Origin of the sequence: Streptococcus mitis (assembly GCF_016658865.1) — a bacterium.
In the GTDB taxonomy this organism is placed as follows: domain Bacteria; phylum Bacillota; class Bacilli; order Lactobacillales; family Streptococcaceae; genus Streptococcus; species Streptococcus mitis_BT.
This window is the reverse complement of record NZ_CP067992.1, coordinates 551029-1012401: the sequence shown is the minus strand read 5'-3', so window position 1 is coordinate 1012401 and position 461373 is coordinate 551029. Positions and strand designations below refer to the sequence as shown.

Genomic DNA, 461373 nt, shown 5'->3' with positions numbered 1-461373 from the left:
TGTCTTGATCGAAAGTGTTACTTATCGCTGGCTTGGTCACTCATCATCTGACCCTGGTAAATATCGCACGCGCGAAGAAGTAGAGTTGTGGAAACAAAAAGACCCAATCGAAAACTTCCGCAAGTACCTCATTGAAAACACTATTGCAAGTGCCGAAGAATTGGAAGAAATCCAAGCTCAAGTCAAGGAAGCAGTAGAAGCTTCTGTTAAATTTGCAGAGGAAAGTCCATTCCCACCGCTTGAATCAGCATTTGAAGATATTTACGCAGACTAAGGAGAAAGAGATAAAATGGAAACAAAAACAATGTCCTTCCGTGACACCATTATCCTTGCTATGTCTGAGGAAATGCGTCGCGATGAAAATGTGTTCTTGATGGGAGAAGACGTCGGCGTCTTCGGAGGAGACTTCGGAACTTCTGTTGGAATGCTTGAAGAATTTGGTCCAGAACGTGTTCGTGACTGTCCGATTTCTGAAGCTGCCATCTCGGGAGCAGCAGCAGGAGCAGCCATGACAGGCCTTCGTCCAATCGTCGATATGACCTTTATGGACTTCTCGGTTATTGCCATGGACAATATCGTCAACCAAGCTGCTAAAACACGCTATATGTTTGGTGGTAAAGGTCAGGTTCCAATGACTGTTCGTTGTGCAGCTGGTAACGGAGTTGGTTCTGCAGCCCAGCACTCACAATCTCTAGAGTCTTGGTTCACTCATATCCCTGGACTTAAGGTTGTGGCTCCAGGTACACCTGCTGACATGAAAGGACTGCTCAAGTCTTCTATCCGTGATAACAACCCAGTTATTATTCTTGAGTACAAGTCAGAATTTAACCAAAAAGGGGAAGTGCCAGTTGATCCAGACTACACGATTCCACTTGGAGTTGGGGAAATCAAACGTGAAGGTACGGATGTAACAGTTGTTACTTATGGAAAAATGCTTCGCCGTGTGGTTCAAGCTGCTGAAGAATTAGCAGAAGAAGGAATTTCTGTTGAAATTGTGGACCCACGTACCCTTGTTCCGCTTGATAAGGACATCATCATTAACTCAGTTAAGAAGACTGGTAAGGTTGTTCTGGTTAACGATGCCCACAAGACAAGTGGCTATATCGGTGAAATTTCAGCTATTATTTCAGAATCGGAAGCATTTGACTATCTAGATGCACCAATCCGCCGTTGTGCAGGAGAAGATGTGCCAATGCCTTATGCACAAAACCTAGAAAATGCAATGATTCCAACAGTTGAAAGCATCAAAGATGCCATCCGTAAAACATATAATAAAGAATAGAATTACATAATATAAGTTATGTAAATTAAATGTTATCTTTCACAAGAAAAGTTGGTTTGATAATAACCGACGAAAGATTTAGTAAGTCTACTAGGTTGACCGCGTAATGGCGGCAACCGTAGCAACTTGAGATACGTGTTGTATCCAAGTTGCTTGTAGAGTTGAACACGGGCTAAAGTCTGTGTGAAAAATATAAACTTTCCTTGAAACTAAAGTTTCTTCGTCAAGTTTCCTATTTTCACTTTGACTTTTGACGCCCTTAGTATCATGTAATTGAATTCGGACGGAGGTCTGCGAAAAAAAGATAGATTTCCTTGTGTTCATCGAACACATCGTCAATCTCCTATTTTTTCATTGCCCTCTGAGTCCTTAATATCTTATATTCGAACACGGGCTAAAAGCTCGGAAAAAAGATAAATCTCCTTGGCTTCATCGAAGCCATCGTCGATTTCCTATTTTTCAGTCGCTTTTAACGCCCTTTGTATCATAAATAGAATTGGAGAGGTCATGGCTGATGACAAGCTAAGAGCGACTCCTGCGGCTAGAAAGTTAGCGGATGATTTAGGGATCAACCTCTACGACATTTCTGGCACAGGTGCAAACGGTCGTGTCCACAAAGAAGACGTGGAAACTTATAAAGACACAAACGTGGTTCGCATTTCGCCACTTGCAAAACGAATTGCCCTCGAACATAACATTGCTTGGCAGGAGATTCAAGGAACCGGTCATCGTGGTAAAATCATGAAGAAGGATGTTTTGGCCTTGCTTCCTGAAAATATCGAAAACGACACCATCAAGTCTCCTGCTCAGATTGAAAAAGTGGAAGAGGTTCCTGATAATATCACTCCTTATGGTGAGATTGAGCGTATTCCAATGACACCAATGCGTAAGGTTATTGCCCAACGCATGGTTGAATCTTACCTAACTGCGCCAACCTTCACCCTCAACTATGAAGTTGATATGACTGAAATGTTGGCTCTTCGTAAGAAGGTTCTTGAGCCAATCATGGAAGCAACTGGGAAGAAGACTACTGTAACAGACCTTCTTTCACTTGCTGTTGTTAAGACTCTTATGAAACACCCTTATATCAACGCTTCATTGACAGAAGATGGCAAGACCATTATCACTCACAACTATGTCAATCTTGCCATGGCAGTTGGGATGGATAATGGATTGATGACACCTGTTGTTTACAATGCTGAGAAGATGAGTCTTTCAGAACTGGTTGTAGCCTTCAAAGATGTTATTGGCCGTACCTTGGATGGTAAATTAGCTCCAAGCGAACTGCAAAATTCAACCTTCACAATCAGTAATTTGGGAATGTTTGGCGTTCAGTCCTTTGGTCCTATCATCAACCAACCAAACTCAGCTATCCTTGGTGTCAGTTCGACAATTGAAAAGCCAGTTGTCGTCAATGGTGAAATTGTGATTCGCCCTATCATGAGCCTAGGATTAACCATTGACCACCGTGTCGTAGATGGTATGGCTGGTGCTAAGTTTATGAAGGACTTGAAAGAGTTGATTGAAAACCCAATCTCAATGTTGATTTAAGAGCAAGAGTATTCATTTTTAAGATATAGATAAAGGAAGGAAGACATGGCCTTAGAAGTAATTATGCCAAAAGCCGGCGTGGATATGACAGAAGGACAAATCGTCCAATGGAATAAAAAAGTCGGAGAATTTGTAAAAGAAGGAGAAATACTTTTAGAAATCATGACTGACAAAGTCAGCATGGAATTGGAAGCCGAAGAAGATGGGTACTTGATTGCTATCCTTAAAGGGGACGGTGAAACAGTCCCTGTAACGGAAGTTATCGGTTACCTTGGCGAAGAAGGTGAAAATATCCCAACAGCTGGAGCCGCAGCGCCAGAAGCTAGCCCAGCACCTGCAGCAAGTGCCTCAAACGATGATGGTAAGAGCGATGATGCTTTTGATATCGTTGTGATTGGTGGAGGTCCTGCTGGTTATGTTGCAGCCATTAAAGCTGCCCAACTCGGCGGTAAGGTTGCCCTCGTTGAGAAATCTGAACTCGGTGGAACCTGCTTGAACCGTGGATGTATTCCAACCAAAACCTACCTTCACAACGCTGAAATCATCGAGAATATCGGTCATGCCGCAAACCGTGGTATCGTCATCGAAAATCCAAACTTCACTGTAGATATGGAAAAACTTTTAGAAACTAAATCTAAAGTTGTTAATACTCTTGTTGGTGGTGTTGCAGGACTTCTTCGTAGCTACGGAGTTACTGTTCATAAGGGAATTGGTACTATCACTAAAGACAAGAATGTCTTGGTAAATGGTTCTGAATTGCTTGAAACCAAGAAAATCATCCTTGCTGGTGGTTCAAAAGTCAGCAAGATCAATGTTCCAGGTATGGAATCTTCACTTGTGATGACCAGTGATGACATTCTTGAAATGAATGAAGTACCAGAAAGCCTTGTTATCATCGGTGGTGGAGTTATCGGTATCGAACTTGGTCAGGCCTTCATGACATTTGGTTCAAAAGTAACTGTTATCGAAATGATGGACCGTATCGTGCCAGCTATGGATGCCGAAGTGTCTAAGAACCTTCGCTTGATCCTTGAGCGTAAAGGAATGACCATCTTGACTGGGACTAAACTGCAAGAAATCATTGAGGAAAATGGTCAACTTCGTATCAAGGTTGAAGGAAAAGACGATATCATCGCAAATAAAGCTCTTCTTTCAATCGGTCGTGTGCCGGATCTTGAAGGTATTGGCGATGTTGAGTTTGAATTGGATCGTGGTCGTATCAAGGTCAACGAATATATGGAAACTTCAGTTCCAGGTATTTACGCACCAGGTGATATCAACGGTACTAAGATGTTGGCTCACGCAGCTTTTCGTATGGGGGAAGTTGCCGCAGAAAATGCCCTTAAAGGAAATCATGCTGTTGCCAAACTGAACTTGACTCCTGCAGCCATCTATACTCTTCCTGAAGTAGCAGCAGTAGGTTTGACCGAAGAACAAGCCCGTGAGAAATACGATGTTGCCATCGGTAAGTTCAACTTTGCTGCTAACGGTCGTGCCATTGCATCAGATGCAGCTCAAGGTTTCGTTAAAGTTATTGCTGATAGGAAATACGGAGAAATCCTTGGTGTTCATATCATCGGTCCTGCAGCTGCAGAATTAATCAACGAAGCATCGAGCATTATCGAAATGGAAATTACTGTTGAAGAAATGCTGAAAACTATCCACGGACACCCAACCTACTCTGAAGTGATGTACGAAGCATTTGCAGATGTTTTTGGAATGGCCATCCATTCACCTAAGAAAAAATAAAAGAAAGATAGATTAGACTGGAAGGTTATTCCAGTCTCTATCGTATAAGAAGGTATCTCATGAAATACATTATTAATCATTCAAACGACACTGCTTTTAATATCGCCTTGGAAGAATATGCCTTTAAACACCTTTTGGATGAGGATCAAATCTTCCTACTTTGGATTAATAAACCATCTATCATTGTTGGTCGTCACCAGAACACTATTGAAGAAATCAACCGTGATTATGTTCGTGAAAATGGCATTGAAGTAGTCCGCCGTATCAGTGGTGGTGGAGCCGTTTATCACGATTTAAATAACCTCAACTATACGATCATTTCAAAAGAAGATGAAAATAAGGCCTTTGACTTCAAGAGCTTCTCAACTCCAGTTATCAATACCTTGGCTCAACTCGGTGTTAAAGCTGAGTTCACAGGCCGTAATGACCTAGAGATTGATGGCAAGAAATTCTGTGGAAATGCCCAAGCCTATATCAATGGCCGTATCATGCACCACGGCTGCTTGCTCTTTGACGTCGATTTGTCGGTCTTAGCCAACGCCCTCAAGGTTTCAAAGGATAAATTTGAATCAAAAGGTGTCAAATCCGTCCGTGCTCGTGTAACCAATATTGTCAATGAATTGCCAGAAAAAATCACAGTTGAAGAATTCCGTGATTTACTCTTGGAATACATGAAAAAAGAGTACCCAGAGATGACTGAATACGTCTTTTCAGAAGAAGAATTGGCTGAAATCAATCGCATCAAGGATACTAAGTTTGGAACTTGGGACTGGAACTACGGTAAATCACCTGAATTTAACGTCCGTCGTGGGACAAAATTCACCAGTGGTAAAGTCGAAGTCTTTGCTAATGTTGTCGAATCAAAAATCCAAGACATCAAGATTTATGGTGACTTCTTTGGTATCGAAGACGTTGCTGCAGTAGAAGATGTTCTTCGTGGGGTGAAATACGAACGCGAAGATGTCCTTAAGGCGCTAGAAACCATTGATATTACACGCTACTTCGCTGGTATCAGCCGTGAAGAAATTGCTGAAGCGGTAGTTGGATAAAAAGAAAAAAGAAGTTGGTTGTATGACCAGCTTCTTTTTTTAAAATCATATATTACATAATTTATTTTATGTATTTTATAGACTATCTAGAGCATTCTTTTGTTCATCATTGACGATATGAGTATAGAGGTCAGTGACTTGTGTACTGGCATGTCCTAGCTGGTGACTGACCAAAACTTGCGATTTAGTGGCATCATAGAGCCTAGTTGCTAGGGTATGTCGTAGTTTATGAGGTGTTACACGCACTTTGAAGTCCTCAGAGTACTTAGCAACCATCTTTTCCACACTGGAAGCATCGATACGATTAGGAACGCCTCTGTAGAGTGTCAAAAAAAGGGCTGTATCTGTTTTTTCTGTCTTATAGCGTTGATTACGAATGGCTAAATAATTCTCTAGATAAGGTTTTGCAAAGGCCGCGACATTGACCGAGTCACGTTTGCCCCCTTTTCGAGTGACATCAATAACCATCATCTTGAGATTGAGGTCTCTTAGATCCAGATTAACAGCTTCAGATAAGCGGACACCAGATGCCAAGAGAAGGGCAATGATGGCCAAATCACGTTCTTTATTTTTATTAAATGATGAAAGAGCTCGATTTGAGAGCTGTTGTGGGTACTCTTGATCGATATAAGTTAGGAAACCTTCTGTTTCATCACCTAGAAAGAGTTTTTGCTTGATGTTTTCAGCTCTTGCAGCAAGAGTTTCTTTCTTTTTCTTTGTTGAAACTTTCTTCATTACATTACGATAGAAATAAGGCTCTCCCTGATCGTTTTCAACTTCCTCAGTCAAATACTTATAAAGACTAGAAAGTGCTGACAAAGTACGATTGATGGTTGTCTGTGAGACACCTTGCTTTGTTGTATTAGCATTCAGTAAAGGACGTTCACGTAGATAAAGGATAAAAGCTTCCATGTCTTTCTTAGACATATTTTCCAAGACAGATAAAGGAATATTAGACATTTTATCGGCGTTTGATATACCAGACTCCAAAACCCAGCTGAAAAATCGATCGTATTCCTTGAGGTATTCGTACAAGGTTGTAAAACTGTAGGGCACAGCCAGCTTAGATTGATAGTATTCCAGAACATACCAGGGCATGATTTGTTTTAGTTTGTCGATTCGTTCCAGTAAAATCTCACGTTTCATGTATTTTCTCCATAATTAAGTCTACAAGTAGTATAGCATAGACGTATATATTTTTCAAGAAAATTATAGTTTTTCGGAAAGATGTTATAGAGGACATAGATGCAAAGAAAACTATATAACCATACGAAAAATTCTTCTTTATACATCATCATACTTGACTAACATATTAGGTATTTTTGTTTCAAGACTCTTGCGGACTTTTCCTTGTATTGCAGTGTCCATTTGGCTGTTAATACTTGTTATTGTTGCTTTAGTATCTCTTGCAATTGTTTTTGACTTTTGGTCAAAACTTTCTTTTATTTGATTTTTAGCGACCTTTGCCAATTGGCATTGAGCCAGTATACGATTTTTTTCCATCATGCGATACATTTGTTTTAGAGCGTATTGGTATTCTTCATCAGTATAGTACTCATTCATTGGTGCTTGCATAATTTCTCCTTAGTTTTTGATATTCTTCATCTAAGATATTTTTTCTTTGTCGAAATTCTTTATCTATTTTTTCTTTTTCTTCTTCCAGTTTTATTTCATTAGTTCTATAAACTTGGTTAGAATGATATCTCAAATTTTCTATGTCTGTAAAGTACTCTCTAACACAATCAGCTGGTGATGAAAACTTTCTTAATACTAGGTACATTTTATCAGCTTCTTCGTTCATGATCTTTTCTAATCTTGCAGAACGTTCCTCTAATTCTAGTGTCTTTTTCTCTAACTTTTTCTTTTGCTGATAGTATTGTTCTTCGAGGTTAAGAATTTCCCTCTCTTTTTGCCTAAAAGCATCCCATTTTACATTTCTGCTTTCCATTGTCTGAACTCCTTAGCAAATTGTGTGTCTGTTGCTACTGTTTTTTCGATGACTTCCTGTAATTGTTTATCTAACTGTTCAAATGCTTGGGCGGAAGCATTCATCTTAGTGACTATCTGATCCGTTTCTGCCTGAAAAGTATCGATAAACTGTGCTTGAGTGATACCTTGGCTAGCAAAAAGAGCTTCAACTTCATAGGGAGCTAAGGCTGTATAGCTTGTAAAATCGATTTTTGACCAAATTTCTTGTAATTCTTGGTTAGCAATCTTGGCTAAGGCGCTCACTCCATCAGCTCCAGTTCTTGCGGCCGTAGCCATTGATGATGATAGGATAGAACCTTGAGCTGCATCTAAGTATATTTCCTCAGAGCTACTAATACCACCTGATGACCATTTTGACTTCAAGTCCTTATAATGAGCCATTCCTCGGAGACTGTTGGCATAAGCTCGATAAACACCACTAATTAAGGGTTTCCCACCTTTACCATCAACAACTTGACCTGTTACTGGATCAAACTCCCAGTCTTCAATTTTATGGCTATTACCATCAAGCCAGTATATGGTATCAGGCATTTTTAAGAAAGACTTATTAAACCATTCGGGGTGATTGAAATCATTGATAACTACTACATTATCAGACTTTCTACGATAATCTATAAACATAGCCTGATTTTTATCAATAAATGCTTTTTCCTCGTTAGAAAGTGATAGATAAGTGAACCAAGCGTTAAAAGTTGTAGTTGGAATATGATATTTAGCTCCTACTTTCAGCATGTAGGAACCTTGTGAATAGCCAGATAGTTGACTGACTTCATATCTAGGATCTTCCATAATTTCTTTTACAAATCGATCTGCTACAAAATATTGAGGAGATAAGGATGTTTCTCTTTCAATAATGGCAGTGGAAACATCAACCTTAGTGCGACTCCCTGGATCAGTTCCTGCAGCAATCACAGCTATACTTTTATAATCCGGTTTGCCGTTGACTATAGGTGCAACCGCCAAACCATCAAAACCAGTTCCTTTGTGAGACTTAGTTGCAACGACACGGAATTCTTGTCCGTCTGAAGTGGTTATAGTGTTGGTTTCTTCAAAATCAGATGAAGAAGGATTCGGATTAGGAGCTTCTGTAACCAAAGGTTTATTATTTCTCTCAGCGTATTCAGAATTGATACTGTACACATTCTTCCCGTGGTTTAATTCATTAAGTTGTTTATCAGTATAATTAAATACCATTACTGCTCCCCTCTTTCTTTGTTAGAGTATGTAACCGTAACTGTATTAGTTGTTATTCCTTTTCTTAGGTTAAGGAAATCTCGCTGTCCATAAGTCATACGACCATTATAATTTTCTTTATCATCTAAGTTATGTGGAATTCCATAGAATATTTTTTCTCCATCTTCAAATAAAATATCAACCTTACAAGACCAGTCGCCAGGAGGGTTCGTATATGTTGGATTGGAAATTTCGATTTCTTCTATCCCTTGATAAGAATTCTTCAAGGCATTTACCAAACTAACTTCATATTCTCTATTTTGACGCTCTTCTTGGGATTTCCCTAACATGCTAAACATAAATATACCTCCTGCTGTGATAGTTGCGAGTAGAAAAACTATGAATAATGGTTTATAGCTTTTTCTTAATCTGTCTTTACTCATTGTTATCTCCACTCCTCTCAGCATATTCAGAATTTACACTATAAACATTTTTTCCGTGATTTAATTCATTAAGTTGTTTATCAGTATAAGTGTATACCATTAATATTCTCCTTCTGAACCATCTGAATAAATAATTTTTGTGAGTTTACTAGTCTTACCCAAGTGACTATTTAAAAATTCACGGTCCTCTTTTTTATTCTCTCTCTAAAGATACATCAGAAATACGTTTATCTTTTTTTGAATAATTAATTTTATATTTTATGCTTCTCTCATTAAAATATAGTTCAACTACGCAAGTCCAACTTCCTGGCGGATTTGTGTAGTTTGCATTAGAAAATCTAATTTCTTCAATACCCTCATAACTATCTTTTAAAGTTTCAACCAAACTAACTTCATACTCTCTATTCCGACGTTCTTCTTGAGATTTCCCTAACATACTAAACATAAAAACACCTCCTGCTGTAATGAATGCAACTAACAAAACGATTAGTAGCCTTTTATGACTTTTTTATTGCTGGAATTGTTCATTTAAGCTTTTCTCCTTTTCTCATTATACTATAACCTAGAATAATTTAATCATTTTTTATAACATATTATAATATTTCTAACAAGAAAAAACCGACCTCATTGCTGAGAATCGGTTTTCTAGTGTATTAATTAAGAAATTCGTTTTCACATAACATAAATTATGTAAAAACTTCTACAATAACAAATCTTTGACTTTCCCAATTTCACTTTTTGGAATAACTAGGTGAATCATATCTCCGAGATACATTCTGGTTGAGCCGTTAACTGTTTGGCTCTTGCCATTATGGACTTGGGTTGTGATGAGGATGTTATGTGGTAAGTTGAGCTCGTGTACTTGTTTTCCAGCGATTTTGTCAGATACAGGAATTTCAATGAGAGTGACTTCTCCTTCATCTGTCGCTTCTTCTGGTAACATTTTTTCCAACATAGCCTCATAGACTGGCGCACCCTTGAGCAGGTCCATAATGATATAGGCAACTAGGGTTACTAAGCCAAGTGGCATGAGGTTGCGAATGTCGCCTACCATCTCGGTTACCAGAATCATGGCAGTTAAGGGAGCTTTAGATATTGCTCCAAAATAGCCACTCATTCCTAGAATAACAAATATAGGGAATTGCTCCTGACTGACAAGTCCAATATTCACACAAATGACACCAACTAGGGCACCAAGTAAGGAACCTAGCGCCAGAATTGGTAGGAAAATTCCTCCTGGAAGGCCACTTCCATAGCTAATCATGCTCCAAACAAAGCGAATTAAAAAGTAAGCTAATAGAATTTGGAAACTAAAATTTTGCTCAGTTAAGGAAAGAACCAGCTGATTTCCACCACCAAGGATTTGTGGCAAGAAAATCCCGACCGGTATGATGAGAATGAAAGCCAGAATTGGATAATAAACTCTATCTAAATGGATTTTTTGACCAAGCCAGTCATAAACTCTACCAACATTGAGTACAGCTTTTTCATAAAGAAAACCAGAAAGTCCTAGAAAAATTCCCATGAGGAGGTAAATCCAATACTGATCCAGGGTCATGAGTGGGATATTATCTGGCATATCCAGTACGGGTGTTAGACCAAATATGAGCAAAGAGACAAAGTTTGCTACGAGACTGGCTGCTAGCGTTGAGACCCAGAAAAATCGGGAAAAATGGTGATAAACTTCTTCTACCACAAAGAGAAGTCCTGCAATCGGAGCATTAAAGGCTGCGGCTAAACCCGCTGCAGCTCCACTAGCAATAAGAGAACGTTCCTCTACTGGACTGGATTTGAGCCATTTAGCAATTCCTTTACCGCCAACCGCTCCGAGTTGAATACTTGGCCCTTCACGCCCCAGCATAAGGCCACTTGCAATAGCCAAAATTCCTAGAATATATTTTTTCCAAAGTACGCCCCACCAGTTGAGGGTCATCAGTCCCTTTAATTCGGCTTCAACTTGAGGAATTCCTGAGCCTTTTATGTCTTTTTCTGATCGAGTTAATTTCGCACTGACCCAACAAACTATTAAATAAAATAGACCAATGATAAAAAGATTGCGCACTAGGTGCGCTTGATCTTGATAAAGTCCTTGTATCAGGTGGAAGCCTTTTTCGATTGAAAAACGAAAGGATCCGACGATGAGTCCTACGACGAGACCAACAATGATACCTCGTCCAACTTGGGATAATATGGTGCTTGAGGCAAAGGCAAATTCTTTCTTGGAACTGAGTGTTTCTGACTGTTCCTCCATAATCATTCCTTCTAACTTAACTTTCTTTTTCTCCTGAAACCAGTGATTTAACGGGTTCAAAGCTGGTTCGATGAATTGGGGTAACTCCTAGTTTTTTCAGTCCTTCCAAGTGTTTAGCTGTTCCATAACCTGCATTAGCAGCAAAATCATAGCCAGGGAACTGCTGATCGTATTCCTTCATTAATTCATCACGTGTCACCTTGGCTACTATAGAAGCCGCTGCAATGGAGAGGGAATTAGCATCACCTTTGATGATGGAAGTTTGTGAAATGGGCAAATCCAGTTTCATGGCATCTATCAAAAGGTGTTCTGGTTGAGGACTGAGCTGAGAGATTGCTTCCTGCATGGCCAGTTTGGTCGCTTCATAGATATTGACTTGGTCTATGACACTATTATCCATTATACCAATTCCGATTGACAAGGCTTGGTCTTGAACTGCTTGATAAATTTCTAGATGTTTCTTTTTAGGAATTTTCTTGCTGTCGTTGAGACCTATAATCTTACAATTTTTAGGTAAGATAACGGCTGCAGCAACTACTGGCCCAGCAAGAGGACCACGACCAACCTCATCAACACCTGCAATTAAGGTCGATCCTTGCTTATAAAGTTCTTTTTCATAGGAAAGCATGGATTCCAAACGCAAATTTTCATCCAATTCAGCCTGAATGGCTTTTTTACGTTTGCTGATTTCTTTTTTAACCCCAGAGCGATTATCCTGCTCGAGTTCTAAAAAAATAGGGTTATTTAAGTCCTTGACTGTTGCAAGGAGTTCTTTGATTTCTTTAATCGTCGCCATCGAGGTCATCCAATGTATCTAAGGTATAGTTACCGAGTTTACCATCGCGGACTTCCTTCACAAAGAGACTGTAAAAACGATCATAGTCATCACGGAAACCGAGAGCGCGGGTCATATCCATAATAATAACAGGCGCTTCTTCTTCAATTTTCATTTGTTTGAAGCGTTCAGCCAGCTTTTCTGGATAATGTTCTTTGAAATAATTGATACCAAAAATAGTCACCTCATCCATAGGAAGCAACTGGTCTTTGATAGCTCCCGTTAAGGCCAACTTAAGCGCAACAGTTTCATCCTCAAACTTAGGCCAGAGAATTCCTGGCGTGTCTAGAATTTCAAGATCTTTATTGGTTTTTAGCCATTGTTGCCCTTTGGTAACCCCTGGTTTGTTGCCGACAACAGCAATCTTCTTGCCTGCCAAACGATTCATGAGAGTTGATTTGCCCGCGTTTGGAATCCCGATAATCATGGTACGCAAGGTTTCAATCTTGATACCACGTTCTTTCTGGCGAGCAATCTTATCAGCCATGAGTTTTTTGGCAGCATCTGTTACGACTTTTACAGTCACTTGCTCTTTGGAGTTGATAGCCAGCGTCTGGATTCCCTGTGATTCAAAATACTGACGCCATTCCTTGGTCATTGCTGGATCAGCCAAGTCCGCCTTGTTTAAAATCAAGAGTTTTGGTTTGTCACCAACAATCTTGGTCAACATAGGATTTTGACTAGATAGAGGTAAGCGTGCATCAACCAAAATAGTCACAAAATCAACAAATTTTAAATTCTCCTGCACTTGTCGACGAGCTTTAGACATGTGACCAGGAAACCATTGAATAGTAGCCATAATATATCTCCTTCGGATTAAAAAGATTGTAAAAACGTTTTCTTTCTTATCCTCTATTCTATCATAAATTATTCTTTTTTGCATAAGCTTTTGTTTGTAATAGCTACTTTTTAAAGGAAGACTGATTTCAAATTCACTTAATTTATATATTAACCTTGTATAAAATTCTATGTCTTATATATTTAGTTTTAGATGAGTATTCGAGATAAAAATGGGACTATGCAATTTGTTAGAATCCCTTCTATCCAGCTTTCCTGTGCTGAGGAGAGATGTTCTGCCTGGAGGCTTTCTTTTAGAAAATCTCGAATTTGTTCTGGTGCGATTTCAAACTCAAAGGCTTTCATTTTATAGAAAAAGTCGAGCAGATGATCTGACAGATATTCAGTTGAAAATGGCACTTCTCCACTTTTTCGATATTCTAATAAGAGTCGAGCAAAGCGGGATTTTTCTTCAGGAAGCTCACGAAAATAGGAATTGAGAAGCCAGGTCTGCTTCTGCTTTCTCTCAATTGGATCCTGACTGGCAATTCGTTGGTCTTTTTCCAGCTCTTTTTGGTATTGTTTGGCCTTGATAGCCCGTTCTGTTCGATTTTTACCAAAAAGTATTTTCTCCCACTTGCGTTCTTCTTGGGTCAAGGTCTCCGTAAAGCCAAAGTAATCTTGATAGGCACGTTCTGCTGGGCCCATGGCTAGAACCAGATTGTCTGCATATTGCTTGGCGATTTTATCCCTCTTCTTGCGCTCTTTCTCTGCCTGGATACGGAGCGCTTGTTCGTAGTCAATTTTCTCCTTGCCTAGCTTGACAAGGTAGAGTTGGTCATCTGGTTTTCCAAGTAAAAAGGGTTTGATACACTTTTCAAGGACTTCTTCCATCCGAGCCTTTTTCTTGGGTTCTGCCTTGGTCCAACTTCCTCCTTGAAAGACTTCTAGGAAGAGCTGATAGTCTCTCTCAGGTGTAAATTGATTGCCACGATTGGGTTTAAAAACACCTTTTTCCCAGAGCCACTTTAGAAGACGCTCGTCAAAGTCACTTTTGTTAACCTTGATTTTTTCCTTTTTCTGGGCTTTTCTGGTCAGATTTTCAACCTTTCTGAGTAGTTTTTCTTCCTCTTCTAGTTGCTGGTCAAGGCTTAATCGATGAAAATGTCTGACGCAGTCGCTACCGATGGGAAAGAGGCGTTGTCCTGTGACACCGTTAAAGAGTTCGTAGGCGTATTTGATGGCATTCCCACAGACACAATTGCTACGGCCAATACCGTTAAAAATCAAGGAAACTTCATTCCATTCCTTGGTAGCTTGTTCCCAAGTATCAGATTTTGAAGCCTGTAAAACCGCATCGTGCAGGGATTTTCTAACTGGAAGTGTCATGATGTCTCCTTTCTAAATTTATACTTTTACAACTTGAACCTCGTCTTTACCGAGTAAAATCAAATATTTCTCAATATTTTCAATCGAATAGGCTCGTGATAAAGCCTCTCCGTATAGGGCTAACTGACCACGATAGCGGTCTATGAGTTGACTTGGTTCATCGTAGCGGTCTGTCTTGTAGTCGAACAGAACAATTCTGTCCTCGTAAAGCAGATAGCCATCAAGGATACCACGGACAACGAAGTCTTCCTTACTCTTTTGGTCTCGTTTGAGCATGGAGAAAGGTTGCTCGCGATAAAGATGGTCGGTATTAGCGAGAATTTCCTGACCGAGCGCTGTGTCAAAGAATGCAAGAATTTTCGAAAGATTAATCTTGTCTTTGACAGCTGGGCTGGTTTGAACTTGTTTGAGAGTTTCTGTCAGGCTAGCAAGCGTTGGTCGCTGACTGAGGTCCATTCTCTGCATCAGTTCGTGGGTAGCACTACCAATCTCAGCTCCTGTTACCTTTTCTTTAGTTGAAAAATCTGGCAAATCAAAGTTGATTTTCTTGTCTACTGACTGTCCTTGATCAGCAATCTCGACACCTTCCATATCCATAACTGGTTCGTAGAATTTCTTGATTTGACTTGGGGTTTGAACACTAGGCAGTTCAATGGCTGCGCGATGAAGAGTATTGTAAACTTCCACCTCTTTCAGCATTTCAAGGGCTTCTTTGATGGTTTCTGACTGACGGTTATCTGCTTGAGAGCTATCTTGGAGAGGACTTTTGTTTTCCAACTCTCCAATAGCTTCTCTAGTCAGCTGATCTTCACCAACAAAACGATAGCTAAAACTGAGATTATCCTTGGCAAATACTTTACTGATAGTCCAAATCCAATCTTGGAAATTCTTGGCTTGAAGTCTAGTGTTGCTGTTTAGTTTTCCATTTTTAGCTTCTGGGTATTCCTTGGATTCCAGCTTTTCACGCGAACCCTTGCCGACAAGATAGAGCTTTTTCTCAGCCCGCGTCATGGCAACATACAGCAGACGCATCTGCTCTGAATAGCTTGCTAGCTGTAATTCCTCTTCGTTCTGCCTATAGGTCAGACTCGGAATGGAGAGTTTGATGGTTTTAGGATAGTGATTTCCGACTGCTCCTGTCTCCATTTTGGCAATATATTTGACACCAAGCCCATTTTTACGACTGAGAATGACTTCTGACATGCTGTCTTGCTTGTTGAAATCTTGATCCATATTGAGGATAAAGACGTAAGGAAACTCCAGTCCTTTACTCTTGTGGATGGTCATGAGCTCTACTGCATCTTTTGGCGGTGCGACAGCCACGCTTGCAAGATCGTGCTGGGCTTCTAAAACTTGGTCAATCATACGAATAAAACGAGACAATCCCTTGAAATTGCTCTTTTCAAATTGATCAGCACGCAGTGCTAGGGCATAGAGATTGGCCTGTCTAGCAGGCCAATTTGGCAAAGCCCCAACATAATCGTAGTAAAAACGGTCGTTATAAATCTTCCAAATCAGGTCATAGAGGGAGTGGGTTTTGGCATACAAACGCCAAGAAGCCAAGATATCCATGAATTGCTTTAGTTTTTCAGCTAACTCTGTATGAATCAAGCCTTTTTGACTACTTGCCAGTTTTTGTGCATTGACTAGTTTCTCATAGAGATTTTCGTGGACTTTATCCTCTGCTTTCTGAAGGGACAAACGTGCTAACTCGTCCTCATCAAAGCCAAACATAGGAGACTTCATAAGGGCAACCAAGGCATAGTCTTGCAGAGGATTGTGAATGACACGAAGGGTGTCTAGCATGACTTGCACTTCTAGAGATTGTAGGTAATTGTTCTGCTCTCCGTCAGTTTTGACAGGAATCCCGTACTCAGACAGGGCGAGAAGAATCTGGTCATTACGACTGCGGCTGGAGGTCAAAAGGGCAATTTCTTTAAAGGTAACACCTTGTTCCTTATGGAGTTTCAGAATCTCCTTGATGACTAAGCGCATTTCGCCTGTTAGTTTCGTTCCTGCTGGGCTTTCTTCTTCCTCACCTGTATCGTCCTTGTCATAGAGGAGAAATTCTGCCTTGTTGTCTGTATTAGGAGTCAGTTTGGTATTGGCAAAGACAAGCTGGTGCATGTTATCATAGTTGATTTCGCCGACCTCTTGGTCCATGAGACGTTCAAAGACATCATTGGTTGCTGACAGCACTTCTGAACTACTACGGAAATTTTCTTTGAGGAGAATGAGCTTGCCCTCTTTTGGATTTTGCGCATAGCGTTGGAACTTCTCATTGAAAATCTGCGGATCTGCCTGACGGAAACGATAGATAGATTGCTTGATATCTCCCACCATAAAGCGATTGTGACCATTAGACAACAATTCCAGCATCCGTTCTTGAATGTGATTGGTATCCTGATACTCATCGACCATGACTTCGTGGAAGCGATCCTGATAAGCCTCACGGACTTGCGGGAATTTCTCTAAAATCTCAATGGTATAATGGCTAATATCAGTGAATTCAAAGGCATTTTCCTGACGTTTACGCTGACGATAAGATTCTACAAAATCACTCATGAAGGCTTGGAAGGTTTTAGCTAGTTCCCATGTGTCTTTATGATAACGTTCTTGATAGTCGAGAATCGTTATCTGGTCTGCTAGTTGTCCTAGTTTAGCAAACTGGGCCTTTCTCTCTTCGTTGTAGGCATCGGCCAGTGGCTTCAAATCAGACTTACGACTAGCATTAGTCAGGGCCCGGCCGTTTTTCTCTTTCGAAATTGCTACAACACGCGCAAGCACTGCTTGATAAGCCTGATTATCGGACTCTTGATTCAAGGAGCCAATTTCATCCAGAATCAACTGAACATTTTCTAAATAAGCAGCCTTTGCAAACTCCTTGGCATCGTTATCCAGATGATAACGGAAAAAGCTTTCCAAATCCCAAAGGGCTTGCTGGATTTGCTCAGTCAGTTTTTCTTTTTCACTGGTAAAATCAGCCTCTTCAAAACCTTTGAGGAAAGATTCACTCAGCCACTTTTGAGGGTTGCTGGTGGATTGGAGGAAGTCATAAATTTTATAGACTTGCTGGCGCAGACCACGTTCATCTTTTCCACGTCCAGCAAAATTTTTCAGCAAATGACTAAAGGTCTCTTTCTGTTTACCTTGGTAATGGGCTTCAAAGACCTCATGAAAGACTTCGTTTTTTAGAAGAAGTTGCTCGCTTTGGTTTTGTAAAATACGGAAATTAGGCGCAATATCAAGTAGATAACCGTGTTTGCCAAGGAATTTTTGTGTGAAGGAATCCATGGTTCCGATGGCAGCGTTGGGTAGGTCTGCCAACTGGCGACCCAAGTGTTGTTTGAGGTCAACATCGCTACTTTCTTGGATTTGTTGGCTTATTTTTTTCTCCAAACGTTCTTTAAGCTCTGTGGCAGCCTTAACGGTAAAGGTTGAGATAAAGAGTTGAGAAATTTCGACACCACGCGCTAACTGATCCAGAATACGCTCGGCCATGACAAAAGTCTTCCCAGAACCAGCCGATGCTGAGACAAGGATATTTTGACCAGAAGTGTAGATGGCTTCGATTTGTTCGGCAGTTTTTTTCTGTTCCTTACTCGAATGCGCTTCTGCTTCTTGCAGTTTTTGAATTTCCTCCTCAGTTAAAAAGGGAATGGGCTTCATCGATTCAACTCCTCTCTTATTTTTTCAAACCAAGCTTGCTTGAGTTTTTCTCCGACCAGACGTTTACCGTCAGCCAAGTCCAACTTTTGTAGGAAACGGGCTTGACCCAAGTGATAATTGGCTTCAAATCCGGTGATGGCTTGGTGTTGCTGGACGTATGGGGCAATACTTCTGCCATTTTCGGTATAAGGATTAATGGCGAACTGGCCTGCTAAAATCTTCTCAGCTGCTTTCTTGTAAAGATGGGCATTGTAGTCCAGTAGGAGCTGGAATTCCTCATCTGTCAGCTGATTAGCCTTGTTTTTGTTGTAAAATTCACCCAAATGACTGCTTTCTTTTTCTAAAAATAGCCCTTGGTATTTCATAGATTTGCTAGCTTCTACTACTGCACCTGCCAGACTTTTAACGGCCATCAAAGATTGGACAGGCTCAGCCATTTCCAAGTACATAGCGCCGAAAAAGTTCTGCTCCCCTTCTCTCTTTAAGGCAGCTAGATAAGTTGGCAACTGGGAATTGAGCCCATTAAAGAAATGAGGAAATTGGAACTGAGTTAGACTAGACTTGTAGTCTACTACCCCTATCGCTCCATCAGCTTTCAAACGGTCAATTCGGTCAACCTTACCTCGTACAAAGACACTGCGACCATTGTCCAATTGAATAAAGGCTTGCTCTTTTCCACCAAAATTTGCTTCTTCTTTGATGGTTTCGATGGCTGGATTGTGTCGGAGAATATGGCCAGTCGTCCGAGCTACATCAAGTAGGACTTCCTTGGTAAACTGGGCTTCCAAACTTTCTTGATATATAGCTTCAAATTCGCGTTCTTGACTGGTTTCTTGGATAGCTTGTTCTAGACGTTTGTCAAAGGAATCTTCGTCAGGTAACTGCAAGGCACGTTCAAAAATACGGTGCAAGAAATTTCCATGACTGCGAGCATCCGGACGCAAACGTAATTCATCCTGCAAGCCTAACACGTAGCGGAGGAAATAACTGTATTGGTTCCGGTAAAACTCGGTCAAACCGGACGTAGATAAGTAAAATTCCTGTTCAGCTGGATAGAGAGCCTGCAAGGTATCCTTGCTCAACTGCTTACTGCTTGGACTGGTTGGGAGGGCTGGATTCTCCAGACCTTGCTGGTCTAGTTTTTTACCCATGACACGCGCCAGAACCTTAATAAATGTCAAATCTTGCTCAGTATCACTCGTCTCGCCCTGCTGGTGATAGGCAACCAGACTCGACAAAAGACTGTGATATGAACCCATGTCTTCCTTAGACAGCCCTTTGTGATTCATCCTCTTCTCTCTTCGACTAAATCCAAAACTCACCAGCTCTTGAAGATAGGCTGACTCCTTGCTTTCACTTTCATTAAAAAGGCTTGGAGCCGACAAGACCAGCTGCTTACGGGCAGAATTGACTAAGGAAAGCATAGTATAGCGATTTTTCTTGAGGTTTTCACTGCTGGCAATCAGCAATTGCGCCCCATCTTCTGTCGCTTGGTTTAGGCTCTGTCTTTCTTCGTCTGTCAAAAGACTGGTGTTTTGCGCAATTTTTGGTAAATTGTCCTGAGTCAGCCCAATGGCATAGACAAAGTCAGCAGTCAGTGGTGCAATCAAATCGTAACTCTGCACCAGAACAGTGTCCACTGTCGCTGGAATGGTACGGTATTGGGACAAACTCATTCCAGAATGGAGCAAGGCCAAGAAATCCTCCAGACTAACCTGTGAACCAGCAAAAACGGTCGCAAATTGTTCTAAAACATGACAGAATGCCTTCCAAACTTCGGCCTGTCTTTCCTGTTCAAGAGCTTCCATAGTAGCTGTCAAATCTTGCAGTTGCTTGGTAACAGCTCCTTCTTTTAGAAAGCTATTCCATTTTTGTAGGAGATTTTCAGCCTTTTGTTTTCGACTGGCAAAGAGGGTTTCAAGAGGTGTTAAAATACGCAGACGAAGAGCATTTAAACGTTCCAGATTAAATTTTCCATGGTGGGATTTGGTAAAGGTTTGCTGAAAGGCTGGCAAGCAATTGATACCAAGATAGCGGATATATTGTTCAAAAGCATCAATATCAGCTTGTCTAAGGTCGGTATACAAACCTGTTCTGAGAAGGTTAATCAAATCCTCCTGACGAAAACGGTAGCGTTTTAAAGCCAAGATAGACTCGACAAACTGTGTCAAGGGATGATGCGCCATGAATTCGCTTCTACCAAGATAGAAAGGAATCTGATACTGGTCAAAAATGGTTTTCAGCGATAATTGATAAGAAGCTACATCCCCCAATAGAATACGAAAATGCTTGTAACTCAGGTCTGAGTTCTCATGTAATTTCTGACGAATGCTACGGGCTACTAGCTCCAACTCCTCCTTTTGTGTCAAACAAGACCAGATTTGTAAGTTTTCACGGTCTTTCTCATCGACATCCAAAGTGAGCTCTGTAAAGTCATAAGAAGACTCTAGCAAACGAGAGGCCTTGTCAAAACTATCCGTTTTCTCATGAGTCTGAGAACGGTCTTGAGCAGGTGTTTGGTATTTAGCAGCTAAATGATGGAGAAACTCCACACTGGCTTGATAGAGATTGCCTTCAGCGAATGGACTGGTATAGGCTTTCTTACTAGCATAGGCTCCAATGACAATCTCAACACCCTTGCCATGAAGTAGGTCCACAATCCGCTCTTCCTCAGCAGAAAAACGGGTAAATCCATCAATGACCAAGGCGATTTGACTAAAATCACTACTTACTTTGTCATTCTCAATAGCCTCAATCAAATGGGACAACTGGCTTCCCTGAGCTAACAGGCCTTGATTGAGATATGCCGTTACTTTCTCAAAAATCAAGAGTAAATCGGCCCTCTTGTCCTCATCCGTCAAACTCTCCAAATCCAAAAAACTCATTTGAGCAGTCGTCATCTCGTGATAAAGATCAATCAACTGCTGGATAAATTGAGGCTCCTGCTTGATAGCTCCATAAACACGTAAGTCCTTGGGATCAAGTTCGACAAGACATTTATAAAAAGCCATCCCAAGACCGATGTCATCAAGACTGGTCTTTGCAGGCAAATCATTCAAAATCAGGTAACGAGCCATCTGCGCAAAGCGCGTGACAGTAATCTCAAAAGAAGCCTGCTGGGACAAGCATTCCAGCACGGCGCGTTCCTTTTCAAAAGAAAGAGAGTTAGGGGCGATATAGAAGACCCGCTTGCCCACAGCAACTAGCTCTTCCGCCTCCCTGGTTAGAATTTCTGTCAAAGAAGTCCGAATATCAGTATAAAGTAATTTCATCTCTGCCTCGTTGCAATTTTCATTACCTTTTATTATACCATGATTAGCCCGAAGATTCCTCCTCCTCTCCTCCAAAATATGCTATAATAATAACAAAAGATAAAGAAGGAAGTCTTATGATTAAACTACTAGTCTTGGATATGGACGGAACCCTCCTCAATGAAGCCAAGGAAATCCCACAAGCCCACATTACTGCTATTCACCAAGCCATTGAAAAAGGTGTCAAACTGGTTCTCTGTACAGGTCGTCCCCTTTTCGGCGTCCTCCCCTACTACAAAAAACTGGGGCTTGACCTCCAGAATGAGTATGTGATTGTTAACAACGGTTGTTCAACTCACCAGACAAGTGACTGGGGACTAGTTGACTGGCAAGAACTTAGTCCAGCAGACATCGAATACCTCTATGACCTAGCTGAAAAAAGTGATGTTCAGTTGACTCTTTTTGATGAGGAGCATTATTTTGTCCTCGGTGGTAAGCCTAATGAAATTGTTCAAAATGATGCCAAGCTGGTCTTTTCAGACCTGACTGAAATTTCACTAGAGGAAGCTACCAGTGGCAAGTATCGCATGTTCCAAGGGATGTTTTTGGGGACAGAGAGCCAAACGGACGATTTTGAGAAGCGTTTTGCTGGGGAACTCTGTCAACGATTTAGTGGAGTTCGTTCGCAACCAGTCATTTATGAAGCCATGCCACTTGGTACGACAAAGGCTACTGCTCTTTCTCGACTAGCAGATATTTTGAAGATTGATTCCTCAGAAATCATGGCCATGGGCGATGCTAATAACGATATTGAAATGCTCCAGTTTGCAGGACTTGGCATTGCAATGGGAAATGCCAGCGATTATGTCAAATCCCTTGCGGATGCCGTTACAGCAAGCAACGAAGAAGACGGTGTTGCGCGTGCCATTGAGAAATATATTTTATAATTAAGAAGCCCAGTTCGTGTCAACTGGGTTTTGATATTTAAGAATTCCTAAAACTTTAGAAACTCTTTAGAAATCCTTGAGCTTTCTTTGATTTCTATGCTTTATACTAAAGTTAACAAAATAAATCAAAAGGAGAGAATCATGAAAACAGTACTTGACATTCATGGATTGTCCAAAAACTTCGACAAACAAGCTATTCTTCAGGATCTTCATCTAACGATAAGAGAGGGAGATATTTATGGACTTATTGGGAAGAACGGAGCTGGGAAAACCACCTTAATCAAAATTATTACGCAACTGCTGTTTGCGGATAAAGGAACTGTTTCCCTCTTTTCTAGTCAATCGGAAAATGAGTGGACCAAGGCTCTATCTCGAGTAGGTTCAGTGATTGAATCACCCGTAGCTCATAATCACTTAACAGCCTATCAAAATCTGAAATATTACTGTATGATTCGTCATATTCCAAATGCTGATCAAGTCATTCGAGAAACGCTGGACTATGTAGGTTTGCCAGATACAGGTAAGAAAGTCTTTCGTGATTTCTCGCTAGGAATGAAACAAAGACTTGGTATCGCCATTGCCCTCCTATCTAAACCAGACTTCCTAATCTTAGATGAACCTATCAATGGTCTCGACCCAATCGGTATCAAAGAATTTCGTCTGATGATTCAACGGCTCAATCAAGAACAAGGGATAACCATTCTCATCTCTAGCCATATCTTGTCAGAACTCTACCTCGTAGCTAATCGTTTTGGTATTTTAGATCAAGGCAAGATTATCCGTGAAATCAGCAAAGCTGAATTTGAAACACTAAGTGAGGATTATATTGTGCTTAAGACAGCCGACCAAGAGAAAGCTTGTCAAGTATTGAAAGAACAAATCCAGCTCCAGTTCAAGGTTGTCAATCCTGAAAACGAAATCCACATCTTTGGTCAGGAACAAGATGTCAAACAGATTCTCAAGGAATTAACCTTGGCAGATGTTGCCATTGACGAGATTTACTATGCCCGTCAAAACCTAGAAGAATACTTCACTCAATTGGTCCAATAGGAGGAAAATCATGATACATACCATTCAAGCAGACTTTTACCGTCTTTTCCGTTCCAAAGGATTCTGGATTACAGAGTTCATTCTCTTTGTACTCATGTTAATGGGGGCTATTTTTGGAGCTACTGGCCATCTAATGGCAATCCAGACAGAAGAGCCAGACATTCCAACCCATGGTTGGGACGGTGTACAAGCCCTGATCAACGCATCTAGTCAAGGTTCAAACCTCGTTTTTCTCTGCATCATCCTAGCCTGCCTCGTTCTTGGAGTTGATTTAATCGGCAAACTCTATAAAAATAATTTAACAGTGGGTGTCTCTCGTACCGAGTTTTTTCTAGCGAAAGCCTTTGTATTGGCTTGTATTGCACTTTTACAAGTCATCATCAGCCTTGTGATTGCCTTTATTCCAGCAACTATCTTAAATGGATTTGGAACTATGCCTGATGGCTTTATTGGCAATCTACTGGTAACCATTTTCCTTCAATTTCTTTGCCTCCTTGCTTGGCTTTCCATTGTTTCCTTCATCCTCTATGTTAGTCATTCTTATCTTGCGGTATTTATTGGTTATTTGGTCAGCTCTATCTCACTTTCTATGCCAATGATCATTTTTCCAAATATCAAAATTTTGCCATATTTATCATTGCAGTTTTTCTATGCTATGACTGCTAATAGTGAATCCATTTTCTATACACTTATAGTTACCTTAGCTGTTATTGTAATCTTTAATCTAAGTGGACTGGCAGTTTTCAAAAAGAAAAGTTTATAAAAAATGACCTCCTCTAGCCTACAGAGGAGGTTTATTTCGTTAAAAATAAATGAAAACCGACAACCACTGGCCATCTGTGCTTAGTTTCATCTCTGTACCGAGAAGATGACATAATTCCTCAGTGATATAAAGGCCTAAACCAGAGGATTCTTCCGTGTCTGATAGATTTTCAGAATAAAAACGATTGCTAAGATTTTCTATTTTTTTGATGGGCTGTTTAACAAGGTTTGCAATCTCTAAGACAAGCTGTTCCCTTTCCTTTCGCAAAGATAGACGCGCTTCTTCCTTGCCATGTTTGAGGATATTTCCAAGCAGATTTTGTAAAATTCGATCCAGTAAGTCTTCATCAGTCATCATTTTCAGACCAGCTTCAACCTTAAAATCAAGTGTGATATTTGCCGCCTGAAAAACATCATAATAAGCCAAAGTCTTTTTGGTGATAAAAGTTGATAGATCTACTTCTTCCAGTTTCGGTTTGACAGCTCCTTCCATCAAACGACGGTATTCTAGGAGAGCCTCCAAACGTTTGGAAACTAAATCAAGATGCTGGGCTACTTTTTGTAAGGTTTCTCCTTTGTTTTCAGGAGACTTTATCAATTGTTGGGTGTAGCCTGAAGCGATAGTCAGAGGCGTCCGAATATCATGGGCGATATTGCTGATGGCCATATCCAGAGTCTGCTTTTCCCTTTTCATCACCAGTCGAGATTGCTCTACTTCCTGAAATAGATTCTCAATCTGCTGGTAGAGATGTAAAAAATGTTTGGAAAAAATGCTGACTCCGACTCTTTTCATACTACCCGTGAGAATTTTATCTTCAATCTGTTGACTCAAGTTTTTAAGTGCTAGATGATAGCGAATCAATGCAACCGATAAAATAATTAGGAGTACCAGTAGGATAAAGATTATCATGTAGGTCATTGCTTGTCTCCTTTTAATCTTACCCCAACTCCCCAGATGGTTTCAATATATTCTTGATTTGGGTCAAGCTGGTTTAATTTTTTACGAAGATTACTCAAATGCGTATTGAGAGTATTATCTCCAGGTAGGTAGCTATCCTCCCAGACCAATTCATAAAGTTCTTCCTTGGTGAAAATTTTCTTAGGGTGTTTAAGGAGAGTTTGGAGAATCAAGCATTCTTTCTTGGCAAGGCGAATGGTTTCCTGACTTTTTTTGATTTCAAAACTTTCTGCATCAAACTGGATATTTTTCAAGTTTTGTGGCATATTTTCAGTTATTACTATTTCCACAGGCTGTTTTTCTGCACTTTGGCGTAGTTGAACAGTAACTCTGGCAAAGACTTCGTCCAAATCAAAAGGCTTGACTATGTAATCATTTGCACCGTCTAAGAGGTATTGACTGATTAACTTCTTATCGCTCAAAGCCGTTAGCATAATGACTGGAATTTGACTTTGTTCCCTGATGGCTTTTAAAACCTGATCCCCATTTTTCCCAGGAAGCATGATATCTAGTAAAACGAGTTCAATCCCACCTTGGTCAAAACGCATGATTCCTTCAGTTCCTGAAAAGGCTTGAATCACCTCATGCTCCTCAGTAAGAAGTGTTCGCAAAATCTCTTGAATGTCACTATTGTCTTCAATAACCAATATCCTAGCCATAAATACCAACCTTTCTGCAACTATTATAGCATGTTTTATTGATAAAGCTTAAACAGAAAAGCTCCTCACATAAAAGCGCGAGAAAGCCTTAGAGGGTTAAAATATAAAATCCACTTACTAGACAACATAGTATCCTTATAGTTGCAAATAAGAAGTTAATCTAGCAGAATGAATCTCTCATTTCTCTCCTACTAGTCCGTAATACGTCGATACATTTCGGGTCTTCTATCTCGAAACAAGCCCCAGTTTAGGCGCTCGCTTGCTCCCTTGTCTAGGTCATAAGTAGCTAACAGAACAGCTTCTTCTTGTCTTTCAGCTTGCTCTAGAATAGCTCCTGTTTCATCCGTCATAAAGGATGAACCGTAGAAGTCAAGACTGGAACTTTGTCCACCATTTTCCTCACTAGGAGTGATTTCTTCTAAACCATAGCGATTGGCAGCAATAACTGGAACAATATTTGCTGCTGCGTGTCCTTGCATGGTACGTTGCCAGTGACCACAACTATCCGTATCCAAAATTGGCTCTGAACCGATAGCTGTAGGATAAAAGAGCAATTCAGCACCATTTAACGCAAGACATCGGGCCGTTTCAGGGAACCATTGATCCCAACAGATACCGATCCCAATCTTGGCATAGCGAGTATCCCAGACCTTGAAACCTGTGTTGCCAGGCGTGAAATAGAATTTTTCTTGATAATAATGATCATCTGGTATGTGGGTCTTTCGGTAGACGCCCAGCACTTCCCCATCAGCATCAATAACGGCAATAGAGTTATACAAGACATTGCCATCTTTTTCATAGAAACTGATTGGTAAAACGACCTTTAGCTCCTTGGCAATGGTTTTAAAATGTTGAATAGCTGTATTGTCTGTCACCGACTGGGCATGCTGGTAGTAGTCATACTGGCGTTCCTGACAGAAATAGGGACGTTCAAACAACTCGGGTAAGAGAATGATTTGCGCGCCTTGTTCTGCAGCCTGACGTACTAAACGCTCTGCGGTTTGGATATTTGTTGCCACATCCTTGGCACATTGCATCTGAATGGCTGCAACTCTTACATTTCTCATCTTTTTCTCCTATTCTGGGATTTGTTGGGTGATACAGTGGATATTGCCACCACCTAAAAGAATATCTCTGGCTGGAATTCCGACAACTTTACGGTCTGGGAAACACTTACTGAGAATATCTAAGGCTACTTGGTCATTGACATCTTGAAACTGGGGAACAAGGACAGCCTTATTGGCGATATAAAAGTTTACGTAGGAAGCTGCTAGTCGTTCACCTGCGTATCGCTCTTCTTCTCCTTCTTCATAGATGTAGCCTGGCAAATCCTCTTTGGTTACAACTTGATGAAGCGCTGGAATTGGAAGTTTATGAATGGTGAAGTGACGACCTTTTGCATCTGTCTCTTGTTCTAAGAGTTCGAGATCTGCTTTTGACATGGCATACTGAGGATCGTTTTGATCATCTGTCCAAGCCAAAACAATCTCTGCAGGACCAACAAAGGCAGCAACATTATCAATGTGTTCATTTGTCTCGTCTTGATAAATACCGTAAGGCAACCAAATGATTTTTTTGGCACCAAGGCTCTCTAGTAAGACCTTTTCAATCTCTTCTTTATTCAGGTGAGGATTTCGACCAGGACTGAGCAAACAACTTTCAGTCACGAGAATGGTTCCTTGACCATCGCTGTGTATCGCGCCACCTTCCAGAACAAAAGGTTTGGCATCATAGACAGGCATTTCCAAGGCCTCAGCAAAACGACTGGCTACTTGGTCATCATCTTCATAGTCTTGGTAGAGACCATCAACAGCACCACCCCAAGCATTGAAAGACCAGTCTACTGCCAACTTTTCCCTTTTATCATTAAGAAGAATAGTCGGACCTGTATCACGGGCCCAGGCATCATTGGTGGGAATGTCTAGATAAATAACGCTATCTCCAAGGTAGTCTTGGGCTTCAGATAGATAGTCTTGCTCCACCAAAAGATAGACTCTTTCCCCTTCTGCTATGGTTTTGATAATCTGGCTAAAAGCTGCTTTAGCAGCTTTTCCTTGAAAAGGCCATGAACCTGGTCGAGTCGGCCATATCATGAGGGTACCATGATGTGATTCGTACTCTGCTGGCATACGATAGCCTAATTTTTTGGGACTGTCCATCATGATAATCTCCCTTTAAAATCTTGATAGCCGAAGGCTTTGACTAAGCTACAGTCACCCTGATCGTCCATGAGATAGAGACTTGGCAATCCAATACCATTAAAGGTGTTATTTTTAACAAATGAGTAAATAGCCATGTCTTCAAAATAAAGTCTATCACCGATTTGGACTGGATTTTCAAAGCTATAATCACCAATCACATCGCCCGTCAGACAAGTATTGGAAGAAAGTCTATAGGTATGGGCTTTTTCCTGTGCCTCAAAGCCATTTATCAAAGGTGGACGATAGGGCATCTCAAGTACATCAGGCATATGGCAGGTCGCAGAGGCGTCTAAAACCAAGATTTCCATACCGTTTTCGACAATATCCAATACTTCAGTCGCTAGATAACCAGCATTGAGCGCAATGGCTTCACCCGGCTCGATATAGACTTCAAGATTGTAAGTTTCTCGGATACGCTTGATTTCTGAAATCAGCAAATTCACATCGTAACCTTCTCTTGTGATGTGGTGTCCGCCCCCCATATTGAGCCATTTGACCTCATGTAAGTAAGAACCGAACTGCGCTTCTACAGCTTTCAAAGTTGTCTCTAAATCATCCGAGCCTTGCTCGCAAAGAGTATGAAAATGAAGTCCATCAACTAGATCTAGTAAATCACTCGGTATCTTGTCTAGGGTAACTCCAAAACGGGAGCCAGGTGCACAAGGATCATAGAGCGCATGATCTCCTTGAGTTGAACACAGAGGGTTGAGGCGCAAACCAACACTGACACCAGCCTCTCGACAACGAGGCCCGTGTTTACGCAACTGTCTCTCTGAGTTAAAGACGATATGGTCCGTTATCTCCAGCAATTCCTCCAAGTCTGCATCCTTGAAAGCAGGCGCAAATACATGGACTTCTCCTGGAAATTCTTCTCTAGCTAGCTTAGTTTCATAGAGTCCACTGGCTGTCGTACCAGATAGATACTTGCTAATCAAGGGATAGGTTTTGTAGAGGGAGTATGCCTTCTGGGCAAGTAAAACCTTGCAACCAGCTTCTTCTTGAACATATTGTAGAATGCGGCAATTAGCTTCTAACTTGGCCAAGTCAATGACATAGGCTGGCGTTGGTACTTGTTCTAACTTCATTAGTCCACCATTTGCGGATTTTCAACCACAACCCATGGCAAACCATACTCATTCAAAGCTTCCATGAATGGATCTGGATCCAACTCTTCAAGGTTATACACTCCAGCTTGTTTCCAAGTACCGTTCATAACTAATTTTGTCCCAATCATGGCTGGAACACCTGTTGTATATGAAATTGCTTGTGAACCAACCTCTGCGTAACATTCCTGATGGTCGCAAACATTATAGATATAGATGGTCTTTTCAACGCCATCTTTTACACCTGTAAAGATACAGCCGATATTGGTTTTACCTACAGTACGTGGGCCAAGGCTAGCAGGATCTGGAAGTAAGGCTTTTAAGAATTGAATTGGAACGATGTCTTGACCATTGAAATCAATAGTATCCGTACGAAGGAGTCCAACATTTTCAAGACATTTCATGTGCGTCAAGTAAGATTGACCAAAAGTCATAAAGAAACGAATCCGTTTGACACCTGGAATATTTTTGGCCAATGATTCGATTTCTTCGTGGTGAAGGAGATACATGTCTTTTTGTCCAACTTGAGGGAAATCGTACTCGCGCTTGATAGACATAGCTTCCACTTCGACCCATTTTCCATCTTCCCAGTAAGAACCTGGTGCTGAAACCTCACGGAGATTGATTTCTGGGTTAAAGTTAGTTGCAAATGGATAACCGTGGTCACCACCATTACAGTCTAAAATGTCGATATAATGGATTTCATCAAAGTAGTGTTTGAGGGCATAGGCTGAAAAGACACTAGTCACACCTGGGTCAAAACCAGAACCAAGTAGAGCGGTTAAGCCTGCCTCTTTGAATTTCTCCTGATAAGCCCATTGCCATGAGTAGTCAAAGTAGGCAGTAAAACCAAGTTCCTTACAACGTTTCTCATAGATAGCACGCCACTCAGGGTCTTCTGTGTCTTCTACTTCGTAGTTGGCTGTATCAATATAGTGAACACCTGTCGCCAAACAAGCGTCCATAATTGTTAAATCTTGATATGGTAAAGCTACGTTCAAAACAGCTTCTGGCTTATAGCTTTCAATCAGGGCAATCACTTCTTCTACCTTGTCAGCATCAAGAGCAGCTGTCTCAATCTTTGTACTTGTTTTGCCTTCCAGTTTAGCCTTCAAGTCATCACATTTTGATTTGGTACGGCTAGCGATCATAATTTCTGTAAATGTTTCGCTATCTTGACAAATCTTTGAAATAGCAACTTGGGCAACGCCCCCACATCCAATAACTAATAAACGACTCATTTTTTTCCTTCCTCTTCTTCTAAAATGTCTTCTACATACTTGGGTAACATAAAAGCTCCCACGTGTAAGTTTGCAGTGTAGTATTCTGTGAAAAGCTGGCGTTTTTTCCAGCCTTCCTTGTCAAAATCTTTGACAGGGTGGTATTTTTTCGATGCAAATCCAAACAACCAATAGCCAGCTGGGCTGGTTGGTATATGGGCCTGATAAACCCGACTAATTGGAAAGGCTTGATTGACCTTGCGGTGCATGCTTCGGCAAGCCGACTCATCCTCGTCAAAGAAGGGACTACCATGCTGGTAAATCATGATGCCGTCATCTTTAAGAGCTCGATAGCTATTACCGTAAAATTCCTTGGTAAATAACCCTTCCGTATGGCCAAAGGGATCTGTCGCATCGTTGATGATAATATCATAGTCATCTTCACAGTTTCGCAAAAAGCGTAGCCCATTTTGGTAGTAAATGGTAACACGAGGATCGTCTAGCCCTGCGGCAAAATCTGGGAAATACTCACGACAGACCTCAACCAACATCTCATCTGGTTCCACAATATCGATTTGCTCCAGTTCAGGATAGAGTGTTAATACTTGGGCAACACCACCGTCACCACCCCCAATAACCAAGACTTTCTTGGGATTTGGGTGGACAGCCATGGGAACGTGGACGGTCATTTCATTGTAGACAAAATCATCCGCATCTGAGAACAAGACGTGCCCATTTAAAATCAAAATCTTTCCAAAAGCTGGTGTATCCAAGACTTCGATATCCTGCCATTCACTTTTACCAGCGTAGAGTTGCTTGGCTGTTCTCAGGGACAATTTGACATCTGGAGTATGAACTTCAGAAAACCATAAATCCATCTAGTTCTCCTTTCTCTTAATGACGTTGATGTGATTGACCTCAGGATCTTCCGTCCCTTGGAGGGAGCAACCACGTTCCTTGGCAAATTGGATATAGTCTACAATTTCACGTGTAATGCGTTCACCAGGAGCCAAGATAGGAATCCCTGGAGGATAGCACATGACAAATTCTCCACAGACCTGTCCAACAGATTCGTCTAAAGACAAACTTTTTCTCTCTGAATAGAAGGCTTCTTGTGGAGACAGCACTAACTCGGGCTGAATATATTCTCCAGCTATCAAGTCCTTCCCATCTCGTGAATAAAGTCTCTTGATATCAGCCAAAGCACCGACTAAGCGCTCGATGTCTTGGATACGATCACCAATCGAAATATAGGCCAAGATATTGCCAATATCACCAAACTCAATCTGAATGTCGTATTCGTCTCGTAGGAGGTCATAAACCTCGATACCTGTTAAGCCAATACCCTGAGTGTAAACTGACAGCTTGGTCACATCAAAATCACAAACCGAAACACCGTCTATTAACTCTTTTGAGTAGGCATAGTAGTCACCTATGGCATTGATTTCACGACGAGCATACTCGGATAGCTCAATGACCTTCTCAAACGACTCTTTACCACGAAGAGCCAAATTGCGACGCGAAATATCTAAACTAGCCATCAACAAGTAAGAGGCGGATGTTGACTGGGTAAGATTGATAATCTGACGTACGTATTCAGGATTCATCTGCTCCCCGATTAAAAGAAGCGAGCTTTGAGTCAAACTCCCACCAGACTTATGCATGGAAACTGCTGCCATATCAGCACCTGCATCCATAGCAGAAATTGGAAGTTTATCAGTAAAATGTAAGTGTGCTCCGTGGGCCTCATCTACTAAAACCATCATGCCAGCTTCATGAGCCATTTCCGTTAAACCTTTAAGGTCTGAACAGATTCCGTAGTAAGTAGGATTGTTAATCAAAATGGCCTTGGCATCTGGATGGTCCTTTATTGCCTGTGCTACTCGGTCATTTTCAAGACCTAAAGCGATACCAATCTTAGGATTTACACTCATCTCTATATAGATGGGAATAGCACCACATAGAACCAGCGCATTGATAGCAGATTTATGGACATTTCGTGGTAAAATAATCTTATCTCCTGCCTTGCAGGTTGACAGAATCATAGTCTGCACCGATGAGGTTGTTCCACCAATCATGAGAAAGGCATGGGCTGCTCCAAAAGCATCCGCAGCCAGTTTCTCGGCATCTCTAATAATCGAAATGGGGTGACCAAGATTATCCAAGGGTTTCATCGAATTAACATCAATGCCAACGCATTTTTCACCTAACAGTTCGACAAGTTCTGGATTTCCTCGTCCGCGTTTGTGACCTGGTACATCAAAGGGAACAATTCTTTTCTTGCGTAACTTCACCAAGGCCTCATAAATTGGGGCTTGGTTTTGATCTAACTCTTTCAAGACATACTCCTTTCCATATTTTTAGAACCTTATGAAAACTAAGGAACTAAAGGTTGACTCATGAAAAAAGAGCAGGTTTTCACCTGCTCTGCAATCTTCCGACGTTTTTATGTTTGTTTCTGTTGAGTATGTCTGTTCCTGATGTTTCCTAACTCTCTAGTAGCAAATATTACGTACTTTATTGATCGTTTCACAAGATGACGTGTGCTTTCACCACACTAAAATTTATGAATTAGGACAAGTGTCCTAACATCAACTTATAAAAGTAGGCTTTTAACCCTATCAATAATGTGGTTTTTCAACCACGCTTCGGCATTCAACCCTGCCTGTCCGTAGGCGTTTTTTACTCGGGTTTATATTTGCTAGAAAACATCATCTCATTTTCTAAGCTTTATTACTATATCATACTTCCAACATTCTGTAAAGTACTTTTTTAAAAAACATCTACTTTTGTTCGGAAATATAATATTTTATATAGATTTTTATAAACTGTATAATATGAAAGCGGATATAAAAAGAACTAGTCCACTAGTTCTTTTAAATGTATCTTAACGAATCTTGTGCTTATTTAATGGTAACAGAAAAACGATAGCCATTTAATTGTATAAATTTCACCAAAACGAATAAAGCAGTTCGTTTATTAGCATTGGCAAAAACATGCTTTTTTCAAGCAATATAAGTAGCTCATTGAGAATAATCGAGCCACTCATTAATCATACTAGCGATTTCTTTGGGTGCTTCAGTATAAACTTCATGGCTAACGTTCTCTAGAAAAATAGTATCAAAATAGTCTGGCAATTCTTTTAAGGCTTCCTCTCTCCATGTAGCTCCATTGGAATAGCAAGGACTGATAAACAAGGTATCTCCCACTTCTCTTTTAAAAGCTTGTATTTTCCTCCGTAGGCTGAGTATCACTTCTATATTTTCATAATTTATAGATAACTCATATCTATTATACTCAGAACTCCAGTGATAGGACTGTCTTACGGCTTTCTCCATATTTTCTGACCAATGATTTGCTTCGGATTTTTCTTTAGAAATAAGAAGATTTAAGTCCGAAATGACTTGAGATTCAATATAGTTTTTAGTTTCCTCTAACTCTGTATCTAAAGGTAAAATCTTATCTAAATCTAGATAGCCACCATCCAAAAGAATCAGTTTTGTCACTTCATAAAATTCCGATGCAAGATAACGCGCCAAATCTCCTCCAAGAGAATGGCCTATCAGACAAATAGATTCTTCCTCTTCTATCGATTTTTTAAACCATGATTTCAATTCTGTCTCATCTCGAAGATGATCTTCATATGGATTTAGAAAATAAACCTGCGAATCTAGTTCTTGAAGAAAATCCTTGCTATGATAGACATTGCTTCCCAAACCGCCAATAAAATATATTTTCATTCTCTACTTAATACTATGCTTATTCATCTTTTGTTCAAAGATAGTTGTGATAATCTGACGCAATTCTTCGCGTTCTTTTTCTGGAATTTCACCACTTGTTTGAGCTGCAGCGTAGAGTTCAGGGTGTTCAATTGAAATGCGTTTAATCGTGCGTGTCATAGCATGCTTTCTGACAAAAAACGGGATTCGCTTAATCAAGTCTTGTGGTACTAGTGCAAGAATCTTCTCAGCAGTTTCCTTATCACTAATCTTAGACGTCGTAAGCCCCTTATTAATCATTTCCTGTTCTTTTTCTGTAAAATCTTTTAATTCCATTCGATAAATCCTCCTATTTTCTCTATGTTAAATTATATACCAATTGTAGCAAGACGACAAATAGTCTGCTTGTAAAATCTTCTCTATACTACTTTCGTATTTTATTTGCAAGGTTTGTCCATAGTTTCGAGCGGTTTGATTTTGAGAATATAAAAAGCCTTAAAAAGGCTTTCTTTATATACTATTCCTCTTTTGGTTTTGAAAAAACTTCTACACGCTGAGCAAGTACTTTAATCTCAACTGGTAGGTTATCCGATTTATCGCCGTCAACATCAGATTCTAGTTCAATGTCTGATGAAATTTTGATATGACGAGCTTTTATATATTCAATGTTGTCATTTTCTACAACATCACCTTTTAATAAGTCAGGGATGATAGATAATTTTGAAAAGATTGAAGCATCTTTTAGAATCAAAATATTGGCATAACCATCTTTGTTCTCTTCAAAAATCTTTTTATCAGCAAAATAATTAGTCAAAAGAACCAAAACGTGGCTGGCCTCACCACTATAATTTCCATTTTCAGTTTCGACATGAATATTGAAGACCTGATCTGTCATAACAGACTTCACGGTATTAAAAGCATAGGCAAGAACACCAAACTTGGTTTTTTCTTCGATTCCAACATTATGAATTGCTTCAGGAAGTGAACCAACACTAAAGATATAACCAAAATAATTATCATTTGCTTTACCGATATCAATCTTATTGGTTAAATCAAAATCGAGTTCATCAATAGCGCCATCGATGTCTTGATTGATCTCCAAAAGTTTTGTAATGAGGTTACCAGTCCCACCAGGTATAATACCCAACTTAGGAACATAGTCCTTTTCGGCAATACCAGAAATAACTTCATTGACGGTACCGTCTCCCCCAAAAACAAGGACAGCATCATAACCTTCTTCTGAAGCTTCTGAAGCGAAGTTAGTCGCATCTAGTGCTTTTTCGGTGATTTTGGTTTCCACATGCTCAAAATAATCTTTGGCTTTATTCTCCAGCTTATTTTTGTAATCCAAAGCCTTCTCCCCACCAGAGGTAGGGTTGATAATTAACATTACTTTTTTCATTAATTTTCTCCTTAATCTTCGTTAGAAATCTTTATATTTCATCATGGACATCCCATTATATAATAAAAAAGCCGAAAAGCGAAATATGATGTACCGGAGATTGAAACTCTTTTATTTTATATCAACCTTATTATTCCATCGCATAACTACATCCTTTAAGGGTTCATCCAAGTAAGAATAGGCCTTTTCGTTTATCCAATCAGGAATACCATAAGCTGCCTCTGCAATGCTACCAGTTATTGCAGCAAGTGTATCACTATCGCCACCAAGTGAGATGGCATTTCTTATCGCATCTTCGAAGTCCCTACTTTCAAGAAAGGCAATAATGGCTTGAGGGACAGTTTCCTGACATGTTTCGTTAAAACGATAGTTAGGACGGATTTCATCTAAAGTTTGAGATAGATTGTAGCCGTATGTCTTCTCTATATAATCCTTAATTCGTCTTTTACATTCTGTGTGATTGTCATTAATTGGTTGCTCGTATTCTCTACAATAACCACCAAAGTAAAAACGACACAGAAAGATAGCATCAACTGTAGCCATAGCGCCTTTTATACCTTCGGGATGATTATGGGTTACCTCTGCAGAAAGACTCGCAAGTCTTCTAGATGATGGCCACGTAGCAGCTCTCGCATAAAAACCACAGTCCATGACCCAAGCACATGGAGAAACACGCATAGCTGATCCATTCCCAAAGCTATTATAAGGCTCACGGTTATCGCTGTTTAGCCATGCATTAAACCGAGCACCGTAATCAGCATTCGGATACATTCTGCCATATTTCTTCATCGCGTCAATGAAGTCGACTTTTTGTCCCCCATTCATAATCGCTTCAGCAACGGCACAGGTCATAACCGTGTCATCTGTAAAAAAGCAGTCTTTCCGAAATAAAGGAAAGTCCTTCGTTTTGAGATTGTTCCATTCGTAAACAGAACCGACAACATCTCCAATAATTGCTCCTAGCATAAGATTCCTCCTTATTCATTTTGGGACTTTCTATTTGGGCTAACTAACATATTTTTTTAGAAAATAATGTCCTGTTGGATTTTAAAAACATCATCTTTTTCAAAATAGGGTTTTACCATTTCTTTCCATCTAGCTTTATGAAAATTGACTGAGTTTAAAGGAGAGAGTCCATAATTTCCCAATGCATAACCATCATTTACTTCAACAACAAGTGTTCTGCCATCGCGAGTAACACCGATATCTAGCCCATAAGCGACTGGAGCATCTTTCCAACATGATATGGCTTCATCAATTACACTTGCATCAAAATGTGCATGATAATCACCTGTATAGGGGCGAACATCTAATACTTGACTATCTAACACAAAACAGCGCCATTCAGCTATGAATTCTACAACCTCACTAATCCATATAGGATAATCGAAAGGTAGACCAATACCTATTAAATCATGTGTTCCATTAACAACTCTTCCAGTAAAGACTTTTGAACCAGCTTTAGGCTTAATAAATTTTCCCCAATTATCAGGTATATTCACAATCTCTCCTAAAATACCTGCATAAATCTTTCGACCATAAAACTCTTTAAGCTCAATAGGATAGTCATAAACCGGAACGTTTAAGCCCATCATTTTTAGTAATGCTCTAGTCTCCGTTATATAATCTACAACTATATCATCACTTGTTAACTGTTTTATTTCTGAAAAAGATTGATATAAAATAACTTCTTCTCCTTGTAAGTAAGCACCTACTTGAGCATTATACTTATTAATTGAAACTTCACTTGGTAGTTTGCTTTGTCTAATATAAACAACCATTTCATCACTCCTATATCACTAGTGTTACACCTGTTTGTAAAAAAATAATAGCATTTTTGCTGTTATTTTTTTGAGTAAATAGCTCCCATAATATCATCGAAATAATCAACGGTATTTAGGAGCAATTCTATAACTTGGGATTTTGTTAAACGCATTCCTCTTCTATCTCTAGCATCTTCTACTAAATCTTCAAGTTTCTCTAGATTTTTATCATCCAAGCTAATCATTATTCTATTTTTATCAGTTGCCATTTACTTCACCTCTAGTTAATTCTATCACAGGTGTAACACTTGTGTCAACTGGATTTTATAATGCATTAGTTTAAAAGTGGAGAGGATTTTTAACACAGTAACTTTAAATCTTTGGTATTAAAAAATTTTCACAGTATTTATATAAATAAAATCTATCTCAAATAAGTTATCAAATCTAGTATAAATTATGAGAGGCTACTCTAATACTTTCCCTCTAAACAAGAAAAAGGCTTACACTCAATGATTTTCTTACCCCCTTCGTTACAACGTTTTGACGCTTTTACTAGCAAAGGTACATACTCACAAGGAACTTTGATTGACTATTGAATCTCTCCCACTTCTTCTTTAACATATCCTTCTACATCTTCAATCTCTACAAACATTGGGTCTAAGTGACACAAGAAATGCCAATCTTCGCTCCCTTTTTTTCTGTAAAAAATCGCTTCACCGTCTTCACTTCCGAAAAAGCTTCTGTCTACTTCATATCCACTGCATTCTAGAAAGTCTTTTGCCTGCCGATAGTTCGCTTCTCTTGCTTCCACATAGGTTTTAACTTCATCGTTGTTAACAACATAGGCATCGATTTTGGAATAGCCTTCAATTACTTTTTCGTTTGGTTCGGATAAATTTGAAATCTCTTTCCAAATAATGTCTACATTTCCCTCAGGATCGAACATAAATTTAGACAAAGGTACAATGTTTCCGTTATAGATAATTTCCAGATAGTCTGGTAGATTTGTAGGATTAAAAAACTCTACTTCAAATCCATCTTCTGTTTCTAAAGTATATCCAGGGATTTGAGCTACAAAAGTTTTCCCCTCTTTTATTGAATCAAACGCGACTATATCTTTAGAATAATCATTTTGGTACAATTCCAATATAACCATCGATAATCTTTCTATTTTCATCATTAGGCTAATGTAAATAAGCACGTCACCTGATCAGTTCAGGCTTTCTGTATCATCTCATCATATTCCCTCCTCATTCTCCGAGTCCTATCCCATGGGCTGAACATCTACTTTTTCTTCGCTGATGCTTCAACTCGTACAAGCAGTGATACCGCCTCAACGGATGCGTCTGTGGGACTCAAAAGGTTCACTGAACCTTTTGAGAATTAACTGCGTTTCACTAACAAACTCACACACTCAACATGATGAGTTTGAGGAAAAAGATCAACCGGCTGTACTTTCTTCAATTCATATCCCAATTCTTGGTAGAGTTTGATATCACGCGCCATGGTTGCGACATTACAGGAGATATAGGCGATGCGATCTGCTCCTGTTTGGCTACTTGCCTTGATAAAGCTTTCGGTTAAGCCCTTGCGTGGAGGATCAACCAAAATAACGGTTGGTTGAATTCCATCTTTGAGCCAATTTTTCATAGCATTTTCAGCTGTGTCACAGACATAGTGGGCGTTTGAAATATTGTTCAGCTGAGCATTCTTCTGGCTATTCTCTACTGCTTCTGGAATCACTTCAACACCGTAGACTTCCTTGACGTGTTTTGCAACAGAGAGGCCAATCGTTCCTATACCGGAATAGGCATCAATGACCACATCATCTTCTCTTAACTCCGCAAAGTCAATGGCTGTTTGATAAAGTTTTTCAGCCATTTCAGTATTGACTTGGTAAAAAGCAGGTCCAGCGATTTGGTAGTCATTTCCCAACATCTGGTCAGTGATAAAGTCTTGTCCATAAATGGTGCGCCATTCCTTACCAAAAATAGCATTAGTGTTCTGGTCATTGATATTTTGCATGACAGACACAATCTCTGGGAACTGCTTGATGAGTTGTTCAATCAATTGCTCCACACGAAAAACTTTGGGACGAGTTGTTACCAAAATAACCATGATTTGCCTTGAATAGTGGCCACGACGCACCACAAGATTCCGAATCAAGCCAGATTGTTCCTTTTCATCATAAGGTTTCAAATCATAACGACGGAGCAAGTCGCGTAGGGCTACTACTACCTCATCAATCACGGAATTTTGGATAAAGAAATCTTCTAGAGGCATGAGGTCATGGGAATTCTTACGGAAAAATCCTGTTTCCAAGATACCATTAACACGACGAACAGGCACCTGTGCCTTGTTGCGGTACTTGACTGGATTTTGCATACCAAGCGTTTCAGTAACCTCTATATCAGCAATTCTAGCAATCTTGTATAGACTGTCCTTGACTTGCTTAGTTTTAAACTTGAGCTGTTCTGGATAAGCAAGGTGACCTAAATCAGCTATTCCTGAACGCAGGTAAGCCAAATCTAGATCTTGATTACGGTGTGGTGATTGGACAAGGTATTCCTCAACCTTCCCAAAACCAATCTTTTTATTGACCTTGAGGACACGCATAAGGATTTTTTCACTCGGTAAAGCATTCTCGACAAAAAAGACCAAACCATCCACCTTGGCAACTCCTGCCCCTTCATGGGTCAAGTCAACAATTTCAACTTCTACAATATCATTTTTCTTTAACATTCTCTTCTCTTTCTATTGGCCGACAAAAAAGACGGCAACGTTACGGTTACCATCTATTATACCATGAAATTTCTTAAGAACCAAAACTCTTGAAGAAGTTGACAATGGCTTGCCAGAGGGAGCTTAAGAAGTTACCACCTTCTTCTAGCGCCTTATCAGCATCAAAGTTAAGGTTGATATTTTTAAAACTGTCACCAGCTTGTGAAACAATACTTTGTTTAAGGTCATTCAGGGTTTTAGTGAAGTCTGCATTGCTGAGGATATCACTTTTTGAGAGATTTAAAGCAAAATTGATGATGATATTGATCTGGTTTCCTGTTATAACCTGATCAAGTTTGTAATTTTTTAAGGTATCTTCAACGATTTTACGGACATCTTCCTCCGTCAGATTTCCCTTGCTTTCTTTAGCTTTGGCGAGTCCTGACTTGATATCAGCGAGGGCAACGTTTAATTTATTAGCATCATAGCCTGTTTTGTCCTTGTTTTCAGCATTGATATCGGACAAAGCCTTCAACTCTTCTTGAGCCAAGTCTTTGTTGGCTTGTGGCACCTTAGCTCCATTAGCTTCTAGAGAATAGTATATCCCGGCTAAGGCACTCTCACCTGTAACTGGAATAGGTGCTGCTACAGTGATTTTGGCGTGCTCCACACCCAAAGTTACGGCCGCATTGCGGTACATATCCTGAGTCACCTTAGTGATGTTTTCTGGTGTTTCAATCTTGACCTCAAGTGGCGACTTGTCACCTAGTTTTTGAATCTTGGCTGATGAATACAACTGTAAACTTGAGTCATTGGCAACATTCATAATCTTAGAATAGACATCAGGTGTCATGGTCTTGAGTTCTTTGGTGTCTGTTGAGGCATTGTAGCCTAGTTTTTTTAGGGTTTGATTTTTTTGATCTTCAGACAATGATGAACCTAGGACATATTCAGGTTGGACATAGGTTTCATCGATGACTTTTTGAACATCTGTTGCTGCTTGGACACTATTCATAGCTGTTACTGCCCACAAGACCGCAGCACTGGTCAGAAAGAGTTTCTTTCTCATAGGGAATTTCCTCCTTTACCTTTCTAGAGTAATATATATATCTTAAAAAAAACTTATAACAAAAACACCTGGTCTAACCAGATGTTGAAAAGAGAGTGAAACATTTGATGATATAAAGGTTGAGTTGCACCTGTCTAGAATAGTAATAGTTTCCTCCATTTACATAGAGTTCGGCTCCATGAAAAATGGAAATGGGGTGAATATAACTATAAGTCTTTCCAGTGGTATTACCCAGCAGGGGAGCTACAGTATCACGAGAGTACTGTTTGGCCAGAGCCAAGGTGTTTTCCTTGCCATTTTGGGCGATAAAATCGATATAGGCAGGTCCAAAATTGTAGGCTTGAACAGCCGTCCAGACATCCACCCCCATCTTCTGGGCCAGATAGAGATTGTCTGTCAGAGTTTGAACGCCTTGCCGAATGCTAGAAGCATTATCATTGATGGTGTTGGTGGAACCACTTGCAGACTCACTAGACTGCATAACATCGCCTTCTTTTCCTTTTGTTTCAGTATAAATCATAGCGAGCACAAGCTCTTCGTTTGCTGGGGTGTCTTTTTCACTCAAGATTTCTCGCACCATGGGTTGATAGGTCATGACTTGCTTGACATCCTGGTGAACGCGGTAAGCTTTATAGCCAGCAAAAAGGAAGACTGCTAGTACAAGCACTCTTCGAATTCGTTTAAACATTATTTACTTTGGATATCCTCGATATTTTTGATTAAGATAGAGTAGGTTCCGTTGTCGTTTTGGATAAACTCAACAGATTCGGCGTCTTGATAGACGTTATTGGGAACGATGAGCTCAATTCCATTTGACAAGGATAGTTTTTGGTTTTCAAATTTTTTAAGCTGGCGACTGGCATCAATTTCATCAAATTGAACAGGCTCTGGTACGGCTTCCTTGACTTGATCAATAAAGCTCAAACGAGCCGTCAGATTATTGTCAAAAAGGTCGTTGGCCAATTTTTCAGGTGACAATTCATTACTTTCTTCTATATTATTGAAAATCGCTGATTTGACCTTGGATTGAAATTGAAAATCATCTGTGTTAAAAGTTTCAGCAATTTTCTGAGCCGTTTTTTCTAGTTCTTTGATAGATTTCTTGGGTGAAATCTTAGGGGAAACGGCAAGAAGATTATCTGAAAAATAGTTCAAAAAAGTCCCGTTGTACTTGATTCGTTTTTCAATCAGGTGATACTTTCGACTTTGAAGATTGACAACCAAGGCTTCGTCAGCTCCTGTTCCAAATCCAGGCAGGTTATTCTGAGTTAGCTTGATTGGATTATCAACTTCTCCTCCGAGGTGGGTCAGGGTTTCCCGCAAGGCAATTCGCAAGAAAGCGAAATGTTCTACACCTTCTTTAGAAAATTGCACAAAAATCAAGTCATTGGTCTTTAGATTTTCAGAAATACTGAACTCTTCTTTCCAGAGATTAGCCAGTGTTACTGATGTCTCCAACAAATCGTCTGTGATGTGATTGAAGAAGGGATTTTCTTCTTCGAAAATCCCAGTCTTGGCTTCATCTGAATACACACGTTCAATTTTTTTACGCAAGTATTCTTCGATTTTTGGAGTAATATTGAGAAACTTATCCGCTAGGAACAGCTCGGTATCATCCGGACTGAACTGATGAATAATAGCTTTCTTAATATAAATGTCCATAAAAGTTTTAGTCCTCGTATAATGGGAAGGCATCTGTTAATTCTTTAACTGCACTTCTCACTTCTTCTAAGACAGCTTCATTTTCTGCATTCTTAAGGGTTTTAATAATAAGTTCAGCCACTTTGCGACTTTCTTCTTCACCAAATCCACGTGCAGTAATGGCTGCTGCTCCGATACGAATACCACTTGTCTTGAATGGTGACAAGCTTTCGTAAGGGATTGAGTTTTTATTTAGGGTAATATTGACTTCATCCAGCAAGTTTTGAGCAACTTTTCCGTTTTCTACAACTTTAGTCACATCCACTAGGAAGAGATGGTTTTCAGTCCCACCAGAAATAATACGGAAATCAGGGTCTTGCAAGAAGACATCTGCCATAGCCTTGCTGTTTTTGATAACATTAGCAGCATATTCCTTGAAGGCTGAATCTAATACTTCTTTGAAAGAAACAGCTTTAGCTGCCACAACATGCTCCAAAGGACCACCCTGAATACCTGGGAAAATAGCTGAATTGATTTTCTTAGCTAAATCTTCATCATTGGTCAAAATCAAACCACCACGAGGTCCACGAAGGGTTTTGTGAGTCGTTGTTGTAGTGATATGAGCGTATGGTACTGGACTTGGGTGAAGACCAGCAGCAACCAAACCAGCGATATGAGCCATATCTACCATGAGCTTAGCTCCAACAGCATCAGCAATTTCACGGAATTTTGAAAAATCGATAATTTGAGAATAAGCTGAAGCACCTGCTACAATCAATTTTGGTTTTACTTCTTGGGCTTGTTTCAAGATAGCATCAAAGTCCAAGAGTTCTGTTTCAGGATCCACACTATAAGACACAAAGTTATAAGTTTGACCTGAGAAACTGACAGGAGCTCCGTGAGTCAAGTGTCCACCAGCTGCCAAATCCATCCCCATAACGGTATCACCTGGCTCAATCAAGGCCATGTAAGCCGCACAGTTGGCTTGGCTTCCTGAGTGTGGTTGGACATTGGCAAATTTTGCACCGAAAATTTCTTTTGCGCGTTCAATAGCAAGAGTCTCTACCACGTCTACCACATCAGTTCCACCATAATAACGGCGGCCCGGGTAGCCTTCGGCATATTTATTCGTCAAGATAGACCCTTGAGCTGCCATAACAGCCTTGGAAACAACGTTTTCCGAAGCAATCAATTCAATGTTGTTTTGTTGGCGTTCCTCTTCTTTGGCAATAGCATTCCAGAGATCAGCATCATAGGCTTTAAAATCATCTTTGTCAAAAATCATAGGTCTTCTCCTTTATAGTGTAACTGGTCCTTTAGTGTAAGAAAATAAACTAAAAGATACGAATAAACCGTTTCTGCACTTTATCACAAGTATAACCAACTTTTTCATAAAATGCATGAGCACCCAGACGATGATCGGCAGAGTTTAAGCGGATAAACTCATAACCACGTCTTTTTGCTTCTTCTTCCAACCCTTGTAATAAGCTTTTACCAATACCTTGACCTTGCGCTTGAGGTGAAACTGCTAAGGCTAAAATATTAAATCCTGCTTTGGAATAAAGGGATTCGTAAACCTCAGCGTGGACATATCCAAGCAAGGCATGACTAGATTCATCCTCATAGCCAAGTAGGAAATGATGGGAATCCTGAGATAGTCTAGCAAATTGACTAGCCGTGTCCTCCATACTAAAAGAATAACCTAAGGCTTCTTGGTTAATTTCACAAATGGATTTCACATCAGTTTCTCTTAAATCTCTTAGCATCTCATTCCTCCTCAAAAGAAATCTCTGGCAACCTAGCAAGAATATCTTCTCGCTTAATGGCCCCTTGGCGTAAGATTTTCACCTTGTCTCCAGACAAGTCCAAAATCGTTGAATCCTGTCCAGTTAGAAAAGCATCGTCTTCCAGACCCAGAACCTCTTGGTCAAAATCCTTCAGAATTTGTTCAAAGGTTACTCCACTTGCCTGACCTGAAATATTGGCAGACGGCCCAATCAAGGGACCTGTCTCTCGAATCAAATCAAGGGTAATAGGATGACTCGGCATCCGAAATCCAACAGTTGCAAGACCAGAATTGACCCAATAGGGAACTCTGTCATTGGCTTTGAGAATAAGGGTCAAGGGACCTGGCAAAAAGGTCTCTACAAGTTTTTGCAGATAAGATGGCTGATTCTTAGAAAAGTTCAAGATGTCCTCTAGAGAGGCGATATTGAGATTGAGTGCCTTATCTCTAGGACGACGTTTGAGCTGGTATACATGATCAACTGCTTTTTCGTCTAGAGCCTTGGCAAAGAGACCGTAAACTGTCTCTGTAGGTAAAACAACTGCCCCACCCTTTTCCAACTCTTGTCTAATCCTGTCCATCATCAATCACGACCATCCTATCTTGACCAAATTGGTCCTTGAGTGTTCGTACTCTTTTTTCAGGAAGATTTTTCCTAAAAAGATCAGGAACACTTTGACCTTGCTTGTATCCAATTTCAAGGTAAATCTTACCACCATCCTTGAGATGGTACTTTGCATCTTCCGCAATTCTACGGTAAATAGCTAGGCCATCCTCGTCTGCAAAGAGAGCTAGATGAGGCTCTGAATACAAAACATTCAAGCCTACCTCTGACTCATCTTCACGAGAGATATAGGGTGGATTGGATACAATTATATCATATTTTTCAGAAATTTCTGCAAAACAATCAGATTTTTTAAAAAATATATTAAGTTTTTGATTTTTAGCATTTTCGCTAGCTAAATCTAAAGCATCTTGGGAAATATCCGCTGCTGTCACTGACCAATCTGCTCTGTTTTTTGCTAAGGCGAGAGCAATAGCTCCACTTCCAGTCCCAATATCTAGGACCTTAAGATTTTCCTCAGAATTTTCAGCCAGGATAAGCTCCACCAACTCCTCTGTTTCTGGACGAGGAATCAATACTCGCTCATCAACTTTTAACTGCATCCCATAAAAATCTGCCTGTCCAATAATGTACTGTGCCGGTTTATGAGCTGCTAACTGTTGGAAAATTCCTTTTACAAATACTTCTTCCTCTTCCGTCACTTCCTGCTGGAGGGCAAAAACAAAGTCCGTAAAAGATAGATTTTTCAGGCTACGATAGACAAAAGAGAGGCTTTCAGCTTCCTCTCCTTGTCTTATCAACTCTTCTTCAAAATCTGAAAATAATTGAGCTAATTTCATTATTTGTTTAATTCTTCTAATTTTTGTGTTTGGTCATAAAGAACCAAGGCATCCACAACTTCGTCCAATTTACCAGATAAAATCGTATCTAGTTTTTGGAGGGTTAAGCCGATACGGTGGTCTGTGACACGGTTTTGTGGGAAGTTATAAGTACGGATTCGTTCTGAACGGTCACCAGTACCGATTGTTGACTTACGCTCAGCGTCTTGTTCATCCTGAGCAATTTGTGCAAAGTGGTCAGCAACACGCGCACGGATGATTTTCATGGCCTTCTCACGGTTTTTCTGCTGGGTACGTTCTTCCTGCATCTCAACCTTGATATTGGTTGGCAAGTGAACGATACGAACGGCAGTCGCAACCTTATTGACGTTCTGTCCACCAGCACCAGAGGCGTGATAGATGTCAACACGAAGGTCTTTTGGATCAATATCGTATTCTACTTCTTCGACTTCGGGCATGACAAGAACTGTGGCAGTTGATGTATGGACACGACCTTGGCTTTCTGTCACAGGAACACGTTGCACACGGTGGGCACCTGATTCGTACTTGAGTTTAGAGTAAACAGATTGACCTGAAACCATGGCAACGACTTCTTTGAAACCACCGACACCATTCATAGAAGCTTCCATAACTTCAAAGCGCCAGCCTTGGGCTTCCGCATACTTTTGATACATGGTTAGCAAATCTCCAGCGAAAAGTGCAGCTTCGTCACCACCAGCCGCTCCACGAATTTCAAGGATGATGTTCTTGTCATCGTTTGGATCCTTTGGAAGGAGCAAGATTTTCAGTTTTTCTTCATATTCTTCTTTTTCAGACTTGGCATCTTTGAGCTCTTGCTTAGCCATTTCTTCCAAGTCCGCATCTCCGCCTGATTCTTTAATCATTTCCTCAGCGTCGACAATATTTTGAAGGACTTGTTTGTATTCGCGGTAGGCTGTTACCGTATCACGAGTTGAAGCCTCTTCTTTGGAAAGATCCATGAAACGCTTGGTGTCAGAGACCACATCTGGGTCACTCAGCAACTCTCCTAATTCTTCATAACGGTCTTCTACAGCTTGTAGTTGATCATAGATGTTCATTTTTCTTCATTCTCCTTATTGATTTCAGGGGCAAAATAATGTTTACGGCAAACTGAGATATAGGTTTCATTACCACCGATCTGAATTTGTTCGCCATCATAGACTGGCACACCATCCTGAGTACGCAACACCATGGTTGCCTTTTTCTTGCAATACTGACAAATGGTCTTGATTTCGTCAATCTTGTCTGCTAAGAGCAAGAGATACTTGGAACCTTCGAATAGTTCATTGCGAAAGTCATTTTTCAAACCAAAAGCCATGACGGGTATATCTAACTCGTCTACAACACGAGCTAGGTCATAAACATGATGACGCTTGAGAAACTGGGCCTCATCAACTAGCACACAGTAAGGTTTTTCAGATAAATCTCGGATATAACCAAAGATATCTGTCGTTTCCTCAATCGCAAGGGCAGGGCGTTTCATACCAATTCGACTCGATACATAGCCAACACCGTCACGCGTATCCAGAGCCGAGGTCATAATGACAACACCTTTTCCTTGCTCCTCATAGTTATAGGCCACCTTGAGAATCTCAATCGTCTTACCAGAGTTCATGGTCCCATAACGATAATACAACTGTGCCATGTTTCTTGCTTCACGTCCATTTCTAAATTTTTGCTACATTCTAGTATATCATAATTTTCTTAAGCTTTAAACGGCAAAATGTGGTAAAATAGAAGAAATCAAAAACTAGTGGAGGAAGCTATTATGCCATTTGTACGCATCGATTTATTTGAAGGACGCACGCTCGAGCAAAAGAAGGCTCTTGCTAAGGAAGTAACGGAAGCTGTTGTCCGTAACACTGGAGCACCTCAATCTGCTGTTCATGTCATCATCAATGACATGCCAGAAGGAACTTACTTCCCTCAAGGTGAAATGCGCACCAAATAAGCTAGCTTAAGCAGAATTGCTTAGGCTTTTTCAATCTCCAAGTAGCATCCATTGAAGAAATAGTCCAAATTTGTTACAATTTGAAAAGACACTTGGAGAATTTTCCAAGAAAAGAGCTATTTATTAAAGGAAACATTATGATTACACGTGAATTTGATACCATCGCTGCTATATCTACTCCACTAGGTGAAGGAGCTATCGGTATTGTCCGCCTGAGCGGAACAGAAAGTTTTGCTATTGCGCAAAAGATTTTTAAAGGGAAAGACTTGAGACAGGTTGCTAGCCACACTCTCAACTACGGTCACATTATTGATCCTCTGACTGGTAAAGTCATGGACGAGGTTATGGTTGGAGCTATGAAGTCTCCAAAGACCTTCACTCGTGAGGATATTATCGAGATTAACACTCACGGTGGGATTGCGGTGACCAATGAGATTCTCCAACTAGCTATCCGTGAAGGAGCTCGATTGGCTGAACCTGGTGAATTTACCAAACGTGCCTTCCTAAATGGACGTGTGGACTTGACTCAGGCTGAGGCGGTGATGGATATCATCCGCGCCAAGACAGACAAGGCCATGAACATTGCGGTCAAACAACTTGATGGTTCCCTTTCTGACCTGATTAATAATACCCGTCAAGAAATCCTCAATACACTTGCCCAAGTTGAGGTCAATATCGACTATCCTGAATATGATGATGTTGAAGAAGCGACTACTGCTGTTGTTCGTGAGAAGACTATGGAGTTTGAGCAATTGCTAACTAATCTCCTTAGAACAGCACGTCGTGGTAAAATCCTTCGTGAAGGAATTTCCACTGCTATCATCGGCCGTCCCAACGTTGGGAAATCAAGCCTTCTCAACAACCTCTTGCGTGAGGACAAGGCTATCGTTACAGATATTGCTGGTACTACTCGAGATGTCATTGAAGAATACGTCAACATCAATGGTGTTCCTCTCAAATTGATTGATACAGCTGGTATCCGTGAAACGGATGATATCGTTGAACAAATTGGAGTTGAGCGTTCAAAAAAAGCACTTAAGGAAGCTGACTTAGTTTTACTAGTGCTAAATGCTAGTGAACCACTGACTGCTCAAGACAGACAACTTCTTGAAATTAGCCAAGATACAAACCTTATTATTCTTCTTAATAAAACTGATCTTCCTGAAGCAATTGAAGCTTCAGAACTCCCTGAAGACGTTATTCGTATCTCAGTCCTTAAAAACCAAAACATCGATAAGATTGAAGAGAGAATCAACAACCTCTTCTTTGAAAATGCTGGTTTGGTTGAGCAAGATGCTACTTACTTGTCAAACGCCCGTCATATTTCCTTGATTGAGAAGGCTGTTGAAAGCCTACAGGCTGTTAATGAAGGGCTGGAACTAGGTATGCCAGTTGACTTGCTTCAAGTTGACTTGACCCGTACTTGGGAAATTCTCGGAGAAATTACTGGAGATGCTGCTCCAGATGAACTCATCACCCAACTCTTTAGCCAATTCTGTTTAGGAAAATAAGAAATCCATGATCGTTCAATCGGTCATGGATTTTATTGTAATTATTAGTAATCTGGTCTTAAGACACCTGTTACAGTTGCCTTAGTTGCTTCGTAGTCGCCATCTACAACAACCTTAATAATGCGTTTGGCATCTTCTTCTGGTGCTGGAACAAGAGGTAGACGAGTTGGTCCAGCTTCAAATCCCATGTAGTTAAGAACGGCCTTGACTGGGGCAGGACTTGGGTAAGAGAAGAGGGCATTAACCTTAGGAATGAACTTACGCTGAATTGCTGCTGCTTTCTTCATATCGCTTTCTTCAATGGCCGTAAACATCTCGTGCATTTCATCCCCATTTGTATGGGAGGCAACAGAAATAACCCCATCCGCACCAAGGTTCATGGCATGGAAAGCATCTCCATCCTCACCTGTATAAATCAAAAACTCCTCTGGCTTATGCTCAATCAAGTAAGCCATATTTGCCAAGCTAGTACATTCTTTGACACCGATGATATTTGGATGGTCAGCCAAACGAAGCATGGTTTCTGGAGTCAATTCGACAACCACACGCCCTGGAATATTATAGATAATAATAGGTAAGTCAGAAGCATCTGCAATAGCTTTAAAGTGCTGATACATCCCTTCTTGAGAAGGTTTGTTGTAGTAAGGAACAATAGCAAGCCCAGCTGCGAAACCACCAAACTCTGCTACTTCTTTGACAAACTCGATAGAGTCACGCGTATCATTGGTACCCACACCCGCAATCAAAGGAACACGCCCATTGACAACTTTCTGTACAGCTGCAAACAGTTCCAACTCTTCATCGTGGGTTAAGGTTGGACTCTCAGCAGTGGTCCCTGCGAGAAGAATTCCATCCGTATGATGCGCCAACAAATGCTCAATCAAGGCTGGAATGGCATCAAAGTTGATGGAACCATCCTCGTGGAAGGGAGTAATAAAGGCTGTGATGATTTTACACTCTTTTAAATCTTGATAAGACATGAGAAACACCTCTCTATTTCAAAGAAGGAGTTCATCTGAACTCCTAAACAATATGACTATTTTAATTCAAATTTCAATTCGGCCGTTGGACGAACCAATCCACGTTCGTGAAGAGTTTCTGCAATCTGAACTGAGTTCCAAGCAGCACCTTTGAGCAGGTTATCTGAAACAACCCACATGTGGATTCCTTTTTCAGCATCCAAGTCTTTACGGATACGACCAACAAAGGTATCACGTGAACCAACTGCATTGATGGCTTGTGGATAGATTTGATGAGCTACATCATCTTCAAGAACAGCACCTGGGAAGGCTGCGATAGCTACTTTCACTTCTTCGATTGGAGCCACTTCTTTTGTTTCGATGTAAACTGACTCAGAGTGAGCTGACAAGACTGGAATACGCACACATGTTGCAGATACTGCAATGCTGTCATCTTCCATAATTTTCTTAGTTTCCTTAGTCATCTTCATCTCTTCGTAAGTGTAATCATTGTCAGTGAAGACATCAATTTGTGGAAGAGCATTGAAGGCAATAGGATAGTGTTTCTTGTCACCACCTGAAGGCAAGATTTCGGCATGTAAATCACGTGGATTCACTCCATCATTCAAGACTTCACGAAGTTCACGTTGTGTCTCAAGAATTGCTCCCATACCAGCACCTGAAACTGCTTGGTAAGTTGAAACAATGATACGGTCCAAGCCCCATTTTTGGCGAACTGGCTCAAGAGCCACCATCATTTGGATTGTTGAACAGTTAGGGCAGGCAATGATACCGTTGTGGGCATCAAGTGCATGAGCATTGACCTCTGGAACAACCAAAGGAACATCTGGATTTTGACGGAAGTAAGATGTATTATCTACTACTACCGCTCCAGCTTTAACTGCGTATGGTGCATATTTAGCTGATGTAGAACCACCTGCTGAAAAGAGAGCAATATCAACTCCTTCAAAAGCTGTTTCAGTCGTTTCTTCAATCGTAATATCTTGATCTTTAAATTTCAAAGTCTTGCCTGCTGAACGTGCAGAAGCAAGTAAACGAATTTTATCGATTGGAAGTGTTGATTCTTCCAACATTTTTATCATCTGAGCTCCGACAGCACCTGTCGCGCCGACTACAGCAACTGTATATCCCATAAATAACCTCTTTCGGAATTTTCTAAAAATTTCTATAATAGATGTATTATACTACTTTTTCCATGAATTGCAAAGCTTTTTCATCATTTTTTGGAAAATAAAAATCCCCAGTCGCTAAACTAGGGACTAAGAGGCATCTTCATGTGATGAGCAGGTTCACACAACTCATCAAGGTCCGCTCCTGCGTTATGACCTCCTTATGCTCAATAGTAGTCCGAAGACTACCTATCGACTCATCGCGTCTATTATATTACTAGAAATAAGTGGTTTTGTCAATAAGAAATTTTTGCAGGATGACTTTTATTATACAAAAGTCAGAATTTTTTCTCTTGAGCATAAGAAAAAACTCTTGTGCTCAAGAGTTTCCCTGTAAATATCATGCTAATTGCCGGGATTGAACCGGCGACCTCATCCTTACCATGGATGCGCTCTGCCAACTGAGCTAAATCAGCTTACTTAAAAAGTATACTATAGTTAGAAAATCTTGTCAAGTTTCCTTAGAAATTTTCCATAAGAAAAAGCCAGGTAAGAGTTACCTAGCTTATTTTCTTCTATTTGCTTAAATCAATTCGACGACCAATTTTACCGATAATAATCGCTCCAATAATTAATGAGGCAAATTCACCAATTCCTGTTGTAAACCAAGTAAGGAAAAATGGTAATTCTGCTACAATATTCAACTCTGCGGCGATGGTAAACATGGAAATTGAAAAGAGGATTGAAAAGAAGAAATGATCTTTTCGAATTAATCCATTAAAGAGGTAGTCTTTGCTGTATTTTGCAAAAAGCCAAACACCTAGACTGAGGAAGACCAAGGTTGATCCACCACCAACAAAGACATCTAGCAATCCAAAGCTAAAGAAATTAGCAATCATACAACCAATAGTAACTCCGATGATGTACTTAGGATTGTAAAAAGCCATAAAGTTCATCATTTCTGAAATACGGAACTGATAAGCACCATAGCTAATAGCATTTAGGGGCGGTGTTACAGTTAAAACGACATAGATAGCAGCAACAATTGCAATGTCTGCTACATCACGAATAGTTAATTTTTTCATTTGTTCTCCTTTGGCGATTACTCGCGTTTAATATGCTTGGTGAAAGAAGCTAAGCACCAAGGGTTGGTTCAATCAACCTTACTAGTATAGCACAATAGCCTGCTTTATGCTATACTAAAAGCATGAAAAAACACATTCAAAGTCTCTTCGAGAATGAGCTCTTAGCCTATCTCTTTTTTGGAATAGCAACTACTCTTGTCTCCATTCTATCTAGATTATTCATTTATCAACTAACTCATAGAGAACTGCTTGCTACTGGACTAGCAAATGTTATCGGTATCCTGTTTGCATTTATTACAAATGATACAATCGTATTTAAACAAGATAGGCAGAATTGGCCAAACCGTTTAGTGAAATTTACTCTGGCACGTCTTTCTACTTTTCTTTTAGACTTGTTTTTAACTTTTCTCTTTGTAACTCAGTTTCCTAATATTATCGGGCAATTTGTAAATTATAATATTAATGAGGTGAATAGTATTGAAACAGTTATTGCACAATTCTTAATAATTATCCTCAATTACATTTTTAGTAAGGTATTTATTTTTAAAAAATAAGAAAAAATTTAAGCATATAGCTTGCAAGAACTTCTTAATTAATATATAATAAAGTGTAAAAATTTTTTGAAAGGAAATTATGAAAATGTTAAAAGATCTTAAAGCATTTTTGCTTCGTGGTAACGTTGTTGACCTTGCTGTCGGTGTAATCATTGCTACTGCTTTTGGTGCAATCGTTACATCACTTGTTAACGATATCATCACTCCACTTATTTTGAATCCAGCCTTGGAAGCTGCGAAAGTACAAAACATCGCTGAGCTTGCTTGGAATGGTGTTACATATGGTAAATTCTTGAGTGCTGTTATCAACTTCCTAGTTATCGGTACTGTTCTCTTCTTCGTTATCAAAGGTATTGAAAAAGCTCAAAGCCTTACTAAGAAAGAAGAAGCTGAAGAAGCTCCAGCTGGTCCAACTGAGTTGGAAGTACTTCAGGAAATCAAAGCTCTTCTTGAGAAAAAATAATCAATTAAAAGGATTTAGCGCAAGGCTAAATCCTTTTTTCTTTACTCTTTAGTTAACTTGCCTGCTTTTTCAAGCATTTTCTTAATAAGATAAGGCATCTTAACATTTTCCCGACCTTTTTTCTCAATCAGTTTTTTCACAAATTCCGGCATTTGTAAATCTTCAGATTCGGCCAAAATATTTTTAGTCTCATCTGAAGGAACTAACTCATCAAAGGTTTCTTCTTCTGGGAGAAATTCCTTAAATTCTTGATGTTCATTGGCTCTGACTGTATTGACCAAGGCATCAATCAAACGAGAATCTGTATTTGGCATTGGTGGACGATGATAGTTCACCCCAAATTCCTGACACAAGTCATAACATTCCACATCGTTGTCAAACAAGACTTCAATGTGCTCACTGATAAAACTAATAGGTACGAAAATATAATGGTCTGGATGTTCTTTCTGCTCTCTAAGATACTCCAAGACATCTGGCTTAATCCATGGAATCCCGATATCACTTTCACTTTGCCAAGTGTTAGTATATTGCTCGGAACTCAAACCCAGCTTTTCAGCGACTAGCTTGCTATTTTCAAAAATTTGGTCGATATAAGGGTCTCCAAAATCCAAGGCAAAAATTGGTACACTATGAGCTGAAAAGATGACTTTAAAGCTATCCTGCTTTACTTCTTCTTTTAAAATCTTATCAATTTCATCTGCCCAATAGTTTAAGAGCGCTTCTTCTTGATACCAGTCCTTGATAACTAAAAATTGAATTTGTTTGCTTTCTAAAAATTTCTCGTATCCCATGACAGAGTAAAAAGAATAATGGGGCTCCAAAATCAGGCAAATACACTGTTCAATGCCGTCTGCTTCCATCTGACCAATCACATCTGGAATAAAAGGTCTGGAAAACTTATTAGCAAAATAAACACTATACTCATTCCCCAACCTAGCTTCTACCAAGGCAACCTCTTCTCGAGTAATTTTTTGCAGAGGCGTCCCTCCAATTAGTACATAATTATCATAGAGAGTTTGAATCTCGTGGTCTTGAGGTCTCACTCCACGACGAATATTTGTGAAAAAATCAGCCACACCTTCAAAGGTAATCTCTTCTGGCGAACCGAAAGTCATCATTAAAATTGCTTTTTTCATAATCGCTTCCTTGTGATATTTTTATCAAGTTTATTTTATCATGAATTCGTTGATAAGTAAACGCCAACATAGCGAATTTCCCTAACTTCAGTCTTTTGTTTTTCTCTCTTTTCTATGATACAATGGAAAAAATGAATTCAAAAGGAGTTTTTTATGACTTATCCCAATCTCTTGGACCGCTTCTTAACCTACGTTAAGGTCAACACGCGCTCTGATGAACACTCTACTACTACTCCAAGTACGCAGAGTCAGGTTGACTTTGCAACCAATGTTCTTATTCCTGAAATGAAACGTGTTGGATTACAAAATGTTTATTATCTACCAAATGGTTTTGCAATTGGAACCTTGCCAGCCAATGATCCATCTTTAACACGTAAGATTGGCTTTATATCTCACATGGATACTGCTGATTTTAATGCCGAAGGAGTCAATCCACAGGTAATTGAAAACTACGATGGTGGTGTGATTGAACTTGGAAATTCTGGTTTCAAACTCGATCCAGCCGACTTCAAGAGTCTTGAAAAATATCCAGGACAAACACTCATCACAACCGATGGAACAACCTTACTAGGAGCTGATGACAAGTCAGGGATTGCTGAAATTATGACTGCTATTGAATATCTGACTGCCCATCCTGAAATCAAACACTGTGAGATTCGTGTTGGTTTTGGTCCAGATGAGGAAATCGGTGTTGGTGCTAATAAATTTGATGCAGAAGATTTTGATGTTGATTTTGCCTATACTGTAGATGGCGGACCTCTCGGAGAACTTCAGTACGAGACTTTCTCAGCAGCTGGGGCTGAATTGCATTTCCAAGGACGCAATGTCCACCCTGGTACCGCCAAAGATCAGATGGTCAATGCCCTTCAGCTAGCAATTGATTTTCATAATCAACTTCCAGAGAATGACCGACCTGAGTTAACAGAAGGTTACCAAGGCTTCTACCACCTAATGGATGTGACAGGTAGTGTCGAAGAGGCGCGTGCAAGCTACATCATTCGTGATTTTGAAAAAGATGCCTTTGAAGCTCGTAAAGCAGCTATGCAGTCTATCACTGATAAGATGAATCAAGAACTTGGTAGCGACCGTGTCACTCTAAACTTGACAGACCAGTACTACAATATGAAAGAAGTCATTGAAAAAGATATGACTCCAATTACCATTGCTAAAGCCGTTATGGAAGATTTAGGTATCACTCCTATAATCGAACCAATCCGTGGAGGGACAGACGGCTCTAAAATTTCCTTTATGGGAATCCCAACTCCAAATATCTTTGCGGGTGGTGAAAACATGCACGGACGTTTTGAATACGTCAGCCTTCAGACTATGGAACGTGCAGTTGATACCATCATTGGTATCGTAGCTTATAAAGACTAAAAAGACGATGTAGCAAAGCTACCTCGTCTTTTTTAGTTATTCAGCAGGTTTTTCTTGATTTCCAGTACTTGTTGTAGATTCTGTTGTTTCCTTTTCTGAAACTGGTTCAGCAGGTTTAGAATCGGTTGTGTTGCTTGGTTTGTTTTCGTCCCTTGCAGTTTCACTGTTAGATTCTGTAGCTACTGATGTTTCAGTTTTGGTACTTGTCTTATCATCATTTGACTCAGCATTTGTCGCTGGACTTGCTTCTTCACTCGCGTTTGATTTTGACTTGATTTCTTGATTCAAGACTAGGATAGCTTTTGTCAATTCAAGTAAAGCGGCTTTATCCTTACTCTTAGCAGAAAGTTGATCTAGTAATGCATCCACCTTATCAAAGTCGGCATCAGAACCCTTATTGTTTTCTAAGTATGCGTGAAGCGACATAAGAATATCGTAGAGTTTTTGATAGAGTACAAGTGTCTGAGGATCTTGCTCTGCATTTTCCTTCTCTTGTTGAAGGGCGCTAGCGATACGAGTCAAGACATCTTTTACCTGGCTGTTTACTTCATCCAAGTCTGCATCAGCCTTGTTTGTGGCAGCTTTGAGATTTTCTACTTCTTCTGCCAAGGATTGTCTGATTCCTTCTTCTTGGATTTGTTCCAAAAGTTGAGTTGCCTTGCTCAAGAGACTTTCTACTTGTTCCTTGCTAACATGATTGACATGCTCTTCAAGCATAAAGTCTCCGTACAATTCTTTCAAGAAGGCATAAATAGCTGTCTTAGCACTTTGGTTATCTACTTTTTCAGTATCTAGAACTGTCTGACTTGATTTAGCAGTAGTTGGTTGAGCTTTCAAAGCTTCTTCCACTTCTTGTTTTGCTTGATAGATACTTGGGAATAATTTGTTCAATTCTGCTGCCTTCAGGAAGGATTGAGATTGATACAAGGTCCAAGTCAACTGAGCCACTTTGTTTCGAAGTTCATCATTTAAACGACCGTCATTTACGTGTTCGTAGAAATACTTGATGTATTCTACAGTTGTAACACCTGTTCGATCATTAAAGTCTTGAAGAGCTTGAAGTTGTGATTCAACCGCTGCTAAACCAGCCTCATCTTTAGCTAACTTAGCTTCTTGGAGTCGAACGAGTAGGTCTTTCTTAGGAAGTCCATAAGTGTCTGTATCCAGTGTGTTGATTTTATCAATCAAGGCCTGATATTTCTTATCTAAAGCACTTGTTTCAACAGGTTTGACACTTTCATCGATATGGATATATTGCTTATCAAAGAGATCAAGTGTTGCAAGATAACCTGCTGTAGAATTAGTTGCCAATTTCTTCATGTTTTCAGTAAACTGACCTAAGGCTAACTCAATCTGTCTTTGTGCAATAGGTTTATCTTTGTAGATGCTTCTGCTTTCAGCTAGAAGTTGATCTACTTTTGCCAAGACTGCCTTCTCATCAAAAGCTCCAGGTTGATAGTTGGATTGGAGAGCTGGAATCTTGTTTTTCAAAGCCACTTCATATCCCTTTGTTTGAACCTTGATGTAGTGATTGTGGTCACCATGAGGAATCACAAAACTACCATTTTCTACCTGTAAGCTATAAGGAGACACACCATCACGTAAGGCAGTGGTATAGAGTTCATTTAGGAAATCAAGTTCTGGATTTCCAGTTTGGAGTGGCAAACGAACATGTTCCTTACGAACAGCATAGGGATGGATATGAGTTGGATCGTAGGCTTGGTCAGGATTTCCAAAGACAAAGAATCCGTTTGAAATTCTAATCGCTTCAAGTGGAACACCGTAGGTCTTAGAAATGTAAGCAATTTTTTCTTCATCGCTAGCATCTCTTGAGAAAGACTCTACCGTTTTAGCAAGAGGTTTTACAGGCTCTGTATCATGATGGGTTTTCAAGTGGTCCTGAGCCGCCTTAATTTGATCTGCTGTCAAATCCTTCTTGAAGAAGTAATGATTGTGGTCGCCGTGACTCATAACAAAGCCTTGCTCATCCTCGCCGATGACACGATTGGCATCAAAACCGTGATCATGGTCTTCATCATGTTTGTGGCCATGATTATCGTTATCGTGTTCATCATCATGGGCTGGGCTAGGTATTACTGTCGTTTTACCTCTCAAATGATCCTGTGCGGCCTTAATTTGGTCAGCTGTCAAATCTTTCTTGAAGAAGTAATGATTATGGTCTCCGTGAGTCATGACAAAGCCTGCCGCATCTTCACTGATGACACGATTGGCATCAAAACCGTGATCATGGTCTTCATCATGTTTGTGGCCATGATTATCGTTATCGTGTTCATCATCATGGGCTGGGCTAGGTGTTACTGTCGCTTTACCTCTCAAATGATCCTGCGCGGCCTTGATTTGTTCTGATGTTAGATCCTTCTTGAAGAAGTAATGATTATGGTCTCCGTGACTCATGACAAAGCCTGCCGCATCTTCACTGATGACGCTATTGGCATCAAAACCGTGATCATGGTCTTCATCATGTTTGTGGCCATGATTATCGTTATCGTGTTCATCATCATGGGCTGGACTCGGTACTGATGGTTTTTTACCTTTCAGATGATCTTGAGCAGCCTTAATTTGGTCTGCTGTCAAATCTTTCTTAAAGAAATAATGATTGTGGTCACCATGGGTCATGATAAAGCCTTGCTCATCCTCACTGATGACACGATTGGCATCAAAACCATGATCATGGTCTTCATCATGATGAGCGTCATGTCCATGTTCTTCATGCTTAGGGGCCTGACTTCCATGGTCACCGTCTTTCTCATGATGATGGTTTTGCTGAGTAGGTTTTTCTGCTGGTTTGCTTGGATTCTCCAATGGTGTTGGTTTCACACTGTCACTAGTTAGAGGAATCATTCTCGCAATCTTTTCTTCTAATGCAGAAAGCTTTGTATAGGGAATGAAATGATAGTGATTTCCATGAGGAATCGCTACACCACTCGGTGTCCTGCTTAAAATCTTAGCAGGATCAAAAGTCAAACCATCCGATTCAGCATATCGTTGAGTACTTGGAAGAGCATAGAGCTGCTGTAATAGACTTTGAAGACTCTCGGCTTTATTACTTGGTATTTCAGCCTGTTGAATAGGCTTGGTAGTTTGACCAGTCCCATTTGTACTTGGACGATAGTCAGTCACACTAGGCTGATTTCTAGTTCCAGAGAGGTAAGCTTGTGCTGCAGCCAATTCACTAGCAGACAAGGAACTCTTTGGAATGTAGTGGTAATGTCCTTCGTGAGGAACGATATAAGCATCACCAGTATCCTCTATAATATCAGATGCATTAAAGATGTAGCCATCATCAGTAGTATAGCGACCTTGAGATTGAGCAAGCGCCACTGCACTATTAGATGTTGGTGCATCGTGAGTATGACCTTGTTTTTGGCGTTCAATTTCGTCCTTCGAACGAACGTTATCCGCATGTGCCACATCCTTAAGGTAAACATAATACTTACCATCCACCTTGATAATGTAACCACCTTTGACTTCGTTAACAATATCAGCGTCTTTAAGTTGATAATTGGCATCTTTCATCAAAAGTTCTTCACTGAAAATCGCATCAAAAGGAACTTTCCCATTATAATAATGGAAATGATCACCGTGTGAAGTCACATAACCTTGATCAGTAATTTTCACAACAATCTGTTCAGCCTGGATATCTTCTTTTTTGCTGACTTGATCTGGTGTTTGTGTCTCTGTTTTTTGAGTGTCTTGTTTCCCATCGACATAAGATACACGATTCGTATCTTTATTCTCTCCTGTCTGATGTTGATTCAATGCATAAATACACAGACTTAAAGAAAGGACGACAGCTGCACCAGCAGCAAGTTTCTTCTTATTTATTTTCATAATCTCCTCATTTCAATTCTTCTGCTAGAACACTCATATTTTCTTCAAGATTTTCTAAATAAGTCTTGTCATTTTGCGGGTCTGCCTCTAAAGGATTTAGAGTTTTAAGACCTACACCTGTTGATTTGACAAGAGTTTCAGCTACTTTTGAAGAAGCGTTACTTTCTGTAAAAATTGTTTTAACCTTATAGGTTTTTACAAATTCCTGAATTTCTGTTAGTTGTCGTGGACTTGGTTCTTGTTCAGGAGAGATGCCTGCAATACCAAGTTGATTAAGTCCAAATCTCTTCGCTAGATAAGAAAAGGCCGTATGTTGTGTTACAAAGGTTTTCTGAGTCGCTTTTTCAAATTTAGGCTGGAATTTCTTAGTCAATTCTTGAGCTTTTTTGATAAAGGCTTGCGCATTTTTCTGGTAAGTTTCTTTGTGTTCACTATCAACCTCTGAAAGTTTATCAGCTATAATTTGGGCTTCTTCGCCAGCTTTTTCAGGATCTAACCAAGTATGAGGGTCATAAAGCGTTTTTTCATCAACACCATCACCCGCTTCCATATCTTCTAATCCTGGAACACGATCTAAGGTCATTCCTTCAGAAGCCTCTAAAACCTTAACTTTGGATTTTTTTAGATTTGGATCTAGACTTCCTGCCCAAGATTCGAGCGTATGCGAATGGTAAACAAAGACATCTGCATCATAGATGGCTGCGATATCATTTGCTGAAGGTTCAAAGGAGTGAATTCCACTACTTGACTGAATCATTCGTACATCATTCAAGTCACCAGATACTTCCCTGACCATGGCATAGATAGGATAAAAACTGGTCACAATTTTCATCCCTTTACCTGACTGGCTTTCCTTTTGGCCACAAGCAGCTAATACCAGAGCCAATACACTGGTCATCAATACTAAAATCGTCCTCTTTTTCACCATAACTCCTTAACTAGTGTTTAACCATTTAATTAACTAGTAAATAGTTTATCTTTATTTAGAAAATATGTCAAGAATTTTTACACAATTTCATAAAAAAGAGAACAGAATCCATATTCTGCTCCCTTTTTATCTCATATAATTGTTGTATAGTTACTTACTCTCCTTTAACAAGACTAATAGCTTTTCAGCTTCTGCCATAATAGTATTGTTGTCCTGAGAACCAAATAACAGGTTATTTTTTAATCCTGTGAGAGTTTCGTTGGCATTGAACTTAAGAATTGGATCCTTAATCTTTTTAAGTAACTCTTCCGCCTCTCTCAGTTTTTCTTCAACCTTTTCAGTTTCAACCTGATGTTCCTCTGGTTCCGATGGTGATTCTTCTAATTCCTCTGGTTCTTTTGGTTTTGGAGATTCTGCTTTCTCATTTTTCGGTTTTTCTTCGCGAGGTTTTTCCTCCTCAATTTTTTCTGTCTGAGGTTTCTCCTCTGTTGGTTTCTCTGTTTGATTGTTAGCAGCTTGACTATTGTGGTTTCTTTGAACATGGTCGCTCGCATTGCCCCAACCACTATCTGAATGCGGACGTTCGTTTGGATGTTCGACATAATACTTCACAGTTTCAAATAGCTCTTCTAAAGTATACCCCTTAGGTGCCTCATAAAGTCCTTCGTCAAACCACTCAAATTTGATGTTATGGTAATGGTCATAATGAGGTATAATCAAACTTCCATTTTTAACTTCCACAGTATGTTGGAGATTGTAAGGCATACGGTCAAGTGGTACCTTCTTAGCTGCTTTTACTCTATTGTAAATCGCTTCTGCTCCCTTAGCCTCAGTATTTCCTGAACTTTGATGATTTGTTGAAGGAGGAGTCAAACCTTTCTCTTTAGCATAAGCTTGACCTGATGCTCTTTCAGCTTCAGACAAACTTTCTTTCTTAATCCAATGACTGTGGCTCATATGCGGAGTTACATAGGCATCCCCCTCATCACTGGTAATATCACGTGGATCAAAGATATAGCCATCTTCTGTTGTATACTTGCCTGCCAACTTGGCTACTTGAATCTCATCATCTGTGTAAGCTATTTGTGCATTTGGTTTTCCTAAACGTTCTGGATGACGAATCGGCGCTAGAAAAGCAAGGATATCATCAACTAACTTGACCTTATCACTTGACTCATCGTTGAGACGTTCCAATAGTCTATCCAAAGCGTCAAAATCAGCTTGGCGCCCTTTATTGGAAATCAAATCTTGATGAACTGTTGCTAGTAAATCATAAACTTTGTTGTAAAATTTTTGATCAGCAGATGCAAGATTGGTTTTCTTAGCTCCTAACTCATGAGACAAACTTTCTTGTTTGGCAAGTTTATCATCAATGGCTGCAACAGTTTCTGCTGAAAGTTCCTTGGCAGAAATATAACGCGAAATTCCATTCTCTTCGAAGACATAACCATCAACCACCTTTCGAATCACCTGTTTTACCAATTTTCCATCAATTGGATTGCTTGGAGTTGGTTTAGGATTTGGTACAGGTTGTGGACTTGGTATTGGGGTAGGCTCTGGAGCAGGAATTGGTTTTGGAAGGCTTGGAGTCGGAATTGGTTTTAATTCTTTACCACCTGCAGTAGTATGATTTCCTTGATAATTTTCAGAAATCATTCTCGCAATCTTCTGCTCTAAATCAGACATTTGAGAATAAGGGATAAAGTGATAATGGTCTCCGTGAGGCACTGCAACACCATTCGTAGTTTTTCTTGTAATCTGCGCCGGATCAAAGACAAGCCCATCTGATTCCACATGTCGTTGGCTGAGTGGCAAGGCATAAAGCTGTTTCAAGAGACTGGATACGTCTTCACTCGGACTAGCTTGATAGCTATTATCCACTTGTGGGCTAACACTTGGAGTCCATCTTCTGGTATTTGTCTCAACATTGCTTTGATTTGTTTGTCCATATGAACTACTATTCGATGCCTCTGATGAGCTACTGTTAGAAGAATTTGTAGACGGACGATAGCCAACTGAGCTTGTTTGACTACCTTTTCCAGATAGGAAGGCTCGAGCAGCAGCTAATTCACTGGCAGACAAGTCACTCTTAGGAATATAATGGAAGTGATTACCATGAGGAACGATATAGGCATCTCCCGTATCTTCTATAATATCAGATGCATTAAAGATATAACCATCATCTGTTGTATAACGACCCTGAGCTCTGGCAGCGACTACCTCTTTATCGCTAGAACCACCTCCGTGATTACTACCGTGTTCCTGCTTCTGACGAGTAATTTCTTCTTTTGAGCGAACATTATCAGCATGTGCTGCATCCTTTAGATAGACATAATACTTACCATCTACCTTAATCACATAGCCACCCTTGATTTCATTGACAATATCTGAATCCTTCAACTGATAATTCGGATCTTTCATCAGCAGTTCTTCACTAATGATAGCATCATAAGGAACCTTGCCATTATAGTAATGATAATGGTCTCCATGAGAAGTCACATAACCTTGATCCGTAATCTTGATAACAATTTGCTCAGCATTAATACCTTCTTTTTTACTAACTTCATCAGGTGTTAAATTCTCTGCCTTTTGACTCGGTTGTTTACCATCAATGTAAGAAACACGGTTATTTTCTTTCACAGTTTGAGCCTGATGCAAACCTAGTTCATAAGCACAGACACTTAAAACAAGTGCAGCCGCAGACCCAGCTAGATATTTCTTATTGATTTTCATTCTTTCCTCTTTTCTTAACTCTATTTGATTCACCACAAATAATGAACCAGTTAATTAACTAGTTAATAGTTTACTCTTTTTAGTACTGCTTGTCAAGAATTTTTCGTATATACATAATAAAAATGAAAGCCTCTTTATCGAGACTCTCATTTTTCATTAGTTTGTTTTTTCCTTATTCACAGGTGAAGGATTACTTCCTTTTAGCAAAGCAAGTAATTTTTCTGCTTCTGCCATGATTCCATTATTATCCATGGTTTGCAGACTCAAGTTATTTCGTAAACCAGCTAGGGTTTCTGTCGCATTGCCTTTCAGACTAGCATCTGTTACTTTAGCAAGTAAAACTTCTGCTTCTTTAAGCTTGGCCTCTACTTTTTCAGTCTCTACTTGAGGAACTTCCGGCTCAGCAGGTGTTTCCTCTACTGGTTCTTCATCCGCTTTGAAGTTCTTATTTGGATCTTCACTATGGTCTTTCTTGCCTAAGACATGGTCGCTGGCATTTCCCCATCCATCATTAGAATGTGGACGTTCATTAGGATGTTCAACATAGTACTTAATCGTCGCAAATAAGTCTTCTAGAGTATAACCATTTGGAGCCTTGTATGAATGATCATCAAACCAAGCAAATTTAATGTTATGGTAATGATCCTTGTGAGGAATGATTAAATTACCATTTTTAACTTCTACTGTATGCTCAACCATGTATGGAAGTCGAACGAGTGGAATTCGTTTCTCACCTTTCACACGATTGTAAATAGCCGCTGCACTATCTCCAGTTGGATTTGCTTGAGCATCTGCGTCTGCTGACGGAGGTAAAATTCCTTTTTCTTTAGTATAAGATTGAGCCGCAGCTTTTTCCTTATCAGAAAGGCTATCTTTTCCAATCCAGTGACTATGGCCCATATGAGGTGTTACATAGGCATCTCCTTCATCACTGATAATATCATGTTCGTCAAAAATGTAACCATCTGACGTCGTATACTTATCAGCTAATTGAGCAATACGAACTTCGTTTTCGGTATATTCAATTTGAGAATTTGGTTTTCCAAGTCGCTCTGGGTGAGTAATTGGTGCTAGGAATGCCAATAAATCATCTACCAATTTTCCTTTATTAGAAGATTCATCATTCAAGCGTTCTGCTAATTTGTCTAAGGCTTGGAAATCAGAAACGCGACCTTTATTTTCAGACAAGGATTTATGAGCCTCGGCCAACAAATTATATGCTTTATCATAAAATTCTTGGTCGCGAGGTGGTACATTTTCTTTTTTAGCAGTTAAAGCGTGTGAAACACTCTCTTGTTTTGATAACTTGCTTTCCAGATTTTTAACAGTGTCAGATGGTAAATCTTTCGCAAAGACATAACGAGAGATGCCCTTTTCTTCGAATACATATCCTTCTCCAACTTTTCGTACCAGCTGACTAACCAAAGAAGAATTTGAGTCTATTTTAGGATTTGGAGTAGGAGCCGGCTTTACAATAGGTTTCAAAGGTTTTAAGGTAAGAGCTGGCAAAACAGGAGATGGAATTAAATTTGGAAGACTTGGATTCGGAATTGGTTTTAATTCTTTGCCACCTGCAGTAGTATGATTTCCTTGATAATTTTCAGAAATCATTCTTGCAATCTTCTGCTCTAAATCAGACATTTGAGAATAAGGGATAAAGTGATAATGGTCTCCGTGAGGCACTGCAACACCATTTGCAGTTTTTCTTGTAATCTGCGCCGGATCAAAGACAAGCCCATCTGATTCCACATGTCGTTGGCTAAGTGGCAAGGCATAAAGTTGTTTCAAGAGACTAGATACATCTTCACTTGGACTTGCTTGATAACTATTATCCACTTGTGGGCTAACACTTGGAGCCCATCTTCTAGTATTTGTCTCAACATTGCTTTGATTTGTTTGTCCATATGAACTACTATTTGATATCGCTGATGAGCTACTGATAGAAGAATTTGTAGACGGACGATACCCAACTGAGCTTGTTTGACTACCTTTACCAGATAAGAAGGCTCGGGCAGCAGCTAATTCACTGGCAGACAAGTCACTCTTAGGAATGTAATGGAAGTGATTGCCATGAGGAACGATATAAGCATCGCCCGTATCTTCGATGATGTCAGATGCATTAAAGATATAACCATCATCTGTTGTATAACGGCCCTGAGCTCTGGCAGCGACTACTGCTTTATCGCTAGAACCACCTCCGTGATTACTACCGTGTTCCTGCTTCTGACGAGTGATTTCTTCTTTTGTTCGAACATTATCAGCATGTGATGCGTCCGTTAGATAGACATAATACTTACCATCTACCTTAATCACATAGCCACCCTTGATTTCATTGACAATATCTGAATCCTTCAACTGATAATTCGGATCCTTCATCAGCAACTCTTCACTGATGATAGCGTCATAAGGAACCTTACCATTGTAATAATGATAGTGGTCCCCATGAGAAGTCACATAACCTTGGTCCGTAATCTTGATGACGATTTGCTCGGCATTAATACCTTCTTTTTTACTGACTTCATCAGGTGTCAAATTCTCTGCCTTTTGACTTGGTTGTTTACCATCGATGTATGAAACACGGTTATTTTCTTTTACAGTTTGGGCTTGATGCAAACCTAGTTCATAAGCACACACACTTAAAACAAGTGCAGCCGCAGACCCAGCTAGATATTTCTTATTGATTTTCATAATCTCCTCATTTCAATTCTTCTGCTAGAACACTCATATTGTCTTCTAGGTTTTCTAAATAAGTCTTGTCATTTTGTGGGTCTGCCTCTAAAGGATTTAGAGTTTTAAGACCTACACCTGTTGATTTGACAAGAGTTTCAGCTACTTTCGAAGAAGCATTACTTTCTGTAAAAATTGTTTTAACATTATAGGTTTTAACAAATTCCTGAATTTCTGTTAGTTGTCGCGGACTTGGTTCTTGTTCAGGAGAGATACCTGCAATACCAAGTTGATTGAGTCCAAATCGCTTCGCTAGATAAGAAAAGGCCGTATGTTGTGTTACAAAAGTCTTCTGACTCGCTTTTTCAAATTTAGGTTGGAATTTCTTAGTCAATTCTTGAGCTTTTTTGATAAAGGCTTGCGCATTTTTCTGGTAAGTTTCTTTATGCTCACTATCCACCTCTGAAAGTTTATCAGCGATAATCTGGGCTTCTTCTCCAGCTTTTTCAGGATCTAGCCATGTGTGAGGATCATAAAGCGTTTTTTCATCAACTCCATCACCTGCTTCCACATCTTCTAGACCAGGGACACGATCCAATGTCATTCCTTCTGAAGCCTCTAAAACCTTAACTTTGGACTTTTTTAGATTGGGATCCAGACTTCCTGCCCAAGATTCGAGCGTATGAGAATGGTAAACAAAGACGTCTGCATCATAGATGGCCGCAATATCATTCGCTGAAGGCTCAAAGGAGTGAATCCCACTACTTGACTGAATCATTCGAACATCATTCAAGTCACCAGATACTTCCTTGACCATAGCGTAGATAGGATAGAAACTGGTCACAATTTTCATCCCTTTCCCTGTCTGGCTTTCCTTTTGACCACAAGCAGCTAAACATAAAAGAAAGACACTTAACAACACTAAAAACAAATTTTGTTTCTTCATAAAAACTCCTTAACTAGTTATTTAACTAGTTAATATTCTACTCCGATTTTTTTTATTGTCAAGCTTTTTATGAACTAGTTAATAAAATTTCTGCTATTAAACTATAAAAAACCGGCTCTATAATATTTGTAGTGGGTAAATCCTCTATAGATATTATGGAGCCTATTTTTGTGTAGAAAAAAAGTCCCATATGACCTATAATGAAAAGCGACAAAACAACTCATTAGAAAGAATCATATGGAACAATTACATTTTATCACAAAACTGCTCGATATCAAAGACCCTAATATCCAATTTATGGATATCATCAATAGGGATACTCACAAAGAAATCATCGCTAAACTGGACTACGACTCTCCATCTTGTCCTGAGTGTGGAAGTCAAATGAAGAAATATGATTTTCAAAAACCGTCTAAGATTCCTTACCTCGAAACGACTGGTATGCCTACTAGAATCCTCCTTAGAAAACGCCGTTTTAAGTGCTATCAGTGCTCGAAAATAGCGGTCGCTGAGACTCCTCTAATAAAGAAAAATCATCAAATCCCTCGTATCATCAACCAAAAAATTGCTCAAAAGCTGATTGAAAAAACTTCTATGACCGATATTGCCCATCAGCTTTCCATTTCAACTTCAACTGTCATTCGAAAGCTCAATGATTTCAACTTTAAGCATGATTTTTCTCGTCTTCCTGAGATTATGTCTTGGGACGAGTATGCCTTCACTAAGGGAAAGATGAGTTTCATTGCGCAAGATTTTGATAATCTCAACATTATCACTGTTCTTGAAGGCAGAACACAAGCTATCATCCGAAATCACTTTCTGCGCTACGATAGAGCCGTTCGTTGTCAGGTGAAAATCATTACTATGGATATGTTTAGCCCCTACTACGATATTTCCAGAAAACTTTTTCCTAACGCTAAAATCGTTCTCGACCGCTTTCACATTGCCCAACATCTCAGCCGTGCTATGAGTCGTGTGCGTGTCCAAATTATGAATCAGTTTGAGCGAAAATCCCATGAATACAAGGCTATCAAGCGTTACTGGAAGCTCATTCAACAGGATAGTCGTAAATTGAGTGATAAACGTTTCTATCGCCCTACTTTTCGCATGCATCTAACCAACAAAGAGATTCTAGATAAGCTTTTGAGCTATTCAGAAGACTTGAAACACCACTACAATCTCTATCAGCTCTTACTTTTTCACTTCCAGAACAAGGAACCTGACAAATTCTTCGGACTTATTGAGGACAATCTAAAGCAGGTTCATCCTCTTTTTCACACTGTCTTTAAAACCTTCCTCAAGGACAAAGAAAAGATTGTCAATGCTCTTCAACTACCTTATTCTAATGCCAAATTAGAAGCGACTAATAATCTCATTAAACTTATCAAACGAAATGCATTTGGTTTTCGGAACTTTGAAAACTTCAAAAAACGGATTTTTATCGCTCTCAATATCAAAAAAGAAAGGACGAAATCCGTCCTTTCTAGATCTTAGCTTTTCTTCAACCCACTACAGTTGACAAAGAGCCAAAAAACCTTGCAACTTAGTTGCAAGGACTTTTCGATTAATCAAAGTTAACGTATTCTTTTTGAAGTTCAAGAACTTCTTCCATTGTTGAACACTCTGTAAGGGCACGGTTAGCGTACTCTTCCATCTTAGCAGTATCCAATTTCTTCATCAAGCTACGTGTACGAAGGACAGATGTTGCTGACATAGAGAACTCATCCAAGCCCATTCCGACAAGAAGTGGAACAGCTTTTTGGTCACCAGCCATCTCACCACACATACCAGCCCATTTACCTTCAGCGTGAGCTGCCTTGATAACGTTGTTGATCAAGCGAAGGATTGATGGGTTATATGGTTGGTAAAGATATGAAACTTGTTCGTTCATACGGTCTGCTGCCATTGAGTATTGGATCAAGTCGTTTGTACCAATTGACATGAAGTCTACTTCTTTTGCAAATTGGTCTGCAAGCATTGCTGCTGCAGGGATTTCAATCATGATACCAACTTGGATGTCATCCGCAACTGCAACACCTTCAGCAAGAAGGTTTGCTTTTTCTTCTTCATAAACTGCTTTGGCTGCACGGAATTCTTTCAAAAGGGCAACCATTGGGAACATGATACGCAATTGACCATGAACAGAAGCACGAAGAAGGGCACGGATTTGTGTACGGAACATTGCATCTCCAGTTTCAGAAATAGAGATACGAAGGGCACGGAATCCAAGGAATGGGTTCATTTCATGTGGCATATCGAAGTAAGGAAGTTCCTTATCTCCACCGATATCCATTGTACGAACAACCACTGGTTTACCATTCATTCCCTCAAGAACAGCCTTGTATGCTTCATACTGCTCATCTTCAGTTGGGAAGTCTTGAGAATCCATGTACAAGAACTCTGTACGGTAAAGTCCAACAGCTTCTGCACCGTTGTTGTTAACACCTTCAACGTCTTTTGGAGTACCGATGTTAGCAGCCAACTCGAAGTGTTTACCGTCAGCAGTCACTGTTTGAGCATCTTTCAAAAGTGCCCATTCAGCTTTTTGTTTAGCATAAGCTTCACCAGCTGCTTTAAATTCTGCCGCTTGTTCATCTGTTGGGTTGATAATCACTTCACCAGTAATTCCGTTAACGGCAAGGATATCACCGTCTTTCACTACTTCAGTGATGTTATTTGTTCCCAATACAGCTGCAATTTCAAGTGTACGTGCCATGATAGCTGAGTGGCTTGTACGTCCACCGATATTTGTTACAAAAGCTTTTACAAAGTTTTTGTCCAATTGAGCTGTATCAGATGGTGTCAAGTCATGGGCAATCACGATTACTTCTTCATTGATAGAAGCTGGGTTTGGCAATTTCTTACCAAGAAGGTTTGCCAATACACGTTTTGTCACGTCGCGGATATCCGCTGCACGTTCTTGCATATATGGGTTGTCTTCCATGCCTTCAAAGATAGTGATGAACATGTCAGTCACTTCTTTAAGACCTGCTTCTGCATTGACTTTCTTAGCACGGATTGTTTCTTTAATCTGACCAATCAATTCTGGGTCAGCAAGAACCATCAAATGAGCGTCAAAAACTTGAGCCGCTTCTTCACCAAGCGTACCTACAGCTTTCTCACGGATAAGAGAAAGCTCGTTTTGAGAAGCTTCAAGAGCTACATCCAAACGAGCCTCTTCTGCGTTTGTATCTTCGACTGAAACAGTCTCGAATGACAAATCCGGTTGAACGAGTAGATATGCTTTTGCAACTGCAACACCGTCAGATGCTGCGATTCCTTTAAGCATTTCTGTCATTTTCCTTATGCCAATCCTTCTTTTTCCATTGTTTCTGAGATTGCAGCGATAGCGTCATCTGCATCTGCACCTTCAGCTGAGATAGTTACGTCAGCACCTTGGCCAACACCAAGACTCATAACACCCATGATTGATTTAAGGTTAACTGATTTACCTTTGTACTCAAGAGTGATATCTGAAGCAAATTTGCTTGCAGTTTGTACCAACAATGTTGCTGGACGTGCGTGAATACCTGTTTCTGCCACTACGTGGAAATCTTTAGAAGCCATAGTTTGACTCTCCTTTTGTTCTTTCTTTTTTGAGTTATATGTGATAACCCTTACAATTTGGTATTATATCATCTTCTAGGATTTTTTTCAAGCATTTTATGGGATTTATTCGATTTCCTTTCAGATAACTTGCTGAAAATCTTCTATTCTAGATAACAAAACACAGGATATAGTTTTCCAAAAAACTACTTGTAGGATTATCATCACTATTTTACAAAGTAAACACTATATATTGTGTTTTGTGAGCTTAAGCATAAAAATAGACCACTATATTTAGTTTTAAATCATTGACAAAAATTTATTTTCTGATATACTAAGAAAGTAATCTATTTTGAAAGAGGAGTTACACAATGGTAACCGTTTATTCTAAAAACAACTGTGTCCAATGTAAGATGACTAAACGTTTCTTGGACAGTAATAATGTCGCTTATCGTGAAATCAATCTTGATGAGCAACCTGAGTACATCGATCAAGTTAAAGAGCTCGGTTTCAGCGCAGCTCCTGTTATCCAAACACCAACTGAAGTCTTTTCAGGTTTCCAACCAGGAAAACTGAAACAATTAGCATAATCTTAGTACATCATCCAGAAGAAACTGCTTCTAGGGCTAACTTAGAAGCCTTTCTTTTGTAATTAGATAAGGGAAATTTTATGGGATTAAAACATCTTGAAGACGTAACTTACTTCCGTCTCAATAACGAAATCAATCGTCCTATCAATGGACAAATCATGCTTCATAAAGATAAGGAAGCCTTGGATGCTTTCTTTAAAGAAAATGTAGTTCCAAACACTATGGTTTTTGATTCAATCAAGAATAAAATCAACTACCTCATTGAACACAACTACATTGAAACAGCCTTTATCAAGAAATACCGTCCAGAATTTTTGGAAGAATTGGCTCAATTTATCAAAGACCAAAACTTCCAATTCAAGTCTTTTATGGCAGCTTATAAATTTTACAATCAATATGCCTTGAAGACTAACGACGGTGAATATTATCTTGAAAGTATGGAAGACCGCGTCTTCTTTAACGCCCTTTATTTCGCTGATGGCAATGAAGCTGTTGCAATCGATATTGCCAATGAAATCATCCACCAACGCTACCAACCTGCTACTCCTTCCTTCTTGAATGCTGGACGTGCTCGCCGTGGGGAATTGGTATCATGTTTCCTGATCCAAGTAACTGATGATATGAACTCTATCGGACGTTCTATCAACTCAGCTCTTCAACTTTCACGTATTGGTGGTGGTGTAGGAATTACCCTCAGCAACCTTCGTGAAGCTGGCGCACCTATTAAAGGCTATGAAGGAGCTGCTTCTGGCGTCGTTCCAGTTATGAAACTTTTCGAAGATAGCTTCTCTTACTCTAACCAATTGGGTCAACGTCAAGGTGCTGGTGTTGTCTACCTCAACGTCTTCCACCCAGATATTATCGCCTTCCTTTCAACTAAGAAAGAAAACGCCGATGAAAAAGTTCGTGTCAAGACCCTTTCACTTGGTGTCGTGGTACCCGATAAATTCTACGAATTAGCACGTAAAAATGAAGAAATGTACCTCTTCAGCCCTTACTCAGTAGAACTTGAATACGGTGTGCCATTTAACTACATCGACATCACTGAAAAATACGATGAGCTAGTCGCAAATCCAAATATCCGCAAGACAAAAATCAAGGCGCGTGATTTGGAAACTGAAATCTCTAAATTGCAACAAGAATCTGGCTACCCTTATGTAGTCAACATTGATACGGCTAACCGTGCAAATCCTGTTGATGGTAAGATTATCATGAGTAACTTGTGTTCTGAGATTCTTCAAGTCCAAGAACCAAGCTTGATCAACGATGCTCAAGAATTCCTTCAAATGGGAACAGACGTTTCATGTAACCTTGGTTCAACCAACGTGGTTAACATGATGACCTCACCTGATTTTGGTCGTTCTATCCGTGCTATGGTTCGTGCCCTTACTTTCGTTACAGATAGTTCGCACATCGTAGCTGTTCCTACTATCGACCATGGAAATAGCCAAGCCCACACCTTTGGTCTCGGTGCCATGGGACTTCACAGCTACCTTGCCCAACAATTGATTGAATATGGATCGCCTGAGTCTGTTGAATTTACAAGCATCTACTTCATGCTCATGAACTACTGGACCTTGGTAGAATCAAACAATATCGCGCGTGAACGTGGTATCACCTTCCACAACTTTGAAAAATCAGACTATGCTAACGGAAGCTACTTTGACAAATATGTGACTGGCGAGTTTGTTCCAAAATCAGACCGTGTTAAAGAACTCTTCAAAGATGTCTTTATCCCAAGTGCTGCTGACTGGGCTGAACTTCGCGACAAGGTTCAAGCAGATGGTCTTTACCACCAAAACCGCCTTGCTGTAGCGCCAAATGGTTCTATCAGTTACATCAACGACGTTTCTGCTTCTATCCACCCGATTACGCAACGTATCGAAGAACGTCAAGAAAAGAAAATCGGTAAAATCTACTATCCTGCTGCTGGCTTGTCAACAGAAACCATTCCTTACTACACTTCTGCCTACGACATGGATATGCGTAAGGTGATTGATGTCTATGCTGCTGCAACTGAGCACGTGGACCAAGGACTTTCACTCACTCTCTTCATGCGTAGTGACATTCCAAAAGGTCTTTACGAATGGAAGAAGGAAAATAAGCAAACGACACGTGACTTGTCTATCCTTCGTAACTATGCCTTTAACAAGGGAATCAAGTCTATCTACTACGTCCGTACCTTTACAGATGATGGTGGAGAAGTCGGTGCTAACCAATGTGAAAGCTGTGTGATTTAATCTTTGCTTGAGAAAACTACTTTTTCTCAGATAAGTGATTCATTCACCCTGCTAAACTAGAATAAGCATCTATACTATGAAATAACAAAAAGTCGGGCTTCCGACTTTTTGTGCGATACTCCTCTAGAATTATGATAAAATAGAAGTAATTGTGAGTTCGCAATACTAAACACAGAAAGAGATTTCAAAATGGAAACTTACTACAAAGCCATTAACTGGAATGCCATCGAAGATGTCATCGACAAATCAACTTGGGAAAAACTGACGGAGCAATTCTGGCTTGATACACGTATTCCCTTGTCAAATGACTTGGATGACTGGAGAAAGCTATCAAATGTAGAAAAAGACTTGGTAGGAAAAGTCTTTGGTGGTTTAACACTTCTCGACACTATGCAATCTGAAACTGGGGTTCAAGCCCTTCGCGCGGACATCCGTACACCCCATGAGGAAGCTGTTTTCAATAACATCCAATTTATGGAATCTGTCCATGCAAAATCTTACTCATCAATCTTCTCTACCTTGAATACTAAGGCTGAGATTGAAGAAATTTTCGAATGGACCAATACCAATCCTTATCTACAAAAGAAGGCTGAAATCGTCAACGAAATCTACCTCAACGGTAGCCCACTTGAAAAGAAAGTTGCCAGTGTCTTCCTCGAAACCTTCCTCTTCTACTCTGGTTTCTTCACTCCCCTCTACTATCTTGGTAACAACAAACTAGCCAACGTCGCTGAAATCATCAAATTGATCATTCGTGATGAGTCTGTTCACGGAACCTACATTGGTTACAAATTCCAACTTGGTTTCAATGAATTGCCTGAAGAAGAGCAAGAAAAACTCAAAGAATGGATGTACGACCTGCTCTATACGCTTTACGAGAATGAAGAAGGTTATACAGAGAGTCTCTATGACGGTGTTGGTTGGACGGAGGAAGTTAAAACCTTCCTTCGCTACAATGCCAATAAAGCTCTCATGAACCTGGGACAAGATCCACTCTTCCCAGATTCAGCTGATGATGTCAACCCAATCGTTATGAACGGTATTTCAACAGGAACTTCCAACCACGACTTCTTCTCTCAAGTCGGAAATGGTTACCTCCTTGGTGAAGTTGAAGCCATGCAAGACGATGATTACAACTACGGTTTGAATTAATTCAATTATCCCAGAACTGATAACAAATATCATGGTTTGTTTAAAACAACCATGATATTTTTGTTTTTGTTTTCTTTTGTTTTTTAAATTGATTGATTGAATACTTTATGATAAAATAGTAATAGAAATAGAGGTGATAACGATGTTAAAGCAGGAAAAACTAGATAATATTCTAGAAACGGTAAATACAAAGGGAACTATTACTGTAAAAGAAATCATGACTCGCTTAGATGTGTCAGATATGACTGCTAGACGCTACTTACAAGAGTTAGCTGACAAGGATTTACTTGTTCGTGTGCATGGAGGAGCTGAAAAAATTCGTACAGGCTCCATTTTAAACAATGAACGTTCCAATATTGAAAAACAAAGCTTACAAATCGCAGAAAAACAAGAAATTAGTCGTTTTGCAGGCCATTTAATAGATGAAGGGGAGACTATTTTTATTGGACCAGGAACAACATTGGAATCTTTTGCTCGTGAACTTCCAATTGATAATATTCGTGTTGTAACAAACAGTTTACCAGTCTTTCTCATCCTAAACGAACGAAAACTAACAGATTTAATTTTAATTGGTGGAAACTATCGATCTATCACTGGAGCCTTTGTAGGAACACTAACCTTGCAAAACTTAGCAAACCTACAATTTTCCAAAGCCTTCGTTAGCTGTAATGGTATCAAGGACAATGCGATTGCGACCTTTAGTGAAGAGGAAGGTGAATCCCAACGCATCGCCCTCAATAATTCCAATAAAAAATACTTACTAGCTGACCATAGTAAGTTCAATAAATTTGATTTCTATACCTTCTACAATATCTCTGATATTGATACCATCGTTTCAGATTCTAAACTGAGCAAAGAAACGTTTGAACAACTTTCAAAACAAACAAAAATTATTCTTTCTAAACCATAAAACTGAGGATTGATAAAATATAAAATGCGTCATATCAAGAAAATAAGAATCTTGATATGACGCATTTTTTGATGAAGATTTTTACAAAGAGTTTCCTAGATTCTTTATGATTGTTGAAACGGCATAAAATCTGAATCAAAGGAGATGTTATCCCGTTCTTCAGGACTGATAAAATTTAAAAAGATAATTTTAAATTCTTCCAGCTCATAGTCTGAATGGCAAATCCATTCTTTACCGGTAGAGACATACCATTTCCCAAGTTTTTTCAGCTCCTCATTAGTCAAACAAGGTATTTGAGAACATTTATCAAAATTGATAATATAAACTTTTTCATAAATAGATTGGATAAAATCTTTGAACATCTTTTGCCTCACTAGAATTCTATATCTAATTACTCATTCTACTACTCAATCACTTGAGTTTCCGCTACTTTCTTGTACCAGTGAGCTGATTTCTTAGGATAACGTTCTTGAGTTTCAAAGTCTACATAGAAGAGACCGTAACGTTTTTCATAACCGTTTGACCATGAGAAGACGTCCATCAATGACCAGATGAAGTATCCTTTGACATTTGCACCATCAGCAATCGCATCAGATAAGACCTCTAAGTGTTGTTTGACATAATCAATACGGCCATCATCATAAACAGTGTTATCAACGAACTCATCTTTATACCCTAGACCATTTTCAGTGATGTAAATCTTCTTGTAGTTAGGATAATCTTTCTTCACACGCATGATTTGGTCGTACAAACCTTGAGGGTAGATAATCCAATCCCAATCCGTACGTGGTACATAATCAGGAGCTACACGACGACCAACACCTTTGATTTGGTATTTAGAGCTTCCTTTCTCACCCTTACCATTATGGATAATTTCAGTTTCTCCATCAAAGGCTTCCATCCAGTCACTCATATAGTAGTTGATGCCTAGGAAATCGTTCAAGTCTTTTGCAGCTTCTAATACTTCGAAATCTTCTTCACGAAGATCTAAGCTAGCACCATTGACTGATAAAATATGGTTGACACCCTCCATCGTTTCAGCTGAATAGCGACCTAGATAAGTTGCATCCAAGATAAATTTATTGTGAATAATATCTTCCAACTCAGCTGCACGAACATCTGCTGGATTTTTAGGATCTAAAGGATACTTGGTTGGCAGTGCATGAACAACACCAATTTCACCTTTATAACCTTTATCTTTATATAACTTGACTGCACGCGCATGAGAAACCATCATATTGTGGTGCGATTGGAAAACTTTGGCAAGGTCGTACTGAATACCTGGAGGGAATTTACCAACCAAGTATTGACCATCACCAATTGGCCCAATTTCATTAAAGGTTGTCCAATAGTTTACTTCTGGGAATTCTTCAAAACAGAAGGCAGCGTAGTCTACAAAATGTTCAATGTTTTCACGGTTTAAGAAGTCTCCATTTGAGTGGAGAGCTTCTGGTGTGTCAAAGTGATGAAGAGTTACAAAGGGCTCAACGTGACGTTTGTGACACTCTGCAAATAGATTATGATAAAACTCAACACCTTTCTGATTTACTTGACCGTAACCGGTTGGGAAAATACGTGACCAGGCAATAGAAATTCGAATACCATTGACACCATACTCTTCTGCTAGCTTGAGGTCAACTGGGTATCGATTGTAAAAATCACTGGCTGGCTCAGCAGTGTACCAGTAGTTATCTTCAAGATATTTATCCCAAGCAACTGGTCCTTTTCCATCAGTATGCGTAGCGCCTTCTGCTTGATAGGCAGCTGTTGCGCCACCGAAAATAAAGTCTTTTGGTAATGATTTTGTCATTTTTTCACCTATTTCTTGATTTAAATAAAGTAAAAGTGAGAGGAGAGGAGTCAGTGAGCCATCCTTCTCCATCTCACTTCTTGTACCGAGTCACCAAATTGTGACATGAGGAGGTAAAAACGATATCTTTTTACCGACGAATTAACAAGGCGATTAGGAAATTCGCCATAGCGATTTCCGTAACGAGAGGAGACTGTTTTATAGTCCCTATCGTTAATCGAATTGTGACATGAGGAGGTAAAAACGATATCTTTTTACCGACGAATTAATAAGGCGATTAGGAAATTCGCCATAGCGATTTCCGTAACGAGAAGAGACTATTTCAGAGTCCCTATCGTTAATCGAATTGTGACATGAGGAGGTAAAAACGATATCTTTTTACCGACGAATTAATAAGGCGATTAGGAAATTCGCCATAGCGATTTCCGTAACGAAAGGAGACTATTTCAGAGTCCCTATCGTTAATCGAATTGAGCTTGTACGAATGCAAGAGCACCTTTTCCATCACGAGTTAATTTGATGTATTGAGCGCCTTCTGTTTTCGCAAGTTTAATACCAAGTTTATCAGTTTCTGCTTTCATGTCTTCAAAGTTTGAAGCAACTTGAGGTGCAAGGATAACTAGATCAAACTCTGGCAACATTTCACGGTGAGCACCATAACCACCTGCTGCTGCTTTCACAGGAACATTGTACTCTGCAGCTGCCTTGTTCAAAGCATTTGCAAGGAGACCACTTGTACCTCCACCAGCACAGAGAACGAGTACATTTGTTTCTTCAGTGATGGTATTTTGTGCTGCTTCTACACCCGCTTTTTCAAGAATAGCATCTGCTTTTGCAGTGTTGAAGTTTGCAGCAACTTTTTCTTTCAATTCATCATTAGATTTACCTGAACGTTCTTCTTCAAGAATTTGTTCATCATAGACCTTAAGGAATGGATAGTAAATGACTACGTCAACCACGATTAGAAGAGCAGCAAGAATGAATGATAGAACTTGGAAGTTAGTACCAAGAACTAGACCTAGTGGAGCTGGGGTTGTCCATGGTAGATTAGCAGTAAATGAATTCATTCCAAGAGTTTCAATAAAGAATTTAAAGATCCATACGTTTGCGATTGGAGCAAAGATAAATGGAATGAAGAAGATTGGGTTCAATACAAGTGGTGCACCAAACAAGATTGGTTCATTTACACCAAAGAATGTTGGAACTACTGAAGCACGTCCGATTGCACGGTTACGTTTTGATTTTGTTAACCACATGAACATGAATGGAACAACCAGTGTCGCACCAGTACCACCCATGGTAACGATAAACATTTGTGTACCAGAAGTAAGAATCTTGTCAGCGTGCATACCTTGTTGGAGAAGGTTCAAGTTGACTTCGGCATTTGCATAGGTAATAGCTGCGATTGCTGGTTCAACGATAGATGGACCATGGATACCAACAAACCAGAAGAAGGCAAAGGCACCAAAGATAATCGTAATACCTAGATAACCATCAGCAGCAGAGAATAATGGTGCGAAGAATTTACCGATTGATTCAGCTACGCTTGCACCAACAAAATGACGAGCTAGTAAATCAAGAGCATAAAGTGAAACAACAGATAGAGTGAATGGAATCACATCTTTAAAGACTTGTGAGATATTTGGTGGAACTTCGTCAGGCATACGAATAGTGACATTGTTCTTAACACAAACCTTATAGATGGCTACAGTAACAAAGGCAGAAAGGAAGGCTGAAAGCAAACCTTTTGTCCCCAAGAATCCAGTAGCTAGACCATTTTCGATAGGATCAGCTGCCAACATCAACAAACCAACAATCGCTGCTAACAATGTTGACATATAGTTGATTTGATTGGTCTTCTCCATGCTACGGTTTACTGAGTCGGTCAATGACTTAGCTGTTGTACCAGCTACCAAGAGAGCCAGAATACCCATAGAATAGCTGTAAGGTTTCATCAGAAAAGCTACAACTTCATCAGACCATTTAAAGCCCCATGAGTTTGGTACAAAGGCAATCAAGATAAAGATACTTGAGAAGAGAATAACAGGCATACCTGCAATGAAACCATCACGAATAGCACGAAGATAGATATTACGAGATAATTTCTCAAAGAAAGGCTTTCCTTTCTCGATAAATGCAATTAATTTATTCATTACTTAACTCCTCTCTTATAGAGTTCGATTAAATGGTGCATCAAATCTTTTAACAAGATGGTTGTCATCAAGTGATCTTGGCCATGCATCATGGTTACACTATACGCTAAGTCCTCACCAGAAGCTTCCTTAGTCAATAGACTTGTTTGCGCGTGGTGAGCCTCTGCAATGCAAGAACCAGCTTCCTCTACAAGAGTATCTGCTTTTACAAAATCACCAGCTTCAGCAGCCTTCAAGGCTTCCAATAGTTTTGAACGAGCGTCTCCAGCATAGGCTACGATTTCAAAACCTAACAATGTTACTTCTTCTCTATTCATGATAGAATTCTCCTTATGTATTTTTAATTAAATTTTTATGACAATAAACGTTGGATATGTAGAACTAGATAAACTCGTTCACTTTTATACAAATCAAGACCCGTATGTTGCGTAATCACATCATAGATCTTGGAACCAATCTCGAACGCTTTTGGATAGGATTGTTTAATATGATCTTCCATATCCAGAAGTGATTGGTTATCATCTCTAGATCTGTCTAAATAATCCAAGAAATAATTCAAATGAATCATAAAGCGATCATAGAAATGGTTATTCTCTTTAGTTCGTTGAATTGCATAGTCCGTTAAAACTTCTTCAACATTCCTGAGAATTTCTTTCCTCTTATCAATCGACTCCACAAGTTCTACTTCATTTTCACCTTCGGCATTAATGAAATGATAAGCAATCCGAATAATCTCGTCCTCAGGAAAATGATCTGCTAGCTTCTGGCGGTAAATTTCAAATGCTTCATTTGCGATTTGAAAAGCGACAGGATACTTAGTGGAAATATCTGGCAGATTACTATCCTTGTACCTTCCTTGTGCTAGAGCTTGGTAAGAACAGTAAATATGATCTGTCAAGGTTACGTAGAGATACTCTTGAATCGGATAATGATATTTCTTTGATAGCTTATCAATGATTTCATAGGTCACTGTGATAAAATCAAGCGGAACATCTTTTAGGAGAGCCATAAAGTTTTCTCTTGACTCTTCGGTCTTCATCCGAAAGATTTTCTCAACCTGATGTTCAGTAATCAAATCTCCCTTCCTCTTCCCAAATGCAATCCCCTTACCAATTACAATCACTTCTTCTCCCTTATCATTCCTGACAAGCGAAACATTATGATTTATTGGATTTAGAATTCGATACATGTCAACCTCCTTTTATATCTTAAAGGTATATGAGTACAAAAAATGACCACAAATGAACTAGAAAATCAGCCGATTTCTAATTCACCTGTGATCATGCCTAATATTACTTAGTAACACTCACCTTGTATTAACTTGTGATTTAAGTATAGCACAAGTAAGTTATTTTGTAAACCTTTACATACAACTTTTTTTAAATTTTTTTAGATTCATGTTCCTAACCTAGGAGGACTTACTTACACGCGTTCTTTCCATGAAGTCGCTGTTGTTTGAAGAACTTTGTTGAGTTCGTCAATGTTTTCAAAACCAGTTGTGCGAAGCCATTCGCGAGCTGCTGCTTCACCATCTTTGATGTATGCTTCAACTGATCCAGCCCATGTAGCACGGCCACAAAGAACTCCGTTAAAGTTTGCACCTGATTCATGAGCAAATACAAGAGTTTCTTGGAAGAGTTTAGCTGATACACCAGCACTCAAGTAGATGTATGGCAAGTTAGTTGCTTCATCTTGGGCTTTGAAGAAGGCTGCTGCTTCTTCACGTGTATAAACTACTTCACCTTCAGCGAAGCCTTCAACATATTTAATGTTAACAGGAACTTCAACTTTCAAGACATCAATGTTAAAGCGTGGGTCTGAGAAGACTTTCATAGCACCGATAACTTTGTGTGGTTTTACTTTCGCATATTCTACAGAACCAGCGTCAGCAATTTTTTCATCGTAAGCTAGGATTTCAAGGAAGAATGGGATATCTTCAGCCACACACTCAGAACCAATACGTTCGATGTAAGCTTGTTTTTCTTGGTTGAGTTCATCTGAGCTATCTACATCATAGTAAAGCAAGAATTTAACTGCATCTGCACCTTCTTCTTTAATACGTTTTGCAGACCAAACATCCAAGCAGTCTGGCAAGCGTTTTGTGCTTGTTGTATCATAACCTGTTTTTTCGTAAGCAAGGAGAAGACCAGCTTTTTCATCAAGAGCTTTTGTTGCTGGAAGTCCATACTCAGGGTCAAGAAGCATAGATGATGCGTATTTAGTCAATTCATCTGCTACCAAAACTTTAAGTTCTTCCATTTGAGCCACAGTTGGTTCTTCTGTTTGGTGTTGAGCCATGAGGCGTTTCAAAGCACCACGTTGGTCAAATGCAAGAGCTGAGATGATTCCATTTTCATCAGAAAGTTTTTCTAAGCGTGCACGTTTTTGTTCTGTTAAAGCCATTTTATACCTCTTTTACTATTAATTGATCATATAGAGCTTGATAGTTGGCCATGTTGACATGACCAGTCATTTTTTCTTGAGCATTGAGCATACCAAGGACATTTGCCTTGATGAGTAATTCTGCATCCGATTCTTTATGAAGAAGTCCTGAAGAAATTCCTGCTACAGTAGAATCTCCAGATCCGACAGGATTTACCACCTGAATTCTAGGAATATCTACCTTATAGAAAGTATCTCCATGTTTGGCAAAGGCACCGTTGGCACCAAGTGAAACGATAATCCATTCAATACCTGCAAACAAAGGTTCTTGAAGAACTTCTTTTAATTCATCCAAATCCTCAGAAACTTCTCTTCCTAGAAGTTGAGACAATTCCTCATTATTTGGTTTGATGACTGTTGGTTTATGTGGTGATTCAAGAACAGCCTGAAGAGCAGCACCAGAGCAGTCCAAGACTACAGGTTTACCAGCTTGATTAGCAAGTTCTACCAAGCTCGCATAGTAATCAATTGGAAGACCAGCTGGGAGACTACCTGAAATAGCGACTACTTCAACTGAATCCAGGAGATTTTTGAAATGTACCAAAAAGTCTTGACCTTCCTGCTCCAATACAACAGGACCTTTTTCAAGAACTTCTGTTTGATTGTCTCCGTGGAGAATAGCGATACAGTTCCGAGTTTCTCCCTGAATTGAGAAGAAATCTTTCTTTACTTGATCATCGATATTTTCAACCAAAAACTCACCAAGTTTGCCACCCACTAAACCAGTAGCAAGAACAGAATCCCCAAATTCTGAAAGTACTCGGGTAACATTGAGTCCCTTACCACCAGCCGTTTTGGTTACATCCACCACACGATTGACAGTATCAATCTTCAACTCATCCAAGGGATAGGAAATATCAATGGATGGGTTCATTGTGACTGTTAAAATCATAGGTCACCTCTTAGTCGTGGTATTCTCCGCGATCCCATTTTTCAAGGAATTCAGTGAAGAAGTTTGCGTCTGTTTGTTGAGCATTGTGACTTTCAACGTGTTCAATTTTCGCAATCAATTTCTTGTTTTCTTCAGATGGTTTGTATTCAGCATGGATGAAAGCTTCGATGATGTCACACATGAGCAATTCACCAGTAATCTTACCACCAAAACCGATAACGTTAGCGTTCAATTGCTCTTTAGCATAAAGAGCTGTTGTCATATCACGAACCAAGGCAGAACGAACACCTGGAACTTTATTTACAGCGTTATTGATACCAACACCAGTACCACAGATACATACCCCAAGATCAGCTTGACCGCTAGTTACGGCTTCACCAACTTTTTTACCAAAGATTGGGTAGTGAGTACGTGTATGGTCATATGTACCAAAGTCAATGACTTCATATCCTTTTGATTTCAAAAATTCTGAAACCGCCATTTTTTCATCTGTTACGATGTGGTCACATCCAATTGCAATTCTCATTAGTTATTCCCTCCGATTAATTATATAAATCTAATATCATTTATCCTTACTCAAGAAAAATCAAGATTAGCTTAGGAAGCGAGCTGCGAGCATAACTGAGGTTAGCTAAAGTGAGCTGACGACAGATTATCTTGATTTTTGAAGAGTATTAGCACATTTTGTTCAACATATCGACCCTGATTTGGTGACGTCCACCATCGTATTTACCGTTAACAAATCCTTTAGCGATATTTTTAGCCAATTCATCACCAACAAGTTGTGCACCCATAGTGATCATACGTGAGTTGTTGTGACCACGAGTCATATAAGCTGAACGTTCGTCAGATACCTCTGCAGCAACCATTCCTTTGATCTTAGTTGCAACCATAAATGGACCAGCCCCATAAGCATCAATCACGATACCAAGGTTTTGTTCTTCTTTGTTTACTTCTGCAGCAACAGCAAGAGTCACATCAACAAAGTCTTGACCATCAGCTGTAACATCCACAACGTGGAAGTTCTCTTTTTCCAAGAAGTCTTTCACAACTTCTTTCAATCTCAAACCTGCAGCATCTGCACCGATAACAATAGACATATTGTATACTCCTTTTTATTTTTCTAGGCTAGTAAAACCTTTTATAGTTAGCAGTTTACCTACAAAAAGTTTTCTAGCAGTTTATTGACAAATTGGATTGAATGAGATGAATGACACCTTATTCAAGTTTAGGAAACCAGTTTCCTAGAAATAATCTTTCTCCACAAAAGAGAATATAACAAGCGATTATTTGTTTGTTACAAACATCATTTGTTGCTTACAAACATAATATACTCCTATTTCCTAAAAAAGTCAACAGTTAGTGTTTGTTTTTGTGTTTTTTTAACTAAAAAATTTCGATATCAAAACCAATTTGATCCACTTGACCAGGTTCTAGGAGACGAACATTCTTCTTATCTTCTAGGTGATCTCCTTCTTCAAGGGATGTTGACAAGCCGGACCATGGTTCAAAAGCAATGAAAGGTCCTTTATTCAAAGTTGACCAGATAATGAGGTTTGGAAACTCTGTAAAGTGTACTTTCAATCCCTTATCATGTTTACGAGAACGAAGGGCAATTGTTCTAGATTCCAATTCATCTAAGGTGACTGCATCTGTACTGAAAAGATCATAGCTGAGGTCTAATTCTTTTTGACCCTCTAGCCATGGACTTCTATCTTGAAAATCCAGCATACCCGTTTCTGGGAAAGGACGTGGAACAGAGCAAGTCTCTTCTTTCTCAAACTCTAAATAGTAATCTTCATAGACCTCGTCATCCAGTAGAGGACAATTAAAGCCTGGATGTCCACCAATAAAGTAAGGCATGACCTTACTAGTTTCTTTGTTGAAAATCTTGTATTGAGTCCGTACTGTCTTTCCAGTAAGGATATAAGTGATTTCTAGGCGGAAATGATAAGGGTAGTTCTGATAGCTATTCTCATCGTCTTCAATTGCAAAAGTTACACTATTATCTGTCTGTTCAACTAATTCAAATTCTTTCTTGCGAACTAAACCATGACGAGGAATCTTTCCTTTACTTTCTTGTCCCCTCTCATCTATATAAAGGGCTGTATCCTCTCTCAATGAACCACAAATGGGGAAGAGAACAGGAGCTTGTCCGCTCCAATAAGTAGCATCCCCTTGCCACAAATACTCCAGTCCCTCAGCATCTTTTATAGAAGAAAGAGCTCCACCAAAACTGTTAAATTGAACTCTTAATTGTTCTGATTTTAATTCAATTACCATTATTTTCTCCGATTTCTTGATAGTTTATAAAAAACTAGGCTGTCACTCCTAATGGTATGACAACCTAGTTTCAACAATTTACATTTTATAGGAGCGCATTATTTTGCTTTTGCTGCGTACTCTTCGTTACGTTTGATCATTTGTTTTCTGTACCATGCAAAGATACCGATATAGAATACAAGGAAGGCTACAGCACCAAGGATTGCTTTGATATCACCAGTTGTAGTGTTACCAATTGTCCAACCAAGAAGTTTTTCGATTGGTCCTTCAAGGGTTGAGTGAGTGATCAATTGAGTTTGGCTCACACCTTCTGGGAAGGCACCTACACCTTTAGCAAGTTCTGTTGCAAATGGTGCGATAAGTGTACCTGAAAGAAGGAAGAGTGGCAACAAGAGTGTTCCGAAGATAATCATACGGAGCAATTTACCACGTGTTACAACCAAGAGAGCTGGAGTAACACCCATAGCGATGATACCTGCAAGTGGCAAGATACCATTTCCGACGTTTGAAAGAAGTACTGCTTCAATCAACATAATTGGTGCAAGTACGTTTGCACAAGCCCAGATTTCAGCACGACCAGCGATGAATGGCCAGTCTAGACCGATGTTAAACTTACGTCCTTCCAAACGTTTAGTAGCAACGTTTGTAATACCTTGTGAAAGTGGTTCTACGGCAGCAATGAACCATGAACCGATAAGTGAGAAGAGTTCCAAAGCTACACCGGCTGTCAAACCAAGAGACAACCAACCTTTGATAACTTCTTGCCAGTTTGCTGCATCTTTAAGTCCTTCAACTGGATGTGGAGTTCCCATCAAACCGATAACGATACCAAGGATGAAACCGATGAAGAATTTAGATCCCCAGAAACCGATTTTTTTGTTCAATTTAGCAGCATCAAAGTCATATTTATCAAGACCTGGGAAGAATTTTTCAAAAATTTTATCCAAAACCATGATAACTGGGTTCATCATGTAGTTCATGTGAGTTGAAGTCATTGGAGATGAACTTGGTGCATTAAGAAGATCGTCAAATGTTGGTTTCATCAAGTCAGAGTTGATGATTTTAAGAACTCCTACAAGGACAACTGCTGCAGTCGCGATGAAGAGTGAAACTCCTTGGCTAACTCCATTGTTGTCTGCATACCATTTAATCAAAAGACCTGTGATAGACAAGTGCCAGATATCAAAGATATCGACGTCAAGTGTGTCAGTTTTCTTCATAGCAAGCATCACTACGTTGACAATCAACATGATGAGCAAGAAGTAAAGTGTCCAAGCAGATCCCCAAGTGATTGTAGCAAGTGGTGCCCAACCAACGTCGGTGATGTTCAATTGAATACCAGTGTTTTCAACGAATTTTGCAAGTGATGCTGAGAAAGCACCATTTAGCATACCGATGATAGCACCGATACCAGTAAGGGCGATGGCAAGTTTGATACCACCTTCAAGCGCTTTGGAGAATTTCACTCCAAAAAGTAGAGCCAATACTGTCAAAATGATCAGCATGATGATCGGTCCACCCATATCCAAGATAGGTTTGAACAGCTTATTGGCTAGTTCGATAATGACATCCATAATAGTTCCTCCCTTTTTATAGTTATATGAATGTTAACAAATTAAAATTAGCTTAATCCGTGTTCTTTGATAGCTGCTTCAATATTGTCAAATACTGGAGCACTCATTGCTGGGATACGGAATAAGATTGGTCCAGCTTCGATAACTGGAATACCTGGGTCAAAACCAAGATCTGTCGCAGCAATTGGTGTGAAGATGTCATAACCTTTGATAAGGTCTTCATTAACGTCTTTGACCATTACCGCATCACAGTGAACATCGAAACCGCGGTTTGAAAGTTCTTCTTCAAGAGCACTTTTAATTTGGTGGCTTGAGTTAACACCTGCACCGCAGGCAGCAAGAATTTTAATCATATGGATTTCCTCCGATTTAATATTTTTAATAGACAAGATTAAGCAATTGCTTCAGCAATATAAGCATAGAGGGCTTCTGGTTCAGAAATTTTTGATAGGTCTTCAAGATGACCATTTCCAGTAAAGAAGTCCATCAACTGAGCAAGAATGTTCGTTTGACTTGAACTTGAGTTATTAATGATAAAGAAGAGCAAGGATACTTCTACTTCCTTATCTGGCGCAATCATATTGTGGAAAGTCACTGGTTTTTCTAATCGAACGACCACAACTTTTTCGGCAAGATTATGAACAATATCTGTGTGAGGAATAGCCACATTCGGCAAATCCTTACCCAAAAATTCCATATCTAAGCCAGTTGGAAATGACTTTTCACGCGTGATCAGGGCTTCACGATAGGTCGGAGTCACGATTTCTCGTTCTTCCAATAAAGTTGCGACCTGATCAAAGAGATGTTCTTGATTATCCGCTTCTAAGCAAAACACAAGGTTTTTGTCAAAGAAATGATCTAATCCCATAAGGTTTTCCCTTCTTTCCATTAACTTTATGCTATAAGTATAACACTATATGAAATCGTTGTCAATATTTTTTGTTGTTTTTTGTCCTTTTTTTGATTATTTTGTTTATTTTTTATCTTTATAAGCAAAACAAACATTTAAAACAAACATTTAAAACGATTTTTAATGACTTAAACAAAAAAACAGGATACCAATCCTGCTTTAATAATTATTTTTGAATTGTCCAACTCTCTTCAATCATGGGAAGTAGATTTTTTAATGTTTCTGGAGTCCCTTCTAAAGCAACATATCTGAACTTACCATCACTAGATTTAAAAATCCATGTAATGATGTATTTTCCAGACTTAGAAATTGCGTTAACTACATAGGCTTCATAACCTCCAATAGTTGACTTAGAACCCCATACTTTAGTGAATTCTGGATTACTTTCTTTTGAAGTAAAAATACCATCAGAAATACGAACTGTTTCAATTTTTTGAAATTCATTATCAGAAATACCAAATTGTTCTGCTTTAAAAGTATTCAAGGTGACAATATTGACATCCGTACCGTCTGAATATTGAATATCATTGCCTCCCTGTACTTCATTGAACTTAATCCAAGACTTTGGTACTTTAACGAACCCATACTCATCAGAACCAATCACTTGACTTTCTTCTGAATTCTGTGTACTACTAAGAGTGTTTGAATTAGTTGAATCTTGACTAGTTGAAGAGCTAGTTGTTTTACTTGAATTTCCTTGAGTTTGAGCTTGATTTGAACATGCCACTAACGTGACACTTGTAAGCAAAATAGATGCTAAAAGTAAAATTTTTTTCATAATAACCTCCATATGTTACTCTACCATAAATGGAGTTAATTTACAATTTTTAATAAAAACAAATAAAGTATAAGAATTTTTTCCAATTTTAGTTCAAACATTGGATTTGATAATATAGAATATACTCTTGATTATGAAAACTGACTAAGTCGTATCGAGTATCTATTTATCCAATTATTGAATTCTATAATAACATTGAATCACTTTCCGAATATCCTTTTTCAACAAATATTTTAATATTCATTGTATTTGCTTGACTCAATCGTATATTCTTACTAAAAGTTAATAAATATAAATATATTGTCGTAAAAAACATAACAATTAAATTACCATATACATAAATATAAATAAGTAAAGAACTGGCAATAACCACATTTATAATTAGGAGAAGCCAATTTTTTAATTTAAAATTACTAAACTTTTCAACTACATGGTAATGACGAGAATTTTCTAATATAAAAATTTTATTAATCATCAGTTTTTGCTTATAAGAATAGCCCAAGCGAAATAATACTGATAATATAACAGGTAATGCAGAAAAGATAAAATACGTAAAGCTATGAGATAAAACAAGATTAAATTTATTAAAGCCAATAAATTCTATTAAAAGAATGAAAAAAATCACTATCATTATCGGTAGCATGAAAAATCTACCTAATTTTATATTTTTTGTTATATCTTCTCGCTTATCCTCAGATTGCTTTTTTATCTTATAAAATAAATCAAAATCAATCTTATAAATTTTATAAAAATAACCAAAACAAGTCGTAGATTCACAATCCAGTAACCCGTAACCATTATTTATTTCAATTAATAAATATCGAGTAAAACCATATAACTTTTCAGTTTTAATTTGTTTTTCTTCTAATACTTTCATCATAAGTTAAAGAAATCGCCCCTTCTTTACTAACAATTATAGATCCAAGCGGTAAAATAGAATCATTATTCTAATTCATTTTCTGCCCCAGTTCTTTATCAATTTTATTTAAAATTTTCCTAGTCATAATAACTTTTAGTATTCCATATAACCTCCGTATTTTACTCTACCATAAATGGAGTTAAGTTACAATTTTTAACTAAAAATATAAAACTCTTGAATGTATTTCAAGAGTTTTATATAGAATCATTATTCTTCATCCATACTCAAGACGCTAAGGAAGGCTTCTTGCGGAACTTCTACTGATCCGATAGCTTTCATACGTTTCTTACCAGCTTTTTGTTTTTCAAGGAGTTTACGTTTACGAGAAACGTCTCCACCATAACACTTAGCAAGTACGTTCTTACGAAGAGCCTTGATATCAGTACGAGCCACAATCTTGTGTCCAATTGCTGCTTGAATCGGAACTTCAAATTGTTGACGAGGGATGATTTTCTTGAGCTTATCAACGATGAGTTTCCCACGTTCGTAGGCAAAGTCCTTGTGAACGATAAAGCTGAGGGCATCCACCTTGTCTCCATTGAGAAGGATATCCATTTTCACCAGCTTAGATGGGCGATACTCTGACAATTCGTAGTCAAAGCTTGCATAACCACGTGTCGAAGATTTAAGTTTATCAAAGAAGTCAAAGACGATTTCAGCAAGTGGAATTTGATAGATGACATTAACACGATTATCATCGATATAGTCCATAGTCACAAAGTCCCCACGCTTGCGCTGAGCCAATTCCATTACTGCTCCGACGAACTCCTGTGGTACCATAATCTGCGCCTTAACATAAGGCTCTTCAATGGTCGCAATCTTGGTTGGGTCTGGGAACTCAGACGGGTTTGACACATCCATTGATTCACCGTCAGTCAAATTAACCTTATAGATAACAGACGGCGCTGTCATGATGAGGTCAATGTTAAACTCACGCTCTAAACGCTCTTGGATAACATCCATATGGAGAAGTCCAAGGAAACCACAACGGAAACCAAATCCAAGTGCCTGAGATGTTTCTGGTTCAAACTGAAGACTAGCATCATTCAGTTGCAATTTTTCAAGCGCTTCACGTAGATCATTGTACTTGTTTGACTCGATTGGATAGAGACCCGCAAAGACCATAGGATTCATCTGCTTGTAACCATGTAAGGGCTCTGCAGCAGGATTGGTTGCCAAGGTAACGGTATCACCCACACGAGTGTCCTGAACCGTCTTAATAGAAGCCGCAATATAACCAACGTCACCAGTCGCAAGGAAATCACGACCAACTGCTTTTGGTGTGAAAATACCGACTTCCGTAACATCAAAGGTCTTGCCATTGCTCATGAGCTGAATCTTATCGCCAGGTTTGACCACTCCATCCATAACGCGAACTTGGAGAATAACCCCGCGGTAAGCATCGTAAACAGAGTCAAAAATCAAGGCTTTAAGCGGCGCCGTCACATCACCCGTTGGTGCTGGCACTTTTTCTACGATTTGCTCAAGAATTTCTTCGATACCAATACCAGCTTTAGCTGATGCTAAGACTGCTTCGCTAGCATCCAAACCAATGACGTCCTCAATTTCTGTACGCACGCGCTCTGGATCTGCAGCTGGCAGGTCAATTTTGTTAATGACTGGCATGATTTCCAAATCATTGTCCAAGGCTAGATAAACATTGGCAAGAGTTTGAGCCTCAATTCCTTGGGCAGCATCGACCACCAAAATAGCACCCTCACAGGCAGCTAGCGAACGTGAAACTTCATAGGTAAAATCCACGTGCCCCGGCGTGTCAATTAAGTGGAAAATATAAGTTTCCCCATCTTTTGCAGTATAATTGAGCTCGATAGCATTGAGTTTAATAGTAATCCCACGTTCCCGCTCTAGATCCATGCTATCCAAAAGCTGGGCCTGCATTTCACGGCTTGAAACTGTCTCTGTCTTTTCCAAAATGCGGTCTGCTAGAGTCGACTTACCGTGGTCAATATGGGCAATAATAGAGAAGTTACGGATCTTCTCCTGTCGTTGTTTCAATTCTTCTAAATTCATGATTCTCTTCCTTTCAGGGTATCTATTTATTATAAATTGTTTTTGATATTTTGACAAGACCATACCCTGCTAGGAGTACTAATCTTCAGCGACAAAGCCGTCATTTTCGATAAAGTGGTGTTCTGTCATTCCTTGGTCTGTAAAAACAATTCCATGAAGGACACCACCATAAACAGCTCCTCCGTCCATCCCAATCTTACCATCTTCTGTCGTCCAAAGCTCAGCTGTACCTCGTTCTTGCTTCAGTAAACCATAAACTGGTGTATGTCCGAAAACAATGGTTTTTCCAGTATGATTTTCGGCTTCGTGGAATGGTTTTCTAAGCCAGACTTTCTTGTAATCTGTTGTTTCATGCCAGTCATCCAAGGTCAAATCAATACCTGCATGAACAAAGATATACTTATCTGTCTCTACCACAAATGGCATTTGACGAATAAATTCGACCAAATCTGCCGCTTCAGTAGCGACACGCTTGGCATCCTCCACTCCATCAACTGGTGCATTCAAGGGACGACCTAGGATAGAGTTAATGGTTGTATCTCCACCATTACGACGATAGTGGTCATAACTTTCTTCTGGGTCATCGAGCCAAGTCAAAAACATATACTCGTGATTTCCTGACAAACAGATCGCCCCTTGATTGTCCACTAAGTCCTTAACCATCTCTAGAACACGGCGACTATCCTCACCACGGTCAATCAAATCACCTAGAAAGAGCAACTGGGTCTGACCATCCCATGTTTTGAGAAGGTCTTCTAGCATCCCAGCTTTTCCGTGAACGTCTCCAATTACATAATAGTCTGTCATCTTATTTCTCCCTGTTTCTCAACAATTCTCTAGCTTGCGTCAGGGCTGCTTCCGTCACATCATCACCAGCCAACATCTTGGCAACTTCCTCCACTCGCTCTTCAACCGTCAAGAGACGAACAGTCGAAACCGTTGAATGCTCATTGCTAATCTTCTCAATAAAGAACTGATAATCCGCAATCGCAATCACTTGTGGTAAATGGGAAATAGCAAGAACCTGACCATGCTGACCAATCTTGTGAATCTTCTGCGCGATGGCCTGAGCTACACGACCTGAAACTCCCGTATCCACCTCATCAAAGACAATGCTGGTCTTACCTTCTTTACGAGAAAAGGCAGATTTAATAGCTAGCATGAGACGAGATAATTCCCCACCAGACGCAACCTTGACCAAGGGTTTAAAGTCTTCGCCAGGATTGGTTGAAATGTAAAACTCGACCGTTTCATTGCCCTCACGACTGAATTTGCCCTTGCTAAAACGAACCTGAAACTGGGCTTTTTCCATATAAAGGTCTTGAAGTTCTTGTTTAATCTCAGCTTCGAGCTGCTGGGCCAAATCATGACGAGCAGAGGCAAGCTGACCTGCCAAATCGACAAGATTAACTTCCAACTTCTTAAGCTCTGCTTCCATGTCCTCAGAAGAAAGGTTATTGCCTGTCAAGAGATTGTATTCTTCTGTAATTTTAGCAAAATAAAGCAAGACATCATCAACAGTCTCACCATACTTACGGGTAATAGTATGAAGGAGGTCCAAACGATTCTCGACCTGCATGAGACGATTGCCATCAAAATCAAGGTCCTCAATAATAGCTTCCAAACGCTTGCTAATGTCTTCTAAGACATAGTATGTCTCAGACAAAGAGCTTGAAATTTCACGGTATTCAGGGTCGTACTCTTCAACACTTTCCATGTCATTCATGGCTGAACGAACATTGGCCAGACTTGAAAAGTCTTCATTGTCCAACATACTGTACGCATTGGTCAGCGTATCCGCAATATTTTTATGATTAAGAAGTTTATCACGCTCTTGGTTGAGAGACAGGTCTTCTCCAGCCTGCAAGTTTGCCGCCTCAATCTCTGCCATTTGAAATTCCAACATTTCAATACGTGCCTTGTGTTCCTGTTGGTTTTTCTTGACTTCCAGAACCTGCTTACGCATTTTTCGATAGGCATCAAAACTCGTTTGATAGGTTTCTTTCAAGGCCCAAAAGCCTGTATCACCAAATTCATCCAACATTTGAATATGCAGTTGGGGACGCATTAACTCCTCTTGGTCATGCTGACCATGAATATCTACCAGATGTTGCCCAATAGCGCGCAAAACAGACAGATTAACCATCTGACCATTGACACGGCTGATACTACGACCATTTTGCAGAATTTCCCGACGGATGATAATCTCATCCCCCATTTCCAAACCTTGCTCATCAAAAATTTCCTGTAAAAGGCGACTATTCTCAACTGAGAAAAGCCCCTCAATCTCTGCCTTTGGCGCACCATGACGAATAACATCTGTCGTAGCACGAGCTCCCAACATCATATTCATGGCATCAATGATAATCGACTTCCCTGCACCCGTTTCACCAGTCAGGACAGTCATTCCCTTTTCAAAATTGAGGGAAATAGCCTCAATAATGGCAAAGTTTTTTATCGAAATTTCAAGTAACATATAGACCTACCAATTTTTTACTTGTTCAAAGATTTCCTCAGCTAGATTTTCACTTCTGGCAATGACTAAAATCGAACTATCATCAGCCAAACAGCTAAAAATCTTGTCCGCAAAAGTCTCGATTAACTGAGCTTTTACAAAAGCAGTATTTCCTGGGATGACTTGGAGATTAATCATCTTATCCATCAATTCAGCCGATTCGATATTGTCTTCAGCCAGTTGCAAACTTTTTACGATTGATTTTGGCAATTCATAGACATAGGTGTTGTCTCTCAAAGGAATTTTGACAATGCCTAACTCTTTGATATCTCGTGATACTGTTGCTTGAGTGGCAGTGATTCCTGCCTCTTTCAAATGTTCTACGATTTCTTCTTGCGTACCGATTTGATAATCTGTCACAAATCGTCTAATTTTTTCAAGTCTCTCTTTTTTATTCATTTTTAAATTGACTATGCGCCCTCTCTACTACTTCTGCAATCTCAGCAAGAACCTGATTGCTTGCTGACTCTTCTTTTTTCAAATACGCTAAAAACTCAATATTTCCATGACCACCTTGGATGGGAGAAAAATCCAAACCAAGGACTGAAAAACCTTCCTCTACTGCCATAGCTGTGACAGATTCAAGGACATTCTGATGAACCTTAGCATCTCGAATAATTCCATTTTTCCCGATTTGCTCACGTCCTGCTTCAAACTGGGGCTTAACCAAAGCCACAACCTGACCCTGATTAGCCAACACACGGTGCAAGGCCGGCAAAATAAGACTTAGGGAAATGAAACTCACATCAATACTGGCAAAGCTCGGTTCCTGCTCGAAATCAGTCTTTTCAGCATAGCGGAAATTGAATTGCTCCATACTGACAACCCGCGGGTCTTGGCGTAATTTCCAAGCCAACTGATTGGTACCGACATCAACTGCAAAAACAAGTTCAGCACCATTCTGCAACATAACATCGGTAAAGCCACCAGTAGAAGCACCGATATCAATTGTGGTCGCTCCATCAACTGACAAATCAAAGACCTGCAAGGCCTTTTCCAGTTTTAAACCACCACGGCTGACATACTTGAGTTTCTCCCCCTTGAGTTTTAGCTCGGTGTCGTCTGGAATTTTCTCTCCTGGTTTATCAAACCGTTCTCCATTAAGGACTGCTACGACTAGACCAGCCATGACGCCGCGCTTGGCTTGTTCTCTCGTTTCAAACAAGCCCTGTTTATAAGCTAGTACATCCACTCTTTCCTTAGCCATTGATTCTCAAACTTTCTACTACTTTTACAATCGATTCTGTTTCAAAGGAAACCTGCTGGGCAATTTCTTCTAATTTGGCATTAGCTTGATCCAGAGTTTGGTTACAAAAGGCAATAGCTTCTTCCAAGCCCAACAAAGCAGGATAGGTTGATTTTTCAGCCTGCAAATCCTTTTGTGGTGTCTTGCCGATTTCCTCAAAACTAGCGGTCACATCCAGTACATCGTCTCGAACTTGAAAAGCAAGTCCAATCAATTCCCCAATAGTTTTCAGTTTTGCCTGCATTTCAGGTTCCAATTCGGCTATGATGGCTGCTGCTTGGAAGGGATAGGCTAGTAATTTTCCAGTCTTATTGGCATGAATGGTCTGGAGTTCTTCCAAAGACAAATGCTGGTGTTCGCCTTCCATGTCCAAAACCTGCCCTGCTACCATACCCAGACTTCCTGAAGCAAGAGATAAATTGGCAATCAAGTCCACCTTGATCTGACTTGGCAAATCTGCCTGCGCTATCAAGGCATAAGGATCTAGGAATAAAGCATCTCCAGCCAAAATGGCCATAGCTTCACCGAATTTCTTGTGATTGGTCAAGCGTCCCCGACGGTAATCATCATCATCCATAGCTGGAAGATCATCGTGAATCAAACTACCTGTATGAATCATTTCCAAGGCCGCGGCCACCTGCGCGTGAGCAGGTTTGATGGCAATATGCAAGGCTTCCAAAACTTCTAACAAGAGAAAAGGCCGAATACGCTTGCCACCAGCATGAATAGAATAGAGAACAGACTCTCGCAAACTAGAGGAAAACTGCTGGTCGCCATAAAAATCTTCCAAGGCTGACTCGACAAGAGCTAATTTTTCTTGCTTTCTCATTCAAAATCACTCTCTGTTCCGTCTTCTTGCATGACCTTGACCAAGGTCTTTTCAGCCTTGTCCAGCGTCGCTTGGAGCTCTTTTGACAAGACCATACCCTTTTGAAAGGCCGCAATCGCATCTTCGAGAGCAATTTCACCATTTTCCAAACTTTGGACAATAGTCTCTAGTTCTGTAAGATTTTCCTCAAATTTCTTTTGTTTTGACATCTTTAACCTCTAATTCTACTTGACCATCTCGCATCAAAAGCGTCACTTGGTCTTTTTTCTTCAAACTCTCAACTGAATCGATAACGGACTCTTCTTTTTTGACAATAGCATAGCCACGCGCCACAATTCGACTGGTATCCAACATCAGTAAGGCTTCTGAAAGTCTCTTGACCTCAGCAACTTTGGCATCATAAACCAGCGCCATTTGGCTACGGAGAAGCTTGTCCAACTGACCTAGGCGGTCTTGATAGCGTTGGATTTTGGTCACAGGTGATAATTGCACCAGTTGATGTGTCCTTGCTTGGACTAGCTGTTTGTTATCAGAAATCTGTGTTCGCAAACTTTGTTTTAAGCGCAGTTGTAGTTGATCCAAGCGTTGCAAATAACCATCATACAAGCGCTCTGGTTGTCTAAAGATAACAGACTGACTGCATTTTTTCAAAGCTTCTTGTTTCTTCGATAGAACATTTCGGACTGCTGTTGCCATCCGTTTTTCTTGATTTTGCAAATGAGCTAATAGATCCAACTTGGTCACTGGTGTTGCTAGTTCAGCTGCTGCTGTTGGCGTCGCAGCCCGTCTATCTGCGACAAAATCTGCCAAGGTCACATCTGTCTCATGCCCCACACTAGAGATAACTGGCAAACGAGATTCAAAAATAGCTCGTACCACAATTTCTTCGTTAAAGGCCCAGAGATCCTCGATAGAACCACCACCACGACCAATAATGAGCAAATCCAAATCGTCCCGTTGATTGGCACGCGCAATATTTCGAGCAATTTCTTCTGCCGCTCCATCACCTTGAACCTTGGTCGGATAGAGAAGAATGTCCACACCTGGAAAGCGCCTGCTGACGGTCGTAATAATATCTCGAATAACGGCTCCACTGCGACTGGTCACTACACCAATTCTCTTAGAAAATTGAGGCAGAGGTTGCTTGAACCTCTCTTGAAACAGGCCTTCTTCCGTCAATTTTTTCTTAAGTTGTTCAAACTGAATCGCAAGCGCCCCAACCCCATCAGGCACAGCTTTTTCAATAATGATGGAGTAGCTACCACTCGGTTCGTAGACCTGTACACGCCCAATCACATTGATCTTCATCCCTTCTTCAAGGTCAAAGCCTAATTTCTGATAAATCCCAGACCAAATAGTCGCTTGAATGACTGCATGGTCATCCTTTAGTGAGAAATATTGGTGAGTAGGTCGTTTACGAAAGTTGGAAACTTGACCAGTTAAATAGACCCGTTCCAAGTAAGGGTCTTTATCGAATTTCATTTTCAGATACTTGGTCAAAGTTGTTACCGATAAATACTTTTCCATCTCCACCTACTACTCATTTCCTTGCTCTTTCATGGGTATTATTATACCAAAAATATGCCTAAAAATCTCCATTTATGTACCATTATGAGGGAAAAATAGAAAAAGGAGGCAAGGCCTCCACATCTGATTATTTGCTGTTTCGAGCTTCCTCCAAAATCTTTTCGATCTTGGTGGTCAACAGATCAATAGCAACTGTATTGCTAACCCCTTCAGGAATGACGATATCCGCATAACGCTTAGTCGGCTCGATAAACTGATGGTACATTGGTTTAACCACGCCTAAGTACTGGTCAATAACGCTATCAAGGCTACGGCCACGCTCCTCCATATCACGCTTGATACGACGAATAATGCGCACATCATCATCCGTATCCACAAAAATCTTGATATCCATCAAATCGCGCAGACGCTTGTCCTCCAAGACCAAAATCCCCTCAACGATAAAGACATCTTGAGGCTCCTGACGATAAGTCTTGCTACTCCGTGTATGCTCTGTATAGTCATAAGTCGGAATGTCCACCGGACGCCCTGCCAACAATTCCTTAATCTGCTCGATCATCAAGTCTGTATCAAAGGCAAAAGGATGGTCGTAGTTGGTTTTGACACGCTCTTCAAAGGTCAAATGAGACTGATCCTTGTAGTATGAATCGTGCTCAATCATGGAAATCTTTTCATCAGGAAAATGCGATAAAATGGCTCTTGAAACACTGGTTTTTCCTCCACCAGAACCACCTGTCACTCCGATAATGATTGGTCTATTTTGCATGCTATCCTCCGTTTTTTTATCCGTGGTCTATTCTATCACATTTTTTGCAAAATTTATAGTCTGATTTGGATAGTCTATGGGAAACAACATTCCCTACACCCCAGTTAGACTAGCTAAAAACCTTTCTTGGCTTGTAGAGATTATCCCGTTTTTCTAGAATGGCTAGCAATGTATCGCCTTCAAAGGCAGCCAGTTCTTTGTCTGTTTGGTCTAGCTCGATAAAGCGACCAAAGCGCACTTCTGTAGCCTCTTCTGGACTTAGGAAAACTTTGACGAGGTCCCCTGTCCCAATCTCCAAAGGATGGAGAAAGTCCAGCTGACCCGCCTCCACTTTTGCAGCAATTTCTTCCAAGGTAAGAGCATCCTCCAGTTGCAAACCTGCAGCACTAGTCCGTGTTAAATGTGACATATGAGCAGCGTAACCAAGCTTCTCTCCCAAGTCAACTGACAAGGTACGGATATAAGTCCCCTTGCTACATTTCACACGAAAAGTGAATCGTGCAAGATGACCCTCATAAGAAATCGGACTTGTCCGTTCAAATTGATAAATGGTCACCTGACGTTCTGGACGCTCCACTTCCTGACCAGCACGCGCATACTCATAGAGCTTGCGACCATTAACCTTAACCGCAGAGTACATAGGCGGAATCTGGGTAATGGGCCCAGTCAGACTCGCAATCGCTTCATCGACAATGGTTTCATCCAAGGGCGACAAAACAGGTGTCTCTGCAACTACTTCCCCACTAGCATCCTCGGTCGTCGTGGAATAGCCCAGAGTGATTTCCCCCTCATAGACCTTGCCCTCGTCCTGCATAAATTCGACCATGCGGGTCGCCTTGCCAACTGCAATGGGCAAAACACCCACCACATCCGGATCCAAGGTCCCACCATGACCAATCTTCTTGGTTCCCAAAATATTACGCAGCTTAAATACTGCATCATGCGAGGTCATCCCCGCTTCTTTTTTTAAGTTGATAATACCGTTCATATGTTACTCTCTTATTCCTCTGCTCCTAAATATTTCTTCGCTTCCTGAACATAAAAGAGTTCTGGATTTTCATGGGAGATACTTTCAAACAAACTACGGGCACGTTCTTCATCTCCTTTTAGCTGGGCATTGAGAGTGCCATAATAAGAAAACATGATTCGAGCTAGCTTACTTTCTGGTTCAGTAGTGTCAAAGTAGTCGTTTGCTTCTTTATTGAATACAATATCTTTTATTGCTTGGGCTTGAGCAACAAGTTTAGCTTTGCCTCCTTTAAGATCTGGTGCCTTGGACAATTGTTCCTCAAAGAAAGCAATATCTTGCGCATCTTGAAGATGAATGGAAACTTTTAATAGTTCAAAGTTTGATATTAAAAACACATGGTTTCTGAATCTCTTCCAAATTTTCTTCAAATCATATTCGGACATGTTTTCCTTAGCTGATTGAAAATCTCCTTTTAGATAAGCCACTTGACCTTGGATAAATTGGTAATACTCACGATATGTTGCTCTAAAGGGCTTAATAGATTTTTCTGATTGAACTCTGAACATGTCTACATAGAGCTTAAGATTAATAGAATCGTTTAACACTAAATCAATAACTTTTCTAGATACAAATCTTAAATAAAATACAAAGCCGAGAACTAAAAAGACAATAACTAATAATATGAATCCCAATATTTCCAAATTGCTTTGAAATACTAAGCATACTGCCATCACATCCAAAACAAGTCCAATAATTGAGCAAATTAGAATAGTCCTATCAAGTTGTAGAAGAGTGTTTTCTGTCGCCCTACTTACTATTTTTTTAATTAATTTCATATATTACTCTCATTTCACTGATTCTAAATATTTTTTCGCTTCCTGAACATAAAAGAGTTCTGGATTTTCATGAGCGATACTTTCAAACAAACTACGGGCACGAGCTTCATCTCCTTTTAGCTGGGCATTGAGAGCGCCGTAATAAGAAAACATGATTCGAGCTAGCTTACTTTCTGGTTCAGTAATGTCAAAGTAGTCGTTTGATATTTTATTGCAATAGATATCAACAATAGCCTTTAAACTCAAAATTTCTTCCTGATATTTTAAAATTTGCGATTGAACATTACTTGTTAGTTCTTCAATTTCTACCATTAATTCTTGCAATTCTAAACAATCATTCAAATGAAGCAAGTTTAGGATGCTATAATACTTGATATGAAACACATAGTACAGATTTTTAGATTTTTTTAGATTACTAATTTTTATTTTATTCAGCAATTCTAAACTATCTTGGAAGTGTCCTCTATAAAAGGATACTCTTGCATTTGCCAAATATTTTGGAAGAATCTGAACATTTCTATTTAAAGAATTTGCATCAGCTCTAGCAACTATATCCTGATACTTTGTTAAATTGATATCCTCAAATAAAATTTCAATTAAAGCCCTATCTAGTAATAATTTAGATAGAAGAATAAACAATATAAGAAGGACAAGAAATACTGTTAATACCTTTGTGTAAGTGGTCGATGAATGGTTAAAAATATAAACATAAAACATTACTGTTGAAAACACTAAAAAATACAGCAAATATTTAAATATAATTTTAAGAAAAATTAATTCTATTTTATCAGCTGACCATGTTCTAATAATTTCTATAGCTCTTTTCATATAAATCTCTGTTCCTAAGGGAATTCTACTCCTCCTTCAAGGCTTCAAATTTAGCTTTCATGGTTGGATTTTTTCGAGTCAATTTTTTGACCGAAACATCTTCCAATTTATTGTTTGCGAGGCGAAGTTGGTTTTCGGATGTGGTTAGGAACTTCTTGACCTCTTCCATGCGTTTGATGGCCTTGTCGATTTCATCGATAGCTTTACCAAAATTAGTCGAAGCAGAGTTATAGTTCTTAGCAAAGGCCAGCTTAAAGGCATCTAAGTCTTCCTCAAAATGCGTAATATCAATATTTTGCTCCCGAACCAAGGCCAACTCTTGCTTGTATTTCAAAGAATTAAGAGCTGCATTACGTAAGAGACCAATCAACTGGATAAAGAACTGAGGGCGAACCACATACATCTTTTCATACTCGTGGCTGACGTCAACAATCCCTGTATTAAAGTAGTCATTATCAACCTCAAGCATGGTCACCAAAACAGCATATTCGCAGTTCTTTTCACGACGGTCCTTGTCCAATTCCTTGTAGAAATCTGCGTTCTTGTGCTTCTTCTCAGTCCCGTCCGCTTCATTTTTCATCTCAAACATGATGGAAATGATTTCCACTCCATTTTCATCACTCTCACGGAAGATAAAGTCCCCCTTAGACCCACGCGCAGAGACCTTGTTATCCTTCTCAAAGTAGGCATTTGGAAAGGCAAAACTGCGGACCTTGTTAAACTCACTTTCCGCATACTGTTCCAGACTTTCACCGATTGCCTTGGTAGATTGTTGTGCCTTAAAATTCTTGTAAAACTCGACTTGTTCACTGGCTGCTTTAAGCTGGGCTTCGTAATTTTGCTTAACAGAAGCCAAAGATAACTCATTTTCCTTTTCTTGCAAGAGGAGCTGATTTTTGACCTGATCCCGTTCTTTTTCAAGGTCAGAAAGGGTCTTTTGCAGTTGATTTTCATGCTCCAAACGCAAGGTAGCCAATTGGTTTTCCAATGCCTGCACTTCCTTGTCCTTTGCTAATAAAGCCTGATGGCTTGTCTGTTCAACCTCTTTCTTGGCCAATTCTTTTTCTGTATTAAAGTTTTGGATTTGGCTCTGCAATTGCGCAATTTCTTGGTCTTTTTGAGCCAGTTTAGACTGTTGTTCATTCATGGCCTTTTGCTCAGCCAAAGCCAGTTCCTGCTTCATGCGATCGTGTAGTTCCTTATCAAACTCAGCCGTTCTCACTTGGGATAAAAGTTCGGCATACTGACTTTCATTTACTGTAAAGACTTCCCCACAGTTGGGGCATTTGATTTCGTTCATATCGTTCCTCTTTCTAGACTTCTGTAACCATTATATCATGCCTGAGGGAAAATCAAAAACAGTGAGTCGAAACCCACTGTTTATCTTCTTTTTTCTTTAAATTTTTTCCAAGGCCAAGCGTAAATCTTCAATCAAATCCTCTACATTTTCAAGACCGATAGACAAGCGGATTTGGTTTGGTGTGACTCCTGCTGCTTCCAGGTCTTTTTCTGACAACTGACCATGTGTTGTAGTCGCTGGATGAACAACAAGAGACTTGGCATCCGCTACGTTTGCAAGGTCAGAAAAGATTTCCAAATTATCGATTACCTTGCGTGCTTCTGCCTCCCCACCTTTAACATGGAAGGTAAAGATTGACCCCACACCTTTTGGCAAATATTTCTCAGCCAAGGCATGATAAGGACTATCTGCAAGTTTTGGATAGTTGACTTTTTCTACCTTAGGATGATTGACAAGGAAATCAACAATTTTCTCTGCATTTTGCACGTGACGTTCCACACGAAGTGAAAGGGTTTCAAGTCCTTGAAGTAACAAGAATGCATTAAATGGGGACAAGGCTGCACCTGTATCACGGAGCAATTGGACACGGACGGCAATAATAAAGGCTGCTGCACCCACATCACGAGTATAGCTCAAATTGTGGTAGCTTGGGTCTTCCTCAACAAATTGAGGGAATTTTCCTGAGGCTGCCCAGTCAAAACGACCACTGTCAACAATCACTCCTCCAATAGTCGTACCATGTCCACCGATAAACTTAGTCGCAGAGTGAATGGCAATATCTACACCGTGAGAAAAGACATTAATCAAGTAAGGTGTGGCAAAGGTATTGTCCGACACTAGTGGAATCTGGTGTTTATGCGCAATCTCAGCCAATTTCTCCAAGTCAGGAATGTTAATCAAAGGATTCCCCAAGGTTTCAATCAAGACAAGCTTGGTATTGTCATTGATAGCCGCTTCCACTTCCTCCAAATTATCCACATCGACAAAGGTTGTTGTGATCCCATAACGAGGAAGGGTTTCTTTCAAGAGATTGAAAGTCCCGCCGTAGATAGTTGATGCTGCCACTACATGGTCACCAGCGTGGGCAAGCGCCAAAATCGTATAAGTCACTGCGGCCATACCTGAAGCTGTTGCAAGAGCTCCAACACCACCTTCAAGTGCAGCAATTCTTTCTTCAAAGGCAGCTGTTGTAGGGTTGGTGATACGAGTATAGATATTACCTGGCTTTCTCAAGGCAAACAAATCGGCACCTTCCTGCGTGTCATCAAAAACAAAAGATGTTGTCTGATAAATTGGCACTGCACGAGACTTGGTAGCTGGATCCACAACTTGACCAGCATGTAGTTGCAAAGTTTCAAATTTAAAATCACGAGTCATAAAACGACCTCCAAATAGTTTGATTAAGGATATTGTAGCACCTTAAGGTATAGTTTACAAATATCAGTTTTCTATATTTTGATATAAGAAATAGCTATTACCCTATTTTAAAAACGAAAAAGCACGACTTAATCGTGCTCATTTTCTTAATCTACGTAAGTATCTTCATTTTTATTGAGGAAGGCATATGGAAGACCCATCAAGAGGCCTCCTCCGATAAAGTTTCCAATGAAGGTTACACCCCAGTGACGAAGCATATTTCCAACACCAAAGTTAGCAATTGAATCCGCAGCAACACTGAATTTCACAATCGCGAAAGAAGCAAAGTTCGCAGCGATGTGCTCGTTTGTTAAGAATACAAACATGTAAATTGCTGATAAAACGAGCCAAAGTTTGGCACCACCATCTTTGACCAAAACAAATGAAAGAATCGCAATATTTACGAAAATATTTGCCAAAATCGCCTCAAGCAAGATTAATTCATTTGAACGGCCTAACTTCATCTCAACAACCCCTGAGATGAAACTATCGTGTGTCAGATGTGCATAAGCTGCTGAGTGGGCAAAGCCCCAACCTGCTATCAAGGCTCCGATAAGGTTGAACAAGGTACAGTATAGTAAAATCTCTGCTGTTTTTCTCCAAGAGATTTTTTTCAAGAAACTACCAGCAGTCAAGAACATCATGTTTGATGTTACCAACTCGGCATTCAAGAAAACAATGTAGGCCAAGCCCCAAGCAAAGACAAATGGGAATAGGAATCGTCCACTACCTGGTGCGATTTTATTAATCAAGTCAGCTCCAACTGCACCAGCAGCTGTACTGAAGGTTAAAAAAGCACCTGCAAACATAGAACGAATCGCATACTTAAATTTGCTTTGGCTATAAAGACTTTCTTTCTTCTTACAAGCAAATTCAATCTTTGAGATAAATTCTGAAGAAACCATAATAAACTCCTAAAACTTTTATTTGTGATAATTATATCACAAACTTTAGAATTAAGGAAACGTTTTCTGTATTTTATAAAAGTTTATTTTACAAAAATATTAAAAGAATCAATGAAACTTAATCTTCACTGATTCTTTTAGAACTAATAAAATTGTTTATATGGTTGATTGAAGGCTGTTAAAATTTCGTCAGATGTTTGTGAATAATCTTTTGTTTCTTTCAAATCACCCTTTACAATGATCCGCTCAGTAGCTGCTGCATCCTCACAAGTTACTAAAGTAATTTCATCAACACCAGTTCGGTCATCAATTTCATCTACTCTATCTGGTGTAACTCGTTTCACTTCACTAATTTCATAGGTATACACTTTATTCTTATCTGTCAAGTGAATTTTCATCCCTTTTTTCGCACGATCTAGTGGAGAAAAAAGCATCTGACTAGCATTATCACCTGTGAAAATATGATGGCTAGCTAATGAATAATTCCCTTTACCCATTTCTTGGTCACGCTTCATGGTACCCGCACCGTATAAAAGATTGACATTTGCAATCCCCTTAAAGATAGGTAAATTAATTTCAAGCTCAGGTATTGCAATTCCTCCGATAACAGGTAATTTTTGATTATCCCATTGAGAGGCTAAAACAGCTTCAGAGGAAATGGCTTTTACTGAATCAAAATCAAAATTTCCCTCTGTATCCTGATTTTCTTCTATTTTTTCTTTTGATACTTGACTAACTTGGTATTTATTACTATTCCAAGCAATAAATGCATCACGAATCTTTGCATTAAAAATTAAAGCAATAGAGATCAGTATGAGAAATACAGCCAAGATATTTGTCAGCAGATTTTTTCGTTTGATTTTCTTATTATTCTTTTTATGAGACATTATGCTTCACCTTCTGTTTCGTTTTCTGCCCCAACTTCTTCTTTTTCTGCCGCTGCAACCGTCGTAAAGGTTACAATTTTAGCATCTTGGTCCAGGCGCATCACTTTAACTCCCATAGTTGAGCGACCTGTTTGTGAAATATTGGCAACGTTAGTTCGAATCATGACACCAGTATCAGTGATAATCATCAAATCTTCATCGCCTGTAACGGTCATAAGACCAGCAAGAGAACCATTCTTTTCAGTAATTTTAGCAGTTTGCATCCCTTTACCACCACGACCTTTTGTTGGATATTCAGTCGCAACGGTGCGCTTACCATATCCTTTTTCAGTGATGATAAGAACCTCGTCCTGGTCTGTAATCACACTAGCACCAACAACTGTGTCTCCGTCACGGAGATTGACACCTTTCACACCAGTGGCGATACGACTCATGCCACGAACGGCTGATTGATTAAAGCGAACTGCATAACCAAACTTGGTACCAATGATAATATCCGTGTCCTCTTCTGTCAGCAAGACATTAATCAATTCATCTTCATCCTTGAGATTTAAAGCCTTGAGTCCATTCTGACGAATGTTAGCGAATTCCTTAACGCTGGTTCTCTTCACAATACCATGACGAGTTGTGAAGAAGAGATAAGCATCATCACTGCGTTCAGATTCAACATTGATGATGGTCTGAATACTTTCACCTTCATCTAATTTCAAAAGATTGACGATTGGCAAGCCCTTAGCTGTACGGCCATACTCAGGAATTTCATAGCCTTTCAGGCGATAGACACGTCCTTTATTTGTAAAGAAGAGTAGGTGATCATGGGTGCTAGTTGACACTAACTCACGAACAAAATCATCATCCTTAACACCTGTACCTTGGACACCACGACCTCCTCGTTTTTGAGCAGTAAACTCAGCTTGGTCCAGACGTTTGATGTAGCCTTTGTTAGACAGTGTAATCAAGACATCCGATTCTTCAATCAAATCCTCATCTTCGAGACTTAAGACTTCACCGACCATCAATTCCGTACGACGTTGGTCTCCAAACTTACGCTTGACTTCGTCTAATTCATCTTTAATGATTTGAGAAACACGTTCCGGCTTAGCAAGAATATCTGCCAAATCCGCAATCAGAGCCAAGAGGTCATCATACTCAGACTGAATCTTATCACGTTCCAAGCCTGTCAAACGACGGAGACGCATATCAAGAATGGCTTGACTTTGACGTTCAGAAAGCTTAAACTTACTCATCAACTCAGCTTGTGCTTCCGCATCTGTTTCACTAGCACGGATGATACGAATCACTTCATCGATATGGTCTAGTGCTATTAAGAGACCTTCTAAAATATGAGCACGCGCTTCTGCTTTTTCCTTATCAAAACGAGTACGACGAACAACCACTTCTTTTTGGTGTTCGATATAAGCATCCAAAATCTGACGAAGAGACAAAATCTTCGGCACCCCATTTTGGATAGCAAGCATATTGAAACCAAAGTTGGTTTGCATCTGGGTCATCTTGAAGAGGTTATTGAGGATAACATTTGCGGATGCATCTCGTTTGACCTCGATTACGAAACGAACTCCTTCACGGTTAGATTCATCACGTACCGCCGTAATACCTTCGATTCGTTTTTCCTGAACCAAGCGAACAATATGTTCATGAACCTTGGTTTTATTGACCATGTAAGGAAATTCTGTTACAACGATGCGCTCACGGCCAGTCTTAGTTTCTTCAATTTCAGTACGAGAACGGAGAACAATCGAACCTTTACCTGTTTCATAAGCCTTATGAATACCTGATTTCCCCATAACAAGGGCTCCAGTTGGAAAATCTGGCCCAGGCAAGACTTCCATCAAGTCCTTAGTAGTCACTTCAGGATTGTCCATTACCAACTTCACAGCATCAATAGTTTCACCCAAGTTATGAGGGGGAATATTGGTTGCCATCCCAACGGCAATACCAGTAGCTCCATTAACCAAAAGGTTTGGAAAACGTGCTGGCAAGACCAAGGGTTCACGTTCATTGGCATCATAGTTATCGACGAAATCAACTGTGTTTTTATTGATGTCACGAAGCATTTCCAGAGCAATTTTGCTCATACGTGCCTCAGTATAACGCTGGGCGGCAGCACCGTCTCCATCCATAGAACCAAAGTTTCCGTGGCCATCTACAAGCATGTAACGATAGCTCCACCATTGAGCCATACGGACCATAGCTTCATAGATCGAGGAATCCCCGTGTGGGTGATATTTACCCATGACATCCCCTGTAATACGAGCAGATTTTTTATGAGGTTTGTCTGGAGTAACACCCAATTCATTCATTCCGTAGAGAATCCGACGGTGAACAGGTTTCAAGCCATCTCGAACATCAGGAAGAGCCCGCGCTACGATAACACTCATGGCGTAGTCGATAAAGCTCGTCTTCATCTCCTTTGTCAGATTGACATTCACTAAATTTCTATCCTGCATTAATAAATGCCTCATTTCACTATTAGTATAAAATATATTATACCATAATGTCCGCCATATTTCAGGTATCTAAAACCACTAAAACGTTTACATCAAGAACTGCAAAGCATATCCGTGACAAAGCTTTTTAAAAGTGATAGAATTGAAATAACTGGGGAAATCCCTGAATAAAATTAAGGAGATGTTTAGAATAATGACTTCAACTAAACAACACAAAAAAGTTATCCTTGTCGGTGATGGTGCTGTAGGTTCTTCTTACGCTTTTGCACTTGTTAACCAAGGAATTGCACAAGAGCTTGGAATTATCGAAATTCCACAATTGCATGAAAAAGCTGTTGGTGACGCGCTTGACCTTAGTCACGCCCTTGCTTTCACTTCACCTAAAAAAATCTATGCAGCTCAATACTCTGACTGTGCAGACGCTGACCTTGTTGTAATCACTGCAGGTGCGCCTCAAAAACCAGGTGAAACTCGTCTTGACCTTGTAGGTAAAAACCTTGCTATCAACAAATCAATCGTAACTCAAGTTGTTGAATCAGGTTTCAAAGGTATCTTCCTTGTTGCTGCTAACCCAGTTGACGTCTTGACTTACTCAACTTGGAAATTCTCTGGATTCCCTAAAGAACGCGTTATCGGTTCAGGAACTTCACTTGACTCAGCTCGTTTCCGTCAAGCACTTGCTGAAAAATTGGATGTTGATGCTCGTTCAGTGCACGCCTACATCATGGGTGAACACGGTGACTCTGAGTTCGCTGTTTGGTCACACGCTAACATCGCTGGTGTAAACCTTGAAGAATTCCTTAAAGACACTCAAAATGTTCAAGAAGCTGAATTGATTGAATTGTTCGAAGGTGTTCGTGATGCAGCCTACACAATCATCAATAAAAAAGGTGCAACATACTACGGTATCGCAGTAGCTCTTGCTCGTATTACTAAAGCAATCCTTGACGATGAAAACGCAGTACTTCCACTTTCAGTATTCCAAGAAGGTCAATACGGAGTTAAAAACGTCTTTATCGGTCAACCAGCTGTTGTTGGTGCACATGGTATTGTTCGTCCAGTAAATATCCCATTGAACGACGCAGAAACTCAAAAAATGCAAGCATCTGCTAAAGAATTACAAGCTATCATTGACGAAGCATGGAAAAACCCAGAATTCCAAGAAGCTTCTAAAAACTAATTGTAACTAGGTTCTCATTAAATGAGAACTCCATACCGAAGACAAACATTATTCTAGTGTTTGTCTTTTTTATTTCTCCAGATCTCCTATCCTTAAAAAATTTGAAACCTCTACAAAATACTTTTCAATGCAAAAAAATTTCCCGCCCTGTTTTCCGTGGTTTTTCCGATTTAAGTCAATCTTAACTTCCATATAAACTTAGCTTGATTATCAAAACTTTGTGAGTATATTTGTGGTTATTGGATACGATTCAGTCATAGATGAAGGAAAATCAATAACTTGTCCAATATGACTAAGAAAATGTTCTTGCGGAACGAGTTCATCTAGCGTGTAAAAGACAACCTGATTGCGGTTATTGTCTGGATTTTCTTTATGAAACATAGGAAACATCTCACAACTTTTCTGACATCTATTATACGACTTTAGAAAAAATGCCCTTAGAAACTTTTAATCTAAGGGCTTTGTTTTCAGTCTGAGTTTCTTATAAAATGAGAACTTTTCTTTTTATTGTTATAAAATCTAAGATTGTACTTTTAAAAATATTACTTATCTCACTTCTTATGTACTGTATTGTAAATTCGAATACAAACACAACATCACAAAATAGATAAAATAACCTGTAGCTGTTATAATAAAAAATAATCAGATACAGGTTTAAAAAATATATTCTTACAATCTCTCAAATAGTTCTTGCATTTGAACATCGTCTGGAACCAGTTTTAAGTAAGCTTGCGCATTGACTTTTGCTTCTTCAAAATAACCCAATTCACGCAAGAGATAGATATAGTGTTCCAGAAACTCTGGATTGTCCTTTAAATCTCCTGCTAATTCTTGGTAATGCTCATAGGCAGTATCTAAATCGTCCAATTCTTGATAAGAACGAGCAATCATCCACTTGGTCAAAAGATTCTCTGGCTCATCATTTTGCAAGTCTAGAATGTCCTCATAACGTTCCTGTTCTAGATAAATAGTAGCTAGACGGAGTAAGATTTCTTCCGTATCTTCAGCGTCTGCTTTAGCAGTAAGGAGGTAGTTTTCTGCACCACTGGCATCATGCAATTCATAAGAGAATTGTGAAGCAGCTAGCAAGAGGCGAGTTTCAAAGGGATTTTTCTCTAAGCCTTGCTTAGCGATACGCAGGGCTTCTTGAACTTGATGTTCCTTATGTAAGGCCTGACTGTAACCATACTCATAGCCTTCAAAATCAGGTGAAATGGTATCAAGTTGCTTAAAGTATAGAACAGCTTTTTGATATTCTTCTTGATCAAAGTAAAGACTGGCCAACTCAAAAGCTGTTAGGTCATCGTATTCTAACTCCAGGGCTTTTTCTAAAAACTCTGTAGCTGTTTCAAATTTCCCCAACTGGGCATAGGCAAAGCCAATTCGTTGATAGGTAGAAATGCCCGTTTGCTCATAAATAGTACGATTATCTAACTGGGCATAGCCTTGAATAGCTTCTTGGTAATTTTCCAACTCACTATCCAACTCTGCTAATCCCAATATCAAGAGAGGATCTTCCGAGTAAGTTAAGGCCTCCAATAATTTCTCACGCGCCACATCTGTCAAACCTTCCAGCTGGTAAAGGTCTGCTTTAAGTGCCAAAGCTGAAACATACCAGTCACTGTCAGCTTGGATTTCCTCAAGGTACGCAAATGCTTCCTCGATTTGACCATCCTCACTAGCAATAGCTGCTAGATTAAGATGAACCTCTGGAAAATTTTCTACAATTTTCAGGTAAATTTCCTTGGCCTGAGGATAAAAACCAATCCCTTCAAGATAAGTTGCCAACTCATACAGAAGGTCACTTGGATCATTTTCTAAAGCTTTGACGAAATAGTGCTCAGCCTTGGTTAAATCTTGCTCTTCCAAAGCCTGTAACATCTGTTGACTATTGTTCACTCTTGATTTCCTCTCCCTCTACTTCATATAGGCCACTGACTACCTTGTACCATTCGAAAATGGCTGAAATGACAACTTTAGCAGAAGCATAAACCGGAATACCGAGTAAAACTCCCCAGATACCAAACATGGAGCCTGAAGTTAACAAAACAAAGAGAACATTAATAGGGTGGATGTTTAATTGACTTCCCAAAATCAATGGAGAGACAAAACGGCCTTCAATAGTTTGTTCTACTATAAAGACAATCACTACTTTCAAAAGCATGACTGGACCAGCAATCAAGCCCAATACTAGGGCAGGAAGCATGGCTAGGAAACTACCAAGATAAGGAACCAGATTTAGAATACCAGCAGTAACACCCAGCGTAACCGCATAGCGTAGACCAATAATCTTGAAGAAGATGATAAACATTACTGCTACAATAATAGCTACTGTCACTTGCCCTCGAACATAGTTAGACAACTGTTGATTCACATCTGATAAAACTTGTCCAACAGGTTCTTTCAATTTCGTTGGCATGAATTGGGTCAAATAGTGACGCAGGCCTTTCCCATCACGTAATAGATAAAAGAGCATGAAAGGAACGATAATCAAGGCAACAATCACTTGAGAAGCACCGCTAATAAAGGCGCTCACCCAGTTGACTGCCTGAGAAGAAACCTTGCTTGCCCAAACTGTAGCCTGACTAGAGAAGTTTGTTAAAACTTGTTCTAACTGAGGTCTAAAATCATCTGGTAAACGCTTGGTGACCAAATCATTAACAACTCTGTCTGCATCTTCGAGGTAGACTGGAACATTCCTTGCAAAACTTAAAACTTGACGTTGCAGATTTGGAATGGCGACTGCCAAGCCCCAAATGATAAAGAGAGCGATGATGACAAAGACAATACTGATTGCGATGACACGATTAATCTTATGCTTCTCCATCCAATCAACAATAGGATTTAATAAATAATATAGCAAACCAGATAGAATGACTGGCAACATCACAACTGCCAAAAAGTCTAGAACCGGTGAAAATAGAAAACTAATCTTGCTTAAAATAAAAAGATTCAGTCCCAATAATAAGGTTACCAAAAATACCGTAATTGCCTTGTTATCCAAAAACCATTTGAAAAACCAAGATAGGCTAAACTGTTTCTCTTTTTGCTCCATAAATACTTCCTTTCTATTATTCTCTCATTATACCATTTTTAAATCAAAATAACTGTTTTTTAAAGTGCTTACATTCCATTGAATTGCACCGCATAGCATATTATAAATTCATTTTGTGATATAATAGTCTTATCTTTTATATAGAGGTAAAGTTATGAAAGAAACTGTTTATTTTGGAACATACACACGTCGTACTTCCCAAGGGATTTACAAAACGGACTTTGATACAGAAACTGGTCAACTTGCAAATCTAAAACTTTTTGCTCCTGAACCAAGTCCAACCTATCTTGCTTTTGATCAGCACCAACATTTATACACCGTTGGTAGTCAAGACAATAAGGGAGGAATCGCTGCCTATCAAACTGACGGTACCTTATTAAATCATGTCGTGGAAGAGGGAGCACCCCACTGTTATGTTGCCGTTGATGAAAAGCGTGATTTGGTGTACGCAGCAAACTACCACAAGGGACAGGTCCTTGTTTATAAACGTCAGGAAGATGGTCGTCTTCTACTTAGTGATGTGGATCAACACAGTGGCCAAGGTCCACATGAAAATCAAGCTTCTCCACATGTTCACTATACAGATTTAACACCTGACCACTATCTAGTGACTTGCGACTTGGGAACTGACCAAGTCATCACTTATGATCTTGATCAAGAAGGAAAATTATCTAAACTCTATACCTACCATAGCCAGCCAGGAGCAGGCTCACGCCATATCATTTTCCATAACCACTATAAAATCGCTTATCTCATTTGTGAACTTAATAGTACTATCGAGGTTCTAATCTACGATGGTGTTGGTGAATTTGAACGTATGCAAGTCATTTCAACTCTACCAGACGGTTATGAAGGCTTTAATGGAACTGCTGCTATTCGTCTCTCTAAAGACGGTAAATATCTCTACGCTTCTAACCGTGGTCATGATTCTATCGCAGTATATACAATCCTTGCGGACGGTAGTTTAGAGTTGTTAGAAATCGTTCCGACTCATGGTCAGACTCCACGTGATTTTGATTTGACACCGGATCAAGAATTTGTCATTGCTATCCATCAAGACTCTGACAATGCAACCGTCTTTAAACGCAATCCTGAAACTGGTCGTCTAGCAGAACTTTCTAATGACTTCCATGTCCCAGAAGCGGTCTGCATCAGATTTGCTAATTAAGACAATTATAACCACACTTCTAACAAGTTCTACACACCATAGACAAACATTATTTTAGTGTTTGTCTTTTTTATATCTACAAATTACTCCCAAAAAAAAGATGGAATCTTTCTCAAAACAATTTTTCCATGAAAAGTAAAAATATTTCACAGCCATCATTTATTTGTCTCACACCTAACGGAGCTAGACGGACTAATAGTGACATAATGAAAAAGAACCTTGCAAAGCAAGATTCTTTTAGTGTCTGACTTAAATAATTGTTCTTCTGGGAACTAAATCGAATTAAGCTTCGATTTCTGTAACCATACCTGAACCAACAGTACGTCCACCCTCACGGATAGAGAATGTAGTACCTTGTTCTACGGCGATTGGGTGGATCAACTCAACGTCGATAGTCACGTTATCACCAGGCATTACCATTTCAGTACCTGCTGGAAGTTCGATTGAACCTGTAACGTCAGTAGTACGGAAGTAGAATTGTGGACGGTAGTTGTTGAAGAATGGAGTGTGACGTCCACCTTCTTCTTTAGTAAGGATGTAAACTTCACCTTTGAATTTAGTGTGTGGGTTGATTGAACCTGGTTTAGCGATAACTTGTCCACGTTCGATTTCGTCACGTTGAACACCACGAAGAAGGACACCTACGTTATCTCCGGCAAGACCTTCGTCAAGTTGTTTACGGAACATTTCAACACCAGTAACAACTGCTTTTTGAGTTTCTTCTTTGATACCAACGATTTCGATTTCGTCGTTGACTTTAACGATACCACGGTCGATACGTCCTGAAGCAACTGTACCACGTCCAGTGATTGAGAATACGTCTTCGACTGGAAGAAGCAATGGTTTGTCAGTGTCACGTTCTGGTTCTGGGATGTACTCATCAACTGTGTTCATCAATTCCATAACGATGTCTTCGTATTTAGTGTCACCTTCAAGGGCTTTAAGAGCTGAACCTTGGATAACTGGAAGATCGTCACCTGGGAAGTCGTATTCTGACAATAGGTCACGGATTTCCATTTCAACCAATTCAAGCAATTCTTCGTCGTCAACCAAGTCAACTTTGTTCATGAAGACGATAAGGTGTTTAACACCAACCTGACGTGAAAGAAGGATGTGCTCACGAGTTTGTGGCATTGGTCCGTCAGTTGAAGCTACTACAAGGATAGCTCCGTCCATTTGAGCGGCACCAGTGATCATGTTTTTAACGTAGTCCGCGTGTCCTGGAGCGTCGATGTGAGCGTAGTGACGTTTTTCAGTTTCGTACTCAACGTGCGCAGTGTTGATAGTGATACCGCGTTCGCGTTCTTCTGGAGCAGCATCGATAGACGCATAGTCTTTAGGTTGGTTAACTGATGAAGGCAAGCGACGTGCCAAAACAGTTGTGATAGCTGCAGTTAGGGTAGTTTTACCGTGGTCAACGTGTCCGATAGTACCAATGTTAACGTGTGGTTTACTACGATCGTATTTTTCTTTTGCCATTTGAGTAAAAGCCTCCAATAAAATATATTTTATAGATAGACAGTAGGCAATACAGTCTAACTTTCCTTACTATTTTATCAAATTTCAGCTAAATTGCAAGTGTTTTACAAAGTTTTTGTGAATTATTCTTAATCTACTAATCTAAACGGCACTTCCACTCCTATCACTTGCCTAAATAAAAAGAAAAATCAGGAATTTCCTGACTTTTACTTGGCTAATTCTCTTTCTCGTTCTTTCATTATTTTGTGATTTTCATACAAGCGAGATAAGAACTTAGAAATTTCTTTCAAGATAGAATAGGTTGGTACAGCGACAATCATACCAATGACACCATAGATATTACTTGATAACAAAAGTAATACTAAAATCGTAATTGGATGAACCTTCATTACCCCACCAACGATTCGAGGGTAGAGAATATTTCCATCCACTTGTTGAATAATTAGCATATAAACAACTGCAATCAGCATTCTATGAGGATCAGTAAAGACATTAGCGATAATCATTGGAATCAAGCCAATACTTGGTCCCACATAAGGAATGAGATTGGCTAATCCTGAAAAGATGGCGAAGACCAAAGCATATTTTAAACCAATAATACTATATCCAATAAAGGCCAAACACCCAATAATAATCGCATCAATTGCAACTCCACTAATATAGCGAGCAATTGTCGCATTCAAATTCTTTAATAGGCCTGCAATATGTAGCTTATCTCTCTTTAAAACAGTACGTTCAAGCATCGGCAAGAACTTGTTACCGTCTAACAAAAAATAAATTAAGAACACAGGGGTCATGATAATAATCAAAACAGTACTAAAGAGCGCAGATAAGACACTTCCAACACTATTCGTCACACTATTTAAGATATTTTGTAGAATATCTACATAGGATAGATTTAATTGTTGAATTGTCGCTTGAATATCTAAATTTTGAAAGGCTGGATAAGTAGATAAATCCACAATCAAATCTTGCAAACGACTATAAATTGTCTGACTTGTTGCTATCAAACTGGTCAACTGATTAATCAAAATCGGTAAAAGATAGACTACCCCAATAACTAGCCCCCAGACCAAGGTACACAAGGTTAGTAAAATACCAATGATACGGTTAATTTTGAAATACTTTTGTAAAAAATTTACAATAGGATTGGTCAAATAATATAAAAAACCACCTAAAAGAAAGGGAATCATTATAGTGTTTGCAACGCTTACAAAAGGTGTAATAATCGCTCCCATCTGTCTCCATAAATAGAAGATGATGGTTAATAGTAAAATCTCACTGGTCCAAAAAAATAATTTATTCTTACGAAACATGAAGTACCTCCATTCATCTATTTTACCACACTTTCAAAAAAGCTTCTTTCTTCTATCATGAAACTGGGAATATTTTTTTCTTTATGATAGAATAAACTTACTATGAAAAAAATATTTTTAACTCTTTTAAGCCTTTCCGTTATTGGCTCAGCATCTACTGTTGCTGCTCAAGATTTTAATATTGCTGCCAAACATGCAATTGCTGTTGAGGCAAATACTGGTAAAATTCTCTATGAGAAAGATGCAACCCAGCCAGTTGAAATTGCTTCAATCACAAAGTTAATTACTGTTTATCTTGTCTATGAAGCCTTGGAAAACGGCAGTATTACACTATCAACTCCGGTAGATATTTCTGATTATCCTTACAAATTAACGACAAATTCTGAAGCGAGTAACGTTCCTATGGAAGCTCGTAATTATACCGTCGAACAACTACTTGAGGCAACCCTGGTATCTAGCGCCAACAGTGCGGCTATTGCGCTAGCTGAGAAAATTGCAGGCTCAGAAAAAGATTTCGTCGATATGATGCGGGCAAAACTCTTGGAATGGGGAATTTCGGATGCAACTGTTGTCAATACGACGGGGCTTAACAATGAGAGTCTAGGTGACAACATTTACCCAGGCTCTAAAAAAGATGAGGAAAATAAGCTCAGTGCTTATGATGTCGCTATCGTTGCTCGCAACCTCATCAAAAAATACCCACAAGTCTTAGAAATCACGAAAAAACCTTCTTCTACTTTTGCTGGAATGACAATCACTTCTACCAATTACATGTTAGAGGGTATGCCTGCTTATCGCGGTGGTTTTGATGGATTAAAAACAGGGACCACAGATAAGGCTGGAGAGTCTTTTGTTGGTACTACTGTCGAAAAAGGCATGAGGGTTATCACAGTTGTTTTGAATGCGGATCATCAAGACAATAATCCTTACGCTCGCTTCACAGCTACATCTTCACTAATAGATTATATCTCTTCTACATTCACACTTCGCAAAATCGTTCAGAAAGGTGATGCCTATCAAGATAGCAAAGTCCCTGTACAAGACGGAAAAGAAGATACAGTCACTGCTGTTGCCAAAGATGATATCTCTCTAATTGAACGCATTGGGAATCAATCTTCTCAATCTGTTCAATTCACACCTGATTCTAAAGCAATCCTAGCACCACTTGAAGCTGGAACAATGGTTGGCCATTTAACTTATGAAGACAATGATTTGATTGGTCAAGGTTACATCACTACAGAACGTCCTAGTTTTGAAATGGTAGCAGAAAAGAAAGTTGAAAAAGCCTTCTTCTTAAAAGTTTGGTGGAATCAGTTTATCCGCTTTATCAACGAGAAGCTATGATATAATAAACTTCTTAAAGCTAAAAAATAAATATTATGTTTAAAGAAAAAGAAGGGGAATCTGTATAATACAGAACTCCCTTCTTTTTTTAAACTTAATTTATTGATAGCAAAAATCCCCTAAATCTTAGATTAATACTATCTAAAATCTAGGGGATTGATTGTATAAATACTATTTTAAAATCTTGATTCTAGTTCATTTCTTTAAAGGCTGCTTCTGCATCCTCGTTGCTGATGACACCAAATTGAATCTTTCCAATCTTTCCTTGACTATCAATCAGGTATTCTGTAGGAATGCTTCGAATTTGATAAGCTTGGAAGGTGGTTCCTTTTGTGTCATAAAGTACTGGGATATCTTTATATCCTTGATCTTGGAACCATTGTGGAAATTGCTCGACAGTTTTTTCACCTTGAATTCCTGGTGCAATGACACTAAGAATTTCGAAATCACGATCTTGTTTCGCAGCTAATTCCATCAACTCTGGCATACTTTTCTTACATGGGCCACACCATGAAGCCCAAAACTTCAAGTAGACTTTTTTTCCCTTAAAATCAGATAACTTGACTTCTTTGCCATCCATTGATTGCAATGTAAAGTCTGGGGCCTCTTTCCCAACAGCAATTTGTTGTACAGTCGTTTGTTGGTGTTGTTTTGGGGATTGTTCTGGTGCTTGAGTCTTTTTAGTCTCTTCCTCGCCACAGGCCATCAATACTACTAATGACAAGAGGCTTAAGCCAGCAAACATTACTTTTTTCATCTTTTTCTCCTTTATTCAAAAATACCAGCTAGAACATTTACTTGTCCTAATAGTAACAAAATTCCCATTAAAATAATGAGGAAACCACCAATTTTCTTTAGTAGCATCATATGACGCTTGATTTTACTAAAATAAGGCATCACTACGCCTGAAGCTAAGGCCAAGACCAAGAAAGGAATGGCCATCCCAAGAGTGTAAATCAAGGTATAAATCGCTCCTTGCCAAGCGCCATTGCCTCCAGAAGCCGCAAGTGCTAAAACAGAACTTAAAACTGGACCAATACAAGGCGTCCAACCAAAGCTGAAGGTAATACCAAGTAAAAAAGCTGACCAATAACGATTAGAATCTGATTTTTTAAAGGTAAAGCTTTTTTGAACCTCTAATTTCTTAAAATGAAAAATTTCCATCTGGTGTAAACCTAAAATGATAATAATCGTTCCCATGGTATAGCGAAACCAATTGGCATAGAGAATATTACCAAAGTAACCCGCACCAAATCCTAAGATAAAGAAAATGAGAGAAATACCTGCAATAAAGCACAGCGTTCGAATCAAGCCTGACCAAGCGACTTTTCTTCCAAACAGAGAGAAGCTTTTTGCACTTTCCTGATCATCCAATAAAATTCCAGTATAAACAGGTAACAGAGGAAAAATGCAAGGGGAAAAGAAGGACAAGATCCCTGCTAAAAAAACGGAGATTGAAAATACTATCGTTTCCAATAAAAAACCAACTTTCTTAATAATTCTAATCCTATTTTACTATAATCAATTTCATTTGTATGATTTCTGCTACGCAATTTGAATTATGCTATCTTTTTTTATCTTTTATATCAATAGACGATTCTAATTTTTCATCAGTTTTACCCTTAAGAAAACATAAAAAATGAACTTGGTAACTCAAGTTCATTTTTTTCTTATAGTCTATTTCCGACATTAATACGGTTAATGGCACGTTGCAGTGCAATCTTCGCACGACGTTCTTGGTCAATCAAGTGTTTGTCTTGTGCTTCTTCAATTTCACGCTCTGCTCGAAGCTTGGCACGTTCTGCACGACTAACGTCGATATCACGAGCACGTTCTGCAGAGTCAGCAACAATTGTGACAACGCCATTGGCAACTTCGATAACACCTCCGTTTACTGCAATCCAGTTCACGTGATTTTCATCATCTACACGTTTAACCTTAACCTCATCAACTGCTAAGACTGCAATCATATTTTCATGTCGTGGCAAGATTCCCATCTCACCATCCAGAGTTCGAACTGATACAAAGCTGGCATGGTGATCATAGACGAGACCATCTGGTGTCACGATCTGGACAGTTAACTGAGCCATAGATCACCTCTTAAAATCCCATTTTTTCAGCTTTTGCAATCACATCTTCGATAGAACCTACACCACGGAAGGCATCTTCTGGTAACTGGTCATGTTTACCATCAAGGATTTCCTTAAAGCCACGTACAGTTTCAGCAACTGGAACATAAGAACCAGGCTGACCAGTAAATTGTTCCGCAACGTTGAAATTTTGTGACAAGAAGAACTGGATACGACGGGCACGAGCAACCAAGGTCTTTTCTTCATCAGAAAGTTCATCCATACCAAGGATAGCAATGATATCTTGCAATTCATGGTAACGTTGAAGGACACGTTTTACTTCAGCAGCAACTGCATAGTGCTCTTCTCCAACGATTTCAGGTGCCAAGGCACGTGAGCTTGAAGCAAGTGGGTCAACGGCTGGGTAGATACCCAATTGTACCAACTTACGTTCCAAGTTGGTTGTTGAATCCAAGTGAGCGAAGGCTGTTGCTGGCGCTGGGTCAGTATAGTCATCCGCTGGCACATAGATAGCCTGGATAGAGGTTACAGAACCCTTCTTAGTTGATGTGATACGTTCTTGCAATTGCCCCATTTCTGTAGCAAGTGTTGGTTGGTAACCAACGGCTGATGGCATACGACCCAAAAGGGCAGATACTTCTGAACCAGCCTGAGTGAAACGGAAGATATTATCGATAAAGAGAAGCACGTCTTGGCCTTCTACATCACGGAAGTATTCAGCAATTGTCAAACCAGTAAGAGCAACACGCATACGTGCTCCTGGTGGCTCATTCATCTGACCAAATACCATGGCCGTTTTCTCGATAACGCCTGATTCTTTCATTTCCCAGTAAAGGTCATTACCCTCACGAGTACGTTCCCCAACACCAGTAAATACTGAAATACCACCGTGTTCTTGGGCAATGTTGTGAATCAATTCTTGGATTAAGACGGTTTTACCAACTCCGGCACCACCGAAAAGTCCAACCTTACCACCTTTAAGGTAAGGGGCAAGAAGGTCGATAACCTTAATCCCTGTTTCAAGGATTTCAGAAGAGGTAGACAACTCATCAAAAGTTGGAGCTTTTTTATGAATTGGCTGACGCTCTGCATCTTCTGTAAAAGGAGCTTCCAAATCAATGGTATCTCCCAAAACATTGAAGACACGTCCCAAAGTTTCTTTACCTACTGGTACAGAGATTGGACGACCTGTGTCCAATACTTCCATTCCACGAGTCAAACCATCTGTTGATTCCATGGCGATAGTACGGACCATACCATCTCCCAACTCCAAGGCTACTTCAAGGACGATTTTTGTTTTTCTTTCGTCATTTTTGTAGACGACAAGTGCATTGTTAATCTCAGGAAGTTTTTCCCCTGCTGCAAACAAGACGTCTACAACGGGACCGATAACCTGAGCAATTTTACCTGAACTCATCTCCTTCTCCTATTCTATATAAGATACTGTCGGTCCCTAGCTTAACTAGGTCCTAAGTTCATTTTCATACGAGCTGGACTAGTGCCTATTCTAAGGCACTAGCTCCTGCTACGATTTCTGTAATTTCTTGTGTAATCGCCGCCTGTCTGGCACGGTTATACTGAATTGTCAAATCATTAATGACTTTCTTAGCATTATCTGTCGCTGTTTGCATGGCTGTCATACCAGCAGCATTTTCAGCTGTCTTAGCATCGATAATAGCACCATAAATCATACTTTCTGCAAACTGAGGCAACAACTGCTCCAAAATTTCTTCACGGCTAGTTTCCAATTCAAAGGTCAAGCTGTAATTGTCATCTGCTTCATTTGGATCCAAGTCAACAATTGGAAGCATTTGTTCCACACGCATTTGACTGGTTAGCGTATTGACATGATGGTTATAGCAGACATAGAGTTCATCAAAAAGTTCATTTTGGTACATTTCAACAGTTTTTGAAATAATCTTACGAACTTCATCAAAGCTTGGTTGATCTGCCAAGCCACGTAGTTCATAAAGTGGTTGAATACCACGAGCTTTAAAGAAATCAGCTCCCATTCCACCAATACAGATCATTTCAAAACCTTTACCGTCTGGATGGTATTCTTCTTTCAGCTCCATAACGGCTTTCAGAATAGAGGAATTATAACCTCCAACCAAACCGCGGTCTGAAGTAATGACGATATAGCCTGTCTTCTTAACTGGACGGCTAATCAACATCGGATTGGTTGAACTACCAGCTCCATTACCATGAAGAATATCCGTCAAAAGTTTACGAACTTTCTGAGCATAAACTTGGAAGTTGCGAGCAGCTTCTTCAGAACGACCTAGCTTAGCAGCTGATACCATCTGCATGGCATTAGTGATTTGACTCGTATTTTTTGTTGAGGCGATTTTTGTTTTAATATCATTTAGAGATACTGCCATCTGACACCTCTATTCTTATTGGAAGCTGGTTTGATTGAGAAACTCTGTAATCGCAGCATCCAAGACTGCTTCTTCTGGCAAGTCTTTTGTATCACGAATGGTTTCCAAAATCTCTGGATGTTGAGCATCAAAGAAGACATGGAACTCTTCCTCGAAACGAACAATATCATCTACAGGAACGGTATCCAAGAAACCATGTGTCAAAGCATAGAGAATGGTTACTTGTTTCTCAACAGGTAATGGTTTATGAACAGGTTGTTTCAAGACCTCAACTGTACGACGTCCACGGTTCAACTTAGCCTGTGTTGCTGCATCCAAGTCAGAACCAAATTTAGTGAAGGCTTCCAACTCACGGTATGAAGCAAGGTCGATACGAAGTGTACCAGCAACCTTCTTCATGGCTTTAATTTGTGCAGAACCACCTACACGAGATACAGATGAACCCGCGTCAATGGCTGGACGAATACCCGCATTGAAGAGACCATCACCAAGGAAGATTTGTCCATCAGTGATTGAAATCACGTTGGTTGCGATATAGGCAGAGATATCTCCTGCTTGTGTCTCGATAAACGGTAGGGCTGTAATCGATCCACCACCAAGCTCATCAGAAACTTTAGCTGAACGCTCAAGCAAACGGCTGTGAAGGTAGAAAACATCCCCTGGGAAGGCTTCACGACCTGGAGGACGACGAAGCAAGAGAGACAGTTCACGATAAGCTACCGCTTGTTTTGAAAGATCATCATAAACGATCAAAACATGCTTACCTTGGTACATAAATTCTTCCGCCATGGCAACCCCAGCATAAGGAGCTAGGAAGAGCAATGGAGATGGTTGTGAAGCAGAGGCTGTCACAACGATTGTGTAGTCCAAGGCACCGTACTGACGTAGTGTTTCTACTTGTGTACGAACTGTTGATTCTTTTTGTCCAATCGCTACATAGATACAGATCATATCTTGACCTTTTTGGTTCAAGATTGTATCAATCGCAATAGTTGTTTTCCCTGTCTGACGGTCACCGATAATCAACTCACGTTGACCACGACCAATCGGTACAAGGGCGTCAATAGCTTTCAAACCAGTTTGCAATGGTTCTGATACAGACTTACGTTGCATAACACCAGGAGCTGGTGCTTCTACTGGACGAGTTTTGTCAGTGTGGATTTCTCCAAGGCCGTCAACTGGACGACCAAGTGGGTCCACAACACGACCAATCAGACTTTCACCTACTGGGACTTCCATGATTTTACCTGTACGGCGGATTGTATCGCCTTCACGGATATCAGTAAAGTCACCTAGGATGATAATACCGACGTCTGTTGACTCCAAGTTTTGAGCCATACCATAAGAGCCGTTTTCAAAAATCAACAACTCTCCACTCATGGCATTTTCAAGGCCGTGAGCACGCGCGATACCATCCCCGATATAGGTTACAACACCTGTTTCAGTCACATCAAAATTGGGTTTGAAATTTTCAATTTGTTGCTTAATTAAAGCGCTGATTTCTTGTGCGTTAATTGCCAAAAGAACACCACTTTCTATTTCAAATTTTCTTTAACAACTTTAAGTTGTTGTTTAATACTCACATCAATTGTCTTGTGATTGGCAAAAATGACAAAACCACCAATAAGACTTTCATCGATTTGTTCTTTTACACTCCTTACTTTAAGAGACATTTTTTTCTCAATCAAAGGGAGCAAGCGACTCTTCTGTTCATCAGTTAAAGGATGAGCTGACGTAATCGTCACTTCAAATCGATTTGTTTCTTTTTCAAGTCGGTTCAAGCAATCTACAAGAATATCATAAAAAAGATTTGCTCTGTGATTGTAGATAAGAACCTGAATAAAGTTTTGCAATAAAGTCGACACTGAATCTTGGAAGAACGCAATCGTTTTTTCCTTGTCAGACTCGTCTACTGCCACTTTTTTTAAAAAAGAAGGTAAGCCTGTTTCTTCAGCAACTTGCTTGATTTGAGCTAAGTCTGAAAAGATACGGTCTTCTTCTCCTTTTTCTAAAACCAATTGGACAAAAGGCATGCTGTATTTTTCAATTACCTTTACTGTTTTCTTGTCCATTAAGCTTCTCCTAACTGATCGATATACTGATCAATGAGTTCTTTATGGGCATGACCGTCAAGGTTTTGTGAGATGATTTTACCAGCCAAGCTGATTGTCAAATCTGCTACCTCACCCTTAACGCTTTGTAAAGCTTCAGCTTTATTTTGAGCAATTTCTTGGTTCGCTTTTTCTTTCAAGCGTCCTGCTTCTAGCTTAGCATCTGCTAAAATACTAGCTTTGCTTTTCTCAGCTGTTTCTTTCGCATTCTCAATGATTGTCTTAGCTTCTTTACGGCTACCAGCCAATTCATCTTCGCGTTTCTGAGCCAATACTTCTGCTTTTTGACGTGCTTGTTCAGCTCCGTCAATATCTGCTGCAATTTTTTCTGCTCTTTGTTCGAAAATACTAGTCAAATTTGACCAAGCGTATTTCTTAACCAAGACTAGCAAGAGAATAAAGGAACCAGCGATTAGTATAAAATCACCAAGTAATTCACCTACTGTTACATTCATAAACTACTCCTTTCTATTCTTCATCATTAATTTTATTTCCTAGGTACATTGAAGATAACAATGTAAATACATATGCTTGTACACAAGAAATAAAAACAGAAAATGCAGTCCAGATTAGATTTGTTCCAAAAGCAATAGGATACCAATAGAAGGCCTGATGAGAAAGTAGGACTAACATACTTGCCATCACTTCCCCTGCAAAGATATTACCAAAGACCCGCAATGCAAGTGAAAGGAGATTGGTAACTTCTTCCAAGAGATTCATTGGTGTCATAAAACCTGGTGTTACAAATGCTTTTAAATACTTTTTGATTCCACGACGACGAATTCCTTCTACGTGGGTCATTAAGATAATTGTAAAAGACAAGACCAAGTCAAATGACAAATTTGCTGTTGGTGAGGTCCAAAGATTTACACCATCTGTAGTCTGAATTCTAGCCATTAAGCCAATATTATTTGCAATGGCCATAAATAGGAATAAACAGAAATAAAAGAGAGAATAATCCTTTATCATTGGACCAAGGTTTGATTTTGTAAATCCAACAACAAAATCAAATAAATACTCTAATACATTTTGTTTTCCTGTGGGTCTCAAAGTCATATTTCGAGTTGCCCAATAAATAAAGCCAAAAATAAGTGCTACAGTCAACAAAGTCAAAACTACTATGGTTAAATTAAAGGTAACAGGACCAATATTGATGGTTGGATTAATACTTTCTTCCATCTAAAATCCTCCCTTTTTCAATTTATACTTCTTTTATTTGATGATAAATGAAAAGACAAGAGTAACGAAGAAAGTACCTTCAATAAAGGCAACCCCTAGGATCATCAAACTACGTAGTTCTGAGATGATATCTGGTTGGCGAGCAACTGATTTCAACAAACCGTTCATCAACATACCTTCACCAAGAGATACACCCATACAGGCAAGACATAGACCGAAAAATGTTAAATTCATGACGAATTCTCCTTTTAATTAAAATTTACTTACTTAGTTTAGTCCTAAAAATTGGATTTGTCAACTTTTTACTTACGTTGAAAGCGTTTAATGAAAATTATTTACAATTTTACTATTTTTAAGTCTATTATATAGAAAATTTTGGAAAAAACTTGTAATAAATGCGTCCATTATCTGAGTCTTTCTGAAAAATAATGAAAAAATCCGAGATGAAATCTCGGATGGAAATTAATATATTTTCTCTAACCTAATGCTCTTTTAGTAAGAAGAATTAAAGGGAAAGCAACTAGAAAGCTTTCGTATCCTACATTTTTATTAAGCACGCACTGTGACGCTGGTTCCATCTTCCTTATAAAGATTGATGAGACCTTCTTTGAGAGCTCGAACCATGTCTCCAGCTTGAACAGGTTGTGGAACCTTGATAGTCAAGAGTTCCATTGGATTAGGAGCACGGTCGATTTTATTGCCTTTGGCATCATGTAAATCTTCGATATACGTTTCAAAATGACGGAAACCTGGGCCATAAAACTCAACTTGGTCTCCTTCATTAATGACGTTCCGTTGACGAATGGTTGCTGTTTGCGTCGCATCATCATAAGCAACCACTTCAGCGACAAACTTATACTCAGGAATTTTACGACGAGCACCAAACAACTGCTCATTTTCAGATGGTGTACCGTAGTAGAAACCTGTTGCTAATTCACGCTGGGCAACCTTCCACATCTCATCAATCAAGTCTTGCTTGATAGCTTCAAACTTCTCTGGACTCTCTAGATAAGCATCAACAGCCGCCTTATAACAGTTAGTTACTGTTGAAACATAGTGAATAGACTTCATGCGTCCTTCGATTTTTAGACTGTCCACACCATTTTCAATCATATCTGGGATATGGTCAATCATGGACATGTCAACAGCTGACATAGAAAATTCTTCAGGAATCTCACCTTTCAAGCTCTTGCGTTCTTTCCCAAATGGCATATCGTAAAGGTCGTACTTCCAACGGCAAGACTGAGAGCAACCACCACGGTTAGCATCACGCATACTCATGTGATTTGAAAGCGTACAGCGACCTGAGTAGGAAATACACATAGCTCCATGAACAAAGGCTTCAATCTCAACGTCTGTACGTTTGCGAATTTCTGCCAATTCTTCCATTGAAACCTCACGCGCCAAAACGACACGAGTTAAGCCTAGTTCTTTCCAGAACTCAAGAGTTTCATAGTTAGTGGCACTTGCTTGGGTAGAGAGGTGGATTTCAAGACCTGGTGCTTCTGTTGCTGCAATCATAATCAAGGCTGGGTCAGATACGATAACTGCTGCAATCCCGATATCACGCAGTTTACGGAACCACTCACCAGCACCAGCTTCATTTCCTTCGTGCATAACCATATTGGCAGCTACATAGACCTTAGCTCCATACTTAGCCGCAAACTGCACGCCTTCTTCCATCTGTTCAAAGGTAAAGTTTCCTGCACGGCTACGAAGACCATAGGCCTGACCACCGATAAAGACAGCATCTGCTCCATACTGAACAGCTACCTTTAGCTTCTCTAAAGTCCCAGCAGGTGATAAAACCTCAGGACGTTTTAATGTTTTTGTCATGTTTTCTCCTATTTGCAATATAAAAGTTTGACGTTTTTCCTTCTCATTTTATAGTAAATAATCCATAAAATCAAGCCTAGACAGATTGTTTTGACAATTCTAATCTTTTAAGAAAGTAAAAAAACTAGCCTTTCTATACTAGTTATTTTCAAGGTAAAATTCAAAACGTTCGCCGACATACTGACTTTTCACGTATTCAAAAGCTGTCCCATCTTCCAGGTAGGAAACCTGGGTTAATCCAAGAATAGCATGTCCTCTTTCAACTTCCAAATAGTGAGCAATCTTTTCTTTAGCAAGGCGAGCATAAATAGTCTGTTGTGATTTACCGATACGGTAGCCGTGTTTTTGCAGGGTTTGGAAGAAATGACTGGTGATTTCTTCTTTTTTAAAATCCTTAATGAATTTTTCAGGAATAGAAGCAACTTCATAAACCAGAGGAACTTTGTCGGCATAGCGAACCCGCTCCATTCGGATAATATTCTCCGTTGGAGAAATTCCTAGCTTAGCAACTTCCTGCTCATTGGGAATAGTTTTTCTGTAGGAAATAAGCTGGCTAGAGGGGACTTTGCCTTGGGACTTAACAATTTCAGTAAAACTGGTTGTCCCTCGCATCTTTTCTTGTACCCGAGTACTGGAAACAAAGGTGCCACTTCCTACGCGGCGCTCTAAGACACCTTCTTCAACTAATAGAGATACAGCTTGGCGGAGGGTCATGCGACTGACCTCAAACTGCTCTGCTAAATCTCGTTCACTAGGAAGCCTCTCCCCAATAGCCCAACGGTGATCGTCAATATCCTTTTTAATCTGATCATGGATTTTCATATAAGCAGGTAGCATATTTTTCACTTCATTTCTATCTTTTCTCTATTGTACCCTAATAAACAAGAAAAAGTCAAACTTCGCCTTGTTTAGTTGGTAATTCGCCCTTATTTGTGATAGAATATTGAAAAAAGATATTTCTTTTGAGAAAGGAAAAAGATGAGCAACATTTCAACTGATTTGCAAGATGTAGAAAAAATCATCGTATTGGACTATGGTAGCCAATACAACCAGCTGATTTCACGCCGTATCCGTGAGATTGGCGTTTTTTCAGAACTAAAGAGCCATAAAATTTCAGCTGCTGAAGTTCGTGAAATCAATCCTGTAGGAATTATCCTATCAGGTGGTCCAAACTCTGTATACGAAGATGGTTCATTCGATATTGACCCAGAAATCTTCGAACTCGGAATTCCTATTTTGGGAATTTGTTACGGTATGCAGTTATTGACCCATAAACTTGGAGGAAAAGTTGTTCCTGCAGGTGACGCTGGGAATCGTGAATACGGTCAATCCACTCTTACTCACACACCATCAGCTCTTTTTGAATCAACACCTGATGAACAGACTGTTCTGATGAGCCATGGTGATGCGGTTACTGAGATTCCTTCTGACTTTGTTCGTACAGGTACATCAGCTGACTGCCCATACGCAGCCATCGAAAATCCAGATAAACACATTTACGGTATCCAGTTCCACCCAGAAGTTCGTCATTCTGTATACGGAAATGATATCCTTCGTAATTTTGCTCTTAACATTTGTAAGGCTAAAGGCGATTGGTCAATGGATAATTTCATTGATATGCAGATCCAAAAAATTCGTGAAACCGTCGGTGATAAACGTGTCCTTCTTGGTTTATCAGGTGGAGTTGACTCATCTGTCGTTGGGGTTCTTCTTCAAAAAGCGATCGGCGATCAATTGATCTGTATCTTCGTAGACCACGGTCTTCTTCGTAAAGGTGAAGCTGATCAAGTTATGGACATGCTCGGTGGTAAGTTTGGTTTGAATATCGTCAAAGCAGACGCTGCTAAACGTTTCCTTGACAAACTTGCTGGCGTTTCTGACCCAGAACAAAAACGTAAAATCATCGGTAATGAATTTGTGTATGTATTTGATGACGAGGCAAGTAAGCTCAAAGATGTGAAATTCCTTGCTCAAGGTACCTTATATACAGACGTTATCGAGTCTGGTACAGATACAGCTCAAACTATCAAGTCACACCACAACGTGGGTGGTCTTCCAGAAGACATGCAGTTTGAATTGATTGAACCACTCAACACTCTCTATAAAGACGAAGTTCGTGCCCTTGGTACAGAGCTTGGTATGCCAGACCATATCGTATGGCGCCAACCATTCCCAGGACCAGGACTTGCTATCCGTGTTATGGGTGAAATCACTGAAGAAAAGCTAGAAACAGTTCGTGAGTCAGACGCTATTCTTCGTGAGGAAATTGCTAAAGCAGGTCTTGACCGCGATATCTGGCAATACTTCACAGTTAATACAGGTGTTCGTTCAGTTGGTGTTATGGGTGATGGTCGTACTTATGATTACACAATCGCCATTCGTGCTATCACTTCTATCGATGGTATGACAGCTGACTTTGCAAAGATTCCTTGGGATGTCCTTCAAAAGATTTCTGTACGTATCGTAAACGAAGTAGACCATGTTAACCGTATCGTCTACGATATTACAAGTAAACCACCTGCAACTGTTGAGTGGGAATAGAGTTTTCTATAATAAAAATAATACCGCTGGATCATGAACTTCAGTGGTATTATTTTTTATGATCTCAATATTAGGAAAATTTTTCAACCTCTACTCCTCTTTTTAAATCCCTGAAACCATGCTATAATATAGTAAGTATAGCTCCAATAACCTGATTATAAAAGTCAGCGATAAAGATTTCTTACATCATCCGTAAGTATTATTCTACTCTGATTCATATTATAATGAAAGTAACAAAAAATGGAGGTGTTTCACATGGACACAATTTTACGAGTAGAATCATTAAAAAAGTATTATGGGAAAGGTCCCAATATTACCAAAGCCTTGGATAGCATATCTTTTCAAGTTGTAAAAGGTGAGTTCTTAGGAATTATGGGGAGTAGCGGTTCTGGGAAAACAACTCTTCTTAACTGTCTCGCTACTATTATCAAGCCAACTGATGGCTCTATTCAAATGCAAGGAAAAGATTTAAGTCAGTTAAAAGGGAACCATTTGGCTGATTATCGTGGCAAGGAAATTGGCTATCTCTTCCAGAATTTTGAGCTTTTGGACAATCTGACTGCCAAAGAGAATATTTTACTTCCCTTATCTTTGCACAAGGTCGATGCTAATGAAAGCAAGGTTCGGTTAGAATTGCTTTCCCAGTATCTGGATATTTCTGAACTTCTAAATAAGTTCCCATCTCAATTATCAGGTGGTCAACGGCAAAGGGTAGCTGCTGCGCGCGCCTTAATTTTAGACCCTAAGATTGTATTTGCGGACGAGCCCACAGGGGCTTTGGATTCAAAAAATGCGACCATTTTGATGCAAAAATTATCCGAAATGAATCAAGTGGAAGAAACCACCATTCTCATGGTGACTCACGATTCCGTAGCAGCTAGCTTTTGCAACCGCATCTTGTTTATCCAAGATGGAAAACTATTCCATGAAATCCGTCGCGATTATCCAAGAGAAAGTCAAGAAGACTTCTACCACAGAATACTAAAGGTCATGGCTGCACTAGCTGGAGGTGATGGTAATGTTTTCTAAATTAGTCTCAAGAAATAGCAAGAGAGATCGAAAAAATAACGGCTTGTATTTCAGTTCTATGGTTCTGTCTATTATCTCCTTTTACATCATCCTTTCTTTGTCTCATCAAGATGTGATGCACTTTCTAAAACAAATAGAAAGTGACGCTGTAAATAAACTCTTTAGCATGATTCCCATTCTTTATGTAGCAACGCTCTTTATTCTCTTTTTTCTAGTCTACTTCTCAAGCAGTATGCAGATAGAAAGGAGAAAACATGAATTTGGTGTCTATCTCACACTGGGCATGCGAAGAAGCAAACTCTTCTTACTGCTCCTACTCGAGGATTTGAGAAACAGTGTCCTTGCCCTTGGAATAGGCCTTCCTATTTCCATCTTAATTTCAGAATTGATTAGCCTAATAACCGCTAAAATTGTGGGACTAGGGATTATTGAACATCAATTTTCTCTATCTACCACAGCTCTACTCTATACAGTCATCGGCTTCCTAGCCGTAAAATTAGCTGTTTTTGTCCTTTTAAGTACAAAGACTGCCAATATGGAAATCGGAAACCTGCTCGCCTATTCTCCTTCTGGGATGAAGAAACTACTCCCCAAGGGGGTGTACCTTCTTGCTTCTGTCCTCGGAATTTTGCTTCTAGGAACAGCCTATTACATGGGTATGAGTGGACAAGCTTGGGAAAATGTCATAACAATGGGCATCACCGTTCTCTTAGGAACTCTGGGAACTATCCTACTCTTCTTTGGTATGCGTTTATTTATAGACTTTTTGGTCAAGCTTGGAAACAATAGAAAACTTCATGCCTATAATTTTAGACAGATTCAGGAATTAGTTATCCAACGCTCAACTATACTGGCTGTCTGCTCCCTCTTAATTTTCTCTGCCTTGTGCCTCTTTGGAGCAGGTGTGGCCATTGCAAGCGGCAATCCAGGCAATCAAACCCACGTATTGGATTATACATTTAGAGATAGCAAGCAGGAAACAGATGAAAATCTTGATGTAAATGCAGTTAAAAAAGAGCTTGAAGCTGCCGGACTAGTATCACAGTTTTCAAAGATTCTGCAAATTAAAGTAGGCCAAACTAAAGAACACGAATCCGTGTCCTTTGAAGAGGTCATCAAGGAGTTGAAAAATCAAAAAGACAACAAGAACAAGGAAGTTTTGCTTCATAAATTTAAACAGTCTACTAATTTCCACCTCATACCAGTTTCCGAATACAATGAACTTAAAAAGGCTGCCAATCTTCCCCCTCTAGAACTAACTAATAAGGAAGCATATTTGTATATGGGGAAAGATTTTCTGCCAGATGAAAGTCTCGTCAACTCTGTCCTAAAGACAAAACCTCAAATCAAAGTCATGGGAAATGATGTAAAATTGATTGGCGAGGTGGAGTCTTTGCCAATCGTAACGGATCATGAGATAACCCTCTCTGTCGCTCTCATAGTTCCAGATGAGATTTTTATGAGCTATACAGACGGTCGCTATTCGAACTATGTTAGCGGTATCTTGGCTCCTGAGCTAGTCAAGGAAAAAGGCTTGATGAGAGCTATCTCAGATACCAATGAAAAGCTAAATCAAACCTCTCTTGGCTATGAAAGCTATATACAAAATATGGGAAGACAATTGTTTTACATTATCTCTGCCAGCTATGTCACCATCTATCTGTCTATCATCTTCCTTGTTGTCGCAAATACAATTATCGGCGTTCAGTTTTTGATGGGACAAAGACAATCCTATAGACGATACCAGACCTTAATCCATCTTGGTGCCAACTACGAAACTCTTTGTAAATCGTCAGAAAAGCAAGTCAACTGGTATTTCGGTCTACCAATAGCCCTTGCACTTATCAGTAGTAGCTTCGGAGTGAGCTCCCTCCTCATAGGAATAGTGCCCACTAGCGCAAGAATGGTTATGGGGCATAGATTTATCACAGCCATGCTGATCGTACTGCTGTTAGCTGGCTTTGAAGTCATCTATATCAGAATTGTAAAGAAAAATAGCAACAAGTACTTATTGTCATTAATGGAACCCAAAAGAGATGAATAAGGTAGAATAAGGTAGAATAAAATAGGAAAAGGAGGAACCGATATGAAGCATATTCTGGTTATTGAAGATGAAGCCTTGATTCGAGATGAAATTGTCATCTTGTTAGAGAAAGCGGGTTATCAAGTTGATAAGTTGACTGACTTCAAAGATACAAGCCAGCAAGTGCTGCAATACGATACAGATCTAATCATACTGGATTTGAATTTGCCAGGAGAAACAGGTTTTCAAATTTGTAAAAATCTCAAGTCAAAACGCTCTGTCCCTATATTGGTTCTCACTTCCCGTGAACAATTAAAAGATGAAATCTACGCCCTGAAATTAGGGGCAGATGAGTATCTAACAAAGCCTTTCAAGAAAGAAAGATTTTTGGCACGTATAGAAAATATCTTGAAACGCTATGAAGGCAGACAAAATCTACTTGAAAAAGATAATTTTCTGCTGGATAGACAGACCTATACCCTTTATATCAATGGACACTCGATTTTACTCCCCCAAAATCAAGGGAAATTATTAGAAACTTTATTAGTGGCAACTGATTCTGTCGTCACAAAAGAAGAACTAAGCATGAAACTGTGGAATACAACTGAGTTCATCGATGAAAATGCCCTTCAAGTAAATATTGCAAGACTCAAAAAGGTGATGAAACAGGCTGGTATTGCACTTCAAGTCAAGTCCGTCAGAGGCATCGGTTACAAATTGGAAGAGGAAAGGGAATATGAAACAGAATCCTAAATATTTGGCTACCTATCTGCCTTGGTTACTTGTTCTCTTAGCATTTGATCTATTCACAGCTGTCCTGCTTTGGCTTTCAGACGTGAGAAAGTTTCAAGCCCTCATCATTCTCTATCTTTTAGCTACTGTCCTGCTCTTTTTCATCCTATCATTCCTACTGATAAGAAAAGAAAGAAAAAAATCCGCTGCCTATAAAGCCTTCATAGCCAATCCCAAGGTCGATACTGAGCTGGAATTATTGCGTTTATCAAGTGCCTCAGAGAAAGAAAGCATCGAAGAAATCGCAAATGCGCTTTACCAAAGGCAAGCGGAAATAGGAAAGCTCAACTCATTACTAGCCGAATACGAGGACTATGTTGAAAAATGGGCTCATGAAATCAAACTCCCTCTATCGCTTCTTTCCCTCCTTTTAGACAATCAAAGTGACCAGTTGCCAAAGGATACAACTTTTAAGTTGGACTATGTGAAAAATCAAATCCAAGGAAATGTATCACAGATACTATTCTATTACAGGGTGAAAAGTGAAAAAAATGATTTTCTATTTGAAGACCTTGACCTCCAAGAGTGTATCCAAGATCTTTTGGAAAACTTTGATCCCTTGCTCAAAGAAAAGAAATTTACGATTCAGCTAGAGAACATACAAGGAATCTGCTACACCGATCAACGCAGTTTTGAATTTATCCTCTCTCAAATACTCGCCAACGCCCTTAAATATAGCTCTGACAAGCCCGAACTCAGTATTTCTATGTCAAAAGATAAGGGGCGCACAAGTCTGATTATTAGGGATAATGGTTGCGGAGTTAAAGCTTGTGACCTTCCTCATATCTTTGAAAAAGGCTTTACAGGTGATTCAGGTGATACAAGGAAAAAATCAACAGGTATGGGGCTCTATCTAGTCAAACAATTAGCAGATGCTTTAAAAATCGAAATCACAGTAAAATCCGAATGGACGCAAGGATTTGAAATCTCTCTTTCTATTTAGTCAATTTTTCGATTAAGAAAATTGCCTAATCATAGAAAGCACATATGCTATATCAAAAAGGAAAGCACTTCTGCTTTCCTTTTTTATTTGCGTTTCTTCTTCGCTTTCTTCATTTTGTTAGCCATGCGTTTCATTGACTGTTTCATAGCAAATTCACCGATTTTACCTTTTAGTCCACCACCAAACATCTGGCTCATATCTGGCATTCCCGCTCCTCCTAGAGTTGATAAGTCAGGCATACCACCTTGTCCCATCATTCCTTCAAGGGCAGACATATCCATTCCTCCCATATTTGGCATATTTTTAGGAAGATTGTTTGGATTGATTCCCATCTGCTTCATCATCTTGTTCATATCTCCAGACATAACACCTTGCATGAGCTGTTTAGCCTGGTTAAAGTCTTTGATGAATTTATTGACTTCGACAAAGGTATTTCCAGAACCTGCAGCGATACGACGGCGACGGCTTGGATTTAGCAAATCTGGATTTTCACGTTCTTCAGGTGTCATTGAAGATACGATGGCACGTTTACGAGCAATCTGACGCTCATCTACCTTCATGTTTTGAAGAGCTGGATTGTTGGCCATACCTGGAATCATCTTGAGCAAGTCTTCCATCGGCCCCATGTTTTGCACCTGATCTAATTGATCGATGAAATCATTGAAATCAAAGGTGTTTTCACGCATCTTCTCAGCCATTTCAAGGGCTTTTTGCTCATCGTATTCTTGAGAAGCTTTCTCAATCAGAGTAAGCATATCCCCCATGCCAAGGATACGGCTTGACATACGGTCTGGGTGGAAGGTTTCAATGTCCGTAATCTTTTCACCTGTACCAGTGAACTTGATTGGTTTTCCAGTAATGTGACGAACAGATAGAGCCGCACCACCACGAGTATCCCCATCAATCTTAGTAAGGATCACCCCAGTCACTTCCAACTGAGCATTGAACTCACGCGCAACATTTGCCGCTTCCTGACCAATCATGGCATCAACGACAAGCAAGATTTCATTTGGTTGAGCCAAGGCTTTCACGTCACGAAGCTCATTCATCAAAAGCTCATCAATCTGCAAACGACCTGCCGTATCAATCAAGACATAGTCGTTGTGATTGGTTTGGGCTTGTTCCAAACCTTGACGTACAATCTCAACAGCTGGAACCTCTGTCCCAAGTGCAAAAACAGGCACATCAATTTGTTGCCCCAAGGTCTTAAGCTGGTCAATGGCAGCAGGACGATAAATATCCGCGGCAATCATCAAAGGACGAGCATTTTCTTCTTTCTTGAGTTTGTTGGCCAATTTACCAGCAAAGGTTGTTTTACCAGCCCCCTGCAAACCAACCATCATGATGATTGTAGGAATTTTAGGTGACTTGATAATCTCCGCCGTATCAGAACCTAAAACGGCTGTCAGTTCCTCATCAACGATTTTAATAATTTGTTGCGCAGGATTAAGGGTATCAATGACCTCATGCCCAACTGCACGCTCACGAACTTTCTTGATAAAGTCCTTTACAACAGGCAAGGCAACGTCGGCCTCAAGCAAGGCCAAGCGAATTTCTTTGGTTGCCTCTTGGACATCAGATTCAGAGATTTTTCCTTTTTTACGTAGATTTTTAAAGACGTTCTGTAAACGTTCTGTTAAACTTTCAAATGCCATTTTTCTTCCTCTTATTCTCTATTATCAATGCTTGTTAAAATTTCTATCTGCTCCTTCAGAAAGTCATCCTTGGGATAGCGCTCCAAAATCTGGTCAAAAATCTGACTGCGGACAATGTAGTCCGAGTACATGTGCAATTTCATCTCATAATCTTCCAGAATCTTTTCTGTCCGCTTGATATTATCATAAACAGCCTGACGACTGACACCAAATTCCTCGGCAATTTCAGCAAGGCTATAATCATCAGCGTAGTAGAGCTCGATATAATTCATTTGCTTGTCTGTCAAAAGCGCCGCATAAAATTCAAAGAGCGCATTCATACGGTTGGTTTTTTCGATTTCCATAACCTTTATTATACCAAAAAATCTATTATACTTCTACATTAGAAGTCATTCTAATAAAGATAGAAAAATAATGGTAAGTTCTAAAAGCAACTTCCACATAACTTTTCAACGTAGAATTTTTTTCGATTTAGGTTCGCTTTCTTTTGAGGGTCAAGCGGCTTTTTCCCCGTGTTTTTTCAGATCCAAGCCAATCTCAACTTCCAGTTGCCACTCATGAATCCAACTTACTTGCCTAGAACTTAGTGAGTATATTTGTGGCTATTGTCTGCGACCATAATACGAATCCCTTCAATGAAAATCTCAGTTTAGTCAACAAAGAAAAGCCCTTAGAAACTTGTAGTCTATAGGCTTTGTCTTAAATCTGAAACCAACGTGGATAACGTTGGTCTTTTACTTTTACCCAATCACACTTCCGTTTGGTACAGCTGGATCAACTGTAAGAAGGGTTAATTGTCCATCATGTTCAGCTGAGAGAATCATCCCTTGGCTGACATATTTTTTCATCATTTTACGTGGTTTGAGGTTGGCAACAATTTGGACTTTCTTGCCGACCAATTCTTGTTCATTTGGATAGTATTTTGCAATTCCTGAGAGGATTTGACGGTCTTCTCCATCACCAGCATCTAGGCGGAATTGAAGCAACTTATCAGAACCTTCCACTTTGGAAACTTCTTTGACTTCGGCGACACGAATTTCAACCTTGTCAAAGTCTTCAAACTTGATTTCATCCTTGTTAAGTTTGAGCTCAACTTCATCCGGATTCCATTCTTTTTCGACTGCTGGTTTATTTCCTTCCATTTGTTCTTTGATATAGGCGATTTCTTCTTCCATATCCAGACGTGGGAAGATTGGTGTTCCTTTAGCAACTACTGTTACACCCTCAGGGAAAGCAGCCAAGCTCAAGTTTTCTAGGCTAGAAACTTCTGAAAGACCAAGTTGTGCCAATACTGCACGACTGGTTTCCATCATAAACGGCTCAATCATGTGAGCTACAACACGAAGGCTGGCTGCCAAGTGGCTCATAACACTTGCCAATTGGTCACGAAGAGCTTCATCCTTAGCCAAGACCCATGGAGCTGTCTCGTCGATGTATTTATTAGTACGAGAGATCAGAGTCCATACTGCTTCAAGGGCACGTGGGTAGTCAACTGCTTCCATGTGTGTATGGTAATCAGCGATTGATTCGGCAGCTACTTGAGCAAGAGCATGGTCAAATTCAGTCACACCTTCTACATAGGCAGGAATTTGTCCATCAAAGTACTTGTTAATCATAGAAACCGTACGATTGAGGAGGTTTCCAAGGTCGTTGGCCAATTCATAGTTGATACGTCCAACATAATCTTCAGGAGTAAAGGTTCCGTCTGAACCAACTGGAAGGCTACGCATGAGGTAGTAACGAAGTGGATCTAGTCCATAGCGCTCTACCAACATTTCAGGATAGACCACATTCCCTTTAGATTTAGACATTTTGCCGTCTTTCATGACAAACCAACCATGGGCAATCAAACGATCTGGCAATTTGATATCCAACATCATAAGAAGGATTGGCCAGTAGATTGAGTGGAAACGAAGGATGTCTTTTCCTACCATGTGGAAGACAGTTCCATTCCAGAACTTGTCAAAGTTACCATGTTCGTCTTGACCGTATCCAAGCGCTGTCGCATAGTTCAAAAGGGCATCAATCCAAACGTATACAACGTGTTTTGGATTAGATGGTACTGGAACACCCCAGGTAAAGGTTGTACGAGAAACCGCCAAATCTTCCAAACCAGGCTCGATGAAGTTGCGAAGCATTTCATTCAGACGACCATCTGGAGTGATAAATTCAGGATGAGCTTTGAAAAATTCGACTAAGCGGTCTTGGTACTTGCTGAGGCGAAGGAAGTATGATTCTTCAGATACCCATTCCACTTCGTGACCTGATGGAGCAATACCGCCCGTCACATTTCCAGCTTCGTCACGGAAAACTTCCGCAAGCTGGCTTTCTGTAAAGAATTCCTCATCTGATACTGAATACCAGCCCGAGTATTCACCCAAGTAGATGTCATCTTGAGCAAGCAAGCGTTCAAAGACCTGCGCCACTACTTTTTCATGGTAGTCATCAGTTGTACGGATAAATTTATCATAGGAGATATCGAGTAATTGCCAGAGTTCTTTAACTCCAACTGCCATCCCATCAACATAAGCTTGAGGTGTGATGCCAGCTTCTTCAGCTTTTTGCTGGATTTTCTGACCATGCTCGTCAAGACCTGTCAGATAAAAGACATCGTAGCCCATGAGGCGTTTGTAGCGAGCTAGGACATCACAGGCGATGGTTGTGTAGGCAGAACCGATATGAAGTTTACCAGATGGATAGTAAATCGGCGTTGTAATATAAAAATTCTTTTCAGACATAATTTTTCCTTTCCAGGCAAATGAAACCTGTTTTTCTAACACTTCATTATATCACATTTTTAATAAATTTCGATAGGGAAATCCATACAAAAACAAGATAGACAAATGTCCATCTTGTTGATCTTATTCATAACGAAGGGCTTCGATTGGATCAAGCTTCGATGCCTTGTTGGCTGGCAAGACCCCAAAAATCATACCCACGCTAGCCGAAACCGCAAGACTAAATAGGGCAACTGGGATTGATACTCCTACTTCTATACCAGCTATCAATCCTTGCAAGAGTAGACCAGCTATAGCGGTTAATCCTGTCGCAATTGTCAAACCAATGACTCCGCCTAGCAAGGTCAAAATCATGGATTCAATCAAAAACTGAATTAAAATATTAGCACGTGTTGCACCCAAAGCCTTACGGAGGCCAATCTCACGCGTACGCTCCGTCACCGAAACAAGCATAATGTTCATAACACCAGTCCCTCCAACAAAGAGAGAAATTCCTGCGATGGCACTAATAATCGTAGTTATAAATCCAAAAAGTTGTTGTACTTCTTGGAAGGCTGCAGTCGCATCTGCCACCTGATACTCTCCTTGTTGAAGACTAGCAATTTCAGTCATTTTTCTAGCTAATTCTGGTCCTACAGTTGGTGTCAAACTGGTATCATTAACTCGGAAAACAATATCAGAAATTTCATCCATATTGAAGTTATTGGCAAGAGAAATATTAGTCGTAATGGGAAGTCCACCAATACCAAATGTCTTGACAGCCTTGGCCTCATCGCTAGTATAAACACCAATAACACGATAGCTAAAGCCACCAACATCTATAATCTTGTTAACAGCTTCTTGAGCAGATCCAAACAGACTGTTAGCAAGTTCCTGGTCTAGCAAAATGACACTGGCCACATCTTTATAATCCTGAGCTATAAGACTACGACCTGCAACAATTTCATTTTCAACCGCATTCATATAAGTAATATTTCCACCTGTCAAGCTAGCGCGCTCAACCTTTTTATCTTTATAAGATAGGGTGGTATTTGTCGAGTTGGTTACATAGTAACTATCTACACCCTTAAGTTTGGCCGCCTCCTTAACCCAAGCTTCTTGCGGTTTTGGCGGTTCAACATGGACTTCCTCTTCTTTACCAGAGACTGTCAAAGCTGATTGCTTTTGGGTAAAAGAACCATCTTTGCTTTTGATAGGCGAGAAAAAGACATGGATATTCTTCTGTGACTTGGTCATATTTTTATTGATCTGACGAGACATGGAATCTCCCAGAGCCATAATCACAACAACAGATGAAACACCAATGATAATTCCAATCATAGTGAGAAAAGAGCGCATCTTGTGAGCCATGATAGATGAAAAGGCAAATTTCAGATTCTGCATCTTAGTTTTCCTCCTTTTCTAATCGAGCACTATCAGATGAAATAACTCCATCTCGAATGACAATCTGGCGTTTAGCATAAGCAGCGATTTCAGGCTCATGCGTTACCATGATAATGGTTTTTCCTTCTTTGTTCAAGTCAACCAAAAGTTGCATAATTTGGTTCCCTGTTTTGGTATCCAAGGCTCCTGTCGGTTCGTCAGCTAGGATGATAGAAGGATTATTTACCAAGGCACGCGCAATAGCTACACGTTGCTTTTGACCACCAGATAATTCTGAAGGCAAATGGTGACTGCGTTCTGTCAATTCAACCTTATCTAAATATTCCTCGGCCAACTTACGGCGTTTTGAAGCCGAAACTCCTGCATAAATCAAGGGCAATTCTACGTTTTGCAAAGCATTGAGTTTAGATAGAAGAAAGAACTGCTGAAAGACAAATCCGATTTGTTGGTTGCGGACCTTGGCTAGTTGTTTTTCACCCAGTCCAGCTACTTCTTGGCCTTCAAGATAATATTCTCCACTAGTTGGTGTATCCAACATGCCAATCGTATTCATGAGAGTGGACTTACCAGAACCAGATGGTCCCATGATGGCAACAAACTCACCCTCATTCACTTCTAGGTTGATATTTTTGAGAACCTGCAATTCTTGATCACCGTTACGGTAGCTTCTGCAGATATTTTTTAGACTAATTAGTTTCTTCATCAGCCTTCACCTCTTTTCCTTCCTCTAGAGAAGACGTTGGGTTACTGATGACCTTGACTCCATTTGTCAGACCTGAAGTGATTTCTTGGTTGTCTGCATCAGCATTACCCAAACCAACTTCTACTTTCTTGGCCTTTTTCTGCTCGTCAAGCACCCAGACATAGTTCTTATCATTTTCAGTCACAACACTTGTTAGAGGAACCAAAATGGCTTTACTCTTATTCTTGACCTCAATACTTACTGAGAATCCTTGTTTCAAATCACCAATTTCACTTGTAACATCGATGGTATATGGATATTTAGAACCAGAATTACCACCTGCTGCGGCAGCTGCTGCACTTGCTGCTTCGCCATTGTTTTTAGGGTAGTCAGAGATATAGCTAATCTTACCTGTCCAGCTCTTATCTTGGTAAACTTTAGAAGTAAAGGTTACTTCTTGACCGACAGATAAGTTGGCAAGGTTGTATTCAGATAGTTCACCCTTAACTTGCAAGTTTTCATTGCTTACGACATGAACTACCACTTGGCTTGCTCCTGTTGGAGATTTGGAAACGTTACGATTGACTTCGACCACAGTTCCCTCTAAGGTACTGAGAACCGTCATTGCATCCAACTGACTTTGAGCCTTACTTAATTGTGCTTCTGCATCTGCACGAGCATCACGAGCATCACCTAGTTGCGCATCAATAGATGACACTGCATTTCCTGAGACTGGAGCTAGAGTTTGCCCTGCAGCTCCTTCACCTCCTGCTGGCGCTGGTAACTGTGGAGCTGGAGCTGAAGCAGCTTCATTTCGCGCTTGATTGAGTTCATTGATATGTCGGTCTGCCTTAGCTACTGCTCGACTAGCTGAATCATAGGCCGCCTGTGCTTCTGAACTACTGTACTTGACTAAAGCCTGCCCTTCGCTGACCTTATCACCCACAGAAACAAGGATTTCATCTAAATCTCCCTTACTAGCATCAAAATAAACATATTGTTCATTTTTTGCTGTGACTGTCCCTGATAATAAAACAGAGGATGCCACGCTTCCTTCCTTGGCAACAACAAGATGAGTAGGCTCATCTTTTACAGCAGTCTGAGATGGTTGTCTAAAGAGCAAAATCCCCCCAGCACCTAATACAACTACACTGGCAGCACCGATTGCTGCATACAATTGCCACTTTTTAGCTTTACGATTCTTCTTCATAATGAAACTCCTTTTTGATTTAAAGTCCTTAACAATATTATATAAAAATTAGCAAATATAAACAATAACCGTTCAGAACGAAATAATGACATTTCGGGATTCAATTATTGTTCGGAATTTATTTTTATCGTTATTGTACTAGTTATATAGTACACTTTATTTCCCCTTTTTGCAAGCCTTTTCTTTAATTTTTTTTTGAACGTAGCAGATTTTTGCAATCACATCAAAAAAAAGATAGAATATGACTATCAAAAAATGACACTCTACTATTTAAAGGAGTACAAAGGAGTTTTCAATGAGAGAATATGATATCATTGCTATCGGTGGAGGTAGCGGAGGAATTGCTACCATGAATCGTGCTGGTGAACATGGAGCCAAAGCGGCCGTTATTGAGGAAAAGAAACTAGGTGGAACCTGCGTCAACGTAGGTTGTGTTCCTAAAAAAATCATGTGGTACGGAGCACAAATCGCTGAAACTTTCCATCAATTTGGAGAAGACTACGGTTTTAAAACTACTGACCTTAACTTTGACTTTGCAACCCTACGTCGCAATCGTGAAGCCTACATCGATCGCGCTCGTTCTTCTTATGATGGCAGTTTTAAACGCAACGGTGTAGACTTGATTAAAGGCCATGCTGAATTTGTAGATTCTCATACTGTCAGTGTAAATGGTGAACTCATTCGTGCTAAACATATCGTAATTGCTACTGGTGCTCATCCAAGCATTCCAAATATTCCTGGTGCAGAGCTAGGTGGCTCTTCTGATGATGTATTTGCTTGGGAAGAACTTCCAGAGTCAGTTGCTATTCTAGGTGCTGGTTATATTGCCGTTGAATTGGCTGGCGTACTCCACACTTTTGGTGTCAAGACAGATCTCTTTGTTCGTCGCGATCGTCCTTTACGTGGTTTTGATTCTTACATCGTTGAAGGTTTAGTCAAGGAAATGGAAAGAACAAACTTACCACTTCATACTCACAAAGTCCCTGCCAAGTTAGAAAAAACTGCTGAAGGCATTACCATTCATTTCGAAGATGGTACTAGTCACACAGCTAGCCAAGTTATCTGGGCTACAGGTCGCCGTCCAAACGTTAAGGGCTTGCAACTTGAAAAAGCTGGAGTCACTCTAAACGAACGTGGCTTTATCCAAGTGGATGAATACCAAAATACTGTTGTTGAGGGAATCTACGCTCTAGGTGATGTAACGGGTGAGAAAGAATTGACTCCAGTTGCTATCAAGGCTGGACGTACCCTATCTGAACGCCTCTTTAACGACAAAATAACTGCAAAAATGGACTACTCGACTATTCCAACTGTTGTCTTTTCACACCCTGCTATCGGAACTGTTGGGTTAACAGAAGAACAAGCTATTAAAGAATACGGTCAAGACCAAATCAAGGTTTACAAATCAAGCTTTACTTCTATGTACTCTGCTTGCACTTGCAACCGTCAAGAAACACGTTTCAAATTGATCACAGCTGGTTCAGAAGAAAAAGTTGTCGGACTTCATGGAATTGGTTACGGCGTTGATGAAATGATTCAAGGATTTGCCGTTGCTATCAAAATGGGAGCAACCAAGGCTGACTTTGATGCAACCGTAGCGATTCACCCAACTGCATCTGAAGAATTTGTAACCATGCGTTAATCTAAACACAAGAAGTTGATACAAATGTGTCTGCTTCTTTTTTGATGATTTACGAATCGATGAAAACAACTTACCCAGTCAGCAAATCGGCTGTTACAGTATTTGTTACCTTGTTCTTAAAAATCGGTTGACAATATTTCTCCTACGAGTATAATTGTTACTATACATTAGAAAAGAGGTTAACTATTTTGAAAACAGCTCACGTTTATGCTATCCCTGCTATTGGGGCTGCTCTTATTGCGGTATTGGCACAAATCAGTCTTCCGATTGGACCCGTCCCCTTCACTCTACAAAACTTTGCAATCGGCTTGATTGCTACTGTCTTTAGACCCAGAGAGGCTGTACTTTCTGTTGGACTTTATCTTCTTCTAGGTGCTATCGGTCTTCCTGTCTTTGCAGGAGGTGGAGCTGGATTTCATGCTTTGATTGGTCCTACTGCAGGCTATCTTTGGTTTTATCTTGTTTATTCTGGACTTACCTCTTCTCTAACTAACAGTGATAGTGGTTTTGTCAGAATTTTTCTAGCAAATCTCTTGGGAGATACACTTGTTTTTGTTGGTGGGATCATTGGATTACATTTCCTAGCTGGAATGCCATTTGAAAAAGCTCTTGTTGTGGGGGTATTTCCCTTTATCATCCCAGATCTTGGTAAAATTATTGCTATTAGTTTTATTAGCCGTCCATTACTTCAACGCCTTAAAAATCAGGCTTACTTTGCTAACTAAAAAAGGATATCGAGTTGTCATGACTCAGTATCCTTTTCTTTCATTTTGAAAACTTATACTCTTCGAAAATCAAATTCAAACCACGTCAGCTTCGCCTTGCCGTACTCAAGTACTGCCTACGGCTAGCTTCCTAGTTTGCTCTTTGATTTTCATTGAGTATTAGTTGCCTTTAAAGGCATCCACCATGGTTTGAAATTCTTCATTGGAGAGGGTAATTCCCTTGCCCATTTTAGTATGATCTGGACTCCAAGCACGAATATCAAACTTTGCAGGGGCACCATTAAAGCTCACACGGTTGATTTCCTTGGTCCAACCTTTTTCGTTTTCAGAAAGAGTCAACAAGTGCTCTTCGATTTCAAATGTAAATTCTGCCATTTTCTTCTCCTTTTTTTAGCTTTCATTAGTTTATTCGTAAAATCTTGTAGATTTAAGGAAAATTTTATATAATATTGATATAAAAGAAGGGAGGCCAATATGAGACATAAATTTCAGCAAGTTCTAAATAAAATACATGACTTTTTAAATGGACATGACCAACCTGACCAAACTGAAACCAACTCCCTGACTGCTACTATTGAAGAGGCTATCCAGAAACAAACCGCTGTTCACCTTATCTTGTCAGAGACAAGTTTTACAGGTGACATCATCAAATACGATCAACAGCGCCAGCAAGTTATCGTGAAAAATTTTGCCAAAAATGTGACCCGTATTATCCGCATAAGCGATATTCAACGCCTACGATTTGTCCCTTCAACCGTCCAAACAGCCCAAAAAAATAGATTTAAGAAAGAGTGAGATGTAGTTGCTTCATCCCACTCTTTTTTCTTAGCGAACTTGTTCAAAATGTAAATGAACCGCGATATGATCTCCATAACCACTTCTTTCCAAGTCACGTTGTAAACGATAGGAAATGTAGTGTTCTGCAATGGTAATGTAACCTGCACCCAGTAAACGATGTTCAACCAAAGACTGAATCATGCTGATAGTCGCACGTTCAACCTTGGCTTCCTCCAAGTCCAAAACCACTTTCTTAGTGACTTGTGCAAGGTTTTGACGCAAATCGTCTGTCAATACATAGACAGTCTGAGCTGCCTTTAAGATAGCTTGGTAAATCTTATCTGGATTAAATTCGGCAATTTCTCCATCACGTTTGATTACTTGCATAGGTTTCTCCTTTATTCTTTGTTTTCTTTGATTTCTGCCAGCATTTTTTCTTCTTCTGCTGTCAGTTGATAATGTTCAAGCAAATCCGGTCTGCGCTCGTAGGTTTTCTTTAAACTCTCATACAATCGCCACTGACGAATCTTTTCATGGTGCCCGCTCATAAGTACATCTGGAACAAGCATACCTCGATAATCATAGGGACGTGTGTACTGAGGATATTCAAGAAGGCCAGAAGAAAAACTATCATCTTGGTGGCTAGATTCCTTGCCAATCACTTCTGGAATCAGGCGAACCGTCGCATCAATCATGGTCATAGCCGCCAATTCTCCTCCAGTAAGGACATAATCCCCCAAGGAAATCTCATCTGTCACCAAGGTCTTAATGCGCTCATCATAGCCCTCATAGTGACCACAGATAAAAATCAGTTCCTCTTCTTTGGCCAAATCCTCAGCATAAGCCTGATCAAACTGCTTTCCAGCTGGATCGAGGAGAATGACGCGCGGATTTTTCTTTTCAATAGCATCAAAGGCATCGAAAATGGGTTGCGCGCGGAGCAACATCCCCTGACCGCCTCCATATGGCTCATCATCAACGTGACGGGCTTTTTCAGCATTTTCTCGAAAATTATGATACTGGATATCCAAGAGCCCCTTTTCTCGAGCCTTTCCAACGATTGAGTGCTCTAGCGGAGAAAACATCTCTGGAAAAAGGGTTAAAATATCAATCTTCATCGTCTAACCCTTCTAAGATTTCCACATCGACGCGGTTATTTGGAATATCAACATTGAGAATCACTGGTGGGATATAAGGCAAGAGCAAATCACGCTTGCCTTTTCGCTTGACCACCCAGACATCGTTAGCACCTGGTTGCAGGATTTCTTTGATGGTTCCAATCAAGTTATCACCCTCATAGACTTCCAAACCGATAATCTCGTGATAGTAGAATTCACCATCGTCTAGGTCATTCAAATCTTCCTCAGCAACCTTGAGACTGTATCCCTTGTACTTTTCGATAGCGTTGATATGGTACATATCTTTGAATTTAATAATGTCAAAGTTCTTCTGTTTACGGTGGCTAGCGATGGTCACTGTTTGAACAAACTGATCTTTTTCATCAAACAAAGCCAGCTCAGTACCTTTTTTAAACCGTTCTTCTGCAAAATCCGTCACAGACAAGACTCGCATCTCCCCCTGCAACCCCTGCGTATTGACGATTTTCCCAACATTAAAGTAGTTCATCTTGTCTCCTGTACTCTATTTCTTTCCATCTTATTCGGACAATTCTCGAATAATAGTCACAATTTTTTCTGATTCTGACCATTGTAAATAATGGTGATTCCCTCCTAAAATGAGTTTAGTATTGGAAGTCCAATATTCTGATTCTCTGTACTCTTTTTCTCTATAAGCCTGACAAAAAATAAACACAGGGATATGAGCTTCTACAAATACATTCTCAAAATCTTCCTCAGTAATCTCTCCAGATATCTGAAATCCTGGATCTTGATTTTCCAACTCTGAACCTTTTTCTTGCATTATTTCCCAGATTTCTTTATTAATTTCAGGGCTAAATGTGGCTTGAGTTAAGTTCTTAAAATAAAGTTCAGGACCACACTCCTCAATCAGCCTCATCTGCTCTTCCATTTCTGGATAAGGATCTTCTGAAAAATCAGCAAACATGACTTTTTTAGTTGTCGGTTCCATTGCTAGTAAAGCCTGACACTTAATTGGTTTGTTGAGCAATTTGCAAGCTAAAATTCCACTCAAACTATGTACACAAAGTATATATTCAGAAATCGCCAATTCTTCAAGTACTTCATAAACTGCATCTGCAAGATTATCCAGATTTTTTCCAGCTTGGTCATGAATCGGACTCCTACCTGTGTTCGGAAAATCAATAGTCAAATAACCAATTGTAGGAGGAAGTTTTTCAAGTATAAGTGAAAAATTTTCATAACTTGGTAGCAAACCTGCACCACTTAAACAAACTAGCATTTTCTTTTGCTTTTGATAAGTAACAGAGAGACTACCAATTTCTGTAGATACTTCAATCCTCTTCATAAAGAAACCCACTCGTTCTATATAATGAATTATTAAAAATCCTTATCCTTTATTTTAACACGTTCCAAGGATTTTCTCAAGTTGGATAGATCCTATCTTATGGGCCTACTACTTCTTCAAAGAATTCACCAATTATCTGATTAAACTCTTCAGGATGGTCATTCATAGGTTGGTGTTTGCTATCTGAAATCGTTACTTGACGCGCATTGGGATTTAAGGCAATGATCCCATCGTAGATCATTTTTAGGTGTTTTGGAAAATCATTTTCTCCTCTTACTAAAAGCATGGGAGGATTTCCTTGATAACCTTCTATCTCATGGACAGCCAAAAAACCTGTGATTCCAAGGTTCAAAAAAACATCTCTCCCAGTTTCTATAATGGCCGCCTTGACTAATTCTCTTGTGATAGGATTATCTGTACACATTTTTGAGTTCTTACCTGCAATCATCTTCCAAGGAATCGTTTTGTACATAAGGGAACTATATTTTATGCGATTTTTCTCTTTATCTGATAGGTAACGATGCTGTCCCCAACTATCTACCATGACCAAGGCTAGAACTCGATTTGGATGACGATAGGTGTACTCTTGAAGTGGATTCCCTCCCCAAGAATGACCAACCAATATCACCTTATCTAGCTGGAAATAGGACAAAATAGCATCTACATCTTGAACAGCGCCTTCCAAGTCAGGTAAACCAACTTTCATAGGTGATTCACCCTGTCCTCTAACATTGACAAAGTAGAGGTCAAATCCTTCAAAGGCATCATACTGGTGGGCCCACATCTGACTACGGCCACAAGCTCCATGATAAAAAATAATGTGGCCTTTACTTGCGTTTCCAGGACGATGATAAACAACCAAGTCACAATCTAAGACTGGTATAATGTGACGTACTAAAGTCTCAGGTTTTCTGTTATAAAAAGCAATAGCTTCAGCTATATCATTTTGCTTCATTATTACACTCTCTCCTCTTTATCCTAGTGTCATTCGTTTTATCTATTTTATCATGCTATATTAAAATCATCGTTTTCTAAACTTAAGTCCATTAAAAATTTTGAATTTTCTGTATCATTTAGATTAAGAAAAAGACTGCTCAGCAATCTTTACTTTTTTCTCATCAGATTCATGCCTAAAATTCCAGCAATAATCAAAGTTGCTCCGATTACATGGTAGCTATAAATTGGTTCGTGGAGGATAAGAGCTCCGGCTAGAATGGTCAAAACTGTTCCAAGATTACCAAAGACACTGACGGTTGATGCTCCAAGTCGAACAATAGCATAGATAGAGAGACTACCAGTAACGATAGAGGCTAAAATTCCCAAATAAAGAATGGAAAACAGATAAGGAAGCTGTCCGAGAGGTGCAACGTAGGCTAATATGTTGCCATCTAGATAGTGCGAGGTCAGACTCAACGTATTAAAGGTGACGAAGCCAACAAATATCACAACAGCTGTCATATCCATGGCCCGATAGCGATCTCCTTTAGCCTTGCTGAGGATATTGTTTAGTGCATTGGCGAGAACAGATCCCAACATCAAGAGAAAGCCAAAACTAGCAGTCTCAGTACCAAAGTTAGCTCCTTTACTAAGGAAGATGAAAACTACTCCTGCTACGGATAAAAATAAAAAGAACTTTTGAAGCAAGCTTGTCTTTTCCTTGAGAAAAGCCGATGCTAAAAGGAGAGTAAAAATCGGGACAAGAGCCTGTAAAATTCCAGCTTCAGAAGACGATATATACTGTAAAGCAAAGGATTGAAAAATAAAAAAGAAAAGCGGATAGAAAAGGCTCATAGGAAGAATAGAAAGAATATCTTTTCTACTTAAACTCACTTTAATAAGTTTTGTTTGATTAAGAACGACCATTACTAAAGCTGCAATTGTATAGCGATGCGCTAAGTTTGTGAGAGGACTGGCATAGCCTAAAGCAATCTTAGTAAATAAAAAAGAAAAACCAATGATTGCTGAAAAGGATAAGGCAGCTATGTATGCTTTTGTTTTCTCGTTCATAGATTGTTACTCCCTTTAAAAGTAGCTATTCTCAAGATTAATTGACTATAATTCTTTGAGACTGTCTTTCCATTGTAGCATAGTAAAATGCTAGATGCTATTTCTAGGATTAGTATTTTATGCATTCTATTACTCTTTCAAGCTGATAAATTCTCTCTCATTGCCTATAAAGGAGGCAGCTATGCTGACCTGCTTTTCTCGTTCTTGTCTCACAAGTTCTAGCTTGTCTACCTCTTGGAGATTCCTTACTTTGATAGCATAATCCACCATTTTCCTTGCTTTCTCTATACAAGCTAGCGTAGGCTAGGAGAAACCTTTCATATCAGTAAAAAGAGGTTATTCCGAGTTCTCTTGGAAGTTCTCCAAAAAACCTTCCAAATCACGTTCATGTTGGTACTTAATGGCTGCAGTTTTGTCTTTCTCAAAGATGCTTTTAGTGAGATCAATATGATTAATAGCTGCGATTGCGACGGTGTAGTGAATGATATCAGCCAGTTCTTTTGCTAGTTCCTCATTAGAATCCTGAACGCCCTCTTTTCGACCAGAGCGCCCATTCAAAACTTCAGCTACTTCTCCGACTTCCTCCACAAGTTTGATAAAAAGACCTTCCTCAGTCCGAGACTGCTGGTAATGTTCGAGTAAGTAGTCTTGTAATTGTCTAAACGTTAAATCTTTCATATCCTACTCCTTGCAAAAAAAGCGAGACATTCGTCCCGCCCTTCTTACTTTTCGTCAATAACGATTCTTACTTTTTTGTCTTCAGTTGGGACAGAGTAGACAATCGTTCTTATCGCAGAAATAGTGCGACCCTTACGACCGATTACACGACCCACATCGCTTTGATCAAGATCCAAATGATATTCCAAGAATTCTGGTGTATCTTCAATCTTGATAGTTAAGGCATCTGGTTGTGAAATCAAGGGTTTCACAATCGCAATAATGAGATTTTCAATCGTATCCATCTGTCAACCTACTTTAAACTTATTTTGAGAATTTAGAATCGTGGAATTTCTTCAATACACCTTCTTTTGAAAGGATGTTGCGAACTGTATCTGAAGGTTGAGCTCCATCAGCCAACCATGCAAGAACGCGGTCTTCTTTCAAAGTTACTTGGTTTTCAGCAACAAGTGGGTTGTAAGTTCCAACTGTTTCGATGAAACGTCCGTCACGTGGTGAACGTGAATCTGCTACGTTGATACGGTAGAAAGGTTTTTTCTTAGAACCCATACGAGTCAAACGGATTTTAACTGCCATTTTTAAAGTCTCTTTTCTTATTTTTTATTTCGGTGAAATAGCTGAGCTATTTAGCACATGTTCTATTATAGCAGATTTCTAACAGGTGTCAAGAAAAAAACTTGACAGACTATAAAATTTTTAAAGCTTTTAGAAATTTATTAGAATAGAAAATAAAAGTTTGAAAGAGAATATCATGAATACTATTTTAGAAACATTTTATAAAGAACACCAAGTCAAGACCTTCATATCGCCTGAACAAGATTTGGATACTTGGCTTCTAAATCCTAAGCCCGTTCCCAAACGAAATATCAAGGATTTTAAGAACGATATCTACTAAAGTTGTTTGACTAGCGAGGGCTTTTATTAAAAATTTTTTCAAATAATTGCCACTTTGGCACATAAATTCTTGCTTTTCAAATTTAAGTGTGATATATTTATAACATGAAATTTCAGTGTTATATATTTATAACACAAAAAAGGAGTCTATCATGAAAAAAAGTCAAAAAATGCGTGGCCTCATTGCAATGATTGCCGTAGCTCTCTTTATTGATTTTATTGTTTTATTTGGTTCTAATCTTAGTTGGGGACCCAAGTTAGTTATTGCTGGTATTTCAGTGTTTGGTCAGATTGTAGCTATTTGGGGCTGGCTACATATGAAACCATGGCCTCATAAGAGTCAGAAAAGTAAGGGAAAGACTATTTTTGATTTGTCTGCTAAGCTTTACACGATACTTTTTTTGGCAGCAAGCATTTTTTATACAGTAGGGATTTGGGTTGCGACCCCAAGCATAAGTTCTGGTATTAAAGAATGGATTTTGGGAATTGGCCTCGTTATTGAAGTGATTGTATTTGGTTTTTTCTGTTTGAAAAATGTCAAGGAAACTCCGGACGAACGCTTTTATGCTAATTTAGCAAAGGCAGCTAGCTTGATGTTTGTTTTTATACTAGGCGCACTGATGATTCTAGCAGTTATCATTGGGTATATGGGGTCTCTCACTATTTACATGGGCCAGATCTTTATTAGCATAGCTGCCTTGATTTGCATCTTTGCGGTTGTCTATCTTATCTTGGAACGGAGAGGATAAGCATGGCCAAAGAAAGCAAGATTATTACTAATCTTAAATCTGTTCGTGAGTCTACAGGCATGACCCAGCAGGAGTTAGCCGACCTCATCGGCATGCGACGCGAGACAATTCTGCACTTGGAAAATAACCGTTACAATCCTTCTCTGGAAATGGCCCTTAAAATTGCTCAAGTTTTTAATCTGAAAGTAGAAGACCTCTTTGAACTCAGACAGAAAGAGGAAGCATAATTCTTTTCAAGACCTAGTATTAAGTTCATTGATTAATTAGGAATTGAAGCCAAAAGAAAAAATCCTTTGAAAATGTGCCCTTTTAAAATATAGTAATTCTTTCGAATTAACGTTTACTAATTGTGATGCTTTACGAGCTTTCTTAAGATCTGGTTCCCTAAATACTTTGAGTACACTTATGACATTGATGCCCCTAAGCAAGCGACTTTCTGATTAGCTTCCTCTTAAACTGTCTTGTCACTAATATTTGAAATCCCCTTCTTTTTAGGGTACAATGGTAGAAATGAATTTTTGAGAGGATCAGAATGAAAAAACTAGCAACCCTTCTTTTACTATCTACTGTAGCTCTAGCTGGATGTAGCAGCATCCAACGTAGTCTGCGTGGTGATGATTATGTGGATTCAAGTCTTGCTGCTGAAGAAAGCTCTAAAGCAGCTGCTCAATCTGCCAAGGACTTAAACGATGCTTTAACAAATGAGAGTGCTAATTTCCCTCAACTTTCTAAGGAAGTTGCTGAAGATGAAGCCGAAGTGATTCTCCACACAAGTCAAGGAGATATCCGTATCAAACTCTTCCCTAAACTCGCTCCTCTAGCGGTTGAAAACTTCCTCACTCATGCCAAAGAAGGCTACTATAACGGCATTACCTTCCACCGTGTCATCGATGGCTTCATGGTTCAAACTGGAGATCCAAAAGGGGACGGTACAGGTGGTCAGTCTATCTGGCATGACAAGGATAAGACAAAAGACAAGGGAACTGGTTTCAAGAACGAGATCACTCCTTATCTCTATAACATCCGTGGGGCTCTTGCTATGGCAAATACTGGTCAACCAAACACCAATGGTAGCCAGTTCTTCATCAACCAAAATTCTACAGATACCTCTGCTAAACTCCCTACAAGCAAGTATCCAAAGAAAATCATCGAAACCTACAAAGAAGGTGGTAATCCTAGTCTAGATGGTAAACACCCAGTCTTTGGCCAAGTGATAGACGGTATGGATGTTGTAGATAAGATTGCTAAAGCCGAAAAAGATGAAAAAGACAAGCCAACGACTGCTATTACTATCGATAGCATCGAAGTGGTGAAAGACTACGATTTTAAATCTTAAAAATCTAAAAAATACAGTACCCACATTCGGTACTGTATTTCTTTTATCCTTATTATTAAGTTAGCTTGTTAAAATCCCAGATTTGGTCCATCCAACCTTCATAAAAGTCTGGTTCGTGGCAGACCATAAGGATAGATCCCTTATATTCTTTGAGAGCACGTTTGAGTTCGTCCTTAGCATCCACATCCAAGTGGTTGGTCGGCTCGTCCAGCACTAACACATTGTTTTCACGATTCATCAAGAGACAGAAACGAACCTTGGCTTGTTCCCCACCTGACAAGACCTGAATTTGACTTTCAATATGTTTGGTTGTCAAACCGCAACGAGCAAGGGCTGCACGGACTTCTGCTTGGTTAAGTGCAGGAAAGGCATTCCAGACAGCTTCAAGTGGGGTTTGGCGATTGCCCCCTTCTACTTCCTGCTCAAAATAGCCAAGTTCTAGGTAGTCACCGCGTTCGACTTCCCCAGCAATTGGCGGAATAATACCCAAGAGAGACTTCAAGAGAGTTGTTTTCCCGATACCATTTGCTCCGATAATGGCAACCTTCTGATTGCGTTCAAAGGTAAGATTTAAAGGCTTAGTCAGAGGACGATCATAACCAATCTGCAAGTCCTTGGCTTGGAAGATAAAGCGTCCAGGCGTACGAGCTGGTTTGAAATCAAAGGATGGTTTTGGTTTCTCACTTTGGAGTTCGATAATATCCATCTTGTCGAGTTTCTTCTGACGAGACATGGCCATATTTCTTGTTGCAACACGCGCTTTGTTACGAGCGACAAAGTCCTTGAGGTCTGCAATCTCTTTCTGCTGACGTTCGTAGGCAGCCTCCAACTGAGATTTCTTCATGGCATAGACTTCTTGGAACTGGTAGTAGTCACCAGAGTAACGCGTCAGCTGTTGATTTTCCACATGATAGACGATATTAATAACGTCATTTAGGAATGGAATATCATGAGAAATAAGGACAAAGGCATTTTCATAGTTTTGGAGATAGCGCTTGAGCCAATCAATATGCTCAGCATCCAAGTAGTTGGTCGGCTCGTCCAACAGCAAGATATCAGGCTTTTCAAGGAGAAGTTTTGCCAAAAGCACCTTGGTTCTTTGTCCACCTGACAAAGAGGTTACATCTGTATCCATTCCAAAGTCCATGACACCAAGGGCACGCGCTACTTCGTCAATCTTAGCATCCAAGGTATAGAAATCACGACTCTCCAAACGGTCTTGGAGTTCGCCAACTTCTTCCATGAGAGCATCAATATCCGCTCCGTCTTCAGCCATTTCCATATAAAGGTCATTGATACGGGCTTCAGCTTTGAATAGCTCATCAAAGGCTGTACGGAGAACATCACGAACAGACTGACCTTCTTCTAAGACTGAGTGCTGATCCAAGTAACCAGCAGTCACATATTTGGACCACTCCACCTTTCCTTCATCTGGTAACATCTTACCAGTTACAATGCTCATAAAGGTTGATTTTCCTTCACCATTGGCACCGACCAGACCGATATGTTCTCCCTTGAGGAGACGGAAAGACACATCTTCAAAAATTGCACGGTCACCAAAACCGTGACTCAGGTTTTTAACTTCTAAAATACTCATTTTAATTCCTTATCTTGTTTTTATGTAATTGTTTATAGAGGAGCCAAGCCAAATAGCCACCCAAGGTATTAGTCCACAAATCATCAATCTCAAAGACGCGATTGAAATCAAAGAAAAAGTCCAAGACTAACTGCGTACACTCGATTCCAAGACTTACTAGAAAACTGAAAAGAAGAACCCTTTTTGTTTTCCTTAAATTTGGAAAGAGATAGATAAGTTGAAAAACCAAAGGAAAAAGCAAGAAGACATTTAAAATGTTCTGCAAAAAGATCCAAAGGACTTGTCCCAAACTGGTCACTTCACCCAGATTCCAAAGGGAGTTTAAGGGAGTTAAAAGAAAAACCAGGCGTCCAAAAGTTTGAATACCTGGAGTTTCCACTCCTGTAGGAAGTTGAGGCTGGGGAGTAAAACAAAAACAGACAATGCAAAGACTGTAAACAGCCACTCCCAATCTTAAGATTAATTCTCTTTTTTTAGTCATTTTATGGATTTACTGCTGCGACTGCTTTCTGGCGGTCACGTTTCATTGTATTAGAACGCAATTGTCCACAAGCTGCATCAATATCAGTACCGTGCTCTTGACGAACCACACAGTTGACCCCTTTTTTCTTAAGCGTATCATAGAAGGCTAGGACGCGCTCTTTAGGACTACGGCTATATTGGTCATGCTCACTAACTGGGTTATAAGGAATCAAGTTTACATAAGACAATTTCTTGATGTTCTTGAGCAATTCAGCCAATTCTAAGGCTTGTTCTACACCGTCATTGACTTCGTTGAGCATGATATACTCAAAGGTCACACGACGATTAGTTGTCTCAATGTAGTACTCAATAGCCGCAAAGAGTTTTTCAATCGGAAAGGCACGGTTAATCTTCATGATGCTTGAGCGCAATTCATTGTTAGGTGCGTGAAGGGAAACTGCAAGATTGACCTGAACTCCTTCATTAGCAAAGTCACGAATTTTATGGGCCAAACCTGAGGTTGAAACCGTGATGTGACGAGCACCGATGGCCATTCCTTTATCATCATTGATAGTACGAACGAAATTCAAGACATTATTGTAATTATCAAATGGTTCACCAATTCCCATGACAACAATATGGCTGACGCGTTCGTCCTGACCACGCTCATCAAAGTATTTCTGAACCAGCATGATTTGCGCTACGATTTCACCGTTATTAAGGTCACGTTGTTTCTTGATCAAACCAGAGGCACAGAAGGTACAACCGATATTACAGCCGACCTGAGTGGTTACACAGACTGACAAACCATAGTGCTGTCTCATCAATACTGTCTCAATTAACATACCATCTGGCAATTCAAAAAGATATTTAACTGTCCCATCAGCAGACTCTTGAACGATACGTTGTTTCAAGGGATTGACCACAAACTGGTCATTAAGCTTAGCAATCAAATCCTTGGAAAGGTTGGTCATCTCTTCAAATGACTGGACACGTTTACGGTAGAGCCATTCCCAGATTTGATCTGCACGGAATTTCTTTTCTCCTTGCTCCAAAACCCATTCCTGCATGGTTTGACGTGTTAAACTATAAATTGACGGTTTCATTTCTTCTCCTTATTCTCTACTCACTTCTGACGAATGACAAAATGACGTTGCCCCTTGTCCTCTTTCTGAGAATGCTGGTCTTTCTGACGACGTCTATTTTTCTTATCTGCATTCGGTTTTCGTTTTGTTTGAGCCGGTTTTTTTCCTTTTCTAGAAGGCTGTTCTTCTTCCTTCTTACGCATTTTCTTGTCAAATGATGCTCGCTTAGGGGCTTCATTTTCTAAGACAAAATAGGCACAACCATAACTACAATACTCTAAAAGATAGTCTTGTAAACGACTGATTTTTTCAAGTTTTTCTTCTGTTCGTTCATCCTTATAAAAACCTCGTAGGCGAAGCTGTTCGTTGCTCCAGTCTCCCACGATATAATCAAACTTGGTTAAGACTTCTGAAAAACGCTGATTAAAAGTCGTCACATCAAAGGCTTCCTTGATATTTTCCACCAAGGAAAAAGCTATCCCTTCCGTTTCAACCTTGTCCCCGTGTAAATGAAACTCAGGGCCAGGAAACTTGTTATAGTTGTATAATTCAGGTGCAATTTCTTTTCGCATAGATATCCTTTTTCCACGATTACTTAATACTTTATTCTACCATAATTTCTAGCAGTTAGCACGTTTCTCATAAAAATGAAAAAAGTCTGACGATTTTGTCAGACCAAAATAATATAACCTTAAAAAGAGAAGAACAATTCTTCCCTCCAACTATCATTATTTAGCTGCTGCGTACAATTCATCTACTTTGTTCCAGTTAATCACTGAGAAGAAAGCTTTGATGTAGTCAGGACGCACGTTGCGATATTTCACGTAGTAAGCATGTTCCCAAACGTCCAAGCCCAAGATTGGTTTTTTACCTTCTGAGATTGGTGTGTCTTGGTTTGCTGTTGAAGTCACTTCAAGTTTACCTTCTTTGTTGACAACCAACCATGCCCATCCAGAACCGAAACGAGTTGTTGCTGCTGCAGTGAAGGCTGCTTGGAATTCTTCAAATGAACCAAATGTTGCATCGATTGCTGCTGCAAGTTCTGCTGAAGGAGCTGTTTTCTCAGGAGTCATCAATTCCCAGAAAAGAGCGTGGTTCAAGTGTCCACCACCATTGTTGATAAGTGCTTGACGGATATCAGCTGGGATAGATTCTACATCAGCAAGCAAGGCTTCAAGGTCTTCACCGATTTCAGGATGTTTTTCAAGAGCTGCATTGGCATTGTTGACATAAGTTTGATGGTGTTTGTCATGGTGCAAGTGCATTGTTTCCGCATCGATGTATGGTTCCAAAGCGTCGTATGCATATGGAAGATCTGGTAAGATAATAGCCATCTGTAATACCTCTTTTTCTTTCTATATGAAAATGATAACGCAAACATTCACTTTTTTCAAGTTTTTTGCTTATAGATAAGGAAATCACTGAAATACTTTCTAATAATACTCTTCGAAAATCTCTTCAAACCGAGTCAACGTCGCCTTGCCGTAGATATATGGTTACTGACTTCGTCAGTTCTATCCACAACCTCAAAACAGTGTTTTGAGCTGACTTCGTCAGTTCTATCCACAACCTCAAAACAGTGTTTTGAGCTGACTTCGTCAGTTCTATCCACAACCTCAAAACAGTGTTTTGAGCTGACTTCGTCAGTTCTATCCACAACCTCAAAACAGTGTTTTGAGCTGACTTCGTCAGTTCTATCCACAACCTCAAAACAGTGTTTTGAGCTGACTTCGTCAGTCTTATCTACAACCTCAAAGCGGTGCTTTGAGCAACCTGCGGCTAGCTTCCTAGTTTGCTCTTTGATTTTCATTGAGTATAAAATAAGTAAATCACTAAGAAACCCACGACAAGATAATTTTGACGCGGGTTGTAGTTTCAAAAATAGTATCAATTTACCTGACTAGCAATCTGTAAGAGTGCCTTTTCAAAAAGGAAACCTTTTTCATAAAGACCTGTCTTAATCTGATAGTCTGTCTCAATCAAATAAGAAATAGCTTGCTTTAAAAAGCTCAAGGAAAGTCCTCGCGAATCCCTTAGCGCAAACTTGATTTGATAGGGATTAGGATTGCGTCCCAGAAAACTTCCTAGACTACTTGCAATCTGCGATTCTGTTTGCCCAGACTCCGACAAAATTTTCACCTGAGTAAAAGTCCGAAATTGTCCTAGCATGACTGCAATCAACTTGATTTCATCTTCACCCTGCAAGGTCAAGTCTCTAACTAAATCGCGCGCCTGGTCCATCTTTTTAGTCAGAATAAACTGAGTTAAATCAAAAATATTGTCCTGTAAGGTCTTGGGAATAGCGTTGACAATATCCTCTTCCTCGATAACAGAATCTTCCTTATAGGACTGTAAAAAGAGAAGATTTTTCTGGATTTCATTAAATTGAAAACCCGACTTGATGAGGAGATTTTCAAAAGAATGATTGGCAAACTGCAAACCTTGTTTCTGACTCCATTTTTGGAAATACTGGCGCAATTCTTGTTCTTTGGCTTCTACTGCATCAAAAACCTTGGCATCACGCTTCAGTAATTTAATCAATCGTCTTTTGCTATCCAGTTTTCCTTCCGCAAAGATTATCAACTTGGTTGTTGGGGAAGGATTGTCAAGGTATTCCTCAAACGACTTGAGTTCATCATCTGTCAAAAATCGTTTTTTAGCAGTCGTGATATCAACAAAATGGTCTAATATCACGATTTTTTCATCCGCAAAGAAAGGAAGACTGACCAACTCCAGTTCCACATCCTTGTAAACTACTTCTTTCATATCAAAGTAGGCAAAGTTGAGGTCGGCAGAATCATAACCAATCTGTTTCAATACTTGACACTTCATAACTTCAAACTGACCCTGATCCGTCCCTGTAAAAAGGCTCAAGCTCGGTAAATTTGATAAAGTCAACTTCTGACTTTCTTCAATGGCTAGCATCTTCTCTCCTTTCTTCTAACTTTTTAGTTCATTTAATCAATATAGCGCAATTTCCCACGGAAATCTTCTAGGCTTTCGTACCCTTTTTCCTCCATAATTGCTTTTAGTTCATTGGTAATGCGGTCAAAAGCACCGAAACCTTCTTTATGAAGGGTGGTTCCCACCTGCACCATGCTTGCTCCACAGAGAATGTGTTCAAAGGCATCACGACCAGTCAACACGCCACCTGTTCCGATAATTTGGATTTGAGGATTGAGACGTTGGTAGAAGGCATGAACATTGGCTAGAGCAGTCGGTTTGATGTACTCTCCCCCAATTCCACCGAAACCATTTTTAGGACGAATAACGACAGACTCATCTTCTATATAAAGTCCGTTTCCGATAGAGTTAACACAGTTGACAAACTTGAGCGGATACTTGTTGAAAATAGCTGCCGCTTGGTCAAAGTGAACAATGTCAAAATATGGTGGCAATTTAATTCCTAGAGGTTTGGTGAAATAGGCAAATACCTCTGCCAAAATCCGGTCTGTTGTCTCAAAATCATAGGCAATCTGAGGTTTACCTGGAACATTTGGACAGGAGAGGTTTAGCTCAGTCAGACCACGAAAATCACTCTCTTGGACCTTTTTCAAGATAGTATGGGTTTCCTCTGGAGACATACCGACTAGAGATAAGAAGAAAGTTCGGTTCGGCTCTTTTTCCTGCAGATCCAAGAGGTAGTCCAAATAATAGTCTAAGCCCTTATTCGGCAAACCCATAGAGTTGATGGAGCCAAGCGGAACATCTTGATAGCGTGGCTCAGGATTTCCCTGACGGAAGTCCAAGGTCGCTGTCTTTGTGACAAAAGTTCCTGCCGCTGAGTTTTTAACACCCTCTAACTCCGCTATCGTCATACAAGCCACACCTGCTGCATTCATCAAACAATTGTCAAACTCAAAACCAGCAATTTGTGTTTTCGTTGATACCATGATTCTGATCCTCCAGATTCCTTTTATTGCTAATATTATACCACATTTTCAGATTTTCACTTTAAGAAAGTTATTTATAAGAAAAACGTTCGTTTTTTATCCACTTTCAAAAAATTCCAATTTCAAACAACCCCAAAAATCAAATTGAAAGAATTTTTAGAAAATTTTTGTTTTTCCCTTTACAGTTAAAAAAAATTCTGCTATAATGACACACATAATTAAATTAGAATTTAAGGAGAACGATATGACATCTGCTAAAGAATATATCCAAAGCGTGTTTGAAACTGTAAAAGCTCGTAACGGGCACGAGGCTGAATTCCTCCAAGCTGTTGAAGAATTTTTTAACACTTTGGAACCTGTATTTGAAAAACACCCTGAGTACATTGAAGAAAATATCTTGGCACGCATTACTGAGCCAGAGCGCGTGATTTCTTTCCGTGTTCCTTGGGTTGACCGTGATGGAAACATTCAAGTTAACCGCGGCTACCGTGTTCAATTCAACTCAGCTGTTGGACCATACAAAGGCGGACTTCGTTTCCACCCAACTGTTAACCAAGGGATCTTGAAATTCCTCGGATTTGAACAAATCTTTAAAAACGTCTTGACTGGACTTCCTATCGGTGGAGGTAAAGGGGGATCAGACTTCGATCCTAAAGGTAAAACAGATGCTGAAGTGATGCGCTTCTGCCAAAGCTTCATGACTGAATTGCAAAAACACATCGGACCATCACTAGACGTACCTGCTGGTGATATCGGTGTTGGTGGACGTGAAATCGGTTATCTTTACGGTCAATACAAACGCCTTAACCAATTTGATGCTGGTGTCTTGACTGGTAAACCTCTTGGATTTGGTGGTAGCTTGATTCGTCCAGAAGCAACTGGTTACGGTTTGGTTTACTATACTGAAGAAATGCTCAAAGCTAACGGTAACAGCTTTGCTGGTAAGAAAGTGGTTATTTCAGGTTCTGGTAACGTTGCTCAATACGCTCTTCAAAAAGCAACTGAACTCGGTGCAACTGTTATCTCTGTATCTGACTCAAACGGCTATGTCATCGATGAAAATGGTATCGACTTCGATCTTTTGGTTGATGTTAAAGAAAAACGTCGCGCTCGTTTGACTGAGTATGCAGCTGAGAAAGCAACTGCTACTTATCATGAAGGTTCTGTATGGACTTACGCTGGAAACTACGATATCGCTCTTCCATGTGCTACTCAAAACGAAATCAACGGTGAAGCTGCTAAACGCTTGGTTGGTCAAGGAGTTATCTGTGTCTCTGAAGGTGCCAACATGCCAAGCGACCTTGATGCCATCAAAGTTTACAAAGAAAATGGTATCTTCTACGGACCTGCCAAAGCTGCCAACGCTGGTGGTGTAGCCGTTTCAGCCCTTGAAATGAGCCAAAATAGTCTTCGCCTCTCATGGACTCGTGAAGAAGTTGATGGCCGTCTCAAAGACATCATGACAAACATCTTCAACACAGCTAAAACAACTTCAGAAACATACGGTCTTGATAAAGACTACCTTGCAGGAGCAAACATTGCTGCCTTTGAAAATGTAGCAAACGCTATGATTGCACAAGGTATTGTTTAAGATTCATTTGCTTAATCCTCAATCGCTACGATTGGGGATTTTTATGTTGAATCCAAAAAACTCACCATTAACAGTGAGTTTTAACATCAGAATTTATTTTACTTTCATTAGAGCAGATGACAAACATTCAACAATCTCATCAACTGCTTCATCTATGTTTATAGTTCCTTCATCATTCAACATCATGGGAATAAGATAAGAAAAACTCAATGCTAAGATGTAACGAACAATTCTTTCATTTGACCAATTTAGAATAAGTCCTTTTTCTTTAAATTGATTTAAAACAGGGCTAATTGGTTCTATTATAGATTGAACAATAATATTTCCTAACTGGATAGAAAGATTTTTATCAATAAAAGAACGCCCCAAGAGAATTTTAACATGCATTTGATTCTCCTGAATGAAAAAGAGCCTATCTCGAACAATACTTTTTAAAAAGAAGGGAAAAGTTTCTTGATCTACTGTGAATTTTTTTTCTGAGAAATCCGCAATTACTTCTGGAATAACCTGTTCTAGAAAAGTAGATAAAATGGCTTCTAAAATACCTTCCTTTGTTTTAAAGTAACTAAAAACAGTTCCTTCTGACACTCCAGCTCGTTCGGCAATAAGGCTGGACGTTGTATTCTCAAATCCAATTTCTGAGAATAATTTTAAGCTTGATAATAATACTCGACGTTGTTTCAAGCTCAAGTTGCTAACTTCTAACGTCTGAGCATACTTTTGTTCTAAACTTTCCATCGCTAGCACCTCTCTTCTACTCTCTTACTTTTACGACTTTTTTGCCTCGACTGTGTCCCATTTTCAGACTACGATAGGCTTCTCTAACTGACTTTAGAGAAAAGTCATACACTTGATCAATTTTCAGCTGAATCTTCCCGTCTGAGACCATTTCAGCTAAAGTGCTAAAATCATCATATGTGGAATGTCTCGGACCAGTAAACTGAGCACCTTTTATCATAACATAGGGTGAAGGTACTAATGTCCCAATAGCTGTCCCCTTCAAGCCTAAACTAAAAGCCAATCTAACATAATCAGGTCCATAACAATCCAAAAATTTTGTAATAGGCGTTGGACTAGCTGATAGAAGAGCCTTCTTGATATTCTCTTCGTAACTTACTGGTATAGCACCTAAAGACTTCAGATACTCTGCATTTTTCTTACTTGCTATTCCAATCACTGTCGCCCCCTTAGCAACTGCATACTGTACTGCAATACTTCCAATACCTCCTGCTGCAGCTGAAATAACAACAGTATCTCTTGAATTTAAACCGATTCTTCTAAAAGCCCCACCCACAGTTAGAGCAGCTACTCCCATAGTAGCTGCGTGAGTCATGTCGATCATCTCTGGTTTCAATACAATTTCTGATTCATTGATACAAATTTCTGTTGCTAAAGCTCCCCTCTTAGTTCCCAAACCAGGATCGCTAATCATTGTTCCAAACACCTTATCTCCTACTGAAAACCTAGTTACTTCATTTCCAACTTCTGTAATAACTCCAGAAAAATCTCTCCCCACACCTCTTGGAAATAAAGATGATTTAGATTCAAACCAACGACTTGGTTTCCTTAATTTCGTTATAAAAGATAGAAATCGAAGGGGTTTCGCTCCCTCAAAAGTTTTATAATCAATAGGATTTAAACCAACAGCATGAACTTCTACTCTCACCTGATTTACATCCAAGGCTGTAGAGTCTATCTTCAGCAAATCCAAGACCTCTTCGTTACCGAAACGACTGTACTCTATTGCTTCAACAACCATTTTCTTTACTCCTTAATTTCACAAAAATTGAGTGAACACTCATTTTTATAAATTATACTCTTAATTTGTAAGAAAATCAATATTATCGTTTGATAACGATTTATGACATGATACAAATATCCATCATTTCGATTTACCAATATGATTCTTTCAATCTAACTCTCCTCACTTTTAAAGATTCCTTTCCCTTTTTTCCCCCTTGGCACATAAAAAGAAAAACCGCTACTCCTAAGAATAGCGGTTTAATCATGTTCTTAAGCTACTAAAGATAAATTTATGGTATACTAGTGATAATAAATAGTTATCGGTAGGAGAGAGAAAATTTATGAGAGAAAGTTATTCTATAGAACTAGTTAATAAAGGCGATGATGATGATTTTTTAAAAGCATTAAAAATCTATGATAATGTTACTCCAGTTACTATTAAGACTGACCCAAATGACTTTATTTATTGGGTTGACAATCCTATCGAAGAGTTTAGAATAAATATTTTTAAAATATACTGTAATGAAAAACTTATTGGGATGACAATGACTAGTTTTCTTAGTCGCACAAAAACAATGATATTAGAATATATTGCAGTCGAAAAATCATATCGAAAAAATGTCGTATATCTTTCTTGTCTAAATCTGCTCGGACAATATTTCAGTAATGAAAAAAATTACTCCATTAATTACTGGGTCACTGATATCAACAATGATAAGAATGGACAAGGAACTGATTCTGAAAGCAAAATGTTTCAAATAATCCTAGATCTTGAAGGATATAAAAAAATTGATGCCCCGTTTAAAACACCCAGCTTAGGTATGACTGATATACCAGGATTTGAGGCGTACATTATGATTAAATCAACAGATAATATCAAATCACTTTCTAAAACAATATACGGAGGCATAATAAAGTCGATATTCTTTGACTATTACTTCCAATGGTATCAGAAACTATTATCCAAAAATGACTTTTCAGAATATCAAAATGAATTAAGATCAACTTATAAAAAATTAGAAAAAAGTATCGATACAATTTCTGACCCCATCCAGATTTTAGATGAGGGTTATAAAGTCTTTAAGGAAACAACTGGACCTACTCCAATAACTAAATCAAATAATTTGAGTTATATATTAAATGGAATATATATATATTTGGTGACAGCTGTTATATCTTTATCTTTAGGAGTAATATTAAGTCTAATTACTGTACATTTTGCTTTTAGCAATATAACTGATAAAGGTGAAATAATTGCTTCTATCATTGCTGGTACAATGGCAATTCCAGTAATAGGCAGCATTTTCACTAACTTAAATAAGAAAAAATAATAATAATAAACAACTAGCATTTAAACTTTAGTGCTAGTTGTTTTACATCTTATAATGATGTTAGCAGAATGTTTTTTAAAATAATGGATTTTATTTAAAAATTTATCTAGAAATGTAAATTTACTCGCAAAGTTTTCAGAATTGAAAAATCTTAGAGCTAGCGAACTCAAGATATGAAAACCAGCAATTTCGATAATTTCAAAATTGTTTAGCTTCAAAAGGGAAATAATATAATCGAAGGAGAAAATATATATAACATGATTGGAGTCAATGTAATGTGTTGAAACAATTGACATAGGTTTATCATAATAATCAGTGAAAAGATATTCGAAAGAACTACTATTTTCAAATTCTAGAATTAAATCTCCATCTTCCTTAAGCCATTTTTGAAAATTTTCTATAACTTTATAAGAATTGCAATAATTAATTACACTGCCAACACAAATAATAGAGTCAAAATTATTTGTCTGAAAAAGATTAGAGGATTCTAAGTTTCCAATAACTGCATCTTCTATATCTTTAACCTTTTCCTCAGAAATATCCAAGTGTATCATTGGCGATGTGATACCATAAGTATTTCCACCTGAACCTGCATTTAAAATATTTTCAGTATAGTGTTGTTTTTGCAAAAATGAGATAATAGAGTTTTGACTGTATTTATACCAATTATTTATTTCCCATATTTGATCATGTTTATTGTAAAACTCTCTGACTACATCAGGATTAACTTTATCCATTCTCTATTCAATTCTCCTACCGATAACTATTTATTATCACTATACAAAGCACCCAAATAGGTTTATAATAGCATGATTATTGATAAAGGAGATTTTTATGGATTATAAACTTATTTCTACTTACTTAGATTATTGCAAAACTCATAAGCGTTTGAGTTCACACACGATTCGCGCTTATAAGAATGATCTTATGCAATTTTATAACTCAGACTATGATAATGTCGAATCCTATATAGAACAATTGACACAATCTAACATAAAAACGAATACATTAAGAAGAAAAATTGCTTGTATGAAGGTGTTTTATAACTATCTAAAATACCAAAACATAATTGAAGAGAATCCCTTCAATCAATTCCGCTTTCAATTTAGAACTGAAAAAGTATTGCCTAAAACGATTCCGTATGACATTCTGAAAAGCATTTTTATATATTTAGAACAGAAAGTAATTGTATCTAAAACTGACTATCAAAAACAACACGCTGAAAGAAATCTACTAATTATTTCACTTTTACTTTCAACAGGCATAAGAATTTCTGAACTTTGCCACATTCATCTCAAAGACATTAATCTTTCCAATAAGACACTCCATATTATAGGAAAGGGTAAGAAAGAACGTATCTTATTTTTAGGAGATCAAAAAACATTCAATTTATTAGAAACATATATAAATAAAACAAAAAATGAACCCAATGATTTCTTGTTCCCAGGGAAACATTCTCCTAAACCATTGTCAGAGCAAAGTGTACGTTTAATTTTAAAGAGAATCGTTGAACAAAATAGCTTATCTAAAACTATTACACCACATATGTTTAGACATAGCTTTGCGACAATGCTTCTAGATAGTGATGTAGATATTCGATATATTCAACAAATTCTTGGACATAGTTCTATATCAATCACACAAATCTATACTCACGTATCTCATTCAAAACAAAAAGAAATACTTAGTTCTTTTAATCCCGTATCAGTAATTCATTCTGAAATCGAGTAAGAGACATTTCGAAAGTCTACAGTTCACTTCATCTTAAATTAATTTTTGTAGTTCGACTTTAATTAATAGATTTTATACTCAGCAAAAGCAAAAGCATACAACACTTCACTTTGAACCAACATTTATACTATATTCCGTATTAAGGACTCCATAATTGTTTTTCTAAAATACATCTTTCAAATATCCTTAAATATAATAAAAAGAGATGGGTAAAATCTCAATTCCTGAAGAAACTGGAGTAATCTTCCCACAAGAAAACGCATAATATCAAGCTTTCAACACCTGATACTATGCGTTTTTCTGATTTTAAAGACTTTTTAAATCCTAAATAGACTATATTTTAACACTCAAGATCTAACAACCATTTCGATTAGTTAAATCTCTCAATCTTTCTTCTCCAGATTTAAGCATCTCTTTCTCTACCTGACTCCACTCCCCAAAGAGTAACTCTTGAAGAACGGTTGCTGCTGAAGTTGTATTTTCTTTTGAATCATATACACAACTTCTATCTCGTTGATAAATTTGAATTCTTTCAAAGATAGCTAGTTCTTCCAATTGTCGTGTATTATCAACTAGATGATTTACAATGAAATCATGATATTCTTTTGGAGTCGCGCGTGCTTGATTTGGATTGATAGCGTATAGTTCTTCGTATCGGATAAGGGTACTCAGATAGGACAGCTTAGGCTTTGTCGCAATCAATGCTAATTGTACTTCATATCCCTTATTTTTCAATAGTTGTGCTGTTTTCTTTGGAACATCAATTGTTCGTAAGGTTCCCTCTATCAAAAGATTGTATCCCAAATGACTCAATTCTCTTACTAAAGACTCCACCATTTTTCCCGCAAAATCTTTGGTGTATTTTACACTATCTTTGCCATATTCTTGCTGCAGTTCTAAATAGTGTGGATGCTGAGAACGAAAACTATCACCATCTATGATAACAATATTTCCTTGAAATTCTTTCTGTTTAATACGATGAATTGTAGTCTTGCCAGCACCACTTTGCCCTCCAAGCAAAATCGCTATAGGTTGCTTACTGGACTTTTTTCCTCTTGTCAGAGAACGAAGATTCCGTGCCAAAGCATGTTTGAATTCACTATCGGTATAATCTTGGATTTCCATTAGGCTACCATCCGTTTTTCAGATATCTCTAACATACGTTCAATTCCATCCAAATAACCGATATATCTCTCTATTTCATCAAAAGTTTCTACCAAATAGATATTCGTATGAATCAAGTCAGATAGATCATCACTCATTAAAATCCAAGGATTAGATTCATCATCAATGCTAATTCCCTGACTATCTTGATATCGATAGAGTCGAGATAAAAGATTAGCACCTCTTTCTTTCACAATTTCAATTTTTAAAGTCAATTCATAATCTTCAACAGGATTGAGCATTTTATCTTCTCCTACAATATCGACATAAGATACATTAAACTTCTGACAAATGATGTCTATTAATTCGGTAGAAACTGAACTCGTTCCATTTTCATATCGACTCAGACTATTACGTGAAATACCTACAATCCGTGCAAATTCGGGTTGGGTTAAGTCATGTGTTTTACGTAAGGATTTTATGTTCTTTCCAATCATAGCAAACTCCTTTCACTTGATAAGACCATTATAACATTTAGAAAAAAGAAATGCACCATTTTTGGTGCATTTATCGATAGATGCTACTCACATTTCAAATTTTTAGAAATAAATAAAATGGCAAAATTAAAACAATAAGAATTTTAATAATGCTAGATTCTATAAAATAACATTTAAAGGTTATATTCTCCTAAATAACCAGCAATCTTTAACATAGCTTTTTGTAACTTGATATCATCATTACCGTCAATTAAAAGACTCTTATAAAATGTATCTTTATATGTTTCAAAATCTAATTATTACGGGCTTTAATATATACTTAATTTCCTTCACTTCTCCAATATTTGTATGCCTCGCCTGCAACAATTGACTGAAGCAACTTAAATAAATTCTCATCTTGGAATAATTTAACGAAAACTTCATTAGCCGAATTAGAGAGTTCAACAACCCGATCTTCAAATTCTTTTGGAAATAGGGAGTTTTTAAACATCGGAAAATCATTCCCTTTTGCCAAAGAACGCTGTTTTTCTGTTGGATTATTAACCACGTGATTAACAAGCATCTCAAGTATAACACGGTCGTCTTCAGTAAATGTATCTGGGAATTGACTATTAATTTTTTCAATTATTGCAGTTAAGCTATCATTCTCTTCAGGAGCCTTTACAGTTGGATTAATTTTTTCTTGTTGTTTATACTGAGACTGTTCACTAGATGATAAGTCTATAGAACCAAAACCGTCCTGTGTCAACTTGTAATATTCCATACGAATCTTATCTTCGATGTCAACATAATCTACCCCAGGAATTGGTAAAAGATTTATCAAATAAGTAACAAAAATACTCTCTTCCAATAAATCTTTGTCAAAAAGTCTTATAAGTTGGGAAATATAATTGTATTTTTCTTTAAAACCTCTAAGGAGAGTTCTAAATTCATACTGAACTGTATCATCCAGTTCTTTATATCTTTCAATTATCGGTCTAAAGACCGCCGAAAGACGTCCAAGCAATTTTGCATCTTGCTCTATGCTAGCTTTACTATAAAGACCAGAAACTTTAAGAACGTCTTCATCAGTATAAATTTTGTACTTACGAATTTTTTCTTTAGCATCATAAAGCATATTGGGATCAATAGCCTTATCAAGACTGGAAACTTCATAAAATGGCTGAAATGCTTTTTGAATCTCTTCTGCAGTATTTTTAAAATCCAATATAAATGTATCTGATTTATTAGTTGTCGTTCGATTAAGGCGAGATAATGTCTGAACAGCTTTAACCCCACGAAGTTTCTTATCTACAAACATCGTATGTAACAATGGTTCATCAAAACCTGTTTGATATTTTTCAGCCACAATTAAAATATTAAAGTCTGTCCCATGAAAGACTTCTTTTAATTGATTTTCCTTTACATGAGAACCGTCTTTAAGAATGTTTAATCCAACTTCATTGTAGTGATCATCTCCATCGATAACATCACCTGAAAAAGCTACGAGAACTCCTATATCACGATATCCCTTTTCATCAATATATCGCTTAAATTCATTTAAGTAGCGAACTGCAGCCAAACGAGAACTCGTTACAACCATTGCTTTCCCTCTACCACCTATACTATGACGTGTCTTTTCTCTAAACGTCTCAATCATAATCTCAGTTTTCTGAGCAATATTATATGGGTGGAGGTCAGCATAACGAGTGATAATTCGCTTGGCAGTTGAAGGTGGAAGTTTTGGATCATCCTCAACCAACTTAGCTATCTGGTATGCTGTATGGTATGTCATGTAATTTTTTAAGACATCTAAAATAAAGCCTTCCTCGATAGCTTGTCTCATTGAATAAACATGAAATGGTACAAAACTACCGTCAGCTTGCTGAGTTCCAAACATTTCCATTGTTTTCACTTTAGGGGTCGCTGTAAAAGCATAGAATGAGATATTTTCATGACGTCCCTGTCCAAGCAAAATAGTATTTAACTCATCTTCCTCGTCACGTGCTTTTGAAGCTTCTTCCTCATCAAACTCTTCCCACTCTTTTAAAGCATCCTCTGTGTCCGATAAAGCTCTTCTCAATTTTTGAGCTGCTGTCCCTGTCTGTGAAGAATGTGCTTCATCCACAATGACAGCAAAACGTTTACCTTGTGTTGAATCAACCTCTTGATAAATAACTGGGAATTTTTGCAGGGTGGTTATTATGATTTGGCGACCATCATTTATTGCTTTCAACAAGTCCTTAGAAGATTTGTTTTCTCCAATAGTTTCAACTAGACCTGTTGTAGCATCAAATGAAGTAATAGTATCTTGCAACTGCCTATCTAGTACTGTTCTGTCTGTAACAATTATAACTGAGTTAAACAAGGGTTGATTCTGATCATTGTGAATTCTCTGCAAGTGATAAGCTAACCAGGCAATTGAATTAGATTTCCCAGAACCTGCTGAGTGCTGAATCAAATAATGATTTCCAGAACCGTTCTGTTGAGTGTCTTCTACTAACTTTTTAACAACATCTAACTGGTGATATCTAGGGAAAATCAACGTTTTCTTCTCAACCTGTTTTCCAGATGAATTCTTTTCAATCTTAACTTCTAGATTCATAAATCTCTGAATGATATCTAAGAGAGCATCTTTTTGTAAAACATTCTGCCAAAGATAGGCTGTTATATAATCATCATCACGTTCAGGATTCCCAGCACCACCAACATTACCAGCACCATTCGAACCTTGATTGAAGGGTAGAAAATAAGTCTTGTCTCCAGCTAGTTTCGTAGTCATCCATACCTCATGAGTATCAACTGCAAAGTACACAAGAAAACGGCGATTAAATTGGAAAACCAGTTCTTTTGGATCTCTATCAAACATAAACTGTTTTTTTGCATGTTCTACAGACTGATTCTTAAACTGATTTTTCAGTTCAAGAGCTACTAGAGGTATACCATTTATAGACAAGACGATATCAATCGTATTTTTGTTATGAGGGCTATAAGCAAACTGACGTGTAATCGTAGTTTTATTTGCTTGATAGGCAAGACAAAGTTCATCATTTAAACTAGAAGACGGTTTAAATTGTATTACTTTAAATTTACATCCTCTATCCTTTATACCATTACGTAGTACATGTAAAATCCCATGGTTATTAACTTCTTGTTCAAATCTCTTGAAAAAAGAACTTTCAGGATTTACTCCAACTACCTTTTTGTAACGTTCCCACATTTTACTCTGTGTTTCCTGAATATAGGATAAAAGAGCATCTAAGTCGAGACCTTTTGTCGCATCATAGTTTGAGTCTTGAAACTTAGTTTTTATCCACCCACCGTCTTGCGAACTTAACCAAGTTTCGATATCTTGCTCAAAGCGTTTTTCATTATCTTCCATATTATTCCTTATCTTCTTCATCGTTTTCCGATGAACTTTCTTGCTCATCATTTCCTAACACGCCTATCTGAGGAATAGTTGTATTTTGCATTATTTTTGATATACGTTCAACATGAGAATTAGCAATCTCGGCCATAGCAGGTGCAATGGTTTTAGAAATATCAATTCTAGGAATAGTTATACTCTTCATTGCCTTTGCTATTGTTTCTCCTAACAGAATTGCATTGTGGGCCTGTATTGTCTTTGTGTAAGCTTCAACCGCTTTTTGAAATTGTTTCGACATTTCAAGAAGTCCTTGTAGTGCAACAGTTGAACCCTTTGTATTTTGGTAAAATTTCCTTTCAAGTAGCTCATCTTGAATTTTGTGAAATTTATTAGCATAGGTCCGAACTTCATTTTTACAGAACTTCCAATCATTAAAGCTCATTTCTTTATGGTGAGCGACCTTATTTCGGACATTTCTAATCTTCGTTATGACTTCTTCATCAATATCATGCTTAGGTAGTAAGGGCTTTATATTCACTTCCCACAGACTTCGAAATTCTATCTTTTCAGCTATCTTTGAGAATTTTTCGTATAGATTGCTATCTTTGCTAATACCACAAAATTCATAAGATTTACCAACTAACAGCCAATCTTTCGCAAACAAGAGTTTTTCTAGTTGACTCAAATCCAAATCTTCAACATAGGCATTTAAGGTTTGTTTTTTGCGTCCAGCGGTCGCATCTGTCACATCATAGAAATGGTAAATGAAGTAAAAAATCTTTCTTAAGTTGGTTTCATAGTCAAGAAGAGTCGAGTAGCATTTTTTCGCATAGTAAGCTGATAAATCAGCAGAGTAATGAGTTACTTCAAAATGTTGACTCAAGACTCCACTTATCCTTGCTCTAAACTTATCATAGAAACACGTCTTCCTCCAGTGAATATCAACTGTTGCTTTTAGTCGACAATGAAGGATATTATCTGATTTTCTGATGATTGTTTTAAATTGTAGCGGGTTATCCTCTGGGAAATAGTAAGTAAGCGTATTGGTTTTCTCTAACCGATTGATGTCATGAACCCTTTCAAAGGATTTCCAAAACAGCTGGCGTAAGTCTCCGTCTTGGATTTTTGGTTTTAACAATAGTTCAAAATCAACTTTCATAGACTTCCACCTGCTTTTTCCCTGTCACATATTCATAAATTATTGATTTTTTATAATACTCATATTCGGATATAAGATTTTCTTTTTCTATAATTAAAGTATCAATTTGAGACATCTTTTGATCAAGATAGTTTACAATTTTAGATTGCTCAGATAATGAAATTGGAAAAGAAATAGGTAATGATAATATAAAATCAGGATTAGCCCTTGGCATTTTCACTCCATAAGACGCCCCTCTTACTGGTTGTAAAATCTGTTCAGAAATTAATTTGTACATGAATAGTTTACGCTTAATTTTAATATCATTAAACACCAATAATTCACCTGTCCCATGTCCATCAAAATCAGCTAAAGCTACCTTAGCAAGGTAGGGACGTAATTTGCTAAACACAATATCACCTTGTTTTATAACTTGTTGTCTTCCGTTTTCGACTTCAGTCAATAAATCGATATATCCTGGTTTATATGAAACCATTTTTTCTAAAGCTAAAAAATTCTGGCCTCTCTCATAAGACGTTTTTTCATTTCTTAACTTTGATATATTTTTAATTTTTGCAACTTCCCATCCCTCAGGAATTTCATCAATCCAATCAATCTCGGTAGAAACCATTTTTACATCTTTATTAATACCATTAGTAACAATTTCCGAAATTAAAGACTGTTTGTATGATTTTAACTCTGCAATCGTTTGTTTCGTATCTGTAATAATATCATCAATTAGAGCGGTCTTTTCATCAAGAAATTTTGCAATTCTTTGTTGTTCGGAAATAGGAGGGATTGGGAGCTGAATTCTTTTTCCTCTTTCCCAGTTAGTTGACCATAAATCAGCAACAATACCAGTTCCCCAACGATAAAACTCTTCTGCAAAACCATAGTTTTTCAGAAGATAACCTACAAACTTACCATTAAGTTTTTCCCCTCTTGGTATCATAACAAGGTTGATTAAACTAACCGAACCATCAAACTCTGAAACTCCTGAAGACATTTTTCTATCCGAACGAGAATTTACTACAAAATCACCTTTTTTTACTAATTTTCGATTTGAATGGTCATCTGATTTTGCTGCACTTTCTAACTGAGGCACAATTCCATGTTTAGTAACTGATAGCGGAGAAAAATCAAAATCTGAAACTTTCATATTGCGTTGGGAAAAAACTTTTGAGATAGTCGAAACCTCCCAGTGCTCAGGAATCTCACCTATCCATTCTACACCGCTGTCCTTCAACTTTCTCATCCCAATTCCTCCACGCCGTTACTACTCAGAGCTTCAAAATTCTTCACAATTTTCTCCTCCAGTGCTTTGATACGCTTTGCGATAACCTCAGAACTTTCTGGCGCTTGATATTTGTAAAACAAACGTGTAAATGGAATCTCAAAACCAATCTTTGTTTTACTTTTATCAACCCAACCGTCTGGATTGAAAGGCAGTACCTCTCTATTGATGTAAGTATCAATATCTTCTGTCAGAGGAATATCCTCAGTATCACGCTTGCTAGTATCAGGTTCTGGTTTCCCATTTTTCTTTCTGATAATATTGCCACTTTCATCATATAGAGGTGTTTCAACAACAACTTTTTGATAACCAAAAAAATCATTATTAAATACTTTAGACTCTACTACCGAATCTTCTTCAGTATAAATTTTATTAGCAAATTCACCATAAGCCTCTACAATTAGTTCTCGACGTTGCTTATCAATATCAACCTTCTTATCACCAATATTTTTACGACGCTTAACAAACGCTTTACTTGCATCTAATAACTGCACTTTACCTTGTCGTTCTTTACTTTTATTTTTAGTGATAATCCAAATATAGGTAGAAATTCCTGTATTATAAAACAAATCAGTCGGTAGTTGAATAATAGCTTCCAGCCAGTCATTCATAATAACATGTCTACGAATTTCTGATTCTCCACCTCCTGCATTTCCAGAAAATAGAGCTGAACCATTATGGATAATCGCCATACGACCTGAATCTTTTAATTTAGCAATGCCATTTAGTTGGAAAAGAAGTTGACCATCTGAAATCTTAGGTAAACCGACCCCAAAACGGCCTTGTTCTCCTAAGTCTGCCTCTGCCTTGACAGCACTCTGATCTTTCTTCCAATCGATACCAAATGGTGGGTTTGAAATCAAATAATCAAAAGTATAACCTGAAAAAGCATCTTTTGAGAGAGTTGATCCTAAGGCCATATTATCTGGATTTCCTCCACGAATCATCGTGTCTGCTTTTGCAATAGCATAGGTTTCTGGGTTTAACTCTTGACCAAATGTTGTTACATCTGCATTAGCATCTAACGCTTTAATTCGCTCCATCATAGCTGAAAGCATTTGAGAGGTTCCCATTGTCTGATCGTAAATAGTTCTTACAATAGCTTTATCTGATGTTTTTTCATCAATCAAGAGGATATCTGTCATGAGATAAATAATATCTCGACTAGTAAAGTGTGCTCCAGCACCTTCTCCATAACTTTCTGAAAAACGACGAACGAGTTCCTCAAAAATGTAGCCCATGTCTGTTGAAGTGACTGTATCCGCACCCAGGTAGGCCTTTTGACTATTAAATTCTTGAATCACTGAATAAAGAGCATCATTATTCTGCATTTTAGTGATTTCCTTATCGAATTCAAAGTTCTCTAAAATATCTTGTACGTTTTCTGAGAAACCATTAATAAATGACCTAAAGTTTTCTTCAATATTCTCAGCATCAGACAGGAGTGTATCAAAAGTAAAGTTGCTAGTATTATAGAAACTATAGCCTGAAGCATCCGTTAATTTTCGGTTTTTAATCTGTTCAACTTTGATAGTTTTTACATTCTCCACAGTTTCCAAAACAGCTCTTCGTGTAGGAAGCAATGTATCATGAAGTCTTTTAATGACTGTCATAGGTAGTATTACCTTACCATACTCATGTGGTTTATATAGACCACGTAGAATATCAGCTGTGCCCCAAATGAGAGCAGCCTTTTTTTGAATATTATTTGTAGTTTGCTTTTGATGTTCATTTTCCGTTTTAATGTTCGACATTATTCTACTCCCACTTAAATAAATTATTAAAAAACTTGTAATCGCTTTTATTATATCATATTTTATGTAACATTAAAAATTTAAAAAAGCCACTAATGATAGTGACTTAGATGGGATATATTCTTTTTATTTCTCACTAAATTAATCTAATAATTCTAATATCCTTTCAAAAGGGATATATTCTCTAATTATTTTACAACGAGTTGATGCGTTATTGTGATTAGAAATTTCTCCTATTACTTCTTCTATAAGTTTTGAATCTACACCCAATGTTTCAGCTAACCATAGTAATGTTTCAGGTCTTCCAAAATGATTATACATTTTCTTTGAACTATTACTAGGTTCATGCGCAAAGTTATCTTTTCCTTTTGTCGGATAATGAAGAGCCCATACAGTTAGGTGCTCTCGTTGACATGACCACCATTTGCCATTTATTTGTCCAAAATCATTATCATATTTATTTGACAAGGGTGTATCAATCGGTAACATACTTATTTTTCTTGCAAATTCTAAAACATCCATATCTTGAGTTTCATTATGCATAAAAATTTCCTCACCATTTCTTTCTAAATCAATTTTAAGATTTATAAAATAAAAAGATAATCCCACATATATTATAAAAAAATAAATACATTTTTTCAAACCATTAACATTATATTATTTATAAAAAACTATATATGAATAACTTTCATAAATATTAAAGTAAAGTTATCGTCTATTGAACAAAAAATTTCAATCTAAATAAATTCAATAATTACCTTTAAAATCTGTAGGCGTTTGATCATATCCATTCATTCTTTCTATTCATAAAAATGAGATTTTTATCGTTTAACTTACGTTACCAACATTTTGAACACCGATAAGAAATGTCTATTCCATATCAATAAATTGGTCAAAATTCATACCATAATAACTATTTATAAATAATACTTCCTGATACCAAGTACATTAGTTATTTATTGCAAATTTAAAGAAATAGAATTATAGTTTTGTAAAGTTAAAGGAATCATATAAATATTCGATCCACCTTCAGAAAAAGCTCCTTGGAAATAAATTTCTACTTCTGATTTATTTTTTAGCGCTTCGTTTACAATTTTCTTATTGTAATCATTTAAATGATTCTTATTAAATTTAAACTTTAACTTTTTATCATTGTTCAACGTATTTGAATCAAGAGAGCTAAAAAAAACGTATACTAAACCAGGTTTTTGGATTGACTCCCAAAACTTAGCCTTACCATAAAAAATATGAAATTCATTAAACGGCAAATCTTTAGAAATCATATAAAAAAGATTATTTAAGGTACTTCTACAATGTGTATTCTTTATTCTTTTAACATTCTGCTCTCTATTATTCCGTTTATTTACATATGCTTGGAACTCTTCTTCCGTTTTGAAAGATTCAAGTGAAAGGTTTTGATTTAATTGAAAATTAAAATCAAGTTTAATTTCAGAATCATTGTTAAAATTTATATCGTTATAAATTGAAATCATAGAATCTAGTAACGAAATTCTATTTTGCTTGTTTTTTGTTAAAGTCGAATGATTGTTAGCAGACTTTACAAAAATAGCTTTAGGCATCTTTTCAGACACATTCTCAGTGTTAGATGTTGTTTTTTTACCATGACTTTGAACTGTATTTCCTAAAGTAATAATTTTCTTGTCTTGTATACATTTATAAGCATAAGTCCTATCACTGTCTACTCTACTCTGCTTTTCAGATTGATTTACTTCTTTACAGCCAGCTATATGTGGAAAATTATGATTACTAATATAAAAATATGGTCCCATTTTTGAATTTTTGTCATTCCATACAGAACAACTTAGTGGGACACCACAATTCGGATCACAACACTTAAATTGGTTATACAAGTGATTAGGATACTTATTTTGAAATAATCTAACATTAGTTTTTACTAATATGTATCCTTCGATTAAAGTACTCTCCGCTCTTTCAACCATAATTTATACCTTTGTCTTTCTATATATTCATTATACCACTTTAATTATTAAAAACCCCACCAAGAAAATTCCTAGTGGGGTTTTAGTGGGGAACAGTTTAGTTCTCCATTTTTTAAAATCGCTTTATGATATCAGAAAGACCATTAAATTGGGCTTCCGCAATCAAATTGCGATACTCTATTATTTAAGAGTAACTGAAGCTCCAGCTTCTTCCAATTTAGCTTTGATTTCTTCAGCTTCTGCAGTTGCAACGCCTTCTTTAACAAGTGCTGGTGCACCGTCAACAAGTTCTTTAGCTTCTTTAAGACCAAGACCTGTGATTTCACGTACAACTTTGATAACGCCAACTTTTTTGTCGCCTGCAGATGTCAATTCAACGTCGAATGAATCTTTAGCAGCACCAGCGTCAGCAGCACCAGCTGCAGCAACAGCTACAGGAGCAGCTGCAGTTACACCAAATTCTTCTTCGATAGCTTTTACAAGGTCGTTCAATTCAAGGATTGAAGCTTCTTTAATTTCAGCAATAATGTTTTCAATGTTCAATGCCATTGTTATTTCCTCCAAATATGTTTTAAATTTATAATAGGTTTTCGTAGCTAGGCTACGCTGCGTAGCTTAAGATTAAGCTGCGTCTTCTTTGTTGTCTGCAACCGCTTTGACTGCAAGAGCAACGTTGCGCACTGGCGCTTGAAGTACAGAAAGGAGCATAGAAAGAAGTCCTTCGCGGTTTGGAAGAGTTGCAAGAGCAAGAATCTCTTCTTTAGATGCGACAGCGCCTTCGATTGCACCACCTTTGATTTCAAGTGCTTCAGCGTTTTTAGAAAAGTCGTTCAAGATTTTCGCTGGTGCGATAACATCTTCGTTAGAAAATGCTACTGCAGATGGTCCAACAAATACAGATGCAAGATCTTCAAGACCAGCTTTTTCAGCTGCACGACGCAAGATTGAGTTTTTAATAACTTTATACTCAACTTCGCTTCCACGAAGCTCACGACGAAGAACTGTATCTTGCTCAACTGTCAAACCACGAGCGTCTACAACGACGATAGATGCAGCAGCTTTCATTTTTTCAGCTACTACGTCAACTAGTTCCGCTTTTTTAGCAATAATTGCTTCACTCATTAGTGTGTTCACCTCCGTTATTATTTTGCTTGGGGAATTTTTCCAAAAGAAAAACGCGCCCAAACCTAGACACGAAAGTACAATACGCTTCTTTTTACATGATACGTTTTGTCCTCGGTAGGATATTTATGAGTCGAGCTCCCCTACTGTCTTAGGCAGTTTTTTCAAACCGTATATAAGTATAGCATAGTCAAAAAAAGAATGCAAGATTTTTGCAAACTTTTTTTAAAATTTTTTCGTGATTTTTCTTCTAAAGTTCTACTGTCAGAACTTGACCTTGCTTAACAACCTGTTCTCCAGCGATATAAACATCATCAACATCACTGGATTTAACAGCATAGACGAGATGAGAAAGCATATTTTCCTGAGGTTGGAGATGAATTTTCCCTTGTGGTTGAATAACGAGAAAATCTGCCTGTTTACCTACTTCCAGACTTCCTATCTGATTTTCCATTCCTAGGACCTTAGCCCCTTCGATTGTTAGTGCCTTGAGGGCTGTTTCGATCGGGAATTGGCTGGCATCCCCACTCTTCATTTTCTGTAGGAGAGTGGCGGTCCGCCCTTCCTCAAACATATCTAGATTGTTATTGGAAGCAACCGAGTCAGTCGCAATTCCTACTGCCACTCCTGCTTTTTGCAGTTGAATGATAGGAGCAATCCCTGATGCCAATTTGAGGTTACTGATAGGATTGTGAGCGATAGCCACTTGAGAAGTTGCCAAACGTTCAATTTCTCTCTCGTTTAATTCGACCCCGTGAGCAAAGACAGATGGATGATCTAAGTAACCCAGTTCTTCTAAAAAGGCTAGAGGACGTTTGCCGTATCGTTTCAGGATAATTCCTGACTCCTCCTTGGTCTCCGCAACATGGATATGGATAGGAATATTCAGCTCTTTTGCCATATCTAAGCTTTCTGCCAGCAAGTCTCTACTACAGCTGTAGGGAGAATGTGGGGCTACCATAACCTTGAAATTTGGATTTTTATAGCCAATAATTTCCTCAATGATTGCTCGAGTTCTGCTTATAGTCTCAGCAGTTGTCTCTGCCTCTGAAGAAAAAAGGGTCGGTGAGAAATAACAACGCATCTTGGAACCTTTCACTGCCTGATAAATCCGTTCAATATCCACACCATTGGGATTATACATATCATTAAAAGTTGTTGTTCCTGACTGGAGCATCTCTATCAGAGCTTCTTTAACCGCCTTGGTAGTTATGTCGGGAGTAAATCCTGCTTCTGCAGGCCAGATATAGTCATTGAGCCATTCATGGAGATTACTATCATCTCGGATTCCTCTCAATCCTGTCATAGCAGAGTGGGTATGGCAATTGACCAATCCAGGCATGATCCAGGCTCCCTGATAGTCTATAATCTGCTCAGCTTGCTCTAAAATCTCTGACTCCTCTTGGCCGACATAGACGATTTGAGAGTCCTTAACGGCTAAGATACCATCCAAATAAATATGGAAATCTTGGTCACAAGTCACAATATTTACATGCTGATAGACTTTCATTGTTTTCTCCTTCTAAGACCCTGATTTTTTCTAGCTATTGTAACAAAAAAGTCACCCGAAGGCAACTTTTTTTGTCCATAAGATTTCAAAATAGAAAGGATTATTCAGAGCTAAAATCTGAAGCTTTTTGCATTTGGTAATACTTGCCCTTTCTAGCCATGAGGTCATGATGGTTACCATGCTCAACAATATCACCATCTACCAAGACAAGAATCAAATCCGCATCCTGAATGGTTGACAAGCGGTGGGCAATGATAAAACTTGTGCGCCCCTTCATGAGTTTGGTAAAGGCATCCTGAACCAGTACTTCTGTCCGTGTATCGATGGAGGAAGTCGCCTCGTCTAAGATAAGAATCTTAGGGATAGCTAGAAAGACTCGGGCGATAGTCAAGAGTTGGGCTTGGCCGACAGAGAGAGATTCTCCTGCATTTTCCAACTTAGTATCGTATCCCTGCGGCAACTGTTGGATGAAAAAATCTGCATTGGCTGCTTTGGCAGCAGCAATCACCTGCTCCCGACTGGCTTCAGGATTTCCAAAGGCAATATTGTCATGAATAGTTCCTTGCTTGAGCCAGGTTTCTTGGAGCACCATCCCAAACTGCTGTCTCAATGACGCTCGGGTATAGTTGTAAATGGAATGACCATCTAACAATATATCTCCCGAGTTAATAGGATAAAAACGCATGAGGAGATTGATAAGAGTTGATTTTCCGGCACCTGTCGGACCAACGATGGCTACCTTGCTACCAGCTGGGATATCGATAGACAAGTCCTTAATCAAGACCTTCTCAGGATGATAGCCAAAAGAAACATGTTTAAAGGAAATAGCCCCCTTGACTTGGTCACTGGTCATGACTTCCTTACCTGTTTCAGCCACCTCAGGACTCTCTAAGACAGCATAGACACGTTCTGCACAAGCGAGAGCACTTTGCAATTCGGCTAGAACTGAAGAAATATCGTTAAAGGGCTTGGTGTACTGTTGGACATAGTTCAAAAAAGTCACTAAACGCCCAATGGTCAGTGTGGATCCCATCATGATACGATAAGCTCCTACTCCAGCTAGAAGGGCATAAATGAGCGAATTTACAAATCGAGTCGAAGGATTGACCGTTGAAGAATAAAAGATGGCTGACTGAGAATAGTCTGCGTAGTTATCATTAGCCTCATGCAATCTTTGGATAAACTCTTCCTGAGCATTGAAGGACTGGATAATGGTCTGTTGGCTAAGCGATTCTTCAATCAACTGGGTCTGAATCCCTCTTGTCTCCGTTTGCTTTTGGAAGAGATGATAGGATCTCTTGGCAATAAAGTGTGAAATTACCATGGATAGTGGCGTCAACAGCAAGACCAAGAGGGTCATGAGGAGATGAATTTGGAGCATGGCTAGAATGCTGACTAAAATCATCAAGACACCAATGAAAAATTGGTTAAAAATCATAGTCAAGCCAGCTGCCAACTGTTCGATGTCTGTGGTCACACGACTGACCATCTCTCCACTTCCTTGTCGATCCACAAAAGCAATTGGTAACCGATGGAGCTTATGGATGATTTGCTCTCGCAAGTCTCTGGTATAAGAGAAGATTAGGCGATTATAGAGAAGAGGATTGACCCACTGTACAAGGGTATTTCCTATGACCACCAAGATCATTTGGAGAAAAATCTGCCAAAAAACTGGTGAAGAACCAGCCACCAGGACTTGGTCAATGACCTGCCCAATCAAGATAGGAAGATAAATTGATAAGCCAACCTGGGCAATAGTTCCTAGAAAGACTAGGAAAAGGAGGAAGGGATGGCTTGCTAAATCTTTTGCCAAACGTTTGAGCGTCTGGTTTGCAGTTTGTTGTCTCATACTAGTCCTCCTTACCATGTTGGGATGCATTGATTTCGCGATAAACTTGACTGGATTTCATCAAGTCCTCGTGCTTGCCGATAGCTAGGAGCTCCCCTTTTTCCAAGAGGAGAATCTGGTCAGCCATCTGTAGTGTCGAAGTCCGTTGAGAAATCAAAATTAAGCTTGTATTTGGCAAATTTTCTCGAATAGCTTTCAAGAGCCTAGACTCGGTAATGGTGTCGAGGGCCGAAGTCGCATCATCTAGGATGAGAAATGGAGCTTGGCGCAAGACTGCTCGAGCGATCGACAGTCTTTGTTTTTGACCGCCCGAGAAATTTCGTCCTCCTGCCTCAACTATGGCATCCAAGAGTCCTTCCTTTTCACTGACAAAATCCTTGGCTTGCCCGATTTCCAAGGCCTGCCAAAGTTCTTGATCCGTTACTTCTTGATTGAAACCTAGAGTCAGGTTGGAACGAATGGTTCCTTTAAAAAGTTCGACCTTTTGGGGCACATAGGAAATCCAAGACCGCCACTGCTCAAGATTAAGAGGACTACGTCCATTTCTATAAAGGTCAATGCTCCCCTTGTCTGCTGGGTAAAGTCCAAGTAAGACTTGCACCAAGCTTGATTTACCAGAACCCGTCCCCCCAATGATACCAAGGATTTGCCCTTGCTTCATATCAAAAGAAATGCCTCTCAGAGAAGGCTGGGCCGCATCTGGATAGGTAAAGATCAGTTCTTGGACTTGTAAAACCTCCTCGCTGGTAGCTTGCTTTTGTTCTAACTCTGAATGGATATCCTCTGGAGATTCTGCAAAGACTTCCTCGATTCGCTTGGCTGAAATATAGGACTGGTTGAGGGAATTTATCAGCATGGCGAGCTTGACCAATTCCACTAAAATCTGCAAGAGGTAGTTGATAAGGGCAATCAGGGCACCTTGACTGAGTAAACTTCCTTGAATAGAAATATAGCCCTGCCAGATGATGACGAGGAGAGTTCCATTAACAATCAGATAAGTCAGAGGGGTTAATAAACTAGACCAGAAACCCGTCTTTTCTTGCAGTCTCGCATAGACTTGGTTAAGGGTTTGAAAAATCTGTAACTCTCGTTTTTCTTGTCCAAAAGCACGAATGACCCGCATCCCTTGTAATTGCTGACGTGTTTCCTGAACTAGTTGGTCCGTTTTCTTTCTCAGACTACTGTAGAGAGGATTGACCAATCGAGATAGGCCTACAATAACAATGGTCAGAATGACAACCATAACCAAGAACCAGAAAGTCAGCTCAGACGAGATGCGATAGGCCATAAAAATTGCCCCAAAAACAATAATAGGCGCTCGCAAAAAGAGACGCAGGAATTGATTGATACCAGTCTGAATCTGATAGGTGTCCGAAGTCAAGCGAGTCACTAAGCTTGAAGTTGTCAGACGGTCTCTGCTGTTCTTGGGTAAGGAAAGAATATGACGATAAAGGTCGTCTGTCAGTTCTTTGGCAAAACCAACCGCAGCCTTAGCTGAGTAAAACTGGGCTACCAAGGCCACTAAAACGCCAATCACGGCAAAGATAAGGAGCAGGCCAATCTGCATCCAGAGGTGTCCTTGATCTCTCTGGGGCAAGGATTGGTCAACAATCCCTGCAATCACCATGGGAACAAGAAGCTCAAACACAGCTTCTAATAGCTTGAACAAGGGTGCTAAAATCGATTCCTTAATGTAGGGTTTAAAGTAAGATAGTAAGTGTTTCATAAATCCCTTCTATTTTCTAAAATGAAGAAAGTGGGAAGCCCCCACCCTCTCAATTTTATTTGTTTAAGTATGGCAATAGATAGCCATATCCTGCTTCGTCCATCTCATCCTTGGCCACAAAGCGTAAGGAAGCAGAATTGATACAGTAACGGAGGCCACCTAACTCCCGCGGTCCATCTGTGAACACATGACCCAAGTGAGCATTTCCTGACCGAGAACGAACTTCGATTCGCTCCATTCCATGGCTCAGGTCTTTATAGTAGTGAATCAACTCTTTGGAAATCGGACTGCTAAAACTTGGCCAACCACAACCTGAGGCAAACTTATCCTTGGCAAAAAAGAGTGGCTCACCTGTCGTAATATCTACATAAATGCCCTCTTCAAAGGTTTGGTCATAGGCATTACTAAATGGAGCCTCTGTAGCAGCTTCTTGGGTGACACGGTAAGACTCAGCTGACAAACTTTCTTTCAACACTTCTTGACTAGGCTTTTCATAATTTGAGGCGTCAATCAATGGCTTCTCAGCATCGGTCACATCGATATGACAGTAACCGGAAGGATTTTTCTTGAGATAGTCTTGGTGGTAGTCTTCAGCTAAAATGTAGTGGCGAAGTTTCTCCACTTCTACTGCAATCTTTCGACCCAGCATACGCTCCTGCTCCTGCACCACCGTGTAGATAGCTGGTAGGTCTGCTTCATCTTGATAATAAATCCCTGTCCGATATTGGCGACCACGGTCATTCCCTTGCTGGTTAGTAGACAATGGATCAATGACACGGAAATAATAAAGTAAAATCTCTCTGAGTGATACTGTCTTCTCATCATAAATCACTTGAACCGTCTCTGCATGGTCTGTTTCCTTGATTAGTTGATAATTGGTTGTTTCAACTTGCCCATTAGCGTAGCCAACACTAGTTGCTAACACTCCAGAAATTCGTGAAAAATACTCCTCTAGGCCCCAAAAACAACCACCTGCTAGATAAATTTCTGCCATCTTTATTTCTCCTTTATCAAGTCTTTAACTCGAATTCTTTTCAAAAAAAGGATAGGAAGCCCTCTGGTCAAGAGTTTCCCCATCCTATCTTCTATTCTTTATTTTGCTTCTACACGGACACCTTGGGTATCAACTTTCAAATCATGTAGTTTGCCTTTGAAGGGTTGCTTTTCCAATTCTGCCTTAATCGCCGACATCTTGTCATGAGAAGCCAAGACCATAACTGTCGGCCCGGCACCCGAAAGATAGGTTGCATAGGCACCATTTTCTTTGGCTACTTGCTTAATCGTCGCAAATTCTCTCACCAAGTCCTGACGGTAACGTTCGTGGAAGAGGTCTCCCTCGATTGCTTGCCCAGCTGTCACCATGTCTCCTGCCAACAAGGCAGCAACCGCCACATTGGCGATAGAACTAGCAGCAACAGCTTCCTTATAGGACAATTTCTTAGGTAAGACACCACGGCTGTCGCGAGTGCGTAATTCATAGTTAGGAATGTAAGCTAGAAAATCACACTCTGGGAAGTCAGCCACGATAGCTGAAACTTGTCCATCAACAGAGCTTGCAATAACGAGATTACCATAAATGGCTGGAGCCACATTGTCTGGATGCCCTTCAATCTTGGTCGCCAACTGCAACTTTTCATGGTCAGATAAGTTGAGCTTTCCTAATTGGTTGGCTAGTTCAATCCCAGCAACAATAACCGAGCTTGAAGAACCCAGACCACGCGCCAAAGGAACATCACTAGTCATTTTCAAACGTCTTGGTTGCAAGTCTGGTACAATTTGCAAAGCGATTTTGAGCAAGAGATTACGCTCATCATGAGGAATCCATTTGCCAATTTGGTGTTCAATCAACCACTCATCTCGTTCTTCGCAGACCTCAATTTGAAGATACTTGGTTACAGCTACACCGACCGAGTCAAATCCTGGCCCGATATTGGCACTGGTTGCAGGTACAATAATCTTCATCTTATTCTCCTAGCACCTTGAAGGTATTCAAGAGGTCGAATTCTGAAACCTTCTTCAATTCAGCTGAAACATTCTCAAGTTGGGCTTTATTAATCTTATGAGTGATAATCACAACACGCGCCTTATCCCCTTCTTTTCCATCTTGGAGGATTTGCTTGAAGGAAATATCTTGAGCGTTGAAGATTTCAGCCAATTTCAAGACCTGACCTTTTGAGTCTGGAGCCAAGATTGAGAAGTAGTAGTTTGCTTTAACATCCTCAGGATTTGCCAAGACCAAGTCACGGCTATATTCGTTGAAGTCTTTGCCAATGGTTCCATCATTCAAGCGACGAACGATACGGACAATATCCGCCACAACACTTGTTGCAGTTGGTTTTTGACCCGCACCTGGTCCATAGTACATAGACTCGCCGATACCGATAGATTCTACAAAAACAGCGTTCATTACGCCATTCACACTGGCAAGTGGATGCGCTTTAGGAAGAAAGGTTGGAGTCACTTCTGCAGCAATTCCTGAAGGAGTTTCCTCAATAGAACCAACCAATTTCACTACATAGCCAAGTTCTTGAGCTACAGCTACGTCTTCTGGTGTGATATTGCGGATTCCCTTGTGGGCTACATCGTCAAAGGCAACCTTCATACCAAAGGCAAATTGGCTCAAAATCACCATCTTGTAAGCTGCATCAATCCCATCTACGTCATTTGTCGGGTCACTTTCTGCAAAACCAAGTCTTTGAGCTTCCGCAAGAGCATCATCGTAAGACCATCCTTCTTCCACCATCTTGGTCATCATGAAGTTAGAAGTTCCGTTGACTACTCCAAGTACGCGCGTGATTTTATCAGAAGCCAATGAATTTGCTAAAGTACGAAGAATTGGAATCCCACCAGCTACTGCTGCTTCGTAGTAAAGTGCTACCTTGTTAGCTTTAGCGATTTCTAACAACTCTGCGCCATGGACAGCCAAAAGATCCTTATTAGCAGTAACAACGTGTTTCCCAGCTTCCAAGGCACGAGTGATAAAGGTTTTAGCTGGTTCGATACGTCCCATCAATTCCACTACGATTGTAATGTCTTGATCTAACAAAATATCATCCACATTGGTTACAAAGTTAAAGTCATTCCCTGCTGCAAGCAAGCGATTCTTTTCATCTTCATCCTTGACCAATACCTTAGAAACTTCAATATCTGAATGTGCTGATTGATTGATTTTTTCTCCATTTTCCTTTAGGAGGAAAGGCACGCCACTTGCAACGGTACCAAATCCTAGTAAAGCAATTTTAACTGTCATGTTTGTCTCCTCGAAATTTTCTAATATAGCTATTATAACAGAATTTTGTGAAAATTCCTATTATAGTAATTCACTATTTCAATCTAGAAAAGAAAAAACGAATCCCATGATTCGTCTTTCTTGATAGATGAAAATTGATTTTTAAAATTATGAACCAATCTTTTGCAAATTAAGCACTGCATCGTGATTCATCAAGACTTGACCATACTCTTGCAAAACTGAGCGACTGATGTCACTATCGTCCGCAAACTCGCGCATACGAGCCAAAAGCCATGCTGGATATGGACTTGGATGATTTTCAATATCCACTAAAATGGTCAAATAATAGCGCTCGTTCATCTTGTAGAGTTCAGAAGTTTCCATCTCAAAAGTCACTGTCTTGGCAAAAGCAACCAAGTCAGCCAACTTAGCAAAAGAAAGGATGTAGTAGATGTAAGGCTCTTTCTTGTTTTCAGCTTCTTGTTCAGCCTGTTCCTGCTCTTCTTCCTTGGCTTCAACTTGCTCTAAAGATTGAATGGCTTCAATATCATCCTTGGTTTTGTCTGCGATGCTTTTTTCTAAGGTTTTAATAAACTCATCTGGCGACATTTGAGCCAATTCTTCCATATCTGGCAAATCCGATAAGTCTTCAAAATCTAGATTTTGGTCAATCTTTGACTTGGTCACAAAGACATCGACCTTATCAGGTTTTGGAGTCACACGGAAGCTCAACATACCTGTATCCAAAAAGCTCTCAGGCATCTCTAACTCATCCAAGATGGCATAAAAGAACTCTTCTGTTTTTTCTTGAGGAACGAGAAAGTCAGCAATCTCCATGCCACGATCCATCAAATCCTCTAAAGACATCGTGATTTTCAAAGTTGTATCACTAATTTGTTTCATTTTCATTGCTAGTAACCTCATACTTTCAGTTCTATCTATTATACTAGATTTTTACGATTTTATCAAAAGAATAAAGCGAGAATGTGATATAATACTAGAGACCATTTTACAATACAAGAAAGAAAGTACAATGAAAAATATAAAAGTTAATGCACTGGCTAGCTTACTAGTCAATGTTCTCAATATCGTTTTTCCACTGATAACCAATCCTTATCTAACGCGGATTCTCAGCAAATCCAACTACGGTTATTTCAATACCGCCAATACCTGGGCTAGCTTTGTCATTCCACTAGCTGCCTTTGGAATATACAACTACGGAATTCGAGCTATCAGTAAGGTCAAGGACGACAAAGATAAGATTAATTATGTCTTCTCCAAGTTATTCTATATATCTGTAATTACTTCTGTCCTTACAACAAGTATCTATTTTTTGTTTATTTACCTAGATAATAGTATTGAAAATTTAAAAGAGCTCTACTACATACTTGGTGTCCAGGCTCTCTTCCAATTCCTTTATATCGAGTGGATGAACGAGGCTTATGAAAACTATGCCTTCATCCTTTACAAGACATTGATTATTCGGATTGCCATGCTGGTTGCTATCTTTACCTTTGTAAAAACTCCAGATGATATCGTACCTTATGCAATTATTATGAGTGCAACAACTATCCTCAACTACCTGCTCAGTTTTCTTTGGATCAAGAGAGAAGTTTCCTTTGTTAGAATCGGTCTTGTCGAATTAGTCAAAGCATCTAAACCGCTATTGACCATGTTGCTTCTAGCTAATGCCAATATGCTCTACACCTTACTCGATAGAATGTTTATCACCAAAGGTCCTGATGAAAACTATATTTCTTATTATACTATTGCTTCCAGCATCGTTATGTTGATTGCCAGTGTCTTGAGTGGAGCTATCAACGTCAGTATTCCACGTCTCGGCTACTATCTCGGTAAGAAAGACTACGAATCTTATAAAAATCTTCTGAACCAAGGAGCTGCCCTCTTTTACTTCCTTATCATTCCAACCAGTATTGGAATGATGGTGTTGGGAAACTACGCGGCAGTTATCTACTCTTCTGAAAAATACCTTGAAGCAGGTATTGTGACTAGTGTCTTCGCCTTTCGTACCATCATCTGGGCTATTGAATTGATTCTCGGTAAACAGATCATCTTCATCAATGACCACGAAAATCGTTTAACAGCCTTTTACTTTATTGGTGGCGGAGCTAATATCCTACTCAACAGTCTCTTGTATTTCAATAATATTTTTGCACCAGAGTACTACATTGCTACTACTATTATTGCAGAAACTGTAGTTGTTCTACTGGAAATTTACTTTATCAAAAAACATCAGCTACTTGATTTAAAAGAAATCTTTACTACTTTAACACGCTATACTATTGTATCGCTCGGATTCATTCCAATTTATTTCACTTTTAAGTTTCTTTTCCAAATCAACTCTTATACAGTCAACCTCAATATGATACTCATGGTTCTCTCGACTGTTTCTACTTGTGGAATATATTATCTCTTGACACTATTTATTACCAAAGATAAAACATTCCACTATGCACTCAATCTTGCACTTGCTAGGATTAAAAGAAATTAAAAGAATCCCCTGCTAATAGACTATTCTACTAGCAGGGGATTTTCTCATTATTCCTTTTCTTTCTTATCGGAACTACTTGACTCTATAATTGAGTCCTCTTTTTGTTTTTCTGAATTAGAAGAGTTAATTTCTTTATGATTTTCTTGCTTTTCTGCCTTATTCATATTTTCTGATTTATCAGTTAGAGTAGATGTTTCCTGTTTGTTTGTAGAATGATTTTGCTGCTTATCAACAGTAACTACTTGTTTCCATACACCTTCTTCATTAACTTTATAACCATCAGGTGTAGTAGAATTTTTTAATAAGGAACCATCTGCTTGGAAATAGTACCAATTGCCATCAAGCTGTTTCCAGCCAGTTTGCATTGCTCCTGTTGAATCAAAGTAATATTGATCACCATTAACTTTATGAAGGCCAACCAACATAATACCATCTTCAGGATTTAGATAATACCAGACGCCTTTGTCTTTTATCCAACCAGTTTTCATGGCTCCATTTGATTCAAAGTAACGGTAATGATTATCAAACCATTTCCAGCCAGTCTGCATGGCACCAGATTTGCTAAAGTAATATTGCTTACCATCTACTTGATTGAGTCCAACCAACATAGCGCCTTCCTTAGATTCAAGATAATACCACATATCATGATCTTTTAGCCAACCAGTTTGAAGTGCACCAGATGCAGCGTAATAATGCCAGACATCATTTGACCACTGCCAGCCAACTTGCATGTTACCTGAGGATTTAAAGAAATAGGTTTTTCCATCAATCGCTTTAGAGCCTACGGCCATGATACCTGTTTCCGGATCCAAATAATACCATGATTCTTTATCTTTCAACCAACCAGTTTTCATAGCACCTGAGTTCGTATAGAAGTACCAGCTATTGTCTTGCCACTTCCAGCCAGTCTGCATGGCACCACTAGCATTCAAATAGTAACGAATACCCTTTATATCTTGTCTGCCAGTTAACATGATGCCATCTTTATCCAGATAATACCATGTTTCCTGATCCTTGACCCAGCCAGTTTTCATAGCTCCAGAACTTGCAAAATAGTTCCAGTGACCATCAACAAAGGCCCAGCCAGTTTGCATGACACCTTCTTGATTAAAGTAGTATGTGCTTCCATTGATATTCTTTTTACCGACAGTCTTTAGACCATCCTCATCATAGAAATACCAAGCTGAATCAATCTTTTGCCAAGTTGAAGGCTTACCTGAAATTTGTAGTACGCCACTTTCGCTAAAGAACATCTTCTTACCATTAAAAACTTGGTGTCCTGTCAGCATCTTACCATCTGCCGCAAAAAGGTATTTTTTCCCTCCAATTTCAGAGAGCTCGCTAAATCGTCTAGCACCATTCGACTGGATATAATACCAAGAGTTATCTAGCTTGAACCATCCACCAGTTTGCATTTTACCATTTTTGTTCAGATAGTAATCATTCCCCTTGGCATTTTCTCCCCAGTCGTCATTAAGGTGAAGCCAGCGGCCTGCTTGCATTTGTCCTTTTCCATTAAAGAAGTAAGTGGCTCCGCCAATCTCTTTCCAGCCGATAGCCATTTCCCCGTCAGACAAACGATATTTCCAATAGCCATCTTCTTGATACCATTTTTCGTCAACTACTGGGATATCAGGGAAGGTATTTGAAACATTAGCAAATCCTTTATCGCTAATATCAAAAACAGTAGCGTCTTGAGTTTGGCTAGCAGCACGAAGAACCTGAATATTTTTCTTCTGAAGGTATTCTCTAGTTGAAGCAACATTAATATCTCCACCAGTTGTCTGAATAATCATTTTTGGTGATAAGTTTTCAAGGAAATTAATCGTATTTGAAATTGTCGCATCATAATGGTGGTTCCATTTCATCATATCAACCTTGCCGATAACTGGACCTAACTTATCTTCTGCTCCTTCGGCATTATCCAAATCTCCACCAAGATAGATTCTCTTTCCTGCCACAGTCACTACTGAAACAATGGAGTTGGAGTTATCATCTCGAACTTTTTTCAGATTCCCATCAGCATCATATTCATTCTTATAGTTGTAGAGCTGGATATCCATATCACCTAATTTTATATGGCTATCCTCATCTGAAATATTCTGGATAAGCGTAACTCCTCGTTTTTGAGCTGCTCTCAAAGCATTATCATAATTGAAAAGATTATCCCATAGACCCCACTTTGCTGTGATTCGATCATCTGAATATTTTTTCAAATAAAACTTACCAACCTGATAACGATTGAGTATTTCGTCTGCTCCACCAATATGATCACTATGAACATGAGTTCCTATGATAAAATCTAATTTTTTAACACCTATTTCATCTAGGTGGCGAATCAATCTATCCTCTAATACTTGATAATTTCTCATAGAAATTCCCCAACGACTTGGATAGCGTGGGTCACTCCCATCAGGAAAATCATAGTCTTCTCCCATATCAATCAAAGCATAGTGACCATTGCTTTCCAGAAGGATGGCATCACTCCCTGATTTGGCTTTAGTATTTATGAAATGGATACGATTGCCCGAACCTGCAGAGATAGTATTTGCATCTACTCCTTGCGATAACTGAATCAGCGCTAGAAAGAATACAAGAAAACTATACCCAACTAATTTTATTAACTGTTTATTTTTCATCTTGAAAACCCCTTTATTTTAAAAGATAAGAAACTTATACTAATCAATCCAATAATTTTTATCTCCTCCTGGCACTTGTTGCTCAATGGGTGGCGGACTCATATAGTTTTCTCCAAATTCGTAGACAAGTAATTCATGGTATTTTCTAGGAACCTTGACCACAATGTTTTCATACGGCATATCAATCAAATCATAGAGCCATTCTTTTTTTATACCATCTGGATAATAGGAATCATAGATAGTACAAGTGAGATCTGTTGCTTGATCCACACTATACTTCAAAGCAAGACTCTCTAATTTTTGGTTCCATATCTGTGGGGAAGTTAAACGAAAAATAGCTGACCCCATATAACGAGGGAGATTTTTAAGTCCACCATTCTCAGACTTAATCCCTTTAAAATTCAAAGAAGAAAGACGAATGAAATATTTGTAGAGCTTCATTTTCTTCTGGTCACTTTCTTGCGTTACGACACCATCATATGGAAAGATATCAACGCAGGTTCCCAATACGACCGTTTTATCTATAAGATTAGCATCTCGACGTGTCCTCACATCATAGACTCGCATATAACTGTAAGGATACCCCTTTGTTTCTCTGAATGAAATTAATTTGTAGTAGGGATGATTTTCATTTTTTAAAACCTTATACAGTTTTTCAAACTCATCACGCGCTAAGGAAATATCTGTATCATCATCCCAAGGTATAAATCCTTTATGGCGTACAGCTCCTAGTAATGTTCCAAAATCAATAAAATATTTGATATGATGTTGTTCACAAAGATCATGAAGATACTTCAAAATATCTAATTCTACTTGTTTGATTTCTTCAAGAGTTAAAGTTCTTTCAGACATAGGTTTTATTCTCCTAATTTTGACTATATTTTTAAACGTTTCTTAATCCCAATCCAGTTATTTAGACTTTTTAACAATCTTCCACAATTTAAAACCATGATGAGATACTCTTTGTTCAACTGGCGGCAATTGCATATAATCTCCGTAGTCTGAGGTCAAAATTTCATGATATTTTTTCGGAATAGTAAATTTCTTACCTTCAAATGTTCCAGTAGTAACTTGTTCTAGCCATTCGCGTCTCCACACTGGTTTGTTCATATCCTTGTAGATAAGATAATCCACTTCCTCATAATCTGACACTTTACGTGATTTAGCAAGTTCTTCAATTTGTGCAACGTATTTATTTGTATTTGTGAAATAAAAAATAATAACTGAAATATAGCGTATCAGTGAATTCAGAACACTTTTCGTATTGGTGATACCTTTAAATGTATAGCAACTCAATTGACGTTTCTTTATCAGCTTTGTCATCTTGTTCTTGAAATTGGCATCATTCTCGTAGCCATCTACAGGGAAAATATCTACATAAATCCCCATATTTGAATCAATACGAACATCTTCTTCTAGCAAGTAGGTATGGTTATCCTGCACTTTCATGAAGGGATAGACATAGTTGAGATTATTTTTATAAGACATCACTTCGTAACGTTCATCAGGGTTAGCAATAAGATAGTCTTGCAACTTTTCATAATCTTCTCGTAACATACAGATATCCATGTCATCATCCCAAGGAATAAAACCTTTATGACGAACCGCACCGATAAGACTGCCATAAGCTAGGAAATATTTGACACCAATTTTCTGGCAAGTTTCATGAATGTATTCCATGATTCCTAGTTCCATCTGTTGGATCTCTCTAATATCAGTTACTTCCTGATAACGAATACCTTCATCACGTTTGCAAACAACTAATCCATAACCAATAATCAACCAAAAGATAATATTAATAAAGTTAGTTGAGTACATAATCTGACTTTCAAATAATTGACCGAACAAGATGCCAAAGAAAAGAATCATAATCAACTTTTCAGAGTTCTTTTTAGAAACAATCAAATAAGTCAAAAAGCGCTTAATTATATATCCTAGTAGAAGTAGAAAGGATACTAAACCTAAAATTCCAGAACTAACAAATATCGTTACCAAAATGTTATGGAAATTTCCACCAATAAGAGAATTTTGAATCTCAAATTTACTGAAATATTTTGTGTAATAATCTGGAACATTTCTTACACCATAACCAAAAATTGGTTTCTCACTTCCCATTTTTATAGCATTTTTCCAAATATAAGTTCTGCCACTAGGTGTTGTTTCTATTAGATGAAGTTCACCTGTTTTTTTTATAACTGAAGAATCCGTTTCTGCATAAGATTGTCCTTTATTTAAGTCTAATACAGTCGCTTTCCCCGAGGATATGTAAATAGAGGTTACATAACTCAATCCGATGTTAGCAGCAGAAACAAGTAAAGCAGAAATAATAAAGATTAGAAATCGCTTAGCTAACTTGCCCCCGTTAATAAAGAAACTATAAAACCCAATCATTAACACTAAAGATAATAAAGCTCCTCTACTTTGCATGGTTGCGAAGTAAACTAATTGAATTACATTATTCAGTTTAAGATAGACAGAATATTTACTTCCTTTATGAATCAAATACATAGCCAAAATAATGCTAATGTATGAAAATATCGCACTAGCATTTGGATTAACAATCCCCCACAGACGTCCATTCATAACACCATAGTAATAAGATTGTTCGCCAATCTTAAATAGGATAAGGACTCTACTTACCAATAAACCAAACGCAAAAATTGCTGAAGAAAAAGATACAATTTGAACCGTATAGGCAATCCAGTCAAATAATTTTTTAAGTTGCCCTGATTCTAACATGGTAAATAATAAAATATAGGTCACCATAAAGAGGATCTCTATCACATTTCCAATCAAATGTCCAGAGCGATTAAAAATAGCTGATAACAGATGACTTCCAGCCAATAGACCAAATAAGGACAGAAATTTGCGATCTACTGTGATTTCTTTCCACTTAAACAATAAGGTACAGCAAATATAAAGTACTACAATCGCTGATAATCCCTTGTAGAGGGGATTTGCTATCTTATAAACCAGTGAACTCATACTTAAAATCGAAATAAAAACAAATAGATACGCAATCCATAGTTTTGATTTTTCAAAGTATTCATCCAATTTTGAAAAATTCATTTTCAACTCCTTCTCATGATATTAGTTTTTTAATCCAACAATTTTCTTATATAGCCATGGAGAAATGACAAGTGAGAGGATCGCTACCTTGCGAAAAGTAGTGAAATAAGCATCCTTCCATATTTCACGTCGATGCTGAACAATCCAAGTCCTCAGCTCGGCTTTCTCCTTTTGATACTCTCCACGTGAAGTAAAGATAATTTTATCGTAAACTGTGATGTACGACCAACACTCTCTGTTTATTAATTCATATTTTAAATTAGGGAAGACTTGTGAAACTTGAGCAATTATTTGCTTATAAACTTCTATCGTATCAAATACATACCGATTAACAGATGTTGTCGCACTTCCCTCACGATGATCATAATAATAAATCGGTTTGTCAATAAATACGCTACTACATCTTGTCTTTAGTAACAATTCAGTTAAAAATAGGGCATCTTCAGCCAGGTGATAATTTGTATTAAACTTTTCATCCGCAAGCAGGTCTCTCTTAAACAGTTTTGCGACTGGAAAAAATGACGTTCTGGTAGTCATCAGTAGTTCCTTCATGGTTTCTTCTGTTGACCAGAGTTCTGTTTTTCCAGAATGTAGAGGAAGGTCTGTTACAATGCCATTTTTGATATGGTGTAGAGGAGCAATCACAAAACCTACATGTTCTCCCTCAACTGCACTAGCTAAAGTAGCTAGATAATCATTGGTGACGAAATCATCGCTATCAATAAAAGTTATCCAAGCACCTGTCGCTAGCTGAATTCCAAGATTTCTTGCATTAGAAACACCAGCATTTTCGATATGGTAAACCTTGATATTCTCATACTGATTTGCTAAATCATCACAGATCTTTCCACTAGAATCAGTAGACCCATCATTTATTAGGATTAGTTCAAAATTGGTATAAGTCTGATGAAGAATTGACTCCACACATCGTTCCAAATAGTTTTCTACATTGTAGACTGGAACGATAACGCTTATTTTTTCTCCCATCATGCTCCATATTCTCCCTTGTACTCTCTATAACTCTTATCCATATCAGCGATAACAGCATCATGATGCGGCACCTGCTTATCTGCTGGTGGAGGTGTCATATAATCACCAAAAGCAGTGCTGAGATAGGCATCGTAGCCAACTGGAATGGGCATCTCTGTCTCTTCAAATGGCAAGAAGAGATTATCTTCAAAGGATGCGATTGGGTACTTGTTTCTCATGTAGCCAGGACCGGAGCATAACTCCGTGATTCCATCGCTCTCAGCCAGACTGTACTTGGTCATTTCTTTCTCAGCTTTTTTCCAAATGCGATAACGAAGAGATTTTGGTGTCAAACCGAGTAAAATGCGACTCCCCCATTTCATAAGTGCGCCATGCTTTTCTGGAACAGTTTGCGCACAAAAAAGAGAATAGATCAGGGCCCAACGAACCTGTTTTTTCCGCTCAGCTGGATTTTTAGGATAATAATCCAAAGGCAAAACATCTAAGGCCAAACCATGTGGCAAATCCAAATCTTGCTGGTAAGGTTTAATGCAGGTAGTTTCCTTGTCACGAATAGTAATAAAAAGATTGCGATCGACAAAATCCTTGTTACTCTTTGACAAGAAATAACGCTCATCTGCATAACGAGGCCATAATTCTGCCAATTTTTCATAATCCTTACGGGGCATAAAAAAATCTAGATCATCATCCCAAGGAATGAAACCCTTGTTTCGAAGGGCACCAATAGCACCTCCACCACAAAGATAACAAAGCAAATCATGTTCTTTACAAAATGCGGCGAAATATTCAGCCATTTCCAGACTACGAGCCTGAATCGCTTTCAAATCACTCATGTCTCTCCTCTTCTGTTCAATAACGAGTTATATCGTTTTATTATACCATAAAAAAGCCTTAAAAATCCATCAAACACTAAGAAAAATCAAAGTTCAAACCACTATTTTACTGGTGATTCGAACCTTGATTTTTCCTATATTAGTCTCCTATCTAATTCCAATTGTAGAATATTCATCTCTACACAATCGTATCATAATCTTTTTCTTTCGTCTTCAAAGTCTCAACAACCTTTGTCGAATAAGCTCCTTTCATAGTTGTATCGAGTTGACTAGAAATCATCCCTAGTGCTGTCTTTGTTGCTAGAACTTCTGTTTTGATCTTAAAGTCACCATCTGACATCAAATTATTACGCTCATTCAATTTGATCGGTGAATAGATATGACTGATTAGTAAACGTTCTAGTCCCTTCTGAATCTCAATCATATTATTGTTCACTCCTGAGAAGAAATCATTAATCATTTCATCAAACATAAGCTATCCCTTCTTTTTTTCTTGATCAAGTTTCATCTTTCGACGATGTAAGGTATCTATATCCTCTTCTAATTTTCGTCGTTCTCGTCTATACTCAATCTCTTCTTTTTCAATACTTTGTTCCAAAGCGCGCTGATTTCTTATAAATCCTATAGATACTGCTTGGCTAAAGTCCGAAGCTATTCTGTTTAATCGTGCTCTTTCCTCAGTAGTATCCACGTCCACTTGTCCTAGGTAATGCTGCATCATCTGATACTTTCTTTCCATCATATGCAACAATTGGTTCCGTTTTTGCTGAAGGTTTTCAAATTGTTCTTCTCTTTGTTGGCGAATAGAACGATTGCGTTCATCTAATAAATCTAAATGGTTTTGCTTTGTTCTTAATTCCTGCCAGATTACTTGATTTTCATCCATTCTTTAAAATTCCCTGCTAACTCTTTATCATCTTCCAATTTTTTTTGGACACCATCTGCTATTTGCTTTTCTAAACTTTGAAAATCTTCGGCTAGTTTTTCTGATTTTTTGATTTTTGGATAGAAATAATGATCAAGATCATCTACGATTGTCGTACGAGATACTCCTCCATCAGAATAGGCTGTCGCCACCTCTGTAGGTGATAAAATAAAACCAAAGGGAACGTGATAAGTGCTCGCTACTATTTTCTCTGCTTCTTGGTGAGCTTTATGAACTATGGAGCAAATCTCTTCATGACCAGCATTTGCGACTTCATGCAATCCCGATGAAATCGTTAAGGCCTGTTCGGAGTCTAAAAAGAGTTTCTCACCACTCGTATAACCGCCTGAAGCCAATGCCTCTTTAGCCTTTGCATAGTCATACAAGCCGCTGGAAACCTTATCCAAACCAGATGAATACCGTTTTTCAAACGATGAACGATCATTCTTAATTTTAAGACTACCATCTTCATTAAAAACATAACCGCCCCACAAGTGTTGAGAATATACAAAATCTACCTGTTGTACAGAGTCCACATGATGCATCATCCCTACAACACCGACACTATCCATTCTATTTTTAGGGTAACCTATAGGAACCAAATCTTTATCATCAACATAATTATGAATACGATACTTTATCGCATCCACACGCTGCCGCTGTTCTTTGGTCAAGACCGGATAGATATTCGGGCCTTGGTAGATATAAGCTCCTGAAATACGTGAAATGTCCCTAACATTAGCTAGGGCGTATTGAGCATTCATAGAACCAAGAGAGTGACCATAAACTGAGATTTTAGCGTTTGGATATTCCAACATTATATCATCTAAGATAGATGCCGCCGCCTTCAACTGAGAAGTCACCCCTTCTTCACCTTTCAAAATATTTTGAGCCATGGGAATATCATTTGCAAGCCAATCCACTTCCCATCCTTCATCAAATGGCGCTTTAGAACCTTCGTAAAGAACGGACACTTCAGATTGGTCTGGACTCTCAACTACGTAAACCTTTATTCCTGTCTCGTTTTCTATCACCTGACGGACTGTACCGATGGTTTCTTTCTTTCCTTTATCGTTTATGATTTTCAAGGGATCTGTTTCAGAATAACTTGTATACTCTTCATTAGCAATTTTTTGACGTTCATGATCACTATACTGTCTACTCACTTTTCCCCTCCGTTATCATTTTCTCAAATTTAGCAGAGTTTCCTCCGCCATCATTAACTAACTTTCCGCTACTTCTATCTTTATTAATAGTGAAAAATACATATAATTCTTCGTCATTATTTATATAAATTTTAAATTTGATCCCTCCCATTGGACTATGATGGATGGATTTATCATCAATTTGATAAGACTTTATTTTTCCTTTATTTGTTAAAGAAAATTGGTCCATTTCTTTCAAATCATCTTCTATGATTTTTTTGACTTCCTCACCCTCTACAATTCTCACCATCTCGTCTTGTTCTACTTTTTTCATCACCTTGTATCCTCCTACGCTTAATCCAACAATAACTAATAAACTAGCTAAAACAATTCCTATAATTTTTAATAACCTCATGACATCTCCTTTATGTTATTTTACAAATATATCATGCACTGATTTACTTATAGTATACCATAAATATCGGTCTGGACTCTCAACTACGTAAATCTTTATTCCTGTCTCGTTTTCTATCACCTGACGGACTGTACCGATATCTTCTATCTCTCCTTTATCATTTATGATTTCCATAGACTCTGTTTCAGAATACTTTGTATATTCTTCATTGGCAATTTTTTGACGTTCATGATCACTATACTGTCTACTCACTTTTTCTCTCCGTTATTATTTTTTTAAATTTAGCAGAGCTTCCTCCACCATCATTAACTAACTTTCCGCTACTTCTATCTTTATTAATAGTGAAAAATACATATAATTCTTCGTCATTATTTATATAAATTTTAAATTTGATCCCTCCCATTGGACTATGAAAAATGGAATTAATATCTATATCATAATTCTGGATAATATTTCCTTCTTCAAGTGCCCCTTTATGCCTCAGCTTTAGGTTATCTTCTATGATCTTTTTGACTTCCTCACTCTCTACAATTCTCACCATCTCGTCTTGTTCTACCTTTTTCATCACCTTGTATCCTCCTATACTTAATCCAACGATAACTAATAAACTAGCTAAAACAATTCCTACAATTTTTAATGGTTTCATGACGTCTCCTTTATGTTATTTTACAAATATATCATGCACTGATTTACTTATAGTATGCCGTAAAGATTTGTCTGGACTCTCAACTACATAAACCTTCAATCCTGTCTCGTTTTCGATCACCTGACGGACTGTGCTGATGGAACTTTTTCGAGTTTCTATATAAATATCATTATCAACTTGTAATGTATTATCATATTCTTTTTCAGCAATTAACTTTCGTTCATAGTCGCTATACATAGAATTCATCAGTTTGAGTCTCCCTTTAATTTTTCCAGAGGTGGATTACTCCCACCGCCATTTCTTAATTTACCATCACTATCTTTATGTAAGAAAACACTAACTTTATAACTTGAAGAATCATTTATATACAAATAAACAATTATTCCTCCCATTGGATTATGTTCAAAAGAATCAACTTTATATGATTTAATAATTCCTTTTTCTGTTAGAGCATTCGGATCTATTTGTTTTAAGCGCACTTTAAAAATCTCTTTCGTTTCCTCACTCTCTACAATTCTCACCATCTCATCGTGTTCTACTTTTTTCATCACTTTATATCCTCCTACACTTAATCCAACAATAACTAATAAACTAGCTAAAACGATTCCTATAATTTTTAATAACCTCATGACATCTCCTTTATGTTATTTTACAAATATATCAAGTACTGATTTACTTATAGTATACCATAAAGATTTGTCTGGACTCACAACTACGTAAACCTTCAATCCTGTCTCGTTTTCTATTACCTGACGGACTGTGCCTATGTCTTCTAGCTCTCCTTTATCGTTTTTAATAGTCAGAGGATCACTAGATTCATAGACTGAATACTCCTCATTTGCTATACTTTGTCGCTCATAATCACTGTAGTCTCTACTCATTGTTTCTCCTTTATCAGATTGTGCAATTTCCCCGAGTATCCCCCACTGGAAAAATCCACCTTATTTGTTTGCGAGTTTTTCTCTAGGGTATACCTTACATATAGTTCATTATCTTCATTTACATAAACAGAAAAATTTATTCCCCCCATAGGGTTATGTTGAATAGATTCTGTATCTATTTCATAAGACTGGATTACTCCTTTATTTGTAAAAGCTTTCCCATCTATGTAATTCAAATAATCCTCTATTATTTCTTTGACTTCCTCACTCTCTACAATTCTCACCATCTCATCATGTTCTGCTTGTTTCATCACTTTAAATCCTCCTACGCTTAATCCAACGATAACTAATAAACTAGCTAAAACAATTCCTACAATTTTTAATGGTTTCATGACGTCTCCTTTATGTTATTTTACAAATATATCATGTACTGATTTACTTATAGTATACCGTAAAGATTTGTCTGGACTCTCAACTACATAAACCTTCAACCCTGTCTCGTTTTCAATCACCTGACGAACTGTGCCGATTACATTAGGATTGTTATCAGTTCCAATATCAATTGGATCATCTTTCGTATACTCCGTATATTCTCTAGCAGCAATTTTTTGTCTATCATGTTCCGTATATTTTTGTATCATTTTTTCACCTTTTTTAACAATTCTGCAAGTTGAGCAGAATAGCCGCCACCTGAATATTCAATTTTTCCGGTAGTGCTATCTTTCTCTAATCCATACATCACTCTTAGTTTTTTATCTGAATTTACATATACTTTAAAATCAATACCACCCATGGGATTATGCTTAATTGAGTCGATATCAATTTCATACGATTTTATTGTACCTTCTTTTGTTAAGGTCTCACTATCTAGATATTTAAGTTTATTTTCAACAATCTTTTTGACTTCCTCACTTTTAACAATTCTCGCCATCTCATCGTGTTCTACTTTTTGCATTACTTTATATCCTCCTATGCTTAATCCAACAATAACCAAAAAACTAGCTAAAATGATTCCTACAATTTTTAATGGCTTCATGACATCTCCTTTATGTTATTTTACAAATATATCAAGTGCTGATTTACTTATAGTATACCATAAAGATTTGTCTGAACTCACAACTACGTAAACCTTTATTCCTGTCTCGTTTTCTATCACCTGACGGACTATACCGATGTTTTTCTTTCCTTTATCGTTTTTAATTTTCAAAGGATCTGTTTCAGAATAACTTGTATACTCTTCATTAGCAATTTCTTGACCAGAGAGAATCTCTTGTAAATAGGAAAATAAAAGAGTAGATACAAGCATTTTAGGGTGATAAAATGGGTAACCAAAGGCATGATAGAAGGCGTCGAAGTGACAATCTTCCAAGGTATTCACCACTTTTTCAATAGTAAAGACAAGATGATCTTGTGGTAAGTCAGAATAACTTGTATACTCTTCATTAGCAATTTCTTGACCAGAGAGAATCTCTTGTAAATAGGAAAATAAAAGAGTAGATACAAGCATTTTAGGGTGATAAAATGGGTAACCAAAGGCATGATAGAAGGCGTCGAAGTGACAATCTTCCAAGGTATTCACCACTTTTTCAATAGTAAAGACAAGATGATCTTGTGGTAAGAAAGAACTGATTTCTAGTGGTATAGTTGTTTGATTTGTGTTATAGTGAATAGGCATGGGATAGACTTTCTAAATGGTTTATTAAGCAATTCTATTTTACAAAGACTATCACAACCATGTAAAAAAGCAACGGCAAATCCGTTGCTTTTTTTGGAGATAAGGGACTATTGTCCAAGGATCGTTATTTTATATTTAAAGTATAGTTTTTTTATTTGGAATTTTGTCTTATCTTATCTCATTCCCATTTGAGAAAGTTTAGTTTGATATTTATTTTGGTCTACTAAGAGTGCCTGTCCTCCATAAACATCATAATCATCTACCCAATCACCTAGTTCTGGAACCGTTAATCTCTCAATGCCATTTTGCGCTCCATCTAGGAAGGATAAACCATTTGTCAATAAGAAACTATAGGGAACATTCGTAGAGGTCATCCCAAAGACCTTACCAAGTGCTTCTGATCCAGTAAAAAGTTTAGTTGGATCCTTGAGTTGCTGCAGAACAGCTGTCAGCACTTGCTGTTGTCTCTTAGTACGACCGTAATCACCTTCATCATCATCACGGAAGCGAGCATAATTGAGCAAGGTTGAACCGTTCATCTGCTGTTTTCCAACTTTGATAGTCTGGGTTGGAGACTCTGTTTCTGTAGCATGCAAGTCATCTCCCACCGTAGCTTCGGTTAAAGGTTGACCTTCTAAGGTTGAGAATTTGGCATCAATCGTCACCCCGTCAGGGAAGAGAGTGTCAATAGCGGTTGCAAAGGCCTGAAAATCAACCAAGGCATAGTACTTAATGTCCAAGTCAAAATTATCTTTCAATACTTGGCGAACCATTTCTGCTCCTTTTTGGCCTTCCTGTTCCCCTAGTTCATAGGCTACATTTAACTTGTTATCTGTTTGTTTCTTTCCATTGATAATCTTACTATATCCATCAATATAAACTAAGTTATCACGCATGAAGCTGACCAGCTTAATTTTCTTATCTGAGCCACCAACGTTTAAGACCATAATAGAGTCCGTTCTTGTTTCAGCACTATTTTGGCCAATCCGTCCATCCGTCCCCATAATCAAAATATTAACCCCATCCTTGGTATCTTGACCATGAAAAACTTCTACTTGAGCTGCCTTAGCATTGGCAGGTTTGTTTGGATCCGCATTTGAATAGCCTTTTAGGAACATAAAAATCATGCCAAAACCGACACAGGCCAGAAGAGCAAGCAATCCTGCAAAAATGCGCCCCCAACGAATCTTACGTTTTTTGGACTTAACCTTTGGAAGAGGATGACTTTTCTGATATTTTTTTGCACGACTACGGTTACCGTAGGTTGGAAGAGGAGACTGATTGATTGGTTCCATGAAAGAATCTTCCATATCGTGATTTTCATTATGAATTTCTGGAGAAACTTCACTACCACTAGCCATATTTAACTTACCTTGCAGGTAAGCAAACTCTTTTTTCTCTCGCTCATTGAGGTAATGAATGTTCTTAAAAAGATAGTCATAACGTAACTGCTCGTGATGGCTTAAAGGATTTTCTTTACTCATCTTCTCTCCTTTCCATGGTCTGATATTGGATAAATGGGATAGGCACCCAGAACCTTATACTGGATTCCGATGGCTTCTAATTCTTTTTGGGCAAAGTGGACCAAGTCCTTATCAGCATAGTCCACATCAATAATGAAAAAGTATTCGCCCAGTGCTGTCTTGAGTGGCCGACTTTCAATTTTTGTCAGGTCAATTCCTCTCCAAGCAAAGGTCGACAGAGCCTTATAAAGGGCACCTGGAAGGTTGTCCGGTAAGGTCAAGGCCAAAGTCATTTTCTCAGTTTGTGCTTTCAAGGGAATAGAAGACTTTTCAGCTCCCAAAACCCAGAAACGTGTGAAATTGGCTTCCATTTCTTGAATATCCTCGGCAATCAGTTCCAAGCCATATTCTTCAGCAGAACTTCTTGGTGCAATCGCTGCATAAGGCTGGTCTGGATGTTCAGAAATAAAACGAGCCGCATAAGCTGTACTAGCTGTTACCTCGATTTGGGCCTCTGGATATTGTTCATCGATGAATTTCTTTCCTTGAGCCAAGGCCTGTGGATGTGAAAAAATCTTTTCAATCTTAGTATGACCTGGAACCACCATCAACTGCTGATGAATAGGCTGAACGATTTCTGCTACTGCTTGAATGCGAGCCTGATGAAAAAGGTAGTCCAAGGTTTCATGAACACTACCCTCGATAGAATTTTCAACTGGCACCACAGAATAGTCCACCAAACCTTGCTCATAGGCCTTGATGACATCTGTAATATTGGCAAAGGCCTGCAATTCCTCCTGAGGAAAAGCTGTCTGCACAACATGGTGTGAAAATGATCCCTTGGGACCTAGATAAGCAATTTTCATCTCAGTTCCTCTATAATTTCCTCTGGGCTTAGCTCGGTCACATCCAAAATCCGACTAGCCACTTCCTCATACAAAGCCTGTCTTTCTTGGAAAATAGCTGCTAATTCTTCCTTGCTATTATTTAGAAAAAGCGGGCGCTGATTGTCCTTATCAGCTGATATGCGTTGGTAGAGGGTGTCAAAATCAGCTTTCAGGTAGATATTATCAGAATTTGTCTTTAGTAAGTCACGATTTCGCTGAGAAACGACCACTCCTCCACCAGTTGACACAACTTGGTCTCTTTGTAGTAAATCAGCTAGGACTTCTGATTCTATCTGACGAAAGGCTTCTTCTCCCTTTTCCACGAAAAATTCCGCAATGGACATACCTAAGCGTTTCTCAATCAGGGCATCCATATCAAGGTAATTAGGGTCCAAGCCTCTTGCAATAGTCGATTTGCCAGCTCCCATAAATCCGAGTAATACCTTAGTCATGAATCAAGCTCTCCAAATCATCAAAGAAGCTAGGATAGCTGGTATTGATAGCTTCAGCACGGTCAAGCTCCACTTCTCCATCAGCAACCAAGAGGGCTGCAATGGCTGTCATCATTCCGATACGGTGGTCTCCAAAAGTATTGACTCTAGCACCGTGAAGGGCTGATTTTCCTTTGATAATCATTCCATCTGCTGTAGGTGTGATATCCGCACCCATGCTATTTAAAGCGTCTGCCACAACCTGAATGCGGTCTGTTTCCTTGACCTTGAGCTCCTCAGCATCCTTGATAACTGTTACACCTTGGGCTTGGGTCGCAAGTAGAGCGATAACTGGCAATTCATCAATCAAGCGTGGAATAAAAGCGCCACCAATCTCTGTTCCTTTCAAGTCAGAAGACTCAACAGTCAATGTTGCAGATTTAGCGACTGGGTCAATTTCAGTTATTTCTAGTTTTCCACCCATGGCACGAATGACATCGATGATACCTGTACGCGTTTCGTTAATACCAACATTCTTCAGCACTACACGAGAATTTGGAACAATCAAACCTGCGACCAACCAAAAGGCTGCACTGGAAATATCTCCTGGAACAATTACCTTTTGTCCAGTCAGTTTTTGAGGCCCTTGGACTGTGATTTTCTTACCATCCACACTTAAATGACCACCAAATTGTTGTAACATATCTTCCGTATGATTACGAGTGCACTCTTTTTCGATAATAACAGACTCCCCCTGAGCCTGCAAGGCCGCAAACATCAAGGCTGACTTGACTTGAGCAGAGGCAATCGGCAACTCATAATAAATAGGTCTTAGGTTTTTCGTCCCTTTTAAATGAAGGGGAGGAAGGTCTCGCTCAGTTTGTCCCGAAATACTAACGCCCATTTTTTTCAGCGGAAGGGTCACACGATCCATAGGACGTTTGGAAAGACTATCATCTCCAAACATTTCTACTTCAAAGTCTGCACCAGCAAGAACACCTGAAATCAAGCGAATCGAGGTGCCAGAATTTCCCATATCAAGGGCATTTTGCGGCGCTTTTAAGCCATCCATGCCTACACCTTGAATAGTGATCACATCGTCTTTATCCTCAATAACAACACCAAGGTCACGAAAAACCTGCATAGTTGAGAGCACGTCCTCACCACGCAATATATCATAAACCTTGGTATCACCCTCAGCCAAACTTCCAAAGATAATGGAACGGTGGCTGATAGACTTATCACCTGGAACTCGGATACTGCCATGTAAGTGGCTAATGTTTGTTTTTAGTTTCATACTGGACCTCATACTTGCAATACTTTTACCTATTTTATCATAAAAAGCCAGAAATTCCTTAAAAATTTCTGACTTTATGATAGTTATTTTCTTATTTTAGCAATTCTTTTCATTTTCATTTACCAACTATCTGAAGAACCACCACCATCAAATCCACCGCCACCCCAATCATCTGAAGACCATGATGAACTAGAACTACCAGAATCATATGAATCTGATCTACCATAAGAACTTGACTGTACTCTTTGTGAAGCATAGTAGCTTTTTGTGAGCTCGGAAGTCCAAGAAGCATTCCTCACAAAATCTTTATCGTTTGGATAGAGTTTCCCCTTCCCATTATAAGAGTATTGAGAGCGATTAAGCCTATCTAGGTGCTTTCTTTCAACTTCTGCGTAGTATGCTTCTATAAGTAATGTAGTCCAGGTGTCATTAGGTAGAAAACCTTTTGAGTCTGGATATAGTTTGTTAAAACCTTCATACTGATATTGAGACCTAATTAAACGCTTATTTTTTTTATAGTCAGATTTACGTTCTTCAGTCCACGTATCATTAGGTACAAAGTCAGGAAAATCTGGATACAGCTTACCCTTTCCCTCGTACTCATACTTAGAAAAGCGGCATCTTTTTAAGTACTTGATCCACGTTGCTAAACTTAGTAAAAGAAAGAACAACAGATAGAACAATATCGGAAACGGAATGTAATCGAAGTACTTACTAAAGCCTTCATTATTTTTTAATGATTTTTCATAGCTTTTTGGAAGTCGATTATTTTCCTTCTTGTTTATGATTTCAGCTTTTCTAGACTCCGCTTTAGAAATGCCTACTAGAATTTTGTTAAGGGCATCAGTATATTTCCCTTCTTTCATGTATGGCTTAGAATCATTTAGTAAGGAACTGGCCATAGAGTCAGTAAGCCAAATTGCTGCTTCGTTGGATGTTTCAATACGAAACTTTCTATCCTTTATAGCAATAGCAATTAAAATTCCACTGTTGGAATCTTGTTTCCCAACTTTCCATTTGCGTGCAACCTCATTGGCTACCTCTTCGATGCTGGAACCGTCCAGAGTATCTACAATGTAAATACCTACTTGGGTTTCACTTCCAGCATTCATACTCTCTAACGTTTCTGCAACACTAGTGGTTAAATAACCGTTAGGATCGTAAATACCATTTAAAGGACGATCTGGAACAGCTATATTAGCCGCAACAAGAGGCATAAAAAAGAATAAAGGGGTAATTAAGAGTAAAAGTAACTTTTTCATAGGAGATACCCCACAAGACTAATCAGTTAAATTGACTTTAGGGACCACCTTTGCATCTTTCTCTGCTTCAATTAACTCAGCTCTTTGGAAACCAAACAAACTAGCTATCATATTAGTAGGAAAACGTCTAATGGTCTTATTATATTCTGTTGCAGTATCGTTGTAATCTTTACGAGCAACAAACAAACGATTTTCAGTTCCCTCAAGCTCTGATATTAGAGAAGACACTTGTGTATCAGCTTTTAACTCAGGATAATTTTCTTGAACCACTAGTAATCGAGAAATGGCAGAAGTTAATTCGCTCTCCCCTTCACTTTTGGTTTCTTTATTTCCTGATCCAATCTTAGAACGAGCATCCGCAATCTTTGTAAAGATGTCCTCCTCGTGCTTCATATATCCTTTTACAGAATTTACAACATTTGGAATTAAGTCAGCTCTACGTTGAAGTGCCACTTCAATCTTCGAGTTAGCCTGTTTCACAGATTCATCTTTGCTAACAAGACTATTGTACGAACCTGCCAACACTATAATACTGATGAAGATAATTCCTACAGGAACTCCTATTAGAGCAATTAATTTTTTTGACATATTTTTTCCTATTTTCTATTGTTCATCATTTATCTACTATTTATCGATAATAAAAATTTCATTCTCTTTCATAATTGTTTCTATATTTATTATCTCATCAAAAATTTCTAACTTATCAATTGAAGTAGAAAATAATAGTTAGAAACATTCAAATTCGTTTTGTCCTATAGATATGATTTTCAATAGCCTATTTAATTTGTTTTGTATTTTGTTTATTAGTAAAGACATTCATCCCCACAGTCATTCTTAAACGAACCACGCTAATAACTCTAACTAATACAGTAGTTACCAATAATAATCATACGCTTAAGAAAACACCTATAAATAATGAACAAAATAATTTTCTTATTTTAGCAATTCTGAAACTGGTTCAAAAACAATTTTTTCAATGTCAGAAAGGTAAATTGCCAATTGTTGTTGCTTAGTAAAGAATTCTGACAAGAGGCTGTTCCCCTGAATCTGCTTGCCAAAGCCTTCCATTTTCGCTTGAAAGGAAGCGTCTGGCATTTGACCTGTCTGTGCCAGTCTTTGAATTTCCTCTTGGAAAGCAACATATTCTGTAAAAATTTTGCTTGCCTCAGCATCTGCTGAAATAGCATCTTTAGCTGCTTTGACAGCCTTGTATTCTGGTAATTCGCGTAGACCGCGACTGAGTTCGTTTGCACTATCGTAAATATTTGACATGTTCTTCTCCTTATTTGATGACAACTGTGTAGTCAGTGTTTTCTGTTATGAGATGCTCAGCTCTTTCCAAGTCTTGAGCGTTTTTAAATGAAATTTGTAGAATCCCGTGAATATCCTCACGGTTTTCCTCGTTGATATGAATATTGACCAAGGAAGTTCCTCGTAGCAATTCCAAAATCCTCAGGATGACATCTTCTTCATCGGGAACGTCAACATAGAGGTCGTAAGAACTGTCCACTCCACCACGCTTATGAATTTCCATGGCCTGACGTTGCTCACGCGCTTGGTTGAAAAAGTTCCAAATCTGCTCCTCATTTCCCTTGCTGATAGCCTGACCAACCTCATCTAAACGTTCCTTGAAATCCTCAATTCTCTCTAGGATAGTCTCACGATTGGACAATAGAATAGAAGTCCACATACCTGGCTCGCTTTCTGCAATTCGGGTCATATCTCGAAAACCACCTGCCGCAAAGCGTCTTGCCATCTCATGTTCTTGAGCATAGACCGCGGTCTGTTCCATGAGACTAGAAGCCAGAATATGAGGAAAATGGCTAATCTGAGAAGTTACCCGATCATGCTCCTTGGCATCAATCTCGATAAAGCGAGCATGAAGACCTGAAAGCAAGTCCTTCATTTCCTCAAGCGTGTCCTGACTTGTCAGGCTCGAAGGTGTAAAGATATAATAGGCATTTTCAAAGAGATTGACATCTGCAGAAGCAGCCCCTGTCTTGTGACTACCAGCCATAGGATGGGCTCCTACAAAACGAATCGACTTGCTAGCCAAATAGTTCTCCGCCGTATCCACAATGGCTGACTTGGTTGAACCAGCATCTGAAATAATGACCCCTTCTTTCAAGTCCAAGTTGGCCAATTCCTTAATGAAAGCAATGGTTTGTTTGATTGGCAAGCTGAGAATGATGATATCTGCCAAAGGAGCAAAACTGGCAAAATCATCCGTTGCACGGTCAATCATGCCTTCTTTCAAGGCGATATCTCTCGAAGCTTGACTGCGATTATAACCTAAAATTTCATAATCTGGATGACCGCGTTTGATACCAAGTGCCATCGAGGCTCCAATCAATCCAAGACCTGCGATATAGACTGTTTTTGCCATAGGAACTCCTTAATAGTTCTTTGTATAGTCTCGGTGTTGGGCTACCGCTTCTTTTAGTTCCTCAAGATTATCTGATGAGAATTTTTCAAGGATTTCTTGTGCCAGAATCGTTGCCACAACAGCTTCCATGACCACACCTGCTGCTGGAAGAGCAGTCGGATCACTTCTCTCCACAGTTGCCTTGTAGGGTTCATGGGTTTCGATATCCACACTCATAAGAGGCTTATAAAGAGTAGGAATGGGTTTCATGACACCACGAACAACGATCGGTTGCCCATTAGTCATACCACCTTCAAAACCGCCAAGATTGTTAGTACGACGAGTATAGCCGTCTTCTTTAGACCAGAGAATTTCATCCATAACTTGGCTGCCTTTACGGTAACCAGCTTCAAAGCCAAGACCAAATTCCACCCCTTTAAAGGCATTGATAGAAACAACTGCTTGGGCCAATCGCGCATCCAATTTTCTGTCCCATTGGACATAGGAACCTAGGCCGACTGGAACACCTCCGACGACTGTCTCGACAACTCCACCGATGGTATCACCGTCACGTTTAATTTGGTCAATATAGTCCTTGATTTCCTGTTCTCGTTCTTGGTTGACAATAGAAACTTCAGACTGGGCAGCTCGTTCCTTAATCTCAGAAACTGTGAGATTCTCAGGAACATCGATTTCCTTGCCACCAAAGACAACGACATGGTTGGCAATCTCCATATCCAGCTCAGCCAAGAGGCGTTTGGCTACTGCCCCAACTGCTACCCGCATGGTGGTTTCACGAGCTGATGAGCGTTCCAAGGAATTTCGCAAATCGTCAAAACGGTACTTGATCCCCCCAACTAAATCGGCATGACCGGGACGAGGATGGGTGATTTTTCGTTTGCTTTTAAGGCGGTCTTCAATGTCCTCAGCAGACATGATATCCAGCCATTTCTGATGGTCCTTATTGATGACATCCATGGTAATAGGAGCCCCAGTCGTCTTCCCGTGGCGAACACCCGAAGTGAAGACAACCTGGTCACTCTCAATCTTCATACGGCCACCGCGGCCGTATCCACCCTGACGACGTTTCAAATCCTCATTGATATCCTCAGCTGTCAAAGGAAGTCCAGCTGGAATTCCCTCAATGATAGCTGTCAGACGGGGACCGTGTGATTCTCCTGCAGTTAAATATCTCATACACTCTCCTTATTTTACCAAGTAGTCTTTCATCTCTTCCAGAGAAACTGAGTGAATGGTCGCTGAACCAAGCTCTGGCACCAAGACCAATTTCAAGGTATTGCCACGCGCCTTCTTATCATGAGTCAAAGCCTGATAAAGCTTGTCAACATCCCAGTTTTCATAATCAACAGGCAAGCCAAATTTCTGACACATTTCTGTGATGGACTGTGTAATGCCAGCTGGCATGAGGCCTTTTTCCTCAGCCACCTTGGAAATCTGCACCATGCCCATGGCCACAGCTTCTCCATGCATGACCTTGCCATAACCAGCCGTTGCTTCGATGGCATGACCAATAGTGTGGCCAAAGTTGAGGTAAAGGCGTACACCATTGTCCAACTCATCCTCAACTACCATCTTACGCTTAACCTGGCAAGAATGTTCAATCAAAGTCTCTGCATGTTCCAGAATGCTCTCTACAGAACCATCTAGCTCCGTCAAGAGAGCCCAAAGTACTGGATCCTCAATCAAGCCGTACTTAATAACCTCACCCATTCCTTCAATCAACTCTCTTTTTCCGAGCGTTTCAAGGACAAGCGGGTCAATCAGAACCCCATCTGGTTGGGCAAAGGTCCCCACCATATTTTTAGCAAATGGAGTATTAACACCCGTCTTTCCGCCGATAGAAGAATCCACCTGGGCTGTCAAGCTAGTCGGTATCTGAACAAAATGAATACCCCGCATATAGGTAGAGGCTACAAAGCCAGCCAGGTCCCCAACGACACCGCCACCAAGAGCCACGATTCCATCGCTACGAGTCAACCCCTGCTTAACTAGAAATTCATAGACTTTCTGGACAGTGGTTAAATTCTTTCTTTCTTCCCCTTCTAAAAAGTCAAAAACAGCTACCTGAAAACCAGCATCTTCTAGGCTGAGCTTGACCTTCTCTGCATAAAGAGAAGCTACATGGTTATCTGTCACAATGACTACCTTTTGTGGTTGCCAGAGTTCTCGCAACCATTGACCAGCCTGAGCCAGACAGCCTTTTTCAATCTGAATATCATAAGGATGATGAGGAATATCGATTCTGATTTTCATAGGAGAATCTCCCTTTCTTTATTGGTATTTTTCTGTTAAGGACTGCCAAATTTCTTCTGTCGGCATTTCCCTGCCTGTCCACAGTTGAAAAGCTTCTGCAGCTTGATAGAGCAACATTCCCAGACCATTGACGGCTGAATTACCCTGACTTCTGGCCCATTTTAAAAATGGTGTTTCAAATGGTTGGTAAATGATATCTGCTACTAAGAGAGTTTCTGATAGAACAATGTTTTCAGGAACTGGAGATGATTGACCATCCATGCCCACACTGGTGGCATTGACCAGTAAATCAGACTCAGCAATCCTTGCTTGCAGTTCAGGAACATCTTCTAAAGCATACAAATCCACTTTAAAGCCTGTCTGCTCCTGTAACTTGTCTAGATAAGGTCTTGTTTTTTCCATAGAAACTGAACGAACAAAGACAGAAATCTGACTGACACCATCCAAAATAGCTTGTGCCAAGATAGACTTGGCCGCACCACCTGCACCCAGCAGGGTCATCTTTTTACCTGAAATTGTAAAAGAAGGCAAGCTCTTAAAAAATCCCTTGCCATCTGTATTATATCCAATTAAATTGCCATTTTCATTGACAACCGTATTAACCGCACCAATCAAGCGCGCTTCGTCACTCAGCTCATCCAAATAAGGAATCACTTGCTCCTTATAGGGCATGGATAGGTTGATACCAAACATCTGGTAGCGACGAATATTAGCCACTGTTTCTGCCAAGTCACTCGCTTCAATCTCCCAAGCCACATAAACACCATTGGTAGCTGTCTCCCCAAAGGCCCTATTGTGAATAAAGGGGGAAATCGAATGCTTAATAGGATTGGCAACAACGGCAGCTAAACGTGTATAGCCATCAAGCTTCATCCAAAATCTCCCTGATTTTTTTCATGTTAGCTAAGGAAATCTGCCCTGGGGCACTAGCCTCATCCAGACTGGCAAAAGACCAGCTAGAACCTGTCACATCCGCAGTGATACGAGAAACCTTGCCCACCTTGCCCATAGAAATGGTCACATATTCCTGTTCAGGATTGAGGGTTTTAAAGCCTCGTGTATAGTTCATCAAGTCTAAGACATCCTGCTCCGTATGAGCCATCACCGCAACCTTAACAAGTTTTGGATTTAGGCTCGTCAACTCTGACAAGATTTCCATCATGTTTTCAGGTGTTTCTTGGAAATTATGGTAACTCAAAACGAGATTTGGAAAGTCCAGCATTTCCTCAAAAACATCCTTGTAGCTATAGTACTCAAAATCAATATAGTCTGGTTGATAGAGTTGCGCCACTTCCTTGATTAGATGGATATATTCTTCTGGAGAAAGGTCGATTTCTCCCCCTTCAGAGCGAGTTCGCAATGTAAAAACCAACTCACGGCCTGCGAATTTTTCAAAAATAGCTGGAGCCACCTGCAAAATCGCTTCCTTAGGCAGATAGTCGGCACGCCATTCAATGATGTCGGCATCCAGATACCTTGTGGCATCCAGAGCCTGAGCCTCCTCTAAACTTCTTGGCATTACTGAAACGATTAATTTCATTTACTAACCTTCATACTAATCACCTTGAGGTAATTACTACTTTCATCTTTTTTATTATAGGCGAAATCCGCTGGAAGACCGTATTTATTTAAAATCTGGTAATTTCTTCCTGCAAAGCCTTTATCAATTTGTTCTGTAAATTTCTGGCGGGATACATTGGCAGCATTGGTGCTAGCAATAATAATACCGCCCGGATTTAAAATCTCAAGACTCTGGGATATCAACTTGTGATAATCCTTGGCCACAGAGAACGTTTGTTTTTTGTTCCGAGCAAAGCTAGGCGGATCTAGGACAATCACATCGTAGGTCAGGCATTTGCGTTTGGCATATTTGAAATACTCAAAGACGTCCATGACTATAAAACGATGGTCATCTGTGCTGAGCCCATTTGCCTGAAAATGCGCTTGAGACAATTCTCGTGAACGTTTGGCTAGGTCAACAGAAGTTGTCTGACTTGCTCCTCCCATAGCCGCAGCTACTGAAAAGGCTGCTGTGTAGGAAAACATATTGAGCAAGGATTTGCCCATAGCCAAACCGTCAACCAAGCTACCACGAACCTCGTGCTGGTCTAGGAAAATCCCTGTCATCAAGCCATCATTCATAAAGACTTGATACAGAACACCATTTTCCAGAACAGTGAAAAAGTCAGGTGCTTCTTGACCATAAACATGGGCTGATTCATAGTCCAAACCCTTAAAGCGGATCTTCTCATAGGTCCCTAAGACCTCAGGAAAAACCTGTCTAAAGGCTTCTGATATAGTCTTACGAATCTGATAAACATAAGAGTTATACCAAGAAAAGACAGCATAGTCGCCATAAAGGTCCACTGTCAGACCACCAAAGCCATCTCCCTCTTGGTTAAAGAGACGAAAGGCAGTTGTCAAATCATCTTGATAGTAGGCTTTTCTCTTTTCTTTAGCTTGTCTAAATAGCGTTTCAAAGAAAGCTTGATTGAAGGTCACCTTGTCTTTGCTAACAAACCAGCCCAGGCCCTTATTTTGTTGGGAAAGGTAGGCAGTCCCAAGAAAGGTTCCATCTTGACTATGGACTTCTACTTCCTGATCCTTGAGATTGACATTCTCAAGATCGCTGGCTTCTAGCAAAACCAGACCTTTGGCAAGCTTTTTTTCAACCCGCTTGCTGACTCTTATTCTATTCATAGCTACCATTATATCAAATTTTTAGACAATTCTCAAAAAAGAAACAACCCTTGCTTTTTTACTCTCGTTTTAAAAAATGGTATACTAATACTAATTAAAAATTAGAAATAATTGTGTGAGAGTTACAATAAAAAATGCTCTTCCAAGAACGGAGGAGCATTTCTTTTTATAAAATTTATCAAGCAAGCGACCAACTAGCTCATCTTTTTTCTATTTCTGCCAATATGCGTGACAGGTAGTAATGATAGCCAAAAATAGCAAGAGCAAGCAAGAGGATAAGAACTCCTACTCCCAAGCTGATGGCAAGGATAGGGGAGAGAGACCGAACCAAGAATAAACTTGCTATGACTAAAATCATTAAGATAGCACTATAAATTAAGAGTAAAACTATTGCTACTATACGATTTGAACGATTCACCAGGTCCGTAATGTTACTCCAATTAGTTGATAGATTTTTCACGTCCTTAAAGTAATGGTGGCAAGAAAGGATGACACTGGCAAGGGTCCAGACTACAAGAAGGTAAATCATCGAAAGGATGGGCAAGCCTAAATATAGAGAAAGACCAAGTAAAGTCAGAACTGGTAAAAAGGACTGGACAGCAAATATAATCCAAAATTTCACTTTCACATAACGAGCAAAGTCAAAGGGTAAACTCTTAAGAAAATCAACATTTTCCCTCTCTAAAGACAAGGCAATTGAAGGCAGGCTGGTGATATTATTATTGACAACAGATATAAAAAGAGCTATAAAAAACAAGGGTAACCAGTATGGAGGATGAATGTCCGGAACTATCTGAGAATCTCGGATTTTGGAAATTAGACCGATCATCATGAGATAAGGAAGGAAAGCACTTGTAAAAAGCACTGTAACCACGCCAGTCCCCTGTCCCAAAAGGGTGAGGTGGTAGCGTAAAACCATACGGAAAAAGCCCTTTTTAGTAGTTGAAAGCCCCTCCTTGCTGCGACGTTCTTTCTTGACCTTCTCCTCACTGTTAAGCAGAATCACGTCATAAAAACGAGGAAAAACCTTCTTTTTGCTCAAGTAAAGCAAGAAGAGAGTTAGTCCTATCCAAGCGAACAGACCCAGGATGGCTTCTGTCGAAAAAGGCTCCACTGCTATTTTGTAAAAGAGATGAATAGGATAAAGGAGAAATGGAATGTCTCTAACTTTGTCAACAATACGTCCAGAAGTCGACTGTAGAAAGAAGACAAATATTAAAGGTATGAGAACTCCTATCCCAATCATCACATTCGAAAAAATAGACTGATACTTTCTGAAGACCGTAGTCTGAGCCAAAAAATGTACTGCCACTACCATCACTAAAGTAACAGAGACAAATAATAAGGTCAAGGACAGTAGCATCAAAGGCAAGCCAAGCCAAAGAGAAGGTGCTAGCCTAATGTAGAGGACTAGAAAATAAGCTAGGATTGGTACAATTCCAGGCAGAGCTGGCAAGAGGACAGACAGTCCTTTAGCAATTATAATCTCTGATTCTTTAAAGGCATAAGGCCTATACGATACCAAGTCCTTACTCTCATAAAAGACATTGTAAAAGGCAGTTAAAGAAGTTGAAAAGGCAATCACTAGTAAAATAGCAACCATAAAACTAAAATAAACAGGCATTTCATCAAAAGGAAAATGATTGGCTATATTTATAAACATGATGAGCATCAAGAGACTGGAAAAAATGTAAGAACTTAGGACTCTAGCGGAAACATTTACTTTTTTCCCAGGATTCTTAGCCTGCTTCTTTCGTAGGTTAGCCAGATTAGCTTCTTGAGATGAATAGAGGATATTGACATCAACTAATTTTTTAATGACCTTGAGACGCATCTGAAACCTCCTCTTTTCTACCAGCAAGACTAAGGTATATACTTTCCAAAGACTGGTCTGGATGGTCTTTTCTCAAGTCCTCTACGCTACCACAATAAATCAAATGCCCCTTTTTCAAAATGGCAATCCGATCACAGACTTGCTCGGCTACCTCTAGGACATGAGTTGAAAACAAGACCGTCTTCCCTTTTTGTGCATGTTCCTTCATCATCTGCTTCAAATCAAAGGCAGCCTGGGGATCCAAACCAGTCAAGGGTTCGTCCAAGACCCAAATATCAGGATCAGACAAGAGTGCTCCGATGACAAAGACTTTCTGACGCATTCCGTGAGAAAGTGTTTCAATAACCTGATAGCGATTTTCAGCAAAATCAAAAACGCTCAATAGCCTAGCTAGACTAGCCTCCAAGTCAGAGCTAGTCAGATCATAAGAGGAGGCGATTAATTCCCAAAATTCATTGGCTGTTAAGCGTAAGAATAAGTCAGGCGAGTCTGCTACGTAGCCAATCTTTCGTTTGATAGCCAATCGATTTTCCGATAAATCCTGACCGTCTACCAAAATACGACCACTACTGGGTAAAATGATACTGACTAGGGATTTTATAGTAGTCGATTTTCCAGCCCCATTATGGCCAATCAAGCCCATAATCTCCCCATTTTCAATCTGCAAATTGAGATTGCTCAAGGCCTCTTTATCACCATACAACTTACTAACATTTTGAAATTCAATCATGAGAAATCTCCTCTCTTTATCTATGTAATTTACTATAATTATAGCGCTTTCATTTTAAAAATCAACATTTTATATAAAATAGTCAAAAACTTATTATTCAGTTTTACGCAAACGTTTGAGCTAACCAATACTTTATGATAGAATAAAGAACAAGATTGACAAGTAAGAGGAAACATCATGCAAAATCAAACACTCATGCAATACTTTGAATGGTATCTGCCCCACGACGGTCAGCACTGGACGCATCTAGCTGAAGATGCTCAACACCTAGCCGATCTCGGTATCAGCCATGTCTGGATGCCACCAGCTTTTAAGGCGACCAATGAAAAAGATGTCGGCTATGGGGTCTATGACTTATTCGACTTAGGAGAGTTTAACCAAAAAGGAACTGTCCGCACCAAGTATGGTTTTAAAGAAGACTATCTTCAAGCCATTCAAGCTCTAAAAGCACAGGGAATCCAACCAATGGCCGATGTGGTGCTCAATCACAAGGCTGCGGCCGATCACATGGAAGCCTTTCAAGTTATTGAAGTGGATCCTGTAGACCGTACAGTTGAACTTGGAGAACCCTTCACCATCAATGGCTGGACTAGCTTTACCTTCGATGGTCGCCAAGATACCTACAATGACTTCCACTGGCACTGGTACCACTTCACCGGTACAGACTACGATGCCAAACGCCGCAAGTCTGGCATTTATCTCATCCAAGGGGACAACAAGGGTTGGGCAAATGAGGAATTGGTCGATAATGAAAACGGTAACTATGACTACCTCATGTATGCCGACCTAGATTTTAAACATCCTGAAGTCATCCAAAATATCTATGACTGGGCTGACTGGTTCATGGAAACGACTGGTGTAGCTGGTTTCCGCTTGGATGCCGTCAAACACATTGATTCTTTCTTTATGCGCAATTTCATCCGCGATATGAAGGAAAAATACGGTGAGGATTTCTATGTGTTCGGTGAATTTTGGAACCCCGACAAGGAAGCCAATCTAGACTATCTTGAAAAAACGGAAGAACGCTTTGACCTTGTTGATGTTCGTCTCCACCAAAATCTCTTTGAAGCCAGTCAAGCTGGCGCAAACTATGACCTTCGTGGTATTTTCACAGATAGCTTGGTTGAACTCAAACCTGACAAGGCTGTAACCTTTGTCGACAACCACGATACCCAACGTGGTCAGGCTCTTGAGTCTACTGTTGAAGAATGGTTCAAGCCAGCAGCCTATGCCCTCATTCTATTACGTCAAAATGGACTGCCATGTGTCTTTTACGGAGACTACTATGGGATTTCAGGAAAATACGCTCAAGAAGATTTCAAAGAAGTTCTTGACCGCCTCCTAGCCATCCGAAAAGACTTGGCCTATGGAGAACAAACAGACTACTTTGATGAGGCTAACTGTGTCGGTTGGGTACGTTCAGGTGCTGAAAATCAATCCCCAATCGCAGTCTTAATCTCAAATGACCAAGAAAACAGCAAGTCAATGTTTGTCGGCCAAGAATGGGCTAACCAAACCTTTGTAGATTTACTTGGCAACCACCAAGGTCAAGTTACAATTGATGAAGAAGGTTATGGACAATTCCCAGTCTCAGAAAGATCTGTAAGTGTCTGGGCAGCCAATACAATCTAACATACAATGATAAGCAAGCCAGGTCCAATCGGATTTGGCTTTTTTGTAGTCAAAAAAGACCTACCCAAATGGATAGATCTTTATACTCAATGAAAATCAAAGAGCAAACTAGGAAGCTAGCCGCAGGCTGTACTTGAGTACGGCAAGGTGAAGCTGACGAGGTTTGAAGAGATTTTCGAAGAGTATTGCTTGATTACAATTTACCTGCTACCGCATCCAACAATTCTTGGATTTTAGCTTGGTTGCTTCCTCCTGCCATAGCCATGTCGGGTTTACCACCACCACGTCCATCGACGATTGGTGCCAATTCTTTGACAAGGTTTCCTGCATGAAGGTCTTTTGTCTTGCTTGCTACAAGGACATTGACTTTGTCCCCAATTGCTGCAACTAGAACAAGCAAGTCAGAGTAATCTTTTTGTTTCCAATTGTCCGCAAAAGTACGAAGGGCACCTGCATCTGATACAGACACTTGACTAGCAATGTAACGGTGACCGTTGACTTCCTTAACATCCTTGAAGATGTCGCCTGCGGCTGCAGCTGCTGCTTTTTCTTTCAACTCAGCATTTTCTTTTTGAAGTTGACGAAGTTGTTCTTGAAGTCCTTCTACCTTATGAGGAACTTCTTTAAGTTGAGGTGCTTTAAGGGTTGCTGCGACAGCTTTAAGAGCGTCTTCTTGTTCACGGTAGGCTTCAAAGGCTTCCTTACCAGTCACTGCCAAGATACGACGCGTTCCTGATCCGATTCCTTCTTCTTTGACGATCTTGAAGAGACCAATCTCAGAAGTGTTACCAACGTGGGTACCACCACAAAGCTCGATAGAGTAGTCACCAATAGTAACAACACGGACTTCTTTTCCGTATTTCTCACCAAAGAGGGCCATAGCACCCATTTCCTTGGCAGTGTCAATATCTGTTTCAACTGTCTTCACTTCAAGAGCTTCCCAGATTTTTTCGTTGACTTGCTGTTCAATTGCACCCAATTCTTCAGCAGTCACTGCTTGGAAGTGGGTAAAGTCAAAGCGAAGGAATTCAACTTCGTTAAGAGATCCTGCTTGTGTTGCGTGGTTTCCAAGGATGTTGTGAAGAGCAGCGTGAAGCAAGTGAGTCGCAGTGTGGTTTTTCATAACACGGTGACGACGATTTGTATCAATTGCTAAGGTATATTCTTGATTCAAGGCAAGTGGTGCAAGGACTTCAACAGTGTGAAGGGCTTGTCCATTTGGAGCTTTTTGAACATTTGTCACAGTAGCCACAACCTTACCTGACTCATCCAAGATTTGTCCATGGTCAGCTACCTGTCCACCCATTTCAGCGTAGAATGGCGTTTCCGCAAAGATAAGTGAGGCAGTTCCTTCTGACACAGCTTCTACTTCTGCATTGTCAGCCACGATAGCCACCAATTTAGAAGACAATTGGCTAGCATTGTAGTTGAAGACACTTTCCACTGTGATGTTTTGAAGGGTTTCATTTTGCATACCCATTGAGCCCCCCTTAACAGCTGACGCACGCGCTCGCTCTTGCTGTTCTTTCATGGCTGCTTCAAATCCTTCACGGTCAACAGTCATACCAGCTTCTTCAGCGATTTCTTCAGTCAATTCAAATGGGAATCCATAAGTGTCATAAAGTTTGAATACATCTGAACCAGCAATGACAGATTGACCTTTTTCTTTCAAGTCTGCTACAATGCCTTGGGCAAAGTGTTGACCTGAGTGAAGGGTACGCGCAAATGACTCTTCCTCGCTCTTAACGATTTTTTCGATAAAGTCACGTTTTTCAAGCACTTCTGGGTAGTAGCTTTCCATGATTTTTCCAACAGTTGGAACGAGTTTGTAAAGGAAAGGCTCATTGATACCCAATTTTTGACCATGCATAGAGGCACGACGGAGCAGACGACGAAGGACGTAACCACGACCCTCATTTCCTGGAAGGGCACCATCCCCGATGGCAAATGAAAGTGAACGGATGTGGTCAGCGATGACCTTAAAGCTCATGTTGTCGCCATCTTGGTCATAAACCTTACCAGACAATTTCTCCACTTCACGAATAATAGGCATAAAGAGGTCTGTCTCAAAGTTTGTCTTAGCCCCTTGGATAACGGCCACCAAACGCTCCAAACCAGCGCCCGTATCAATGTTCTTGTGTGGTAATTCCTTGTACTCGCTACGAGGAACAGCAGGGTCTGCGTTAAATTGTGACAAAACGATGTTCCAGATTTCGATGTAACGGTCGTTTTCGATATCTTCTGCAAGGAGACGAAGACCGATATTTTCTGGGTCAAAAGCTTCTCCACGGTCAAAGAAAATTTCTGTATCTGGTCCAGAAGGTCCAGCACCGATTTCCCAGAAGTTGTCCTCGATTGGAATCAAGTGACTTGGATCCACTCCCACTTCAATCCAGCGGTTGTAAGAATCTTTATCATCTGGATAGTAGGTCATGTAAAGTTTTTCAGCTGGGAAGTCAAACCACTCAGGGCTGGTCAAAAGCTCATAAGCCCAAGTGATTGCTTCGTCACGGAAGTAATCTCCGATTGAGAAGTTCCCCAACATTTCAAACATGGTATGGTGACGTGCAGTCTTCCCTACGTTTTCAATGTCGTTGGTACGGATAGCCTTTTGCGCATTGGTAATACGTGGATTTTCAGGAATGATGGTCCCGTCAAAGTATTTCTTAAGGGTTGCTACCCCAGAGTTGATCCACAAAAGTGTTGGATCATTTACAGGAACCAAGCTCACTGATGGTTCTACTGAGTGACCTTTGGTCGCCCAGAAATCAAGCCACATTTGGCGTACTTGTGCACTAGATAGTTGTTTCATATTGTCTCCTTATTTACTTGTTTAATGTGATTGGCTTTCCAGCATTTCCACATAGTCGATGGCAACACAGAGGGAAATGACTAGGTCTGCATAAGCGTCCTCAAGAACCGTTACGGTATAGGTAGAAGTCAGATGGAAGAGTTCCTTCTTAATTTCCGCAATCAGCTGATCGCGATCATCCAGCAATTTGAAATTCAAATCCCAGATATTGCCCTCGATACGAAGACCTAGATTATCAAACTCATACTTATCTCGCCAGAAGGTCAACTTCTTGCGAATGACAAAACTCGAGCCATCCCGAAGCTGAATCTCAAAACGAGGAAGCAAGGTCAAGATTTCTTTACTGATCTGACTGACCTGTTCACCATTAGCATCATAGATGATAAAAGTTTTGGGAATCTTAAAAAATGATCCCTCCACCTGATAGGCAATTTCTCCCCTGTCATCCTTGATAGCAAAGCGCTCGCCTCCAAGACGAAACTTTTGTTTGACAAGAAATGTTTTCATCAACACCTCCAAAAAATCAAAAGACAAGCTCATATCACGAAGGGCGAAAAACCGCGGTACCACCTTCATTCAATGAACTTGTCATTCTCTTGTTCTTATGCAATTGTATGATTGAGTAGCATGACTTCCTAACTTAGATGGCTCGCAGCACCGCCATTTCTCTGGACTAAGACTACTGAAAATCAATTCTCAACTTTCTTATTATAACGTTTTTTTAAGCTTGCGTCAACTGGAAATCATCCTAATGAAATAGTACAAAATAGTAATTTGAACCAAGTAGAAATCTTCCAAAATATGGTTGTTCGTTAAGAACGAAGTAAATCTAGTAATTTGTCATTGATTTTTTGATAATATCCAAAATAGTGATCTTCAATATTAAATGTATCCTGAAGAACAAAACGTAAGGTATCTATTGTTTGGTTCAATTTTTTAGAATTTACTATTTTACCATCGATTTCTGATAGTCCATGTGCAACTTTGTTACGCTCACTATTTAGACCGGTAATAACCTTAAGTGACTTCAATAAGTCAGGAGAGACTTGATAAAAAGTTAGAATATTTTCATAAGATAAAAGGTTTAAGGTTGATTGAGGTGAATAAATTCTTTCCTCTTCATTTTCTATTCCTTTTGCTTTTTTAAATTCTAAATCAATAAAATCTAAAATCTTCTCAAAATCTTTGTATTCTTCATTTAATTTGGGTAATGCCCCATCATATTTGATTAAATCAGGATAATCTTTTTTGATCTTTTCTTCGATGATAAATTCAACATAAGACTTTGATTTGATTAAGACATCTGCTACTTGTCCTCTCTCTTTCAATACTTCTATCATTAAAAAGTAATTAAGGGCTTTCTTCTCAACATCTGTCAATGGATAGTCTTGAATATCTTTTAAAATAGCTTGCGTTTTAAATACTTTTACAAAGTCATTTAATGTAGCTCGTAAAAAAGATAATTTCTTTTTAGAAAGTAAGTTATTGTATTCTTTTTTTGTAACAAGTTCTTCTGCAGCAAGATAATCATAGGAAGCTATCAGATTTCTTAAATGACGTTTGATTAAAGATTGATTAAATTTTTCAGCCTCATCTTTAATAGTACGATCTTCGTAATCCTTTTGGTTATCCTCGTTCTCGTTAAAAAGCTTCTGTTCACCTTCACTTGAAAGTGGCACATACTTTCTATTTGCTGATTTGTTAGGAGTTGCAACCTGGATAGCCTGAGTATTATAATCTTTGATTCGATTGAGGGCAAATAAAGCCGAAATAATCTGAGGCGTTCCTGAAGATAGGTTTAAGATTAATTGATGATCAGTTCCAGAATATTTTTCAACAATCTGTCCCATAACCTCATACATTTTATCAAATAGATAAACCTCATCATTTTTTAGAATTGTTGACTCAATTGTCACATCAGGATGATAATCTTCTATGGAAAAAATAGCTTGCTCAATGAGATCTTTCTTGATCAGCATCTCCTCACTATAAACTAAAACAATCTTCTCCGGTCTATAAGTGCGTGCAATATGTAATAAAGCTGCATCTCGATTATTACTAATCGGATCTGTCGTTCCAACTGCTGAAATTAAAATTTCCAAGATATTCTACCTCTCATTATTTCAGTAATTCTAATAATTCTTTATTAAAATCCTTGTAAAAATTAAAATCCTTTTCAGTAAGTTGATACTGTTCCTTGATTAGCACTTTTAAGGCTTTTAGAACTGGACCTAACTGTTTAAGTTCCTCAGAATCTAGTGAATCCAATTTATGAGCTATCGTATTTCGTGTTTTGTTCATTCTCAAAATCGGTTTGATTTTGTTATGCAATATCCACTCTCTTTTTTCTTGAAGGATCTTGTCATAATCCCAAATCCCGATATAATATTTTACTGAATCGTTCGCGTAATTATCCAGAAATCCTGGATAACGATTTTCGATATAGTCACCTAAGATAAACTCTGTAAGGTTTTTAATTCTAATCAGACCTTCACTAAAATTCCCACGTTCTTTTTGCAAATCAATAGTCAAATAAGCATTTAATACTTTTTTCTGTTCTTCGCTCCATTTTTTCTTTTGGAGGACTTGAGGTACAGCTTGCCTATCTAATGAATCGACAATATCTTGTAACTTTTTGCGACAGTCTTTCAAACCAGGGAGGTCAGGCAATTGATTTGCTATCTCTAAACTTGCTTTGTAATCATATTTCTTAATAAAATCACGTAAAGTTTTTTTCATTAAGCCTTGTTTAAACTTTTCTGAAGTATCTTCAATAGTTCGATCGACAAAGTCCCGCTTATTATCTATATTTGTATCAATTAGTGCATCAATATCTTCTGAATCATCATGCCCAACTCCAGCGTTCGATTTTTTTTCAGGACTTGGAACTTGTACTGCCTTGACATTGATTTCACTTAGTCTATTAAGAACAAACAAAGCTGATTTTATTTGAGGAGTTCCACTTGAAAGATTAAGAATAAATTCGTCGTCTTTTGTATAATACTCTCGTATAATAGCATCAAATTGATCAAACATGGTATCAAAAATATGTACTTCATTGTTTAAAATGATTGGCTCATGGTATACAATTTCTGGGACGTATTGACTATCAATAGAACGAATTACTTTCTCAATATCATCTTTCTTACAAATCAGTTCCTCAGAAAAAACAATAATAATCTTATCCGGACGGTATTTTCTCGCAATATGAACTAAGGCTCCATCGTGAAAATTTCGGATTGGATCGGTATTCCCCACTGCTGAAATCAAAACCTTCATTTAGAAATCTCCTTAATCATAAAGTTTGCCTTGCCCATTTCATAGAAGGATTCATTATTCATTATCAGTTTACGAGTTGCTTGTGTTGTTTTAACACTTTTCATTGGTGCTTTTGTTAATTTCAAGACTCCCTTTTCAACCATCCTAGTGGTTCTGCTATTCCCATAACGTTCTTGTAAAATATCTTTTGCTTTTTCAAAAATTGTTTTTGTCCAAACTCCACTACCAGCACCCAAGTATATAGGATATTGAATATTTGGCTGAATTTTATTTTCAGGAAAATCTGATAAGAAAAAGTTTTTATATTCTTTGTAAAAGGCTTGCGCTCTCTGTCCTAATTCTTCCATTAGGATTCCAGCTTCCTTAGTAGTTGTAGTAATGGTGAAATTGATTTTAGTTGAGGGCGCGATTGCTTCCCTATATAAAGGGAGAGGCTTGGCAAGAGGGGGCTTGGCTTTATGATCCCATTTTTGAACTAAAATAAGACTTTTATTACTAAACGGTTTGCTATCACTAACACGAATAGCATTAAACAAGTCATCATAGTCCTGCCCTTTTTTTGCTCCCCAAGGAATCAAAGATTTGTTTTCCTTTTCATCTTTCACAACATTTTCATTATTCCAGTCAGGATTGGTATTCATCAAAATAGTTCGAATAGCTCCCTTTAATGAACTTCCAGGAATATAGGGATTACCAAAAGGATCTCTAATAAACTTTGATACTTGATTTATTGCGCCTCCTCTTAAATAATTATTATTTGTTTCTAACTCAGTTTCTATAATTCTATAGCCACCAAAGTTACGGTCAGAAATACGGTTATCCTCTAAAAAAGATATCAAGCGATTATTTCTGGCGTTTGGCTTCGTCTCCTGTAAAAAACGCTCAAACTTTTGATCGTATCCTTTCTCCACCATGCGATTATAAAACTTACCCATATCAGGAAAATAAAAGTACCCATTTTCATAGATAAATTCTCGAGAAGTATATTTTTCACCATTCCCAATATGAATAGGGGCCATAGCTAGGAGGCTGAATTGAAAGATTTTATATTCTGTTTTCATCTTTCTCCCTCCATCTTGAAAAATAGTGGTTTAGCATAGTTTAATACTTCATGCGGGAAATCAAGAGGTCTTACATCTACAATCTGTCCTGTAAAGGTTTCAGAGAAAGTAGATCCAGAAGCAAACTTATATAAATCCTGCTTACGGTAATTTTCATTAGTTTCTGTACTAAAAGCAAAACCACTTGATTTACTTATTAAATAGGAACCAGTTTCCATAGCATATTCAAGTTCCTTTTCGACTGGTAGAGAAGTCGTAAAGGTCATGACAGGTCCTTGATGGGCCTTGGTGAGACGATTTTTTAAGCTATCTGGTAAATCTAAAATAGTCAAATCAAATTGTCCATAACCACTGGAACGTTTCCCACCAATTCCTGTATACTGCAAGCTTGTCATGAGTTCATTCAAGAGGTCAGATTCGTTTGCAATCACGTAAAGAGAAGAATCATCTCTAAATCTAACGGTAGACACTTGAAAAAGATTCCCATCTACATGAGGTTGGTTTTTAGTGATAATGTTTGTTACTGCATGTTCTTCGTCTTCAAAAAGCGTTCCTTTTACATAAGAATCAAATTTATCCAAGGGTATAAACTGAAGTTTCTTCGCCATTTTCGCTTGACGTCTTACTTCTTTGACATCCGTTGTTAAGTCAGGCTGATCAAACTTTGGAAATCCTATCGGCTTAGGTAATAATGGACCTGACTGATAAGGAAAGGCATCAGTCAAAACAAAATGATCTTGACCCGCTATTGACACGAATTCCTCCATTTTCCCCATTTTTTTTGCCTCAATAGCCAAGGCAGAAAATAATCGGTCAGCTGCAAAAGTCATTTTAGAACTATCCAGAGTACCTGCTCCAAAGTGAGCAGACTGAAAGTTCATAATATACATCTTATAGGTCATACTAGACCTCCGTAGTTAAAAGTTCATTCAATCTACTAACATCATAGTTTCCGAAAACTGTATTTGCTTTAAGATCCTCAAAAACAACTTTACCATATCCACGAGAACCTGAACCACCTAAATAATCAAGTTCCAACAGTTTTAATCCATCAAGAATCACTTTGAAGTCTTCTTCTACTTGAGCTTGACTCTTGTCTGTCACCTCATAGATCAACTCAAATCCAAAGATACTGTCTCGGATAGCACGTTCAATTTGTCTTGGATTTGCTTCAGCAGTGATACGATCAATAGTATTTTCAAACTTAACCTCAGTATAACCTTTGACAGCTCGTGAATCTAAATCTTTTTTGTTAGTTAGAAAGGCATCTCTAAAGATGAGTCTTCCTACTTTATAGTTTTTGTCTGAACTATTCCCAAAGAGACGACTAATAATTTCCCCATCTTCTCCTGGTTTTTCTGCTAATTTAGTATTATATACTCTTGCCAAAAGGGTACGCATTTTCCCTTTGATACTAGATCCTGGAATAATGGGTAAGTTTGTAATTGGATCTTTAATCACAGGTGAGTCCGTAGCACCAATCGCCGCAAAAGCATTACTTGTCCCAATATGAAGTCCTGTCTCTAGACGGATTTGTGCTGTTACTTTAATTTTTGCAAATGCCATTAATCTTTTCCTCCATAAAATTTAAAATAAGCTACTAGCGCTTCCATATAGCGACAAAAACGTTGGAGACTTTCCCTACTATTAATTTCTTTTAAAATTGGTAAAATCTTACCTTTTTGAACTAAGTCCAGTACCGCCTCTTCACGGCCTGATTGATAGACGAATTGGACCCTCAAATAGGCAATCTTATCCTTTAATTCTTCGTACTCACGGACCTTACTTTCATCAAAGAGGGTACTCGTTAAACTCAATAAGTTTCGTAGTTTACTCATGGATAGAACATCTGAATTTTTATTTTTAAAATTACGCTTATCAGTTACTAAATTTTTAATGGTTTTTTCTGCCTTATCTACGTAATTATCATCTGTTAAAATTGCCATCTATGAATCCTTTCTAATCTCATAAATATATAGAAGTAAAGCTATCTCTGCTTCCTTACGTTCATTATCGCTACCTGTATACCAAGAAAAGAATAAATCTTTAAACTCTTTAAACTCTTCTTTTTTATCCTTAGAAGTTTGATCTTCTAAGCGCGTCAAATAATAGGCTAATCGAGCAATATTCATACGATCGTAGTTGCGAAGGAGCTCAATAAGTCTATATACAAAACTCTTTCCTCGCTCATCTTGAATATTAAAGTAGTAACGAATGCTCTTCAGTTTCCCATTATAGACATTGTCAATAAATTGGTCGAACTTCAAGGTATAATTTCTTTCAGAATCAACATTGCCAAAAGATTGGTCCAACTTCAAGGTATTACCTGCTTTAAAAAGGGAAATACTATCCTTGTCGTTATCCTTTGCTGCTCCTTCTAGCTTACCAGTTTCTTCAGCCATAAGGCTAACTGGAGTTTTATCTGGAAATAGGCCGATTCCTGCTGATAGGGTTAATTTACCATTTGTCCACTTGATAAAGTTTTGTCGGAGACAAATAGTGAACTCAATAATATCCTGCCAGGAACCGATCGCAAATACATCATCTCCACCGGCATAAATAATCGATAGTTTTTTCTCTTTGGCAAACTGGTTGATATAGACCTTAAAGAAGAGACTCATACTTCTAGAGAAGGTCGCTGAACGTGCCAGAGTATTATACTTGCCACTATCTTGGTAAGAGAACCCAGCCATAAAGGCGGCTCCTAGGTCATCCACATCTAGTCGAACGACTGCCAGACGCTTGATTCCTTGTCCAGTTTCACTATCCTGAGATAATTTGGCGTACTCGTAAATCTCATCATACTTGTAATCTCCGACAAAGACATGGGTTGCTTTTAGGATATCTGTACTATAGCTATTCTTTACATAAATACGGTCCCACTCTTCATTGGCAAGGTCGGCTTTTGAAATACCACTAATATAGGCTCCCGGACCTATCGGCAGGCCTTTTTCTTTTGTCACAATATAGTAGTTTTCTTGTATTTCCTTGGCAAAGCGATACATTCCTGCACAGATATGGCAGACCTCTTGATCTTTATACTTGGTAAGCTTTTCGACTGAGTGGCAAATTGCACATTCTTTCTGAGAACTTTTTCCTCCTTGGTTGAGTTCAAGGAGAGTTTTGGCATCATAACGAGAAATTTTCTTTTGAGAAATCATCCGACTGGTTGTTTGATAGACTTTTCGATAGTCAGCCAGTGTCGTTGTCATATCATTGGCAGAAAACGGACTCCAACCAAATGCTACGTACAGACCTGTCTGGAAATGCTCGACCAGAAACTGATTGAATTCTGCTTCAAAGTTAGCCAAGGTTTCTCTAGTTTTTTCGGTGTTTGGAAGGATAAAATAGGCATGCCCTCCACCGACGTAGAGGAGATTAGCCCTTGTAAGCTCTAACTTCTCCAGTAAGCTGTCAGCAATATGTTCCCCCATAAAATCTAGATACAAGGAACGTGCTTTTAGTTGCTTGGCAGCTCCAGCTGTTGCGATATTGTAGATAAAATCCTGAATCCCTGACAGGTCAAAACTTGCTAATAAAAAGGCCTTCTCGCTATAAAAAGCTTCTAAGTCTTGTCCCAGCACTTTCTCATAGTCACGGCAATTCTTGTCTGCTAAATAGTCCTCTACAGCTAGGGCAAAGCCAGCTGTCAGACGACTGTAGGTTGCTAGAGAAATATCCGATAATTCCTTGGTTCTTGTCGAAACAGGCACATAGGAAAGAGTAGCCTCAAGGAGATTCAAAAGGGCATCTATCTCAGATTGGCTAAAGTCCAATCTCTCAAACTCTTTTTCTAAGGTCCCTACTATCAGGTCATAGTCTGACTGGTCAGACGGCTCACTCGTTCCCTTAGCATAGTTTGGTTCCCCGTCAAGCTCTAATAGTCGTGCATCGAGATAACGCTGACTAGGGCTATCTGAAAATACATTGAAGATATCCGATTGTTTGCTTAGGAAATCTTCTTTTCCTCCATGAGTTCTTACTGGCCCTTTTAGTCCTGAAGCAATCTTTGCCGCAGCTGACGTGATATAGACCAAACTATCAGAAGCCAAGTCCGTCGGTAAATCACTAGAAGTCGCCTTGGCTATCTGCTGGGCTATTTTTTCATTATCCGAAAAGCGTCTAAACCATTCGGACCCAATGGTACCTAGGTCTTTCTCATCATACCTGGAACCTTGAATCACCTTGCTGATAGCGTGCAAAAGCGACCCATAAACTAAATCAATCTTTTCTTTCTTCAAGTTCTAAACCTCCCATCCCTAAGCTAGTTTTCATACCGAGACCTGAGTACTCCCCAAATTTTAGAAGCATATTGGCATATGCTTTCAAGGTATTTGGACCTGTAATTTTAAAGGTAAATTTCCCCCTGAAACCAGGGATTTTTTTGCCATGGACTTTAAAATAGCTGGACTCCAATCGATAACTGGTAACCCTACTATGCTTGACCAAGTAGTCCAGGGTTTCCTCTTCGATTTCCTGACGATTCTCGACCAGACGTGCATACTTCATCATCAAACTCTGAAAGATGAGGCGCATGGTCGGAAAGAGTACGTACTCTCCCTGAGAGCGAAATCCTGTCGGAGTTTGAAAATGAATGGTGTAGAGTGACCGATCTTGGTTTTCATTAAAAAACTCAAAGAGTTGCTCCGAACTGAGATCTTGCATGGACACAGACTCTACCATGAGAGTCGGTAAATCATGAAGCTCTACTTTCTTGAGCTCCAATAGAACAGGCAGAATCTGCTTGACAGCCTCATCCGTCAGGAGATGAAGGGACCATAGGGTCTTGTCCTTTTGATGGATGATTTTTAGTGAATAGGGGTTGGTCTCCTGTTCATGTAACCAAGTCACATAGTCTGGTTCTAGCTTTTCCATGAGAAAACCTTGGAATTTTGTCGATAGGTCGCTCGGTGATTGGTCAATCCGCTTAAATGATAGTTCGATGCGTTTCATATGCCTCCTTTATTGATACAATTGCGCTTTTGCTTTCTCATGAGCGCTTTTTTCTTTTACTTTTGGAATCCTTTGCCCTTATGAAACTGTCCCCTCTCGAGGTAGATAGGTAGCTATACGGAGAAGTTGAGAATACTTTTGTCAATATTGTCAATGGACAGTTTCCGACCCCTCTCGAGGTAGATAGGTGTCTATACCGTTACAGGTTTGACATCCCTTACTGCTGCGGTAATAAAGTTTCCGGCCCCTCTCGAGGTAGATAGGGAGCTATACATATTGCGTCTTACATTATGACCCTTTTAGCAATTCTGTTTCCGTCCCCTTTCGAGGTAGATAGATATCTATACGATGGAAACGCTGATTTTGAATACTTCCCATCTATGTTTCCGGCCCCTCTCGAGGTAGGTAGCTATACAGAATTCAAAATAGAGCCAGATGGTTTGATTACAACTAAATAGTTCCCGGCCCCTCGCGAGGTAGATAGGTAGCTATACTGATAACCCTAGCTTTAAAACGGCAACAGGGAAGGTTTCCGGCCTCTCGCGAGGTAAATAGGGTTCTATACCATCAAGACACATCAGTATTGCACATACAATCAGTTTCCGGCCCCTCGCGAGGTAGATAGGTAGCTATACGAGCGTACTCAAAAAATCAACGTGTATACTGGAACTGGTTTCCGGCCCCTACCGAGGTTGATAAGTACCTATACCCGCAAAGAACTAGAACAAGCTGGATTCGGCTGGGTGTTTCCGGCCCCTCTCGAGGTAGATAGGTTCTTATACTTTGAAAAAATTTCAATCAATGCTTTTTACAATCTGTTTCCGGCCCCTCCCGAGGTAGATAGGTATCTATACTATTTCTCAAGGTGTAATCCACATTGAGAACGGGATTTTGTTTCCGGCCCCTTTCGAGATGGATAGGTAATTATACGTACAAAATTTTGTACTTTTTCCTTTACATTTAAGAGTTTTCGGTCCCTCCCGAGGTAAATAGGTTTCTATACCTGAATCTGCAGTTAAGCAGATTAATGATGCGTGGAAAGGGTTTCCGGCCCCTCGCGAGGTAGATAGGTTCTTATACTGTTCAAACTAAGACAATGGAAAAAATTACGACCTTTCCGTCCCCTCTCGAGGTGGATAGGTTCTTATACGACTACATATGACATCTGCAATTCAGGTGATTACACTGTTTCCGGCCCCTCGCGAGGTGATTAGGGTGGTTTACTTACGCAAAACCTGAATTTAATTGGGAACAAATAAGTTTACGTCCCCTCTCGAGGTAGATAGGTTCTTATACTGCTTTCAAGATTATCTCTCAAGTTGTATCATCTGGTTTCCGTCCCCTCTCGAGGTAGATAGGTTCTTATACCCAAGACCATGCTACACAAGTAAAACAAGCAGAGTTTCCGTCCCCTCGCGAGGTAGATAGGTGGCTATACGAGGATTTGAGATGATTCCAAAATTTAGAGCGTGGTTTCCGGCCCCTTGCGGGGTGAATAGGTTGTTCTACAAGAAATATGGCACTTACAGATACACATGTTCTTGGAGCATTTCCGGCCCCTCCCGAGGTAAGAAGATTTCTATACTTTTCAGTACCACGGTATTAAAGGAATGCGGTGGGGATTTCCGGCCCCTCTCGAGGTGGATAGGTTCTTATACAAACCGGCAAATCAATTGCTCACTACATCCAAAACAACAAGGGGTTTCCGTCCCCTCTCGAGGTAGATAGGTTCTTATACTGAAATTTGAAGAACTAACAGAATTGTTGACCAAAGTTTCCGTCCCCTCTCGAGGTAGATAGATAGCTATACGATAAAGGTGAGACTTTCGAACAAGCAATCAGTTATCCAGCATTTCCGGCCCCTCGCGAGGTGATTAGGGTGGTTTACTTACGCAAAACCTGAATTTAATTGGGAACAAATGAGTTTCCGGCCCCTCTCGAGGTAGATAGGTTCTTATACCCAATTTTCTTTATCGGTTTCGTACTTGGATTGATTGCGTTTCCGTCCCCTCTCGAGGTGGATAGGTTCTTTTCTTATACACAAACCAAAAACAATTAAAGCCGGACTCGTTGTAGGGTTTCCGTCCCCTCTCGAGGTGGATAGGTTCTTATACGACTACATATGACATCTGCAATTCAGGTGATTACACTGTTTCCGGCCCCTCGCGAGGTGATTAGGGTGGTTTACTTACGCAAAACCTGAATTTAATTGGGAACAAATAAGTTTACGTCCCCTCTCGAGGTAGATAGGTATCTATACGGATGGTGGTGGGAGGAGTCTGATGGCTCTTATCCGTTTCCGGCCCCTCGCGAGGTAGATAGGTTCTTATACCAAACGACAATGACAATGTTGTTTTTGGGACTTATAAGTTTCCGTCCCCTCTCGAGGTGGATAGGTTCTTATACCGTTCGATCCCTGGATTTGAAGAAAGTGACTCTCCGACTCAGTTTCCGTCCCCTCTCGAGGTAGATAGGTTCTTATACCTGACAAAAAATACCAAGATACCGAGTTAAATAAGTTTCCGGCCCCTCTCGAGGTGGATAGGTTCTTATACTGTTGGAGCTCAAGGAGGAGTTATATTCCCAGTTGACTATAAGTTTCCGTCCCCTCTCGAGGTGGATAGGTTCTTATACCCCATATTTTGTGGTTGGATTTAAAAACAAACACAAGATATAACCTATTTGGAAACTAATTATAGTATACCATAAATTGTAAGAGTTTTCACATCAAAAAAACAAACAATCTGCATCTTCTAGCTCTCTATCATCGGTATTCAAACGAATAGTCTCTTCTCGATTCCCAACATAGACAATAATATTATCAAATTCGCTAGGATCATAAAAATATTCCAATTCTCGAATCAAGACTTGATAACTAGCCTTCTCTAGGTCAACCTCAAAACAAGAGCGTTGGACTCTCATCCCAAATCCTTCTAACAATTTAGCTAATCGTAATCTTCTTTTATTGCTAATAATATCGTAGATTATCAGACAAAAGAGGGATTTCTTTTTAGCAAATTCCTTTTCTTCTCCTGATAAATGATAATATAATCCCATCACTCTTCTCCTGTATAGGCTGTTACATACAAATGACTATCCTGCTGTTCAAAAGCCCGAATCAAGCGCTTAATCTGCTGGTCAGTCGTGTAAAAGAAAGAATAGCGCTTTTTATCCAGCTCGATATACTGATGTATCTCTAGCATCCTCTCTCTCATAGCTAGAAGAAATACTTTCCTTCCCTCATCTTTTAAAATAAAAGTACCATCAGCCTTTGTTTCAAAATGCTCATCTTTTAAACTCTCTTCCAAAATCAATTGCATGATCGTATTGTCTACAATGACTGGTCTCCACTCCTCCATCAAATCGCTCGCAAGACAAGCGTGATGACCATGGCTCTGATGTAGGATACCAAATCCATAACTTAAGCCATTTTTCCGTATCAAACCCAAAAAGCAGGAATAAAGAATGGTGTAACCAAAATTAAGCAAACAGTTGAAACAATCCTCAGCAGGACGCGTTCTACGACCATGAAAACGAAAAGAATCCGGTACTAGTAAGCTCAGATAGTAAAAATAAGATTTCGCAATACGACCTTCATACCCCATTATCTGCGAGATGGACTCTGCCTCCTTTATTTTCTGAAGGGTTAAATGAAAACGTCCAAATTCATCTACTGACAAGATTCCATCTTGATTATAGCTTTTCAACAAGGAAAGTTGATGCTTAACTTTAGCAGATACGATTTCCTTTGAAAGAACTAGACAAAAGTCTTGGCCTAGGCAAGCCCTGACTTGTTTCTCTTGCTTATCAAAGTCTTCTTGACGATAAGAATCTAAACAAGCCAAAAATTTACCCTCGCTAGAAAAATAGTAGACATTAATATTCTCCCTTGCTAAAGCTCTCAATAATTGCGTACTTATTTGAGCCTGACCAAAAATTAAAAGATTGTCGACAAGGTAGATGGATACTTCTCTCTCGATTTCTCGCTGACTATTTTTTATGATGATTTTCTGATTGGATAGACCTAAAAAATAGTCCGATTTTTGTACAAATAAATCACTCATCTATCACTTTCCCTCCTCAAATCATAAAGGATACTAGTCTATCACTTTTCAAAAAATTGTCAACTATTTTTTGTACTTTTTTAAAAGAAAAAACGAACCAGCTTGACTGATTCGTTTTCTTACGTTTATCTCCTACTTCCGATACATTTTAAACTGTAGGAAGAGGTCGCTATATTTTCCTGTCCATTTATGGTCAAATTTCTCATAAACTTCTAGGTGTTTCATGGTTTCAGCATCTGGATAGAAGGCCTTGTCTTCTTTTTTCTCCTCTGGGAGTAATTCCTTAGCTGGTAGGTTTGGTGTTGAATAGCCGACATACTCTGCATTTTTGAGGGCATTTTCGGGTTTCAACATAAAGTTGATAAAGGCATAGGCTGCATCTTGGTTTTTGACTGTTTTGGGAATGACCATATTGTCAAACCAAAGGTTGCTGGCCTCAGTCGGAACCACATAGCGTAGATTTTCATTTTTTTCTAACATTTGGCTGGCTTCACCAGAGAAGGTCACACCGATAGCAGCGTTGTTCTGAATCATGTATCCCTTCATCTCGTCGGCAACGATAGCCTTGATATTTGGAGTCAATTTATAGAGCTTATCCACTGTTTCTCCCAACTGCTGGGTATCCTTGGAGTTGAGGCTGTAACCAAGCGAGTTAAGCCCGAGTCCCAATACCTCACGCGCCCCATCAAAGAGCATGATAGAGTTCTTATACTCTGGTTTCCAAAGGTCATCCCAATGCTCAGGCGCCTCATCTACCATGGTTTCATTGTAGACAATTCCCAAGGTACCCCAGAAGTAAGGGATGGAGAATTTATTGCCTGGGTCAAAGGACTGGTTGAGGAACTCTGGTCCGATATTTTCAAGACCTTCAAGTTTTGAATAATCAAGTGGTACCAAGAGGTCTTCGTCCTTCATCTTGTTAATCATGTATTCACTAGGAATGGCAATATCGTAGGTCGTTCCACCCTGCTTGATCTTGGTGTACATGGCTTCGTTGGAGTCAAAGGTCTCGTACTGGACTTGGATGCCTGTTTCTTCTGTGAACTGAGTCAGGAGTTCAGGATCGATATAGTCACCCCAGTTGTAGATAACCAGTTTTTGACTATCTCGGCTATTGATTTTACTATCGAGATGCGTCGCAATTCCCCACAAGACCAGGATAATCGCTGCAATTCCTGCTAAAAATGAATAGAGTTTTTTCATGCTTGCTCCTCCTTCTCACGTGAGATAAAGTAATAGCCAACAACTAGGATAATACTAAAGAGAAAGACAAGGGCAGACAGGGCATTGATTTCAAGCGAAATCCCTTTACGAGCACGAGAGTAAATTTCGACTGACAGGGTTGAAAAGCCATTTCCCGTTACGAAGAAGGTCACGGCAAAGTCATCTAGCGAATAGGTGAAGGCCATGAAATAACCAGCAATGATAGACGGAGTCAGGTAAGGAAGCATAATTTCCTTGAACATCTGAAATTGACTGGCACCAAGGTCATAGGCCGCATGAATCATATCGCCGTTCATTTCCTTGAGACGTGGCAAGACCATTAATACCACGATAGGAATGGAGAAGGCCACATGACTAGATAGAACGGTCACAAAGCCAAGTGAAAACTTGAGTTGAGTAAAGAGAATCAAGAAGCTGGCACCAATCATAACGTCAGGCGCAACCATGAGGATATTATTGAGTGAAAGAAAGGCTTCTTGGTATTTCTTACGAGACTGGTAAATGTAAATAGCTCCAAAAGTCCCGATAATGGTCGCAATCAAGGCTGACAGGAAGGCCAAGAAAAAGGTCTGAGTCACAATCAACATAAGGCGACCATCGCCAAACATGGTTTTAAAATGGCTCAAGCTAAAGCCTGTAAAGCTATTCATGTCATTGCCTGCATTAAAGGCGTAGCCAATCAAGTAAAAAATCGGCAGGTAGAGGACAAGAAAGACCAGTCCCAGATAAAGGTTGGCAAATTTTTTCATCGTTCTCTCCTTTCCTTGGTCACCCACATGGTGATGAACATGGTCAGAATGAGAATCACACCGATGGTTGAACCCATACCGTAGTTGTCATTGGTTAGGAAATTCTGCTCAATGGCTGTCCCCAAGGTGATAACGCGGTTCCCACCAATCAAACGGGTCAGCATGAAGAGACTCAAGCTTGGGATAAAGACGGATTGAACTCCACTTCGCACGCCGTTCATAGACAGAGGGAAGATGACATGACGGAAAGTCTCCCACTTGGTCGCACCGAGGTCATAGCTGGCATTGATGAGGTTGTTATCCATATCGTCCAAGACATTGAAAATGGGCAAAATCATAAAGGGAAGCTCGATGTAGCTTGCGACAAAAATAAAGGAGAAATCAGTAAAGAGCAACTGTTGCGAACCGATTCCGATAAATTCCAAAAATTGGTTAATAGAGCCATTTTGACCAAAAATTCCGATAAAGGCATAGGCCTTGAGGAGCAAATTGATCCAAGTTGGCAGGATAATAAGCATGAGCCAGAGTTGACGGTGCTTGAGACGGGTCAAAAAGAGGGCTGTTGGATAGCTGATAAGGAGGGTTACAAAGGTCACAATTCCTGCATAGAGTACAGAGTTGAAACTCATTTTTAGATAGGTCAAGTTTTGTGACGCAAAGTAGGATTTGTAATTTTCTAAACTGAACTGGCCTTCGATGTTGAAAAAGGATTGACCGAAAATCAAGACCAAGGGTGCCAATACAAAGAGGGCAATCCAGAGCATGTAGGGCACTACAAAGAGTTTAGAGCTTGTTTTCTTCATCTCTTTCCTCCTCGATTGCATTGATCAGACCTGCTTCTTGCTCTTCAATTTCCACGTATTCTTCGATACGAGCATCGAACTCTTCTTCGGTTTCGTTGAGACGCATGATGTGGATATCTTCTGGCTCAAAGTCCAAACCGATTTCCTCACCCACGATGGCCTTACGAGTCGAGTGGATCATCCATTCATTTCCAAGTTCATCATAGGCGATAATTTCATAGTGCACCCCACGGAAGAGCTGGGTATCGACCTTAACTTGGAGCTTGCCTTCTTCAGGAAGGGTAATGCGCAAGTCCTCTGGACGAATCACGACTTCAACAGGTTCATTTGGCTTCATCCCTCCATCGACCGCTTCGAAGCGTTTGCCGTTAAACTCAACCAAGTAGTCCTCAATCATGGTTCCTGGCAAGATATTTGACTCACCGATAAAGGTGGCAACAAAGTGGTTGATCGGCTCATCGTAGATGTCCACAGGAGTTCCAGACTGGACAATCTCACCATCATTCATAACGAAAATCCAGTCACTCATGGCAAGTGCTTCTTCCTGATCGTGAGTGACAAAAACAAAGGTAATACCCAATCGTTGTTGCAGTTCACGCAGTTCGTACTGCATGTCTGTTCTTAATTTCAAGTCCAACGCTGACAAAGGCTCGTCCAACAAAACCACACGGGGTTGGTTGATGATGGCACGGGCAATAGCCACACGCTGACGTTGTCCTCCAGAAAGTTTACGAATGGAACGTTTTTCATACCCTTCCAACTGAACCATCTTGAGAACTTCCGCTACGCGTTTCTCGATTTCTTTCTTGTCAATCTTGCGCAAGCGGAGCGGAAAAGCAACATTTTCAAACACATTCATATGTGGAAACAAGGCATAGGATTGGAAGACCGTATGGACGTCTCGCTTGTTGGTTGGGATATCATTGATACGGACACCATCCAGTAAAATATCTCCTGTCGTCGCATCCAATAAACCTGCAATGATGTTAAGGATAGTTGATTTCCCTGAACCAGATGCGCCTAAAAGGGTGTAGAATTTCCCTTCTTCCAACTCAAAGTTGATGTCTTTGAGAACCTTGGTGTTGCTGTCTTCAAAAACTTTAGAGACGTTTTTGAATTCAATAATTGGTTTTTTCAATTGTCATTTATTCCTTCTTTTTCATAGATTAACAGATCCGGGCTCTGTCAGGCCGCTACTACCTCGTGTAGGAGATTGAACTGCCTACATTCTTCTGCACTGACGATAGGCTTTCACCCCCTTTCCATGACATAGCAGCAGCTTTTTAGCCAAAGCTTCCTACTTGCTTTCACCTAAAATACGGACTTCTCTCTCAAGAGTAACGCCAGAGTGTTCCTTGACTTTTTCGATAACAGACTCAATCAAGTCCTCGTAGTCTTTAGCCGTTCCGTCTGCGACATTGATCATAAATCCTGCGTGCTTTTCAGATACTTCAACACCACCGATACGATAGCCTTTCAAGCCAGCTTCTGAAATTAATTGACCTGCAAAATGACCTACTGGACGCTTAAAGACCGAACCACAAGATGGATATTCTAAAGGTTGCTTGAGTTCACGTAGATGCGTCAAACGATCCATTTCTTGCTTGATAACCTGATGGCTTCCTGGAGCAAGGGCAAATTTAGCTGACAAGACAACTGCACCAGACTCCTGAATAGCTGAATGGCGGTAACCAAATGACAAGTCCTTGGCAGACAGAGTCTCGATTTCTCCATCCTTGGTCAAGACCTTACAAGACTGCAAGATGTGGGCAATCTCGCCACCATAGGCACCCGCATTCATAAAGACAGCACCACCGACACTCCCAGGAATGCCACAAGCAAACTCAAAGCCAGTTAAACTATGACGGAGGGCAATGCGAGTTGTTTCAATCAAGTTAGCTCCAGCTTCTGCCTCGATGGTATAGCCATCAACGGAAACGTTATTGAGCTTGTCACACAAGATGACAAATCCACGAATCCCACCATCACGAACGATGATGTTGCTGGCATTCCCAAGAACCATCCAAGGGATATTTTCTTGATTGGCAAATTTAACAACGCGAGCCAACTCAAAACGATTTCGTGGAAAAACCAGATAGTCAGCCTCTCCACCTACTTTTGTATAACTATAGCTATGCAAAGGTTCCTTAAAACGGATATCAATCCCTTCTAAGATTTCAAGCATTTTTTCTTTTACTGACATGTCACTCTTCCTTTTTCAAAATTCATTCCATTATACCATTTTTAAGACCATTTGACGACCCTAAAAAAATCTCGTTTGGTTTTTGCATAAGAAAAAGAGGTCTCCCCCTTCTTTCTTATGATTTTTTGCAAAAGATAGCCTTGGTTCCATAGGCGACTAGAACAAGTTCAAGTGCTAGGACAACTTCAACCAAGACAGGATTTGTCAGCCAGCCAACTTGAGCAAGAGATGGTGCCAGGTCAAAGAAGGCATGGAGTCCATAAGCCGCTAGGAGATATGTCCATTTCTTCTGGCGAACAGCTTGGTAAACCCAAACGGTCAACAGCAATTGGAATCCTAGAGCCAAAATCCGTTCAAAACCAAGCAAATAAATCTGCCAGACAGACAGCGACTGAATGGTTTTCAACATATTTTCAGACAGCAATTGCATGACCTGTGGATTCTGAGTTTGAACTGCTGAGAGAACAATGTAGAGATTAATCAAACTAGTAAGGCCCAGGAAAATCAATTCCAAACCACCATGACCTAACCCATAAGCCAAGGCGTCTGCCTTGTCCAAACTTCTCTTTTTCTCCAACCATTTGAAGAAAACAAGACGAGCAGTTTCCTCAAAAAAGGCTGCCATGGCTATGCCATAGATGATATAGACAAGTGGATGATCTTGCAAGAGGGCAATACTACCGTCTTTTTGAGGATGTAAAACCAAGATATGCACCAGTTTTTCTAAAATCTGTGAAGAGACAAAGAAGGCGACAGCCCCCAAGCCCAAAACAGCTAGATTAATCTGGTATTTCTTTTTGGTATACCAAATGCTTCCTAGCAAGAAAGCCAGTAACAGCACCATAGTAATGATAATATGAATGGTCATTTTCTTCTCCTATTCTGCCTTTTCAATATCTTTTTTCATCTCGTCAACATTGAACTTAGCAAACAAGTATTGACGATCTTGGACTGGGAACCGTTGGTCTAATTGGTCAACTGCTCCTACCTCGATGATCCCTTCCTTGATAACAAAGTCCATGACATGTCCACCGAAGGTCAAGTCATCTGAGATGAAGTGGAGATGGTAGCCTGCCACACTGACCCCGTGGAAAATTTCTGGGGTCCAGAAACCAACGATGGTTCCTGCCACATTGTCGCGACTATATTCAGGCTGATGGGTTGCAACCTCAGCAAACTTGGTATCTGGTGTCGACTTGGGAATCATGCGCACATGCATATGCGAAAATTCCCCACGAATCTTGATAGAGCGGAAAAGATTTTCCCCATCATAATAAGACTCGATTCGTTCTTCCAATTCCTTGTCTGTCATCTCAAAGCGCTGGCGGAAAATAACCTCTGCTTGATGCGGTACCACTGCAGCGTAAGGAATAAGGGCATCTGGTGACACTTCTACAATTTCTGGTTGCTCTCCTGAGCCTTTGGCCTGATAAGCCTTGCCATCCAAGACAATCAATTCCCCATCAATAGAATCCAAGGTCCCCAAACCAAGGTCACCATGCTCTAGTAATTCTCCTACTGTCATGGTCCCACCATAAAGGCCAGCCATCAAGGCTCCAAGGGTATTGTATTGAAATAATTTCACTGGTTCCTGCACGTTCTTATCCATTCTCTTTCTTGTCTATTATACTCAATGAAAATCAAAGAGCAAACTAGGAATCGAGCCGCAGGTTGCCCAAAGCACTGCTTTGAGGTTGTAGATAAGACTGACGAAGTCAGCTCAAAACACTGTTTTGAGGTTGTGGATAGAACTGACGAAGTCAGTAACCATATCTACGGCAAGGCGAAGCTGACGTGGTTTGAAGAGATTTTCAAAGAGTATTATTCTATAAATGTTACTCCTAAGTATACCACATTTACCCCTAGATGTGAACGAGAGAAACACTCTAGACATTGCCAAGAAGGAAAAAAAAGGGTACAATGTAACAAAATCAAGGGAGGTCTGGAATGAAGAAACAAAGCAAGTACCAAGAGGTCGTAGCTTATCTGAAAAATAGTATCGAGTCTGGACGTTTTCCGACGGGAAGCCGCCTGCCTTCTATCCGTCAACTAAGCCTTGACTTTCACTGTAGCAAGGATACTGTCCAACGAGCCCTGCTGGAATTACGGCACGAACAATACCTCTATGCTAAGCCCCAGAGTGGCTACTATGTCCTAGAACAAGGGCAACACCAGGACCTAGAAATTGAGGTTACAGACGAACATGCCAGCGCCTACGACGATTTTCGACTCTGTGTCAATGAAACCTTGATTGGCCGAGAAAACTACCTCTTCAACTATTATGACAACCAAGAAGGTTTAGAAGACCTAAGACAGTCCATTCACCAACTCCTCTTTGACCAAGCCCTCTACTGCAAGGCTGACCAACTGGTACTGACTTCTGGAACCCAACAAGCCCTTTTTATCCTCTCTCAAATTTCCTTTCCTAGCCAAGCCAAGGAAATCTTGGTGGAACAGCCGACCTACCATCGAATGAATCGCCTCTTGATTGCTCAGGGCTTGGACTATCAAACGATTGAACGAGGCATTGATGGGATTGACTTGGAGGAGCTGGAAGGCCATTTCAAGACAGGAAAAATTAAGTTTTTCTATACCATTCCTCGATTTCACTATCCTCTGGGACATTCCTATTCTGATCAAGACAAACGAGCTATTCTTGACCTAGCTACCAAGTATGGAGTCTATATCGTAGAGGATGACTATCTGGGAGATTTGGACTCTAAAAAGGGCCAAACCTTCCACTACCTAGATACAGAGGAGAGGGTCATTTACATCAAGTCCTTCTCAACCAGCCTCTTTCCAGCCCTACGGATCACGGCACTCATTCTGCCAAATGCTATCAAGGAAGCCTTTGTGGCCTACAAAAATATCCTAGACTACGACAGCAACCTCATCATGCAAAAGGCTTTATCACTCTATATCGACAGTCAACTGTTTGAGAAAAACCGTCTGGCTCGCTTGGCCAATCAGGAAGCTTACCAGAAGCAAATCGAGAAAAGGTTAACTAAAACACCTTGTCCCCTTCTTCATTTCCCTCTTCACGATGGTTTATTACTAGACTTGCGACAGTATCCTAAAATTGCCAGTCTCAAACACAGTCAACTGGGCTTGGACTTCTTTGAAAAGGCTTACTTGGGTGCTTGCCCTTATCAATTTGCCAAGGTGTCCTTAGACAATCTGGAAAATGTTTTAAACTATTTAAAAGCAGAATTGGAATGACTTCCAACTCTGCTTTTTTCTTATTCTTCAACTTCTGTTAGGCTTGCTGCTTTTTCAAGATAGCTTTGGTAAGTTCCTTCATCCTTGAGTTTTTGGATGACTTTGTCCACCACTTCTTTCAAATCAGCACTATTTTTTCTAAGGGCAACTGCATTGGCTTCGCCGTCCTTCATTTTCAAGCTAACAGTTGCGACAGCTAGGTCTGCATTTTTAGCAGCATAGCTAAGGGCAACAGGCTCATCCATGTGAACAGCATCTACTTTTCCAGCTTGCAATTCATTGACAGCTTCACCCATATTGGTTAGGGAAGTCAATTGAGCTTTTGGCAATTGTTCCTTGACCATTGATTCTGGAACAGTTCCTTTTTGGGCTGCAATATTAGCACTTTCAAGGCTAGTTAAATCCTTGTATTTTTCTACATCGGCCTTACGAACCAAGAAACTAATCTTGTTTTCATAGTAAGGGATTGAAAAATCAAAGACTTCTTTTCTCTCATCAGTAGCGCTAATTCCTGCGACAGCTAGGTCAGCCTTACCAGTTTGAAGACTAGTCAAGACATTATCAAAACTCATGCTTGAAATTTCCAACTTCACCCCAAGTTCATCAGCGATAGCTTGGGCCATATCAATGTCCGCACCAACTATCTGATTTTTCCCGTCAACCAAGGCTTGGAATTCAAAAGGTGCATAATCAGGACTAGTCGCCACAACTAATTTCCCCTTTTGCTTAATGGCCTCAACAGCTGACTGAGAACCATTAGAACCCGACTGGCAAGCCACTAAGAAGAAACTTGCAAGAAAGCTACATAAAACAAATATCCATTTTTTCGATTTCATAAATAAACAACCTCTCTGTTAATTTTGTATAATTATAACGCTATCCAAGTTGCTTGTCAAGTGTTTTTTTGAATTTTTATCTTAAAAATATTTTTTTCATTCAATAAAAGGAGCTATCGGTCGACTTCAAGCTCCTTTTTATACAGATTGAACCTATTTTATAGTTCGACAATCTTACCTGTTTCAAAGTAAACAACCCATTCACAGATATTTTTGGCATAGTCTCCAATGCGTTCCAAGAAGGCAATCACTTGGAAATAATCACGACCTGTAACGATGGCATCAGGATTTTTCTTGATTTCTTCTGTAGCCAAGTCACGAATGCTATCAAAGTAATGGTTGATTTTTTCGTCCATGGCTGCTACTTCATAGGCCTGGTCTACTGACGCATTGAGATAGAGATCAAGGGCTGCTTCGACGAAGTTTTTGACATCGCGACCCATTCTCTTGATTTCTTCTTCAACAGCTGGGATGCGTTGCTCCCCTTTCATACGAATTGCTGCCTTGGCAATAGAAACAGCATGGTCACCCATACGTTCTAAGTCAGATACAGCCTTCAAGACGGTTAGAACTGTACGCAAGTCCTGAGAAACGGGTTGTTGGAGGGCAATCATTTCAAATGATTTCTTCTCCAGTTTCACTTCGTATTCATTTACTTCTGCATCGTCTTCGATAACTTCTTTGGCCAAATCACGGTCATGCGTGACAAAGGCACGCACTGTACGATTGATTTGGGATAGCACTTCCTGTCCCATAGCGTAGAACTGGTTGTGCAATTTCTCTAAATCTTCTTCAAATTGAGAACGTAACATCATTTATCTCCTTATCCAAATTTTCCTGAAATATAATCTTCTGTTTCCTTGTGTTGTGGGTTGAGGAACATCTTCTTGGTATCGTTAAACTCGACCAAATCTCCATCAAGGAAAAATCCTGTCTTGTCAGAGATACGAGAGGCTTGTTGCATAGAACGTGTAACCAAGAGCATGGTGTATTTATCTTTTAGGCCATACAAGGTTTCCTCAATCTTCCCAGCAGAGATAGGGTCCAAGGCTGAAGTCGGTTCATCCAAGAGAATGATTTTAGGACTGGTTGCCAAGACACGGGCAACACAGACACGTTGCTGTTGTCCACCTGAAAGCCCGATAGCTGAATCATGCAGACGGTCCTTGACCTCATCCCAGATAGAAGCACGCTGCAATGCTTTTTCCACTGCTTCATCCAGAACTTGCTTGTCCTTCACTCCATTGATACGAAGCCCATAGACAACATTTTCGTAGATAGACATAGGGAAAGGGTTTGGCTGTTGGAAGACCATACCGATTTCCTTTCGCAATTCAACTGTATCTGTACGTGGGCTGTAGATATTGTGGCCGTTGTAAACCACTGAACCAGTTGTAGTAACCTCTGGATTGAGATCCCCCATGCGGTTAATAGCTTTGAGAAGGGTTGACTTCCCTGATCCAGATGGACCAATCAAGGCTGTAATTTCCTTAGGTTGGAAAGAGAGGGAAACACTATTCAAGGCCTTCTTTTGATTGTAGTAAACGGACAGGTCTGATACCTGCAAAATCGCTTCTGTCATACTGTTTCCTTTCTATCCAAAGTGTCCTGTTACATAGTCATTGGTTGACTGTAGTTTGGCATTTTGGAAAATATTAGACGTCTTATCATACTCAATCAAGTCACCTAAGTAGAAAAATCCTGTATAGTCACTAGCACGCGCAGCCTGCTGCATACTGTGGGTCACGATAATGATGGTAAAGTCCTTCTTCAATTCCAGCATGGTTTCTTCCAGCTGGGCTGTCGCAATCGGATCCAAGGCAGACGCAGGCTCATCCATCAAGAGGATATCTGGTTTAACAGAAATGGCACGAGCGATACAGAGACGTTGCTGCTGACCACCTGATAGGGTCAAGGCTGACTTGTGCAAATCGTCTTTTACCTGGTCCCAAAGGGCAGCTTGACGAAGAGAAGTTTCTACAATTTCATCCAAGACTTGCTTGTCCTTGACTCCTGCACGTTCATGGGCAAAAGTGATATTGCGGTAGATAGACTTGGCAAAAGGATTTGGTCGTTGGAAGACCATTCCAATATGCTTACGCATCTCATAAACATTGATTTCTGGACGGTTAACATCAATCCCTTGATAGAGGATTTGACCTGTGACCTTAGCAATATCAATCGTATCATTCATACGATTGAGACTGCGGAGGTAGGTTGATTTTCCTGATCCAGATGGGCCAATTAAGGCTGTAATTTTATTTTTTTCAAATTGCATATCGATGCCCTTGATGGATTCTTTTTTACCGTAGTAAACATGTAAATCCTTAGTAGAGAGGGCCACTTTCTCTTCAGGAAAGGTGATGATATGCTTTTCATCCCAATTATATTTTGACATGGCTTCTCCTTTAGGCAGCGGTTAATTTCTTATGTAGGTAGCTTCCGAGTTTGCGGGCTCCAAAGTTAAAGATGAGGATAAAGATGAGGAGCACGGCGGCAGAACCTGCTGATACGATAGTTCCATCTGGAATAGTTCCTTCACTATTGACTTTCCAGATGTGAACAGCCAAGGTTTCTGCTTGACGGAAGATAGAGATTGGGCTAGTCACACTGAGAATGTTCCAGTTAGACCAGTCTAGGGCTGGAGCGGATTGTCCTGCTGTATAGATCAGAGCAGCAGCCTCACCAAAGATACGACCAGAGGCCAAGACGACCCCAGTCACAATACCTGGAAGAGCTTCTGGAATGACCACATGGACCACAGTCTCCCAACGAGAAATCCCAAGAGCCAGACCAGCCTCACGTTGCGTATGGTGAACATGTTTCAAGCTGTCTTCAACATTACGAGTCATCTGAGGCAGGTTAAAGACTGTCAAGGCCAAGGCACCTGAAATGATTGAAAATCCATACTCAAACTGAACTACAAAGATTAAGTAACCAAAGAGACCCACAACCACTGATGGCAGTGAAGACAAGATTTCAATACAGGTTCTGACAAAATTGGTTACAGGACCTTTTTTAGCATATTCAGCTAGGAAAATCCCAGCCCCCATAGATAAGGGAACAGAGATTATCAAGGTGATGACCAAAAGGAAGAAGGAATTATAGAGCTGAATTCCAATCCCTCCACCAGCTTGGTAAGAAGATGATTTACCAGTCAAGAAAGACCAAGAGATGTGGGGCAACCCACGAAGCAAGATATAAAGAATCAAGGATGCCAAGATGGCAACGATAATTCCTGCAATCGAGTAGAGGACAGCTGTTGCAATTTTATCTAATTTCTTAGCGTGCATAGTTTTTCTTTCCTCTTTCTTTCGTAATCAATTTAATCACACTGTTGAAGGCCAAACTCATCAAGAGCAAGACTAAGGCCAGTGACCAGAGAACGTTATTGTCAACTGTTCCCATAACGGTATTTCCGATACCCATGGTCAAAACAGAGGTCAAGGTCGCAGCAGGTGTTGTCAATGAAGTTGGAACAACGGCTGAGTTTCCGACCACCATCTGAATGGCCAAGGCTTCACCAAAGGCACGTGCCATCCCAAAGACCACTGCTGTGAAAATCCCTGAACGCGCCGCCTTTAAGGTCACGCGCCAGATGGTTTGCCAACGAGTGGCTCCCATAGCCAAACTAGCTTCGCGGTAGTGACGAGGCACCGCACGCAAGCTATCCGTTGTCATAAAGGTTACCGTCGGTAAAATCATGACAAAGAGAACGAAAATACCTGACAAAATCCCAAAACCAGTTCCACCAAAGACACTGCGGACAAAGGGAACTACGACTTGCAAACCAATAAATCCATACACAACTGAAGGAATCCCAACCAGCAATTCAATGGCTGGTTGCAAGATTCTCGCACCTTTTGGTGAGACTTCGGTCATAAAGACTGCCGCACCAATGGCAAAAGGAGTTGCGATAAGAGCTGACAAGATTGTGACAATAAAGGAACCCAAAATCATAGGAAGGGCACCAAATTGTTTACCTGAAGGATTCCAAGTTTGTCCAAAGAGGAAATCAAAGATATTGACTCCATTGACAAAGAAGGTCGACAAACCTTTTTGGGCTACGAAGATCAAAATCATGGCCACAATAATGACAATCAAAGACAGACAGGCAAAGGTCAAGCCTTTTCCTAGTTTCTCTAGACGAGAGTTCTTTGAGGGAGAAAGTAATTTTTTAGCTAATTCTTCTTGATTCATTAGTGACTCCCTTCTAGTGCTGTTACCGTTCCTACAGCATCTTTTTCAACCTTCATTTCCTTGACAGAAATATAGCCCATTCCCTTAACGATTCCGCTTTGCGCTTCATCAGAGAGGACAAAGTTGAGGAATTCTGCCACCAATTCATTTGGTTGGCCTAGGGTGTACATGTGTTCATAAGACCACAAAGGCCAGTTATTAGTGGTAACATTTTCTGCAATCGGCTCATAGCCGTTCAACTTCATGCGTTTAACCGAGTCATCCACATAGGCAAAGGCTAGGTAAGAAATGGCTCCTGGTGTCTGGGAAACAATATTTTTGACCATCCCATTTGAATCCTGTTCTTGACTCTGAATGGCAGATTGTCCATCCATGATGACACTATCAAAGGTTGCACGCGAACCAGAACTTGCCGCACGGTTGATAATAGAAATGGCTAGGTCTTTCCCCCCAACCTCTTTCCAGTTGGTCACTTGACCTGTGAAGATGCTACGGAGTTGCTCAGTTGTCAGATTTTCAACATCAACTTCCTTGTTTACAATCACCGCCAAGCCCGCTACCGCAACCTTGTGGTCCACTAGAGCAGAAGCGTTGATACCGTCTTTTTCCTCGGCAAATACGTCTGAATTTCCTACATCAACGGCTCCAGATTGAACCTGAGACAGACCTGTACCAGATCCTCCACCTTGAACGTTAACTGTTTTTCCAACGTGCATAGAGCCAAATTCATCTGCTGCTGCTTCGACCAAGGGCTGAAGAGCCGTTGAGCCAACAGCTGTCATGGATTCTCCACGATCAATCCAGCTAGCACATCCCGCCAAAGAACCTGCTAGCAAAAGAGCTGCAAGGGATAGAGCGAGTTTTTTCCTTTTTTTCACTGTTTTTCTCCTTGAAAATAATGGTGAATGCTATGAATTTTTTCAACTATTTATTTATGTTTTTCTTTTGAAAATTGGGAGCCAACTAAAGTTCTTATACTCAATGAAAATCAAAGAGCAAACTAGGAAACTAGCCGCAGGCTGTACTTGAGTACGGCAAGGCGACGTTGACGCGGTTTGAAGAGATTTTCGAAGAGTATTAGCTTGGTTTAACTAGAAATTTGCTTAGTTACCGTTTCCACCAATTTTGACTTAAAATGAAAGACAATTTGAAAAAATCCATACTTCCACTATAACATAGACAAGCTACTTTGACTAGCATTTTCACTTGAATCTGAGACCTTTTGGAAAATAATTTTTCAAAACATTTCCAGTCACCTTAGCAAAGCCCAAACCATTGCCTTGAACCAAAACTTGGTACCAACCATTTGGCATACTTTTCGCCAGCTGAACGGTTTCTCCAGCCACATACTTTACAAACGCTTCTTGGTCAATTTCAACCGACTGCTTGACCTGAATCGGTTTCAAGGCTAGACCAAGAGCAAAACTAGGCTCAAAGCGTTTCTTCTTAAAGGTACCCAGATGCAGGCCATTCCGAGCTATCTTGAGTTTCCCTAAATCTGGCAAAAGTTCTGGCAAGAGATAAAGCTGGTCTCCAAAAGTCTGCAAGATACCCCTTAGATTGACCTTCAAATGTTTTTGGGCAAATTCCTGCCACAAGGCAACTTGTTCTCGGCTGAGATTGCTCTTACTTGCCTTAAATTTAGGAACTGGATTTTCACCTTTAAATTGTAGATGAGCTACAAACTGCCCCTCTCCCTTAAAATGATGAGGATACATCCGAGCCGTTTCTGGCAGGTCAATTCCAGCTACCATTCCATTGATATGCTCTACTGGCAACAAATCAAAATTATACTCTTCCAGCAACCACTTGACAATCTCTTCGTTTTCCTCAGGTGCCCAGGTACAGGTTGAATAAACCAAGCGACCACCTTCAGCTAGCATGGTTACTGCATCTTCCAGAATTTCTCTTTGCAAGCTAGCACATTGACTTGGATAATCTAAGCTCCAATAGTCCATAGCATCTGGCTGCTTACGAAACATTCCTTCCCCAGAGCAAGGAGCATCAAGGACAATGAGGTCAAAATAGCCTTTAAAGACCTTAGCCAAGCGGTCGGCAGATTCATTAGTCACTACGACATTTGTCGCTCCAAAGCGCTCCATGTTTTCTACTAAAATCTTAGCACGTTTGCTTGAAATTTCATTGGAAACAAGGAGACCCTCTCCTGCTAGATAGGTTGCTAGCTGAGTTGATTTACCACCTGGAGCAGCGGCCAAATCCAAGACCTTCATTCCAGGACTGGGTTGGGCTACCTGAGCCACCATTTGAGCAGCAGGTTCTTGCGAATAAACCAAACCAGTAGCATGCTCAGGCGATTTTCCTGAAACCTTCCCATAGTGACCCCAAGGGGTTTGAGGAATGGAATCAGGAAAGGAAGCTGGGGATTCTTTTAAAGGATTGATCCGAAAGGCCGAAACCGCTCCCTCCTCAAAAGAGGCAAGAAAATCTCTTGCCTCATCTCCTAGTATCTTTTCATATTTTTCAACAAATCCTTCTGGAAATTGCATTTAAGTTCTTTTCCTTTCGTAAATATAGGACTGAATTTCCTCCTGCATCTCAAGAGGGACCATCATAACAGGCTGTCTGGTTTGAAAATCAGGAGTTTCACCAGAAAGGGTCACCACCCGATAGCCCAGACCTTCTCCTAAAATACTAGCGGCAGCATAATCCCATGGTTGTAAATAGGTGATATAGGTCAACAAACGCCCTGACAAGATCTTGGCAAAACTAATGGCCGCACTCCCATAGACACGAACACCAAGAACCGCTCGGCTCAAGTCAGCCAAGCCCCATTCATTGGTTTCCAACATACCACTATTTCCTGCAATGAGAAAATCTCCAAGTGGTTTGGCTTTAAAGGGAGCTAGGGGCTGATTATTTCGGCAGACTGGAAACTTACCACCACCGTGATAACAATCCCCCTTGACCACATCATAAATCAGACCAAACTGGCCCTGACCATTTTCAAAATAAGCCATCATAACAGCAAAATCTTCCTGCTGGGCTACAAAGTTATTGGTACCATCAATGGGATCAATGACCCAAACCTTGCCATCTTGAACCGAGGCTCGCAAACAGCTCTCTTCAGCACAAATCTTATCCTCAGGATAACGGGACAAAATCTCACTAACCAAGAGTTCCTGAACTTCCTTGTCCAGCCTGGTCACCAAGTCTGTAGGAGAGGACTTGGTCTCAACCTGCAAGTCTTCCTGCATGTGGTCAAGGATGTACTGGCCTGCTTTCTTAACTAGCTCTTTAGCAAATTCAAATTTACTTTCCAAGAGAAATCTTTCCTTCCCCTTTTTCCTTGGCAGCCTGAACTGCTCGATAAAGTGAATAGCCACTCACTGTTTCAAATTCTCGTCCCAAACGTTTCTCTTCACTCTTGCTTGGCGCAACCAATTTGAATCCCTTATAAGAGTTCAGTAGTTTTCTAGCCTCTACCTTACCTTCATAGGCAGTTTCAACATCATTAAAAAAAGAAAGCACTGAAGCAAGTTCTTCAGTGCTCCACGACAAATCTAGTGGGTAACTATACTGTTTGTTCATTAACTAATACCAGCTCTCATTCTTGCTTCTTTTAGTTCTTGCTTACGGTAACTACGAGGGAGAAAAGCACGAATCTCATCTTCATTAAAACCGATTTGCATGCGTTTAGCATCGATAATAATTGGACGACGCAAAAGACTAGGGTACTGCTCAATCAAATGAAGCAATTCCGATACCGAAATACTTTCTACATCAATATCTAATTTTTGAAAAATTTTTGAACGAGTTGAAATGATGTCATCAGTACCATTTTCGGTCAAGGAAAGGATGTGTTGCAATTCTTTTCTTGTTAAGGGACTGGTCATAATATTGTGTTCCTCAAAGGGAACCTTATGCTTTTCTAACCAGGCCTTCGCCTTACGACATGAAGTACAGCTCGGTGATAGAAATAATGTAATCATGCTTTTCTCTTCTTATCTATACTTTGCTAATTCTATTATACAAAAAAATAAAGCGCTTGACTAGGGATTTTTAGAAAAAAAGCCTATTTTTTCAAGAAAAATAGACTGTTTGCGAACGATTAACCCTTTTTGGATTTGATTAATTCATTCTTGACAATAGTTTCGGATCACATACCTAATTTATTTATGCAAAATAAGAATATCTTTAGTATTATTTCCTATGACTTTTCAGGTACAGAAAACCAAAGAAGCTTTCATAGAGGGCAAAAAAGAGGAGGAAGGCATGGAGGAAAAAGGTCTCTGGCAAAATCAGAATAACTGGATCCTTGGCTGGGTCAAAAAGCCAGGTATCATCTCCCACAAAGAGAATTTGATGGAAAAGAGTAAAAAATTGGTCAAAACCAATCAAAACTCCCCCAAGACCAATCACCAAAGGCAAAACTACTAGAGTCAAAAGCCCCTTACTGAATAAAGATAAAAAGCACTTTTTCACAATCCCTTTGACAAAGAAATAGAAACTTGGCAGTGTCACTAGAGCTACTATCTGAACCAAGTGGAAGAGATTCTTGACCACCGCAAAGTGGTGCAGACCAGCTGCTGACGAACGAAAATCAGGCATCTGCAAGTCCTGACTAAAAGGATTGGTCAGGTAATCCATCAAGATATGAAAGTTGTACTGAATGGTTTCTGGTTTTAGATAAACTCGATCTGTTAAATTCAGCCACTGAATTTCCAGAGGATAAAAAATCCAAGCCAAATAAATGGTCAAAAGGATTGAGAGGGAGAGGAGAAAGAGCATAGAGCCCCAAAAGGTCAGTTTAGTTTTCATCAAAGTTCCACTCCGCAAGGCTAGAAACCACATGAGTCGGTGCGATTGGTAGGTCTGCTACTTCTTCCGCTTTGGTAAAACCTGTCGTCACCAAGAGCGTTGGAATGCCATTGTCAATCCCTGCTCGGATATCTGTTAAGTAGTTGTCCCCAACCATGATTAACTCTTCACGTTCCAAGCCTAAGTGCTCAACTGCCTTGTCCATGATGATGGCATTTGGTTTTCCAATATAAACAGGCTTCACTCGTGTCGCTACTTCAATTAGTGTAATCAGTGAACCAGCACCTGGCAAAAGACCGCGTTCCGTCGGGATGTTGAGGTCAGGATTGGTTCCGATAAAGTGAGCTCCCTTCTGGATAGCCAGAGTTGCTGTGGCAAATTTTTCATAGTCAACTTGCCAATCCAGTCCTACTACCACATAGGCTGGATTTTCCTTGTCTTCCACATAACCAGCCGCCTTGATGGCTTCCTTGAGCCCTGCTTCTCCGATGACATAGACCGTCTTTTCCAGTCCCAAGTCATTCATATAGTCGATCGTTGCCAAAGTCGCTGTGTAGACAGTAGACAGAGGCGTATCAATATTAAAATTCTGAGCCAGCATCTCCTGAACACTCTCTGGAGTGCGGGTTGTATTGTTGGTTACAAAGAGATAGGGAATGTCCCGCTTTTGCAATTCGTGGACAAAAGTCTCTCCTGCTGGAATTCGATCCTTCCCCTTATAAATGGTTCCGTCTAAATCAATTAAATAGCCTTTATATTTCATCTATTTCTCCCTAATCCTTCTTCATTTCTTGCCAAGTGATGATAGCTTGGGCATTGGTAGCCCCGTCACTTGTAATCTCATGTTTGCTTTCCAGTCCAGTCCGTTCAACAGCCGATGTAATCACCCCACCTGGTCGAACTTCCTTGACATACTTGAGGTTGATTTTCTTGGGAATATAGTGGGTCAAAAAATCCGCTCCCATGACCTCAAAAATCCAGTCCAAGTATTTACTGTTATTGACATGACCATTCATATCCAAATCGTAAAAACGGACATGGTAATCCTTGCTGATTGGCTCTTCCAAGGACTCATACTTTGGCCCGCGGATAAGTTTTTTATCAAAATCAGACTGGTAAGGAGCCACAATCTCAGGCTCGACAACATGAACTTTTCGACTGTCTCGATCCATGAGAACAAAGGTCGCCATCATGTGGATGAGTTCCTGACCTGCGTCATCATAGATAGTAAAGCGACGGTAGCAAAAGAGTCTATTGTAGCTCAAGGCTTCCGTTTCGATGGTAATTTCTTCCGCAAAACGAGGCAAACGAACCACCTCAATATCGTATTCTGTGATAATCCAGACCAGATTATGCTCTTCCAAAATGGCTTTATCACTAACTCCCAGTTCAATCGACTGCATCCCTGAAACTTGCAGGGATAGCAAAATCACATCTGGAAGCTTGATATGACCGTTTATATCAGCCATATCAAAAGGAATTTTCATTTTCATTTGATAAGTTAAGCCCATCATCCTACTCCAAAATAAATCGTTCTGCTACAGTGTCTCCTAAAAAGAGACCTCTTTTTGTCATGCGCACGCGGTCACCCTCTATTTGCATGAGACCCTGTTGAACCAAATCTTTAACAATTTCTCCATAAAGTCCCTCAAACGACCGTCCAAATTTTTCCTCAAATCTCACCATGGAGACTCCTGATTTCTTGCGGAGACCTAGGAACATTTCTTCTTCCATTTGCTCCTTTTGACTCAGGTGCTCTTCTGTGATGCGCGCATCGCCTTCCTCAACCGCATTTAGATAATGACGAATGGGACCATGATTTTTATAGCGCACTCCGTTGACATAACCAGATGCCCCAGCACCGATGCCATAGTATTCTGCATTGTCCCAGTACATGAGATTGTGGCGACTTTCAAAACCAGGCTTTGAGAAATTGGAAATCTCATAATGCTCAAAACCAGCTCGCTCCAGCTCTGCAATGATGTACTCAAACATCTCAGCTTCTAGTTCCTCCTTAGGCAGAGGTAATTTCCCTCGTCGCATTCGATTCATAAAGACCGTGTGATTTTCTAAAATCAAGCTATAGAGACTCATGTGGGGAATATCCAGTCCAATGGCCTTAGCCACATTTTCCTTGACCTGATCCATGGTCTGACCAGGCAGTGCATAAATCAAATCAATAGAAATATTGTCAAAACCAGCCAGTTTCAGGCGGTCGATATTTTCATAAATATCTTTCTCCAAATGACTGCGCCCAATCTTTTTCAGCATCTTATCATCAAAGGTCTGCACACCTAGCGAAACACGATTGACAGCCGAGTTTTTCAAAACAGCTATCTTATCCGCATCCAAGTCGCCTGGATTGGCCTCAATGGTCAACTCTTCCAAGGCAGACAAGTCCAAGTTTTTAGTCAAGCCCTTCAATAGCACCTCCAGTTGCGGAGCTGACAGGGCTGTTGGTGTCCCACCACCAATGTAGAGGGTTCGCAACTTTTGAATATCATAAGAACGAAACTCTTCTAACAGATGCTCTAAATAACTATCTACCGGCTGATTCTTGATAAACACCTTTGAAAAGTCACAATAATAACAAATCTGGGTACAAAATGGGATGTGCACATAGGCTGACGTTGGTTTTTTCTGCATAGTAATTATTATACCATAAAGACAGGATACGAGAAAAAAATCACCATCCCCAGATACATAGTCCGTCCAGAGATGGTGATGGTTTATTCTTCTGTTATGTCAATAACAATCTCTTCTGATTCATCAAGAGTTTCGGCCTTTTCTTGCCATTGCTCTTTGAGATTATTGAATCGTTCTTTTGATGCTTCTGTCGCTTGACGAGCACATGATTTGGCTTGAGCAAGTACGCTGTCCACAGTGATTTCTCCTGCCTCAACCTGTTCTTTGGTTTTAAGAACAAAATCTGTAGCCTGCTCCTTGACTTCTGTCAGTTTTTCACAGACCTGCTCCTTGGCATACTCAGGATCTTCTCTCAAATCGTCTAGAAAATCTTGAGCTTGACTGCAAACTTGTTTGCCCTTGTCGCTTGTTAAAAACAAGGCAAGAGCTGCACCTGAAACGGTTCCTAAAAGGATTGAGGATAGTTTACCCATAAGAATTCTCCTTTTTTATTTTTTGAAAAATTTACTTGCTACACGAAGAGCTGATAAACTTGCACCAGTCTTAAGTGTTTTTGAACCAGCTGATGAAGCTTTCTTGCTCAAGACACGCGCATGGTCATTGAGGTCTGAAACAGATAGAGATAAATCTGCAACAGCGCTAAAGAGCGGATCAATCGTTGCCACCTTGACATTAATATCATCTGCCAAGACATTAACCTTAGCCAGTAATTCATTGGTATGATGCAAGGTCACATCCACATCTGAAGTCAAGGTTTTAATCGTCTTCTCTGTTTCATCGATAACACGACCAAGCTTTTGTACAGTGATAATCAGATAGACCAAAAAGACAATCAAAGCTAGTGCGACAAGAATATATGCAACTTCTAACATTTAGTTTTCCTCCTCAGTAAAATAGTAAGGGGCCTTCTTTCGATTTTGATAAAGAATGATAAAAATACCCAGTCCGATAAGAACAACTGAAAGCCATTGAGATACTCGAAGACCAAAGAACATGAGGCTATCTGTCCGCATGCCTTCGATGACCATACGACCGAAACCATACCAAATCAAATAGAAAGCAGTAATGTGACCTCGTCTGAGACTCTTCCATTTTCGTCTGGCAATCAAAATCAAGGCAAAGCCAAGTAGATTCCATAGAGACTCATAAAGGAAGGTCGGTTGACGGTAGCTCCCCTCAATATACATCTGGTCACGAATAAAGCCAGGTAGATAATCCAGATTATCCACTGCTGCACCATAAGCTTCTTGGTTAAAGAAATTACCCCATCGTCCCAGACTTTGAGCAATCATGACGCTAGGCGCCGCAATATCTAGAAAATCCCAAGTATTGATGAGTTTACGATCAGCAAAGATATAGAGGACAATAGCCCCAGTTATCAAACCACCATAAATGGCCAAACCACCATTCCAAATGGCAAAAATCTCTCCCAAGTTCTGACTATAGTAATCAAAACGGAAAATAACATAATAGAGACGAGCTCCTAAAATTGCCAGAGGAAAAGCAATCAAGATAAAATCTAAAATATCGTCTGGTATGATCTTCTTTCTAGGTGCTTCTTTCATGGTCAAATAAACCGCAAGAATCAAGCCTGTCACAATACACAAGGCATACCAACGAATGGCTAGAGGGCCTAGATGAATAGCAATTGGATCAAGCATTAGGCACCTCGTTCTGAGCAATGAGATTTGTCAAACGTTCTTCGAACAAACGAGTCGCATCAAAGCCCATTTCCTTGGCACGATAATTCATGGCAGCTGCCTCAATCACGACAGAGATATTACGACCAGTTTTAACTGGAATGCGGATACGAGGAATGCCTACGCCAGAAATTTCTATTTCCTCGGCATTGTTTCCAAGACGATCAAAAGTCTTATGCGTATCGTAATTTTCCAGGTAAACGGCTAGCTGGACTTGTGAAGAATCCTTGACCGCACTCGCACCGTAGAGACTCATAACATCGATAATCCCAACACCACGAATTTCAATCAAGTGTTTCAAGATTTCAGCTGGTTCACCCCAAAGAGTAATCTCATCCTTGGCAAAGATATCGACACGGTCATCAGCTACCAAGCGGTGACCACGTTTGACAAGCTCTAAACCTGTCTCACTCTTACCGATACCACTATCTCCCTGAATCAAGACACCCATTCCATAAATATCCATCAAGACACCGTGCACACTAGTACGTTCTGCTAAACGTGAATCCAGATAACTAGATAACTCTCCAGATAAACGACTGGTTGCTGTACGACTAGTTAAGATGGCAATCTTACATTCTCTAGCTGCCTTTAGCATCTCCTCCGGAACCACCAAACCACGGGCAACAATAACCGCAGGTGTCTCAGGTAGAAACATTTTTTTCAAGACTTGGTAACGGTTGTGAGAGGACATCGAAACGAGATAGGACCACTCCTTCATTCCCAAGAGTTGGATTCGCTCTGGTGTATAGTAGTCAAAATAGCCTGTCATTTCAAGACCAGGTCGCATAATATCCGCTGTATTGATTTCCTTTTCAAGCAATTCTGGTTCGCCATAGACAATATCTAGTCTAAGCTTTTCAATCACTTCTTTTACTAAAACCGACATCATTTCCTCCTTCAAATGAGTTCTTCTCTCTATTATATCAAATTGTAGAAGGATATTTGAGATTTTTGCAGGCTTTGGAGTATTTATTTATACTCAATGAAAATCAAAGAGCAAACTAGGAAACTAGCCGTAGGCTGTACTTGAGTACGGCAAGGCGACGTTGACGTGGTTTGAATTTGATTTTCGAAGAGTATTAAAAGAAAAAGGACTAGATTTCTCCAGCCTTTCATTTCTAATTAGAATTTTTTACGTTTACGAGCTGCTTCTGATTTACGTTTACGTTTTACAGAAGGTTTTTCATAGAATTCACGTTTGCGTGTTTCTTGAAGAGTACCAGCTTTAGTAACCGCACGTTTGAAACGACGAAGTGCGTCGTCAAGAGATTCATTCTTACGTACTACTGTTTTAGACATTTTTTTCACTCCCTTCAAGTTCAAGATCTATTCTATTTTACACGTAAAAGGAATAATTGTCAAGAAAAAATGCGGTTTAATTTTGATTTTTTCTTCCATTTATACAAGAGTTGAAAGCGTTCAATAGAACATTACTTTTTATTTTTCAAGTAAGCTGAGGGCTTCAGCATCTGCAATGATCGTCACATCAGGGTGATTTTGCAGGCTACTTGCTGGTAGACTCTCAGTCACTGGTCCAAACACTGTTCCGGCAATGGCTTCTGCTTTCGACTCACCGTAAGCAAAGAGAATAATTGACTTGGCATCCAAGATATTTTTAATTCCCATTGAGATGGCTTGGGTTGGAACATCTTCAATCTTTTCAAAGAAGCGAGCATTGGCTTCGATAGTAGACTGGTCAAGTTCGACTAGGTGTGTTTGACTGTCAAATGGAGTACCAGGTTCATTAAAGCCGATATGTCCATTGCGACCGATTCCCAAGATTTGAAGGTCCACTGGATGATCAGCCAAAATTTGGTTGTAGCGTTCAACTTCAGCTTCAGCATTATCCTTAACCCCACGAGGCAAGAAACTTTCTTTAAATGGTTTTTGGTTAAACAAGTTTTCTTGCATGAAGTAACGATAAGACTGTGGGTTGTCGCCATCAAGTCCTACATACTCATCAAGGTTTACACTGGTTAGATTTGAAAAATCAAGGTCACTTTCAACGATTTCCTTGTAAAATTCAAGTGGGCTGCTTCCTGTCGCAAGTCCCAATGTTTGAGCGCCATTGGCTAATTTCTCCTTCAAAATCTCAAAAGCAACTTTTCCACCTTCGATTTGGTTTTCAACTTTAATAACTTTCATCTTTTTATCCTCCGTTTTAATCTATATTTATTATATGGTATAGACCAATTTTTGTCAAGTGAAAACGATTTAATTTCTAAAAAAAGAGCGTCCAAACTTGAAACATGTTATAATGGATAGGATTAGAACTTAGAAAGAATAAAGAGATATATGAATACAGCTGATTTTGATTTCCACTTGCCAGAAGAATTGATTGCCCAAACACCTCTTGAAAAACGAGATGCCTCTAAACTCCTTATCGTCAATCGTGAGACGAGAGAAATGCAGGATAAACACTTCCACTCTATTATTGATATGCTGGAACCTGGTGATGCCCTTGTAATGAACGACACCCGTGTTCTCCCTGCTCGTCTCTATGGTCAAAAAGAGGAGACAGGAGGCCATGTGGAACTTCTCCTCCTAAAAAACACTGCTGGAGATGAGTGGGAAGTGCTGGCTAAACCTGCCAAACGCCTCAAGGTCGGTACTCGCGTCAGCTTTGGTGATGGTCGTCTCAGCGCTGTCGTTACGGAAGAATTGACCCACGGGGGCCGTATTGTCTGCTTTGAATACCAAGGAATTTTCCTAGAAGTCTTGGAAAGTCTGGGAGAAATGCCTCTACCACCTTATATCCATGAAAAACTGGATGACCGTGAACGCTATCAAACCGTCTACGCTAAAGAAAGTGGCTCTGCTGCTGCACCGACTGCTGGATTGCACTTCACCAAAGAACTGCTGACAGAAATCCAAGCTAAAGGTGTTCATCTGGTCTATTTGACTCTCCATGTCGGGCTCGGAACCTTTAGACCTGTTTCTGTGGATAATCTGGACGAACACGAAATGCACTCAGAATTCTATCAACTTTCTGAGGAAGCAGCGGCCACCCTTCGCACTGTTAAGGAAAATGGTGGTCGTGTCATCGCTGTTGGAACCACTTCAATCCGCACACTGGAGACTATCGGTTCCAAATTTGATGGGCAAATCCAAGCAGATTCTGGCTGGACCAATATCTTTATCAAACCTGGATACCAATGGAAGGTTGTAGATGCCTTTTCAACCAACTTCCACCTGCCAAAATCAACTCTGGTCATGTTGGTTTCTGCCTTTACCGGCCGTGAATTAGTCTTAGATGCTTACCACCATGCCATCCAAGAACACTACCGCTTCTTTAGTTTTGGTGATGCCATGTTTATCTATTAATTTCCAAAATCAAAAAACGCATATTATCAGGCATTATCCTTTGGTGCTCTAAGCTTTTCTAATGTAGACAGTCGCAAAAAAGTCTGAAAAGCTCTCAGAATTGCCGTCTCAGCACCAAAAATACGTGAAATTTGCATAATTAAAATAAATTTCAGGGGGAGTTATACAAAAAAACGACGATTTAAATCGTTGTTTTACTGATATAAATATGTAATCTTTTTTTGAAAATACGTCTATTTATTTTTTATTGTTTTTTATTGTAAAGTAGACCCAACCGAATGAACATAAGTTGTAGAAAGCAAATGAAAAAACTGCAAGGATGATAGATCCTGTATCTAAATAACCTCTTTCAAGACCGTTTTTCAACAACAAGCCTGTAGTTTCGACAACGATCAAAAATAAAAATATATAAAAAATTTTCACATTAAGCATATTGTTACCGCCTTCTTTTTATTTGGTTTTATTGTATAATAAAAGTTGAAAAAAATCAAAAATACAAAAGAGTTTCCGTTATGTCTAAGATGTTTAAATGCATGTGTTTGCTAGTTATGTCTGTTTTCTGTATGTCTAGCATTTCCCCGTCGCTTGTTGTTTTTGCTGATGATAGCTTATCGGCAAACTCTAAAGTTGTATCTGGTGAGGCTCAGTTTGAGAATGGCTCATCAGTGCGGTTCGGAGATGCGCAAGTAAATATTTTAAGCGATGAAGTTCTTGAGGTTGTCAATCCAGATGGAAGTGTAGACACTATTGAACGACGTGCTGACGGCGTCTATATCAATGGGGTATTTTATATGGCTTATCAAAAGAATGAAATCGACCTAAATATATCTTTTAGATCATACGATCCTAATGTTTGGAATTACGTCAACACAATATATGGGAATAAACAAGCTAACACATTCGCTAACTTCATGATTGGTTCTGGAATAAGTTATGCGATTGGTAAAATAGCTTCTGTATTAGGGGGTCCATGGGGTACAATAGTTGGTGAAGCATATTTTGGTATACAAGCTTATCAGTCTTACTTGGATTCACAAAGCCCATATCCATACTACATAACAAGTACTTATATCCATGTTGCTCAAAGAAAATAGAAGTTTATCACTGAATACTATAGAAACTCAGACTATACTGGGTATGTAAAAACCGAAACAACCTACGTGAATTTCTAAAATAAAAACCCTGCCTAGATATAAAGGCAGGGTTTATGTTTTAGTTAATTATTCAAGTAATTTGTAAGCATAATACTTGCGAAACTCTATTTGTTCAAGCGGTTCAAAAGTTCTTATTTTTTAGCCTCAAGCTTAGCTCTCCTTTGCTTGATTTCTTCACGTTTTTGGGCAATTTCTGCTTGCACCTCGGGAGTTTCCAAAGTGCCTTGCGACTTGTGAAATTCTACTAGCATATCAACGATTTTTGGGTCTAATTCGTTGACATAATCAGGATTTGACCATTTCGGCACGTTGCTTGAAGGTGCTTGCTTTTTGCCGCCTTTTTTGGGCGTTTTGGCTTGTTGTTCAGCTTTCTGACTATAGTTGACCTCGTGGAATTTTCATATTATGCGTTTTGTAATGAATTAAAAATTCGTTAGTCTGTTCTCAAACTCGGATCTTTCAAACTCTGAACACTGGCATTGATCACTGCTCCGACAATCAAAATCTTAGCGATGAGAATAAACCAAAACATCATAACCACCACGACGATGGAACTGAAGAAACGGACGTCCACGAGGTGATTAACATAGTTGTTGACATAGACTGAAAAAATATTGAGCAGTAATACCAGAGTCAACAAGACAAAGGTACTACCTGGTAATACATTTCGAATTCGTCGCACCTTAACATTGGGCAGGAAATAATAAATCATAACCAAGATGGCAAAAATCAAGGCATAGACCAAGGGGCCTGTCAGGTCTTGCAGATAAGCAAAGAGAGGACTATCCGATTGCCAGTAGCTTTTGATAAGGTTGAGGAGCATGCGACCAAAGACACTCAGAAAGAGAGCTAAAGCAAAGAGAATCTGCAGACCAAAACTGACAAACAAACTCATGAGCTGATGAGAAATCATTCCACGATTTTTAGCTACTCCGTAAGCTTTATTAAAGGCTTTCTGCAAGAAGTTCATGGATTTTGAAAAGGTCCAGAGGGCTGACAAAACCGCAAAACTCAACAAACCCGTTGAAGGTTGGGTCAGCACCTCTGTAATAATCTTTGCGACCACATCATAAACCGTATCTGGCAAGAATTCACTGACAACCTTTAAAAAATTAGAAACTGGAATCTGAAAATAGGGGAGGATATTGACCACCACCAAAAGCAGGGGGAAAATCGAAATCAACCAATAGTAGGCCACTGCGACGCTGGTCAACTCACTATCTGATGCTTGATAATAATGCAAAAAAGCTTTTACTAAAGGCTTGTCTATCAGCTCTTTCCACCACTTCTTCATGTCACACTCCTTCACTTACAATCTTGATTAATTTCTTCTTACCAATTCCATCATATCATAAGGCAGAGTATTGGCAGCTTCCTTCAGAGAATAGTTCTCTAAGTTATTCACATTTTGTCGTAATTTCTTGGCATACTTGGCCGTAATCAATCGTTTTTCTTCATATTCGAAAATCAACTTGCGCTCCAGATAATAGCCTCTCAGCATTTCATCGATATTGTTGGGTTTGACACGGTTGATAACCCGTTCGACAAAAGCACCACTGGTGATAATAGCTGTTTCTCGGAGACGAGAATCCTGCATGAAGCTGATCAAAGAACTCTTATAAACCCCTTTTAGGTTCTCCAAACTTTCGATAATCATCTCTGTATTTTCTAGATAGAGCTCTGCAATTTGGTCATAGTCAAGGGCTCTGAGTTTCTGTGATTCTTCATTTTTCCAACTGCGAAAGGTCTTGCCAAAGGTAAATACTTCGTGAAGGAGAAAACGTAAAATCCGCAAGGAAACAAGGAAATAATAGGTCAACCGTGAAGCAAATTTGCGATTAATACCTTGTTCCATGTTTTTCAAATAACGTTGGTAGACCCGATAAGCACGCTCACTCATCTTGCCTTCTTCATAAGCCTGTTCCAATCCATCACTTTCAATACTGAGGATAAGAAGTTTCAAGGCCTCCCAGTCTTCTTGAGCCCCCTTATTTTCCTGACTCAGGATGAGATTTTCAATACGTCCATGATAATTGTCAATGGCTGCATAGAGAGGGAGCTTATTCCTGGTATCTTCCAACTCTTTCTCCAACTCTAGCGTCACTTCATTCAAAATAGCGATATGCATGAGATAGTCCTTGCTTTCTTCCTGTTCATCAGAAAGATGAGGCAAGACCAAGAGACCTGTTAAAAAGCTGACAAGCGTCACACCTGCGACAAGGAAAAGCAAGAGAGGATACTCCTGCTCTAAATTACTTGGTATCAGAAGAATCGTAGCAATCGACACCGTTCCCTTAACACCTGAGAAGGTCAAGAGAAGCATGTCCTTCATATACTTATTTAGCTTTTTCTTGAGACGTCTAGTCCTATAGGTATAATAGCCATAAATCATGACAAAACGAATAGCAAAGAGGACAAAGGTAAGGGCTATAAGAGATACCAATAAAAGTAAGGGATTATAGATCGGATTGGTCAAGATAGGCTCTGCTATCATTTCCAACTCCATTCCCAAAATCACAAAGACAGAACCGTTGAGCATAAAGGTTACTGTATGCCAGACTGTCTCGGTCACCGTATCCACTTGGGCTTCGAGAAGCGTGATTTTCTTAAAGCGACTTGCCTTTAAAATCCCCGCAACTACAACGGCAATAATCCCAGAAACGTGTACTTCTTCTGCTAGAAAGAAGGTCACTAGAGGCAAACTCAATTCCAGAAGGAGCTCACTAGCTATATCCGTTGCGCGCACACTTAACAAAAAAGTATGGAGGAAACGATTGGTCATGGCTGTTAAAAAGCCAATCAGAAAACCACCTAGAATTGAAAAGATGAGCGAGCTACCCGCTTGCCCAAGTGAAAAGGTTCCTGTTGTCCAAGCGGCCAAGGCAACCTGAAAGGCCACCAAGCCAGAAGCATCATTCAAGAGTCCTTCACCTTTGAGAATATTGGACACGCGCTTAGGAAAGCTAAAGCGCTCCGAAAGAGAGGCAAAGGCCACCAAGTCCGTAGGGCCAAGGGCTGCCCCAACAGCCAAGCAAGCTGCCAAGGGAAGGCTGAGCCAAAGAAGATGAGCCAAGCCACCCAAACTCAGGGTCGAGATGAAAATCACTGGAAATATGAGATAGACAATGATTCGCCAGTGTTTTAAAATAGCCGTAATATCTGCTTCTTCGGACTCTCGGAAAAGCAAGGGCCCGATAACCAGAGCCAAAAACAACTCCGTATTGAGATGAAAGTCAGTATTTGGTAAAAAGAGACCAATCACAATTCCCAAAAGAATTTGAACCAATGGAAGCGGCAAAAAGGGCAGGAGCTTATTGGTTGTACTTGAAACAATCAAGACCAGTAAAAATAGGATGAGGTAAATCAGTAATTCCACGCAATTCCTCCTTAATCTTTTTTACAGCAGGATTCAAAAATCTCCTTCTGCTCTTTGATTTTTTGGTCAATCTTGGAACAATCTTTGTGCTCAATTTTTCTCTGGCACCGTTCCATTTCAAGAGCAACTAATTTTTTCTTGATTTTAAGCATTTTTTTGCTCATACGCGCTTGGTCTAGCACTCCCACCGCTCGTTCGTGGTGAGTTGATTCAACAAAATTCTGGCGCATGGCATCCAGCTTTTCACGTAGGTATTGTTTATCCATGTCTATATCTCTCTAATTTCTCAATCATCACTAAAAATGGTGGGTTGTTGACTTGGTTTAAAGTTCGGTAAATGGCAGCTGTGTACTCTTGTTGGTTCAACTGGCTAACAAAATCCAAGACAGCATCCCTCTCTAGATCGCCTCCTTCATGACCATAGTAGATCATGATAGCAATTCGTCCACCTTTGACAAGCAAATGACACAGCTTTTCTAATGCTTCAATCGTTGTCTGAGGTCGGGTGATGACTGACTTATCAGCTGACGGCAAATAGCCCAGATTAAAAATCCCTGCCTTGGCTTCTGTCACAAACTGGTCCAGTGTCTCGTGCCCTTGTAAAATCAACTGGGCATTTGTCATTCCAGCCTGGTCCAAACGCTCCTGAGTCTTTTCCAAGGCTTGTTCCTGAATATCAAAGGCATAGACTTTCTTGGCTAGCTTGGCTAGAAAAAGCGTGTCATGACCATTTCCCATGGTCGCATCCACTACGATATCACTCTGAGTTACAACCTCAGCCAAAAAATCATGTGCCATCTCAAGTGGTCTTTTCATATCAAAACTCCTGTTTTACAGACTTGCATCCTTGAACACTTCCACGACGTCGCATTTCAGTTTCAATAGCATTTAGCACTTCCCATTTATTGAGGCTCCACATAGGCCCAATCAGCATATCCCTAGGCGCATCTCCTGTGATTCGATGGATGACGATATGCTTGGGAATGATTTCCAGTTGGTCACAGATGACCTTAACATATTCATCCTGACTCATCAACTGTAAACGTCCTTCGTGATAATCTCGTTGCATACGCGTATTGGTCATCAGGTGAAGCAAGTGCAGTTTAATTCCTTGAATATCGTTATCCGTGATACAACGGCGGACATTTTCAATCATCATCTCATGGGTTTCACCAGGCAAGCCATTAATAAGATGGGAAACAATCTCAATCTTGGGATACTTTCTCAAACGCTTGACCGTTTCCACGTACAATTCATAAGAATGGGCACGATTAATCAGGTCAGAGGTTGTTTCATAAGTGGTCTGCAAGCCCAATTCAACCGTCACATGCATGCGTTCCGACAACTCAGCCAAATATTCGATGGTTTCGTCTGGTAAACAGTCTGGGCGCGTTCCAATATTGATTCCTACTACACCTGGCTCATTGATAGCTTGCTCATAGCGCTCTCGGATGACTTCCATCTTTTCATGGGTGTTGGTAAAATTTTGAAAATAAACCAGATACTTCTGAACATCCGGCCACTTACGGTGCATAAAGTCAATTTCCTTATAAAATTGCTCACGAATAGGCGCATCCGGTGCGACAATAGCATCTCCAGAACCTGAAACCGTACAAAAAGTACAGCCTCCATGAGCCACAGTTCCATCACGATTGGGACAGTCAAACCCCGCGTCAATAGGGACTTTAAAGGTCTTTTCTCCAAAGAGTTTTCGATAATAATCATTCAAGGTGTTATAAGATTTCATAACTTTCATTATAACAAAAAACACCCACAATCTCAAAAGCCTGACTTTCCTATAAATTCCTCTGTTTCTCGTTTCCATTAGCGATTTTTTATGATACAATATGGGTATGATTTTAATGAAATTAGCATCTATTTTATTATTGATACTGACCTTAGTAGTCTGCATTATCATAACCAAACTTTTTAGATTAAAAAAACTAGGACGAAACTTTGCGGATTTGGCTTTTCCAGTCTTGGTATTTGAGTATTACTTGATTACAGCTAAAACCTTTACCCATAATTTCCTCCCTAGACTAGGCCTAGCCCTCTCACTCCTAGCTATTATTCTCGTTTTTTTCTTCCTTCTGAAAAAACGCAGTTTTTACTATCCTAAATTCATCAAATTTTTCTGGCGTGCAGGATTTTTAGTAACCCTTGTCATGTATATCGAGATGATTGTTGAATTGTTCTTAATGAAATAATTGAATCCCTAAACATTTTCTAGGGATTTTTGCTTTCTCTACAAAATAAGGTAGATAATAACACTATACAATTTTATACAAAGAAAATCCCTTAGAAACTTATATTCCAAGGGATTTATCTTCTATCTAAGACAAGAGTTTCTCTCCACTCTTTAATGATAACGAAAGTATCAAAATTTCTAGTCTTCTTTTTTACCTTTAGTGGCTACTAATCCTGCACTCAAACAGAGTAGAGCTAAACCTGCTGCTACTGTTGCTTGGCTTGCCGCATTACCTGTATTTGGTAACTGGGCTTTATTAGTTTGATTAGCTTCACTTGGAGCAATTGGTTTTGTTTCTGCTTTTTCTGACACTTGTGGTTTTGTATCTACCGGCTGTACTGGTTTAGTTGCTTCACCAGCCATACCGACTTCTACGATGCGATCCTGAGCCATAACTTTATCATAGCTATCCTTTTCAGTTCGCTTACCATTTTCAACCTCGATTAAGTGAACACGGACTCCTTGTCTTCCTTCTTGGAGGACTCGAGTTTGACCTACTGGAAGTTTATCGTTCTTTTGTTCCTGAACTTTGAAATCGATTGTTTCTTCTTCAATTACAAGTTCTGGTCTGTTAAGCACAAGATTCTTAACTTCGTCTTCTGGAAGAGAGGTGCCTGGTTTCGTTCCAACTTCTAGGATACGATCTTGAGCAACAACTTTATCATAAGTTTCTTTAAGTTGGCGTTTTCCGTTTTCCACTTCGATCAAGCGAACACGGACTCCTTGTTTTCCTTCTTGAAGAACACGGGTTTCACCTAGATACAACTTATCAGACTTACGTTCCTGAACCTTGAAATCAATGGTTTCTTCTTCGACCACAAGTTCTGGTCTGTTAAGCACAAGATTCTTCACTTCATCTTCTGGAAGGGCGGTGCCTGGTTTCGTTCCAACCAAGACGATGCGGTCTGTCGGTGCCTCTACCACTTCATGGAGTTTTTCTTCCTTACTTCCATCAGAATTAATTGCTGTAAAGATACGTTCCTTACCAACTTTTCCTTCTTGTTCTACACGAGTCTCACCTAGATAAAGTGTTGAATCTTTTTTCTCAACTGTCTTGTAGGCCAAATCGTTTTCAACAAATTCAAGTTTTGGAAGTTCTTCTTGTACAGCAGCAACTGTTTTCTCAGAAACTGGTTTTTCCTTGATCAACTGGATACGGTATTCCTTAACTTGTTTTCCACTTTCTGAAACGAGGCGAATAAGTACTGGAAGGCGGTCTTCTCCACTATCTACCACAGTTGAAGCTACTTGATTGTTTTCTTCAACTGCAACTTTTGGCCGTTTACCTTTATAGGTAATTTGATAGTCTTGACGATTTTCAGCGAAATCAGCAAGTTCTTTTCCATCTACAAGAATCTTTGATTGAGTGCTTTCTTGAGGCAATTCGCTTGGTGCAAGGAAAGTCATCTCAATCATCGCAACACCGCTCTTATCTGCTTTACGCTCCATACGCCATCTCATGGCTTTGGCTTTGACAGCTTTAAATGTTACGTTTATTTCATCACCAGCTTCAATGTCTTTATCCGCACGATAAGGAACAGCTTCCCAATTTTCTGGGTTGTTGAATGGATGTCCTGATTCGTAAGCTTGGTAGTTTGAATAGTAGGTTGGCACTTCAAAGTCTGGACCGACATAGCGCTCTAAAACAAGTTTAGAAGGCGCATCCGTACCACTATCTGCAAAGAAGTGAAGTTTGGCTTGCGCAACAGTCCGCTCTACAATCTTACCATTTTCACGGAAGATCACACCTGCTGATACTTCTGGATTAGAAGATGGCGTTTTAGACCAGTTTGTCCAACGACGATTTTCAGAGTGATCTCTATCATTGATATAGTCTACACGGTCATGAGAACTGTCGTCAATATCATTAGTTGCTGAAGCAAAGGCCTGGTTACTGTTTTCATCATAGTTAGGGTTATCTGAAAGAGCCTCACCAAGTTTGTCTGTCACTCGTACAGTGAACTCAGCATTAAGATTGCTACCAAGGACACGACCTCGAACAGTAAATTGACCTGCTTTTGTCAGATTTTCTGCTGGAACTTCTTCCCATTCAACTGTCATGTCTTTTGCTTCGTAACCGTCTTTACCTGTGAAGTAAACTGGAACCTTAGTTGGCAATTCAAGTGGTTGGCCTAGTTGCAACAAGCGAGCTTGTTTAACTGCAGCAACTGGTTTACGAGAAAGTAAGTCTTTATTCTTAGTGAAGTGCAGACGGTATTCTCCTAAGATGTCGCCATTTTCAGCTTTCGCGATAACACGAACTGGCTCACCTTCACGAACACTTGGAACAACAGTCGCTAGACCATTGTTGCTAACACTTGCTGTTACTGCAGGAATTTTTCCATCGACAGACTCAAGGTAGTAGTCAGTCAAATCAGGGTTAAAGGTTGCTAAGTCTTTACCGTCAACTTGGATTCTTGTTTGTCCTTGTTTGGCTGCCGCAACTTGTTTCGCAAAGATTTGTACTTCTGTGATAGAAGTTCCAAGTTTGTTGTCTGCCCTTACCATGCGAATACGAACAGCATAGGTTTCAACTTTATCAAAGCTAAAGTGGTTCATTTCTCCAGCCTTGAGTTGAGCTGGAGCTTTGAGATTGCTTACCTCTTTCCAGTTTGCAGGATCGTTAAAGACATGTTCTTCATTACCTACAAAGCTAGGGTTTTTAGGTGCTGTTGGAACAGTCTTACCAATATAATACTCAATCACATAAGACTTCGGTGCGCCAACTCCATGGTCTTCGTGGAATCCGACACTTAGATTATCAACGGAGCGTTTGCTCAAGATACCTGAATCTCCAAACAGAACACCGACTGAAGCTTCTGGATTACTACGATTCCAGTTTGTCCAACGATTGGCTGGTCGGTCATTAAAGGAAATCAATTTATCGTTGACATTTGAAACAGGGTCGGTTGGATTTGAATCTGAAGCAAAGGCAAGTGGCAATTCTGAACCGGTCCATTGGTCAGAAATGTTTGCACCTTGCTCAGTTTGAGCAGATACGCGAACATGAAGTTTAGTTGTTAATTGAGTACCTTCTAAGCGACCATTAACTGTAAAGACACCTTCCTTAGCGTATTGCTCTGGACGAATCGCATCCCATACAACCTTAGCTGATGAAACGTGACCATTTGAATCATATGTACGAACGCTTTCTGGTAATTGTGGTGCTTCTGCGATTGGAGTTGTCACACTAACTTCTTCAACTGAAACGATGCCTTCTACAGATACTTTAGCACGCGCTTCCAAGTCAATTCCTTCAACTTTACCTAACACTTCAAAGCTTTGATAGTGGTCTAGTTTTTCTTTCGGAATAGCTTGCCAAGTGACTTTGTGAGCTTTAGGGAAACCTTTGTCATACTCAACCGTTACTGTTGACGGAAGAGTAGGTTCTTGGTGTAAATCTGTCACTACATTTACAGGACGGATGGATTGCGCAATCTTCTTCTCAGTATTGGCTTGTATAGTGAGATTGATTTGACCTGTAGCACCCTCATATTCAGCTTTCAGAGTAAGTGCTCCTGGTTTATGCAACTCAAGCATTCCTTTTCGGACTGCAACTTCCCCTTCACCGCTTGTAGAGAAGCTCACCTTATCAGCTGGTAATACAGCTTGCGTTCCATCTTGATAGTGAGCTCGAACCGACAAGTTGACTATTTGGTCTTCTTTGAGACCGTCAGCTTGCTCAACTTGTAAGCTCAAGTGGTCAATTTTCGGTGCTTCTTCAAGGAATTGAATCGCATAGGTTTGAAGAGGGCCACCATCTTTAGGCTGAACAAAGATGCTCGCACGCATGCCGTTTGCTGCGCTTGCTTGAAGAACTGTAACATCAGCATTTTCAGCACTTGCTGTGACTTCTGGCAATTGGGCACCATAAGCAAGAGTGCGGTATTGCATTGGTTGTTGACTAGTAAGCCCTGTTACTGCCTCACCGCCAACAGTAACAGTTGGCACTACAGATGCTGCAGCTTTTCCTTCTTCTACCACAAGGGTTGCATGAATAGTTTCTCCAGCTAACTGACCAGTCATTTGAATACGTGATCCAGCTACTGAAAGTTTGGCTTTATCCGCTTCCGCAATCTCCCAACTATCTACTTCGTACTCTTGTACACTTCCATCGGTTACAAGTATTGACACATATTTATCTACAGTGTTCAAATCTGCTCCTGGAGCAACACGTTTAACTGTTGGTAATTCTTTCGCAATTGCTAGAACCTCGACACGAGCCTCTACCTCACGTCCATTTGCTGTACCTTTAGCAGTCACAACTCCTGCTTGACTAACATCGACTTGAGACCAAGTTACTGGAAGTTTTTCACGACTACCATCGCTGTATACAAAACCTACTGTTTTCGGCATTTTTGGATCTTTACCGATTAATGTACGAACTCTTGCTACTTCTGTCCCCAAAACAGTCTTCTCTTGTCCTTCTTTTTTACCAGTAAAGACAGTTACTTGACTAGATTTCAAGAGATCTGAATGGGCTGTCAGTGTGAATTTACCTGCTTGTTCAGTTGATTTGACAATGGCAACACCTTTACCATTAAATGCTTTACGAATCCAAGAACCATCTGCTTGCGCCTTATAGCGTTCACGGCTGGCTTGTTCCCCGTTATCGACACCGACAAGTTGGCCTTGTCCGTGCAATTGGAAGCGAACCAGATTATTGGCAGTTGGTACTACATTCCCTTGGCTGTCAACAATTTCATAGTAGATATATGTCAAGTCTTTTCCATCTGCTGCAATTGCATGGTCTTCCTTGATAAGACGAACAGCCGCTGGCTTACCAGCAGTCGTAATCTTGTCACGTGCAATTTCTTTACCAGCTTCATCACGAGCAATTGCTTCCAAGGTACCTGGTTGATAAGCAACTTTCCATTCAAGATAAAGTTCATTAGCATTAGCACCTTCTTGGTAAGTGCGTCCATCGCTAGTTTGTTTTTTGTTGAAAGTCTTCAGACCAAGAGATTTTCCATTCAAGAACAATTCTACACTTGCAGCATTAGAATAAGCACGTACAGGGATTTTATTTTCCGCGTCTGCTACATTGTCTATCAACTCTTTGTTTTCCCAGTTCCAGTGAGGAAGAAGGTGAACCATTGGTTTTTTCTTTGCAGAAACCCATTGACTTTGGTAAAGATAAAAGTCGTTTTTTGGAATACCTGCAGTATCTACGATACCAAAGTAAGAGCTTTTAACTGGCGTGTTGTTTTGGTTGTGCCATGGAGTTGGTTCACCGATATAGTCCGTACCTGTCCAAATGAATTGACCAGCATAGCCAGCATTGTCACGGTCAAATGTCCATGAAGCAGTTGCCGTTTTACCCCAACCAACACGGTCATTTCCATAATCTGACTGTTCATAGTTACGCCATGACTGATTACTTTGTACCCACTCACGCTCTGGGTGGAAGTAACTTCCTCTTGTACGCGTTGCTGAAGATGTTTCTGACCCATAAATCAACCAGTTTGGATGCTTAGCTCTAAGGGCTTTGTAATTATCTTCAGAGTAGTTAAATCCAACAGCATCGAGTTCATCAGCAATTTTTTCATGCCCACCACTACCATTACCGAAACGGAACTTATCTGCTCCCATGGTAACGTAACGAGTCTTATCAACATCCTTGATAACTTTGACTAGACGTTTAACAGTCGCTAGAGAATGGGGATCCCCATTTGCTTCACCGATTTCATTTCCGATTGACCACATAAAAACAGCAGGATTATTTTTGTCTCTCTCTACCATAGTACGTAGATCGTAGTCAGACCATTTTTCACCTTTTTTAGCCTCAGGATGGGTAGCATCTTTTTCAAAGAAACGACCATAATCGTATGGTTTCTTACCGCCATACCAAGTATCAAAAGCTTCTTCCTGAACCAACAAACCAAGTTCAGCTGCAATCTGTAAGGTCTGAGGACTTGCTGGGTTGTGAGTCGTACGAATCGAATTCACTCCCATTTCCTTCATCTGTTTCAGTCTACGATACTCAGCCTTGTAGTTTTCTTCTGCTCCAAGCGCTCCGTGGTCATGGTGCAAGGAAACTCCATGGAATTTAATGCGTTCACCATTCAAAGAGAAGCCCTCATTTGGAGTCCAGTTATAATATCGGTAACCAAACAGATCTTTCTTAGCATCAACTAATTGACCGTCCCGGTAAACACGTGTAACTAATTCATACAAGGCCGGTTTGTCATTTAAAACGGTCCAGAGTTTTGGTCTTTCAACTTCTAAAATCGCATCAAGACTAGTTACTTCATGTGCTTTCAAGGTACGGCTCTCTGTACGTACTAGATCTGTCACAGCCTGACCACCACGTTCAACGATTTGATATTCTGCTACAAGTTGATGGTCTTTGTCGTCCGTATTGACAATTTTGCTGGTCACATGAGTTTCAACCTTGCCGTGTTGCTGTTGTTCTAGTTTTGGCGTTAAGATGGTTGTCCCATTTTTCTCAACATGAACTTTATCTGTCACTTGTAAAGTCACATCACGGTAAATACCGCTACCTGAATACCAACGGCTGCTTGGTTGTTTGTTGACTGCATGAACAGCAATTACATTCTCACGTCCATCTTTGTTCAAATAGTTAGTGATATCATATGAAAATTGGTTATAACCATTTGGATAATGACCCACTAACTGACCATTGACATAAACTTGGGAATCCATGTAGACGCCATCAAAAGTAAGGCGAACATTTTTCTTGAGGTCTTTTTCATCTAGTTTGAAAGTCTTGCGATACCAAGCTTCCCCACCGTTAAGCTGTCCACCTTCATTTTGTGCAGGAGATTCATGATCAAAATCGTTAAAGATACTCCAGTCATGCGGTAAATCTAATTTTTTCCACGTAGATACATCTGCATCCGGTTTAATGGCTTCTTTAGAATTCGCATTGAGTTTAAAGTGCCAATTTTGGTTAAAATTCACTTTTCTGTCTTCAATCATTTGATTGACTTCTTCATTTGTCACAGCTTTAACATCTTCCTTGAGCGGTTTTTCTTGACTTGAAGCTTGTGATTCTATCTTTGGAGCTTTTTCCTCTTTTGGAGTTACTGCTTTATCTTCTTTCTTCTCAGATGAAATAGACTCAGTGGCACTAGATTGTTTTTGTGCTGTACTTTCGACTACATTTTTAGTTTCCAAAGCTTGATCAACCTTTTCTTCTACTATAGGATTTTCCTCATTAGGTTTCTCAGCAGTACGAGTAATAGGTGTTTCATCCGCATTAACTACAGATTCTCCAGCTATATTTCCTGCGAATAGAACTGCACAAGTTCCAATCATTACTGAGCAAGCTCCTACAGCAAATTTACGAATGCTATAGACTCTTTTACGATTCCAATGGCTTTTTTCCATAAAATCCTCCTTTTAGTAATCGCTTTCATTTTTATGTAAGCGATTACTTTTAATAGTCTTTTACCCTTATTTTATTAAATAATATAGGAATTTTCAATACTCTAGCATATAAAATAATATTTTTGATTGTTTTTTCTAAAATTTGTAGAAGAATTAAAAATCTGAATGTTGTTTCAAAAGAAAAAATACTTACTAACATCTAAATCTTGAGCACCAAAAAAGTCCCTTTAAAAGGAACTTCTTCTATTTATAATTAAAGATTCCCCCTGCCAACTTATCAGCTAGCTTGGGAAAGAAGGTGTAAAACTTATGGGCTAGGTTCAACAAAACTGGGAGATTGAGTTCTCGTTTATTTTTTCCTATAATCTTGACAATCTTTTTAGCCACTGCATCTGGTTCCAGCAGGAAGCGTTCAACCGACTTGAGATAGCTTCCATCTGGGTCGGCTTGGTCGAAAAATCCTGTACGGATTGGTCCTGGATTGACAGTCGTTACGTAAATACCATAAGGCATCAGTTCGAGGCGTAAGGCATTTGAAAAACCAATAGCCGCAAACTTGGTAGCTGAGTACAGACTGGACTTGCCAGTAGCGATCAAACCTGCCATGCTAACAATATTGATGATATGGCCTTTTCGACTTTCCTTCATTCTTGCCGCAAGGCGACGAGATAGATTCATCAGGGCAAAAGTATTGACCTCGAACATCTGGTGAATATCTTGGTCAGAAATCTGGTCAAATTCCTCCAAAATCCCATAACCAGCGTTATTAATCAAGACATCAATCTTGCCATAGCGGAGATAGAGGTCTGCTAGCAGAGTTTCTAGGGCTGAGTCATCGGTAATATCGATTTCAACCAATTCTGCTTGTAGATGGTTTCCATAGAGTTGGGCTAATTTTTCCTTATTTCTACCAAGCAAGATGAGTTGGTCATCTGGCAGGAGTTTAACCATTTCTTTGGCTAGACCCCCGCTAGCTCCGGTAATAAGAATCGTACGCATACTTATCCTTTCTCAATCTTTTAGATTTCCACTTCTTCCAAGTCTTTGACCACATGCACATTTTCAAAAATTGTAGCCGCATCTTTCTTGAGTTTGCTGATATCTTTTGAGAGGAAACGAGCACTGATATGGTTGAGCAAGAGGCGTTTGGCTCCTGCTTCTACCGCTACTTGTGCAGCTTGCATGTTAGTAGAGTGGCCATGGTTACGAGCAATTTTTTCATCACCCTTGCCATAAGTCGATTCATGGACTAGGACATCGGCATTGACAGCCAGACGCACACTAGCATTGGTTTTTCTCGTATCGCCTAGAATGGTAATAATCTTACCAGGACGTGGCGCTGAGATATAGTCTGCTGCTTTGATTTCAGTACCGTCTTCTAAAACAACATCGTGACCGTTCTTGATTTTTCCAAAAAGTGGGCCAAATGGGACACCAGCAGCCTTGAGTTTTTCAGCATCTAGCGTTCCTTCTAGGTCCTTTTGCATGACACGATAACCAACGCAGAAAATAGTGTGGTCCAGCTCCTCTGCATACACAGTGAATTTATCGGTCTCAAGGATTTTTCCTAGAGAATCTTGGTCAAACTCATGAAAATGAATGCGGTAGGGCAAACGAGAACCTGACACACGAAGACTGGTTAAGACAAAGGACTTGATCCCTTGCGGTCCATAGATTTCCAAATCTGTCTGCTCTTCATTGGCTTGAAAGGCACGGCTAGAAAGGAATCCTGGCAGGCCAAAGATATGGTCTCCATGCAAGTGAGTGATAAAGATTTTGCTGACCTTACGTGGTCGAATTGTGGTTTCCAGAATGCGATTTTGCGTTCCTTCTCCACAGTCAAAGAGCCAAACTTCGTTAATCTCGTCCAAGAGTTTCAGGGCGAGACTTGAAACGTTGCGGGCTTTAGAGGGCTGACCAGCCCCCGTTCCTAAAAATTGAATATCCATTCGATACTTTCTAATTAATCAATATATAACATGGCTGTGCGGTTTTCCGATCGGAAATAGCGCTTGCCAGAAAAAGCAGTAACTTCTTGCAGTAAATCCTCTTGGCTGTAACCTTTGAGACGTTTACGACCATCAGCCAAGCTTTCCAAATCCGTCAAAGTTGTAAGACTCTCTACACTAACAACTTCCTCGTCCCCTACAGCCTTCATGTAAATCTTTCCAGACTTCTCAAAGACTAGCTGATGGGGGAAAATTTGCGCAATCTCAAAAAGCAAGTCTTCTGAAATAATCTCTTTATTTTCAGAGAAAATTCGACCCAGACCCTCACTCTCATAGCAAAAACCAAAGGATTTACCAGATAGGTTAAGACGAATAAAAGGCTTGTTTTCGAGAGTGAAACTTGGCTCCGCATTGTAGAAATTCAGTTCCTGACTGAGTTCTGAAAAATAATCCGTCGCAGCCTCAGGACTCTTTTTCTGGTAGAGTTCTGCAAAGTAAGCATTAACTACGCTGGGCGGAGGGGTGATAATAGCCAACTGCTCCTGCTCTGTCTTTTCAGCTAGAAGCTGATCCAGATAGACCTTGTCCAGACTTGTATAGCCCCCATATTTTAGAGCCAACGCTTTAATATCAGTCATAAAATTCCTCTAACCTCCATTTATTTTTCTCGGAAATGTAGCCTGTAATAACTTCTCCATCATCTTGGTAGTCACGATCTTCCAGAATCGCAACACTTTCTAAATCATGAATCTTGTAGGACTTAGAAAAAGGCACGCGCAAGGTAAATCTCTCAAAAATATCCTTGATTTTCTCTAAAAATAAAGCCTGCAAGTTCTCACGACTATCCTCAGACTTGGCAGAAATGAGTGCATAAGGCGTTTGGGTAGGCGTGAAATCCTCTACCAAATCCGCTTTATTATAAAGGGTCAGGCGAGGAATGTCCTCCATATCCAAATCTTTCATAATAGACAGAACTGTTTTTTCATGCTCTTCGTGGTAAGGGTTGCTGGCATCGATAACATGCACTAGAAGATCAACATGCTTGCTTTCTTCCAAGGTTGACTTGAAGCTGGACACCAACTCGGTCGGCAAATCCTGGATAAAGCCAACGGTATCAGTCAAAGTTACTTGGAGATTGCCTCCCAGATGGATACTCTTAGTCGTCGCATCCAGAGTCGCAAAGAGCTCATCTGCTTCATACTGGGTCTTACTGGTCAAGGTGTTCATAATGGTTGACTTCCCAGCATTGGTATAACCAATCAAACCAATCTTAAAGGTGCTAGACTCCAGACGTTTTTCTCTGACAGTCGCCCGATTTTTCTCAACCACCTTGAGCTGACGCTCGATATCCGTGATTTGATTGCGAACGCTACGACGGTTCAGTTCCAGCTGGCTTTCACCAGGTCCACGGGAACCAATTCCCCCTGCCTGACGACTGAGCATAATTCCCTGACCAACCAAACGAGGCAAGAGGTATTTGAGCTGGGCTAGGTGGACTTGGAGCTTCCCTTCATGGCTTCGAGCTCGCATGGCAAAGATATCCAAAATCAACTGCATACGGTCAATAACCTTGACACCGAGAACTTCTTCTAGATTGACATTTTGCCGTGGAGTCAAGCGGTTGTTGACAATGACAGTGGTAATTTCTTCTGCATCCACCATGAGCGCAATTTCTTCTAACTTTCCAGAGCCAACAAAGGTCTTGGAATCATATTTTTCACGTTTTTGTCTGTAACTATCTACAACGACTGCCCCAGCCGTTTTCGCTAAACTGGCCAATTCTTCCATGGAGAGGTCAAAATTGTCCATGCCCTGCAATTCCACACCAATCAGCAGGACTCGCTCCTCTTTTTTCTCCGTTTCAATCATCTAAAAACTCCTCTATCTGGCTTAAAATGCGGTCTTGCACACCAGCTTCTCCAATCTGATAAAAGGTCACCTGCATGCGATTACGGAACCAGGTCAACTGACGCTTAGCAAAACGACGAGTCGCTTGTTTGAGACTCTCACTGACTTCTTCCAAGGATTGCTCTCCACGGAAATAAGGAAAGAGTTCCTTGTAACCAATTCCTTTAGCCGCTTGTACATTAGGGTAATGTTCAAAGAGCCACTTGGCTTCATCCAAAAGCCCAGCCTCAAACATTAGATCCACGCGGCGGTTAATGCGCTCGTAAAGTTGACTGCGCTCATCATCCAAGCAGATAATCAACGGTTCATATAGACTCTCTTGATTTTCCAAATCCTGACCAAAATGGGCAATTTCCAAGGCACGCATAGCACGACGACGATTAAACTGGGGAATCTCAAGGCCAGCTTGCTCCACCAGATGCGCTAATTCCTCATCTGTATAGGGCTCCAAACTAGCCCGATAGGCCAAAATCTCCTCATGAGGTGTCTCCCCACCTAAATGGTAGCCTTCTAATAAGCTCTGGATATACAGTCCAGTCCCACCAGCAATAATAGCTAGCTTGCCACGACTGTGAATATCCTCAATAGCCATCTTAGCTTCTGAAACAAAATCAAAAGCCGAGTAAGACTCGGTTACCTCTCTAACATCGATTAAATGATGAGGAACAGCTGCCTGCTCTTCTGGACTAGCCTTAGCCGTCCCTATATCCAGACCTCGATAGACTTGCTGGCTATCTCCACTAACCACTTCGCCATTAAAACGCTTTGCAACTTCGATGGCAAGGGCTGTTTTTCCAACTGCAGTCGGTCCAACAATCACAATTATTTTTGTTTTCATCTTTTTTCCTTGAAAAATTCCCATTTTTTCGTTACTATTATTATAACACAAAAAGGTCAGTCAGAAAAATGTGACCTCTTGAAGGGGCTGGCTGATTAAGAAGATAAAGGAGGAAGACTCATGGCTAAAGGATTCGCTAAAGGTCTTGTAACAGGTGTCGCAGGAACTGTCGCTGCAGTTGCAGGTGCAGTATACGCATTTAAAAAGAAAGTGATCGAACCAGAAGAGCAAAAAGCAGCTTTCATCGAAGAAAACCGTAAAAAAGCAGCTCGTCGCCGCGTATCACGTTAAGAAACAAAAGAAGTTGGGATTTATTGTCTCAACTTCTTTTTTCTATTCTTTTAAATAGCTAGGTCAAACTTCAACTGTGGCTTGACAGGGTCATAATCCACCAACTCAAAGTCCTCTGCTTTAATATCAAAAAAATTGGTCTTATCTGGCACATTCAAGACCAAACGTGGTTGGCAGTTTGATGGCTCACGACGGAGCAATTCCTGAGCTTGTTCAAATTGATTGTCATAGATATGGAGATTGTTGATGAAGTAGAAGAACTTCCCAACCTTCCAGCCGAAATGCTTGGCAATCATCATTTGAAGAGCCACGTACTGCATAGCATTGATGTGGTGGGCCACCAACATGTCATTCGAACGCTGGGTCAAGGTCGCATCCAGATAGATTTCTCCATCTACACGGCGGACATCAAACATGGTCTGAAAGGCGCATGGGAGTAGTCCTTCTGTTTCTTCGAAAGCTTGGTAATCCCAGAGCGAAATGATATTGCGACGGTTCCAAGGGTTGACTTCCAACTGCTTGAGAAGCTTATTGATAATGTCGTGTTTCTTAACAACAGCACCATAGCGCTCACCAATGGTTCCCGTATTTCCCACTTCCCAGTCATTCCAGTAGTGAACATTGTACTTGCTATTCAGCACTTCTAGGCTATTAGACTGGTCTTGGTAGATCCAGAGAACTTCTTTGATAGCTGATTTGATTGCAATGGGACGCAAGGTTGTAATGGGGAATTCCCCTTTTGCTAAGTCATACTCTGCAAAGGCACCCGTTACGTACTTAGAGTTGGCAACTGTCCCATCCTTGTACTTGGGACGTGCTTGCTCTGAGAAAACACCTTCCTTTAGAATGCGTTCAATATTCTCTTTAAAAATCGTATCTGCTTTTGTCATTTACTCTCACCTCATTTATTTCCTAACTAGTATAGCATAAAAAAAGAAAGGAGGAAAATCACTCGCTTCTGGAAAGCAATTTTCTCCTTTTTCTATTTTATTGCAATACAAGTGATGCTGCTCCGATAACTCCAGCGTCATTTCCTAGAGTTGCAAGAGCCAATTTAGTTGTTGTGCGTACTTGTGGGAAGGTATTTTCGTCGTAAACTTTTTGAACACCTTGTAGAAGGAATTCTCCTGCAGCTGATACACCACCACCGATGACGATGGTTGATGGGTTTAGGATTGATCCGATGTTAGCACAAGCGATTCCCAAGTAACGTGAGAAGTTACGGTAAACAATCAAAGCAAGGTCGTCTCCTTCTTTTGCGAGATCAAAGACAGTCTTAGCGGTTACTTCTTCTCCATTATCAATCAAGCGTTTCAAGGCTGCATCACCTTCGTATTCATCAGCATAACGACGAGTCAAGTTGACAATCCCTGTTGCTGAAGCAACTGTCTCAAGACAGCCTTTCTTACCGCAAGTACATGCGATTGGTTGGTCAAAGTCAACAGTGATGTGGCCAAGCTCCCCTGCTGCACCAGCAACACCATGAAGCAATTTTCCTTCTGCGACGATACCGCCACCAACACCTGTACCAAGTGTCATAAAGACAACATCTGGTTGGTTATCACCAGCCCCCATCCAACGCTCACCAAGAGCAGCTACGTTGGCATCATTATCGATGAAGAATGGAATGCCCAAGGCTTTTTCAATTTTTTCTTTAATTGGTTGAAGAGTTTTCCAGTTGAGGTTGTAGGCACCGATAACAGTCCCTTTTTCACGGTCAACCACACCTGGTGATCCCATCCCAATTCCTTGGAAGTCCGCTGCTGCCAATCCAAGCAAGTCCAAACGATGCTGAATAGACTCAATCATATCATCTACAATGTGGCTTCCTTCATCCAAAATATTTGTCTTGATAGACCATTTTTCTTGGATTTCTCCCTCTTGAGTTAAAATTGCAAATTTGATAGAAGTTCCACCAAGGTCAATCCCAATAATCTTTTGACTCATCATATTCTCCTTTTTCATTGTGTAGTAATTGAAAATGCTTACAGATATAGTATAACAAAATCGTTAGATTTGTGCAAAGCTTTGCATGAAAAAGTTACATCTAATAATTAATAACTATTTATCCCCTAGTTTTTGAATTGCATAGTTTGCTTCTTCTTTTGTAAATTTTCCAATCCAAGAAGAAGTTAGCCTCTCATAAATTTCTGTCTTTGAGAGATTGTTATATTTTCGGTATTCTCTTGCTGTAATTAAGGCATTTGCTTTGTAATCTGCATTCAAGTGATCGATGGCATACTGCGCTGCTGAACTTGAAAAACCATACCACGTTAATGAGTCATAGAGAGCTTTTTTTGACTTATGAAAAACCGAATTATAGCTTTTCGCTATATTTAAAGCAGCATTGTACTGCTTCCCATCTAGTTTTGGTTGCCGCACACCATCGTATCCTACATAGTGACGGCCACCATCTACCCATTTATCCCTAGCCATTTTACCATCTGATTCAACATAATAACGGCCACCATCTACCCATTTGCCCCTTACCATTTTGCCTTCAGAATCAACATAGTAACGGCCACCATCTACCCATTCATTCTTGGCCATCTTTCCATCTGATTTGAAATAATAATTTCCTACCCATTTATTGCGAGCTTGGCTGCCTTCTGATGGTAGATTAAGTTTTTGAATGGCATAGTCGGCTTCTTCTTTGGTAAATTTTCTAAAATAAGGAGAAGTTAGCCTCTCATAAATTTCTGTCTTTGAGAGATTGTTATATTTTCGGTATTCTCTTGCTGTAATTAAGGCATTTGCTTTGTAATCTGCATTCAAGTGATCGATGGCATACTGCGCTGCTGAACTTGAAAAACCATACCACGTTAATGAGTCATAGAGAGCTTTTTTTGACTTATGAAAAACCGAATTATAGCTTTTCGCTATATTTAAAGCAGCATTGTACTGCTTCCCATCTAGTTTTGGTTGCCGCACACCATCGTATCCTACATAGTGACGGCCACCATCTACCCATTTATCCCTAGCCATTTTACCATCTGATTCAACATAATAACGGCCACCATCTACCCATTCATTCTTGGCCATCTTTCCATCTGATTTGAGGTAATAATTTCCTACCCATTTATTGCGAGCAGAGCTTCCTTCTGCTGTTAGATAATAATAGGATCCATAGTTTTTATCATAAATCCAGTCACTTTTAACCTTTTTTCCATCAGAATCAACATAATAACGACCACCATCTACCCATTCATTTTTAGCTCTCTTCCCATCTGATTTGAGGTAGTAATTTCCTACCCAGCCAGACTGAACTTTAGATTGTGATTTATCCTGTTTAGGAGTTGTCTCTTTAGCTTTTTCAGTCGGTTTTGGTGCCGGCTTTGGCGTGGGCTTTGGTGTGGGTTTTGGTGCCGGTTTTGGCGCAGGTTTTGGTGCTGGCTTCGGCGCGGGTTTTGGTGCTGGCTTCGGCGCGGGTTTTGGTGCCGGCTTCGGCGCAGGTTTTGGTGCCGGCTTCGGCGCAGGTTTTGGTGCTGGCTTCGGCGTAGGTTTTGATGCTGGCTTCAGCGCAGGTTTTGGTGCCGGCTTAAGCGCAGGTTTTGATACTGGCTTCGGCGCGGGTTTTGATACTGGCTTCGGCGCAGGTTTTGGTGCCGGCTTCGGCGCAGGTTTTGGTGCGGGTTTTGGTGCCGGCTTCGGCGCGGGTTTTGGTGCGGGTTTTGGTGCCGGCTTCGGCGCGGGTTTTGGTGCTGGCTTCGGAGCGGGTTTTGGTGCCGGCTTAGGCGCAGATTTTGGTGCCGGCTTAGGCGCGGGTTTTGGTGCCGGCTTAGGCGCGGTTTTTTTATTCTCTTTTACAATCTTACCATTTTTAGACGCATCCTTTTCTTGAGCAGATACTTTCTGAGGCGAGAAAGGCAACACCCCCATTGTATCTGAAAGAGAAACAAGTGCAAAAGTAGTTGCTGCTAAACTTGTAACCAAAATTTTTTTTGATTTTCTCATAAAAATCTCCTTTTCTTATGATTTACACTTATAGTATATCATATCCTTAATCTTTTTTACATTAAAATAATAACTATACAAGCACTAATCTGAAGCTGAGCGAGTAGAAATTGAAGCTTATTTAAACGTAGGACTCAAACCGGCTGAGTTTGCTCATAGACTGGGGAGAAACCAACGGGACATAGCATAGATGCCTTTGTTCACACCTATAAACTCCAACCCCTTTTTGAAATTGGAAAATCCATTCTGTTCTGGGTGGACAGACAATCAGAGAACCTTCTATTTTGAACTTGGCTATAGTCCGCAAAAAAGCTGTTTGAGCTCACTCAAACAGCTTGAAAGATACTCTCTTAATCAGAGGAACAACTTTGTTGTACTTGACTTGTCAATTGGTGTTAAAATAGTTATTCTAAATAATTAGTCACCCAAATGTTGAATTGCATAGTTTGCTTCTTCTTTGGTAAATTTTTTTAAATAATAAGGAGAAGTTAGCCTCTCATAAATTTCTGTCTTTGATAAATGGAGAATCTTTCGGTATTCTCTTGCTGTAGCTAATGCATTCGCCTTATAGTCTGCTTGCAAATGATTGATAGCATATTGTGCAGCGTCACTATTAAAACCTTTATAAATTAACATCTCATAAATTCCTTTTTTTGACAAATGAATCCTATTATAACCTTGTGCTTCCTTTAAAGCTGCTGAGTATGGATTCCCGTCTGCTGGTTTTGGTTGCCAGACACCGTCGTATCCTACATAGTAACGGCCACCATCTACCCATTTGCCCCAAACCATTTCACCATCTGATTTAACATAGTAACGACCGCCATCTACCCATTCATTCTTGGCCATCTTACCGTCTGATTTAAGATAGTAATTTCCTATCCATTTGTTGCGAGCATAGGTGCCTTCTGATGTTAGATAATAATATGAACCATAGTTTTTATCATAAATCCAGTCACTTTTAACTATTTTTCCGTCAGAATCAACATAATAATTACCACCATCTACCCACTCATTTTTGGCCATCTTACCGTTTGAGTTTAGATAGTAATTACCTACCCATTTGTTACGTGCGTAGCTTCCTTCTCCTGTTAGATAATAATATGAACCGTAGTTTTTGTCATAAATCCATTCATTCTTGGCCATCTTTCCATCTGATTTGAGATAATAATTCCCTACCCAAGTATTACGAGCGTAGCTACCTTCTCCTGTTAAATAATAGTATGACCCATAGTTATTGTCATAAAACCATTCATTTTTAGCTCTTTTCCCGTCTGATTTTAGATAGTAATTACCTACCCATGCGTTTCGAGCGTAGCTACCTTCTGCGGTTAGATAATAATATGAGCCATAGTTTTTATCATAAATCCATTCACTCTTAGCCATTTTACCATCTGATTTAAGATAGTAATTGCCTACCCAAGTGTTACGAGCTGAACTTCCTTCTGATGTTAGATAAAAATATGAACTCGATTTCTTATCATAAACCCATTCGTTCTTAGCTCTCTTACCATCTGATTTAAGGTAGTAATTTCCTACCCAGGTGTTACGAGCATAGCTACCTTCTGCTGTTAAATAATAATGTGCAGAGTATTTCTTATCATAAATCCATTCGTTCTTAGCTCTCTTACCATCAGATTTTAGATAGTAATTACCGACCCAGGCATTTTGGACATAATTTCCCGATGCATTTAAATAGAAGTAGGCGTTAACCTTTTTATTAAAAATCCACTTATTAGTAACTTTAGCACCATTTTCATAGTACGAAGACCCTACCCAGCCAGACTGAGCTTTAGATTTTGATTTATCCTGTTTAGGAGTTGTTTCTTTAGCTTTTTCAATCGGTTTTGGTGCCGGCTTCGGCGCGGGTTTTGGTGCTGGCTTCGGCGCAGGTTTTGGCGCGGGTTTTGGTGCCGGTTTTGGTGCCGGTTTCGGCGCGGGTTTTGGTGCTGGCTTCGGCGCAGGTTTTGATGCTGGCTTCGGCGCAGGTTTTGGTGCCGGCTTCGGCGCAGGTTTTGATGCTGGCTTCGGCGCAGGTTTTGGTGCGGGTTTTGGTGCCGGCTTCGGCGCAGGTTTTGGTGCGGGTTTTGTATTCTCTTTTACAATTTTACCATTTTTAGACGCATCCTTTTCTTGAGCAGATACTTTCTGAGATGAGAAAGGCAACATCCCCATTGTATCTGAAAGAGAAACAAGTGCAAAAGTAGTTGCTGCTAAACTTGTAACCAAAATTTTTTTTGATCTTCTCATAAAAATCTCCTTTTCTTATGATTTACACTTATAGTATACCATATCCTTAATCTTTTTTTATATTAAAATAACAACTATTTATGAAAGCCCTATTTTAAAATGAAGTGCAACACAAAAGACATGTTCATCTGATATTACCTATTATCCTATTTTTTAATTTCTTATTTAACCCATTTACCTGAACCATCTACACGATAACCATCTGGTGTACGTTCATTAACAGCCATTTTACCGTTTGATTTAAGATAGTAATTGCCTACCCAAGTGTTACGAGCGTAACTGCCTTCTGATGTCAAGTAGTAATATGATTTGTAGTTACTATCATATATCCACTCACCTTTAGCCATCTTACCATCTGATTTGAGATAATAATTACCTGACCAAGTATTACGAGCGTAACTGCCTTCTGATGTCAAGTAGTAGTATGATTTGTAGCTACTATCGTAGACCCACTCACCTTTAGCCATCTTACCATCTGATTTGAGATAATAATTACCTGACCAAGTGTTACGAGCGTAACTGCCTTCTGATGTCAAGTAGTAGTATGATTTGTAGCTACTATCGTAGACCCACTCACCTTTAGCCATCTTACCATTTGATTTAAGGTAGTAAGCTCCTTGCCATGCATTTTTTGCATAAGAACCATCTGATTTCAAATAATACCAAGCTTGATAAGAAGAGTCATAAATCCATTCGCTCTGTGCCATTTTACCATCCGCTTTCAGATAATAGCTTCCCTGCCAAGCATTTTTCACTGGATTTCCATTTCCATCAAAGTAATACCATGCACCATCCTGCTTAACCCAGCCACTTGTTGTTGCTGAACTTGTATTGTTTTGAGCCGAAGTTGATTGCTTTGCTTTGAAAGCACCTTTTGGAGCATTTTTCAATTCACACGCCACACCATCATGATCACGGTCTAACTTGGCAGAATAACCAGGTTCTCCCTCATGAATATCCGCATATCCATTCGCCCAAGCTTCCTTACAGCTAGAAAAATGAATGTTTTCTTCCGCTAACACAGGCTGTGAAAACAAGGCTAAAACTGGCAAGGTAGCCAGACTCATTTTAAAAAATAGACGTTTGTTCATTTCTTTCTCCCATAATTATGATATCGTTTTCAATATTATTTTATCAAACTTATTTCAGCAATTCAAGAAAACTTCTAGTTATTGCTGCAAACTCTTTTGGTTTGGCTCTATTCAAGACATGAGGACCGTCAGGGATAATCTGGAACTGGGAATTTGGCATCAGTTCTTGAATAGCTTTCATTGAACTGAGATTAGGCTTATCTTGACTACCACAAATTAACAAAGTTGGATAGGGACAATTCTTTGCAATCTCTCTTAAATCAAGTGTTTTTAATTCCTCAGAAACTCCAACCAAAAGCGATTTATCTGCTCCCTGTTTTTCAAATACCCTTTTGGGGAGTAGTTTAAATATCAGCAACTGAATGTAAAAAGGGATATTGCCAGCTAGTTTCAATGGACAGCCTGACAAAACCAAGGCCTGAAGATTTGGCAAATCGTAACTTGACAGCTCTAATGCAAGTGCAGCTCCTAAGGACAAACCGATTAGGACAAAAGGTTCTGTCTCCTCTGACAAGTGCTGATAAATGCGCTCCTTAGCTTCTTGATAGGTAGCAACTCCGGAAGGAAATAACTCTAGGGCTTCAGAAGGATAATCTACAAGCAACTCTTGCACTTCTTTCCAACTATCTGCTGACTGACCTAGGCCATGTAAAAATATTAATTTCATTTAGTTCTCCCTTACTGACAGCTCATACAAGCCCCTGACTGCATTACAGCCATAGATAGCTTCTGCTTGGGCAAAATCTGCCAAGGTCAAGACTTTCTCTTCTATCTGTCCTGTTTCCAGCAAATGCTGACGGTAAATGCCTGGTAAGATTCCAAGTCGGACTGGCGGTGTATAGAGTTTCCCATCGATTTTCAGAACCAAATTTCCGATAGAGGTTTCAAGAAGTTCTCCAGACTTATTGTGGTAAATGATCTCTTGCTCCCCTAGGTTCAAATGCGGTCGGTGAGTCGTTTTGAAGTAGGTAAAGGATTGATTCAAATCCGCTTCTTGCAGACAAAGTTTGGCCTGACAAAAGCTTGTACTGAGGGGTGTCAATACTTGGCGTTCAACTTCTATCTCTCCAGACTTGCTGAGAGAAATACGCAAGCGGTAATCTTGACTAGCAGCACAAGCCTGACACTCTTCCTCTATCTTTTGTCTCAATCCATCTTGATCAAATGGAAAGGCAAAGTAACGACTAGCCTTTTGTAGTCTTTCTAGATGTTGATTTTCAAAGAGCAAGGTTTTCTGGCTGATTTTCCCTGTAGTAATCAGTTGGAAACGAGCTTGTTTACGATAGAGAACAGCTGCCTTTTGATGAACTTCACGGTATTCAGACTCCCAGGTGCTATCCCATGTAATTCCTCCGCCAACTCCATAGATGGCTTTCCCTTGATACAGTTGAATAGTCCGGATAGCAACATTAAAAATCCGGCGTCCATTTGGAAGCAAGAGACCAATCGTTCCACAGTAGACTCCACGCGGTTGTGGCTCCAAGTCCTTGATAATCTCCATAGTCGCAATTTTCGGTGCTCCCGTTATGGAACCGCAAGGAAAGAGAGAACGGAATATTTCTACAAGGTCAACATCCTCTCGCAACCGACTCTTGATGGTCGAAGTCATCTGCCAGACAGTTGAATACTGCTCCACTTGACACAAACGCTCCACATGCTCACTCCCCACCTCAGAAATACGATTCATATCATTGCGCAAGAGGTCCACAATCATCATATTTTCAGAGCGATTTTTAGGATCCTGCTCCAACCAACTAGCCTGTTCAAGATCTTCTTGGTCAGTCACTCCCCGCTGAGTCGTTCCCTTCATTGGTCGTGTTGTCAACTCGCGGTCATTTTGCTCAAAAAAGAGCTCTGGGCTCATGGAAATCACTGCCATCTCGTCATGTTCAACATAAGCATTGTAGCCCGCCTCCTGCTCTACTACCATACGATTGTAGATGGCAAAAGGATTGGCACTTAAGTCTTGCTTGAGTTGGACGGTGTAGTTGACCTGGTAGGTGTCCCCCTGCCGCAAATGATGATGAATCTGGGCAACAGCCTTTTCATAGTCCGCTGCAGACGTTACTTCCTGCCAGTTTGAAGGCAAATCAACCTCATCATAAGTCAGAGGAATAGGGGATGTTTCTACCCTATCATGAACGGTAAAAAATAGCAGGTACTCTGCCAGTAAAGGAGCTTTATGAACTGCTAATTTCTCCTCAAAAGCAGGTGCAGCCTCGTAGCTGACATAGCCCACCACATAGTAGCCCTGCTCTTGGTAGCTTTCCACTTGTGCCAGCAAGTCTGCCACTTCTGCTACATTTCTCGTTTTCAACTCTTTAATCGGCTGGGTAAAGGTGTATCTCTCCCCCAAAGCCCTAAAATCAATTACTGTTTTTCTATGCATATTTCAAGTATAGCATAAAAAGGCAGATCCAGACAAAGCTGATCTACCTTTTTATTATTTTCTTACTATTGATTATGCTTTAGTGAATAAATCACCAGCAAATCCATCTGATTTTTGCAAGAGTTGTTTGTAAACCTTCCATTTAAGATCTACAGTATTCTTGAAATCATTGCCTTGAAGATCTTTTTCGACAGCGGCATCAAATAAGGTCTGAAGTTGTGCGTAAGTTGAAATCTTTTGACCATCGATTTCAATTTCAACAAAACCTCTTTGGGCTTTTTCGTGTACTTCATGATACCATGCTTTCTTCCATGCTTCTAAGCTTTGGAATTTGCCGTTAGAAACTTTATTAATAATAAAGTCATCACCAAGACCTACATTACCAGCAGCTTTAGATTCTTGCTTGTATTTGTTTGATGCATAACCTAAGAATCCGTCTAAATAACCGAAGTATCCCCACATACGGAAGGTATTATGTTTGAATGAGATTGAACCAACCGCACTCTTACTTGTATTACCACCATAAATACCTGTCATCATATTTACTACAGTATAAGCAGAATCAAATCCTTCAGTACGGTAATGACCATTTCCTGGTAATCCATGTTTCGTTGCAAAGTTTCCATCAACCAGTTGATCAATACTTGTCAGCTTCGTATTCTTTTCGTCATCATTCAAATCACGAACTAAATCCCATTGATGTGGCTCACCAACTAAGCCATTGCGATCCGCTTTTTCACGATATTTCTTATCGATCTTCTTGAACCACTTATCATTTGTTCCAGTATTTTTCTTGATTACAGACTCAGCTTCTAAGTAATCAAGCATCATCATGGATTCATTGTAATTCTTCATGTAGTGGTCGATTTTCTCACGACTATTTAACACATTCGGATTATAGTTGTAAATTTGATTTCCATCATTTTGACGTTCGTAAGCCATGTTTAATCCTAAGGCACCATATTCACCATTTGGATTGGAAACTGATGGTGATTGTAACATACCTTGAGCAAAGGCTTCAACATCTGTTCCTTCACGGTGACGCCATGTTCCTAAGTAGGCCATACGGTCATTGATGTGAGTTGTTTCGTGAGTGAATGCAGATGTACCAAAATCACTAATCATGCTAGAGATAATGTAATATACAGCCTCTTGTGGTTGTGGATTTTGGAAGATATAAGCGTATGCACCCATTCCATTGTATCCGTGCCACTTATCAGTCGGACCATAGAATTCACGAATTGGAGCAAAATCGCCTTTCTTCGTATGTCCCATACGGTCAACCCATCCCAAACCTGGTACATCATGGTTATCCCAAATGGCAGATGGTACCATATTCTCACTCTTAAGAAGATTATTTCGTACATTATCAGCAGCAAGTCTTGACCAGAAGTCTAAATAATTAATTTGTTCTTGCGCACGTAAATCAACTTGCTTCTTGAACGCTTCACGTTCTTCTGCCGTATTCTTACCATATTTCTCAAATGAACTAAACGCAATGGTATTATAGGTCGTAATTAAGATCATATGCGCTTTCTTCAGGTTCAGAAGTGGTAGAATATAACGTCCGTGATGTCCATTATTAATTACTTCATACAATTTATGTTTCTTATTCGCAAAATCAGGATTTGATGATTGTTTCTCAACAACATAAGCGTTATCTGCAATGTTGTTCTTGAACCAAGTATTCATATCTGTTTCACTAGTGAATAATTCCATGTTGTACTTCAGGAATTCGTGTAAGTTAGCTTTACCAGTAGCACTTGCAAGAGCTCTGTTAAATGCATCATGTGATTGATCACCTTTTAGGTTATTACCATTTGATGCGAAGCTGATTAATCTATCAAGTACGTTAACGTTCTTACCGTAGAAATCAGGTTTGAAGGTCATCATATTTTTGATATTTAATCCGTCAAATTTAATTCCATAGTATTGGTTTAAGTAAGCCAGAGCTAACATGATTTTAGCTTTGTTATCTTCAACTTTTTTAATCAATGCACGTTTAGCTGCTTCGTCCGTATTTAATTGATGGTCTTCATTTTCAACTAAAGCTTTAACTAAAGCATCAAGATTATCTTTTACTTCTTTGAAGCTTTCTTCCATGTATAACATCTTAGGATTGTTATTAATCTTACGAACTTCATCTGAATCAAGTTCAACAGAAGCTAATTTAGCTTTGATATCGCTGATCAATTGTGTCCTATCTTTAACAACCATATTTGGTGTATAGACAATATCACCCAATCCTTCAATACTATATTCACGAACTTGTTGAACCTTAGATTCTTTTTGTGTAATAGCCTTAATTTCTTTCGTCTTATCAGCATAATGAATCATAATATGGTCAGCATCTGATAAGTCGGTCACAAATTGTCCATCTTTCATACCTGTAACAGATAAAACTTCAGTAGTTAGTAATTTAGAATCTGCAGGAATCTTGTTCCCTTGGTTGACAATCCATTCTTTATTGTAGAATGGTTGAAGTTTTTCGATGTTACGATAAGCAAGTTCGCGAGATACGTCATAATCTTGAGTATCTTTATAAGTATCTGTTTTTGGTTTTACGTTATTAAGTGCATCTTCAACAAGAGGTTTAATTTCAAACTTATCAGCTGTAATTCCGAATGATTCTATTTTTTTATTTGCATCTTCTAGGCTGATTTCTTGGATTCGATTACTACGAGAACCGTTAAATGAGTGAGAACCTTCACTCACATCTTTAACAACGTAGTTTCTTTCAATCCAGTTTTTTGTGTAATATCCACCTTCTGCTTCTAAATCTCTAGAACCGTAGAATTCTTCACCGTTTTTGACTTTCATCATTGAAACTGTGTCAGCAACACGCCCCCATGTCCAGTTTTTACTAATGAAACCACCTACCTCAACAGGGTTCTTCACATCAATAGTTCCTTTAGTAACAGCGTTACGAACAGAAGCGTATTTATCAATACCATTAGGATCAGAACCATTATCTGTTCTAGCAACAAGACCACCAACACGTGCTCTATCTGCAACAATATCAGCATCTACGTATGCATGTTTAATATTACCACGCCAAAGTTCTCCGGCGATACCACCAAGATCCCAACCTTTATTACCGACACCTGTTAGTTTACCGATGAAAGCAACATTTTTAAGAAGTCCACCAGTATCTCCTTTATTTACGATACCAGCAATACCATCTTTACCAAGGATACTACCAGTTACCTTAACATTTTCAACTGTGGCATTTTTAATTACTCTTGATAGTGCGGAAATATTTTCAATCCAAGGCATATTAATATTAACATTACCTAAGTTAATGTTTTTAACTGTACCGCCTTCAACGTTATCGAATAACTGACGAGCCATATTATGAATGGTATATTGTTTACCGTCAACACTTGTTAAAGTTCCGCTAAATTTACCAGGTACATATTGTTTATTCGGAGTTGGTACATTTGCTGCATTCAAATCTGCACCAAGTTTAAAGGTACCACTTGGATTAGCTTTCATAGCCGTTACTAGGTCGTTAAAGCTATAATATACATCACCATCGTGTGCTTTTTGTTTTTCAAAGTAATGAACATACTCTTCGTTCAGTGTGTTGTCAGCATTCCGTTGAACTAAGTCTGGTGCTTTGGCAGTGACCTTATACAGGGTCTTGCCATCAACTGTGACTTCTTCAATTTTGTCAACAGCAAGTCGTGTAACCTTGTTGTCGTGAGCGGTCACTCGTAGATAAAGTGGGGCAACATCAGCTGGTTTTTCTGTAAGCAAACTAGTATCTGTTTCGTTACCATCAGCGTCCACACTCATCAAGCTTGTTTCTTTGATGTTTTTGATTTCAACTTTTTTGAGGTCAATTCTTAGAGGTTCTTCCTTCAGAACTTCTTCCTCATCACCCTCACCACGGTCATAAACCATCTTCGTTTCAAGTTTATAATCCTTGTAGTACTGCAAATCTGTCAGGGTCGTTGTCAAGTCGTCTGGTGAAACATTCAAGGTTTTGACAATCTCATCACCTTTTTTCAGAGTTAAGGTAATAGATTTAATGGCTGCCTTACTTGGATTTTCCAAATTATAACGAATTTGAGATGATCGTTTCAAATCATTAACATCAACAAGTGACAAACTTAAGATTGGTTTTTCAAAGTTTTTAGTTCCTAATTTGACGATACGATCTTGGTCTAACTCCAGAACCTGTTCCACAATTTTAGGTGCTTCTTCAGTTTTTAAACCTTTGAGAGTTTTGTAAGTCTTGGTAACTTTTTTCTGCCCATCTTTTCCTTCTTGGACAGTAACTCTTTCACCCTTTTTCAGTTGGTCATCTTCTTTAAGAACTTCCTTAAATGGAATCTTTTCAAGACTTTCTTCCACCAGAGTTCCTTCAATTGGTTTTGTCCCACGGCTTATTTTTTTAGTGACTGGTTCTTTGACAACAGTAGTTGTTGTATTTAAAACTTGCTCAGTCTCAACACCTTCGAGAGTCTTATAAGTCGTTTTGGTAATTTTACTGCCCTTTTCTCCATCTTGAACTACAGTTTCTTCATCCGTATATTTGGTTGGATCCTCGATAATTTCTGTCTTATAGTCAATCTCAGTAGTAGTTTCTTTCGTAACCGCTCCCTCAGTTACTTTGTACTCAGGTAACTGTTCTTGTATAAGGGCTTGACCTGCTTTACCTTCCTCTTGTGTACCTTTTACTTCTACTTGGGCTTCTGGTAATTTTGGCTGTGTAAGAGCTTGACCTGCTTTGCCTTCCTCTTGGGTACCTTTTGCTTCAACTGGAGCCTCTGGTAGTTCTGGTTGTGTTAGAGCTTGACCTGCTTTGTCTGCCTCTTGGGTTCCTTTTGCTTCAACTGGAGCCTCTGGTAGTTCTGGTTGTGTTAGAGCTTGACCTGCTTTGCCTGCCTCTTTGGTTCCTTTTGCTTCAACTGGAACCTCTGGTAAGGTTGGTTGCGTTAAGGCTTGACCTTCTTTGCCTGCCTCTTGCGTTCCTTTAGCTACCTGATGCGTTGGTTCAGCTTGTGGTACTGGAGTTGGGGCAGGTTGCTCTTCTTTCTTAGTTCCGACTGCAATGACTTGCGAAACAGGATTTTGAACCACTTGGTCTTCGATGACTTCTCTAACTTCTTGACCATTAACCATCGATACTTTGGTTACAATGCGACGCTGACCATTTACTCCAGCTGTGACGATACGAGTCTGTCCTTCTGCTAGATTCGCATCTGGACTTGTGATTGTTTCAAAAGGAATCTCCACCAAGCTCTCTTCCAGTCTTGTCTGATGTTTCTCAGAAACTGGTGTTTCTTGAACTACTTCTGTCTTCTCGATTTCATTTGCACTTTGCTTTTCTACTGGCAACTGAGGCTTCTCAGCTGAAGCTGGTCTTGATGGGTGAAGTTCTGCTTCCTTGAAGTAACCAATATATTCATAGCCATCAATGTGGATAATCCCTTCAGCCAAACCTTCATGTGTAGAAGCCGAAATAGTTTGGTTATAAGAAAGCAATTCTTTATTTTCAAACGCAAATGTGGTGAAAGGAACAAAGTTGCTTGCACCAATCGAACTAATTAATAAGACACCAAGCACCTTACCACGATGTTTTTTAGAGATTAATAAAACAGCCAAAGAAGCCGTAGCCAACCCTATACCAGCCAAGGCTAATTCTTTACTCCCTGTATAAGGAAGTTCTTGGTAGGTACTAGCTTTCTTGCGATAAACTACATAGAGAATATCATCATCTTGAAATTCTGTTGGAACCTCATGATGAATCAGGGCTTTTTCAGACTCGGTCAATTCCTGCTCCGCCAAATAACGATAATGAACGCTATGAGCTCCACCAACTTCATTGGCTTGTACCTTATCTACTGAAAGGGCACTGGCACCAAAAAGGAAGGCCCCGATTGCTACAGGACCTACCCCAACAGTGAGCTTACGAATCGAATATTTGGTGATTTTTTCTAGTTGTTGTTTTGTTTTTCTCATTCTCACGACTTTCTAATAGAATCTTGCGGATAATGCGCACGCGCACCTCCGATTAATTTGGGACGACTTGCAAGAGCCGTTACATGGGCATGCCCAATTTCTCTCAAAAGAGGGCGAATCGGAACTTGAACATGCTTGACATGCATACCAATTGCAGTGTCTCCGATATCCAATCCAGCATGGGCCTTGATAAATTCAACCTCAACTGGATCCTGCATAAACTTGAAGGCCGCCAATTGACCCGAACCTCCTGCATGAAGAGTAGGAAGGACACTGACGATTTCCAGACCAAACTGCTCTGCAACCTGACGTTCAACAACGAGAGCCCGATTGACATGTTCACAACCTTGAACGGCTAGATGAATTCCTTTTTCCTCTAGGATATCTAGAATGGTTTTCACAATGATTTCCCCAATTTCTTTGCTGGATTCCTTGCCAATCTGACCACCTATCACTTCACTAGAAGAAAGGCCCAAAACAAAGATAGATCCTTGCTTCAAATTGGCCTTTTCCAACACATCTTCTACAATCTGGCTTGTTTCTCTTTGAATGTCTTTTTCCTTCATACTTGATACCTCTTTTGTCACTATCTATCATATCGTTTTTTCTTGTTTTTAGCAAGATAGACAACCTAGAAAGCTTGCTCAATTACGCATAAAACTCCCAGAATTAACTGGGAGTTAGCTAGTTTCTATTCTATTTATGTATATTTCAACCGTCGTCCCTTTGTCGGGTGCAGAATCAATCTTCATCTGATAATGTTCTCCAAAATGAAGATTGAGTCGTTGGTCAACATTTTGAAGACCTACTCCTCCACGTTTGAGCTGACTCTGACTACTATCGCCAGCATTTTGAAATCCAACGCCGTCATCCTCAATGCGGATGACTAGTCCTGAATCCTGTTTCTGAACAGAAACCTTAATATGTCCCTGACCTTCCTTTTCCTTAATGCCATGGTAAAGAGCATTCTCTACAAGAGGTTGTAACACCAACTTGGGCAAGACTAGATTATCAAAGGCAGGATTTTCATCAATTCCATATTCCAGTTTATCCCCATAGCGTTGTTTCTGGATAAAAAGATACTGGCGGACATGATTGATTTCGTCAGACAGGCAAATCAAATCTTTACCCTGATTGAGCGCTAGGCGGAAATAAGTCGCCAAGGACTTGGTCACTTGCACCACTCTCTGACTATCCTGAAATTCAGCCATCCAGATGATGGTGTCCAAAGTATTGTAGAGGAAATGGGGGTTAATCTGGCTCGACAAGGCTTGAAGTTCATACTGACGGGTCGTTTCTTCCTGCTTGCGCACATCTGCCATCAGCTGATCAATCTGATCCAACATGGCATTGAACTGACGAGTCACTTCTCTCAACTCATATGCACCAGTTTCCTTGGCACGCAGATTTTGTGTACCAGAAGCAATTTCCAGCATAGTTTCTCTCAAGTCATTCAGAGGAGCAATCCAGCGTTTAAGACTAAACCACACCAAGCAGAGACAGGCAAGAAGAGATGTGAAACTGGCTCCAAGCAAGGTCCACATGAGTTGACTCCGAACCTGGTCTAACTTCTCCAACGAAGACACGCCAAGCACCGTCCAATCAGTTCCAGCAATCTTTTCTTGACTGACATAGGATTGGTGGTCTGGAGTGTAACCCTGCCCTGTCTTAATATAGGGTTTCATGGCCTCCATTTCGCTAGACGAACTATAAACTGTGTGTTGAGGATGATAAACAAATTCATGGTTTTCATTGATGATAAAGGCAAAGCCCTGATGACCCAACTGAAGTTGGTTAAGATAGGCTTCCAGAGTTTCATAAGAAATATCCAAACGAAGTACACCCAGATTGGCTCCCTTTGCATCAACAAGTTCCTGAGTGACAGAAATGACCCACTGACTGTCCGATTTACGAGCTGGGGTCAAAACTGGCATGGCTCCCTGATGAATAGCCTTTTGGTACCAATCCTCAGTCATCATATCTGAGGAGGTTTTCATTTGCACACTATCATCCGTAGAAATGACCTGACCTGATTTGGTGACCAGAACTACCGTTTTCAAGTCTTGGTCTGCCTTTAAGATGGTCAAAAACAGATTTCGGATTCCCTTGACCTTGTCTTGACTGGGATTCTCAGCATAGGCTAGGACATCCGTCTGCTGGGTCAAACTAGTCGAGGTGGTTTCTAATTTTTTGATATAAGACTGGATAAAGTGGCTAGTTTGGCTGATAGTCGTCTGGCTATTGCCTTCAATGGTAGCCTCAATGGCTGATGAACTAGATCGATAGTAGAAAGTCCCAACAACAGCTAGGAGAATGAGAAAAACCAGAAAGATGGAAATAACCATTCTAACTAGAAGAGACGAACGCTTCATCGACCTTCTCCCTTCTTAAACTGACGAGGTGTCACACCCGCAATCTGTTTAAAACGTTGGGTAAAGTAGTTCATATCTTCAAAGCCAACCTTCTCTGCAATCTCGTAAATCTTCAGATCTGTAGTTAAAAGCAAGATTTTGGCTTGTTTAACACGTTCTCTCACCAGATAATCCTGAAAAGGCAGGCCCAACTCTTTCTTAATCAAAGAACTCAGATAAGTCGGGCTAAATCCCAAGTCACTGGCTAAAGATTTTAAACTAAATTGGCTATCAGCTAGATGAGAATGGATTTTCTGGGCCAAGTTTCCTTCAAACTTATCGGTCAGTAAACCTTGTAACTGCTCTTCTTTCTCTTCCTTGTCTAGTTTTTGCTTTATTTTCCCCAACATTTCCTCAATATCCTGACGAGAAAAGGGTTTAAGCAGATAGTCGTCCACACCGAGTTTGACAGCAGACAAGGCATAATCAAAATCATCGTAGCCTGTCAAAAAAACTAGATGAACCTGAGGATAGGTTTCTCGGACCAGACTGGCTAACTGGATACCATTTAGCTGGGGCATGTTGATATCAGTTAAAACAATGTCTGGCACTTGCTTTTGAATCAGCTCCCAAGCCTGCCTTCCATTTTCAGCTTGACCGATGATTTCCATATCGTAGGCTGCTACATTGACCAGCTTGGTCAAGCCTTGTCTTACCAGATACTCATCTTCTACGATTAAGATTGTGTAGGTCATGCTTCTCTCCTTTGTCACTTACTAGTATCAGTATAGCAAAATTCTCCTCTAACTGCTTAGGAAAGACCTCTTAATCTACATAATCTAGTAAATAAGCGTAGCCTTTTTCTTCCATTTGGTCTTTAGGAATAAAGCGGATAGAGAGACTATTAATACAGTAGCGTAAGCCCCCCTTGTCCTGTGGGCCGTCCGTAAAGACATGGCCAAGGTGAGAATCTCCAACTCGGCTCCGCACTTCCATGCGTGTCATATTGTAGGACTTATCTTCCTTGTAGGTGGCAACATCTGGACTGATGGGTTGGGTGAAACTAGGCCAGCCACAACCAGACTCGAACTTATCCTTTGATGAAAAGAGGGGTTCGCCAGTTGCCACATCCACATAGATACCGGATTCGAATTTATCCCAGTAGCGGTTTGAAAAAGCTCGTTCTGTTTGATTTTTTTGGGTAACTGCATACTCCTCAGGTGACAAGGTCTTTTTTAATTCTTCATCACTTGGTTTGGGGTATTTGCTGGCATCGATGACAGGATAGGCCGCCTGATTAACATTGATATGGCAGTAGCCATTTGGATTTTTCTTGAGATAGTCTTGGTGGTAATCCTCAGCCACTACAAAATTCTGCAAGGCCTCCTTTTCAACTGCTAGAGGTTGATCGTATTTCTTAGCAACTTCATCAAAAACTTGGTTAATCACCTCTAAATCCTTGTCATCTGTGTAATAAACACCCGTACGGTATTGGGTCCCCACATCATTTCCTTGTTTATTTTTGCTGGTTGGATTGATAATTCGGAAGTAATGAAGCAGGATTTCTTTGAGAGAAATTTGATTAGCATCATAGGTAATATGGACAGTCTCTGCATGTCCTGTTTGGTTAATCAATTCGTACTTGGTTGTTTCCCCTCTACCATTTGCATAGCCTGATACGGCATCTGTCACACCGGGAACGCGTGAGAAATATTCCTCAACTCCCCAGAAACATCCCCCAGCCAGATAAATTTCGTGCAAGTCTGCATCTTTACTCACTTCTGTTTTTTTCACTGTTTTTCCTCCTTGGCTAACTGCTGCTTTCTCAATTTGCGAGCTATCTGTCTGCCCTGCATTTCGCATCAATAGAAAATAGAAACCGGTTATGGCTAGGAAAAAAATCCCTGCCAAGACAAACAATTTTACTTTATCATTCATGACCTTTCTCTACCCCATTTCTTTCAATGTTTTTAAAATCATATCCTTATCCATAAAACCAGGTTGCGTTTTGACCAGCTTTCCTTCCTTGTCTATAAAGGCTTGAGTTGGGTAAGAACGGACACCATAACTTTCCAAAAGTTTACCTGATGGGTCAATTAGAACTGGGAAGTTTTTATAATCCAAACCCTTGTACCAGTTCTTAAAGTCTGCTTCTGCTTGTTCCCCCTTATGTCCAGGTGACACTACCGTCAAGACCACATAATCATCACCAGCATCTTTAGCAATTTCATCCGTGTCAGGAAGACTAGCTAGACAGATGGAACACCAAGAAGCCCAGAATTTGAGATAGACTTTCTTGCCCTTGTAATCAGACAAGCGGTAGGTCTTGCCATCTACTCCTGTCAGTTCGAAATCAGCAACTGCCTGACCTTTAGTCGCAGTTTGCGAACTAACTTGTTCTGTTTTTGTTTGCTCCTTCATAGTAGCTTCGTCTGACATATTTTTAGCCGAACAGGCTGCCAAACAACAGATTGATCCTACTCCAAGGAGACATGTTTGCCATTTTTTCATTTCTTCTTCCTCTCTATTCAAATAATCTTGTTAAAATAGAAGCATTTCCCAAAAGTACCAAGATTCCCATCACGATGATGAGGAAACCACCCACTTTTTTGAGGGTTCCTAGATAAGGATGGAGTTTTCGGAAATGTTTCAAAACATAGCTGGAGGCTAGAGCTAGAACCAAAAATGGTAGCGCCAAACCCAGCGTATAGATTAACATGAGACCAGCTCCCTGCCAAGCACCTGAGCCACCTGAAGCCGCCAAGGCCAAAACAGAGCCCAGAACTGGCCCTACACAAGGCGTCCAAGCAAAACTAAAGGTCAAGCCCAGTAAAAATGCCTGACTATAGCCCTTACCCTTTTGCCCCTGTCTCTTTAATTGTAACCTTCTTTCCTTGTAAAGCCCTTGAAAATGTAAGACTTCCATCTGGTGCAAGCCCAAAAGAATGATAACCGCACCCGTCACATACTGAAACCAAGAAGCATACAACAAATTGCCTAAAAAACCAGCTCCATAGCCTAGTAAGATAAAGATAAAAGAAATACCCGCTATAAAGGCCAGAGTTCGCAATAAACTAACAAATGAGATTGAAAATTTGCCACTAGAAGCCTGAGCACCATCTTTATCATCCAACAAGACCCCTGCATAAACCGGTAACAAGGGTAAAATACAAGGAGAAAAGAAGGAAAGAATTCCAGCCAGAAAAACACTGATAAAAAAGATTATATTATCCATTGCCTTCCTCCATTCTTTGATTTGATAGGACTATTATAGCCCCAAAACTCCAGAAAAAACAGGGGCAATGATAGGGAAAAATAGGAATTTAATCAGGTTATTTAGAAATCTTACAAAAAAGCCAGACACAGTCTGACTTTGATGGAAACTGAAAAGAAAATTCACTAGTCTTCCCTACTTATCTGATAATAAATAAGGTCCGCAAGATAGCCTTTTCTCTCTACACCATTGGTAATAGTCTTTAGATAGGACATTCCAGCCTTCTCCATGACACGACCTGAAGCTGGGTTGAGACTGGCATAACGTGCCTTGACTTCTTGAAAGCTTGCTTGAGTAAAACAGAAGTCCAAGATAGCTTTCAAGGCCTCTGTCATCATACCATGACCCCAGTATTTCTTGCCTAGAACATAGCCAATTTCACAAGAAGAATCGTTCTCATCTATTGCAACGATGCTGATATCTCCTATCACCTGCTCTGGCTTTTCTTTGAGACAAATGGCCCATTTGTAATAGTTGGGATTTGTATAAGAGGCAACCCAATTACGAATGGAATTTCGAGTCACATCGACATCAGAATGGGGATCCCAAGTGACATAGGTCAGATTCTCAGCGGATGAAGCCCAATTCTGAAACATGGCTTCTGCATCACTTTCCACAAATCTTCGCAAGATTAAACGATCTGTGTGTAATATTTGCGTACCGATTGCTTTCATGACGCTACCTCGCTTTCTGATAGATGATTCTATGTCCAATCTCCATTGAAACTTGTTTTACTTTCTCGTTTCTAGACTCGGGATTCAAGTTCCAGGACCTTCCTCGTTTTCTTATTTCTAGACTCAGTCTGAAAACCTCCACTGGAGGTTATTCTTGCTTCCCAGTTTCTAGGCTCAAGCTAAAAAGGTCCCCCGGACCTTCTTCGCTTTCTTATTTCTAGGCTCAGGGTAAAAACCTCCACTGGAGGTTTTTACTCCCAAAAGTCATCAAATACGGTGATTGGTAGGTGGCGTTTGTGCTGGCCTTTGTGCCACCAGTTTTCAATAGTCATTTGGGCTTCTGGGCTGATTGTTTTGCCTTCCAGGTAGTCATCAATTTCATTGTAAGTGACTCCAAGTGCAACTTCATCAGCTAGGCCTGGTTTGTCTTCTTCTAGGTCTGCTGTTGGGATTTTTTCATAAAGGGCTGGGTCTGCACCAAGTTCCTTCAAAAGTTGCTTTCCTTGTCGTTTATTGAGACGGAAAAGGGGTAAAATATCTGCACCACCGTCGCCAAACTTGGTAAAGAAACCTGTGATATTTTCCGCAGCATGGTCTGTCCCAATGACCGCTCCGCTATGGGCACCAGCAAGGGCATATTGGGCAATCATACGGCAACGTGCCTTGATATTTCCCTTATTGAAGTCTGAAACAGAGCTTCCTGTCGCTTCAACTGCTGCCGTCATAGCGTCGGCTGATTCCTTGATATTAACCACTAAGCTGACATCTGGCTGGATAAAGGCTAGAGCTTTTTGAGCATCTGCTTCATCAGCTTGCACTCCGTATGGCAGGCGGACAGCGATAAATTTGTAGTTATCATCTCCCGTTTCTGCTCGCAGTTCTTCCATAGCTAATTGAGCCAAGCGACCTGCCAAGGTTGAGTCCTGACCTCCAGAAATCCCTAATACAAAGGTTTTTAGGAAGGGATGTTTTTTCAGGTATCTCTTTAAGAAATCAATAGAACGACGGATTTCTTCTTGGGCATCAATCACTGGTTTCACGCCCAGTTCTTGGATAATCGTTTCTTGCAAACTCATTCTTCTTCTCCTTCACCGAGTGCTTCCTTGCGCATCTTGTCAATCAAGTCCATCTTGTCTTGCCATACATCACGCGCCAAATCTACTGGATAGTGCTGAGGATTGAGCACGCGCTTGTACTCATCCCACAACTTGTCAAATTCCTTACGGGCATAAGCCTGAATCTCAGTCAAGCTAGGCAGGTTGTAAATCAATTGCCCGTCCTTGAAAATATCCACCAAGAGAGGAACAGCATCAAAATTACGAACAGTCTTCTTGATGTAGGTATAAGTCGGATGGAACATCTTGATTTCTGTCATGTCGCTCACATCCACACCATCATAGGTGATGTAGTCACCCTCTGACTTACCTTTTTCACGACTAGTAATGCGCCACACCTGCTTCTTACCTGGCGTAGACACTTTTTCCGCATTATTAGACAGCTTGATGGTGTTGCGCATCTGACCATTTTCATCTTCGATGGCCACAATCTTATAAACTGCCCCAAGCGCTGGCTGGTCATAGGCTGTAATCAGCTTAGTTCCCACACCCCAGACATCAATCTTAGCCTTTTGCATCTTGAGGTTGAGGATAGTATTTTCATCTAGGTCATTTGAAGCATAAATCTTAGCCTCTGTAAATCCAGCCTCGTCCAGTTGCTGACGAACTTTCTTGGAAATGTAAGCAATATCCCCAGAGTCAATCCGCACACCCATAAAGTTAATCTGGTCACCCAACTCACGCGCCACCTGAATGGCAGCTGGCACACCGATGCGAAGGGTGTCATAAGTATCCACAAGAAAGACGCAATTTTTATGGGTCGCAGCGTAAGCCTTGAAGGCCTCATAGTCATTACCATAAACCTGTACCAAGGCATGGGCATGGGTCCCCAAGACAGGAATGTCAAAGAGTTTACCAGCACGCACATTGCTGGTTCCATTGGCACCACCAATCACCGCTGCGCGTGTTCCCCAGATAGCCGCATCCATTTCTTGAGCCCGACGTGTCCCAAACTCCATCAAGGGTTCATCTTCGATAACCGAACGAATACGAGCTGCCTTAGTCGCCACCAAGGTCTGGTAGTTGACGATGTTCAAAAGGGCCGTTTCAACCAACTGACATTGGGCTAGAGGGCCTTCCACCTGCACAATCGGTTCATTAGCAAAAACCAAATCCCCTTCTTGGGCAGAACGAACGGTCAACTCCAACTTGAAATTGCGAAGATAGTCCAAGAATTCCCCATGATAGCCAAGCGACTCCAAATAGGCAATATCACTATCTGAAAAACGCAAATCTTCAAGATAGTTCACAATTCTTTCCAAACCAGCAAAAACCGCATAGCCATTCTTAAAAGGCTGTTGGCGGAAATAAACCTCAAAGACCGCCTTTTTATTGTGAATCCCTTGGTCAAAGTAAACCTGCATCATGTTAATCTGGTACAAGTCCGTGTGCAATGTCAAACTATCATCTGGATACATACTTTTCCTACTTCCTTAGCTAGAAATACATGAAAATTTTCAAAAACTTTCATGTATCCCAATAAATTAGTACTATTATATCACATTTTAGCTGGATTGCGAAAAGAGTAACAAGCTATTCTCCACTCTCCAGTTCATCCATATCTTGTTCAAACTTTTTCTGAGCCCATTCACCATAGCTCTTAAGACCAAGATTGCCAATAAAGACCCAGGGAAGGTAAATGATATAAGTAATAGCCCAAGCAGACAGGTATTTAACGTTCAAAGGATTGTGCTGATAAATTTCTATGTTGAATTGATAATTCTGTAACATCAAAAGAGCCGTAATAGCCAAGGTTAGGAAAAAACAACCCAAAATCGTAAAATGAAAACGACTATAGTAGGTCACTCCCAGATAACGGGCACGATTGAAAAAGAAGAAAATTCCTACTATCAGAGTATAGACTAGAAAATTCGGATTAAAAAGAGATGGAGCCAATACAGCCACCAAATAGCTTAGAAGCACCAGCCCAATAAAGAGGGAAAAGGATTCCGCCCCAGCTTTATTGATTAGTTGTTCTTCTCTTTCGTCAAGTAATTGATAATGAATGAATTTAGTTATCATCTTCTTCCTCCCAAAATAGTTGGTCTAGTGTTTTCCCTAAACATCTGCAAATGGACTGGCAGAGCGAGAGACTGGGATTGTATTTTCCCGCCTCTATCAAACCAATAGTCTGACGCGTTACCCCAACAGCCTCTGCCAGTTGACCTTGTGTTAAATCAAGCTCCACACGAGCTAATTTTAATTTTAAATTTTTAGCCACCTGCATCCTCCTTATAGTTTTAATACTCATCTGCTCTTAAAAAATCCAAAACTATTACAAGCTGTCAGCTATTTATTATAACCTCATTAATTAGCACTCCAATATTATCTTCAGCCTAAAATCAGTATGTTGGATTGTTTGAAATAAACTCCCTAGCTTGCTATTTGATTTTTTGTTTAGTATTAGCTTTAGTAGGATCTTTTAAACAAGTTTTAATTGCTTGTATTTCTTGTATTTCTTGTTTAGTTGCTTTCATATCACTATTATATAATGCTTTTGGAAATGAGTCTAGCATAAGACAAAAACGTGTACACTGCAAGAGCAGGGGCATAGCAAGATGACTGATTTTTTTACTAGATTTTAAGTCTGCAAAATAATACTAAACGAAACTAAAATGAATACTCCTTGCTTTTCTTAAGAGTGAAAAAATATAATAAAATGATTGTAGTGATTACCACAAGATACTGACTAATAGACATCGTATTTGAAGCAACAAATACAGGTAAGGAATAAAAAGGAAGAAGTTCAATTGCTTTGATAAACAAATCATTACTAGTGTTCATCATAATCGTATTTAATATATTAGGGATAAATAGTAGTAAAGCTACTAAAATACCAAATACCAAGCCACTTTTCAATTTGTATAAATAGAAAGTGTAAGATAATAGAAAATAAAATAGAACTAACAAAATTGTATTGACTACAATGGCTACTATAAAATCTAATCCTAAATCACCTGGAACACCCAATTTACTTACGATGACTAGTAATACAATGCCATTCAAAGCATAAATAATGGAAACTGAGATGGCATATAGAAAATTGGACAAAACGTAAATCATCCGATTTTTCTGTTGATTATAAAATAAACTTATAGCATTGTGGGAAAAATCCCTACTAATAATTCGGTTAGCATGTATAACAGCCATTAACATACCGAGCATAGCATAAAAATTTGAAATATGCTTAATACCAAGTGATGTCCCTTGACTCTTTAGAATAAAGAATGTAACCAGTATCGGCGGTATAAACGAGATAAACAATCCAAGATATATTACGCCTGATGAATATAAATCTCTTATATTTTCCTTAAGAAAATTTAATTTATTTAATTTCATGCTTATAACCTTCCTTTATTTTGAACGATTTAGATAAATATCTTTAAGCGTCTCTTTTTTAGTTTCAAAATCAACTACTTTAATAGAGTTTTCGTTAAAAAATTTAAAAAGCTCACTACTTTGAATATTCCCAGACATAGTAATTCTCAGTCCCTCTTCCTGAACAATATCCCCAAATTCTTGTTTGGTAATGAAAATGTCTCTATCTGTAGCTGATGAAAAAGCTATCTCAAACAAGCAATTATGACTATCTTTTCCTACTTTTTGAAATGTCAAAAGCCCGTTCTCCAAGAAAAGAACCCTTTCACAAATTTCTTCAATATCTTCTAATTTATGACTCGATATTAAAATTCCCACATTTTCATGTAAAGCTAAGTTTTTTAGAACCGCTAAAACTATTTGTGATGATTCAATATCTAAACCATTAGTCGGTTCATCTAAAATCAATATATCAGGTTCCGTAACGAGAGTTAGAAGCAAAGCTAATTTTTGTTTTGTACCCAAAGAATAGGTCTTTACTTTTTTATTAATAGACTGAGTCAAATCTAACTCTTGAATCAAACTCCCAAATCTTTCTTGATTGTAGTCAACACCATATAAATTTGACAAATATTTTAAATTCTCTAAACCTGTTTTAGATAAAAATAACTTTGGTTCTTCGATTAAATACCCAACATTATCACTACTTATAATATTCCCTGCAGTCGGTTGATTATTCTGAACAATAATTTTCATCAATGTACTCTTACCAACTCCGTTTCTCCCTACTAGACCAACAATTTCACCCTTATTAAGTGCGAAATTTATATCTTTGAGAATGGTTGAATGACCATAATGCTTACTTACATTTATAACTTCCATTTTTTATTCCTCCATTAATATTCTTGGTTTTCTCTTTGATTCTCATTAATTTTAAAAAGTTGCGCCTCTTTTCAACATTATTATATCATATATCTAACCTAATGCAATATATAAATGTCATTTTGTAAAATTTTATTAACAAAAAAAACTCTCTACCATAAAAAATAGAGAGTGTTGAATCTAAATATATGATTTCAAAATTTCGACGACATCATTTCTTTTCTTAACCTGATAAGCCTTGATGCCCACCTTCTCAGCTGCGATTATATTGTCCTCCATATCGCCTAGAAAGACACAATTTGTAGGATTTAACTGGTATTTATCGAGACTTATGTCAAGCTCCCCTCTTTGCCTTATGCTTTCATCTTCTACTTACAAATTCTTTTGGTAATAAAATCTTTGTCCTGTGTAGGGATAGTCTTGCAAGGTAAAAACTTCCTTGTAGCCATGGCTTAGATAAAAGTCTGGTGCCTGAAACTGGTAAGTATTGACAAATGCAAAACGACAGTTTCGATTCTTGGCTTCACTTTCTGCCTGTTGCAATAGTTTTGAACCGATTCCTTGCCCTCGCTGTTCCTCTTTTACAAACAAATACTCGATTTCCAACCAATTTCCGAAAGTCTCAGCAACCAAGCCAGCCATAAGATTGCCGTCTTCATCTTCTACATAAAGATTAAGTGGCACACTTTCAGCCTCTTCTCTTTTGGAACGGTTATAAGCACGAATCAAATTCCCAATTTCTTGTGCTTTCTGGGATTTCTCATTTTCCAATCTAAAGTACATCTAAACCTCCTCGAAAACTGATACAGCTTGATTATAGTCTTATTTCAATGGACTGTCAAACTAGCAAAAACCCACCAACCTAAGTTGATGAGTTTCAAATCTATTTTCTAAATTTCCACTGGCTATAAATACCAAAACCGATAATCCAGATAGCTGAACCAATTGCTCCTACAAATGTAGACTCTTGTAAAAAGAGAGTCACAAAGACAAAGGCAAAGAAGAGCATGGTTAAAGGATTTAGGAAACGATAATGGGGCATGAGATAGCCATCCGCCATAAAGTCTGGTGATTTGCGATACTTGAGGTGAGCCACCATAATCAAGATATAAATGGCGATATAAACACCTGATGATGATGCCGTAATCAAAGCAAATGCATCCGAAACTCCAGGCAAGACATTGATAAAGGCCGCTAGGGCAATCAAGATTGCTGAAGCTATGATAGCATTTTGTGGCACATTATGGCGAGAAAGGGTATCTGCCTTGATTGCTTTTAGGAATGGATTTGGCGAATCATGGGCAATCTGGTACAAATGACGTCCTGTTGAATAAAGAGTTGAGTTAAGAGCAGATGCTGCTGAGGTCAAAACGACGAAATTAATCAAGGCTGCCGCCCACTTGATACCGGCCAATTCAAATACAGTAACAAAAGGTGAATCAGCGGATGCAAGTTCACGCCAAGGAATAATGGACATAATGGCTAAGAGAGCTCCACCATAGAAAAAGACGATACGCAAAGGAATTTCCTTAACGGCTTTTGGCAAGACCTGACGTGGATTTTTGGTTTCAGAAGTTGTGACCCCGATAAACTCAATCATGAGGTAGGCAAAGAACACCATCTGGAAGGCCATGACAAAGTTCACTCCACCATTTGGGAAGAGAGAGAAATTATCAGTAATATTGGCCAAACTTGCTACGCCATGAGGTGTCTTAAAGCCTGTCAAGACCATAAAGACTCCTGTGGCAATCATGGCTAAAATAGCCACAATCTTGACCATCGCAAACCAAAACTCAACTTCTCCAAAGAGCTTAACCGCAATCAGATTAACCAAGGCTAGAATGGTCAAAAATCCAATCTCAATCATCCAACTTGGCCAGCTAGGGAACCAAAACTGAACATAGTGAGAGATGGCTGTGATTTCCGCCATACCGATAAAGACAACGGATAGCCAGTAAGACCAAACCGAGAAATAACCCCAGCCCTTGCCTAAATGGCGCGTGATAAAGTTGATAAAGGTATGTTGCTCAGGGTCTTGGTAGAGCATTTCCCCAACCGCACGCATCATGAGGAACATGAAAGCCCCAGTAATCATATAAATCAGTACAATAGAAGGACCTGTTAGGCTGATAGAGCGACCTGCTCCCAAAAAGAGTCCTGTTCCGATTGTTCCTGCAATGGCCATAACCTGCACATGACGATTGGTCAGACCACGCTCCATCTTATTTTTTTTCTTCTTTGAACTCATATCGTCTCCAATTCAATTTAAAATGGAAAAAGGAGTGAGTGAAGCGCATTGCCTCCCCACTCCTTTTTTCTGCTCTTAGGCTGTTTTTTCAACCTTCAAGATTTTTACATCATAGCTACCAACAGGTGTTTCAATGGTTGCTGTATCACCTGTTTTCTTGCCAATCAAGGCTTGTCCAATCGGGCTTTCATTTGAAACCTTACCTGCAAAGGCATCCGCACCAGCTGAACCTACGATAATATAAACTTCTTCTTCGTCCTCACCAATTTCTTGGATAGTAACTGTTTTACCAATCGCTACTTCGTCTTGGGCAACTGAGTCGCTATTGACGATTTCAGCATAACGGATTTTTGTTTCCAAGCTAGAGATTTGTCCTTCGACAAAGGCTTGTTCATCCTTAGCTGCTTCATACTCACTGTTTTCTGAAAGGTCACCGTATGAACGGGCAATCTTAATGCGTTCTACCACTTCTGGTCGGCGGACCAATTTCAATTCTTCTAATTCTTTTTCAAGTTTTTCCTTTTCCTCAAGGGTCATAGGATATGTTTTTTCTGCCATATTTCTCAACTTTCTTTCGATAGTATTGAATCTCTATCTGAGATTCTCAAGTTTGTAGTCTTAGTTTGAACTACTATTTTGAGTAAGTTTACTATTAACGTGCTCAGCTACATTGCGATCATGTTCTTCCTGAGTAACTGCGTAATAGACTTTACCATCTGTAACATTGGCTACAAAGTAGAGGTTCTCACTCTTAGTTTGGTTGATACTTGCTTCAATCGCGTCCTGACTTGGACTATCTACTGGACCAGGCATCAAACCAGGTTTTGTATAAACATTGTATGGTGAATTAATCGATGTGTCAATTCCAGCATCGTCTGCTAGGCTAATATTTTGACCGAGTTTGCCTTGGGCATACAAGATTGCAATATTGCTTTGAAGTGGCATACCAAGGTTCAAGCGATTGTAGAAAACACCTGCAATCAACTTACGATCTTCAGTCTTAGCACCTTCTTTTTCAACAAGAGAAGCAATGGTTAGCAATTCATTAACTGTCAAGTTTTTAGACTTAATTGCACTATAGTGTGGAGTCAAGGTCTTATCCATAGCTGCCAGCATCTCATCAATCAAGCTTTCAATAGTTGTGCTTTCCTTGATAGAGTAGGTCGCTGGGAAAAGATAACCTTCCAAACGGTAACGAGCTCCACTTTCTTTCGTTGGCAAGCTTTCGAGTAGGTTTGGATATTTAGCAACTTCTTGACTGATAAAGTTGTCATCTTGCACCTTAGCCAAGAAAGCATCCGCAGTCAAAGGCTCTTTAAATTCACCTTGTAATTGGCCTACAGTTTGAGCAATTTGCTCAATTGTATAGCCCTCTGGAATGGTCAAATCTGCAAGTGATGGTTCTTGAGGTTCAGGAGTACCACCTTTTTGAAGTTCCTTGATGATATCCTCTGTACTCATGCTCTTTTGCAAATTGTAATATCCAGCCTTCAGATCTGAATAATTCTTATATTTTGCATAGAAAGCAAAAATCACACCGTGTTTAATCACACCAGAATGTTCAAGTGCTGATCCAATCTCTTGGACATTGGATCCTTCTGGGATTTGAACGGTTACATATTCCTTAGAATTTGCATCAACAGGTAGCAAGGATGACTGAACATACTGATAACCGAAGTAACCACCTGCCGAAATCAAGGCTAGGAAAATCAGTAGAGAAATGAAGAATGCCTTCAAATGTGATTTTTTCTTCTTAACTGGTTTAACTGGCTCACGGCGACTACGTCTAGGAACTGAACCTAGGCTATCTGCCGATTCAGCTAACTCAGATAGCTCATTATCCACTGCAGGAGTACTAACTTCTTCCTGTTGTCTACTTGTTTTATACGACACCGCAACCTTTGTTGGAATCTCGTTAAATTCTTTGTCTTCGTTAAGTTTTACAGGTTCTACTTTTGGTTGAACTGGCTCGAAAACAGGTTCTACTGGTTCAACTACCGCTTCAATTTTAGGTTCTGCAACTTCTTCATTTCCTGCAATTTCATCCGAAATATTATTAGAACGTGATGGAACACCAGGAGCATTCTTTAATATTTGATCCACAACAGAAAGAGAATTAGCCATCAACTCTTCTGCTGAAGGTTCATGTTCCTGAGTTGAAGGATCTACTGAATCTTCTTGAGATAAAGGAGTTTCAAAACTTGTAATCTCGTTTTCTTGCTCACTTCTATCTTGTTTTTTTACTCTCTCTAAATCACGTAAAATTTGCTCTTTAAAGCTTAATTTTTCGTCTTCTCTTGTTTTTTCACTCAAAAGTTTATCCTCCTCGTTGACAATCCATAATATTATATCTTAAAAACGAAAGAAAAGCAACCTAGCATGCTTTTCTCGCTTATTTTTTAGCTTCCCAGACCATATCATACCAGGTTTCCCCTGCAAAGGTTGACTGAGACCGGCCTTCATTGACAAATCCATGTTTTTCGTAGTAGGCGATGAGATAGTCATGACAGGTTAGGTTAATACCTTCTCTTTCGTGTTCAAGAGCCAACTCTTTCAAGGCTGTTAATAATTTTTGACCAAGTCCAAGGCCCTGTGCTTCCTTGGCAATAGAAAGACAGGTCACAGAGATATAACCACTCGGCTCATGACTATAATCTTCTATCTCTTCTGTAAAAGACTGATCTTGCAGATGGCGGTATGGTCCAACTGGCCCTTCTATATACCCCATGATTCTGCCTTCTTTTTCTGCAACTAGAAACGAGGTCTGAATTTTTCGCAAATGAGCTTCAAAAACCGAGCGAGGAATGGCTTCTTCAAGTGAGAAATTTTCTAGTTCAATCTCAACGATACGATCTAAATCTTCTAATCTTGCTTTCCTGATTTTCATTGTGCCTCCAGATAAAAGGGATTAAACCAAATCATACTAAAACCTTGACTAGCTGCATAAAGGGAAGTTTCTTCATCAATAAAACCGTTCATTTCAAAATAGGATAGCAACTCATCAGGACTCTTCAAACGAATAGCTTTGTAATCCAGCTCAACCGCCACCTCTTTCAAGGCTGCAAGAAGAAGCGTGCCCAAGCCCTGTCTCTGATGGCCAGAGTCAATGACTAAAGAATGCATTTCTAGACATTGCGGATTATGTGGCTGAGGATCGCCTAGAACATAGCCCAGAAGCTGATTTTCATCCCTAGCTAGAAGAAAGGTATCCGCACACTTACGGATACTTTCTTCTAAAATATGGGAAGGTTGCTGCTTTTCAGCTGGAAAAGATGAGGCCTGAAGTGCCTCTATCTCAGTTAAATCAGACTTACTTGCCCGAATGATTTTAATTGGAATTTCCATGAGAACTTCCTATTGAACATTGCTTGTCAGGTTAGACAAGAGACGCTCGAATGAATATTCATAGGTTTGGATATCTCCTGCTCCCATAAAGACGTAAACAGCATTGTCATGGTCTAGGAGTGGAGAAACATTTTCAACAGTAATCACTTGGTGTTTCTTATTGATTTTATTGGCTAGGTCTTCTACCTTAACATCACCATGGTCTACTTCACGAGCAGATCCATAAATTTGGGCTAGATAAACAGCATCCGCTTGGTTCAAAGCGTGGGCAAATTCGTCCAACAAGGCAATGGTTCTTGTAAAAGTATGCGGTTGGAAGACTGCAACAATTTCCTTGCTTGGGTATTTCTGACGAGCCGCATCCAAGGTCGCAATAATTTCTGTTGGATGGTGGGCAAAGTCATCGATAATCACCGTATCATTGACAATTTTCTCAGTGAAACGACGCTTAACACCGGCAAATGTTTTCAGGTGTTCACGCACCAAGTTTAAATCAAATCCTGCTGTGTAAAGAAGACCAATAACAGCTGTTGCATTCATGATATTGTGACGACCAAAGGTTGGAATGTGGAATTGACCCAGCTCTTGTCCACGGAAGTGAACTGTGAAGGTTGAACCAGTTGTTGAACGAAGAAGATCACTAGCTACAAAGTCATTACCTTCTGCTTCAAAACCATAATAATAAATTGGTGCATCAGACGTAATCTTACGCAATTCAGCATCTTCTCCGTAGATAAACAAACCTTTGGTAATTTGTTTAGCATAGTCGTTAAAGGCATTGAAAACATCCTCTAGACTTGTGAAATAGTCTGGATGGTCAAAGTCAATGTTGGTGATAATAGAGTATTCTGGGTGATAAGGCATAAAGTGACGCTCGTATTCGTCAGATTCAAAGACAAAATATTTAGCATTGGCCGAACCACGACCAGTCCCGTCTCCAATCAAGAAGCTAGTATCTGTAATGTGAGACAAGACATGAGACAACATCCCAGTAGTTGAAGTTTTTCCATGCGCTCCAGCTACTCCCATGCTGACAAAGTCACGCATAAAGCTACCTAGGAACTCATGGTAACGTTTGTAGCTAATGCCATTTTGGTCCGCATAGGCAATTTCGACGTTGTTATCTGGACGAAAGGCATTTCCAGCGATAATTTCCATATCACCGTCTAGATTTTTTTCATCAAAAGGAAGAATAGTAATCCCTGCCTGCTCAAGACCACGTTGAGTAAAGTAGTACTTTTCAACATCTGATCCCTGTACCTTATGCCCCATTTGGTGCAACATCAAGGCCAAGGCACTCATACCTGATCCCTTAATTCCGATAAAATGATATGTCTTTGACATGTTTTCTCCCCTATTCCGTAATTCTTGTCAGATTCAACTCTTGGGCCACCTGACGTTCTTGTTCTTTTTGTTGATTCTTTTTATTGTAGATTTGGCTCTTCTTCAGAAAATCATAGTTGTTTTTCTTTGGACTTGAAGTTTCTTTCGACTCAGCTTGAGTCGACATATTGTTCACTTCTTCCGCCAAGATGTAATGAGACTGAGTCAATTTTTGACTGTATTTGACAAATTCACCAGGATTTTCCTTTTGGAAAGGAGCTGTAGGTTGATTGCCCTGTCTAACTAGACTTGGCTGAGGATGGCGTCTTGTAGGAGTAATATCCTTAGTCAGATAGCTTGCTGAGCGCTTCTTTTTCAAATCCGCACGCGCTTCTTCACGTGCAACCTCCGCATAGCTCTTTCCTTCTTTTTTAACTCCTAAACCAGCCCTCTTAGGTTTCTCGACTGGCTTTTCAATCTGTTTTACTGGTTTTTCTTCAGTAATAGGGGCCCACTCCAGATAATTCTTATCACGGTATTCTCCCTTGATATTACTGATAAAGTCAGATTCATCATAGAGGTCCATAACCGGCATCTCAGTCAACATGATCTCATCATCTGACACCAATGGAAATCGTTCTTCTCTCATTTTCTATTTCCTTTCAACACTTCATTATAGCGTATTGTCTTGATTTTTCAAGTGCTGGCTTCAGAAATTCCCAAAATTTCTCTAATTTCTGCTAGGGTCAGACTGCCACGTGACTCTGTGCCGTCCAATACTTGTGACACCAGATGTTTCTTTTGTTCTTGGAGTTCCTGAATTTTTTCTTCAATGGTTCCCCTGGTCACTAAGCGATAAACCTCAACCGTTTCTTCCTGCCCCATCCGATGGGCACGGCCAATAGCTTGCGCTTCCACCGCAGGATTCCACCAAAGGTCAACCAAAATAACCGTATCAGCACCTGTCAGATTCAGACCGACACCACCAGCCTTGAGGGAAATCAGAAAGGCATCTCTTTCCCCTTGGTTAAAGGCTTTAGTCATGTCTTGTCTTTCTATGGCTGGGGTTGAACCCGTAATTTTAAAGGATGTCAAGCCCAAGTCTGGCAGTTCTTGTTCAATTTTTTCCAACATTCCCTTGAACTGCGAGAAAATCAAGACACGGTGTCCGCCGTCTGCCACCTGTACCAGCAGGTCTCGGAGACTATCCAGTTTACCACTGGCACCCTGATAATCCTCCATAAAGAGGGCAGGGGTGTCACAGATTTGGCGCAAGCGCATCAGACCAGACAAGATTTCCACCCGACTTCGCTGGAATTCCTGATCTGACACTTGAGCCAGACGGTCTCGCATCTGTTGCAACTGAGCTAGGTAAATAGCCTTTTGCTGGTCTTCCAGTTCATTCTTGTAAACCACTTCAATCAAGTCTGGTAATTCAGTCAGCACTTCTTCTTTCTTGCGCCTCATAACGAAAGGTTTGATAAACTGAGCAACGCGCTCAGCTGGTAATTTCATAAATTCTTTCTTGCTTGGCAAGAGTCCTGGCATGACGATTTGGAAAATAGACCACAACTCACCCAGATGGTTTTCAATAGGAGTTCCTGACAAGGCAAAGACTGACGGCACCACAAATTGTCTCAAGGTCTGGGCAATCTTAGTTTGGGAATTTTTCATGACCTGAGCTTCATCTAAGAAAAGGAAGTCAAAGGCCATCCCCTGATAAAGATCACTATCCTGACGGAAGGTAGCATAGCTCGTCACATAGATTTGATGGCTCTCGGCAAGAATCTCCTCACGACTAGCTTTCAAACCATGAACAACAACCACATCCAACTGTGGAGCAAATTTCTGAAACTCATCTGCCCAGTTGTAAATCAAACCAGATGGCGCTAAAATCAAAACCCGACTTTCTTTTGTCACTTGACTGGTCAAAAAAGCAATGGTCTGCAGGGTTTTACCAAGTCCCATATCATCAGCCAAAATCCCACCAAAACCATAATAATGGAGCATTTGCAACCAACGAATTCCCTTTTCCTGATAATCTCGTAAATCAGCCTGAACCTGAGTTGCTTGCAAAGGAAAGTCCTCTGGATGCGTCAAATCCTGGGCCAGATTCTGGAATTCTTGTGAAAAAGAAACACGATCTCGTCCTTCAAAGAGATGAGCTAAACTATAAGCCAAAGATTTTCGAGCCTGCAAGGCCCCATCTTTTAATTCAAACTGCCCCAGTTCCTGTAGATTTTGGCGAATTTTCTTGGTTTCTTCATCGAAAAAGTAGACTTGATTGGACGCACCAATGTAAAAATCTTGATTGGCAACCAAGGCCTGCATGGCTTGGTCAATTTTCTCTTGGGCAATATCTTGAAAATCAAACTGGATTTCCAAGAGGCCTCCCTTGGAAGCAATCTGCACTTGAGGGCTTGCTAGGCTATAAATTTCTTCTAGCTTGTCTGATAGATCAACATTCCCGAGTTTTTCAAAAACTGGAATGATTTCATGGAAGAAATGATAGACAGACTCGGCTTTTAAGGCCTGACGCCAAGATTGAAAGTCTGCTTCAAAGCCCGCAGCCAAACAGACTTGGAAAACTCTTTCTTCTAAGTCCGCGTCACTCGAAAATGGCAATTCTTCTAGCTCTTGTCGACTAGATACCTGCTTATCTCCATAATCAAACTGAATTTCTAAACGAATCCGATTATCTTCTTCCCTGTCAAAGTAGAAAGAGGGCGAAAAAGTTTTGATTTGTAGACGTTCTGGAGCTGAAACGGTGCCCATCTGGCTAAAGAGCGTTAGACAGGAAGCTAACTTATCTCGGTCACTGCTATCAAATTGCAGGTATTTCTTTCCATGTTGATCCACAGGCAGCGCTTTGATTTCCTTGAGAAGACGCATCTGCTGGTCTGTTAGAAAATAAACCTGTCCTTTATGGAAAAGCACAGCTCCCTGATAAAAGGCATTAACTCTTGGACTCTCACTGATTTCCATTTCAAAATAATCCGAGTATTCTTTTACTATAAAGGCAAATAGATTAGCACCCGCATGCAAATCCTGAAAAATCAGGGTTTGGTAGCTATCTACTTGATGGTCAAATTGAAAATGCGGCAAGGTCATCAGTAAATTCACACCCTGCTCAAAAAAGGTCAGAGGAAAAAAGAGATGCCGACCCTGGTTTTGGAAAAAAAGATCTGGACTAAGTCCTTCCTCCGTTAGTCCCCGCAAAAAAGCCAGAAGCTCTTGACTTGCCTCATCAAAGGCTTCCAAAGACAGAGATTCCTCATAAGTTTTTCCAATCATATAAGGTTTTCTCTTCTCGACGACTTTTAAAAAGAGCGGAATATCCCGAATGACATAGTATTTTTGACTATTGGTTTGCCCGATTCTCAGAGTCCACAAGATACGATTGGTTCCTGCTTCCACTTGTCCCACAGCCGATAATTCATAGGCACATTCTGCTTTTGGAGACAAGATTCGGTCCAAAAATTTACCACCCAAGGTCACCTTGGTTTCAACGGCTTCTTTTTCTTCATGACCTTCTTCCAGACTCTGCAAGATTTCTTGGCCACGCTCATCATTTTTCAAAAAATGCTCCAGAGCTGCCAAATGCACACAGTAGCCCCTCTTTTGGAAAAAATCGCAGGCACAAAAAACCAAATCATCCTCTAAACTATAGCGCAGTTCTTCTTCTGCGACGCGAGCGTAGAGCCGATTATTCTTTTCCTTGATGATGTCAACTTTACCAGTTTCATAAAGGGCAACGCCTTCGATACGGACTTTCCCCGGAATCAATTTAGCCATATTTTTACCTTTACCTTATCTTTTTATTATACCATATTTTCCCCTATGAAAATAGCCTTCTAAGGATACTTTTCTCCTAGAAGGCTGGATTTTTAAAGTTTAGCAAAAGTGGTCACGATGCGTTGGCAAACCTCTTCTAGTACTGACTTCGGCATAGCTACATTGAGACGGGCATGGAGACTCCCTTCCTCTCCAAAATCCAAACCACGGTTGAGGATAACCTTGGCTTCATTTCTCAACAGCTCTTGCAATCTTTCATCAGTCAGGTCATAGGCTGAAAAATCAAGCCAAATCAAGTAGGTTCCTTGCGGCTTCATGACCTTGATTTTAGTCTCTTTTCCAAATAAATCTACCACATAATTAATATGGTCTTCAAAGACTTGCTTGAGTTCCTCTAGCCAATCCTTCCCATAGCGATAAGCAGCTTCTGTCGCCAGATAACCCAAGCCTGAAATTTCATGTTGATTATTAGCCAACTGGCGTTTCTGGTAAGCCACTCTCAACTTAGGATTTTCAATGACTGCATAGGAATTTTTTGTTCCAGCGATGTTAAAAGTTTTAGTAGCACTGCTTAAGACGATAGCAAATTCTTTAAAGGCAGGATTAATGGTATTGAAAGAATGGTGTTTGTGACCAAAGAGGGCCAAATCTTGGTGAATCTCATCTGAAACCAAGAAAACACCATGTTTTTGACAGAGCTGGCCAATCTTCTCCAACACTTCCTTTTCCCACACACGTCCACCAGGATTATGAGGGTTGCAGAGGATATAGAGTTTCACATCCTCTTCTACCAAATCCTTCTCCAATTGGTCAAAGTCAATCTCAAACAGACCATCCTTTTCCACCAAAGAATTGGTAATCAATCTGCGGTTATTCAACTTGACACTGCGAGCAAAAGGTGGGTAAACTGGTGTGTTAATCAGAACTGCCTCGCCTTCTTTTGTAAAGGCTTGAATAGCTGTTGAGATGGCTGGTACCACACCCTCGATAAAGACAAGAGCCTCTTTGTCAAAGTGGTAACCGTGTTGTGTGGCTTCCCACTTTTGAACTTCCTTAATTAACTCTTCACTGGCATAGGTATAGCCATAAACCAGTTGATCAGCGTAAGTTTGCACAGCTTGGCGGATTTCAGGCAAGACTACAAAGTCCATATCCGCTATCCAAGCTGGTAGGACTTCACTATCCGTTTCTGCTTCTTTCCATTTATAGGTATGATGCCCTAAACGATTGGGCATGCTTGTAAAATCATATTTTCCCATCTTTATCTTATCCTTCTAAGGCTTGGCGCAAATCTGCAATCAAATCTCTAGCATCCTCAATCCCAATCGACAAACGCAAGAGGTCATCTGTCAAACCATAAGAATGGCGCACTTCTGCTGGAATATCAGCATGAGTTTGCGTCGTTGGATAAGTAATGAGACTTTCTACCCCACCCAAACTTTCGGCAAAAGAGAAAACCTTGAGGCTATTCAAGATATGTGGAATGCGTGTTTCATCCGCCACTTTAAAGGAAATCATACCTCCACGACCAGTGTAGAGAACTTCCTTAACTGCTGGAGAATCCTTCAAAAAGGCAACCACTTCTTGGGCATTGGCTGTTGAGCGCTCCATACGAAGAGATAAGGTCTTGAGACCACGAATCAATTGATAACTGTCAAATGGAGACAAGACTGCCCCTGTCGTATTGAGATTGTAAAAGAGTTTCTCGTATAGTTCTAAACTATTGGTCACAACCACTCCAGCCAAGACATCATTGTGGCCTGCCAGATACTTGGTTGCTGAATGGAGAACGATATCTGCTCCATCTTCAATCGGACGTTGGTAGATAGGGCTGTAGAAGGTATTGTCCACCACCACTTTGGCACCCTTAGCATGAGCTAATTTTGCTAGTTTTTCGATATCAAATTCCAACATCAAGGGATTGGTTGGTGTTTCGATATAGAGAACATCCACATCCTTTTCTAACTCAGCAATCAACTCTTCTTCTGTATTGGCATAGGTAAAATGGAAACGGCCTTCTTGCTCCACTTGGTTGAACCAGCGGAAAGAACCACCGTAAAGGTCACGGACAGCCAAGACCTTACTTCCTACTGGGAAGACACTAAAGGCCAGTACAATAGCTGACATACCTGAGCTAGTCGCTAGGGCATAGTCTGCTGACTCAATAGCCGCCAAGACTTCTTCCGCCTTACTGCGAGTTGGGTTTTTGGTGCGCGTATAGTCAAATCCAGTAGACTGACCAAACTCTGGGTGCTGATAAGTCGTCGAAAAATGAATCGGTGTCACCAAAGCTCCTGTCGCTTCATCTGATTTGATACCCGCCTGGGCCAAAATTGTGTTAATGTGTAATTCCTTGCTCATACAATACCTCCAAATCTATAGTAACTATTGTACCACTTATTTTCATCAACTCATTTTCTTCTTTTCAAGAGCTAGTTATAGTTTCAAACTATATAAAAAACGACAGCTTCTTTCGAAACCATCGTTTTTCTTGAAAAATCCTTATTTGACATGTTTTGCCAATTCTTCTTGGGCTTTTTTATTGGATTCTTCTTTTTCTTTCAGCCATTTTTCTTTGGCTTTTTCATATTCGTCTTTTGTGACTGTCTTATCTTGTACTTTGAGGTATTTATAGGATTCGATTCCTTTATTACCTGCTAATGAATATGGTTCTGAGAAAGGAACTGTTTTTCTCAATACTGGTGTTCCCCCCTTAGAAATATTTGGAATCGCTAAAGCGCTGTCTACCAACCATGCTTGGATCTCAGCATACTTTTCATAGCGTTTTGCAAGATCTTGCTCCTTATTGGCTTCTTCCAGCATTTGAGTGTAGATATCCAGTCCAACAGCCTTAGCCTTATCATTAGCTTCACCAGGCTCTATACCCAGATTTTGCAACACTCCACCGCTCTTCACATTGAAAATATCAAGATAAGTTGATGGATCTTGATAGTCAGATCCCCAACCACCGTTATATAGATCGTAATCTTTCTGAGCAGCAGTCTGAGCCAAATAGCTTGTATTGTCATAATCTTCAGTAGTGAGTTGTTGAATATCAATTACAACGTTCTCTGCACCTAAGGCTGCTTCAATAGATTGCTTCATAGAATTTGCCTCTTGGACACCCTTTTTAGCAGCTTGGTCAACTGTCATGTCCAAGTGGATAGGGAATTGAACTCCTTTAGCTTGGAGTTCTTTCTTAGCCTCTGCAAATTTAGCCTTGGCTTTTTCAGCATTGTAGTATGGATCTTGGGCATCCGCAAAGTTGATTCCTTGCCATTCCTTACCATAATTGACCATCTTAGAGGCTACTACTTCACCAAAGTCTTTTCCGTTGATACTTACAAAGTTTGGAGGAACAACCAAGTTACGCAAAATCTTAGTTGCACCATCTTCTCCTTGAGATTGAGCCCCGTAAGCTGTACGATCATATGCAAAGTTGATGGCTTGACGGAAGTTTTTGTTAAGAACCGCTTCTTGAGTCGATTTCTTCTCAGCATCACTTGTTTTTGAAGTGAATTTATAAGATTTTCTATCTAGGTTAAAGTTTAAGAAGTAAGAAGTAGTATCTTGCAAGCTATAGATGATATTGTCCTTATTCTTTTCTTTAATTCCTTCAAAACTTGAACTATTTGGATAAAGACGAGCATAGCTATAAGCACCTTCTACAAAGTTACGAGCCAGTGCATCTTGGTCACTACCATCATAATAGGCCAATTTCACATCATCTACAAAGACATTTTTAGCATCCCAGTAGTTAGGATTTTTCTTGAATTCGATGACAGATTTTGAAACAAAGGATTTCATCAAGAAAGGTCCATTGTACAAAATACTAGATGGGTCTACCTTCCCAAAATCATCCCCTTTTGATTTCAAGAAATCTGCATTGACTGGGAAGAGAATGGTTGAAGTTGTTTTTGAGTTCCAGTAAGATTCTGGTCGTGTCAAGGTATATTGAACCGTTTGGTCATCAAGAGCCTTGACTCCGACAGTTGAAAAGTCTGTTGTTTTACCAGTGATATAGTCATCTAAACCAGCAACGGATTCTTGCACCAAGTACAAGGCTTCTGATTTTTTATCAGCTGCATATTTCAAACCAGTTACAAAATCTTGGGCAGTTACAGGAGCATATTCATCTCCATCTGCAGTATACCATTTAGCATCTTTACGTAGTTTGTAGGTATAGGTCAAACCGTCCTTAGAAACACTCCAATCCTCTGCCAAGGATGGAATATAGTTTCCATACTGGTCATTTTCCATGAGTCCATCTACCAAATTAACCACGATATCATTAGTTGTTGCACGGTTTTCTGCTAGATAATTCAAACTAGACGGATCACTAACATAAACATAGTTATATGTTTTTGACGCTGTGCTGGAATTTCCACACGCGCTTAATAAAATACCTGCACTTAATACGACACCTGCAAGCGTTGCATACTTGGCTTTAGACTTTTTCATCTTCAGAACCTCCTGATTTAAATATTTGTCTTATTATACAACTTGAGTTTTATTTAGTCAATAGATTTTTAAGTAAAATTTAAGAAAAATTAAATTACCATCTACAAACTTTAGCTATTATTCTACAAATTAATAAAAAAGAGAATAAATTGAACATTTTATGATAGAAATGTTCAATTTATCCCTTTTATTTATAAATATTTTTTAAGTTAACTTTAATTTGATTCGTAAGCGATCTGCTTGAGCTTTTCCAATAACCTTATCCAATAAACGGGTACGGAGGCTCATAATTCCATAAACTCCTCCACCCATGGCACCGACAAGAGTTACATATAGAAAACTCCACAAACGCCCACTTGGTTGGAAGACAAATCCCAGTATCCACTGGATAGCACCGACACCGATGAACATAACAAAAGTCAACAAACTGATTAAAATCGTTCTCCTAAATACCACATTACCTCTCATTCCTGTTACCCTACATAGTTCACGATAAATGAATAGAATAGGGATGATAAGAGCGATTGATGTTGAAATCAAAGGACCATAACTGTGAAAAAGATAAATTGTTGGTAATTGCAAGACTAGCTTAGCAACCGAACCATAGAAAAAGTAACGGATTGCTTTACGATTATGGAACATAGCCTGAAGCATTGGTGACAAAACCATATATACACCCAAAATGGTTGACTGTAAGACTGCAAAGATAAACAAACCTAATGCCAAACCATCTGGCTTCCCGTAAAATATGGTATAAATAGGTTCACCGACCATGACCACTCCCACAGTTGCAGGAAAAAGAAACAATAGAAGCATCGTTAGATTATCTTGAATCAATTTAGAGGCAGACCTCAAATCACCTTTCACATAGTTTTCGGTCAAAAGTGGCAAGCCTACACCACCAATCGAAACTCCTAAGGAAATCAAAATCATAGTGATTTTATTAGGATTGGCTGAGAAATAAGAAAACATGACAACCAAGTCTTCATTACTATAGTTGGTAAACCAGCTCATACTATTGATAAAGGTCATCTGATCCAAAATCTGGAAAAGCTGGATAGCAGACCCTGTCAGGATAAAAGGAATGGCTTCCTTAATGGTATCGATCAAAAGACGCTTACTATTAATCTTATCTCCTGTTTCAAGGACTCTTTTAAGTAATCCTTCTTTGGCAAGGAAATAGATCAAAACTGCAAAACTGGCTACCATGCCGACAAAGGCAGCAAAGGTGGATTGGGTAACCGCTGCTAGATAATCTCCTGAGCCCATTTTCATAATCATAAAGGTAGCCAAGAGCATCCAGATAACACGAATGACCTGCTCAGCGATTTGGCTCATGGCATAAGGTTTCAGGTTATTCATCCCTTGGAAGAAGCCTCGGATAACACTCATAGATGGGAAAATCAAGACCGCCCAAGCCAAGCTCTGCATGATTGGGATCAAGTCTTTGCCCACGCCAGATAAGTCTGCTAGCCAAGGAGCAAAGACATACAAGACTAAAGCAAAAACCAGACCTAGTCCTGTCATAAAGCCTAAAAAGCTCCGAATCAGGGCAAAGCTATGCTCTTCTTCTCGCATGGTATTATACTTGGCCACTTGCTTGGCCACCGCAACTGGAATCCCTGCTGTTGAAATCAGCAAGAACCAGGCATAGATATTATAGCCCATGGTGAAGAGACCATTTGCTGTAGCCGCATAAGACCCCATCCAGATATACCAAGGGATGATATAAATGGCACCAAGTAGACGACTGATAAAGTTACTAGCCGTTAGCCAAGCAGTCCCCCGTAACATCTGGGCCTGCTGGTGATTGTTTTCGTTAGACATAGATTCCTCATTTAATTTTAATAACTAGGAAAAATTCCTCATCTTCCATTATAAACTTTTCCTTGTCACTTGTAAATTTACGACTTTCGGTTTACAATAGAAAGTATGATAAAGATTGAAACCGTATTAGATATTTTAAAGAAAGATGGTCTCTTCCGTGAGATTATCGACCAAGGACATTATCACTACAACTACAGCCATGTCGTATTTGAAACCATCTGTTATGACAGCCGCAAGGCCAAAGAGAAGAGCCTCTTTTTCGTCAAGGGTGCTGGCTTTAAGAAGGAATTTCTGATTTCTGCCATCTCTCAAGGCCTCGGTTGGTATGTGGCTGAAGAAGACTATGAGGTTGGTATTCCTGCTATTATCGTCAGTGATATCAAGAAAGCCATGAGTTTGGTAGCTATGGAGTTTTATGGCAATCCACAGGAAAAACTTAAACTCCTTGCCTTTACTGGAACCAAGGGTAAGACAACAGCAGCCTATTTCGCTTATAATATCTTATCTCAAGGGTATCGACCGGCTATGCTCTCGACCATGAACACAACTCTAGATGGCAAGACTTTCTTTAAGTCTGCATTGACAACCCCTGAGAGCATTGACCTCTTTGACATGATGAATCAAGCTGTGCAAAATGACCGTACTCACCTCATCATGGAGGTATCCAGTCAGGCCTATCTGGTCAAACGTATCTATGGTCTAACCTTTGATGTGGGAGTTTTCCTCAATATCAGCCCCGACCATATCGGCCCGATTGAACACCCTAGCTTTGAAGACTACTTCTACCACAAACGTCTCTTGATGGAAAATAGCCGAGCAGTAATCATTAACAGTGACATGGACCACTTTTCTGTCTTGAAAGAACAAGTCGATGATCAAGACCATGATTTCTACGGTAGCCAGTCTGATAACCAAATCGAGAATTCCAAAGCCTTTAGTTTTTCAGCTACGGGTAAACTTGCTGGAGACTATGACATCCAGTTAATTGGGCACTTCAACCAAGAAAACGCCGTCGCTGCCGGACTTGCTTGTCTCCGTCTCGGAGCTAGTCTTGAAGACATCAAAAAAGGAATCGCTGCAACCCGTGTTCCGGGTCGTATGGAAGTCCTCACTCAGAAAAATGGAGCCAAGGTTTTCATCGACTATGCCCACAATGGTGACAGTCTGAAAAAACTCATCAATGTTGTAGAAACTCATCAAACAGGAAAGATTGCTCTGGTCTTAGGTTCGACAGGAAATAAGGGAGAAAGTCGTCGTAAGGACTTTGGCCTTCTCCTTAATCAACACCCTGAGATTCAAGTCTTTTTGACTGCTGATGACCCCAATTATGAAGACCCAATGGCCATTGCAGATGAAATCAGTAGCTATATCAGCCATCCTATTGAAAAGATTGCCGATCGCCAAGAAGCTATCAAGGCAGCGATGGCTATCACAAGTCAAGAATTAGATGCTGTGATTATCGCTGGTAAGGGAGCCGATTGCTACCAAATCGTCCAAGGTAAGAAAGAAGCCTATCCAGGAGATGCAGCCGTCGCAGAAAATTATTTATAAGATAAAAAAATCAAGGGAAATGAAACCCTTGATTTTTTCTATTTTTATTTAAAAGCGTTTTTCAAACCTTCAACGGCACCTTCTACAGCATCTTTAGCATCTTCAACTACTTCTTTTGCCTTAGCAACTGTCTTTTCTACAGCGCCTTCTGCTTCAGTCTTACCATCTCCAGTAACTTTACCAAATCCTTCTTTGATAGCGCCTGTTGCTTGTTCCAATTTGTTTTCAAGTGACATATGATTGTCTCCTTTAGTTTTATTCCGATATGTGTTACCGGTTACATATAGTTTATACTTAATCCTAAGGAAAGTCAAACAATGTGCTCAGAAACAAAATTTCAAGCTAAGTAGAAAGTTAATCTCTCCTTGTCAAAATCGACGGTCAACTCATACTTCCCCTCTTCATTTTGGACAATATAGTCTAGGACAACTAAACTGTCCACAAAGATATCACGGCGTTTCTGCATCAGTTGATCTTTTTTGAGAAATTTTAGCAAAAAAGTCGTCATATATTTGAGAGCATACTCAGGATTGACATCTCCCAAAATGTCATAGAGTTCCTGCTGTTTTTCTGTCAAAGGATACTGATGTTTGACCTTGTAGAAATAATTGGACAGGGTCATTTTTGATCTCGCAAAGTCCGTCTTTTCAACTAAAATAGCTGCATTGGTTTGATTTCGTAATTCCGTCTCAAAACTCTGCTCTAACAAGGCTTGATAGGCCAGACTATATTCGCTGACAAAAATCTCTTGATCCAGTTCAAGACTATCAAGTGACTCCAGCATTGGAAGATTAAGGTAATAGCGCTTATTTTCCCGACGAATCAAGCCTGCCTTTATATACTCTTCCATGAGTTTATCAACTGCCACATCTGGAAATTGAGCCTTAATTTCTCTCAAAATAACATCATCATGCTGGTCCAGATAGCGAATCAATTCTCCAAAAAATGGCTGTCTCGTCAAACGAGATGGATTAAAAATCTGAATCATGAAGATTCCTTTCTTTACATTCTAACAGAGGCGATGCTGCCAACCGACTGGGATTGGTCCCAGCTTGGTTCAGAGGAACAGGCAAGCCTAGTTCTCTGTAATACTCTCTCCAAAAGTCACTAATCTCCAGCTCCCCATCCCCAAATTTCATGGGAATGGTTTCAAAAATCGGTAGGATTTCTGCCATATACTGGGAACAGTAAAAACCTTCTCCATCTGGATAGAAAGAAGCATTGTAGGGTGCTCCTAGATGTTTGCAAGCTTTTTCCTTCACAGACTGGATATCCATTTCTGGGTAAACATAGAGGTCGTACAAATGATTGGACTCAAAGAAGTCTGCTGGTTCTTGACAGATAACACCCGCTTTTCCACTAGCATGATAAATCATCCCATCCAAATAAATGGCAACATGGTTATAGTTGCCTGTGGAAGTCTGGATGGCCTGTCCCATATCTGACTCATCTCTCACAAAAATCAAATCACCAGTTTCTAACATGCTTCGCTCCTAGAAAAAAAGGAGCCGAAACTCCTTTCGATATAAGGCAAACTAGCCTGTTCTAATTTGAATTAACACTCAAAATCTTAAGCATTGAAGCTTTCAGTCAATTGAGGTACCACTTGTTTCTTACGTGAAACAGCACCAGCAAGGAAAGCATGGTTGTCTTCAAGTTTGAAGTTGAAAGCCGCTTCGACCTTGTCCATGTTAGTACCAAGTGCTAGGATTTCTGAGTTTGAGTTGACGATATCTGTAATCATCAATACAAAGTCAGAATAACCATTTGTTGCGTTGGCGGCTTGCATTGCAGCTTCAATTTCTGCTTGACGTTCCAAAACTTCAGCGATGTCAACTGTATTTACTTGAGCAACACGGACATTATTTCCGTTCAATTCAAAAGTCTTAGCATCGATGTCAATCAATTCGTCAGCAGATTTGCTAGCCAAGTTTGTACCAGCTTTCAACATAGCTAAACCATATTCTTCCAAGTTTACACCAGCCAATTCAGCCAATTCAGGAGCAATGACTTTATCTGTTGGATGTGTTGTTGGTGATTTCAAAAGAAGGGTATCTGAAATCAAACCTGAAAGCATCAAGCCAGCAATCTCTTTAGGAACAGCTACACCATGTTCTTTAAACATACGGTAAACGATTGAAGACGCTGATCCAACTGGCTCCAAACGCATGTAAAGTGGGCTTGCAGTTTCAAAGTTAGCCACGCGGTGGTGGTCTACAACACCATAAACTTCTACTTCAGCGATATCTGATACAGATTGTTGGAATTCATTGTGGTCAGTTAGGATAACTTGCTCTGCACCTTCTGCTTTGGCAGAAGTGATAACACGCGGTGCTTCTACACCAAAATAGTTCAAGACAAAGGCTGTTTCTTCATTTGGAGTTCCAAGTGCAACAGCTTCCGTATCCAAACCGTAAGCTTCTTTTGCAAGGTAGGCAAAGGCTACAGATGACCCGATGGCATCTGAGTCTGGATTTTGGTGACCAAATACTAGAATCTTAGACATGATAATACCTCATTTTGTTTATTCTCTTTATTGTAGCATTTTTTTCGCTTTTTGACAAAAGTAAGAGGAGTCAAAGGACTCCTCACGATTCTTCAAAATAACTGAGTAAATTTCTATCTTGATTTTCAGATAAAAATCTTTCCTTCTGTGGCCTCTTCTTACGCTTGAGAAGGGCTTCTGCCGACATGGCTTCTTCCTTACTGGCAAAACCTTGAGCATAGATGAGTTTGACTGGCAATCGTGCTCGTGTATATTTGGCTCCCTTCCCACTATTGTGGACAGCGAGGCGTCTTCTCACATCAGTCGTATAGCCTGTATAGTAAGATCCATCACGACACTCCAGCACGTACATATAAGCCTTATGATCCATAATAAATCTCTTCGAGTTCCGGCGTATAAGAGCCATCATCATTGTGGACAATGAGAGGTGGCAAAACCTTAAAGCCACTTGTCGAGCCATCCTTGATAGCCTCAATCAAGAGCATATTGGCTTCCTTTTCTCTTTTTGGATAAACAAACTGCAGGCGCTTAGGGGCTAGATTATGCCGTTGTAAGCTGTCCAAGATATCTAAAAGCCGATCAGGACGATGAACCATGGCCAAGCGTCCATTCGATTTAAGAATACTCTGGGCACTACGACAGATTTCCTGCAAATTGGTCGTGATTTCATGTCGCGCCAAGAGATAATGTTCACTCTCGTTCAGATTGGAATGAGGATCCACCTTGAAATAGGGCGGATTACACAAAATCATATCTACCTTACTTCCCTGAATGTAAGCAGGCATATTTTTCAAATCATCACAGATGACCTCCATCTGCTCTTCCAAACCATTCAAACGGACAGAGCGCTCAGCCATATCTGCCAAACGCTCCTGAATCTCAACAGCCAAAATCTGTGCCTGAGTCCGAGTGCTAGCAAATAGCCCAACTGCTCCATTTCCAGCGCAAAAATCCACTATCAAGCCCTTTTTAGGAAAACGTGGAAAACGTGACAAGAGAACACTATCCACCGAATAGCTAAAGACCTCTCTATTTTGAATGATTTTGATATCTGTCGAAAAGAGCTGGTTAATGCGCTCTCCTGATTTTAATAATTGTTCTTCTTCCATGGTCCTATTATAGCAAATTTATATTAACATTACAAAAGATAGTAATTGCTAACTAGTGCTTCTGATTCTTCAAATGTTGAAGGGCTTCCTTGGTCCAAATTGGCATCATTCGTTTGAGAGGCGCAAAGCCATAGTTAAAACGGTCGCTTGAAAAGCGTCTCCGTCTCGGAAACTGGTGCTTTTCTTCCTCCAAAGTGCGGATCGAAAGACTGGCTTTCCCTGTAAATTCATCTAAATCCACCACCTGAACCAGAACCTCTTCATCGACTTTCAAGGCTTCTTGGATATTTTCAATAAAGCCTGTCCGAATCTCTGAAATGTGAATCAGCCCCGTATCACCCGTTTCTAGCTCAACAAAGGCACCGTAGGGCTGAATCCCTGTAATACGGCCCTTTAGCTTATCACCGATTTTCATCTTAGTCCTCGATTTCAATTGTTTCAATCACGACATCTTCAACTGGCTTGTCCATAGCCCCTGTCTCAACAGCAGCAATGGCATCTAAAACAGCGTAAGAAGCTTCATCAGCTAGCTGACCAAATACAGTGTGACGGCGGTCTAGATGAGGAGTTCCACCTTGGTTGGCATAGATTTCCGCAATCGGTTCTGGCCAACCACCACGAGCAATTTCTTTCTTAGAATAAGGCAAATGTTGATTTTGCACAATAAAGAACTGGCTACCGTTGGTATTTGGACCAGCATTGGCCATAGAAAGGGCACCACGGACATTGTAAAGTTCTTCTGAGAATTCATCCTCAAATGATTCGCCGTAGATTGACTCGCCACCCATACCAGTACCAGTTGGGTCTCCACCTTGAATCATAAAGTCCTTGATAATACGATGGAAAATGACACCATCATAGTAACCATCTTTTGAAAGAGCAACAAAGTTAGCCACTGTTTTAGGAGCATGTTCAGGGAAAAGCTTGATACGCAAGTCTCCGTGATTGGTCTTAATGGTCGCAAGAGGACCTTCTACTGTTTCAATGTCTACTTGTGGAAAATGCAATTCTTTTTCTACCATACCAAATCCTTCTAAGGCATCAAAAATGCCATCTTCTTCTAATGTTTTTGTAATATAATCTGCTTTTTCTTTGATGTTATCATGAGAAATTCCCATTGCAACGCTGATTCCAGCATAATCAAAGAGTTCCAAGTCGTTAAGTCCATCTCCAAAGACCATGACGTTCTCTGGTTTCAAGTTAAGGTGTTCCACAACCTTTTCCACCCCCGTCGCTTTGGAGCCTGAAATCGGCACAATATCAGACGAATGTTGATGCCAACGAACCATGCGAAGTTTGTCAGAGAGACTGTCAGGTAAGTGCAAGTCATCTCCTTTATCTTCAAAGGTCCACATTTGATAGATGTCTTCTTTCTCATGGAAATCAGGATCTACATCTAAATCGGGGTAAATTGGATTGATAGCCTCACTAATCATATCGGTGCGAGTCGACAACTTGGCATCATGACTCCCAACCAAGCCATACTCAATTCCTTCTTGCTTAGCCCAAAAGATATACTCCTCAACATCTGACTTCTCAATCTGATGCTGATAAATGACCTGACCTTTTTTATCTTCAATATAGGCACCATTTAAGGTCACAAAAAAGTCAGGCTTGAGCTCACGAATTTCTGGCACAACACCAAAAATCCCTCGTCCAGAAGCAATACCTGTCAAGATTCCTTTCTCACGTAATTGCTTAAAAACAGTTGGGATTGAAGCTGGAATAAAACCTGTCTTTGAATTCCGCAATGTATCATCAATATCAAAAAAGATAATCTTTATCTTCTTTGCCTTGTATCTTAATTTCGCATCCATCTCACTACCTCTTTCAATCTAACTCTTTCCATTATACCATAAAGTAGCTAAATCCCCTATTTTCAAAAAGTTTCCAGTTTTATTGTAAGTCCTTGGATAAGTATAAAACTAAATCATCATCATTTTGACAACTTGCACCCATTTCTAGCGGTTTATTTCTATACCAGACACCTGTCCCATCTGGAATGTAGCCCCGTCTGATATACAATCTCTGGGCAGGACCATACCCCAAGTGCAAACCTACACCAAGAGTGACCTTACTCGAAACAAACTTGACTCGTTTTTCTGCTTCTTCTAGCAGTTGATTCCCAATCCCTTGATTTCGAAAAGGCTCAAACACATTAAAATCTGATAATTCTGGATAGACTTCTGCAAAAGGACCATGTTTAGCAGAGGGCAAAATGGTAATGTAGCCCGCTACAGCACCATCAATCTCTGCAACTAAAACTTCTCTCTCCCCACTTTCCTGTTCCAGGAAATATCTAGCCAAAATTTCCTCTCTACCAGTCCAACCTTGATTCATAAATCCATGAGACAAGGATTCAATATCAGACTTAATCATATTTCTAATCGTACAATTCATCTTTGACTTACCCACCTTTACTCTTTCTATTACCATTATAGCACGCCAAGGTCAGAAAAAACTATCTCGTGAAAAAGAGGTCCACTGGCCCCCAACTCGCTCTCTCATTTCTAGGCTCGTGAAAAAAAGACCCAACCGGGTCTGAAAAAGAGGTCCACCCGGACCTCTTTTTTAATCTTCGTTTACGAAAGGCATCAAAGCCATTACGCGAGCGCGTTTGATAGCTGTTGTTACTTTACGTTGGTTTTTAGCTGAAGTTCCTGTTACACGACGAGGAAGGATTTTCCCACGTTCTGAAACGAAACGGCTAAGAAGCTCAGTATCTTTGTAATCAACATATTCAATTTTGTTTGCTGCGATGTAATCAACTTTTTTACGGCGTTTGAATCCGCCACGACGTTGTTGAGCCATGTTTTTTCTCCTTTATAATTTTAGTTGTCCATTAGAATGGTAAATCATCATCTGAAATATCCAACGGATTTGTTGCTCCAAATGGATTTTCATCACGTGAAAAGTCTGGTACTGAATTTGTAGGTGCTGAATAGTTTGCAGTTGGTGCAGAATAAGCTCCACCTGTGTGACCCTCACGCACACTACGGCTTTCCAACATTTGGAAATTCTCAGCCACGACCTCTGTCACGTAGACACGTTGTCCTTGCTGGTTATCGTAACTACGAGTCTGGATACGACCTGTCACCCCGATAAGTGAGCCTTTTTTAGCCCAGTTAGCAAGGTTTTCAGCCTGTTGGCGCCACATAACGACATTGATAAAATCAGTCTCACGTTCGCCATTTTGACTCTTAAATGTACGGTTTACTGCAAGAGTAAAAGTCGCAACTGCTACATTTGATGGGGTATAACGCAACTCAGCGTCACGTGTCATACGCCCTACAAGTACAACATTGTTAATCATAGTTTACCTTCTTACGCGTCAGTTTTGACGATCATGTGACGAAGAATGTCAGCGTTGATTTTTGAAAGACGGTCAAACTCTTTAAGAGCTGCATCGTCGTTTGCTTCAACGTTAACGATGTGGTAAAGTCCTTCACGGAAATCTTTGATTTCGTATGCAAGACGGCGTTTTTCCCAAGATTTTGATTCAACAACAGTTGCACCGTTGTCAGTCAAAATAGAGTCAAAACGTGCTACCAAAGCGTTTTTAGCTTCTTCTTCAATGTTTGGACGAATAATATAAAGAATTTCGTATTTAGCCATTGATATGTTCCTCCTTTTGGTCTAATGACCCCAAGACTTTACAAGGGGTAAGTGAGGTTCGCTCACAATAAACTATTATACTAGAAAACATTTTTTTACGCAAGTAAAAACACCGAAATAAAAAAAGAAGATGACGAATCATCTTCTCAAAAAATACAACTCTATAGAGAGTGATTAATATTTTAGTATTTATCAAACTATAGAGATTATGGATCCGTTTTATTGATTTTTACCAAAGACATCTCGATAGAGCATTCCTGTTCGTAAACTCTCTGCATCTCCTCCTAATTGCTCTACCAGCTCGTAGGCAAAGGCAAGGGCTGTTGAAGGGCCTCGACTGGTTGTCAAATGACCATCTACCACTACTGTTTCCTTGACGTAGTGACCATCAAGAATTTGCTCTTGAACGCCATCGTAGCAAGTAAACTTCTTGTTTTTCAATACTCCTGCTTGATTGAGGGCAATTGGAGCTGCACAAATGGCTGCCAGTTTCTTCCCTTCTTGCTCGAAATTTTGCAATTCTTGAATCAAAGCCTGGTTATCACGTAAATGTGCAGAACCAGGCATTCCTCCAGGAAGGACAACCATATCATAGTCTGATAAATCACCATCAAAGACACGATCTGCTCTTACTTGGATTGCATGCGAACCAGTCACTTGCTCTTCAAACCCAACCATATCACAAGTGATATTTGCCCGACGCAAAACATCCACAACTGTGAAAGCTTCAATTTCTTCAAAGCCCTGAGCTAACATAACTGCTACTTTAACCATGATTTTCTCCTTATTTGATTTGTTTTAATACAACCTTTTTCCGCTTGAATGGGACTTTTCCGCTCTTTTCTTCAGCTAGATTGGTCTGGTAACTCATAGATAAAAGTAAGCCCACACCAATCAGATTACTGATAATAGCCGATCCCCCTTGAGAAATGAAAGGCAAGGGAATCCCCGTCAAGGGAAGCAAGCCCGTCACAGCACCGATATTCTCAAAGATATGGAAGAGTAACATCATGATCAAACCTGTGGAAATATAGGTGTAGAACTGATTATTTGATTTAAGAGTAATCTTCAACATACGATAAATCAGCATGAGATAAAGGGCGATAACAAGGACAGAGCCAATAAAGCCAAAATCTTCTGCAATGACCGTGAAAATCATATCCGACTCTCTAACTGGAATAAGCAGATTAGAAGCATTAAATCCTTGACCAAACAAACCACCACTCCCAATCGCAATCTGCCCTTGAGCCTGTTGGTAAGTGGTTGTTTGGGCAAAGTCAAAAGGATTGAGCCAAGCCAAAATACGGTTGATTTGGTAGGTCGGCATTCCCAGTTGATGGAGAAAAGCTCGGCCGTCCTTGCTGATAAAAATAGCTAAGAAACCTGCAATTCCTGTTACAGCAGTCACAAATACTGGGATAATAATTTTCCAAGAAACCCCCGATAATAAAACGATTCCTGAGAAAATGGCTACAAAAACCAAAGCCGTCCCTAAGTCACTTTGAAGTGCCAAAAGAACTAGGACTGGAATGGTAAAGACAATCATCCAAAAAATTAATAAAAAGTCCAGCGGAACTGTGCGTCTCCATTCCTTATGTTTCTTTGTAAATTGGACAATGACACGGGCCAACATGAGGATATAGGATATCTTCATAAATTCTGACGGCTGGAACAAGGTAACACCATTTACCGATACCCAGTTTTTGGCACCCGTTGATGCAACTAAACTTGGATTATAAAAGACGATAGGTAAGACCATAAGTCCCAAGCCTAAAATATATAGAAAGGGTGTCACCTTCCAAAGAAATTCTGTATTGAAGAGCATGACCACAAAACCAATTACAAGTCCCAAGGCAATCCAAGCGACCTGCTGCCCTAAAATGGGCAAAATATTATTTGGATAATCATGACTAACGGCAATATAAATAGCCACCACACCGATAACTAGTAGGAAAAATACTGGCAGGAGCAAACTATAATCGACTCTAGAGTCGAGAGAACGTTTCATATATTCACCTTTTCTCTTTCTTAGATTTTTCATTTTTGTTGTTTTGGAGGAAATCAATGACAGCAGAGGTAATCTGTTTTCTATTCACCTCTTTGATAGTTCTTTCCTTCGCTAGAGCTTGTCTAATCTGTTTCCCATATCGTTTATGAACAACTCGACTATCCAGTATCACAGCAATGGAAGCTTGTTCCTCTTTTCTAATTGTTCTACCCAAAGCCTGTTTGAGACGAATAATGGCCATTGGCAACTGATAATCATAGAAAGGATTCTTCCCTTCCTGACGCAATTCATGATTTAATTTTCGTGTTAAAGGTTCTTGGGGATTTTGGAAAGGCAATCGAGGAATTACTTGAATAACGCAAGGATGGGTAGAAAAATCAACCCCCTCCCAGAAACTTCCTGTTCCAAGTAATATTTGTCGCTCTCCTTTTTCAAAACGTTTCTTCAGCTGACTGGGTTCCCCATTTTTATATTGGGCTAAATGAGGATGGTCTAGTAAATCTGACACTGCTAACAGTAATTCTTTAGACGTAAATAAAACAAGCAAAGGCTCTTGAAACGCCTGTAAGGAATGGATAACTGATGTAACCTCTTCTGCATAATCTAAAGGAGAATGTTCAGTTACTAAAGGAAAATCATTTACTAATAAAACTTCTTGTTGCTTCTGTTGTAAAGATTCAACTGTAATAAGTGGGGCTTCCGTAAATCCTAATAAGTCCGCTAACGAAACTCTATTACTGATTTCAAGAGTGGCAGATACGCCAAGCACTCTGCAATCTTCTGGCAATAAATCTGCTAGTAGAAAGCGACCTTTTTTACTTGAACAAATTAACACATCCTTACTAGACTTCTCAGCAGTTGCCAGCCAAAATTCACGGTCGGATGTAAAAAAGCGCGTCATATCTCTATACTCAGGAAGATTTAACTCAGAAAAATGCTGGCGTAAGTTTTCAAGAGAATCCAACCACTTGTCATTCTTAAGTCCTGAGTAAAACTGATCTATCAAATAGTGGCATTCAAACCCGATACTCTCAAGCAACCGTCTCTGAATAAGATCTTTTTCTGTTTCCAAGGACTTTTGAACTTGTGTTACTAAAGACTCGAGGAGATAAGACTCTTGGGCGAGGTTTTCAAGAGCAAGCAGCATTTTTTGAGCTTCATCTATGATTACCAAGCGATTGTTGACAAACTCTGGATCATCCTCTAAACGTGTTACCAGATAAGCGTGATTGGTTAACAAAAGGCGACTCGATTTAGCTCTATCTTGACTGCGTTGCCAGAAATCCTCAGTAATAAATAAACTTTTTCGTGAAAGTTTTCCATCATGGACAAGTTCAGGTAGAAAATGCTGATAACGATACAGCTGCCCGATTTCATCTAAGTCACCTGTTTCTGTCTCTGTTAACCAAATCAAGACTTGCATTTTAAAGCGTGTGAATAGGCGGTTGGACTCTGGCCTATGGAGTATCTTATAGAAATTATCGAGCTTCAAATAATTTTGAGGTCCCTTAAGACTATGAATATCAATATGAAAAGTATCTTTTAATCGACTTCCTTCTTCTTGAATAATTTGATTTTGAAGGATTTTGGTAGGAACACTAACAAGGATGCCCCCTTCACTTTCCATGCTCAAAGCCGGCAGCATGTAACCATAAGTCTTTCCAAGTCCCGTTTGGGCTTGAATAAACGCGGTTTTCTGTTCCTTTAATAACTGCTCAACTTTTTCTGCAAATTCAACTTGCTGAGGACGTTCATCCAAGCCTAACAAGGACATATTTTTAGTAAAATCCTTAGATAGCTTACGTGGTTTTAAAGACTGACTTTTCTTTCTTAGAAAGAGTCCATGGAACTCCATCAAATCGTGAGAAGAAAGGAGGGACTGGCTCTGATATACTTCTTCAATCACTAAATAAGTTTCATAAAGGAGGTTATCCGCAAGATTTAACAACGTTTCTAACAGTCCTTTTGGTAACTGAAAAAGTTTTTGACGCATAAAAAGCAAAAGCTCTGCTGTTGCTTGTGCATCAGAGAGAGCGGTGTGGGCATGGTCTAACTTAATCCCTAACTCTTGACAGAGAATGCCGAGATTGTACTTTTCAAACTGAGGGTACAAAACCTGTGCTAACTCAACGGTATCCACTCGTGGAGTTCTCAATTCATAACCTTCAAAGAATAGGTACTCTGCTAGAAGATTTGCATCAAACTGTACATTGTGCGCGACAAAAACACCATTCTTGACCAGCTCAAAAATCCTTCCAGCTACCTGTGAAAACTCTGGAGCAACTGCCAACCGTTGATCAGTTAAACCTGTCAATTCTTTTATATGAGAATCCAAGGGCTCATGAGGATTGATGTCAGTCCCATACTGATCGACGATTTCACCATTTTCAATCACCACAATACCCACTTGAATAATTTTTGCCTTGCTTCCGGTGCTAGTGGCCTCTAAATCAACAACCACATACCGATCATTTCTCGAATTCATCATTAAAAATTATATCAAAAAAAGCCCTGTTTGACACCCCTCAACTTTGATATAAAAATCTCTTTGCTTGAAAAAATTTTTATAAAATGTTTGAATAGTATTATACAGAAAAGGAGACATAAGATGAACCCATTAGATTTGTTTAATCAAGTAAAAGAGCTAATCGAAACAAAAGATTTCGAAGCTGCAAAAACATTTGTTGCAGAAAATCAAGAACAGCTTGGAGAATACTTCTCTCAAGCTCAGCAGTTGATTTCTGGTTCTGAAGGTCTAGATGGCCTCGTTGGAAAGATTAAAGGATTTTTCTAAAAAATACAAAGGCGCCTGAAACCATCAGGTGCCTTTTTGAGATATTTTTTTCATTATTTTGGGCAGATAAGAGCTGATTTCCGTCGGCAAGACAACATAATGTTCTTGAGATAGTTCTTGTGCTATTGCTGAATGAAGATGGGTTGCTACTGCCACACGTTCGTAGAGACTGGCCTGTCGAAATTGGCCTGCAAATCCTGCAATCATTCCAGCCAGTGTATCTCCCGTTCCCCCAGTCGCCTGATAGGGACCGCCAACCTGTAACTGGTAAAAATCAGATTGACCAACTTGCCAAATACGAGTGGCTGGACCTTTCTCCACCAAAATTGTTCCTTGAGGGAAAGAAGTCAGGGCACTAGCTGTTGCATCTTCGTTTTGCTTTTCAATAGCAATACCAGATAGCTTTTCCCATTCTTTTTGGTGGGGAGTTAGGATAAGCTTACTGGAAGGAAATGACAATCTTGTTCTGGCAAGAATAGCCAAGGCCCCTCCATCTACAATCAAAATCTGATTTTGGCTTAAATTAGTAAAGACTTGTTTCACTAGTTCTTCTCCAAAAGCATTGTCCCGTAAACCAGGTCCCACTAAGACAACTTCTGCCCTCTCCAACTGCTCTTTTAACAGTTGCTGGTCTTGAAGAGCAAAGGCCATAGCCTCAGGTAAATGACTGTGCAAAGCTGGGATATTTCCCCTATCTGTTCCAACAGTCACCAATCCTGCACCGCTTTTTACAGCTGCCAAGGCAGCCATGATGATAGCTCCACCATAAGGATAGGTCCCACCTAACAAAAGCAGACGACCATAGTCTCCTTTATGACTTGTACGAGAACGTTCAATAATGACTTTTTCTAGTAAGGCTTGATCAATCACTTTCATCGTTTTTTTCCTCTCTGTTCATTATACTATAAAGTTTATTAGACTTGCATCTTAAACATAAATCTATTCCTTCATATAGAAAAAGAGGGGACAAAGCCCCTCTACTCTCCTTTCGTCCCAACACGAAAGTAAACAATTCCATTTTTACTAGTAAAGACGGAGAGGCCTAATCGGTCCTCTCCATCTATTCGACTCATTTATCGATTCATTTTTTATCTTCTACCAATCTATACAAATAGAATGGTATTACTAATCCTCTTTGCGTTTTGCAGTTAATAAAGCTGCTGATAAGGCCAAGGTAACACCTGCCAAGAAAATAGCTGTTTCTGACTGTTTTTCACCAGTCTCTGGCAATCTCTTGTCTTCCTTAGCAACTTGAACTGGTGCTTCTGGAGTCTGAGATTTTTCTAACGAACTTAGCTTAAATTCTGGTTTTTCTACTGTCGGAGCTGGTTGGTCACCTACGGTTGATAATGGGCCTGTGTAGGCTGGTAGCTCATGTTTCAAGGCCATAACTGAGTTAACTCCACCCTTGAACTCTGGTTTCTCTACTGTCGGAGCTGGTTGGTCACCTACGGTTGACAATGGACCTGTGTACTCTGGTAGTTCGTGTTTCAAGGCCATAACTGAGTTGACTCCACCCTTGAACTCTGGTTTCTCTACTGTTGGAGCGGCTTGGTCGCCTACTGTTGCTACTGGGCCTGTGTACTCTGGTAGTTCATGTTTCAAAGCCATAACTGAGTTGACTCCACCCTGAAACTCTGGTTTCTCTACTGTCGGTGCAGCTTGGTCACCTACGGTTGATAATGGACCTGTGTAGGCTGGTAGCTCATGTACCAAAGCTTCAACTGCATTTACACCACCTGTAAATTCAGGTACCTCAAGCACTGGTGCTGGTTCTTCACCCTTGCTTGATTGAACAGGTTCTTCTGTCAATTCTTGATAGAAGCTCGCCAATTCATAAAACTCAGCCTTGCCACCTTCCCAGACCAGTTTAACATCTAGAAGAGAACCACCATTTCGGATAGCAAAGGTTTGGAGACTAGATGTAATGGCACCAAGATCTGTCCAACTTTCTTGTCCATCCTTAAGTGTTCTCGCTTGAACTCGTGCTTTCGCTCCTTCAGGAAGGCTTGAAACGAGACGAAGATGGTTAGCATTGGTTGGTTCAGACAAGTGATAAATCATTTCTCCCTTATCTTGTTCTGCTTTGTAGCTAGTCAAAACTTTTCCATCTACGAGATTAGTATAGAAGTTACCTCGGCTTTCGCCACCGTTTCCTTCTACAGTTGGATCATTGATTGGTTTGACAAATTCGCCATCATTGATCACCAATTCTGTAAATCCTACAAAACGAGCATCATAGTCAGCTGTATAGAGGACACGAAGATAGTTTGCTTTGACTGGTGTCGTCAATTCACCCTCGATGTAACGATTTCCTGGCATCTTAGAATCATGTGTCCAACCATCTGTCAATGAATCATCGTGTGTACTATTGGCTACACCATCTCCCACTGTCACAACATCCGTCCAAGTTTTACCGTCTTGGCTGACTTGAATTTTACCATCACGAAGATAGTTTTGAGTTCCGTCTTGGATGTAGGCTCTGATCTTCTTGATAGTGCGTTCGCTACCAAGTTTCAAGGTTACATGGCCATCTTTATGGGCATAGTCTGAAAACTCAACAAAGTTGTTGTACACACCATCAAACAATTGATCTAGGTTATTAATCTTACGAACATCATTACTTCCATATGTTGGATGAATGCCCATAGTTGTAGATTCTAGTTTGGTTGGTTGCACTTCTTTAGTCGTTACAAGGAGAGAAGTTGATGGAACAGCCTGTTCTTGGTCTGTTTTATTAACAAGACGAACATAACGTACCAAGTGGGTTGCGACAGATCTGTCTGTCAGCTGACTAGCTGGTGTCCATTCTTGCGCATTTACAGAGTACTCTAGACTTAGGGCTGGGTTGGCCTGGCCTTGGAGCTGGATGCTCTTGACTTGATGGATTCGGTCAAGCTTCATACCTAAATAGCTATGAGCAGGAAGTTTAGTTCCAGCTGGAATTTGAAGCTCGTAACTGCCCAAGCTATCCACTACTGGTGTTTCCTTCAAGGCATCCACGTTGGTGTCTGTTAAGTCAAGATTTGGACTATCTACATCCACTCTAAATTCCGCAATTCTCCACCACTTATTTAAGGTTTGTGTATTGCGAATGCGAACAAAACGAGTTGTAAATTCTTGCACGATATCAGAAGTTCGTTGCCCTGATAAATTTTGAAGCGTTGTCCAATCTGTACCATCTGCAGAATATTCGATGACACCAGATGCTAGTTTGTCTCGTTCTCCTTGCATCAGATGAACTCGTTTTACTTTATGAAGTCCACCTAAGTCCATTTGTACCCAGGCTTGCGCTGGTGTGACATTGGTCTGATCAACATGTGCCATCATGGATTCTGTGTTTTCTCGACCATCTTGCATCTGAACAACACTTGTTCCATATTTGTAAACAAGGTTTGGACTTAAACTAATAGTGCCACTAACTTTCTTACTACCCAATTCTAGGGGTCTATTTACAGCTATTTCACGCATGGCGAGCCAAGCATTATCCTTCTTAGCTGTTGCTATCATACGAACAGCTTGAGCTGTGATATCGAGGTCATTAAATTCCAGAATGCGTTCTCGACCAGTATATGCAGGGCTCGTTATGGCTACCCATTCTCCTTTTTCATTTTGATATTCCACAACTGCATTACTAAAGGTATAGTTATCGGCCGTATTAGTACCCGTAGCGAAACCTAATTTGTGTATTTTAATCGCCTTATTAAAGCGTAAGCCTACATAATCACCTCTCTCAATTACAATGGTTGTTTTGGCAATCACATGTGTATCAAAGTCACCATCTGTGACTTCTTTCAATCCGCCTTCTATTCCAGCACGATTCGTAATAAATGTTGTCACAAATTTATCTGGATTCAACATTGCTTGAATATGTAAGGCTAAGTATTCTTTGAGATTATTGATAAATGGTCGAATATGTTGGACACCAAATTCTGCGTATTCATAATGGTCAACGTAAAAGAAGGCATGTTTAACTGACTGATCATAATGTTTGACTCCTGCCTGATAGTACTCCCATACCTTGGCATCATTCTTTTCAGTAAGACCTTCTGTAGCTGTTAGGAAAGCTTCAAGCGCGTTCATTTGATCTACTGTATTATCTAACCAATAGTGAATTTGTTCGATTAATTTCTGATCGCCTTTTTCTTTAAGTAGAAGAGCATTGGCTTTCAAACCAGCAAAAATGTCCCTCAACTCTTTTCTTTCAGAATCCAGATTTTGACCAGATTTGAGTTTGTTATAGAATTCTGTCAATTTTGGAGCCAATTTTACAGACTCTTCTAATTTAGTGACATGGGGAGGTCTATTTTGATTGCGCATGTGTTTTCCGAGTTCTCGAAAAGCCTTTGAAACACTGCTTTCTTCAAAATGATCGTTGACTACATAGTTAAAGGCCATATCGTTGATTTGTTCAGCTTCTTCTGCACTTCTCCATTGCTTCCATCCATACTGAGCCATATCAAAAAGTGCCACTTTAGATGCTTCAGATTGTTGCATTGGATTTAGCATAATTCCTTGTGCAAGCGATAAATCAACATTTGGATGTAAGAATTTTTCACCACCTCCAAGAATTAGGTGGGGTTTTGTATTGTCATTACATGGCCAGTTAATCCAGAACTGAATTGGACGGTAAGTCTTACCGCCTTCTGTTAAATTTTTCTTTAAGTTCGTTAAGAATGCTTGGTCAACAGCCCCCCAGACCTTTCCACCAGTAAGAGTTAAATGAACATTTTCAGGAAGATGTTCATTCAAGGTCCGAAGTTCAGCTTCAGTTCCTTGCCCCATGTACCAGGCAGGAACAAAAATCATATCTTTACGGAGACCACTGTATATTGTTTGTTTTTCAGTCAACCAATTTGTGATATCCTTCATCAAGCGAACATAACTATGGTAACCACCAACTGGGCTTGGTGCATCATCTGCAAGCACACCAAATTCACGCACTCCCACGTCCAACAACTGAGTAAACTTAGCCTTTATGGTTGCAAGGTCAGCCTGGTAATGCGCTTCATTGCCAAAGCGGATACGATTGTTCATAAATGGATGAATGGTCCAAACATAACGTGTTTTCGTTTGATTACCGACACGTGCAAGTTCTCGGATTTCAGCTAGTTTTTCTTCTGGGTAAAGTTCACGCCATTTCTTATTATGGTATGGATCATCTTTTGGTGCGAAATAGTATTGAGTTAACTTCAATTCACTTCCATAACGCATCAATTCTTTACGATTTTCATTAGACCATGGATTTCCATAGTAACCTTCGATGAAACCACGGTTCTTGATTTCAGCGTAATCTTCCACTGTCACATTGCGAAGAACTGGAACTTGACTTTCCTTGAGCATGTGTTTCAAAGTTGTCAAACCATAGAAGACTGCATCTGTGTCTTTTCCGACGATGGAAATTGAGTTGTCCTTGATGGTCAGAGCATAAGCATCAATTTTGTCAAAGAGACCTGCTGAAACGTTAGATAAGTTTTGTTCTGCTTGTGTTCCTCGTCCATGCACTCTAAGAAAGATGTTGGTTGCGCCAGCGATTGCCTCCTTACCAGTTGTATAAGATACTTGATTGTCCTGTAAGATACTCTTCAAGCGATTACGAGTATAGAGATCGAGTTGTTCTCCCATGACCAGATTCACTTGTTTACGAAGGGCTGTGACACCTTCGCCATAGGTCACTTTTTGTGGAGTTGAGAAAACCTTGTACTCTTTCTTAAGATAGTCATCGCTCTTGCTGGCAGCCACAATACTATCTTCGCTAGCTGCTTTACTTGCAGTGAATCGATCCGCCAATTCAACTGTTCCATCACCTGTTTGCTCTACTTTTGGTTTTTCAGGTGTAGTTGGTTGACTTGGTTTAGCGATTTCTTTATCATTTTGTCCTCCACTCATGGCTTCAGACGGTTTTGTTTCATTCTCTGGAGTTCCAGATGCGTCAACTGGTTTAGGATTATTTATCGAATCGGTAGAGCCAATCGCTCCTGCAGTTTCTCCATTTCCAACTGTCGAGCTGCCTTCCTTCCCAGTATTTTCTTCTGCTTTCTTCAAAACTGCCGCAAGTTCATCAGGTAACTTTTCCAGTGGCTGAGCTTGAGTTATAGTTCCCTCTTTATCTCCTACACTACCTGTTTCTGCTGCCTCTACTAGATTAACACCAAAGATACTGGCACCAATCATAACAGAAGCTACTCCAATAGCGAATTTACGAATACTGTAATGACAACGTTTATTGAAAAAATTTTTACCCATCTTTATATTATCTCCTTTCGTCCAAACACGAAAGTAAACGATTCCATTTTTACGGCTCTATAATATTTGTAGTGGGTAAATCCTCTATAGATATTATGGAGCCTATTTTTGTGTAGAAAAAAAGTCCCATATGACCTATAATGAAAAGCGACAAAACAACTCATTAGAAAGAATCATATGGAACAATTACATTTTATCACAAAACTGCTCGATATCAAAGACCCTAATATCCAATTTATGGATATCATCAATAGGGATACTCACAAAGAAATCATCGCTAAACTGGACTACGACTCTCCATCTTGTCCTGAGTGTGGAAGTCAAATGAAGAAATATGATTTTCAAAAACCGTCTAAGATTCCTTACCTCGAAACGACTGGTATGCCTACTAGAATCCTCCTTAGAAAACGCCGTTTTAAGTGCTATCAGTGCTCGAAAATAGCGGTCGCTGAGACTCCTCTAATAAAGAAAAATCATCAAATCCCTCGTATCATCAACCAAAAAATTGCTCAAAAGCTGATTGAAAAAACTTCTATGACCGATATTGCCCATCAGCTTTCCATTTCAACTTCAACTGTCATTCGAAAGCTCAATGATTTCAACTTTAAGCATGATTTTTCTCGTCTTCCTGAGATTATGTCTTGGGACGAGTATGCCTTCACTAAGGGAAAGATGAGTTTCATTGCGCAAGATTTTGATAATCTCAACATTATCACTGTTCTTGAAGGCAGAACACAAGCTATCATCCGAAATCACTTTCTGCGCTACGATAGAGCCGTTCGTTGTCAGGTGAAAATCATTACTATGGATATGTTTAGCCCCTACTACGATATTTCCAGAAAACTTTTTCCTAACGCTAAAATCGTTCTCGACCGCTTTCACATTGCCCAACATCTCAGCCGTGCTATGAGTCGTGTGCGTGTCCAAATTATGAATCAGTTTGAGCGAAAATCCCATGAATACAAGGCTATCAAGCGTTACTGGAAGCTCATTCAACAGGATAGTCGTAAATTGAGTGATAAACGTTTCTATCGCCCTACTTTTCGCATGCATCTAACCAACAAAGAGATTCTAGATAAGCTTTTGAGCTATTCAGAAGACTTGAAACACCACTACAATCTCTATCAGCTCTTACTTTTTCACTTCCAGAACAAGGAACCTGACAAATTCTTCGGACTTATTGAGGACAATCTAAAGCAGGTTCATCCTCTTTTTCACACTGTCTTTAAAACCTTCCTCAAGGACAAAGAAAAGATTGTCAATGCTCTTCAACTACCTTATTCTAATGCCAAATTAGAAGCGACTAATAATCTCATTAAACTTATCAAACGAAATGCATTTGGTTTTCGGAACTTTGAAAACTTCAAAAAACGGATTTTTATCGCTCTCAATATCAAAAAAGAAAGGACGAAATCCGTCCTTTCTAGATCTTAGCTTTTCTTCAACCCACTACAGTTGACAAAGAGCCATTTTTACTAGTAAAGACGGAGAGGCCTAATCGGTCCTCTCCATCTATTCGACTCATTTATCGATTCATTTTTTATCTTCTACCAATCTATACAAATAGGATAGCATTAGACGCACAAACTAATCCTCTTTTCGTTTTGCAGTTAATAGGGCTGCTGACAAGGCCAAGCTAACACCTGCCAAGAAAATAGCTGTTTCTGACTGTTTTTCACCAGTTTCTGGCAATCTCTTGTCTTCCTTGGCAACTTGGACTGGTGTTTCAGGAGTCTGAGATTTTTCTAACGAACTTAGTTTAAACTCTGGTTTTTCTACTGTCGGTACTGGTTGATTACCTACTGTGGCTAGAACACCCCGATACTCTGGAAGTTTATGTTCTAGAGCCATTACAGCATTAACGCCACCCTTAAATTCAGGTTTCTCAACGCTTGGTGCCGATTGTTCTCCTACAGTAGCTAGAATTCCTGTGTATTCTGGAACTTCATTTACTGCTGCTTCTACAAAGTTAGCACCGCCTTTGAATTCTGGAACATCGTTCACTGCTGCTTCTACAAAGTTAGCACCGCCTTTGAATTCTGGAACTTCATTGACTGGAGCTGGCTCCTCGCCTTTACTACTTGAAATAGATGCTTTCACTCCAACTTCAATAATGCGATCTTGGGCCTTTCTTTCTTCAGAATGAACAAGAGTTCTATTAGTTCCTGACACTTGAATATAGTCAACTTTTTCTCCAACTTGTCCTTCAGAAACTATACGACGTTGACCTTGAGCAAGTTCAGGGGTTTCACGAATAACTTCTTTAAACGGAAGCGGAGTCTTTTCAATTTCCAAACTTGGAGTTTCTGCTACTAAGTTCTTAACGCCTTCTGTCGGTGTTGTTTGGAAGGTAGACTTAAAGTATAAACGATATTCTTTCACCAGATTTCCATCTTTGGAAACAAGACGAACAAGTGTTGGAAGATTTGTATTTCCATGATCCACAACTGTGACTACTCCATGTCCACTAGTTGTCGCAGTGACTTTTGGTTTTGAACCCATTGTTGTTAGAGTGTAATCTGTCACATTTGGATCAAAGTTTTCCAATGCTTTTCCATCGATCGAAATAGTCGCTGATGGTGTTTCCACTTCTGCTCCCTTACCTGCAGAATAGGCTGTAAATTCTACAAGTGCAAGACCATTGGTGGTAGCCTTACGAGTCATGCGAGCACGAATAGCTGTCGTTTGAACCGGATCAAAGTTAAACTCGATTGGTTTACCAGCTACTAATTCTCCAGAAGCTTTGTAAGGAATTGGTGCCCAATTTTCTGCCTTGTTAAATGGATGATCGGCATTTTCTTCATAACGAGAAATCGTACTTGGTTCTGTAAATTCTGGACCAATATATCTTTCTAGAACCATTTTCTCAGGAGCATCTGTGCCACTATCTCTAAAGAACTGAAGGGCTACTTTTCCGATAGATTGAGAAGTAATTTTTCCATCCTTCTTAAAGAGTAATCCAACAGAAGTTTCTTGATTTTTCGGAGTACGAGACCAGTTTGTCCAACGTCCATCTTCATTGTATTTTCCATCATTGATATAGAAAATTCGATCATGTGAAGCTGCTTGTGTATCATTCGTTGTCGAAGCAAAGGCTTTAGAATCTTTGTCATTGTTGCTTGGATTCTCTGAGATGACTTGATTTCCTTTAGCTACAACTGTCACTTGCATGGTAGTTGTTAGATTTGTACCGATGACATGACCAGTTACTTGGAATCTTCCCTCATGCTCTGTCGCATGTTCAGGAATAGCATCCCATTTCACTGCCAGTTTATCTGTAGTCCAAGTAGTTGAAGTTGGGTAATAAACAGTGACTTCTGAAGGAAGTTGAAGATTGTCTCCAACGTTCAAGGTTTTAGCACTATTTTCTGCAGCAAGAGGTTGACTAGTTTCTCTCTCATCATTGCGGAAGATTCGATATTCTTTCAATACCGTACCATCTTCTGCTTTTAAGATGAGACGTGTCGCACCTTTTGGACTTGTTGCTGGAACAAGAGTAACCAAACCATTGTTGCTAGCTGTTGCAGTAATTTCCTTGCTAGATTGAGGAATATAATAATCTGTTTTCGATGGATTAAAGTGTTCAAGATCCTTGCCATCTACTTTGATAGAAATATCTGAACTTGTTTCACTTAAGACCTTGTTTCCAAGGACAGTTAGCTCTGTCAGACCAACTCCTGCAGTTCCTTCAGCCTTTTTCATTCGAAGACGAACAGCATAGGTTTCTACCTTGTCAAAGGTAAAGTGATTGGTTTGAGTTGCAGATAGCTGGCTTGGAGCATGTAAGTTTTCAACTGCCTTCCAGTTGGCTGGATTATTAAATGGATGATTAGTATCACGCTGAGCATTGCTGACATCACTTGGTAAATCTGGAATTTCTTTACCTACATAATATTCAACTACATATTCTTTTGGAAGACCAATTGCTCCATCAGTATAGAAATCAACTGATAAATTGTTAACAAAACGTTTCGTCAAGTCTCCTGAATTACCAAACAAGATAGAAGCCCAATCATTATCAGTATTTGTTCTCCAAGTAGTCCATCTATTTTTAGCATCTGTTGGCGTTCTTGACACAGTCAGGTCGTTCAAGGTATTAGCTGAATCATCTCCTCCTGTATTGGACACAATGGCAGCTGGCAATTGCGAACCTGTCCATTGTTTAGAGATATTATTTCCAGCAACAACTTGACTAGACACTCGAACATGAGCTTTAGTTGTAAGATTGCTACCTACTAAACGACCATTGATTTCATAGACCCCTTCAGTTTGACTAAAGTTGGCTGGAACCTGTTCCCAAACCACATCTTTGTAGATAGTTGTTCCGTTAGAATGGTAAGCACGAACATTAGCTGGCAATTGAACTGTCTCACCCTTAGGTACTGTGAGGCTGACTTCCTCTGCAACTTGTAAGCCTTCAACTGTCACCGTTGCTTGAGCTTCAATATCTGTGCCTTCTACATATCCTTTAAGCGTAAAGCTATGATAATGCCCCAACGCTTTTTCGTCTACCTTGTCCCAAGTTACAGACACTTTGCGTGGCAAGCCCTTATCAAATTCTGCCCCAACTTCTTTAGGTAGATTCGGTTGCTGATTGATATCTGTAGAAACAGATACAGGATGCAGTTTCACAATCTTCTTGCTGACTTTATTTTCTTTAATCACTACTTCAGTAGTTACAGATTCTGTTTTCTCTGTTTGATTATCGATTCGAGGTGTCAAAGTCACTCTTCCCTTAGTATAGAGCAATAGATTCTGACCATTTACCTCAAGATGCCCACCATCAGATGATTTAGCTTCTAGGTGAATATCTGAAGCTGAAAATTCTGTTTGAGAACCATCCTCATAACTACCAATGACACGATAAGTTAAAACCTGATCTTCAGTAGCAGTTTCTTTTCCTTCCACAACTACTTCCAAACGTTTCAAGGCAGGAGCTTCCTTCACAAACTGAATTAGGTAAGTTTGAACCAAGTCACCCTTTTGGTCACTCAAGAAAACCGAAGCCTGATAACCATTATCAGCAGAAGCTTGCTGAACAGTTACTTGATAACCAGTAGTCTGAGCTCCAACATTTGGAATTGTTCCAGTGTAAGGAAGAGATACACGATAATAAGTCTTACCAGACTCGAAGTTCTCAAGAGCTTTATCCCCAACAGTAAGTCCTGTAATGCTACTTGTTGTTTCCTTACTGCTTGCGATAAAGGTTGCAGTTACTTCACGATCGTCATCTACCAATTTACCAGTAGCCTCCGTACGTCCACCTTCCTTGTTCAAAGCAGCAGGATCTTTCAATGTCCAAGAAACAACATCAGTATCAATCAAGCTACCATCTGTCAGAACAGCTGTGACCGTTTTATCCAAATCTGCTGCAGCCGTACCAACTGGTACTGTAGCAACTTTTGGTAACCATCTATCTAAGGCAATCACTTTTACAAGTGCCTCAGCTTTGGTTTCCAAACCTTCTACACGTCCAGATACTTTTTTCTCACCTGCACTTGTAAGCAAGTCAGCTGGCATGTCCCATGTTACAGCCTTTTCCTCAACACTACCGTCGCTATAAATAGCTGTTACTGTTTGAGGCAATTCAGGATTTGTAGTCACATCAGTTGTTGCTTTTACAGGAGCAAAGGCTACAAAGTGACGGTTTCCTTTCTTACCAGACACAGTTGCGACCGTTGCGCTATCAGATGTCAAACCAGCAGAATCTGCATAAAGAGTAAATTTACCTTCTTTTTCTGTTGATTTTACAATGACAACCCCTTTACCATTGAAAGCACGTCTTTGCCATGTCCCATCTGCTTGAGCTTTGTAGCGCTCACGGCTAGCTTGTTCTCCATTATCCACACCAACAATCTGTCCCTGACCATGAAGATTGAAATGAACAAGATTATTCGCTGTCGGAACCACATTCCCATCGCCATCCACAATCTCATAATGGATATAAGATAGGTCTTTACCATCTGCTGTGATGACATGCTCTTCTTTAGTCAGACGAACCCTTGCTGGCTCCCCAGCAGTTGTCACACTATCACGCGCAATTTCGTTGCCATTTTCATCTCGAGCAATCGCAGTCAGTGTGCCTGGTTGGTATTTTACAAGCCACTCAAGATACAATTCACTTGGCTTAGCACCCTCATGATATGGACGTCCATCTTCTGTCCTTTTCTTAGTAAATTCCTTCTTACCAAGCGACTCTCCATTTAAGAATAATTCGACACTTGCAGCATTTGAGAAGGTACGAACCGGAACCTTTCCATCGACCAGCATCTTGCGATCCTTAAGTGTCTCTTCAGTCCAGTTCCAATGTGGTAAAATTCGGACAGTTGGCTTTTCTTTAGCACTATACCATTCACTACGGTAAAGGTAAAAATCATTCTTCGGTAAACCAGCCGTATCGATGATACCAAAGTAAGAACTTTTTACAGGTGTATTATCTTGGTTATGCCATGGAGTTGGTTCTCCGATATAGTCAATTCCTGTCCAGATAAATTGTCCAGCATAGCCAGCACGATCACGGTCAAAAGTCCATGACTCAGTAGCTGTTCTTCCCCACCCAACACGGTCATTACCATAATCAGATTGTTCATAGTGACGATTTGGACGGTTATCGTGTCCAAGGATTTGAGCAGGATTGTAATAAGAATCACGCGTTCTAGTAGCTGAAGAGGTTTCAGAACCATAAATGAGCCAGTCTGGATGCGCTCTACGAACCGCATCATAAAAACGTTCACCATAGTTCATACCGACAGCATCCATGATTTCTGCGAGTTTCAAGAAATCACCTGTCGCTGCACGACTAAATTTATTTTCACCCATGGTGACATAACGTTCAGTATCAATCGCCTTGATAATAGCCTTCAGACGCTTAGCAGTTTCGATAGAACGAGGACTACCATTCGCCTCTTCCACCTCATTTCCAAGAGACCACATAACGATAGACGGATTGTTCTTATCGCGTTCTACCATTGTTCTAAGATCAAAATCAGACCACTTCTCACCCTTTTTAGCCTCTGGGTGTGTTGCATCTTGATCAAAGAACCGTCCATAGTCGTATGTTTTCTTACCACCATACCAGGTATCAAAAGCTTCCTCTTGAACCAAAAGACCTAAACTTGCTGCAGCATCAAGTAACTGAGGACTAGCTGGATTGTGGGTTGTTCGAATAGAGTTAACCCCCATATCTTTCAGGAGTTTTAATTTACGATAGGTAGCCTTATAATTCTCTTCTGCACCCAAGGCTCCATTGTCATGGTGAATACTAACTCCGTGGAATTTCATGCGTTCACCATTCAGAGAGAAACCATCCTTAGCAGTCCAATTAAAATAGCGGTAACCAAATGTATCTTCTGTTACATCAACTAGTTGACCTTCTTTATAAACCTTTGTTTTCAAAACATACAGTTGAGGATGATAACTTTTTGTCGTCCAAAGAGTTGGTTTATTAACTAGGATTGTTTGTCTGAAATCTGCAACTTCATTTTCTGCTAAATTCTTCGTTTCAGAGCGGACTAATTCTGAGACAACCTTGCCTTCCTTAGTGAAAATTTGTTGTTCCACAAAGACTTTAGCAGCCTTCTTATCCGTATTTTTAATCTTACTTTGAACCTGTGTTTCAACATTTCCTTCTTTTTGCTCAGCAAGTTTTGGAGTAGTGATATGATTATCATTTTCGGCAACATGGACTTTATCACGATAACTAAGAGTTACATCACGATAAATCCCACTTCCTGAATACCAACGACTACTTGGTTGCTTATTGGTCACTTGAACAGTAATTGAATTTTCACTACCATCCTTGTTTAAAAATTCTGTGATATCATATGAAAAATGATTATAGCCACTTGGATAATGTCCTACAAATTTACCATTTACATAGACCTTTGAATCCATGTAAACCCCATCAAAATTGATACGAACATCCTTATTCTTGTCTGCTTCATTTAATGTGAAAGTCTTACGATACCAAGCTGTTCCACCATTTAACTGGCCACCTTCATTACGCGCGGGAGACTTATGGTCGAAATCAAAATAAATGCTCCAATCATGTGGAAGATTCAATTTAGACCAATCATGAACATCCACATCTTTTTTTGAAAAATCTCCTTGGGCATTTAGTTTAAAATACCAATCTTTATTAAAATCTTGTTTTCGCTCCGATAATAGTTGTTTTTCCTTTTCAACTTCAGCTTTGTTTGACTCTCCAGATAGTGCTTGCGATTTTTCAGAAGAAGGTTTGATCTCTGTGTCTGCTTTCACTTGGTCCTTTTCAGAAGTTTTTTTAGAATCCTCTTTCAGTTCTGTTCCAGATGTTGATGCAGATTCAACAGGCTTTGGATTTGCCTCTTCAGATTTCTGTTTGTCCTCAGCCTTGGTTCCTTCTTCTACTTTATTTGGAGTTTCCACTTTAGGGCTAGCTAATTCATGACTACCCTCATTAGCAGGTTTAGTAGGTTCTGTATCCTTAGTAACTTTTCCTCCTTCCGATTCAGCTTTTGGTTTTACAAACTCACGCCCACCATTCTCATCAGCCTTTGCGATAGCAGCTGCCACATCATCGGGAAGCTTATCTAAAGGCTGAGCTTGATGAACAGTTGTTTCTCCTGTTTGAGTATTGGATGAAGCCACTTCCTCAGCTTGTACAGCTGAAATGCCAAATATACTAGCCCCAATCATTACAGATGCCGCACCTATTGCAAATTTACGAATGCTATAATGACAACGTTTATCAAAAAGTCTTTTGTTCATTAAAATCCTCATTTCTTTTTCTTGATACAAAGTAAGCGCTTACTTTATTTTAAAAAACGACCTCCTTCTGAATACACAAACACGTACCAAGTTCGATAATATATTTTATATATTAAATATATCAAAACACACCTAAAATTGCAATCATTTTCCATCAATTTAACCTAATAAAATGGTATGCAAGATAAGTTCATTCAAAAGAAATAAGTGCAATGAAAGTAGCTTTCTATTCTAGACTCTTTCCAATACAAATTTCATTCTATTAATAGCATTTTCATACTTCAAATTTATAGTTTATGGACTCATATCATTTTAGACTGCATTATATAAAAAGAAGGTAAAACATTATTCTACCTTCTTTTTTCCTATTTTCTATCCAATGTCCGAAGTGCTGCTTGATAAGTTTGCTCCATCAGCATGGTAATGGTCATAGGACCTACACCTCCAGGAACTGGTGTGATGTGGCTAGCAAGTGGGGCAACTGCCTCATAATCAACATCACCACATAGCTTCCCATTTTCATCGCGATTCATCCCAACATCAATGACAACTGCTCCAGGTTTAACAAAGTCAGCAGTCACAAACTTGGCACGACCGATTGCAACCACCAGAATATCTGCTTTAGCAGCCACCTTGGCAAGATTATGAGTCCGTGAGTGAGTCAAAGTCACTGTAGCATTCTTTGCCAAAAGAAGCTGGGTCATGGGTTTTCCGACGATATTGGAACGACCGATGACGACCGCATTTTTACCTTCCAAGTCAATCCCATATTCATGAAACATTTCCATAATCCCTGCAGGTGTCGAAGGAATCATGACTGGATGACCTGACCAAAGACGCCCCATGTTTAGCGGATGAAAACCATCCACATCTTTTTCTGGGTCAATGGCTAATAAAACCGCCTCTTCATCAATATGTTTTGGCAATGGTAACTGGACCAATATCCCGTGCCATTCTGAATCTTGATTGTATTTGGCAATCAAGTTTAACAATTCCTCTTGGGTAATGGTTTCTGGAACTCGGACTACTTCACTACGAAAACCAGCTGCAAGGGCAGAACGTTCCTTATTTCGAACGTAGACTTGGCTGGCAGGGTTGTCCCCAACCAAAATCACCACCAAACCAGGTACTAAACCTGTTTCTTCCTTTAATCTTGCAGTCTTTTCAGCCAGCTGTCCTTGTAACTTAGCTGCTAGAGCCTTCCCATCAATAATCTGTGTCATATCACTTCTCTTTTCTTTCAAATATCTTCCATTATACCAAAAACTGTTAGTCCCCTCTAACACTTCTTTCCTAGGCAATCCTATAGTTTCAAACTATAAGAAAAAGGAGCGGATATTCCATCCAACTCCTTATTCTTATTAGAAAATCTAATTAGATTTAATCTTCTTTTTTCTTACGAGCAAGAAGTCCAAACCCTCCTAGTGCTCCAAGAAGTCCGAGCGATGCTAGACTAGCGCTAGCTTCTGTACCTGTGTTAGGCAACTCTTTTTGACCTTCAACATATTTAGGTGTTTCTTGTTTAGAAGGTTTAGAAGGTTGAGCTGGTTTAGCAGGTTTTTCTACTTCCCTAGGATTTGGAACATAGTTAATTACTGTATCTTGACTTGGATCTGTTGGGATGTTTGGTACTACATATCCTTTTGTTGGATCTTTCGGATCAACTGGTTTAAGTGGGTTGCCATCTTTATCTTCTGGAGTGAATCCTGGAACGTATGGTAACACTTCTGTTGGTTGTCCTGGTTTTGTTGGATCTGCTGGATCGTTTGGATACTTGATTGGGCTTGTTGGTTGTCCTGGGATGTTTGGAATCCATGATCCGATTGGTTTGTAAACGTATGTTACTGTTGAACCATCTTTTCCAATCTTACCTTTAGCTTCTCCTTCAACACGAACTAGTAGGTGTCCTGGAATAACTTTTCCACTTGTAGAGTACTCATCTCCCACTTTTCCTTCTGTTGTTTCTGAAGGGATTAAGTCTTTGCCTTTTTCATCTACATATTTAACTACCAAGTTTGCTTTGTTTGCTACGTAGTTAATTACTGTATCTTGACTTGGATCTGTTGGGATGTTTGGTACTACATATCCTTTTGATGGATCTTTCGGATCAACTGGTTTAAGTGGGTTGCCATCTTTATCTTCTGGAGTGAATCCTGGAACGTATGGTAACACTTCTGTTGGTTTACCTGGTTTTGTTGGATCTTGTGGGTCATTTGGATACTTGATTGGAGTTGTTGGTTGACCTGGGATGTTTGGAATCCATGATCCGATTGGTTTGTACACGTATGTTACTGTTGAACCGTCTTTTCCAATCTTACCTTTAGCTTCTCCTTCAACACGAACTAGTAGGTGTCCTGGAATAACTTTTCCACTTGTAGAGTACTCATCTCCCACTTTTCCTTCTGTTGTTTCTGAAGGGATTAAGTCTTTGCCTTTTTCATCTACATATTTAACTACTAGTTTAGCTTTGTTTGCTACGTAGTTAATTACTGTATCTTGACTTGGATCTGTTGGGATGTTTGGTACTACATATCCTTTTGATGGATCTTTCGGATCAACTGGTTTAAGTGGGTTGCCATCTTTATCTTCTGGAGTGAATCCTGGAACGTATGGTAACACTTCTGTTGGTTGTCCTGGTTTTGTTGGATCTTGTGGGTCATTTGGATACTTGATTGGAGTTGTTGGTTGACCTGGGATGTTTGGAATCCATGATCCGATTGGTTTGTACACGTATGTTACTGTTGAACCGTCTTTTCCAATCTTACCTTTAGCTTCTCCTTCAACACGAACTAGTAGGTGTCCTGGAATAACTTTTCCACTTGTAGAGTACTCATCTCCCACTTTTCCTTCTGTTGTTTCTGAAGGGATTAAGTCTTTGCCTTTTTCATCTACATATTTAACTACCAAGTTTGCTTTGTTTGCTACGTAGTTGATTGGTGTATCTTGACTTGGATCTGTTGGAAGATTTGGTACTTCGTATCCTTTTGTTGGATCTGTTGGATCTACTGGTTTAAGTGGGTTGCCATCTTTATCTTCTGGAGTGAATCCTGGAACGTATGGTAACACTTCTGTTGGTTGCCCTGGTTTTGTTGGGTCTGCTGGATCATTTGGATACTTGATTGGAGTTGTTGGTTGTCCTGGAATATTTGGAATCCATGAACCGATTGGTTTGTAGGTTACTACTTCTGTAGCATCTTTTGAATCCGCAGTTACTTTTGTAGTTGGTACACTTGCTTTGTCAGCTAAGTATCCTTTAACTACTGGTGATTTAACTTCAGCTAAGTCTTGAGCTGGAGTCCAATCTCCGTAAGTCACTTCACCTGTTACTAAGTTGACCTTAGCTTCACGTGTAAATTTAGCTTCTTGTGTTACTGTTTTTGGTGTTCCATCTTCATTTAATACTGGAGTTCCATCTTCGTACACATAAGTGATTGTACGTGTTACTGTTTTGTTTAGATCTTTTTCTTCCAAGCCAGCTGGGTATTTAGGTCCGTCTGGGTTGTTTGGATCTACTGGAGTTCCTGGTGTTTTTGGTTGATCTGGTGTTACTGTAACTTCTTTTTGTTTAAGTGTTACTTTGAACTCTTGATCTGTATCTTTATCCGTATCGAACTTACCACCTTCTGGGTATGTATTAGATACTAATTCATATCCTTTGTTTTCAAGTTCTTTGATTTTCGCTTTTACATCAGCCTCTTTTGTAAGTGGTGTATCTGAGTCACCTTCTTCAGTAATAGCATCAACACCTGGAATTGGGTTTCCTTTTTCATCTACGAAAGTTGTTTTAGCTTTTTGAGTATCTTTTACGTAGTTAATCGGCGTACTTTGAGTTGGATCGTTTGGAATATCTGGAATGACATATCCTTTAGTTGGATCTTGTGGATCTACTGGTTTAAGTGGTTGTCCATTTCCATCTTTTGGAGTCATACCTGGTACGTATGGTAATACCGGTTTATCAGTTCCTGGTTTTGTTGGATCATCTGGATTATTCGGATATTTGATTGGGTTTGTTGGTTGTCCCGGGATATTTGGTACCCATGATCCTAGTGGTTTGTATGTTACTACTTCTTTAATATCTTCAGAATCACCTGTTACATTTACCACCGCAACACTTGCTTTGTCAGCTAAGTATCCTTTAACTACTGGTGATTTAACTTCAGCTAAGTCTTGTGCTGGTGTCCAGTCTCCGTATGTAACTTCTCCTGTTACCAAGTTCACTTTTGCTTCACGTGTGAATTTAGCTTCTTGTGTTACTGTTTTTGGTGTTCCATCTTCATTTAATACTGGAGTTCCATCTTCGTACACATAAGTGATTGTACGTGTTACTGTTTTGTTTAGATCTTTTTCTTCCAAGCCAGCTGGGTATTTAGGTCCGTCTGGGTTGTTTGGATCTACTGGAGTTCCTGGTGTTTTTGGTTGATCTGGTGTTACTGTAACTTCTTTTTGTTTAAGTGTTACTTTGAACTCTTGATCTGTATCTTTATCCGTATCGAACTTACCACCTTCTGGGTATGTATTAGATACTAATTCATATCCTTTGTTTTCAAGTTCTTTGATCTTAGCTTTAACATCAGCTTCTTTTGTTAATGGAGTTTCTGATCCACCTTGTTCAGTAATTTCAGCTACCCCTGGAATTGCATTTCCTTTTTCATCTACAAATGTTGTTTTCGCTTTTTGGATTGCTGTATATTTAACAACATATTCGTAATCTTCATCTGTAGCTGTTGTTGCTTGTACTGGTACTTTTTCAACACTTGCGATGTAACCTTCTTTTTGAGGTACTGCAAGTTCTGGAAGATCAGTACTTTGACCATTAGTTCCTTTCCAGTTAATATAAACTGGTTTATCTTCAGAGTTAATTACCGCTTTACCTTGTGCAGTTAACTTGATTGAACCTGTGTAACTGACAGTTTGTTTTTGTGATGGGAATACATCAGTACCCGCTAAGCCTGCAACATTGTCAGCGTATACAAATTTAATTGTACGGTTTACTTCTTCTACTTTTGTTTTCTTAACATAATCATACTCTGCTGGGGTAACAAATGCAGATCCATTTATACCTTTAGCTTTTAATTCTTCTTCAGAATATAAATCTCTTGCTCTTGTCTTCGTAACACTTAGTGTTCCTTTTACGTTTTCAGGAGGAAGATCTGCAAGAATGTATTCTTCTCCGTTAACTTCTTTAACTAAGTCTACGTGATCATTACTTACATCATATTTGTTTCCAAGCACATTAGTGTAATCTTTTGAACCATCTTCACTTAAAGGAATATTCCCCGTATATCTTGTTGGTTCAAAACCTATAACTTCACCTGTCACTAAATCTTTGAATGTTCTAACAACAGCACCTGTTGGTGGCTCACCTTGAACTTTACCATCACCTTTAACACTCCAACCGTTTGGCACTGTAGTTATAACATCTTCTTTCTCACCGTTAATAGATTCTCCACCTGATACAGTAAGAGTTGCTGCAGTTTTATCGTTTCCTACATAACCTTGTTTAATTAATCCATTTTCATAAGTAATATTAGAATATTCACTTGTTAGAGTTTTGTCTTTTATTACTTTTTCAATACCTAAAGATTGAAGAGGCATAGAGACTATAGAATCTTCTTGAATAGTTCCTTCTGTAACAGTAAGTTCTAATTCCGTTGGTGAAATTAATCTAGGTGTTAATGTAAAACCAGTATCTCGACCATCTTGTAAAATCCATACATTGTTTTCATTAGCTCTAGCATTAGACCAACGGTTTTGCGGGCGATATGTAATACTATCTCCTTTATTAGGGTTAATAGTAGACGCTGTATTTAATCCATTTACAAAGTTAGAACTTCCTTCAAGTTCTTTGAATTCAGTAAAATCTGCATTTGGAAGTTTGATTGTAAATTTAGATCCTACTCCATAACGAACATCTGAATCAGTTTTTAATACGATTGAATCACTTCTACCTATTTGCTCATTGTTAAGGTATGTCAATCCATTGTTTTCACTTAGTGATGCACTCGTACCTTGTTTTTGATAGCTAGGTTGTTGACCTTTTCTTGTATAAGTATGTTCCAGAACTGTACGCCCATCAATTTTAATAGTCGCTGTATACGGAGTGTCTTTTGAAATTTGTGGAGCTAAATATCCATCACCCGATAAATTACTCGCTCCAAACGACACATTCGGATAGTCTTTTACTTTATCGTTCCACTCGATGTTGTAAGTATATGTTCCAGTTTCGTTAGCTACCGCTGGTTGCTCAGCAACACGTTGGTCATAAGTCATACCACGTTGTGTACGTTGTGCCCAATATGGTACAGATTTATTATTGTTGTTTCCTGTAGTTGTTTTAAAGTCGATAGATTTAACTTTACCAACTACTGTTCCATCAGTCGCTCTGATTTCCGTATTTACTGCCAAACCAGCACCTAACTCAGCTAAGTTAGTAAGTTCAATTTTTGTAATAGAACCCGCTTTAAGAGTTGATGTACTAATAGTAGTATCAAATCCCCATCCTGTAGGAGCCGTATTATCTGCATTCATATCAACATAAGCGTTTGTTACAGCTTTAACTGTTTCTCCATCTTTAAAAACATCTTTACCTGTAATTTTTGATGCAGTAGCAGCTAATACCGATTCTACTTTACCTGCATGGCCAGCACGTTTCATTTCCGTATAAACTGCTTCAATGGCAGCAGAAAGACGATTCACTTGAGCTACCATTTGATCTTTAGATGCATCGGATGAAAGCAAATCATTAGACTTCGCTGCTTCAAGTTTCACTGCCTCAATCTTAACCGCAAGTTCTTTTTTAGCCGATTCATCTTTGACTTCTTTATCTGAGAAGTTTGAGGCTACAGATGCCATAACATCAGCTTCTGAAGTCAATTGAGTAAGAACTGTCTTCACTTCATCTTGTGCTTTTTCTGTTTCGATCTTCGCAGTTTTTTCTTTATCTGTTTCTTTTTTATCAGTTTGATCTTTAGCTGGCTTTTCTTTTTCAGCTTTAACGGTAACTTCTTTTTCTGCTACAGGTTTTGCTTCAGTTTTAGCATCTTCTTTTACTTCAGGTTTTTCATCTGCTTTTACAGCATCAATCTTTAATTCTGGAAGTTCCTCAACAACTGGTGTTGACAAAGTCGAACTCGAAAGATTTTTATCTGAATTTGATTGTTCAGAAGTAGCCGGATTTACTGCTACAGTCTCTTCAGCTTGTACTCCATTAGCACCTAAAACAAGAGCAGTTCCCAATAGAACACTTGCGGCACCAAAACTATACTTACGAATAGAAAAGCGCTGAGCTCTTCTACCATGGTATTTTTCCATTCTTGAATACATGTTTTCCCCTTATTTATATATGTTAATTTAGAATAAGGTTGAAGTCATCAGTTTTCCCTTCCTCTCCTGCTAAAGAACACCTTCTTTAACGAAACAACAACACAATATTCATGAACCAATTTTACCATATGTTTTTAACATCAGTCAACCAAAATGTTCTATATATTCTCGCTTTTTGTATAATATTTTTGTACCCAAAATACAAAAAGAAGGAATTACCCTTCTTTTTATTATAATAACTTTTTTATTTACGGTTTGATACGGTGCAACATACGTGGGAATGGAATGGCTTCACGGATATGTTTTGTTCCTGCTGCGAAGGTTACCATACGTTCGATACCGATACCAAATCCACCGTGTGGGACTGTACCGTATTTACGAAGGTCAAGGTAGAATTCATACTCTGTACGGTCCATACCAAGTTCATCCATCTTACCGACAAGCGCATCATAGTCTTCCTCACGCATAGACCCACCGATGATTTCTCCATAACCTTCTGGTGCAAGCAAGTCTGCACAAAGCACGCGCTCTGGATTTCCAGGAACTGGTTTCATGTAGAAGGCCTTGATGGCTGCTGGGTAGTTCATAACAAAGGTTGGTACACCAAAGTGGTTTGAAATCCACGTTTCGTGTGGTGAACCAAAGTCATCACCATGCTCAAGATGCTCGTAGTCAGCGTCTTCATCATTCTCATGTTCTTGCAAGAGGTCAATGGCTTGATCGTAAGTGATGCGTTTGAATGGCTCTGCAATGTAGCGCTTCAAAAGCTCTGTATCACGTTCTAAGGTTTCCAAGGCTTGAGGCGCACGGTCAAGAACACCTTGAAGAAGAGCTTTCACATAAGCTTCTTGCAAGTCAAGTGATTCATCATGTGTCAAGTATGAGTACTCTGCGTCCATCATCCAGAACTCAGTCAAGTGACGACGTGTTTTTGATTTTTCAGCACGGAATACTGGACCAAAGTCAAAGACACGACCAAGAGCCATAGCACCTGCTTCAAGGTAAAGCTGACCTGATTGGCTCAAGTAAGCTGGTGTTCCGAAGTAGTCAGTTTCAAAGAGTTCTGTTGAATCTTCTGCCGCGTTTCCTGAAAGGATTGGGCTATCAAACTTCATGAAGCCGTTCTTGTCGAAGAACTCATAAGTTGCGTAGATGATAGCGTTACGGATTTGCATCACCGCTACTTGCTTACGAGAACGGAGCCACAAGTGACGGTTGTCCATCAAGAAATCTGTTCCATGTTCTTTTGGTGTGATTGGGTAGTCTTGAGATTCACCAATCACTTCGATGTCTGTAATGTCCAACTCATAACCAAATTTAGAACGTTCGTCTTCTTTGACAATTCCTGTCACATAAACAGACGTTTCTTGGCTCAAGCGTTTGATAACATCAAACTTCTCAAGTCCTACTTCTTCACCAAATTTTTCTACAAAGTTTGGTTTAAAGGCCACACCTTGGAAGAAAGCTGTTCCATCACGCAATTGCAAGAAAGCGATTTTTCCTTTTCCTGATTTGTTGGCAACCCAAGCACCAATCGTCACTTCTTGACCAACATAGTCTTTTACATCAATAATCGTTACACGTTTTGTCATTATTTTTCCTTTTCTTTTTTTATTCTTTATGGCAAACCACTTCTATATTGTTCCCATCTGGGTCAATTATAAAAGCAGCGTAATACATCGGATGCTCACTGCGATAACCAGGAGCCCCATTGTCTCGCCCACCTGCCTCTAAGCCAGCCTCATAACAAGCCTGAACCTCTTCCTTATTTTCTGCTAAGAAAGCAAAGTGAATAGGATCTTGTGTCCCCTGAGCCAGCCAAAAATCACCACCAGGATGAGGGCTATTAGGGGCAAGAAAACTGATTAGAGAACTCGTCTTAAAAGCCAATTTATAGCCCAAAGGAGCGAGAAAACTCCTATAAAATCCTTCTGAAATTTGTAAATCCTTTACCTTAATTTCAAAATGATCAATCATTATCACTACTCATAAATGCTTTCAAGCGTTTAACTGCTTCTTTAAGCGTGTCTAGGTCTGTCGCATAGCTGAGGCGGACATTTTCTGGCGCTCCGAATCCTGCTCCTGTTATGAGTGCTAGACCAACTTCCTCAAGAATAGCCGTTGTAAATTCTGTCACATCCGTATAGCCTTTCATCTCCATGGCCTTTTTGACATTTGGGAAGAGATAGAAAGCTCCTTGTGGCTTAACGACTTCAAAACCAGGGACCTCACATAATAGCGGATAAATGGTATTGAGACGCTCCTCAAAAGCCTGACGCATGATATCAACAGAATCCTGTGGTCCTGTTAAGGCTTCAATAGCCGCATATTGAGAAACAGATGTCAAATTTGAAGTTGTTTGTCCCGTCAATTTACTCATAGCTGCAATGATTTCAGGATCACCTACCGCATAACCAACTCGCCAACCCGTCATGGCATAGGCCTTAGATACACCGTTGATAACAATAGTTTGCTTACGAATCGCTTCTGATAGACTTGAGATTGGAACAAATTCATTTCCATTATAAACAAGGCGACCGTATATATCATCTGCTAAAATCAGAATGTCATGCTCAACTGCCCAATTTCCGATAGCTAGTAATTCTTCACGAGTATAGATCATACCAGTCGGATTAGATGGTGAATTGAGAACCAAAACCTTTGTCTTATCTGTCCTAACTAGTTCTAGTTGATCCACCGTGACTTTAAAATCATTGTCTTCTTTAGCTTCAACAAAGACTGGAAGCCCTTCTGCCATCTTGACCTGATCTCCATAACTAACCCAGTATGGAGTTGGAATAATAACCTCATCTAAAGGATTGATTACAGCCATAAAGAAAGTATAGAGGGAGAACTTGGCACCTGTAGCAAAGGTAACCTCGTTACTTGCGACAGAATAGCCATAGTAGCGCTCGAAGTAGGTATTCACCGCAGCTTTTAATTCTGGTAGGCCTGAAGCTACCGTATAGAAAGAAGCACGTCCATCTCGAATGGCTACAACAGCTGCATCTTGAATATTTTTGGGAGTATGGAAATCGGGCTGACCTAAAGTTAAGAAAAGTACATCTTTTCCTTCAGCCTTTAACTTCTTTGCTCTTGCATCACTAGCCAGAGTCACACTTTCTTCCATTTCTAAAACACGGTTGGATAGTTTCATAGGCCCTCCTTATTGACCAATGCTCCTGTTTCAAAATCTACTAGATAAAAATTAGAGCCTGACTTGACTTCCCAGATTGGCTTATCTTGATAACGGCCAAAGGTAATCTTGTCAATCTCGCCAGCTCCTTTTTCCTTCGAAACAGCTTCTGCTTTTTCTTGTGAAACACCTTGATTTAGCTGATAAACGTAAATCTTATGGTCATCTTTTCCAATCAGGACAGCAAGTGCTTCTTGTTTTTTATTATGACCAAGAACGCTATAATAGGATTCTAAGCCATTGTATAAGTCAACCTGATCAGCCTGCTCTAATCCTGCATACTGCTGAGCTAATTTTTCTCCTTCACTTTTAGCTGTTTGATAGGGTTTCATGCCGAGAGAAACCAGATACAGAAAGGAAGCACTGATAACCACAAACAAAATCGTCATCCCTAGACCATACTGCCACAGTAGATTATTTTTTGCTTTTTTTTGTCTTTTTTTCACTCGTCTATTTTACCATCTATTGGGCTTTATTACAAGTGAATGCAAGAATACTCTTCGAAAATCAAATTCAAACCACGTCAGCTTCGCCTTGCCGTACCCAAGTACTGTCTGCGGCTAGCTTCCTAGTTTGCTCTTTGATTTTCATTGAGTATAAGCAACCAATTCTATTTCTTCCTTCAAAGTAAATCGATTTTTCTTAGTTAAAACCGAGCAAGAAAAGGAAAGACACAAGCAACATAAACGTATCAAAAAACCTGAGCTTAGCACTCAAGTTTTCGTAAGTTCTTTACTTTATAGAATCACTTTATCATCCATTCTTTTAGCCATTTTTCCTAAAAAGATAGGTAGTAGAAGGCCAATCATGGCTAAAAAGAAGCCTAGATAAAGAAATGTTAGCACAAAGCCTAAATGGTCAATCAACCAGCCTGTCAGTGGGAAGAACACAATCATACTTAGACTAAACATCATAGAGTAGACACTCAGCATGGTTGCCCTTACTTCACTTGGGAGTCGCTCTTGCAAATCATTATCAAAAATCGGCTGAAAAAGAGCATATAGAGCATTACTAATCAAATAAACCAAAATATAGATTAGAGGTGTTCCAAAGTAGGACAGCAGGTAGGTAACTCCAGTCAGCAGGACGAGAATAGGGAAAAGCTTCAAGGCGGCATATCTCTTTCCAATCTTACTCGCTAGATAGACTGCGACGATATTCAAGAGACTTCCAAGTAGCATAACTGCTGAAATTTGCCAACTACTTAAATCTGGTAACTGATTTTGATAGTAAAAATAAAACATGCACATGAGTGTACCAACAATCTGAGACAAAATCATCCAGTTGAAGAGCATGGGATTTCGCTCCAACTCTTCCTTAACAGTCCACATAATCTGTTTCATGGTCACACTATCAGTTTTTTCTAGCTTGACACTGGGCTCTTTCAGCATCCAAATCAAGACAAGAACTATGATAGAAGTGGCAATCATGATATAGTAGGTCAGGTGCAATTGACCATGGACAAAAAATCCCGCTAACACTGTCCCCAAAGACCGAGTTCCTTCTGCTACTCCTGACATGAAACTTGAAATGGATAGATAGCGTTCTTTTAGTCCAGCCTCTACAGCCGAGTCATAGACCATTGCTGCGCTTGTTCCTGAATCAAAATTATAAGATAAGGCATTTATCGCCATAGCTAGTGCATAAATCCAAAAATTTCCTTGCCCAGCTAACATGAGAATAGAAGACACAATTCCTGCTATTCGACTTAAATAAAGGTTGGTCTTATAGGAGTAACGATCAGCCAACATTCCAGATGGAATTTCACAGAGAAGACTGGTTGCATGAAAGATACTTTCCAGAAGTCCAATCTGCCAAAGAGACATTCCGTTTTGACTGAGAAAGAGAATCCAAAAGCTGGTAATCCCTAAAAAAGCAAAAAATTCAACTCCGGCCATCAGGCCAATATTTTTCCGATAATTTCTTATTAACATTTTTTCTCCTTTAACAAGTGTATTATTATTTCTTTTGTCCGTCACTTGTTAATCTTTGCCTTACATGATCTCCACCCCTTTTAGAAGCATTCTTCAATGCCATTATTGTTCCTTTAATGATTTATGAAATGATACCGGAAAATAGCTGTTCTGCGGTTTCTATTGCTAGTTTTCTTGTTTATTTTAGCACTTATGTCATTATATTACAAGAGAATATTGGAATACTCCTATAAAATCAAAGAAAACTAAAATCCAAAAAACTGTTCTTACTTTTCCAGTGGCAACTGACTAGAGTTTCAGCAATTTTATAATTTTCAAATAAACTCTGAGCAAATTTCTTGCAAGTCCTTTTGTTTTGTTGTAATATTTTTTATAACAACGAGAGACTTCTCGGAAATTTAAGAAAAAGGAGACACATCATGTCTAAAAAAGTATTATTTATCGTCGGATCACTACGTCAAGGTTCTTTCAACCACCAAATGGCTCTCGAAGCTGAGAAAGCACTTGCTGGTAAAGCAGAGGTTAGCTACCTTGATTATTCAACCCTTCCTCTCTTCAGCCAAGATTTGGAAGTTCCAACACATCCAGCTGTAGCTGCTGCTCGTGAAGCAGTTCTCGCTGCGGATGCCATCTGGATTTTCTCTCCAGTCTATAACTTCTCTATCCCTGGTACGGTGAAAAACTTGCTTGACTGGCTATCTCGCGCTCTTGACTTGTCTGATACACGTGGCGCTTCTGCCCTTCAAGACAAGTTTGTCACCGTATCATCTGTAGCCAATGCAGGTCACGATCAACTTTTCGCTATTTACAAAGACCTCTTGCCATTCATACGTACACAAGTCGTTGGTGACTTTACTGCTGCACGTGTTAACGACTCTGCCTGGGCAGACGGAAAATTGGTTCTTGAAGAAACAGTCCTAAACTCACTTGAAAAACAAGCTCAAGACTTGGTCGTAGCAATTCAATAAAAAATAGAAAATTTTAAGAAGTCCTTAATATAAAAATGAGCCACTTTAAATTTAAAGTTGCTCATTTTTTGTGCTATTTAATACTATACTACTAGTTAAATCAGTATTAACACTTTATATTTAGCGATGTCTTCTAGCATGACCACGAGTTCCTGGTCCAGTTCTAATTGGTTTAACTTGTTTACCTGGACGTGAAGGAACATGGTGTACTGGTCCATGATGAGGTCTCGTTAAATGCGGTTTAGGCTGAACACTTGGTTTTGGATGAGTAACAACTACGTTTGGTTTTGTAACAACTCCGACCACATGCGTGTGGCTAGTGGTGCCAGTATGAATGACACTTGTCACCTCTGAATGAGTTTCAGTTTCATTTGTTGTAATAGTGACAATCGGTGTTGTTGGACCCGCTGTTGCCGCATTTGAGGTAACAGTGGTTGTCGTTGTAGTTGTAATCGTAGCCGTTCCACCAGGAACAGGTTTTGTCTCTGTTTTCTTATTAACAGATGTTTGTGAAGAAAAATCTGTTGGTTTAATTGCAGCCAAGGCTTCAGCTGGAGTTAAGCTAGGTTTTGAATCAGTAGTCGCTACCGGTTTTGGTTGCACAGCTGGTGTTGGTGTAGCTGGAGTAGATACTACTGGTTTAACAGGTGTTACCGGTGCAGGGGCTACTGGTTTCACTGGAGCAACTGGTTGTGGTGTGGCAACAGGCGCTGGAGTTACTGGTGTCGAAATTACTGGTTTGACTGGTGTTGATGGTGCTACCGGTTTTGGTTTAACTACAGGTGCTGGCTTAGCCGGAGTTGACACTGCTGGTTTAACCGGTGTTACTGGTTTTACCGATACGACGGGTTTTGCAACAATTGGTGATGATGCAACAACTGGATTCGGAACAGTCAAAACTGGTTTGATAGAAATTCCATTCCCTAGACTAGAAGGAGTTGCTGCAATAGTTGTTACTCCTTGTGGAGTGACATTTGGTTTATGAACAGTCGTATCCACTGACGCTACTGGTTTATCATCAATTCTTGTGATTTTCCAATTATCATAAATAACTGCACCAGTAACGAGGTTAACTCTCGCCACTCTTTCAAAAACTACAGATCGAACTACATCTTTGAAAGCTTGTTTGCCATCTTTTTGATATTTGTAGTGAATCGTCTGCTTGGTCATTTTTCTCAGTGTATCTAAGTTTTCAACCGATTTAGGCCAAACAGGTGACAATGCATCTCCTGCTACTAATGGATTTCCAGCAATTGGTTTTGGATCATCTGCTGTAACAGTCACAACTTTTTCGATTAATTGAACTGAGAATACTTGATCAGTTTGTTTTTCACTGTCGAAACGTTTATCATTAGCATTTGCAAAACCATCATGTACTAATTCATATCCTTGTTTTAGGTACTGATTAATACGAGTTTTTGAATTATAAACAATTGTTTCACCTGGAAGACCAACTACACTATCCACATTTCCTAAAACTTTAGGACTTGTTTCTGTTTGATTGAGGTATTTAACCTGTGCTTTTTGTTGAGCAAGATAATCATAAACAACATGGATATCAGCCTGTGTCAAATATCCCTTACTATTAGCAGGTGTTTGTGACAAGACATATACTACACCATCTTTTTCGAAACGTTCAGGAACTTTAGCAGTCACATCATAGTTATTTCCCAACAAGTTAATGAGATTTGAACTCTTATCATGTGGTGTATTGAATGTTTCTAAAATAGCTTGACTTGTTTTATCACGATACTGAATATCAACTTTACCAAATTTAGCTTCTTCGTACACAGCTACCACGTTAGCTTGAGCTCGTGTAATCGTACCAGATGTCTTCGTATTGCTATAGAAACGATCATTCTGTGCATATTCTTTAAAGACATAATATTTACCATTTGGTGAATGCAATAAATAAGGTGCTGTGATAGATGTTGTTTGAATTCCTTTGTTTTCTTGAACTTCTGTCTCAGTTGTATTTCTCTCTAAAGTAGCTACATAGCTAGTATCAATTTTGGTAGATGGTCTTACAGTAGTGAATTTGTCTTGAAGGATACCTCCATTTTCCACCGCTGCAATGGCAGGAAGAAGCATTTTCCCTTGAGTATCAACGAAGCGAACGGCTACATCTCCATATACAAGGCGTCCATCTGTTCTTACCATATCTGGATTGGCAATTTTCCAATCAGAATCAGCAGCTTGTTCGTATTGGTCTGTAAGATTTTTACCTTTGGCATCAACAACTGTCAATGTCCCTGGAACATTTGATTTAAAACCATTTCTAGCTTCATTCAGATAATTAACTGTGTGACTTGTCGGAACACGGTCAACTCCAAAGTCTTTTGTACGTAATACATAAGTTCTTCCAGCCAACATCTTTCCAGATACCAATTCAAAGGTTAATTCATTATCTGCTGCCTTAAGAATCTTGAATTTGGCATGTTGACCAGGCTCTTCACGAGGTGCCTCCAAAATAACATTATGGCGATTTACCCTTGTTCTTGATGTATCAGGGCTAGTATTTATCATTTCGACATTGTGGGCACCACGTTCAACAAATTCACCGACAGTAGCAAACTTATTGAATTCTGTATCATTGATACGAACGGTGAAACGGGTCCCTGCACTAAAGTTTGATTTCCATGTTCCGATACGAAGAGTGCTGTTATATGTTTTGATACTACCATCATCATCCAACATAACATCACCTGTGAAGTTAGCTGTAGCTGGTGTATCATAAACTTTAGGTGCTCCTATATCTGTTTTAATCACAGTGTAATTCTTAGTGACTACATTTTGACCATTAACTGAAATAACACCAGTTACAGACTTATCCACGTTCACTCGAGGATAACGAATTCCACCTCTGTATTGAAGTTCAAAAGTAACATCATCTAAGCGTTCAATTTCGTCAGTAAAACGGTATGTTGCTTCAATATGACTCCCTTTGTCAACTAAATCCCATGATTCTTTTGTGTCCAAAGCAACGTCACGGTCTCCACGTGAAGCCCAGTATGAAAGGCTTCCAGCTTTGGCATTATCATTTTTCTGAACCAGACTCACTCGTTCTGCAAATACTTTACCTTCAGCAACCAATTTTTGAGGAAGATTATTATCTTGTGGCAATTCCTTCAAACCAATTGTAAAGATATCCCCCTTATGATAGGTACCATTTTTAAATTTTAATTGGAAGCGATAATCAGCAATACCTGTTGAAGTTACACGGTCGGCCATGTCGATTGTACCACTGGCAATAATATTTCCATTATCGATAGCTACATCCTGTATTTGAGTTGGCGATAGATTAGCGCTAATTTTCTTGCCGTGTCCTGCACGTTGCAACTCAGTATATACTGTTTCAATAGCTGAATACAGTTGATTTAATTGAGTCTTAAGATTTTCTGCACTAACAGATGAATCTTTCAACAAGGATTTTGATTGTGAAATCTGAATTGTTGCTGCCTTAACAGCTTCTTGAACCAAGGCTTTTTCTTCAACTTTACGATCTGCTTCTTGAACATAACGAACAGCAACTTGATTTAAAACTTCTGCTTCTGATACAACCTGTTCCAAGGTAGTTTTTTCGACTGATTTTTCTTCTTTTACCTTCTCACTTGAAGCAGGTGAGGTAGTTTTTTCTTCACTAGACTTAACTTCTTTAGAAGTGAATTCTTTTGAGTCAGAATTTTTTGTCTCAGCTGCCACTTTAGACTCTGCTTCCTTCTTTAGAAGGGCATTGATATCTAATTCTTCTTTTTCCAAAACTGGAGCTTGAAGAGTTGAAGGTAATTCTGCTATTTTTTCCTCAGATTTCTCTTGCTTGGTCTCTTCTGGTTTTTCAGAGACTTTTTGTTCTTCTTTTTCAGTGCGATGTGAATCTACTTTCTGTTCATCTGCACTCACATTTGAATAAGTACCAAAAACCATCAAGGCAGCTACAGCAACAGATACTGCACCAAAACTTGATTTTCTAATGGAATACTTGTTTACCTTATTCATTTGATTCCGTTTTACTCTTGAATACATATATTTTCTCTCTAACTTTTTATGATAAAAAAGGGAGTGGAATTGATGCTGTATTGACATACATTCTCACTCCCTAAAACACTACACTTCCAATATTTTGTTGTCTAGAGTTTTGTTTTGATTTTATTCATCTCGTTTTGCTTTTCCAACTAAACTGAATCCAGCAATTAGGCCAAGCACTCCTAGAGCTTGAGCCATACCAGAAGAGTGACCTGCAGTTTTTGGAAGGTCTTTTTCTCCCTCTTTTGGAGCTGGCGTTGGCGTTGGAACTGCTGATGGCACTTTTGGAGCTGGAGCTGGCGTTGGAACCGGAGTTGGTGTAACTTGTGGAATTGGTTGAACATTTCTATAAGTTACAGTTACAACTTGATTTCCAGTTTCTGCTGTAATTCCTTGAACCGAATCTACCTTAGCAAGATCAGGATTGTATCCTGCAATGGTTGGAGACACCACTTCGTCAAAACTTGTTACTCCATCTTCAGAAACCCAAGATGTACTTGTAGTTTTACCTGTTACATTATCGATACTTAACATACGTGAAAAACTTACTTGATCATGGTGATCTTCACTTGCTTTTGTACCATCTGCAAATACATAATGGATCGTTCTCTCTACTACTTTAGGAACATCTTTTTTAACAGTGATCTTATGTTTCAATAGAACTGTATAGTCTTGAACTTTAGTTTCATCTGTATCAAAAGTTGCATCTGTAGGGAAACCATCTTTCTGTAATAAGTACCCTTTTTCTATCAATGATTTCAAAACAGTTTCTGTCGTATAAGCAATCTTTTCTCCAGATTTACCAGTAACATTGTCTGTATGAACGACCTCATCCTTATTATCAACATCTATATAACGAACCACTGCAACTTGATCTTTCTTGACGTAAATTACCTTTGTATCTTCACCTGGATTTTCAGGTGTGACACTTGTACGCTCTGGTTTGTAGCCTACAATTTCAGGTACTGCAGTTTCTCCAGCTTTACGAGGATCATTTGCATCATTCATGTATTGTGGTTGAGGAGCATTTACAATCACATTTCCAGAAGCATCTACTGGAATGATTTTACCCAAAGCTTTATATGTAACTGTATCTGTTGCTTTTGGTGAATCTGGCGTAACTGTCTTAGCACCAGCTTCTGATTTATCAGCAAAATATCCTGCCACAACTGGGACTTTAACTATGCCATAGGTATGGTTCTTGTTTTCCCAAGTTGTTTCTTTAGTCGCTTCATTATATGATCCCTTGAAGACAAAATCATTTTGCACATTATCTTTAGGAGTTGCAGAATCTGCACCAGTAAAGCTCACAGTTTGCTCTGTTTCCTTAGATACTGGATCAATAATTTCATTATATGTTACAAAGGTATCTTTTCCGATACGATCAGGATCAGATTCATCATTTGGTTCGATTGTCTTGTCAACAATATTATATCCCCAAACAGTTGGTTGCGTATTATTTAATACATGGAATTTTGGAGCCGCAGGAATTTTTGTTTCCGCTGCTTTTGTTGCATCGTTTGGATCATTATCATAGTACTTATAGAGAGCGTCTTCAATGTTTTGTACAACCTCTCCTTGTTCATTGATATATTGTCCTTTATTATTGACTGCTACAATACGTCCCATTTCTTTCAAGTCGACATTAACTTCTGTATCTTGAGGAGAATTTGGGTTAACCTCCATCGTTCCTACTTTATTCACAGTAGCATAGAATTTTGGTGTAATAGGAGTTCGTACTGCTTTGAACACTGCATTAACAGATGAATCAGCTTCTGAATTAGTTGAACTATCTGGCTCTGCTACAGTGGCACGTTTACCTCTTGATGAACGACGTACTGAACGCTCACCATTTTCTGTCACAGTTAAGCCTAATGGAGACTCTTGAGAATTAGTAACTTGTGGAGCTAAAGCTAGTCTTACACTAGATGATCTTACAACTCTTGTTACACTATTATTTGCTACTGTAGGAGTTGTAGCTGATGGTTGAGATGCTACTGGAGCTACAACATCTTGGTTTTTAATACCAGTAATCTTCCATTGTTCATAATTGATATCACCAGAAACCAAATTCACAAGAGCATTTCTTTCATAGCTGATATGTTGATCAATCGTTCCATATGCAGCTTTTCCATTTTTAAGGTAACGGAAGTTGATACGACGAGTTATTGTTTGAGTCAATTTCTCCATTCTCTCGACAGTACGTGGCCAATTTGGTGTATTTGGTTGTCCTGGATTGACTGGGGTGTTTGGTTGTGGTTTAGGATCTTTCGGTGTTACACGTTCAACACGTTCTGAAAGGGTTACAGTGTAGACTTGGTCACGTGCTGTATCGTAGTCATAAACCTTCGCACCACCCGCTGTGAATTCATCGCTGACAAGCTTGTAGCCTTGTTTCTTGAATTCATTGATTTGACTTGTTGTGCTGTAGGCAATGGCTTCACCTGACTTACCTGTCACTTCATCTGTTGTGAGAACACGGTTACCGTTAGTGCTTACATAACGGATAACAGCTTTTTGAGCATCCTTACGGTAAGTAACTGTTTCAACACGGTCTTGGTCTTTAGCTTGAACTCCACTTACAGCTGGGATTTCTGATTTATCCGCTGTGTAACCTGCGATGGTTGGAGAGACCACTTTATCAAACGTATCATCATTAGTTGTCCAGTCTTGGAAGTCGATATGACCTGTTACCAAGTTGACATTGCTCCAACGTTTGAAGTTCAGTGTTTCAACTACATCATCCTTAGCCTTGCTTCCATCTTCGTAAACATAATGGATGGTACGGCTAACACTTTCCTTGTTATCCAAGTTTTCAACGGTTCCTGGCCAACGTGGGCTATCTGGTTGTCCTGGATTAACTGGTGTGTTTGGTTGTGGAGTTGGGTTATCTGGGTTAACTGGTTCAACACGTTCTGAAAGGGTTACAGTGTAGACTTGGTCACGTGCTGTATCGTAGTCATAAACCTTCGCACCACCCGCTGTGAATTCATCGCTGACAAGCTTATAGCCTTGTTTCTTGAATTCTGTGATTTGACTTGTTGTGCTGTAGGCAATGGCTTCACCTGACTTACCTGTCACTTCATCTGTTGTGAGAACACGGTTACCGTTAGTGCTTACGTAACGGATAACAGCTTTTTGAGCATCCTTACGGTAAGTAACTGTTTCAACACGGTCTTGGTCTTTCGCTTGAACTCCACTTACAGCTGGGATTTCTGATTTATCCGCTGTGTAACCTGCGATGGTTGGAGAGACCACTTTATCAAACGTATCATCATTGGTTGTCCAGTCTTGGAAGTCGATATGACCTGTTACCAAGTTGACATTGCTCCAACGTTTGAAGTTCAGTGTTTCAACCACATCATCCTTAGCCTTGCTTCCATCTTCGTAAACATAATGGATGGTACGGCTAACACTTTCCTTGTTATCCAAGTTTTCAACGGTTCCTGGCCAACGTGGGCTATCTGGTTGTCCTGGATTAACTGGTGTGTTTGGTTGTGGAGTTGGGTTATCTGGGTTAACTGGTTCAACACGTTCTGAAAGGGTTACAGTGTAGACTTGGTCACGTGCTGTATCGTAGTCATAAACCTTCGCACCACCTGCTGTGAATTCATCGCTAACAAGCTTATAGCCTTGTTTCTTGAATTCTGTGATTTGACTTGTTGTGCTGTAGGCAATGGCTTCACCTGACTTACCTGTCACTTCATCTGTTGTGAGAACACGGTTACCGTTAGTGCTTACGTAACGGATAACAGCTTTTTGAGCATCCTTACGGTAAGTAACTGTTTCAACACGGTCTTGGTCTTTAGCTTGAACTCCACTTACAGCTGGGATTTCTGATTTATCCGCTGTGTAACCTGCGATGGTTGGAGAGACCACTTTATCAAACGTATCATCATTGGTTGTCCAGTCTTGGAAGTCGATATGACCTGTTACCAAGTTGACATTGCTCCAACGTTTGAAGTTCAGTGTTTCAACCACATCATCCTTAGCCTTGCTTCCATCTTCGTAAACATAATGGATGGTACGGCTAACACTTTCCTTGTTATCCAAGTTTTCAACGGTTCCTGGCCAACGTGGGCTATCTGGTTGTCCTGGATTAACTGGTGTGTTTGGTTGTGGAGTTGGGTTATCTGGGTTAACTGGTTCAACACGTTCTGAAAGGGTTACAGTGTAGACTTGGTCACGTGCTGTATCGTAGTCATAAACCTTCGCACCACCTGCTGTGAATTCATCGCTAACAAGCTTATAGCCTTGTTTCTTGAATTCTGTGATTTGACTTGTTGTGCTGTAGGCAATGGCTTCACCTGACTTACCTGTCACTTCATCTGTTGTGAGAACACGGTTACCGTTAGTGCTTACGTAACGGATAACAGCTTTTTGAGCATCCTTACGGTAAGTAACTGTTTCAACACGGTCTTGGTCTTTAGCTTGAACTCCACTTACAGCTGGGATTTCTGATTTATCCGCTGTGTAACCTGCGATGGTTGGAGAGACCACTTTATCAAACGTATCATCATTGGTTGTCCAGTCTTGGAAGTCGATATGACCTGTTACCAAGTTGACATTGCTCCAACGTTTGAAGTTCAGTGTTTCAACCACATCATCCTTAGCCTTGCTTCCATCTTCGTAAACATAATGGATGGTACGGCTAACACTTTCCTTGTTATCCAAGTTTTCAACGGTTCCTGGCCAACGTGGGCTATCTGGTTGTCCTGGATTAACTGGTGTGTTTGGTTGTGGAGTTGGGTTATCTGGGTTAACTGGTTCAACACGTTCTGAAAGGGTTACAGTGTAGACTTGGTCACGTGCTGTATCGTAGTCATAAACCTTCGCACCACCCGCTGTGAATTCATCGCTGACAAGCTTATAGCCTTGTTTCTTGAATTCTGTGATTTGACTTGTTGTGCTGTAGGCAATGGCTTCACCTGACTTACCTGTCACTTCATCTGTTGTGAGAACACGGTTACCGTTAGTGCTTACGTAACGGATAACAGCTTTTTGAGCATCCTTACGGTAAGTAACTGTTTCAACACGGTCTTGGTCTTTAGCTTGAACTCCACTTACAGCTGGGATTTCTGATTTATCCGCTGTGTAACCTGCGATGGTTGGAGAGACCACTTTATCAAACGTATCATCATTGGTTGTCCAGTCTTGGAAGTCGATATGACCTGTTACCAAGTTGACATTGCTCCAACGTTTGAAGTTCAGTGTTTCAACCACATCATCCTTAGCCTTGCTTCCATCTTCGTAAACATAATGGATGGTACGGCTAACACTTTCCTTGTTATCCAAGTTTTCAACGGTTCCTGGCCAACGTGGGCTATCTGGTTGTCCTGGATTAACTGGTGTGTTTGGTTGTGGAGTTGGGTTATCTGGGTTAACTGGTTCAACACGTTCTGAAAGGGTTACAGTGTAGACTTGGTCACGTGCTGTATCGTAGTCATAAACCTTCGCACCACCTGCTGTGAATTCATCGCTAACAAGCTTATAGCCTTGTTTCTTGAATTCTGTGATTTGACTTGTTGTGCTGTAGGCAATGGCTTCACCTGACTTACCTGTCACTTCATCTGTTGTGAGAACACGGTTACCGTTAGTGCTTACGTAACGGATAACAGCTTTTTGAGCATCCTTACGGTAAGTAACTGTTTCAACACGGTCTTGGTCTTTAGCTTGAACTCCACTTACAGCTGGGATTTCTGATTTATCCGCTGTGTAACCTGCGATGGTTGGAGAGACCACTTTATCAAACGTATCATCATTGGTTGTCCAGTCTTGGAAGTCGATATGACCTGTTACCAAGTTGACATTGCTCCAACGTTTGAAGTTCAGTGTTTCAACCACATCATCCTTAGCCTTGCTTCCATCTTCGTAAACATAATGGATGGTACGGCTAACACTTTCCTTGTTATCCAAGTTTTCAACGGTTCCTGGCCAACGTGGGCTATCTGGTTGTCCTGGATTAACTGGTGTGTTTGGTTGTGGAGTTGGGTTATCTGGGTTAACTGGTTCAACACGTTCTGAAAGGGTTACAGTGTAGACTTGGTCACGTGCTGTATCGTAGTCATAAACCTTCGCACCACCTGCTGTGAATTCATCGCTAACAAGCTTATAGCCTTGTTTCTTGAATTCTGTGATTTGACTTGTTGTGCTGTAGGCAATGGCTTCACCTGACTTACCTGTCACTTCATCTGTTGTGAGAACACGGTTACCGTTAGTGCTTACGTAACGGATAACAGCTTTTTGAGCATCCTTACGGTAAGTAACTGTTTCAACACGGTCTTGGTCTTTAGCTTGAACTCCACTTACAGCTGGGATTTCTGATTTATCCGCTGTGTAACCTGCGATGGTTGGAGAGACCACTTTATCAAACGTATCATCATTGGTTGTCCAGTCTTGGAAGTCGATATGACCTGTTACCAAGTTGACATTGCTCCAACGTTTGAAGTTCAGTGTTTCAACCACATCATCCTTAGCCTTGCTTCCATCTTCGTAAACATAATGGATGGTACGGCTAACACTTTCCTTGTTATCCAAGTTTTCAACGGTTCCTGGCCAACGTGGGCTATCTGGTTGTCCTGGATTAACTGGTGTGTTTGGTTGTGGAGTTGGGTTATCTGGGTTAACTGGTTCAACACGTTCTGAAAGGGTTACAGTGTAGACTTGGTCACGTGCTGTATCGTAGTCATAAACCTTCGCACCACCCGCTGTGAATTCATCGCTGACAAGCTTATAGCCTTGTTTCTTGAATTCTGTGATTTGACTTGTTGTGCTGTAGGCAATGGCTTCACCTGACTTACCTGTCACTTCATCTGTTGTGAGAACACGGTTACCGTTAGTGCTTACGTAACGGATAACAGCTTTTTGAGCATCCTTACGGTAAGTAACTGTTTCAACACGGTCTTGGTCTTTAGCTTGAACTCCACTTACAGCTGGGATTTCTGATTTATCCGCTGTGTAACCTGCGATGGTTGGAGAGACCACTTTATCAAACGTATCATCATTGGTTGTCCAGTCTTGGAAGTCGATATGACCTGTTACCAAGTTGACATTGCTCCAACGTTTGAAGTTCAGTGTTTCAACCACATCATCCTTAGCCTTGCTTCCATCTTCGTAAACATAATGGATGGTACGGCTAACACTTTCCTTGTTATCCAAGTTTTCAACGGTTCCTGGCCAACGTGGGCTATCTGGTTGTCCTGGATTAACTGGTGTGTTTGGTTGTGGAGTTGGGTTATCTGGGTTAACTGGTTCAACACGTTCTGAAAGGGTTACAGTGTAGACTTGGTCACGTGCTGTATCGTAGTCATAAACCTTCGCACCACCTGCTGTGAATTCATCGCTAACAAGCTTATAGCCTTGTTTCTTGAATTCTGTGATTTGACTTGTTGTGCTGTAGGCAATGGCTTCACCTGACTTACCTGTCACTTCATCTGTTGTGAGAACACGGTTACCGTTAGTGCTTACGTAACGGATAACAGCTTTTTGAGCATCCTTACGGTAAGTAACTGTTTCAACACGGTCTTGGTCTTTAGCTTGAACTCCACTTACAGCTGGGATTTCTGATTTATCCGCTGTGTAACCTGCGATGGTTGGAGAGACCACTTTATCAAACGTATCATCATTGGTTGTCCAGTCTTGGAAGTCGATATGACCTGTTACCAAGTTGACATTGCTCCAACGTTTGAAGTTCAGTGTTTCAACCACATCATCCTTAGCCTTGCTTCCATCTTCGTAAACATAATGGATGGTACGGCTAACACTTTCCTTGTTATCCAAGTTTTCAACGGTTCCTGGCCAACGTGGGCTATCTGGTTGTCCTGGATTAACTGGTGTGTTTGGTTGTGGAGTTGGGTTATCTGGGTTAACTGGTTCAACACGTTCTGAAAGGGTTACAGTGTAGACTTGGTCACGTGCTGTATCGTAGTCATAAACCTTCGCACCACCTGCTGTGAATTCATCGCTAACAAGCTTATAGCCTTGTTTCTTGAATTCTGTGATTTGACTTGTTGTGCTGTAGGCAATGGCTTCACCTGACTTACCTGTCACTTCATCTGTTGTGAGAACACGGTTACCGTTAGTGCTTACGTAACGGATAACAGCTTTTTGAGCATCCTTACGGTAAGTAACTGTTTCAACACGGTCTTGGTCTTTAGCTTGAACTCCACTTACAGCTGGGATTTCTGATTTATCCGCTGTGTAACCTGCGATGGTTGGAGAGACCACTTTATCAAACGTATCATCATTGGTTGTCCAGTCTTGGAAGTCGATATGACCTGTTACCAAGTTGACATTGCTCCAACGTTTGAAGTTCAGTGTTTCAACCACATCATCCTTAGCCTTGCTTCCATCTTCGTAAACATAATGGATGGTACGGCTAACACTTTCCTTGTTATCCAAGTTTTCAACGGTTCCTGGCCAACGTGGGCTATCTGGTTGTCCTGGATTAACTGGTGTGTTTGGTTGTGGAGTTGGGTTATCTGGGTTAACTGGTTCAACACGTTCTGAAAGGGTTACAGTGTAGACTTGGTCACGTGCTGTATCGTAGTCATAAACCTTCGCACCACCCGCTGTGAATTCATCGTTAACAAGCTTATAGCCTTGTTTCTTGAATTCTGTGATTTGACTTGTTGTGCTGTAGGCAATGGCTTCACCTGACTTACCTGTCACTTCATCTGTTGTGAGAACACGGTTACCGTTAGTGCTTACGTAACGGATAACAGCTTTTTGAGCATCCTTACGGTAAGTAACTGTTTCAACACGGTCTTGGTCTTTAGCTTGAACTCCACTTACAGCTGGGATTTCTGATTTATCCGCTGTGTAACCTGCGATGGTTGGAGAGACCACTTTATCAAACGTATCATCATTGGTTGTCCAGTCTTGGAAGTCGATATGACCTGTTACCAAGTTGACATTGCTCCAACGTTTGAAGTTCAGTGTTTCAACCACATCATCCTTAGCCTTGCTTCCATCTTCGTAAACATAATGGATGGTACGGCTAACACTTTCCTTGTTATCCAAGTTTTCAACGGTTCCTGGCCAACGTGGGCTATCTGGTTGTCCTGGATTAACTGGTGTGTTTGGTTGTGGAGTTGGGTTATCTGGGTTAACTGGTTCAACACGTTCTGAAAGGGTTACAGTGTAGACTTGGTCACGTGCTGTATCGTAGTCATAAACCTTCGCACCACCTGCTGTGAATTCATCGCTAACAAGCTTATAGCCTTGTTTCTTGAATTCTGTGATTTGACTTGTTGTGCTGTAGGCAATGGCTTCACCTGACTTACCTGTCACTTCATCTGTTGTGAGAACACGGTTACCGTTAGTGCTTACGTAACGGATAACAGCTTTTTGAGCATCCTTACGGTAAGTAACTGTTTCAACACGGTCTTGGTCTTTAGCCTTCACTCCGCTTACAGCTGGGATTTCTGATTTATCCGCTGTGTAACCTGCGATGGTTGGAGAGACCACTTTATCAAACGTATCATCATTGGTTGTCCAGTCTTGGAAGTCGATATGACCTGTTACCAAGTTGACATTGCTCCAACGTTTGAAGTTCAGTGTTTCAACCACATCATCCTTAGCCTTGCTTCCATCTTCGTAAACATAATGGATGGTACGGCTAACACTTTCCTTGTTATCCAAGTTTTCAACGGTTCCTGGCCAACGTGGGCTATCTGGTTGTCCTGGATTAACTGGTGTGTTTGGTTGTGGAGTTGGGTTATCTGGGTTAACTGGTTCAACACGTTCTGAAAGGGTTACAGTGTAGACTTGGTCACGTGCTGTATCGTAGTCATAAACCTTCGCACCACCCGCTGTGAATTCATCGTTAACAAGCTTATAGCCTTGTTTCTTGAATTCTGTGATTTGACTTGTTGTGCTGTAGGCAATGGCTTCACCTGACTTACCTGTCACTTCATCTGTTGTGAGAACACGGTTACCGTTAGTGCTTACGTAACGGATAACAGCTTTTTGATTTTCTTTTTCAATGACTACATTAGAGTCTTTACCAACAGCATCTAAATCATTATCGTCGTTTGGATCAATAGTTTTTGTTTCTGCATCATATCCACGAATAGATTGCTTGTCACTAATTTTCCAACCAACTGGTGCTTGAGGAATTTCAGTAACATCTGCTCTTGTTGTGTCATTAAAATCATTTTTGTATTGTCTACGGACAGCTGCTTCTTTATTTTCTACTACTTCACCATTTGAATTGATGTAATGTCCATCTTTGTCGACTAAATTGATATAACCTAAGTCTTTATACCAAACGTTGACAACTGTTTCATTTATATAGTCTGGGTTAACTGTTAACTCATCAACACTCTTGGCATCTGCGTAGAAACCTGGGTTAACTGGGGTCATAACTTTCTTGAAGGTATAATCCAAATCTCCGATAGCACGTTTCCGACGACGCGAACTACCTTGTGCGGCATGAGCCTCAATAGCACTCTTTAATCTTAAGCGTGCTTCTTGATCTAACGGAATATTCCACCCGCCTTTTTTATTTGCCTTTGCATCTTCAACTCGAAGCCCCTTTACAGGTTTTAAGGCAATTTTATCTTTTTCTTCTGACTCTTTGTCTACTTCAGAAGTTTGTTCAGCTACTTTTGATTCTGCATTTTTCTTTTCAGCAGATTCAATTTTACTCACTACTTCAGTTTTATCAGTAACTTTAGTCGTAGTCGCCCCTCTAAGTTCCAAAGCAATAACTGCAGCTTGAAGTTCAGACTCTGCTTGAGATAATTCTGATTCTGTCACATTTGCTCTGTTTAGTAATACTTTAGCAGATTGAATACTAGATTGAAGACGTTTTACACTTTCTTCAGTGTACAATTTAATCTCCAATTTTTCTGCACGCGAAAGAGCCGCTGATAATTTTGACTTATCAACAGCATTTTTAGAAGATACTTCTTCTTTCTGAATTTTAGCTTCTTCAACTTTTTCTGCTGGCATTTTAGCTTCATCAGATTTAGTTGGAGTTGCTTCCACTGGATTTGAAACAGATGGAGCTGCATAAGTCTTCTCTGACTTAGTATTTGTACTTTGCGTTTCCACAATCTTAGCAGAATCATCTAACTTATCAGCTTTAACTGTCTTTGTATTTTCAGAACCATTTTCATCCGCTTGTACAGTTTGAGCATTAGCAGCTGATCCTAAGACCAAGGCTGTACCAAGTAAAACACTCGCTGCACCAAAGTGATACTTACGAATAGAAAATCGTTGTTGCATACTATACCAGTCAAATGATTTCTTATGTGAATGTTTCATTTTGAACTCCTAAGTAATATTTTATAATTCCTACTCTACAACTATTTAATATATAAATCAACACTATCCAAGGAATTACTATATCGTATTTCTGATTTTCAGAGCCAGTTATTATATTCTCTTTTTTTTGAATCGTCGGAACATTTTTTTAGCTCTAACATTATAGTTGATTAAAAACAGAAAAATGATATAATAAATTAAGGAGGATAATACCCATATGAGAAACCTTTTATCCACAAAAGATCAAAGACAATTACGCTTAATGGAAACCCTAATTCAGAATCGTAATTGGATGAAATTACATGAACTAGCCGAAAAATTAGGATGTACAGAACGAATTTTAAAAAGTGATTTAAATGAATTACGTCTTGCCTTTCCATCTATTGACATCCAATCTTCTGTTAACGGAATCATGATAGATTTAGAAGTTAACACTAGTGTAGAAGATATTTATCAATATTTTCTTGCTAATTCTCAATCTTTTCAATTACTAGAGTATCTGTTTTTTAATGAGGGGCTACCTATTTATCGAACAATAGAAAATCTTCACTCTAGTAATGCCAACCTTTATCGACTGGGCAGAAATATTACAAAAACTCTATCAACTCAATTCCAAATTGAACTATCATTTACTCCATCCGAAATACGTGGCAATGAAATCGATATTCGCTATTTTTTTGCCCAATATTTTTCTGAGCGCTATTATTTCCTAGATTGGCCTTTTCCTGACCTTCCTGAGGAAGATTTAACAGAATTTGCTGACTTCTTCTATAAAATCACGAATTATCCAATGCGATTTTCAATTTATAGAATGTACAAACTGATGATAGCTATCAGTATTTACCGCATCAAAAATGGTCATTTTATCGACTTACCAAATCATTTCTACGATGAATACTACCCTATTTTGGAAAGTATTCCAAATTTTGAAGAGATACTAGGCTATTTTTCTCAAGTATTTGAACTTGAAATCACTCCAGATATCATTGCACAAATTTTTATTTCCTTTATTCAAAGTAACATTTTCTTAGATCCTCAAGAATTCTTCAACTCTTTAGAAGAGAACAGTGAAGCAAGACACTCTTACCAATTACTGAGTCAAATACTAGAACGCCTATCAAAACAATATAAGATTACTTTTACCAACCACGATGAGCTGATTTGGCATTTACACAACACCGCTTTCTTTGAAAGACAGGAAATCTTTTCTACCCCAATCTTATTTGAACAAAAAGCATTGACGATTAAAAAGTTTGAAGTTTACTTCCCAGACTTTATGGGGAGTGCGCGTCAAGAACTGGCTCAATACCGTCAGGCAATTGGACAGCATGACCATCCTGAACAGTTGGAACACTTGATGTACACCATCTTAACCCATGCTGAAAACCTCTCTACTCAGTTGTTAGAAAATCGACCACCTATCAAGGTTTTAATTATCAGTAACTTTGACCATGCTATATCCCTTACCTTTGTTGATATGCTTTCCTACTACTGTAATAACCGCTTTACCTTCGATACTTGGGATGAATTGAAAACAAGTCCTGAGATTTTAAATCAGACAGATTACGATATCATCGTGTCTAATTTTTATATTCCAGGGATTACCAAGAAGTTTATTTGCCGAAACCATCTGTCAATCATGGATTTGGTTAATCATCTTAACTGTTTATCAAATGAGATTCATATATCCAATACTTTATAAACTAGAAAAGTCAGCATAATACTGCTGACTTTTTCTTTTATCTATTTTCTATACTTCCTTTACAAAAACCAATTCCTGTGGCTGGGACAAATCTTCTCGGTAGGTAAATCCTGCAAAACTTAAGCGACGTGCTTCCTCCACCGTCTGTACTTGATTTTCTATCAGAGCTGTCAAGAAGGCACCACGCGCTTTCTTTGAAATAGTTGAATGAATCTTCTGCTGACCACCCTTGTCCTCCATGAATTTGAAGGTTACCATTTTTTCTCTGATTTCCTTAGAAAACACAGTCTCAAACTCGGACGACAAGAGAGAGAAAATCATTTCTTCCTTCTTCACAGCTTCATCGTAGGCTGACTTCCAATGGCTCTTCAAAGTCTTACCAGCGACCTTTAATTTCATCAAAAAGTCCAAACGGTGAGGGGCCATAGGTGACAAGGCTGGAATGACTCCGTACAAAGCCGAGGTAATGAAGACATGATTTGCAAGATAGGTTTGTTCTGCCTCGGTCAATTTATCTCGCTTGATATGGCGATACATAAGCCCATCAAAAAGTTTCAGAGCTGGGTAATGTTGAGCTCTTTGCCTTTTCAAAGCCTGAATATTTTGAAATTCTTCCGCAGCTTTCTCTGCTGAAACCTTGTAAAAACTCTCCATTTGACTAGCAGAATAGAGAGCCAAGGCATCAAGTACCGCCTGACTTTCTGGTTTTAAAGGAGCTGCTTCGATACTAGGCAAGTCTGTGTTCATTTCTTTTGCTGTTGGGATTAAAATTTTCATATTGATAGTGTAGCATATTTTTTAGCCACAACCAAGAAATTCATCTGAAAAACCTCGGTTTGACCGAGGTTTATCTTACTGCACTTTAAATGTCTTGAGATAATTGTCTTTACCTACTTGACCTTCGAAGGTTTTACCATTTTCGAGGTAAGGGAGGTCATCAGATACAGAGGCCTTGACCTTGTAAATCTTGCCATCAACTTTAAAGAAGTAGACGGTATCACCCTTGATAACAGCTGATCTGAGGTCTGCTACCACACCCTTGATGCTTTCTATTGTTGCACTATCAATCTCAAGGTCGTTTTTATTGGCATACTTGCTGAGCAACTCTTCCACTGTAGTAGCTACGATAACATTTTGGTACTCGACTGCGTCTACCAGGGCGTACTCTTTGACCAAGCCAGCATTGTCCTTCAAGCCCATGATGTATAGAGGCTTGTCATTGAGGTTGATGAGGATTGGGAAGGTTGCCTTGTAGGATTTCTCCTGAACAGCACCTTCTGCTGATTCACGGGCTGATTCTTCGGTTGCTGAAGCCAAGCTGTACTTGGTGATTTCTCCTGTTCGCATGTTTTCAAGGATGAAACCAAGGTTACTCTCATCTGCATTGGCCGACGTCACACCTGTGTAGAGATAGATGTCATTGCCTATAGACAAGTAATTATAGCCCTTGGTAGTCTGGGTCACATTTTTCTTGGAAATCATGGCATTCCAGAACCCGTCCTTGTACTTGCCGTTGTAGTTGATTTGCTCAATGGTTTCCTCAGCTGGATAAACCCTGTCCACCCATTCTGGAACATCTGATAAGCTGTATTCCTTGGTTTCTCCATTTGTAGCATCCAAGATAATGACTGAAACTGGACGAGGAACCGCAAGCCCAAATTGCTTTTGGTAAACCGTTGCTACATAGAAAGGATTGCCCTCATCGTCCACCTCAAATGATGGAGTCTTGAAGATCTTAGTTGGGTACTTCAAGCGTAGGTGACGCTTGACATCACGGTTAAAATACTCCGAGTCTGAATATTTGATTGGTGTCTTCAAGTCCACCAAGTTGGCATTTCCAGTTACCATGTCCACCTTGATATACTCGCCGATTCCCTTGGCTTGATTGTTAAACCACTTGATAGGGTCTGCATATTCTAGTGGCGTAACTCGATAAGGTTTCCCATCAATCGTCAATTGGGTATAGGTGTCTGCGGCTACGTACTGCGACACCTTATCCGTTAGGGAACCCAAGTAGCGGTCCCCAATTTTTTCAGCGGTACTTCTATCTAAGATAGGAACCTTACTGGTGTCAGTCTTAGGAAATTCAGTAAAGTCTTTTTCCGTCACCGTGACTACATTGGCATAATTTTTAGCCTGAAAAATGCTGGAGGTCACCAAGGAAACTAAACCAGCCAAGAGAAGAATTCCTCCAATAGAAGCTAAAAGAACTTTCCCTAACCGATTGATTTTGAAACCCTCAAGATTTAAAGCAGCTTCCGCCTTGCCGTGGCGCACATGAACCGTTTTGACCAGATTGATTCCCTTGCCAAAGCCAAATAAGATTGCTACAAGCAGCATATGCCCACAGAGGAAAAAGAGAAATTCCCAGCTGGTCAGGTTAAGAGGTGGTAAAAAGATATACCAGGTCGTTGCGATAAAAATAAGTTCAAAGACTATTCGTTTCATTTGCTTTCCTCCTAAATGATTCGTCCTTCCAAGTGATCCAGTTCATGCTGGCAAATCTGGGCTGGGAAGCCTGTCAAGGTAATGGTCTGTTCCTGCCACTTGCTGTCACGATAGGCAACCCTTATAGTTTCATAGCGCTTAGTAGGTCTCACACCTACCAAGGACAAACAGCCTTCCTCTGTCTCATAAGCTCCTTCAAAAGACAGGAGCACTGGGTTAAACATGACAACAGGAACCAGGCCAAGATTAAAGATAATCACGCGCTTCTGCACCCCAATCATATTGGCAGCTAAACCAACACAGGTCTCGCGATTTTCTAAGAGTGTATCCTGCAAATCTCTGGCAAGATAAAGATCTTCTTGACTTGCCGGTTGAGACACCTGAGATAAAAATAAAATATCCTTTACAATTTTCTTCTCCACTTCCTCACACTCCTCTTTCTTTTTACTATATTATAGCAATTATAGCACAAAAGCCGATAACTGCAAGCCCTTTCCCTCAACTGTAACAAAAAGCCATCCGAAGATGACTTTTTTTAAATCGCATTCTTGTCAAAACCGAGTTTACGTTGGATAAATTTAACGATTTCGACAATGATAATCATTGAGAAGCTTCCAGCCATAACAATTCCCCATTGAGACAAGTCTAGTTTGGTTACGTGGAAGATACCTTCAAGCGGTTCTACGACGATTGTTGCCATGAGAAGGATGAAGGATACCAAGATAGACCAATTGAAAGTCTTAGACTTGAATGGGCCAACTGTCAAGATGGATTGGTAAACAGACTTGACATTATAGGCATGGAAGAGTTGAATCAAACCAAGGGTTGCAAAGGCCATAGTAAGGGCATCTGCATGAATGGCATGATTATCACCCACGTGAACTGGGTAAAGAAGAGCAAGGCCATAAACACTCATAACAATAGCTGCTTGGAGTACACCTTGATAGATGATAGAACTCAAAACACCACCTGAGAAGAAGCTTGCCTTGCGTCCACGTGGTTTATGGTTCATGACACCAGGCTCAGCTGGCTCAACACCTAGAGCGATAGCTGGGAAAGTATCGGTTACCAAGTTGATCCACAAAAGATGAACTGGCTGTAAGACATCCCAACCAAACAAGGTTGATAGGAAGATAGTTAATACTTCAGCAGTATTGGCAGAAAGTAGGTACTGAATAGTCTTTTGAATATTTGAGAAGACCTTACGTCCTTCTTCAACTGCAACGATAATAGTCGCAAAGTTATCATCTGCAAGGATCATGTCAGATGCACCCTTAGAAACCTCTGTACCAGTGATTCCCATACCGATACCGATATCGGCTGTTTTCAGAGCTGGTGCATCATTGACACCGTCACCTGTCATGGCAACGACTTTACCTTGTTTTTGCCAAGCCTTCACAATACGAACCTTGTGCTCTGGAGACACACGGGCATAAACAGAGTATTGACCAACTACTTTTTCAAAGTCTTCATCAGATAGTTCGTTGAGCTCAGCACCAGTTAAAACGTGACCTTCTGTATCATTTGCATCAATGATTCCCAAACGTTTAGCAATAGCTTCTGCAGTGTCTTGATGGTCACCCGTAATCATGATTGGACGGATTCCAGCTTCCTTGGCTACACGAACAGCCTCAGCTGCCTCAGGACGTTCAGGGTCAATCATTCCAATCAAACCAGTGAAGATTAAATCATTTTCAAGCTCTTCAGAAGTCAGATTTTCTGGAATACTATCAATAATCTTATAAGCACCAGCAAGGACACGCAAGGCTTGGTGAGCCATTTCAGAGTTGTTTGTGTGAATGAGGTTTGTAACCTTCTCATCAATCGGAGCAATATCCCCAGCCTTATCACGAAGAACACAACGTTTCAAGAGTTGGTCTGGCGCACCTTTGACTGCTACAAGGAAACGACCATCTGGCAACGGGTGAACCGTTGACATGAGCTTACGTTCAGAATCAAATGGCAACTCAGCCACACGAGGATATTTCTCTAAGAATCCTTTGACATCGTAGCCCTTGTCCAAGGCATATTGGATAAAGGCTGTTTCGGTTGGGTCACCAATCAAGTTACCTTCCACATCAATCTTAGTATCATTAGCCAAGACTACTGAACGTAGAAGCGGCATTTCAAGACCCAGTTCAATGTCATCAGCTGAGTCATGTAGGACTGCATCGTAGAAGACTTTTTCGACTGTCATCTTGTTCATAGTCAGCGTACCAGTCTTATCAGAAGCGATGATTTCAGTTGAACCAAGTGTTTCTACTGCTGGCAACTTCCGAACGATAGAGTTTCGTTTGGCTAAAACTTGAGTACCTAGGGCAAGAACGATGGTTACGATAGCAGGAAGCCCTTCTGGAATGGCTGCAACAGCAAGCGCAACAGAGGTCATCAACTCACCAAGTGGATCTTTCCCTTGAATGAAAACACCCACTACAAAAGTAACAAGGGCAATGACCAAAATTGCATAGGTCAAGACCTTAGAAAGGTTGTTCAAGTTTTGTTTGAGTGGTGTATCAGTCTCATCCGCATCTTGAAGCATACCAGCAATATGACCAACTTCAGTATACATACCAGTATTGACAACAACACCAAGACCACGACCATAAGTAACGTTAGAGTTTTGGAAGGCCATGTTGACACGATCACCGATACCAGCATCTGTAGCAAGTTCAACTGTCAAGTCTTTTTCGACTGGCACAGACTCACCTGTAAGAGCTGCTTCTTCGATTTTAAGAGAGTTGGCTTCTAGCAAACGTAGGTCTGCAGGTACAACATCACCTGCTTCGAGGGCAACGATATCACCAGGAACCAATTCTTTTGAATCAATCTCAGCCATGTGACCATCGCGAAGAACGCGGGCAGCTGGACTTGACATGGATTTGAGGGCTTCGATGGCTTCTTCGGCTTTTCCTTCTTGGTAAACACCAAAGGCAGCGTTAATGATAACCACGGCTAGGATGATAATGGCATCTGCGATATCTTCCCCACCAGAAGTCACAACTGACAAAATAGCTGCCGCAACTAGGATGATAATCATCAAATCCTTAAATTGCTCGATAAATTTGACCAGGATTGATCGTTTCTCGCCTTCTTCGAGTTCATTGTGGCCAAATTCTGCAAGGCGCTTTTCCGCCTCACTTGATGACAAACCTTGCTCGGTCGCATCCACAGCCTTCAAGACCTCTTCAGGACTCTGAGTGTAAAACGCTTGGCGTTTTTGTTCTTTTGACATGTGTCTCCTCCTTGACATTGTGTGCAAAACAGACTCTCTTTTTCCTCATCGCATCTTTTCACGACAAACAAAAAGAGACCTGTTAATCATAACAAGTCTCGCTGTTTAAGATAGTGCCGGAAAGCATACTTTTCAGTATAAAATTCGGAATGACGACACTATCACAGGTTTCTGCCAGCTACTCCCTTGAGTAGTACTATTATACCAAATTTTGAAAAGTTTTCAAAGAGTAAAAACTGCCTTATTTGAATTTTCCCTTGAAAACCAGTATAATGGTAGAATGCTATATGACTAGAAAGGAAGTTGAATGAAGCAATCTATCTCAAATCTCAAGTTAGCTGAACGTGGGGCCATTATCAGTATTTCGACCTATTTGATCTTGTCTGCAGCCAAATTAGCAACTGGGCACCTCCTCCATTCATCCAGTTTGGTGGCAGATGGTTTTAACAACGTATCGGATATCATTGGAAATGTGGCCCTCTTGATTGGGATTCGGATGGCGCGCCAGCCTGCAGACCGAGACCACCGTTTTGGCCACTGGAAGATTGAGGATTTGGCTAGCTTAATCACTTCCATCATCATGTTTTATGTCGGTTTCGATGTACTTCGGGATACCATTCAAAAAATTCTCAGTCATGAAGAAACGGTCATTGATCCTCTTGGTGCAACTCTAGGAATTATGTCTGCAGCAATCATGTTTGTGGTCTATCTCTACAATACTCGTCTCAGTAAGAAATCCAACTCCAAGGCACTGAAGGCTGCCGCTAAGGACAATCTTTCTGATGCTGTCACCTCACTTGGTACTACCATTGCCATCCTAGCCAGCAGTTTCAATTATCCCATTGTGGATAAACTGGTTGCTATCATCATCACTTTCTTTATCTTGAAAACTGCCTATGATATCTTTATCGAGTCTTCCTTTAGTCTTTCAGATGGTTTTGATGACCGTCTGCTTGAGGAATATCAAAAGGCCATTATGGAAATTCCCAAAATCAGCAAGGTTAAGTCCCAAAGAGGTCGTACCTACGGTAGCAACATCTACCTGGATATTACGCTGGAAATGAATCCCGACTTGTCTGTTTATGAGAGTCATGAAATCGCGGATCAAGTCGAGTCTATGCTGGAGGAACGTTTTGGAGTCTTTGATATCGATGTCCATATCGAACCAGCACCTATACCTGAGGATGAGATTTTGGACAATGTCTATAAAAAATTGCTTATGCGTGAACAATTGATTGACCAAGGAAATCAACTGGAAGAACTCTTGGCTGATGATTTTGTCTATATTCGTCAGGATGGAGAACAGATGGATAAAGAGGCATATAAAGCCGAAAAAGACTTGAATTCTGCTATCAAGGATATCCAAATCACTTCCATCAGTCAGAAAACAAAACTCATCTGCTATGAGTTAGATGGTATCATCCATACCAGTATCTGGCGCCGTCACGAAACTTGGCAAAATATCTTTCATCAAGAAACTAAAAAAGAAGACAAACAATGACCCTATCCAATGGATAGGGCCTTTTTGATTATTCTACTTTAAGCAAAGACAGACTATGACGGTTTGGAAGATTTGCTTTTCGAAGCTTGTTTTGCCTCTTTTCTTGCTTGACGATTTTGTTCGATACGCCATTCTCTTTCATAGTATTTCATGATCTCATAGACCCTTTCAGGAAGTCCTACATCTAGTAGAAAGATAGGGATGATTAAATCTGCTGGCTGATGAAAAGGGCAACACCTTCTCTTCAGTAGAGCTAGAAGTGATTGAGATTTCTCATTTTCCTTGTTTTTAAAATAAACTTCAATCCGATAGGAATCCCTGTACTTCCCTCGAATCCGAGAGAAAGAAAATTCCTCTACATCAGCCCAAGCATAGAAATGACTGGCTTTCTTTGGATTCGGTTTGTAGTAAAATCCCTGAACAGTAAATTTCAAATATTCCTTGTCCGAACTTAAAAGTCTGTAAATCAGATAAACTCCTACTCCAGCATAAAAAAGTAAAACCAGCATTAACAAAAGACTTATCGTATGAAATCTGGTTCCCTTTTGTGAATGCGAGTGGAAATAATAAAGAGATAACAAGAAGAAAAGCTCGGAAAAAAAGCCAAACAAAGCGTTCCAAATGATTTTCTTGGGACTACGTTTAATGACTTTTTCTTCCATCATGTCAACTCACTTAGATATTCATAGCGTTCATATTTTTCAAGGAGTGCTTCGTTTTTCTCATCTAGTTCTTTTTGGAGAGTAGCCAGCTTACCAAAGTCGGACCCATTAGCCTGCATCTCCTCTTCAATAGCAGCGATACGATTTTCCAAAGCTTCAATATCGCCTTCAATACTTGCCCACTCCTGCTTTTCTTGGTAGGTCATGCGTTTCTTGTCTTCTCGAACCTTAACGACTTTTTCCTTTTCGGCTTTTTGCACTTGATTGGCCATCTCTGTTTCAAAGACTTTTTCATCAAGATAATCGGTATAATGACCAAAGAAAGGACGAATCTTGCCATCCTCAAAAGCGAGAATCTTGGTCGCTACCTTATCTAAGAAATAACGGTCATGGCTAACTGTCAAAACTGGACCAGCAAAACCTTGCAAGAAATTCTCCAAAACTGTCAAGGTTGCAATATCCAAATCATTGGTTGGCTCATCTAAAAGAAGAACATTTGGTTTTTCCAAGAGCAATTTGAGAAGATAAAGACGTTTTTTCTCTCCCCCTGACAATTTCTCAATCAAGGTTCCATGCGTCGAACGTGGGAAAAGAAACTGCTCCAGCAGCTCTGCAATCGAAGTCGTAGAACCACCGCTGGTCTTGACCTCTTCTGCCACTTCCTGCAAATAATTAATCACTCGCTTGCTTTCATCCAAGCCCTCAATTTGCTGAGAGAAATAGGCGATGCGAACAGTTTCCCCAATCACAACTTGTCCTTCAGTTGGCTCAAGACTTCCTGTAATCAGATTGAGCAGAGTTGATTTCCCAACACCGTTATCCCCAACGATTCCGATACGATCTTTGGCCTGCACCAAGAGATTAAAATCTTGCAAAATAGGCTTGTTTTCATAGGCAAAAGAAACATCCTGAAACTCGATAACTTTCTTCCCAATCCGACTGGTTTCAAAGTTCATAGTCAAGTCTGTCTCAGCAGTACTGCCTGAAACTTCCTTTTTCAGGTCATGGAAACGATTGATACGAGCCTGCTGCTTGGTCGCACGCGCCTGCGGTTGTCTGCGCATCCAGGCCAATTCTTGTTTGTAGAGTTGTTCTTTTTTGTGAAGAAGAACCGCGTCGCGCTCATCCTGTTCTGACTTTAGGCGAACATAGTCCTGATAATTGCCCTGATATTCGGTCAAGCCTGCGCGATCCAATTCGAAAATCCGAGTTGACAAAGCGTCTAGGAAATAGCGATCGTGGGTGATAAAAAGGACGGTCTTCTTAGAATTTTTCAAAAAGAGGGTCAGCCACTCAATAGTCGCAATATCCAGATGGTTGGTCGGCTCATCCAAAAGCAAGAGGTCGTGGTTGCCAAGAAGAACTTGCGCCAACTGGACCCGTCTTCTTAGGCCACCTGACAATTCCCCGACAGGAGTAGATAATTCCTGAATGCCCAGCTTGCTAAGAACCGTCTTGACCTGACTCTCAATTTCCCAAGCTTGGAGAGAGTCCATTTCCGCCATAACCCGTTCCAAACGCGCCTGCTTGTCCTCACTGTAGTTGAGCATGATCAATTCATACTCACGAATAAGCTGTATCTCCTTGAGATCGCTGGATAGGACTGTATCCAATACCGTCTTGCTATCATCAAAATCAGGATCTTGGGTCAAGTAACCAATCTGGTAATCATTCTTAGCTGAAAAGGGACTGACATCCCCATCAAAGCCAGAAACACCAGAAAGAACATCTAAAAGGGTGGTCTTCCCTGTTCCATTGACACCAATCAGACCAATTCTGTCTAGGTCATGGATAATAAAGGAAATATCCTTAAAAACGGTCTTGTCACCGACGGATTTACTTAGTTTTTCAACGATAAAATCACTCATTTTTTCTCCCTCAGATAAGCATGGATGGCTTGTCGGTCATTTTCCAATGTTCCATCGACAATGGCATATTCAATTTCTGTTAAAATCTCTCCCAAGTCTGGGCCCGGCTGATAGTCATATTCCTTAATCAAAATACCACCGTTGATTTGGATTTCTTTCTTGTCATGAATGGTCAAACTCTGATAGGTTTCTGTGATGGCTTGTGGGTTGACTTCTTTTCCTTGGGCCTGACGAAGATTTTCAGCCTGTAAAAGTAAATCCAAGTCAAAGCGATAACAATCGCGCTTGCTCAATTCTCCCTTTTCACGCAAGGCCAAAATAGTCAGCAAATCCTGAACTTGCTTGGCAAACTGACGTGAGGTCTTCCAAGCTTTCAAAAATGGCTGCGCATTTTCAATCTCCAAAGCCCACAGTAAAGCCGCCCAGGCTTGTTCAGAGGATTCAAAGGTGAAATCAGTCTCCAAATCAAACAGTCTGTTAAGCTTGTCCTGGCTAGCTGCCATATCAGGGAGATAGTCATAAGCTTGACTCTCAATCATGGAAGCCAAGCCCCTTCTCCAAAATGGAGCCAGCAAGAGTTTATCAAACTCAACGAAGGTACGCTCCACAGAAATTTTCTCCAAAAGTGGCGTCAAAGTCTTCATAGCTTTAAATGTTTCTGACTCAAGCTCAAAGCCAAGACTAGCCTGAAAACGAAAACCACGCATAATCCGCAGAGCGTCTTCGTTGAAACGCTCACTAGCCACTCCAACTGCTCGTAAGACTTGCTTTTCCAAATCTTCTAAACCATGGAACAAGTCAATGATTTCTCCTGTCTCATCCAAGGCAAAGGCATTGACTGTAAAATCACGGCGTTTGAGATCTTCTTCTAGCGAACGCACAAAGGAAACCGCACTGGGTCTGCGATAGTCCACATAGACATCCTCTGTCCGAAAAGTGGTTACCTCATACTCCTCATCCCCATCTAAGACCAAGACGGTTCCATGTTCGATTCCGATATCGGCTGTTCGAGGAAAAATCTGCTTGGTCTCTTCTGGATAAGAAGACGTCGCAATATCCACATCATGGATGGGACGATTGAGAAGGGCATCTCTGACGGAACCCCCAACAAAATAGGCCTCAAAGCCTGCTTCTTTAATTTTTTCTAATACTGGTAAAGCCTTCTGAAATTCAGAAGGCATTTGCGTTAATCTCATAATAAGTGTTCTAATCCATAGACAAGCTCATGACGCTTGACAACTTCTTTAATTCCCAAATTCACCCCTGTCATGAAGGAGCTACGATCATAGGAGTCATGACGGAGGGTCAATCCTTCTCCTTGATTTCCAAAGATGACTTCCTGATGGGCTACCAAACCTGGCAAACGAACTGAGTGAATACGCATGCCATCAAAATCAGCACCACGGGCACCTGTAATCAATTCTTCCTCATCAGGCGCACCTTGCTGGGTAGACTCTCGAACTTCTGCCATTAACTCAGCTGTTTTAATAGCTGTTCCACTCGGGGCATCCTTTTTCTTGTCATGATGGAGCTCGATAATCTCCACATTTGGGAAATATTTAGCAGCCTGCCTTGCAAATTGCATGAGTAAAACAGCACCCAAGGCGAAATTTGGAGCTATCAAACCACCCAAATCTTGGGCACGAGAAAATTCTTTTAGCTCTGCAATTTCTTCACTTGTGAAACCAGTCGTTCCAACTACTGGAGCAAAGCCATTTTCAAGAGCAAAGCGTGTATTTTCATAGGCAACAGCTGGTGTAGTAAAGTCTACCCAGACATCCGCTTCAAAATCGACCAAATCAGCCTTATCCTTGAAAACAGGAATTCCCTGCCATTCTGAATCAGACTCAAAAGGATCCAAAACTGCTACCAAGTCCAAGTCTGGATCAGCCAAGACCATCTGACAAGCAGCCTGGCCCATCTTTCCCTTAAAACCAGCAATAATTACTCGAATACACATCTCTACTCCTGTCTAAGATACAAAGCCTGCAAGAACACAAAGTGAAAATAGGAGTTCTGATCAAGGAGTAGATACTCCTTGGAAGACCTATCTTTTTCACACAGGATAACAGGCGTGTTCAATTATCAAGATACAAAGGACCTTAGTTGCCCATGAAAAATATGGGATGGCGCTGACTTTCCATGAAAGCCAAGACAAGCATCTTTTTTCAAGAGGCAGGTAGTCCGGTTCAATTGCTATTTCTTAACTAGCCTAGAAACGCCAACTAAATCACTGGAATATAACCCAGAGCAATACTTCCTGCTCCTAGGTGTGTTCCAATGACACTACCAAATGTAGCAAGTGAAACATCCATACCTACTCCAGATTCAAGTAAGTGCTGACGCAATTCCTCAGCCTTTTCAGGGGCATTTCCGTGAATGACAATGATACGATATTGGCCTGAAGCTGTGGCTTCCTTGATAATCTCAATTAAGCGCTTGGTTGCTTTCTTTTCAGTACGAACTTTTTCGTATACTTCAATCACACCTTGGTCGTTGAAATATAGGATCGGCTTAATGCTTAGCAGATTGCCCAAAATCGCAGCTCCATTTGAAAGGCGTCCCCCTTTAACCAAGTGGTCCAAGTCATCCACCATGATGAAAGCAGATGTGTGACTAATCTGAATAGCTAGCTTATCCTGAATGATGGCAAAATCATCGCCCTGGTCTCGCCAGTTAAAGACACTTTCAACCATGATACCCAGAGGAGCACTTGTAATCAAAGTGTCTGGGAAGGCAATGGTTAAGCCCTCATATTCTTCTATCATATACTGGATATTTTGGTAAAAACCTGAAATTCCAGAAGATAGGAAAAGCCCCAAAACATGTGTATAGCCTTGTTCTTTGAGCGAAGTTAGAATCTCATCTAACTTTGCAATACTTGGTTGACTGGTCTTAGGCAATTCAGAAGCCTGAGCCATTTTTTGGTAAAATTCCTCAGCAGTCAGATTGATGCCTTCGACATACTCCTCACCATCAATATTGACAGGAATATCCAAGACATACAAATCTTCTCTTTGCAAGGTCTTTGCACTGAGATAGGCAGAAGAATCTGTGATAACAGCTAATTTCATATTAGAACTCCAAATTGATTCCTGGTAAGTCTAATGCAATTTCAGTTACTTCGTAAGTCAAACGGTTGAGCATGTTCAAACATGGACGAGCCAAAGTTTCAACTTCCTCTTGATTAAACTCACTTGGTTCATTGACAATACGACCTTCCACATGGTTAACTTGGGAAATCGTTCCACTGATAACAAATTTGTCAAAGACAATCATAAAACTTAAGACAACCACTAAAGAAGTCACTTGATTTTCTTGGTCATGTTGGAGTAATTGGAAGTTCACATCCACCTTAGTTTCAGGAGCTCCATTTTCATTTTCCCATTCAAAATTACGCGCATCAAAATGATACTGACTAACAAATTCTTGTTCACGTTTAAGATTCATGTCTTTCTCCCTCGGCTACAATATTATAAGCTATTGTACCATAATTTTTTATTTTCATCTAGTTTTCTAGGATTTAGTCAATCCCGATTTCAGCTCGAACTACGTCTGCGATGGTATCAACATAGTAGTCCACTTCTTCTGTTGTAGGCGCTTCTGCCATGACACGCAAAAGGGGCTCTGTTCCACTTGGGCGAACAAGAATACGCCCATTCCCTGCCATTTCTTCTTCCATCTTCTCGATGATAGCCTTGATAGCTGGAACTTCCATAGCCTTTTCCTTCATGGCATTTTCCACTCGGATATTGACTAATTTTTGTGGATAGATAGTTACTTCTGCAGCCAACTCTGACAAGCTCTTACCAGTTTCCTTCATGATTTTTGTCAATTGGACAGCTGATAATTGACCATCACCCGTTGTATTGTAGTCCATCAAGATGATGTGACCAGACTGTTCACCACCGAGGTTGTAGCCTGATTTTCTCATTTCTTCCACAACATAGCGATCGCCAACTGCAGTCACTGCCTTGTTAATGCCTTCACGGTCCAAGGCCTTGTGGAAACCAAGGTTGGACATAACAGTTGTCACGATTGTATTTTGGGCCAATTGTCCTTTTTCAGAAAGGTATTTCCCGATGATGTACATAATCTTGTCACCATCAACGATGTCGCCATTTTCATCAACAGCAATCAAACGGTCACTGTCTCCGTCAAAGGCCAAACCAATAGCTGAGCCGCTTTCTTTGACCACATCTTGAAGAGCTTCTGGGTGAGTTGAACCAACATTAAGGTTGATGTTAAGACCATCTGGTGTTTCCCCGATAACAGTTAATTGAGCGCCAAGGTCTGCAAAGATTTGACGGGCACTTGTAGACGCCGCACCGTTTGCTGTGTCCAAGGCAACCTTCATTCCCTCAAGAGGAGTTCCAGTTGAAACAAGGTAGCCTTCATACTTACGCAAGCCTTCTGGATAATCTACCAAGGTTCCCAAGCCTTCTGCACTTGGACGAGGAAGAGTATCTTCCGCAGCGTCTAGCAAGGCTTCAATTTCTGCTTCTTTTTCATCGTCCAGTTTGAAGCCATCACCGCCAAAGAACTTAATTCCGTTATCAAGGGCTGGATTGTGGCTAGCAGAAATCATGACACCAGCACTTGCTCCTTCAGTTTTTACCAAGTAAGCTACTGCTGGTGTTGCCAAAACACCTAGTTTGTATACGTGAATACCAACTGAAAGAAGACCAGCTACCAAGGCAGATTCTAGCATTTCCCCAGAAATACGTGTATCACGTCCTACAAAAACTTTCGGTGCTTCCGTTTCATGTTGGCTAAGAACATAGCCTCCAAAACGTCCTAGTTTAAAGGCCAATTCTGGCGTTAATTCTACGTTAGCTTCTCCACGGACTCCATCAGTCCCAAAATATTTACCCATTTTTATAAAATCCTTTTCCTATTTTTAATTCGTTTTTGAACTAGTTGCTTTCGTTGACGAAGATGTCTCCGACGAACTGCTTGTTGTTGAATTTGATGTGCTTGAACTTGGTGCTACTGGTTTTGTAGTCACCTTCATTGTCGTGTCGAACGGAGTAATAACTGCCGGTAAGACAACACCATTGCGATCGATTGCCTGCAAAGGTACTGAACCACTGTAATTACCTGTTATTCGTTCGCTGGTTGGTAAAAGCGCAATAACTTTGTCAATCTTAGCTAATGTTTCCTGGTCAGTTGTGACCGAAACTCGTTCGTTTGACACGGTTATACTATCAATTTGTAACTTGGGATCAATCTGGCTTTGGTCAACTTGTGGCACAACAAGCATCCCATCTCGCTTAACCTTCTTCCCAACTTTCACTGTAATCTTTTGAGGCGTTGCCACAGCGGTCAATCCACTTGGAAGATTTTCAATATTCAAGGGAACTTCAATCGTTCCAACACTGGCATCCGTCAAATCAGCAGTTACCTTAAACTTACGAGTGCTCTCCTGCATTTCGCTGGCCAAGGTCACACGATTGGCTCCGGTTAATACCACTGAAACTTCTGATGCAAATCCGCTAATGAAATACTGGTCATCATCATAGTGAATAACGATAGGAACGTTCGTTATCGTATTGGTGTAAGTTTCTGATTTAACCTGCCTTGCGGTATTACTATTTTGAAAGTTGGTTGACGTTGCATAGATGAATAAGATACAAGCAAAAAAGAGAGATGAAATGATGTATAGACTATTTTTTCTCATATTTCCAACCTCCTAACAAACGGTCCTTGAAACTGACTTTTTCCTCAACGGCTGGCAAAAGAATTGCTCGTAGCTCTGCTTCAAATTCTTCAATCGTCAAGTCGTGCTTGAAAACACCGTTATAGGTAATAGAAATGCCACCTGTTTCCTCTGAGACGATGAAGGTCAAGGCATCGGATACTTCTGACAAACCGATAGCCGCCCGGTGTCTGGTCCCAAATTCCTTGGAAATCCCTGTGCTTTCTGTCAAGGGCAGATAGGCAGAGGTGACTGCAATCCGATTTTCTCTGATAATCACAGCACCATCGTGTAGGGGAGTGTTGGGGATAAAGATATTAATAAGGAGTTCAGCTGAAATATTGGCATCCAAGGGAATTCCTGTCGCGATGTATTCTTGTAAGGTCCGAACTCGTTGAATGGCAACCAGAGCACCAATCTTACGAGGACTCATGTATTCAACTGACTTGACAAAGGCACGAATCATTTGCTCTTCTGAACTAATTTGAGTAGTAGAAAAGAAATCTGTTGCCCTTCCCAAACGTTCCAAACCAGTCCGAATCTCTGGAGAGAAGATAACAACCGCAGCAATAACCCCATAGGTGATAATCTGATTAATCAACCAAGAAATCGTTGTTAAACCAAGGATATTGGCTACAACCTGGGCTAATACAAAGATCACGACCCCACGCACCAAAATCATAATCTTGGTGCCAGCTATCGCTTTTGTAAAACGATATAAAATATAGGCCACAATCAAAATATCAAACAGATTGATGGCAATACTCCAAGGACTAGAAAACAAGCTAGTCCAATATTGCAGGTTGGATAATTGTTGAAAGTTCATCTGCTGTCTCCTCTCTGTCCAAACACGTTCCTTTCTATTATACCATTTTTCTGACATTTTTTTCCCTATCCTACTTCATTTTAAATTAAAGAAAAAATATGATAAAATAAACTGACTAGAAAAAAACAAAGGAGAAACCATGTCTCAGCTATATGATATTACCATTGTAGGTGGTGGTCCTGTCGGTCTTTTTGCGGCCTTTTACGCCCACCTACGCCAAGCCAAGGTCCAAATCATCGACTCTCTTCCCCAGTTAGGTGGACAACCTGCCATCCTCTATCCTGAAAAGGAAATCCTAGACGTTCCAGGTTTCCCAAACCTGACTGGAGAAGAATTGACCAACCGTCTAATCGAGCAATTAAATGGCTTTGATACCCCTATTCATCTCAACGAAACGGTTCTTGAGATTGAAAAACAAGATCAAGGCTTTGTAATTACAACTTCTAAAGGAAGTCACCTTTCTAAAACTGTTATCATCGCTATGGGTGGCGGTGCCTTTAAACCACGTCCTCTAGAACTAGAAGGCGTTGAGGGTTATGAAAATATCCACTACCACGTTTCCAACATCCAGCAATATGCTGGTAAGAAAGTGACGATTCTTGGTGGAGGAGACTCGGCTGTGGATTGGGCTTTGGCTTTTGAAAAAATTGCGCCGACTACCCTTGTCCACCGCAGAGATAATTTCCGCGCCTTGGAGCACAGTGTCCAAGCCTTGCAAGAATCATCTGTATCCATCAAGACACCATTCGTCCCTAGCCAACTCCTTGGAGATGGAAAAACGCTCGATAAACTTGAAATCACAAAAGTTAAATCTGACGAAACAGAAACGATTGACCTAGACCACCTCTTTGTCAACTATGGTTTCAAATCTTCTGTCGGTAACCTTAAAAACTGGGGGCTGGACCTCAACCGCCACAAGATTATCGTCAACAGCAAACAAGAATCCAGCCAAGCAGGTATCTATGCTATCGGTGACTGCTGCTACTATGACGGAAAAATTGATTTGATTGCGACAGGACTGGGCGAAGCTCCAACTGCTGTCAACAATGCTATCAACTACATCGACCCTGAGCAAAAAGTGCAACCAAAACACTCTACTAGTTTATAAAAAAGAACCACGAGTCCTACGATTCGTGGTTTTATAGTTCATCGGCTAATTTGTTTATCTTTCTGAGTCTGTGGTTGACACCACTTTTTGTAAGGGGAGTGCTGAGACTATCTGCTAACTGCTGGATAGAGTAGTCTGGGTGCTGAATCCGCAATTGCGCTACCTCCTGCAAATCCACCGGCAGATTTTCTAAGCCCATAATATCTTTAATTTTGCTGATATTGTTGATAGTCTTCATGCTGGCAGAAACTGTCCGAGCGATATTAGCTGTTTCGGCATTATTAGCCCGATTGAGGTCATTACGGGTTTCTCGCAAAATCTTTACTCTCTCAAAGTCATCACGCGCCTGCATGGCTCCGATGACGATCAAGAAGTCCATAATGTCTTCGGCACGCTGGAGATAGGTCACAGCCCCCTTCTTGCGCTCAAGAACCTTGGCATCCAGTAAAAATTGCTGGAGAAGAGAGGCAATCCCTTGCGCGTGGTCCAGATAAACAGAACTGATTTCCAACTGGTACTTGCCTGACTCAGGGTCACGAATGCTTCCATTTGCCAAGAAAGCGCCACAAAGATAAGCACGACCTGCTTCCTCGTCTGATAAAATTGCCTCATCAATACCTGTTTCCAGGCCAAAGAAAGAGTCTGCCAAGTGCAAATCACTCAACAAGTCCTGCACCTTTTCATCTGTAAAAACGGTATAGACTCGATTCTTGCGAAGATTGCTCCGTTGGTGATGGCGAATTTCTGATTTGATTTCATAGAAATGGAGAAAGGACTCATAGAGGTGACGAGCCAATTTAGCATTTTCTGTCACGACAGACAAGGTCAAACCCGAAGTCGAGAGACCGATACTGCCAGACATTTTGATAATGGCAGATAATTCATGCCGGCTCAGATGGTGTTGACCTAAGATTTCTTCTTTTACTGCTACTGTGAAACTCATTTTCTCACCTGTATAATCCGCATCAACTCATCCACGATCAAATCTCCATCGTGAAAGGCACCCCCATTTTCCAGACGAAGGAAGTTAGAGGAAATCACGCGCGGAACTTGCTTACAAAGACCAGCAAAATCATGTTCCACCTGCACTAAGTATTCATCAAAACGGTTGGAATTCATGTATTCCTGAGGCACTTTTTCAATATTCACCAAGACAGTATCGATAAAAGGTCGGCCAAGGTGACGATGCAAGACCTCTACGTGGTCACTATCTGTAAAGTGTTCCGTCTCCCCACGTTGGGTCATGATATTGCAGACATAGGCGATTTCTGCCTTGGTTTCCAAAAGTGCCTGCCCGATTTCCTTAATCACGATATTGGGCAAAATCGAGGTAAAGAGGGAACCAGGTCCGAGGACAATCATGTCACTTTCAAGAATGGTCTGCACTACTCGACGACTGGCCAGAGGCGTATCATCGTTGAGGGTATTGGTCACATAGACATGGTCAATCATGCCTGGATGGTCTGCAATATGACTCTCTCCAGCCACTTCTGTCCCATCCTGAAAGACTGCATGAAGGGTCAATGGATGGTCACTGGAAGGATAAATCTTCCCAGTTGTATGGAAAAATTTGCTCAGTAACTGCATGGCATTATAGGTCGAACCCTGCATTTCTGACAAGCCAGCAATGATGAGATTACCCAATGGATGACCAGCAAAGGCTCCTGCATCTTCAGAAAAGCGATACTGAAAGACTTTCTCATAAAACTTAGGCATATCCGACATGGCCACAAGGACATTGCGGAGATCTCCTGGCGGTGTCAACTGCTGCATGTTTTTTCGGAGTTCACCTGATGAACCACCATCATCGGCCACCGTTACGATAGCAGCGATTTCCACATCTTTTTCACGCAGACTTTTAAGAATGACGGGGATCCCAGTCCCTCCACCAATCACCGTTATCTTTGGTTTTCTCATGAACGGTTTACCGTTTCCTTTCTTCGGTCTTTGTCGCGATGCCCTTCATTAACAGGCCAATTCTTGGATAAGTCCTGCGCCAAGCGTTTAGCAAAGGCCACACTACGGTGTTGCCCACCCGTACAACCCATAGCAATGGTCAAAACGGACTTACCTTCCTTTTGGTAACTTGGCAAAATCGGCTCAATCAAGGCCAACAAATGTTGATAGAAGTCTTCTGACTCAGGGTGATTCATGACATAGTCATAAACTGGTTCATCTACACCCGTTTGGTTTCGCAGTTCTGGAAGGTAGTATGGATTTGGCAAGAAACGGACATCAAAAACCAAGTCTGCATCAATCGGGATTCCATATTTAAAGCCAAAAGACATGACTTCGATACGGAAAGACTGGGCTTGTTCCTGATCAGAAAACTGCTCTGCAATGGTTTTACGCAGTTCACGAGGAGTAAGTTCAGTTGTATCCACCACATTTTGGCTCATATTTTTCAAAGGCGCCAAGAGTTCACGTTCCAGCTTGATGCCATCCAAAATCCGTCCATCTGCAGCTAGTGGGTGACTCCGTCTGGTTTCCTTGTAACGAGCGACCAATTCCTTATCAGCTGCATCCAAAAAGAGAATTTTAAAGTCCAGTTCTTCCTTGTTTTCCAACTCATCCAAAACAGCTTGAATCTCTGAGAAGAAAGAACGGCTACGCATATCTACTACCAAGGCCAACTTATGGTCGTCTTCCTTTGTTTCCACCAACTGCAAAAACTTAGGCAAGAGAGCTGGAGGCATATTATCAATAGTAAAATAACCCAAATCTTCGAAGGACTGAATGGCAACTGTTTTCCCTGCACCACTCATTCCTGTCACAATCACCAAGTGAAGTTGTTTCTTTGTCATCTTTTTCTCCTTATATCAAAAGAAGTTTGGCAGAACCAAACTTCAACTAGCTTATCCAATCTCTGCGATGACTTCGATTTCGACTTTTACATCACGAGGAAGACGAGCTACCTCTACTGCTGAACGAGCTGGAAATTCCTCTTTAAAGGCCGTTTGGTAAACCTCGTTAAAAGGAACAAAGTCGTTCATATCGCTCAAGAAACAAGTTGTTTTGACAACATGGTCAAAGTCAGTTCCTGCCTCTGCCAAAATAGCACCGATGTTTTTTAAGACTTGTTCTGTCTGTTCTTGGATCGTTTCTCCAACGATTTCCCCAGTTTCAGGAGAGAGAGGAACTTGACCACTAGCAAACAAAAGGTTGCCAACGATTTTTCCTTGAACATAGGGTCCGATAGCCTTTGGAGCTTTGTCTGTATGAATTGTTTTTGCCATTTTCTTTTCCTCACAATTTTTCTAAGATTGCATCCCAAGCTTCATCCATCCCTGCCTTGCTGACAGATGAAAAGAGGATAAAGTCATCACTTGGGTCAAAGTTTAATTTCTTTTTGATTGCTGATTCGTGCTTGTTCCATTTACCACGTGGAATCTTGTCCGCCTTGGTCGCCACAATGATGACTGGAATCTCATAATACTTGAGAAATTCGTACATCTGCACATCATCTGCTGATGGGTCATGACGGAGGTCAACTAGACTAACCACCGCACGCAGATTTTCCCGAGTCGTTAGGTATTCCTCAATCATGCGCCCCCACTTTTCACGTTCCTTTTTAGAAACGCGGGCATAACCATAACCAGGCACATCCACAAAGCGCATCTTGTCATCAATGTTAAAGAAGTTGAGAAGTTGAGTTTTACCAGGCTTACCTGACGTACGGGCCAGATTCTTACGATTCAGCATGGTGTTGATAAAGCTAGACTTGCCAACATTTGAACGCCCTGCTAGGGCAATCTCTGGCAGTTCATCCTGTGGGTAGTGGGATTTATTCGCCGCACTGAGCAAGATTTCAGCATTGTGTGTATTGATTTCCATAGTCACCTCTAGGCTGTTTCCAAGATTGGTTTATCCGTTCCATCGACAGCTTCTTTTGTGATGCGAACCAATTTCACATTTTCCTGACTCGGTACTTCAAACATGACATCTAGCATGGTTTCTTCAATAATTGAGCGAAGACCACGCGCACCTGTCTTCCGTTCGATGGCCTTATTGGCGATTTCTTGAAGGGCTTCGTCGTCAAATTCCAACTCGACATCATCATAAGAAAGCAAGGTTTGGTATTGTTTCACCAAGGCATTTCTTGGCTCTTTCAAGATGCGAACCAAGTCATCCACTGTCAATTGCTCCAGAGCTGCAAAGACTGGCAAGCGCCCAATCAACTCTGGGATAATACCAAATTTTTGAATATCTTCTGCGATGATTTCTTGCATGTATGAGCTGTTTTCATCAATCGCTTTATTGTTTTGACCAAATCCGATGACTTTTTCTCCAAGACGTTGTTTGACAATTTCTTCGATACCATCAAAGGCACGACCCACGATGAAGAGGATATTTTTTGTATCCACTTGAATCATCTCTTGTTGTGGATGTTTACGTCCACCTTGAGGTGGTACGCTGGCAACGGTTCCCTCGATAATCTTGAGAAGGGCTTGTTGTACCCCTTCACCAGAAACATCACGTGTGATAGAAACGTTCTCGCTTTTCTTGGCAATCTTGTCAATTTCATCCACGTAGATAATCCCACGCTCTGCACGTTCGATGTTAAAGTCAGCAGCCTGCAATAGTTTGAGAAGGATATTTTCCACATCCTCACCCACATAACCAGCCTCAGTCAGAGCTGTCGCATCTGCAATCGCAAAAGGCACATTCAAGCTCTTAGCCAAGGTCTGAGCAAGGAAAGTTTTCCCTGAACCAGTTGGTCCAATCATCAAGATGTTTGACTTCTGCAAATCCACATCTTCTGACTCTTCACGCGTATCGTGGAAATTAATACGTTTGTAGTGGTTGTAAACAGCTACTGCCAAGGCACGTTTAGCACGATCTTGACCGATTACATAGTGGTTCAAGATATGGAGGAGTTCGATTGGTTTTGGCACCTCAGACAAGTCTGCCAAGACTTCCTCAGCCAACTCCTCTCGAATGATTTCCTGGGCCAACTCCACACATTCATTACAGATAAAGGCGTTGTTCCCAGCGATTATTTTTTGTACTTCTTCTTGGCTTTTGCCACAAAATGAGCAATAAACCATCATATCATTATTCCTATTTGTAGGCATGATTTCCTTCCGTTCTATTCTATACTGTCATTCTATCTAAAATAAGGTCATGTAAAAAGCATGGATACTATTGACCAAATTGGTAAAGGCATTTAACCAGAGCAGGACAGAAAGTCCATAGCGCTTTTTACGAAAAGCCTGTGCTCCTGCAAGCAAGCAGACCAAGCACAGCATGGCTGTGAAAAAACCAAATATACTACGTTCCATTAGACTTCCTTTCTCTTGCGGTATTGGATGGTAAAATCATAAGGATTTTTCTCATCTTTGGTATAGGATTTGCTTGAAATCGTCTCAAAAAGAGACAAGTCAAACTCTTCAGGAAAATAGGTATCTCCTTCCACCCGAGCATGAATTTGAGTCACAATCACTTCATCAAGGTAGGGTTCAAAAGCCTGAAAAATCTGCTTTCCACCAAGAATATAGAGATTCTTTTCTTGAGCCTGATACCAGCCCAAGACAGACTGGACATCATAAAAAGTAGTAACCCCATCTATCTTTTCTTCCAAATTACGCGTCAAAATCAAGGTCTCCCGTTTTGGAAGCAGTCGACGTCCCATCCCATCAAAGGTCACGCGTCCCATCAAGATAGTATGATTCAGAGTTGTTTCTTTAAAGTGTTGCAATTCTGCTGGCAAATACCAAGGCAGACGATTGTCCTTACCAATCACACCCTCTTCATCCTGGGCCCAAATAGCTACAATTTTCTTAGTCATGCTTCCATCCTTTTCACTGATAGTACTATTTTATCAAAAAACTCAAAAAAAGACTGGTTTGGAATGCGTTCAGTTTGATAGAAAAGAAGCAGGCTAGCTTTAGCCTGCTTCTCCGGTCCCTAGGACATACGTTTCTTTGCTTCTGATTCAATTTTTTTGACTACTTCTTGAATGTTCAAGCCAGTTGTATCAAGGTAGACAGCGTCCTCTGCTTGTTTGAGAGGTGAAGTCTCACGATGGCTATCCTTGTAGTCACGCTCAGCAATCTCCTCTTTTAGGGTTTCAAGGTCTGTTTCAATTCCCTTGGCAATATTTTCCTTGTAACGACGCTCTGCTCTTTCATCAACAGAAGCTACTAGGAAAATTTTCAATTCTGCTTTTGGCAATACAACAGTCCCAATATCGCGACCATCCATGACAATCCCACCTTGCTGGGCAATCTCTTGTTGGAGAGAAACTAGTTTCTCACGTACTTCAGGAATTGCTGCAATAGCTGAAACATGATTGGTAACTTCATTTTCACGAATAGGATGGGTAATATCCACATCTCCTACAAAGACAAGTTGTTCTCCAGTTTCTGAGCGCCCAAAACTGATTGGATGCTGGTCCAATAAGGCTAAAAGTTCCTCAATCTCTTCCAATCCTAACTGGTGTTTCAGAGCCATATAGGTCGCTGCACGATACATAGCACCTGTATCTAGATAGGTGTAACCAAAATTTTTAGCAATAATCTTAGCAACCGTACTCTTACCGCTTGAAGCTGGACCATCGATAGCAATTTGAATTGTTTTCATATCAACTCCTATTTGATTTTGATAACATCACCTGGATTAGCAAACCAAGACCCTGTAGCCATATGCCCAGGATTCAAGGCCTCTAGCTGAGCAATCGAGATTCCTGCACGAGCGGCAATGGTTGCTTCTCCTTCTCCAGCCTGAACTGTAATTGTCCCTTCACTATCAGTATGCTCTTCAGAATGTCTTTCACTAGAAGAGCTCTCTGTAGAAGTTGCTTCTTCAGTCTTGCTAGATGAAGATGCGGATTCTTCTGTTACAGAGGTTGAAACAGGGGCAGATGAATCATAAAAATCTTTCAAGGCTGCTGTACGATTACTCCCTCCACTTGAAAGGTAAATCAATACTATTATCATTACTACAACAATCACGAAAAAGAGACTAGCTAGAATCGTCAAGACACGATTTGCAACAATACCTGTACCTTTTTGATTACGTTGACGTCGTTCCGTTCTTGTCTGTTCTTCCTGATTCTCATAAATATCTTCTTGCCACGGTTCTTTTGCCATACCTTACTCCTTGTTTTTTTTTACTTTTCTTATTACAATATAAATATGAAAATCACACTTATACCTGAACGCTGCATTGCCTGTGGGCTTTGCCAAACTTATTCTGAATTATTTGATTACCACGATAATGGAATCGTGCGTTTTTACGATGACCCTGACCAACTAGAAAAAGAAATCTCTCCTAGTCAGGACGTCGTAGAAGCTGTTAGAAACTGTCCGACACGTGCCTTGATTAAAGATTAACTCTAATATCGATAAGAACGTTCCACTCCTTCTAGTTTAGCATATTTCCATGCAAAATTATAGTCTTTTCTCTTTATTTTTTTCTGTAAAATCAGGAAGGTCACTTTTTTCTTTGACAAGATAAAGTGGTCTTTTTTTAGTCTCTAGATAAATCTTACTGATATACTTGCCGAGAATCCCAATGGTCAAGAGTTGGATTCCCCCAAGAAAGAGAATGACAGCCATCAGAGAGGTCCAACCTGATGTCGAATTGCCCAAAATAAGGGTCCGAACCACAACGAAAAAGGTCATAAGCAGAGAAATAAAACAAGATAGGAGACCAGCCACAAAGGCGATAATCAAGGGAAAATCTGAAAAATTAACAATCCCTTCAATGGAGTAGAAAAAGAGTTGCCTAAAACTCCAACTGGTCTTGCCAGCCTGCCTTTCGACATTTGGATAGTCCAGATAGTGGGTTTTAAAGCCGACCCAGGCAAAGAGTCCCTTGGAAAAACGATTGGACTCAGTCAAGCTTAAAATGGCATCCACTACAGATCTTCTCATCATGCGAAAATCACGGACACCTGACGGCAGGGCTACTGGACTAATTTTTTTCATGAAGCCGTAAAAGAGATTGGCACAAACACTGCGAAAGAAGGGTTCTCCCCCTCGACTGGTTCTGCGTGTTCCAACACAGTCCAAGTCTGCATTTTTGTCTAGTAGAGCTTTCATCTCAAGCAACATACTAGGAGGATCTTGGAGGTCTGCATCCATCACCACCACCAAATCTCCTGTCGCATATTGCAAGCCTGCATAGAGAGCTGCTTCTTTGCCAAAATTTCGCGAGAAAGAAATATAATGAACTGCCGGATTTTGCTCCCGATAGGACTTTAAGAGTTCCAAGGTCCCATCACTTGATCCATCATCGACAAAGACATACTCGATTTCTGTTTCCAAATCTGGAAGTAAAGCTTCCAAAGCCTGATAAAAAAGAGGAAGTACTTCCTCTTCGTTTAAACAGGGGACAATGATTGACATCACCATCTTAGTCTTCAAATCCATTTGGATGCTTGCTTTGCCAACGCCATGCGTCTTCACACATTTGGGTGATGCCTAATTCTGCTTCCCAGCCCAGTTCTGCTTTGGCTTTTGCAGGATCTGAATAGCAGGCTGCGATATCCCCTGGGCGACGGTCTACGATGCGGTAAGGAATTGGGCGTCCCACTGCTTTTTCCATATTTTGGATAATTTCAAGAACTGAGTAGCCTTTACCTGTTCCAAGGTTATAAACGTTTAGACCTGAACCTTTTTGGATTTTTTTCAGAGCTGCAACGTGACCTTTGGCCAAATCGACGACGTGGATATAATCACGAACACCAGTTCCATCTTCCGTATCGTAATCGTCTCCAAACACTTGCACTTGCTCTAATTTCCCAACGGCTACTTGAGTCACATATGGCAAGAGGTTGTTTGGAATACCATTTGGATTTTCTCCTAGGTCTCCACTTTCATGAGCTCCGATTGGGTTAAAATAACGAAGCAAGACCACATTCCATTCTGAGTCTGCCTTGTAGATATCTGTCAAAATTTCCTCAAGCATAAGCTTAGTGCGGCCATATGGATTAGTCACTGAAAGTGGGAAATCTTCCAAGATTGGCACTGTATGAGGATCTCCGTAAACTGTCGCAGAAGAACTGAAAATGATGTTTTTACAGTTGTTTTCTTCCATGACCTTCAAAAGACTAACAGTTCCAGCAATATTGTTGTCATAGTAGGCAAGAGGAATACGGGTTGATTCGCCGACAGCCTTCAAACCAGCAAAGTGAATGACACCAGTTGGTTCTTCTTGTTTGAAAATGTCACGAAGAGTATCTGTATCACGGATATCTGCCTCATAGAAAGGCACTTCAACTCCTGTAATTCTCTCAACAACTTCTAAACTTTTTCTGTTACTATTCACAAGGTTATCCACCACAACAACTTGATGACCTGCTTGGATTAACTCAATAACTGTGTGGGTTCCGATAAAACCTGCTCCACCCGTTACCAAAATCTTTTCTTGCATCTTTTTTCCTCGATTCTCGGATTATTTTTTCTTATTTTACCATTTTTGATAGGGAATGTCATTTGCCATCCTAGAGGGGAGACTAAAATTTCAGTAAAATGCTTATTCGCTTTTTACTCGTTTGACATAGTTTTCAATTGGGTAATTTAGAGGGTCCAAGGTCAACTCCTTTTCTTGGATCAGTTGAGCTAGATGGTAGCCAATGATAGGACCCGTTGTGAGGCCTGATGAACCTAGTCCACTGGCTGCATAGACACCTGACAATTCTGGAACCTCTCCAAAGAAAGGAGAGAAATCACTGGTATAGGCACGGATTCCCACACGTTCACCAGATGATTTCGCTTCTGCCAAGGTTGGGTAGTGAGGAAAGGCTGCCTCCTCCATTTTCTGGAGTAAAGTTTCATCTACCGTCAAATCAAATCCCATGTCATTTTCATGAGTAGCACCTAAGGACAATTTCCCACCTGTAAAAGGAATCAAATCCCACTCCCCCTCGGGCATAACAACAGGGTAGGATTCCAGGTCTTGAACAAGTTGATAGTCTCGTAATTGCCCTTTTTGAGGGCGAACATCCACTTCATATCCCAAGGGTTCTAATATTTGTCCCAACCAAGCTCCCGTCGCCAAAATAACCTGATCAAACACCTCTTCGCCAATCTGGTAACCTGATGCTAAAGGTGTCAGAGTTACTTTTTCTTTGACCAGCTTGACCTGACTGGCTTCTAGCAAACGAGTCACCAAGAGTTGACCATCTACTCTCGCTCCACCAGAAGCATAGAGCAAGCGATCAAATCCCTGCAAGCCAGGGAATAATTCATTAGCTGATGCTTGGTCCAGAATGGCTAATTGCCCTATCAAGGGAGATTCTTCCCTACGCTGAAGGGCTAGTTGATAGAGTTCTTCTAGCTTGGATTCGTCCTTTTTCAAGAGAAAGACTCCCGAACGCTGGTAAAAGTCGATTTCTTGTCCTGACTTCTCTAAATCAGCTAATAAATCCACATAAAAGTCAGCCCCCAAGCGCGCCATTTTGTACCAGGCCTTATTGCGACGTTTGGAAAACCAAGGACTGATAATTCCTGCTGCGGCCTTGGTAGCCTGACCTTGTCCATGGTCAAAGACGGTCACCTCTATGTCACTTTCTTTCGAGAGGTAGTAGGCAGCTGTGGCACCTACAATCCCTGCTCCGATAATGGCAACTTTTTTCATTGTCTTCACCTTCTAATTAGATATGGTGGAAAGGATTGGTTGATGCCTGACTAGGTAAGACATCAATAGGCCAGCCATTTTCTACCTTCCATTGAGTAAGGAGTGCAGAGATTTTTTCCACAAAAATCACTTCGATATAGTGGCCTGGGTCCAATGCCAGTAACCCATCAGACAACATATCCTGGGCAGTGTGGTAGTAAATATCACCAGTGATATAAACATCTGCCCCCTTTGCCAAAGCATCCTTATAGAAAGACTGCCCGCTACCACCACAGATGGCCACTCTTGAAATAGGCTTCTGCAAATCTCTCTCTTGATAATGCACCAATCGAAGGCTATCTAAACCAAAGACTTGCTTGACATGCTGGGCCAATTCCCCAAATGTCTGAGGCTGAACATTCCCAATACGTCCAATTCCACGTTCAGGACCTGTCTCCTGCAGATAGGTCGTTTCCTCGATACCTAGCATCTGACAGAACCAATCATTGAGACCATTTTCAACGATATCAATATTGGTATGGCTGACATAAACTGCAATGTTATGCTTGATGAGGTCGATGTAAATCTGATTTTGCGGACGGCTAGATACCAAGTCCTTGATAGGACGGAAAATCGGCGCGTGCTTGGCAATAATCAAGTCCACACCCTTTTCAATGGCTTCAGCCACCGTTTCTTCACGAATATCGAGAGCCACCATGACCCTTTGGATATCCTTGTCCAAAGTGCCAATTTGCAGACCACGACTGTCTCCCTCCATGGAAAATTCCTGAGGACAAAAAGCTTCATACACGTTAATCACTTCACTTGCTAACATGGAGCACCTCCTTGATGGCTTGAATTTTATCTACTAGAACTTGACGTTCTTCCAAATTTTTTTCAGGGATTTGTCCAAGGGCGAACTCTAGCTTAGCAGCTTCTTTTTGCCATTTTTGGACAAAGACTGGACTGATCTCTTTGGACAAGAAAGGTCCAAAGCGAACATCACTGGCTGATAGCTTCATTTGTCCTGCTTCCACCACCAAAATCTCGTAAAACTTGCCAGCTTCTTCTAAGATGCTTTCAGCTACAATCTGAAATCCGTTCTCTTGTAGCCAGATACGCAAGTCGTCTTCACGATTATTGGGCTGAAGGATCAATCGTTCTACATTAGCTAACTTGTCCAAGCCTTCTTCTAAAATCCTAGCAATCAAACGACCACCCATACCAGCAATGGTAATGACAGACACTTGGTCTGACTCTTCAAAGGCTGCCAAGCCATTGGCTAAACGAACCTGGATTTTCTCCTTTAGGCTGTGAGCCTCAACATTTTTGACTGCAGATTGGTAGGGACCTTCCACCACCTCACCTGCAATGGCACTTTCGATTTTTCCTCTTTCGACCAAGTCGATAGGCAGATAAGCATGGTCACTTCCCACATCTAGTAAAATAGCTCCCTGTGGCACAAAGGAAGCCACTAATTCTAATCTCTTTGAAATCATTTTCTCTCACTTTCCAAAACTCTATTACCTCTTATTATACCACATTTCAGCTGGCAATCTTGTACCTAAAAAGACCGCAATCCACAGATTGCAGCCTTTCTTTATTTTCTGGCTTGATAGCGACTAGTCAGGATGAAAATCACGGTAAAGACCAACATCATGACACCATAAACAGGTAATGTTTGTCCTGTCAAGGTCGAAATTTCAAGCAGTTTTTGAATTCTTGGGAAGAGAGCTGTGGCTAGGAAGCCTCCTACTGACCAAACAATCAAGAGGACACGCCATAGGGTAAATGGCATGCAGGCTCTAAATACGGATAAGAAACCAATTGACCCAAGTAGATAATAGAGGAGGGTTGAGATTTCTATTTCAGACCAACCTTGGCTACTTCCAAAAATTTTCACAAAAAGAACGCTGAACACGACCATAAGTGCGCTTGGTAGAGCACGAAGCATGGATCTTCTGAGGAAGTTTGGCTCGACAGGTTTGATATTTCGCTCAAAAGTCAGAACGAATGGTGGGAAACCTTCCACGAACTGGTCGATCATGGTAATCTGAATTGGAATGAAGGGAAAAATCAAGATCCACTCAGACCGACCTAGTAAAGCACTGGCGATACAGATAACTGCGAGCAAGAAGGAATAAATCGTCTTAATCAAGAAAATCGGGGCGATGTGGGCAATGTTATTGACCACGCGACGACCTTCAAAGAGAATCTCAGGAACATCATTGAAGTCAGAGTTCAAGAGAACCAGATTGGCAATCTGACGAGTCGCGGGATCTCCCTCAGCCATCACGATAGAACAATCCGCCTCACGAAGGGCCAGAATATCATTAACTCCATCCCCTGTCATAGCTGTTGTATGCCCCGCTTTTTTCAGCGTTTGGATGATGAGTTTCTTTTGATGAGGGGAAACACGTCCGAAAATCGCAGTCTCCTCCGCCATAGCAACCAATTCCTCATCCGTAATTTTCGAGCAATCGACATAGCTGTGGTAGTCCGCAAAACCAGCCTTCTGAGCAATGCTAGATACAGTGACCGGATTATCACCAGAGATAATCTTGAGTCCCACTTCCTGAGAACGGAGATAGTCCAGCGTCTCTGCTGCTCCCTCTCGAATGGGGTCCAAGATTTCCAGCAAGGCTAGAGCCTGAATATCAGATGGTTTCTGTGGTTTGTGATGGTCTAATTTCTCCTGACTAAGAGCTAAGACCAAGACACGTGACCCTCTCTCCAAGGCCTCTCTGGCTTCAGGGACTTCAGAGTCCAACAACATCTCAGGCGCCCCTAAGAAAACTGTCCCTAATTCTTCCAATTCCATAGCTCCCCACTTGCGGTCGCTTGAGAAAGGAAGGTTGGAAATCATAGGATAGGCAACCTGTCCTTGGAAACGCTGGCGAATAGCTTGCGCAGTTGGATTTTTATCCTCACTATGGGCCATGTAACTAGTCAGGATACTGGCAATAGCCTCTTCACTATAAGTTTCCGTCAGTGGAAGAACAGCCTCCACCTGCATCTTTCCTTGGGTGATGGTGCCCGTCTTGTCCAAACAGAGCATATCCACGCGCGCCAAGGTCTCAACAGAGTACATCTCCTGCACCAAGACCTTTTTCAAGCCCAGCTTAATCACCGCGGTTAAGAGTGAAGTGATGGTCAAAAGAGCAATTCCCTTAGGTAACATCCCCAAAAGGGCTGTCGACGAGTTTACAACGGATGACTTGAGAGGCAGGCCTTTTAAGATCAAGGCTTCTAGCAAGAGAGCCAAACCAAAGGGAATGATAATCTTCCCAGTAAAACCTGCTAACCTGTCCAGCGATTTCATGATACGAGAGTTGATTGGTTTAACGGTCTTGGCCTCCAACATAAGTTTGGCAGCATAGTTGTCTGCACCGACATGGTGAACTTGAGCTAAAACTGACCCACTAGCTAGGAAACTTCCTGACAAAAGCAAGGTATCAACTTCCTTTTGCACCAAATCACTTTCCCCCGTCAACATGGCTTCATTGACTTCCGCAAAGCCTTCCAAAACCAAGGCATCACTAGGAATCTGCTCTCCTGCAGACAAACGAATGACATCTCCTAACACCAATTCTTCAGGATTCAGAGCCACTTCTTGGCCATCACGAATAGTCTTGACCTTTTCCTTGGTCATGAGATTGAGCTTGTCCACCATGTGTTTAGCCCGCAGCTCGGTCACAATCCCAGAAAAAGCGTTAAAGCAGATAACAGCAAAAAAGACCAAATTGCTCCAAGCCTGCACAAAGGCAAGGGCCAAAGCAATGGCAAAGTTCAAAGCGTTAAAAAGGGTAAAGACATTTCGTTTAACGATTTGCCAAGTGCTAGTACTGGCCGAAGCAGTAAAATCATTGACCAAGCCCTTAGCCTGTCTTTCCTTGACTTCTTTTTGGGTTAATCCCATAATCTTATTTTTATCCATAAATTCTATCATATCATTTTTTCTAAAAGAATTCTAATCTCATCCCAAATATGGACCTGGTCAAGGGAAAAGTTTGCCAGCCCTCCTTTGATAAGGTATAATAATAACAAGAAAAGAATCGAAGGAGATCGCATGTTTTATACTTATTTACGTGGATTGGTTGTCTTGCTCCTATGGTCCATCAATGGCAATGCCCACTATCATAATACCGATAAAATTCCTAATCAAGATGAAAATTATATTCTGGTTGCCCCTCACCGTACCTGGTGGGATCCTGTTTATATGGCCTTTGCGACCAAACCAAAACAATTTATCTTTATGGCCAAAAAAGAACTCTTTACCAACCGTATCTTTGGTTGGTGGATTCGTATGTGTGGTGCCTTTCCTATTGACCGTGAAAATCCTAGTGCTTCTGCCATCAAATATCCTATCAATGTTCTTAAAAAAAGTGATCGCTCTCTCATCATGTTTCCAAGCGGGAGCCGTCACTCAAACGATGTCAAAGGTGGAGTTGCTCTAATTGCCAAGATGGCCAAGGTGCGTATCATGCCGGTTACCTACACAGGTCCTATGACCTTGAAAGGCTTGGTTAGTCGTGAGCGTGTCGATATGAACTTTGGAAATCCAATCGATATCTCAGATATCAAGAAAATGAATGATGAAGGTATTGAAACAGTCGCCAATCGTATCCAAACAGAATTCCAACGTCTGGACCAAGAAACCAAACAATGGCATAATGATAAAAAACCAAACCCACTCTGGTGGTTTATCCGCATCCCTGCTCTCATCATTGCCATTATCCTCGCTATCCTAACTATCATCTTTAGCTTTATCGCAAGCTTCGTATGGAATCCAGATAAAAAGAGAGAAAACCTTGGTTAAATAAATACAACAATCCCTTGGCAAAAGCCAAGGGATAAATCTTTTATTCGATTTTCCATTTTTGGGCCAACCAGCTGGAAAAAGCTAGGAATCGTTCAGCTACTTGTTCATGGTGTCCATAAGGATCAAAGACAAATTGACCGTTCGGATAACATTTCTGAAGACTGGTATGGATCTGCTCAGCATAGACTGGTGCTTGAGCCAAGCGATTAGTATGGTGTGCTCCTTCTGTTTGACCGTTCTGTAAATACAGCAAACAGTCCAAATTTTTCACTGTCTCTGTCTTGCAGTAAGTCACAAAACCAGGATACCAAAAGGAACCGCAGATCGAAAAGACACAGGAAACCTTGTCAAAGCTGAAAAGACTGTAGACTGCCGCCAAACCACCGAGTGAGTAGCCTCCATAAGCAAGGCGTGCCTCATCCAGTCGATAAAGCGACTGCAACTTGTCTAAAAGACCTCCAAATAAATGATCATGATAGACCTTGGCCTGACCGCCAAAATCTGGAGCTCCATCTCTCAGAGCTGATGCCTTCCAGGGAGTGTAGTCGTCTAAGCGATTTTTAGAAATCAAGCCCACTAAAATCATAGATTCGGAAAGGGACGATAGGAAATCCAAGTTTCCATCATTCAATAAAATAGCCGGATAGGTTTGATTGGGGTCGTAGTTAGAGGGAAGGCTGATTTTGACTTGAATTCCTTCCCAATCAAACTCATTATTTATTGATAAAGTCATTGATTTTCTCAAGAGAATCAATCACTGCTGGACCATAGTCCATCAATTCATCGTAAGAGATGGTCATGATTTTTTGATTCTTAATAGCAGGAACGCTTTCCAAAACAGCATTTGCCTTCATCAACTCTACTGCTTTTTCATCCAATTTTTTATTGCGATCGCTGGTTACATAGATAATCAATTCAGGATCCATTGACACGAGATTTTCCAAGGTCAAGCCTGATGTCCCCGTAGCAACGTTTGTATAACCAAGTTGGTTCAGCAAACTTTCTTGCAAAGCAGACTTGTAGGCACCGAAGGTTTCATCATTATACGCAACCATAATCAAAGCCTTTTTCTTTTCACCTTGGCTTGCTGGGTTTACTTTCTTAACAGCGTCAATTTTAGTTTGTAATTGAGCTGCGTATTCATTAGCCTTGTCCTGAACATTAAAAATCATTCCAAGATTTTTAACATCTTCTACAATATTTCCTAAATCTTGCTGAATCGTTGAGAGAGAAGCTTTTTGCGTATAAACTGGGATTTTGTTTTCATTCCAAGTGCTAACTGTCCCCAAGGATTTTTCAGAAAACATCATGTTTCGACCCATCACAGCGTCCGGCTCATAAGAAAGGACTGTCTCTTGTGAGACTGTTTTTTTATCCCCAATTTGAGGAATAGTCGCAATCGCGTCCTTGTATTTGTCCGTCACAGCATTGTCTGGATTGAGCATGCCAACAATTTTATCCTTCAACCCCAACTCCAATAAGATTTCAGTTGTTGAAAGATTGTTGGTGATAACTTTTTCAGGTGCCTTGTCAAAGACTTGTTCGACTTCATTTCCTTTAGCATCATAGGTCTTAACCGTTAGTGGATAAGTCGTCTCTGCGCTCGCCTTTTGACTTGTTTCTGTGCTAGACTGTGTGGTAGCTTTTTCTGTAGTAGTATTGCCACAAGCTGCCATGGTTAGGGTAGCTACTGTTACCAGTAAAATGCTTAGTGTTTTTTTCATCTTGTTTTCCTTTTCATTCTTATAAATAGTGAATCATAGCTTGCTGATCCTCGGTCCAAGTCACCTGACTTTGAACTCCGTATACAGTTTGCAATGACTCAGGGGTGATGGTCTCCTTTGGAGTCCCTTGGTAAAGGATTTCCCCCTCTTTCATCAGATAGAGATAATCCGAATAGCGACAAGCAAGTTGAATATCATGCAGGATAGCTAGAACATTGACCTTGAGCTCCTTCACAATGGCCAACAAGTCTAGCTGATACCTGATATCCAGGTGATTGGTTGGTTCGTCCAGGAGCAAGAGAGTCGGTTCTTGCACCAAGGCGCGGGCTAGTAAGACTCGCTGTTTCTCTCCCCCTGACAGAGAAGAATAGAGACGAGTTTTCTTCTCGAGCATATCCACCTTAACGAGGGCATCTTGAACGAGAGTAAAATCCCTTTCCCTTTCCTTCTGTAAAAAAGAGAGGTGGGGAGTTCTTCCCAGCAAGACGATTTCTTCAACTGTACAATCAAACTGCAGTTGGTTAAACTGGGTCACAACTGCCATTTGCTTGGCTGTTTCTTTGAGCGTCCATTGTTCCAGAGGCTTTCCATCTAGGCTTATCAAGCCTTTGTCCGCCTTTTCCTGACGATAGAGGAGTTTAAGTAGACTGGTTTTCCCGCTTCCATTTGGTCCTAGTATCGTGTGAAATTGATTCCCTTCAACCTTAAGAGAGACTCCTTTGAGGATTTTTTTCTCTCCTAGTCCAAAATGGATATCCTGACAAATCAAGTCCATATCAGACCCTCACCTCCCTTCGCCTACCTCCAACAATGTAGATAAAGAAGGGAGCACCTACTAAGGCTGTGAAAATACCAATAGGAAGCTCTGCGTTTGGAATGATGATACGAGAGAGTACGTCTGCCCAGATGACAAAGAGGGCACCCAGTATGGTCGCAACAGGAAAAAGCCTCTTGTAATTCGTTCCTACTATCCCTCGAGCTAAATGTGGAGTAATCAGACCGACAAATCCAATAATCCCACAAGTTGCCACTAAGACTGCTGTCAGCACAGCCACCATTGTCACATAAAGATACCAATAAAAGCGTAAAGGAATTCCCAAAGTTAAAGCAGCCTCATCTCCCATCATCATCGCATTGAAAACACGATACTGGGTAGAGAAAAATAGAAAGGCTATTCCTACTACTATAGTTGGCAGGACCAAGTCTGCCCAGGAAGTCCCAGCGAGCGAGCCCATGGTCCAAAACTTAATGGTCATCACACTATCCGCATTAGCTCCGACTGAGATAATAAAGTTGGAAAAGGCTAGAAAGAGAGCGTTGACCACCGTTCCTGATAAAATCAGACTGGAAGTCGTCATCCTTCCCTGCATAGAGGCAATGATGAGGACAGCAATTGTTGCCAAAATAGCTCCAAGAAAAGCTCCAAGGCTAATCATCACTTTTAAACCAAGAATGATGCTCAAGGTTGCCCCTAGAGTTGCACCCGCAGATATTCCTAAGACATAAGGCTCTGCGATGGGATTGTTCACTGTAGACTGCATCACGCTACCACACATAGAAAGGCCTGCTCCTACTATCAGACCTAACAATACTCGGGGGAATCTCATGTTCCATACAATGGCAAGAGTAGACTTGGAAACCTCTCCTATCTCAAGAGGAAATCCCAACCTGCTCAAAATAATCCGATAGGTATCTCCTAGATCAATCGCAACAGATCCCATTGAAACTGCTAGAAAGAGAGAAATCCCTAAAATACCTAGCAAAATAACTAAAAGTAACACAAATTGCTGGTCTTGTCGGCTTCCAGAAAATTTGGAAAGCATGCAAACCTCCTTTGATAGAATCTTAAAAATTTAGAAAATTCTCATGAAAAGTATACCATATTTTCAACAATGGAACAAGATGAGAAAAATAAATATAGTTGGTCTTACAGTACTAATAATCGTAACCGAAGATTATACTTGAGTATATCGAGGTAAAGTGACACCATAAAAAGCCCTCTGAAAATAGAGAGCCACCTGTTTATATAATTAGTGAGAATCTTTATGTCACCAATTCTCCCACTGGGTTTCGACTTTCACCTCGCCATAGTTGCTTGGTGAGTACTTACTGTCATAAATCGAGAACCAATCTTTCAGAACTTTCTGGTTGACGATTTCGTCGTAGTAAGAATCCAAGTCCTTAGCAGTGATACCGTACTGTTCTAGGTAGGATTTCACCTGAGCTTCGTCTTCAATATAAGTTTCCGTATCTGCTTTCTTTAAACCTATATTCACAAATTTTTTTAAAACACGATCCTTACGAGTATAGTTATCCCATATTCTAACTCTAACATTTGGCCCAATTCGTTTTTCAAATGAGATTGAACTTAATTGTGTTTTTGTATCAAAATTAAAACCTATTTCGATTTCAAAATACTCTTCTGGGGTATGGTCTTTATTATAAGTTCCAAATGGATAATATTTAGAATACTCTCCATCACTTGGCCAATCCGGTCTGATTTCAAAGCCATCTATATTTCTTAAAATATTATTTGATCGATAGGTTTTCTCCGTCTCCTGATAAATCTCATCAAAAATATTTTTAGGTTGATTGATAAAAAAGTAAAAACAAGATACTACAATTAGTACAAATAACGCTACTAGACCTAAAATTTTCTTCATATTGTCACCAATTCTCCCACTGGGTTTCAATCTTGACCTCACCATAGTTGCTTGATGAATACTTGCTGTCATAAATCGAGCACCAATCTTTCAAGACTTTCTGGTTGACGATTTCGTCATAGTCCTTCTCTAATTCTTCTTTGGAAATATTATTTTTTCTTAAATATTCTCTTACTTTTTCTTCATCATCAATAAATTGGCCTGGTTTCCTTGGCTCTTCAAAAATCGCAAGTTTCTTTTTGAGCACTTTCTTTTGCAGATTATAGTGTGCTGAATACCATAGGGTAATATTCGAATTAGTCTTTCTTTCAAAACGAATCGACACTCCCTTTATCCCTTCTCCAAAATTAAAGTTAATGGTTATATCACTATAGCCTTTGGTTAGAGTTTCATACTTTCCAAAAGGAGTATACGAAATATTAGGGTCGTCACTTGGCCAATCTGGTCTGATTTTAAACCCATCTATATGCCTTAAAATATTATTTGACCGATATGTTTTCTCCGTTTCTTGGTAAATTTCATCAAAAATGTTTTTAGGTTGTTTAGGAAAAAAGTAAAAACAAAATAATACAACTAGTAAGACTAACGCTACTAAACCGAGGATTTTCTTCATATTGTCACCAATTCTCCCACTGGGTTTCAACCTTCACCTCGCCATAGTTGCTTGGCGAGTACTTGCTGTCATAAATCGAACACCAGTCTTTTAAGACTTTTTGATTGACGATTTCGTCGTAGTAAGAATCCAAATCCTTGGCAGTGATACCGTACTGCTCTAGGTAGGATTTTACCTGAGCTTCGTCTTCAATATAAGTTTCCGTATCTGCTTTCTTCAAACCTATTTTGACAAATTTTTTCAAAACACGATCCTTACGAATATATTTATTCCATAAGCGAACTCTAACGTTTGGCCCGATTCGCTTTTCAAATGAGATTGAACTTAACTGTGTTTTTGTAGCAAAATTAAAACTAATTTCTACTTCAAAATACTCTTCTGGGGTATGGTCTTTATTATAAGTTCCAAACGGATAATATTTAGAATACTCTCCATCACTTGGCCAACCTGGACTAATTTTAAACCCATCTATGTTTCTTAAAATATTATTTGTGCGATAGGTCTTCTCCGTTTCTTGGTAGATTTCATCAAAAATGTTTTTAGGTTGTCTAGTAAAAAAGTAGAAACAGGATGATATGATTATCACGAATAAGGCTACTAGCCCTAGGACTTTCTTCATGTTGTCACCTTATCACCAATTCTCCCACTGGGTTTCAATCTTAACATCGCCATAATTACTTGGCGAGTACTTGCTGTCATAAATCGAGCACCAATCTTTCAAGACTTTCTGGTTGACGATTTCGTCGTAGTAAAAATTCAAATCCTTGGTAGTGATACCGTACTGCTCTAGATAGGATTTCACCTGAGCTTCGTCTTCGATATAAGTTTCCGTATCTGATTTCTTTAAAACTATTCTCACAAATTTTTTTAAAGTACGATCTTTATAAGTATATTTATTCCATATCCTAACTTTCGTGTTAGGCCCTACTTGTCTCTCAAATGAAATCGAGCTTAATTGAGATGTATACTCAAAATTAAATCTAATTTCTATCTCAGAATAATCTGACGGTGTTTTCTCTTTGTTGTATAATCCGAACGGAGTATACAAAATATTGGGGTCATCACTTGGCCAATCCGGTCTGATTTTAAACCCATCTATATGCCTTAAAACATTATTTGACCGATAGGTTTTCTCAGTTTCTTGGTAAATCTCATCAAAAATGTTTTTAGGTTGTTTTGGAAAAAAGTAAAAACAAAATAATACAACTAGTAAGATTAAAGCTAATAAACTGAATATTTTCTTCATATTGTCACCAATTCTCCCACTGGGTTTCGACTTTCACCTCGCCATAGTTGCTTGGTGAGTACTTACTGTCATAAATCGAGCACCAATCTTTCAGGACTTTCTGATTGACGATTTCGTCGTAGTAAGAATCCAAATCCTTGGCAGTGATACCGTACTGCTCTAGGTAGGATTTCACCTGAGCTTCGTCTTCGATATAATTTTTTGTATCTGCCTTCTTCAAAACTATTTTTACAAATTTTTTTAAACTACGTTCTTTATGAGAATATACAGTCCACATTTTTATATTCACGTTGGACCCTATATGTTTTTCAAATGATATCGAACCAATTTCATCTTCAGAATAAAAACTAAATCCAATTCTTAGTTCAAGATAACTTTCCGGAATATTTTTATAATTTCCTGAAGGTGTATACCTTAAAAATTCTCCATCTCTTGGCCAAACTGGTTTAATGTCAAAGCCATCTATATTTCTTAAAATATTATTTGACCGATAGGTTTTCTCCGTCTCCTGGTATATTTCATCAAAAATATTTTTAGGTTGTTTAGGAAAAAAGTAAAAACAAACTGATACAAGTAATACAATTATTGTTAAAACACCTAGTATTTTCTTCATGCTATCACCAATTCTCCCACTGAGTTTCAATCTTGACATCGCCATAATTGCTTGGCGAGTACTTGCTGTCATAAATGGTGCACCAATCTTTCAAGACTTTCTGGTTGACGATTTCATCATAGTCTTTGTCTAAATCTTCTTTGGAAATATTATTTTTTCTTAAATATTCTCTTACTTTTTCTTCATCATCAATAAATTGACCTGGTTTCCTTGGCTCTTCAAAAATCGCAAGTTTCCTTTTGAGTATTTTCTTTTGCATATTATAGTGTGCCGAATACCATAGGGTAATATTCGAATTAGTCTTTCTTTCAAAACGAATTGACATCCCTTTAATACCTGAACCAAAATTAAAGTTAATGGTTATATCACTATAGCCTTTGGGAAGAGTTTCATACTTTCCAAAAGGAGTATAGGATATATTTGGATCATCACTTGGCCAACCTGGACTGATTTTAAACCCATCTATATGCCTTAAAATATTATTTGTACGATATGTCTTCTCTGTCTCCTGGTAGATTTCATCAAAAATGTTTTTAGGTTGTTTAGGAAAAAAGTAAAAACAGGATAATATAATTAGTACGAATAAGGCTACTAAACCGAGAATTTTCTTCATGTTATCACCAATTCTCCCACTGGGTTTCAACCTTGACATCACCATAGTTGCTTGGTGAATACTTGCTGTCATAAATCGAACACCAATCTTTCAAGACTTTCTGGTTGACGATTTCGTCGTAATCCTTCTCTAATTCTTCTTTGGAAATATTATTTTTTCTTAAATATTCTCTTACTTTTTCTTCATCATTAAGATATTGACCCGGTTTCCTTGGTTCTTCAATGATGGCAAGCTCTTTTTTAAGGATTTTCTTTTTTATATTATAGTGTGCTGAATACCATAGGGTAATATCCGAATTAATCCTTTTTTCAAAACGTATCGTCATTCCTTTAATACCTTCTCCAAAATTAAAGCTAATACTTATGTCTTTATAACCTTCAGGATGAGTTTGATACTTCCCTGAAGGGGTGTATGCAAAATATTCTCCATCATTAGGCCAACCTGGACTAATTTCAAAACCTTCTATATGCCTTAAAACATTATTCACTCGATATGTTTTCTCCGTCTCCTGATAGATCTCATCAAAAATGTTTTTAGGTTGTTTAGGAAAAAAGTAAAAACAGGATAATACAATTAGTGCAATTAAGGCTATTAGACCTAAAATTTTTTTCATGTTATCACCAATTCTCCCACTGGGTTTCGACTTTCACCTCACCATAGTTGCTTGGCGAGTACTTACTGTCATAAATCGAACACCAATCTTTCAAGACTTTCTGGTTGACGATTTCGTCGTAGTAGGAATCCAAATCCTTGGCAGTGATACCGTACTTCTCTAGGTAGGATTTCACTTGGGCCTCATCTTCAATATAACTATCCTCATTTCCTGATAATACTATCTGAATTGACTTTGTGATTGTTTTAGTGTTTGGATTATATTTGCTGATCATCCATATCTTCGTTCCATCAGCTATTTTTCTCTCAACTGAAACAAACATTTTACTATACGCTTTCTCAAAATTAAATCCAACTCTCAGTTCAAGATAGCCTTCTGGAAGAGTCTTATACTTCCCTAAAGGGCTATATTTAAAATACTCTCCATCACTTGGCCAACCTGGACTAATTTCAAAGCCATCTATTTTTCTTAAAATATTATTTGTCCGATAAGTTTTCTCAGTTTCTTGGTAGATTTCATCAAAAATGTTTTTAGGTTGTCTACTAAAAAAGTAAAAACAGGATGATATGATAATTATGACTATAGCCAATATACTGAGTGTTTTCTTCATTAACTTTTCCTCCTAATCTGCCACTGATTCCAAACGATTTAAAAATGTCGATACTTCGGGGTATTTTTCCTCAATATACTCTTTAATAGATGCCTCGCCTTTCTTCAGTATATTCGGAGGCACTACTCCTGCATAAATCATACCTTTGACGTGTTTCCAATCCTTATTGTTCAAGAATTCTCTTTTTCTCAGAGTCGAATCCTTTTGAAGGTCAGAGTAATAAGAAGTTATGGCTTGGTCATAGGATTGCCCCTTCTGCATACGGCTGATAAGGTTGACCGAGTCTAGGTCTGCCTTGTAGTCATCCTCGCCAATACTTGGTTTCTTATCCGTAGCATTTTTAGTCGTGTCTCCTTCCCAGCCTGAAAGATCCTTGACATGCCCTCTACCGCCATAGAGATCGGATAACTGAAGACTGCTAGGATTTAGATGGGTGGCCATAGTGATGGACTGGTGGGTAAAGTCTGCATGGCCTATCACCAATTCTCCCACTGGGTTTCAACCTTGACATCACCATAATTGCTTGGCGAGTACTTGCTGTCATAAATCGAGCACCAGTCTTTCAAGACTTTCTGGTTGATGATTTCGTCGTAGTCCTTCTCTAATTCTTCTTTGGTTATGTTATATTTTTTTAAATAGTTTCTTACTTTTTCTTCATCATCAAGATATTGACCTGGTTGCCTTGGCTCTTCAAAAATCGCAAGCCCTTTTTTGAGCACTTTCTTTTGCATATTATAGTGTGCTGAATACCATAGGGTAATATCCGAATTAATCCTTTTTTCAAAACGTATCGTCATCCCTTTAATACCTTCTCCAAAATTAAAGCTAATACTTATGTCTTTATAACCTTCAGGATGAGTTTGATACTTCCCTGAAGGGGTGTATGCAAAGTATTCTCCATCGTTAGGCCAATCGGGTCTGATTTTAAACCCATCTATGTTTCTTAAAATATTATTTGACCGATAGGTTTTCTCTGTCTCCTGGTAGATTTCATCAAAAATGTTTTTAGGTTGATGAATAAAAAAATAGAAACAGGATGATATGATTATCACGAATAAGGCTACTAAACCGAGAATTTTCTTCATGTTATCACCAATTCTCCCACTGGGTTTCGACTTTCACCTCGCCATAGTTGCTTGGTGAGTACTTACTGTCATAAATCGAGCACCAATCTTTCAGGACTTTCTGGTTGACGATTTCGTCGTAGTAAGAATCCAAATCCTTGGCAGTGATACCGTACTGCTCTAGGTATGATTTTACTTGGGATTCATTGTCAATATAATTTTCGGAATTCCCCTTTATTACAATTACTTCTACTTCTTTTTTCAAACTTTTTTCAAGATAGCTATATACTGTTCTTATCCGTATTCTAACACCTGAATCAATATATTTGTCAAAACGAATAAAACTTGTTTGTTCCAAATTTTGAAAATTAAATCCTAGTACAACTTTACAATAATTATTAAAAATGTTGTCTTTATAGGTTACATGTGGACTATATTTTAAACTTTCATTATCACTTGGCCAAACTGGACGAACAATAATATCTTCATTTTTTCCAAAAATATTATCTACCTGATAACTCTTCTCCGTTTCTTGGTAGATTTCATCAAAAATATTTTTAGGTTGACGCACAAAGAAGAAAAGACAAACTGATACAAGTAATATCACTATTGTTAAAACGCCTAGTATTTTCTTCATAGACTTCCTCCTACTCCGCCACAGCTTCTAAACGATTTAAAAATTTGGACACACCTTGATAATTACTTTCAATATACGCTTTAATGGCATCTTCCCCTTTTTGCATAATCTCTAATGGAAGGATACTGGCATAGATAGTGCTTCTTACCTGCTTCCAATCTTTATTTTTTAAGAATTCTCTTTCTCTCTGAGTCGAATCCTTTTGAAGATCAGCATAGTAAGAAGATATAGCTTGGTCATAGGATTGTCCCTTCTGCATGCGGCCGATAAGATTGACTGAATCAAGGTCTGCTTTGTAGTCATCTTCGCCTATGCTTGGCTTCATATCATTAGCGTTAAAGGTCGTGTCTCCCTCCCAGCCAGAAAGGTCCTTGACATGCTCTCTACCACCATAGATATCGGCTAACTGAACTTGATTAGGATTAAGATGAGTGGCCATAGTGATGGACTGGTGGGTAAAGTCTGCATGACCCACTCCATTGTTAGAATAGGCCTTCAGTTTCTCGTCCCAAAACTTATCAAAATTCTCAGAATTTTCATAAGCTCTTTGATAAGCTTCTTTTGAGTCTTGATATACTAAAGGATGATCTTTCTTCAGATCACCAGATGCACTGTATTCCCCACTAGCCAATTCATGTTGCAATCTAAGATTATAATACAGTTCTTTGGCCTTTTCTTCTTTCAATCCCAGTTCTTGATAAATTTCAAGAATTGGTTTCAATGTTCTCAATTTTTGGCCTGTCTGCGGATCGCTCACAAATTCTTTATAAAAATAATGCCCCAATCCACCTGCTGTTTCATTCCACTTAAAGCCATCATAGTAGGCTGCACCGACGACTCGCAAAAAGATATAGTCACGAAACTCTTGACTTGAGGTTGGGAACTTCTTGTCTATCCCTTGCTTGATGGTCAAGAGTTGCTGGGCTGTCTCTGCGTCAAAGCCGTATTCTGCCATCATGGACTGGACAAAGGCTTTCTCTTGACGACTGAGTTTCATATCCTTTGTATCAGTATAAGCAGACAGGTAGTTGGCCCAAGTCAGGTCAGATGGAATTTTAAAGATCCCTGTCTTTGCATCCCAACTACTTTCAATCTGGGCCAGTCCGCGACTCAGTTGCACATCGATACTGTCTAGTTCATCGAAAAGCCCTCCTGAGTAGCTATCATAGGCACGCAGGTCTCTCAAAATCGTTTCATAGACGCGTTTATTGGCATGATGTCCTCGCATGAGTTCCACATTACTGCGTCTCAATCTTCCCTTTTCTTCACTATCCATGGTCAAGCTAGAAAGGAATTGGTTGACTTCATCTAGATAGGCAATCATTTGCTCTTCCTGGCGGATCTTATCAAGTAGATCATCCTCCCGCCAACTCTTGCTGTCGACCATCGTTTGGTAGTCTTCTGGCAATTTCTTGATAGCTTGAGAGAAGGTTTCCGCATAGAGCTGCCCCCCTTTGCTCAAGGGTAATAAGACACTTGCAAAAAAACTTCTAGCCGAATTATAAGCATCGCCCTTTAGACTCTCTGTATCCTCTGAAAACTTTTGAATGGCTGATTGCAAGTCTTGATAAGCCTCAACCTGAGATTGGCACATGGTTGCTACACTCGAACTTTGTAGTTGTGATTGTTCTAAGTACATATCAATGCCCATGTCGTTTTTCCTCCTCTCTTTCTAGTTCTTTGCGTCTTTCATAGTAGACCTCATCCAAGTCTCCCTCTAACCGGAACTTTTCTTTTTTCAAATCATCCATGCGGTAGCTGAGCTTCTCAAGAATTTGGTTTTTAAGTTGGTTTCTTTGTAGGAGTGTTTCTTCCAACTGTCCTGCATATCGGCTCTGATAGGCCGCCTCCCACAAATCATTTTGATAACGGTGACTAGCTCTATCATACCCTTCAAAGGTTTCTATCAGTTCTTTGGTGCGATATTTCTCTTTTCCATTGTCTTCTAGCTGGTACAAGAGTTCTCGCTCTCTTTTCTTCAACTCATCCAACTTGCTCATGCATGACTCCTAAAACCATTGGCACCCGCTTCATCTAACGCCTCAAAATCACTCGCTATAGAGTGCAGTCGTTCTGAAGTCAGGGTAACGGCTGCCGAAATCTGACTAGCTAGATTTTGAGACTTTGTCAGACATTGATGGGCTTTGTTATTCCCTTGAAGGGTCGTTCGATCATCTTGACTAGCCACAGCAATCGCTGTTAACGATTGACAAGCATTTTTCAGCTGACTCGCATATGTTTGCGCAATATTTAGATCACTTTTTACTGTTGACATGACTGTTCTATCCTTTTTCTTAATCCCTTGTGATAGGTTTACTTTATTTAGCTATATAGACCTATTATACCATGTTTTGAATGCAAGCCCTAATTTATTCTATATTTAGATAATAAAATAGTTTTATATCTAAAAAGCTACCTAATTAGACTAGCTTCATTATCAAGCTATGCTTAATTGAACTCGGACTAAGCACTTGGCAAAAAAGATAAAATCTCCACAAAGGGAGAAAATCTGGTTTATTTTACCTTATAGTGCTAGTAACCGAAGATTATACTCGAGTATATCGCGAGGTAAAGTGACAACATAAAAAGCCCTCTGAAAATCAGAGAGCTGATTTGAGCCCGGGCTAAAATCCTAGTGAAACAAAAAATCTACACGGTCAGAAAAGTCTCTATCGTGCCATTTTCATACATGATGTATAGTCCAAGTAGAATGAATACTAAGGGCACAATGATTCGCTCGTATTTTTCAACTGTCTCGAATATTAACGGAATAGAGGATAACACCCGACTAATCTCGCATAAGATAATTATGCCGATTACAAACACAAGCAACGCCACGAGGGTCTGTGACCAATCTAACGAAGCAAAATAAGGTATATAGATACCTAAATTATCTCCGCCAGACGCAATTGTTAGCAATGTAACTGTCCAAAACAGTTGATTTGCCTTGCTTTGTTCTAATCTTTCAATAATTTCTTCCTCTTCTTCCTCACCTTCTCCAACAATTGCAAAGCGAATCCCTAAATAAATAGGGATTAAACCAAGCAATCCAACCAGCCATTCTTCAGGCACGAAATTAACGATATAAGCAGCAACTAAACTCGCCCCTACAAGTAAGCCTGTGCCTAGATATTGCCCCGCATAAATATGCCATTTTTGTTTATTCTGTGATAGCTGTGCAAATAAAATAATTAAAATAATTAAATAATCGATACTGGTAGAAATATAAACACCAATAGCAGATATGATTGTCTGTACCATAAAAAAACTCCTGTATTAGTCAGTAATAAATCAGCAGATTTTAGGAGAGCACAGACACATTAATTTAGCTATCGCTAGTGGGTAATGTCGAACATAGGAAAGCATTTTACTCCTCCTCAAAACGTAGTTACAAAGTAATTTCTAACTGAAATTCAGTGACTACTTCCATGTAAAGTATAACATACTATACTTTACTTCGTAAAGTGTGGGCTCTCCGAGGGGGCTTGCAGACAGCTACGCACCCTTATGGTGTAATTAGCTGATACCATTTGAGGTTTTTGTAGTCTCCAAAATTGTGACCGATAAAACACGATTCAGTTATTCCAGATGCTGAAAACTGTTTTTGTAGTCTCCAAAATTGTGACCGATAAAACCTCAATAAAAAAGCCCTCTGAAAATCAGAGAGCTCCAGTCTTGCTGGATAAAACATTTATAGACTAGGCGGACGAGGCGAAGATTGTACTAATGGTACATCAAGCCGAAGCCAACGAAGTATAGAAACGTTTTAGACGCAAGATTAGCGACGAAGTCCTAGAGAGTTGATTAACTCACGGTAACGGTTAACGTCGTTTTTACGCAAGTATGCAAGCAAGTTACGACGGCGACCGATTTTCTTCATCAATCCACGGTAAGTAGCGTGGTCTTTTTTGTGTTGTTTGATGTGTTCGTTAAGGTGGTTGATTTCCCAAGTAAGGACAGCAACTTGAACCTCTACTGAACCTGTATCACCTTCGTGACGTGCATATTGTGCGATGATTTCATTTTTTTTCTCTTTTGAGATTGCCATGATGTTTCTCCTTTTTATTTGGCTTCATCCGAGTGACAGGTTGGCATGCCTGCAACCAAGAAGAAGTTATTTGTCTTTACGACAGTTCTTATTCTACCAAGAAGCAGAGACTTTGTCAACTGATTTACTTTTTAAAAACTTGATCTACTCTACTGATTTCAGAGCTTCAAGCATATCCACCTTTCTCAAGTGGTGATTGACAAAGAGACCCAGTAAGGCTAAGATTACAGTCACTGCGATGATTGGAAGAGCATAGACTTCCCAGCTGACTCGTGGATAAAAAAGTATGGTGGCAGGTGAGATCATTTGAATCAAAAATTGATGTAAATAGTAGCCAGCTACCAAACCGAGAACAATACCAACAAAGGACAGCACCATGGTCTCGCGGTAGATATAGAGGGTCACTTCTTTATTATGGAAACCGAGAACCTTGATGGTCGAAAGTTCACGGATACGTTCTGCCACATTGATATTGGTGAGATTGTAAAGAATGACAATGGCTAGCAAGACGGAAACAAGGACAAGGATTGCCATGGTTTTATTGAGAGAATTGGCTACAGATTCAAAAAGGTGGATAGCCGTTGCATTTTGGACCACCCCAGAAACAGCAGTTTTTTTCATAAATACCGCAGCTTCTTTCTCCGTATTGGATGGTGTTGGCTCTTTTAATTTTACTAGGTAGGTATTGTCTTTCGGACTGGTATCGTAGACTTGTTCGTATGTCGCTCGGTTGAGATAAACAAAGTGTCCAACATAGTTTTCAGAAATAGCCGCGACCCTGATTTCTTTCCCATCAAGCTCCAGCTTGTCTCCAACCGTAATACCTTCTAGTTGAGCTAATTTTTGACTCACGACTGCTCCATCTGTGACCTGCACCTCTTGGCCATTTTCCTCTAATGCGATAAAGGGTTTGAAATTTTCTCTGCTTGTAACCATTATGGTAATAGTCTGAAGTCCTGCTTTTCCTTTGAAATCTTTTTCAATGGATTTAGAGTAAATCTTTTGATAAGCATGGATAGGCTCAGCTTGCAAGGCACTTTCTAGGTCTGCTTTTTCTTGCTCCGTTACACTGCTCTTTTCCGCTACAATCATCTGGTATTGCTGGATTTGTTCAAATTGACGATCGACAACTCCTCCCACAGAAGACTGAATGCCAAGACCTGCAAATAGGAGAGCAACCGAACCCGCAACTCCAAAAATGGTCATCAACATCCGTTGCTTATAACGGAAAATATTTCGCGCCGTAACCTTATGAGTGAAGCTCAAACGACTCCAAATAAAGCTCAAGCGTTCCAGCAAAATCTTTGATCCTTTAACGGGAGGTTTGGGCAGCAAAAGTTGGGCTGCTTCATCGTGCAATTCCCTCCGTGCCACTAGATAAGCTGGCAAGACACTGGATACCCAACTTAAGGCCAGGGCAAGAAGGCTATAAGACCAGTAGAAATACTCCTGACTTTTCCCAACGACCATTCCAGCTGTTATAACATCCGAAATCACGCCTGCAAGGAGATAATGTCCTAGAAGCGTTCCTAAAACGGTTCCCACAGTTCCTGCAAGAAAACCATAGAGGACAAACTTGGCAACAATATCTTTATTCTTGTAACCTAGGGCCTTGAAAATACCAGCATTGGTACGCTCTTCATCCACAAAGCGAGTCATAGTTGTAAAGGTTACCATTGCAGCAACCATAAAAAGCACCACGGGAAAGATATTCCCGACAGAACGAATACTTGCTGAAGCGTTACTGTACATGAGATAGCCTTGACCACCTGGCATGGTTTGGCGGTTGTATACATGGTAAGTAGGCTCTGCCAGTTCATCAAGCTCTTTCTGGCGTTGTTCAAGCTTCTCTTTTTCCTTGGCTAGATTACTCTCTGTCTGAGCCATTTTTTCTTTTTCTGTAGCCAATTCTTCCTTAGCTTTTGTCAATTGCTCCTTGGCTTGACTCTTTTGAGGCTCAGGCAAAGCGATCGCTTGTTCTTCTTGCGTTTTCAATCGACCTTCAGCCTGTTCTAACTGACTCTTGCCTTTTTGAAGGTTACTTTCAACTGTTTGGAGCTGCTCTTTTCCATCTTCCAAGCTCTTTTGCCCATTTGCTTTGATACTTGCCAATCTTTTTTGACCATTATCGGCAAGCAAGTTTTGTAAGTCTTCCTGGTGTTGATCTCGTTTGCTTCTATAGTCTGATGAAAAAGCATCCAAATTTTTTAAATCATCATAGCGCACACGCGCAATGCTATAAACATCTGAGTCAAACTGACTGGGTAAAATCACTCCATAGCCAGCCAAGCTTCCATTTCCACTACTAGCCCCTCCCAAGTCTTCTTGAGAAAGTATCTCACCCGACTGAACAAATCCAGTAATTATGAAAGATTGGGATTTTATGACGGTCTTCCCTTCTTCTTTCTTGCTAAAGGTGATAGTCTGCCCAATCTGATAGCGGTCTCTCCAGAAATCTGCCAAGGAAATTTCCCCATCAGCCTCTGGAAGTCGCCCTTCTGTCACTTGAAAAGTTGAAATTCCCTCTGGCTTAGAATAAAGTCGAACCGCTTCTTCACTATTTTCAACGGTTAGGTCTGCCATATAGCCAAACTCAACACTTGCTCCGTGAAGGGTATTTAGTTCATCCTGATCTTCTTTGTCCAAGCCATAATCAGCTATCACTGCCAGATCCAAGGTATTTGATTTACGAAGATAATCCTCAGCCGTTCGTTCCATATTTGGGCTAGTCACTTTGAGACCTACTAGGGCTAAAGACCCCAGCATCATCAAGGTCAAGATAGACAAAAAGCGTCCCTTGGAAGCAGTCACCGACTGGAGCAAGTCTTTTCGGTATGTTTTTTTCATGCTAATACTCCAATGTATCGATAGCCTGTGGATTCTCATTGATTGTTACTCTCATAACAGTGGCATCACGCATGTGAATCACCCGATCTGCGATAGGAGCTAGCGTGCTATTATGAGTTACGATAATCACCGTCGCTCCCTTTTGACGAGACATGTCTTGGAGAATCTTCAAAACCTGCTTGCCTGTCTGATAATCCAAGGCTCCAGTTGGTTCATCACAAAGGAGGATTTTTGGATTTTTGGCTACAGCGCGTGCAATGGAGACTCGCTGTTGCTCCCCTCCAGAAAGCTGGGCTGGAAAGTTATTGAGGCGATGAGCCAGACCTACATCTGTCAAGACTTGTTCAGGATTCAAGGCATCTGTCACAATTTCTGAGGCCAACTCCACATTTTCCTTAGCTGTTAGGTTGGAAACTAGATTATAAAACTGAAAAACAAAGCCTACATTATTGCGGCGGTAATTGGTTCTCTGATGGGAACTATAGTCTGCAATATTGGCACCATCAATCCAGATTTCCCCCTCGTCATTGGTATCCATTCCCCCAAGAAGGTTAAGAACCGTTGACTTGCCTGCACCAGATGCACCTAGAATGATCACCAATTCACCCTTTTCAATCTCAAAATTCACATCGCGATTGGCCACAATCTCCGTGTCCCCAACCTGATAACGCTTGTAACAGTGTTTCATCTCAATATAAGCCATCATCAACCTCACTTTCTTTAACTACTTCTTAATATCATTATAACGCTTTTTCGAAGAGTTGGATACTAGAATAAAAAGAAAAACCTAGGTATTCCTAGGCTTTCTTTTTACAAATTATTTTCCAAGGTAGTATTCAGAAACGACGTTCAATTTTTCGTCAAATTCGAATACCAATGGTGGGAAGTTAGGGATTTCCACGTCCATGATTTCGTCATCTGACAAACCTTTGATGTGTTTTACAAGGGCACGGATTGAGTTACCGTGAGCTCCTACGAATACGTTTTTACCATCTTTAAGTGCTGGAGCGATTTTATCTTCCCAGAATGGTAGGGCACGTTCCAAAGTCACTTTCAAGTTTTCAGCATCTGGAATAACTGAGTCGTCAAGTGAAGCGTAACGACGGTCAGTGTGAGCTGAATGCTCATCATCACGATCCATGTTTGGAGGCAATACATCGTATGAACGACGCCAGATGTGAACTTGCTCATCACCAAATTGTTCAGCAGCTTCAGCTTTGTTTTTACCAGTCAAACCACCGTAGTGACGTTCGTTCAAACGCCATGATTTTTCAACTGGAACCCACAATTGGTCAGAAGCTTCAAGAGCTAAGTTAGTTGTTTTGATAGCACGTTTCAATACTGAAGTGTAAGCTTGGTCAAATTCGATACCAGCTTCTTTGATCAATTTACCAGCGTCAATCGCTTGTTGTGTACCTTTTTCAGACAAATCAACATCAGCCCAACCAGTGAAAAGGTTAGCTTTGTTCCATTCAGACTCACCGTGGCGAGCAAAAACCAATTTTACCATTAGATGGATTCTCCTTTAAATTTTCCGAGGTTTCCCCTCGTTTATCTATTCTATTTTACACAATTTTTCACAAAAAAGCTAGTTAAAATCGACAAGTTCTGACAGTCAGGAAGTAAAGTCCTCTCATCCTGACTAGGAACTTCTATAATTCATTACTTTTTATTTGCAAAAATAGAGGTTCTAAAATCATTTGTTTGATCTAGGTAGGCTTTAAAGACTGCTCTCTTAAGTTTATGGACGGCACTGTCAGTCTCTGGATTATAATCACTCCAACGCGTACCTTCCGCATCCTGTAAAACAGCTTGGTCCATCAGTTCTTGCAACTCATTTACTCCTTGAATGGTTTTCGTGGCATTGCTCATCCATGATTGCGTCGGATCTTTAAAAGTAACTTTAGTCAAATGATCAAACTGAGTAACGCGCTCTTGATACATAGCTTTTTTAAAGGCTGCCCAAGATGAATACTGACCACCAAATAGCTTTTCTAAAACAAGCTTATCTGTCACTAATCCTTGCTTTTTACCGTAGAGGTTGATTGTCTGACCATTTTGTTTAGCAATTTCTTCATATTGGTTGGAAATATATGGGACCATACCATCTTTAAATCCTTTAGCAGCTAAGAGTTCATAAGCGATTCTTCGTCCCATAAGATCTCCAGGAGTTCCTTTCTCGCTGCTCAATGCTGAAAAGATTGGTGCAAAGAGTTTAATTGTAAAATAGCCATTTCTCTCATATGTGCCAGCCTGATACTCACGAGCCGAAAGAATGTTATTGTCAATCAAACTATCAAAGCTCGTCAATTTTTTAGCTTCATCTTCAGTCAAATTTTTCACAACATTAGTAGCATAAACATCATTTCCATCAGCAGGATCTGTTAGATAGTGGTTCTCGATTTTTCTGAGAGCTTCCATTTTCTGGGAAACATTCAGTTTCTTAACGATTGATTGCCCTTCAAGATATTCCAACAGATAGATGAGGTCAAACATGTTATGAACATATTTTTGGAGATCGGATGCATCTTTGAATCGTTCCGTCGGATCTAAGACTTGTAGACGGGATCCTTCTAAGCTATCTGATTTTGAATGTTTCAAGATTGAGTTAATGGTAATGGTCGCATCATTTGGATGATCTGGCGCTTGTAATAAGCCTTTAGCAAAGAACTCAGGTCCAAGACCACTTCTTCTACCATAGCCACCAAGATAGATATCCTGATCTGAATCATGGGTCATCTCATGGGTATACGTAATAGCGCCATCCTTATCCAACATACGGTAAGACATATAATAGACACCATCTCCTGTTGCGTATGCACCGTGATGATTATGAACTACCTTGTTACCAACTGGTCCAAAGAAATGTTGCATTGCAGGATTTGAATTCTCAAAGTCTGCGATTGTTGAAGCCTTTCCTTCAGTATGATCATCACCAAATTTATAGGCATCATAAAGCAGGATCGTACGATAGAGTTTTTCACGTCCCTGATTATCTAAAATACGATACCAATAATCGTAGTGATCTCGCTGACGCTTGGCTGTTTCACGCGCATTATCTTCAACAAACTTATTGAGTTTATCTCCAGCCTTATAGTCACTGTTGCGGTAGCGATCGTAAGCGCCAAATCCTAGACTAGACAAGGTTGAAATGACAAATACAGATCTTTCTGGCAAAGTAAGGAGAGGCAAGACCATATTGCGGTATTTCCAAGTGCTACTAGTAATTCGGTCATAAACACCGATAGAATACTTAGTCCCTGCTTGCTCTTGCTTGGCTTTGACCTCTGCAATAGTGGATTTTTCTTCGACAATGAAAGCTTTGGTCTGTTTTTTAAACCAGTCATTGTTGCTAGTTTTTGGTAAAAAGACTTTTCGGTAATTTTCTAGCGTGCTAAATAAATCTGTCGTTCCATGATGGCTAGCAAGACTGACACCATAAGTATCAACGTTGTTCTTAGCAAGCAGATTATTAAATCCTGATTTCCCTAACTCAATCAAAGTATCTAACGGAGATGCATTTCCTTTGCCAAAGAAATCAAGGTGATACAAGACCAAGTCTTTAATATTAACCTGACCATAGCTAAAGTTATACCAACGCTCCAAGTAGCTCATACCAAGAAGCAAGGCTTCCTTGTTGCGCTTGATTTTATCTACGATGTAACCTGTCATTACTTGATTGTTTTCCACTAGACCAGCATCCGCTGACAAGAGTTTTCTCAGACTTTCTTCTAGATGCTCTTTCGTTTTGCCAAATTGTTCTTCAAGATATAACTCCGTTAGTTTCACTTTTGGAGAAATACCAAGTGTGTTTCTAATAGCATCTGAATGATAATTTACCTTCTTCAATTCTGGTAAGACTTGCTGGATAATCGTTTCTTGATTATACAAGAATTGGTTTGGTGTATAGAGAAGACCTGTATCTCCTAGACTATATTCTGCTAACTTAGCAAAATCAGTCTGGTACTTGAGCTGGAATGTTTCAGAGGAATGATCCTGGTAATGGAGCAAGAGTTTGTTTGCAGTCTGTTTGTTGGAAACAATATCTGTGATGACTTGGTCATCCTTCATCATGACTGCTGACAAGAGTTCTTTTTGATATAAAAGACTGTTCTCGTTAACTAGGTTTCCGTATTTGACGATGGTTGCCTTGTTGTAGAAAGGTAGCAATTTTTCAATATTTTTATAAGCCAAGGCGCGCTGAGCTTGATAATGCTTCACCTTAGAAAAATCACTTTCTTTACTACCACTTGTTGAAAGAGGCTCCACTGTTGGAGGAGTGAGAGGATTGATTTCTGCTTTTTTATTAGTCACTTCAGAAGCATCTAAAATTGTTCCTCTTTCTACAAATGATTCCTTGCTGACGACTTCTTCCCTGACCAAGGTGACATTGTAGACTCTATTAGCTTTGTTGCTGAATGTATTAGCCACCTTCATTTCATTATAGTGGTAACCGGTAATAGCATTCCCGTTGGTTACATTGACATCACTTAGTACATTGGTCAATCTTCCTGCATGCTGTTCCTCATTCGTCTTTCGATCCCACAAATATCCAGCCACACCCGCAACTCTACCAAAGTGCTTGACATTGTTGATATCACCTTCAGCATAGCTATCCTGTATATGCGCATCTTGGTCTACTAGACCTGCTAACCCACCAACAGTCTGATCTGAACTATTCGTGTTGGATGAAATGGCTACTGTCGCTTTTGACTTAGTCAGTGAAGCTCTGCCTCCTGTCAAATGACCGACCAAACCACCAATATTGTATGCCGCAGTCGTTTCGTAGGTATTAACAATTCTTCCCTTAAAACTGCTCTCTGTGATGCTTGATTGGTCTGCCTTAGCCAACAAACCACCGATACCACGTTCCCCAGCCAGAACACCATCGACATGAACTTGCTTAATCTTTGTGTTATCCGTAGCTTCATTGGCCAGTGAACCGATATCATCTTTACCTGAAATAGAGACATTTTTTAGGCTCAACTTTTCTACTGTGGCCCCTCTCAAGCTTTCAAAAAGAGGCTTTCTCAAGTTGTAAATAGCATAATGCTTGCCATCTTTTTCACCAATCAACTGACCAGTAAAGGTGCCCTTGATGTAAAATTTGTCATCAGGTCCCAACTCCACTTCGTTGGCATTCAAGCTAGCCGCTAAATGATAGGTTCCAGAGAGATTCTTGTTGATAGCTTTAACCAGGTTGCTAAAGGAAGTGAAGGTTGTTGTTTCTTCTGTTGCCTTTTTTGCGAGATAGAAGGTGAAATTATCGACATATTTATTTTCTAGCTCTTGCTGGAGTTTCTCAGCTTTAGCTATGATTTTATAAACGGATTGTCCATTTTTTATTTCTGCAGTTATTGAAGCGACAGGTAGATAGACATCTTTGAATGACGACGATTTTACCTTAACAAAGTAAGTGTCTGGATTACTTGGAACACTGTCTAAAGAAACATGTTGTTTGTAAGTACCATTGGTCTGACTATATAACTCCAGATCAGAAACATTTCTTAATTCAAGTGTTTTTTCTGGATCTTTTTCTTTTGGTTTTTCAGCCGGATTTTCTGGTTTTGCTTGCTCAATATTGCCAGTATATTCTGGAAGAGGGGCAATTTGTTCGGGTTCAACAATCGCTCCGGATTGGGTACCTGTATAAGATGGTTTCGATGGTACCTGTTCTGGTTCGACTATTGCTCCAGATTGAATGCCAGTATATTCTGGTTTTTCATTTGTCTCAGAGGCTACAACAGCTCCCGATTGCTCACCTTTATATTCTGGCAAGGAAGGCTGAGTCTCCGGTTCGACGATGGCTCCAGATTGAGTTCCCTTGTACTCTGGTTGTGGAGCTACTTTCTCGGGTTCAACTATTGCTCCAGACTGAGTGCCTGTATAGGCTGGTTTTTCAGTTTTCTCAGGGGCAACTATTGCATCAGATTGCTCACCTTTATATTCTGGCAAGGAAGGCTGAGTCTCCGGTTCGACGATGGCTCCAGATTGAGTTCCCTTGTACTCTGGTTGTGGAGCTACTTTCTCGGGTTCAACTATTGCTCCAGACTGAGTGCCTGTATAGGCTGGTTTTTCAGTTTTCTCAGGGGCAACTATTGCATCAGATTGCTCACCTTTATATTCTGGCAAGGAAGGCTGAGTCTCCGGTTCGACGATGGCTCCAGATTGAGTTCCCTTGTACTCTGGTTGTGGAGCTACTTTCTCGGGTTCAACTATTGCTCCAGACTGAGTGCCTGTATAGGATGGTTTTTCAGTTTTCTCAGGGGCAACTATTGCATCAGATTGCTCACCTTTATATTCTGGCAGGGAAGGCTGAGTCTCCGGTTCGACGATGGCACCAGCTTGAGTTCCCTTGTATTCTGGTTGTGGAGCTACTTTCTCTGGTTCAACAACCGCTCCGGACTGGGTACCTGTATAGGATGGTTTATCAGCCGTTTCTGGTTCTACAATGGCACCTGATTGAATCCCTTTGTACTCTGGCTGTGGGGCAACTTGCTCAGGTTCGACTATTGCTCCAGACTGAGTGCCTGTATAGGCTGGTTTATCAGTTTTCTCAGGGGCAACTATTGCTCCAGATTGCTCACCTTTATATTCTGGTAATGAGGCCTGAGTCTCAGGCTCACCTTTTCTTGCAGACTGGGGTATTTCACTCGGTACAACTGCCTTCTTAGTCCCTTTTTCTACTATACGTGGTAAGGCTTCTTCTACCTTAGTCGAGAGAACTTCTCGGGAAATTTCTTGATTTTCAACAGTGAAGATGCGAATAAGTTCAATCTTCTTCCCAGCACGACCTTCTTGTTTCACACGAATGGTTCCCTCTGTTAGATCTGGATTTTCTTGAACCACTTCTGAAAAGTCTAGATTGGTTACAATCTCTTGGTCTTTGTATAAGAGCTCTGGTTTGTTCACGCGACCAGCCAAGACTTCGTCATGAGGATCCACACTAGCAATACCAGACGGCTTTTGATTGGGTGAATCTTGAGAAGGGATTGGCTTGTCAGCAGGGCTTGTTGGAGACGGATTTTTCCGCTCATCTCTTACATTTTGCCCACCTTCATTGGACTGGAAATGAGGGTGAACCGTATCGTCTAGTTTCTGATCTCTAGCAACAGTTTCTAACTGATTAATTTTCTTGTCTTGCTTAATATAGCCTAGATAGGTATAACCTGACAGGACTCTTGGCAGAGGCAGACTATCTCCTTGGGATAATTGATATTCTTGATTATATTGGAGCAAGAGTTGATTTTCAATAGCCTGAACCGAAGAAACCAAACCGCTCCCCATGCCTGTTATCAAAACAACCTTCAACAGTGCTTTCTTCTTGCCTTTCTTTCTCGAAACAGCAAAAATGAGGAGCCCAATCGAAGCCAGTGCTCCACCCGAAAGGACGGTAACCAGATTACTGTGCTCACCGGTATGAGGCAACTGACCTAGTTGGGCTTTCTCATCCATACGGTAGACTAGATAATAGGTACTCTCACTGTCTTCAGCAATATTAGGAAAATCCTTTACAATCAAGTCCTTCTCTTGCTTACTTAACTCTGTATCTGTCACATATTTGTAGTGAACAGATACATTTTCTTGAGCAAATACGGTCCCACTGCTAGCAATGGACACAAAAAATAAGCTCGAAATTGAAGCAGACACAAGACCAATCGCCAACTTTCGTAAGGAAAAACGATGCTGCTTCTCTCCAAAAAATTTTTTCATTCTATATCCTCTCTATCATTTTATCCATTTCAAAATAGAAGAAGCAGTTTGCTTCCTCACTCTGATGAACTTACAAGAAACAAAAATACTTCTATATATATTTTGATATATTCAATCTACAAGCATCATTATACTATAAAAAGAGTTCCTTGTCTCAAATAAATGCTTTAGATTTTACGAATGAAGTAGCTTATTTATCCTGTAAAATTTTCCGTCAATTGGTAACAAAAAAATAAGGCTAACCGCCTTCATACTGTAATAAGTATTTCTAACAAAGATTCAATTCATTCCACCTCAGTTCGAAAGATATGATTCTTCAATTTCGAATTTTTTCAAAATTTCAAAGTATAGGAATTGCCAATAATTGTCATAATTTATCCTATCTAGTCCACGAATGGGGTCAATCCAACAGAACTACCTACGATAAACAATACAGACGGTGCAGGAGTCACACGCTCATCGTCCTTGAAATACACAATAGCCACAATTCTTAAAACTAAAATAGTAACTTTCATCAATCATGAAATCATTGAAAAATCGTCAACGCCCTTCAATTACCCTATTCTAACTCCAAATCAGAAGCGACCAATAATCTCATCAAACTTATAGAACGAAATGCCTTTGGTTTTCGAAACTTTGAAAACTTCAAAAAACGATTTTTATCGCTCTGAACATCAAAAAAGAAAGGACGAAATTTGTCCTTTCTCTATCTTAGCTTTTCTTTAATCCACTACTGCTGACAAAGAACCAATTTTAGAGTTTCTCCATTTACTCTACTTGACAAAAACTCTATTTATAGTTCAACTTTAAATTTTTTGAGGCTTCCTAAAAATAATGAAGCACCAACAATAATGACGATTCCCCCTATCCATCCTAAGAATGGAACCAATGCAAGTGCAGAACCAACAATTAATAAGACTGAGGGTGCAATTGAAATTCTATTATCATCTTTATAGTATATTAGTGAGAGAATACCTAGAATTAAAATTCCAATTTTTACTAAACTAAAAATAATAAAAATAATTCCTAAGATGACACCAACAACTTCTTCATTATCAAATATAGAGGCAATCATAATTATAATAATTGGCAAAATGGCTAGAATAGTTCCTGCAACTAAACCAATGATACCATCTAATTGAGCAAGTGTTTTCTTTTTCATCAATACTTCCTTTTCATTAAAAATTAATATTATACATTAATTTTGTTTAATATTTTCTTTTATATCAAACTAAAATACACACACAGAAAACATTTTCAATCTATCATTCGATTATTTCTCTTCAAATCCTTCTGCTACTGCGTCTGCAAAGTTTTCTTCTACGATGCTTGCACAGTGATCACAGATAATAGCATGGTAGCTACGTTCTGTTGTTGTTAAATCAATGCGACGGCAACGGTCACACACTTGACCTGCAGCACGTTCAACTGTAAAGGCTACATCTTCAAAGACGAGTGCTTCTTCTGGAGCTGGACCTTCTGCAATTGTCAAGTCCGATACGATTAACACTTGCGCTATATTACTGTTCACAGCTTCAAGCAAAGTCTTAACAACTTCATTTGGATAAACTGTCAAGTGTGCTTCAAGCGATTTACCAATAACTTTAGCATTACGAGCTTCTTCCAAGGCTTTTTGAGCTTGTCCACGGAAGTCCATGAAGGCTGCCCATGTATCCAAGATTTCTTCTTGATTAGCAAAAGTTTCTGCTTCTGGCAATTCTGACAATTGAACAAAGTCTTCTGTTTCAAACTCAAGATATGACCAAATTTCTTCCGCAGTATGAGGAAGGATTGGTGTCAAGAGTTTCGTAATTTTCACAAGAATGTCATAGAAGACAGTCTGCATTTGACGACGTTCCAGTGATTTAGCACCTTCGATGTAAACAACGTCCTTAGCAAAATCAAGGTAAAAGGCTGACAAGTCAACGTTGATAAAGTTCACCAAGGCCTTGTAGATTGTCAAGAATTCAAAGTTAGCATAGGCATCACGAATGATCTTGACAAGCTGGTTAAAGCGAATCGTCATGTACTTATCAACTGAACGAAGTTCTTCGTAAGCTACTGCATCCACAGCTGGGTTAAAGTCAGAAGTATTGGCAATCAAGAAACGAAGGGTGTTACGGATTTTACGGTAAGTTTCAGAGACTTGGCTCAAGATATCCATAGAGATACGCACGTCGTTGCTTGAGTCTACACTTGTTACCCAGAGACGCAAGATTTCAGCACCAAATTGTTTTTCAACATCACTTGGAGCAATAGTATTTCCAAGAGATTTAGACATCTTCTCACCTTTACCATCAAGGGCAAATCCTTGTGACAAGATTTGTTTGTAAGGTGCTACGCCATGGTTGGCAACAGATGTGATAAGTGATGAGTTGAACCAACCACGGTATTGGTCAGAACCTTCTAAGTAAAGGTCTGCTGGGTAAGTCAACTCAGGACGGTTTACTACAACCCCATTCCATGATGAACCTGAGTCAAACCATACGTCCATGATATCTGTTTCTTTTTTGAACTCATCATTTGGTGAACCTGGATGAGTATATCCTTCTGGCAAGAGGTCCTTAGCATCACGTTCCCACCAAATGCTTGAACCATGTTCTTCAAAGAGTTGAGCTACATGCTCAATAGTTTCAGCAGTCATAATCGCTGTACCGTCTTCAGCATAGAAGATAGGAAGCGGAACACCCCAAGCACGTTGACGAGAGATAACCCAGTCGCCACGGTCACGAATCATGTTGTAAAGACGCACTTTACCCCATTCTGAGTGGAATTTCACTTTTTCAATTTCGTCCAAGATTTCTTGGCGGAATTTAGAAACTGAGGCAAACCATTGTGGTACTGCACGCCAGATAATTGGTTTCTTAGTACGCCAGTCAAATGGGTATGAGTGAGAGATTTCTTCTTGGGCAAGAAGGAGGTTACCAAGTTTTTCAATAACAGTTGGAACTACCTTTTCATAGAATTGACCTTCAAACTCAGGACCAGCATTCTTCATCATGATACCACGTTCGTCAACAGTTACTGCGACTTCAAGGCCATTAGCAATACCAACATTGTAGTCGTCCTCACCAAAACCAGGGGCTGTATGGACAATACCTGTACCAGAGTCAGTAGTAACGTGGTCACCGAGAATAACCAATTCATCTACAGCCGTATCCCATGGGTGTTCTGTTACGATGTGGTTCAATTCTTGACCACGGTAAGTTGCCAACACTTGAACATCAACCCAGGCAAATTTCTCAGACAAGCTAGTCAATAATTCTGCAGCAACCATAAACTTACGAGCTTCACCAGCAGGTTGAACCAAAACATAATCAATATCTGCACCAACAGTCAAACCACGAGAAGCTGTAATGGTAAATGGAGTTGTTGTCCAGACTACGATATAAGTATCTGTATCTAGAACACCTTTGCCATCTTTTACCCTATTGGCATAGTAAAGAGAAGTTGAAACCAAATCATGGTATTCAATCTCTGCTTCAGCAAGGGCAGACTCAGATGACCAAGACCAATAAACTGGCTTGGCACCACGGTAGATATAACCTTTGTTAGCCATCTCACCAAATACACGGATTTGAGCTGCTTCATAGTCAGGAGTCAAAGTCACATATGGATTTTCCCAGTCACCAGAAACACCTAAACGTTTAAAGTCTTCCCGTTGTTTATCTACTTGAGAAAGAGCGTATTCACGGCAAAGTTTCAAGTACTCAACCAAGTCCATTTCTTTACGTTTGACACCTTGTTTTGCCAAAACTTGCTCGATTGGCAGACCATGAGTATCCCAACCTGGGATAAATGGTGCGTAAAAACCTGACATTGATTTTGAACGAACAATGATATCTTTTGAAATCTTGTTCATAGCGTGTCCAACGTGGATATTTCCGTTCGCGTATGGAGGGCCATCATGCAAGGTGAAATGAGGTTTTCCTTGGTTCAATTCTTGACGACGTTGATAAAGTTTTGCATCTTCCCATTCCTTTTGCCAAACTGGCTCTTTGGTAGGAAGTCCTGCACGCATTGGGAAAGCTGTTTTCCCAAGGTTAAGGGTATCTTTGAGTTTCATGGTATCTCCTTTATAAATAATAACAAATTAAAAACCACGACTGCCAAAAAGGACGAAAATCGTGGTACCACCTTTATTCGGAAAAAGATTTAGTCTTTCTCCCTCTTATCCCGTAACGTGGGAAACGTCAAATCCTACTAACTTCAGACTTGAGTTTTTGAGAGGATAATCTTATCATTAGGGAATGCAGGACTCACACCATCTCCTGCTCGCTGGAAATATAAGGATAAAATATTGTTCTCACATATCACTATTCATTATAAGATTAGGACAGATTCTTTATTTGTATCTTCCTCATTCGATGAAGGGCCTTCGACTTCAACTGGCTCTAAATGTTCTTCTACATAATGATCTTGTTGAGCTTCAAATTCAGCTAATTCTCTATTACCAGCCTCAATTCGAGCTTGTAACTCAGCCATTTCTTCAGGTGTAAATTGACGAGTCATATCGATTGGTTCTTCTTCTGGTTGTGAATATACCGATTCACCAAGAACTTCACCAACAACTTCTTTAAATGCTTCATCACTTGTCTGAAGATAGGTAGCTGTTGGGCGCAGAATATCTTCCCAATCTGATGATTCAACAATTGCTAACTGACTCTCAATTGTAGATTTGAGACGTTGGTGGAAGACACGGCTTTTGTTCTTCAATTCTTCAGTCTCAACAGCAACTTTCTTAGCATTATCAGTAGCTTGACGCAAGATCTCATTAGCCTTATATTTTGCTTCTTCAAGCAAACGTTGGGCATCTTGCTCTGCCTGTTGGATAATATTATTAGAACGATCTTGAGCAGCTTGTTTCACACGCTCTGCCGTATCTTGAGCAATCAATACTGATTGACTCAAAGAATCTTTCATCTCATCAAAGTAAGACAAACGTTCTTCCAAGCTCTTGATATGCAACTCTTTATCATGATTGCTTCGAACTAAATCTTCATAATCACGAACAACGATTTCAAGAAATTCTTCAACTTCTTCTGGATCAAAACCTCTAAATCTTGTACCAAAGGTTTTATCTTTAATTTCTAATGATGTAATTGGCATATTATTCCTCACTTACTTAATAATAATTGGACCGTTAATTTCTTTTTATCTTTTTTTGTTTGCCCATTATCTCTAACAAGTTTCAATCGACCAAATTTCCTCACACTAATCAAATCACCAACTTGAACTGCATAATCTGATTTTTCAACTAAATGGTAATTAACTTGGACTGCCTGTTTTTCAATTAACTGACTTGCCTGATTTCTAGACAGCTTTAAGACACCTGCTAGAAAAACATCTAATCTAGAACTAGCAATACAAATATCTAATTCTTGATAATCTTCTACTGTAGCAATTTTCTCAGTAAAATCCCGTTCTTCTAGACGAACCGGTAAACGAGCAATTTTCGTAATGCCGTTTTGAAAAAGGAGCATAAACTGTCGATTAATGATAATCTGTGCCCTCTCTTCGTTGACTAAGATATCACCAAATAGCTTCCTATCAATTCCCAGCTTGTTTAAAACAGTCCCTAATATTTTTGCATGCGTTAAGCGTTCAAACTTATTAGGGTAGACAATTTCTTGCAAGGAAAGTTCAAAATCAGAGAATTCTGGCTCAAAATAATCAGGATACAGTAGAACTCGTACATATTCAGTTTCAAGAAACTGCCGACTGCTCATGTAGGAGATGCCGTTGGTTGATGCTAGCACCTTTAAAATCTTTTCTTGATGGGGATTTACAAAGGGTGTTAAAAAAGGAGAATAAGAATCTTCTACCTTTTTTATCCATTCTACTCCCTTATCAATAAAAGACGAATCATTCTTAGAAAAGTGTTGATAAATCATCTTATTCATAGAAAGATCACTAAAAGTCGAATCAACTGTTCCCCTAGGAAGTGAACTAGTAATACCGCAATCCAGACAGACAAATCAAGACCTGCAATCTGGAGGGGTAAACGTTGCAAGGGAGCTACTATCGGTTTCACTAAACTAATAATCAAGCGTCCAAGACGTGATTCATAAGCATTGGGAAACCAAGACATCAGAGCAAACACGATTAAAATCAGTGAATAGATATCCACTGCATTTTGAACAAAACGAATGAGAAAGATCATTATCTTACTCTCGTACGTTTCATATCAAAGCCAAATTCACCATTTTGTGATTCATCTGGAATTTTGATATCTTCAATATTGACGACAACATCAACTGGTGTCAGCAGGTACATAGTAGATGCTACCTTTTTCATGTTACCAGCTAAAACGTGGCGCGCCCCATCCAGATAGTCCAAACAACGACGTGCTTGAACTTCTGTCATATATTGGAAATCAATCAAAATACTTTCGTTACCAGCTAATAAATCAACAATATCTGTGGCATCTTCGTATTTACGTGGATAACGAACATCAATTGTCACCTTATCAGTAGAACGTTGACTTTGCATAGCCAACTCTTGTTGACGGGCATGAAGACGAGTGATGTTTTTATCTTTAGATGGCGTGCTACCAGCTTGTTGAGGCAACTCTTGAACAGAAGGGACTGAAGTCACAATCGGCTCTTCAGCTTTAGGCTGATATGCAGTACTAACATCTTCTCCATCTTCTGTAAAATAATCTATAAATTTATCAAATCTATCTTTTAAAGACATATTTCTTTCCTATTTAAAAAATGCTGTACCAATTCTGACAAATGTTGAGCCAAATTCAATCGCTTCCTTGTAGTCACGACTCATACCCATACTCAAGTCCGTCATTGGCATATTGGGAATTTGTTTTTCTCTAATTTCTAGTTGCAAATCCTGCGTAGCTTTAAAAATTTCTTTCAACTCATCACTACTAGCTTCAAAAGGAGCCATGGTCATCAAGCCGACATATTCAATTTTATCTAAGGTTGCTAATTCTGGCAAGAGCTCCAATAGTTCCTCCTTTGAAAAACCATGTTTGCTCTCCTCCCTTGAGATATTTACTTGTAAGAAACACTTAACAACTCGGTCACTTCTTTTTTGAATTTCCTCTGCTAGCTTTAATGAATCCAAAGCGTGAAAATAATCAACATACTGAATGACGTCTTTGACCTTGCGTCTTTGCAAGGTTCCAATCAAATGCCAGGTAATATTTCTATCTTTTAAAGCTTCATATTTCTCAAGAAATTTATCCACACGATTTTCACCAATATGATGCACACCTAGCGGAAGCAAAGCCTCCGCTGTCGGTACGTCTACATATTTTGTAACAGCAACAACCGAAACAGAATTGACTTCTCTTCCTGACTGCTGACTTGCATCTTTTATTTGTTGAAAAACACGTTCTGTATTTTCTTTCAAATTCATTTACTTAACGATTTTTGAAAAATGGAGGAGTGTCTAATTCATCCTCATCGTGTAAAGATGGTGCTTCGAAACGTTCAACTGGTGATACAACTGAATCAGTCGGACGAACAATTGTCTCACGACGCAAGTCCCAATCACCAAATGCTGAAGTTTGAGAAGTTTCTGTACGGCGAGGTGCTGGACTTGGAATTTCTGCAGTTTCAGCCATATCAAAGTGACGATTATGATTGTGTGCATGGCTAGGACTTGCTTGCTCATGACGAACAGCTTGTCTTGGTGCATGACCAACAACTTTTTCAACACGATCTTGGCGAACACCAGTTGCCACAACTGTAACACGGATTTCATCTTTCATGTTTTCATCGATAGATGTTCCGAGCCAGATATTCACTCCTTGGCCAGCTGCTTGGTTAACAATTTCTGATGCTTCTTCTGCCTCAATCAAGGTTAAATCAAGACCACCAGTAACGTTGACGATGACATCCTCAGCACCGTCAATAGTTGTTTCAAGAAGTGGTGAGTAGATTGCCTTACGAGCTGCTTCTACCACACGTTCTTCACCACTACCGATACCGATACCCATTAGGGCGTTTCCTTTATTTGCCATAACTGTTTTCACATCGGCAAAGTCAAGGTTAATCAAACCAGGGTTTGTGATCAAGTCCGTAATCCCTTGAACACCTTGGCGAAGTACGTTATCTGCTTCGCTAAGAGCTTCAAGAAGCGGAGTTTTCTTATCAACAATTTCAAGCAAGTTGTTGTTTGAAATAATCAATAAAGTATCTACATGTTCACGAAGTTGATTGATTCCTTCTACAGCGTACTGTCCACGTTTACTTCCTTCAAAACCAAAAGGACGTGTCACAACACCAACTGTAAGAGCACCTAAATCTTTAGCAATGCGGGCAATAACAGGAGCTGCACCAGTACCAGAGCCACCTCCCATACCTGCAGTAATGAAGACCATATCTGCTCCAGTAATAGCTTGAGTCAAGGCTTCTTCGCTTTCTTCAGCTGCCTTTTGACCAACTTCAGGTCGACCGCCAGCACCCAAACCACGAGTCAATTTAGGGCCTAACTGAATTACAGTCTCAGCTTTTGTACTACTCAAAGCTTGTACATCTGTGTTTGCTGCGATAAATTCTACGCCTGCAACACCTTCGTCAACCATACGGTTAATGGCGTTACCACCACCTCCACCAACACCGATTACTTTAATAACTGCACCTTGAGCTGCTGCTGTATCAAATGAAAATGTCATAGTTTATTTTTCCTCTTTTATTCATCAAACATGCTTCCGATTAAGCCACGGAAACGATCTGCGATTTTTGGTTTATTTTGAGAAGATACTTTATCTTCTTTCGGAGCAACTACGTTCGTAGAAGCTGACTGCTCTACCTCAGTATTTTGAACTGGTTGAATAGGGGTCGGTTGTGCTACCTGCGTAACGCGTTGAATCATCCCACCAAAATTAATTGGTTGGTGACGCAAAGTATCTTCACCCTTGACTGCTCGTTGCGCTAATAAATGCACCTCAGTCAATTGACCAGCAAATTCAGACAAGCTAATCACATGAGCGAAGGCAGGATTACGGATTCCAACTTGATTTGGAACGTAAAGTTTGACACCAACGCCAAATACTTCCTGTGCAAGTTCTACAATACCTGGTAAAATAGCATTTCCACCAATCAGAACAATCCCACCTGGAAGATCCAACAAATGTCTTCTTTCCAACTCTTGTTTGATTTGTTCAAAAATGTGTTTAATGCGAGCTGAAATAATCTCTGCTAGGTAGCTTTCTGTAACTTTTACAGGCTCTACTTCACCAATCACTTCAACTTGGAAGGTTTCATTGCTTGCAAGTGAAGGGTAGGCTTCACCATAGTTCAATTTCAATCCTTCAGCTAGTTTTTGTGAAGTCTTCAAGACTTTAGAGATATCTTTTGTGACATAATCTCCACCTTCTTGAAGAATATTTGTAAACTGGAGTTCTTGGTTACGGATTGTAGCAACAGTTGTTTGACCTGCTCCCATATCAATCACCGTAGCTCCAAATTCACGCTCTCCTTCATTCAAGACTGAACGAACCAAAGCCAATGGTGAAATAATAATATTTTCAACCTGAACACCTGAGCGCTCAACTGTCTTGCGTAAATTGTGAAGAATAGTACGTGGACCTGTGTAAAGCAAACCACGCATCTCAAGACGAACCCCCATCATGCCACGCGGGTCACGAATACCTTGGAAGCCATCTACGATAAATTCTTCAGGAATAAACGTAATGACTTCACGATCTGGTGTCATACTCTTTGTCAAGGCTGATTTAACAACATTTTCAACATCTTGATCTGTAATTTCTTTTGTATCAGATGTAACTGGAATCATTCCTTGAGTTGGTTCTACTTGCAAAAGATTTCCAGGCAAACCAACATTCACTGATTTGATTGAAATGCCAGCTTTCTCTTCTGCTTGGGAAATAGCTGACTTGATAGCAGTTGCTGCTGCTTCAATATCAACGATAATCCCATCCTTTACACCTTTACTCTTGGCATTACTTACACCAATTACATTTAGTTCACCATTTCTAAGCTCGGCAACCAACACCTTAATCGAATTGGTTCCGATATCTAAGCCTGTAAAAAAACCATCTCTAGCCATTACATCGCATCCTCTCTCTTCCAAGTTTCAAACTTCTATTCAATATAGCTAAAACAGGGCATAGCTATTCACAGAATATTATAACACAAAAAATCCAATCGTGCTTAGTTTTTCCTAAATTTACTTACCATTTTTTTACATTCGCTCATCATATTTTTGTATTTTCCAAACAAGTTATAAAAAATTAGATTTATGAAAAAAGAAAGCTTGATTTTAAGCTTTCTTTGCAATCATTTTTTCTGCTTCTTGTTCTAAAAATAGTTCCAAGATTTTCTTTGTCAACGTAATCGCTGCTGACAGGGCCAGAGAAACGATTAAATAATTAGCTACTAAGCCGTGATCTCCAACCAATGGCGGTTTTGTCAAGAATCCGTAATCTCCACCAGTTACCAAATTGACCACAAAAATCAAGGCATTTAGTGCAAAGGTCATGAGAAAAATTCCCTTCACATCCAGCAATCGCGCGTTATACTGTCTCAATAGATAAACTAGAGAGTTCCCCAAGAGAGCTAAGTGGCCAAAGATAAAGGATAAAATCGCAATATGTGGGAAAGGATAAGCATCTGGAACTGGATAAACAAAGGCTGCTAATGTCCCAAATGTTCCTAATAATGCAAAATACTGCCTATATTTAGACTGACCAGGAAGCAAAAGCACCACAAACATAGCCATACGGCAATGGTAAAAAGGTAGGCTTTCTGACAACGGCATATGATTGACCCAGTACCAACCATAAAGGAGGATCAACTGAACGGCCTGCAAGATTTGGAAAAATCGTTGATAAGCCTTCTTTTCACGATAACGATAGGCTGTATAAAAGGTCAAAGCCAAGAGTGTAAATATACTGACATACCAAAAAAGGTCAAATTTGGGTGGCTCTGTTGCTTGGGTCGTAAAGAAAATATCCCATAAATTCATCTAGTCTTCCTCATGATTCAAAATTTTCCTGCATTTTATTATACCATGCTATTTGTCAAAAATGAATTTAGAAATACGATAATCATCTTCTTAATCAAGATATTGCTCCCTCTGACCTTGATAAACCTGCCAAAGAATCTCTATTTGCTCCTTGGTAATGCGTTTTTCAGATAAGGCTGGCAGTTGGTCAATGGCAAAAAATTGAAGGTCAGCAATTTCTTGATTTTCTTGGAATTGTCCATCAAGAAGCTTACATTCAAAAACAAACTTTGCATATTGCTTGCTCTGTAGTTGGAAACGATTTGTATCAAAAACAGCTAGTAGTCTTTCTACTTTAGCTTCAAAACCGGTTTCTTCTTCAATTTCCTTGAGAATATTTTCTGTTGGAGAATAGCCGACTTCACCAAAGCCACCTGGCAAAGCCCAATCATTCTCTCCTTGTCCCCTAACCAGACAAATTTTTTCATCCTCAACTATCCAAGCACGGACGTCCATTAAAGGAGTCGCATAAGCGGAGGTCGGTTTCAAGAGTTCTACCACTTCGTCTGCATCAAGGTCTGATACCTGATTCAACATTTCAGATAACAGACTTCGCAAGTCTTCGTAGCGCTCACGGTCGAAAGGATCTTTTGTAAAGGTTAAGCCAGTATCTGTAAGGGCAATCATTCTTTGCAGATACTTAACAAAATCACTTGTCTTCATTTTCTAAACTTTCTACCAATTTGGCTAGGTTCATAGAGTTAGAGCCTTTGAGCAAGATTTGGTCATTAGCTCCTAGACTTTCCTTAACTTGCTTAACTAGGACTTCAAATTGATCCTCGTCAGCTGTTTTTTTGAAGTAGTAAACATGGCCGATTGGGAACATTTGACTGGCCAATTGGGCTAATTCAGCAATGTCTTCTCCATAGAAAATAACGGTATCAAGCACATCTGGAGAAAGGCTCAAAATCATCTGGTTATGGAGTTGAATAGACTGGTCACCAAGCTCCTTCATATCCGCTAAAACAGCAATTTTCTTGCCACCTTCATTGGCTGGAATGGCAGAGAAAGTCTCTAAAATCAGCTTCATAGCAGTTGGATTGGCATTGTAAACATCTGATAGGATATCTGCTCCATTGGCTGCTTTCTTCCACTCGGTACGGTTACGCGTCAATTCAAGATTTTGGAAGGCCTGACGAATTTGCTCCTCAGAAACTCCTTCTTGTAGGGCAACATAGGATGCAATCATGGCATTAGTAGCATTGTACTTACCAGTCACTGGCAAATCAAGGGCTTGTTCCAAGAAATTAGCCTTAAATGTCAGACTATCCTTGCGCTCAATCAAGTCTGTAATTTCCAACTCTGCTCCTTGGCCAAAACGAACTACCTTTTTGTCAGTTGGCAAGTAGTCCTCTACAATCGGATCTGCTGGTGCCAAGAGCAAGGAATTCGAAGACATCCCGTCTGCAATTTGCATTTTTCCTTTAGCAATTTCAGAACGGTCTTTGAAAAAGGCTAAATGGGCTTCTCCAACCAAGGTCACGATGGCTGTTTTTGGACGAGCCAATTCTGACAAGAGATGAATATCTCCCAAGTGATCCTGCCCCATCTCCAAGACCAACTTTTCTGTTCCTTCAGGCATGTGGAGAACTGTGTAGGGAAGGCCAATCTCATTATTGTAGTTACCTTGTGTTTTGTAAGTTTTGTAGGTTGTTGATAGCAAGTGCGCTAACATATCTTTGGTCGTTGTCTTGCCATTTGAGCCTGTAACAGCAAAGACATCAACTCCTGTTTTTTCAAGATAGTAGGCAGCTAGGGTTTGAAAGGCCGTCAAAACATCAGCTACTAAAATGTAGGGATGATTTGCGATTTCTTTCTCAGACAAGGTTACTGCGGCACCATTTTCAAAGGCTATTTCGATAAAGTCATGACCGTCACGAGCACCTTTGAGGGGCACAAACAAATCCCCTGCAGCAATCAAACGACTATCAAACTCAGCTTTTTCTAACTGGGTGTCCTCAAAGAGGCTGATATCATTTTTAGCTCCTACAACTTGAGCCACTTCATGAATTGTTAATTTCATTTCTACTCCTTTAAAAAGGGTCGAAACTCGAGAACTCTAGTCACCTTGCAGTGATGGTTCTGGCTTCTACCCTCTCTTTCATTTTTATAGCAAATGCGCTTCGCGCTTGTCAAAACTTTCCTTGGCAAGATCAACCAATCGCTCGATTAAGTCTGGATAGCTGATTCCCATATTGTCCCAAAGTAGTGGGTACATAGACCACTGGGTAAAACCTGGCATGGTATTAAGCTCGTTTAGGAAAATCTCTCCCTTGTCTGTATAGAAGAAATCGCAACGAGAGAGACCGAGGCCACCAATGGCACGGAAGGCTGTTTCTGCATTCTGACGCATGACAGCTACCACATCATCACTGATTTTAGCTGGGATATCCATGGTAATCTTGTTGTCAATATACTTGGCATCGTAGTCATAAAAGTCAACATCCTTGACTACTTCTCCTGGTAGCGTACTCTTGACATCGTAGTTGCCCAAGAGACCAACCTCGATTTCACGAGCATTTACCCCTTGCTCTACCAAGACACGGCTGTCATATTGAAAGGCAAGTTTCAAAGCTTGACGGAGTTCCTCTTGATTTTCAGACTTAGAAATACCGACACTTGAACCCATGTTTGATGGTTTTGTGAAGACTGGGTAAGTCAATTTTTCTTCAACTTCGGCAATTTTAGCAGTCACATCATCGCCTTCGACAATGGCCACATAAGGAACTTGAGCAATCCCGACAGATTCTAAAACACGCTTGGTCGTGATTTTATCCATGGCAAGACTAGATGACAAGATGTTGCAACCAACATAAGGCATTTTCAAAACTTCCAAGAATCCTTGAACTGAGCCATCTTCTCCCATCGGACCATGGAGGACTGGGAAGACCACTGCACCATCTTCGTAGATGGCACTTGGTGCAACTTTCTTATCCCAATCAATGGTTTCATTGGTCATGAGACGGTCCTCTTGACCTGGAGTATGGCTAAATTCTTGCGTTTTAATAAAATCACCCGACTGGCTGATGAAGAAAGTCTTGACTGTGAAACGGTCGTAGTTGACCGCGCGCATGACACTTTCAGCTGAAAGAACAGAGACTTCACGCTCTGCACTACGCCCACCGTATAAAAGAATAATCGTTTGTTTCATATTACTTGTCCTAATTCTAATAGAATACTCGTTCTTTAGTATATCATATTTGCTTCTTTTTTGAAACTTGTATCTAAAAAAGCCCTCATTTGAGAGCTGAAATTTTACCTATCCACCACTTGAGCTTCAAAGTGTGCTGGCTTGTCGTCTACATTGGTGATGGTGATCGTGTAGGGAGTTTCTTCCGTCACCCCAAATACTTCCTTTATTCTCCCTTGAAGCACTATTCCATCACTTTCTAAATAGATACTTTTACTCTTATCATTTGGTAAGTCTCTGTGCTCTGTTCCATCTTTAGAGATAATAATCTCAGTTATTGACTGCTTCTCAACATTATAAACCGTGTTACCTCCTTTAATCCCCCATCCTTTTCGGCCAGATAATTTTAATTTAGCCTCATCTTTTTTTAAAAAAATCAATTCCGAATTATACTCCCGCTGCTCTGTTTTAGAAAAAACTTTCAATTCAACACTTTGACCTGGTTGCAGAGTATACTTACCAAGATTTTGTGCCCATAAATATAGTCCAAAAATGCTAGTTGCTAGGGTTAATATTAACAAGCCACAACCTAATTTCCAGATTTTTTTCTTCCTATAGGTCATTTGTTACTCTCCTTATAGTCGTCATACCTTTCTGGAGCTCTATCTATTCTGCAAAATTTCGCTCTCTTTCCTTTTTCTACGCTGACCCGACCACCTGATACACTGCAACAATATTATCATACGAAGAATCAAATAGACCAAACGAAGGATTTTCATCTTTCCAAGAACTGATAAGAAATTTTTCCTTGCATTCCCCACTTCTTGAGCTAACTGTTCAACTGTTTTACCTGTTTCTTCTTTAATAGCAACTGCATTATTTGAAATCAAATAATAATTTTGTTCTAATCTGCTGATATAGGCTTTGGAAATTGGCTCGTCTAAGAAAAAATATACTCTATCAGCATACTCATCCTGAGACAGCGTATAGTATACTTCAGCTTCACTCTCCCATTTTTTAGGAAAACTAGTTATTTTAATATTTCCATAGTCTAAATGCATAATTCCAACTAAAACGTCATTAGTCCATTCTTCCGCATAGTGGTATAATTTCATTTTCTTATCTACCATTGGCCAAACCATAACATACCGACTATGCATGAATTCCTTAGTTAATGCAGATTTACTTGCCAAACTGGTCGCACCAATCTCATATACTGACCAAATAAGAACTATGAGCATTAAGACAGCTTGAGTTGGTTTGTTTTTATAATAGTTTTTCATTTTATTTAACATTTTGCTCTCCGATGGAAGGATTGGGTTTATCTAAATCTTTTTTTGAAATAAGGAAAAAACCTCTTGTAATGCATCATTATTCCCAGCATTTGAGTAAGAAACTTGCTCATCTTCTGGAAACCACATTTTACCAGCTAGTTCCAAATAACCATAAGGTATCTTTTTTGTATAATCACCTTTTAAATATAATTTCATTCTTCCTCGTCGTCATAAACTGGCTCGCCATGGTTTTTGATGTATTCTTCATTCCTGCGGTCGTCTTCTTCCCAAACTGGGTCTCTCACATCATCCATAAACGGAATTTCTTCCAAACTCAGCTCATTAGCTTCTTCATAACTCATCGAAAGGATATCCTCATGCCGTTTTTTAAATCCCTCCACACTTAACCAGCTCTCTTTATCATCTTCGCTAATCTGACCATCAATAGCAGTCGCAATTTCAATGGCCATAATATACATAGCTCGTTTATCAACAGTGAGAAGGTCAAGGTGGGTAGAAGCTAAACGTAGACAGTCTCCTTTTTCTCGATAGTCTGTTGCTGGATTGTCTTCAAAATCTAATTCAAGATTTTCATATACATGACTTCCAAATTTATTGATAATCCCTTCTTTCAACTGAACATTATTCCATCTATTATCATGCATCCACTTATTCAACTTCAAGTGAATAGTTGGGTCTGTTTTAAATGGGCGAGTATTCCCAAAATAAGAAATATCTACTGTCTTCCCATCTTTAGTATCAAACCACATTCTCTTCGCTAGTTCTAAATAATCAAATGGAATTTCTTTGGTGTAATCACCTTTAATATATAATTTCATATTTTACTCCTACGTTCTCAAGAATTCAGCAGCTCTCAAGATAAATCTAACTAATTGATTCTTCTCATAATTTGACAATTTTTTCAATTTGGATATTGAATCAAGCCAATTTCTAGCGCCATAATATACATAGCACGTTTATCAACTGTTAAAACATCCAAATAATTAGAAGCAATTCTTAGGTGTTTTCCCTTTTCTCTACCGTCGCTTTCATAACTTCCTTCATAATCTAAATCAATATTTTCATATTTTTGGGAATTGATTGCACTGCCACCTTTAACCTTGACCTCTTTCCAACGAGAGCCACTTGCTCCCCACTTATCTAATCGTAAAGATAGATAGAAGTCATTTTGTAGCATCTCATCATCCCCGACATTTGAAAAACTTATTTTTTGACCATTTCTTTCTTTAAACCACATTTTCCATGCGAGTTCTCTGTAGCCAAATGGCAATTTTCTAGTATAATCACCTTTAATATAAATTCTCACTCTTCTTCCTCATCATCATAAACACGTTCTCCATGGATTTTGATATATTCTTCACGAAGGCGTTCTTCCTCTTCCCATAGAGGGTCTCTTACTGGTATCATTGTTTTTAATTCTTCCAAACTAATTTCAACCGCTTCATCATAAGTCAGCGAAAGAACATCCTTATGTAGCTCCTTAAAAGTCTCTACATCTAACCATGTCTCTTTGTCATCCTCGCTGATATTACCATCTATTGCACTCGCAACCTCGACCGCCATAATTTTATCTACTGTTAAAACATCTATATGAGATGTTGCGATACGTAGATAATCTCCACGTTCTCTCCACTCTGTAATGAAAGTTTTTTCAAATTCAAGTGTTACACTCTCATATTCCAAAGACAACCAAGGATTACTAGGAATTATAAAAGGAGCCTTATCCCATCTTTCGTCAACTGAAGACCATTTGTGTAACCGAACACCAAAGTAAAAATCATCCTGTAACATAGCATCGTCACCAACATTGGAGAAACTTATTTTCTTGCCTTTCCGTTCCTTAAACCACATCTTCCATGCGAGTTCTCTGTAGCCAAATGGCAATTTTCTAGTATAGTCACCTTTTATATATAGTCTCACTCGTCGTCCTCATCGTCGTCCAACTCCACCTCTCCATGGATTCGGATATACTCCTCGCGCTTCTTATCCAATTCTTCCCAAAGAGGCTCGTCTATGGCTTTCAAAACATTTATCTCTTCTAAACTAATATCAACCGCTTCGTCGTAGGTCATATTCAGTAGGTCTTTATGTTTCGTTTTGAATTCTTCAATATTTAGCCATGTTTCTTTGTCGTCTTCGCTGATTTGACCGTCAATGACAGATGCTACCTCAATCGCCATGATATAGAGCGCTCGCTTATCAACCGTTAGAATATCCTTATGAGTCGTGATTATTCGAAGACAGTCTCCTTTTTCTCGCCTATCACTTTCATAAGAATTTTCAAAATTTAAATTTAAATTTTCACGCTTAAAAGTCGCCCAAGAGTCTTTTCCTATTCTAAAATCAGCCATTCCCCAACGCTCATCATTTGAAGAAAATTTATCTAGAGTTAAACTCAAATAAAAATTTTCATTAAATGCGTAAGAAAAACCAACTTCCACACCTTTGCGTTCTTTGAACCACATTTTCCAAGGAAATTCCATACAGGTTTGGTATATACTAGTTTCGTAGTTGCCTTTAAGATATAGTCTCACTCGTCGTCCTCATCGTCATACACACGTTCACCATGGATTTTGATGTATTCTTCACGAAGCCTATCCAATTCTTCCCAGATGGGTTCGTCAATAGCGTCAATCGTCTGAATTTCTTCCAAACTCATCTCATTTGCTTCGTCAAAGGTCAGAGATAAGATATCTTTGTGCTTTTCCTTGAACTCCTCGATTCTTAACCATGTTTTCTTATCATCTTCACTAATTTTTCCATCAATCGCAGTCGCAATTTCGAGTGCCATAATATACATAGCTCGTTTATCAACTGTTAAAACATCCAAATAATTAGAAGCGATTCTTAGATATTTTCCCTTTTCTCTACCGTCGCTTTCATAACTTCCCTCATAATCCAAATCAATATTTTCATATTTTTGGGAATTGATTGCACTACCACCTTTAACCTTGGCATCTTTCCAACGAGAGCCACTTGCTCCCCACTTATCTAACCTCAAAGATAAATAGAAGTCATTTTGCAACATCTCATCATCCCCGACATTTGAGAAACTTATTTTTTGACCATTTCTTTCTTTAAACCACATTTTCCATGCGAGTTCTCTGTATCCAAAAGGCACTTTTCTAGTATAGTCTCCTTTGATATATAGTCTCATACACTTCACCTAATTTCCGTAATAGTTTCGGTATCCTTTCCAGATTCTTTCTACAATTTCACTCTTCACACTTTTATCTAGATTCTTTATCTTTTTAGTTTTATTCACCCAATCCAATATATCTGTTTTGCTTGAAATACTATTAACATCTATAGCTTCGTTAAGCGAATAGCCCGACTTCCCACTTCCAGATTGAACCTGAAATACTCCTTCACCATTAGGACCACTATTTGGCTCCCAATCTACACGAATGTTCTCTTTTCGATTTCCTACTCGGGCTTCAATTTGTTTACCACCCCTACCAGAAATGGTCTTACTCGTCGGTTTATTGGCCTTCCAGCTATCGTAGTTGCTAGAATAATTAACCTGAATTTCGCCATTTTGTAAGGCCGTCTTTGTGATAGCTGATAAGCTAGTCACTGCTCCACTAGCTATCAGTACATTTCCATATTGTACTCCTGATACGGACACTGCCGTACCAGCTACGATACTTGTCCCTGCTGTTGGCGGACCAGCCATGATACTCAAAACTTCGAGGGCGCCACTCGCAAAGTAAACTCCCAATCCAGAGAATATTTGAGCTACTCCACTCCAAAATTCGACTGAATTTGCTTCAAAGTTTTGTGCTTTTAGTTCATCAAACTTTTTGTTAACCAAATGAGTATAGTCAGCATCGTATTTCCCATTTTTTGAAACGAAATAACCTTGTTCAAATGGATAAATGTCAATGATATTCCCTGTTTCATCAATCTTAAGAGTGTGATTGTAGTCGTCGATTATTTTATCCCATTCGGACTTGTCGTGACCTTTTAAGCGCTTCTCTAATTCGGCACGATAGTAGGCATCTCCATCGTCCGATAGCATCATATCCCTAGAAGCTTTATTGATGGCACGAGTTTCTGAGTCTTGAAAATCTCTTTTGGCATGCGAAACAATCTTCACATCCTTCATCTTCTGCACCCAGCTCATGTCCAGACCGTCCGCATAGTAGTTACCATCACTGTCGACAATGAGTTTACTTAGTTGCGT

At 39.9% G+C, this 461373-nt stretch carries 410 protein-coding genes, 1 tRNA gene, 8 pseudogenes, 1 riboswitch and 2 other annotated features (2 of these 422 cut by a window edge); of the genes and pseudogenes, 53 read left to right on the top strand and 366 right to left on the bottom strand.

The features are described from left to right. From JJN14_RS04970 to JJN14_RS04950, 5 genes are all read left to right on the top strand, one after another. Positions 1-274, top strand: the 3' portion of a protein-coding gene (locus JJN14_RS04970) for a thiamine pyrophosphate-dependent dehydrogenase E1 component subunit alpha (RefSeq protein WP_201059111.1). 695 nt of this gene lie to the left of the window's left edge; 274 of the gene's 969 nt are visible here — the last part of the coding sequence; the start codon falls outside the window, past its left edge; the stop codon is at positions 272-274. Positions 275-289: 15 nt separating this feature from the next. Next, a complete protein-coding gene (locus JJN14_RS04965) occupies positions 290-1282 on the top strand; it encodes an alpha-ketoacid dehydrogenase subunit beta (protein WP_000448714.1) in 993 nt (330 codons plus the stop codon). 507 nt (positions 1283-1789) lie between these two features. Next, the gene (locus JJN14_RS04960; RefSeq protein ID WP_201059110.1) at positions 1790-2833 is read left to right on the top strand and encodes a dihydrolipoamide acetyltransferase; all 1044 of its coding nucleotides are present in this window, start codon (positions 1790-1792) and stop codon (positions 2831-2833) included. A 45-nt stretch (positions 2834-2878) separates the two neighbouring features. Continuing rightward, positions 2879-4582: a dihydrolipoyl dehydrogenase gene (gene lpdA / locus JJN14_RS04955; protein ID WP_265342531.1), complete on the top strand. Its 1704-nt coding sequence runs from the start codon at positions 2879-2881 to the stop codon at positions 4580-4582. Positions 4583-4641: 59 nt separating this feature from the next. Beyond that, entirely contained in the window at positions 4642-5631 is a 990-nt protein-coding gene (locus JJN14_RS04950) for a lipoate--protein ligase (RefSeq protein ID WP_000873999.1), read from the top strand. Positions 5632-5706: 75 nt separating this feature from the next. Here JJN14_RS04950 and xerS read toward each other — a convergent pair whose 3' ends face one another. The 12 genes from xerS to rexB all read right to left on the bottom strand — a co-directional run bounded on the left by xerS (position 5707) and on the right by rexB (position 21429). After that, positions 5707-6777 carry a tyrosine recombinase XerS gene (gene xerS / locus JJN14_RS04945; RefSeq protein ID WP_172930548.1) on the bottom strand — a complete coding sequence of 357 codons (1071 nt, stop codon included), beginning with the start codon at positions 6775-6777 and terminating at the stop codon, positions 5707-5709. Between the two features lie 138 nt (positions 6778-6915). Continuing rightward, complete coding sequence (locus tag JJN14_RS04940) at positions 6916-7206, bottom strand: hypothetical protein (RefSeq protein ID WP_201059109.1); 291 nt, start codon at positions 7204-7206, stop codon at positions 6916-6918. Next, positions 7187-7579 carry a hypothetical protein gene (locus tag JJN14_RS04935; protein WP_201059108.1) on the bottom strand — a complete coding sequence of 131 codons (393 nt, stop codon included), beginning with the start codon at positions 7577-7579 and terminating at the stop codon, positions 7187-7189. The genes JJN14_RS04940 and JJN14_RS04935 overlap by 20 nt, the downstream gene beginning before the upstream one ends. Beyond that, positions 7561-8814: a hypothetical protein gene (locus JJN14_RS04930; protein ID WP_201059107.1), complete on the bottom strand. Its 1254-nt coding sequence runs from the start codon at positions 8812-8814 to the stop codon at positions 7561-7563. Before JJN14_RS04930 ends, JJN14_RS04935 begins: the two co-directional genes overlap by 19 nt. Then, a complete protein-coding gene (locus JJN14_RS04925; protein ID WP_201059106.1) occupies positions 8814-9236 on the bottom strand; it encodes a hypothetical protein in 423 nt (140 codons plus the stop codon). The genes JJN14_RS04930 and JJN14_RS04925 overlap by 1 nt, the downstream gene beginning before the upstream one ends. 193 nt (positions 9237-9429) lie before the next feature. Further along, complete coding sequence (locus JJN14_RS04920) at positions 9430-9681, bottom strand: hypothetical protein (protein WP_416069292.1); 252 nt, start codon at positions 9679-9681, stop codon at positions 9430-9432. Between the two features lie 255 nt (positions 9682-9936). Beyond that, positions 9937-11487 (bottom strand): ClC family H(+)/Cl(-) exchange transporter, encoded by a 1551-nt coding sequence (locus tag JJN14_RS04915; RefSeq protein ID WP_201059105.1) that lies wholly within the window; start codon positions 11485-11487, stop codon positions 9937-9939. Positions 11488-11503: 16 nt separating this feature from the next. Continuing rightward, on the bottom strand, positions 11504-12283 hold the full coding sequence (locus tag JJN14_RS04910) for a ribonuclease HII (protein WP_201059104.1): 780 nt from the start codon (positions 12281-12283) through the stop codon (positions 11504-11506). Continuing rightward, complete coding sequence (ylqF, locus tag JJN14_RS04905; protein WP_033683581.1) at positions 12270-13121, bottom strand: ribosome biogenesis GTPase YlqF; 852 nt, start codon at positions 13119-13121, stop codon at positions 12270-12272. Before ylqF ends, JJN14_RS04910 begins: the two co-directional genes overlap by 14 nt. Before the next feature lie 188 nt (positions 13122-13309). Then, positions 13310-14488, bottom strand: coding sequence for a hypothetical protein (locus JJN14_RS04900; RefSeq protein WP_201059103.1), 1179 nt, complete (start codon positions 14486-14488; stop codon positions 13310-13312). Positions 14489-14506: 18 nt separating this feature from the next. Next, on the bottom strand, positions 14507-18157 hold the full coding sequence (gene addA, locus JJN14_RS04895; RefSeq protein WP_201059102.1) for a helicase-exonuclease AddAB subunit AddA: 3651 nt from the start codon (positions 18155-18157) through the stop codon (positions 14507-14509). Further along, positions 18154-21429, bottom strand: coding sequence for an ATP-dependent nuclease subunit B (rexB, locus tag JJN14_RS04890; protein WP_201059101.1), 3276 nt, complete (start codon positions 21427-21429; stop codon positions 18154-18156). Before rexB ends, addA begins: the two co-directional genes overlap by 4 nt. Before the next feature lie 116 nt (positions 21430-21545). On the opposite strand from rexB, the gene JJN14_RS04885 reads away from it, so the two are divergent. The 3 genes from JJN14_RS04885 to JJN14_RS04875 all read left to right on the top strand — a co-directional run bounded on the left by JJN14_RS04885 (position 21546) and on the right by JJN14_RS04875 (position 24168). Next, positions 21546-22355 carry a Cof-type HAD-IIB family hydrolase gene (locus tag JJN14_RS04885; protein ID WP_201059100.1) on the top strand — a complete coding sequence of 270 codons (810 nt, stop codon included), beginning with the start codon at positions 21546-21548 and terminating at the stop codon, positions 22353-22355. 141 nt (positions 22356-22496) lie between these two features. Next, positions 22497-23405, top strand: coding sequence for an ATP-binding cassette domain-containing protein (locus tag JJN14_RS04880; RefSeq protein WP_201059099.1), 909 nt, complete (start codon positions 22497-22499; stop codon positions 23403-23405). Positions 23406-23415: 10 nt separating this feature from the next. Then, the gene (locus JJN14_RS04875; protein WP_201059098.1) at positions 23416-24168 is read left to right on the top strand and encodes an ABC transporter permease; all 753 of its coding nucleotides are present in this window, start codon (positions 23416-23418) and stop codon (positions 24166-24168) included. A 39-nt stretch (positions 24169-24207) separates the two neighbouring features. Here JJN14_RS04875 and JJN14_RS04870 read toward each other — a convergent pair whose 3' ends face one another. The 26 genes and pseudogenes from JJN14_RS04870 to JJN14_RS04745 all read right to left on the bottom strand — a co-directional run bounded on the left by JJN14_RS04870 (position 24208) and on the right by JJN14_RS04745 (position 47479). Continuing rightward, positions 24208-25086, bottom strand: a complete 879-nt coding sequence (locus JJN14_RS04870; RefSeq protein ID WP_201059097.1) for a sensor histidine kinase — start codon at positions 25084-25086, stop codon at positions 24208-24210. Then, positions 25083-25784, bottom strand: coding sequence for a response regulator transcription factor (locus JJN14_RS04865; RefSeq protein ID WP_201059096.1), 702 nt, complete (start codon positions 25782-25784; stop codon positions 25083-25085). The genes JJN14_RS04870 and JJN14_RS04865 overlap by 4 nt, the downstream gene beginning before the upstream one ends. A gap of 191 nt (positions 25785-25975) precedes the next feature. Then, positions 25976-26851: an N-carbamoylputrescine amidase gene (gene aguB, locus JJN14_RS04860; protein ID WP_201059095.1), complete on the bottom strand. Its 876-nt coding sequence runs from the start codon at positions 26849-26851 to the stop codon at positions 25976-25978. A 9-nt stretch (positions 26852-26860) separates the two neighbouring features. Beyond that, positions 26861-27946: an agmatine deiminase gene (gene aguA, locus JJN14_RS04855; RefSeq protein WP_201059094.1), complete on the bottom strand. Its 1086-nt coding sequence runs from the start codon at positions 27944-27946 to the stop codon at positions 26861-26863. Continuing rightward, on the bottom strand, positions 27943-29070 hold the full coding sequence (gene nspC, locus JJN14_RS04850) for a carboxynorspermidine decarboxylase (RefSeq protein ID WP_201059093.1): 1128 nt from the start codon (positions 29068-29070) through the stop codon (positions 27943-27945). The genes aguA and nspC overlap by 4 nt, the downstream gene beginning before the upstream one ends. Continuing rightward, a complete protein-coding gene (locus JJN14_RS04845) occupies positions 29070-30329 on the bottom strand; it encodes a saccharopine dehydrogenase family protein (RefSeq protein ID WP_201059092.1) in 1260 nt (419 codons plus the stop codon). The genes nspC and JJN14_RS04845 overlap by 1 nt, the downstream gene beginning before the upstream one ends. Continuing rightward, entirely contained in the window at positions 30326-31186 is an 861-nt protein-coding gene (gene speE / locus JJN14_RS04840) for a polyamine aminopropyltransferase (RefSeq protein ID WP_201059091.1), read from the bottom strand. The genes JJN14_RS04845 and speE overlap by 4 nt, the downstream gene beginning before the upstream one ends. Further along, complete coding sequence (locus JJN14_RS04835) at positions 31187-32647, bottom strand: aminotransferase class I/II-fold pyridoxal phosphate-dependent enzyme (protein WP_201059090.1); 1461 nt, start codon at positions 32645-32647, stop codon at positions 31187-31189. 567 nt (positions 32648-33214) lie between these two features. Continuing rightward, positions 33215-33313 (bottom strand): annotated as a pseudogene (locus JJN14_RS04830) (type II toxin-antitoxin system death-on-curing family toxin); the annotation flags it as partial. An 18-nt stretch (positions 33314-33331) separates the two neighbouring features. Then, the gene (locus tag JJN14_RS04825; protein WP_201059089.1) at positions 33332-34048 is read right to left on the bottom strand and encodes an alpha/beta hydrolase; all 717 of its coding nucleotides are present in this window, start codon (positions 34046-34048) and stop codon (positions 33332-33334) included. A 3-nt stretch (positions 34049-34051) separates the two neighbouring features. Next, positions 34052-34363, bottom strand: a complete 312-nt coding sequence (locus JJN14_RS04820; RefSeq protein ID WP_201059088.1) for a hypothetical protein — start codon at positions 34361-34363, stop codon at positions 34052-34054. A gap of 181 nt (positions 34364-34544) precedes the next feature. Then, positions 34545-35429 (bottom strand): diacylglycerol/lipid kinase family protein, encoded by an 885-nt coding sequence (locus JJN14_RS04815; RefSeq protein WP_201059087.1) that lies wholly within the window; start codon positions 35427-35429, stop codon positions 34545-34547. 111 nt (positions 35430-35540) lie between these two features. Then, positions 35541-36395, bottom strand: a complete 855-nt coding sequence (locus tag JJN14_RS04810) for an ADP-ribosylglycohydrolase family protein (protein ID WP_201059086.1) — start codon at positions 36393-36395, stop codon at positions 35541-35543. A 56-nt stretch (positions 36396-36451) separates the two neighbouring features. Then, positions 36452-37210: an ATP-grasp domain-containing protein gene (locus JJN14_RS04805; RefSeq protein ID WP_201059085.1), complete on the bottom strand. Its 759-nt coding sequence runs from the start codon at positions 37208-37210 to the stop codon at positions 36452-36454. Between the two features lie 62 nt (positions 37211-37272). Further along, positions 37273-37461: a CopG family transcriptional regulator gene (locus JJN14_RS04800; protein WP_201059084.1), complete on the bottom strand. Its 189-nt coding sequence runs from the start codon at positions 37459-37461 to the stop codon at positions 37273-37275. Between the two features lie 320 nt (positions 37462-37781). After that, positions 37782-38348, bottom strand: coding sequence for a hypothetical protein (locus tag JJN14_RS04795; protein ID WP_201059083.1), 567 nt, complete (start codon positions 38346-38348; stop codon positions 37782-37784). Positions 38349-38575: 227 nt separating this feature from the next. Then, positions 38576-39934: a 23S rRNA (uracil(1939)-C(5))-methyltransferase RlmD gene (gene rlmD, locus JJN14_RS04790; protein ID WP_201059082.1), complete on the bottom strand. Its 1359-nt coding sequence runs from the start codon at positions 39932-39934 to the stop codon at positions 38576-38578. 73 nt (positions 39935-40007) lie between these two features. Further along, a complete protein-coding gene (locus JJN14_RS04785) occupies positions 40008-40982 on the bottom strand; it encodes a DUF1002 domain-containing protein (RefSeq protein WP_201059081.1) in 975 nt (324 codons plus the stop codon). A 73-nt stretch (positions 40983-41055) separates the two neighbouring features. Further along, positions 41056-41670 (bottom strand): cell wall hydrolase Pmp23, encoded by a 615-nt coding sequence (pmp23, locus tag JJN14_RS04780; RefSeq protein WP_201059080.1) that lies wholly within the window; start codon positions 41668-41670, stop codon positions 41056-41058. Continuing rightward, a complete protein-coding gene (locus JJN14_RS04775; RefSeq protein ID WP_201059079.1) occupies positions 41670-42644 on the bottom strand; it encodes a nucleoid-associated protein in 975 nt (324 codons plus the stop codon). The genes pmp23 and JJN14_RS04775 overlap by 1 nt, the downstream gene beginning before the upstream one ends. Before the next feature lie 7 nt (positions 42645-42651). After that, positions 42652-43908 carry a serine hydroxymethyltransferase gene (gene glyA / locus JJN14_RS04770; protein WP_201059078.1) on the bottom strand — a complete coding sequence of 419 codons (1257 nt, stop codon included), beginning with the start codon at positions 43906-43908 and terminating at the stop codon, positions 42652-42654. A gap of 49 nt (positions 43909-43957) precedes the next feature. Continuing rightward, a complete protein-coding gene (locus JJN14_RS04765; protein ID WP_201059077.1) occupies positions 43958-44389 on the bottom strand; it encodes a GNAT family N-acetyltransferase in 432 nt (143 codons plus the stop codon). A gap of 1 nt (position 44390) precedes the next feature. Beyond that, the gene (locus JJN14_RS04760; RefSeq protein WP_201059076.1) at positions 44391-44993 is read right to left on the bottom strand and encodes an L-threonylcarbamoyladenylate synthase; all 603 of its coding nucleotides are present in this window, start codon (positions 44991-44993) and stop codon (positions 44391-44393) included. After that, the gene (gene prmC, locus JJN14_RS04755; RefSeq protein ID WP_201059075.1) at positions 44977-45813 is read right to left on the bottom strand and encodes a peptide chain release factor N(5)-glutamine methyltransferase; all 837 of its coding nucleotides are present in this window, start codon (positions 45811-45813) and stop codon (positions 44977-44979) included. The genes JJN14_RS04760 and prmC overlap by 17 nt, the downstream gene beginning before the upstream one ends. Next, positions 45813-46892: a peptide chain release factor 1 gene (prfA, locus tag JJN14_RS04750; protein ID WP_201059074.1), complete on the bottom strand. Its 1080-nt coding sequence runs from the start codon at positions 46890-46892 to the stop codon at positions 45813-45815. Before prfA ends, prmC begins: the two co-directional genes overlap by 1 nt. Beyond that, the gene (locus tag JJN14_RS04745) at positions 46889-47479 is read right to left on the bottom strand and encodes a thymidine kinase (protein WP_125385800.1); all 591 of its coding nucleotides are present in this window, start codon (positions 47477-47479) and stop codon (positions 46889-46891) included. The genes prfA and JJN14_RS04745 overlap by 4 nt, the downstream gene beginning before the upstream one ends. A gap of 123 nt (positions 47480-47602) precedes the next feature. On the opposite strand from JJN14_RS04745, the gene JJN14_RS04740 reads away from it, so the two are divergent. Continuing rightward, positions 47603-47785, top strand: coding sequence for a 4-oxalocrotonate tautomerase (locus tag JJN14_RS04740; protein ID WP_001117401.1), 183 nt, complete (start codon positions 47603-47605; stop codon positions 47783-47785). A 137-nt stretch (positions 47786-47922) separates the two neighbouring features. After that, positions 47923-49296 (top strand): tRNA uridine-5-carboxymethylaminomethyl(34) synthesis GTPase MnmE, encoded by a 1374-nt coding sequence (gene mnmE / locus JJN14_RS04735; protein ID WP_049509327.1) that lies wholly within the window; start codon positions 47923-47925, stop codon positions 49294-49296. Between the two features lie 44 nt (positions 49297-49340). Here the strand turns inward: mnmE and dapA are convergent, their stop codons facing one another. The 4 genes from dapA to JJN14_RS04715 form a co-directional block, all read right to left on the bottom strand. After that, positions 49341-50276: a 4-hydroxy-tetrahydrodipicolinate synthase gene (gene dapA, locus JJN14_RS04730; RefSeq protein WP_042751109.1), complete on the bottom strand. Its 936-nt coding sequence runs from the start codon at positions 50274-50276 to the stop codon at positions 49341-49343. 56 nt (positions 50277-50332) lie between these two features. Next, positions 50333-51409, bottom strand: coding sequence for an aspartate-semialdehyde dehydrogenase (locus JJN14_RS04725; protein ID WP_201059073.1), 1077 nt, complete (start codon positions 51407-51409; stop codon positions 50333-50335). Positions 51410-51788: 379 nt separating this feature from the next. Continuing rightward, positions 51789-51861, bottom strand: a tRNA-Thr gene (locus tag JJN14_RS04720). Between the two features lie 99 nt (positions 51862-51960). Continuing rightward, a complete protein-coding gene (locus JJN14_RS04715; protein ID WP_000737071.1) occupies positions 51961-52470 on the bottom strand; it encodes a QueT transporter family protein in 510 nt (169 codons plus the stop codon). Continuing rightward, positions 52468-52564: riboswitch (PreQ1 riboswitch) on the bottom strand. It overlaps the preceding gene by 3 nt. Positions 52565-52592: 28 nt before the next feature. Between JJN14_RS04715 and JJN14_RS04710 the strand changes: the two genes are divergently transcribed. Both JJN14_RS04710 and mscL read left to right on the top strand, forming a co-directional pair. Further along, positions 52593-53024, top strand: a complete 432-nt coding sequence (locus tag JJN14_RS04710) for a GtrA family protein (protein ID WP_201059072.1) — start codon at positions 52593-52595, stop codon at positions 53022-53024. Positions 53025-53109: 85 nt separating this feature from the next. Next, positions 53110-53487, top strand: a complete 378-nt coding sequence (mscL, locus tag JJN14_RS04705; protein ID WP_020901341.1) for a large conductance mechanosensitive channel protein MscL — start codon at positions 53110-53112, stop codon at positions 53485-53487. Between the two features lie 41 nt (positions 53488-53528). Here mscL and hemH read toward each other — a convergent pair whose 3' ends face one another. Beyond that, positions 53529-54623, bottom strand: coding sequence for a ferrochelatase (gene hemH / locus JJN14_RS04700; RefSeq protein WP_201059071.1), 1095 nt, complete (start codon positions 54621-54623; stop codon positions 53529-53531). 153 nt (positions 54624-54776) lie between these two features. Here hemH and pepT point away from each other — a divergent pair, with 153 nt between their 5' ends. Then, complete coding sequence (pepT, locus tag JJN14_RS04695; RefSeq protein WP_201059070.1) at positions 54777-56000, top strand: peptidase T; 1224 nt, start codon at positions 54777-54779, stop codon at positions 55998-56000. 36 nt (positions 56001-56036) lie between these two features. On the opposite strand, the gene JJN14_RS04690 is transcribed toward pepT, so the two are convergent. The 5 genes from JJN14_RS04690 to adcAII all read right to left on the bottom strand — a co-directional run bounded on the left by JJN14_RS04690 (position 56037) and on the right by adcAII (position 67126). Continuing rightward, positions 56037-59852: a pneumococcal-type histidine triad protein gene (locus JJN14_RS04690; protein ID WP_201059069.1), complete on the bottom strand. Its 3816-nt coding sequence runs from the start codon at positions 59850-59852 to the stop codon at positions 56037-56039. Positions 59853-59859: 7 nt separating this feature from the next. After that, positions 59860-60780 carry a metal ABC transporter substrate-binding protein gene (locus JJN14_RS04685; protein ID WP_416069291.1) on the bottom strand — a complete coding sequence of 307 codons (921 nt, stop codon included), beginning with the start codon at positions 60778-60780 and terminating at the stop codon, positions 59860-59862. Positions 60781-60930: 150 nt separating this feature from the next. Further along, positions 60931-63513, bottom strand: coding sequence for a pneumococcal-type histidine triad protein (locus tag JJN14_RS04680; protein WP_201059068.1), 2583 nt, complete (start codon positions 63511-63513; stop codon positions 60931-60933). 156 nt (positions 63514-63669) lie between these two features. Beyond that, complete coding sequence (locus tag JJN14_RS04675; protein ID WP_201059067.1) at positions 63670-66201, bottom strand: pneumococcal-type histidine triad protein; 2532 nt, start codon at positions 66199-66201, stop codon at positions 63670-63672. Between the two features lie 7 nt (positions 66202-66208). After that, positions 66209-67126, bottom strand: coding sequence for a zinc-binding lipoprotein AdcAII (adcAII, locus tag JJN14_RS04670; protein ID WP_201059066.1), 918 nt, complete (start codon positions 67124-67126; stop codon positions 66209-66211). Between the two features lie 237 nt (positions 67127-67363). Between adcAII and JJN14_RS04665 the strand changes: the two genes are divergently transcribed. Beyond that, on the top strand, positions 67364-68620 hold the full coding sequence (locus JJN14_RS04665) for an ISL3 family transposase (protein ID WP_201058285.1): 1257 nt from the start codon (positions 67364-67366) through the stop codon (positions 68618-68620). Positions 68621-68690: 70 nt separating this feature from the next. Here the strand turns inward: JJN14_RS04665 and ptsP are convergent, their stop codons facing one another. Beyond that, positions 68691-70424, bottom strand: a complete 1734-nt coding sequence (ptsP, locus tag JJN14_RS04660; RefSeq protein ID WP_004241506.1) for a phosphoenolpyruvate--protein phosphotransferase — start codon at positions 70422-70424, stop codon at positions 68691-68693. Positions 70425-70429: 5 nt separating this feature from the next. After that, positions 70430-70693, bottom strand: a complete 264-nt coding sequence (locus JJN14_RS04655) for a phosphocarrier protein HPr (protein ID WP_000146947.1) — start codon at positions 70691-70693, stop codon at positions 70430-70432. 350 nt (positions 70694-71043) lie between these two features. On the opposite strand from JJN14_RS04655, the gene nrdH reads away from it, so the two are divergent. The 4 genes from nrdH to JJN14_RS04635 all read left to right on the top strand — a co-directional run bounded on the left by nrdH (position 71044) and on the right by JJN14_RS04635 (position 75564). Then, a complete protein-coding gene (gene nrdH / locus JJN14_RS04650) occupies positions 71044-71262 on the top strand; it encodes a glutaredoxin-like protein NrdH (protein WP_000259240.1) in 219 nt (72 codons plus the stop codon). 80 nt (positions 71263-71342) lie between these two features. After that, entirely contained in the window at positions 71343-73502 is a 2160-nt protein-coding gene (gene nrdE / locus JJN14_RS04645; protein ID WP_201059065.1) for a class 1b ribonucleoside-diphosphate reductase subunit alpha, read from the top strand. Between the two features lie 189 nt (positions 73503-73691). Then, a complete protein-coding gene (gene nrdF / locus JJN14_RS04640) occupies positions 73692-74654 on the top strand; it encodes a class 1b ribonucleoside-diphosphate reductase subunit beta (RefSeq protein WP_004262458.1) in 963 nt (320 codons plus the stop codon). A 142-nt stretch (positions 74655-74796) separates the two neighbouring features. Continuing rightward, positions 74797-75564, top strand: coding sequence for a DeoR/GlpR family DNA-binding transcription regulator (locus JJN14_RS04635; RefSeq protein WP_004262459.1), 768 nt, complete (start codon positions 74797-74799; stop codon positions 75562-75564). Positions 75565-75668: 104 nt separating this feature from the next. On the opposite strand, the gene JJN14_RS04630 is transcribed toward JJN14_RS04635, so the two are convergent. From JJN14_RS04630 to gyrA, 32 genes are all read right to left on the bottom strand, one after another. Then, positions 75669-75926 (bottom strand): DUF3884 family protein, encoded by a 258-nt coding sequence (locus tag JJN14_RS04630; protein WP_023948162.1) that lies wholly within the window; start codon positions 75924-75926, stop codon positions 75669-75671. A 41-nt stretch (positions 75927-75967) separates the two neighbouring features. Continuing rightward, positions 75968-77374: a 6-phospho-beta-galactosidase gene (lacG, locus tag JJN14_RS04625; RefSeq protein WP_201059064.1), complete on the bottom strand. Its 1407-nt coding sequence runs from the start codon at positions 77372-77374 to the stop codon at positions 75968-75970. Between the two features lie 461 nt (positions 77375-77835). After that, positions 77836-79527: a lactose-specific PTS transporter subunit EIIC gene (locus JJN14_RS04620; RefSeq protein ID WP_201059063.1), complete on the bottom strand. Its 1692-nt coding sequence runs from the start codon at positions 79525-79527 to the stop codon at positions 77836-77838. After that, positions 79527-79844 (bottom strand): PTS lactose/cellobiose transporter subunit IIA, encoded by a 318-nt coding sequence (locus JJN14_RS04615; protein WP_050146476.1) that lies wholly within the window; start codon positions 79842-79844, stop codon positions 79527-79529. Before JJN14_RS04615 ends, JJN14_RS04620 begins: the two co-directional genes overlap by 1 nt. 35 nt (positions 79845-79879) lie before the next feature. Next, positions 79880-80716 carry a PRD domain-containing protein gene (locus JJN14_RS04610; RefSeq protein WP_049491608.1) on the bottom strand — a complete coding sequence of 279 codons (837 nt, stop codon included), beginning with the start codon at positions 80714-80716 and terminating at the stop codon, positions 79880-79882. Between the two features lie 233 nt (positions 80717-80949). After that, on the bottom strand, positions 80950-81930 hold the full coding sequence (gene lacD, locus JJN14_RS04605) for a tagatose-bisphosphate aldolase (protein ID WP_201059062.1): 981 nt from the start codon (positions 81928-81930) through the stop codon (positions 80950-80952). Position 81931: 1 nt separating this feature from the next. Next, positions 81932-82861, bottom strand: a complete 930-nt coding sequence (locus JJN14_RS04600) for a tagatose-6-phosphate kinase (RefSeq protein ID WP_201059061.1) — start codon at positions 82859-82861, stop codon at positions 81932-81934. 10 nt (positions 82862-82871) lie between these two features. Further along, on the bottom strand, positions 82872-83387 hold the full coding sequence (gene lacB / locus JJN14_RS04595; protein WP_001216913.1) for a galactose-6-phosphate isomerase subunit LacB: 516 nt from the start codon (positions 83385-83387) through the stop codon (positions 82872-82874). A gap of 148 nt (positions 83388-83535) precedes the next feature. Continuing rightward, positions 83536-83961, bottom strand: a complete 426-nt coding sequence (gene lacA, locus JJN14_RS04590) for a galactose-6-phosphate isomerase subunit LacA (RefSeq protein ID WP_049551849.1) — start codon at positions 83959-83961, stop codon at positions 83536-83538. Positions 83962-84247: 286 nt separating this feature from the next. Continuing rightward, a complete protein-coding gene (locus JJN14_RS04585) occupies positions 84248-85144 on the bottom strand; it encodes an aldose 1-epimerase family protein (RefSeq protein WP_201059060.1) in 897 nt (298 codons plus the stop codon). Positions 85145-85242: 98 nt separating this feature from the next. Then, complete coding sequence (locus tag JJN14_RS04580; RefSeq protein ID WP_042751083.1) at positions 85243-86718, bottom strand: PTS galactitol transporter subunit IIC; 1476 nt, start codon at positions 86716-86718, stop codon at positions 85243-85245. 47 nt (positions 86719-86765) lie between these two features. After that, on the bottom strand, positions 86766-87071 hold the full coding sequence (locus JJN14_RS04575) for a PTS sugar transporter subunit IIB (protein ID WP_000590547.1): 306 nt from the start codon (positions 87069-87071) through the stop codon (positions 86766-86768). Between the two features lie 38 nt (positions 87072-87109). After that, entirely contained in the window at positions 87110-87586 is a 477-nt protein-coding gene (locus tag JJN14_RS04570) for a PTS sugar transporter subunit IIA (RefSeq protein ID WP_000521974.1), read from the bottom strand. Positions 87587-87794: 208 nt separating this feature from the next. Continuing rightward, on the bottom strand, positions 87795-88406 hold the full coding sequence (locus tag JJN14_RS04565; RefSeq protein WP_201059059.1) for a hypothetical protein: 612 nt from the start codon (positions 88404-88406) through the stop codon (positions 87795-87797). A 184-nt stretch (positions 88407-88590) separates the two neighbouring features. Beyond that, positions 88591-89286: a hypothetical protein gene (locus tag JJN14_RS04560; protein WP_042751080.1), complete on the bottom strand. Its 696-nt coding sequence runs from the start codon at positions 89284-89286 to the stop codon at positions 88591-88593. A gap of 246 nt (positions 89287-89532) precedes the next feature. Next, complete coding sequence (lepA, locus tag JJN14_RS04555; RefSeq protein WP_061771368.1) at positions 89533-91356, bottom strand: translation elongation factor 4; 1824 nt, start codon at positions 91354-91356, stop codon at positions 89533-89535. A 78-nt stretch (positions 91357-91434) separates the two neighbouring features. Further along, positions 91435-92163 (bottom strand): metallophosphoesterase family protein, encoded by a 729-nt coding sequence (locus JJN14_RS04550; RefSeq protein ID WP_201059058.1) that lies wholly within the window; start codon positions 92161-92163, stop codon positions 91435-91437. A gap of 1 nt (position 92164) precedes the next feature. Further along, complete coding sequence (gene recN, locus JJN14_RS04545; protein ID WP_201059057.1) at positions 92165-93832, bottom strand: DNA repair protein RecN; 1668 nt, start codon at positions 93830-93832, stop codon at positions 92165-92167. 6 nt (positions 93833-93838) lie between these two features. Beyond that, positions 93839-94270, bottom strand: coding sequence for an arginine repressor (locus tag JJN14_RS04540; RefSeq protein ID WP_049499393.1), 432 nt, complete (start codon positions 94268-94270; stop codon positions 93839-93841). After that, positions 94263-95078 (bottom strand): TlyA family RNA methyltransferase, encoded by an 816-nt coding sequence (locus JJN14_RS04535; RefSeq protein WP_201059056.1) that lies wholly within the window; start codon positions 95076-95078, stop codon positions 94263-94265. The genes JJN14_RS04540 and JJN14_RS04535 overlap by 8 nt, the downstream gene beginning before the upstream one ends. Further along, entirely contained in the window at positions 95071-95946 is an 876-nt protein-coding gene (locus tag JJN14_RS04530; RefSeq protein WP_201059055.1) for a polyprenyl synthetase family protein, read from the bottom strand. Before JJN14_RS04530 ends, JJN14_RS04535 begins: the two co-directional genes overlap by 8 nt. Beyond that, complete coding sequence (locus JJN14_RS04525; RefSeq protein ID WP_084918279.1) at positions 95943-96155, bottom strand: exodeoxyribonuclease VII small subunit; 213 nt, start codon at positions 96153-96155, stop codon at positions 95943-95945. The genes JJN14_RS04530 and JJN14_RS04525 overlap by 4 nt, the downstream gene beginning before the upstream one ends. After that, positions 96133-97473, bottom strand: coding sequence for an exodeoxyribonuclease VII large subunit (xseA, locus tag JJN14_RS04520; protein WP_201059054.1), 1341 nt, complete (start codon positions 97471-97473; stop codon positions 96133-96135). Before xseA ends, JJN14_RS04525 begins: the two co-directional genes overlap by 23 nt. 127 nt (positions 97474-97600) lie before the next feature. Next, positions 97601-98239: a uridine kinase gene (gene udk, locus JJN14_RS04515; protein WP_001181377.1), complete on the bottom strand. Its 639-nt coding sequence runs from the start codon at positions 98237-98239 to the stop codon at positions 97601-97603. A gap of 109 nt (positions 98240-98348) precedes the next feature. Further along, the gene (gene truB, locus JJN14_RS04510; protein ID WP_201059053.1) at positions 98349-99227 is read right to left on the bottom strand and encodes a tRNA pseudouridine(55) synthase TruB; all 879 of its coding nucleotides are present in this window, start codon (positions 99225-99227) and stop codon (positions 98349-98351) included. A gap of 11 nt (positions 99228-99238) precedes the next feature. Next, complete coding sequence (locus JJN14_RS04505; protein ID WP_201059052.1) at positions 99239-100045, bottom strand: hypothetical protein; 807 nt, start codon at positions 100043-100045, stop codon at positions 99239-99241. Between the two features lie 9 nt (positions 100046-100054). Then, positions 100055-100873, bottom strand: a complete 819-nt coding sequence (locus tag JJN14_RS04500) for a hypothetical protein (RefSeq protein ID WP_236253713.1) — start codon at positions 100871-100873, stop codon at positions 100055-100057. Between the two features lie 25 nt (positions 100874-100898). Continuing rightward, positions 100899-102173 carry a DUF2130 domain-containing protein gene (locus JJN14_RS04495; protein WP_201059051.1) on the bottom strand — a complete coding sequence of 425 codons (1275 nt, stop codon included), beginning with the start codon at positions 102171-102173 and terminating at the stop codon, positions 100899-100901. Between the two features lie 96 nt (positions 102174-102269). Next, on the bottom strand, positions 102270-103550 hold the full coding sequence (locus tag JJN14_RS04490; RefSeq protein ID WP_000196319.1) for an O-acetylhomoserine aminocarboxypropyltransferase/cysteine synthase family protein: 1281 nt from the start codon (positions 103548-103550) through the stop codon (positions 102270-102272). A gap of 146 nt (positions 103551-103696) precedes the next feature. Continuing rightward, the gene (locus JJN14_RS04485; RefSeq protein ID WP_000254773.1) at positions 103697-104494 is read right to left on the bottom strand and encodes a formate/nitrite transporter family protein; all 798 of its coding nucleotides are present in this window, start codon (positions 104492-104494) and stop codon (positions 103697-103699) included. A gap of 143 nt (positions 104495-104637) precedes the next feature. Next, on the bottom strand, positions 104638-105381 hold the full coding sequence (locus tag JJN14_RS04480) for a class A sortase (RefSeq protein ID WP_033681684.1): 744 nt from the start codon (positions 105379-105381) through the stop codon (positions 104638-104640). After that, complete coding sequence (gene gyrA / locus JJN14_RS04475) at positions 105381-107849, bottom strand: DNA gyrase subunit A (RefSeq protein WP_201059050.1); 2469 nt, start codon at positions 107847-107849, stop codon at positions 105381-105383. The genes JJN14_RS04480 and gyrA overlap by 1 nt, the downstream gene beginning before the upstream one ends. 193 nt (positions 107850-108042) lie before the next feature. Between gyrA and JJN14_RS04470 the strand changes: the two genes are divergently transcribed. Then, on the top strand, positions 108043-109029 hold the full coding sequence (locus JJN14_RS04470) for an L-lactate dehydrogenase (RefSeq protein WP_023942623.1): 987 nt from the start codon (positions 108043-108045) through the stop codon (positions 109027-109029). A gap of 669 nt (positions 109030-109698) precedes the next feature. On the opposite strand, the gene JJN14_RS04465 is transcribed toward JJN14_RS04470, so the two are convergent. Together JJN14_RS04465 and JJN14_RS04460 are read right to left on the bottom strand one after the other, a co-directional pair. After that, positions 109699-110928 carry a tetratricopeptide repeat protein gene (locus JJN14_RS04465; protein WP_201059049.1) on the bottom strand — a complete coding sequence of 410 codons (1230 nt, stop codon included), beginning with the start codon at positions 110926-110928 and terminating at the stop codon, positions 109699-109701. Beyond that, positions 110918-112084, bottom strand: coding sequence for an AI-2E family transporter (locus JJN14_RS04460; protein ID WP_201059048.1), 1167 nt, complete (start codon positions 112082-112084; stop codon positions 110918-110920). Before JJN14_RS04460 ends, JJN14_RS04465 begins: the two co-directional genes overlap by 11 nt. 154 nt (positions 112085-112238) lie before the next feature. Between JJN14_RS04460 and JJN14_RS04455 the strand changes: the two genes are divergently transcribed. Further along, on the top strand, positions 112239-113252 hold the full coding sequence (locus JJN14_RS04455) for a lactonase family protein (protein WP_201059047.1): 1014 nt from the start codon (positions 112239-112241) through the stop codon (positions 113250-113252). A 282-nt stretch (positions 113253-113534) separates the two neighbouring features. Here the strand turns inward: JJN14_RS04455 and tuf are convergent, their stop codons facing one another. Both tuf and JJN14_RS04445 read right to left on the bottom strand, forming a co-directional pair. Next, positions 113535-114731, bottom strand: a complete 1197-nt coding sequence (gene tuf / locus JJN14_RS04450; protein ID WP_001040726.1) for an elongation factor Tu — start codon at positions 114729-114731, stop codon at positions 113535-113537. Between the two features lie 206 nt (positions 114732-114937). Beyond that, on the bottom strand, positions 114938-116047 hold the full coding sequence (locus JJN14_RS04445; RefSeq protein WP_070479288.1) for an AI-2E family transporter: 1110 nt from the start codon (positions 116045-116047) through the stop codon (positions 114938-114940). Between the two features lie 102 nt (positions 116048-116149). On the opposite strand from JJN14_RS04445, the gene pbp3 reads away from it, so the two are divergent. Further along, positions 116150-117391 (top strand): D-alanyl-D-alanine carboxypeptidase PBP3, encoded by a 1242-nt coding sequence (pbp3, locus tag JJN14_RS04440; RefSeq protein ID WP_201059046.1) that lies wholly within the window; start codon positions 116150-116152, stop codon positions 117389-117391. Between the two features lie 190 nt (positions 117392-117581). Here pbp3 and sdbB read toward each other — a convergent pair whose 3' ends face one another. From sdbB to JJN14_RS04380, 12 genes are all read right to left on the bottom strand, one after another. Then, on the bottom strand, positions 117582-118148 hold the full coding sequence (gene sdbB / locus JJN14_RS04435; protein WP_201059045.1) for a thiol-disulfide oxidoreductase-associated lipoprotein SdbB: 567 nt from the start codon (positions 118146-118148) through the stop codon (positions 117582-117584). A gap of 11 nt (positions 118149-118159) precedes the next feature. Next, positions 118160-118867, bottom strand: a complete 708-nt coding sequence (gene ccdA2 / locus JJN14_RS04430) for a thiol-disulfide oxidoreductase-associated membrane protein CcdA2 (RefSeq protein ID WP_201059044.1) — start codon at positions 118865-118867, stop codon at positions 118160-118162. 194 nt (positions 118868-119061) lie between these two features. Continuing rightward, positions 119062-119481, bottom strand: coding sequence for a F0F1 ATP synthase subunit epsilon (locus JJN14_RS04425; RefSeq protein ID WP_004256585.1), 420 nt, complete (start codon positions 119479-119481; stop codon positions 119062-119064). Between the two features lie 10 nt (positions 119482-119491). Further along, positions 119492-120898: a F0F1 ATP synthase subunit beta gene (gene atpD, locus JJN14_RS04420; RefSeq protein WP_000094358.1), complete on the bottom strand. Its 1407-nt coding sequence runs from the start codon at positions 120896-120898 to the stop codon at positions 119492-119494. Positions 120899-120983: 85 nt separating this feature from the next. After that, complete coding sequence (locus JJN14_RS04415) at positions 120984-121862, bottom strand: F0F1 ATP synthase subunit gamma (protein WP_201059043.1); 879 nt, start codon at positions 121860-121862, stop codon at positions 120984-120986. 15 nt (positions 121863-121877) lie between these two features. Further along, on the bottom strand, positions 121878-123383 hold the full coding sequence (gene atpA / locus JJN14_RS04410) for a F0F1 ATP synthase subunit alpha (protein ID WP_201059042.1): 1506 nt from the start codon (positions 123381-123383) through the stop codon (positions 121878-121880). Positions 123384-123397: 14 nt separating this feature from the next. Next, positions 123398-123934, bottom strand: coding sequence for a F0F1 ATP synthase subunit delta (locus JJN14_RS04405; RefSeq protein WP_049502213.1), 537 nt, complete (start codon positions 123932-123934; stop codon positions 123398-123400). Continuing rightward, positions 123934-124428 carry a F0F1 ATP synthase subunit B gene (gene atpF, locus JJN14_RS04400; RefSeq protein WP_001103468.1) on the bottom strand — a complete coding sequence of 165 codons (495 nt, stop codon included), beginning with the start codon at positions 124426-124428 and terminating at the stop codon, positions 123934-123936. The genes JJN14_RS04405 and atpF overlap by 1 nt, the downstream gene beginning before the upstream one ends. Positions 124429-124441: 13 nt before the next feature. Continuing rightward, positions 124442-125152, bottom strand: coding sequence for a F0F1 ATP synthase subunit A (gene atpB, locus JJN14_RS04395; protein WP_000392870.1), 711 nt, complete (start codon positions 125150-125152; stop codon positions 124442-124444). A gap of 33 nt (positions 125153-125185) precedes the next feature. After that, positions 125186-125386: a F0F1 ATP synthase subunit C gene (locus JJN14_RS04390; protein ID WP_001054560.1), complete on the bottom strand. Its 201-nt coding sequence runs from the start codon at positions 125384-125386 to the stop codon at positions 125186-125188. 315 nt (positions 125387-125701) lie between these two features. Further along, positions 125702-126988, bottom strand: a complete 1287-nt coding sequence (locus JJN14_RS04385) for a peptidase U32 family protein (protein WP_000169063.1) — start codon at positions 126986-126988, stop codon at positions 125702-125704. 138 nt (positions 126989-127126) lie between these two features. After that, positions 127127-127825 carry a GntR family transcriptional regulator gene (locus tag JJN14_RS04380; RefSeq protein WP_070479296.1) on the bottom strand — a complete coding sequence of 233 codons (699 nt, stop codon included), beginning with the start codon at positions 127823-127825 and terminating at the stop codon, positions 127127-127129. 141 nt (positions 127826-127966) lie between these two features. Here JJN14_RS04380 and guaA point away from each other — a divergent pair, with 141 nt between their 5' ends. From guaA to JJN14_RS04355, 5 genes are all read left to right on the top strand, one after another. Further along, a complete protein-coding gene (gene guaA, locus JJN14_RS04375) occupies positions 127967-129529 on the top strand; it encodes a glutamine-hydrolyzing GMP synthase (protein ID WP_012972538.1) in 1563 nt (520 codons plus the stop codon). A gap of 255 nt (positions 129530-129784) precedes the next feature. Then, positions 129785-130558 carry an ABC transporter ATP-binding protein gene (locus JJN14_RS04370; RefSeq protein ID WP_201059041.1) on the top strand — a complete coding sequence of 258 codons (774 nt, stop codon included), beginning with the start codon at positions 129785-129787 and terminating at the stop codon, positions 130556-130558. Then, entirely contained in the window at positions 130548-132602 is a 2055-nt protein-coding gene (locus tag JJN14_RS04365; RefSeq protein ID WP_201059040.1) for an FtsX-like permease family protein, read from the top strand. The genes JJN14_RS04370 and JJN14_RS04365 overlap by 11 nt, the downstream gene beginning before the upstream one ends. A 42-nt stretch (positions 132603-132644) precedes the next feature. Then, a complete protein-coding gene (locus JJN14_RS04360) occupies positions 132645-133334 on the top strand; it encodes a response regulator transcription factor (protein ID WP_042751014.1) in 690 nt (229 codons plus the stop codon). After that, entirely contained in the window at positions 133318-134316 is a 999-nt protein-coding gene (locus JJN14_RS04355) for a sensor histidine kinase (protein WP_049511081.1), read from the top strand. Before JJN14_RS04360 ends, JJN14_RS04355 begins: the two co-directional genes overlap by 17 nt. A gap of 83 nt (positions 134317-134399) precedes the next feature. Here the strand turns inward: JJN14_RS04355 and ffh are convergent, their stop codons facing one another. The 6 genes from ffh to JJN14_RS04325 form a co-directional block, all read right to left on the bottom strand. After that, positions 134400-135971 carry a signal recognition particle protein gene (gene ffh, locus JJN14_RS04350; protein ID WP_201059039.1) on the bottom strand — a complete coding sequence of 524 codons (1572 nt, stop codon included), beginning with the start codon at positions 135969-135971 and terminating at the stop codon, positions 134400-134402. A gap of 11 nt (positions 135972-135982) precedes the next feature. Next, entirely contained in the window at positions 135983-136315 is a 333-nt protein-coding gene (locus tag JJN14_RS04345) for a putative DNA-binding protein (RefSeq protein ID WP_004260758.1), read from the bottom strand. A 396-nt stretch (positions 136316-136711) separates the two neighbouring features. Continuing rightward, positions 136712-138709, bottom strand: a complete 1998-nt coding sequence (gene metG, locus JJN14_RS04340; RefSeq protein ID WP_201059038.1) for a methionine--tRNA ligase — start codon at positions 138707-138709, stop codon at positions 136712-136714. Between the two features lie 123 nt (positions 138710-138832). Further along, positions 138833-140092 (bottom strand): ABC transporter permease, encoded by a 1260-nt coding sequence (locus JJN14_RS04335; protein ID WP_201059037.1) that lies wholly within the window; start codon positions 140090-140092, stop codon positions 138833-138835. Between the two features lies 1 nt (position 140093). Beyond that, positions 140094-140795: an ABC transporter ATP-binding protein gene (locus JJN14_RS04330; RefSeq protein WP_201059036.1), complete on the bottom strand. Its 702-nt coding sequence runs from the start codon at positions 140793-140795 to the stop codon at positions 140094-140096. Continuing rightward, positions 140779-141987: an efflux RND transporter periplasmic adaptor subunit gene (locus tag JJN14_RS04325; RefSeq protein ID WP_201059135.1), complete on the bottom strand. Its 1209-nt coding sequence runs from the start codon at positions 141985-141987 to the stop codon at positions 140779-140781. The genes JJN14_RS04330 and JJN14_RS04325 overlap by 17 nt, the downstream gene beginning before the upstream one ends. Positions 141988-142279: 292 nt before the next feature. Between JJN14_RS04325 and gor the strand changes: the two genes are divergently transcribed. Then, on the top strand, positions 142280-143626 hold the full coding sequence (gene gor, locus JJN14_RS04320; RefSeq protein ID WP_201059035.1) for a glutathione-disulfide reductase: 1347 nt from the start codon (positions 142280-142282) through the stop codon (positions 143624-143626). Between the two features lie 188 nt (positions 143627-143814). After that, complete coding sequence (locus JJN14_RS04315) at positions 143815-144351, top strand: biotin transporter BioY (RefSeq protein WP_201059034.1); 537 nt, start codon at positions 143815-143817, stop codon at positions 144349-144351. Positions 144352-144510: 159 nt separating this feature from the next. Here JJN14_RS04315 and JJN14_RS04310 read toward each other — a convergent pair whose 3' ends face one another. After that, on the bottom strand, positions 144511-144726 hold the full coding sequence (locus JJN14_RS04310; protein ID WP_000807422.1) for a YdbC family protein: 216 nt from the start codon (positions 144724-144726) through the stop codon (positions 144511-144513). 99 nt (positions 144727-144825) lie between these two features. Between JJN14_RS04310 and JJN14_RS04305 the strand changes: the two genes are divergently transcribed. Continuing rightward, positions 144826-145146, top strand: coding sequence for a hypothetical protein (locus tag JJN14_RS04305; protein ID WP_201059033.1), 321 nt, complete (start codon positions 144826-144828; stop codon positions 145144-145146). Positions 145147-145176: 30 nt separating this feature from the next. Here the strand turns inward: JJN14_RS04305 and JJN14_RS04300 are convergent, their stop codons facing one another. The 9 genes from JJN14_RS04300 to rpsP form a co-directional block, all read right to left on the bottom strand. Beyond that, the gene (locus JJN14_RS04300) at positions 145177-145515 is read right to left on the bottom strand and encodes an ATP cone domain-containing protein (RefSeq protein ID WP_001196039.1); all 339 of its coding nucleotides are present in this window, start codon (positions 145513-145515) and stop codon (positions 145177-145179) included. 11 nt (positions 145516-145526) lie between these two features. Beyond that, positions 145527-146246 (bottom strand): tRNA (guanosine(37)-N1)-methyltransferase TrmD, encoded by a 720-nt coding sequence (trmD, locus tag JJN14_RS04295; RefSeq protein WP_201059032.1) that lies wholly within the window; start codon positions 146244-146246, stop codon positions 145527-145529. Further along, positions 146236-146754, bottom strand: coding sequence for a ribosome maturation factor RimM (gene rimM / locus JJN14_RS04290; RefSeq protein WP_001105912.1), 519 nt, complete (start codon positions 146752-146754; stop codon positions 146236-146238). The genes trmD and rimM overlap by 11 nt, the downstream gene beginning before the upstream one ends. Before the next feature lie 30 nt (positions 146755-146784). Next, on the bottom strand, positions 146785-147573 hold the full coding sequence (locus JJN14_RS04285; protein ID WP_020903221.1) for an alpha/beta fold hydrolase: 789 nt from the start codon (positions 147571-147573) through the stop codon (positions 146785-146787). Positions 147574-147670: 97 nt separating this feature from the next. Then, entirely contained in the window at positions 147671-148528 is an 858-nt protein-coding gene (locus JJN14_RS04280; RefSeq protein ID WP_201059031.1) for an alpha/beta fold hydrolase, read from the bottom strand. Between the two features lie 149 nt (positions 148529-148677). Then, complete coding sequence (locus JJN14_RS04275) at positions 148678-149580, bottom strand: DMT family transporter (RefSeq protein ID WP_201059030.1); 903 nt, start codon at positions 149578-149580, stop codon at positions 148678-148680. Between the two features lie 336 nt (positions 149581-149916). After that, a complete protein-coding gene (locus JJN14_RS04270) occupies positions 149917-150258 on the bottom strand; it encodes a MazG nucleotide pyrophosphohydrolase domain-containing protein (protein ID WP_201059029.1) in 342 nt (113 codons plus the stop codon). 44 nt (positions 150259-150302) lie between these two features. Continuing rightward, positions 150303-150542 (bottom strand): RNA-binding protein KphA, encoded by a 240-nt coding sequence (kphA, locus tag JJN14_RS04265; RefSeq protein ID WP_000379617.1) that lies wholly within the window; start codon positions 150540-150542, stop codon positions 150303-150305. A gap of 19 nt (positions 150543-150561) precedes the next feature. Then, the gene (gene rpsP / locus JJN14_RS04260; protein ID WP_000268760.1) at positions 150562-150834 is read right to left on the bottom strand and encodes a 30S ribosomal protein S16; all 273 of its coding nucleotides are present in this window, start codon (positions 150832-150834) and stop codon (positions 150562-150564) included. A 175-nt stretch (positions 150835-151009) separates the two neighbouring features. On the opposite strand from rpsP, the gene JJN14_RS04255 reads away from it, so the two are divergent. The 4 genes from JJN14_RS04255 (at position 151010) to JJN14_RS04240 (ending at position 153237) form a co-directional block, all read left to right on the top strand. Continuing rightward, positions 151010-151153, top strand: a complete 144-nt coding sequence (locus JJN14_RS04255) for a hypothetical protein (protein WP_201059028.1) — start codon at positions 151010-151012, stop codon at positions 151151-151153. 151 nt (positions 151154-151304) lie between these two features. Then, positions 151305-151901 carry a DUF3796 domain-containing protein gene (locus JJN14_RS04250; protein ID WP_201059027.1) on the top strand — a complete coding sequence of 199 codons (597 nt, stop codon included), beginning with the start codon at positions 151305-151307 and terminating at the stop codon, positions 151899-151901. 2 nt (positions 151902-151903) lie between these two features. Further along, the gene (locus JJN14_RS04245) at positions 151904-152128 is read left to right on the top strand and encodes a helix-turn-helix transcriptional regulator (RefSeq protein WP_001041097.1); all 225 of its coding nucleotides are present in this window, start codon (positions 151904-151906) and stop codon (positions 152126-152128) included. A 305-nt stretch (positions 152129-152433) separates the two neighbouring features. Further along, positions 152434-153237 carry a peptidylprolyl isomerase gene (locus tag JJN14_RS04240; protein ID WP_201059026.1) on the top strand — a complete coding sequence of 268 codons (804 nt, stop codon included), beginning with the start codon at positions 152434-152436 and terminating at the stop codon, positions 153235-153237. A gap of 55 nt (positions 153238-153292) precedes the next feature. Here the strand turns inward: JJN14_RS04240 and JJN14_RS04235 are convergent, their stop codons facing one another. The 8 genes from JJN14_RS04235 to JJN14_RS04200 form a co-directional block, all read right to left on the bottom strand. Next, positions 153293-154834 (bottom strand): ABC-F family ATP-binding cassette domain-containing protein, encoded by a 1542-nt coding sequence (locus JJN14_RS04235; protein ID WP_201059025.1) that lies wholly within the window; start codon positions 154832-154834, stop codon positions 153293-153295. A 1-nt stretch (position 154835) separates the two neighbouring features. Beyond that, positions 154836-155315 carry a VanZ family protein gene (locus tag JJN14_RS04230; protein WP_201059024.1) on the bottom strand — a complete coding sequence of 160 codons (480 nt, stop codon included), beginning with the start codon at positions 155313-155315 and terminating at the stop codon, positions 154836-154838. 1 nt (position 155316) lies between these two features. Beyond that, positions 155317-156402 carry a 23S rRNA (adenine(2503)-C(2))-methyltransferase RlmN gene (gene rlmN / locus JJN14_RS04225; RefSeq protein WP_000804760.1) on the bottom strand — a complete coding sequence of 362 codons (1086 nt, stop codon included), beginning with the start codon at positions 156400-156402 and terminating at the stop codon, positions 155317-155319. Positions 156403-156422: 20 nt separating this feature from the next. Continuing rightward, the gene (locus JJN14_RS04220; RefSeq protein WP_201059023.1) at positions 156423-156953 is read right to left on the bottom strand and encodes a YutD family protein; all 531 of its coding nucleotides are present in this window, start codon (positions 156951-156953) and stop codon (positions 156423-156425) included. Positions 156954-157109: 156 nt separating this feature from the next. After that, positions 157110-157715, bottom strand: a complete 606-nt coding sequence (gene sodA, locus JJN14_RS04215; RefSeq protein WP_000974733.1) for a superoxide dismutase SodA — start codon at positions 157713-157715, stop codon at positions 157110-157112. A 134-nt stretch (positions 157716-157849) separates the two neighbouring features. Continuing rightward, a complete protein-coding gene (locus tag JJN14_RS10080; RefSeq protein ID WP_236253712.1) occupies positions 157850-158191 on the bottom strand; it encodes a hypothetical protein in 342 nt (113 codons plus the stop codon). Between the two features lie 77 nt (positions 158192-158268). Then, positions 158269-159306, bottom strand: coding sequence for a DNA polymerase III subunit delta (holA, locus tag JJN14_RS04205; protein ID WP_201059022.1), 1038 nt, complete (start codon positions 159304-159306; stop codon positions 158269-158271). Positions 159307-159338: 32 nt separating this feature from the next. Next, the gene (locus JJN14_RS04200; protein WP_201059021.1) at positions 159339-160274 is read right to left on the bottom strand and encodes a dihydroorotate oxidase; all 936 of its coding nucleotides are present in this window, start codon (positions 160272-160274) and stop codon (positions 159339-159341) included. A 244-nt stretch (positions 160275-160518) separates the two neighbouring features. On the opposite strand from JJN14_RS04200, the gene gdhA reads away from it, so the two are divergent. After that, entirely contained in the window at positions 160519-161865 is a 1347-nt protein-coding gene (gene gdhA, locus JJN14_RS04195) for an NADP-specific glutamate dehydrogenase (RefSeq protein WP_201059020.1), read from the top strand. Between the two features lie 93 nt (positions 161866-161958). Here the strand turns inward: gdhA and JJN14_RS04190 are convergent, their stop codons facing one another. Next, positions 161959-162603: a TetR/AcrR family transcriptional regulator gene (locus JJN14_RS04190; protein WP_020901488.1), complete on the bottom strand. Its 645-nt coding sequence runs from the start codon at positions 162601-162603 to the stop codon at positions 161959-161961. 16 nt (positions 162604-162619) lie between these two features. Next, positions 162620-163624 (bottom strand): NADP-dependent oxidoreductase, encoded by a 1005-nt coding sequence (locus JJN14_RS04185; RefSeq protein WP_201059019.1) that lies wholly within the window; start codon positions 163622-163624, stop codon positions 162620-162622. A 325-nt stretch (positions 163625-163949) separates the two neighbouring features. On the opposite strand from JJN14_RS04185, the gene JJN14_RS04180 reads away from it, so the two are divergent. Continuing rightward, positions 163950-164939, top strand: coding sequence for a hypothetical protein (locus JJN14_RS04180; RefSeq protein WP_201059018.1), 990 nt, complete (start codon positions 163950-163952; stop codon positions 164937-164939). A 20-nt stretch (positions 164940-164959) separates the two neighbouring features. On the opposite strand, the gene JJN14_RS04175 is transcribed toward JJN14_RS04180, so the two are convergent. Next, on the bottom strand, positions 164960-165676 hold the full coding sequence (locus tag JJN14_RS04175; RefSeq protein WP_201059017.1) for a type 11 methyltransferase: 717 nt from the start codon (positions 165674-165676) through the stop codon (positions 164960-164962). Positions 165677-165773: 97 nt separating this feature from the next. Here JJN14_RS04175 and JJN14_RS04170 point away from each other — a divergent pair, with 97 nt between their 5' ends. Further along, positions 165774-166670 carry a tyrosine-type recombinase/integrase gene (locus JJN14_RS04170; protein WP_201059016.1) on the top strand — a complete coding sequence of 299 codons (897 nt, stop codon included), beginning with the start codon at positions 165774-165776 and terminating at the stop codon, positions 166668-166670. Positions 166671-167024: 354 nt separating this feature from the next. Here JJN14_RS04170 and pezT read toward each other — a convergent pair whose 3' ends face one another. The 17 genes from pezT to mecA all read right to left on the bottom strand — a co-directional run bounded on the left by pezT (position 167025) and on the right by mecA (position 188109). Further along, positions 167025-167795, bottom strand: a complete 771-nt coding sequence (gene pezT / locus JJN14_RS04165) for a type II toxin-antitoxin system toxin PezT (RefSeq protein WP_201059015.1) — start codon at positions 167793-167795, stop codon at positions 167025-167027. Further along, positions 167795-168271 carry a type II toxin-antitoxin system antitoxin PezA gene (pezA, locus tag JJN14_RS04160; protein ID WP_166731334.1) on the bottom strand — a complete coding sequence of 159 codons (477 nt, stop codon included), beginning with the start codon at positions 168269-168271 and terminating at the stop codon, positions 167795-167797. The genes pezT and pezA overlap by 1 nt, the downstream gene beginning before the upstream one ends. A 319-nt stretch (positions 168272-168590) precedes the next feature. Further along, positions 168591-171632 (bottom strand): type I restriction endonuclease subunit R, encoded by a 3042-nt coding sequence (locus JJN14_RS04155; protein ID WP_201059014.1) that lies wholly within the window; start codon positions 171630-171632, stop codon positions 168591-168593. Position 171633: 1 nt separating this feature from the next. Further along, positions 171634-172776 (bottom strand): HEPN domain-containing protein, encoded by a 1143-nt coding sequence (locus JJN14_RS04150; protein ID WP_201059013.1) that lies wholly within the window; start codon positions 172774-172776, stop codon positions 171634-171636. Then, complete coding sequence (locus JJN14_RS04145) at positions 172766-174010, bottom strand: restriction endonuclease subunit S (RefSeq protein ID WP_201059012.1); 1245 nt, start codon at positions 174008-174010, stop codon at positions 172766-172768. The genes JJN14_RS04150 and JJN14_RS04145 overlap by 11 nt, the downstream gene beginning before the upstream one ends. Beyond that, positions 174007-175803 (bottom strand): type I restriction-modification system subunit M, encoded by a 1797-nt coding sequence (locus JJN14_RS04140; RefSeq protein ID WP_201059011.1) that lies wholly within the window; start codon positions 175801-175803, stop codon positions 174007-174009. The genes JJN14_RS04145 and JJN14_RS04140 overlap by 4 nt, the downstream gene beginning before the upstream one ends. Before the next feature lie 141 nt (positions 175804-175944). Continuing rightward, positions 175945-176346, bottom strand: a complete 402-nt coding sequence (locus JJN14_RS04135) for a hypothetical protein (RefSeq protein WP_201059010.1) — start codon at positions 176344-176346, stop codon at positions 175945-175947. A gap of 413 nt (positions 176347-176759) precedes the next feature. Next, positions 176760-177764: a hypothetical protein gene (locus JJN14_RS04130; protein ID WP_201059009.1), complete on the bottom strand. Its 1005-nt coding sequence runs from the start codon at positions 177762-177764 to the stop codon at positions 176760-176762. Positions 177765-177944: 180 nt separating this feature from the next. Further along, positions 177945-178313, bottom strand: a complete 369-nt coding sequence (gene rplL / locus JJN14_RS04125; protein WP_001196965.1) for a 50S ribosomal protein L7/L12 — start codon at positions 178311-178313, stop codon at positions 177945-177947. Positions 178314-178385: 72 nt separating this feature from the next. Beyond that, complete coding sequence (gene rplJ, locus JJN14_RS04120; RefSeq protein ID WP_001287277.1) at positions 178386-178886, bottom strand: 50S ribosomal protein L10; 501 nt, start codon at positions 178884-178886, stop codon at positions 178386-178388. Between the two features lie 38 nt (positions 178887-178924). Then, positions 178925-179060: a sequence feature (ribosomal protein L10 leader region), on the bottom strand. 76 nt (positions 179061-179136) lie between these two features. Then, positions 179137-180396, bottom strand: a complete 1260-nt coding sequence (locus JJN14_RS04115) for a TRZ/ATZ family protein (protein ID WP_201059008.1) — start codon at positions 180394-180396, stop codon at positions 179137-179139. A 100-nt stretch (positions 180397-180496) separates the two neighbouring features. Continuing rightward, positions 180497-182245, bottom strand: coding sequence for an ABC transporter ATP-binding protein (locus JJN14_RS04110; RefSeq protein ID WP_201059007.1), 1749 nt, complete (start codon positions 182243-182245; stop codon positions 180497-180499). 1 nt (position 182246) lies between these two features. After that, positions 182247-183971 (bottom strand): ABC transporter ATP-binding protein, encoded by a 1725-nt coding sequence (locus tag JJN14_RS04105; protein WP_201059006.1) that lies wholly within the window; start codon positions 183969-183971, stop codon positions 182247-182249. Between the two features lie 55 nt (positions 183972-184026). After that, a complete protein-coding gene (gene msrB, locus JJN14_RS04100) occupies positions 184027-184965 on the bottom strand; it encodes a peptide-methionine (R)-S-oxide reductase MsrB (protein ID WP_201059005.1) in 939 nt (312 codons plus the stop codon). Positions 184966-185063: 98 nt separating this feature from the next. Further along, the gene (thrB, locus tag JJN14_RS04095; protein WP_201059004.1) at positions 185064-185933 is read right to left on the bottom strand and encodes a homoserine kinase; all 870 of its coding nucleotides are present in this window, start codon (positions 185931-185933) and stop codon (positions 185064-185066) included. A 1-nt stretch (position 185934) separates the two neighbouring features. Further along, positions 185935-187221 (bottom strand): homoserine dehydrogenase, encoded by a 1287-nt coding sequence (locus JJN14_RS04090; protein ID WP_201059003.1) that lies wholly within the window; start codon positions 187219-187221, stop codon positions 185935-185937. A gap of 147 nt (positions 187222-187368) precedes the next feature. Then, positions 187369-188109, bottom strand: coding sequence for an adaptor protein MecA (mecA, locus tag JJN14_RS04085; protein ID WP_201059002.1), 741 nt, complete (start codon positions 188107-188109; stop codon positions 187369-187371). A gap of 124 nt (positions 188110-188233) precedes the next feature. On the opposite strand from mecA, the gene JJN14_RS04080 reads away from it, so the two are divergent. Then, the gene (locus tag JJN14_RS04080; protein ID WP_201059001.1) at positions 188234-189712 is read left to right on the top strand and encodes an oligosaccharide flippase family protein; all 1479 of its coding nucleotides are present in this window, start codon (positions 188234-188236) and stop codon (positions 189710-189712) included. A gap of 47 nt (positions 189713-189759) precedes the next feature. Here JJN14_RS04080 and JJN14_RS04075 read toward each other — a convergent pair whose 3' ends face one another. From JJN14_RS04075 to JJN14_RS03915, 34 genes and pseudogenes are all read right to left on the bottom strand, one after another. After that, complete coding sequence (locus JJN14_RS04075) at positions 189760-192351, bottom strand: MBL fold metallo-hydrolase (protein ID WP_201059000.1); 2592 nt, start codon at positions 192349-192351, stop codon at positions 189760-189762. 39 nt (positions 192352-192390) lie between these two features. Beyond that, positions 192391-193203 carry a LicD family protein gene (locus tag JJN14_RS04070; RefSeq protein ID WP_049487269.1) on the bottom strand — a complete coding sequence of 271 codons (813 nt, stop codon included), beginning with the start codon at positions 193201-193203 and terminating at the stop codon, positions 192391-192393. A 57-nt stretch (positions 193204-193260) separates the two neighbouring features. Beyond that, on the bottom strand, positions 193261-195420 hold the full coding sequence (locus tag JJN14_RS04065; protein WP_201058999.1) for a LicD family protein: 2160 nt from the start codon (positions 195418-195420) through the stop codon (positions 193261-193263). A 21-nt stretch (positions 195421-195441) separates the two neighbouring features. Beyond that, positions 195442-196410 carry a glycosyltransferase family 2 protein gene (locus JJN14_RS04060; RefSeq protein ID WP_201058998.1) on the bottom strand — a complete coding sequence of 323 codons (969 nt, stop codon included), beginning with the start codon at positions 196408-196410 and terminating at the stop codon, positions 195442-195444. Continuing rightward, on the bottom strand, positions 196407-197243 hold the full coding sequence (locus tag JJN14_RS04055) for a LicD family protein (RefSeq protein WP_201058997.1): 837 nt from the start codon (positions 197241-197243) through the stop codon (positions 196407-196409). Before JJN14_RS04055 ends, JJN14_RS04060 begins: the two co-directional genes overlap by 4 nt. A gap of 178 nt (positions 197244-197421) precedes the next feature. Continuing rightward, entirely contained in the window at positions 197422-197715 is a 294-nt protein-coding gene (locus JJN14_RS04050) for a hypothetical protein (RefSeq protein WP_201058996.1), read from the bottom strand. A gap of 3 nt (positions 197716-197718) precedes the next feature. Further along, positions 197719-198129: a hypothetical protein gene (locus tag JJN14_RS04045; protein WP_201058995.1), complete on the bottom strand. Its 411-nt coding sequence runs from the start codon at positions 198127-198129 to the stop codon at positions 197719-197721. Next, entirely contained in the window at positions 198111-199334 is a 1224-nt protein-coding gene (locus JJN14_RS04040) for an Mbeg1-like protein (protein ID WP_201058994.1), read from the bottom strand. Before JJN14_RS04040 ends, JJN14_RS04045 begins: the two co-directional genes overlap by 19 nt. Continuing rightward, positions 199327-199728 carry a DUF1310 family protein gene (locus tag JJN14_RS04035; RefSeq protein WP_201058993.1) on the bottom strand — a complete coding sequence of 134 codons (402 nt, stop codon included), beginning with the start codon at positions 199726-199728 and terminating at the stop codon, positions 199327-199329. The genes JJN14_RS04040 and JJN14_RS04035 overlap by 8 nt, the downstream gene beginning before the upstream one ends. Positions 199729-199743: 15 nt before the next feature. Further along, positions 199744-199980 (bottom strand): hypothetical protein, encoded by a 237-nt coding sequence (locus JJN14_RS04030; protein WP_201058992.1) that lies wholly within the window; start codon positions 199978-199980, stop codon positions 199744-199746. After that, complete coding sequence (locus tag JJN14_RS04025) at positions 199973-200374, bottom strand: DUF1310 family protein (RefSeq protein ID WP_201058991.1); 402 nt, start codon at positions 200372-200374, stop codon at positions 199973-199975. The genes JJN14_RS04030 and JJN14_RS04025 overlap by 8 nt, the downstream gene beginning before the upstream one ends. A gap of 15 nt (positions 200375-200389) precedes the next feature. Continuing rightward, positions 200390-200620 carry a hypothetical protein gene (locus JJN14_RS04020; protein WP_201058990.1) on the bottom strand — a complete coding sequence of 77 codons (231 nt, stop codon included), beginning with the start codon at positions 200618-200620 and terminating at the stop codon, positions 200390-200392. Then, positions 200620-201003, bottom strand: coding sequence for a DUF1310 family protein (locus JJN14_RS04015; RefSeq protein ID WP_115904200.1), 384 nt, complete (start codon positions 201001-201003; stop codon positions 200620-200622). Before JJN14_RS04015 ends, JJN14_RS04020 begins: the two co-directional genes overlap by 1 nt. Positions 201004-201018: 15 nt before the next feature. Next, complete coding sequence (locus JJN14_RS04010) at positions 201019-201255, bottom strand: hypothetical protein (RefSeq protein WP_201058989.1); 237 nt, start codon at positions 201253-201255, stop codon at positions 201019-201021. Next, positions 201252-201647 (bottom strand): DUF1310 family protein, encoded by a 396-nt coding sequence (locus JJN14_RS04005; protein WP_201058988.1) that lies wholly within the window; start codon positions 201645-201647, stop codon positions 201252-201254. Before JJN14_RS04005 ends, JJN14_RS04010 begins: the two co-directional genes overlap by 4 nt. 15 nt (positions 201648-201662) lie before the next feature. Then, the gene (locus tag JJN14_RS04000; RefSeq protein WP_070478348.1) at positions 201663-201896 is read right to left on the bottom strand and encodes a hypothetical protein; all 234 of its coding nucleotides are present in this window, start codon (positions 201894-201896) and stop codon (positions 201663-201665) included. Then, the gene (locus tag JJN14_RS03995; protein WP_201058987.1) at positions 201893-202291 is read right to left on the bottom strand and encodes a DUF1310 family protein; all 399 of its coding nucleotides are present in this window, start codon (positions 202289-202291) and stop codon (positions 201893-201895) included. Before JJN14_RS03995 ends, JJN14_RS04000 begins: the two co-directional genes overlap by 4 nt. A gap of 210 nt (positions 202292-202501) precedes the next feature. After that, a pseudogene (locus tag JJN14_RS10345) lies at positions 202502-202723 on the bottom strand (hypothetical protein); the annotation flags it as partial. After that, positions 202703-202930 (bottom strand): annotated as a pseudogene (locus JJN14_RS10340) (IS1182 family transposase); the annotation flags it as partial. The pseudogenes JJN14_RS10345 and JJN14_RS10340, both read right to left, overlap by 21 nt. A 173-nt stretch (positions 202931-203103) precedes the next feature. After that, entirely contained in the window at positions 203104-204414 is a 1311-nt protein-coding gene (locus tag JJN14_RS03985; RefSeq protein ID WP_201058986.1) for an LCP family protein, read from the bottom strand. Then, the gene (gene pheA / locus JJN14_RS03980) at positions 204411-205259 is read right to left on the bottom strand and encodes a prephenate dehydratase (protein ID WP_201058985.1); all 849 of its coding nucleotides are present in this window, start codon (positions 205257-205259) and stop codon (positions 204411-204413) included. Before pheA ends, JJN14_RS03985 begins: the two co-directional genes overlap by 4 nt. Then, entirely contained in the window at positions 205256-205732 is a 477-nt protein-coding gene (locus tag JJN14_RS03975) for a shikimate kinase (RefSeq protein WP_201058984.1), read from the bottom strand. The genes pheA and JJN14_RS03975 overlap by 4 nt, the downstream gene beginning before the upstream one ends. Next, positions 205725-207008 (bottom strand): 3-phosphoshikimate 1-carboxyvinyltransferase, encoded by a 1284-nt coding sequence (gene aroA, locus JJN14_RS03970; RefSeq protein WP_201058983.1) that lies wholly within the window; start codon positions 207006-207008, stop codon positions 205725-205727. Before aroA ends, JJN14_RS03975 begins: the two co-directional genes overlap by 8 nt. 119 nt (positions 207009-207127) lie before the next feature. Then, positions 207128-208270 carry a TPM domain-containing protein gene (locus JJN14_RS03965; RefSeq protein WP_201058982.1) on the bottom strand — a complete coding sequence of 381 codons (1143 nt, stop codon included), beginning with the start codon at positions 208268-208270 and terminating at the stop codon, positions 207128-207130. An 18-nt stretch (positions 208271-208288) separates the two neighbouring features. Then, the gene (locus JJN14_RS03960; protein ID WP_125416435.1) at positions 208289-208858 is read right to left on the bottom strand and encodes a LemA family protein; all 570 of its coding nucleotides are present in this window, start codon (positions 208856-208858) and stop codon (positions 208289-208291) included. A gap of 345 nt (positions 208859-209203) precedes the next feature. After that, positions 209204-209542: a YlbF/YmcA family competence regulator gene (locus JJN14_RS03955; protein WP_000065980.1), complete on the bottom strand. Its 339-nt coding sequence runs from the start codon at positions 209540-209542 to the stop codon at positions 209204-209206. Between the two features lie 10 nt (positions 209543-209552). Further along, entirely contained in the window at positions 209553-210656 is a 1104-nt protein-coding gene (locus JJN14_RS03950; protein ID WP_201058981.1) for a prephenate dehydrogenase, read from the bottom strand. Between the two features lie 9 nt (positions 210657-210665). After that, a complete protein-coding gene (gene aroC, locus JJN14_RS03945) occupies positions 210666-211832 on the bottom strand; it encodes a chorismate synthase (protein WP_201058980.1) in 1167 nt (388 codons plus the stop codon). A 9-nt stretch (positions 211833-211841) separates the two neighbouring features. Further along, positions 211842-212909, bottom strand: a complete 1068-nt coding sequence (gene aroB / locus JJN14_RS03940) for a 3-dehydroquinate synthase (RefSeq protein WP_201058979.1) — start codon at positions 212907-212909, stop codon at positions 211842-211844. An 18-nt stretch (positions 212910-212927) separates the two neighbouring features. After that, a complete protein-coding gene (locus JJN14_RS03935; protein ID WP_201058978.1) occupies positions 212928-213782 on the bottom strand; it encodes a shikimate dehydrogenase in 855 nt (284 codons plus the stop codon). Next, a complete protein-coding gene (gene aroD / locus JJN14_RS03930; protein ID WP_000767765.1) occupies positions 213772-214449 on the bottom strand; it encodes a type I 3-dehydroquinate dehydratase in 678 nt (225 codons plus the stop codon). Before aroD ends, JJN14_RS03935 begins: the two co-directional genes overlap by 11 nt. Further along, complete coding sequence (locus JJN14_RS03925; protein ID WP_201058977.1) at positions 214446-215609, bottom strand: class I SAM-dependent rRNA methyltransferase; 1164 nt, start codon at positions 215607-215609, stop codon at positions 214446-214448. The genes aroD and JJN14_RS03925 overlap by 4 nt, the downstream gene beginning before the upstream one ends. Before the next feature lie 199 nt (positions 215610-215808). Continuing rightward, positions 215809-217443: a hypothetical protein gene (locus JJN14_RS03920; RefSeq protein WP_201058976.1), complete on the bottom strand. Its 1635-nt coding sequence runs from the start codon at positions 217441-217443 to the stop codon at positions 215809-215811. Next, entirely contained in the window at positions 217424-218173 is a 750-nt protein-coding gene (locus JJN14_RS03915; RefSeq protein ID WP_201058975.1) for an ABC transporter ATP-binding protein, read from the bottom strand. The genes JJN14_RS03920 and JJN14_RS03915 overlap by 20 nt, the downstream gene beginning before the upstream one ends. A gap of 177 nt (positions 218174-218350) precedes the next feature. Between JJN14_RS03915 and JJN14_RS03910 the strand changes: the two genes are divergently transcribed. After that, positions 218351-219805 carry an alpha-amylase gene (locus JJN14_RS03910; protein WP_201058974.1) on the top strand — a complete coding sequence of 485 codons (1455 nt, stop codon included), beginning with the start codon at positions 218351-218353 and terminating at the stop codon, positions 219803-219805. Between the two features lie 193 nt (positions 219806-219998). Here the strand turns inward: JJN14_RS03910 and alaS are convergent, their stop codons facing one another. From alaS to budA, 19 genes are all read right to left on the bottom strand, one after another. Then, positions 219999-222617, bottom strand: a complete 2619-nt coding sequence (gene alaS / locus JJN14_RS03905) for an alanine--tRNA ligase (protein ID WP_201058973.1) — start codon at positions 222615-222617, stop codon at positions 219999-220001. A 21-nt stretch (positions 222618-222638) separates the two neighbouring features. Further along, entirely contained in the window at positions 222639-223124 is a 486-nt protein-coding gene (locus JJN14_RS03900; RefSeq protein ID WP_070842625.1) for an LURP-one-related/scramblase family protein, read from the bottom strand. A gap of 305 nt (positions 223125-223429) precedes the next feature. Next, on the bottom strand, positions 223430-224719 hold the full coding sequence (gene csm6, locus JJN14_RS03895) for a type III-A CRISPR-associated CARF protein Csm6 (RefSeq protein WP_070842550.1): 1290 nt from the start codon (positions 224717-224719) through the stop codon (positions 223430-223432). A gap of 16 nt (positions 224720-224735) precedes the next feature. Further along, the gene (csm6, locus tag JJN14_RS03890) at positions 224736-225896 is read right to left on the bottom strand and encodes a type III-A CRISPR-associated CARF protein Csm6 (RefSeq protein ID WP_070842549.1); all 1161 of its coding nucleotides are present in this window, start codon (positions 225894-225896) and stop codon (positions 224736-224738) included. Next, positions 225893-226957, bottom strand: a complete 1065-nt coding sequence (gene csm5, locus JJN14_RS03885; protein WP_070842548.1) for a type III-A CRISPR-associated RAMP protein Csm5 — start codon at positions 226955-226957, stop codon at positions 225893-225895. The genes csm6 (JJN14_RS03890) and csm5 overlap by 4 nt, the downstream gene beginning before the upstream one ends. After that, on the bottom strand, positions 226954-227859 hold the full coding sequence (gene csm4, locus JJN14_RS03880; protein WP_070842547.1) for a type III-A CRISPR-associated RAMP protein Csm4: 906 nt from the start codon (positions 227857-227859) through the stop codon (positions 226954-226956). Before csm4 ends, csm5 begins: the two co-directional genes overlap by 4 nt. A gap of 1 nt (position 227860) precedes the next feature. Continuing rightward, complete coding sequence (gene csm3, locus JJN14_RS03875; protein WP_070842546.1) at positions 227861-228523, bottom strand: type III-A CRISPR-associated RAMP protein Csm3; 663 nt, start codon at positions 228521-228523, stop codon at positions 227861-227863. Beyond that, positions 228523-228903 (bottom strand): type III-A CRISPR-associated protein Csm2, encoded by a 381-nt coding sequence (gene csm2 / locus JJN14_RS03870; protein ID WP_070842545.1) that lies wholly within the window; start codon positions 228901-228903, stop codon positions 228523-228525. The genes csm3 and csm2 overlap by 1 nt, the downstream gene beginning before the upstream one ends. Then, positions 228904-231198, bottom strand: coding sequence for a type III-A CRISPR-associated protein Cas10/Csm1 (gene cas10 / locus JJN14_RS03865; protein WP_201058972.1), 2295 nt, complete (start codon positions 231196-231198; stop codon positions 228904-228906). Then, positions 231179-231910 (bottom strand): CRISPR-associated endoribonuclease Cas6, encoded by a 732-nt coding sequence (cas6, locus tag JJN14_RS03860; RefSeq protein ID WP_033681615.1) that lies wholly within the window; start codon positions 231908-231910, stop codon positions 231179-231181. The genes cas10 and cas6 overlap by 20 nt, the downstream gene beginning before the upstream one ends. Positions 231911-234637: 2727 nt before the next feature. Beyond that, positions 234638-234967: a CRISPR-associated endonuclease Cas2 gene (gene cas2, locus JJN14_RS03855; RefSeq protein WP_049488617.1), complete on the bottom strand. Its 330-nt coding sequence runs from the start codon at positions 234965-234967 to the stop codon at positions 234638-234640. Next, positions 234967-235974 (bottom strand): CRISPR-associated endonuclease Cas1, encoded by a 1008-nt coding sequence (gene cas1 / locus JJN14_RS03850; RefSeq protein WP_201058971.1) that lies wholly within the window; start codon positions 235972-235974, stop codon positions 234967-234969. The genes cas2 and cas1 overlap by 1 nt, the downstream gene beginning before the upstream one ends. Before the next feature lie 132 nt (positions 235975-236106). Then, positions 236107-237177, bottom strand: a complete 1071-nt coding sequence (locus tag JJN14_RS03845; RefSeq protein WP_201058970.1) for an ABC transporter substrate-binding protein — start codon at positions 237175-237177, stop codon at positions 236107-236109. Further along, entirely contained in the window at positions 237174-237947 is a 774-nt protein-coding gene (locus JJN14_RS03840; RefSeq protein WP_201058969.1) for an ABC transporter permease, read from the bottom strand. Before JJN14_RS03840 ends, JJN14_RS03845 begins: the two co-directional genes overlap by 4 nt. Continuing rightward, complete coding sequence (locus tag JJN14_RS03835; protein ID WP_000753801.1) at positions 237944-238750, bottom strand: ABC transporter permease; 807 nt, start codon at positions 238748-238750, stop codon at positions 237944-237946. Before JJN14_RS03835 ends, JJN14_RS03840 begins: the two co-directional genes overlap by 4 nt. Beyond that, positions 238731-239888, bottom strand: a complete 1158-nt coding sequence (locus JJN14_RS03830) for an ABC transporter ATP-binding protein (protein ID WP_000742895.1) — start codon at positions 239886-239888, stop codon at positions 238731-238733. Before JJN14_RS03830 ends, JJN14_RS03835 begins: the two co-directional genes overlap by 20 nt. A gap of 159 nt (positions 239889-240047) precedes the next feature. Continuing rightward, positions 240048-240953, bottom strand: coding sequence for a UDP-N-acetylmuramate dehydrogenase (gene murB, locus JJN14_RS03825; RefSeq protein ID WP_201058968.1), 906 nt, complete (start codon positions 240951-240953; stop codon positions 240048-240050). A 115-nt stretch (positions 240954-241068) separates the two neighbouring features. Continuing rightward, the gene (locus JJN14_RS03820; RefSeq protein WP_201058967.1) at positions 241069-241821 is read right to left on the bottom strand and encodes a YhfC family intramembrane metalloprotease; all 753 of its coding nucleotides are present in this window, start codon (positions 241819-241821) and stop codon (positions 241069-241071) included. A 9-nt stretch (positions 241822-241830) separates the two neighbouring features. After that, entirely contained in the window at positions 241831-242562 is a 732-nt protein-coding gene (budA, locus tag JJN14_RS03815; protein ID WP_000360314.1) for an acetolactate decarboxylase, read from the bottom strand. 338 nt (positions 242563-242900) lie between these two features. On the opposite strand from budA, the gene JJN14_RS03810 reads away from it, so the two are divergent. Beyond that, the gene (locus tag JJN14_RS03810; RefSeq protein WP_201058966.1) at positions 242901-244172 is read left to right on the top strand and encodes a PLP-dependent aminotransferase family protein; all 1272 of its coding nucleotides are present in this window, start codon (positions 242901-242903) and stop codon (positions 244170-244172) included. 20 nt (positions 244173-244192) lie between these two features. Here the strand turns inward: JJN14_RS03810 and JJN14_RS03805 are convergent, their stop codons facing one another. From JJN14_RS03805 to JJN14_RS03705, 21 genes are all read right to left on the bottom strand, one after another. After that, a complete protein-coding gene (locus JJN14_RS03805; RefSeq protein ID WP_201058965.1) occupies positions 244193-245008 on the bottom strand; it encodes an ABC transporter substrate-binding protein in 816 nt (271 codons plus the stop codon). Positions 245009-245166: 158 nt separating this feature from the next. Next, positions 245167-245820 carry a phosphate signaling complex protein PhoU gene (gene phoU, locus JJN14_RS03800; RefSeq protein WP_049511562.1) on the bottom strand — a complete coding sequence of 218 codons (654 nt, stop codon included), beginning with the start codon at positions 245818-245820 and terminating at the stop codon, positions 245167-245169. 11 nt (positions 245821-245831) lie between these two features. After that, entirely contained in the window at positions 245832-246590 is a 759-nt protein-coding gene (gene pstB, locus JJN14_RS03795) for a phosphate ABC transporter ATP-binding protein PstB (protein WP_176139547.1), read from the bottom strand. A 12-nt stretch (positions 246591-246602) separates the two neighbouring features. Continuing rightward, positions 246603-247406, bottom strand: a complete 804-nt coding sequence (gene pstB / locus JJN14_RS03790; protein ID WP_020900241.1) for a phosphate ABC transporter ATP-binding protein PstB — start codon at positions 247404-247406, stop codon at positions 246603-246605. A gap of 10 nt (positions 247407-247416) precedes the next feature. Continuing rightward, the gene (gene pstA, locus JJN14_RS03785) at positions 247417-248301 is read right to left on the bottom strand and encodes a phosphate ABC transporter permease PstA (RefSeq protein ID WP_201058964.1); all 885 of its coding nucleotides are present in this window, start codon (positions 248299-248301) and stop codon (positions 247417-247419) included. Continuing rightward, positions 248291-249208 carry a phosphate ABC transporter permease subunit PstC gene (gene pstC / locus JJN14_RS03780; RefSeq protein WP_001070903.1) on the bottom strand — a complete coding sequence of 306 codons (918 nt, stop codon included), beginning with the start codon at positions 249206-249208 and terminating at the stop codon, positions 248291-248293. Before pstC ends, pstA begins: the two co-directional genes overlap by 11 nt. After that, complete coding sequence (locus tag JJN14_RS03775) at positions 249208-250086, bottom strand: phosphate ABC transporter substrate-binding protein PstS family protein (RefSeq protein ID WP_201058963.1); 879 nt, start codon at positions 250084-250086, stop codon at positions 249208-249210. The genes pstC and JJN14_RS03775 overlap by 1 nt, the downstream gene beginning before the upstream one ends. 324 nt (positions 250087-250410) lie before the next feature. Continuing rightward, on the bottom strand, positions 250411-251715 hold the full coding sequence (locus tag JJN14_RS03770; RefSeq protein ID WP_201058962.1) for an RsmF rRNA methyltransferase first C-terminal domain-containing protein: 1305 nt from the start codon (positions 251713-251715) through the stop codon (positions 250411-250413). Next, complete coding sequence (locus tag JJN14_RS03765) at positions 251716-252489, bottom strand: inositol monophosphatase family protein (RefSeq protein WP_201058961.1); 774 nt, start codon at positions 252487-252489, stop codon at positions 251716-251718. Then, positions 252479-252757: a UPF0223 family protein gene (locus JJN14_RS03760; RefSeq protein WP_201058960.1), complete on the bottom strand. Its 279-nt coding sequence runs from the start codon at positions 252755-252757 to the stop codon at positions 252479-252481. The genes JJN14_RS03765 and JJN14_RS03760 overlap by 11 nt, the downstream gene beginning before the upstream one ends. Further along, positions 252757-253158, bottom strand: a complete 402-nt coding sequence (locus JJN14_RS03755; protein ID WP_000631254.1) for a Spx/MgsR family RNA polymerase-binding regulatory protein — start codon at positions 253156-253158, stop codon at positions 252757-252759. The genes JJN14_RS03760 and JJN14_RS03755 overlap by 1 nt, the downstream gene beginning before the upstream one ends. 211 nt (positions 253159-253369) lie before the next feature. Further along, positions 253370-253987: a TIGR01906 family membrane protein gene (locus JJN14_RS03750; protein WP_201058959.1), complete on the bottom strand. Its 618-nt coding sequence runs from the start codon at positions 253985-253987 to the stop codon at positions 253370-253372. Continuing rightward, positions 253977-254750, bottom strand: coding sequence for a TIGR01457 family HAD-type hydrolase (locus JJN14_RS03745; RefSeq protein WP_201058958.1), 774 nt, complete (start codon positions 254748-254750; stop codon positions 253977-253979). Before JJN14_RS03745 ends, JJN14_RS03750 begins: the two co-directional genes overlap by 11 nt. Positions 254751-254760: 10 nt before the next feature. Then, the gene (locus tag JJN14_RS03740; RefSeq protein ID WP_201058957.1) at positions 254761-255498 is read right to left on the bottom strand and encodes an acyl-[acyl-carrier-protein] thioesterase; all 738 of its coding nucleotides are present in this window, start codon (positions 255496-255498) and stop codon (positions 254761-254763) included. A 4-nt stretch (positions 255499-255502) separates the two neighbouring features. After that, positions 255503-256633 carry a radical SAM family heme chaperone HemW gene (gene hemW, locus JJN14_RS03735; protein WP_201058956.1) on the bottom strand — a complete coding sequence of 377 codons (1131 nt, stop codon included), beginning with the start codon at positions 256631-256633 and terminating at the stop codon, positions 255503-255505. A gap of 83 nt (positions 256634-256716) precedes the next feature. Beyond that, complete coding sequence (locus JJN14_RS03730) at positions 256717-257106, bottom strand: YtxH domain-containing protein (protein WP_201058955.1); 390 nt, start codon at positions 257104-257106, stop codon at positions 256717-256719. A gap of 15 nt (positions 257107-257121) precedes the next feature. Beyond that, positions 257122-257505, bottom strand: a complete 384-nt coding sequence (locus JJN14_RS03725; RefSeq protein WP_000895044.1) for a DUF948 domain-containing protein — start codon at positions 257503-257505, stop codon at positions 257122-257124. Continuing rightward, on the bottom strand, positions 257506-258294 hold the full coding sequence (lgt, locus tag JJN14_RS03720) for a prolipoprotein diacylglyceryl transferase (RefSeq protein WP_201058954.1): 789 nt from the start codon (positions 258292-258294) through the stop codon (positions 257506-257508). Then, complete coding sequence (gene hprK, locus JJN14_RS03715; protein WP_201058953.1) at positions 258287-259222, bottom strand: HPr(Ser) kinase/phosphatase; 936 nt, start codon at positions 259220-259222, stop codon at positions 258287-258289. The genes lgt and hprK overlap by 8 nt, the downstream gene beginning before the upstream one ends. A 236-nt stretch (positions 259223-259458) precedes the next feature. After that, entirely contained in the window at positions 259459-259635 is a 177-nt protein-coding gene (rpsU, locus tag JJN14_RS03710) for a 30S ribosomal protein S21 (RefSeq protein WP_000048054.1), read from the bottom strand. A gap of 138 nt (positions 259636-259773) precedes the next feature. Beyond that, complete coding sequence (locus JJN14_RS03705; RefSeq protein WP_201058952.1) at positions 259774-260481, bottom strand: glucosamine-6-phosphate deaminase; 708 nt, start codon at positions 260479-260481, stop codon at positions 259774-259776. Between the two features lie 150 nt (positions 260482-260631). Here JJN14_RS03705 and queA point away from each other — a divergent pair, with 150 nt between their 5' ends. After that, positions 260632-261660, top strand: coding sequence for a tRNA preQ1(34) S-adenosylmethionine ribosyltransferase-isomerase QueA (gene queA / locus JJN14_RS03700; RefSeq protein WP_201058951.1), 1029 nt, complete (start codon positions 260632-260634; stop codon positions 261658-261660). Positions 261661-262223: 563 nt separating this feature from the next. Beyond that, a pseudogene (locus JJN14_RS03695) lies at positions 262224-262832 on the top strand (hypothetical protein). Between the two features lie 113 nt (positions 262833-262945). On the opposite strand, the gene JJN14_RS03690 reads toward JJN14_RS03695, so the two are convergent. The 6 genes from JJN14_RS03690 to JJN14_RS03665 all read right to left on the bottom strand — a co-directional run bounded on the left by JJN14_RS03690 (position 262946) and on the right by JJN14_RS03665 (position 267946). Next, positions 262946-263122, bottom strand: coding sequence for a hypothetical protein (locus JJN14_RS03690; RefSeq protein WP_070478426.1), 177 nt, complete (start codon positions 263120-263122; stop codon positions 262946-262948). Positions 263123-263247: 125 nt separating this feature from the next. Continuing rightward, positions 263248-264108 carry a YihY/virulence factor BrkB family protein gene (locus JJN14_RS03685; protein ID WP_201058949.1) on the bottom strand — a complete coding sequence of 287 codons (861 nt, stop codon included), beginning with the start codon at positions 264106-264108 and terminating at the stop codon, positions 263248-263250. Positions 264109-264135: 27 nt separating this feature from the next. Then, positions 264136-266190 carry a cation:proton antiporter gene (locus tag JJN14_RS03680; RefSeq protein ID WP_084862486.1) on the bottom strand — a complete coding sequence of 685 codons (2055 nt, stop codon included), beginning with the start codon at positions 266188-266190 and terminating at the stop codon, positions 264136-264138. A gap of 11 nt (positions 266191-266201) precedes the next feature. Continuing rightward, positions 266202-266456, bottom strand: coding sequence for a hypothetical protein (locus tag JJN14_RS03675; protein WP_000361088.1), 255 nt, complete (start codon positions 266454-266456; stop codon positions 266202-266204). Continuing rightward, a complete protein-coding gene (locus JJN14_RS03670; protein WP_201058948.1) occupies positions 266449-267006 on the bottom strand; it encodes a tRNA (mnm(5)s(2)U34)-methyltransferase in 558 nt (185 codons plus the stop codon). Before JJN14_RS03670 ends, JJN14_RS03675 begins: the two co-directional genes overlap by 8 nt. A gap of 1 nt (position 267007) precedes the next feature. Then, positions 267008-267946, bottom strand: a complete 939-nt coding sequence (locus JJN14_RS03665; protein WP_201058947.1) for a TIGR01212 family radical SAM protein — start codon at positions 267944-267946, stop codon at positions 267008-267010. Positions 267947-268037: 91 nt separating this feature from the next. Between JJN14_RS03665 and JJN14_RS03660 the strand changes: the two genes are divergently transcribed. Then, a complete protein-coding gene (locus JJN14_RS03660; protein WP_201058946.1) occupies positions 268038-268397 on the top strand; it encodes a DUF3397 family protein in 360 nt (119 codons plus the stop codon). 179 nt (positions 268398-268576) lie between these two features. Here the strand turns inward: JJN14_RS03660 and bgaA are convergent, their stop codons facing one another. From bgaA to miaA, 6 genes are all read right to left on the bottom strand, one after another. Then, positions 268577-275791, bottom strand: a complete 7215-nt coding sequence (gene bgaA / locus JJN14_RS03655) for an LPXTG-anchored adhesin/beta-galactosidase BgaA (RefSeq protein WP_201058945.1) — start codon at positions 275789-275791, stop codon at positions 268577-268579. Between the two features lie 243 nt (positions 275792-276034). Further along, positions 276035-276790, bottom strand: coding sequence for an SDR family NAD(P)-dependent oxidoreductase (locus JJN14_RS03650; protein ID WP_201058944.1), 756 nt, complete (start codon positions 276788-276790; stop codon positions 276035-276037). A 20-nt stretch (positions 276791-276810) separates the two neighbouring features. Next, positions 276811-277740, bottom strand: coding sequence for a ribonuclease Z (gene rnz / locus JJN14_RS03645; RefSeq protein ID WP_201058943.1), 930 nt, complete (start codon positions 277738-277740; stop codon positions 276811-276813). A 14-nt stretch (positions 277741-277754) separates the two neighbouring features. Next, the gene (locus tag JJN14_RS03640; RefSeq protein WP_201058942.1) at positions 277755-278378 is read right to left on the bottom strand and encodes a cystathionine beta-lyase; all 624 of its coding nucleotides are present in this window, start codon (positions 278376-278378) and stop codon (positions 277755-277757) included. Continuing rightward, positions 278371-279609 (bottom strand): GTPase HflX, encoded by a 1239-nt coding sequence (gene hflX / locus JJN14_RS03635; protein ID WP_201058941.1) that lies wholly within the window; start codon positions 279607-279609, stop codon positions 278371-278373. Before hflX ends, JJN14_RS03640 begins: the two co-directional genes overlap by 8 nt. Continuing rightward, positions 279602-280486, bottom strand: coding sequence for a tRNA (adenosine(37)-N6)-dimethylallyltransferase MiaA (miaA, locus tag JJN14_RS03630; RefSeq protein WP_201058940.1), 885 nt, complete (start codon positions 280484-280486; stop codon positions 279602-279604). Before miaA ends, hflX begins: the two co-directional genes overlap by 8 nt. 120 nt (positions 280487-280606) lie before the next feature. On the opposite strand from miaA, the gene JJN14_RS03625 reads away from it, so the two are divergent. Further along, positions 280607-280777, top strand: coding sequence for a DUF3042 family protein (locus JJN14_RS03625; protein ID WP_001051780.1), 171 nt, complete (start codon positions 280607-280609; stop codon positions 280775-280777). 50 nt (positions 280778-280827) lie between these two features. Here JJN14_RS03625 and JJN14_RS03620 read toward each other — a convergent pair whose 3' ends face one another. From JJN14_RS03620 to JJN14_RS03450, 34 genes are all read right to left on the bottom strand, one after another. Then, entirely contained in the window at positions 280828-281667 is an 840-nt protein-coding gene (locus JJN14_RS03620; RefSeq protein ID WP_201058939.1) for a thymidylate synthase, read from the bottom strand. A gap of 97 nt (positions 281668-281764) precedes the next feature. Continuing rightward, the gene (locus JJN14_RS03615; protein ID WP_004256124.1) at positions 281765-282724 is read right to left on the bottom strand and encodes an ROK family glucokinase; all 960 of its coding nucleotides are present in this window, start codon (positions 282722-282724) and stop codon (positions 281765-281767) included. A 114-nt stretch (positions 282725-282838) separates the two neighbouring features. After that, positions 282839-284731 (bottom strand): Ltp family lipoprotein, encoded by a 1893-nt coding sequence (locus tag JJN14_RS03610; RefSeq protein WP_201058938.1) that lies wholly within the window; start codon positions 284729-284731, stop codon positions 282839-282841. A 417-nt stretch (positions 284732-285148) separates the two neighbouring features. Continuing rightward, positions 285149-286981, bottom strand: coding sequence for an Ltp family lipoprotein (locus JJN14_RS03600; protein ID WP_201058937.1), 1833 nt, complete (start codon positions 286979-286981; stop codon positions 285149-285151). A gap of 161 nt (positions 286982-287142) precedes the next feature. Continuing rightward, positions 287143-288072 (bottom strand): N-acetylmuramoyl-L-alanine amidase family protein, encoded by a 930-nt coding sequence (locus tag JJN14_RS03595; protein ID WP_201058936.1) that lies wholly within the window; start codon positions 288070-288072, stop codon positions 287143-287145. A 49-nt stretch (positions 288073-288121) separates the two neighbouring features. Continuing rightward, on the bottom strand, positions 288122-288739 hold the full coding sequence (locus tag JJN14_RS03590) for an alpha/beta fold hydrolase (protein ID WP_201058935.1): 618 nt from the start codon (positions 288737-288739) through the stop codon (positions 288122-288124). Next, positions 288740-290461, bottom strand: a complete 1722-nt coding sequence (gene pabB / locus JJN14_RS03585; protein ID WP_201058934.1) for an aminodeoxychorismate synthase component I — start codon at positions 290459-290461, stop codon at positions 288740-288742. 72 nt (positions 290462-290533) lie between these two features. Then, a complete protein-coding gene (locus tag JJN14_RS03580; protein WP_201058933.1) occupies positions 290534-296431 on the bottom strand; it encodes a ZmpA/ZmpB/ZmpC family metallo-endopeptidase in 5898 nt (1965 codons plus the stop codon). A 2-nt stretch (positions 296432-296433) separates the two neighbouring features. Then, a complete protein-coding gene (locus JJN14_RS03575) occupies positions 296434-296997 on the bottom strand; it encodes a TIGR01440 family protein (protein ID WP_201058932.1) in 564 nt (187 codons plus the stop codon). A gap of 114 nt (positions 296998-297111) precedes the next feature. Continuing rightward, positions 297112-298803, bottom strand: coding sequence for a cache domain-containing sensor histidine kinase (locus JJN14_RS03570; protein ID WP_201058931.1), 1692 nt, complete (start codon positions 298801-298803; stop codon positions 297112-297114). Next, a complete protein-coding gene (locus tag JJN14_RS03565; RefSeq protein ID WP_201058930.1) occupies positions 298800-299537 on the bottom strand; it encodes a response regulator transcription factor in 738 nt (245 codons plus the stop codon). Before JJN14_RS03565 ends, JJN14_RS03570 begins: the two co-directional genes overlap by 4 nt. A 70-nt stretch (positions 299538-299607) precedes the next feature. Then, entirely contained in the window at positions 299608-300720 is a 1113-nt protein-coding gene (msrB, locus tag JJN14_RS03560; RefSeq protein ID WP_201058929.1) for a peptide-methionine (R)-S-oxide reductase MsrB, read from the bottom strand. A gap of 9 nt (positions 300721-300729) precedes the next feature. Further along, positions 300730-301293: a redoxin family protein gene (locus JJN14_RS03555; protein ID WP_045607294.1), complete on the bottom strand. Its 564-nt coding sequence runs from the start codon at positions 301291-301293 to the stop codon at positions 300730-300732. A 13-nt stretch (positions 301294-301306) separates the two neighbouring features. After that, positions 301307-302017: a thiol-disulfide oxidoreductase-associated membrane protein CcdA2 gene (gene ccdA2 / locus JJN14_RS03550; RefSeq protein ID WP_201058928.1), complete on the bottom strand. Its 711-nt coding sequence runs from the start codon at positions 302015-302017 to the stop codon at positions 301307-301309. Between the two features lie 164 nt (positions 302018-302181). After that, positions 302182-302730, bottom strand: coding sequence for a GNAT family N-acetyltransferase (locus JJN14_RS03545; RefSeq protein WP_201058927.1), 549 nt, complete (start codon positions 302728-302730; stop codon positions 302182-302184). 251 nt (positions 302731-302981) lie between these two features. After that, positions 302982-303806: an ammonia-dependent NAD(+) synthetase gene (nadE, locus tag JJN14_RS03540; RefSeq protein ID WP_201058926.1), complete on the bottom strand. Its 825-nt coding sequence runs from the start codon at positions 303804-303806 to the stop codon at positions 302982-302984. After that, on the bottom strand, positions 303803-305263 hold the full coding sequence (locus JJN14_RS03535) for a nicotinate phosphoribosyltransferase (protein ID WP_201058925.1): 1461 nt from the start codon (positions 305261-305263) through the stop codon (positions 303803-303805). The genes nadE and JJN14_RS03535 overlap by 4 nt, the downstream gene beginning before the upstream one ends. Positions 305264-305378: 115 nt before the next feature. After that, entirely contained in the window at positions 305379-305867 is a 489-nt protein-coding gene (locus JJN14_RS03530) for a DUF6773 family protein (protein WP_101784569.1), read from the bottom strand. Beyond that, positions 305857-306066 (bottom strand): helix-turn-helix transcriptional regulator, encoded by a 210-nt coding sequence (locus JJN14_RS03525; protein WP_180947990.1) that lies wholly within the window; start codon positions 306064-306066, stop codon positions 305857-305859. Before JJN14_RS03525 ends, JJN14_RS03530 begins: the two co-directional genes overlap by 11 nt. A gap of 389 nt (positions 306067-306455) precedes the next feature. Continuing rightward, positions 306456-307184, bottom strand: coding sequence for a hypothetical protein (locus JJN14_RS03520; protein WP_201058924.1), 729 nt, complete (start codon positions 307182-307184; stop codon positions 306456-306458). Between the two features lie 15 nt (positions 307185-307199). After that, a complete protein-coding gene (locus JJN14_RS03515; RefSeq protein WP_201058923.1) occupies positions 307200-308045 on the bottom strand; it encodes an ABC transporter ATP-binding protein in 846 nt (281 codons plus the stop codon). A gap of 372 nt (positions 308046-308417) precedes the next feature. Then, positions 308418-308828, bottom strand: a complete 411-nt coding sequence (locus JJN14_RS03510; RefSeq protein WP_201058922.1) for a GNAT family N-acetyltransferase — start codon at positions 308826-308828, stop codon at positions 308418-308420. A 100-nt stretch (positions 308829-308928) separates the two neighbouring features. Next, positions 308929-310293 carry an amino acid permease gene (locus JJN14_RS03505; protein ID WP_020903458.1) on the bottom strand — a complete coding sequence of 455 codons (1365 nt, stop codon included), beginning with the start codon at positions 310291-310293 and terminating at the stop codon, positions 308929-308931. Positions 310294-310368: 75 nt separating this feature from the next. Beyond that, complete coding sequence (gene greA / locus JJN14_RS03500; protein ID WP_000818768.1) at positions 310369-310851, bottom strand: transcription elongation factor GreA; 483 nt, start codon at positions 310849-310851, stop codon at positions 310369-310371. Positions 310852-310911: 60 nt separating this feature from the next. Further along, the gene (mltG, locus tag JJN14_RS03495; protein WP_201058921.1) at positions 310912-312606 is read right to left on the bottom strand and encodes an endolytic transglycosylase MltG; all 1695 of its coding nucleotides are present in this window, start codon (positions 312604-312606) and stop codon (positions 310912-310914) included. Positions 312607-312685: 79 nt separating this feature from the next. Beyond that, a complete protein-coding gene (locus JJN14_RS03490) occupies positions 312686-313180 on the bottom strand; it encodes a GNAT family N-acetyltransferase (RefSeq protein ID WP_020902221.1) in 495 nt (164 codons plus the stop codon). Beyond that, on the bottom strand, positions 313177-313638 hold the full coding sequence (locus JJN14_RS03485; RefSeq protein WP_084862533.1) for a GNAT family N-acetyltransferase: 462 nt from the start codon (positions 313636-313638) through the stop codon (positions 313177-313179). The genes JJN14_RS03490 and JJN14_RS03485 overlap by 4 nt, the downstream gene beginning before the upstream one ends. A 9-nt stretch (positions 313639-313647) precedes the next feature. Then, on the bottom strand, positions 313648-314982 hold the full coding sequence (gene murC, locus JJN14_RS03480; RefSeq protein WP_020902223.1) for a UDP-N-acetylmuramate--L-alanine ligase: 1335 nt from the start codon (positions 314980-314982) through the stop codon (positions 313648-313650). A gap of 10 nt (positions 314983-314992) precedes the next feature. Then, a complete protein-coding gene (locus JJN14_RS03475) occupies positions 314993-315610 on the bottom strand; it encodes a hypothetical protein (RefSeq protein ID WP_049552266.1) in 618 nt (205 codons plus the stop codon). A gap of 47 nt (positions 315611-315657) precedes the next feature. Continuing rightward, on the bottom strand, positions 315658-318756 hold the full coding sequence (locus JJN14_RS03470; protein WP_201058920.1) for a DEAD/DEAH box helicase: 3099 nt from the start codon (positions 318754-318756) through the stop codon (positions 315658-315660). A 92-nt stretch (positions 318757-318848) separates the two neighbouring features. After that, on the bottom strand, positions 318849-320015 hold the full coding sequence (locus JJN14_RS03465; protein WP_201058919.1) for a MalY/PatB family protein: 1167 nt from the start codon (positions 320013-320015) through the stop codon (positions 318849-318851). Positions 320016-320022: 7 nt separating this feature from the next. Next, a complete protein-coding gene (locus JJN14_RS03460; protein WP_201058918.1) occupies positions 320023-321117 on the bottom strand; it encodes a cystathionine gamma-synthase in 1095 nt (364 codons plus the stop codon). A 141-nt stretch (positions 321118-321258) separates the two neighbouring features. Beyond that, positions 321259-323217: a peptide ABC transporter substrate-binding protein gene (locus tag JJN14_RS03455; RefSeq protein WP_201058917.1), complete on the bottom strand. Its 1959-nt coding sequence runs from the start codon at positions 323215-323217 to the stop codon at positions 321259-321261. Positions 323218-323421: 204 nt separating this feature from the next. After that, on the bottom strand, positions 323422-325044 hold the full coding sequence (locus JJN14_RS03450) for a putative polysaccharide biosynthesis protein (RefSeq protein ID WP_201058916.1): 1623 nt from the start codon (positions 325042-325044) through the stop codon (positions 323422-323424). A 105-nt stretch (positions 325045-325149) separates the two neighbouring features. Between JJN14_RS03450 and JJN14_RS03445 the strand changes: the two genes are divergently transcribed. Further along, positions 325150-326595, top strand: coding sequence for a UDP-N-acetylmuramoyl-L-alanyl-D-glutamate--L-lysine ligase (locus JJN14_RS03445; protein WP_201058915.1), 1446 nt, complete (start codon positions 325150-325152; stop codon positions 326593-326595). Positions 326596-326639: 44 nt separating this feature from the next. Here the strand turns inward: JJN14_RS03445 and JJN14_RS03440 are convergent, their stop codons facing one another. From JJN14_RS03440 to JJN14_RS03370, 15 genes are all read right to left on the bottom strand, one after another. Then, on the bottom strand, positions 326640-326831 hold the full coding sequence (locus JJN14_RS03440; protein ID WP_049488510.1) for a CsbD family protein: 192 nt from the start codon (positions 326829-326831) through the stop codon (positions 326640-326642). Positions 326832-326932: 101 nt separating this feature from the next. Next, complete coding sequence (locus tag JJN14_RS03435; RefSeq protein WP_201058914.1) at positions 326933-327583, bottom strand: DUF1803 domain-containing protein; 651 nt, start codon at positions 327581-327583, stop codon at positions 326933-326935. Then, the gene (locus JJN14_RS03430) at positions 327567-328079 is read right to left on the bottom strand and encodes a YiiX/YebB-like N1pC/P60 family cysteine hydrolase (protein ID WP_201058913.1); all 513 of its coding nucleotides are present in this window, start codon (positions 328077-328079) and stop codon (positions 327567-327569) included. The genes JJN14_RS03435 and JJN14_RS03430 overlap by 17 nt, the downstream gene beginning before the upstream one ends. Positions 328080-328165: 86 nt before the next feature. After that, entirely contained in the window at positions 328166-329101 is a 936-nt protein-coding gene (locus tag JJN14_RS03425) for a manganese-dependent inorganic pyrophosphatase (protein WP_201058912.1), read from the bottom strand. A gap of 82 nt (positions 329102-329183) precedes the next feature. Next, the gene (locus JJN14_RS03420; protein WP_033689123.1) at positions 329184-329471 is read right to left on the bottom strand and encodes a GIY-YIG nuclease family protein; all 288 of its coding nucleotides are present in this window, start codon (positions 329469-329471) and stop codon (positions 329184-329186) included. Then, the gene (locus JJN14_RS03415; protein ID WP_000390769.1) at positions 329461-330210 is read right to left on the bottom strand and encodes a tRNA1(Val) (adenine(37)-N6)-methyltransferase; all 750 of its coding nucleotides are present in this window, start codon (positions 330208-330210) and stop codon (positions 329461-329463) included. Before JJN14_RS03415 ends, JJN14_RS03420 begins: the two co-directional genes overlap by 11 nt. Positions 330211-330262: 52 nt before the next feature. Further along, positions 330263-330625: a S1 RNA-binding domain-containing protein gene (locus JJN14_RS03410; protein WP_020902234.1), complete on the bottom strand. Its 363-nt coding sequence runs from the start codon at positions 330623-330625 to the stop codon at positions 330263-330265. Position 330626: 1 nt separating this feature from the next. Then, entirely contained in the window at positions 330627-332027 is a 1401-nt protein-coding gene (locus JJN14_RS03405) for a bifunctional Cof-type HAD-IIB family hydrolase/peptidylprolyl isomerase (RefSeq protein WP_201058911.1), read from the bottom strand. A 79-nt stretch (positions 332028-332106) separates the two neighbouring features. After that, positions 332107-332610, bottom strand: a complete 504-nt coding sequence (locus tag JJN14_RS03400; protein WP_201058910.1) for a GNAT family N-acetyltransferase — start codon at positions 332608-332610, stop codon at positions 332107-332109. Positions 332611-332781: 171 nt separating this feature from the next. Continuing rightward, positions 332782-333021: a 30S ribosomal protein S18 gene (gene rpsR / locus JJN14_RS03395; protein WP_000068664.1), complete on the bottom strand. Its 240-nt coding sequence runs from the start codon at positions 333019-333021 to the stop codon at positions 332782-332784. A 31-nt stretch (positions 333022-333052) separates the two neighbouring features. Then, a complete protein-coding gene (ssbA, locus tag JJN14_RS03390; RefSeq protein WP_004269791.1) occupies positions 333053-333523 on the bottom strand; it encodes a single-stranded DNA-binding protein SsbA in 471 nt (156 codons plus the stop codon). Positions 333524-333534: 11 nt separating this feature from the next. Further along, complete coding sequence (rpsF, locus tag JJN14_RS03385) at positions 333535-333825, bottom strand: 30S ribosomal protein S6 (RefSeq protein ID WP_001151778.1); 291 nt, start codon at positions 333823-333825, stop codon at positions 333535-333537. 219 nt (positions 333826-334044) lie between these two features. After that, positions 334045-334599 carry a DJ-1 family glyoxalase III gene (locus JJN14_RS03380; RefSeq protein ID WP_201058909.1) on the bottom strand — a complete coding sequence of 185 codons (555 nt, stop codon included), beginning with the start codon at positions 334597-334599 and terminating at the stop codon, positions 334045-334047. A gap of 10 nt (positions 334600-334609) precedes the next feature. Continuing rightward, positions 334610-335833 carry an FtsW/RodA/SpoVE family cell cycle protein gene (locus tag JJN14_RS03375; RefSeq protein WP_061590331.1) on the bottom strand — a complete coding sequence of 408 codons (1224 nt, stop codon included), beginning with the start codon at positions 335831-335833 and terminating at the stop codon, positions 334610-334612. A gap of 4 nt (positions 335834-335837) precedes the next feature. Beyond that, positions 335838-338318, bottom strand: a complete 2481-nt coding sequence (locus JJN14_RS03370; RefSeq protein ID WP_322107906.1) for a bifunctional DnaQ family exonuclease/ATP-dependent helicase — start codon at positions 338316-338318, stop codon at positions 335838-335840. 123 nt (positions 338319-338441) lie between these two features. Here JJN14_RS03370 and JJN14_RS03365 point away from each other — a divergent pair, with 123 nt between their 5' ends. Continuing rightward, complete coding sequence (locus JJN14_RS03365; protein ID WP_001068558.1) at positions 338442-338627, top strand: hypothetical protein; 186 nt, start codon at positions 338442-338444, stop codon at positions 338625-338627. Positions 338628-338651: 24 nt separating this feature from the next. Here the strand turns inward: JJN14_RS03365 and JJN14_RS03360 are convergent, their stop codons facing one another. The 3 genes and pseudogenes from JJN14_RS03360 to JJN14_RS10295 form a co-directional block, all read right to left on the bottom strand. Next, a complete protein-coding gene (locus tag JJN14_RS03360) occupies positions 338652-339503 on the bottom strand; it encodes an NAD(P)H-hydrate dehydratase (protein WP_201058907.1) in 852 nt (283 codons plus the stop codon). Between the two features lie 249 nt (positions 339504-339752). Further along, positions 339753-344486, bottom strand: a pseudogene (locus JJN14_RS03355) (SIALI-17 repeat-containing surface protein); the annotation flags it as partial. Positions 344487-344807: 321 nt separating this feature from the next. Beyond that, a pseudogene (locus JJN14_RS10295) lies at positions 344808-344873 on the bottom strand (YSIRK-type signal peptide-containing protein); the annotation flags it as partial. Positions 344874-345050: 177 nt separating this feature from the next. Here JJN14_RS10295 and JJN14_RS03350 point away from each other — a divergent pair. Further along, positions 345051-346307 (top strand): ISL3 family transposase, encoded by a 1257-nt coding sequence (locus JJN14_RS03350; protein ID WP_201058285.1) that lies wholly within the window; start codon positions 345051-345053, stop codon positions 346305-346307. Between the two features lie 153 nt (positions 346308-346460). On the opposite strand, the gene JJN14_RS03345 is transcribed toward JJN14_RS03350, so the two are convergent. From JJN14_RS03345 to JJN14_RS03310, 8 genes are all read right to left on the bottom strand, one after another. Further along, positions 346461-353621 carry an SIALI-17 repeat-containing surface protein gene (locus JJN14_RS03345; protein ID WP_201058905.1) on the bottom strand — a complete coding sequence of 2387 codons (7161 nt, stop codon included), beginning with the start codon at positions 353619-353621 and terminating at the stop codon, positions 346461-346463. 365 nt (positions 353622-353986) lie between these two features. Continuing rightward, positions 353987-354844, bottom strand: coding sequence for a bifunctional methylenetetrahydrofolate dehydrogenase/methenyltetrahydrofolate cyclohydrolase (locus tag JJN14_RS03340; protein ID WP_061590332.1), 858 nt, complete (start codon positions 354842-354844; stop codon positions 353987-353989). Positions 354845-355001: 157 nt separating this feature from the next. Next, complete coding sequence (locus tag JJN14_RS03335; RefSeq protein ID WP_201058904.1) at positions 355002-360944, bottom strand: mucin-binding protein; 5943 nt, start codon at positions 360942-360944, stop codon at positions 355002-355004. A gap of 248 nt (positions 360945-361192) precedes the next feature. Then, complete coding sequence (gene asnS, locus JJN14_RS03330; protein WP_416069280.1) at positions 361193-362536, bottom strand: asparagine--tRNA ligase; 1344 nt, start codon at positions 362534-362536, stop codon at positions 361193-361195. A gap of 19 nt (positions 362537-362555) precedes the next feature. Further along, positions 362556-362921: a VOC family protein gene (locus tag JJN14_RS03325; protein WP_201058903.1), complete on the bottom strand. Its 366-nt coding sequence runs from the start codon at positions 362919-362921 to the stop codon at positions 362556-362558. Beyond that, positions 362914-364101, bottom strand: coding sequence for a pyridoxal phosphate-dependent aminotransferase (locus JJN14_RS03320; protein WP_201058902.1), 1188 nt, complete (start codon positions 364099-364101; stop codon positions 362914-362916). The genes JJN14_RS03325 and JJN14_RS03320 overlap by 8 nt, the downstream gene beginning before the upstream one ends. Continuing rightward, positions 364098-364586, bottom strand: coding sequence for a DUF5590 domain-containing protein (locus tag JJN14_RS03315; RefSeq protein WP_201058901.1), 489 nt, complete (start codon positions 364584-364586; stop codon positions 364098-364100). The genes JJN14_RS03320 and JJN14_RS03315 overlap by 4 nt, the downstream gene beginning before the upstream one ends. Positions 364587-364877: 291 nt before the next feature. Then, positions 364878-366074, bottom strand: coding sequence for an MFS transporter (locus JJN14_RS03310; RefSeq protein ID WP_201058900.1), 1197 nt, complete (start codon positions 366072-366074; stop codon positions 364878-364880). A gap of 419 nt (positions 366075-366493) precedes the next feature. On the opposite strand from JJN14_RS03310, the gene JJN14_RS03305 reads away from it, so the two are divergent. Continuing rightward, positions 366494-367042: an NADPH-dependent FMN reductase gene (locus JJN14_RS03305; RefSeq protein WP_070481740.1), complete on the top strand. Its 549-nt coding sequence runs from the start codon at positions 366494-366496 to the stop codon at positions 367040-367042. Positions 367043-367162: 120 nt separating this feature from the next. Here the strand turns inward: JJN14_RS03305 and JJN14_RS03300 are convergent, their stop codons facing one another. Both JJN14_RS03300 and JJN14_RS03295 read right to left on the bottom strand, forming a co-directional pair. Then, positions 367163-371065, bottom strand: coding sequence for a mucin-binding protein (locus tag JJN14_RS03300; RefSeq protein WP_265342530.1), 3903 nt, complete (start codon positions 371063-371065; stop codon positions 367163-367165). Positions 371066-371188: 123 nt separating this feature from the next. Next, positions 371189-382336 carry a mucin-binding protein gene (locus JJN14_RS03295; RefSeq protein WP_201058899.1) on the bottom strand — a complete coding sequence of 3716 codons (11148 nt, stop codon included), beginning with the start codon at positions 382334-382336 and terminating at the stop codon, positions 371189-371191. A 217-nt stretch (positions 382337-382553) separates the two neighbouring features. On the opposite strand from JJN14_RS03295, the gene JJN14_RS03290 reads away from it, so the two are divergent. Next, positions 382554-384038: a M protein trans-acting positive regulator PRD domain-containing protein gene (locus JJN14_RS03290; protein ID WP_201058898.1), complete on the top strand. Its 1485-nt coding sequence runs from the start codon at positions 382554-382556 to the stop codon at positions 384036-384038. A gap of 48 nt (positions 384039-384086) precedes the next feature. Here JJN14_RS03290 and yaaA read toward each other — a convergent pair whose 3' ends face one another. From yaaA to JJN14_RS03270, 4 genes are all read right to left on the bottom strand, one after another. Beyond that, positions 384087-384815: a peroxide stress protein YaaA gene (gene yaaA / locus JJN14_RS03285; protein WP_201058897.1), complete on the bottom strand. Its 729-nt coding sequence runs from the start codon at positions 384813-384815 to the stop codon at positions 384087-384089. A gap of 75 nt (positions 384816-384890) precedes the next feature. After that, positions 384891-386486, bottom strand: a complete 1596-nt coding sequence (locus JJN14_RS03280; protein ID WP_201058896.1) for a hypothetical protein — start codon at positions 386484-386486, stop codon at positions 384891-384893. Between the two features lie 11 nt (positions 386487-386497). Then, entirely contained in the window at positions 386498-386908 is a 411-nt protein-coding gene (locus JJN14_RS03275; protein ID WP_115904126.1) for a peptide deformylase, read from the bottom strand. Positions 386909-387021: 113 nt separating this feature from the next. Then, positions 387022-389718 (bottom strand): cation-translocating P-type ATPase, encoded by a 2697-nt coding sequence (locus tag JJN14_RS03270; RefSeq protein WP_201058895.1) that lies wholly within the window; start codon positions 389716-389718, stop codon positions 387022-387024. Between the two features lie 307 nt (positions 389719-390025). Here JJN14_RS03270 and mntE point away from each other — a divergent pair, with 307 nt between their 5' ends. Then, a complete protein-coding gene (gene mntE, locus JJN14_RS03265; RefSeq protein WP_201058894.1) occupies positions 390026-391219 on the top strand; it encodes a CDF family manganese efflux transporter MntE in 1194 nt (397 codons plus the stop codon). A gap of 53 nt (positions 391220-391272) precedes the next feature. On the opposite strand, the gene JJN14_RS03260 is transcribed toward mntE, so the two are convergent. The 9 genes from JJN14_RS03260 to cdaA form a co-directional block, all read right to left on the bottom strand. Further along, a complete protein-coding gene (locus JJN14_RS03260) occupies positions 391273-391884 on the bottom strand; it encodes a hypothetical protein (RefSeq protein ID WP_201058893.1) in 612 nt (203 codons plus the stop codon). Further along, entirely contained in the window at positions 391881-393749 is a 1869-nt protein-coding gene (locus tag JJN14_RS03255) for an ABC-F family ATP-binding cassette domain-containing protein (protein WP_201058892.1), read from the bottom strand. The genes JJN14_RS03260 and JJN14_RS03255 overlap by 4 nt, the downstream gene beginning before the upstream one ends. Continuing rightward, complete coding sequence (locus JJN14_RS03250) at positions 393746-394945, bottom strand: CCA tRNA nucleotidyltransferase (protein ID WP_314726014.1); 1200 nt, start codon at positions 394943-394945, stop codon at positions 393746-393748. Before JJN14_RS03250 ends, JJN14_RS03255 begins: the two co-directional genes overlap by 4 nt. After that, positions 394942-395709, bottom strand: coding sequence for a 4-hydroxy-tetrahydrodipicolinate reductase (dapB, locus tag JJN14_RS03245; RefSeq protein WP_201058891.1), 768 nt, complete (start codon positions 395707-395709; stop codon positions 394942-394944). Before dapB ends, JJN14_RS03250 begins: the two co-directional genes overlap by 4 nt. 265 nt (positions 395710-395974) lie before the next feature. Continuing rightward, positions 395975-396823 (bottom strand): DegV family protein, encoded by an 849-nt coding sequence (locus JJN14_RS03240; RefSeq protein WP_064275959.1) that lies wholly within the window; start codon positions 396821-396823, stop codon positions 395975-395977. A gap of 1 nt (position 396824) precedes the next feature. Then, positions 396825-397199: a DUF1149 family protein gene (locus JJN14_RS03235; RefSeq protein ID WP_049487011.1), complete on the bottom strand. Its 375-nt coding sequence runs from the start codon at positions 397197-397199 to the stop codon at positions 396825-396827. 73 nt (positions 397200-397272) lie between these two features. Further along, positions 397273-398625, bottom strand: a complete 1353-nt coding sequence (glmM, locus tag JJN14_RS03230; protein WP_201058890.1) for a phosphoglucosamine mutase — start codon at positions 398623-398625, stop codon at positions 397273-397275. Positions 398626-398649: 24 nt separating this feature from the next. Further along, complete coding sequence (locus JJN14_RS03225) at positions 398650-399429, bottom strand: YbbR-like domain-containing protein (protein ID WP_042750804.1); 780 nt, start codon at positions 399427-399429, stop codon at positions 398650-398652. Continuing rightward, the gene (gene cdaA / locus JJN14_RS03220) at positions 399416-400273 is read right to left on the bottom strand and encodes a diadenylate cyclase CdaA (RefSeq protein ID WP_236253711.1); all 858 of its coding nucleotides are present in this window, start codon (positions 400271-400273) and stop codon (positions 399416-399418) included. Before cdaA ends, JJN14_RS03225 begins: the two co-directional genes overlap by 14 nt. 139 nt (positions 400274-400412) lie before the next feature. On the opposite strand from cdaA, the gene JJN14_RS03215 reads away from it, so the two are divergent. After that, the gene (locus JJN14_RS03215) at positions 400413-401381 is read left to right on the top strand and encodes an NAD(P)/FAD-dependent oxidoreductase (RefSeq protein ID WP_064275963.1); all 969 of its coding nucleotides are present in this window, start codon (positions 400413-400415) and stop codon (positions 401379-401381) included. Between the two features lie 31 nt (positions 401382-401412). On the opposite strand, the gene whiA is transcribed toward JJN14_RS03215, so the two are convergent. From whiA to JJN14_RS03165, 10 genes are all read right to left on the bottom strand, one after another. After that, on the bottom strand, positions 401413-402324 hold the full coding sequence (gene whiA, locus JJN14_RS03210) for a DNA-binding protein WhiA (protein WP_049540853.1): 912 nt from the start codon (positions 402322-402324) through the stop codon (positions 401413-401415). Next, complete coding sequence (locus JJN14_RS03205; protein WP_001231075.1) at positions 402321-403298, bottom strand: YvcK family protein; 978 nt, start codon at positions 403296-403298, stop codon at positions 402321-402323. Before JJN14_RS03205 ends, whiA begins: the two co-directional genes overlap by 4 nt. Next, positions 403295-404185, bottom strand: a complete 891-nt coding sequence (rapZ, locus tag JJN14_RS03200; protein ID WP_020903049.1) for an RNase adapter RapZ — start codon at positions 404183-404185, stop codon at positions 403295-403297. The genes JJN14_RS03205 and rapZ overlap by 4 nt, the downstream gene beginning before the upstream one ends. A gap of 51 nt (positions 404186-404236) precedes the next feature. Next, on the bottom strand, positions 404237-404617 hold the full coding sequence (locus JJN14_RS03195) for a RidA family protein (protein ID WP_001140420.1): 381 nt from the start codon (positions 404615-404617) through the stop codon (positions 404237-404239). A gap of 10 nt (positions 404618-404627) precedes the next feature. Then, on the bottom strand, positions 404628-405215 hold the full coding sequence (yihA, locus tag JJN14_RS03190; protein ID WP_000405202.1) for a ribosome biogenesis GTP-binding protein YihA/YsxC: 588 nt from the start codon (positions 405213-405215) through the stop codon (positions 404628-404630). An 8-nt stretch (positions 405216-405223) separates the two neighbouring features. After that, entirely contained in the window at positions 405224-406456 is a 1233-nt protein-coding gene (gene clpX / locus JJN14_RS03185) for an ATP-dependent Clp protease ATP-binding subunit ClpX (protein WP_201058888.1), read from the bottom strand. 36 nt (positions 406457-406492) lie between these two features. Beyond that, positions 406493-406663, bottom strand: a complete 171-nt coding sequence (locus tag JJN14_RS03180; RefSeq protein WP_000442260.1) for a hypothetical protein — start codon at positions 406661-406663, stop codon at positions 406493-406495. Beyond that, complete coding sequence (locus tag JJN14_RS03175) at positions 406663-407169, bottom strand: dihydrofolate reductase (RefSeq protein ID WP_201058887.1); 507 nt, start codon at positions 407167-407169, stop codon at positions 406663-406665. Before JJN14_RS03175 ends, JJN14_RS03180 begins: the two co-directional genes overlap by 1 nt. 119 nt (positions 407170-407288) lie before the next feature. Beyond that, positions 407289-407963 (bottom strand): (d)CMP kinase, encoded by a 675-nt coding sequence (gene cmk, locus JJN14_RS03170; protein ID WP_201058886.1) that lies wholly within the window; start codon positions 407961-407963, stop codon positions 407289-407291. Between the two features lie 8 nt (positions 407964-407971). Beyond that, the gene (locus tag JJN14_RS03165) at positions 407972-408472 is read right to left on the bottom strand and encodes an SAG1386/EF1546 family surface-associated protein (protein ID WP_094753757.1); all 501 of its coding nucleotides are present in this window, start codon (positions 408470-408472) and stop codon (positions 407972-407974) included. A 45-nt stretch (positions 408473-408517) separates the two neighbouring features. Between JJN14_RS03165 and JJN14_RS03160 the strand changes: the two genes are divergently transcribed. Next, on the top strand, positions 408518-408715 hold the full coding sequence (locus tag JJN14_RS03160) for a ferredoxin (protein WP_004235080.1): 198 nt from the start codon (positions 408518-408520) through the stop codon (positions 408713-408715). 57 nt (positions 408716-408772) lie between these two features. Here JJN14_RS03160 and JJN14_RS03155 read toward each other — a convergent pair whose 3' ends face one another. From JJN14_RS03155 to JJN14_RS03130, 6 genes are all read right to left on the bottom strand, one after another. Next, positions 408773-409738 (bottom strand): glycosyltransferase family 2 protein, encoded by a 966-nt coding sequence (locus JJN14_RS03155; protein WP_201058885.1) that lies wholly within the window; start codon positions 409736-409738, stop codon positions 408773-408775. A gap of 1 nt (position 409739) precedes the next feature. Next, positions 409740-410759: a UDP-glucose 4-epimerase GalE gene (gene galE / locus JJN14_RS03150; protein WP_024057477.1), complete on the bottom strand. Its 1020-nt coding sequence runs from the start codon at positions 410757-410759 to the stop codon at positions 409740-409742. A 102-nt stretch (positions 410760-410861) separates the two neighbouring features. Further along, positions 410862-411965, bottom strand: a complete 1104-nt coding sequence (locus tag JJN14_RS03145; RefSeq protein ID WP_201058884.1) for an NAD(P)/FAD-dependent oxidoreductase — start codon at positions 411963-411965, stop codon at positions 410862-410864. Between the two features lie 16 nt (positions 411966-411981). Continuing rightward, positions 411982-412779 carry a Nif3-like dinuclear metal center hexameric protein gene (locus tag JJN14_RS03140; RefSeq protein ID WP_201058883.1) on the bottom strand — a complete coding sequence of 266 codons (798 nt, stop codon included), beginning with the start codon at positions 412777-412779 and terminating at the stop codon, positions 411982-411984. After that, positions 412766-413443, bottom strand: coding sequence for a tRNA (adenine(22)-N(1))-methyltransferase (locus JJN14_RS03135; RefSeq protein ID WP_201058882.1), 678 nt, complete (start codon positions 413441-413443; stop codon positions 412766-412768). Before JJN14_RS03135 ends, JJN14_RS03140 begins: the two co-directional genes overlap by 14 nt. A gap of 101 nt (positions 413444-413544) precedes the next feature. Then, entirely contained in the window at positions 413545-415881 is a 2337-nt protein-coding gene (locus JJN14_RS03130) for a cation-translocating P-type ATPase (RefSeq protein WP_201059131.1), read from the bottom strand. Positions 415882-416013: 132 nt separating this feature from the next. Here JJN14_RS03130 and JJN14_RS03125 point away from each other — a divergent pair, with 132 nt between their 5' ends. Continuing rightward, positions 416014-416763: a lysophospholipid acyltransferase family protein gene (locus JJN14_RS03125; protein WP_201058881.1), complete on the top strand. Its 750-nt coding sequence runs from the start codon at positions 416014-416016 to the stop codon at positions 416761-416763. Positions 416764-416806: 43 nt separating this feature from the next. On the opposite strand, the gene JJN14_RS03120 is transcribed toward JJN14_RS03125, so the two are convergent. The 25 genes from JJN14_RS03120 to JJN14_RS10195 all read right to left on the bottom strand — a co-directional run bounded on the left by JJN14_RS03120 (position 416807) and on the right by JJN14_RS10195 (position 442285). Next, positions 416807-417499, bottom strand: a complete 693-nt coding sequence (locus tag JJN14_RS03120) for an alpha/beta hydrolase-fold protein (protein ID WP_201058880.1) — start codon at positions 417497-417499, stop codon at positions 416807-416809. Then, entirely contained in the window at positions 417480-418490 is a 1011-nt protein-coding gene (locus JJN14_RS03115) for an ABC transporter substrate-binding protein (protein ID WP_201058879.1), read from the bottom strand. The genes JJN14_RS03120 and JJN14_RS03115 overlap by 20 nt, the downstream gene beginning before the upstream one ends. Before the next feature lie 19 nt (positions 418491-418509). Next, a complete protein-coding gene (locus JJN14_RS03110) occupies positions 418510-419265 on the bottom strand; it encodes an ABC transporter ATP-binding protein (protein WP_201058878.1) in 756 nt (251 codons plus the stop codon). 1 nt (position 419266) lies between these two features. After that, a complete protein-coding gene (locus tag JJN14_RS03105) occupies positions 419267-420313 on the bottom strand; it encodes a FecCD family ABC transporter permease (RefSeq protein ID WP_201058877.1) in 1047 nt (348 codons plus the stop codon). A gap of 225 nt (positions 420314-420538) precedes the next feature. Continuing rightward, the gene (locus tag JJN14_RS03100; protein WP_201058876.1) at positions 420539-421153 is read right to left on the bottom strand and encodes a TipC family immunity protein; all 615 of its coding nucleotides are present in this window, start codon (positions 421151-421153) and stop codon (positions 420539-420541) included. A gap of 4 nt (positions 421154-421157) precedes the next feature. Then, positions 421158-421766, bottom strand: coding sequence for a TipC family immunity protein (locus JJN14_RS03095; protein WP_201058875.1), 609 nt, complete (start codon positions 421764-421766; stop codon positions 421158-421160). A 4-nt stretch (positions 421767-421770) separates the two neighbouring features. Next, a complete protein-coding gene (locus JJN14_RS03090; RefSeq protein WP_201058874.1) occupies positions 421771-422385 on the bottom strand; it encodes a TipC family immunity protein in 615 nt (204 codons plus the stop codon). A 12-nt stretch (positions 422386-422397) separates the two neighbouring features. Further along, complete coding sequence (locus JJN14_RS03085; RefSeq protein WP_201058873.1) at positions 422398-423012, bottom strand: TipC family immunity protein; 615 nt, start codon at positions 423010-423012, stop codon at positions 422398-422400. Positions 423013-423016: 4 nt separating this feature from the next. Further along, on the bottom strand, positions 423017-423625 hold the full coding sequence (locus JJN14_RS03080) for a TipC family immunity protein (protein WP_201059130.1): 609 nt from the start codon (positions 423623-423625) through the stop codon (positions 423017-423019). A gap of 4 nt (positions 423626-423629) precedes the next feature. Next, on the bottom strand, positions 423630-424238 hold the full coding sequence (locus JJN14_RS03075; protein WP_201058872.1) for a TipC family immunity protein: 609 nt from the start codon (positions 424236-424238) through the stop codon (positions 423630-423632). A gap of 4 nt (positions 424239-424242) precedes the next feature. After that, the gene (locus tag JJN14_RS03070) at positions 424243-424851 is read right to left on the bottom strand and encodes a TipC family immunity protein (RefSeq protein ID WP_201058871.1); all 609 of its coding nucleotides are present in this window, start codon (positions 424849-424851) and stop codon (positions 424243-424245) included. A gap of 4 nt (positions 424852-424855) precedes the next feature. Beyond that, complete coding sequence (locus tag JJN14_RS03065; protein WP_201058870.1) at positions 424856-425461, bottom strand: TipC family immunity protein; 606 nt, start codon at positions 425459-425461, stop codon at positions 424856-424858. A gap of 12 nt (positions 425462-425473) precedes the next feature. Continuing rightward, the gene (locus tag JJN14_RS03060; RefSeq protein WP_201058869.1) at positions 425474-425941 is read right to left on the bottom strand and encodes a hypothetical protein; all 468 of its coding nucleotides are present in this window, start codon (positions 425939-425941) and stop codon (positions 425474-425476) included. After that, positions 425938-426546: a TipC family immunity protein gene (locus JJN14_RS03055; protein WP_201058868.1), complete on the bottom strand. Its 609-nt coding sequence runs from the start codon at positions 426544-426546 to the stop codon at positions 425938-425940. The genes JJN14_RS03060 and JJN14_RS03055 overlap by 4 nt, the downstream gene beginning before the upstream one ends. Positions 426547-426550: 4 nt before the next feature. Then, positions 426551-427162 (bottom strand): TipC family immunity protein, encoded by a 612-nt coding sequence (locus tag JJN14_RS03050; protein WP_201058867.1) that lies wholly within the window; start codon positions 427160-427162, stop codon positions 426551-426553. Between the two features lie 10 nt (positions 427163-427172). Further along, positions 427173-428813, bottom strand: coding sequence for a T7SS effector LXG polymorphic toxin (locus JJN14_RS03045; RefSeq protein ID WP_201058866.1), 1641 nt, complete (start codon positions 428811-428813; stop codon positions 427173-427175). Further along, the gene (locus JJN14_RS03040) at positions 428803-429162 is read right to left on the bottom strand and encodes a DUF3958 family protein (protein WP_125416245.1); all 360 of its coding nucleotides are present in this window, start codon (positions 429160-429162) and stop codon (positions 428803-428805) included. Before JJN14_RS03040 ends, JJN14_RS03045 begins: the two co-directional genes overlap by 11 nt. Then, entirely contained in the window at positions 429159-429437 is a 279-nt protein-coding gene (locus JJN14_RS03035; RefSeq protein WP_070479865.1) for a TIGR04197 family type VII secretion effector, read from the bottom strand. The genes JJN14_RS03040 and JJN14_RS03035 overlap by 4 nt, the downstream gene beginning before the upstream one ends. A 374-nt stretch (positions 429438-429811) precedes the next feature. Further along, entirely contained in the window at positions 429812-430423 is a 612-nt protein-coding gene (locus tag JJN14_RS03030; RefSeq protein ID WP_201058865.1) for a CadD family cadmium resistance transporter, read from the bottom strand. A 517-nt stretch (positions 430424-430940) separates the two neighbouring features. Next, positions 430941-431210 carry a 30S ribosomal protein S15 gene (rpsO, locus tag JJN14_RS03025; RefSeq protein WP_001018251.1) on the bottom strand — a complete coding sequence of 90 codons (270 nt, stop codon included), beginning with the start codon at positions 431208-431210 and terminating at the stop codon, positions 430941-430943. 144 nt (positions 431211-431354) lie between these two features. Continuing rightward, on the bottom strand, positions 431355-434063 hold the full coding sequence (locus JJN14_RS03020) for an FtsX-like permease family protein (protein ID WP_201059129.1): 2709 nt from the start codon (positions 434061-434063) through the stop codon (positions 431355-431357). After that, the gene (locus tag JJN14_RS03015) at positions 434059-434760 is read right to left on the bottom strand and encodes an ABC transporter ATP-binding protein (protein WP_201059128.1); all 702 of its coding nucleotides are present in this window, start codon (positions 434758-434760) and stop codon (positions 434059-434061) included. The genes JJN14_RS03020 and JJN14_RS03015 overlap by 5 nt, the downstream gene beginning before the upstream one ends. 114 nt (positions 434761-434874) lie before the next feature. Then, positions 434875-435567 (bottom strand): phosphoglycerate mutase, encoded by a 693-nt coding sequence (locus JJN14_RS03010; protein ID WP_000240129.1) that lies wholly within the window; start codon positions 435565-435567, stop codon positions 434875-434877. 152 nt (positions 435568-435719) lie between these two features. Then, positions 435720-441770 carry a ZmpA/ZmpB/ZmpC family metallo-endopeptidase gene (locus JJN14_RS03005; RefSeq protein ID WP_201058864.1) on the bottom strand — a complete coding sequence of 2017 codons (6051 nt, stop codon included), beginning with the start codon at positions 441768-441770 and terminating at the stop codon, positions 435720-435722. Between the two features lie 383 nt (positions 441771-442153). Further along, positions 442154-442285, bottom strand: coding sequence for a hypothetical protein (locus tag JJN14_RS10195; RefSeq protein ID WP_261046303.1), 132 nt, complete (start codon positions 442283-442285; stop codon positions 442154-442156). Between the two features lie 18 nt (positions 442286-442303). On the opposite strand from JJN14_RS10195, the pseudogene JJN14_RS02995 reads away from it, so the two are divergent. After that, positions 442304-442485 (top strand): annotated as a pseudogene (locus JJN14_RS02995) (transposase); the annotation flags it as partial. Positions 442486-442563: 78 nt separating this feature from the next. On the opposite strand, the gene JJN14_RS02990 reads toward JJN14_RS02995, so the two are convergent. The 22 genes and pseudogenes from JJN14_RS02990 to JJN14_RS02885 all read right to left on the bottom strand — a co-directional run. Beyond that, positions 442564-442932 (bottom strand): hypothetical protein, encoded by a 369-nt coding sequence (locus JJN14_RS02990; protein ID WP_201058863.1) that lies wholly within the window; start codon positions 442930-442932, stop codon positions 442564-442566. A gap of 111 nt (positions 442933-443043) precedes the next feature. Further along, complete coding sequence (gene ileS, locus JJN14_RS02985; protein WP_201058862.1) at positions 443044-445836, bottom strand: isoleucine--tRNA ligase; 2793 nt, start codon at positions 445834-445836, stop codon at positions 443044-443046. Between the two features lie 45 nt (positions 445837-445881). Beyond that, positions 445882-446093, bottom strand: a binding site (T-box leader). Further along, positions 446094-446879 carry a DivIVA domain-containing protein gene (locus JJN14_RS02980; protein ID WP_042750728.1) on the bottom strand — a complete coding sequence of 262 codons (786 nt, stop codon included), beginning with the start codon at positions 446877-446879 and terminating at the stop codon, positions 446094-446096. An 8-nt stretch (positions 446880-446887) separates the two neighbouring features. Further along, the gene (locus tag JJN14_RS02975; RefSeq protein WP_125386876.1) at positions 446888-447673 is read right to left on the bottom strand and encodes an RNA-binding protein; all 786 of its coding nucleotides are present in this window, start codon (positions 447671-447673) and stop codon (positions 446888-446890) included. Then, on the bottom strand, positions 447670-447933 hold the full coding sequence (locus JJN14_RS02970; protein ID WP_000576496.1) for a YggT family protein: 264 nt from the start codon (positions 447931-447933) through the stop codon (positions 447670-447672). Before JJN14_RS02970 ends, JJN14_RS02975 begins: the two co-directional genes overlap by 4 nt. Continuing rightward, a complete protein-coding gene (locus JJN14_RS02965; RefSeq protein ID WP_004261851.1) occupies positions 447933-448466 on the bottom strand; it encodes a cell division protein SepF in 534 nt (177 codons plus the stop codon). The genes JJN14_RS02970 and JJN14_RS02965 overlap by 1 nt, the downstream gene beginning before the upstream one ends. 9 nt (positions 448467-448475) lie before the next feature. Continuing rightward, positions 448476-449147 (bottom strand): YggS family pyridoxal phosphate-dependent enzyme, encoded by a 672-nt coding sequence (locus JJN14_RS02960; RefSeq protein ID WP_042750722.1) that lies wholly within the window; start codon positions 449145-449147, stop codon positions 448476-448478. A gap of 4 nt (positions 449148-449151) precedes the next feature. Continuing rightward, entirely contained in the window at positions 449152-450408 is a 1257-nt protein-coding gene (ftsZ, locus tag JJN14_RS02955; RefSeq protein ID WP_000144256.1) for a cell division protein FtsZ, read from the bottom strand. Between the two features lie 17 nt (positions 450409-450425). Next, complete coding sequence (ftsA, locus tag JJN14_RS02950) at positions 450426-451805, bottom strand: cell division protein FtsA (protein ID WP_042750718.1); 1380 nt, start codon at positions 451803-451805, stop codon at positions 450426-450428. 213 nt (positions 451806-452018) lie between these two features. Further along, positions 452019-452723: a TIGR02206 family membrane protein gene (locus JJN14_RS02945; RefSeq protein WP_042750717.1), complete on the bottom strand. Its 705-nt coding sequence runs from the start codon at positions 452721-452723 to the stop codon at positions 452019-452021. Positions 452724-452813: 90 nt separating this feature from the next. Then, entirely contained in the window at positions 452814-453425 is a 612-nt protein-coding gene (locus JJN14_RS02940; RefSeq protein WP_042750714.1) for an NUDIX hydrolase N-terminal domain-containing protein, read from the bottom strand. After that, complete coding sequence (locus tag JJN14_RS02935; RefSeq protein WP_042750713.1) at positions 453412-454785, bottom strand: UDP-N-acetylmuramoyl-tripeptide--D-alanyl-D-alanine ligase; 1374 nt, start codon at positions 454783-454785, stop codon at positions 453412-453414. Before JJN14_RS02935 ends, JJN14_RS02940 begins: the two co-directional genes overlap by 14 nt. Positions 454786-454869: 84 nt before the next feature. Further along, positions 454870-455913, bottom strand: a complete 1044-nt coding sequence (locus JJN14_RS02930; protein ID WP_201058861.1) for a D-alanine--D-alanine ligase — start codon at positions 455911-455913, stop codon at positions 454870-454872. Positions 455914-456017: 104 nt separating this feature from the next. Further along, positions 456018-456515 (bottom strand): hypothetical protein, encoded by a 498-nt coding sequence (locus tag JJN14_RS02925; RefSeq protein ID WP_201058860.1) that lies wholly within the window; start codon positions 456513-456515, stop codon positions 456018-456020. Between the two features lie 39 nt (positions 456516-456554). After that, on the bottom strand, positions 456555-457187 hold the full coding sequence (locus JJN14_RS02920) for a hypothetical protein (RefSeq protein WP_201058859.1): 633 nt from the start codon (positions 457185-457187) through the stop codon (positions 456555-456557). Between the two features lie 30 nt (positions 457188-457217). Next, positions 457218-457382: a hypothetical protein gene (locus JJN14_RS02915; RefSeq protein WP_185756249.1), complete on the bottom strand. Its 165-nt coding sequence runs from the start codon at positions 457380-457382 to the stop codon at positions 457218-457220. Next, positions 457379-458005 (bottom strand): hypothetical protein, encoded by a 627-nt coding sequence (locus JJN14_RS02910; protein ID WP_201058858.1) that lies wholly within the window; start codon positions 458003-458005, stop codon positions 457379-457381. The genes JJN14_RS02915 and JJN14_RS02910 overlap by 4 nt, the downstream gene beginning before the upstream one ends. Before the next feature lie 107 nt (positions 458006-458112). Further along, a pseudogene (locus tag JJN14_RS02905) lies at positions 458113-458493 on the bottom strand (hypothetical protein); the annotation flags it as partial. Further along, positions 458490-459107, bottom strand: coding sequence for a hypothetical protein (locus tag JJN14_RS02900; protein ID WP_201058856.1), 618 nt, complete (start codon positions 459105-459107; stop codon positions 458490-458492). The pseudogene JJN14_RS02905 and the gene JJN14_RS02900, both read right to left, overlap by 4 nt. After that, on the bottom strand, positions 459104-459721 hold the full coding sequence (locus JJN14_RS02895; RefSeq protein ID WP_201058855.1) for a hypothetical protein: 618 nt from the start codon (positions 459719-459721) through the stop codon (positions 459104-459106). The genes JJN14_RS02900 and JJN14_RS02895 overlap by 4 nt, the downstream gene beginning before the upstream one ends. After that, positions 459718-460344, bottom strand: a complete 627-nt coding sequence (locus tag JJN14_RS02890; protein ID WP_125387004.1) for a hypothetical protein — start codon at positions 460342-460344, stop codon at positions 459718-459720. The genes JJN14_RS02895 and JJN14_RS02890 overlap by 4 nt, the downstream gene beginning before the upstream one ends. A gap of 9 nt (positions 460345-460353) precedes the next feature. Beyond that, on the bottom strand, positions 460354-461373 hold the 3' portion of the coding sequence (locus tag JJN14_RS02885) for a virulence protein (protein WP_201058854.1). It continues 582 nt past the right edge of the window; 1020 of the gene's 1602 nt are visible here — the last part of the coding sequence; its start codon lies off the right edge, out of view — the gene reads right to left on this strand; the stop codon is at positions 460354-460356.

Excerpts from the sequence above, each read along its gene's own strand:
- JJN14_RS04965 (WP_000448714.1), top strand. The coding sequence starts at position 290 with ATGGAAACAAAAACAATGTCCTTCCGTGACACCATTATCCTTGCTATG.
- JJN14_RS04960 (WP_201059110.1), top strand. The coding sequence starts at position 1,790 with ATGGCTGATGACAAGCTAAGAGCGACTCCTGCGGCTAGAAAGTTAGCG.
- lpdA (WP_265342531.1), top strand. The coding sequence starts at position 2,879 with ATGGCCTTAGAAGTAATTATGCCAAAAGCCGGCGTGGATATGACAGAA.
- JJN14_RS04950 (WP_000873999.1), top strand. The coding sequence starts at position 4,642 with ATGAAATACATTATTAATCATTCAAACGACACTGCTTTTAATATCGCC.
- xerS (WP_172930548.1), bottom strand. The coding sequence starts at position 6,777 with ATGAAACGTGAGATTTTACTGGAACGAATCGACAAACTAAAACAAATC.
- JJN14_RS04940 (WP_201059109.1), bottom strand. The coding sequence starts at position 7,206 with ATGCAAGCACCAATGAATGAGTACTATACTGATGAAGAATACCAATAC.
- JJN14_RS04935 (WP_201059108.1), bottom strand. The coding sequence starts at position 7,579 with ATGGAAAGCAGAAATGTAAAATGGGATGCTTTTAGGCAAAAAGAGAGG.
- JJN14_RS04930 (WP_201059107.1), bottom strand. The coding sequence starts at position 8,814 with ATGGTATTTAATTATACTGATAAACAACTTAATGAATTAAACCACGGG.
- JJN14_RS04925 (WP_201059106.1), bottom strand. The coding sequence starts at position 9,236 with ATGAGTAAAGACAGATTAAGAAAAAGCTATAAACCATTATTCATAGTT.
- JJN14_RS04920 (WP_416069292.1), bottom strand. The coding sequence starts at position 9,681 with ATGTTTAGTATGTTAGGGAAATCTCAAGAAGAACGTCGGAATAGAGAG.
- JJN14_RS04915 (WP_201059105.1), bottom strand. The coding sequence starts at position 11,487 with ATGGAGGAACAGTCAGAAACACTCAGTTCCAAGAAAGAATTTGCCTTT.
- JJN14_RS04910 (WP_201059104.1), bottom strand. The coding sequence starts at position 12,283 with ATGGCGACGATTAAAGAAATCAAAGAACTCCTTGCAACAGTCAAGGAC.
- ylqF (WP_033683581.1), bottom strand. The coding sequence starts at position 13,121 with ATGGCTACTATTCAATGGTTTCCTGGTCACATGTCTAAAGCTCGTCGA.
- JJN14_RS04900 (WP_201059103.1), bottom strand. The coding sequence starts at position 14,488 with ATGACACTTCCAGTTAGAAAATCCCTGCACGATGCGGTTTTACAGGCT.
- addA (WP_201059102.1), bottom strand. The coding sequence starts at position 18,157 with ATGAAGCCCATTCCCTTTTTAACTGAGGAGGAAATTCAAAAACTGCAA.
- rexB (WP_201059101.1), bottom strand. The coding sequence starts at position 21,429 with ATGAAATTACTTTATACTGATATTCGGACTTCTTTGACAGAAATTCTA.
- JJN14_RS04885 (WP_201059100.1), top strand. The coding sequence starts at position 21,546 with ATGATTAAACTACTAGTCTTGGATATGGACGGAACCCTCCTCAATGAA.
- JJN14_RS04880 (WP_201059099.1), top strand. The coding sequence starts at position 22,497 with ATGAAAACAGTACTTGACATTCATGGATTGTCCAAAAACTTCGACAAA.
- JJN14_RS04875 (WP_201059098.1), top strand. The coding sequence starts at position 23,416 with ATGATACATACCATTCAAGCAGACTTTTACCGTCTTTTCCGTTCCAAA.
- JJN14_RS04870 (WP_201059097.1), bottom strand. The coding sequence starts at position 25,086 with ATGACCTACATGATAATCTTTATCCTACTGGTACTCCTAATTATTTTA.
- JJN14_RS04865 (WP_201059096.1), bottom strand. The coding sequence starts at position 25,784 with ATGGCTAGGATATTGGTTATTGAAGACAATAGTGACATTCAAGAGATT.
- aguB (WP_201059095.1), bottom strand. The coding sequence starts at position 26,851 with ATGAGAAATGTAAGAGTTGCAGCCATTCAGATGCAATGTGCCAAGGAT.
- aguA (WP_201059094.1), bottom strand. The coding sequence starts at position 27,946 with ATGATGGACAGTCCCAAAAAATTAGGCTATCGTATGCCAGCAGAGTAC.
- nspC (WP_201059093.1), bottom strand. The coding sequence starts at position 29,070 with ATGAAGTTAGAACAAGTACCAACGCCAGCCTATGTCATTGACTTGGCC.
- JJN14_RS04845 (WP_201059092.1), bottom strand. The coding sequence starts at position 30,329 with ATGAGTCGTTTATTAGTTATTGGATGTGGGGGCGTTGCCCAAGTTGCT.
- speE (WP_201059091.1), bottom strand. The coding sequence starts at position 31,186 with ATGGATTTATGGTTTTCTGAAGTTCATACTCCAGATGTCAAATTGTCC.
- JJN14_RS04825 (WP_201059089.1), bottom strand. The coding sequence starts at position 34,048 with ATGAAAATATATTTTATTGGCGGTTTGGGAAGCAATGTCTATCATAGC.
- JJN14_RS04820 (WP_201059088.1), bottom strand. The coding sequence starts at position 34,363 with ATGGAATTAAAAGATTTTACAGAAAAAGAACAGGAAATGATTAATAAG.
- JJN14_RS04815 (WP_201059087.1), bottom strand. The coding sequence starts at position 35,429 with ATGAAAAAAGTAATGTTAATTATCAACCCTACCTCTGGTGGGGAGAAG.
- JJN14_RS04810 (WP_201059086.1), bottom strand. The coding sequence starts at position 36,395 with ATGCTAGGAGCAATTATTGGAGATGTTGTCGGTTCTGTTTACGAATGG.
- JJN14_RS04805 (WP_201059085.1), bottom strand. The coding sequence starts at position 37,210 with ATGGTTGTTTATATTAGACAAAGCAAACTACCAAGTGAAGTTTCAATT.
- JJN14_RS04800 (WP_201059084.1), bottom strand. The coding sequence starts at position 37,461 with ATGGCAACTGATAAAAATAGAATAATGATTAGCTTGGATGATAAAAAT.
- JJN14_RS04795 (WP_201059083.1), bottom strand. The coding sequence starts at position 38,348 with ATGGTTATATTGGAATTGTACCAAAATGATTATTCTAAAGATATAGTC.
- rlmD (WP_201059082.1), bottom strand. The coding sequence starts at position 39,934 with ATGTTAAAGAAAAATGATATTGTAGAAGTTGAAATTGTTGACTTGACC.
- JJN14_RS04785 (WP_201059081.1), bottom strand. The coding sequence starts at position 40,982 with ATGAGAAAGAAACTCTTTCTGACCAGTGCTGCGGTCTTGTGGGCAGTA.
- pmp23 (WP_201059080.1), bottom strand. The coding sequence starts at position 41,670 with ATGTTTAAACGAATTCGAAGAGTGCTTGTACTAGCAGTCTTCCTTTTT.
- JJN14_RS04775 (WP_201059079.1), bottom strand. The coding sequence starts at position 42,644 with ATGGACATTTATATTAAGAAAGCTATTATTCATCAGTTCAGTCCGGAT.
- glyA (WP_201059078.1), bottom strand. The coding sequence starts at position 43,908 with ATGATTTTTGACAAAGATGATTTTAAAGCCTATGATGCTGATCTCTGG.
- JJN14_RS04765 (WP_201059077.1), bottom strand. The coding sequence starts at position 44,389 with ATGCTAAGAGATTTAAGAGAAACTGATGTGAAATCCATTTGTGAAATT.
- JJN14_RS04760 (WP_201059076.1), bottom strand. The coding sequence starts at position 44,993 with ATGATGGACAGGATTAGACAAGAGTTGGAAAAGGGTGGGGCAGTTGTT.
- prmC (WP_201059075.1), bottom strand. The coding sequence starts at position 45,813 with ATGAAATTAGCTCAATTATTTTCAGATTTTGAAGAAGAGTTGATAAGA.
- prfA (WP_201059074.1), bottom strand. The coding sequence starts at position 46,892 with ATGAACATCTATGATCAACTACAAGCTGTAGAAGACCGTTATGAAGAA.
- JJN14_RS04745 (WP_125385800.1), bottom strand. The coding sequence starts at position 47,479 with ATGGCACAGTTGTATTATCGTTATGGGACCATGAACTCTGGTAAGACG.
- JJN14_RS04740 (WP_001117401.1), top strand. The coding sequence starts at position 47,603 with ATGCCATTTGTACGCATCGATTTATTTGAAGGACGCACGCTCGAGCAA.
- mnmE (WP_049509327.1), top strand. The coding sequence starts at position 47,923 with ATGATTACACGTGAATTTGATACCATCGCTGCTATATCTACTCCACTA.
- dapA (WP_042751109.1), bottom strand. The coding sequence starts at position 50,276 with ATGTCTTATCAAGATTTAAAAGAGTGTAAAATCATCACAGCCTTTATT.
- JJN14_RS04725 (WP_201059073.1), bottom strand. The coding sequence starts at position 51,409 with ATGGGATATACAGTTGCTGTAGTCGGCGCGACAGGTGCTGTCGGAGCT.
- JJN14_RS04715 (WP_000737071.1), bottom strand. The coding sequence starts at position 52,470 with ATGAAAAAATTAACTATTCGTGATGTAGCAGACATTGCAATTGTTGCT.
- JJN14_RS04710 (WP_201059072.1), top strand. The coding sequence starts at position 52,593 with ATGAAAAAACACATTCAAAGTCTCTTCGAGAATGAGCTCTTAGCCTAT.
- mscL (WP_020901341.1), top strand. The coding sequence starts at position 53,110 with ATGTTAAAAGATCTTAAAGCATTTTTGCTTCGTGGTAACGTTGTTGAC.
- hemH (WP_201059071.1), bottom strand. The coding sequence starts at position 54,623 with ATGAAAAAAGCAATTTTAATGATGACTTTCGGTTCGCCAGAAGAGATT.
- pepT (WP_201059070.1), top strand. The coding sequence starts at position 54,777 with ATGACTTATCCCAATCTCTTGGACCGCTTCTTAACCTACGTTAAGGTC.
- JJN14_RS04690 (WP_201059069.1), bottom strand. The coding sequence starts at position 59,852 with ATGAAAATAAATAAGAAGAAACTTGCTGCTGGTGCAGCTGTCGTCCTT.
- JJN14_RS04685 (WP_416069291.1), bottom strand. The coding sequence starts at position 60,780 with ATGGTGAAAAAGAGGACGATTTTAGTATTGATGACCAGTGTATTGGCT.
- JJN14_RS04680 (WP_201059068.1), bottom strand. The coding sequence starts at position 63,513 with ATGAAAATCAATAAGAAATATCTAGCTGGGTCTGCGGCTGCACTTGTT.
- JJN14_RS04675 (WP_201059067.1), bottom strand. The coding sequence starts at position 66,201 with ATGAAAATCAATAAGAAATATCTAGCTGGGTCTGCGGCTGCACTTGTT.
- adcAII (WP_201059066.1), bottom strand. The coding sequence starts at position 67,126 with ATGAAGAAACAAAATTTGTTTTTAGTGTTGTTAAGTGTCTTTCTTTTA.
- JJN14_RS04665 (WP_201058285.1), top strand. The coding sequence starts at position 67,364 with ATGGAACAATTACATTTTATCACAAAACTGCTCGATATCAAAGACCCT.
- ptsP (WP_004241506.1), bottom strand. The coding sequence starts at position 70,424 with ATGACAGAAATGCTTAAAGGAATCGCAGCATCTGACGGTGTTGCAGTT.
- JJN14_RS04655 (WP_000146947.1), bottom strand. The coding sequence starts at position 70,693 with ATGGCTTCTAAAGATTTCCACGTAGTGGCAGAAACAGGTATTCACGCA.
- nrdH (WP_000259240.1), top strand. The coding sequence starts at position 71,044 with ATGGTAACCGTTTATTCTAAAAACAACTGTGTCCAATGTAAGATGACT.
- nrdE (WP_201059065.1), top strand. The coding sequence starts at position 71,343 with ATGGGATTAAAACATCTTGAAGACGTAACTTACTTCCGTCTCAATAAC.
- nrdF (WP_004262458.1), top strand. The coding sequence starts at position 73,692 with ATGGAAACTTACTACAAAGCCATTAACTGGAATGCCATCGAAGATGTC.
- JJN14_RS04635 (WP_004262459.1), top strand. The coding sequence starts at position 74,797 with ATGTTAAAGCAGGAAAAACTAGATAATATTCTAGAAACGGTAAATACA.
- JJN14_RS04630 (WP_023948162.1), bottom strand. The coding sequence starts at position 75,926 with ATGTTCAAAGATTTTATCCAATCTATTTATGAAAAAGTTTATATTATC.
- lacG (WP_201059064.1), bottom strand. The coding sequence starts at position 77,374 with ATGACAAAATCATTACCAAAAGACTTTATTTTCGGTGGCGCAACAGCT.
- JJN14_RS04620 (WP_201059063.1), bottom strand. The coding sequence starts at position 79,527 with ATGAATAAATTAATTGCATTTATCGAGAAAGGAAAGCCTTTCTTTGAG.
- JJN14_RS04615 (WP_050146476.1), bottom strand. The coding sequence starts at position 79,844 with ATGAATAGAGAAGAAGTAACATTGTTAGGTTTTGAAATCGTAGCCTAT.
- JJN14_RS04610 (WP_049491608.1), bottom strand. The coding sequence starts at position 80,716 with ATGTATCGAATTCTAAATCCAATAAATCATAATGTTTCGCTTGTCAGG.
- lacD (WP_201059062.1), bottom strand. The coding sequence starts at position 81,930 with ATGGCTTTAACAGAACAAAAACGTGCACGCTTAGAAAAACTTTCTGAT.
- JJN14_RS04600 (WP_201059061.1), bottom strand. The coding sequence starts at position 82,861 with ATGATTTTAACAGTCACAATGAACCCATCCATTGATATTTCCTATCCC.
- lacB (WP_001216913.1), bottom strand. The coding sequence starts at position 83,387 with ATGAGAATTGCAATTGGATGTGACCACATCGTAACAGATGAAAAAATG.
- lacA (WP_049551849.1), bottom strand. The coding sequence starts at position 83,961 with ATGTCTATTGTTATCGGTGCAGATGCTGCAGGTTTGAGATTGAAAGAA.
- JJN14_RS04585 (WP_201059060.1), bottom strand. The coding sequence starts at position 85,144 with ATGGTAATTGAATTAAAATCAGAACAATTAAGAGTTCAATTTAACAGT.
- JJN14_RS04580 (WP_042751083.1), bottom strand. The coding sequence starts at position 86,718 with ATGGATGTCATTATCGAACTAGCCAATAAGCTGTTCAAACCTATCTTG.
- JJN14_RS04575 (WP_000590547.1), bottom strand. The coding sequence starts at position 87,071 with ATGATTAAAATTCTTGCTGCCTGCGGTGCAGGTGTTAACTCAAGCCAC.
- JJN14_RS04570 (WP_000521974.1), bottom strand. The coding sequence starts at position 87,586 with ATGGGATTAGATCATTTCTTTGACAAAAACCTTGTGTTTTGCTTAGAA.
- JJN14_RS04565 (WP_201059059.1), bottom strand. The coding sequence starts at position 88,406 with ATGAAAAAAATTTTACTTTTAGCATCTATTTTGCTTACAAGTGTCACG.
- JJN14_RS04560 (WP_042751080.1), bottom strand. The coding sequence starts at position 89,286 with ATGATGAAAGTATTAGAAGAAAAACAAATTAAAACTGAAAAGTTATAT.
- lepA (WP_061771368.1), bottom strand. The coding sequence starts at position 91,356 with ATGAATTTAGAAGAATTGAAACAACGACAGGAGAAGATCCGTAACTTC.
- JJN14_RS04550 (WP_201059058.1), bottom strand. The coding sequence starts at position 92,163 with ATGACAGACTATTATGTAATTGGAGACGTTCACGGAAAAGCTGGGATG.
- recN (WP_201059057.1), bottom strand. The coding sequence starts at position 93,832 with ATGTTACTTGAAATTTCGATAAAAAACTTTGCCATTATTGAGGCTATT.
- JJN14_RS04540 (WP_049499393.1), bottom strand. The coding sequence starts at position 94,270 with ATGAATAAAAAAGAGAGACTTGAAAAAATTAGACGATTTGTGACAGAT.
- JJN14_RS04535 (WP_201059056.1), bottom strand. The coding sequence starts at position 95,078 with ATGGCTAAGGAAAGAGTGGATGTACTAGCTTATAAACAGGGCTTGTTT.
- JJN14_RS04530 (WP_201059055.1), bottom strand. The coding sequence starts at position 95,946 with ATGAGAAAGCAAGAAAAATTAGCTCTTGTCGAGTCAGCCTTGGAAGAT.
- JJN14_RS04525 (WP_084918279.1), bottom strand. The coding sequence starts at position 96,155 with ATGTCAAAACAAAAGAAATTTGAGGAAAATCTTACAGAACTAGAGACT.
- xseA (WP_201059054.1), bottom strand. The coding sequence starts at position 97,473 with ATGGAAAAGTATTTATCGGTAACAACTTTGACCAAGTATCTGAAAATG.
- udk (WP_001181377.1), bottom strand. The coding sequence starts at position 98,239 with ATGCAAAATAGACCAATCATTATCGGAGTGACAGGTGGTTCTGGTGGA.
- truB (WP_201059053.1), bottom strand. The coding sequence starts at position 99,227 with ATGAACGGTATTATCAACTTAAAAAAAGAAGCGGGGATGACCTCGCAT.
- JJN14_RS04505 (WP_201059052.1), bottom strand. The coding sequence starts at position 100,045 with ATGAAATTAATTAAAAAAATAGTAAGTAGGGCGACAGAAAACACTCTT.
- JJN14_RS04500 (WP_236253713.1), bottom strand. The coding sequence starts at position 100,873 with ATGAAAAGAGCTATAGAAATTATTAGAACATGGTCAGCTGATAAAATA.
- JJN14_RS04495 (WP_201059051.1), bottom strand. The coding sequence starts at position 102,173 with ATGAACGAAATCAAATGCCCCAACTGTGGGGAAGTCTTTACAGTAAAT.
- JJN14_RS04490 (WP_000196319.1), bottom strand. The coding sequence starts at position 103,550 with ATGACTCGTGATTTTAAATTTGAAACTTTGCAACTACATGCTGGTCAA.
- JJN14_RS04485 (WP_000254773.1), bottom strand. The coding sequence starts at position 104,494 with ATGGTTTCTTCAGAATTTATCTCAAAGATTGAATTTGCTTGTAAGAAG.
- JJN14_RS04480 (WP_033681684.1), bottom strand. The coding sequence starts at position 105,381 with ATGTCTCATAAAAAGAATAATAAGAAAATCAAACGAAAAAATCTGCTG.
- gyrA (WP_201059050.1), bottom strand. The coding sequence starts at position 107,849 with ATGCAGGATAGAAATTTAGTGAATGTCAATCTGACAAAGGAGATGAAG.
- JJN14_RS04470 (WP_023942623.1), top strand. The coding sequence starts at position 108,043 with ATGACTTCAACTAAACAACACAAAAAAGTTATCCTTGTCGGTGATGGT.
- JJN14_RS04460 (WP_201059048.1), bottom strand. The coding sequence starts at position 112,084 with ATGGAGCAAAAAGAGAAACAGTTTAGCCTATCTTGGTTTTTCAAATGG.
- JJN14_RS04455 (WP_201059047.1), top strand. The coding sequence starts at position 112,239 with ATGAAAGAAACTGTTTATTTTGGAACATACACACGTCGTACTTCCCAA.
- tuf (WP_001040726.1), bottom strand. The coding sequence starts at position 114,731 with ATGGCAAAAGAAAAATACGATCGTAGTAAACCACACGTTAACATTGGT.
- JJN14_RS04445 (WP_070479288.1), bottom strand. The coding sequence starts at position 116,047 with ATGTTTCGTAAGAATAAATTATTTTTTTGGACCAGTGAGATTTTACTA.
- pbp3 (WP_201059046.1), top strand. The coding sequence starts at position 116,150 with ATGAAAAAAATATTTTTAACTCTTTTAAGCCTTTCCGTTATTGGCTCA.
- sdbB (WP_201059045.1), bottom strand. The coding sequence starts at position 118,148 with ATGAAAAAAGTAATGTTTGCTGGCTTAAGCCTCTTGTCATTAGTAGTA.
- JJN14_RS04425 (WP_004256585.1), bottom strand. The coding sequence starts at position 119,481 with ATGGCTCAGTTAACTGTCCAGATCGTGACACCAGATGGTCTCGTCTAT.
- atpD (WP_000094358.1), bottom strand. The coding sequence starts at position 120,898 with ATGAGTTCAGGTAAAATTGCTCAGGTTATCGGTCCCGTTGTAGACGTC.
- JJN14_RS04415 (WP_201059043.1), bottom strand. The coding sequence starts at position 121,862 with ATGGCAGTATCTCTAAATGATATTAAAACAAAAATCGCCTCAACAAAA.
- JJN14_RS04405 (WP_049502213.1), bottom strand. The coding sequence starts at position 123,934 with ATGGACAAGAAAACAGTAAAGGTAATTGAAAAATACAGCATGCCTTTT.
- atpF (WP_001103468.1), bottom strand. The coding sequence starts at position 124,428 with ATGAATGTAACAGTAGGTGAATTACTTGGTGATTTTATACTAATCGCT.
- atpB (WP_000392870.1), bottom strand. The coding sequence starts at position 125,152 with ATGGAAGAAAGTATTAATCCAACCATCAATATTGGTCCTGTTACCTTT.
- JJN14_RS04390 (WP_001054560.1), bottom strand. The coding sequence starts at position 125,386 with ATGAATTTAACATTTTTCGGTCTATGTCTTGCCTGTATGGGTGTATCT.
- JJN14_RS04385 (WP_000169063.1), bottom strand. The coding sequence starts at position 126,988 with ATGACAAAAACATTAAAACGTCCTGAGGTTTTATCACCTGCTGGGACT.
- JJN14_RS04380 (WP_070479296.1), bottom strand. The coding sequence starts at position 127,825 with ATGCTACCTGCTTATATGAAAATCCATGATCAGATTAAAAAGGATATT.
- guaA (WP_012972538.1), top strand. The coding sequence starts at position 127,967 with ATGAGCAACATTTCAACTGATTTGCAAGATGTAGAAAAAATCATCGTA.
- JJN14_RS04370 (WP_201059041.1), top strand. The coding sequence starts at position 129,785 with ATGGACACAATTTTACGAGTAGAATCATTAAAAAAGTATTATGGGAAA.
- JJN14_RS04365 (WP_201059040.1), top strand. The coding sequence starts at position 130,548 with ATGTTTTCTAAATTAGTCTCAAGAAATAGCAAGAGAGATCGAAAAAAT.
- JJN14_RS04360 (WP_042751014.1), top strand. The coding sequence starts at position 132,645 with ATGAAGCATATTCTGGTTATTGAAGATGAAGCCTTGATTCGAGATGAA.
- JJN14_RS04355 (WP_049511081.1), top strand. The coding sequence starts at position 133,318 with ATGAAACAGAATCCTAAATATTTGGCTACCTATCTGCCTTGGTTACTT.
- ffh (WP_201059039.1), bottom strand. The coding sequence starts at position 135,971 with ATGGCATTTGAAAGTTTAACAGAACGTTTACAGAACGTCTTTAAAAAT.
- JJN14_RS04345 (WP_004260758.1), bottom strand. The coding sequence starts at position 136,315 with ATGGAAATCGAAAAAACCAACCGTATGAATGCGCTCTTTGAATTTTAT.
- metG (WP_201059038.1), bottom strand. The coding sequence starts at position 138,709 with ATGTCTGAAAAGAATTTTTATATTACAACGCCGATTTACTATCCATCT.
- JJN14_RS04335 (WP_201059037.1), bottom strand. The coding sequence starts at position 140,092 with ATGCAGAATCTGAAATTTGCCTTTTCATCTATCATGGCTCACAAGATG.
- JJN14_RS04330 (WP_201059036.1), bottom strand. The coding sequence starts at position 140,795 with ATGAAGAAACTAATTAGTCTAAAAAATATCTGCAGAAGCTACCGTAAC.
- gor (WP_201059035.1), top strand. The coding sequence starts at position 142,280 with ATGAGAGAATATGATATCATTGCTATCGGTGGAGGTAGCGGAGGAATT.
- JJN14_RS04310 (WP_000807422.1), bottom strand. The coding sequence starts at position 144,726 with ATGGCAGAATTTACATTTGAAATCGAAGAGCACTTGTTGACTCTTTCT.
- JJN14_RS04305 (WP_201059033.1), top strand. The coding sequence starts at position 144,826 with ATGAGACATAAATTTCAGCAAGTTCTAAATAAAATACATGACTTTTTA.
- JJN14_RS04300 (WP_001196039.1), bottom strand. The coding sequence starts at position 145,515 with ATGCAAGTAATCAAACGTGATGGAGAAATTGCCGAATTTAATCCAGAT.
- trmD (WP_201059032.1), bottom strand. The coding sequence starts at position 146,246 with ATGAAGATTGATATTTTAACCCTTTTTCCAGAGATGTTTTCTCCGCTA.
- rimM (WP_001105912.1), bottom strand. The coding sequence starts at position 146,754 with ATGAACTACTTTAATGTTGGGAAAATCGTCAATACGCAGGGGTTGCAG.
- JJN14_RS04285 (WP_020903221.1), bottom strand. The coding sequence starts at position 147,573 with ATGAAGAGGATTGAAGTATCTACAGAAATTGGTAGTCTCTCTGTTACT.
- JJN14_RS04280 (WP_201059031.1), bottom strand. The coding sequence starts at position 148,528 with ATGAAGCAAAATGATATAGCTGAAGCTATTGCTTTTTATAACAGAAAA.
- JJN14_RS04275 (WP_201059030.1), bottom strand. The coding sequence starts at position 149,580 with ATGAACGAGAAAACAAAAGCATACATAGCTGCCTTATCCTTTTCAGCA.
- JJN14_RS04270 (WP_201059029.1), bottom strand. The coding sequence starts at position 150,258 with ATGAAAGATTTAACGTTTAGACAATTACAAGACTACTTACTCGAACAT.
- kphA (WP_000379617.1), bottom strand. The coding sequence starts at position 150,542 with ATGGATACGATTGAAAATCTCATTATTGCGATTGTGAAACCCTTGATT.
- rpsP (WP_000268760.1), bottom strand. The coding sequence starts at position 150,834 with ATGGCAGTTAAAATCCGTTTGACTCGTATGGGTTCTAAGAAAAAACCT.
- JJN14_RS04255 (WP_201059028.1), top strand. The coding sequence starts at position 151,010 with ATGAATACTATTTTAGAAACATTTTATAAAGAACACCAAGTCAAGACC.
- JJN14_RS04250 (WP_201059027.1), top strand. The coding sequence starts at position 151,305 with ATGAAAAAAAGTCAAAAAATGCGTGGCCTCATTGCAATGATTGCCGTA.
- JJN14_RS04245 (WP_001041097.1), top strand. The coding sequence starts at position 151,904 with ATGGCCAAAGAAAGCAAGATTATTACTAATCTTAAATCTGTTCGTGAG.
- JJN14_RS04240 (WP_201059026.1), top strand. The coding sequence starts at position 152,434 with ATGAAAAAACTAGCAACCCTTCTTTTACTATCTACTGTAGCTCTAGCT.
- JJN14_RS04235 (WP_201059025.1), bottom strand. The coding sequence starts at position 154,834 with ATGAGTATTTTAGAAGTTAAAAACCTGAGTCACGGTTTTGGTGACCGT.
- JJN14_RS04230 (WP_201059024.1), bottom strand. The coding sequence starts at position 155,315 with ATGACTAAAAAAAGAGAATTAATCTTAAGATTGGGAGTGGCTGTTTAC.
- rlmN (WP_000804760.1), bottom strand. The coding sequence starts at position 156,402 with ATGAAACCGTCAATTTATAGTTTAACACGTCAAACCATGCAGGAATGG.
- JJN14_RS04220 (WP_201059023.1), bottom strand. The coding sequence starts at position 156,953 with ATGCGAAAAGAAATTGCACCTGAATTATACAACTATAACAAGTTTCCT.
- sodA (WP_000974733.1), bottom strand. The coding sequence starts at position 157,715 with ATGGCTATTATCTTACCAGATCTTCCATATGCATACGACGCTTTGGAA.
- JJN14_RS10080 (WP_236253712.1), bottom strand. The coding sequence starts at position 158,191 with ATGAAAATCAAAGAGCAAACTAGGAAGCTAGCCGCAGGTTGCTCAAAG.
- holA (WP_201059022.1), bottom strand. The coding sequence starts at position 159,306 with ATGCTAGCCATTGAAGAAAGTCAGAAGTTGACTTTATCAAATTTACCG.
- JJN14_RS04200 (WP_201059021.1), bottom strand. The coding sequence starts at position 160,274 with ATGGTATCAACGAAAACACAAATTGCTGGTTTTGAGTTTGACAATTGT.
- gdhA (WP_201059020.1), top strand. The coding sequence starts at position 160,519 with ATGACATCTGCTAAAGAATATATCCAAAGCGTGTTTGAAACTGTAAAA.
- JJN14_RS04190 (WP_020901488.1), bottom strand. The coding sequence starts at position 162,603 with ATGGAAAGTTTAGAACAAAAGTATGCTCAGACGTTAGAAGTTAGCAAC.
- JJN14_RS04185 (WP_201059019.1), bottom strand. The coding sequence starts at position 163,624 with ATGGTTGTTGAAGCAATAGAGTACAGTCGTTTCGGTAACGAAGAGGTC.
- JJN14_RS04180 (WP_201059018.1), top strand. The coding sequence starts at position 163,950 with ATGAGAGAAAGTTATTCTATAGAACTAGTTAATAAAGGCGATGATGAT.
- JJN14_RS04175 (WP_201059017.1), bottom strand. The coding sequence starts at position 165,676 with ATGGATAAAGTTAATCCTGATGTAGTCAGAGAGTTTTACAATAAACAT.
- JJN14_RS04170 (WP_201059016.1), top strand. The coding sequence starts at position 165,774 with ATGGATTATAAACTTATTTCTACTTACTTAGATTATTGCAAAACTCAT.
- pezT (WP_201059015.1), bottom strand. The coding sequence starts at position 167,795 with ATGGAAATCCAAGATTATACCGATAGTGAATTCAAACATGCTTTGGCA.
- pezA (WP_166731334.1), bottom strand. The coding sequence starts at position 168,271 with ATGATTGGAAAGAACATAAAATCCTTACGTAAAACACATGACTTAACC.
- JJN14_RS04155 (WP_201059014.1), bottom strand. The coding sequence starts at position 171,632 with ATGGAAGATAATGAAAAACGCTTTGAGCAAGATATCGAAACTTGGTTA.
- JJN14_RS04150 (WP_201059013.1), bottom strand. The coding sequence starts at position 172,776 with ATGAAAGTTGATTTTGAACTATTGTTAAAACCAAAAATCCAAGACGGA.
- JJN14_RS04145 (WP_201059012.1), bottom strand. The coding sequence starts at position 174,010 with ATGAGAAAGTTGAAGGACAGCGGTGTAGAATGGATAGGTGAGATTCCT.
- JJN14_RS04140 (WP_201059011.1), bottom strand. The coding sequence starts at position 175,803 with ATGTCGAACATTAAAACGGAAAATGAACATCAAAAGCAAACTACAAAT.
- JJN14_RS04135 (WP_201059010.1), bottom strand. The coding sequence starts at position 176,346 with ATGCATAATGAAACTCAAGATATGGATGTTTTAGAATTTGCAAGAAAA.
- JJN14_RS04130 (WP_201059009.1), bottom strand. The coding sequence starts at position 177,764 with ATGGTTGAAAGAGCGGAGAGTACTTTAATCGAAGGATACATATTAGTA.
- rplL (WP_001196965.1), bottom strand. The coding sequence starts at position 178,313 with ATGGCATTGAACATTGAAAACATTATTGCTGAAATTAAAGAAGCTTCA.
- rplJ (WP_001287277.1), bottom strand. The coding sequence starts at position 178,886 with ATGAGTGAAGCAATTATTGCTAAAAAAGCGGAACTAGTTGACGTAGTA.
- JJN14_RS04115 (WP_201059008.1), bottom strand. The coding sequence starts at position 180,396 with ATGAAAGTCTATCAGCATGTAAATATTGTGACTTGTGACCAAGATTTC.
- JJN14_RS04110 (WP_201059007.1), bottom strand. The coding sequence starts at position 182,245 with ATGAGACAACAAACTGCAAACCAGACGCTCAAACGTTTGGCAAAAGAT.
- JJN14_RS04105 (WP_201059006.1), bottom strand. The coding sequence starts at position 183,971 with ATGAAACACTTACTATCTTACTTTAAACCCTACATTAAGGAATCGATT.
- msrB (WP_201059005.1), bottom strand. The coding sequence starts at position 184,965 with ATGGCAGAAATTTATCTAGCAGGTGGTTGTTTTTGGGGCCTAGAGGAG.
- thrB (WP_201059004.1), bottom strand. The coding sequence starts at position 185,933 with ATGAAGATTATTGTACCTGCAACCAGTGCCAATATCGGGCCAGGATTT.
- JJN14_RS04090 (WP_201059003.1), bottom strand. The coding sequence starts at position 187,221 with ATGACAGTTAAAATTGCTTTACTAGGATTTGGTACCGTTGCAAGTGGC.
- mecA (WP_201059002.1), bottom strand. The coding sequence starts at position 188,109 with ATGAAAATGAAACAAATTAGTGATACAACTTTGAAAATCACGATGTCT.
- JJN14_RS04080 (WP_201059001.1), top strand. The coding sequence starts at position 188,234 with ATGAAAAATATAAAAGTTAATGCACTGGCTAGCTTACTAGTCAATGTT.
- JJN14_RS04075 (WP_201059000.1), bottom strand. The coding sequence starts at position 192,351 with ATGAAAAATAAACAGTTAATAAAATTAGTTGGGTATAGTTTTCTTGTA.
- JJN14_RS04070 (WP_049487269.1), bottom strand. The coding sequence starts at position 193,203 with ATGTCTGAAAGAACTTTAACTCTTGAAGAAATCAAACAAGTAGAATTA.
- JJN14_RS04065 (WP_201058999.1), bottom strand. The coding sequence starts at position 195,420 with ATGAATTTTTCAAAATTGGATGAATACTTTGAAAAATCAAAACTATGG.
- JJN14_RS04060 (WP_201058998.1), bottom strand. The coding sequence starts at position 196,410 with ATGATGGGAGAAAAAATAAGCGTTATCGTTCCAGTCTACAATGTAGAA.
- JJN14_RS04055 (WP_201058997.1), bottom strand. The coding sequence starts at position 197,243 with ATGAGTGATTTGAAAGCGATTCAGGCTCGTAGTCTGGAAATGGCTGAA.
- JJN14_RS04050 (WP_201058996.1), bottom strand. The coding sequence starts at position 197,715 with ATGTTTGATGAAATGATTAATGATTTCTTCTCAGGAGTGAACAATAAT.
- JJN14_RS04045 (WP_201058995.1), bottom strand. The coding sequence starts at position 198,129 with ATGGATGAAAATCAAGTAATCTGGCAGGAATTAAGAACAAAGCAAAAC.
- JJN14_RS04035 (WP_201058993.1), bottom strand. The coding sequence starts at position 199,728 with ATGAGGTTATTAAAAATTATAGGAATTGTTTTAGCTAGTTTATTAGTT.
- JJN14_RS04025 (WP_201058991.1), bottom strand. The coding sequence starts at position 200,374 with ATGAAACCATTAAAAATTGTAGGAATTGTTTTAGCTAGTTTATTAGTT.
- JJN14_RS04020 (WP_201058990.1), bottom strand. The coding sequence starts at position 200,620 with ATGAATTCTATGTATAGCGACTATGAACGAAAGTTAATTGCTGAAAAA.
- JJN14_RS04015 (WP_115904200.1), bottom strand. The coding sequence starts at position 201,003 with ATGAGGTTATTAAAAATTATAGGAATCGTTTTAGCTAGTTTATTAGTT.
- JJN14_RS04010 (WP_201058989.1), bottom strand. The coding sequence starts at position 201,255 with ATGAGTAGAGACTACAGTGATTATGAGCGACAAAGTATAGCAAATGAG.
- JJN14_RS04005 (WP_201058988.1), bottom strand. The coding sequence starts at position 201,647 with ATGAAACCATTAAAAATTGTAGGAATTGTTTTAGCTAGTTTATTAGTT.
- JJN14_RS04000 (WP_070478348.1), bottom strand. The coding sequence starts at position 201,896 with ATGATACAAAAATATACGGAACATGATAGACAAAAAATTGCTGCTAGA.
- JJN14_RS03995 (WP_201058987.1), bottom strand. The coding sequence starts at position 202,291 with ATGAAGCCATTAAAAATTGTAGGAATCATTTTAGCTAGTTTTTTGGTT.
- JJN14_RS03985 (WP_201058986.1), bottom strand. The coding sequence starts at position 204,414 with ATGAGTAAAGAAAATCCTTTAAGCCATCACGAGCAGTTACGTTATGAC.
- pheA (WP_201058985.1), bottom strand. The coding sequence starts at position 205,259 with ATGAAAATTGCTTATCTAGGTCCCAAGGGATCATTTTCACACCATGTT.
- JJN14_RS03975 (WP_201058984.1), bottom strand. The coding sequence starts at position 205,732 with ATGACTAAGGTATTACTCGGATTTATGGGAGCTGGCAAATCGACTATT.
- aroA (WP_201058983.1), bottom strand. The coding sequence starts at position 207,008 with ATGAAACTAAAAACAAACATTAGCCACTTACATGGCAGTATCCGAGTT.
- JJN14_RS03965 (WP_201058982.1), bottom strand. The coding sequence starts at position 208,270 with ATGAAAAAGTTACTTTTACTCTTAATTACCCCTTTATTCTTTTTTATG.
- JJN14_RS03960 (WP_125416435.1), bottom strand. The coding sequence starts at position 208,858 with ATGTCAAAAAAATTAATTGCTCTAATAGGAGTTCCTGTAGGAATTATC.
- JJN14_RS03955 (WP_000065980.1), bottom strand. The coding sequence starts at position 209,542 with ATGTCAAATATTTACGATAGTGCAAACGAACTCAGTCGCGGTCTACGC.
- JJN14_RS03950 (WP_201058981.1), bottom strand. The coding sequence starts at position 210,656 with ATGGCAAAAACAGTCTATATCGCAGGTCTTGGATTGATTGGAGCCTCG.
- aroC (WP_201058980.1), bottom strand. The coding sequence starts at position 211,832 with ATGAGATATTTAACTGCAGGAGAATCACACGGTCCCCGTCTGACAGCT.
- aroB (WP_201058979.1), bottom strand. The coding sequence starts at position 212,909 with ATGAAAATCAGAATCGATATTCCTCATCATCCTTATGATATTCAGATT.
- JJN14_RS03935 (WP_201058978.1), bottom strand. The coding sequence starts at position 213,782 with ATGAAGCTTGATGGCTATACACGTTTAGCTGCCGTTGTTGCCAATCCT.
- aroD (WP_000767765.1), bottom strand. The coding sequence starts at position 214,449 with ATGAAATTAATCGTTTCAGTAATGCCAAGAAGTTTAGAGGAGGCTCAG.
- JJN14_RS03925 (WP_201058977.1), bottom strand. The coding sequence starts at position 215,609 with ATGAATAGAATAAGAGTCAGCAAGCGGGTTGAAAAAAAGCTTGCCAAA.
- JJN14_RS03920 (WP_201058976.1), bottom strand. The coding sequence starts at position 217,443 with ATGCGTCTCAAGGTCATTAAAAAATTAGTTGATGTCAATATCCTCTAT.
- JJN14_RS03915 (WP_201058975.1), bottom strand. The coding sequence starts at position 218,173 with ATGATTGAATTTCAAAATGTTAGTAAGTTGTATGGTGATAAAGAGGCC.
- JJN14_RS03910 (WP_201058974.1), top strand. The coding sequence starts at position 218,351 with ATGCAAAATCAAACACTCATGCAATACTTTGAATGGTATCTGCCCCAC.
- alaS (WP_201058973.1), bottom strand. The coding sequence starts at position 222,617 with ATGAAACAACTATCTAGTGCACAAGTACGCCAAATGTGGCTTGATTTC.
- JJN14_RS03900 (WP_070842625.1), bottom strand. The coding sequence starts at position 223,124 with ATGAAAACATTTCTTGTCAAACAAAAGTTTCGTCTTGGAGGCGAGCGC.
- csm6 (WP_070842549.1), bottom strand. The coding sequence starts at position 225,896 with ATGAAGGTTTTGATTTCAGCAGTGGGGAATACCGATCCAATCCGAAAT.
- csm5 (WP_070842548.1), bottom strand. The coding sequence starts at position 226,957 with ATGAAAACAGAATATAAAATCTTTCAATTCAGCCTCCTAGCTATGGCC.
- csm4 (WP_070842547.1), bottom strand. The coding sequence starts at position 227,859 with ATGACCTATAAGATGTATATTATGAACTTTCAGTCTGCTCACTTTGGA.
- csm3 (WP_070842546.1), bottom strand. The coding sequence starts at position 228,523 with ATGGCATTTGCAAAAATTAAAGTAACAGCACAAATCCGTCTAGAGACA.
- csm2 (WP_070842545.1), bottom strand. The coding sequence starts at position 228,903 with ATGGCAATTTTAACAGATGATAATTACGTAGATAAGGCAGAAAAAACC.
- cas6 (WP_033681615.1), bottom strand. The coding sequence starts at position 231,910 with ATGAAACGCATCGAACTATCATTTAAGCGGATTGACCAATCACCGAGC.
- cas2 (WP_049488617.1), bottom strand. The coding sequence starts at position 234,967 with ATGGGATTATATTATCATTTATCAGGAGAAGAAAAGGAATTTGCTAAA.
- cas1 (WP_201058971.1), bottom strand. The coding sequence starts at position 235,974 with ATGAGTGATTTATTTGTACAAAAATCGGACTATTTTTTAGGTCTATCC.
- JJN14_RS03845 (WP_201058970.1), bottom strand. The coding sequence starts at position 237,177 with ATGAAAAAACTCTATTCATTTTTAGCAGGAATTGCAGCGATTATCCTG.
- JJN14_RS03840 (WP_201058969.1), bottom strand. The coding sequence starts at position 237,947 with ATGAAAAAATTTGCCAACCTTTATCTGGGACTGGTCTTTCTTGTCCTC.
- JJN14_RS03835 (WP_000753801.1), bottom strand. The coding sequence starts at position 238,750 with ATGAAGAAAACAAGCTCTAAACTCTTTGTAGTGCCCTACATGCTCTGG.
- murB (WP_201058968.1), bottom strand. The coding sequence starts at position 240,953 with ATGTCAGTAAAAGAAAAAATGCTTGAAATCTTAGAAGGGATTGATATC.
- JJN14_RS03820 (WP_201058967.1), bottom strand. The coding sequence starts at position 241,821 with ATGACCATTCATATTATCATTACTATGGTGCTGTTACTGGCTTTCTTG.
- budA (WP_000360314.1), bottom strand. The coding sequence starts at position 242,562 with ATGGATAAGAACGTGCAGGAACCAGTGAAATTATTTCAATACAATACC.
- JJN14_RS03810 (WP_201058966.1), top strand. The coding sequence starts at position 242,901 with ATGAAGAAACAAAGCAAGTACCAAGAGGTCGTAGCTTATCTGAAAAAT.
- JJN14_RS03805 (WP_201058965.1), bottom strand. The coding sequence starts at position 245,008 with ATGAAATCGAAAAAATGGATATTTGTTTTATGTAGCTTTCTTGCAAGT.
- phoU (WP_049511562.1), bottom strand. The coding sequence starts at position 245,820 with ATGTTACGTTCTCAATTTGAAGAAGATTTAGAGAAATTGCACAACCAG.
- pstB (WP_176139547.1), bottom strand. The coding sequence starts at position 246,590 with ATGACAGAAGCGATTTTGCAGGTATCAGACCTGTCCGTTTACTACAAT.
- pstB (WP_020900241.1), bottom strand. The coding sequence starts at position 247,406 with ATGTCAAAATATAATTGGGATGAAAAGCATATCATCACCTTTCCTGAA.
- pstA (WP_201058964.1), bottom strand. The coding sequence starts at position 248,301 with ATGCACGCTAAGAAATTAGATAAAATTGCAACAGCTGTCCTCTACTCG.
- pstC (WP_001070903.1), bottom strand. The coding sequence starts at position 249,208 with ATGAATCAAGAAGAATTAGCTAAAAAATTACTTTCTCCCTCAAAGAAC.
- JJN14_RS03770 (WP_201058962.1), bottom strand. The coding sequence starts at position 251,715 with ATGCAATTTCCAGAAGGATTTGTTGAAAAATATGAAAAGATACTAGGA.
- JJN14_RS03760 (WP_201058960.1), bottom strand. The coding sequence starts at position 252,757 with ATGAACAAACAGTATAGTTACCCACTAGATTTGTCGTGGAGCACTGAA.
- JJN14_RS03755 (WP_000631254.1), bottom strand. The coding sequence starts at position 253,158 with ATGATTACATTATTTCTATCACCGAGCTGTACTTCATGTCGTAAGGCG.
- JJN14_RS03750 (WP_201058959.1), bottom strand. The coding sequence starts at position 253,987 with ATGAAAACTAAACTGACCTTTTGGGGCTCTATGCTCTTTCTCCTCTCC.
- JJN14_RS03745 (WP_201058958.1), bottom strand. The coding sequence starts at position 254,750 with ATGAAATATAAAGGCTATTTAATTGATTTAGACGGAACCATTTATAAG.
- JJN14_RS03740 (WP_201058957.1), bottom strand. The coding sequence starts at position 255,498 with ATGGGCTTAACTTATCAAATGAAAATGAAAATTCCTTTTGATATGGCT.
- hemW (WP_201058956.1), bottom strand. The coding sequence starts at position 256,633 with ATGCAGAAAAAACCAACGTCAGCCTATGTGCACATCCCATTTTGTACC.
- JJN14_RS03730 (WP_201058955.1), bottom strand. The coding sequence starts at position 257,106 with ATGGGTAAACTATCCTCAATCCTTTTAGGAACCGTTTCAGGTGCAGCT.
- JJN14_RS03725 (WP_000895044.1), bottom strand. The coding sequence starts at position 257,505 with ATGTTAGAAGTTGCATATATTCTTGTCGCACTAGCTTTGATTGTCTTT.
- lgt (WP_201058954.1), bottom strand. The coding sequence starts at position 258,294 with ATGCTTGATCCAATTGCTATTCATCTAGGCCCTCTAGCCATTCGTTGG.
- hprK (WP_201058953.1), bottom strand. The coding sequence starts at position 259,222 with ATGTCGGTTTTAGTAAAAGAAGTGATTGAAAAGCTTAGACTAGATATT.
- rpsU (WP_000048054.1), bottom strand. The coding sequence starts at position 259,635 with ATGTCTAAAACAGTAGTACGTAAGAATGAATCTCTTGACGACGCACTT.
- JJN14_RS03705 (WP_201058952.1), bottom strand. The coding sequence starts at position 260,481 with ATGAAAGTTATTAAAGTTGAAAACCAAATCGAAGGTGGAAAAGTTGCT.
- queA (WP_201058951.1), top strand. The coding sequence starts at position 260,632 with ATGAATACAGCTGATTTTGATTTCCACTTGCCAGAAGAATTGATTGCC.
- JJN14_RS03685 (WP_201058949.1), bottom strand. The coding sequence starts at position 264,108 with ATGAAGAAGTGGTGGAAAGAGCTGATAGACAAGCCTTTAGTAAAAGCT.
- JJN14_RS03675 (WP_000361088.1), bottom strand. The coding sequence starts at position 266,456 with ATGGATAAACAATACCTACGTGAAAAGCTGGATGCCATGCGCCAGAAT.
- JJN14_RS03670 (WP_201058948.1), bottom strand. The coding sequence starts at position 267,006 with ATGAAAAGACCACTTGAGATGGCACATGATTTTTTGGCTGAGGTTGTA.
- JJN14_RS03665 (WP_201058947.1), bottom strand. The coding sequence starts at position 267,946 with ATGAAAGTTATGAAATCTTATAACACCTTGAATGATTATTATCGAAAA.
- JJN14_RS03660 (WP_201058946.1), top strand. The coding sequence starts at position 268,038 with ATGGGTATGATTTTAATGAAATTAGCATCTATTTTATTATTGATACTG.
- bgaA (WP_201058945.1), bottom strand. The coding sequence starts at position 275,791 with ATGGAAAAAAGCCATTGGAATCGTAAAAGAGTCTATAGCATTCGTAAA.
- JJN14_RS03650 (WP_201058944.1), bottom strand. The coding sequence starts at position 276,790 with ATGCGTACGATTCTTATTACCGGAGCTAGCGGGGGTCTAGCCAAAGAA.
- rnz (WP_201058943.1), bottom strand. The coding sequence starts at position 277,740 with ATGGATATTCAATTTTTAGGAACGGGGGCTGGTCAGCCCTCTAAAGCC.
- JJN14_RS03640 (WP_201058942.1), bottom strand. The coding sequence starts at position 278,378 with ATGACTGATATTAAAGCGTTGGCTCTAAAATATGGGGGCTATACAAGT.
- hflX (WP_201058941.1), bottom strand. The coding sequence starts at position 279,609 with ATGATTGAAACGGAGAAAAAAGAGGAGCGAGTCCTGCTGATTGGTGTG.
- miaA (WP_201058940.1), bottom strand. The coding sequence starts at position 280,486 with ATGAAAACAAAAATAATTGTGATTGTTGGACCGACTGCAGTTGGAAAA.
- JJN14_RS03625 (WP_001051780.1), top strand. The coding sequence starts at position 280,607 with ATGGCTAAAGGATTCGCTAAAGGTCTTGTAACAGGTGTCGCAGGAACT.
- JJN14_RS03620 (WP_201058939.1), bottom strand. The coding sequence starts at position 281,667 with ATGACAAAAGCAGATACGATTTTTAAAGAGAATATTGAACGCATTCTA.
- JJN14_RS03615 (WP_004256124.1), bottom strand. The coding sequence starts at position 282,724 with ATGAGTCAAAAGATTATTGGGATTGACCTTGGTGGAACTTCTATCAAA.
- JJN14_RS03610 (WP_201058938.1), bottom strand. The coding sequence starts at position 284,731 with ATGAGAAAATCAAAAAAAATTTTGGTTACAAGTTTAGCAGCAACTACT.
- JJN14_RS03600 (WP_201058937.1), bottom strand. The coding sequence starts at position 286,981 with ATGAGAAGATCAAAAAAAATTTTGGTTACAAGTTTAGCAGCAACTACT.
- JJN14_RS03595 (WP_201058936.1), bottom strand. The coding sequence starts at position 288,072 with ATGAACAAACGTCTATTTTTTAAAATGAGTCTGGCTACCTTGCCAGTT.
- JJN14_RS03590 (WP_201058935.1), bottom strand. The coding sequence starts at position 288,739 with ATGAAATTAATATTTTTACATGGCCTAGGTCAGTCAGCAGATAGTTGG.
- pabB (WP_201058934.1), bottom strand. The coding sequence starts at position 290,461 with ATGCATAGAAAAACAGTAATTGATTTTAGGGCTTTGGGGGAGAGATAC.
- JJN14_RS03580 (WP_201058933.1), bottom strand. The coding sequence starts at position 296,431 with ATGAGAAAAACAAAACAACAACTAGAAAAAATCACCAAATATTCGATT.
- JJN14_RS03575 (WP_201058932.1), bottom strand. The coding sequence starts at position 296,997 with ATGAAGGAAAAAGACATTCAAAGAGAAACAAGCCAGATTGTAGAAGAT.
- JJN14_RS03570 (WP_201058931.1), bottom strand. The coding sequence starts at position 298,803 with ATGAAGCGTTCGTCTCTTCTAGTTAGAATGGTTATTTCCATCTTTCTG.
- JJN14_RS03565 (WP_201058930.1), bottom strand. The coding sequence starts at position 299,537 with ATGACCTACACAATCTTAATCGTAGAAGATGAGTATCTGGTAAGACAA.
- msrB (WP_201058929.1), bottom strand. The coding sequence starts at position 300,720 with ATGAATGATAAAGTAAAATTGTTTGTCTTGGCAGGGATTTTTTTCCTA.
- JJN14_RS03555 (WP_045607294.1), bottom strand. The coding sequence starts at position 301,293 with ATGAAAAAATGGCAAACATGTCTCCTTGGAGTAGGATCAATCTGTTGT.
- ccdA2 (WP_201058928.1), bottom strand. The coding sequence starts at position 302,017 with ATGGATAATATAATCTTTTTTATCAGTGTTTTTCTGGCTGGAATTCTT.
- JJN14_RS03545 (WP_201058927.1), bottom strand. The coding sequence starts at position 302,730 with ATGAAAGCAATCGGTACGCAAATATTACACACAGATCGTTTAATCTTG.
- nadE (WP_201058926.1), bottom strand. The coding sequence starts at position 303,806 with ATGAGTTTGCAAGAAACGATTATCCAAGAACTGGGCGTGAAACCAGTG.
- JJN14_RS03535 (WP_201058925.1), bottom strand. The coding sequence starts at position 305,263 with ATGTATCCAGATGATAGTTTGACATTGCACACGGACTTGTACCAGATT.
- JJN14_RS03530 (WP_101784569.1), bottom strand. The coding sequence starts at position 305,867 with ATGATAACTAAATTCATTCATTATCAATTACTTGACGAAAGAGAAGAA.
- JJN14_RS03520 (WP_201058924.1), bottom strand. The coding sequence starts at position 307,184 with ATGAAATTAAATAAATTAAATTTTCTTAAGGAAAATATAAGAGATTTA.
- JJN14_RS03515 (WP_201058923.1), bottom strand. The coding sequence starts at position 308,045 with ATGGAAGTTATAAATGTAAGTAAGCATTATGGTCATTCAACCATTCTC.
- JJN14_RS03510 (WP_201058922.1), bottom strand. The coding sequence starts at position 308,828 with ATGTACTTTAGATTGGAAAATGAGAAATCCCAGAAAGCACAAGAAATT.
- JJN14_RS03505 (WP_020903458.1), bottom strand. The coding sequence starts at position 310,293 with ATGAGTTCAAAGAAGAAAAAAAATAAGATGGAGCGTGGTCTGACCAAT.
- greA (WP_000818768.1), bottom strand. The coding sequence starts at position 310,851 with ATGGCAGAAAAAACATATCCTATGACCCTTGAGGAAAAGGAAAAACTT.
- JJN14_RS03490 (WP_020902221.1), bottom strand. The coding sequence starts at position 313,180 with ATGAAAATCAGGAAAGCAAGATTAGAAGATTTAGATCGTATCGTTGAG.
- JJN14_RS03485 (WP_084862533.1), bottom strand. The coding sequence starts at position 313,638 with ATGGAAATTCCAATTAAAATCATTCGGGCAAGTAAGTCTGATTTAACT.
- murC (WP_020902223.1), bottom strand. The coding sequence starts at position 314,982 with ATGTCAAAGACATATCATTTTATCGGAATTAAGGGATCAGGTATGAGT.
- JJN14_RS03475 (WP_049552266.1), bottom strand. The coding sequence starts at position 315,610 with ATGAGAGAAGAACGATTTCCATTGGTGTCAGATGATGAGATCATGTTG.
- JJN14_RS03470 (WP_201058920.1), bottom strand. The coding sequence starts at position 318,756 with ATGGCTAAATTGATTCCGGGGAAAGTCCGTATCGAAGGCGTTGCCCTT.
- JJN14_RS03465 (WP_201058919.1), bottom strand. The coding sequence starts at position 320,015 with ATGGGAAAATATGATTTTACAAGCATGCCCAATCGTTTAGGGCATCAT.
- JJN14_RS03460 (WP_201058918.1), bottom strand. The coding sequence starts at position 321,117 with ATGAGCAAGGAATTACACATTAACACAATTTTGGCCCAGGCGGGTATC.
- JJN14_RS03455 (WP_201058917.1), bottom strand. The coding sequence starts at position 323,217 with ATGAAAAAGTCTAAAGCCAAGTATGCAACGCTTGCAGGTGTCGTATTA.
- JJN14_RS03450 (WP_201058916.1), bottom strand. The coding sequence starts at position 325,044 with ATGTCTAACGAAAACAATCACCAGCAGGCCCAGATGTTACGGGGGACT.
- JJN14_RS03445 (WP_201058915.1), top strand. The coding sequence starts at position 325,150 with ATGATAAAGATTGAAACCGTATTAGATATTTTAAAGAAAGATGGTCTC.
- JJN14_RS03440 (WP_049488510.1), bottom strand. The coding sequence starts at position 326,831 with ATGTCACTTGAAAACAAATTGGAACAAGCAACAGGCGCTATCAAAGAA.
- JJN14_RS03435 (WP_201058914.1), bottom strand. The coding sequence starts at position 327,583 with ATGATTCAGATTTTTAATCCATCTCGTTTGACGAGACAGCCATTTTTT.
- JJN14_RS03430 (WP_201058913.1), bottom strand. The coding sequence starts at position 328,079 with ATGTTAGAAACTGGTGATTTGATTTTTGTGAGAGATGAGTCAGATATG.
- JJN14_RS03425 (WP_201058912.1), bottom strand. The coding sequence starts at position 329,101 with ATGTCTAAGATTCTAGTATTTGGTCACCAAAATCCAGACTCAGATGCC.
- JJN14_RS03420 (WP_033689123.1), bottom strand. The coding sequence starts at position 329,471 with ATGGATCATAAGGCTTATATGTACGTGCTGGAGTGTCGTGATGGATCT.
- JJN14_RS03415 (WP_000390769.1), bottom strand. The coding sequence starts at position 330,210 with ATGGAAGAAGAACAATTATTAAAATCAGGAGAGCGCATTAACCAGCTC.
- JJN14_RS03410 (WP_020902234.1), bottom strand. The coding sequence starts at position 330,625 with ATGAAAATCGGTGATAAGCTAAAGGGCCGTATTACAGGGATTCAGCCC.
- JJN14_RS03405 (WP_201058911.1), bottom strand. The coding sequence starts at position 332,027 with ATGGATGCGAAATTAAGATACAAGGCAAAGAAGATAAAGATTATCTTT.
- JJN14_RS03400 (WP_201058910.1), bottom strand. The coding sequence starts at position 332,610 with ATGAATTGTACGATTAGAAATATGATTAAGTCTGATATTGAATCCTTG.
- rpsR (WP_000068664.1), bottom strand. The coding sequence starts at position 333,021 with ATGGCTCAACAACGTCGTGGCGGATTCAAACGCCGTAAAAAAGTTGAT.
- ssbA (WP_004269791.1), bottom strand. The coding sequence starts at position 333,523 with ATGATTAACAATGTTGTACTTGTAGGGCGTATGACACGTGACGCTGAG.
- rpsF (WP_001151778.1), bottom strand. The coding sequence starts at position 333,825 with ATGGCTAAATACGAAATTCTTTATATTATTCGTCCAAACATTGAAGAA.
- JJN14_RS03380 (WP_201058909.1), bottom strand. The coding sequence starts at position 334,599 with ATGGTTAAAGTAGCAGTTATGTTAGCTCAGGGCTTTGAAGAAATTGAA.
- JJN14_RS03375 (WP_061590331.1), bottom strand. The coding sequence starts at position 335,833 with ATGAAACGTTCTCTCGACTCTAGAGTCGATTATAGTTTGCTCCTGCCA.
- JJN14_RS03370 (WP_322107906.1), bottom strand. The coding sequence starts at position 338,318 with ATGAATTCGAGAAATGATCGGTATGTGGTTGTTGATTTAGAGGCCACT.
- JJN14_RS03365 (WP_001068558.1), top strand. The coding sequence starts at position 338,442 with ATGAACCCATTAGATTTGTTTAATCAAGTAAAAGAGCTAATCGAAACA.
- JJN14_RS03360 (WP_201058907.1), bottom strand. The coding sequence starts at position 339,503 with ATGAAAGTGATTGATCAAGCCTTACTAGAAAAAGTCATTATTGAACGT.
- JJN14_RS03350 (WP_201058285.1), top strand. The coding sequence starts at position 345,051 with ATGGAACAATTACATTTTATCACAAAACTGCTCGATATCAAAGACCCT.
- JJN14_RS03345 (WP_201058905.1), bottom strand. The coding sequence starts at position 353,621 with ATGAACAAAAGACTTTTTGATAAACGTTGTCATTATAGCATTCGTAAA.
- JJN14_RS03340 (WP_061590332.1), bottom strand. The coding sequence starts at position 354,844 with ATGACACAGATTATTGATGGGAAGGCTCTAGCAGCTAAGTTACAAGGA.
- JJN14_RS03335 (WP_201058904.1), bottom strand. The coding sequence starts at position 360,944 with ATGTATTCAAGAATGGAAAAATACCATGGTAGAAGAGCTCAGCGCTTT.
- asnS (WP_416069280.1), bottom strand. The coding sequence starts at position 362,536 with ATGACAAAACGTGTAACGATTATTGATGTAAAAGACTATGTTGGTCAA.
- JJN14_RS03325 (WP_201058903.1), bottom strand. The coding sequence starts at position 362,921 with ATGATTGATCATTTTGAAATTAAGGTAAAGGATTTACAAATTTCAGAA.
- JJN14_RS03320 (WP_201058902.1), bottom strand. The coding sequence starts at position 364,101 with ATGAAACTATCCAACCGTGTTTTAGAAATGGAAGAAAGTGTGACTCTG.
- JJN14_RS03310 (WP_201058900.1), bottom strand. The coding sequence starts at position 366,074 with ATGTTAATAAGAAATTATCGGAAAAATATTGGCCTGATGGCCGGAGTT.
- JJN14_RS03305 (WP_070481740.1), top strand. The coding sequence starts at position 366,494 with ATGTCTAAAAAAGTATTATTTATCGTCGGATCACTACGTCAAGGTTCT.
- JJN14_RS03300 (WP_265342530.1), bottom strand. The coding sequence starts at position 371,065 with ATGTATTCAAGAGTAAAACGGAATCAAATGAATAAGGTAAACAAGTAT.
- JJN14_RS03295 (WP_201058899.1), bottom strand. The coding sequence starts at position 382,336 with ATGAAACATTCACATAAGAAATCATTTGACTGGTATAGTATGCAACAA.
- JJN14_RS03290 (WP_201058898.1), top strand. The coding sequence starts at position 382,554 with ATGAGAAACCTTTTATCCACAAAAGATCAAAGACAATTACGCTTAATG.
- yaaA (WP_201058897.1), bottom strand. The coding sequence starts at position 384,815 with ATGAAAATTTTAATCCCAACAGCAAAAGAAATGAACACAGACTTGCCT.
- JJN14_RS03280 (WP_201058896.1), bottom strand. The coding sequence starts at position 386,486 with ATGAAACGAATAGTCTTTGAACTTATTTTTATCGCAACGACCTGGTAT.
- JJN14_RS03270 (WP_201058895.1), bottom strand. The coding sequence starts at position 389,718 with ATGTCAAAAGAACAAAAACGCCAAGCGTTTTACACTCAGAGTCCTGAA.
- mntE (WP_201058894.1), top strand. The coding sequence starts at position 390,026 with ATGAAGCAATCTATCTCAAATCTCAAGTTAGCTGAACGTGGGGCCATT.
- JJN14_RS03260 (WP_201058893.1), bottom strand. The coding sequence starts at position 391,884 with ATGATGGAAGAAAAAGTCATTAAACGTAGTCCCAAGAAAATCATTTGG.
- JJN14_RS03255 (WP_201058892.1), bottom strand. The coding sequence starts at position 393,749 with ATGAGTGATTTTATCGTTGAAAAACTAAGTAAATCCGTCGGTGACAAG.
- JJN14_RS03250 (WP_314726014.1), bottom strand. The coding sequence starts at position 394,945 with ATGAGATTAACGCAAATGCCTTCTGAATTTCAGAAGGCTTTACCAGTA.
- dapB (WP_201058891.1), bottom strand. The coding sequence starts at position 395,709 with ATGTGTATTCGAGTAATTATTGCTGGTTTTAAGGGAAAGATGGGCCAG.
- JJN14_RS03240 (WP_064275959.1), bottom strand. The coding sequence starts at position 396,823 with ATGAAATTAGCTGTTATCACAGATTCTTCTGCCTATCTCAGTGCAAAG.
- JJN14_RS03235 (WP_049487011.1), bottom strand. The coding sequence starts at position 397,199 with ATGAATCTTAAACGTGAACAAGAATTTGTTAGTCAGTATCATTTTGAT.
- glmM (WP_201058890.1), bottom strand. The coding sequence starts at position 398,625 with ATGGGTAAATATTTTGGGACTGATGGAGTCCGTGGAGAAGCTAACGTA.
- JJN14_RS03225 (WP_042750804.1), bottom strand. The coding sequence starts at position 399,429 with ATGAGAAAAAATAGTCTATACATCATTTCATCTCTCTTTTTTGCTTGT.
- cdaA (WP_236253711.1), bottom strand. The coding sequence starts at position 400,273 with ATGAACTTTCAACAATTATCCAACCTGCAATATTGGACTAGCTTGTTT.
- JJN14_RS03215 (WP_064275963.1), top strand. The coding sequence starts at position 400,413 with ATGTCTCAGCTATATGATATTACCATTGTAGGTGGTGGTCCTGTCGGT.
- whiA (WP_049540853.1), bottom strand. The coding sequence starts at position 402,324 with ATGAGTTTCACAGTAGCAGTAAAAGAAGAAATCTTAGGTCAACACCAT.
- JJN14_RS03205 (WP_001231075.1), bottom strand. The coding sequence starts at position 403,298 with ATGAGAAAACCAAAGATAACGGTGATTGGTGGAGGGACTGGGATCCCC.
- rapZ (WP_020903049.1), bottom strand. The coding sequence starts at position 404,185 with ATGACAAAGAAACAACTTCACTTGGTGATTGTGACAGGAATGAGTGGT.
- JJN14_RS03195 (WP_001140420.1), bottom strand. The coding sequence starts at position 404,617 with ATGGCAAAAACAATTCATACAGACAAAGCTCCAAAGGCTATCGGACCC.
- yihA (WP_000405202.1), bottom strand. The coding sequence starts at position 405,215 with ATGGAAATCAATACACACAATGCTGAAATCTTGCTCAGTGCGGCGAAT.
- clpX (WP_201058888.1), bottom strand. The coding sequence starts at position 406,456 with ATGCCTACAAATAGGAATAATGATATGATGGTTTATTGCTCATTTTGT.
- JJN14_RS03180 (WP_000442260.1), bottom strand. The coding sequence starts at position 406,663 with ATGGAACGTAGTATATTTGGTTTTTTCACAGCCATGCTGTGCTTGGTC.
- JJN14_RS03175 (WP_201058887.1), bottom strand. The coding sequence starts at position 407,169 with ATGACTAAGAAAATTGTAGCTATTTGGGCCCAGGATGAAGAGGGTGTG.
- cmk (WP_201058886.1), bottom strand. The coding sequence starts at position 407,963 with ATGAAAACAATTCAAATTGCTATCGATGGTCCAGCTTCAAGCGGTAAG.
- JJN14_RS03165 (WP_094753757.1), bottom strand. The coding sequence starts at position 408,472 with ATGGCAAAAGAACCGTGGCAAGAAGATATTTATGAGAATCAGGAAGAA.
- JJN14_RS03160 (WP_004235080.1), top strand. The coding sequence starts at position 408,518 with ATGAAAATCACACTTATACCTGAACGCTGCATTGCCTGTGGGCTTTGC.
- JJN14_RS03155 (WP_201058885.1), bottom strand. The coding sequence starts at position 409,738 with ATGGTGATGTCAATCATTGTCCCCTGTTTAAACGAAGAGGAAGTACTT.
- galE (WP_024057477.1), bottom strand. The coding sequence starts at position 410,759 with ATGCAAGAAAAGATTTTGGTAACGGGTGGAGCAGGTTTTATCGGAACC.
- JJN14_RS03145 (WP_201058884.1), bottom strand. The coding sequence starts at position 411,965 with ATGAAAAAAGTTGCCATTATCGGAGCAGGGATTGTAGGTGCCACAGCT.
- JJN14_RS03140 (WP_201058883.1), bottom strand. The coding sequence starts at position 412,779 with ATGTTAGCAAGTGAAGTGATTAACGTGTATGAAGCTTTTTGTCCTCAG.
- JJN14_RS03135 (WP_201058882.1), bottom strand. The coding sequence starts at position 413,443 with ATGATTTCAAAGAGATTAGAATTAGTGGCTTCCTTTGTGCCACAGGGA.
- JJN14_RS03130 (WP_201059131.1), bottom strand. The coding sequence starts at position 415,881 with ATGGATAAAAATAAGATTATGGGATTAACCCAAAAAGAAGTCAAGGAA.
- JJN14_RS03125 (WP_201058881.1), top strand. The coding sequence starts at position 416,014 with ATGTTTTATACTTATTTACGTGGATTGGTTGTCTTGCTCCTATGGTCC.
- JJN14_RS03120 (WP_201058880.1), bottom strand. The coding sequence starts at position 417,499 with ATGACTTTATCAATAAATAATGAGTTTGATTGGGAAGGAATTCAAGTC.
- JJN14_RS03115 (WP_201058879.1), bottom strand. The coding sequence starts at position 418,490 with ATGAAAAAAACACTAAGCATTTTACTGGTAACAGTAGCTACCCTAACC.
- JJN14_RS03110 (WP_201058878.1), bottom strand. The coding sequence starts at position 419,265 with ATGGACTTGATTTGTCAGGATATCCATTTTGGACTAGGAGAGAAAAAA.
- JJN14_RS03105 (WP_201058877.1), bottom strand. The coding sequence starts at position 420,313 with ATGCTTTCCAAATTTTCTGGAAGCCGACAAGACCAGCAATTTGTGTTA.
- JJN14_RS03100 (WP_201058876.1), bottom strand. The coding sequence starts at position 421,153 with ATGAAGAAAATTTTAGGTCTAGTAGCGTTATTTGTACTAATTGTAGTA.
- JJN14_RS03095 (WP_201058875.1), bottom strand. The coding sequence starts at position 421,766 with ATGAAGAAAATCCTCGGTTTAGTAGCGTTAGTCTTACTAGTTGTATTA.
- JJN14_RS03090 (WP_201058874.1), bottom strand. The coding sequence starts at position 422,385 with ATGAAGAAAGTCCTAGGGCTAGTAGCCTTATTCGTGATAATCATATCA.
- JJN14_RS03085 (WP_201058873.1), bottom strand. The coding sequence starts at position 423,012 with ATGAAGAAAATATTCAGTTTATTAGCTTTAATCTTACTAGTTGTATTA.
- JJN14_RS03080 (WP_201059130.1), bottom strand. The coding sequence starts at position 423,625 with ATGAAGAAAATACTAGGTGTTTTAACAATAATTGTATTACTTGTATCA.
- JJN14_RS03075 (WP_201058872.1), bottom strand. The coding sequence starts at position 424,238 with ATGAAGAAAATTCTCGGTTTAGTAGCCTTATTCGTACTAATTATATTA.
- JJN14_RS03070 (WP_201058871.1), bottom strand. The coding sequence starts at position 424,851 with ATGAAAAAAATTTTAGGTCTAATAGCCTTAATTGCACTAATTGTATTA.
- JJN14_RS03065 (WP_201058870.1), bottom strand. The coding sequence starts at position 425,461 with ATGAAGAAAACACTCAGTATATTGGCTATAGTCATAATTATCATATCA.
- JJN14_RS03055 (WP_201058868.1), bottom strand. The coding sequence starts at position 426,546 with ATGAAGAAAATTCTCGGTTTAGTAGCCTTATTCGTGATAATCATATCA.
- JJN14_RS03050 (WP_201058867.1), bottom strand. The coding sequence starts at position 427,162 with ATGAAGAAAATACTAGGCGTTTTAACAATAGTGATATTACTTGTATCA.
- JJN14_RS03045 (WP_201058866.1), bottom strand. The coding sequence starts at position 428,813 with ATGGGCATTGATATGTACTTAGAACAATCACAACTACAAAGTTCGAGT.
- JJN14_RS03040 (WP_125416245.1), bottom strand. The coding sequence starts at position 429,162 with ATGAGCAAGTTGGATGAGTTGAAGAAAAGAGAGCGAGAACTCTTGTAC.
- JJN14_RS03035 (WP_070479865.1), bottom strand. The coding sequence starts at position 429,437 with ATGTCAACAGTAAAAAGTGATCTAAATATTGCGCAAACATATGCGAGT.
- JJN14_RS03030 (WP_201058865.1), bottom strand. The coding sequence starts at position 430,423 with ATGGTACAGACAATCATATCTGCTATTGGTGTTTATATTTCTACCAGT.
- rpsO (WP_001018251.1), bottom strand. The coding sequence starts at position 431,210 with ATGGCAATCTCAAAAGAGAAAAAAAATGAAATCATCGCACAATATGCA.
- JJN14_RS03015 (WP_201059128.1), bottom strand. The coding sequence starts at position 434,760 with ATGGCTTATATTGAGATGAAACACTGTTACAAGCGTTATCAGGTTGGG.
- JJN14_RS03010 (WP_000240129.1), bottom strand. The coding sequence starts at position 435,567 with ATGGTAAAATTGGTTTTTGCTCGCCACGGTGAGTCTGAATGGAACAAA.
- JJN14_RS03005 (WP_201058864.1), bottom strand. The coding sequence starts at position 441,770 with ATGAAAAAATTTTTTGGAGAGAAGCAGCATCGTTTTTCCTTACGAAAG.
- JJN14_RS10195 (WP_261046303.1), bottom strand. The coding sequence starts at position 442,285 with ATGAAAGTTACTATTTTAGTTTTAAGAATTGTGGCTATTGTGTATTTC.
- JJN14_RS02990 (WP_201058863.1), bottom strand. The coding sequence starts at position 442,932 with ATGAAAAAGAAAACACTTGCTCAATTAGATGGTATCATTGGTTTAGTT.
- ileS (WP_201058862.1), bottom strand. The coding sequence starts at position 445,836 with ATGAAACTCAAAGATACCCTTAACCTTGGGAAAACAGCTTTCCCAATG.
- JJN14_RS02980 (WP_042750728.1), bottom strand. The coding sequence starts at position 446,879 with ATGCCAATTACATCATTAGAAATTAAAGATAAAACCTTTGGTACAAGA.
- JJN14_RS02975 (WP_125386876.1), bottom strand. The coding sequence starts at position 447,673 with ATGAATAAGATGATTTATCAACACTTTTCTAAGAATGATTCGTCTTTT.
- JJN14_RS02970 (WP_000576496.1), bottom strand. The coding sequence starts at position 447,933 with ATGATCTTTCTCATTCGTTTTGTTCAAAATGCAGTGGATATCTATTCA.
- JJN14_RS02965 (WP_004261851.1), bottom strand. The coding sequence starts at position 448,466 with ATGTCTTTAAAAGATAGATTTGATAAATTTATAGATTATTTTACAGAA.
- JJN14_RS02960 (WP_042750722.1), bottom strand. The coding sequence starts at position 449,147 with ATGAATTTGAAAGAAAATACAGAACGTGTTTTTCAACAAATAAAAGAT.
- ftsZ (WP_000144256.1), bottom strand. The coding sequence starts at position 450,408 with ATGACATTTTCATTTGATACAGCAGCAGCTCAAGGTGCAGTTATTAAA.
- ftsA (WP_042750718.1), bottom strand. The coding sequence starts at position 451,805 with ATGGCTAGAGATGGTTTTTTTACAGGCTTAGATATCGGAACCAATTCG.
- JJN14_RS02945 (WP_042750717.1), bottom strand. The coding sequence starts at position 452,723 with ATGAATTTATGGGATATTTTCTTTACGACCCAAGCAACAGAGCCACCC.
- JJN14_RS02940 (WP_042750714.1), bottom strand. The coding sequence starts at position 453,425 with ATGAAGACAAGTGATTTTGTTAAGTATCTGCAAAGAATGATTGCCCTT.
- JJN14_RS02935 (WP_042750713.1), bottom strand. The coding sequence starts at position 454,785 with ATGAAATTAACAATTCATGAAGTGGCTCAAGTTGTAGGAGCTAAAAAT.
- JJN14_RS02930 (WP_201058861.1), bottom strand. The coding sequence starts at position 455,913 with ATGAAACAAACGATTATTCTTTTATACGGTGGGCGTAGTGCAGAGCGT.
- JJN14_RS02925 (WP_201058860.1), bottom strand. The coding sequence starts at position 456,515 with ATGACCTATAGGAAGAAAAAAATCTGGAAATTAGGTTGTGGCTTGTTA.
- JJN14_RS02920 (WP_201058859.1), bottom strand. The coding sequence starts at position 457,187 with ATGTTAAATAAAATGAAAAACTATTATAAAAACAAACCAACTCAAGCT.
- JJN14_RS02915 (WP_185756249.1), bottom strand. The coding sequence starts at position 457,382 with ATGAAATTATATTTAAAAGGTGATTATACAAAAAAGATACCTTATGGT.
- JJN14_RS02910 (WP_201058858.1), bottom strand. The coding sequence starts at position 458,005 with ATGAAATTATATATTAAAGGTGATTACACCAAAGAAATTCCATTTGAT.
- JJN14_RS02890 (WP_125387004.1), bottom strand. The coding sequence starts at position 460,344 with ATGAGACTATATATCAAAGGAGACTATACTAGAAAAGTGCCTTTTGGA.